This is a genomic window from Pseudoxanthomonas sp. GM95 (assembly GCF_900109775.1).
Lineage (GTDB): Bacteria > Pseudomonadota > Gammaproteobacteria > Xanthomonadales > Xanthomonadaceae > Pseudoxanthomonas_A.
Genome location: NZ_FOAX01000003.1, coordinates 54,451 through 515,823 on the forward strand (window position 1 = coordinate 54,451; position 461,373 = coordinate 515,823).

The 461,373-nt window shown below is 67.3% G+C and carries 373 protein-coding genes, 5 pseudogenes and 1 riboswitch (2 of these 379 cut by a window edge); of the genes and pseudogenes, 176 read left to right on the forward strand and 202 right to left on the reverse strand.

Annotated elements, in window-relative coordinates:
- A protein-coding gene (locus tag BMZ17_RS15170) for a hypothetical protein (RefSeq protein ID WP_093140106.1) crosses the window boundary here: on the reverse strand, window positions 1-139 show its start. Its footprint begins 200 nt before the window's first position; only the first 139 of its 339 coding nucleotides appear in the window; it begins with the start codon at window positions 137-139; its stop codon lies beyond the left edge, outside the window.
- A gap of 219 nt (window positions 140-358) precedes the next feature.
- On the opposite strand from BMZ17_RS15170, the gene BMZ17_RS15175 reads away from it, so the two are divergent.
- The 5 genes from BMZ17_RS15175 to BMZ17_RS15195 all read left to right on the forward strand — a co-directional run bounded on the left by BMZ17_RS15175 (window position 359) and on the right by BMZ17_RS15195 (window position 4,892).
- A complete protein-coding gene (locus BMZ17_RS15175; protein WP_093140110.1) occupies window positions 359-940 on the forward strand; it encodes a hypothetical protein in 582 nt (193 codons plus the stop codon).
- 107 nt (window positions 941-1,047) lie between these two features.
- The gene (locus BMZ17_RS15180; RefSeq protein ID WP_093140113.1) at window positions 1,048-1,752 is read left to right on the forward strand and encodes a glycosyltransferase; all 705 of its coding nucleotides are present in this window, start codon (window positions 1,048-1,050) and stop codon (window positions 1,750-1,752) included.
- Between the two features lie 190 nt (window positions 1,753-1,942).
- A complete protein-coding gene (locus BMZ17_RS15185) occupies window positions 1,943-2,647 on the forward strand; it encodes a DUF899 family protein (RefSeq protein ID WP_217645822.1) in 705 nt (234 codons plus the stop codon).
- A gap of 75 nt (window positions 2,648-2,722) precedes the next feature.
- Complete coding sequence (locus BMZ17_RS15190) at window positions 2,723-3,673, forward strand: GAF domain-containing protein (RefSeq protein WP_093140118.1); 951 nt, start codon at window positions 2,723-2,725, stop codon at window positions 3,671-3,673.
- A 25-nt stretch (window positions 3,674-3,698) separates the two neighbouring features.
- On the forward strand, window positions 3,699-4,892 hold the full coding sequence (locus BMZ17_RS15195) for an FAD-dependent oxidoreductase (RefSeq protein WP_093140122.1): 1,194 nt from the start codon (window positions 3,699-3,701) through the stop codon (window positions 4,890-4,892).
- Between the two features lie 9 nt (window positions 4,893-4,901).
- Here BMZ17_RS15195 and BMZ17_RS21310 read toward each other — a convergent pair whose 3' ends face one another.
- Complete coding sequence (locus BMZ17_RS21310) at window positions 4,902-5,948, reverse strand: hypothetical protein (protein ID WP_093140126.1); 1,047 nt, start codon at window positions 5,946-5,948, stop codon at window positions 4,902-4,904.
- A 205-nt stretch (window positions 5,949-6,153) separates the two neighbouring features.
- On the opposite strand from BMZ17_RS21310, the gene BMZ17_RS15205 reads away from it, so the two are divergent.
- Complete coding sequence (locus BMZ17_RS15205; protein ID WP_093140129.1) at window positions 6,154-9,291, forward strand: discoidin domain-containing protein; 3,138 nt, start codon at window positions 6,154-6,156, stop codon at window positions 9,289-9,291.
- Window positions 9,292-9,297: 6 nt separating this feature from the next.
- On the opposite strand, the gene BMZ17_RS15210 is transcribed toward BMZ17_RS15205, so the two are convergent.
- Window positions 9,298-10,305, reverse strand: coding sequence for a serine hydrolase domain-containing protein (locus BMZ17_RS15210; RefSeq protein ID WP_093140133.1), 1,008 nt, complete (start codon window positions 10,303-10,305; stop codon window positions 9,298-9,300).
- Between the two features lie 96 nt (window positions 10,306-10,401).
- Between BMZ17_RS15210 and BMZ17_RS21315 the strand changes: the two genes are divergently transcribed.
- A complete protein-coding gene (locus BMZ17_RS21315) occupies window positions 10,402-10,800 on the forward strand; it encodes a hypothetical protein (RefSeq protein WP_254775364.1) in 399 nt (132 codons plus the stop codon).
- Between the two features lie 8 nt (window positions 10,801-10,808).
- Window positions 10,809-11,084, forward strand: a complete 276-nt coding sequence (locus BMZ17_RS21320; RefSeq protein ID WP_254775366.1) for a hypothetical protein — start codon at window positions 10,809-10,811, stop codon at window positions 11,082-11,084.
- Between the two features lie 31 nt (window positions 11,085-11,115).
- On the opposite strand, the gene glpK is transcribed toward BMZ17_RS21320, so the two are convergent.
- The 5 genes from glpK to BMZ17_RS15240 form a co-directional block, all read right to left on the reverse strand.
- On the reverse strand, window positions 11,116-12,615 hold the full coding sequence (gene glpK / locus BMZ17_RS15220; protein ID WP_093142163.1) for a glycerol kinase GlpK: 1,500 nt from the start codon (window positions 12,613-12,615) through the stop codon (window positions 11,116-11,118).
- An 82-nt stretch (window positions 12,616-12,697) separates the two neighbouring features.
- Window positions 12,698-13,516 carry an MIP/aquaporin family protein gene (locus BMZ17_RS15225; RefSeq protein WP_093140137.1) on the reverse strand — a complete coding sequence of 273 codons (819 nt, stop codon included), beginning with the start codon at window positions 13,514-13,516 and terminating at the stop codon, window positions 12,698-12,700.
- A gap of 130 nt (window positions 13,517-13,646) precedes the next feature.
- On the reverse strand, window positions 13,647-15,164 hold the full coding sequence (glpD, locus tag BMZ17_RS15230; RefSeq protein ID WP_093140140.1) for a glycerol-3-phosphate dehydrogenase: 1,518 nt from the start codon (window positions 15,162-15,164) through the stop codon (window positions 13,647-13,649).
- 270 nt (window positions 15,165-15,434) lie between these two features.
- The gene (locus tag BMZ17_RS15235; protein ID WP_093140143.1) at window positions 15,435-16,205 is read right to left on the reverse strand and encodes a DeoR/GlpR family DNA-binding transcription regulator; all 771 of its coding nucleotides are present in this window, start codon (window positions 16,203-16,205) and stop codon (window positions 15,435-15,437) included.
- 71 nt (window positions 16,206-16,276) lie between these two features.
- Complete coding sequence (locus tag BMZ17_RS15240) at window positions 16,277-17,311, reverse strand: MBL fold metallo-hydrolase (RefSeq protein ID WP_175485628.1); 1,035 nt, start codon at window positions 17,309-17,311, stop codon at window positions 16,277-16,279.
- Window positions 17,312-17,429: 118 nt separating this feature from the next.
- Here BMZ17_RS15240 and BMZ17_RS15245 point away from each other — a divergent pair, with 118 nt between their 5' ends.
- Window positions 17,430-18,068 (forward strand): TetR/AcrR family transcriptional regulator, encoded by a 639-nt coding sequence (locus BMZ17_RS15245; protein WP_093140150.1) that lies wholly within the window; start codon window positions 17,430-17,432, stop codon window positions 18,066-18,068.
- A gap of 71 nt (window positions 18,069-18,139) precedes the next feature.
- Window positions 18,140-18,526: a hypothetical protein gene (locus BMZ17_RS15250; RefSeq protein ID WP_093140153.1), complete on the forward strand. Its 387-nt coding sequence runs from the start codon at window positions 18,140-18,142 to the stop codon at window positions 18,524-18,526.
- A gap of 44 nt (window positions 18,527-18,570) precedes the next feature.
- Here the strand turns inward: BMZ17_RS15250 and BMZ17_RS15255 are convergent, their stop codons facing one another.
- Together BMZ17_RS15255 and BMZ17_RS15260 are read right to left on the reverse strand one after the other, a co-directional pair.
- Window positions 18,571-19,782 carry an aldose epimerase family protein gene (locus tag BMZ17_RS15255; protein WP_093140156.1) on the reverse strand — a complete coding sequence of 404 codons (1,212 nt, stop codon included), beginning with the start codon at window positions 19,780-19,782 and terminating at the stop codon, window positions 18,571-18,573.
- Between the two features lie 77 nt (window positions 19,783-19,859).
- Window positions 19,860-20,723, reverse strand: a complete 864-nt coding sequence (locus tag BMZ17_RS15260) for a DNA ligase (protein ID WP_175485629.1) — start codon at window positions 20,721-20,723, stop codon at window positions 19,860-19,862.
- Between the two features lie 190 nt (window positions 20,724-20,913).
- Between BMZ17_RS15260 and BMZ17_RS15265 the strand changes: the two genes are divergently transcribed.
- Window positions 20,914-21,702, forward strand: coding sequence for an SPFH domain-containing protein (locus tag BMZ17_RS15265; RefSeq protein ID WP_093140163.1), 789 nt, complete (start codon window positions 20,914-20,916; stop codon window positions 21,700-21,702).
- Between the two features lie 21 nt (window positions 21,703-21,723).
- Here BMZ17_RS15265 and BMZ17_RS15270 read toward each other — a convergent pair whose 3' ends face one another.
- From BMZ17_RS15270 to BMZ17_RS15305, 8 genes are all read right to left on the reverse strand, one after another.
- A complete protein-coding gene (locus BMZ17_RS15270) occupies window positions 21,724-22,599 on the reverse strand; it encodes a DMT family transporter (protein ID WP_093140167.1) in 876 nt (291 codons plus the stop codon).
- 119 nt (window positions 22,600-22,718) lie between these two features.
- The gene (gene treA / locus BMZ17_RS15275) at window positions 22,719-24,380 is read right to left on the reverse strand and encodes an alpha,alpha-trehalase TreA (protein ID WP_093140171.1); all 1,662 of its coding nucleotides are present in this window, start codon (window positions 24,378-24,380) and stop codon (window positions 22,719-22,721) included.
- A gap of 88 nt (window positions 24,381-24,468) precedes the next feature.
- Window positions 24,469-26,859 (reverse strand): TonB-dependent receptor, encoded by a 2,391-nt coding sequence (locus BMZ17_RS15280; protein WP_093142166.1) that lies wholly within the window; start codon window positions 26,857-26,859, stop codon window positions 24,469-24,471.
- A 287-nt stretch (window positions 26,860-27,146) separates the two neighbouring features.
- A complete protein-coding gene (locus BMZ17_RS15285) occupies window positions 27,147-28,691 on the reverse strand; it encodes a glycoside hydrolase family 64 protein (RefSeq protein WP_093140175.1) in 1,545 nt (514 codons plus the stop codon).
- Window positions 28,692-29,017: 326 nt separating this feature from the next.
- Window positions 29,018-29,845 carry an alpha/beta fold hydrolase gene (locus tag BMZ17_RS15290; protein WP_093140179.1) on the reverse strand — a complete coding sequence of 276 codons (828 nt, stop codon included), beginning with the start codon at window positions 29,843-29,845 and terminating at the stop codon, window positions 29,018-29,020.
- Between the two features lie 145 nt (window positions 29,846-29,990).
- Window positions 29,991-31,484: an alpha/beta hydrolase gene (locus tag BMZ17_RS15295; protein WP_093140183.1), complete on the reverse strand. Its 1,494-nt coding sequence runs from the start codon at window positions 31,482-31,484 to the stop codon at window positions 29,991-29,993.
- Between the two features lie 38 nt (window positions 31,485-31,522).
- The gene (locus BMZ17_RS15300; protein WP_175485630.1) at window positions 31,523-31,936 is read right to left on the reverse strand and encodes a cupin domain-containing protein; all 414 of its coding nucleotides are present in this window, start codon (window positions 31,934-31,936) and stop codon (window positions 31,523-31,525) included.
- 122 nt (window positions 31,937-32,058) lie between these two features.
- Window positions 32,059-33,534 carry a SulP family inorganic anion transporter gene (locus BMZ17_RS15305; RefSeq protein WP_093140188.1) on the reverse strand — a complete coding sequence of 492 codons (1,476 nt, stop codon included), beginning with the start codon at window positions 33,532-33,534 and terminating at the stop codon, window positions 32,059-32,061.
- Between the two features lie 190 nt (window positions 33,535-33,724).
- On the opposite strand from BMZ17_RS15305, the gene BMZ17_RS15310 reads away from it, so the two are divergent.
- Window positions 33,725-33,904 (forward strand): oxidoreductase-like domain-containing protein, encoded by a 180-nt coding sequence (locus BMZ17_RS15310; protein ID WP_093140192.1) that lies wholly within the window; start codon window positions 33,725-33,727, stop codon window positions 33,902-33,904.
- Window positions 33,905-33,914: 10 nt separating this feature from the next.
- Here the strand turns inward: BMZ17_RS15310 and BMZ17_RS15315 are convergent, their stop codons facing one another.
- Complete coding sequence (locus tag BMZ17_RS15315) at window positions 33,915-35,033, reverse strand: mechanosensitive ion channel family protein (protein ID WP_093140196.1); 1,119 nt, start codon at window positions 35,031-35,033, stop codon at window positions 33,915-33,917.
- Window positions 35,034-35,148: 115 nt separating this feature from the next.
- Between BMZ17_RS15315 and BMZ17_RS15320 the strand changes: the two genes are divergently transcribed.
- Window positions 35,149-35,316 carry an oxidoreductase-like domain-containing protein gene (locus tag BMZ17_RS15320; RefSeq protein ID WP_093142175.1) on the forward strand — a complete coding sequence of 56 codons (168 nt, stop codon included), beginning with the start codon at window positions 35,149-35,151 and terminating at the stop codon, window positions 35,314-35,316.
- A gap of 141 nt (window positions 35,317-35,457) precedes the next feature.
- Here the strand turns inward: BMZ17_RS15320 and BMZ17_RS15325 are convergent, their stop codons facing one another.
- The 3 genes from BMZ17_RS15325 to BMZ17_RS15335 all read right to left on the reverse strand — a co-directional run bounded on the left by BMZ17_RS15325 (window position 35,458) and on the right by BMZ17_RS15335 (window position 39,482).
- Window positions 35,458-36,207 carry an SDR family NAD(P)-dependent oxidoreductase gene (locus tag BMZ17_RS15325; protein ID WP_093140200.1) on the reverse strand — a complete coding sequence of 250 codons (750 nt, stop codon included), beginning with the start codon at window positions 36,205-36,207 and terminating at the stop codon, window positions 35,458-35,460.
- 144 nt (window positions 36,208-36,351) lie between these two features.
- Window positions 36,352-37,266 carry a hypothetical protein gene (locus tag BMZ17_RS15330; RefSeq protein WP_093140204.1) on the reverse strand — a complete coding sequence of 305 codons (915 nt, stop codon included), beginning with the start codon at window positions 37,264-37,266 and terminating at the stop codon, window positions 36,352-36,354.
- An 8-nt stretch (window positions 37,267-37,274) separates the two neighbouring features.
- A complete protein-coding gene (locus tag BMZ17_RS15335) occupies window positions 37,275-39,482 on the reverse strand; it encodes a M1 family metallopeptidase (protein ID WP_254775368.1) in 2,208 nt (735 codons plus the stop codon).
- 161 nt (window positions 39,483-39,643) lie between these two features.
- On the opposite strand from BMZ17_RS15335, the gene BMZ17_RS15340 reads away from it, so the two are divergent.
- Window positions 39,644-40,384, forward strand: a complete 741-nt coding sequence (locus BMZ17_RS15340) for a hypothetical protein (protein WP_093140208.1) — start codon at window positions 39,644-39,646, stop codon at window positions 40,382-40,384.
- 82 nt (window positions 40,385-40,466) lie between these two features.
- Window positions 40,467-41,309 (forward strand): class I SAM-dependent methyltransferase, encoded by an 843-nt coding sequence (locus BMZ17_RS15345; RefSeq protein WP_093140211.1) that lies wholly within the window; start codon window positions 40,467-40,469, stop codon window positions 41,307-41,309.
- Window positions 41,310-41,351: 42 nt separating this feature from the next.
- On the opposite strand, the gene BMZ17_RS15350 is transcribed toward BMZ17_RS15345, so the two are convergent.
- Window positions 41,352-41,687, reverse strand: a complete 336-nt coding sequence (locus tag BMZ17_RS15350) for a DUF3817 domain-containing protein (RefSeq protein WP_175485632.1) — start codon at window positions 41,685-41,687, stop codon at window positions 41,352-41,354.
- Between the two features lie 160 nt (window positions 41,688-41,847).
- Window positions 41,848-42,669, reverse strand: a complete 822-nt coding sequence (locus BMZ17_RS15355; RefSeq protein WP_093142188.1) for a lysophospholipid acyltransferase family protein — start codon at window positions 42,667-42,669, stop codon at window positions 41,848-41,850.
- Between the two features lie 429 nt (window positions 42,670-43,098).
- Between BMZ17_RS15355 and BMZ17_RS15360 the strand changes: the two genes are divergently transcribed.
- Together BMZ17_RS15360 and BMZ17_RS15365 are read left to right on the forward strand one after the other, a co-directional pair.
- Window positions 43,099-45,450: a putative bifunctional diguanylate cyclase/phosphodiesterase gene (locus BMZ17_RS15360; RefSeq protein ID WP_175485633.1), complete on the forward strand. Its 2,352-nt coding sequence runs from the start codon at window positions 43,099-43,101 to the stop codon at window positions 45,448-45,450.
- A 65-nt stretch (window positions 45,451-45,515) separates the two neighbouring features.
- Window positions 45,516-46,397 carry a DUF2884 family protein gene (locus BMZ17_RS15365; protein ID WP_254775370.1) on the forward strand — a complete coding sequence of 294 codons (882 nt, stop codon included), beginning with the start codon at window positions 45,516-45,518 and terminating at the stop codon, window positions 46,395-46,397.
- A gap of 180 nt (window positions 46,398-46,577) precedes the next feature.
- Here the strand turns inward: BMZ17_RS15365 and BMZ17_RS15370 are convergent, their stop codons facing one another.
- The 4 genes from BMZ17_RS15370 to BMZ17_RS15385 all read right to left on the reverse strand — a co-directional run bounded on the left by BMZ17_RS15370 (window position 46,578) and on the right by BMZ17_RS15385 (window position 50,142).
- Window positions 46,578-47,981, reverse strand: coding sequence for a transglycosylase SLT domain-containing protein (locus BMZ17_RS15370; protein ID WP_254775372.1), 1,404 nt, complete (start codon window positions 47,979-47,981; stop codon window positions 46,578-46,580).
- A 32-nt stretch (window positions 47,982-48,013) separates the two neighbouring features.
- Window positions 48,014-48,706 (reverse strand): hypothetical protein, encoded by a 693-nt coding sequence (locus tag BMZ17_RS21185; protein ID WP_093140220.1) that lies wholly within the window; start codon window positions 48,704-48,706, stop codon window positions 48,014-48,016.
- A gap of 224 nt (window positions 48,707-48,930) precedes the next feature.
- Window positions 48,931-49,263, reverse strand: a complete 333-nt coding sequence (locus BMZ17_RS20990; RefSeq protein WP_139202951.1) for a hypothetical protein — start codon at window positions 49,261-49,263, stop codon at window positions 48,931-48,933.
- A 432-nt stretch (window positions 49,264-49,695) separates the two neighbouring features.
- Window positions 49,696-50,142, reverse strand: a complete 447-nt coding sequence (locus BMZ17_RS15385; protein ID WP_254775374.1) for a DUF1345 domain-containing protein — start codon at window positions 50,140-50,142, stop codon at window positions 49,696-49,698.
- A 607-nt stretch (window positions 50,143-50,749) separates the two neighbouring features.
- Here BMZ17_RS15385 and BMZ17_RS15390 point away from each other — a divergent pair.
- Window positions 50,750-51,643, forward strand: coding sequence for a porin family protein (locus BMZ17_RS15390; RefSeq protein ID WP_093140228.1), 894 nt, complete (start codon window positions 50,750-50,752; stop codon window positions 51,641-51,643).
- A gap of 74 nt (window positions 51,644-51,717) precedes the next feature.
- Here BMZ17_RS15390 and BMZ17_RS15395 read toward each other — a convergent pair whose 3' ends face one another.
- A complete protein-coding gene (locus BMZ17_RS15395) occupies window positions 51,718-53,952 on the reverse strand; it encodes a penicillin acylase family protein (protein ID WP_093142202.1) in 2,235 nt (744 codons plus the stop codon).
- Window positions 53,953-54,239: 287 nt separating this feature from the next.
- On the opposite strand from BMZ17_RS15395, the gene BMZ17_RS15400 reads away from it, so the two are divergent.
- Window positions 54,240-55,550, forward strand: coding sequence for a putative bifunctional diguanylate cyclase/phosphodiesterase (locus tag BMZ17_RS15400; RefSeq protein WP_175485634.1), 1,311 nt, complete (start codon window positions 54,240-54,242; stop codon window positions 55,548-55,550).
- A gap of 187 nt (window positions 55,551-55,737) precedes the next feature.
- Here the strand turns inward: BMZ17_RS15400 and BMZ17_RS15405 are convergent, their stop codons facing one another.
- Window positions 55,738-56,664: a LysR family transcriptional regulator gene (locus BMZ17_RS15405; RefSeq protein WP_217645823.1), complete on the reverse strand. Its 927-nt coding sequence runs from the start codon at window positions 56,662-56,664 to the stop codon at window positions 55,738-55,740.
- 136 nt (window positions 56,665-56,800) lie between these two features.
- Between BMZ17_RS15405 and BMZ17_RS15410 the strand changes: the two genes are divergently transcribed.
- A complete protein-coding gene (locus BMZ17_RS15410; protein WP_093140240.1) occupies window positions 56,801-57,199 on the forward strand; it encodes a RidA family protein in 399 nt (132 codons plus the stop codon).
- A 33-nt stretch (window positions 57,200-57,232) separates the two neighbouring features.
- Here BMZ17_RS15410 and BMZ17_RS15415 read toward each other — a convergent pair whose 3' ends face one another.
- Complete coding sequence (locus tag BMZ17_RS15415) at window positions 57,233-58,342, reverse strand: aldo/keto reductase (protein WP_093140244.1); 1,110 nt, start codon at window positions 58,340-58,342, stop codon at window positions 57,233-57,235.
- A 121-nt stretch (window positions 58,343-58,463) separates the two neighbouring features.
- Between BMZ17_RS15415 and BMZ17_RS15420 the strand changes: the two genes are divergently transcribed.
- From BMZ17_RS15420 to BMZ17_RS15440, 5 genes are all read left to right on the forward strand, one after another.
- The gene (locus tag BMZ17_RS15420; protein WP_093140248.1) at window positions 58,464-59,357 is read left to right on the forward strand and encodes a LysR family transcriptional regulator; all 894 of its coding nucleotides are present in this window, start codon (window positions 58,464-58,466) and stop codon (window positions 59,355-59,357) included.
- A gap of 128 nt (window positions 59,358-59,485) precedes the next feature.
- Entirely contained in the window at window positions 59,486-60,550 is a 1,065-nt protein-coding gene (locus BMZ17_RS15425; protein WP_175485635.1) for a GGDEF domain-containing protein, read from the forward strand.
- Between the two features lie 55 nt (window positions 60,551-60,605).
- On the forward strand, window positions 60,606-61,541 hold the full coding sequence (locus tag BMZ17_RS15430) for an alpha/beta hydrolase (protein WP_093140255.1): 936 nt from the start codon (window positions 60,606-60,608) through the stop codon (window positions 61,539-61,541).
- Window positions 61,542-61,582: 41 nt separating this feature from the next.
- Window positions 61,583-62,209, forward strand: a complete 627-nt coding sequence (locus tag BMZ17_RS15435) for a YiiX/YebB-like N1pC/P60 family cysteine hydrolase (RefSeq protein ID WP_093140258.1) — start codon at window positions 61,583-61,585, stop codon at window positions 62,207-62,209.
- Between the two features lie 102 nt (window positions 62,210-62,311).
- A complete protein-coding gene (locus BMZ17_RS15440; RefSeq protein ID WP_139202953.1) occupies window positions 62,312-62,533 on the forward strand; it encodes a hypothetical protein in 222 nt (73 codons plus the stop codon).
- Window positions 62,534-62,614: 81 nt separating this feature from the next.
- Here BMZ17_RS15440 and BMZ17_RS15445 read toward each other — a convergent pair whose 3' ends face one another.
- Window positions 62,615-63,310, reverse strand: coding sequence for a GNAT family N-acetyltransferase (locus BMZ17_RS15445; protein ID WP_093140265.1), 696 nt, complete (start codon window positions 63,308-63,310; stop codon window positions 62,615-62,617).
- Window positions 63,311-63,434: 124 nt separating this feature from the next.
- Between BMZ17_RS15445 and BMZ17_RS15450 the strand changes: the two genes are divergently transcribed.
- From BMZ17_RS15450 to BMZ17_RS15465, 4 genes are all read left to right on the forward strand, one after another.
- Window positions 63,435-63,833: a hypothetical protein gene (locus BMZ17_RS15450; protein ID WP_093140269.1), complete on the forward strand. Its 399-nt coding sequence runs from the start codon at window positions 63,435-63,437 to the stop codon at window positions 63,831-63,833.
- Between the two features lie 275 nt (window positions 63,834-64,108).
- Window positions 64,109-65,692, forward strand: a complete 1,584-nt coding sequence (locus BMZ17_RS15455) for an SDR family NAD(P)-dependent oxidoreductase (protein WP_093140272.1) — start codon at window positions 64,109-64,111, stop codon at window positions 65,690-65,692.
- 49 nt (window positions 65,693-65,741) lie between these two features.
- Window positions 65,742-66,452 (forward strand): rRNA pseudouridine synthase, encoded by a 711-nt coding sequence (locus BMZ17_RS15460; RefSeq protein WP_093140275.1) that lies wholly within the window; start codon window positions 65,742-65,744, stop codon window positions 66,450-66,452.
- A 173-nt stretch (window positions 66,453-66,625) separates the two neighbouring features.
- Window positions 66,626-68,314, forward strand: a complete 1,689-nt coding sequence (locus BMZ17_RS15465; protein ID WP_093140278.1) for an ATP-binding protein — start codon at window positions 66,626-66,628, stop codon at window positions 68,312-68,314.
- Between the two features lie 77 nt (window positions 68,315-68,391).
- Here the strand turns inward: BMZ17_RS15465 and BMZ17_RS15470 are convergent, their stop codons facing one another.
- From BMZ17_RS15470 to BMZ17_RS15485, 4 genes are all read right to left on the reverse strand, one after another.
- On the reverse strand, window positions 68,392-68,658 hold the full coding sequence (locus BMZ17_RS15470) for a hypothetical protein (RefSeq protein WP_093140281.1): 267 nt from the start codon (window positions 68,656-68,658) through the stop codon (window positions 68,392-68,394).
- Window positions 68,655-69,980: a hypothetical protein gene (locus BMZ17_RS15475; RefSeq protein ID WP_093140284.1), complete on the reverse strand. Its 1,326-nt coding sequence runs from the start codon at window positions 69,978-69,980 to the stop codon at window positions 68,655-68,657. The genes BMZ17_RS15470 and BMZ17_RS15475 overlap by 4 nt, the downstream gene beginning before the upstream one ends.
- Before the next feature lie 15 nt (window positions 69,981-69,995).
- Window positions 69,996-71,147, reverse strand: coding sequence for an SPFH domain-containing protein (locus BMZ17_RS15480; protein WP_093140287.1), 1,152 nt, complete (start codon window positions 71,145-71,147; stop codon window positions 69,996-69,998).
- Between the two features lie 165 nt (window positions 71,148-71,312).
- Complete coding sequence (locus BMZ17_RS15485) at window positions 71,313-72,059, reverse strand: glucose 1-dehydrogenase (RefSeq protein WP_093140290.1); 747 nt, start codon at window positions 72,057-72,059, stop codon at window positions 71,313-71,315.
- Window positions 72,060-72,300: 241 nt separating this feature from the next.
- On the opposite strand from BMZ17_RS15485, the gene yidA reads away from it, so the two are divergent.
- Window positions 72,301-73,107: a sugar-phosphatase gene (gene yidA, locus BMZ17_RS15490; RefSeq protein WP_343124185.1), complete on the forward strand. Its 807-nt coding sequence runs from the start codon at window positions 72,301-72,303 to the stop codon at window positions 73,105-73,107.
- 557 nt (window positions 73,108-73,664) lie between these two features.
- Window positions 73,665-75,152, forward strand: coding sequence for a glycoside hydrolase family 32 protein (locus BMZ17_RS15500; protein ID WP_217645824.1), 1,488 nt, complete (start codon window positions 73,665-73,667; stop codon window positions 75,150-75,152).
- 30 nt (window positions 75,153-75,182) lie between these two features.
- Here BMZ17_RS15500 and BMZ17_RS15505 read toward each other — a convergent pair whose 3' ends face one another.
- The 4 genes from BMZ17_RS15505 to aceE all read right to left on the reverse strand — a co-directional run bounded on the left by BMZ17_RS15505 (window position 75,183) and on the right by aceE (window position 83,000).
- On the reverse strand, window positions 75,183-76,124 hold the full coding sequence (locus BMZ17_RS15505) for a sensor domain-containing diguanylate cyclase (protein WP_093140298.1): 942 nt from the start codon (window positions 76,122-76,124) through the stop codon (window positions 75,183-75,185).
- A 147-nt stretch (window positions 76,125-76,271) separates the two neighbouring features.
- Complete coding sequence (locus BMZ17_RS15510) at window positions 76,272-77,027, reverse strand: hypothetical protein (protein WP_093140301.1); 756 nt, start codon at window positions 77,025-77,027, stop codon at window positions 76,272-76,274.
- A 228-nt stretch (window positions 77,028-77,255) separates the two neighbouring features.
- Window positions 77,256-80,261 (reverse strand): RNA-directed DNA polymerase, encoded by a 3,006-nt coding sequence (locus tag BMZ17_RS15515; protein WP_093142207.1) that lies wholly within the window; start codon window positions 80,259-80,261, stop codon window positions 77,256-77,258.
- Window positions 80,262-80,309: 48 nt separating this feature from the next.
- A complete protein-coding gene (gene aceE / locus BMZ17_RS15520; protein ID WP_093140304.1) occupies window positions 80,310-83,000 on the reverse strand; it encodes a pyruvate dehydrogenase (acetyl-transferring), homodimeric type in 2,691 nt (896 codons plus the stop codon).
- Between the two features lie 413 nt (window positions 83,001-83,413).
- Here aceE and BMZ17_RS15525 point away from each other — a divergent pair, with 413 nt between their 5' ends.
- The 3 genes from BMZ17_RS15525 to BMZ17_RS15535 are packed head-to-tail and all read left to right on the forward strand — an operon-like array spanning window position 83,414 to window position 85,348.
- A complete protein-coding gene (locus tag BMZ17_RS15525; protein ID WP_254775377.1) occupies window positions 83,414-84,172 on the forward strand; it encodes a PadR family transcriptional regulator in 759 nt (252 codons plus the stop codon).
- Window positions 84,165-84,515 carry a Fur family transcriptional regulator gene (locus tag BMZ17_RS15530; RefSeq protein ID WP_093140311.1) on the forward strand — a complete coding sequence of 117 codons (351 nt, stop codon included), beginning with the start codon at window positions 84,165-84,167 and terminating at the stop codon, window positions 84,513-84,515. The genes BMZ17_RS15525 and BMZ17_RS15530 overlap by 8 nt, the downstream gene beginning before the upstream one ends.
- Window positions 84,516-84,553: 38 nt before the next feature.
- A complete protein-coding gene (locus BMZ17_RS15535) occupies window positions 84,554-85,348 on the forward strand; it encodes a siderophore-interacting protein (RefSeq protein WP_093140314.1) in 795 nt (264 codons plus the stop codon).
- Between the two features lie 921 nt (window positions 85,349-86,269).
- On the opposite strand, the gene BMZ17_RS15545 is transcribed toward BMZ17_RS15535, so the two are convergent.
- From BMZ17_RS15545 to BMZ17_RS15555, 3 genes are all read right to left on the reverse strand, one after another.
- Window positions 86,270-87,658: a GDSL-type esterase/lipase family protein gene (locus BMZ17_RS15545; RefSeq protein ID WP_093140324.1), complete on the reverse strand. Its 1,389-nt coding sequence runs from the start codon at window positions 87,656-87,658 to the stop codon at window positions 86,270-86,272.
- A complete protein-coding gene (locus tag BMZ17_RS15550) occupies window positions 87,655-89,685 on the reverse strand; it encodes a glycoside hydrolase family protein (protein ID WP_093140328.1) in 2,031 nt (676 codons plus the stop codon). Before BMZ17_RS15550 ends, BMZ17_RS15545 begins: the two co-directional genes overlap by 4 nt.
- A gap of 120 nt (window positions 89,686-89,805) precedes the next feature.
- Window positions 89,806-92,589 (reverse strand): TonB-dependent receptor plug domain-containing protein, encoded by a 2,784-nt coding sequence (locus BMZ17_RS15555; protein WP_175485636.1) that lies wholly within the window; start codon window positions 92,587-92,589, stop codon window positions 89,806-89,808.
- Between the two features lie 442 nt (window positions 92,590-93,031).
- On the opposite strand from BMZ17_RS15555, the gene BMZ17_RS15560 reads away from it, so the two are divergent.
- The 3 genes from BMZ17_RS15560 to BMZ17_RS15570 are packed head-to-tail and all read left to right on the forward strand — an operon-like array spanning window position 93,032 to window position 98,252.
- Entirely contained in the window at window positions 93,032-94,144 is a 1,113-nt protein-coding gene (locus tag BMZ17_RS15560) for a LacI family DNA-binding transcriptional regulator (RefSeq protein WP_093140336.1), read from the forward strand.
- 23 nt (window positions 94,145-94,167) lie between these two features.
- Window positions 94,168-97,533: a GH92 family glycosyl hydrolase gene (locus tag BMZ17_RS15565; RefSeq protein WP_093140340.1), complete on the forward strand. Its 3,366-nt coding sequence runs from the start codon at window positions 94,168-94,170 to the stop codon at window positions 97,531-97,533.
- Entirely contained in the window at window positions 97,533-98,252 is a 720-nt protein-coding gene (locus tag BMZ17_RS15570; RefSeq protein WP_093140345.1) for a basic secretory protein-like protein, read from the forward strand. Before BMZ17_RS15565 ends, BMZ17_RS15570 begins: the two co-directional genes overlap by 1 nt.
- A gap of 102 nt (window positions 98,253-98,354) precedes the next feature.
- Here BMZ17_RS15570 and BMZ17_RS15575 read toward each other — a convergent pair whose 3' ends face one another.
- Window positions 98,355-98,969 (reverse strand): dihydrofolate reductase family protein, encoded by a 615-nt coding sequence (locus BMZ17_RS15575; RefSeq protein WP_093142211.1) that lies wholly within the window; start codon window positions 98,967-98,969, stop codon window positions 98,355-98,357.
- Between the two features lie 369 nt (window positions 98,970-99,338).
- Here BMZ17_RS15575 and BMZ17_RS15580 point away from each other — a divergent pair, with 369 nt between their 5' ends.
- From BMZ17_RS15580 to BMZ17_RS15600, 5 genes are all read left to right on the forward strand, one after another.
- On the forward strand, window positions 99,339-100,148 hold the full coding sequence (locus tag BMZ17_RS15580; RefSeq protein ID WP_093140348.1) for a thiol:disulfide interchange protein DsbA/DsbL: 810 nt from the start codon (window positions 99,339-99,341) through the stop codon (window positions 100,146-100,148).
- 363 nt (window positions 100,149-100,511) lie between these two features.
- Window positions 100,512-100,943, forward strand: a complete 432-nt coding sequence (locus tag BMZ17_RS15585) for a MarR family winged helix-turn-helix transcriptional regulator (protein ID WP_217645826.1) — start codon at window positions 100,512-100,514, stop codon at window positions 100,941-100,943.
- Window positions 100,944-100,960: 17 nt separating this feature from the next.
- On the forward strand, window positions 100,961-101,776 hold the full coding sequence (locus BMZ17_RS15590) for an NAD-dependent epimerase/dehydratase family protein (protein WP_093140356.1): 816 nt from the start codon (window positions 100,961-100,963) through the stop codon (window positions 101,774-101,776).
- A gap of 161 nt (window positions 101,777-101,937) precedes the next feature.
- Window positions 101,938-102,606 (forward strand): SIP domain-containing protein, encoded by a 669-nt coding sequence (locus BMZ17_RS15595; protein WP_217645827.1) that lies wholly within the window; start codon window positions 101,938-101,940, stop codon window positions 102,604-102,606.
- Window positions 102,607-102,751: 145 nt separating this feature from the next.
- A complete protein-coding gene (locus BMZ17_RS15600; protein ID WP_093140359.1) occupies window positions 102,752-103,669 on the forward strand; it encodes an SDR family oxidoreductase in 918 nt (305 codons plus the stop codon).
- 161 nt (window positions 103,670-103,830) lie between these two features.
- Here BMZ17_RS15600 and BMZ17_RS15605 read toward each other — a convergent pair whose 3' ends face one another.
- Window positions 103,831-106,122, reverse strand: coding sequence for an NADP-dependent malic enzyme (locus tag BMZ17_RS15605; RefSeq protein ID WP_093140362.1), 2,292 nt, complete (start codon window positions 106,120-106,122; stop codon window positions 103,831-103,833).
- 204 nt (window positions 106,123-106,326) lie between these two features.
- Complete coding sequence (locus BMZ17_RS15610) at window positions 106,327-107,649, reverse strand: dicarboxylate/amino acid:cation symporter (RefSeq protein WP_093140366.1); 1,323 nt, start codon at window positions 107,647-107,649, stop codon at window positions 106,327-106,329.
- A gap of 309 nt (window positions 107,650-107,958) precedes the next feature.
- Here BMZ17_RS15610 and BMZ17_RS15615 point away from each other — a divergent pair, with 309 nt between their 5' ends.
- Window positions 107,959-110,598 (forward strand): hybrid sensor histidine kinase/response regulator, encoded by a 2,640-nt coding sequence (locus BMZ17_RS15615; RefSeq protein WP_093140370.1) that lies wholly within the window; start codon window positions 107,959-107,961, stop codon window positions 110,596-110,598.
- 103 nt (window positions 110,599-110,701) lie between these two features.
- On the opposite strand, the gene BMZ17_RS15620 is transcribed toward BMZ17_RS15615, so the two are convergent.
- Window positions 110,702-111,361, reverse strand: a complete 660-nt coding sequence (locus tag BMZ17_RS15620; protein ID WP_093140373.1) for a LuxR C-terminal-related transcriptional regulator — start codon at window positions 111,359-111,361, stop codon at window positions 110,702-110,704.
- Between the two features lie 370 nt (window positions 111,362-111,731).
- Between BMZ17_RS15620 and BMZ17_RS15625 the strand changes: the two genes are divergently transcribed.
- Window positions 111,732-113,840 (forward strand): phosphoglycerol transferase I, encoded by a 2,109-nt coding sequence (locus BMZ17_RS15625; protein ID WP_093140377.1) that lies wholly within the window; start codon window positions 111,732-111,734, stop codon window positions 113,838-113,840.
- A 126-nt stretch (window positions 113,841-113,966) separates the two neighbouring features.
- On the opposite strand, the gene BMZ17_RS15630 is transcribed toward BMZ17_RS15625, so the two are convergent.
- Genes BMZ17_RS15630 through BMZ17_RS15640 form a run of 3 tightly spaced genes read right to left on the reverse strand, consistent with a single transcriptional unit; the run spans window position 113,967 to window position 117,098 of the window.
- Complete coding sequence (locus tag BMZ17_RS15630; protein WP_093140380.1) at window positions 113,967-115,031, reverse strand: ABC transporter substrate-binding protein; 1,065 nt, start codon at window positions 115,029-115,031, stop codon at window positions 113,967-113,969.
- Between the two features lies 1 nt (window position 115,032).
- On the reverse strand, window positions 115,033-116,430 hold the full coding sequence (locus BMZ17_RS15635; protein WP_093140384.1) for a sensor histidine kinase: 1,398 nt from the start codon (window positions 116,428-116,430) through the stop codon (window positions 115,033-115,035).
- Window positions 116,427-117,098, reverse strand: coding sequence for a response regulator transcription factor (locus BMZ17_RS15640; protein ID WP_093140387.1), 672 nt, complete (start codon window positions 117,096-117,098; stop codon window positions 116,427-116,429). Before BMZ17_RS15640 ends, BMZ17_RS15635 begins: the two co-directional genes overlap by 4 nt.
- 160 nt (window positions 117,099-117,258) lie before the next feature.
- On the opposite strand from BMZ17_RS15640, the gene BMZ17_RS15645 reads away from it, so the two are divergent.
- From BMZ17_RS15645 to phbB, 3 genes are read left to right on the forward strand one after another with little or no spacing between them, the layout of a single operon-like run.
- Window positions 117,259-118,479 carry an OprO/OprP family phosphate-selective porin gene (locus BMZ17_RS15645; protein WP_093140390.1) on the forward strand — a complete coding sequence of 407 codons (1,221 nt, stop codon included), beginning with the start codon at window positions 117,259-117,261 and terminating at the stop codon, window positions 118,477-118,479.
- Between the two features lie 49 nt (window positions 118,480-118,528).
- Window positions 118,529-119,863, forward strand: coding sequence for a CitMHS family transporter (locus BMZ17_RS15650; protein WP_093140393.1), 1,335 nt, complete (start codon window positions 118,529-118,531; stop codon window positions 119,861-119,863).
- A gap of 25 nt (window positions 119,864-119,888) precedes the next feature.
- Window positions 119,889-120,629, forward strand: coding sequence for an acetoacetyl-CoA reductase (gene phbB, locus BMZ17_RS15655; RefSeq protein WP_093140396.1), 741 nt, complete (start codon window positions 119,889-119,891; stop codon window positions 120,627-120,629).
- Between the two features lie 238 nt (window positions 120,630-120,867).
- Here the strand turns inward: phbB and dcp are convergent, their stop codons facing one another.
- The 3 genes and pseudogenes from dcp to BMZ17_RS21420 all read right to left on the reverse strand — a co-directional run.
- Entirely contained in the window at window positions 120,868-123,039 is a 2,172-nt protein-coding gene (dcp, locus tag BMZ17_RS15660) for a peptidyl-dipeptidase Dcp (protein ID WP_093140398.1), read from the reverse strand.
- Between the two features lie 141 nt (window positions 123,040-123,180).
- The gene (locus BMZ17_RS21415) at window positions 123,181-124,083 is read right to left on the reverse strand and encodes an isoaspartyl peptidase/L-asparaginase family protein (RefSeq protein ID WP_343124187.1); all 903 of its coding nucleotides are present in this window, start codon (window positions 124,081-124,083) and stop codon (window positions 123,181-123,183) included.
- Window positions 124,084-124,359: 276 nt separating this feature from the next.
- A pseudogene (locus BMZ17_RS21420) lies at window positions 124,360-125,202 on the reverse strand (cyanophycinase); the annotation flags it as partial.
- Window positions 125,203-125,238: 36 nt separating this feature from the next.
- Between BMZ17_RS21420 and BMZ17_RS15670 the strand changes: the two are divergent.
- The 3 genes from BMZ17_RS15670 to BMZ17_RS15680 all read left to right on the forward strand — a co-directional run bounded on the left by BMZ17_RS15670 (window position 125,239) and on the right by BMZ17_RS15680 (window position 130,041).
- Window positions 125,239-125,820, forward strand: coding sequence for a sigma-70 family RNA polymerase sigma factor (locus tag BMZ17_RS15670; protein ID WP_093142224.1), 582 nt, complete (start codon window positions 125,239-125,241; stop codon window positions 125,818-125,820).
- Window positions 125,795-126,877, forward strand: coding sequence for a FecR family protein (locus tag BMZ17_RS15675; protein WP_254775381.1), 1,083 nt, complete (start codon window positions 125,795-125,797; stop codon window positions 126,875-126,877). The genes BMZ17_RS15670 and BMZ17_RS15675 overlap by 26 nt, the downstream gene beginning before the upstream one ends.
- Before the next feature lie 98 nt (window positions 126,878-126,975).
- On the forward strand, window positions 126,976-130,041 hold the full coding sequence (locus BMZ17_RS15680; protein WP_093140404.1) for a TonB-dependent receptor: 3,066 nt from the start codon (window positions 126,976-126,978) through the stop codon (window positions 130,039-130,041).
- A gap of 66 nt (window positions 130,042-130,107) precedes the next feature.
- Here BMZ17_RS15680 and BMZ17_RS15685 read toward each other — a convergent pair whose 3' ends face one another.
- Together BMZ17_RS15685 and arfB are read right to left on the reverse strand one after the other, a co-directional pair.
- Entirely contained in the window at window positions 130,108-130,668 is a 561-nt protein-coding gene (locus BMZ17_RS15685; RefSeq protein WP_093142233.1) for a lysophospholipid acyltransferase family protein, read from the reverse strand.
- Between the two features lie 46 nt (window positions 130,669-130,714).
- On the reverse strand, window positions 130,715-131,146 hold the full coding sequence (gene arfB / locus BMZ17_RS15690; protein ID WP_093142229.1) for an alternative ribosome rescue aminoacyl-tRNA hydrolase ArfB: 432 nt from the start codon (window positions 131,144-131,146) through the stop codon (window positions 130,715-130,717).
- A 172-nt stretch (window positions 131,147-131,318) separates the two neighbouring features.
- On the opposite strand from arfB, the gene BMZ17_RS15695 reads away from it, so the two are divergent.
- Window positions 131,319-131,963 carry a DUF2059 domain-containing protein gene (locus tag BMZ17_RS15695; protein WP_254775383.1) on the forward strand — a complete coding sequence of 215 codons (645 nt, stop codon included), beginning with the start codon at window positions 131,319-131,321 and terminating at the stop codon, window positions 131,961-131,963.
- 110 nt (window positions 131,964-132,073) lie between these two features.
- On the opposite strand, the gene ung is transcribed toward BMZ17_RS15695, so the two are convergent.
- Genes ung through tsaD form a run of 3 tightly spaced genes read right to left on the reverse strand, consistent with a single transcriptional unit; the run spans window position 132,074 to window position 134,392 of the window.
- The gene (ung, locus tag BMZ17_RS15700; RefSeq protein WP_093140410.1) at window positions 132,074-132,796 is read right to left on the reverse strand and encodes a uracil-DNA glycosylase; all 723 of its coding nucleotides are present in this window, start codon (window positions 132,794-132,796) and stop codon (window positions 132,074-132,076) included.
- Window positions 132,797-132,843: 47 nt separating this feature from the next.
- On the reverse strand, window positions 132,844-133,335 hold the full coding sequence (locus tag BMZ17_RS15705; protein ID WP_093140414.1) for a hypothetical protein: 492 nt from the start codon (window positions 133,333-133,335) through the stop codon (window positions 132,844-132,846).
- A 31-nt stretch (window positions 133,336-133,366) separates the two neighbouring features.
- Window positions 133,367-134,392, reverse strand: coding sequence for a tRNA (adenosine(37)-N6)-threonylcarbamoyltransferase complex transferase subunit TsaD (gene tsaD, locus BMZ17_RS15710; RefSeq protein WP_093140417.1), 1,026 nt, complete (start codon window positions 134,390-134,392; stop codon window positions 133,367-133,369).
- A 123-nt stretch (window positions 134,393-134,515) separates the two neighbouring features.
- On the opposite strand from tsaD, the gene rpsU reads away from it, so the two are divergent.
- The 9 genes from rpsU to BMZ17_RS15755 all read left to right on the forward strand — a co-directional run bounded on the left by rpsU (window position 134,516) and on the right by BMZ17_RS15755 (window position 142,465).
- Complete coding sequence (rpsU, locus tag BMZ17_RS15715) at window positions 134,516-134,731, forward strand: 30S ribosomal protein S21 (protein WP_002808376.1); 216 nt, start codon at window positions 134,516-134,518, stop codon at window positions 134,729-134,731.
- Between the two features lie 173 nt (window positions 134,732-134,904).
- A complete protein-coding gene (locus BMZ17_RS15720; protein ID WP_093140420.1) occupies window positions 134,905-135,351 on the forward strand; it encodes a GatB/YqeY domain-containing protein in 447 nt (148 codons plus the stop codon).
- A gap of 243 nt (window positions 135,352-135,594) precedes the next feature.
- Window positions 135,595-135,879 carry a hypothetical protein gene (locus BMZ17_RS15725; protein WP_093140423.1) on the forward strand — a complete coding sequence of 95 codons (285 nt, stop codon included), beginning with the start codon at window positions 135,595-135,597 and terminating at the stop codon, window positions 135,877-135,879.
- The gene (locus tag BMZ17_RS15730) at window positions 135,869-136,141 is read left to right on the forward strand and encodes a hypothetical protein (protein WP_093140426.1); all 273 of its coding nucleotides are present in this window, start codon (window positions 135,869-135,871) and stop codon (window positions 136,139-136,141) included. Before BMZ17_RS15725 ends, BMZ17_RS15730 begins: the two co-directional genes overlap by 11 nt.
- Window positions 136,138-137,730: a PepSY-associated TM helix domain-containing protein gene (locus BMZ17_RS15735; RefSeq protein WP_093140431.1), complete on the forward strand. Its 1,593-nt coding sequence runs from the start codon at window positions 136,138-136,140 to the stop codon at window positions 137,728-137,730. The genes BMZ17_RS15730 and BMZ17_RS15735 overlap by 4 nt, the downstream gene beginning before the upstream one ends.
- Window positions 137,731-137,738: 8 nt before the next feature.
- On the forward strand, window positions 137,739-138,095 hold the full coding sequence (locus tag BMZ17_RS15740; RefSeq protein ID WP_093140434.1) for an Imm50 family immunity protein: 357 nt from the start codon (window positions 137,739-137,741) through the stop codon (window positions 138,093-138,095).
- A 70-nt stretch (window positions 138,096-138,165) separates the two neighbouring features.
- Window positions 138,166-139,155: a YihY/virulence factor BrkB family protein gene (locus BMZ17_RS15745; protein WP_254775385.1), complete on the forward strand. Its 990-nt coding sequence runs from the start codon at window positions 138,166-138,168 to the stop codon at window positions 139,153-139,155.
- Window positions 139,156-139,577: 422 nt separating this feature from the next.
- A complete protein-coding gene (dnaG, locus tag BMZ17_RS15750; protein ID WP_093140440.1) occupies window positions 139,578-141,311 on the forward strand; it encodes a DNA primase in 1,734 nt (577 codons plus the stop codon).
- 161 nt (window positions 141,312-141,472) lie between these two features.
- On the forward strand, window positions 141,473-142,465 hold the full coding sequence (locus BMZ17_RS15755; protein ID WP_093140443.1) for a bile acid:sodium symporter family protein: 993 nt from the start codon (window positions 141,473-141,475) through the stop codon (window positions 142,463-142,465).
- 54 nt (window positions 142,466-142,519) lie between these two features.
- On the opposite strand, the gene BMZ17_RS15760 is transcribed toward BMZ17_RS15755, so the two are convergent.
- The 6 genes from BMZ17_RS15760 to BMZ17_RS15785 all read right to left on the reverse strand — a co-directional run bounded on the left by BMZ17_RS15760 (window position 142,520) and on the right by BMZ17_RS15785 (window position 148,634).
- On the reverse strand, window positions 142,520-143,812 hold the full coding sequence (locus tag BMZ17_RS15760) for a carbohydrate porin (RefSeq protein WP_175485638.1): 1,293 nt from the start codon (window positions 143,810-143,812) through the stop codon (window positions 142,520-142,522).
- 247 nt (window positions 143,813-144,059) lie between these two features.
- Window positions 144,060-145,109, reverse strand: coding sequence for a LacI family DNA-binding transcriptional regulator (locus BMZ17_RS15765; RefSeq protein ID WP_093140449.1), 1,050 nt, complete (start codon window positions 145,107-145,109; stop codon window positions 144,060-144,062).
- A gap of 103 nt (window positions 145,110-145,212) precedes the next feature.
- The gene (gene cyoE / locus BMZ17_RS15770) at window positions 145,213-146,142 is read right to left on the reverse strand and encodes a heme o synthase (RefSeq protein WP_093140452.1); all 930 of its coding nucleotides are present in this window, start codon (window positions 146,140-146,142) and stop codon (window positions 145,213-145,215) included.
- A complete protein-coding gene (locus BMZ17_RS15775) occupies window positions 146,139-147,320 on the reverse strand; it encodes a COX15/CtaA family protein (RefSeq protein ID WP_093140456.1) in 1,182 nt (393 codons plus the stop codon). The genes cyoE and BMZ17_RS15775 overlap by 4 nt, the downstream gene beginning before the upstream one ends.
- A 19-nt stretch (window positions 147,321-147,339) precedes the next feature.
- On the reverse strand, window positions 147,340-147,909 hold the full coding sequence (locus BMZ17_RS15780; RefSeq protein WP_093140460.1) for a thioredoxin domain-containing protein: 570 nt from the start codon (window positions 147,907-147,909) through the stop codon (window positions 147,340-147,342).
- The gene (locus BMZ17_RS15785; RefSeq protein WP_093140465.1) at window positions 147,906-148,634 is read right to left on the reverse strand and encodes an SURF1 family protein; all 729 of its coding nucleotides are present in this window, start codon (window positions 148,632-148,634) and stop codon (window positions 147,906-147,908) included. Before BMZ17_RS15785 ends, BMZ17_RS15780 begins: the two co-directional genes overlap by 4 nt.
- A 77-nt stretch (window positions 148,635-148,711) precedes the next feature.
- Here BMZ17_RS15785 and BMZ17_RS15790 point away from each other — a divergent pair, with 77 nt between their 5' ends.
- Window positions 148,712-148,930, forward strand: coding sequence for a twin transmembrane helix small protein (locus BMZ17_RS15790; protein WP_093140468.1), 219 nt, complete (start codon window positions 148,712-148,714; stop codon window positions 148,928-148,930).
- Between the two features lie 39 nt (window positions 148,931-148,969).
- Here BMZ17_RS15790 and BMZ17_RS15795 read toward each other — a convergent pair whose 3' ends face one another.
- The 6 genes from BMZ17_RS15795 to BMZ17_RS15815 are packed head-to-tail and all read right to left on the reverse strand — an operon-like array spanning window position 148,970 to window position 153,698.
- Entirely contained in the window at window positions 148,970-149,848 is an 879-nt protein-coding gene (locus tag BMZ17_RS15795; RefSeq protein WP_093140471.1) for a cytochrome c oxidase subunit 3, read from the reverse strand.
- Window positions 149,849-149,864: 16 nt separating this feature from the next.
- Entirely contained in the window at window positions 149,865-150,467 is a 603-nt protein-coding gene (locus tag BMZ17_RS15800; protein WP_093140474.1) for a cytochrome c oxidase assembly protein, read from the reverse strand.
- Window positions 150,464-150,598: a hypothetical protein gene (locus tag BMZ17_RS21380; RefSeq protein WP_256371058.1), complete on the reverse strand. Its 135-nt coding sequence runs from the start codon at window positions 150,596-150,598 to the stop codon at window positions 150,464-150,466. Before BMZ17_RS21380 ends, BMZ17_RS15800 begins: the two co-directional genes overlap by 4 nt.
- Window positions 150,598-152,211 (reverse strand): cytochrome c oxidase subunit I, encoded by a 1,614-nt coding sequence (ctaD, locus tag BMZ17_RS15805; protein WP_093140477.1) that lies wholly within the window; start codon window positions 152,209-152,211, stop codon window positions 150,598-150,600. Before ctaD ends, BMZ17_RS21380 begins: the two co-directional genes overlap by 1 nt.
- 38 nt (window positions 152,212-152,249) lie before the next feature.
- A complete protein-coding gene (gene coxB, locus BMZ17_RS15810) occupies window positions 152,250-153,197 on the reverse strand; it encodes a cytochrome c oxidase subunit II (RefSeq protein ID WP_093140482.1) in 948 nt (315 codons plus the stop codon).
- Between the two features lie 27 nt (window positions 153,198-153,224).
- Window positions 153,225-153,698, reverse strand: coding sequence for a DUF2244 domain-containing protein (locus BMZ17_RS15815; protein ID WP_093142237.1), 474 nt, complete (start codon window positions 153,696-153,698; stop codon window positions 153,225-153,227).
- A gap of 497 nt (window positions 153,699-154,195) precedes the next feature.
- On the opposite strand from BMZ17_RS15815, the gene BMZ17_RS15820 reads away from it, so the two are divergent.
- Complete coding sequence (locus tag BMZ17_RS15820; protein ID WP_093140487.1) at window positions 154,196-155,353, forward strand: GGDEF domain-containing protein; 1,158 nt, start codon at window positions 154,196-154,198, stop codon at window positions 155,351-155,353.
- Window positions 155,354-155,463: 110 nt separating this feature from the next.
- Here the strand turns inward: BMZ17_RS15820 and BMZ17_RS15825 are convergent, their stop codons facing one another.
- On the reverse strand, window positions 155,464-156,813 hold the full coding sequence (locus BMZ17_RS15825) for an outer membrane protein transport protein (protein ID WP_093140491.1): 1,350 nt from the start codon (window positions 156,811-156,813) through the stop codon (window positions 155,464-155,466).
- Window positions 156,814-157,034: 221 nt separating this feature from the next.
- Here BMZ17_RS15825 and BMZ17_RS15830 point away from each other — a divergent pair, with 221 nt between their 5' ends.
- The 3 genes from BMZ17_RS15830 (at window position 157,035) to BMZ17_RS15840 (ending at window position 159,116) form a co-directional block, all read left to right on the forward strand.
- Complete coding sequence (locus BMZ17_RS15830) at window positions 157,035-157,727, forward strand: rhomboid family intramembrane serine protease (protein ID WP_093140494.1); 693 nt, start codon at window positions 157,035-157,037, stop codon at window positions 157,725-157,727.
- A 73-nt stretch (window positions 157,728-157,800) separates the two neighbouring features.
- Window positions 157,801-158,124, forward strand: a complete 324-nt coding sequence (locus BMZ17_RS15835) for a DUF1820 family protein (RefSeq protein WP_093140497.1) — start codon at window positions 157,801-157,803, stop codon at window positions 158,122-158,124.
- Window positions 158,125-158,129: 5 nt separating this feature from the next.
- On the forward strand, window positions 158,130-159,116 hold the full coding sequence (locus tag BMZ17_RS15840) for a D-2-hydroxyacid dehydrogenase family protein (RefSeq protein ID WP_093140501.1): 987 nt from the start codon (window positions 158,130-158,132) through the stop codon (window positions 159,114-159,116).
- A 116-nt stretch (window positions 159,117-159,232) separates the two neighbouring features.
- On the opposite strand, the gene BMZ17_RS15845 is transcribed toward BMZ17_RS15840, so the two are convergent.
- The 3 genes from BMZ17_RS15845 to gpmI all read right to left on the reverse strand — a co-directional run bounded on the left by BMZ17_RS15845 (window position 159,233) and on the right by gpmI (window position 163,859).
- The gene (locus tag BMZ17_RS15845) at window positions 159,233-160,822 is read right to left on the reverse strand and encodes a S41 family peptidase (RefSeq protein ID WP_093140504.1); all 1,590 of its coding nucleotides are present in this window, start codon (window positions 160,820-160,822) and stop codon (window positions 159,233-159,235) included.
- A 191-nt stretch (window positions 160,823-161,013) separates the two neighbouring features.
- On the reverse strand, window positions 161,014-162,321 hold the full coding sequence (locus BMZ17_RS15850) for a murein hydrolase activator EnvC family protein (protein ID WP_093140507.1): 1,308 nt from the start codon (window positions 162,319-162,321) through the stop codon (window positions 161,014-161,016).
- Complete coding sequence (gene gpmI, locus BMZ17_RS15855) at window positions 162,318-163,859, reverse strand: 2,3-bisphosphoglycerate-independent phosphoglycerate mutase (protein ID WP_093140510.1); 1,542 nt, start codon at window positions 163,857-163,859, stop codon at window positions 162,318-162,320. The genes BMZ17_RS15850 and gpmI overlap by 4 nt, the downstream gene beginning before the upstream one ends.
- Before the next feature lie 164 nt (window positions 163,860-164,023).
- On the opposite strand from gpmI, the gene BMZ17_RS15860 reads away from it, so the two are divergent.
- The 3 genes from BMZ17_RS15860 to BMZ17_RS15870 all read left to right on the forward strand — a co-directional run bounded on the left by BMZ17_RS15860 (window position 164,024) and on the right by BMZ17_RS15870 (window position 167,012).
- Window positions 164,024-164,683 carry a DUF4097 family beta strand repeat-containing protein gene (locus BMZ17_RS15860; protein ID WP_175485662.1) on the forward strand — a complete coding sequence of 220 codons (660 nt, stop codon included), beginning with the start codon at window positions 164,024-164,026 and terminating at the stop codon, window positions 164,681-164,683.
- A gap of 95 nt (window positions 164,684-164,778) precedes the next feature.
- Complete coding sequence (locus tag BMZ17_RS15865) at window positions 164,779-166,500, forward strand: M28 family metallopeptidase (protein ID WP_093140516.1); 1,722 nt, start codon at window positions 164,779-164,781, stop codon at window positions 166,498-166,500.
- A 113-nt stretch (window positions 166,501-166,613) separates the two neighbouring features.
- A complete protein-coding gene (locus BMZ17_RS15870) occupies window positions 166,614-167,012 on the forward strand; it encodes an MAPEG family protein (protein WP_093140519.1) in 399 nt (132 codons plus the stop codon).
- Window positions 167,013-167,021: 9 nt separating this feature from the next.
- Here BMZ17_RS15870 and BMZ17_RS15875 read toward each other — a convergent pair whose 3' ends face one another.
- The gene (locus BMZ17_RS15875; RefSeq protein ID WP_093140522.1) at window positions 167,022-167,732 is read right to left on the reverse strand and encodes a pseudouridine synthase; all 711 of its coding nucleotides are present in this window, start codon (window positions 167,730-167,732) and stop codon (window positions 167,022-167,024) included.
- A 138-nt stretch (window positions 167,733-167,870) separates the two neighbouring features.
- On the opposite strand from BMZ17_RS15875, the gene BMZ17_RS15880 reads away from it, so the two are divergent.
- Complete coding sequence (locus BMZ17_RS15880; RefSeq protein WP_093140525.1) at window positions 167,871-168,329, forward strand: thioredoxin family protein; 459 nt, start codon at window positions 167,871-167,873, stop codon at window positions 168,327-168,329.
- Window positions 168,330-168,425: 96 nt separating this feature from the next.
- On the opposite strand, the gene BMZ17_RS15885 is transcribed toward BMZ17_RS15880, so the two are convergent.
- The 3 genes from BMZ17_RS15885 to BMZ17_RS15895 are packed head-to-tail and all read right to left on the reverse strand — an operon-like array spanning window position 168,426 to window position 171,225.
- Complete coding sequence (locus BMZ17_RS15885; protein WP_093140600.1) at window positions 168,426-168,866, reverse strand: DUF3806 domain-containing protein; 441 nt, start codon at window positions 168,864-168,866, stop codon at window positions 168,426-168,428.
- Between the two features lie 50 nt (window positions 168,867-168,916).
- Window positions 168,917-170,575 carry a ubiquinone biosynthesis regulatory protein kinase UbiB gene (ubiB, locus tag BMZ17_RS15890; RefSeq protein WP_093142241.1) on the reverse strand — a complete coding sequence of 553 codons (1,659 nt, stop codon included), beginning with the start codon at window positions 170,573-170,575 and terminating at the stop codon, window positions 168,917-168,919.
- 20 nt (window positions 170,576-170,595) lie between these two features.
- Window positions 170,596-171,225: a ubiquinone biosynthesis accessory factor UbiJ gene (locus BMZ17_RS15895; RefSeq protein WP_093140605.1), complete on the reverse strand. Its 630-nt coding sequence runs from the start codon at window positions 171,223-171,225 to the stop codon at window positions 170,596-170,598.
- Between the two features lie 109 nt (window positions 171,226-171,334).
- Here BMZ17_RS15895 and ddlA point away from each other — a divergent pair, with 109 nt between their 5' ends.
- Window positions 171,335-172,441 carry a D-alanine--D-alanine ligase gene (gene ddlA / locus BMZ17_RS15900; protein WP_093140609.1) on the forward strand — a complete coding sequence of 369 codons (1,107 nt, stop codon included), beginning with the start codon at window positions 171,335-171,337 and terminating at the stop codon, window positions 172,439-172,441.
- Complete coding sequence (locus BMZ17_RS15905; protein WP_093140613.1) at window positions 172,438-172,920, forward strand: GNAT family N-acetyltransferase; 483 nt, start codon at window positions 172,438-172,440, stop codon at window positions 172,918-172,920. The genes ddlA and BMZ17_RS15905 overlap by 4 nt, the downstream gene beginning before the upstream one ends.
- 12 nt (window positions 172,921-172,932) lie before the next feature.
- Here the strand turns inward: BMZ17_RS15905 and BMZ17_RS15910 are convergent, their stop codons facing one another.
- The 3 genes from BMZ17_RS15910 to oleC all read right to left on the reverse strand — a co-directional run bounded on the left by BMZ17_RS15910 (window position 172,933) and on the right by oleC (window position 175,963).
- Complete coding sequence (locus BMZ17_RS15910) at window positions 172,933-173,088, reverse strand: DUF1328 domain-containing protein (RefSeq protein WP_093140617.1); 156 nt, start codon at window positions 173,086-173,088, stop codon at window positions 172,933-172,935.
- A 76-nt stretch (window positions 173,089-173,164) separates the two neighbouring features.
- Entirely contained in the window at window positions 173,165-174,163 is a 999-nt protein-coding gene (gene oleD / locus BMZ17_RS15915) for a 2-alkyl-3-oxoalkanoate reductase (RefSeq protein WP_093140621.1), read from the reverse strand.
- Window positions 174,164-174,325: 162 nt separating this feature from the next.
- Window positions 174,326-175,963, reverse strand: a complete 1,638-nt coding sequence (oleC, locus tag BMZ17_RS15920) for an olefin beta-lactone synthetase (protein WP_093140625.1) — start codon at window positions 175,961-175,963, stop codon at window positions 174,326-174,328.
- Between the two features lie 128 nt (window positions 175,964-176,091).
- On the opposite strand from oleC, the gene BMZ17_RS15925 reads away from it, so the two are divergent.
- The gene (locus BMZ17_RS15925) at window positions 176,092-176,445 is read left to right on the forward strand and encodes a YkgJ family cysteine cluster protein (protein ID WP_093140630.1); all 354 of its coding nucleotides are present in this window, start codon (window positions 176,092-176,094) and stop codon (window positions 176,443-176,445) included.
- A gap of 23 nt (window positions 176,446-176,468) precedes the next feature.
- Here BMZ17_RS15925 and BMZ17_RS15930 read toward each other — a convergent pair whose 3' ends face one another.
- Window positions 176,469-177,398, reverse strand: a complete 930-nt coding sequence (locus BMZ17_RS15930) for an alpha/beta fold hydrolase (RefSeq protein ID WP_093142247.1) — start codon at window positions 177,396-177,398, stop codon at window positions 176,469-176,471.
- A gap of 159 nt (window positions 177,399-177,557) precedes the next feature.
- Here BMZ17_RS15930 and BMZ17_RS15935 point away from each other — a divergent pair, with 159 nt between their 5' ends.
- Window positions 177,558-178,298 carry a UPF0149 family protein gene (locus BMZ17_RS15935; RefSeq protein WP_093140634.1) on the forward strand — a complete coding sequence of 247 codons (741 nt, stop codon included), beginning with the start codon at window positions 177,558-177,560 and terminating at the stop codon, window positions 178,296-178,298.
- Between the two features lie 89 nt (window positions 178,299-178,387).
- Here BMZ17_RS15935 and BMZ17_RS15940 read toward each other — a convergent pair whose 3' ends face one another.
- The 3 genes from BMZ17_RS15940 to BMZ17_RS15950 all read right to left on the reverse strand — a co-directional run bounded on the left by BMZ17_RS15940 (window position 178,388) and on the right by BMZ17_RS15950 (window position 183,020).
- Complete coding sequence (locus BMZ17_RS15940; RefSeq protein WP_093140639.1) at window positions 178,388-179,404, reverse strand: 3-oxoacyl-ACP synthase III; 1,017 nt, start codon at window positions 179,402-179,404, stop codon at window positions 178,388-178,390.
- A 148-nt stretch (window positions 179,405-179,552) separates the two neighbouring features.
- The gene (locus BMZ17_RS15945; RefSeq protein WP_093140644.1) at window positions 179,553-179,861 is read right to left on the reverse strand and encodes a DUF4156 domain-containing protein; all 309 of its coding nucleotides are present in this window, start codon (window positions 179,859-179,861) and stop codon (window positions 179,553-179,555) included.
- Window positions 179,862-180,134: 273 nt separating this feature from the next.
- Window positions 180,135-183,020, reverse strand: a complete 2,886-nt coding sequence (locus BMZ17_RS15950; RefSeq protein ID WP_093140648.1) for a M16 family metallopeptidase — start codon at window positions 183,018-183,020, stop codon at window positions 180,135-180,137.
- A gap of 465 nt (window positions 183,021-183,485) precedes the next feature.
- Here BMZ17_RS15950 and BMZ17_RS15955 point away from each other — a divergent pair, with 465 nt between their 5' ends.
- The 4 genes from BMZ17_RS15955 (at window position 183,486) to BMZ17_RS15970 (ending at window position 185,612) form a co-directional block, all read left to right on the forward strand.
- Window positions 183,486-183,944: a hypothetical protein gene (locus BMZ17_RS15955; protein WP_093140651.1), complete on the forward strand. Its 459-nt coding sequence runs from the start codon at window positions 183,486-183,488 to the stop codon at window positions 183,942-183,944.
- Between the two features lie 167 nt (window positions 183,945-184,111).
- Entirely contained in the window at window positions 184,112-184,591 is a 480-nt protein-coding gene (trmL, locus tag BMZ17_RS15960; RefSeq protein WP_093140656.1) for a tRNA (uridine(34)/cytosine(34)/5-carboxymethylaminomethyluridine(34)-2'-O)-methyltransferase TrmL, read from the forward strand.
- Between the two features lie 56 nt (window positions 184,592-184,647).
- Window positions 184,648-185,103 (forward strand): MarR family winged helix-turn-helix transcriptional regulator, encoded by a 456-nt coding sequence (locus tag BMZ17_RS15965; RefSeq protein ID WP_093140660.1) that lies wholly within the window; start codon window positions 184,648-184,650, stop codon window positions 185,101-185,103.
- An 83-nt stretch (window positions 185,104-185,186) separates the two neighbouring features.
- A complete protein-coding gene (locus tag BMZ17_RS15970; RefSeq protein WP_093142251.1) occupies window positions 185,187-185,612 on the forward strand; it encodes an organic hydroperoxide resistance protein in 426 nt (141 codons plus the stop codon).
- Between the two features lie 154 nt (window positions 185,613-185,766).
- Here BMZ17_RS15970 and BMZ17_RS15975 read toward each other — a convergent pair whose 3' ends face one another.
- Window positions 185,767-186,246: an Lrp/AsnC ligand binding domain-containing protein gene (locus tag BMZ17_RS15975; protein ID WP_093140664.1), complete on the reverse strand. Its 480-nt coding sequence runs from the start codon at window positions 186,244-186,246 to the stop codon at window positions 185,767-185,769.
- Between the two features lie 129 nt (window positions 186,247-186,375).
- Between BMZ17_RS15975 and BMZ17_RS15980 the strand changes: the two genes are divergently transcribed.
- Window positions 186,376-189,288, forward strand: a complete 2,913-nt coding sequence (locus BMZ17_RS15980; RefSeq protein ID WP_254775386.1) for an L-glutamate gamma-semialdehyde dehydrogenase — start codon at window positions 186,376-186,378, stop codon at window positions 189,286-189,288.
- Between the two features lie 87 nt (window positions 189,289-189,375).
- Here the strand turns inward: BMZ17_RS15980 and BMZ17_RS15985 are convergent, their stop codons facing one another.
- Window positions 189,376-192,243 carry a TonB-dependent receptor gene (locus tag BMZ17_RS15985; protein WP_254775387.1) on the reverse strand — a complete coding sequence of 956 codons (2,868 nt, stop codon included), beginning with the start codon at window positions 192,241-192,243 and terminating at the stop codon, window positions 189,376-189,378.
- Between the two features lie 144 nt (window positions 192,244-192,387).
- Between BMZ17_RS15985 and agaR the strand changes: the two genes are divergently transcribed.
- A complete protein-coding gene (gene agaR, locus BMZ17_RS15990) occupies window positions 192,388-193,170 on the forward strand; it encodes a transcriptional repressor AgaR (protein ID WP_093140678.1) in 783 nt (260 codons plus the stop codon).
- Between the two features lie 90 nt (window positions 193,171-193,260).
- Here agaR and BMZ17_RS15995 read toward each other — a convergent pair whose 3' ends face one another.
- Window positions 193,261-194,424 (reverse strand): amidohydrolase family protein, encoded by a 1,164-nt coding sequence (locus BMZ17_RS15995; RefSeq protein ID WP_093140681.1) that lies wholly within the window; start codon window positions 194,422-194,424, stop codon window positions 193,261-193,263.
- A gap of 113 nt (window positions 194,425-194,537) precedes the next feature.
- Between BMZ17_RS15995 and BMZ17_RS16000 the strand changes: the two genes are divergently transcribed.
- The 6 genes from BMZ17_RS16000 to BMZ17_RS16025 are packed head-to-tail and all read left to right on the forward strand — an operon-like array spanning window position 194,538 to window position 202,857.
- Complete coding sequence (locus BMZ17_RS16000) at window positions 194,538-196,634, forward strand: glycoside hydrolase family 36 protein (RefSeq protein ID WP_093140685.1); 2,097 nt, start codon at window positions 194,538-194,540, stop codon at window positions 196,632-196,634.
- Window positions 196,631-197,548 carry an EamA family transporter gene (locus BMZ17_RS16005; protein ID WP_093140690.1) on the forward strand — a complete coding sequence of 306 codons (918 nt, stop codon included), beginning with the start codon at window positions 196,631-196,633 and terminating at the stop codon, window positions 197,546-197,548. Before BMZ17_RS16000 ends, BMZ17_RS16005 begins: the two co-directional genes overlap by 4 nt.
- Window positions 197,549-197,565: 17 nt before the next feature.
- Window positions 197,566-198,855 carry a D-tagatose-bisphosphate aldolase, class II, non-catalytic subunit gene (locus BMZ17_RS16010; protein WP_093140695.1) on the forward strand — a complete coding sequence of 430 codons (1,290 nt, stop codon included), beginning with the start codon at window positions 197,566-197,568 and terminating at the stop codon, window positions 198,853-198,855.
- The gene (locus tag BMZ17_RS16015) at window positions 198,836-200,002 is read left to right on the forward strand and encodes an SIS domain-containing protein (protein WP_254775388.1); all 1,167 of its coding nucleotides are present in this window, start codon (window positions 198,836-198,838) and stop codon (window positions 200,000-200,002) included. The genes BMZ17_RS16010 and BMZ17_RS16015 overlap by 20 nt, the downstream gene beginning before the upstream one ends.
- Window positions 200,003-200,007: 5 nt before the next feature.
- On the forward strand, window positions 200,008-200,955 hold the full coding sequence (locus BMZ17_RS16020) for an N-acetylglucosamine kinase (protein ID WP_093140704.1): 948 nt from the start codon (window positions 200,008-200,010) through the stop codon (window positions 200,953-200,955).
- A 51-nt stretch (window positions 200,956-201,006) separates the two neighbouring features.
- On the forward strand, window positions 201,007-202,857 hold the full coding sequence (locus tag BMZ17_RS16025; RefSeq protein ID WP_093140709.1) for an NPCBM/NEW2 domain-containing protein: 1,851 nt from the start codon (window positions 201,007-201,009) through the stop codon (window positions 202,855-202,857).
- A gap of 247 nt (window positions 202,858-203,104) precedes the next feature.
- Here BMZ17_RS16025 and BMZ17_RS16030 read toward each other — a convergent pair whose 3' ends face one another.
- The 3 genes from BMZ17_RS16030 to BMZ17_RS16040 form a co-directional block, all read right to left on the reverse strand.
- Window positions 203,105-206,767 (reverse strand): porin family protein, encoded by a 3,663-nt coding sequence (locus tag BMZ17_RS16030; protein ID WP_093140714.1) that lies wholly within the window; start codon window positions 206,765-206,767, stop codon window positions 203,105-203,107.
- Entirely contained in the window at window positions 206,764-217,932 is an 11,169-nt protein-coding gene (locus BMZ17_RS16035) for an Ig-like domain-containing protein (RefSeq protein WP_175485639.1), read from the reverse strand. The genes BMZ17_RS16030 and BMZ17_RS16035 overlap by 4 nt, the downstream gene beginning before the upstream one ends.
- A gap of 65 nt (window positions 217,933-217,997) precedes the next feature.
- Window positions 217,998-220,073: a DUF11 domain-containing protein gene (locus BMZ17_RS16040; RefSeq protein WP_093140724.1), complete on the reverse strand. Its 2,076-nt coding sequence runs from the start codon at window positions 220,071-220,073 to the stop codon at window positions 217,998-218,000.
- A 414-nt stretch (window positions 220,074-220,487) separates the two neighbouring features.
- Between BMZ17_RS16040 and BMZ17_RS16045 the strand changes: the two genes are divergently transcribed.
- Window positions 220,488-220,859, forward strand: a complete 372-nt coding sequence (locus BMZ17_RS16045) for a helix-turn-helix transcriptional regulator (protein ID WP_093140728.1) — start codon at window positions 220,488-220,490, stop codon at window positions 220,857-220,859.
- A gap of 212 nt (window positions 220,860-221,071) precedes the next feature.
- On the opposite strand, the gene BMZ17_RS16050 is transcribed toward BMZ17_RS16045, so the two are convergent.
- From BMZ17_RS16050 to BMZ17_RS16070, 5 genes are all read right to left on the reverse strand, one after another.
- The gene (locus tag BMZ17_RS16050; RefSeq protein ID WP_093140733.1) at window positions 221,072-222,103 is read right to left on the reverse strand and encodes an NAD(P)H-dependent glycerol-3-phosphate dehydrogenase; all 1,032 of its coding nucleotides are present in this window, start codon (window positions 222,101-222,103) and stop codon (window positions 221,072-221,074) included.
- Between the two features lie 56 nt (window positions 222,104-222,159).
- Complete coding sequence (gene secB / locus BMZ17_RS16055) at window positions 222,160-222,678, reverse strand: protein-export chaperone SecB (RefSeq protein WP_093140736.1); 519 nt, start codon at window positions 222,676-222,678, stop codon at window positions 222,160-222,162.
- Window positions 222,679-222,795: 117 nt separating this feature from the next.
- Entirely contained in the window at window positions 222,796-223,230 is a 435-nt protein-coding gene (locus BMZ17_RS16060) for a rhodanese-like domain-containing protein (protein ID WP_093140740.1), read from the reverse strand.
- An 87-nt stretch (window positions 223,231-223,317) separates the two neighbouring features.
- Window positions 223,318-223,746 carry a hypothetical protein gene (locus BMZ17_RS16065; RefSeq protein ID WP_254775389.1) on the reverse strand — a complete coding sequence of 143 codons (429 nt, stop codon included), beginning with the start codon at window positions 223,744-223,746 and terminating at the stop codon, window positions 223,318-223,320.
- 31 nt (window positions 223,747-223,777) lie between these two features.
- Window positions 223,778-224,236, reverse strand: coding sequence for a YiiD C-terminal domain-containing protein (locus tag BMZ17_RS16070; protein WP_093140750.1), 459 nt, complete (start codon window positions 224,234-224,236; stop codon window positions 223,778-223,780).
- An 18-nt stretch (window positions 224,237-224,254) separates the two neighbouring features.
- On the opposite strand from BMZ17_RS16070, the gene BMZ17_RS16075 reads away from it, so the two are divergent.
- From BMZ17_RS16075 to BMZ17_RS16085, 3 genes are all read left to right on the forward strand, one after another.
- Entirely contained in the window at window positions 224,255-225,025 is a 771-nt protein-coding gene (locus tag BMZ17_RS16075) for a uroporphyrinogen-III synthase (protein WP_093140754.1), read from the forward strand.
- Window positions 225,026-225,132: 107 nt separating this feature from the next.
- The gene (locus BMZ17_RS16080; protein WP_175485663.1) at window positions 225,133-226,107 is read left to right on the forward strand and encodes a uroporphyrinogen-III C-methyltransferase; all 975 of its coding nucleotides are present in this window, start codon (window positions 225,133-225,135) and stop codon (window positions 226,105-226,107) included.
- Window positions 226,104-227,366: a heme biosynthesis HemY N-terminal domain-containing protein gene (locus tag BMZ17_RS16085; RefSeq protein ID WP_093140762.1), complete on the forward strand. Its 1,263-nt coding sequence runs from the start codon at window positions 226,104-226,106 to the stop codon at window positions 227,364-227,366. Before BMZ17_RS16080 ends, BMZ17_RS16085 begins: the two co-directional genes overlap by 4 nt.
- On the opposite strand, the gene BMZ17_RS16090 is transcribed toward BMZ17_RS16085, so the two are convergent.
- From BMZ17_RS16090 to BMZ17_RS16100, 3 genes are all read right to left on the reverse strand, one after another.
- Window positions 227,367-228,380, reverse strand: coding sequence for a DUF4349 domain-containing protein (locus tag BMZ17_RS16090; protein ID WP_175485640.1), 1,014 nt, complete (start codon window positions 228,378-228,380; stop codon window positions 227,367-227,369).
- A gap of 69 nt (window positions 228,381-228,449) precedes the next feature.
- Window positions 228,450-229,658 (reverse strand): MFS transporter, encoded by a 1,209-nt coding sequence (locus BMZ17_RS16095; RefSeq protein WP_093140771.1) that lies wholly within the window; start codon window positions 229,656-229,658, stop codon window positions 228,450-228,452.
- 147 nt (window positions 229,659-229,805) lie between these two features.
- Window positions 229,806-231,086 carry an acetyl-CoA C-acetyltransferase gene (locus tag BMZ17_RS16100; RefSeq protein WP_093140776.1) on the reverse strand — a complete coding sequence of 427 codons (1,281 nt, stop codon included), beginning with the start codon at window positions 231,084-231,086 and terminating at the stop codon, window positions 229,806-229,808.
- 230 nt (window positions 231,087-231,316) lie between these two features.
- Between BMZ17_RS16100 and BMZ17_RS16105 the strand changes: the two genes are divergently transcribed.
- Window positions 231,317-232,201: a hypothetical protein gene (locus tag BMZ17_RS16105; RefSeq protein WP_093140780.1), complete on the forward strand. Its 885-nt coding sequence runs from the start codon at window positions 231,317-231,319 to the stop codon at window positions 232,199-232,201.
- Between the two features lie 107 nt (window positions 232,202-232,308).
- On the opposite strand, the gene BMZ17_RS16110 is transcribed toward BMZ17_RS16105, so the two are convergent.
- From BMZ17_RS16110 to glnA, 7 genes are all read right to left on the reverse strand, one after another.
- Window positions 232,309-232,932, reverse strand: coding sequence for a superoxide dismutase family protein (locus BMZ17_RS16110; protein WP_093140785.1), 624 nt, complete (start codon window positions 232,930-232,932; stop codon window positions 232,309-232,311).
- 50 nt (window positions 232,933-232,982) lie between these two features.
- Window positions 232,983-233,576: a superoxide dismutase family protein gene (locus BMZ17_RS16115; RefSeq protein WP_093140790.1), complete on the reverse strand. Its 594-nt coding sequence runs from the start codon at window positions 233,574-233,576 to the stop codon at window positions 232,983-232,985.
- Between the two features lie 108 nt (window positions 233,577-233,684).
- The gene (gene ntrC, locus BMZ17_RS16120) at window positions 233,685-235,109 is read right to left on the reverse strand and encodes a nitrogen regulation protein NR(I) (protein ID WP_093140794.1); all 1,425 of its coding nucleotides are present in this window, start codon (window positions 235,107-235,109) and stop codon (window positions 233,685-233,687) included.
- A complete protein-coding gene (locus BMZ17_RS16125; RefSeq protein ID WP_093140798.1) occupies window positions 235,099-236,157 on the reverse strand; it encodes a two-component system sensor histidine kinase NtrB in 1,059 nt (352 codons plus the stop codon). Before BMZ17_RS16125 ends, ntrC begins: the two co-directional genes overlap by 11 nt.
- Before the next feature lie 90 nt (window positions 236,158-236,247).
- A complete protein-coding gene (locus BMZ17_RS16130) occupies window positions 236,248-237,720 on the reverse strand; it encodes an ammonium transporter (RefSeq protein WP_093140802.1) in 1,473 nt (490 codons plus the stop codon).
- Between the two features lie 23 nt (window positions 237,721-237,743).
- On the reverse strand, window positions 237,744-238,082 hold the full coding sequence (locus BMZ17_RS16135; RefSeq protein WP_014159242.1) for a P-II family nitrogen regulator: 339 nt from the start codon (window positions 238,080-238,082) through the stop codon (window positions 237,744-237,746).
- Window positions 238,083-238,421: 339 nt separating this feature from the next.
- Window positions 238,422-239,831 (reverse strand): type I glutamate--ammonia ligase, encoded by a 1,410-nt coding sequence (gene glnA, locus BMZ17_RS16140; protein ID WP_093140807.1) that lies wholly within the window; start codon window positions 239,829-239,831, stop codon window positions 238,422-238,424.
- 223 nt (window positions 239,832-240,054) lie between these two features.
- On the opposite strand from glnA, the gene BMZ17_RS16145 reads away from it, so the two are divergent.
- Entirely contained in the window at window positions 240,055-240,849 is a 795-nt protein-coding gene (locus BMZ17_RS16145) for an undecaprenyl-diphosphate phosphatase (RefSeq protein ID WP_093140810.1), read from the forward strand.
- A gap of 71 nt (window positions 240,850-240,920) precedes the next feature.
- On the opposite strand, the gene BMZ17_RS16150 is transcribed toward BMZ17_RS16145, so the two are convergent.
- From BMZ17_RS16150 to BMZ17_RS16185, 8 genes are all read right to left on the reverse strand, one after another.
- A complete protein-coding gene (locus BMZ17_RS16150) occupies window positions 240,921-241,538 on the reverse strand; it encodes a YbhB/YbcL family Raf kinase inhibitor-like protein (RefSeq protein ID WP_093140814.1) in 618 nt (205 codons plus the stop codon).
- A gap of 58 nt (window positions 241,539-241,596) precedes the next feature.
- Window positions 241,597-242,670 (reverse strand): YheT family hydrolase, encoded by a 1,074-nt coding sequence (locus tag BMZ17_RS16155; protein WP_093140818.1) that lies wholly within the window; start codon window positions 242,668-242,670, stop codon window positions 241,597-241,599.
- Between the two features lie 2 nt (window positions 242,671-242,672).
- Window positions 242,673-243,467 (reverse strand): lysophospholipid acyltransferase family protein, encoded by a 795-nt coding sequence (locus BMZ17_RS16160; protein WP_093140821.1) that lies wholly within the window; start codon window positions 243,465-243,467, stop codon window positions 242,673-242,675.
- Window positions 243,468-243,595: 128 nt separating this feature from the next.
- Window positions 243,596-244,024 carry a hotdog fold thioesterase gene (locus BMZ17_RS16165; RefSeq protein WP_093140826.1) on the reverse strand — a complete coding sequence of 143 codons (429 nt, stop codon included), beginning with the start codon at window positions 244,022-244,024 and terminating at the stop codon, window positions 243,596-243,598.
- A gap of 21 nt (window positions 244,025-244,045) precedes the next feature.
- Window positions 244,046-246,058, reverse strand: a complete 2,013-nt coding sequence (locus BMZ17_RS16170; protein WP_254775391.1) for a phospholipase D family protein — start codon at window positions 246,056-246,058, stop codon at window positions 244,046-244,048.
- Window positions 246,055-246,636 (reverse strand): YceI family protein, encoded by a 582-nt coding sequence (locus tag BMZ17_RS16175; RefSeq protein ID WP_254775393.1) that lies wholly within the window; start codon window positions 246,634-246,636, stop codon window positions 246,055-246,057. The genes BMZ17_RS16170 and BMZ17_RS16175 overlap by 4 nt, the downstream gene beginning before the upstream one ends.
- A complete protein-coding gene (locus BMZ17_RS16180; RefSeq protein ID WP_093140835.1) occupies window positions 246,633-247,109 on the reverse strand; it encodes a SixA phosphatase family protein in 477 nt (158 codons plus the stop codon). Before BMZ17_RS16180 ends, BMZ17_RS16175 begins: the two co-directional genes overlap by 4 nt.
- Before the next feature lie 19 nt (window positions 247,110-247,128).
- Window positions 247,129-247,758, reverse strand: a complete 630-nt coding sequence (locus tag BMZ17_RS16185; RefSeq protein ID WP_093140839.1) for a ParA family protein — start codon at window positions 247,756-247,758, stop codon at window positions 247,129-247,131.
- Window positions 247,759-247,884: 126 nt separating this feature from the next.
- On the opposite strand from BMZ17_RS16185, the gene BMZ17_RS16190 reads away from it, so the two are divergent.
- The 7 genes from BMZ17_RS16190 to BMZ17_RS16220 all read left to right on the forward strand — a co-directional run bounded on the left by BMZ17_RS16190 (window position 247,885) and on the right by BMZ17_RS16220 (window position 255,547).
- A complete protein-coding gene (locus tag BMZ17_RS16190) occupies window positions 247,885-249,369 on the forward strand; it encodes an AAA family ATPase (RefSeq protein ID WP_093140843.1) in 1,485 nt (494 codons plus the stop codon).
- Window positions 249,370-249,550: 181 nt separating this feature from the next.
- On the forward strand, window positions 249,551-250,225 hold the full coding sequence (locus BMZ17_RS16195; RefSeq protein WP_093140847.1) for an ABC transporter ATP-binding protein: 675 nt from the start codon (window positions 249,551-249,553) through the stop codon (window positions 250,223-250,225).
- Window positions 250,209-251,189: an HlyD family secretion protein gene (locus BMZ17_RS16200; RefSeq protein ID WP_175485641.1), complete on the forward strand. Its 981-nt coding sequence runs from the start codon at window positions 250,209-250,211 to the stop codon at window positions 251,187-251,189. The genes BMZ17_RS16195 and BMZ17_RS16200 overlap by 17 nt, the downstream gene beginning before the upstream one ends.
- A complete protein-coding gene (locus BMZ17_RS16205; protein WP_175485642.1) occupies window positions 251,186-252,136 on the forward strand; it encodes an HlyD family secretion protein in 951 nt (316 codons plus the stop codon). Before BMZ17_RS16200 ends, BMZ17_RS16205 begins: the two co-directional genes overlap by 4 nt.
- Window positions 252,133-253,365: an efflux RND transporter periplasmic adaptor subunit gene (locus BMZ17_RS16210; protein ID WP_093140859.1), complete on the forward strand. Its 1,233-nt coding sequence runs from the start codon at window positions 252,133-252,135 to the stop codon at window positions 253,363-253,365. Before BMZ17_RS16205 ends, BMZ17_RS16210 begins: the two co-directional genes overlap by 4 nt.
- Window positions 253,362-254,612, forward strand: a complete 1,251-nt coding sequence (locus tag BMZ17_RS16215; protein WP_093140863.1) for an ABC transporter permease — start codon at window positions 253,362-253,364, stop codon at window positions 254,610-254,612. Before BMZ17_RS16210 ends, BMZ17_RS16215 begins: the two co-directional genes overlap by 4 nt.
- 164 nt (window positions 254,613-254,776) lie before the next feature.
- Complete coding sequence (locus BMZ17_RS16220; protein ID WP_093140868.1) at window positions 254,777-255,547, forward strand: hypothetical protein; 771 nt, start codon at window positions 254,777-254,779, stop codon at window positions 255,545-255,547.
- A 44-nt stretch (window positions 255,548-255,591) separates the two neighbouring features.
- Here BMZ17_RS16220 and BMZ17_RS16225 read toward each other — a convergent pair whose 3' ends face one another.
- Together BMZ17_RS16225 and BMZ17_RS16230 are read right to left on the reverse strand one after the other, a co-directional pair.
- Entirely contained in the window at window positions 255,592-256,719 is a 1,128-nt protein-coding gene (locus BMZ17_RS16225; RefSeq protein WP_093140871.1) for a hypothetical protein, read from the reverse strand.
- Between the two features lie 54 nt (window positions 256,720-256,773).
- A complete protein-coding gene (locus BMZ17_RS16230) occupies window positions 256,774-257,691 on the reverse strand; it encodes an AEC family transporter (RefSeq protein WP_093140875.1) in 918 nt (305 codons plus the stop codon).
- 167 nt (window positions 257,692-257,858) lie between these two features.
- Between BMZ17_RS16230 and BMZ17_RS16235 the strand changes: the two genes are divergently transcribed.
- Window positions 257,859-261,572, forward strand: coding sequence for an indolepyruvate ferredoxin oxidoreductase family protein (locus BMZ17_RS16235; RefSeq protein WP_093140880.1), 3,714 nt, complete (start codon window positions 257,859-257,861; stop codon window positions 261,570-261,572).
- A 42-nt stretch (window positions 261,573-261,614) separates the two neighbouring features.
- Here BMZ17_RS16235 and BMZ17_RS16240 read toward each other — a convergent pair whose 3' ends face one another.
- From BMZ17_RS16240 to egtB, 3 genes are read right to left on the reverse strand one after another with little or no spacing between them, the layout of a single operon-like run.
- The gene (locus tag BMZ17_RS16240) at window positions 261,615-261,920 is read right to left on the reverse strand and encodes a DUF3253 domain-containing protein (protein WP_217645829.1); all 306 of its coding nucleotides are present in this window, start codon (window positions 261,918-261,920) and stop codon (window positions 261,615-261,617) included.
- Window positions 261,917-262,903, reverse strand: coding sequence for an L-histidine N(alpha)-methyltransferase (egtD, locus tag BMZ17_RS16245; protein ID WP_093140884.1), 987 nt, complete (start codon window positions 262,901-262,903; stop codon window positions 261,917-261,919). Before egtD ends, BMZ17_RS16240 begins: the two co-directional genes overlap by 4 nt.
- Entirely contained in the window at window positions 262,900-264,192 is a 1,293-nt protein-coding gene (gene egtB / locus BMZ17_RS16250) for an ergothioneine biosynthesis protein EgtB (protein WP_093140888.1), read from the reverse strand. Before egtB ends, egtD begins: the two co-directional genes overlap by 4 nt.
- Before the next feature lie 72 nt (window positions 264,193-264,264).
- On the opposite strand from egtB, the gene BMZ17_RS16255 reads away from it, so the two are divergent.
- Window positions 264,265-265,440, forward strand: coding sequence for an aminotransferase class V-fold PLP-dependent enzyme (locus BMZ17_RS16255; protein ID WP_093140892.1), 1,176 nt, complete (start codon window positions 264,265-264,267; stop codon window positions 265,438-265,440).
- Between the two features lie 624 nt (window positions 265,441-266,064).
- On the opposite strand, the gene BMZ17_RS16270 is transcribed toward BMZ17_RS16255, so the two are convergent.
- The 8 genes and pseudogenes from BMZ17_RS16270 to BMZ17_RS16305 form a co-directional block, all read right to left on the reverse strand.
- The gene (locus BMZ17_RS16270) at window positions 266,065-267,546 is read right to left on the reverse strand and encodes an ABC transporter permease/substrate-binding protein (protein ID WP_093140900.1); all 1,482 of its coding nucleotides are present in this window, start codon (window positions 267,544-267,546) and stop codon (window positions 266,065-266,067) included.
- Window positions 267,543-268,286 (reverse strand): ATP-binding cassette domain-containing protein, encoded by a 744-nt coding sequence (locus BMZ17_RS16275; protein WP_093140904.1) that lies wholly within the window; start codon window positions 268,284-268,286, stop codon window positions 267,543-267,545. The genes BMZ17_RS16270 and BMZ17_RS16275 overlap by 4 nt, the downstream gene beginning before the upstream one ends.
- Before the next feature lie 48 nt (window positions 268,287-268,334).
- On the reverse strand, window positions 268,335-269,480 hold the full coding sequence (locus tag BMZ17_RS16280) for an acyltransferase family protein (RefSeq protein ID WP_093140908.1): 1,146 nt from the start codon (window positions 269,478-269,480) through the stop codon (window positions 268,335-268,337).
- Window positions 269,481-269,527: 47 nt separating this feature from the next.
- Window positions 269,528-270,637: pseudogene (locus BMZ17_RS16285) on the reverse strand (lytic murein transglycosylase); the annotation flags it as partial.
- Window positions 270,638-271,152: 515 nt separating this feature from the next.
- Window positions 271,153-271,749, reverse strand: coding sequence for a DUF938 domain-containing protein (locus BMZ17_RS16290; protein WP_093140912.1), 597 nt, complete (start codon window positions 271,747-271,749; stop codon window positions 271,153-271,155).
- 9 nt (window positions 271,750-271,758) lie between these two features.
- The gene (locus BMZ17_RS16295) at window positions 271,759-273,273 is read right to left on the reverse strand and encodes a response regulator (protein ID WP_093140917.1); all 1,515 of its coding nucleotides are present in this window, start codon (window positions 273,271-273,273) and stop codon (window positions 271,759-271,761) included.
- A 6-nt stretch (window positions 273,274-273,279) separates the two neighbouring features.
- Window positions 273,280-273,720, reverse strand: coding sequence for a response regulator (locus tag BMZ17_RS16300; RefSeq protein ID WP_093140921.1), 441 nt, complete (start codon window positions 273,718-273,720; stop codon window positions 273,280-273,282).
- Window positions 273,717-275,546: a sensor histidine kinase gene (locus tag BMZ17_RS16305; protein ID WP_093140926.1), complete on the reverse strand. Its 1,830-nt coding sequence runs from the start codon at window positions 275,544-275,546 to the stop codon at window positions 273,717-273,719. Before BMZ17_RS16305 ends, BMZ17_RS16300 begins: the two co-directional genes overlap by 4 nt.
- 286 nt (window positions 275,547-275,832) lie before the next feature.
- Here BMZ17_RS16305 and BMZ17_RS16310 point away from each other — a divergent pair, with 286 nt between their 5' ends.
- The 6 genes from BMZ17_RS16310 to BMZ17_RS16335 all read left to right on the forward strand — a co-directional run bounded on the left by BMZ17_RS16310 (window position 275,833) and on the right by BMZ17_RS16335 (window position 282,808).
- On the forward strand, window positions 275,833-277,446 hold the full coding sequence (locus BMZ17_RS16310; protein WP_093140931.1) for an OpgD/OpgG family glucan biosynthesis protein: 1,614 nt from the start codon (window positions 275,833-275,835) through the stop codon (window positions 277,444-277,446).
- A gap of 334 nt (window positions 277,447-277,780) precedes the next feature.
- Complete coding sequence (locus BMZ17_RS16315) at window positions 277,781-278,968, forward strand: glycosyltransferase family protein (protein WP_093140935.1); 1,188 nt, start codon at window positions 277,781-277,783, stop codon at window positions 278,966-278,968.
- Window positions 278,969-279,097: 129 nt separating this feature from the next.
- Window positions 279,098-279,871 (forward strand): glucose-1-phosphate cytidylyltransferase, encoded by a 774-nt coding sequence (rfbF, locus tag BMZ17_RS16320; protein ID WP_093140940.1) that lies wholly within the window; start codon window positions 279,098-279,100, stop codon window positions 279,869-279,871.
- Between the two features lie 5 nt (window positions 279,872-279,876).
- Window positions 279,877-280,923 carry an NAD-dependent epimerase/dehydratase family protein gene (locus BMZ17_RS16325; RefSeq protein WP_093142271.1) on the forward strand — a complete coding sequence of 349 codons (1,047 nt, stop codon included), beginning with the start codon at window positions 279,877-279,879 and terminating at the stop codon, window positions 280,921-280,923.
- On the forward strand, window positions 280,920-281,483 hold the full coding sequence (rfbC, locus tag BMZ17_RS16330) for a dTDP-4-dehydrorhamnose 3,5-epimerase (protein WP_093140945.1): 564 nt from the start codon (window positions 280,920-280,922) through the stop codon (window positions 281,481-281,483). The genes BMZ17_RS16325 and rfbC overlap by 4 nt, the downstream gene beginning before the upstream one ends.
- Before the next feature lie 20 nt (window positions 281,484-281,503).
- Window positions 281,504-282,808, forward strand: coding sequence for an NAD(P)H-dependent oxidoreductase (locus tag BMZ17_RS16335; RefSeq protein ID WP_093140949.1), 1,305 nt, complete (start codon window positions 281,504-281,506; stop codon window positions 282,806-282,808).
- Here BMZ17_RS16335 and BMZ17_RS16340 read toward each other — a convergent pair.
- Entirely contained in the window at window positions 282,805-283,743 is a 939-nt protein-coding gene (locus tag BMZ17_RS16340; RefSeq protein ID WP_139202962.1) for a LysR family transcriptional regulator, read from the reverse strand. The genes BMZ17_RS16335 and BMZ17_RS16340 overlap by 4 nt on opposite strands.
- A gap of 169 nt (window positions 283,744-283,912) precedes the next feature.
- Here BMZ17_RS16340 and dctA point away from each other — a divergent pair, with 169 nt between their 5' ends.
- Both dctA and BMZ17_RS16350 read left to right on the forward strand, forming a co-directional pair.
- Window positions 283,913-285,226 (forward strand): C4-dicarboxylate transporter DctA, encoded by a 1,314-nt coding sequence (gene dctA / locus BMZ17_RS16345; RefSeq protein ID WP_093140953.1) that lies wholly within the window; start codon window positions 283,913-283,915, stop codon window positions 285,224-285,226.
- Between the two features lie 61 nt (window positions 285,227-285,287).
- Window positions 285,288-286,451, forward strand: a complete 1,164-nt coding sequence (locus BMZ17_RS16350; protein ID WP_093140958.1) for a mandelate racemase/muconate lactonizing enzyme family protein — start codon at window positions 285,288-285,290, stop codon at window positions 286,449-286,451.
- Window positions 286,452-286,503: 52 nt separating this feature from the next.
- Here BMZ17_RS16350 and BMZ17_RS16355 read toward each other — a convergent pair whose 3' ends face one another.
- From BMZ17_RS16355 to BMZ17_RS16390, 8 genes are all read right to left on the reverse strand, one after another.
- On the reverse strand, window positions 286,504-286,950 hold the full coding sequence (locus BMZ17_RS16355) for a universal stress protein (protein ID WP_093140963.1): 447 nt from the start codon (window positions 286,948-286,950) through the stop codon (window positions 286,504-286,506).
- Window positions 286,951-287,343: 393 nt separating this feature from the next.
- Window positions 287,344-289,554 (reverse strand): DNA helicase II, encoded by a 2,211-nt coding sequence (uvrD, locus tag BMZ17_RS16360; RefSeq protein ID WP_093140967.1) that lies wholly within the window; start codon window positions 289,552-289,554, stop codon window positions 287,344-287,346.
- A 48-nt stretch (window positions 289,555-289,602) separates the two neighbouring features.
- Window positions 289,603-291,111 carry a tryptophan halogenase family protein gene (locus tag BMZ17_RS16365; protein WP_093140973.1) on the reverse strand — a complete coding sequence of 503 codons (1,509 nt, stop codon included), beginning with the start codon at window positions 291,109-291,111 and terminating at the stop codon, window positions 289,603-289,605.
- Between the two features lie 11 nt (window positions 291,112-291,122).
- Window positions 291,123-292,142, reverse strand: coding sequence for a cupin-like domain-containing protein (locus tag BMZ17_RS16370; protein WP_093142275.1), 1,020 nt, complete (start codon window positions 292,140-292,142; stop codon window positions 291,123-291,125).
- Entirely contained in the window at window positions 292,123-292,830 is a 708-nt protein-coding gene (locus BMZ17_RS16375) for a SapC family protein (RefSeq protein WP_093140977.1), read from the reverse strand. Before BMZ17_RS16375 ends, BMZ17_RS16370 begins: the two co-directional genes overlap by 20 nt.
- 14 nt (window positions 292,831-292,844) lie before the next feature.
- Window positions 292,845-294,404 carry a tryptophan halogenase family protein gene (locus BMZ17_RS16380; RefSeq protein ID WP_217645830.1) on the reverse strand — a complete coding sequence of 520 codons (1,560 nt, stop codon included), beginning with the start codon at window positions 294,402-294,404 and terminating at the stop codon, window positions 292,845-292,847.
- Between the two features lie 103 nt (window positions 294,405-294,507).
- A complete protein-coding gene (locus tag BMZ17_RS16385; RefSeq protein ID WP_093140983.1) occupies window positions 294,508-297,552 on the reverse strand; it encodes a TonB-dependent receptor in 3,045 nt (1,014 codons plus the stop codon).
- Between the two features lie 329 nt (window positions 297,553-297,881).
- Complete coding sequence (locus BMZ17_RS16390) at window positions 297,882-298,502, reverse strand: TIGR00645 family protein (RefSeq protein ID WP_093140988.1); 621 nt, start codon at window positions 298,500-298,502, stop codon at window positions 297,882-297,884.
- 110 nt (window positions 298,503-298,612) lie between these two features.
- On the opposite strand from BMZ17_RS16390, the gene BMZ17_RS16395 reads away from it, so the two are divergent.
- From BMZ17_RS16395 to BMZ17_RS16405, 4 genes are all read left to right on the forward strand, one after another.
- Window positions 298,613-299,308: a glutathione binding-like protein gene (locus tag BMZ17_RS16395; RefSeq protein WP_093140992.1), complete on the forward strand. Its 696-nt coding sequence runs from the start codon at window positions 298,613-298,615 to the stop codon at window positions 299,306-299,308.
- A gap of 151 nt (window positions 299,309-299,459) precedes the next feature.
- Window positions 299,460-301,661, forward strand: a complete 2,202-nt coding sequence (locus BMZ17_RS16400; RefSeq protein WP_093140996.1) for a S9 family peptidase — start codon at window positions 299,460-299,462, stop codon at window positions 301,659-301,661.
- 98 nt (window positions 301,662-301,759) lie between these two features.
- Entirely contained in the window at window positions 301,760-301,942 is a 183-nt protein-coding gene (locus BMZ17_RS21005; protein ID WP_139202964.1) for a hypothetical protein, read from the forward strand.
- Window positions 301,943-302,040: 98 nt separating this feature from the next.
- Window positions 302,041-303,822, forward strand: coding sequence for a DUF885 domain-containing protein (locus BMZ17_RS16405; RefSeq protein WP_093142283.1), 1,782 nt, complete (start codon window positions 302,041-302,043; stop codon window positions 303,820-303,822).
- A 43-nt stretch (window positions 303,823-303,865) separates the two neighbouring features.
- Here the strand turns inward: BMZ17_RS16405 and BMZ17_RS16410 are convergent, their stop codons facing one another.
- The 6 genes from BMZ17_RS16410 to BMZ17_RS16435 form a co-directional block, all read right to left on the reverse strand.
- A complete protein-coding gene (locus BMZ17_RS16410; protein WP_093141001.1) occupies window positions 303,866-304,336 on the reverse strand; it encodes a hypothetical protein in 471 nt (156 codons plus the stop codon).
- A gap of 252 nt (window positions 304,337-304,588) precedes the next feature.
- Window positions 304,589-306,313 (reverse strand): PQQ-dependent dehydrogenase, methanol/ethanol family, encoded by a 1,725-nt coding sequence (locus BMZ17_RS16415; protein ID WP_093141004.1) that lies wholly within the window; start codon window positions 306,311-306,313, stop codon window positions 304,589-304,591.
- Window positions 306,314-306,381: 68 nt separating this feature from the next.
- A complete protein-coding gene (locus BMZ17_RS16420) occupies window positions 306,382-306,996 on the reverse strand; it encodes a QcrA and Rieske domain-containing protein (protein ID WP_093141007.1) in 615 nt (204 codons plus the stop codon).
- A gap of 16 nt (window positions 306,997-307,012) precedes the next feature.
- Window positions 307,013-308,449 (reverse strand): aldehyde dehydrogenase, encoded by a 1,437-nt coding sequence (gene aldA, locus BMZ17_RS16425; protein ID WP_093141010.1) that lies wholly within the window; start codon window positions 308,447-308,449, stop codon window positions 307,013-307,015.
- 94 nt (window positions 308,450-308,543) lie between these two features.
- Window positions 308,544-309,419, reverse strand: a complete 876-nt coding sequence (locus tag BMZ17_RS16430; RefSeq protein WP_093141013.1) for a transporter — start codon at window positions 309,417-309,419, stop codon at window positions 308,544-308,546.
- A gap of 428 nt (window positions 309,420-309,847) precedes the next feature.
- Window positions 309,848-311,848: a sigma-54-dependent Fis family transcriptional regulator gene (locus BMZ17_RS16435; protein ID WP_093142286.1), complete on the reverse strand. Its 2,001-nt coding sequence runs from the start codon at window positions 311,846-311,848 to the stop codon at window positions 309,848-309,850.
- Between the two features lie 431 nt (window positions 311,849-312,279).
- Between BMZ17_RS16435 and hemB the strand changes: the two genes are divergently transcribed.
- The 5 genes from hemB (at window position 312,280) to BMZ17_RS16460 (ending at window position 318,169) form a co-directional block, all read left to right on the forward strand.
- A complete protein-coding gene (hemB, locus tag BMZ17_RS16440) occupies window positions 312,280-313,275 on the forward strand; it encodes a porphobilinogen synthase (RefSeq protein ID WP_093141017.1) in 996 nt (331 codons plus the stop codon).
- Between the two features lie 3 nt (window positions 313,276-313,278).
- Window positions 313,279-313,620 (forward strand): hypothetical protein, encoded by a 342-nt coding sequence (locus BMZ17_RS16445; RefSeq protein WP_093141021.1) that lies wholly within the window; start codon window positions 313,279-313,281, stop codon window positions 313,618-313,620.
- An 84-nt stretch (window positions 313,621-313,704) separates the two neighbouring features.
- Window positions 313,705-314,544: a shikimate dehydrogenase gene (gene aroE / locus BMZ17_RS16450; protein ID WP_093141026.1), complete on the forward strand. Its 840-nt coding sequence runs from the start codon at window positions 313,705-313,707 to the stop codon at window positions 314,542-314,544.
- Window positions 314,545-315,357: 813 nt separating this feature from the next.
- On the forward strand, window positions 315,358-317,493 hold the full coding sequence (dinG, locus tag BMZ17_RS16455) for an ATP-dependent DNA helicase DinG (protein ID WP_093141031.1): 2,136 nt from the start codon (window positions 315,358-315,360) through the stop codon (window positions 317,491-317,493).
- Between the two features lie 142 nt (window positions 317,494-317,635).
- Window positions 317,636-318,169 carry a TetR/AcrR family transcriptional regulator gene (locus BMZ17_RS16460; protein WP_175485644.1) on the forward strand — a complete coding sequence of 178 codons (534 nt, stop codon included), beginning with the start codon at window positions 317,636-317,638 and terminating at the stop codon, window positions 318,167-318,169.
- 42 nt (window positions 318,170-318,211) lie between these two features.
- On the opposite strand, the gene BMZ17_RS16465 is transcribed toward BMZ17_RS16460, so the two are convergent.
- Window positions 318,212-318,829: an NAD(P)-dependent oxidoreductase gene (locus tag BMZ17_RS16465; RefSeq protein ID WP_093141039.1), complete on the reverse strand. Its 618-nt coding sequence runs from the start codon at window positions 318,827-318,829 to the stop codon at window positions 318,212-318,214.
- A gap of 120 nt (window positions 318,830-318,949) precedes the next feature.
- Between BMZ17_RS16465 and BMZ17_RS16470 the strand changes: the two genes are divergently transcribed.
- Window positions 318,950-319,330, forward strand: coding sequence for a winged helix-turn-helix transcriptional regulator (locus tag BMZ17_RS16470; protein ID WP_093141042.1), 381 nt, complete (start codon window positions 318,950-318,952; stop codon window positions 319,328-319,330).
- A 14-nt stretch (window positions 319,331-319,344) separates the two neighbouring features.
- Here the strand turns inward: BMZ17_RS16470 and BMZ17_RS16475 are convergent, their stop codons facing one another.
- Complete coding sequence (locus tag BMZ17_RS16475) at window positions 319,345-320,436, reverse strand: acyltransferase family protein (protein WP_093141045.1); 1,092 nt, start codon at window positions 320,434-320,436, stop codon at window positions 319,345-319,347.
- A 338-nt stretch (window positions 320,437-320,774) separates the two neighbouring features.
- Between BMZ17_RS16475 and BMZ17_RS16480 the strand changes: the two are divergent.
- Together BMZ17_RS16480 and stpA are read left to right on the forward strand one after the other, a co-directional pair.
- Window positions 320,775-320,897, forward strand: a pseudogene (locus BMZ17_RS16480) (LysR family transcriptional regulator); the annotation flags it as partial.
- A gap of 45 nt (window positions 320,898-320,942) precedes the next feature.
- Window positions 320,943-322,229 (forward strand): glucosylglycerol 3-phosphatase, encoded by a 1,287-nt coding sequence (gene stpA, locus BMZ17_RS16485; RefSeq protein WP_093141049.1) that lies wholly within the window; start codon window positions 320,943-320,945, stop codon window positions 322,227-322,229.
- A 68-nt stretch (window positions 322,230-322,297) separates the two neighbouring features.
- Here stpA and BMZ17_RS16490 read toward each other — a convergent pair whose 3' ends face one another.
- From BMZ17_RS16490 to BMZ17_RS16505, 4 genes are all read right to left on the reverse strand, one after another.
- A complete protein-coding gene (locus BMZ17_RS16490; protein ID WP_093141051.1) occupies window positions 322,298-322,633 on the reverse strand; it encodes a thioredoxin family protein in 336 nt (111 codons plus the stop codon).
- A gap of 78 nt (window positions 322,634-322,711) precedes the next feature.
- A complete protein-coding gene (locus BMZ17_RS16495) occupies window positions 322,712-323,542 on the reverse strand; it encodes an NYN domain-containing protein (protein WP_093142290.1) in 831 nt (276 codons plus the stop codon).
- 162 nt (window positions 323,543-323,704) lie between these two features.
- Window positions 323,705-325,795 (reverse strand): pyrroloquinoline quinone-dependent dehydrogenase, encoded by a 2,091-nt coding sequence (locus tag BMZ17_RS16500; protein ID WP_254775398.1) that lies wholly within the window; start codon window positions 325,793-325,795, stop codon window positions 323,705-323,707.
- A 125-nt stretch (window positions 325,796-325,920) separates the two neighbouring features.
- Entirely contained in the window at window positions 325,921-326,526 is a 606-nt protein-coding gene (locus tag BMZ17_RS16505; protein ID WP_093141058.1) for an FMN-dependent NADH-azoreductase, read from the reverse strand.
- 78 nt (window positions 326,527-326,604) lie between these two features.
- Between BMZ17_RS16505 and BMZ17_RS16510 the strand changes: the two genes are divergently transcribed.
- Window positions 326,605-327,525 carry a LysR family transcriptional regulator gene (locus BMZ17_RS16510; protein ID WP_093142295.1) on the forward strand — a complete coding sequence of 307 codons (921 nt, stop codon included), beginning with the start codon at window positions 326,605-326,607 and terminating at the stop codon, window positions 327,523-327,525.
- A 22-nt stretch (window positions 327,526-327,547) separates the two neighbouring features.
- On the opposite strand, the gene BMZ17_RS16515 is transcribed toward BMZ17_RS16510, so the two are convergent.
- Window positions 327,548-328,363 carry a GAF domain-containing protein gene (locus BMZ17_RS16515; protein WP_217645831.1) on the reverse strand — a complete coding sequence of 272 codons (816 nt, stop codon included), beginning with the start codon at window positions 328,361-328,363 and terminating at the stop codon, window positions 327,548-327,550.
- Window positions 328,364-328,777: 414 nt separating this feature from the next.
- Here BMZ17_RS16515 and pyrC point away from each other — a divergent pair, with 414 nt between their 5' ends.
- Window positions 328,778-329,824 (forward strand): dihydroorotase, encoded by a 1,047-nt coding sequence (gene pyrC / locus BMZ17_RS16520; RefSeq protein WP_093141064.1) that lies wholly within the window; start codon window positions 328,778-328,780, stop codon window positions 329,822-329,824.
- A 44-nt stretch (window positions 329,825-329,868) separates the two neighbouring features.
- Here pyrC and BMZ17_RS16525 read toward each other — a convergent pair whose 3' ends face one another.
- Window positions 329,869-330,525 carry a glutathione S-transferase family protein gene (locus BMZ17_RS16525; RefSeq protein WP_093141067.1) on the reverse strand — a complete coding sequence of 219 codons (657 nt, stop codon included), beginning with the start codon at window positions 330,523-330,525 and terminating at the stop codon, window positions 329,869-329,871.
- A 245-nt stretch (window positions 330,526-330,770) separates the two neighbouring features.
- Here BMZ17_RS16525 and BMZ17_RS16530 point away from each other — a divergent pair, with 245 nt between their 5' ends.
- Together BMZ17_RS16530 and BMZ17_RS16535 are read left to right on the forward strand one after the other, a co-directional pair.
- Window positions 330,771-332,186 (forward strand): amino acid permease, encoded by a 1,416-nt coding sequence (locus tag BMZ17_RS16530; RefSeq protein ID WP_093141071.1) that lies wholly within the window; start codon window positions 330,771-330,773, stop codon window positions 332,184-332,186.
- A 389-nt stretch (window positions 332,187-332,575) separates the two neighbouring features.
- Entirely contained in the window at window positions 332,576-332,950 is a 375-nt protein-coding gene (locus tag BMZ17_RS16535; RefSeq protein WP_139202966.1) for a hypothetical protein, read from the forward strand.
- 42 nt (window positions 332,951-332,992) lie between these two features.
- Here the strand turns inward: BMZ17_RS16535 and BMZ17_RS16540 are convergent, their stop codons facing one another.
- Window positions 332,993-334,993, reverse strand: a complete 2,001-nt coding sequence (locus BMZ17_RS16540) for a bifunctional 2',3'-cyclic-nucleotide 2'-phosphodiesterase/3'-nucleotidase (protein WP_093141077.1) — start codon at window positions 334,991-334,993, stop codon at window positions 332,993-332,995.
- 112 nt (window positions 334,994-335,105) lie between these two features.
- Complete coding sequence (proP, locus tag BMZ17_RS16545) at window positions 335,106-336,587, reverse strand: glycine betaine/L-proline transporter ProP (protein ID WP_093142300.1); 1,482 nt, start codon at window positions 336,585-336,587, stop codon at window positions 335,106-335,108.
- Between the two features lie 440 nt (window positions 336,588-337,027).
- On the opposite strand from proP, the gene fabV reads away from it, so the two are divergent.
- The 4 genes from fabV to BMZ17_RS16565 all read left to right on the forward strand — a co-directional run bounded on the left by fabV (window position 337,028) and on the right by BMZ17_RS16565 (window position 343,664).
- The gene (fabV, locus tag BMZ17_RS16550; RefSeq protein ID WP_093142305.1) at window positions 337,028-338,233 is read left to right on the forward strand and encodes an enoyl-ACP reductase FabV; all 1,206 of its coding nucleotides are present in this window, start codon (window positions 337,028-337,030) and stop codon (window positions 338,231-338,233) included.
- 215 nt (window positions 338,234-338,448) lie between these two features.
- Window positions 338,449-339,732 (forward strand): MFS transporter, encoded by a 1,284-nt coding sequence (locus BMZ17_RS16555; protein ID WP_093142310.1) that lies wholly within the window; start codon window positions 338,449-338,451, stop codon window positions 339,730-339,732.
- Between the two features lie 177 nt (window positions 339,733-339,909).
- Window positions 339,910-340,944: a LacI family DNA-binding transcriptional regulator gene (locus BMZ17_RS16560; RefSeq protein WP_175485647.1), complete on the forward strand. Its 1,035-nt coding sequence runs from the start codon at window positions 339,910-339,912 to the stop codon at window positions 340,942-340,944.
- Window positions 340,945-341,216: 272 nt separating this feature from the next.
- A complete protein-coding gene (locus BMZ17_RS16565) occupies window positions 341,217-343,664 on the forward strand; it encodes a membrane-bound PQQ-dependent dehydrogenase, glucose/quinate/shikimate family (protein WP_093141083.1) in 2,448 nt (815 codons plus the stop codon).
- Window positions 343,665-343,775: 111 nt separating this feature from the next.
- Here the strand turns inward: BMZ17_RS16565 and BMZ17_RS16570 are convergent, their stop codons facing one another.
- The 4 genes and pseudogenes from BMZ17_RS16570 to BMZ17_RS16585 all read right to left on the reverse strand — a co-directional run bounded on the left by BMZ17_RS16570 (window position 343,776) and on the right by BMZ17_RS16585 (window position 347,495).
- The gene (locus tag BMZ17_RS16570) at window positions 343,776-344,657 is read right to left on the reverse strand and encodes an ABC transporter permease (RefSeq protein ID WP_093141086.1); all 882 of its coding nucleotides are present in this window, start codon (window positions 344,655-344,657) and stop codon (window positions 343,776-343,778) included.
- A gap of 44 nt (window positions 344,658-344,701) precedes the next feature.
- Window positions 344,702-345,463 (reverse strand): annotated as a pseudogene (locus tag BMZ17_RS16575) (ABC transporter ATP-binding protein); the annotation flags it as partial.
- Window positions 345,464-345,482: 19 nt separating this feature from the next.
- Window positions 345,483-346,553: an ABC transporter substrate-binding protein gene (locus BMZ17_RS16580; protein WP_093141095.1), complete on the reverse strand. Its 1,071-nt coding sequence runs from the start codon at window positions 346,551-346,553 to the stop codon at window positions 345,483-345,485.
- Window positions 346,554-346,595: 42 nt separating this feature from the next.
- Window positions 346,596-347,495: a TauD/TfdA dioxygenase family protein gene (locus BMZ17_RS16585; RefSeq protein ID WP_093141100.1), complete on the reverse strand. Its 900-nt coding sequence runs from the start codon at window positions 347,493-347,495 to the stop codon at window positions 346,596-346,598.
- Between the two features lie 419 nt (window positions 347,496-347,914).
- On the opposite strand from BMZ17_RS16585, the gene BMZ17_RS16590 reads away from it, so the two are divergent.
- Together BMZ17_RS16590 and BMZ17_RS16595 are read left to right on the forward strand one after the other, a co-directional pair.
- Complete coding sequence (locus BMZ17_RS16590) at window positions 347,915-349,456, forward strand: TerC family protein (protein WP_093141104.1); 1,542 nt, start codon at window positions 347,915-347,917, stop codon at window positions 349,454-349,456.
- 93 nt (window positions 349,457-349,549) lie between these two features.
- Window positions 349,550-351,388, forward strand: a complete 1,839-nt coding sequence (locus BMZ17_RS16595; RefSeq protein ID WP_175485648.1) for a family 43 glycosylhydrolase — start codon at window positions 349,550-349,552, stop codon at window positions 351,386-351,388.
- Between the two features lie 263 nt (window positions 351,389-351,651).
- On the opposite strand, the gene BMZ17_RS21015 is transcribed toward BMZ17_RS16595, so the two are convergent.
- The 4 genes from BMZ17_RS21015 to BMZ17_RS16610 all read right to left on the reverse strand — a co-directional run bounded on the left by BMZ17_RS21015 (window position 351,652) and on the right by BMZ17_RS16610 (window position 354,185).
- Entirely contained in the window at window positions 351,652-351,834 is a 183-nt protein-coding gene (locus BMZ17_RS21015; RefSeq protein ID WP_139202969.1) for a hypothetical protein, read from the reverse strand.
- 85 nt (window positions 351,835-351,919) lie between these two features.
- Window positions 351,920-352,258 carry a hypothetical protein gene (locus tag BMZ17_RS16600; protein ID WP_093141114.1) on the reverse strand — a complete coding sequence of 113 codons (339 nt, stop codon included), beginning with the start codon at window positions 352,256-352,258 and terminating at the stop codon, window positions 351,920-351,922.
- Window positions 352,259-352,584: 326 nt separating this feature from the next.
- A complete protein-coding gene (locus tag BMZ17_RS16605) occupies window positions 352,585-353,640 on the reverse strand; it encodes an AI-2E family transporter (protein WP_093141118.1) in 1,056 nt (351 codons plus the stop codon).
- Between the two features lie 128 nt (window positions 353,641-353,768).
- Window positions 353,769-354,185 (reverse strand): NUDIX hydrolase, encoded by a 417-nt coding sequence (locus tag BMZ17_RS16610; protein ID WP_093141123.1) that lies wholly within the window; start codon window positions 354,183-354,185, stop codon window positions 353,769-353,771.
- Window positions 354,186-354,356: 171 nt separating this feature from the next.
- Here BMZ17_RS16610 and BMZ17_RS16615 point away from each other — a divergent pair, with 171 nt between their 5' ends.
- The 3 genes from BMZ17_RS16615 (at window position 354,357) to BMZ17_RS16625 (ending at window position 357,561) form a co-directional block, all read left to right on the forward strand.
- Window positions 354,357-355,559, forward strand: a complete 1,203-nt coding sequence (locus BMZ17_RS16615) for a serine hydrolase domain-containing protein (RefSeq protein WP_093142314.1) — start codon at window positions 354,357-354,359, stop codon at window positions 355,557-355,559.
- Window positions 355,560-355,684: 125 nt separating this feature from the next.
- Complete coding sequence (locus BMZ17_RS16620; protein WP_093141128.1) at window positions 355,685-356,284, forward strand: nitroreductase family protein; 600 nt, start codon at window positions 355,685-355,687, stop codon at window positions 356,282-356,284.
- 179 nt (window positions 356,285-356,463) lie between these two features.
- The gene (locus tag BMZ17_RS16625) at window positions 356,464-357,561 is read left to right on the forward strand and encodes an HDOD domain-containing protein (RefSeq protein WP_254775400.1); all 1,098 of its coding nucleotides are present in this window, start codon (window positions 356,464-356,466) and stop codon (window positions 357,559-357,561) included.
- Window positions 357,562-357,570: 9 nt separating this feature from the next.
- Here the strand turns inward: BMZ17_RS16625 and BMZ17_RS16630 are convergent, their stop codons facing one another.
- From BMZ17_RS16630 to BMZ17_RS16640, 3 genes are all read right to left on the reverse strand, one after another.
- Window positions 357,571-359,058, reverse strand: coding sequence for an OprO/OprP family phosphate-selective porin (locus tag BMZ17_RS16630; protein WP_093141138.1), 1,488 nt, complete (start codon window positions 359,056-359,058; stop codon window positions 357,571-357,573).
- Window positions 359,059-359,100: 42 nt separating this feature from the next.
- Window positions 359,101-360,087 (reverse strand): alpha/beta hydrolase, encoded by a 987-nt coding sequence (locus tag BMZ17_RS16635; protein WP_093141143.1) that lies wholly within the window; start codon window positions 360,085-360,087, stop codon window positions 359,101-359,103.
- Between the two features lie 264 nt (window positions 360,088-360,351).
- Window positions 360,352-361,107, reverse strand: coding sequence for an SDR family NAD(P)-dependent oxidoreductase (locus BMZ17_RS16640; protein ID WP_093141148.1), 756 nt, complete (start codon window positions 361,105-361,107; stop codon window positions 360,352-360,354).
- Between the two features lie 132 nt (window positions 361,108-361,239).
- Between BMZ17_RS16640 and BMZ17_RS16645 the strand changes: the two genes are divergently transcribed.
- On the forward strand, window positions 361,240-362,136 hold the full coding sequence (locus BMZ17_RS16645) for an AraC family transcriptional regulator (RefSeq protein ID WP_093141153.1): 897 nt from the start codon (window positions 361,240-361,242) through the stop codon (window positions 362,134-362,136).
- Window positions 362,137-362,221: 85 nt separating this feature from the next.
- On the opposite strand, the gene BMZ17_RS16650 is transcribed toward BMZ17_RS16645, so the two are convergent.
- Window positions 362,222-363,637, reverse strand: a complete 1,416-nt coding sequence (locus BMZ17_RS16650; RefSeq protein WP_093141158.1) for an amidohydrolase — start codon at window positions 363,635-363,637, stop codon at window positions 362,222-362,224.
- A gap of 148 nt (window positions 363,638-363,785) precedes the next feature.
- Entirely contained in the window at window positions 363,786-366,026 is a 2,241-nt protein-coding gene (locus BMZ17_RS16655) for a TonB-dependent receptor (RefSeq protein ID WP_254775402.1), read from the reverse strand.
- A gap of 338 nt (window positions 366,027-366,364) precedes the next feature.
- Between BMZ17_RS16655 and BMZ17_RS16660 the strand changes: the two genes are divergently transcribed.
- A complete protein-coding gene (locus BMZ17_RS16660) occupies window positions 366,365-366,736 on the forward strand; it encodes a hypothetical protein (RefSeq protein WP_093141163.1) in 372 nt (123 codons plus the stop codon).
- 171 nt (window positions 366,737-366,907) lie between these two features.
- On the opposite strand, the gene BMZ17_RS16665 is transcribed toward BMZ17_RS16660, so the two are convergent.
- On the reverse strand, window positions 366,908-367,174 hold the full coding sequence (locus BMZ17_RS16665; protein WP_093141168.1) for a DUF6892 domain-containing protein: 267 nt from the start codon (window positions 367,172-367,174) through the stop codon (window positions 366,908-366,910).
- Between the two features lie 100 nt (window positions 367,175-367,274).
- Window positions 367,275-368,108, reverse strand: coding sequence for an oxidoreductase (locus BMZ17_RS16670; protein ID WP_093141173.1), 834 nt, complete (start codon window positions 368,106-368,108; stop codon window positions 367,275-367,277).
- 91 nt (window positions 368,109-368,199) lie between these two features.
- On the opposite strand from BMZ17_RS16670, the gene BMZ17_RS16675 reads away from it, so the two are divergent.
- Together BMZ17_RS16675 and BMZ17_RS16680 are read left to right on the forward strand one after the other, a co-directional pair.
- A complete protein-coding gene (locus BMZ17_RS16675) occupies window positions 368,200-369,180 on the forward strand; it encodes an AraC family transcriptional regulator (protein ID WP_093141176.1) in 981 nt (326 codons plus the stop codon).
- A 116-nt stretch (window positions 369,181-369,296) separates the two neighbouring features.
- Window positions 369,297-370,064: an SHOCT domain-containing protein gene (locus BMZ17_RS16680; RefSeq protein ID WP_093141179.1), complete on the forward strand. Its 768-nt coding sequence runs from the start codon at window positions 369,297-369,299 to the stop codon at window positions 370,062-370,064.
- 34 nt (window positions 370,065-370,098) lie between these two features.
- On the opposite strand, the gene BMZ17_RS16685 is transcribed toward BMZ17_RS16680, so the two are convergent.
- On the reverse strand, window positions 370,099-370,404 hold the full coding sequence (locus tag BMZ17_RS16685) for a YdcA family protein (RefSeq protein WP_217645833.1): 306 nt from the start codon (window positions 370,402-370,404) through the stop codon (window positions 370,099-370,101).
- A gap of 171 nt (window positions 370,405-370,575) precedes the next feature.
- Between BMZ17_RS16685 and BMZ17_RS16690 the strand changes: the two genes are divergently transcribed.
- Entirely contained in the window at window positions 370,576-371,022 is a 447-nt protein-coding gene (locus tag BMZ17_RS16690; protein ID WP_093141182.1) for a hypothetical protein, read from the forward strand.
- Between the two features lie 619 nt (window positions 371,023-371,641).
- On the opposite strand, the gene BMZ17_RS21020 is transcribed toward BMZ17_RS16690, so the two are convergent.
- The 3 genes from BMZ17_RS21020 to BMZ17_RS16705 all read right to left on the reverse strand — a co-directional run bounded on the left by BMZ17_RS21020 (window position 371,642) and on the right by BMZ17_RS16705 (window position 373,624).
- Window positions 371,642-372,112 (reverse strand): hypothetical protein, encoded by a 471-nt coding sequence (locus tag BMZ17_RS21020; protein ID WP_139202971.1) that lies wholly within the window; start codon window positions 372,110-372,112, stop codon window positions 371,642-371,644.
- Complete coding sequence (locus tag BMZ17_RS16700) at window positions 372,105-372,578, reverse strand: hypothetical protein (protein ID WP_254775436.1); 474 nt, start codon at window positions 372,576-372,578, stop codon at window positions 372,105-372,107. Before BMZ17_RS16700 ends, BMZ17_RS21020 begins: the two co-directional genes overlap by 8 nt.
- Window positions 372,579-372,793: 215 nt before the next feature.
- Window positions 372,794-373,624: an alpha/beta hydrolase family protein gene (locus BMZ17_RS16705; protein WP_093141188.1), complete on the reverse strand. Its 831-nt coding sequence runs from the start codon at window positions 373,622-373,624 to the stop codon at window positions 372,794-372,796.
- A 196-nt stretch (window positions 373,625-373,820) separates the two neighbouring features.
- Here BMZ17_RS16705 and BMZ17_RS16710 point away from each other — a divergent pair, with 196 nt between their 5' ends.
- Complete coding sequence (locus tag BMZ17_RS16710) at window positions 373,821-376,373, forward strand: DEAD/DEAH box helicase (RefSeq protein WP_093141190.1); 2,553 nt, start codon at window positions 373,821-373,823, stop codon at window positions 376,371-376,373.
- 250 nt (window positions 376,374-376,623) lie between these two features.
- Window positions 376,624-377,979 carry a ribonuclease H-like domain-containing protein gene (locus tag BMZ17_RS16715; protein WP_093141193.1) on the forward strand — a complete coding sequence of 452 codons (1,356 nt, stop codon included), beginning with the start codon at window positions 376,624-376,626 and terminating at the stop codon, window positions 377,977-377,979.
- 15 nt (window positions 377,980-377,994) lie between these two features.
- On the opposite strand, the gene BMZ17_RS16720 is transcribed toward BMZ17_RS16715, so the two are convergent.
- Entirely contained in the window at window positions 377,995-378,633 is a 639-nt protein-coding gene (locus BMZ17_RS16720) for a TetR/AcrR family transcriptional regulator (protein WP_093141196.1), read from the reverse strand.
- A 53-nt stretch (window positions 378,634-378,686) separates the two neighbouring features.
- Between BMZ17_RS16720 and BMZ17_RS16725 the strand changes: the two genes are divergently transcribed.
- Entirely contained in the window at window positions 378,687-380,237 is a 1,551-nt protein-coding gene (locus BMZ17_RS16725; protein WP_093141199.1) for an FAD-dependent monooxygenase, read from the forward strand.
- A gap of 15 nt (window positions 380,238-380,252) precedes the next feature.
- On the opposite strand, the gene BMZ17_RS21325 is transcribed toward BMZ17_RS16725, so the two are convergent.
- From BMZ17_RS21325 to BMZ17_RS16740, 4 genes are all read right to left on the reverse strand, one after another.
- Window positions 380,253-381,365 carry a saccharopine dehydrogenase family protein gene (locus BMZ17_RS21325; protein WP_139202973.1) on the reverse strand — a complete coding sequence of 371 codons (1,113 nt, stop codon included), beginning with the start codon at window positions 381,363-381,365 and terminating at the stop codon, window positions 380,253-380,255.
- Between the two features lie 51 nt (window positions 381,366-381,416).
- Window positions 381,417-383,195 carry a M56 family metallopeptidase gene (locus BMZ17_RS21330; protein ID WP_139202975.1) on the reverse strand — a complete coding sequence of 593 codons (1,779 nt, stop codon included), beginning with the start codon at window positions 383,193-383,195 and terminating at the stop codon, window positions 381,417-381,419.
- 3 nt (window positions 383,196-383,198) lie between these two features.
- Window positions 383,199-383,585, reverse strand: coding sequence for a BlaI/MecI/CopY family transcriptional regulator (locus tag BMZ17_RS16735; RefSeq protein WP_093141202.1), 387 nt, complete (start codon window positions 383,583-383,585; stop codon window positions 383,199-383,201).
- A gap of 207 nt (window positions 383,586-383,792) precedes the next feature.
- Window positions 383,793-384,542: an SDR family NAD(P)-dependent oxidoreductase gene (locus BMZ17_RS16740; RefSeq protein WP_093141206.1), complete on the reverse strand. Its 750-nt coding sequence runs from the start codon at window positions 384,540-384,542 to the stop codon at window positions 383,793-383,795.
- Window positions 384,543-384,712: 170 nt separating this feature from the next.
- Between BMZ17_RS16740 and BMZ17_RS16745 the strand changes: the two genes are divergently transcribed.
- Entirely contained in the window at window positions 384,713-385,624 is a 912-nt protein-coding gene (locus BMZ17_RS16745; RefSeq protein WP_093141211.1) for a LysR family transcriptional regulator, read from the forward strand.
- A gap of 32 nt (window positions 385,625-385,656) precedes the next feature.
- On the opposite strand, the gene BMZ17_RS16750 is transcribed toward BMZ17_RS16745, so the two are convergent.
- The 9 genes from BMZ17_RS16750 to BMZ17_RS21385 form a co-directional block, all read right to left on the reverse strand.
- Entirely contained in the window at window positions 385,657-386,358 is a 702-nt protein-coding gene (locus BMZ17_RS16750) for a DOPA 4,5-dioxygenase family protein (RefSeq protein WP_254775404.1), read from the reverse strand.
- A 208-nt stretch (window positions 386,359-386,566) separates the two neighbouring features.
- Entirely contained in the window at window positions 386,567-386,899 is a 333-nt protein-coding gene (locus BMZ17_RS16755) for a hypothetical protein (protein ID WP_139202976.1), read from the reverse strand.
- 308 nt (window positions 386,900-387,207) lie between these two features.
- Complete coding sequence (locus tag BMZ17_RS16765; protein WP_093141227.1) at window positions 387,208-387,927, reverse strand: response regulator; 720 nt, start codon at window positions 387,925-387,927, stop codon at window positions 387,208-387,210.
- A complete protein-coding gene (locus tag BMZ17_RS16770) occupies window positions 387,905-390,568 on the reverse strand; it encodes a sensor histidine kinase (RefSeq protein WP_093141230.1) in 2,664 nt (887 codons plus the stop codon). The genes BMZ17_RS16765 and BMZ17_RS16770 overlap by 23 nt, the downstream gene beginning before the upstream one ends.
- A 629-nt stretch (window positions 390,569-391,197) precedes the next feature.
- Window positions 391,198-391,791 (reverse strand): potassium-transporting ATPase subunit KdpC, encoded by a 594-nt coding sequence (kdpC, locus tag BMZ17_RS16780; RefSeq protein ID WP_175485665.1) that lies wholly within the window; start codon window positions 391,789-391,791, stop codon window positions 391,198-391,200.
- Between the two features lie 56 nt (window positions 391,792-391,847).
- Complete coding sequence (kdpB, locus tag BMZ17_RS16785) at window positions 391,848-393,890, reverse strand: potassium-transporting ATPase subunit KdpB (RefSeq protein ID WP_093141237.1); 2,043 nt, start codon at window positions 393,888-393,890, stop codon at window positions 391,848-391,850.
- An 11-nt stretch (window positions 393,891-393,901) separates the two neighbouring features.
- Window positions 393,902-395,605: a potassium-transporting ATPase subunit KdpA gene (gene kdpA / locus BMZ17_RS16790; RefSeq protein ID WP_093141240.1), complete on the reverse strand. Its 1,704-nt coding sequence runs from the start codon at window positions 395,603-395,605 to the stop codon at window positions 393,902-393,904.
- A 201-nt stretch (window positions 395,606-395,806) separates the two neighbouring features.
- Window positions 395,807-395,899: a potassium-transporting ATPase subunit F gene (locus BMZ17_RS16795; protein ID WP_093141244.1), complete on the reverse strand. Its 93-nt coding sequence runs from the start codon at window positions 395,897-395,899 to the stop codon at window positions 395,807-395,809.
- Window positions 395,878-396,006, reverse strand: coding sequence for a hypothetical protein (locus BMZ17_RS21385; protein WP_256371061.1), 129 nt, complete (start codon window positions 396,004-396,006; stop codon window positions 395,878-395,880). Before BMZ17_RS21385 ends, BMZ17_RS16795 begins: the two co-directional genes overlap by 22 nt.
- A 288-nt stretch (window positions 396,007-396,294) precedes the next feature.
- Here BMZ17_RS21385 and BMZ17_RS16800 point away from each other — a divergent pair, with 288 nt between their 5' ends.
- Window positions 396,295-396,612, forward strand: coding sequence for a hypothetical protein (locus BMZ17_RS16800; protein WP_093141249.1), 318 nt, complete (start codon window positions 396,295-396,297; stop codon window positions 396,610-396,612).
- Window positions 396,613-396,712: 100 nt separating this feature from the next.
- On the opposite strand, the gene BMZ17_RS16805 is transcribed toward BMZ17_RS16800, so the two are convergent.
- A complete protein-coding gene (locus tag BMZ17_RS16805; RefSeq protein WP_093141254.1) occupies window positions 396,713-397,840 on the reverse strand; it encodes a DNA topoisomerase IB in 1,128 nt (375 codons plus the stop codon).
- 106 nt (window positions 397,841-397,946) lie between these two features.
- Here BMZ17_RS16805 and BMZ17_RS16810 point away from each other — a divergent pair, with 106 nt between their 5' ends.
- The 8 genes from BMZ17_RS16810 (at window position 397,947) to BMZ17_RS16845 (ending at window position 411,980) form a co-directional block, all read left to right on the forward strand.
- Window positions 397,947-398,309: an I78 family peptidase inhibitor gene (locus BMZ17_RS16810; RefSeq protein ID WP_093141258.1), complete on the forward strand. Its 363-nt coding sequence runs from the start codon at window positions 397,947-397,949 to the stop codon at window positions 398,307-398,309.
- A gap of 218 nt (window positions 398,310-398,527) precedes the next feature.
- A complete protein-coding gene (gltB, locus tag BMZ17_RS16815) occupies window positions 398,528-402,985 on the forward strand; it encodes a glutamate synthase large subunit (protein WP_093141263.1) in 4,458 nt (1,485 codons plus the stop codon).
- A gap of 140 nt (window positions 402,986-403,125) precedes the next feature.
- A complete protein-coding gene (locus tag BMZ17_RS16820) occupies window positions 403,126-404,577 on the forward strand; it encodes an FAD-dependent oxidoreductase (protein ID WP_093141268.1) in 1,452 nt (483 codons plus the stop codon).
- 226 nt (window positions 404,578-404,803) lie between these two features.
- Window positions 404,804-405,853, forward strand: coding sequence for an acyltransferase family protein (locus BMZ17_RS16825; protein WP_175485649.1), 1,050 nt, complete (start codon window positions 404,804-404,806; stop codon window positions 405,851-405,853).
- Window positions 405,854-406,598: 745 nt separating this feature from the next.
- Window positions 406,599-407,666 carry an acyltransferase family protein gene (locus tag BMZ17_RS16830; protein WP_175485650.1) on the forward strand — a complete coding sequence of 356 codons (1,068 nt, stop codon included), beginning with the start codon at window positions 406,599-406,601 and terminating at the stop codon, window positions 407,664-407,666.
- Between the two features lie 70 nt (window positions 407,667-407,736).
- A complete protein-coding gene (locus BMZ17_RS16835) occupies window positions 407,737-408,924 on the forward strand; it encodes a benzoate/H(+) symporter BenE family transporter (RefSeq protein WP_093141281.1) in 1,188 nt (395 codons plus the stop codon).
- Between the two features lie 234 nt (window positions 408,925-409,158).
- Window positions 409,159-410,199 (forward strand): glycoside hydrolase family 5 protein, encoded by a 1,041-nt coding sequence (locus BMZ17_RS16840; RefSeq protein WP_254775438.1) that lies wholly within the window; start codon window positions 409,159-409,161, stop codon window positions 410,197-410,199.
- Window positions 410,200-410,681: 482 nt separating this feature from the next.
- Window positions 410,682-411,980, forward strand: coding sequence for a glycoside hydrolase family 5 protein (locus BMZ17_RS16845; protein WP_093141286.1), 1,299 nt, complete (start codon window positions 410,682-410,684; stop codon window positions 411,978-411,980).
- 52 nt (window positions 411,981-412,032) lie between these two features.
- Here BMZ17_RS16845 and bphP read toward each other — a convergent pair whose 3' ends face one another.
- Together bphP and BMZ17_RS16855 are read right to left on the reverse strand one after the other, a co-directional pair.
- Complete coding sequence (bphP, locus tag BMZ17_RS16850) at window positions 412,033-413,943, reverse strand: bacteriophytochrome BphP (protein WP_093141291.1); 1,911 nt, start codon at window positions 413,941-413,943, stop codon at window positions 412,033-412,035.
- Window positions 413,940-414,539 (reverse strand): biliverdin-producing heme oxygenase, encoded by a 600-nt coding sequence (locus BMZ17_RS16855; RefSeq protein WP_093142334.1) that lies wholly within the window; start codon window positions 414,537-414,539, stop codon window positions 413,940-413,942. Before BMZ17_RS16855 ends, bphP begins: the two co-directional genes overlap by 4 nt.
- Window positions 414,540-414,841: 302 nt before the next feature.
- Here BMZ17_RS16855 and BMZ17_RS16860 point away from each other — a divergent pair, with 302 nt between their 5' ends.
- The 4 genes from BMZ17_RS16860 to BMZ17_RS16875 all read left to right on the forward strand — a co-directional run bounded on the left by BMZ17_RS16860 (window position 414,842) and on the right by BMZ17_RS16875 (window position 417,234).
- A complete protein-coding gene (locus BMZ17_RS16860; protein ID WP_093141296.1) occupies window positions 414,842-415,279 on the forward strand; it encodes a PepSY domain-containing protein in 438 nt (145 codons plus the stop codon).
- 170 nt (window positions 415,280-415,449) lie between these two features.
- Window positions 415,450-416,070 carry a DUF3558 domain-containing protein gene (locus tag BMZ17_RS16865; protein WP_093141301.1) on the forward strand — a complete coding sequence of 207 codons (621 nt, stop codon included), beginning with the start codon at window positions 415,450-415,452 and terminating at the stop codon, window positions 416,068-416,070.
- 110 nt (window positions 416,071-416,180) lie between these two features.
- Entirely contained in the window at window positions 416,181-416,789 is a 609-nt protein-coding gene (locus tag BMZ17_RS16870) for a hypothetical protein (protein ID WP_139202982.1), read from the forward strand.
- A gap of 91 nt (window positions 416,790-416,880) precedes the next feature.
- A complete protein-coding gene (locus tag BMZ17_RS16875) occupies window positions 416,881-417,234 on the forward strand; it encodes a hypothetical protein (protein ID WP_139202983.1) in 354 nt (117 codons plus the stop codon).
- Window positions 417,235-417,281: 47 nt separating this feature from the next.
- Here the strand turns inward: BMZ17_RS16875 and BMZ17_RS16880 are convergent, their stop codons facing one another.
- The 8 genes from BMZ17_RS16880 to BMZ17_RS16915 all read right to left on the reverse strand — a co-directional run bounded on the left by BMZ17_RS16880 (window position 417,282) and on the right by BMZ17_RS16915 (window position 426,660).
- Window positions 417,282-418,142: a D-hexose-6-phosphate mutarotase gene (locus tag BMZ17_RS16880; protein ID WP_093141314.1), complete on the reverse strand. Its 861-nt coding sequence runs from the start codon at window positions 418,140-418,142 to the stop codon at window positions 417,282-417,284.
- 74 nt (window positions 418,143-418,216) lie between these two features.
- Window positions 418,217-419,278: an NAD(P)-dependent alcohol dehydrogenase gene (locus BMZ17_RS16885; protein ID WP_093141318.1), complete on the reverse strand. Its 1,062-nt coding sequence runs from the start codon at window positions 419,276-419,278 to the stop codon at window positions 418,217-418,219.
- Window positions 419,279-419,439: 161 nt separating this feature from the next.
- Window positions 419,440-419,838, reverse strand: coding sequence for a YchJ family protein (locus tag BMZ17_RS16890; protein WP_093141322.1), 399 nt, complete (start codon window positions 419,836-419,838; stop codon window positions 419,440-419,442).
- Between the two features lie 4 nt (window positions 419,839-419,842).
- Window positions 419,843-420,427: a manganese efflux pump MntP gene (locus BMZ17_RS16895; protein WP_093141327.1), complete on the reverse strand. Its 585-nt coding sequence runs from the start codon at window positions 420,425-420,427 to the stop codon at window positions 419,843-419,845.
- A gap of 9 nt (window positions 420,428-420,436) precedes the next feature.
- Window positions 420,437-420,617: riboswitch (yybP-ykoY riboswitch) on the reverse strand.
- Between the two features lie 46 nt (window positions 420,618-420,663).
- Window positions 420,664-421,242 carry a cytochrome b gene (locus BMZ17_RS16900; protein ID WP_254775405.1) on the reverse strand — a complete coding sequence of 193 codons (579 nt, stop codon included), beginning with the start codon at window positions 421,240-421,242 and terminating at the stop codon, window positions 420,664-420,666.
- Between the two features lie 24 nt (window positions 421,243-421,266).
- On the reverse strand, window positions 421,267-421,869 hold the full coding sequence (gene folE, locus BMZ17_RS16905) for a GTP cyclohydrolase I FolE (RefSeq protein WP_093141336.1): 603 nt from the start codon (window positions 421,867-421,869) through the stop codon (window positions 421,267-421,269).
- A gap of 250 nt (window positions 421,870-422,119) precedes the next feature.
- Window positions 422,120-425,293 (reverse strand): TonB-dependent receptor, encoded by a 3,174-nt coding sequence (locus BMZ17_RS16910; protein ID WP_093141341.1) that lies wholly within the window; start codon window positions 425,291-425,293, stop codon window positions 422,120-422,122.
- 311 nt (window positions 425,294-425,604) lie between these two features.
- On the reverse strand, window positions 425,605-426,660 hold the full coding sequence (locus BMZ17_RS16915; protein ID WP_093141346.1) for a LacI family DNA-binding transcriptional regulator: 1,056 nt from the start codon (window positions 426,658-426,660) through the stop codon (window positions 425,605-425,607).
- 462 nt (window positions 426,661-427,122) lie between these two features.
- Between BMZ17_RS16915 and BMZ17_RS16920 the strand changes: the two genes are divergently transcribed.
- The 8 genes from BMZ17_RS16920 to BMZ17_RS21195 all read left to right on the forward strand — a co-directional run bounded on the left by BMZ17_RS16920 (window position 427,123) and on the right by BMZ17_RS21195 (window position 437,829).
- Window positions 427,123-429,504 (forward strand): GH92 family glycosyl hydrolase, encoded by a 2,382-nt coding sequence (locus BMZ17_RS16920; RefSeq protein WP_343124188.1) that lies wholly within the window; start codon window positions 427,123-427,125, stop codon window positions 429,502-429,504.
- A gap of 169 nt (window positions 429,505-429,673) precedes the next feature.
- Window positions 429,674-432,067, forward strand: a complete 2,394-nt coding sequence (locus BMZ17_RS16925; protein WP_254775407.1) for a GH92 family glycosyl hydrolase — start codon at window positions 429,674-429,676, stop codon at window positions 432,065-432,067.
- Window positions 432,068-432,217: 150 nt separating this feature from the next.
- Window positions 432,218-432,658: a MarR family winged helix-turn-helix transcriptional regulator gene (locus BMZ17_RS16930; protein ID WP_093141355.1), complete on the forward strand. Its 441-nt coding sequence runs from the start codon at window positions 432,218-432,220 to the stop codon at window positions 432,656-432,658.
- An 84-nt stretch (window positions 432,659-432,742) separates the two neighbouring features.
- A complete protein-coding gene (locus BMZ17_RS16935; RefSeq protein ID WP_093141360.1) occupies window positions 432,743-432,952 on the forward strand; it encodes a DUF1656 domain-containing protein in 210 nt (69 codons plus the stop codon).
- A complete protein-coding gene (locus BMZ17_RS16940; RefSeq protein WP_093141363.1) occupies window positions 432,949-433,872 on the forward strand; it encodes an efflux RND transporter periplasmic adaptor subunit in 924 nt (307 codons plus the stop codon). The genes BMZ17_RS16935 and BMZ17_RS16940 overlap by 4 nt, the downstream gene beginning before the upstream one ends.
- Complete coding sequence (locus BMZ17_RS16945) at window positions 433,869-435,311, forward strand: efflux transporter outer membrane subunit (RefSeq protein ID WP_093141368.1); 1,443 nt, start codon at window positions 433,869-433,871, stop codon at window positions 435,309-435,311. Before BMZ17_RS16940 ends, BMZ17_RS16945 begins: the two co-directional genes overlap by 4 nt.
- A 19-nt stretch (window positions 435,312-435,330) precedes the next feature.
- Complete coding sequence (locus BMZ17_RS16950; RefSeq protein WP_093141371.1) at window positions 435,331-437,373, forward strand: FUSC family protein; 2,043 nt, start codon at window positions 435,331-435,333, stop codon at window positions 437,371-437,373.
- 3 nt (window positions 437,374-437,376) lie between these two features.
- A complete protein-coding gene (locus BMZ17_RS21195; RefSeq protein WP_175485652.1) occupies window positions 437,377-437,829 on the forward strand; it encodes a hypothetical protein in 453 nt (150 codons plus the stop codon).
- Window positions 437,830-438,154: 325 nt separating this feature from the next.
- Here BMZ17_RS21195 and BMZ17_RS16960 read toward each other — a convergent pair whose 3' ends face one another.
- Window positions 438,155-440,104, reverse strand: a complete 1,950-nt coding sequence (locus BMZ17_RS16960; protein WP_093141379.1) for a M61 family metallopeptidase — start codon at window positions 440,102-440,104, stop codon at window positions 438,155-438,157.
- 167 nt (window positions 440,105-440,271) lie between these two features.
- On the opposite strand from BMZ17_RS16960, the gene BMZ17_RS16965 reads away from it, so the two are divergent.
- On the forward strand, window positions 440,272-440,922 hold the full coding sequence (locus tag BMZ17_RS16965; protein WP_093141383.1) for an SDR family oxidoreductase: 651 nt from the start codon (window positions 440,272-440,274) through the stop codon (window positions 440,920-440,922).
- 12 nt (window positions 440,923-440,934) lie between these two features.
- On the opposite strand, the gene BMZ17_RS16970 is transcribed toward BMZ17_RS16965, so the two are convergent.
- Window positions 440,935-441,483 carry a YdeI/OmpD-associated family protein gene (locus BMZ17_RS16970; protein WP_093141388.1) on the reverse strand — a complete coding sequence of 183 codons (549 nt, stop codon included), beginning with the start codon at window positions 441,481-441,483 and terminating at the stop codon, window positions 440,935-440,937.
- 103 nt (window positions 441,484-441,586) lie between these two features.
- Between BMZ17_RS16970 and BMZ17_RS16975 the strand changes: the two genes are divergently transcribed.
- Together BMZ17_RS16975 and BMZ17_RS16980 are read left to right on the forward strand one after the other, a co-directional pair.
- Window positions 441,587-442,993, forward strand: a complete 1,407-nt coding sequence (locus tag BMZ17_RS16975; RefSeq protein WP_093141391.1) for a hypothetical protein — start codon at window positions 441,587-441,589, stop codon at window positions 442,991-442,993.
- Window positions 442,994-443,114: 121 nt separating this feature from the next.
- Window positions 443,115-443,561: a tautomerase family protein gene (locus BMZ17_RS16980; protein WP_175485653.1), complete on the forward strand. Its 447-nt coding sequence runs from the start codon at window positions 443,115-443,117 to the stop codon at window positions 443,559-443,561.
- A gap of 36 nt (window positions 443,562-443,597) precedes the next feature.
- Here BMZ17_RS16980 and BMZ17_RS16985 read toward each other — a convergent pair whose 3' ends face one another.
- The gene (locus BMZ17_RS16985) at window positions 443,598-444,302 is read right to left on the reverse strand and encodes an SDR family NAD(P)-dependent oxidoreductase (protein ID WP_093142345.1); all 705 of its coding nucleotides are present in this window, start codon (window positions 444,300-444,302) and stop codon (window positions 443,598-443,600) included.
- A 163-nt stretch (window positions 444,303-444,465) separates the two neighbouring features.
- On the opposite strand from BMZ17_RS16985, the gene BMZ17_RS16990 reads away from it, so the two are divergent.
- The 8 genes and pseudogenes from BMZ17_RS16990 (at window position 444,466) to BMZ17_RS17010 (ending at window position 450,528) form a co-directional block, all read left to right on the forward strand.
- Window positions 444,466-445,383, forward strand: coding sequence for a LysR family transcriptional regulator (locus BMZ17_RS16990; protein WP_093141400.1), 918 nt, complete (start codon window positions 444,466-444,468; stop codon window positions 445,381-445,383).
- A gap of 117 nt (window positions 445,384-445,500) precedes the next feature.
- Complete coding sequence (locus tag BMZ17_RS16995; protein ID WP_093141405.1) at window positions 445,501-446,394, forward strand: hypothetical protein; 894 nt, start codon at window positions 445,501-445,503, stop codon at window positions 446,392-446,394.
- Window positions 446,395-446,561: 167 nt separating this feature from the next.
- Window positions 446,562-447,430, forward strand: a pseudogene (locus BMZ17_RS17000) (restriction endonuclease).
- Between the two features lie 150 nt (window positions 447,431-447,580).
- Window positions 447,581-448,342 carry a hypothetical protein gene (locus BMZ17_RS21035; protein WP_139202987.1) on the forward strand — a complete coding sequence of 254 codons (762 nt, stop codon included), beginning with the start codon at window positions 447,581-447,583 and terminating at the stop codon, window positions 448,340-448,342.
- Window positions 448,326-449,066 carry a hypothetical protein gene (locus BMZ17_RS21040; RefSeq protein ID WP_139202988.1) on the forward strand — a complete coding sequence of 247 codons (741 nt, stop codon included), beginning with the start codon at window positions 448,326-448,328 and terminating at the stop codon, window positions 449,064-449,066. Before BMZ17_RS21035 ends, BMZ17_RS21040 begins: the two co-directional genes overlap by 17 nt.
- A 64-nt stretch (window positions 449,067-449,130) precedes the next feature.
- Window positions 449,131-449,598, forward strand: coding sequence for a hypothetical protein (locus tag BMZ17_RS21045; protein ID WP_139202990.1), 468 nt, complete (start codon window positions 449,131-449,133; stop codon window positions 449,596-449,598).
- A gap of 75 nt (window positions 449,599-449,673) precedes the next feature.
- Entirely contained in the window at window positions 449,674-450,006 is a 333-nt protein-coding gene (locus BMZ17_RS17005; RefSeq protein WP_093141410.1) for a hypothetical protein, read from the forward strand.
- A gap of 267 nt (window positions 450,007-450,273) precedes the next feature.
- On the forward strand, window positions 450,274-450,528 hold the full coding sequence (locus BMZ17_RS17010; protein ID WP_093141415.1) for a hypothetical protein: 255 nt from the start codon (window positions 450,274-450,276) through the stop codon (window positions 450,526-450,528).
- A 142-nt stretch (window positions 450,529-450,670) separates the two neighbouring features.
- On the opposite strand, the gene recD is transcribed toward BMZ17_RS17010, so the two are convergent.
- From recD to recC, 3 genes are all read right to left on the reverse strand, one after another.
- Window positions 450,671-452,569: an exodeoxyribonuclease V subunit alpha gene (gene recD, locus BMZ17_RS17015; RefSeq protein ID WP_093141419.1), complete on the reverse strand. Its 1,899-nt coding sequence runs from the start codon at window positions 452,567-452,569 to the stop codon at window positions 450,671-450,673.
- A 292-nt stretch (window positions 452,570-452,861) separates the two neighbouring features.
- Window positions 452,862-456,599 (reverse strand): exodeoxyribonuclease V subunit beta, encoded by a 3,738-nt coding sequence (recB, locus tag BMZ17_RS17020; RefSeq protein WP_093141423.1) that lies wholly within the window; start codon window positions 456,597-456,599, stop codon window positions 452,862-452,864.
- Window positions 456,596-459,946 (reverse strand): exodeoxyribonuclease V subunit gamma, encoded by a 3,351-nt coding sequence (gene recC, locus BMZ17_RS17025; RefSeq protein ID WP_254775409.1) that lies wholly within the window; start codon window positions 459,944-459,946, stop codon window positions 456,596-456,598. Before recC ends, recB begins: the two co-directional genes overlap by 4 nt.
- Window positions 459,947-460,168: 222 nt before the next feature.
- Here recC and BMZ17_RS17030 point away from each other — a divergent pair, with 222 nt between their 5' ends.
- A complete protein-coding gene (locus BMZ17_RS17030) occupies window positions 460,169-460,954 on the forward strand; it encodes an ABC transporter ATP-binding protein (RefSeq protein ID WP_093141430.1) in 786 nt (261 codons plus the stop codon).
- Between the two features lie 3 nt (window positions 460,955-460,957).
- Window positions 460,958-461,373, forward strand: partial view of an MlaE family lipid ABC transporter permease subunit gene (locus BMZ17_RS17035; protein WP_093141433.1) — the 5' portion only. The gene runs 334 nt beyond the window's last position; 416 of the gene's 750 nt are visible here — the first part of the coding sequence; the start codon lies at window positions 460,958-460,960; its stop codon lies off the right edge, out of view.

Genomic DNA, 461,373 nt, shown 5'->3' on the forward strand with positions numbered 1-461,373 from the left:
GCGGCCAGCAGGCCTCGAACCCCTGCAGCATCTGCCCGCATGGCAGCTCGCTGTAATGGGTCTTCCAGAAGGCACGTTCGCGGTCGATGTTGACGATGATGCACGCGGCGTCTTCGCGCCGGTCGATTCGAGCATTCATGAGGGGAGCTTCCGTGGGGGAGGAGGCGCATTCGAATTTCGGATGGGGTGGCTTATTCCCGTGTGAAGAACGCTGCAACGCAACATTCACGGCCATGACTGAAGTCGTTCACCTTCGACCTTGGTCTCACGGAATGTTGCCGATCCACAGGCTTATGCTGCGCCCAAGCGAAGGCCGCCCCGCGGACTCCGCCCTCCCAGCCACTGCGAGGATCCGAACATGAGTGACCTGTTCAAGGGCTTGAATCTCCTCATCGCCGACAACGAGCTGCACCGCAAGCCGCTGGAACAGCAGGCGGCGTACTGGTTGAGCAAGACCGATCGCGGCATCGAACACGAAATTCACCTGCTCGACGTCGCCAAGGGCCAATGGCTCGCCGGCTCGGTGATGGTCTGGCTGGGCGCGTCGCTGACCGCACTGGCGATCATTGCCGACAACCTGTGGGAGCACAGCTACAACCCCAGCTTCGCCAAGATCGTCTTGGTGCTGCTGATCTGGGTGGCGATGCTGTTCGTGCTGTGGCTGATCGCGCAGGTGTTCGACCAGAAGGCGGGCTTCTCGCGCTGGGTGACGGCGTTCTCCAGCCGCGAACCGGTGACGGCGGAAAACGATTCGGTCGAGCAGATCCAGGAAGCACTTGACCTGGCCCGCACGTATCCGGAAATCCTCGAATACAAACAGCGCGTAGTGGCACGCCGCCCGCTGCGGCATGAGGACATCCGCATCATGCGCGAGATGGGTCGCCAGCGGCGGCACGCGGAAATCGCGCGCGAGCTGACCCAGCTGGGCACCATCAGCTGACGTCGCAACGCCTCGCTAGGTGATCGAAAACGCCGGGACCGTCCCGGCGTTTTCTTTTTGCAGAGCGCGTGACACTGCGCAGCACCTGGCCATGCCACGATGCGCCGATGCTGTCGCTGATCCTGCCCGCCCACGATGAAGCTTTAGTCCTGCCGCAGACGCTGTCGGTCCTGCAGCAGGCCGTGTTGGAAGCCGTCATCGACGCCGAGATCATCGTGGTCGATGACGCCTCATCCGATGACACGGCGGCCTTGGCGATCGCTGCCGGCGTGGAGGTCATACGCATCGAGGCGCGCCATATCGCCGCCGCGCGCAATGCTGGTGCGACGATCGCACGCGGCGACCAGCTCTGCTTCATCGATGCCGATACGCATGTCGATGCGCACCTGTTACGTGCAGCGATGCAGGCAATGGAAGGCGGTGCAATCGGCGGTGGCGCGCGGGTCAAGCTGCAGCGCCCGGTGGCCTGGCATGCCCGGGTCGGCGAGGTGTTCTTCGGCAGCCTGCTGCGGCTGGCCCGGATCGCACCGGGATGCTTCCTGTTCTGCACGCGCGAAGCCTTCAGCGATGTCGGTGGATTCGACCCGCGCTACTTCGCCGGCGAGGACGTGGCGATGAGCCGCGCGTTGGCACGGCGCGGGCACTTCGTATTGCTGCGCGAGATTGCCTGGACGTCGCCACGCAAACTGCACACCTTCAGCGCGTGGGAACACCTGAAGCTGTTTGCATTACTGGCACGTCACGGACGCGGCATGCTGCATTCGCGCGAGCGACTGGGCTTCTGGTACGGGAATCGCCGCACGCCGCGCTGAGTGAGGCACGTGGTGAACTGATCGGCAGATCTGCGCCCATCTAGCTGAATTGCTTTGCCCGAAAACGCGGCGTGATCTTCACATCCGTCGCGCGGCTGTCGCAACGCAGCATCGCAACCTGCGGATTTTTCACGCTTCGCTTGCCTGTCGTGTTCTACACGCTGGATTCCCCAAACCCGGGAACCACGCCATGCACAGCGACCAGATGCTGGCATCGGCCACCGAACTGGCCAACCGCAACCATTACCGCATGCCCAACGAGAGCGCCGAGTACCGCGCCGCGCGCAACCTGCTGCTGGCCGAGGAGATCGACCTGCGCCGGCACATCGAACGCGTGGCCCAGCAGCGTCGCGCGCTGCCACCTGGCGGGCCGGTGATCGGTGACTATCGCTTCGAAGGCGCGCAGGGCCTGGTGGATTTCGAAGGACTGTTCGGCGACAGGCAGACACTGGTGGTTTACAGCTACATGTTCGGCCCGCAACGGGAGCGGCCGTGCCCGATGTGTACCTCGCTGCTGTCGGCGTGGAATGGCGAGGCGCGGGACATCCAGCAGCGCGTGGCGCTGGCGGTGGTGGCGCGTTCGCCGCTGCCACGCCTGCAGGCCTTCGCGCGTGAGCGTGGCTGGCGCGACCTGCCGCTCTATTGCGATCTCACCGGCGACTACAGCCGCGACTATCACGCGCTGACCGACGACGGCGGCGACGATGCGGCCTTCCACGTCTTCACCCGGCGCGATGGCACCGTGCGCCATTTCTGGGCAGGCGAGATGGGCATGGAAACCGCGGATCCTGGCCAGGATCCACGCGGCGCGCCCGATCTGATGCCGTTATGGACGGTGTTGGACAGCACGCCCGAAGGCCGCGCGCCGGACTGGTATCCCAAGCTCGATTATTGAATCTGCGCCAGCCGCCTCGCCGCCGCGCCAATGCCTGGCCTAAGCTTGGGGCTCCCTCGCCAGGACTGCTCCCGGATGCGTGACCAAGACGATGTGACCCTGCCCGACGAAGCGACACGCCAGCGCGCGCTGGATCGCCTGCGCGTGGTGGACAGCCTGCCGGAAAGTGCCTACGACGACGTGGTGCGCGTGGCCGCTGCCGTCTGCGGCACGCCGATCGCGCTGGTCTCGCTGGTGGATCGCGATCGTCAGTGGTTCAAGGCGCGCATCGGCGTGGACGCGGAAGAAACAACCCGCGATATTGCCGTCTGCGATCACGCCATCCGCGCGCCCGAGTCGCTTTTCGAAGTCGCCGATCTGGCCGAAGACCCCCGTTTTGCCGACAACCCGCTGGTCACTGGCGACATGGGCGCGCGCTTCTACGCCGGCATGCCGCTGGTGACGCCAGAGGGCGCGCCGATCGGAACCGTGTGCGTGTTGGACAACAGCCCGCGAGCATTGAGCGAAGACCAGCGCGAGGCGCTCAAGGCGTTGGCCCGCATCACGATGGCGCTGCTGGAAGGCCGCGGCCAGGCGCACAGCCAGGCGGTGGCCGAGGTGCTTCACGCTGCGGTCGGCAATGCGCCGGCCGCGGGACCCGATGCCGGGTACACGGTCGCGATCCTGGAGATCCAGGATCTTGCCGGCGCGGCCGTCCGCCTGGGCGAACGGGCGCTCGACAAGGCCTTGTCGCAACTGGACCAGCAGCTGGCCACCGCGTTGCGCAGCGACCACGGCGACACGCTGGACCGCGTCACCGGCAGCGGCGAATTCATTACCGTGCTGCAGGGCCGCGACACGCAGCAGGCGTTGGCGCAGCTGCGTGAACAGGCGATCGACCAGGCTGCGCGCGTTGGCCTGACATTGCTGGTCGGCGCCGCCGATGCCGCCAGCGCCGACGAATCGCCCGACCGCGTGTTCCTGCGCGCCGATGCGGCGCTCAGCGCCGCCAAGGACGCGACGCGTCCGCTGCGCGACGCTGCCTGATCTCACTTCTTTGCAAGGACGCCTGATGCACCGTCGCCATTTCCTGCGCAGCGCCGGAGCGCTGGCCGCTGCCGCGTCCTCTGGCGCACTGCTTGCGCAAACATCGACACCAACGCCGAGCGCGAATGCCCTGCCCGGGCAGCTGCCGTTCGCACCTGCCCGGCCGCTTGCACCGATCATCGCCCGCGCCGATCGCGTGGTCGCCGTCACCGTGTGCACGCGGCCCTTCCGCGCGCAGGGGCCGCGGATCGAAGCCGAACGGATCGGCCGGCGCACCGTCGTCCATCAGTACGGCCACGGTGGCAGCGGCTGGTCGCTGTCGTGGGGCTCGGCGCAGCAGGCGGTGCGGCTGGCGCTGGCCACCGGCGAGACCGAGATCGCGGTGATCGGCTGTGGCGCGATCGGCATCACCACGGCGCGCGTGGCGCAGGACGCCGGCCTCAAGGTGCGCATCTACGCGAAGGAGACGCTACCGATGTCGCGCTCGTTCATGGCCACCGGCCAGTGGACGCCGGATTCGCGCATCTGCACGGCCGAACACGCCACGCCTGCCTTCGAGGCGCTGTGGACGCAGATGGCGAGCGCCTCGTTCCAGCAATACCAGCGCTTCCTTGGCCTGCCCGGCGATCCGATCGAGTGGCGCAACAGCTACGTGCTGTCCGACGTGCCGTTCAACCAGCCGGCCGGCGGTGGCGGCGAGGATGACGAACCGGACTATGCCGAACTGGAATCCAAGCTGCTGCATGGCATTCGCCCGCATGGCGTACCGCTGGACGCCAGCCAGCATCCGTTTCCGGTGCCGTATGCGTCGCGCTATCCCGGCCTGATCTTCAACATCAGCGCCTACGCCAAGATGCTGATGGACGATTTCCTGCAGGCCGGCGGCACGTTTCACGCGCGCGAATTCGAAAGCCCGCGCCAGTTCGCCGACCTGCGCGAGAAGACCCTGATCAACTGCACCGGCTACGGGGCGCGTGCGTTGCTGGGCGATGAGAGCGTGATTCCCGTGCGCGGCCAGACCGCGCGCCTGCTGCCGCAGCCGGAAGTCGACTACGGCCTCTATTGGCGCGGCCACAACCTCAACGTGGTGCCGCGCCGCGACGGCATCCTGGTGCAGGCGCAGCAGCCGGGCGATTACAACAACGCCGACACCACCATTGACCGCGCGGTGACCGACGCCGCGGTGGCGCAGCTGGCCAAGCTGTTTCCGGCAGCCTGACGCCAGGCGTTACTTCCCGCAGGCCGACAGGCGCTTGTCGGCGTACCACAGCGCGCGGCGCGACAGGTCGTAGGACGCGTCGATGGCCTGGGGCAGGTAGTACTGGGCGCGCTGCACGTCGGCACCGTGGGTGAGCGCGGTTTCGTTGCGCTCCAGGTCGGTGAGATTCTTGCGCACATCACCGAGCCACTTGTCCTTCTGTGGGTCCTTGCACATCAGAGCGCGGCCCTGCAGCGCATCGAGCTGGGCATGGATGGCCTTACTGGCCTCGCCGGTGGGCTGCGGGGCCTTCTCGAAACCGATCGGCGCGGCCTTGTAGGCATCACCGGTGGCCTCGCTGCCCATCGCGGCCTGGTTCTGGGCCAGGGCCGGGTTGAAGCGCGTGGCCGGCGGCGGGCGGGCCACGGCGCTGTTGCGGTCGCTCTTGAACATGTCCTTGATCGCGCCGTTGATCTTCTGCGCGGCCACATCCCCCAGGGTGCCGCTAGAGGTCCAGTCCTTCTCGAACCGGGTTTCCTCGTAATGGATCGGATTGGGCTTTTCCAGCACGTTCTTGGCCTTGGCCGCATCGCGCGCGTTGGCCATGCCGGGCGGCGAGCCTTCCGGCGTGGACGGCGGGGCGACCACCGTGCCCGGCGGCAGGCGTACCTGGCCCTGCTTGGTATAGATGGCGTTGGCGATGGATTCCTGCGGCGCCGGCGCGGCCTTGGGCGTGGTCACGACCAGGGTCTTGGGCGGTGCGGGCTGGGCCGCCTGCGCAGGCGCCCGGGGCGGCGTTGCCGGCTGCGGTTGCGGCGTGGCCTGCGCGGACGTGGCGTTGCGCGGCGTGTTGGGCTGGACCTGCGGCTGGGCGACCTGGGCCGGCGGCGGCACCTGGCGCGGGATGAATTCCAGCCGCATCGCACTGGGATCGGATGACCGCAGCGGCCCCAATCGCGCCAGCGGCGTCTTCAGCAGCACCGCGGCGAACAACACCATCAGCAACGCCGTCAGCACGGCCGCCGGAATCTGCAACCCGAGTTCGTCCCGCCAGCCTTCTTTCACCACTGCAGCCAAGTGTCGCAACCATCCTGTCGATAGCCGGCAAGTGTGCGGGAGCGGCTTCGGCGAGTTGATGCGGTTGTGTTACGCGGCGTGACCTCATGCGCGAAACGTTCAGGAAAGGCCGGCCCCGCGCGATGCTGCGTTGCGGCTCGCCAGCGGGCCGCGCCGCTGCCTACGATCCGCGGCCGGTCCTGCGGCGGCAATGCGAGGTGACGCCATGGCTTTCTGTCGATCTGCCCGGGCTGCGCGTCCGTTCTCCCTGCTGTTCCTGCTGGCTGGCGTGTTGCCCGCGCTGGCCTCGGCTGCCGACAACGGCCTGCCGCCACGCAGCCAGTGGAAGGCCAGCAGTTCGTCCACCGAAACGCCGGCGCTGGCCTCGCCGCTGGCCTTCGATGGCGACCTGACAACCCGCTGGGGCGGGGCGTTTTCGGCCGGGCACTGGCTGCAGGTGGACTTGGGCGCGCAAGCCGAGATCGGCGGCGTGCGGATCGCCTGGGATACCAGCCACGCCAATGCGTACTCGATCCAAGCCTCGGACGATGGCCAGGCCTGGCGCACCGTCTACCAGACCACCGACAGCCCGGGCCGCACCGAGTACGCGCTGTTTCCCGCGGTGAAGACGCGCTACCTGCGCCTGGCAGCCGCCGCGCGCACCGCCGACTGGGGCGTGGGCGTGCGCGAGTTCCAGCCCTTGTCCGCCGCCGATGCGCCGAAGATCCGCGGCGTCAGCGGCAAGGACGCGGCCACGCTGTGGAGCAGCGGTCCGGCGCGAGCGCTGAAGCCGCAGGGCCGCGCGGGTTACCAGCTCGACATCGCCCTGCCCCAGCCGCAGGAGGTCGCCGGCCTGGAGATTGCCTGGGGCAAGACCCCGGCCAGCGCCACGCTGGAAGCGCGCGATGCCGACGGCCGGTGGTCCGTGCTGGCCGATGCGCCCAACGCGTTCGGCGTATCGACCTATCTGGCCGCCGACGCACCGCGCACGGTCACCGCGCTGCGCCTCCAGACCCGCGCTGCCGGCCAGGATGCACCCAGCGTGACGCGCGTGCGCCCGCTCGGCCCGCAGGCGGTGATGACCCCGATGAAGCGCTACCAGCTGGCCGCGACCGGGCCGGACGCGGCACTGTTTCCTTCGTCGCTGAAGCTGCAGCAGGTGTACTGGACCGTGGTCGGTATTCCGGCCGGGCGGCAGAAGGCCGTCTTCGACGAGTACGGCAACCTGGAGGCCTTCAAGGGCGCGCCGCTGGTGCAGCCGGTCTGGCGCGATGCCAGCGGCCGCGCAGCCGCCGCGACGGCGGACACGCAGATCGAACATCGCCTGCGCGCTGGGTGGATGCCGATGCCCGAGGCGCAGTGGTCGCCACAGCCGGGGCTGGAACTGACCAGTAGCGCGATTGCGATCGAGCACGACGGCGCACCGGTGGTGCTGGTGCGGCATCGCCTGCGCAACACCGGTACGACACCGATCGAAGGCATGTTGTCGCTGCTGACCCGGCCGATGCAGGTCAGCCCGCCGTGGCAGAACGGCGGGCTGTCGCCGATCCGTCAGATCGCCGTGGAAGACGGCGGTGTGCGCGTCAACGGACGATTGCTGTTCCAAGGCGCCAGCGCGCCCGACGTGCATGGCGTGGCCGCGTTCGGCGCGCATGGCGAAGACGAAATTACCCGCTTTGCCGCTGCGGGTAGCGCGCCCAATGCGCAGCAAGCGGATGACCCAAGCGGCCTGGCCGCAGGCCTGCTCGGCTATCGCGTGCAGCTGGCGCCCGGCGCGCAGCGCGACATCGTGCTGGCGTTCGCGCTGGGCAACGAGGTCATCGATGCGAAGACCGTCGAAGCCGCGCGCTGGCCCGCTGCGCCCACGCTGGACGTGCACGCGCTGCTCGGCGATGGCGACCAGGCCGGCGCGAAATTCGATGCACTGGCCGACGCACTGGCCGCGCAATGGGAACAGCGGCTGGGCAGGATCGGCCTGTCGCTGCCCGATCCCTCGCTGGTGGACATGCTGCGCGCACAGGCCGCCTACATGCTGCTCAACCAGAGCGGCCCGGCGATGCAGCCCGGCCCGCGCAACTACAACCGCTCCTTCATCCGCGATGGCTCGGCCACCGCCGCGGTACTGCTGCGGATGGGCATGGCCAAGACCGCGCGCGATTACCTGCACTGGTACAGCACCCACGCCGTGCATGATAACGGCCTGGTGTCGCCGATCCTCAACGACGATGGCAGCGTCAACACCGGCTTCGGCTCGGACCTGGAATACGACGCGCAGGGGGAATACCTGTGGCTGGTGGCCGAGGTCGCGCGCCTGGATGGCGGCGCGCAGACTGTGCGCGACTACCAGCCGCAGGTGAATCGCGCGCTCAAGTTCCTGCAGGAGCTGCGCGAGCGCACCCTGGTGCCCGGCTACCAGGCCGATCGTCCGATGCCGGAGCGCTTCGCCGGACTGATCGCGCCATCAATCAGCCACGAAGGCTATTCGGTACCCACCCACAGCTACTGGGACAACTACTGGGCGCTGCGCGGCTGGCATGACGGCGCCTGGCTGGCCGATCAATGGGGAGACCACGCCACGGCCAAGTGGGCGCGCGAGCAGTATCAGTTGCTGCACGATTCCCTGGCCGCGTCGATCCGCGCGACGATGCAGTGGAAAGGCATCGACACCATTCCCGCCGATGCGGACCAGGGCGGCAGCGATCCCACCAGCGTCTCGATCGCGCTCGATCCCACCGGCGCGCAGGACGTGCTACCGGTCGATGCGCTGGCCAACACCTTCGATCGCTACCTGGCCGAAGTGCGCAAGCGCGACACGCCCGATGCGCTCTACGCCTACACGCCCTACGAGATGCGCAACGTGCTCACCTACGTGCATCTGGATCGCCCGGCCGATGCCGAGTTCATGCTGCAGCACGTGGCGGGTGATCGCCGTCCGGCCGCGTGGCAGGAGCTGGCCGAGGTGATCTATTCGGACAAGCGCCACGCGATCTACCTCGGCGACATGCCGCATACCTGGATCGGCGCCGAATATGCGCGCAGCGTGTTCGGCATGTTGATGTTCGAAGGCGACGACGCACTCTCGCTGCTGCCCGGCACGCCGCCCTCGTGGGTCGCCGGCCCGGGCCTGAAAGTCGATGGCCTGCCCACGGCCTACGGCACGCTGGCGATGCAGGCCCGGCAGGAGGGGCAGCGCCTGACCGTCACGCTGGGCAAGGAGCTGAAGGCTAGAAGCGCGTTGAAGGTCTACTGGCCCAATCGCATGGTGCCTAAGTCGGTCACCGTGGATGGCAAGGCCGTGCGCGATTTCGATGCGCAGGGCCTGCGCCTGCAGCGGCCGTTCAAGACGCTGGTGGCGCAGTGGTGAGCGCGATCAACGCGTGGCCAGTTCGGGCGCCGCCATGAGCTTGCCCAGCAGGGCGTGCAATTCCAGCAGGTAGCCACTGCTGCCCGACGGCTGGTCCGGATCGGAGGTCATCACCACCACCAGGTCCAGCGACGGCACCACGTACAGCATCTGCCCGCCGTAACCCCAGGCAAAGCGCACGTCGCGCGCGCCGATGCGCCGGGCAAACCAGCCATAGCCGTAGCCATCGCCGGTGAACACCGAATGCGTGCGCGGCGCCCAGGCCGCGTCGATCCAGCGCGGCGAGATCAACGCCTTGCCATCGCTTGAACGCCCGCCGTTACGGAACAGTTCGCCGAAGGCCCACAGCGAGCGTGGCGTCATCGACATCTGGTTGCCGCCGAAATACACGCCCTGCGGATCGCGCGCCCAGGCCGTGATCGCAAAGCCGGGTTGCGGACCAAGCCACTCCTTCGAGAGTTGCAGCGTCGACTTGCCGGTGGCGCGGGTGAGGATCGCCGAGAGCAGGTGCGTCGAACCGGTCGAATACAGCATGCCGCCGCCCGGATCGTCGACGAAGGGTTGCGCCAGCACATAGCGCACCCAGTTGCGGCTGCCGACCCAGCGGCCGTAGTTCGGGCCGGAAGTGCGCGCCAATCCCGCCTGCATCGACAGCAGTTGGCCGATCGTCACCTTGGCCAGGCGCGGATCGGGGTTCGGCGGCAGATCGCCCTTCAGCAGCGGCGCGATCGGCTGGTCCACGCCTTCCAGCACACCCTTGTCGATCGCGATCCCGACCAGCGCGGCCACCACCGTCTTCGACGCCGACTTGATGTTGGCCGGCCGATCGACCGCACCGCCGTGATAGCCGCGCTCGGCAATCATCTTGCCGTGCTGCGCGACGATCACGGTGCGCAGGTTGGGCAGCGTGGCGGCCCCATCAAGGGTTTGCGGCAAGGTCTGCGCAGCAGATGCCAGCGGCATCGCGACAGCCCAAAGCCAGCCCCATAGCAGCGTATGCAGAAGCGCCTTCATGTCTGCCAGTGTGACCGCGGCGCCTGCACAAAGGCCATGCACACGGCCTGATGACCATGCGGTAAGGTGCCGCACTGCCTCGCCACAGGGATCCGCATGCACTCGCGAACACCCGCGCCGCCACGCCTCAAGGTGCTGCCCTATCGCGCGCTGGCCGAGGGCAAGGACTACTGGATCATCGATGACCTGCTGCCGGATGCGGCCGCGGTGCGTGCGCGCTGCCTGCGGCGCGACGACTGGATCGAAGGCTATCCCCACAAGCCGGAAAGCTGGCCTGGTCTGCGCACCTTGCCGGGACTGGAGCCTGACGAGCTGGCGCTGGTCGAAGATCACGTGCGTCGGGCCACCGGCGCCAAGCGGCTATGGATGGCGACGCCGCCGGCAGGCGCAACGCCCAATCACAATTGCGTCCAGGTGGTGGGCGTCGATGAGAGCCAGGCGCGCCCTCACACCGATGCGCGCTCCCTCTGCAAATACGCTCCGTGCTCTATCTGAATCCCGACGTGCCAGCGCACTGCGGTACCAGCTTCTATCGGCAGCGCCTTCCTGGCGGCGCGCGCGGTGGCAATTTCGCACCCGCTTCCAAGAACAATCTGGTTGAAGCGCTCGGCACGCGCTTTGTACCGCCGGACAGCTTCGTTGAGGACCTGCGAATCGACCATCGCGTCAACCGGCTCCTGCTTTACCAGGCCAACCTGATCAATAGCGCGACGGGCTATTGGGGCCACACGCTGGAAGAGAAACGCATGGCCGCCGTGTTCTTCTGGATGGCCAACTGACGGCGCACACTTCGGTGCGCCGTCGCATCCGTCAGCCGACGCGGAAGCCCATCGTGGCCTTCACCGCCTGCTGCCAGCCGGCGTAGAGCGATTCGCGGTGGTCTTCGGGCATCTTTGGCTCGAAGCGACGATCCATCGCCCATTGCTTGGCGATTTCTTCGCGGCTTTCCCAGAAGCCCGTGGCCAGGCCGGCCAGGTAGGCCGCGCCGAGCGCGGTGGTTTCGGCCACCTTCGGACGCAGCAGCGGCACGTCGAGGATGTCGGCCTGGAACTGCGCCAGGAAATCGTTGTTGATCGCGCCGCCGTCGGCGCGCAGCTCCTTCAGCTTGAGGCCCGCGTCGGCCTCCATTGCCGAGAGCACGTCGCGGGTCTGGTAGGCCATCGATTCCAGCGTGGCGCGGATGAAGTGTTCCTTGGTGGTGCCGCGGCTCAGGCCGAAGATCGCGCCGCGCACGTCGCTCTCCCAGTACGGCGCACCCAGGCCGACGAAGGCCGGCACCATGTACACGCCATCGGTGGATTCCACGCGCTCGGCATAGGCCTGCGTATCGCGCGCCTTGCCGAACATGCGCAAGCCATCGCGCAGCCACTGCACGGCCGAGCCGGCGACGAAGATGCTGCCTTCCAGCGCGTACTCGACCTTGCCGTCGATGCCCCAGGCGATCGTGGTCAGCAAGCCGTTCTTGGATTTGACCGCCTTGTCGCCGGTGTTCATCAGGACGAAGCAACCGGTGCCATAGGTGTTCTTGGCCATGCCGGGCGTGTAGCAGGCCTGGCCGAACAGCGCGGCCTGCTGGTCGCCGGCGATGCCGGCGATCGGCACCTTCTGGCCGAAGAAATGGCGGCCGGCGGTGTGCGTATAGATCTCGCTGGACGAGCACACCTTGGGCAGCATCGACTTGGGCACGCCCAGGATCTCGAGCAGCTGGTCGTCCCACTGCAGCGCGTGGATGTCGTACATCAGCGTGCGACCGGCATTGGTCTGGTCGGTGACGTGGGCCTTGTCCTCGGACAGGTTCCAGATCAGCCAACTGTCGATGGTGCCGAACAGCAGGTCGCCCTTCTCTGCCTTTTCGCGTGCGCCTTCGACGTTGTCCAGGATCCACTTGACCTTGGTGCCGGCGAAATACGGATCGATCAGCAGGCCGGATTTGGCGCGGAACAGGTCGTCGTGCCCGGCCTCTCGCAGCTCCTTGCATACGCCCTGCGACTGGCGTGACTGCCACACAATCGCGTTATAGACCGCCTGACCGGTGCGTTTGTCCCACACCACCGTGGTCTCGCGCTGGTTGGTGATGCCGATTGCCGCGATCTGCGACGCTTCCACGCCGGCCTGCGTGAGCACATCGGTCATGGTGGTCAGCACGCTGGAGAGGATCTCGCGCGGGTTGTGCTCGACCCAGCCGGGCTGCGGGAAGATCTGGGTGAATTCGCGCTGCGCGATGCCCTTCACCGCGCCGGCGCGGTCGAACAGGATGGCGCGCGAACTGGTGGTGCCCTGGTCGATTGCCAGCACGTATTGCTTGTCCATCGAAAACTCCTGCATGTCATGGTCGGCAGCGCTGTCTGCGCCGGCCGGGGTCAAGGATGAAAGATGCGAACTGAAGCGCGCGTCAGGATTGCGCCTTCTGTGCAGCTTCCTGCAGCGCACGCTGGCGCGCGGGCAGGAACGGGTAGATCAGCCACTGATACGCCACGCCACCGACCACGCCACCGATCAGTGGGCCCACGATCGGCACCCACCAATAGTTGCCCGGCGAAGGGAACGCGGCCTCATTCCAGCCAGCGAAATAAGCAAACACACGCGGGCCGAAATCGCGCGCCGGGTTCAGCGCCCAGGCTTCCAGGTAGCCCATCGAGGCACCGATGGTGGCCACCAGCAGGCCGATCATCAGCGCGCCGGAGTTGGCCGTCGGCGCGGCTTCGTTGTAATGCTCGGTGATGGCGAAGATGCCGAAGATCAGGAACGCGGTGAGGATCACCTGGTTCTTCAGCGCATCCATCGGCGTGATGGCCAGGCCCGGATGGGTGAAGAACACGCCGGCCGCGCCGCCGCCTTCGCGGGTGAGCTGCTGGGCCTGGTTGAAATGGTCGATCACCGGCGCGTACAGCGTGTAGACGATGGCCGCGCCGATGAACGCGCCGATCACCTGCGCGCCCCAATACGGCAGCACCTTCTTCCAAGAGAAGCCGCGATAGAGCGCAAGCGCCAGCGTCACTGCCGGATTGCCGTGGCAGCCGGACACCGAGCCGGTGACATAGATCGACAGCGTCACCGCCAGGCCCCAGGCGATGCATACGCCCCAATAGGCGTTCTGGTACGGGCTGGGGTCATAGAGCGTGTACATCGCCGCGACCGAATCGCCGAAGGCGATGACGATCATCACCGCGACCGCTTCGGAGATCAGCTCCCCCACGAATTGCCGATTCATGCGGCGCACCCGCGTGCGTGGATGCGGCCCACACCGCGCCTTGAAACCTTGATCATGTCAGCGACCTCCCAGTGGTGACGTTGCGATGCCGCGCCGGCTGGCGGGCACGTTGAATGGATGCGGACTGTACTCAGCCGAGCGCGCGCGTCGCGTGCACTTGCCCCTGCTGCTGCAGGGATTCCGCCAGGCGCTGCTGCTGCGCGGGCGTCAGGCGCAGGCCGAGTTTGCTGCGCCGCCAGAGCAGATCGCGCGCATCGGTGACCCATTCGTTGGCGCGCAGGTAATCAACTTCGGCCTGGTAAAGATCGGCGCCGAAGTGTTCGCCCAGCTCCTGCAGCGACGTTGCGCTGCCCAGGATCGCGTCGACGCGCGTGCCGTAGTTGCGCACCAGGCGCCAGGCCATCTCGGCCGGCAGCCACGGCTTGGCGTTGCGTACTTCCGCCAGCAGCGCGTCGAAATCGCGGCGTTCGCCGCCAGGCAGCGGCGCCCCATCGGCGGTCCACGCCGGTGCCTTGCGGCCGAGCTGGGCGACCAGCTTGTCCACGGCCTGTTCGGCCAGCTTGCGATAGGTGGTGAGCTTGCCGCCGAAGACGCTCAGCAGCGGCGCGCCCTTGGCATCGAGTTCAAGCTGGTAATCGCGGGTGACTTCCGAGGCGTTGTCCTCTTCGTCCTCCAGCAGCGGGCGCACGCCGCTGTAGGTCCAGACCACATCGGCCGGCGTGATCGCCTGCTTGAAGTAACGGTTGGCCGCTTCGCACAGGTAGGCCACTTCGTCATCGTTGATGCGCGGGTTGGCCGGATCGGCGTGGTATTCCATGTCGGTGGTGCCGACCAAGGTGAAATCGCGCTCGTAGGGAATGGCAAACACGATGCGCCGGTCCGGCTGCTGGAAGATGTAGGCGTGGTCGTGGTCGAACATCTTCGGCACCACGATGTGGCTGCCCTTGACCAGGCGCAGCGCGTAGTCGTGCTTCACGCCGCTGGCAACTTCATCGAGGAAGTTCACCGCCCACGGCCCGGCCGCGTTGACCAGGGATGTGGCTTCTACAGTGAAGCGATCGCCTTGGGCGTTTTCAAGTTCGGCGATCCAGTGATCGGCCTGGCGGCGCGCGCTGACGCAGCGGGTGCGCACATGCACGGTGGCGCCGCGCGCCTGCGCGTCCATCGCGTTGAGCACCACCATGCGCGCGTCCTGCACCCAGGCATCGGAATAGGCGAAGCCGGTGGTCAGTTCATCGCGCAGCGGCTGGCCTACTGCGTGTGTGCGCAGCGAGAGCTTGCGCGAGCCTGCCAGCGTGCGCTTGCCGCCGCCAAGGTGGTCGTAGAGGAACATGCCGATCCGGATCATCCACGCCGGGCGCAGGTGCGGCTGGTGCGGCAGGACGAAGCGCAGCGGCCAGATAATGTGCGGCGCCATGCGCAGCAGCACTTCGCGCTCGGCCAGCGACTTGCCGACCAGGCGGAACTCGTACTGCTCCAGGTAGCGTAGGCCGCCGTGGATCAGCTTGGTGCTGGCGCTGGAGGTGTGGGCGGCCAGGTCGTCGCGTTCGCACAGGCAGACCTTCAGGCCACGACCCACCGCGTCGCGGGCGATGCCCACGCCGTTAATCCCGCCACCGACCACCAGTACGTCAAACCGCTCCGCCATGTCCTCGACTCCTTTGCGCGGGCAGCCGGCCAGACCGGACGCCCCAAAACACTCAGATCCGGACGGATTGAGCGAGAGGAATCTTAAACGAACATTTTCGAACATCGCGTGACGACGCAAAGAAAAGCCCATCTGACGGGCTATTTCGGTGGTCTAAGGCCGATAATCGAACAGAGATTTGGGCGGCATGCCCTGCGTACGCACAGTAACGTACACAAACGAACTTCACGATTCGCAGGCGCGCTGCGAGCGCCAGAAACCGCGCAGCACTCAGGCCGCGACGTGGACCCGGGTGCCGGCCTTGGCCAAGACTTCAGCCAACTCCTCGGGCGGGGCGCGGTCGGTGAACCAGTCGTCCACCAGCGAGATCGGCCCCAGCCGGCACAGCGCATTGCGACCCAGCTTGCTGGCATCGGCGGCCAGGAACACCTGCCGCGAGTGCTCGACAATGGCCTGGGCCACGCGCACTTCCTGGAAGTCGAAATCCAGCAGCGTCCCGTCCGGCTCGATGCCGGAGATGCCGATGATCCCGAAGTCCACGGTGAACTGCCGTACCAGGTCGATGGTCGGCTGGCCGGTCACGCCCTGGTCGCGCGCGCGGACCATGCCGCCGGCCACGATCACCTCGAAGCTGGGATTGGCGCTCATCGTCACCGCGACGTTGAGGTTGTTGGTGATCACCCGCAGCCCTTGGTGCTGCATCAGCGCGGCGGCCACGTCCTCATTCGTCGTGCCCAGGTTGATGAACAGCGAGGCCTGGTCCGGGATATGCCGCGCCAGCTCGGTGGCGATGCGGCGCTTCTGTTCGGCCAGCAGCGATTTGCGCGTGGTGTAGGCCACGTTCTCCACGCTGGAAGGCAGGCTCACGCCGCCGTGGTAACGCCGCAGCAGACCCGCCTCGCACAACAGCGCGAGGTCACGGCGGATCGTCTGCTGGGTGACCTCGAACTGCGTGGCCAGGCCATCGACCTCGGCATAGCCCTGCTGGCGCACCAGCGCCACCAGCTGTTCCTGCCGCCGGTTGAGGACCGGTTGTTCCATGCGTGCTGCCACCTCATGCGAGCTGCACGCATGATCGCCGATGTACGCGGCGATGCAAAACCTGCGGCTTGTCAGGCCTGCTGCCACCACGCGTGGCCGGGCTGCGGCTGCTGCAGGTCCAGACGCTCGCCAATGACGGGCGTGGCCAGCGACACGCCGCGCTCGGCGGCCAGCGCGCTGATGCGGTCGAACGGCTCGAACCACGGATGCATCGCCAAATCGAAGGTGCCGTTGTGGATCGGCATCATCCAGCGGCCGCGCACGTCGAGGTGCGCCTGCAGCGACTGCTCGGGCTGCATGTGCACGTGCGGCCACTGCGGGTCGTAGGCGCCGGTTTCCATGAAGGTCACGTCGAACGGCCCGAACCGCTCGCCGATCGCCTTGAAGCCCTCGAAGTAGCCGGTATCGCCACTGAAGAACACGCGCAGGTCGTCGTCGATCACTACCCACGAGGCCCACAGCGTCGCGTTGCTGTCGTGCAGCCCGCGCCCGGAAAAATGCTGCGCCGGCGTGGCAACCAGGCGCAAGCCATCGACCTGCGTGCCTTGCCACCAATCCAGCTGCTGCACCTTGTGCGCCGGCACACCCCAGCCGATCAACGTGTCGCCCACGCCCAGCGGGGTGAGGAAGTGCTCGGTCCGCTCGGCCAGCGCCAGCACCGTGGCCTTGTCGAGGTGGTCGTAATGATTGTGCGAGAGGATCACGCCCTTCAGCGCCGGCAGCGCGTCCAGCGCGATCGGCGGCGCGTGGAAGCGCTTGGGCCCCATCCACTGGAACGGCGAGGCGCGCTCTGCGAACACCGGATCGGTGATCCAGAAGTTGCCGCGCAGCTTCAACAGCACGGTCGAGTGACCAAGCCGGAACAGGCTGCGGTCCGGCGCGGCCAGCAGCTGCGCGCGGGTCAGCGGCGCGAGCTTGATCGGCGCGGCCGGCACGGTGGTACGCGGCTTGTGCAGCAGCATGTTCCAGATCAGCTTGAGCGACTTGCCCAGGCCGGTCGGCGGCGTCGGCACGACGTTGCGGAAGCGACCACCGCGATGCTGCGGCGAGTCCGTGTAATCGGGCTTGGGGGCGCAGGCGCGGCCACGCAGGGTGCAGACATTCATGGAAGCCATCCGGTTGAAATGAGGCGACGCCCAGCTTCGAAGTGGGCACCGCTAGAATTACACTACACAGTGTAGTTCCATTTCCGTAAAAGTAAACTGCACGGTGTAAAATCGCGGAATGCCCTCGCCTTCCGCCCCCAAGACCACTGCGCCCCAGCGCCTGACCGACCGCAAACGCCAGGCCATCGTCGAGTCCGCGATCGAGGCGTTTCGCACGCAGGGATTCGATGCAACCAGCATGGATCGCATCGCCGCCGACGCCGGCGTGTCCAAGCGCACGGTCTATAACCACTTCCCCAGCAAGGATGCGCTGTTCGCCGAAATCCTCGCCCAGCTCTGGGGCAAGGCCGCCGGCCTGGCCGAGCAGGCTTATGCCCAAGGCCAACCGCTACGCCCGCAGTTGCTGGCGCTGATGCAACAGAAGCTGCGCATGCTGGAGGACGAGCACTTCGTCGGCCTGGCACGCGTGGCGATCGCCGAGGCCATCCATGCGCCAGAACGCGCCCGCGAGATGGTCGCGCGCATGGGCGACAAGGACGAAGGCATCACCGTCTGGATCCGCGCCGCCATCGCCGACGGCGCGCTGAAGAAAGCCGACGCGCAGTTCGCCTCGCACCAGCTGCAGAGCCTGATCAAGGGTTTCGCGTTCTGGCCGCAACTGACCATGGGCCAGTCCACGCTGACCCGCGCGCAACAGCAGCAAGTGGCCGAGTCCGCGGTGGATATGTTCCTGGCGCATTACGCGACTAAATGCTGACTCGGCTGGATGCCGGCACCGCAGGACTGTCAGAATCACCCTGCGTTGATCCCACCAGACCAAGGACGTCCATGTACAAGCGCACGATAGCCCTGCTGTTCCTGCTGCACACCATCTCGCCTTCAGCAGCTGCTGCCCCAAGCGAGACAGAGCCGCTGGTGGTCGAATCGTCCAAGGTGAGCAGCTACTGGACAGCAGATCCTCGTCCTTTCAGTCCTGCCGGGGTCACGCAGCTGCGCGGCGTCAAGTCGACCGAAGTTGAGGTCGCCTACACCATCAACAAGAATGGCAAGGTCACTGATGTCGAAGTGCTCAGCGCCAAGCCTGAGAACACGAACGCGACCTGGGCCGTGCGCGCCATCAAGGCGAGCCGCTTCATCGCCAGCGCCTCCAATGCCGATCACACGCCTATTCGCTCGACGGCGACGGTCACGCTGAACGCAGAATCCGCCAACTGAGCGCGTTACCGACAGATCGCCTGTCGGCAACGCACTCTGGGCGCCTACTTGGCGACGCTGAAGCGGTACGCCGTGGTCTGCGTATAGGTCTGGCCCGGATCCAGGCGCGTGCTGGGGAACGCCGGCTGGTTGGGGCTGTCGGGGAAGTGCTGGGCTTCCAGCGCCAGCGCGCTCCAGTGCATGTAGGTCTTGCCGCCCTTGCCGCCGTCAATGCGGTCGATGAAGTTCGACGTGTACATCTGCATGCCCGGCTCGGTGGTGGTGACGGTCATGACGCGGCCGGTGGTCGGCTCGGACACCACCACCGCCGCCGGTGCATCCGCGCCGGCCCTGTCCAACACCCAGTTGAAGTCGTAGCCGCCCTGCTTGGGCTCGGCGTGCTTGAGGTCGGCGTTGTCTTCCTTGATGCGTGCGCCGATGGCGGTGGGCTTACGGAAGTCCAGCGGCGTGCCTTCCACCGACGCCAGCTTGCCGGTCGGGATCAGCTGCGCGTCGGCTGCGGTGTATTGGGCCGCGTTGATCTGCACGATGTGATCCAGCACCGATTCGGCACCGGCGCCGGCCAGGTTGAAGTAGGCGTGGCTGGTGAGGTTGAGCACCGTCGGCTTGTCGGTGGTGGCCTTGTAGTCCAGCTTCAGGCCATCGGCTTCCAGCGTATAGACCACGGTGACATCGAGGTTGCCGGGGAAGCCCATCTCGCCATCGACCGAGCGGTAGTGCAGGGCCACGGACGGCGTGCCGTCGGTGGCCGGCGTGGCCTCCCACAGTTTCGTCGCGAAGCCTTCCGGCCCACCGTGCAGCGCGTTGCCGTTGTTGTTGGGCGGGATCTGGTAGGCCTTGCCGTCGAGGGTGAACCTGCCCTTGGCGATGCGGTTGCCATAGCGGCCGATCAACGCGCCGAAGTTGGTGTTGACGCTCGCGCTGTCCTTCAGATAGCCGTCCAGCGTGTCGTAGCCCAGCACCACGTCATCGGGCTTACCGTTGCGGTCGGGCACGTTGAGCGACTGGATGATGCCGCCATAGGTGAGGATCGAAGCGGTCAGCCCGTGGCCGTTGTCTAGGGTAAATTTCTGCACCGCGCGACCATCGGGCAGCTTGCCGAACTCGCTGGACGCCACATGCGGCGTGTCCGCCGGCGCGCTGGTGGCCGGCGTCGCGGCCGTGCCATCGTGCAGGGCCGTCGCCTGCGGCGCATCTGCTGGCTTGCATCCACACACACCGGCAGCCACCACGGCCGCCATCACTGCACCACGCATCGCATTCTCCCCCTCCCAAGTCGAAGGAGCGAGTCTGCGCGAGCCGATGCAAAACATTGGTTAAGGCGCGACACCCGTCAGCGTCGCGGATCGGGCGGCGGCAGTTCATCGCGCACATGCAGGAAGCGGGCGAACCGCGGCAAACCCTTCGACGTCATCCCGTTGTAGCGATACGTCACCCACGCACCCACCGGCGGCGGCGCGGCGCGCTGCGCATCGGTGAAGCCGCCGCCGATGCGGAACTGGCGCCCATCCGGCAATTGCACCAGCAGCGCGCCCAGCATGCCGACGTACTTGCCCTTGCCCGGCGCGTGGCCGACCACGCGCGCTTCGGCATCCTCATACGGCTTGTACTTGAGCAGCGTATCGCTGCGCCCCACCGCATAACGCGCATCGCGTCGCTGCAGCATCAGCCCTTCGCCGCCGGCGCTGACGACGCGGGCCAGTTCGGCATCCAGCGCAGGCTTGTCGGCGAAGCGCCGCTGCGGCACCACGCGCAGCTGATCGTTGCCGCTCGTCTTGACCAAGGCCTGCAGCTTGGCCACGCGCGCCTCGAATGGCCCCGCATCGCCCGGCAGATCGAACAACATGAAATGCAGCGTGCGCCACGCGGGATCGGCCGGATTCCCCGCGCGGATCAGCCCGCTGGCCGCATCGAACTGCCCGCGCGCGATCCACAGCTCGCCATCCAGCGGCGCCTTCGGCCAGCCGCGAGTGAACCAGGCCGGCGCCGCGATCCGCGCCCCACCCCGCGTCCACAGCGCCTGCCCATCCCAGCGCCCGCGCACGCCATCGAGCTTCTCGCTGACCAGGTAATCGGCCACCGCCACTTGCCCGTGATAACGGGTGGCCAGCATCAGGCGTGGGGGTTCGGCGGCGTGCACGATCGCAACCGGACCCATCAGGCACATCGCCAACAGCAACCCTGCCAGTCCACGCATTGCCTTGCTCCTTCGGATTCCATTCCGGTCACCAGCATCGCGCCTTCCGCACAGCGCGGCCATCGGCATACGGCGCGCGGGCCTGTAGGACAACGCCGCGTCTTCCATCGGCCAGCACAGTCCGTATGATCGGCGGCGATCCGGGCCCGCAACGCGCGCGCCGGACACAGGGACGAACATCGGGGACAACATGAAGCGAATTTTTCTTGCACTGGCCGCCACGGCAAGCGTAACCGGCTGCACCGTGGTCAAGGTCGATCCGGGCCAGGAGGCTGTGCTGATCGACCGGCCGCGCGTATTCGGCGATGGCGGCATCCGTGATGAGACGATCAAGCCAGGCCTGGCCTACACGTGGCTGACCACCGATGCGATCGTGGTCGATGTCAGCCCGCAGGTTCTGTCGGTGTCCTTCGATGACTTTTCCTCGTCGGACAACATCCTGCTGGACTTCGAAACCACCATCCAATACCGGGTGACCAATGCACCCAAGCTGCTGCGTAAGTTCGGCCCGGACTGGTTCAAGAACAACATCCGCAGCCAGTACGCGGCGATCGTGCGCGACCAGGTCAAGCGCTTCGACATGACCAGCATGATGAGCGACGTGGCCACCGCGCAGCGCATCGATGACGCGGTCACCGACGCCATCCGCAAGGTGGTCAAGGACCAGGGCCTGGACGTGGAGATCATGAACATCACCCTGGGTCGGGCCAAGCCCAATCCGGACGTACTGCAGCAGATGAACCTCACCGCCGCCCAACAGCAGCGAGTTAAGACACTGATCGAGGCCACCAACGCCGAGCTGCAGCGCGCCAAGGAACAGAAGGCGATGGCCGATGCCGATAACGCCTACCGCAACGCGATGAATCTCTCGCCCGAGCAATACCTTGCCCGCCAGATCGCAGAGATCAATGCCGAAGCGTGCACCAAGGCTGCGGCCTGTTACGTGGTGCCCAACGGCACCAGCGTCGTCGCCAAGTAATGCAGATGCGCCAGGCGCGGATCAGACGATCCGCGTCTTGCGCCGCCAGCTGGTGACCTGGCCCCAGCGGATGAAAGTGACCAGGCCCGAGCCGAGGATCAGGGCGATGCCCACGCCGGTGATCCAGTCCAGCTTGCTGTGGAACAGCCAGGCGCCGAAGCCGATCGCCCACAGCATCTGGCTGTACTGGGTGGGCGCCACCGCGCTCACCGGCGCCAGCCGCGTGGAATACATCATCAGGATCGCGGCCAGCCCGGCCAACAGGCCGTAGCCGGCGATCATCAGCCACTGCCACGCGCTGGGCCAGACGAAGTACGGCAGCATCAGGATGCCGCCCATCACCAGCGGGCCGATCACGCCGGCGCCGTAGAGCGTGATGCGCTTTTCGTCCGGGCCGGCCATGCGCAGGCTGATTACCGAGACCGCGCCGGTCAGGCCGCAGATGATCGCAGCCACGTGGCCTTCGCTCAGCGTGCGGAAGCCCGGCCGCAGCACCACCAGCACGCCGATGAAGCCCACCACCACCGCCGTCCAGCGACGCCAGTGCACTTCCTCGCGCAGCAGCATCACCGACAGCACGGTGACGAAGATCGGCATCAGGAAGATCAGCGCGAACGCCTCGGCCATCGACAGGTGGGTGAAGGCAATCACCGAGGTCAGGTTGCCGGTGGCGCCGCAGAACGCGCGCAGCAGCCACACGGTCGGCTTCCTGGCGATCACCACGTCGCGCCAGCGGTCGTCGGGCTTCTTCAGGAACGGGATCGCGGTCAGCATCAGCAGCGCGCCGAAGAACACCAGCTCATAGGACGGCAGCGTGCCTTCCAGCAGTTTCACAAACGCATCGCTGATGGAATAGGCCGCGTAACACGCAAAGCCGAGCAGCACACCCTTGAGCATCTCGATTCCCGAACCGGCGCCAGCCCGCACGACGCGTGCAGGCCACAGCGGCACAGTATGCGGCGTGCCGCGATCTGCCTGGCAACTGCGCTGCGGGTTTTACAGCAGGCGCGCGGCGCTTAGGGCTGGCGCGGCGGCGCGGGCGCGGCATACAGATCCAGCAGCCGCAAGGTGACGCCGTTGGTCCAGCCAAAGCCATCCTGGTTGGGATACTCGCCACCGCCGCCACTGGCCGTGCCGGTGGCATCGACGTCGTACTTCTCGGTGAGCTTGTGCTCACGATCGAACACCGCCTGCACGCGCGACAGGAAACGGCGTCCAATGTTCTCGGCCAACGCGGCCTGCCCGTGGCGACGCAGGCCGGCGACCGCGACCCACTGCAACGGCGCCCAGCCGTTGGGCGCGTCCCATTGCTGGCCACTGTGGACCGCCGTGGTCGCCAGGCCGCCTGGCCGCAGCAGCTGCGCCTCGATGGCCTTGGCAGTTTGTGTCGCACGTGCGGGCGAAGCGATGCCGGCGAACAGCGGGAAGGCCGTGGCCGCGGTCACCTGCTTGCGCGGCGCCTGCGTGCGCAGATCGTAATCAGCGTAATAGCCGGCCGGATTCCAGAGATAACGCTCGATCGCGGCCTTGCGCTGCGTGGCCTTGCCGGCGTAATCGATCGTGCAGTCGGCCGGCGCGGTCTTGCAGGCCGCGGCCAGCGTGGTTTCCAGGTGATACAGCAGGCTGTTGAGGTCCACCGGCACGATCTGGGTGGTGTGGATGCTGGAGAGCTTCTGCGGATCGTCCAGCCAGCGGCTGGAAAAATCCCAGCCCGACTCGGCCGCCGCGCGCAGGTCGCGATAGACCTCGTCGGCCGGGCGCGTGTCGCGCGCCTCGGCTGCCGTCTTGAGGTCGTGCGCCCAGGCCTCCTGGCGCGGCGTGTCGCGATCGTCCCAGTAGCGGTTGAGCACGCTGCCGTCGGCCAGCTTCACCACGCGCGCCGATGCGGCGCCGGGCTTCAGGCCCTCGGCACCGCGCATCCAGTACGCGTACTCGGCCTGCAACTGCGGCAGGTAGCGGCGATAGACTGCCTCGCCACGGCGCGTGGCTTCGTCGCTGACCATCCAGGCGAAGAACGGCGGCTGCGAACGACTCAGGTAATAGCTGCGCGTGCCGTTGGGGATGTGGCCGTAGGTGTCGATCTGGTAGGCGAAGTTATCCAGCATCTGCCGCGCCAGATCGTCATGCCCGCTCTCAGCCAACCCCAGCATCGTGAAGTACGAATCCCAGTAGTACACCTCGCGGAAACGCCCGCCCGGCACCACCGTCGGCTCGGGCAGTGACAACGCACTGCTGTGCGGCGGCACGTCGGTGAAGCGGCGCGTCAGCACCGGCCATAGCCCGTCGATATGCGCGCGCAGCGTGGTGTCCTGGCGGATCGCCGGCACCTGGATCGGTGGATCCTCGGCGAAATTGTCGGCAACGAAGCGCTTCAGGTCGAAGCCCGGCGCGGCGCGCTGGGCCAGGTAGTCGGCTTCGATGCGGGCTGGATCGCGGCGCGCGGTCATGTCGACGAAATGCTTCTGGTCTTCGAACACCTGTGCGGTCTGCACCGCATCGAACAACTGCGGATACAGCTGGTCAGGCGTCGCGGGCGCAGCGGTTGAGGGCGATGCGACAGCGCCGGGCACTGCAACGGCCAACGCAGCCTCGCGCGGCGCACTGGCACAAGAAGCCAGCAGGCCGGACAACGTCAGGCTCAGGATCGAGAACGAACAACGCGACTGGGATGGCTTCATGCGACTCGCACGGCAGTGACCGGATGGGGAAGATGTACGTCGGCACGCGTGGCCCGGTTGTGATGGCCGGGCCACGCGTGGCGCCAGATCACCAGCGATAGGCCAGCGACATCTGGTACTGGCGCCCGGCGATGGGCCGACCCATGAATACGCCGTTAGTCGCCCCGCCCGGCACGCGCACGTTGCCTTCGGTCAGGCCCAGCGTGTTGGTGACGTTGCTGCCGCTGGCGGTGACTTCCCAGTGGTCGCCCACGTGCAGGCTCGCACCAAGATCGACCATGTCGTACGACGGCAGTTTCTGCGCATTGGCCAGATCGGCGAAGCGATCGCCCACGTACGAGTAGGTGGCAAACAGCTTGAGGTCACCGAACGGCAGCATCCAGTAATAGCTCGGCGTGAGGCGGAACTGCTTCTTGGGCTGGCGCATGACCTGGTTGCCGGTGAATTCCTGGTAGTTCTTGTACTTGCCGTCCAGCCATACGCCGGTGCCGGCCAGCTCGAAGCCGCCGAACGGCCGGATCGCGCCTTCCACTTCCACACCATAGGCACGCGAATCGCCGACCGTGGTGAAATTATCGCCATTGGCCAGGAAGGCCTGGAACGGCGAATTCTTGAACTTGTTGTAGAACGCGGTCAGGTACAGGTCGTAGAACTGGCTGCCGGACTTCAGGCCCAGCTCGTACTGATCCACTTCCTGCACCTTGTTGTTGCCGTCGCGCAGGTTGTCGAAGCCGGGAAACTTCAAGCCCGAGTTGGCGCGCCCGAACAGGCTGAACTGCTCGTTGAGCTTCAGGTTCATGCCCACCGTCCAAGAGAACTTCCGGTCGGTCTGGTCATAGTGGGTCATCTCGGGCAGCGAGATGGACGTGGCGTTGTCGTAAAGCGTGTCTGGATTGCCATCCAGGTCGATCGTGGCCGTGTCGTGCACATCGCCGGTGACCTGCTGCTGCTCGTAGCGCGCGCCCAGGTCCAGGCGCAGGCGCTCGTTAAGTTGCCATTCGTCGGCGACGAAGGCGGCAATGTTCTCGCCTTCGAAATCCTCGCGCAGGGCGAAGGTCGAGGTGCCGGACTGGCCATTCAGCGTGACCTGGCGGCCATCGTCCAGGGTCACGTCGACCAGTCGCGCGTTGTTCTCTGCCGTCATCAGCATGTTGTTGCCGAGGAACCACTGGTCGCGCGAGGAATACTTCGCGTAGTAGATGCCGAAGGTCAGCGTGTTGCCGCTGAACAGTTCGCGGCTCAGGCGCAGGTCGTTGGTGAACGAGGACAGGTGCTTGTCCACCACCCACCAGCCGGCTTCCAGCACCTGCTGGTTCGGATCGACCACGCCGCCGCCGTTGGTATAGGTGCCTACGCCGGTGCCACCTTTGCCGGCAATGAAGTCGGCCAACGTGGTCGGCGCATTGCCGGTGAACAGCGCATTGGTCGGCGCCTCGCCGCCCATCACGTTGAAGCGGTCAGCGATCGTCCAGTCGCCTACCTGCCAGTCCAGCGCGCCGCCGAACAGGTCGATGTTGACGCCGCGCCCATCGGCCAAGTCGCGGGTGATGGTCTGGCCGTTGGGGCCGATCGGCAGCGTGACGTGGCGCAGTTCGCGGCTCATCAGCGTGCCGGTCTGCGCGTCCAGGCCCGGGAAGCTGGACAGGTCACGCCCGTCGTTGCGCGACAGCAGCGGGATCGCGGTGTAGAACGCGTTGTTGTCGTCCAGATGGCGCGCGTAGAAGGTCATCGAGCCGCTGTCCCAGCGCTTGGCCAGCGTCGCGCTGAACTGCCCGCCCTTGTCGGCATCGAATTGCGGATCGCGCACGCCATCGGTCTTGCGGAAGAAGCCGCCGACGCTGCCGTACCAGCCATTGCCCAGCGGCCCGCCGGCATAGACATCCACGCGCTGCAGGTTGTCGCTGCCCGTGGTCAGGCGCACGCTGCCCTCGGGCGTGTCCTGGCCGGTTTTCTGGATGAAATTGACGGTGATGCCGGCCTGGCCGTTGGAGAAGATCGGGCTGGAGCCACCACGCAGCACTTCCATGCGCTCGATGGTGTCGTCGATGCGGAACAGCGTGGAGTTCTCCAGGAACGACAGCGTCGGCGGTGGATACAGCGGCGAGCCATCCAGCTGCATGGTCACGAACGGTGCATCGCCTTCCGAGGGCATGCCGCGCACGAAGATGTTGGCGCCGGTGCCACCGCCGCTGGGCTCGGCCCACACGCCTGGCGTGACCTTCAACAGGTCCGCGGTGCTCTGCGGCACCGCCTCGCGCATCTGCTCGGCGGTGGCGGTGGTGATGGAGAAGCTGGTATCGCGCTTGCGCAGCCCCTTGAACTGGGCCGTGCCGCTGACCACGACCGTGTCCAGATTGGTGGCCTCCTGCGAGGAGGACGATGGCGTCTGGGCAGGCGATTCCTGTGCATACACAAGCGGCGATGCGAGGGCGGCGGCGATGGCCAGGGACAGGTGCACGTGGCGCGTGGATGCAGTCATGAAGCTCTCCTTCTTCATTGGGTCCTGCCGCGACGGCACACGCCGATGCGGCCCGATGGCCTGCCCCCTGTGGCTTTCCAAAGCCAGCCTCGCTGCGCATTGCGGTTGCGCGTGATGCGCTGCGTATCACGCAGCGCGCATCGAGCGAGGCAGTCCGATCATTGACCAGATCGCCCGTGCGGTCATTGTGCGGCGCGCCACGCGCACAAAAAAAGCGTGGACTTCCTCCTGGAAACCCACGCTTGCACAAGTCCGCATGACCGGTACGTCAGCGGTCACCGATGGCCTTACCAGCCGATGGTGAAGGTCACATCCGTCGGCGCGTTGGTGTGGATCGACGGACTGAAGTCGCCGACATCGTCATACGAGAAACCATAGGACAGCGCATCGATGTTGTGGTCGTGCCAGAACTTCGCATACCAGTTGGCCGCCTGACCCGCCGGATAATGCGATGGCTGGTCGTACCACTGCGATGGGGTTTCCAGCACATGGCGATTGATCGCCGCCGAAATCTGCGCCTGGATCTGCAGCTGCACGCCCACGTCGCTGGCGCCAGTGGGATCGTTGAACAAACCGTTGCCCAGGAAGACTTCCGAAGTGCTCGGCACGCCGTTGATGTAGTAGGTGCCGTTCGCGTTGCCGCCGGTGAACACGAAGGTGTTGCCGTTGACGCGGCCGCGGAACGTGCCCAGGTTGTCCAGCGTGAACACCAGGTCCTCATTGCGATAGCGCGCCCAGATCGCGTCGATGTAGCCCTGCAGGTAATTGCCGTTGGCCTGGCCGGCGATGAAGCTCGCATGCGAGGGCGCCACGATCCGATACGGCGCGTAAGGCGCCTGTGCCAGGCCGGTGAACTGTGCAGGCACCGTGGCCTGGAACGCCGAGAAGATCGCATCGCGCGATTCGTTCAAGGTCTCGCCCACGCTCTGGTCGAAGCCGTCAAGGCCCTGCACGCGCAGCTTGAGCGGGAAGCCGAAGTGGTCCACGCGCGTGGTGTTGACGAAGATGCCCTGCTGCGCGTTGCCCGGCGGCAGGATTGCCATCTCGCCGAAGTCGAAGTAGACGTCGATGTTGGGATCCGAGGCGTTCTCGATGTTGGCACCGGCATAGCCGATGTTGCCGTTGCCATCGACGTTGACCTTGATGTACATCGGCGAGCCCACCGAAAGCAGGATGCGCGCCGAATCCAGTGGCGGGATCGTGACATCCCGCAGCTGGGCCAGGTTGTGGAAGTAGTTGGTGTAGCCCTCGCCGTTCTTGGTCAGGGCGCCGTTGTCGGCGGTGGACATCGGGACCAGGTTGCCGTTGGCATCCACGTGCACGAACTGCCCGGTATTCCAGTCCTTGCCGATGATGCTCCAGTACACGTCGGCATCGGCCCAGCGGCCGCCGGTCTGGTTGACGATGTGGAAGGTGGTCTGGCCGCTCCAGCTGCTGCCGTCGCCGCCGCCGGAGGCCGGCGGATCGGTGCCGCCACTGCCGCTGCCGACCACCGCGCTGTAGTGCGCGCTGTCGTAGGCGGCCTCGCCTTTGTTGTAGGTAAAGAAGTAATCGACCGCCGTGCCGTTGCTGGCCGGCGCGAACGTGGTTTCGTAGTGGCCGTTGCCGGCGTTGTAGCGCATGCGCAGGTTCTGCAGGTCGCCACCGGTGACGCTGTAGTGCGCATCCACCCACGAGGTACTGCTGCCGGCTGGTGCGAACCAGAGCGTGCCGGTGCCATTAGCGGCGGTGACGCCGTGGGTGTAGTCGCTGGCGCTTTGCGCAGCAGCGAAGGGAAGGATCGAGAACAGCAGCGCGGCGCTGGCCACGATCCATGAGGCGATGCGTTTCATGCAGGGTCTCCTTGTTTCCAGCCCGGGGGCGGAATCGCGTGCAGGAAGTGCTTGGCGTTGGGCCGCGCGTGCGGGCGATGCATCGCGATGCAAGGCTGCGGGGGATGCCGGCGGCGGCGCATCGTGGCATGGATGAAACCTGCGCAATCGGGCAGGCTGTCCCGTTACGCACCGTGCCGCAGGACAACACGATAGGACAGGTCAAGTCCCTGTAACCGATGCCAGCCGACATCGCGGGACAGCGCGTCGTGCGATGGCGGCGCGCAAAAAAAGACCGGCTTGCGCCGGTCTTCCTGCATTCCAGGCTCAACGATCGCGATACAGGATCACTTCTTCAAGAACGCAATCAACGCTTCGTTGAACGCCTCGGCATGACTGACATTGAAACCGTGCGGTGCGCCGGCGACCACCTTCAGCTCGCTGCCGGCGATGGCCTTGTGCGTGCGTGCGCCGGAACCGGCCAGCGGCACGACGCCATCAGCATCGCCATGCAGCACCAAGGTGGACACGGTGACCTTGGTCAGGTCGCCACGGAAATCCGTGGTGCCGAAGGCTTCCATGCAGCCCAGCGCAGCAGCCTGGTCAGACTGCTCGCACAGCGCAACTGCCTCTTCCAACTGTGCGTCGCTGACCTTCAGCTCGCTATTGGCGGTGAAGAAGCCCTTGCTGAAATCCTTGAAGAACGCATGGCGATCCGCCTTGAGATCTGATTCCATGCCCTGCGCCTGGGATTTGGTCAGCGGACCGTCGGGATTGTCCGGGGTCTGCATCATGTAAGGCGGCACGGCTGCCGCGAAGACCACGCTGTGCAGGCGTTCCTGGCCGTGTCGGCTGATGTAACGGGCGACTTCGCCGCCACCCATCGAGAACCCCACCAGCGTGGCATCACGCAGGTCCAGATCGTTGATCACGCCAGCGAGGTCATCGGCGAGGTGGTCATAGTCGAACCCGCTGGTGGGCTTGTCCGAGCGACCGAAGCCGCGGCGGTCATAGGCCACCACGCGATAGCCCGCCTCGCGCAACGGGCCGACCTGTTCGCTCCACGCTGCAGCGGACAGCGGCCAGCCGTGGATCAGCACCACCGGGCGACCGGTGCCACCACTGTCCTCCACGTGCAAGCGGACCGGATCGAGGGGATTGGGGAGAGCGGACATGGAGACTCCAGTGCGATGGGCAGAAGGAAGAAGGCGTGCACGGCCATGCTGGCCGGGCCGCCATCGCATCGGCATGAAATAAGCGCTAATGGCAGGTCAATACGGGCCGGTTCCGGCGCCTCGCATGCCGGTTTGGCAGTGAGGTTCAGCGCGCGGTCGTGGCGGTGACGGCGGCGTGTTCCTGCGGCAGCGTCTGTGCGATGCGCGCGATGAGATACGGATAGAAGGGATTGCAGTTCAGCCGCTGCAGCTGTTCGGCCTTGACCACCAGCGCGCCACGCTCGCCGTGCAGGGTCGCCGTGCCCAGGCGAATGCCGAAGTCCTCGTCCATGCGCGGCGTCAGGCCGTACAGCGCATCGTCCATCGGGAACGGCAAGGCCACGTGCGATAGCGAATAGACGCTGGACGGAAACTGCAGACCCAGCGGATGCGTCACCGCCTGGTGCTGGCCCGGCGCGGTGGTCGATGCACCGACATCCAATGTGTCGGGCCGCAGGTTGCTGACCAACGTGAGCGTGTATGCGCGCGGCCCATCGCCCCGCAGCGTGTCGGCCGCACCGGTCGCGGCCGGCGTGAGCAGCGGTGCCAGCAGGTTGGCGCGGTTGATGTCAAACAGCACCAGCTCGCTGCCATTGGCCGGCAGGTGATCGAACAAGGCATGCACCACCGCATCGGTGTTGACCGTGTTGTCCAGCACCGACTGGAACGCCAGGATCGGCGGCAGTCGCTGCAGGCGACCGGCCGCCTTGAGCTGCAGCACCTGCGCCTGTACGTGCGTGGTCAATTCATACGATTGAGCGGCAGCGTTGAACGGAAACGAGTTGTACTTGTACGGATTGAACTCGGGCAGGTTATCCAGCCAACGCGACTGCGCGAAGTACGGCAGCTTGCCGAACACCGGCAGCAGGCCGGCCAGCGCGGCGCCGCGACTGACGCCGATCATCGGCGAGAGCAGCACCAGGCGATCGACGCGTGGCCGTGCCGCGTCGTCGCGTGCAGCCGCGTCCAGTGCGTACTGCAGCGCCAGCGCCGCACCGTTGGAATAACCGACCACGTGGAGCGGTTTGTCACCGCCGATGCGCTGGCGCAGTTCGCGCGCAGCCAGATCGACCACCACCGACCAATCCTGCCAGCGCACGTCCAGCAGGCCGCTGGGCAAGGTACCGTGACCAGGCAGGCGCGGCGCAATCACCACGAAGCCGGCCCGTTCGTAACGCGCGGCCAGGTGGCGCAGGCTGTAGGGCGAATCGCTCAGACCATGCAGCAACAGCACGCCGCCGCGCACCTGCGCCGGCGTGGAGACGTACGAACGATTCCAGTCGCGCTGGCCAGGACGCGCGCCAAGTTGGCTTTGCGCTTCAAAGCGGTACGGGCCGGGCGTGGGATGCGCGGCCAGGGTGGTGTTGAGTTCTTCGAACAGCCGCGCTTCGGCCTGTTCGTACTGCGCCCAGGTGTAGCGCGGGCCGATCTGCTCGGCGCTCACTTCGCCATGCAGTTGCAGCGTATGCCAGGGCTTGAGCGCGGGTTGACTGCGCGCCTGGAACGCCCGCCCCAGCAACAGCACGAACACCAGCACGCCCACGCCGAGCAGCACCTTGAGCAGGACGTGCAACACATGGCGGAACGCGGCAGGCGACATCGGCGCATCGTAGCCGATGCCGCGCGGCCTCCAGCGGCTTACTGCTGGGCGATCACATCGACGAACACCAGCGGCACCGTGCCGGTATTGGCCAGGCCATGCGACTGGCCCTTGCGCACGATGGTGATGTCGCCGGCCTTGACCGGCGAGGTCTTGCCGTCGGTATCGGTGAAGGTGCCTTCGCCGGAAATGATGATGTAGGCGTCCTCGTTGTCGACGTGCTTGTGCACGCCGACCGCATCACCGGGCTGTAGGGTCAGGAAGCCGATCTCGCGCGTGGCCTGGTCCGGCGTGGCCTTGTCGCGGGTGAAGGCGTAGCGCGCCTGCACGGTGCCCTTGCCGAGCTGCTTCTGCATCGGGATCTGCTGGGCCTGCGGATAGACCTCGGCCTGCGCGGCGGCGCTGCACAACAGGGCCAGGCTCGCCACGGCGAGGAAGGGGCGCAACTTCATGGGGATTCTCCGGACGGCGGGGCCGCGGATGCGGCCGACCGGAAAATTCTAGGCCGCGGCCCCGCCACGCCCGTGCCGGCGTGGACGCGTTTGCACCAACGCACGCGACGCGGCCGCTTGCCTCAGCCGACAGGATCTTCCAGGCCGCCGTTCAACAGCTCGCGCGACTGCAGGCCGACCACGTTGACCGTGCAGCCGTAGTGGGCGAAACGCTCACGCACCTTGTCCAGTGCAGCCAGCGCGGTGATGTCCCAGAACCGCGCCGAAGACACATCGATCCTCACCTGCGCGCCCTCGACTTCGCGCGGATCGAACGCGTCGACGAAGGCATCGGCCGAGGCGAAGAACACCTGCCCGCGCACCCGATAGACATGCAGCACTGCGCCGTCGACACCGGGTTTTGGCACATGCGCGACGTGCAGCGCGGCCGCGGCCTTCCAGGCGAAGAACAGCGCGCTCAGCAGCACGCCCAGGCCCACGCCGATCGACAGGTCGTGCGAGACCAGGGTGGCCACGACCGTGGCGATCATCACCAGGGTGGACAGGCGCGGATGGGTCACCAGCTTGCGCAGCGAGCCCCAGTCGAAGGTCGAGGCCGAGACCATCACCATGATCGCCACCAGCGCCACCACCGGCACCTGCGACACCCACGGCTTGAGCAGCACCATCAGCACCAGCAGGAACACGCCGGCGAACAGCGTCGACAACCGCCCGCGCCCGCCGTATTTCACGTTGCCCACGGTCTGGCCGATCATGCCGCAGCCGGCGATGCCGCCGAACAGGCTGGCGCCGATGTTGGCCAGGCCCAGGCCCGCGCATTCGCGGCTCTTGCTGCTGGGACTGTCGGTGAGTTCATCGACCACGCGCGCGGTCATCATCGATTCGAGCAGGCCGACCATCGCGATGGCGATCGCCGGTCCGGCGATGATGCGCAGGGTGTCCATGTCCAGCGGCACCACGATCCCGTGCCAGCCCGGCAGGCTGGACGGCAGCTGGCCCAAGTCGGCCACGGTCTTCAGCGGCAGGCCCAGCCACGCCGTCAGCAGGGTCAGCGCGACGATGCAGATCAACGGCGAGGGGATCGCCTGCAGGCCCGGCAGCGGCACGCGCGGCAGGCCGTAGATGATCGCCAAACCCAGCGCCAGCATCACCCAGGTCGCGGGCGTGGCGCCGGCCAGCTGCGGCAGCTGCGCGCTGAAGATCAGGATCGCCAGCGCGTTGACGAAGCCAGTCCGCACCGACGAACTGACAAAGCGCATCAGCACCCCCAGCCGCAGCAGGCCGAACACGATCTGGATCAGCCCGGCCAGCACGCCCGCCGCGAGCAGGTAGTTCAGCCCGTGCGTGGCCACCAGCGGCGCGGCCACCAGCGCCACCGAGCCGGCCGCGGCCGAAATCATCGCCGGGCGCCCACCGGCGAAGGCGATCACGATCGAGATCACGAACGAGGCATACAGCCCCACCTGCGGATCGACCCCGGCGACGAACGAGAACGCGATGACCTCGGGGATCAGCGCAAAGGTGGCGACCGCGCCGGCGAGCAGCTCGCGCACGGGTTTGCGGCGCCACTGCGCCAGTTCGGAGGTAAGCAATGACATGGGCAACCTGCGGGTGAGATCTGCCGCGCCGGGGCGCGTGCACGGATGGCCGGACCCACATTCAGCGCGGGCCGGCCTGGCCGGGCGCGCATTGTGCCAGCCCGCGCGCGCCGGCGCCGTCCCCGCGTGGCGGCGATCCCACCAACGCGTCTTCGCGGGCTGCCACGCCGCCATCGCCGACGATGTCCACATGGCCAAGCACGACGATGACCCGCGCCCCACGCCGCCGGAACCACCCGCGCCCAGCGAATGCTGCGATAGCGGTTGCGATCCGTGCGTCTACGACCTGCACGCCGAGGCCGTGGAGCGGTATCGGCGCAAGCTGCGCAAGTGGCACAAGCGCCACCCGGACCAGGCCGACACGGCCTGATGGCGCCGTTTCAGCCGGCCGCGGCGCGGCGTTCGCCCGCGTCCACGGGCGCAAGCTGTCGCAGGTTGAGCGCGCGCGGGAACTCCAGCGTGCGCACCGGGAAGGCGAACGCGATGCCGGCCTCGCCGAAGCGGCGCACCAGCTCCAGGTTGATCGCCTGCTGGGTGTCCATGTAGGCGGTGTAGTCGGGCGTCTGCATGATGTAGACCACTTCGAAGTCGAACGCCGACTCGCCGAAGCCGCGGAAGTGCGCGCGATCAAACACCGCATTGTCGATCCCGTCCAGGATCTCCCGGACCATCGCCGGGATCGACGCCAACTGGTCATGCGGCGTGGACAGCGGCACGCGGAACTCGAACACGATCCGGCGCGTGTCCATCCGCTTGTAGTTGCGCAGCCGCGCGGCGAGCATGTCGCTGTTGGCGAACACCAACTGCTCGCCCGACAGGCTGCGCAGGCGCGTGGTCTTCAGCCCGACATGCTCGACGGTGCCAGCGAATTCGCCCACCACGACGAAATCGCCGACCACGAAGGGTTTGTCGATCACGATCGACAACGAGGCGAAGAGATCGCCCAGCACGTTCTGCACCGCCAGCGCCACCGCGATGCCGCCCACGCCCAGGCCGGCAATCAACGCGGTGATGTCCACGCCCAGGTTCTGCAGGACCACCAGCAGCACCACCGCCCACAGCACCGTGAGACCGACGAACTTGACCGCGCCCAGGCTGGTGGTCGCGCCCAGGTTGGTGTCTTCGGCCGCGCGCGCCTTGGAGTTGTCGATCCAGAAGCGGATCTGGCGGCTGCCCCACACGCCGATCTGCAGGAACAGCGCCACCGCCGCGGCCTTGCCGGCGATGCCGTAGGCGCGCTCGGGCAGGTGCAGGGCCTGCAGGCCGAAATGCAGCGCCGGGAACAGCAGCAACCACAGCCGCGTGCCACGCAGTGCGTATGCCAGCGATTCGAAAACCCGGTCGATCGTGGTGCCCTGCTTGGCGATCGCGCCCAGTCGCCCCACCACCACGCGCCGCGCGATGGCGAACGCGCACAGCGCCGCCAGCGTGATCCCGGTGGCGGTCAGCCAGGCCTGCACGCTGTTGCCCAGCACCTGGTATCCACTCAGCCAATTCATCTTGTCTCCTTCTCTTGGTGATCCAGCGTCGCGCGATGCGCGACACGCGTGGAGAACAGGCATCGCGCGGGCATGGCGATTGGCCTCCACGCAGTGCGCCGCCGATAATCACGCCATGTCCGAAGACGATCCCCGCCCCATCGCACCGGAAGCCCCGTTGCCCAGCGACTGCTGCGACAGTGGCTGCGACCCGTGCGTGTTCGACCTGTATGCCGAAGAGTGCGCGCGCTACCGCGTGCTGCTGGCGGCGTGGCGTGCGCGGCATCCGGAAGCGGATGCCTGATGCAACGCGCCTGATGCGTGCTGCCTTTTCAGGGTCGCAGCATTGGCCTGCGATGTGAACCCCTTGACGCACCGCGGACCGCGACACCACGCGCGCGGGCCGCGGATCTAAGGACGGCGGCGCGTTGCGCGCCGCGCCCGCTCAGACTTTGAAGGCGAGGAAGCCGTCGTCCACCGGCACGGTGGAGCCGTTCACCGCCTGCGCCGCATCGGTAAACAGGAAGGCGACCACGCTGGCGACCTTCTCCGGCTGGATCAGCGTGTTGTGCATGTGCTGGGCGGCCAGCGGCGGCTTGATGCTGGGGTCTTCGCCCATCATCGGCGTATCGATGAAGCCCGGCGCCACGGCGACCACGCGGATGCCGTGCTCGGCCAGTTCCAGCGCGCCGGTGCGCGTCATCGCCACCACCGCCGACTTGGCGGCGTTGTAGTTGAAGCTGCCGCGCGCGGCGACGTAGCCGAAGATCGAGGCGGTGTTGACAAAGGTGCCCTTCGCACCGAGTTCCACCATCTTGCGCGCGCCGTAATGCAGGCCGTAGTAGACGCTGTGCTGGTCCACGTCGATGACACGGTGGTAGGACGCCGGGTCCATCTCCAGCAGCGACTGCACCTTGGAGATGCCGGCGTTGTTGAAAATGCCGTTGAGCGTGCCGAGCTGGTCCACGGCGAAGTCGACCATCGCCTTGACCTCCGCGGCCTTGGAAACGTCGACCTTGAACGCCTTGGCGCGACGGCCCAGCGCCTGGACTTCGGCCGCGACCTGCTCGGCCCCGGCCAGGTTGAAGTCGGCCACCACCAGGTCGGCGCCCTTGGCGGCCAGCGCCAGGCAGGCCTCACGGCCGATGCCGCTGGCGCCGCCGGTGACGATGAGGACGTGGTCTTTCAGTTCCATGCTGCAACTCCAATGCCGGTGCGAATGGCCGGCATCGCCCGATGCGCGCCGGCGGGGATGCGCATTGTGGTCGCAAGATAATTACGATTACGCGAACACGTCCGGGCGCCTGTTCTCACGCGCCCGGACGTGTTCGCCACGCCCTCAGCCGGTGACCGGCGCCGCCGGGGTCGAATAGCGCACCGCGCGCCGCGCGGCATCGTTGTCCACCAGCTGGGCCAGCACCTGCAGACGCGCCAACCGCAGCCAGCCCAGCGCCAGCGTGGTGACCTGGGTGATGCCCAGCGCGAGGAAGAACGCGCCCCAGCCCGCGCCCGAGGCGCCGATCCGCAGCCAACCCAGCGCCGCCAGCAGCAGCGCGCCCAGCACGCCGATCAGCAGGCTGGTGCCCCAGGCCGCGAACGGCCGCCGCACGTACAGCTTCAGCGACCGCCACCAGTGCACCACCACCGAGCGGCTGTCATCGCGCGTGCCGATGCGTGCACGGGTCAGCTCGGTCAGCACGTACGGCAGCAGGAACAGCAGCACCGCGATGACCAGCGCGCCGCGTTCGGTCCAGTTGGCGGTGGAGGCGAGGATCGCGTCGATCCTGCGTTCGCGCGCCAGGTGCACCAGCCACACGCCCAATGCCACGAACGGCGCCAGCGGCAGCAGCGACCACAACACCAGACGCAGCTGGCGGCCGTACTCGCGCATGCCCTCGGCCGCCAGCACGAACAGCCGCGCGCCGCGTCCCAGCCGCACCGCCGCCACCATCACGCCGGTCAGCCACGGCCACAGCAACACGGTGAAGAACAGCCCCGCGACCATGCCCCAACGCGGCGCGCCATCCTTGCTGGCCGCGGCCATCACATCGCCCAGCGCGGTCAGGTCCAGCCCGTGCGCGTAGCGCGGCGCATCGAAGCTGTGGCTCAGCTGCGCATCGAGCAGCCCGTAGACCGGCAGCGCCGCGACCAGGGCCACCAGCGACAGGCTGGCCCACCACAGCAGCAGCGCACGCCAGTGCAGCGCGCGCAGCGCGCCGCGGACCACCACGCCCAGCCAGTTGAATCGGTTCATCGCGGTCCTCACAGGTTCACCAGCACGTTCTGCAGCGCCTGGAACAGCGCCACCACATCGGCACTCCAGCGCCGCGCGGCCGACGCATCGCCCTCGATGCGCTTGCCATCGTCGAGTTTGTTGGCATCCAGGTAATAGCGCTGCTGCGGATCGAGCTGCGCCGCCACCGCACGCCGCTTGTCGACGAAGCTGAAGCGCTTCCACAGTTGCGCGTCGTCCCACTCGAAGCGGCGCGTGCTGCCATCGGCAAAGGTCACCACCAGCACCTGCGGCACCGCCACGCCGCGACGGCGCACGGTCACCGTGGTGCGGTAGTCGAACGGACCATCGGCCTTGTCCGCCTTCGGATGCGCCTTGCGCCAGGCCTCAAGCTGCTGCTCGACCTGCGTCTCGATGTAGCCTTCGTCGTGGGTGACCGGCTTGCCGCCCTCGACCACGCGCCCGGCGAACGGCTGCACCGGCTCGCTGCTCAGGCCCTGGAGGCTGTCGTCCTGCTTGCCTGCTGCGTACACGTTCTGCGCGAACACGCGCTCGACCACGTCGCGTCGGCCGGTGGACACCGCCAGCGATTCGCGCAGGTCGGCGATGGACGGATGACGAAACTTCCAGCTGGCGTAGTAATCCTTGAAGCCCTTTTCGATCGCGGCTTTGCCCAGCGTCGCCTCCAAGTCGCGCATCACCGTGGCGGTGCGCGAATACACCGAGCCATAGCCGGCGCTGTCCAGGCGATTCCAGGCACTCGCACCTGCGGCATCGCTGGGATCGCGGACCATCGCGCTCAGGCGCTCGTACTTGAACGGGTCATCGACCGGCAGGTGGATGCCGAGTTTGTTCATCCACGGCGGCAGCATGTCGTAGTGGTTGGGCCCGTCGCGCAGCATGCGCTGGTCCCAGTATTCGTTGAGGCCTTCATCCAGCATCGGCTCTTCGAATTCGTTCGATGCTAATAGCCCGTAGAAATAGCCGTGGCCAAACTCATGGATGGTCACGAAGTCCAGCATCGCCGCGGTGAACGAGCCCTTGGGCACGTCGTCGTAGCCTTCGGCGGTGAAGAAGGTCGGGTATTCCATGCCACCGGCTTCGGCCGCGTTGTACGGCGGGATCACCACCGTCACCGTGCGATACGGATACGGCCCCAGCGTGCGCGAGAAATAGGTCAGCGAATCCTGCGTGGCCTTCAGCGCCGGTGCGGCGCTGGCTTCGTACTCGGGCGGATACAGCACCTGGATGTCGACCTTGGGGCTGCCCGCGCCAGTCCAGGTGCCACGCAGCGGTTCGGCGTAGCGCTTGTCGGCAGTCCAGGCGAAGTCATGCACGTCGTCCTGCACGTAGCGATACGTCGTACGGCCGTTGGCCTTGGCCGGCGTGCCCTGCAGCTGGCCGGTGGCGCCGACGCGATAGTCCGAGGGCACGTCCAGGGTCACGTCGTAGCTGCCGAAGTCGGCGTAGAACTCGCTGGTGAGGTGGAACTCGTGCGCGTTCCAGCGCGGCGCGGTGGCACCGCGTTCGCCGGGCAGTTCCAGCACCGCGATCTTGGGGAACCACTGGCCGACCAGATGGAACGTGCCGAACCAGCCGGTGCGCGCGATCACCCGCGGCAACTGCGCGTTGAAGTCGATGTCCAGCGTGGTGCTGGCGCCCGGCGCCACGGCCTGCGGCAGGTCCAGGCGCACCACGGTCATGTCGCTCTTGGGGCCGCCATCGGGCTGGACGAAGGTCTGCTTCACCGCCGCGCTGCCCTGCGCGACGCGGGTCATGTCGATCCAGCCCCAGCCGCCGTCGCGCACCGGCACATCGGTGCGGAAGTCGAAGCCCAGGTCGTTCTTCTCGTGGAAGAACGTGCTGCCTTCGTTGCGGAACGCGTTGAGGTACAGATGCAGGTAGACCGAGCTGACCGGCGCCGCGCTGCGGTTGCGCCAGGTCAGCTGTTCCTTGCCGTCCAGGGTGTGCTTGTCCGGGTCCAGCTTGGCCTGGATGCGATAGCCCACCACGCGGTCGGACAGGGTCGCCTCGCTGCCGGTGCGCACGCCGCCCCAGGCATTGGCCGCGCTGGGCGTGGCGACCGCACCGGCGTCGTAACCGGCCAGCGCGATCTCGCCGACGGCCTGCGGCGCCGACGGCGCAACGGCCGGCATCGGCGTGGTCTGGGCGATCGCCCAGGCCGCACAGCATCCCAGCGCCAGCCCCAGGCCCGGCGCCCACCTGCTCTTCTGCATGGATCTTCCCCAGCCGGCCCAAGGCGGGCCGGTTCGATGACGTGATGGTAAGGATTGGCCAGGCGCTGGCAACCCATCTCATGGCAGGGCCCGGGCCTGCTCACGGCGCGGCCACCGCAGCGCGCTTACGGTCGCGGCACAACCCGTCAAGGAGTGTCGCCATGCGCGTGTTCTCGCATCCCCGGTTCCTGCAGGTGTACTCGGCGGTGCTGACCGCCGTGCTGGTCATCGGCGTCACCACCGGCGCCACGCGCGGGCCGGACAAGACCCGCTTCGAGGAGATCACGGTGCAGAAGCTCACCCTGGTCGAACCGGACGGCACCACGCGCCTGGTGCTGGCCAACAATGCCAAGCTGCCCGGCGCGGTGTTCGGCGGGCGCGAGTACGCGCATGAAGGGCGCAAGGCCGATGGCACCGCGGGCATGATCTTCTACGACGCCGAAGGCACCGAAAGCGGCGGCCTGGTCTTCAGCGGGCTCAAGCGCCCGGACGGCACGATCAGCCGTGACGGGCACCTGTCCTTCGACGCCTACGGCCAGGACGAGCTGTCCACCTGGGTCTCCGCGCAGGAAGGCGGCAAGGTCAAGAATGGCATTCAGTTCAAGGACCAGCCGGACTGGCCGTTGGAGGACGCGCTCAAGGCGATGCAGGCCAGGCCGGGCACCAGCGAGGCCGAGCAGCAGGCCGCGCTGGAAACCTTCATGGCGAACCGCGCGCCGATGCATGTGCAGCGTGCATGGCTGGGGCGCAATCCCGATGCGTCGTCTTCGCTGGACCTGCGCGACCGCGACGGCAAGCTGCGGATCAGCGCGCGGGTGGCCGCCGACGGCACGCCGACCCTGCAATTCCTCGATGCGGAAGGCAAAGTCACCGCGACCTTCCCGCCCGCGGCGGCGCGCTGAGGACAAGATCACTCGGGTACGATGCCCGCCCCTTCCAGACAGCCGGCGCGCCACCTCCGTGGCCGCCGCGAGATCGCCCGCCGTGCCGCATTACGCAGGTCCCGTCCTCACCCTTCCCGTCGCCCAGGCGCTGGCCGCCGCCCGTGCGCGCGGCGCCAGCGAATGCAGCGCGACGTTCGACCTGGGCCGCAGCCAGACCACGGCGCAACTCGGCGCTGAGGACTGGACCTGGCGGGGCCAGCGCTATCCGTTCCCGGGCAAGCTCAAGGACCGCACGATCTATGTGTGGGACGGCGAGGACTTCGAACCGGTCTCGCGCTTCTCCGGCTCGCTGATCAAGCTGGTGCCGACCGAATGGGGCGCGCCGACCTTCGAGATCGACGGCATCAAGATGCTGCCGACCTCGAAGGAATCTCCGATGGACGATGCCCGCCGCAAGGTCGCGCTGGTCGCGCCGCGCGGCAAGGTCGTACTGGATACCTGCGGCGGGCTGGGCTACTTCGCCGCCTGCTGCCTGGAAGCCGGCGTGGCGCGCATCGTCTCGTTCGAGAAGAACGAAGATGTGCTGTGGCTGCGCACCTGCAATCCGTGGTCGCCCGATCCCGACGCGGCGCAAAGCGCGGGCCGCCTGCAGCTGACCCACGGCGATGTGTCGCAGCAGATCGGCTCACTGGGCGAGGCCTCGGTGGACGCGATCCTGCACGACCCGCCGCGTTTCGGCATTGCCGGCGAGCTGTATTCGCAGGCGTTCTACGACCAGCTCGCACGCGTGCTCAAGCGCGGCGGTCGCCTGTTCCACTACACCGGCAGCCCCAACAAGCTCACCAGCGGCCGCGACGTGCCACGCGAAGTGGCCAAGCGCCTGGAGAAGGCCGGCTTCAGCGCCGAGCTTGCGCTGGATGGCGTGCTGGCCACACGGCGCTGATGGCACAAGCGCGCGGCCACCTTACGGCGCCGCGCACGTGCATCACGCCTTGGCCAACGCCGGCCGCGCGCTCAACAGCCCCAGGTGGCGGAACCACAGTTCCAGCGGCACCGTCACCAGCGGCGGCAACGCCGCAAGCAGGCTCAGGATCCAGGCCCACCAAGGCCAACGCAGGCGCAACGCGGCGATCAGGCTGATCGCCACATAGAGCAGGAACGCCGCGCCATGCAGGCGCCCGAACAGCCACACCACCGCCTCGGTGGTGCCGGTGCCGTACTTGAGGAACATGCCGATCAGCAGGCCGGCCCAGGTCAGGCCTTCGAAGAACGCAGCGGCAGCAAACAGCTTGCCCATGGGCGACAGCGGCGGTGAACGCATGTTTCATTTCCAGTCGAACGAGGAAGATGCCGCGACACGATGGCGGCGGCGACGCACGCTGGCCGATGGAGTGTAAGGGATCGTGCGAAAGACACGATGGCTGCGACGCCATGTCGGCGTGCAGCTGACACGCATGTCATCTGCGTGGCGCTGCATGTACTCAATCGCGAGCTGGTGGCGGCGCATCGCCATGCGTCGGCAACGCCGATGCCACGATGTCGTGCAGCTGCAGGGCCAGCGTCTTGCGATCGGCGTCGGGGTCGATCTGGATCGGCGGGTGGAAGGTGAGGCGGACCGCGGCGCCCGAGAGATTGAGGAAGTGCTTCACGTGCGCGCCGGCGTCCATGTCGCCGTGGAAGGCATAGGCCGCGCGATCGCCGCCTGCGGACAGCGCGCGGCCGTCCACCGACACCAGTTCCTGGGTGAAGGGCTGCAGCGTCCACGCCTGCGCGCCCTGCCCCAGGAACAACGCGAACAGGCTGGACTTGAAGGGCGCCACGCGCTCGCCGGACGAGGTGGTGCCTTCCGGGAACAGCACCAGGTCGTGATCCGCGCGCAGCTGCGCGGCCAGCGCCGCGGCGACGGCGGCGGCATCGCGCTGGCGACGGCTGATGTAGACGGTCTGCGCCAGCTCGCCGACAAAGCCCATGCCCGGCCAGCGGGTCATGTCGTCCTTGGCGATAAAGCGCGCCTGCAGCACGCCGCCGAGCAGCACGATGTCGTAGTGCGAGACGTGGTTGCCGACGAACAACGTGCCGCCGCCGCTGCGTGGCATGCCGACCACCTCGACCCGGATGCCCAGCGCGCGACGCAGGCAGGCGAACCACCAGCGCGGCACCACGAACGCCGCGCGCCCACGGGTGAAGCGCATCAGCAGCCATTGCAGCGGCATCAGCACCGCGCTGGCCAGCAGGATGAAACCGAGCTTGCAAATGGCGCGCAGTGACAGCGCCTCCTGGACGACCGGGACATCGTTGGACATGAACAGGCAGGCCAGTGCGTTGCGGAAACCAGCGCCGATGGTCGCACCCTTGCCCGACGTGCAGAAGACGTCCCGCGCCAGGCCTTGGATATCAATGCGAACCCGTTCCACCCGGCACTGACACCCTGCGCAGTGCTCGGCATGGACGAGACCCCGCGCGCATTCCCGCTACGACCGGCTGCCGTGAAGGGCGGTGATTGTGTGATCCGCGCCGCCTTGTCGGGCAGCGGCGATGCACGGATCGCTATCGACTGCCGAAAAAGCGGATAGATCCGCTTACCTCCCCTCTGACGCGGTTTTGTTCTGGCCGATACTGAATCGGGGATGCGACAGGCGCGCCGCCTTCCGCGGCGCCGATCTGTTCGATCGTGCGTTGGCAGGGATCGCGTCGGGCAGAAAGAGGGGGACGTCTTGGGAGTGGTCAGCAGCTTGGGCAAAACGCGGCTCGGCCTGAGCGACGCGCGGCGCGGCGTGGCCTACCTGTACCAGGACGGCGGCCGCCAGGCAGCGCAGTGGCGGGCGGCGCACCTCAACAGCGTGCTCAGGCTCACCCCGTACACGATGAGCGCCAACATCGGCAGCTGCCTGCTGGTGCTGTGGGCCTTCCAGGACCAGGATGCCCATCCCGCCATCTGGGCGTGGGCCGCCTTCAGCCTGCTGCTCTCCGCCACCACATTGACCAACTGGTGGAACCGCCGCCATCAGGCCCTGCTGGTCGCCTCGCGCCAGGCCATGCGCCACGCCACCCTGCACGCGGCATTGCTGGCGTGCACGTGGGCGGCGATGACGGTGACCTGGTTCCCGCATGCCACGCCCAGCCAGCAACTGCTGATCAGCACCCTGGTCACCGGCATGCTCGGCGCCGGCGCGTTCGTGCTGAGCCCGCTGCCGCTGGCCTGCATGGCCTACACCGGCATCTACACGCTGGCGGCCATCGTCGCGCTGTGGCGCACCGGCCAGCCGGTGCTGGCCAGCGTGGCGCTGCTGCTGGTGCTGTACGCGTTGATCGTGGTGCTCAGTGCGCTCTCCAGCTGGCACAAGGCGACGCTGCAGCTGGAGGAGCAAGCCCAGACCCAGCGCCGCGAACGCCTGCTCGCGCTGCTGCTGCAGGACTTCGAGCAGTACGCCGATGAAGCTCTGTGGGAGACCAACGACGCGGGCGAACTGGTGCATCTGTCGCCACGCCTGGCCGAACTGCTGGCCGTGGACGAAGCCGATGCGCAGGGGCTTTCGTTCTCCCATCTCCTGCGTGAGCGCTGCCCGGAAGGCGCCGCGCCGCTGGACCAGGCGTTCCAGGCCGGACTGTCCTTCCACGATGTCGGCCTGACCCTGCAGCACGGGGACGTGATCCGCCACCTCAGCCTCAACGGCAAGTGCCTGTTCGATGAAGACGGACGGCGCATCGGCTGGCGCGGCGTGCTGGCCGATGTCACCGAGAAGATCGAGGGCGAGCGGCGCCTGGTGCAACTGGCCCACACCGATACGCTCACCGGTCTGGCCAATCGCTTCATGCTGCGCGAGGCGCTGGTCAGCCAGCTGCAGCAGAACGGCGTGTTCGCACTGCTCACGCTGGACCTGGATCACTTCAAGAGCGTCAACGACAGCCTGGGCCACCACGTCGGTGATGCGCTGCTGAAGGCCGTGGCCCAGCGCCTGACCACGCTGGTGCGGCCCGGCGATCTGGTTGCGCGCCTGGGGGGCGACGAGTTCGCCGTGGTGATGCTGCATCCGGCCACGCCGGCCCAGGCCGAAGCGATGGCGCTGTCGCTGGTCGAGGCGATGCAGGCGCCGATCATGGTCGACGGACGCGGCCTGCTGGCGCCGGTAAGCGTGGGGGTGGCGCTCTCGCACGGCGCGGGCGAATCGCCACAGACCCTGCTGCAGCAGGCCGACACCGCGTTGTACGACGCCAAGTTCGGCGGCCGTGGCCGGCATACCGTCTACACGGCCGTGCTGGGCGAACAGGCGCGCCGGCGCCTGCTGATCGAGGAAGGCCTGCGCCATGCCGTCGCCCAGGGCGAACTGGCGCTGCACTGGCAACCCAAGATCGACATCCGCAGCCAGCGCATGGTCGGCGCCGAGGCGCTGCTGCGCTGGGACCATCCACTGCTGGGCCGCATTTCGCCGACCGAGTTCATCCCCATCGCCGAACACAGCGGCCTGATCGATGGCCTGGGCACCTGGGCGCTGCGCGAGGCCTGCCGCGTGGGCGCCGGCCCGTTGTCCGGGCTGACGGTGTCGGTGAATGTCTCGACCATGCAGCTGCAGGGCGGCAAGGTGGTAGCACAGGTGCGGCGGGCGCTGGACGAGTTCCCGATCGCACCGGAACACCTGGAGATCGAGCTGACTGAGTCGGTGTTCCTGGGCGATTCGGACAACGCACTGGTCCAGCTGGAAGCAGTACGCGCCATTGGCGTGCGCGTGGCGCTGGATGACTTCGGCACCGGCTATTCGTCCCTGGCCTATCTGCGCCGGTTTCCCTTCAGCGTGCTCAAGATCGACCGGTCCTTCGTCACCGACATGCCCACCAGCGACGACGCGCGCCTGATCGTGGAGACCATCATCCTGATGGCCAATGCCCTGGGCATCCGCGCCATCTGCGAGGGCGTGGAAACGCTGGAGCAGCTCGATGCGGTGTCGCGCGCCGGGGCGGCCGAGTTCCAGGGCTACCTGGCCGCGCGGCCCTGCCCGCTGGAAGACTTCCTGCAGCTGCGCGCGCACTGGCATGGACTGGGCCCGGCGCCGGTGGCGATCGAAGCCTCGGGCCATACGACCGTGTGACTTCCGGTCCATGCGCGGCAGGGCGCCGCTGGACGATGCTGCAACCTTCACGCGAAGGAATCGCCATGCGCCACGCCCTGCTGCCCCTGCTGCTCTCCCTCTGCATGGTCTGCGCTGCACACGCAGATGAACCCACCGCGCAGCCCAATCAGGACAAGGCGCACCACAAGGTCAAGCTGTCCTCCGAGCAATGCGGCCTGTCCACGCCGTTCAACGTGCTGGTTGATGCCGGTGGCGTGTGGCTTTATCGCGATCAGGGCCTGCCGAAGGAGATCTTCTTCCACGGCGGCGAACTGAGCGTGGACCGCAAGGTGCGCCCGGTCAGCGCGGCCGATGCGCAGCGGCTGTGGCAGATGGAAAGCGAGGCCCGCACGCTGATGCCCAAGGTCACCGACCTGGCGCGCGGCATGGTCGATTTGACCTTCGATGCGCTGTCATCGGTGATCGACCAGATCACCGGCAGCCCGCGCAAGGCGCGCAAGGTCGAGCCGCATCGCAAGGCCGCCATGAAGTATGTGGATGACACGCTGGGCACCGGCCGTTGGGACCAGGAGATTTTCGACGAGGGCTTCGAGCAGCGCGTGGAATCGGCTGCCGAACAACTGAGCGGCATGCTCGCGCGCAGCGTGCTGTGGCAGGTGTTCACCGGCCGCGCCGATGCGATCGATGAACGTGCCGACCGCATGGACGCCGACCTGGATGCACGCATGGATGCACAGGGCGAAGTGCTGGAAGCCAAGGCCAAGGCCCTCTGCCCGCAGGTTGAAATGCTGTACGCGCTGCAAGACGCGCTGGAGTATCGCTACGAAGGCCAGCCGCTGCGCATGATCGAAGTCGACAAGAACGACACGCCGGAGATCGCCCAGGCTGCGCCCGCGCCGTCATCTGCGCCGGAGGATCATGGCGATCATCGCGATACCGCGATCAAGCTGGACAAGGCCAAGTGATGATGCTTGCGAGATCTATCGGATGCGCTTCATCCGTTTGACGCTTGATACGACCTGCGAGGTCCGCATGCGCCATGCAATCCTGATCTAAAGCGCGCAGCGCTTGCTCGAAGCGCCAATGCCCCAAAGAACAAGGCACGCCCGACGGCGTGCCTTGTTTCATCCAACCACGTGATGCGCTCAGCGCCCCATGCCCTGCGCCTGCGTCTGTGCCGGCTGCGCCTGCTCCTGCGCGAACTGCCGGTTGAAATCCCCCAGCTGCTGCGAGCTGGCCTCGACGCTCTGGCCGGTCGCCTGCGCACGATCCACGTAGACGCGTTGCGCAGCGGGATCACCCAGCTGGCCGTGCACGGCGAACACGCCGGCGCCATCCGGGCGCGCCACGATCGCATCGACCTGCGGCATGCCCGACACCTTGCTCTCGAACGTCACCTGCCCCGCGGCATTGGCCAGCTCCTGCGGGTTCTTGAACATCGGCTGCAAGCCCGCCTGCGCCCGCTGCGCTTCCAGGCCCTGCAGCTTCTCCATCACCTGCCCATAGCGGGCGTGGTCGGGATGCTCGGCATCGGCCAGCGTCGGCACCTTGGCCACCGAAGGTGATTGCGCCGCGGCACGCTCGGGCGCTGCCGTCTCCTGGCCCCTGGCCTTGAACGCGGCCTCCAGCGCTTCGAGTGTCTTCGGCCCGGCCTTGCCGTCGACCTCCAGCCCTTGCTGGCGCTGGAATTCCTCGACCGCATGCCTGGTGTTCTTGCCGAAATCCGCGTCGGGCACCAGCGGCTTGCCATCCGCGCCCGTGGCACCTAACCCCGCAAGCTTCTCCTGCATCGCCTGGACCGCCGCACCGCCCTCGCCCTGCTTGAGCACGCCGTCGGCCATGGCGTCGCGGGCCGGAGCGGGCGCACTGGTGCCCTGCGACGGCTTGACGCTATTGCTAGGCAAGCCCTGCTCGGCTTCTTGGGCGTAGTGGCTGTACTGGTCCATCTTCTGACCCATGGCCGCATACGAATCGGCGATGCTCCGGCTGCCGTCGCCATACAGCGAGGGATTGCCCGCGATCACCTTGGCGCTCAGCACGCTGTCCGCGCGGGCATTGGGGTTATCACGCAACGCCTGCAGGAAGTTCGGGCCATCACCGGTGCCCAGGTTATGCATGGCATACACATTGGCAGCGACGTCGCTGCCACCGTATTGCGCGGCGCGGTCCACGTTCTCGCGGGTGAATTCGGCCAGCATCGCCGCCTGCAGCCTGGTGTCCTGGCGCAACCCGGCGGCGTTGGCCTGATCACGGGTCATGTCGGCGGCACCCTGCACGCCGTACTTTTCCCCGTATTTGTTGATCATTTCCTGCCAGGTGCCGTTGAGGAACTGGCCATAGCCATAAGCCGAGGACACCGCCATCGTGCCGTCGAACTGGGTCACGGTGTTGTTCTCAGGATCGGTCACCGCAATCGGCCTGGCCGTCGGGTTGAAGCCCGATTCGAAGGCGGCGATCTTCACCATCACCCCCACATCCACGCCTGCTTCCTTGGCGGCGGCTTCCAGCTCCTGTCGGTGCTCACTCCAGCGCTCGTCGATCCTTGCCATCTGCATGTCTCCTTACATGTCGTGCCGTCGAATCACGGCGTCCAGGGGTAGACGCCCTTGCCGGCGTCGAAGGGAATGACCTTGCGATCCACCGCGGCCTTGCCGCCCGTCCGAGTTACCACCAGCGGATAGAACCCGGCCGTTGCCGCTGCCTGCGCATCGACTTGCAGCGCAAGTTTTCCGCCGTCGCTGCCCGTGTCGGGGATCGTTGCGACCTGTTTGAAGGTCTCGCCGACCGGCGCGGTCAAGGTCTCGCGTATCACCGCGACGCCTTGCCAAACGCCACCTTCGCTGGCCAGCCAGCCGTATAGCCCTGGGCCGACCTGCTGCAGCCGTGCGTCCCGGCAGCCGCAATCGCCGGCCTGTCCGGCATCGATCGCCGGGCTGGAAGCAATCGCCTTCCACTGGCCATCGGCACTGAGCGAAGCAGCCATCAGGCCCTTCAAGCCGGGATCGACCTGCGAATAGCTGTCGGCACTGGGATCGCTATAGGCCAGCAGATAAACCTGTGCGCCATCTGCGCCGGCGACCACCTGCGGTGCGGCTGGCTTCATGCAGTAGTCGAGCGTGTCGTTGGGCGTCTCGAAGGCGTGGGTCCAACATTGGCGAGCCGTGTCGTAATGGCTCGCGCCATAAGCGGCATCCATCAGGCCCTTGACCGTTGCCTGCACCACCTGCGAATCAGCAGTTGGCAGCGACGCGTTGGCCGCGGGCGCTGGCGGCACTGAATCCGCTGGCGCTGACGCGGCTGCCGGAGCGACCGGCTCGGACACCGCCGGTGCCGCAGCGGGTTGGCTGCACCCAACCAGGGGGACGAGCACGCACAGCGCAAGTGCCGAAGCCAGCCCGTGGTGTCCGCGTTGACCTGAGTGTTTCATTGCGACTCCTTTGTTATGTCTTGGTCCATGCTTTGAGAGCAGGCCTCACCTGCCCAGCGCATCAATGTCATTCAAGGGACGGCACCAGCGGAGGCGCCAATCGGATCAGGCTCCCACCATTTCACCCGCAGGCCTGCCGCCTGCCCGCTGGCGCGCCAACCGTCTATCGCGCCATACGTGGAGACAGCCAATGTCTGATCGTTGCGATGGAAGTGCATCAGGCAGTGCCCATCACCGCTGCACGCACTCAGCTCAGGCAGGTCCTCGCACACTTGGCAGCGATCCGGGCTGTCCTTGCACTGTTCGGCGAAGTCGGCGCCCACCACATTGGCCTTGCATTGCGCATCCACTTTCGGCAGCCAGCCTTGTGCGAGGACGATGCGGCGCAGTTCAGCGTAGGGCATCCCCTCGGTCAGACGCGCTTCGCGCTGCGTGGCCTGATCAGGCGCTGCTGGCGATGAAGCCTCGGATGTCGCTGGAGTCGGTGCTGGAGACGTGTGAGGCCCAGCGGGAGGCCCATGCGGATTGTCGGCCACAGGCCCCGGCGGCGCCGGCTGGCACCCGGCCATCAGCGACAGCACGCCTAGGATCAGCACGCCTGATCGCCGACTCATTGAAAACGCCCGCTCATTTCCATAGGCAGTACCCGCTCCTTGATTCCATGCGTTCCCGCCTGCAGGCGAGCCGCGCAATGGAAGGCGGACTTTAATCCACCTCGCGTTAAGCCATTCGTTGTGGAATACCAAACGAGCGCCATTCAGTGATGCATATCACGCCCTTACATGCGGTTATCGCGCGCCATGGTCGGTCGCGGTGTCAGGAGTTCTCGCGCCTGATCACGCCTGCCCCGCCAGGATATTCACTGTCACCGCGATGACGAACATGTTGAAGAAGAACGCGATCACGCTGTGCATCAGGGCGAGGCGGCGCAGGGTGCGGCTGGTGATCTGCACGTCGGAGACCTGGAAGGTCATGCCGATGACGATGGAGAAGTAGGCGAAGTCCCAGTAGTCCGGCGGCGCCTTGCCCGGGAAATCCAGGCCGCGGTGTTCCTGCCCGTAGTCGCCATAGAAGCCGTGCGCGTAGTGCAGCGCGAACATGAGGTTCATGAAAAGCCAGGACAGCACGATGCTGCTGCCGGCGATCGCGATCGAGGCAAGCCCACCGGACTTGCCGGCCATCAGTTCGGTGCCCAGCGCCAGCATGAGGATCGCGGTCAGCCCGATGGTGCTCCACAGGATCGCCCAGCGGCCGGCGTCCTGGCGCTGGGCGACTTCGCGCATCTGGTCCGGATCGGCTGGTTGAACAGCCAGCACAGGCCAATCAGGAACACCAGCGCGCCCGAATCGAAGCCAAGTAACAGAGCCCGCGGCCACGCCATGCCGGACCACAGCAGGCTGGCCCCCACCACGATGAAGACCAGCGCTGCCAGGCTCAGTCGCGGCCGCGCGGTGAAGGCCTGGACCGGACGCCAACGTCGCCGGCGCGGCGATCGGCCGTGGTGGTGCGCTTGGTCGTGCATCGCCGCCCTGCCTGTGCTCGCCTGTGGGTCAACGCGCGCCACTGACATCCAGCGGTCACGCGCCGCAGGCGATCATAAGCTGCCAAGGCGTCACAGATGCGGCTTGTCCTGCCGGTTTCAGGGCGCTCGCATTCTTGACAGCCGATGACACACAGGACAATGTTCGTGCCTGCAGTCAGGGGGCTGTTTTCCGGTGCGCATGGGGTTGCGGGCCGGGCATGTCAGGAGCGGCGCGTCGTAGGACGACGGCTCCTTCCGGGGAAACCACATGCAGCACCCTCTGATTGCGCGGGCGCCAGCGCCCAGCGTGCGTTTCTGTGCATGACGCAGGGATGCGGGACCAACGGATGATGCACACAGGGAACGCCATGAAGAAGACCGCAACACTGCTGCTGGCCTGCACCGCGCTGGGCCTGGCCTCGCAGGCCGCCGCGCAGTCGATTTCCCCGGCGTGGGACGCGTACCGCAAGCAGCAGAAGGAACGCCAGCAGCAAGCTGGCAACGTGCCGGCGCTGCCGCCGATGGCGCCCGTGCCGACCAAGCCGCGCGAAGGCTATGCCACGCCGCTGCCGCCCACGGCCGATGGCACCGCGCAGGTCGCCGCAGCCGCGCCGCAGCCGGCCTCGGTCACCGCCTTGCCACCGCCTGCGCCGGCGACCCCGGTTGCGCAGCAGGCCTCGGTTGCGCCAGCACCGCCTCCGCCGCCGTCCCGTCCGCGCAAAGAGAAGCCCCGCATCGACAGCGGCGCCTTCGTCGGCGTGCAGGGCGGCAAAGGCTGGGTGTACGAAGACATCGACCAGAGCATGTGGGGCCTCAACGGCGGCTATCGCTGGCGCGCGGGTGCGGTGACGCTGATCGGCATCGAAGCCGCCGCGGGCAAACTGGATCGCGTCAGCGACCACGACGGCTTCTATGCCCCAAAGGTGGACTTCTACAGTCTGGGCGGAACCGCACGCTTCAACTTCGGCCGCAACAGCCCCTGGTTCGCGGTCGCCCGCCTGGGTTACTGGAGTGGCGAAACAGATATCGAACGGGAAGCCTGCTGTCGTTCCTTCGGCGGCTATAACTACAGCTATTACGAGAGCAGCCGCGAGCGCGTCTACGGCGCCTACGCTGGTTTTGGCATCGGCGTCGATCTGGGCCGCCACGCAAGCCTCAACCTGAACTACACCGGGTACGTGTACTCCAATAGTTATTATGATGAGGATTACGAAGTGAACTACGCAGACACCGTCAGTTTTGGTGTTGAAGTCCGCTTCTGATTGATCCGCACGAACATAAGAAAGGCGGCCTTCGGGCCGCTTTTTTTTGTTGGGCACTTAGGAGGCGACCGCACCTACTCCCCCGGCCGATACACCCGCTCGGTGTGGCCGGTGAGCTGTTCGGGCCAGAAGTAGACCTCGCGCAGGTTGCCGGTGGTGTAACGCTCGGCCTGGTCGTTGAAGTGTGGTGAATCGAGATGGCCGCTTTCACCGCCGGCGGTGATGGCGCGGGCGCGGACCTTGGGGCCGAACTCGACCACGGCCACGAAGCTGTTGCCGCTGGTGCCGTAGTAGCGCTTGGTGCCCGGCCAGCGATGCGCGCCGAACGAGGCCAGCGAGCCCCAGCGCGAGGACACGAACGGCACCGGGAGGCTCGGCTTGGCATCGTCGAAAGGCTGCTTGATGTCGCCGTTGATGCGCTGGAAGCGGTTGATCTCGCCCCACGGCACGCCCCAGCTGCCGAAGTCCTGGGTCAGCCGGTTGGAGGCTTCCACCAGCGCGTTCAAGCGCATCGCGGGTCCGGCGCGCTGCGCCATCTTGTCGTAGATCGACAGGCCTTCGGCGGTGTCGGCCTTGCTGACTTCATCCCACAAGGTGTCGCCCCAGAACACCGCCAGCGAAGTCGGCATCGACGCCACGCCCCAGCGATAATCCCAGTCGCGCAACAGCTGGATCTGCCCGGCCAGCTGCGCACGCAGCGGATCATTGGCCGGCAGCGCGTCGTAGTCGGCGACCAGCACCGGGATCTGCCGTGCGAACGCCGGCAGATACGGATCGAACGCCGCGGTGATCAGCGATGGCAAGGTCACATTCGCAATCCCGGTGAGCAGGCGCGTGGCATGCAGGCCGCGCGGATTCTCGCCAAAGGTGTCCATGTAGCGCGGGAAATCGGCCTGCTTCGGGCTGTATTCGCCTGCGGCCGAGTACGGCCAGTCGTTGGTGTTGAACGCCCAGCCGTTGGGCGGATTCACCGCCTGCGGCAACTGCTCCAGCGGCGTCAAGCCCTGCCAGTCGGTGGCCGGGTCTGCACCATCGACCGGCTTGGTGTAATCGAAACGGTTGTCACGCCTGGGGATGAACTGTGGATGCAGGTAGGCGATCTCGCCCTTGTCATCGGCGAACAAAGTGTTGTTGGAGGAATTGGCCTTGAGCTGGGCGACCTTCATGTAGCTGGCGTAGTCGTCGGTCTTGGTGCGCAGCCAGCTCTGCTGCAGCGCCGGCACCGGGGTATTCATCAGCGCCATGGCGATCCACTTGTCGTCCAGCGTGCGCACGATCGGTCCGTGGTGGGTGAAGTAGGCGGTGAACGTGCGCTGCGCTATCGCGCCGTCGGCGCCCTTGTAGGGCACGGTGATCTGGCGCGTGCGCACCGGGCGCAGCGCAGTGCCGTAGCGATAGAACAGCTTGCCGTCCTGGCGCACGATGGTCTCGGCAAACTCATCCACCACGTCCGCGCCGGTCGAGGTGTGCATCCAGCCCGCGTGCCGGTTGAAGCCCTGGTAGACGAAGAACTGGCCCCAGGTCACCGCGCCATATGCATCCAGCCCCGCCTCGCTGGACATCTGCAATTCCGAGCGGAAGAAGAACGAGGTGTGCGGATTGATCAGCAGCAGCGCGTGGCCCTCGGCGGTGAGCTTGGGCGCGATGACGATGCCGTTGGAGCCGGTCGGCTCGATCCAGCTCGGGCGCAGGTCGGCCAGCGCCACCGGCGTGTCGTCGGGCTTGCCGTAGAAGGCCTGCAGGTCCTTGAGGTCGACGCGTTCGATATCGCCGCCGATGCTGCCTTCGGTGAAGGACAGCGCCATCCACGGCTCGAACTGCGTGATCACGCGTGGATGCACGTCCGGATGCGTGGCCAGGTAATAGTTGAGGCCATCGGCCCAGGCGTCCATCAGTGTCTTAAGCCAGCGCGGGCTCTTGGCGTACTGGGCCTTGAGATCGACCGGATCGATGAACAGTTTCTGGCGCAGGTCCAGCCACACCTGCGATTCGCCCTCGGCTTCGGCCAGGCGGCCGAGCGAGAGCAGGTAGTTGGTTTCGACGCGGTTGAAGTCGTCCTCGGCCTGCGCGTAGATCATGCCGAACACCGCATCGGCGTCGGTCTTGCCGCGTACGTGGGCGATGCCCCAGTCGTCGCGCGTGATCGTCACCGCCTGGGCCTGGCGCTGCCAGCGGGCCAGCTCGGGATCGGCGGCGCGGGCCTGCGCGACACCGGTCAACAACAAGGCGACGAACACGCTGCAAACAGCGCGATGGAGCCGTGCGCGGCGGACCGGCGCGTGCACGCCGGCAGACGAATGGACTGGCATCAACGAATTCCCCGTGGCGGTGAAGGCCCGCATGCGATCAGCATGGCGGGCGCCTTGGAGTGTTGCGCACCGGCGCGCGCACGCCAAGACCAAGGTCGCCGACAACACCGCATCAATGCGGCGCCGGCGCCTTGCAGATCAGTCGGACCAAAGGCCACCGATGCTGTACAGGTCTGGCCCGCACGGGGAAAGGATCACACCAGCGCGGCCGTACCATCCGGGCACGGAATGACGGGGGATGCATGCCGCAACCTGCGGGCGGGAGCCTTGGCAATGGATCCGCCGATGTGCGGCGGGCACGCCGTGCGCGACAGCTGCTGCTGGCCACCGGCGCGATCATGCTGGCGCTGGGGCTAGGCTGGGGCATGTTCTTCCTGCTGAAGGGCGTGCGCCTGGTCGCGTTGTGCGAACTGGCGCTGATGCTGCTGGGCGCGGCCGTGGTGGTGAGCGCGCTGCGCGAGCGGATCCGGTTGGCGGCATGGCTGGCCTTCATCGGCCTCTTCGTGTTCGTCTGCCTGTTCTCGGCGCTGCTGGACGTACAGACGGCGCAGATCCCGCGCAGCACGCATCTGTTCCTGCTGGTGCTGGCCGCCTGCGCGCATTACGTGTTCCGCAGCGAGGCGCCGTGGCTGCGCTATGGCCTGGTGGGCCTGTTCCTGGCCGCCTTCGTCGTGTTCGCCGCGATGCCGCAGGGCATCCCCGGCCACGACGCCATCGCCGACGACGTGCGCCGCATCGGCATCTGGGTGAATCTGCTGACGGTGGTGGCGAGCCTGCTGGTGGTGCTGCACCTGCAGGAAAGCGACAGCGCTGCCCATCGCGCCTTGCACCGCGCGTTGCGCGATGCCTTGGCCAGCCGACGCTTCGTGCTGTTCTACCAGCCGCAGCGCGATGCGCAGGGCCGCATCGTCGGCGCCGAGGCGCTGCTGCGCTGGCGCGATCCCAAACGCGGGCTGGTGGCGCCGGGCGACTTCATCCAGGCCGCGGAGGACACCGGCTTCATCCTGCCGCTGGGCCAGTGGGTGCTGGCCACGGCCTGCCAGCAACTGCGCCAGTGGCGCGCGCATCCGCGACTGGGCCAGCTGCAGCTGTCGATCAATGTCAGTGCGCTGCAGCTGCGCCAGCCGGACTTCGTGCCGCAGGTGCTCACCGCCCTGCAGCACGCCGGGATCGAAGGCCACCGCCTCACCCTGGAGCTGACCGAAAGCGTGCTGCTGGACGACCTGCAATCGGCCGTGGCCAAGATGCGGGCCCTGCGCGCGGCCGGCATCCAGCTCTCGCTGGATGATTTCGGCACGGGCTATTCGTCGCTGGCCTACCTGCGGCAGATGCCGCTGACGGAGCTGAAGATCGACCGCGCCTTCGTCGCCGGCATCGAGACCGATCCACACGCTGCCAGCATCGCGCGCAACCTGCTGCGGCTCGGCCACGACCTGGGCATCGACGTGATCGCCGAGGGCATCGAGGAACATGCGCAATACGCCTACCTGCGTGACCATGGTTGCACGCGCTTCCAGGGTTACCTGTTCGGGCGGCCGATGGAACGCACGGACTTCGAAGCCCTGGTGGACGCCGCGCCGCCATCGCCGATGGACTGAGCAAGACGGCGGCGCGCGCGATCTACTCCATCGCGATGGTGTTCGGCACATCGAGCGCGATGCGGGCCACGCTTTCGTTCTCGTCCATGCGCCTCGCCCGCGATGACGGAAGCAGTCCCGGTGTCCGATGAAACCACCCAGGACGCCAGGCATGCCGCGCACGCGTCATGGAAACGTGCCCCGGCGATCAGCGCCCTGCGCGCCACGGGGGCAGCGGATCGAACTGCTGCATCAGGCGATCCACGAACGCGCGCGTCTTGGCCGGCACCAGGCGGCCCGGTGGCAGCACGACCTGCACGCTGCCCTCGTGATCCAGCCGCCAGTCCGGAAGCACCCGCACCAGGCGGCCGTCGGCCAGCTCCTGGCCGACCAGCCATTCGGGCGCCGGGATGATGCCGGCTCCGTGCAGGCACATCACCAGCAGGCCTTCGCCTTCGTCGGACAGCACCGGCCCGCCGATGCGCTGGATCACCCGCGCCTTGCCCTTGCGCAATTTCCATTCGGGCCAGAAGCGCGCCTTGGGCATGCCCAGGCACACGTGACGGGCCAGATCTTCGGGCCGCTGCGGCGCCGCGTGTCGCGCCAGGTAAGCCGGCGCAGCACACAGGACCGTTTCGAACGTGGCCAGCTGGCGGCTGACCAGGCTGCTGTCCACCAGCGCGCCGATCCGCACCGCGGCGTCGAAGCCTTCGGCCACCAGATCGACATAGTGGTCGCTGTGCAGCAGCTCCAGCTGCAGCGCCGGATAGTCATCGAAGAATCCCGGCAGCCACGGCGCGATCCAGCGTTGAGCGAACTCGGCCGGCAGGGCCAGCCGCAGCACGCCCCGCGGCGCGGCCGCGGCCTCGGTGACTTCCACATCCGCTGCCGCCAGTTCGCCCAGGATCACCTGCACGCGCGCCAGATAGCTGGCACCGGCTTCAGTCAGGGTGACCTTGCGCGTGGTACGCGCGAGCAGACGCACGCCGAGGCGGCTTTCCAGCGCGTCCAGTCGCCGCGAGATCACCGAGGCGTCGCGCCCCAGCGCGCGCCCGGCCGCGGCGAAGCCGCCTTGCTCCACCACCGCGGCGAAGGCAGCGATCTGTTCCCACTGGGCGCCGCTTCTTTCCTGCATGAGCTGCATGAGTGATTTGGGTCTAAGCCGGATTATCGCCTGCCAGCGCAGCAACTAGAGTGAAGCCCATGCCGTCGGTGGTGCGCGATTCCCGCGTGCGCCTTCGGCGCTTTCCTCAATCGCTCAAGGAGTTCCCATGTCTGCACGTGACGTCGTGTTTCCTGCCGGTCGGCAGGACCTCTACAACATCAACCAGTACTCGCCGGCGATCCGCTCGGGCGATCTGCTGTTCGTCTCCGGCCAGGTCGGCAGTCGCGAAGACGGCTCGCCCGAGCCGGACTTCGCCAGGCAGGTGCAGTTGGCCTTCGACAACCTCGGCGCGATCCTCGCCGCGGCCGGCTGCAGCTTCGACGACATCGTGGATGTCACCAGCTTCCACACCGATCCGATGCAACAGTTCGAGACGGTCAACGCCGTGCGCACGCAGGTCTTCGGCCAGCCGCCATACCCCAACTGGACCGCGCTCGGCGTGACCTGGCTGGCGGGCTTCGACTTCGAGATCAAGGTGATCGTGCGGATTCCAGCGGCAGGCTGATCGCGCGGTGCGGCGTCGGCGTGGCGCACGCCTTCAGCGCGCGCGCCAGCCCTCCACTGAGGGCACGCCGAACACCATCTGCGGCGGCAGGTCGAAGATGAAGTAGGGATTGATTCCCGGCGGCTGGCTGGCCGCATCCAGGCGCTGCTGCTGGTCGGGCGTCAGCACGACATCGAGCGAGGCGATGTTCTGGGTGAGCTGTTCGATGCGACTGGCGCCGATCAACACCGAGGATACGCCGGGGCGCTGCGCGACCCAGGCCAGCGCGACCTGCGCCAACGTGTGGCCCGTCTCCTCGGCCACGCCGCGCAGCACGTCGACGATATCGAAGTTGTGCTCGGTGAAGAGCATCCCGCCGAACGGGTTGTCGCCATGCAGGCGTCCGTCGTCTTCGGCACGCGTGCTGTCGGCGGCCTGGCCTTCTGCGGGCAGGCCGGGCGAGCGTGCGGTGTGCGCCAGCATCTCGCGGCCGTACTTGCCGCTGAGCAGGCCGCCGCCCAGCGGGCTCCACGGCACCAGGCCCAGGCCGAGCGCATTGCCGGCCGGCAGCAGTTCCAGCTCCACGCCGCGATCGAGCAACGAATACTGGTACTGCAGGCCCACCGGCATCGGCAGGCCATGCGCCTGCGCCAGCGTCGCCACGCGCGCCACGTACCAGGCCGGCGTGTTGGAGAAGCCGTAGTGCAGCAGCTTGCCGGCGCGCACCGCGTCGGCCAGGGTCTGCAGCACGGCTTCGGGCGGGGTCACCCGGTCCCAGACGTGCATCCAGTACAGGTCGATGTAGTCGGTGCGCAGCCGCGTGAGCGATTGCTCCAGCGCCAGGCGGATGTTCTTGGCCCCGTTGCCGCCGGCATTGGGATTGCCCGGTGCGCGCGGGAAGCCGGACTTGGTCGCCACCACCAACCTGTCGCGCACGCCGGCATCGGCCATGAAAGCGCCCAGCAGTTCCTCGCTGCGCCCGCCGGCGTAGAGGTCGGCGCTATCGACGAAGTTGCCGCCAGCGTCCACGTAAGCATCGAACACCGCGCGCGAAGCGGCTTCGCCGGTGCCCCAGCGCTGCGCGCCGAAGGTCATCGTGCCCAGCGCCAGCGGGCTCACCAGCAGGCCGGAACGGCCCAGGCTGCGGTAGTGGGTCAGGTCCATGGGGATCTCCTTGGGATCAAGGCCGCGATTGAATGCGCGGCGGGTACATCCAAGGCTATGGCCCATCGACGCCCAGGATTAGCCGTTGCCGCGCGCATGGGCTTGTGAGCACACTGCAGCAATGGAGCGACGCGAACTCAATGATCTGCTGGCCTTCGCCACCGTCGCGCGCGAGCGCAGCTTCACCCGCGCCGCGGCCACGCTGGGTATGTCGCCCTCTGCCTTGAGCCATGCGATGCGCGGGCTGGAGGAGCGCCTGGGCGTGCGCCTGCTGGCCCGCACCACCCGCAGCGTGGCGCCCACCGATGCCGGCGAGCGCCTGCTGCAGTCGCTGGACCCGGCCCTGGCCGAGATCGAACACGGCCTGCTAGCGCTGGGCGAATGGCGCCAGGCGCTGACCGGCAGCGTGCGCCTGACCACCTTCTCCTATGCCGCACAGGCGGTGCTGGAACCCAAGCTGCCCGGCTTCCTGCTGGCTCATCCGGAGGTGCAGGTGGAGGTGGCCATCGACAACGGCCTGACCGACCTGGTGGCCGAGGGCTTCGATGCCGGGATCCGTTTTGGCGAGCACGTGGACAAGGACATGATCGCGGTGCGCGTCGGCCCGGACCTGCGCACGATCGTCGTGGGCACGCCCGGCTACTTCACCCGCCACCCGCCGCCGCAGACGCCGGCCGACCTGGAACGCCACGCCTGCATCGGCTACCGGCTCAAGAGCACCGGCGGCCTGCTGCCGTGGGAGTTCGAACACGAGGGCCGCGACCTCAACATGCGCGTGCGCGGGCCGCTGATCGCCGACGAAGCGCCGATGGCCCTGGCGGCCACCCGCGCCGGCGTCGGCTTGGGCTACGTGATGGAACACGAGGTCGCCGACGAACTCGCCGACGGCCGCCTGGTGCAGGTGCTGGATGCCTACTGCCCGCGCTTTGCCGGCTTCCACCTCTACCACCCCAGCCGCCGGCAGACCCCACCCGCGCTGCGCGCCTTGATCGACTGGCTGAAAGTGGACGCCTGAGCGCGATCGGGCCTTTGGGAACCGGCTGAATTTCCGCCGGGCCATCGACGAGGCGGCCCATGCCGAACCATCGGAAAAAAGCCGCGCTCGGCTACACTTTCGCGCTTGCCTCGAAGGTCATCCCCACGATGCTGCAGTCCGCGTCCCGTGAGCGCTTCATCCGCATCGCGAGCCTGGCCACACTGGCAATGACGATCCTGGCCGCCGGCATCGCCACGGCGATCCACTGGTCCAGCCCGCAGCGACGCCTGCTGGATCTGGTGGTGCCGCCTTCCATCTTCATCGTCTTCAGCGGCCTGCTGATCACCCTGCTGCGCCGGCCGCAGTGGGTCGGCGGGATCATGCGCTGCGCGCTGCTCGCCGGCCTGGTGGCGCTGGCCGCCCCGGCCTGGGTCTACACCTGGCAGGCCACGGTGACGCCGGGCCTGCGCCTGGTGGACATCTATCCGCCGGTCACCGCGCTGTTCATGGCGCTGCTGGTGATGGTGATGATCTACCTGCCGGCGCGCGCGGCGTGGATCGCGGTCGTGGCGTGCTGGCTGCTGGTGGCACTGCCGGTGCTGGCCTATCTGTTCACCCACACGCAGGAACTGCACACCCCGCGCGGCACCGACCTGCTGATGGCCTATGGCCCGGTGTTCGTCCTGCTGGCCGTACTGCTGCCGGTGCAGCGCGGCCTGACCGGCAGGATCCAGGCGCTGGTGTCCGAGCAGGCCAAGATGGAAGCCGTGGTCAATCGCGACCCGCTCACCCGCCTCTACAACCGGCGCTTCGGCGAACACGTATTGCAGGACATGCTCGCCGGCCAGGTGCCGGGCGGGGTGATCATGTTCGACATGGATCGCTTCAAGGCGATCAACGACACCCACGGCCATCCGGTGGGCGACGCGGTACTGCAGCGGGTCGCGCAGCGCTGCCAGGAGCTGATGCGCAAGGACGAATGCCTGGCGCGCTGGGGCGGCGAGGAATTCCTGATCGCCGTGCCGCGGATCGAGATCGGCGACCTCAAGCTGATGGCCGAACGCCTGCGCAGCGCCATCGCCGAGCTGTCCATCGCCCCGGTGGCGCACATCAGCGCGTCCATCGGTATCACCCCGCTGCATCGCGACGACACCTACGCCAGTCTGCTGCAGCGCGTGGACCAGGCGCTGTACCGCGCCAAGCAGCGCGGCGGCAACATCGTCATGTGGTGAGCGGGCCGCCACACGCGCTCTGCTTTACTGCGGTCTTTCCGCGCAAATTCTCGTCATGACGCCCACTTCGCTGTCCATCCCCCGCGGCACCCTGCAGCTGGCCGCGCACCTGTATCTGCCGACGGATTTCAATGCATCGCGTCGCTACGCGGCCATCGTGCTGGCCACGCCCGGCAGCAGCGTCAAGGAGCAGATCGGCGGCACCTACGCGCGCAAGCTGGCCGGCTGCGGCTTCGTCGCGCTGACTTTCGACCCGGCCTACCAGGGCCAGAGCAGTGGCACGCCGCGCGACCTGGAAAGCCCAGCCGAGCGCGTCGCCGACCTGTCCTATGCGATCGATTTCCTGGACACGCTGGACTACGTCGATGCCACGCGCATCGGCGCGCTTGGCCTCTGTGCCGGCGGCGGTTACGCGGTCAGCGCGAGCATGACCGATCATCGCATCCGGGCGCTGGGCACCGTGGTGCCGGTCAACATCGGCAACGCGCGCCGCCGGCCGCTGGCCAGTGCGCCGGACAAGGCGATCGAAACGCTGGACCGGATCGCCCAAGAGGTGACTGCCGAGGCACGCGGCGAACCCCCCGTGCGCCAGCCGTGGATTCCCGACACGCTGGAAGACGCCCAGGCCGCCCGCATCACCGATGTCGATCTGCTGCAGGCGGTGACCTATTACCGCACCGCGCGCGGGCACGATCCGCATTCCACCAATCGCCGCCACCCGCGCAGCGATGCGCTGATGCTGGGCTACGACGCGTTCCATCTGGCCGACCTGCTGCTCACCCAGCCGGTGCAGGTGATCGTGGGGGGCGCCTCGGCAGGCACCACGGGCTCGTTCGAGGATGGCCACACGCTGGCCGGGCACGCCCGCGCCTCCGAGCCGATTTTTACGGTGGAAGGTGCGCGCCATTACGAGATGTACGACGTGCCGGCCTATGTCGACCAGGCGATCCAGCAACTGGACGCATTCTTCGGCCAGCACCTGGGCCGTTGAGCACGGGCGATAATGCGCCGTCTTCCCGTGGTGCCTGCCTGATGCGCGTCCTCCTGCTGCTGTGTTCCCTGTTGCTCACCGTCGCGCTGCCGGCCGCGGCCAAGGCGCCGCACGTGCGCGATGGGGACCTGCTGTTCGTCACGGCCGCGCGCACCGGCCTGAGCGGGGCGATCGACGATGCCACCGGCAAGCAGGGCCAGGCGAGCTACGACCACGTCGCGCTGGTGGCCCATGACGCCCAGGGCAAGATCGTGCTGCATGCCGACGAGGAAGGATCGCGCCAGCAGACCCTGGCGGCATTCCTGGCCGAAGCGAAGGCCAAGCAGCGCCAGGTGGTGGTGTATCGGCTCAAGCCCGATACGCGCAAGGCGATCCCCGCTGCGATCGCCACCGCGCGCACGCTGCTGGGCAAGCCGTACAACTTCACCTACGTGCAGGCCGAGGACAGCTACTACTGCTCGGACTTCATCGAGCGCGCGTTCCGCGCCGACCATGTGTTCGCGTTGCAGCCGATGAATTTCAGGAACCCGCAGACCGGGCAGATCTCGCAGTACTGGATCGATTTCTACCGCGGCAAGGGCATGGACGTGCCGCAGGACAAGCCCGGCACCAATCCCAACGACATGGCCGCCTCGCCCGCGCTGGAACGCCTCGGCGCGCTGGACTGAGCGACCCGCAAAGTCCTTGCTGGGGCTGGCTTTGCGAAGCGGTCACGCCTGCATAACCGCGCCAACGCGACTCTGCGCCAGAGACCTAGAGAGGAGTACGGAATGCGACTGTTGCGAATCGTGGCCCTGGGTGCGGCCGGGGCGGTGGCTTACACGCTGTGGAAGCAGCGCCAGGCCAAGGCGGTCCCGGTGACGACCTACGAAATCGATTATGGCGATGTCGCCCCGCCGCACGGCGATCCGCTGCTGGGCACGCACGCGGCAGGCTGGGTGCCGGAGCCGCGCCTGCGCGCCGTTCCGAACCGTCGCCGTTACGGCACCTGATCGCGTTGAACCTGCTGTAGTGCGAACCAGGCGGCCCACGGCCGCCTTTTTGTTGCCCGCGGGTTTGAACTGGATACGCGACTACGCGCGCTCCAGCACCGCCACCTGCACTTCGCAGCGCAGCTGGAACCCCAGCGCCTCGTACAGCGCGATCGCGGCGGCGTTGTCTTTCCAGGAATGCAGGAACGCGGTCTCGCCGCGCGCGGCAATCGCCGCGGCCACGTGCCGCGATAGCTGCTTGGCGAGGCCATGTCCGCGGAAATCGGGATGCGTGCACACCCCGCTGACTTCGGTATAGCCGGGGAAGCGGAACCGCTCGCCCGCCATCGCCGCCAGCCGCCCATCCACCCGCACACCGACGAACTGGCCCATGCGATGGGTCTGCGACAGGAACGGCCCCGGCTCGGTCAGCGTCGCCAGCGCCAGCATGTCGACCGCGTCGTCCGGGCCCAGCGCGACAATGCGGTACGCGCGTGACTCCGGCGGCGCGACCGGCGCCTGCGCGACCAACTGCACGCCCAGCGCGCGACGCACCGCGACCAGGCCTTCGGGCACCGCAATGTCAGGCACCTGCAGCACGTAGACCTGTTCGCCCGGCTGCACCAGCGCGGCCAGTGCGATCTGTGCGTCGGGGGCGCCGTCGCGCGCCGAGGCGAAGCGATTGACCTGCGGGTCGTAGCGGCGGGCCCGTGCATCGCCCACGGACAGCGGCAGGTGCACCGAGTTCAGGGCATGCCAGGCGGGGCGGTCGAGCGGCGTTTCGGAAGGTGTCTTCATCGCCGCGATCGTATCGGCAAACCCCATCACGGGTCAGCGCGGCGTGGCCGCTGCGCGCGCCTTCCCGCGTCCGCAAAGCGAGGGCCGGCGGTTGCCGTTTCCCGCCATACACAAGGAGCTGCACATGAACACGATGCATCGCGTCAGCGTCATCCTGGTCACGGCCGTGCTGGCCATCGCCAGCGCCCACGCCGCCGACACCAAAGCCCCCGCGTTTCCGATCGGCAGCTACCAGAGCGGACCGAACATCGTGGTGTTCAACGCCGATGGCACCTTCGTCGGCACCACGCCCAAGGGCGAGGACTGGGTCAAGGGCACCTACACCCACACCGCCAAGGAGTTCACCGTGGTCGATACCTGGGAAGGCGCTGCCATTACCAAGGATGGCGAGGACTGCAAGGGCAAGCCCGGCCGCTACGCGTGGGTCAAGACTGGCAAAATCCTGACCGCGCACGTGGTCGAAGACCCCTGCGAAGGCCGCAAGCACGGCACCGATGGCGTGGCCTGGACCCAGATCAAGTAAGCCGCCGCGCCACCGCAATATCCCAGCGAGCAGGCCGCAAGGCCTGCTTTTTCCATGGCCGATGCCCTCCCATGACGCGCCCTGCGCCGCAGATGAACGGCCCGGCATTGGCGCCACTGCCCCCGGATCGGCGAAGATGGCGCCCGGCCAGGGACGTCCCGGCCCGTTCCAGCGTGATCCCGCGCCGCCGCGATCACCGCCCCGCCGTCCACGCCTACCGCCTTTGCCCGCCCGCCGCCTCTGCATGGGCGGCCGCCGCCCATCCCGGATCTGCCTTGAACACCGCCTCGCCCCCTGCCGCCGACGACCTGCCCCTGACCGACCGCCTGCGCGCCGCGCTGGACCTGCTGGAGGCCATCGACGCCGACCGCAGCGTGCTGGACACGCTGCCCGACGCCGACCGCGCGCGCCTGCACCAGGTGATCGCCAAGGTCTATCACCCCGAGCCGAAAGCGCGCCGGGCGATGCTCAAGCAGCGCGCCAAGCAGCAGCACCAGGAAAAGGTGCGCAAGGCCGAAGCACTGCTGGAGCAAACCGGCATCCGCACCCTGCGCCGCAAGCCGGTGTTCAGCACGCCCAACTACTTCCCGCCGCACGCCGCCGGCCTGCATGACGCCTCCAATGGCGAAGGCGCCGCGGCCGTGGAAGCACCGTTGCACTCGCCCGAGCTGCGCCACTGCTACGTGTGCAAGCAGAAGTTCACCCAGCTGCATCACTTCTACGACCAGATGTGCCCGGCCTGCGCGCAGCTGAACTACTTCAAGCGCACCGAGACCGCCGACCTCACCGGCCGCGTGGCGCTGCTGACCGGCGGCCGGGTCAAGATCGGTTACCAGGCCGGCCTGAAGCTGCTGCGCGCCGGCGCCGAGCTGATCGTCACCACGCGCTTTCCGCGCGACTCGGCCGCGCGCTATGCGGAAGAACCCGACTTCGGCGAGTGGGGCCATCGCTTGCAGGTCTACGGCCTGGACCTGCGCCACACGCCCAGCGTCGAGGCCTTCTGCAACGAGCTGCTGGCCACGCGCACGCGCCTGGACTTCATCATCAACAACGCCTGCCAGACCGTGCGCCGCCCGCCGCAGTTCTACGCACACATGATGGCCGGCGAGACCGCCGCGCTGCATGACTTGCCCGAGACCGTGCGCAAGCTGATCGGCAATTACGAAGGCCTGCGCAGTGTCGACCTGCTGCCGGGCGTCGCCGACGGCACGCTGCCAGTGGCGCAGGGCAACAGCCTCAGCAGCGCCGATGGCCTGGTGCGTGCCGCCGAGCTGTCGCAGGTGCCGCTCTTGGCCGATGAGCTGCTGGGCCAGCAGCATCTGTTCCCCGAAGGCCGCCTGGATCAGGACCTGCAGCAGATCGATCTGCGCGGGCGCAATTCCTGGCGCCTGCTGATGGCCGAGGTGCCGTCGGTGGAACTGCTGGAGACGCAGCTGGTCAACGCCATCGCGCCCTTCATCATCAACGCGCGGCTCAAGCCGCTGATGCTGGCCACGCCCGAGCGCGACAAGCACATCGTCAACGTCTCGGCGATGGAGGGGCAGTTCTACCGCAACTTCAAGACCACCCGGCATCCGCACACCAACATGGCCAAGGCCGCGTTGAACATGATGACGCGCACCTCGGCGGCCGATTACCAGAACGACGGCATCCACATGAACTCGGTCGACACCGGCTGGGTGACCGACGAGGATCCGGCGGAGATCGCGGCCAAGAAGGTGCTGGAAGAGCGCTTCCACCCGCCGCTGGACATCGTCGACGGCGCCGCGCGCATCGTCGATCCGATCATCCACGGCTTCAACACCGGCGAGCACGTCTGGGGCCAGTTCCTCAAGGACTACGCGCCGACCGACTGGTAAGTCGCCGCGCGCCGTTTTGCGCCTTCCTTCTTTCGATTCGAGTGTCCTGATGTCCGATCCCATCCGCCTGGATAAATGCGTCGCCGCGCTGGCCAACTGCTCGCGCCGCGATGCGCAGCAGTACATCGAGGGCGGCTGGGTCAGCGTGGACGGCGTGGTGGTCGAGGAACCGCAGGCCGCGGTGACGCCGGCGCAGGTGACGCTGTCGCCCGAGGCACAGCTGGGCGAGATCGCGCCGGCCACGCTGCTGCTGCACAAGCCGGCGGACATGACCGTCGAGGCCGCGATCGCCCTGGCGTCGCCGGACACGCGCAGCGCGCTGGACACGAGCGAGATCCGCCTGCTCAAGCGCCACCTGCGTCGCCTCAATCCGCTCATGCCGCTGGAAGCGGCCGCCAGCGGCCTGCTGGCACTGAGCCAGGACGGCCGCGTCATCCGCCGCTTGACCGAAGACGCCAACACCATCGAGCAGGAATACGTGGTCGAAGTCGAGGGCGAGCTGCTGCCCTACGGCATGGCGCGCCTGGCCGATGGCTTGAAGTACCAGCAGCGGATGCTGCCACCGTGCAAGGTCAGCTGGCAGAACGAGGAGCACCTGCGTTTTGCGATCAAGCACGTCCAGCCCGGCCAGCTGCAGTCCATGTGCGAACAGGTCGGCCTGCGCGTGATCAGCCTGCGTCGCCTGCGCATCGGCAGCGTCTCGCTGGGCAAGCTGGCGCCGGGGCAGTGGCGCTATCTGCCACCGGGCGCGCGCTTCTAGAAACCAGACGGACCTGCGCGACCCACGCTGCAGTGCAGCGTGCCCGTCGCCTCCGGCAACGCGGGCAACGCCTTCGCCAGCCGCCTTGCGGGTGCAGCATCCGCGCTTGCAGACACCGCCACAACCCGCGTGCTGGAATAGTCGCGGTTTGCTGACCCGCACAGGCGCCATCCATGTCTTCCAGCGTTTCCCTGCCCACCGCGGCGCCGGACAGCCAGGCCCACCGCCTGGTGCGCGACGCGGATTGGGAAACCTCGCCGCTGGGCGCGCGCGCGCAGTGGCCGGCCGGCTTCAAGCGGCTGTTGACCTTCATCCTGGAATCGCCCGAACCGATGTGGTTCGCCTGGGGGCCGCAGATGCGGTTCTTCTTCAACGATGCCTACCTGCCGATGCTGGGCAACAAGCTGACTGGCGCCATGGGCGAGCGATTGGACGTGGTGTGGCGCGATGTCTGGGACGATGTCAGCGCGGCGATCGCCAAGGGCTTCAACGGCGAGGCCTCGCGCTTCACCGACCTGCCGTTGCTGATGGACCGCGACGGCAACATGAAGCGCACCTTCTGGACGTTTTCCTACTCGCCGGTGCGCGGCGACGACAACCAGGTCGCCGCGCTGTTCTGCGTGGCCAGCGAACAGACCGAGCGCGTGCTCAGCGAGCTGGAGCACGCCAGCTACCGCGTCGCCATGTCCGACCAGGCGCGCGAGGCGCAGCGCCAGCTGATGAACGCTCGCGAGCAGCTGCGCCAGGCGCAGAAGCTGGAAGCCATCGGCCAACTCACCGGCGGCGTTGCGCACGACTTCAACAACCTGCTGCAGGTCATCACCGGTTCGGTCGAACTGCTGCGCCGCGACGATCTGCCGGCTGAAAAGCGTACGCGCTTCGTCGAGGCGATCGGCGGCGCCGCCCAGCGCGCGGCCAAGCTGACCAACCAGCTGCTCGCATTCTCGCGCCGGCAGACGCTGACCCCGGAAGTGTTCGACCTGGGCGCCAGCATGCGCGAGCTGGCCGACATCGTGCGCACCCTGGCCGGGTCGCGGATCGCGGTGACGGTCGAAGTGCCCGACGCGCCGATCTCGGTGTTGATCGACCGCAACCAACTGGATACGGCCATCATCAACCTGGCGGCGAATGCGCGCGATGCGATGAAGGGCGCCGGCGCGCTGTCGATCACCGTGCAGCGGGTCACGCAGATCCCGCCACTGCGCAACCATCCGACGCGCATCGGCGACTACGTCGCCATTACCGTGCGCGACCAGGGCCACGGCGTCGCGGTCGAGCATATGGAGCGCATCTTCGAGCCGTTCTTCACCACCAAGGGCGTGGGCGAAGGCACGGGCCTGGGCCTGAGCCAGGTGTTCGGCTTCGTCAAGCAATCGCATGGCGACATCGCGGTCAGCAGCCCGGTCGGCGAAGGCACGGCATTCACGCTGTACCTGCCGTGCGTGGATCGCGAGATCGCGAAGAGCGAAGCACCGGTCACCCCGGTGGTCGCACGCGATTCCGGGCAGACGCGGCTGCTGATCGTGGAGGACAACGCCAGCGTCGCCGAGTTCGTCACCTCGGCCCTGTCCGAGCTGGGCTATGCGGTCGTGCTGGCCCACACCGGCGAGCAGGCCGTCCACATGCTGGGCGAACGCGGCGCGCGCTTCGATGCAGTCTTCAGCGACGTGGTCATGCCCGGCATCAACGGCCTGGAACTGGGCCGCCACATCCGCCAGCACCATCCCGGCCTGCCGGTCCTGCTGACCAGCGGCTACAGCGACCTGCTGGCCAAGGACGCCGGCCACGGCTTCGAAGTGTTGAAGAAGCCGTATTCGATCGAGCAGTTGGCGCAGGCCCTGCGCGCCGCGACGCAGCGCTAACCGCGCGATCGCCTTGCTGCGATCTCGCTCGGCGCGCGATCAACCTCGATCTGGCGCGACACGCCGCAATGCAGGGCTCAGCCAGAGCCCGCATCCCGATCCACGCGCTGCACGCGCGTGCGATACGCGCCGACGTTGTCGCCGTCGATGCGGGTCTGGCGCGTGCCGGTGATCGTGTCGATGCGTGCATCGGACCCGGTGATCGGTTGGGCCGCCACCTCGGTCTCGCGCTCGAAGGCGTGCGACTTGTCGGTGTTGCGATAGAAGCGATACAGCGCCCAGTACAACGCCGCGCCGCCGGTGGGGCCCAGGGCCAGCAGCCAGAGTCCGCCGTCGTCGCTCATGCGGTGTGCGCCAGGATCCACAGCGCGATCCCTTCCAGGATCGTGCCGACGGTCAACGCCGTGGTGAGCAGCTTCCATTGCTGGATGGGCACGCTGCCCATGGTCTCTCCGGTGCGGCCGTTGACCGCGATGTAGTGCAGCAGGCCGCCGTTGCGGCCGGGCTGGTGGTAGGAATACAGCCACACCGGCAGGTACATCGCCACCCAGCGCGTGCCGTGCACGGCGATGCCCTCCTGCTCCCAGCGCACGCCGCGGTCGTAGCGGCGCACCGAGGACTCCACCTGCGCGCGCGCGATCGACAGCAACTGGTCTTCCAGGCGCGGGCGCAGCTGTTCCACGTCGCGGTCGCGCTTTTCCGAGGTGAAGCCGGACAGGTAGGACGCGTTCCACTTCACCGCGTTCTTGGTGTCGAACGGCAGGATCGTGTTGATGATGTTGTTGGTGTTGGCGCGCGTATCCAGGTTGCCGCGCGCGGCCGAGGATTCCAGCGGCAGGTCGTCCACGGTGAAATCCACGTGCCGCTCGACGCGGTACACGTCGGCGTCGTAATAGGTCTTCTTGTCGTTGCCGCTGCCGCGCGTGTACTGACGCGTCTTGATCTCGCCGCGCCCCGTCACATCGGCGCTGACTTTGCCGTCCACGATCATGTACGGCATGTAGACACCGACCACGTTGTCCGGCGTGAACTGCTCCTTGAACGCCTTGAGCGCGAACAGCTGGCGCTTGCCGACGAACTGGCGGATGCGCGCCACCGCATCGGCCTTCTTGATGTGGAACGGCAGCACCGCATCGGGCACCGCGCCGTTGGGCACCTGCTCGTTGATGCCGAACACATGCCGGCACCAGTGGCAGCGCGCGGTCATCGCGCTGTTGGTGTTGACCGTCACCTCGGCACCGCAGCCGCCGCACTTGAACGTCATCAGCGCCGCCGCATCGGCATCGATGTCGCGCGCACCCGAGGCGATCACCGTGCCGCTGAGCTGGTCGATGCCTTCGCCGAAACCGAACGCCTCTTCCACGCGTTCGCCGTGCCATTCGTGCCTGCAATACAGGCACACCAGCACGTCGGTGCCGGCGCGCTGGCGGATGTCGGTCGAGCCGCACTTCGGGCAGCGGTTGAGGCCGTCCTTCAGTTCATCGCTGGCCGTGTCGATGGCCAGCGGATCGGGCGCCTGCAGTTCGTCGCGGATCGGCGGCGGCAGCGTGGACGGATCGACGCCCAGCTCGCCGGGCAACGGCGGCACGTCCCGCGGCGAGCCGGGGCCGCTGACGCGCGGCGGCAACGGCGGAGGCAGCGGCGGCGGGTCCTTCGCGGTGGTCATGGCGCGGACCTGCGCTTACAAGCCCAGCGCCCTGGCCTTGGCCGCATCGTAATCGGCCTGCGTGATCAGGCCCAGGTCCAGCATTTCCTTGGCCTTCTTCAACTTGGCGATCGCATCGTCGGCGGCCGGCGCAGCCGGCGTGGCCGGCTGCTGCAGGCTGCCGATCCCGCCGGCCATGCCCGAGGCCATGCCCAGCCCGACCAGGCCGGCCGCGCCGCTGTGTTCGCCGGCCGACTGCATGCCCTGGGCCACGCTGGCCTGCAGGTTGGAATTGCCGCGCGACCCGGACAGCGCATCGGCGCGCTGCACGGTCTTGAGTAGCTCGCGCGTGTTGGCGTCGTACTCGATCGAGACGATCGCGGTCTTGACGATGGCCAGGCCGCGATCGGACTTCCACTGGTAGCCCGCTTCCACCGCCTCGGACAGGCTCTTGGCGAAGCCCAGAGAATCCTGCTGCAGCTTGGTGATGCGGTTGCCCTTGGATGGATCGTTGGAATACAGGCTGAAAGCCGGCGCCAGCGAGCCCACCACTTCGTTGAACAGCTGCGTGGCCGCGGCGTTGTCCAGGTCGGTGAAGTCGAACACCTGGCCCGGCTGCAAATACGCGGCCGGCACGAAATTCTTCACGAACAGGATCGGGTCGATGATCTTCAGGGTGTACGAGCCCCGCGTGACCGCGCCGACCTGCGTGTTGAGGAAGCCATCGTCCCAGTAGATTTCCGACTGGGTGCCGAAGCGGTTGTCCGGCAGTTCCTTCAACGAGACGAAGTATGCCGCCTGCTGCGATCCCGGCTGGCCGCCGAACTTGAAGCGCTCCCAGCTCTGCGTCACCAGCGAGGCCAGCAAGCCGTCGCCGGCGTAGATCGACTTGGAATTGGGATCGTCCGAGCGCCACTCGTAGCCGCCCGGCTCGGCGACAAAACCGGTGATCTTGCCGTCCTGGAACAGCAGCAGGCCGTAGCCCTCGGGCACGACGATCTTCGACCCGTTGCTGATGATGTTGGACGAACCGTGCGTGTTTGACCCCCGCCCGGCGTTGGTGCCCTGTGGCACCGCGGCGAACACCGCCGCCGTGGACGGCAGGCCGGCCGGCACGGTGTAGAAATCCTTCCACTGGTCGGCGAGCACGCCGCCGACCGCCCCTGCCACTGCCTGTATCAGACCCATGCCAGCTCTCCTTGATCCGGGACGGGCCGGTGCCCGCCATGCGCGCCGCACTATAGCGCCTCGGGTCGTGCGGTCTGCACCAACCAATGGCATAGGAACGGACGCGCATCGCCCGGCATTCCGGTCAGGCTCCGCAAACCGCGCACGGAACCTGACCTGTCGCGCTTAGCGGTTGCCGCCGCCGGCCTTGAGCAGCTCGCCGGTGAGCCAGCCGGCGTCATCGGAGGCCAGGAATACCGCGATCGAGGCGATGTCGCTCGGCACGCCGATGCGGCCCAATGGGGTCTGCGCGACGATCTGCGACTGGAAGTCCGAACCGATGAAGCCCGCCGTCTGCGCGCCCTCGGTATCGACCATGCCGGGGTTGATGCTGTTGACGCGGATGCCGCGCGGGCCCAGCTCACGCGAGAGTGAGCCGGTGATGGCGTCCAGCGCGCCCTTGGTGGCCGAATAGACCGCCATGCCCGGCGGCGTGACCCGGCTGACGATCGAGCCGATGTTGATGACGCTGGCGCCTTCGCCCAGATGCGGCGATGCGGCCTGGGTGACCTGCAGCGGGCCGAGCACGTTGATGTCGAACTGGCGATGGAAGTGCGCCGGCGTGATCTGTTCCAGCGGCGCCACTTCATACACGCCGGAGTTGTTGACCAGGATGTCGAGCTTGCCGAAGCGTTCCACCGCCGCGGCCACCAGCGCCTGCGCCTGTTCGGGCTGGGAGACATCGGCCTGCACCGCGATGGCCTGGCCGCCGGCCTGGGTGATGCGTGTCACCACCGCATCGGCGCCGCTGCGGCTGGACGCGTAGTTGACGACGATCGACGCGCCTTCGGCGGCCAGTGCCTGCGCGATGCCCGCGCCGATGCCCTTGGACGCGCCGGTGACGATGGCGACCTTACCTGCAAGCTTGCTCATGACGAATTCCTGATGAAGAGAGAGGGACACGCGCCGCGGCGATGCCGTGGCGGCGTGTGCTTCCTCAATGGGGCACAAGCGGGCCGCGCATAAGACGGGAAATCGGGGAGAGTCCATCCCGCGCACGGGATGGCAGCGCCTGTCGGCACGCTGCGTTCCGCAGGTCGCGCGCCGCCTGCGTGGCCACCGTGGCGATGCGTCGCGCGCGCTATCCTGTGCCGCCGCGTTCAGGCTGCTTGTCGTGATCCAACTGATCGCCATCGATATGGATGGCACGCTGCTCAATCCCGCCCACGAAATCACCCCGCGCGTGCGCAATGCCATCGCCGCTGCGCGCGCCAAGGGCATCCGCGTGGTGCTGGCGACCGGCCGGCCGTTTTCCGGCGCGCATCGCTACCTGCGCGAGCTGGGCATCGACGGGGAAGACGATTACTGCATCTGCTTCAACGGCACGGTGATGCAGACGGTGGGCGATGGCACGGTGATCGCCGAGTTCTCGCTGGGCTTCGACGATTACCTGGATTGCGAACAGCTGGCGCGCGGGTTGGGCGTGCATTTCCAGGCCATCGACGGCCACGGCATCTACACCGCCAACGCGGACATCAGCCCGTACACGGTGCTGGATGCGTATCTGTCCCACGCGCCGCTGCGCTATCGCACGGTGGCGGAGATGGATCGCGCCTTGCGCTTCCGCAAGCTGATGATGATCGACGCGCCCGAGACGCTGGACGCGATCATCCCGCAACTGCCCGCCTCGCTGACCGAGCGTTATGGCGTGCTGAAGAGCGCGCCGTTCTTCCTGGAGATCTTCCACAAGGACGCCGGCAAGGGGCCGATGCTGCAGCAACTCGCCGGCCGGCTTGGCCTGGCGCCGGAACAGATCATGGCCATCGGCGACCACGAGAACGACCTGACCATGCTCGCCTACGCTGGCGCCAGCGTGGCGATGGGCAATGCGATCCCGGCAGTGAAAGCCGCCGCGCGCTTTGAGACCGCCAGCAACCAGGAAGACGGCGTCGCGCTGGCGATCGAACGCTTCGCGCTTTGAGCCGCGTCAGCGCGATGAGATACGCGCGGCGCTGACTCTTCTTCGCGCCACGCCCTCGCTCAGGACGCCGGATCGAACATGAAGACCCGCAACTCCTGCGCGCAGCGGCAAGCGGCAGCGATGCGTGCGGCCCAGGCGATGGCGCCCGCGCGCGTGGGCACTTCCAGCACGGCAAAACCGCCATCCAACGTGGGCCCCAGGTGTAACCGCCTTCGGTCCACGTGCCATCGCCGACCACCAGCACCGGCGGCACCGCTTCATCAATGCCGCCGCCGAAGACATACACGCCGGCGGCCTTCGCCTCCTCGATGACCGCGTGCGATTCGCGGACGACGGTCTCGAATTCATCCTCCGGCACCACCATCGCCGCGCTGGGGAAGGAGATCAGGTACTTGGCCATGCGGGCACGCCTCTCGCGTCGGGGATTGCCCACATGACGAATGGGCGGCGCTGGATTCGACACGTGGCGCCGTGGCGGCCCCGCGCCCGCCGAATCCGCATCTGTCGTATTGTCGGACGAATATCGAGCCGCGATGACGCCCTGGGAGGGGAATGCGATGCGTGTGTTGATCCTGGCCTTGCTTGCGCTGTTGCCTGCCCTGCCCGCCGCGGCGCAATCGCCGGCGGCCGATCCCAGGCCCGGCTTCCACTTTGCGCCCGCGCGCAACTGGATGAACGACCCCAACGGGCTGGTCTATTACGACGGCGAGTACCACCTGTTCTACCAGTACAACCCGCATGGCGACCGCTGGGGGCACATGAGCTGGGGGCACGCGGTCAGCCGTGACCTGGTGACCTGGCAGCACCTGCCCATTGCCATCCCCGAGACCGAGGTGATGGCCTTCTCCGGCAGCGCGGTGATCGACTGGAAGAACACCGCCGGCTTCAACCGCGACGGCAAGCCGGCGATGGTGGCGGTCTATACCGGCTTCGACCCCAAGACGAAGAACCAGTCGCAGTACCTGGCCTACAGCAACGATCGCGGCCGCAGCTTCACCCGCTTCGGCAAGGTGCTGGACATCGGCTCGACCGAGTTCCGCGACCCCAAGGTGTTCTGGCATGCCGGCACGCGGCGCTGGGTGATGGTGGCGGTCAAGGCGGCGGAGAAGAAGGCGGCGATCTATTCCTCGCCCGACCTCAAGCACTGGACGCACGAGAGTGACTTCGGCCGGACGCCCTCGGCGCAGAGCATCAACTGGGAATGCCCGGATCTGTTCGAACTGCCGGTGCAAGGCGGCAAGCCCGGCGAGACGCGCTGGGTGCTGATGGTCAGCCAGGGCGACAAGGGCCCGGATGGTGGCTCGGGCGGGCAGTATTTCGTCGGGGCGTTCGACGGCAAGACCTTCACCCTGGAACCGGGCTGGGACGACGCGCCGCACTGGCAGGACCTGGGCGCTGACTTCTACGCCGCGCAATCGTGGAGCGAGATGCCCGATGGCCGCCGCATCTGGATCGGCTGGGCCACCGACCTGCGCTACGCCCACGCCATCCCCACCTATCCGGCGCGCGGGTTGATGACCGTGCCGCGCACGCTCGCCCTGCGCCGCGAAGGCAGCGACTGGCGGCTGGCGCAGGCGCCGGTGCGCGAGCTGGAGGCGCATCGCGGCACGCCCACGCAACTGCGCGATGTGCGCCTGAGCGAGACACCCACGCCACTGAAGCTGGGCGACAGCCTCGACATGCTGGTGACCTTCGATCCGCTGAAAGCGTCGCAGGTCGCGCTGACCCTGACCGATGCGCAGGGCTACGCGCTGCTGATCGGCTATACCCCGGCCACGCGCGAAGTCTTCATCGATCGCACCCGCGCCGGCCCGCACTTCCACGATGCTTTCCCCGACCGCAATATCGCTACGCTGCCGCCGGGCGATGGCCCGATCACGCTGCGCCTGCTGGTGGACCGCTCCATCGTGGAGCTGTACGCCGCCGATGGCACCCGCGTCATCACCGACCGCTTCTTCCGCGGTGGCGGCGCGCTCACGTGGAGCGCGAATGCGATGGACGGTGAAGCCGTGATCCGCACGCTGGAAGCGTGGCCGATCGAGTAGGCCGCGCCGGACACGCCCGCGCGCAACGACTCAGAACGCGCCGGACTCGGCGCGATTCCGGCCGTTGCGCTTGGCCTGGTACAGCAGCGCATCTACGCTTTCGATGAAGGCCAACGCCGGCGCGTCCGCGCTGGGCGTGATGGTGCCGACGCCGACGCTCAAGGTCAGCAGCGGCGACACGCCGGAGCGCTCGTGCGCGATCTGCTGCTGGCGCACCAGCTGCATGCATTTCTCCGCGACCTGGCGCGCCTTGGCGGCGGTGCTCTCCGGCAGCAGCCAGATGAACTCTTCGCCGCCGATGCGCGCCACGAAATCGCGCGGATTGTTGGCGGCCTGGGCCAGCGTGCTGGCCACAAGGCGCAGCGCCTCGTCGCCCTTGATGTGGCCGTAGTGGTCGTTGTACTGCTTGAAGGCATCGATATCCATCATCAGCAGCGACAGCGGCGTCTGGTCCTGCTGCGCGGCGGCCCACTCGCGCTCCAGCACCGTGTCGAACATGCGGCGGTTGGCGATGCCGGTCAGGCCATCCTGGTAGGACAGTTCCTCCAGCTGCTTCTGCAGGCGGATCAGGTGGTCCTCGGTCTTCTTGCGCTCGCTGATGTCGAACATGAAACCGACCAGCGCCTCGACCTCGCCGTTCTTGCGCACCACGTGCACCACGTCGCGGATCCAGACGTACTCGCCGTCCTTGGTCAGCGCGCGGTAGTCGGCCTCGTGGTCCACGCCGGCCTTGGACTGCGACACGCAAAAGTTGACCACGTAATCGCGGTCATCCGGATGCATGCGCTCGACCCAGTCGTTGATGCCGGCCCAGCTGTCCTGTGACCAGCCCAGCAGCGCCTCGATCTGCGGCCCGATGTAGCTGAAGGACATGCTCTGCCAATCGATCCGCCACGGGATCGCCCGGGTCGATTCGAGCAAGGTCTTGTAGACGTCGCTGTCGCCACCGGTTTCCAGGACTTCTTCAGACATCGGGGCCACGCTCAAGCTCGGGAAAAGAGGGCAATAGCATGTTGCCGTTGTCGTGACGCTGCAAGGACAAAAGCCAACTAACAGAGCAGGGCAACGCGCACTTCTCCTCTATCCCGGCCTTCTCCGGGAGTGCGGCGCCTGCGCTTGCTACAGCCGCGCCTGGACGTAGCCGGACAGCGCGTGCATCACCTCAGTCATGAGTGCTACTTCAGACTCGCCCAGTGGCGCATGGGCAGCCTGCGCGCTCGGCAGGTTCGACAACGCGTCGATCGCCGTGACCGCAAGCGCAAGCGAACCCAGCACGAGATCCATCTGCGGTGCGTCCTGCGCAAGCGTGACCAGCGCCGGATGCACGCTCCTGATGGCGTTGAACAGCATGCCGGTGGAGGCATTGGCCGTCATTGTCAGGCCTGCCTTCGCACATGCTGCAAGCAGGTCACGGCGCAACGCTGCGCGGGCAACGCCCAAGGGACTCGCGGTGACGGGCGGGTTCGACGTGTGGCCAGCCTCGTTTGGCGTGCCGCGTGCAATTTCGCCGGCCGATGGCCGTGCGGGTTCCGGCTGCACAACCTGCTCGCCAAGGGCCAACTCCCGCGCCGCATTGGGCGCATGTTGCTGCAGCCAGTCGCCAAGCGCCGGGCGCCCTGCAAGCGCACGCAGCGCGGCGCGATGGTCGCTTTCCAGCAGGGTGACGAACTGCGCGACCTGATAGCCAAAGTCGTCATCACCGTGACGCAGCGCCGTCTGGAAGCCCATCTCGGGATCACCCAGCGCGGGGATGTCCAGCTCGACCCCGAGCGCGGCCCAAGCAGCAGCATCGAAGCGTGCTTCCAGCGCTTCGACGATCGAAAGCAACGTGGTCTTGGACAGCGGAGGATGCGAGGACGATGCAGGGGCGTTCATGGCGACAAAGGTAAGCGCAAGTGGTCCCGCCTACCAGCTTCAAAACCAGCGCCAGCGTGCTTTTTCCTATTCCTGGAATGGACTCCGGCATGCCAGCGTATTAGTGCAACCCCAAACGCGAAATCTGGCAATCGCCGCTACTGACGCGCGCGCTGAGGCCTATCGACGCTTCTCACCAGATGCCATCGACCCATCGGGGTACTCATTCCGGGCTTTGTTGCTCCGGCTTCATTTCTTCTTATTGGCGGCTGCCAATTTTCTGGCAGCAGATATTTTGAAGCCTATAGGAAGCGGCTTAAAAAGATCTTTTCTTTTACCCCCTGAAGCATGAAACCGCTTGATTGCGAGAATATCTAGTGGAGCGACCACGAAGTAGTCATCATCTCCGCCTTTAATTCTGACCACGTCTCTTGAGTACCCCTCCTTTCCGGGATACCTAGTTCGACTGTCCCCATATTGACGGCTATTTACTTGCACTACGTAGGCATGCAGATCCTGCGAGGCCGCCTCCACGAGAGAGGAAAAACTTTCGATATCCTTGTTCCATTCCAAAACAAACAACGAATCTACCTGCCCTCTAAAATGCCGTCGGTTATCGATATTTGTCAAATCGCTGCAAATAACAACCCCAAAAAAATGATCCCCGTGGCGATATATGGGTCGCCCCGCTCTCGCACTCGGCTTCTTCATTATTCTCCCAACCTTCTTTAGCTGCGCGGACTCTGAATGAGCCGGCATCAATTTAGGCTGGATATAGGCAACACTAGTGGCATATCCAGGCCAACGGGTTGACAGCGAAATCAGAGCTTCATTCTTAAAAAATTTCGAGGAGGAGTTATTTTCCATTCCCGCCATAAATGATATCCCGTGCCGCGCCAGTTTGGCAGCAACACTAAAGGCCCATCTACGAGGGACAGACGCCTCTGGGAATATGATGTAGTCGATTCGCGACTCTGCTCTCAAAAGAGCATTTATGAGCGAATTAAACCTTTTGTAACGGGCCGCAGATTTATTAGGCGATCCATTGAAGGCATTTACCCAGTCGCCGTCCTCAGTCAAAAAGCTTACTAGCCCGACACGAACTCGATCTTTTACAGATGACGGGACATGTAAAATAGGCTGATTTGGTTGATTATTATCGTCATCATACGATGGCGCCGTTGAGTGCATAGTGCGCGCTCCCCTCAAAGAGAAAATTGCGCGCTGCAGTTGAAATTTCTTACCGAGCAACTTCGGAGCTACGGCACTGATCTCTGGGACAGTTAAAGGCCGGGTAGGAAATGCGATTGCAGGCCAATGAGGTGTAGGAAGCTGCTTATCAACCAACCTCCTGAACCGTCTGACTCCTGCCAATCGGAGCTCCCTCTGAATAGACCTGTCCTTTGGAATCTTCGGCACCGGATAATCGGAAGATTTTGTTGAAGAAATCCAGTATTCCTTGTACGGCCTCCTTCCAAGATCTGCCATCAAAAGATCCATCGCGAGATCCCGAAGTGAATCCGCTGAAAGCCGCTGCATCTGAATCCTAGAAATTTCCTTAATCTTTTTTAGTCCATTTACGAAACCAATGGTGTGCCTAAATCCTTTTACTGTAGAGGCTTGCATTGCAACCTGATAAAAATTCTTTGCATAAAGGGATTTGCACAAGAAAAATTTTTCAGACTCCGAGAGGCCTGCAGTTCTCTCGACAATATTACATACATCTTGGAATCTGGATAAAAATCTGGATAAAGAAGAAAAGTCACGACACGCGACCATGACCCCTACAACTCTCACGATGTAGGAAAAATAATCAAATATTCCTTTAGGCGTAATGACGTGCCGAGAGACCATTGAATAAAAACTCTCCCTTACCTCAATCCAAGCGCCCGGATCTAGATCGCGGGTGTATGCCTCCACGTCACTAAGAAGCATGGCGAAGCCCAATCTACGAACCGACACCGCTTCTGCCTTCCGAAGCGCATCTGTTTCCAGAGTCGCATCCGGAGAAGCTATTAAAGCCCTGTCAAGCATCTTTCCAGCGCTCGAAGGAAGCTCCGGCAGCATCCTGTACTCGCTGCTCTTTTTCTTTATCTGCTGCTCTATTTGATCTATCAGATCAAGTCCATGTGCCCCTGAAATGAGAAAAACCTTCTGCTTTTCCTGGGAGAATTCGACCTTGCTATCACGCAGATATGCTGGCTCAAAGAAGGTTGATCCGGCGCCAGGCCCCTCTGAAACGTATCTAACATCTCCACCAGCACTTGAGGCGAGCCAGCCAAAAAAATCTGAACTTGAGTCAATCCCCCCAGGGTTATTAACAACGATAAAAATATCATCGACATATCTCCCGTAGTAAACAAGCCCTTGTTGACGATTTAATTTTTTATCAAATTCAGCAAGTGCGACGTTAGATATTATTTTTGAACAAGCCAAGCCAACTGGCAAAGCGCCTTCCGGCCGATCATTTGCATCAGGAGTTCCCGAGTACCACAAATTTATGCTTGTAAGAAGCTGAGAGGTGAATTCCAATTGCACATTGGATAGCTTGATGCCAAGCCTCTCAAGGAAGGCTTCATTCACGATGAAGTTTGGCGAAACATTGTGGTAGAAGCGTTTTGCATCCATCGTTGCAGCAATTATTGAATCGCCAGCAACAATAGACCGTCTCATTGCCGTTAGGCCTACTTCTCTCCATGCTTGATATGCACTGAAGTAAGGCATAAACAATCCGAGCGAGTCCCTATTTATTTCGCCCACTTCTTCAGGACTCCACCACGCTGGATTTTTACGGCGCAGCCTATTCCCATAACTCAAGTTCTTATCAAGAACTTGTTCGTACAAATGTCCAACCTTGATTATCCATAATGCGTTGACCACTTGATAGTCAACGCTCGCTGAAATTATTAATCTAAAATCAGCCCGGGCGTTTTCACCAGTCCTGCTGGCATCTCTCAACCAGTCCTTGCAAGCGTCTGCTGTTGCAAAGTGACGATTTGAGGCAGCCCAAGAATCAGGCATGGAGATCGATTTAGGCGCGTACGAATATCGGCCTAGCCACGCACCATCCGTACACCAGTCACCTTTCTTAAGCCGCGACTGAAGCTTCTTTAGATTGTAGTGAAGCTTCTTTTCGTATCTCGAATATGCAATTGCGTCACAATGAATACTCTCGAAAAAGGCATCTGACTTTGCTTTTTTATAAGCCAAATAAAGATCAGAAATTTTAAAGAACGCGTCCTGCGGCATGTGCATAAAAAAGGGCAGCTGTTGCTGCCCTTTTTACTTCAAATGAAAACTTAATCAAGCCCCGTCAGGATTCACCTTCTCCACGTCGATCTTGTACTGCTTGATCGCGCGGGCGACGTCCTTGCCGGTCATCTTGCCTTCCTTCGCCAGGGCCGCGATCGCCGCGTGGGCGATGTAGTAGCGGTCCACCTCGAAGAAGCGACGCAGGTTGGCGCGCGTGTCCGAGCGGCCGAAGCCGTCGGTGCCCAGCACGGTGTAGTGGCCGGGGACGAACGCGCGGATCTGGTCGCTGTAGGCGCGCACGTAGTCGGTGGCGGCAATGGCCGGGCCCTGGCGGCCTTCCAGCAACTCGGTCACGTAGGCCTTGCGCTGCGGGGCTTCGGGGTTCATGCGGTTCCAGCGCTCGACATCGAAGCCGTTGCGACGCAGCTCGTTGAAGCTGGGGCAGGACCAGATATCGGCGGTGACGCCGAAATCCTTGTCCAGCAGTTCGGCCGCGGCGATGGCTTCGCGCAGGATGGTGCCGCTGCCCAGCAGCTGCACGCGCAGCTCGCCCTTCTTGGGCTTGCCAGCGTCGGTGAGCAGGTACATGCCCTTGATGATGCCGTCCTCCGCACCGGCCGGCATGTCCGGGTGTGCGTAGTTTTCGTTCATCAGGGTCAGGTAGTAGTACTCGTCCTTCTGGTCTTCCATCATCGCCTTCATGCCGTGCTGCAGGATGACGGTGACTTCGTAACCAAAGGTGGCGTCGTAGCTGCGCACGTTGGGGATGGAGCCGGCGATGACCAGGCTGAAGCCGTCCTCGTGCTGCAGGCCTTCACCGTTCAACGTGGTGCGGCCGGCGGTGCCACCCAGCAGGAAGCCGCGGGTGCGCATGTCGGCGGCCTGCCAGGCGATGTCGCCCACGCGCTGGAAGCCGAACATCGAGTAGTAGATGTAGAACGGCAGCATCGGCACGTTGGACACCGAGTAGCTGGTGCCGGCGGCCAGCCAGGACGAAATGGCGCCCGGCTCGCTGATGCCCTGCTGCAGCACCTGGCCGGACTGGTCCTCGCGGTAGTACATGAGCTGGTCGGCATCGACCGGTTTGTACTTCTGGCCGAACGGGGCATAGATGCCGATCTGGCGGAACAGGCCTTCCATACCGAAGGTGCGGGCTTCGTCGGCCACGATCGGCACGATGCGCGGGCCGAGTTCCTTGTCGCGCAGGGCGATGTTGAGCGTCTGCACGAACGCCATGGTGGTGGAGTAGGTGCGCTCGCCGCTGGACTTCAGCAGGCGCTCGTACTTGTCCAGGCCGGGCACGACGAAGGACTTGTCAGCCTTCTGGCGGCGCTGCGGCAGATAGCCGCCCAGGGCTTCGCGACGCGACTTGAGGTACTGCACTTCCGGCGAGTCCGGGCCGGGGTGGTAGAACGGCACCTGCTCGGCTTCGGCCAGCTGCTTGTCGCTGAGCGGGATGTTGAAGCGGTCGCGGAAATGGCGGACCGAATCGTCGTCCAGCTTCTTGGTCTGGTGGGTCGGGTTGAGCGACTCACCGGCCGAACCCATGCCGTAGCCCTTGACCGTCTTGGCCAGGATCACGGTGGGCATGCCCTTGGTCTTCACCGCTGCGTCGTAGGCCGCGTAGACCTTGTGCGGATCGTGGCCGCCGCGGTTGAGGCGCCAGATGTCGTCGTCGGACAGGTTGGCGACCATGGCGGCGGTCTCCGGGTACTTGCCGAAGAAATTCGCACGCGTGTAGGCGCCACCGAAGGCCTTGCAGTTCTGGTACTCGCCGTCGACGGTTTCCATCATCAGCTTGCGCAGGACGCCGTCGGTGTCGCGGGCAAGAAGCGGATCCCAGTACGAGCCCCACAGCAGCTTGATGACGTTCCAGCCGCCGCCACGGAAGACGCCTTCCAGTTCCTGGATGATCTTGCCGTTGCCGCGCACCGGGCCGTCCAGGCGCTGCAGGTTGCAGTTGACCACGAAGATCAGGTTGTCCAGGCCTTCGCGACCGGCCAGGGCAATGGCGCCCAGGGTTTCCGGCTCGTCCGATTCACCGTCGCCGATGAAGCACCACACCTTGCGGTCGGACTTCTCGATCAGGCCGCGGTGCTCCAGGTACTTCATGAACTGCGCCTGGTAGATGGCGCTGAGCGGGCCCAAGCCCATCGACACGGTCGGGGTCTGCCAGAAGTCCGGCATCAGCCACGGGTGCGGATAGGAGGAGATGCCCTTGCCGTCCACTTCCATGCGGAAGTTGTCCAGCTGGTTTTCGCTGATGCGGCCTTCCAGGAAGGCGCGGGCGTAGATGCCCGGCGCGCTGTGGCCCTGGATGTAGAGCAGGTCGCCGGGGTGGTTTTCCGACGGGGCGCGCCAGAAGTGGTTGAAGCCCACGTCATACAGCGTGGCGGCCGAGGCGAAAGAGGCGATGTGGCCGCCGAGGTCGCCGGGCTTGCGGTTGGCGCGCACGACGGTGGCCATGGCGTTCCAGCGGATGATCGAGCGGATCTTCCACTCCATCGCGCTGTCGCCCTCGGACTTGCCTTCCAGCGCCGGGGCGATGGTGTTGACGTACTCGGTGGTCGGCGAGAACGGCAGGTAGGCGCCGGAACGCCGGGTCAGTTCGACCAGGTCTTCCAGCAGCTGATGGGCACGCAGCGGGCCTTCGGCGTCGATGACCGCCTTGAGCGATTCGATCCACTCCTGGGTCTCTGCCGGGTCTGGATCGCTCTGCAGCATCTCGTTCAACCAGTTCATGCCATCTCCTCGCCTGTGAGCCGCGACGCGATCGCGGCATCTGATGTGTGTCTGAGCCGGCGATTGTAAGCCAGCGACCGGGCGCGCGTCGGTAAGACCATGGAGGTAGACGATGGCTGGCGGTTTTCTTGACGAAAAAACGTCCCGGAATGTTTCAGAACCGCATGGTTGTTAGGAATCCGTATGACGAAGAAGTGTCATCGGTTGGGCTGGCGTTGAATTTCGATATATCTTTTTCCAAAACTTCGATATATCGTTTGTCGCCAGGCGGGGGGCTGCGCGCGCATCATCGCGGCGCCCTCGCCCTTTCGGCACCTAAGGCGCCGCGCCCTTGTGGCAGCGCGCCGGTCGACGCCAGGCAGGCCATCTCGGCCCACCGCGCCCGGTGCCTCATTCGAGGACTTCTGATTCCCATGCACCCACGTACACGACACCACGGCCACGGCGGCCGACACGACGAACTCCACGGCTTCGGCCGCATGCACCGCGGCGAAGGCCACGGCCGTCCGGCCCGGGCCGAAGGCGCCGGCCGGCACGAAGGCGATGACGCGGCGCGCGCGCCTGAGGACCTGCTGCGTGGCCAACGCCGCGGCCATCACGGCCACGGCGAGCGCCACCACTCCGAAGGCCACGAGCGCGCCGAGGGCGAACGCGGCCACGGCCGTCGCGGCGGCGGGCGACGCGATGGCGGCGAGCGCCAGCGCACCCCGCGCGTGCTGGCCCACGGCGACCTGCGCCTGCTGCTGCTGGCCTTGCTGGACGCCCAGCCGCGCCACGGCTACGAGCTGATCCAGCTGATCGGCGAGATGTTCCATGGCCAGTACGCGCCCTCGGCCGGCGCGGTGTATCCGGCGCTGGCCCAGTTGCAGGAACTCGGCCTGGTGATCGCGACCGAAGACGGCGCCCGCCGCCTGCACGCGCTGACCGACGCCGGCCGCGCCTTCGCCCATGACAACGCCGATGCGTTGGTCCAGGCGCGCCTGCGCACCGAGCACAGCGCCCGCGTGCTGGTGAAGGCCGGCATGCCCGCACCGGTGCGGGCGGGCATGGGCGCGCTCAAGCGCGCCCTGGCCAGCCACCACGAGCAGTGGAAGGGCGACACCGGCGAGCAGGTCGCCGAGATCCTGCTGCGCGCCGCCGCCGACATCGCCAAGGTCGGTGGCCGTGACTGAGGCCGCCCTGGCCCACCGGATGCAGGCCGCCGGCCTGCGCATGACCGCACCGCGTCGCGCGCTGCTGGCCCTGCTGTCGCAGCAGCCGGCCGCGTGCGATGCCATCGAGCTCCACCGCCAGCTGCAGGCCACGTGCCCGCACGCCAGCCTCGGAACCGTCTACCGCCTGCTGCGCGAGCTGGAACGCCGGCAGCTGGCGGTGGCCATCGCCAGCCCGCACGGCCGCACCTTGTGGCGGCTGTGCACGCAAGCCCCTCCTTCGCCCAACGACGACGTCGCGACCAGCGCCTGGCTGCGCTCGCTCGCCGCGCAGTTGGGCTACCGCCTGGTGCGCGCGTCTTGAACGCCGCCTATCCCCATCGTTTTCCTGGAATCCATGCCATGACCCAACATGAAAGCCGCAGGCTTCAGCATCCCGTCGTCTTCCGCCGCCTGCAGGTGGTGGAGGTGCACGACCTCACCCCGCTGATGCGCCGCATCGTGGTCGGCGGCCCGGAGCTGGAAGGCTTCCACAGCGGCGCGCCGGACGACCACATCAAGGTGTTCTTCCCCAACCCCGATGGCGAGTACGTGACCATGAAGCTGGGCGCCAACGGACCGGAATACCCGGCCGGCAAGACGCCTTCGCCGATGCGCGACTACACCCCGCGCCTGTTCGACGCCGCCGCCGGCACGCTGGCGATCGACTTCGTCCTGCACGGTGACGGCCCGGCCAGCACCTGGGCGGCGCAGGCCAAGGTCGGCGATGCGTTCGCCATGGGCGGCCCGCGCGGCTCGTTCGTGCCAGCCGACGACTTCGATCATTACGTGCTGATCGGCGACGAAACCGCGCTGCCGGCCATCGGCCGCTGGCTGGGCGAGATGCCCGCCGGCCGCAAGGCCACGGTGCTGATCGAAGTGGCCAACGCGGCCGAGCAGCAGCCGCTGCCGACCCAAGCCGACGCCAGCGTGACGTGGCTGTTCCGCGATGGGCTGGCGCCGGAAAAGAGCGAACTGCTGGAGAACGCGCTGGACGATCTGGAGATCGCCGGCGATGCGTTCTGGTGGATCGCCTGCGAATCGCGCCGCTCGCGGATGATGCGCAAGTTTTTGGAGGGTCATCGCGCGGTGCCCAAGCAGTGGATTCGGTCCACGGGGTATTGGAAGCACGATGAGAGTGTTGAGGATGAGGACTGAGGGAGGGGCGGCTTAGGCCGCCCTTTTTCTTTGGTCCTGAGTTGTCTTGCTTGATGGGTTGGATGCGTGGCTTGTTTATTTTTTGAAGCAAGAGCTTTCGCGCGGCTTCGCCGCACGAGCTACTTTTGTCTTGGCAAAAGGTAGCCAAAACCGCCAGCGCCTGTCCCCAAGAGGGGGTTGAAAACACTCACCGGCGCGTTGCGGCGGCGCCCTGCGCTCCTCGCTGGAAACGGCACGGCGCGCAAACTCGCTTCGCTCAGACAAGCGCGCCTCTTCGGCCGTTTTCAGCTCCGGTGCTCGGCTCGCTTTGAAGTCGCTGAAAATCAAAATCTGAGCAACAGCAGGGCGTCGCCCATTTCGTCATTCCCGCGAAAGCGGGAATCCAGTGACGTTTCTTTGCTTTACGTTCGCTCGCTACAACTGAGGAAGCCGTCTAATTCATCGCTTTTCAGACTTTTCCTTTGCCCGCAGCCCGCAGCCCGCAGCCCGCAGCCCGCAGCCCGCAGCCCGCAGCCCGCAGCCCGCAGCCCGCAGCCCGCAGCCCGCAGCTCTAGCTTCGCTTTTCGCTTTTCGCTTTTTCCTTTTTTTCTTTTTTCTTTTTGCTCTGGCTCGTGCTCTAAACCCCTCCGTAAGGCACGGCGAAGGGGCGAGGCAAAGACCCAAAGGGCGACGTGCATGGATGCACGTCGTTTTTGGACGGGACAGGATGTCTCTTCCAAAAATCCCTCGCCCCGCAGCGAACCTGCGCGAAGCGCAGGCGTGCCGCCCGGAGTGTGTTGACCAGACATGCGTCTGTGGAAAAGCGCTTCTTTGCCTACTTTTCTTTGCACAAGCAAAGAAAGTAGGTCGTGGCGCGAAGCGCCGCGAAAGCTCTCGCTTCAAATCAAACCGCGCGCCGCATGATCCAAGCAGCAAGCAACCTCACCGCATCCGACAAGCCGCCTCAGGCTTCACCTTGGAGCCGGTCAACGCGTTGAACGCCACCGCCCCCATCGCCGCATACCCGCGATCATTCGGATGCACCCCCTCATCCACCACGCACACCGTCGCAATCCCCTGCGGCACCGGCGCGCCCGCCGGCAGTTTGGGCGTGTCGTAAGGCCCCTCAACAGCATCCGCAAAATCAATCACCCCATCGAACGCCCCCGAATCCTTCAACCACGCATTGACCTTGACCCGCGTCGCATCGCGCCGCGGCGAGTACCAGTTGGGATCATCGGAAAACGGCAGCACCGTGCCGGCCCAGATCTTCAAGCCGCGCTGGTGCGCGACATCGGCCAGCAGGCGATAGCTGGCGATGAGTTCACGTGCGTGCGCGCCGGTGGGCAGCAGCGCGCTGTCCGGGCCGCGGTTGATGTCGTTGGCGCCGAACAGCACCACCACGTCGGTGACGCCCGGACGATCGATCACGTCGCGGTAGTAACGCTTGAGCCCGGCGATGCCGGCGGCCGGTTGGTCGACCTGGTCGAAGGCGAGTTCGTCGGCGCTGATGCCCATGTTGGCCACGGCCAGCCCTGTCGCGCCGGGCGCGTTGCCCAGCTGGGCCAGCACCGCCGGCCACGGATGGACGGATGTGGTCGCACCGTAGCCATCGGTGATCGAATCGCCAAAGGTCACCACCGCACGCGTGCCGGGCGCAGCGGCCACTTCCACCGCGGTCATCGCGTAGATGTGATCGCCCGGCCAGGCCGACAGGCCTTTCTCTTCGGTACGGCCGTCGAAGTTCGCCGCCTCCACCGCATTGCCCTGCACGGCCCAGGTCACGCGGCCCTGCTGCAGCGGATGTGCATCGCTGAGCGCGGCCGCCCCCTTGAAATACAGACTGACACTGAGCGGCGTCAGCGCCGGCGCGTCGAAGGCGACCGGGTCGCTAAGCAGTTCGCCGCCCGCCGGCACCAGCGCCTGCGGCTTGCCGTGGAAGGTCAGGCGCACGCTGCTGCCGGGCAGGATCGCCGCGCCCTCGCCGGCTTTCGCCAACTGCACCTGGTCCACGCGCAGCGGCGTTTCGCCGAACACGTTGGACAGGCGCAGGCGTAGCTGCTTGCCGCCCAGGCTGAGCCGCACGCGCTGGCGCACGGTGACATCGCGCACGGTGGGCACCTGCTGCACCGGATCACCGCCGGCGTCGCGCTGCAGCTGGCCGTCGGGCGTGCGCGGCGTGGACACCTGCGAGGTCATCGCCTGGCCCCAGGACACGACCCAGTGCGCGTCCGGCTTGGCCGCGGCCGGGCCACGCGCGAATAGCAATCCAACGACGATCAAGGCCACCAGCACGGCGGTGCCGCGCCGGCCATACGAAGGCGAAGTCATGCAGGCTCCTTGTCGCCATGCAGGCGCGGGAAGGCGGTCACGCGCAGCTTGGCCGCGGCGTAGGGAATCAGGGTCAGTGGCACCGCAGGCTCGTCGCTGGCGGCCTGTGGCTTTGCCGGAATCGGCTCGGCCGCGCCTTCCAGCGCGTACCAGGCCGGCACCGGCCGACCTTCCACCGTGAGGCGCACGGCGGCGGACTGCGCGGCAAACGGCATCGGCCCGACCGGGTGCTCGCTGACCTGCGGCGGCTTGGCGGTGATGCCGTAGTTCCAGCGCGTGGTGGGATACACCTGCCAGTCGGTGGTGAGGCCGCGTTTGCGCCACGGCACCCAGGCCTCGCCCACCGGCAGCGAGAACAGCAGCGCGCCGCGCGAGAAACTCACCGCACCGTGCAGGCCCGCTTCGGCCACGACCTGCGCATCGAACGTCAGCTCGATCACATCGCCGGCCTGCCAGGTGCGGGTGATCGTGGTGAAACCCGCCGTGACCTTGATCGCCGCACCGTTGACGCGCAGCGTGGTGCCGCGCGACCACGCCGGAATGCGCAGCCGTAGCGGGAATTCCACCGCACGCGCCGGCCGCAGCACGATCCGCACCTGCTGGCGGAACGGATAATCGGTCACCTGCTCCAGCTCGACCGCCACGCCACGCACCTGCGTGCGCACGCGGCACGGCGCGTAGACCATCGCCGCCAGGCCATCGTCGTCGCTGGCCATCCACAACGCGTTGTTGAGCTTGGGCCAGCCCTGGTGGAAGTTGGCGGTGCAGCAACCGAAATGCGGATCCAGCCCGAACAGGTTCGACTCGGGCCCGTTGGTCGTCCACGGCTTGCGATGCAGGCTGCACTCGACCTGGTTGGGCTGCTGGTCGTACTGGTGCGCCCACATGTCATCGGTGAAGGTGCCCGGCAGCGCGTTGAACGCGATGCGCTCCAGCCGGTCGCCCAGCGCCGCGTCGCCGATGATCGCCAGGGCCAGCTCCAGCGAGTACATCGCCTCGACCACAGCGCACAGTTCGACGCCCTGCGCGGGTTCGAGCCCGGCCAGATGTTCGTCGGCGGAGAACATGCCGTTGGGCTGGCCGTGGTAGCGATCCAGCATCGCCAGCTGATGTGCGATGGCGTCGCGATCGGCCGCCTTGCCCGACACCAGCGACCACACTGGCGAGGCTTTCAACGCCTGCGCGTTGTTGACGCCGTGCACCTGCAGGCCGATATCTTCCATGAACACGTCATCGCCGTTGGCCTGTGCCTTGAGCTTGGCCGGATCGACTTTCTCCTTGAACGGGAAGTCCGCGAACATGCCCTGCCAGTCGTAGCCTTGCGCCTTCAACAACTGCGCCAGTTCGATCAGCTTGGGATCGTGCGTGCGCGCATGCAGCCACAGCACGCACACCACTTCGTCCTGCCAGCGCATGCGGCCCCAGTCGCGCAGCGGGCGTGTCGGCATCGCCTGCAATTGATGATGGAAGTAGCGCGTCATGAACGGCACCACGCGCGGATCGCCGGTGAGCTCCTGGTACTGGGTCAGCACCTTGAGCATCACCATGCGCGGCCACCAGTCATCGTTGCCACGCGGGCCGAACATGCCATCGCCCCAGTCGCTCTGCAGCGTCCAGTCGATGAAGCGTTGCGCCTTGGCTTTCAGCGCCGGCGAATCCAGCTGCCAGGCCATGGGCAGCAGGCCATCGACGAAGTACGGGCCGCGCTCCCACGACTCGCCCTTGCCACCGAGCCAGCCGCTGTCCGGGCCGACATCGGGCCAGGTTTCATCCAGATGCCCACCCAGGCCCGCGGCCTGGATTTCCAGCTGGCGGCGCAACCAACCCGATGGCGTGATCGTGCCGGTCGGCAGCAGCTGGAACGGCGGCTTGGCCAGTGGCGCAGCCGGGAACGGCGTTGTCAGCGCGGGACCGGCAGGTGGCGCATCTGCTGCCGCCGCACCCAGCGGCAGGCTGGCGGCGACACTGCCGGCGGCTGCAGCACGCAGCCAGTGACGACGGCCGAGGGAAACAGGATCGTCCTGCATGGAATCGACGCCTCCACGTCATGCCCGCCTGGCGCGGTGCAGCCGCATGCTACTCCGGTTGATCCAGATTTGTCCGACAATACGACCTGCGCGTCAGTGCGCCGCGTTTCGTCTTACTGATTACAGGTCGACCGAGAATTCGATCTGCGCCGAACGGCCATAAGCGTTGTAGACGCCGCTGTCGTAGAACGGCCAGCCACCATTGGTCACGTCGATCGGCGGACGCTTGTTGGTGAGGTTGTTGACCGAGAGCATCACACCGAACATGTCGCTGAAGCGATAGCTCACGCTGCCGTTGTACGTCGTCCACGGGCCGATGTTGCGGTCATCGCCGGCCTGGTTCCACGTGGGCGCGTTGCGCAGGCCGTAGAGGGTGGCGCCGATCGGCCCGCGGTTCCAGCTGAGCGTGGCGCTGGTGCGGTCGTGGATCTCGTTGGAGTTGGCGCAGCACAACTGGTCGTAGATCGGGTCGCCTTGCTTGTACTGGGTCTCGTGGGTCAGCGCGCGGTAGTGGCCCAGCTGGACGTCGAAGTTCCCCAGCGTCTCGGTCGCCCATTTGTATTCGACGTTGGCCTGCAGGCCGGTCTGCTTCTGCTTGGACAGGTTGATCGGATAGGTCTGGACTTCATCGATGCCGTTGGGATTGACCGGATCGCTCGCCGGCTTGCGCGTGACCTGGCCCAGCACGTCCTGGCAGGTCGGCGAGTTGATGTCGTAGGCGGTCGAGCCGTTCTCGGAGACGCCGAGGCGGCAGTTGGCCTCCAGGTCGAGGATGTCGCCCTGGCCGAGCAGCTGGACCTCGTTCTGGATCTCGATGTGGTTGAAGTCCAGCGACATCGTCAGCGCGTTGGCCAGCGCCGACCACACCGCGCCATAGGTGAAGGTCTTGGCGGTGATGTCCTTCAGCTCGCGATTGCCGGAGCTGACCGAGCGGATCGAGCCATCGGACTGGGCGCAGTCGTCGTAGTTGTCCGAGGTGTAGCCGGCCTGCCGGCACAGGTAATAGTCGGTGGCGGTGGTGAAGCCGCTGGACTCGGACGAATACAGGTAATACATGTCCGGCGAGCGGAACGCGGTGGCGTAGCTGCCGCGCAGCAACAGCGTGTCGATCGGGCGGAATTCCAGGCCGACCTTGTAGGTGAACTTGCCGTTGCCGCCACCGCCCTGCAGCGAATACTTGTCGTAGCGGCCGGACAGGTTGGCGTTGAAGTTGCTGGTCACCGGCACCTGGAATTCCATGCCGCCGGCGTACAGATCGCGCTGGCCCTGCGCGACGGTCGCGCCGCCGTTGCCACGGAAGATGTTCTCCGAGTTCGGCGCGGAGGAGCGGTTGTTGAAGTATTCGCGCTGGCCCTGGACGATCGCGGCGAAGCCAACGGCACCGGCCGGCAGGTCGAACAGCGAGGTGTTGGTGACGGTCAGCGTTTCGGACTGGGTCCAGGCCTGCGACTTGGCGCGGTTGGTGCCGCTCCACGCCTGGTACTGCTCGGCGGTGATCGGCTGGTACAGCAGGTCCGTGTCCGGCGCGTAGACCGGATAGCCGTTCATCTCGCCCAGCTGCGGGCCGAGGTAATACGCATCCACGCCGTCGTTCTTGAGGAAGTCGGTGGCCTTGCGGATCGCCTGGGTGCCGGAACGGTTGAGGTAGAAGTCGTAGTCGAAGCCGGTATCGCCCAGCGGGCCGCGGATGCCGGTGGCGATGTTGTAGCTGCGGGTGAAGACGCGCTGGTCCTTGGCCTTCAGGCCGACTTCTTCCGGCGCGTAGATGCGCTGCCAGCTCTCGTAGGTGCCGGTGGTCTGGTTGTAGAAGTCCTGGCTCCAGAACGGGCTACCGCCGGTATAGGTCGGCCGGCCGTAGCTCACCAGGATGTCGGCGTAGAGCTCAGTATCGGGCGTGAGGTGATAGCGCGCGAACAGGCTGCCGTTGACGTTCTCGGATTTGTTGAGCAGCGAGGCGGTGCCGACGTTCTCCAGGCTGCCGCAGTAGCGGCCGTTGCTGCCATCGCTGCGCGTGGCGTACTGGTTGCTGCCGCCGAAGAGATAATCCAACGGTGCGCAGGTGGCCGCGCCCGGATCGATGTAGTGGCTGCTGCCGGCGGTGATATCGCGCCGCAGGAAAACGCGCGAGGGATCGACCACATCGCCGGTGTGGCCATCGGCGGCGCTGTCCAGATAGCTGCGATCGAAGCCGTAGATCGGCTTCTGCTTGTCGTACTGCAGGCCGAAGCTCAGGTCGAGGTTGCCGATCGCGGTGCCGCTGCTCACTTCGAAACGCTGGTTGGCGCCGCCGCCATCGCTGTAGCCACCGGCGCGATATTTGAAGTGCGTGCCCTCGACATGATCCTTGAGGATGATGTTGACCACGCCGGCGATCGCCGAGGAGCCGTACACCGAGGACTGGCCGCCGGTAAGCACGTCGACGCGCTCGACCATGCCCATCGGGATGTTGGCGATGTCCACGATGGAGGTGTTGCCGTTGTAGGCCAGCGGATAGCTGGCCATCGGCCGGCCGTTGAGCAGGGTCAGCGTGTAGCTGGGGTCCAGGCCGAACAGGCTGATGGTCTTCGCGCCCGGCGTGTAGTTGCCGGTGCCCTGCGAGTCCTGCACCGAGCCGTTGGACTGCGGCAGCGAACGTAGCGCGTCGAACACGTTGGTGAAGCCCTGCTTCTCCATGTCCTCGGCGGTGACGGTGGTGACCGGCGACGGCCCTTCGATCTGCGCGCGCGGGATCAGCGAGCCGGTGACTTTCACCGCATCCAGGTCGCGCGCTTTCTTGCCGCTTTCAGGCTGCGGTGTGTCGCTGCTGGACGCGCTTGCCTCCTGCGGCGCGGTGGCCGCCTGTGCATGCGCAAGGGCCGGCAGCAGCGCGGCGGTGATCATCAACGACAACAGACTCGGCTTCACCTGGATCTCTCCCATCTCGATGACAAGGCCGCGCGGACCGGGGGATGTCGCGCGGCGTGGCGGTCACTGCGTAGTCACAACGTCACTGCGGGGCGCGATGCTGTCGCCGGTGCCGCATACACGACGCACGACGGGCGCAAAGCCGGCCTGAATCGCCTCGCCCAAGCGGCACGGCGGTGGCTGCCGGCGATACGTTGGCGCGGTGCAAGCGGGAGGCCGTACAGGCACTCCGGGCGATCAGGATTGCGTCATTTCTAAATCGTTTTAGAAGTTAATGTCAATGCCGTCACGCAAAGCGCGACTTCCGTCACTGCGCGTGTTGCACTGCAATATTCCAGCCGTAATCGCCAATGCGTTGCAACGTCTTGTCGCCTGATGGCGGATTGCCACGGTCATGAATTTTCTGCAGGATCGTGGGATTGACTAAAACGATTCAGAGACCATGACCGATCAAGACCAGCGCCGCCGACGCGTCACCCTGGCCGATATCGCCCGTGCTTGCGGCGTGTCGTCGGCGACGGTGTCGCTGGTGCTCAGCGGCAATCCCGCGGTGGCCGCCAAGACGCGACGGCTGGTGGAGATCGAGCTGCGCAAGCAGGGCTATGTGTACAACCGCAGCGCCGCCAATCTGCGTCGCAAGGTGTCCACCAGCGTGGCGCTGGTAATCAATGACCTGTCCAATCCCTTCGTCGCCGAGTTTGCTGCGGGCGTGGACGAAGCTTTGGCTGAAGCCGGCTGCGTGCTGCTGCTGGGCAGCTCGGGCGAATCGATCGAGCGCCAACGCGCGGTGCTGTCCTCGTTGCTGGAGCACAACCCCGCCGGCGTGATCCTCACGCCTGCCGAAGGCACCAGCGTGAGCGACCTGAGTCCGGTCGTGGGCCTGCACACGCCGCTGCTGCTGTTCAACCGCCAGGTGCCCGACTCCACATGGGATTACCTGGGCGCGGACAACGTGGAAGGCGCGCGCCTGGCCACCGAGCATCTGATCGCGCAGGGCCACACGCGCATTGCGTTCTTCGGCGGGCATCGCGATTCCAGCTCGTGCCGGCAGCGCCTGGAAGGCTATACCGCCGCGCTCACCGCGGCCGGCATCAAGCCCGAGCCGCGCTGGATGGTGGAATGCGCACCGACGCGCCTGCAGGCGGCCACGGCCACGGCCGCGCTGTTCGCACGCGATCCGGCGCCGACCGCCGCGGTCACCTACAACGACGGCGTGGCGCTGGGCCTGATGATGGGCCTGCGCGCGCGCAACCTGCTGCCGGGTCGCGACTTCGCCATCACCGGTTTCGACGACATTCCAGAAGCCGCCGCCACCGTGCCCGCGCTGACCACGCTGGCCACCGCACCGCGCGCCCTTGGCCGGCAGGCGGTGAGCATGGTGATGGACAGCGCCCGCGCGCCCGAGGCGCCGGCCCGCACCACCATCGCGCCGGTGCAGCTGGTGCCGCGCGACAGCTCGCTCACCTTCGCCCACGCCCTGGAACCGGCCGCGACGGCGGCCAGCAAGACCCCGCGCACCAAGCGCAGCACCCGCACACAAGGAACCCCGGCTTGAACACTTCGCCCGCCCGCCCGCGCATGACGCGGGCCCTGTTGTCCCTGGCCGTGTCCGCGGCCCTGTCGCTGCCCGCGGTCGCCTCCGCGCAGGTCGGCTTTTCCAGCTCGTTCGAGGAAGGCCAGCCACCGCTCGCCGCAGGCAAGGCCGATGGCCTGCAGCTGCGCGTGGGCAGCGGGCCGAAGGCGCCGTATGCCGCCAAGCCCGAGGCTGGCTACACCGGCACGCATGCGCTGGCGTACCAGGGCAGCGGCGGGCGCAGGGCGCTGTTCAAGGTCGATGCGACGATCGATGCCGACACCACGCTGTCGTGGCTGGTGCTGCCGGAGATCGTCGGCGAAGACACCGCGGCCTCGACGTACGTCTCGCTGGATGCGGTGCTGGACGACGGCACGCACGTGTCGGCCACGCCGGCGCGCGATCAGCACGGCTTTGCCATCGGCGCGCAGGCGCAGGGCGATTCCAAATCGCTCTATCCGCAGCAATGGGCGCGCAAGGCCGTGCGCCTGGGCGACGTGCCGGCGCTGCGCGGCAAGCGCGTGGTGGCGATCGAACTGGACGTGCAGCCGGGTGCGGGCAAGACCGCGCAGGGCTGGATCGACGATGTCGCATTGGGCGAGGTCGCGCCACGCAACGGCAAGACACCGACCGACTGGGTGCTGACCACGCGCGGCAGCCAGGCCAATGGTGCGTTCTCGCGCGGCAACAATTTCCCGGCGACCGCGGTCCCGCATGGCTTCAACTTCTGGACGCCGGTGACCGATGCCAGCTCACTGTCCTGGCTCTACAGCTGGAACGAGCAGAACGACGCTGCCAATCGCCCGCGCCTGCAGGCCTTCGCCCTGAGCCACGAGCCCAGCCCGTGGATGGGCGACCGCCAGACCTTCCAGGTGATGCCGTCGACCGACAGCGGCGTGCCCGAGGCCGATCGTGCCAAGCGCGCCCTGACCTTCTCGCACGAGCACGAGGTCGCGCAGCCGCAACGCTACAGCGTGCGCTTCGACAACGGCATCACCACCTCGCTGGCGCCGACCGATCATGCGGCGGTGTTCGCGTTCGAATTCCCGGACAAAGGCGATGCCAACCTGCTGTTCGACAACGTCGATGCGCGCGGCGGCCTGACCCTGGATGCCAAGACGCAGACGCTCTCCGGCTATACCGATGTGCGCAGCGGCCTGTCGACCGGCGCGACGCGCATGTACGTGGTCGCAAGCTTCGACGCGCCGTGGCAGCGCAGCGGTGAGATCGAAACCGGCCGAGCGACCGGCTACATCAAGTTCTCCGAGGGCACGCGCAAGGTCACCATGCGCATCGCCACCTCGCTGATCTCGCTCGACCAGGCCAAGCACAACCTCGCGCTGGAGGTGCAGGCCGGCGACACCGTCGACAGCGTCGCCGCACGCGCGCAGCAGCAGTGGGACGCGCTGCTGGGCAAGGTCGATGTGCAGGGCGCGAGCGAGGACCAGCGCATCACGCTGTACTCCAATCTCTATCGCCTGTTCCTGTATCCGAACTCCGGCTCGGAGAACGCCGGCACCGTCGCGCAACCCGACTGGCGCTACGCCAGCCAGAACAGCTGGTCCGATGACGCCACCGACGGCAGCGCGGCGCGCAGCTTCGCGCCGATCCGCGACGGCCAGGTCTACGTCAACAACGGCCTGTGGGACACCTTCCGCACCGCGTGGCCGGCCTATGGCCTGCTTGATCCCACGCACGCGGGCGGCCTGATCGACGGCTTCCTGGAGCAGTACCGCGCCGGCGGCTGGGTGGCGCGTTGGTCCTCGCCCGGTTACGCAGACCTGATGGTCGGCACCAGCTCGGACGTGGCTTTCGCCGATGCGTGGGCCAAGGGCATCGGCGGCTTCGACGCGCCGCTGGCCTATGAGGCCGCCTTGAAGAACGCCACCGTGGTGCCGCCGGACCGGCACGTGGGCCGCAAGGGCATGGCGCACTCGCTGTTCCGCGGCTACGCCGATACCGACACGCACGAAGGCATGTCCTGGACGCTGGAAGGCGCGCTCAACGATTACGGCATCGCCACGATGGCGCAGGGCCTGGCCAAGGAGGCGACGTCGGCCAAGGACAAGCAGCGCTACGCCGAGGAGGCCGAGTACTTCCGCTATCGCGCGGCTGACTACGCCAACATGTTCGACCGCGACGTGGACTTCTTCCAGGGCCGCAAGCCGGACGGCAGCTGGCGCCTCTCAAAGCAGGACTACGATCCGCGCGTGTGGGGCCACGACTACACCGAATCGGCAGGCTGGACCTTCGCCTTCACGGCCGCGCATGACGGCAACGGCCTGGCCGCGCTTTATGGCGGGCGCGATGCGCTGGCCAAGAAGCTCGACACCTTCTTCAGCACGCCGGAAACCGCAGGCGAGCAGTTCACCGGTTCCTACGGCGGCGTCATCCACGAGATGACCGAGGCGCGCGACGTGCGCCTGGGGATGTACGCGCACAGCAACCAGACCGCGCACCACATCGCCTGGATGTATCTCTACGCTGGCCAGCCTTGGAAGACCCAGGCGCTGACCCGCGAGATCCTCTCGCGCCTGTACCTGGGCAGCGACATCGGCCAGGGCTATCCCGGCGATGAGGACAACGGCGAGATGTCGGCGTGGTACGTGCTGGCGTCGATGGGCCTGTATCCGCTGCGCATGGGCTCGCCGGATTACGTGATCGGCTCGCCGCTGTTCAAGCAGTCCACGCTCGCCCTGCCCGGCGGCAAGCAGCTCACCGTGCGCGCGCAAAACAATTCCACCGAGAATGTCTATGTGCAGTCGCTCAAGGTCAACGGCAAGCCGTGGACCAAGACGTGGATCCCGCACGCACTGCTGATGCAGGGCGCGACGCTGGATTTCGTGATGGGGCCGACGCCGTCCAAGTGGGGCTCGCGCGTCGAGGACGCACCGCCGTCGCTGACGCCCGCCGGCCAGGCGCCGACCACGCTGGCCGACGTGATCGATCGCACTGCGCGCATCACCATTGGTGGCGACCGCAGCGGCAGTGCGCTGATCGACGACGACGCCGAGACCGGCGCGCCGGTGATGGGCAAGCAGGTCGATGTCGACATTACGCTGGGCAAGGCCGCAACGCCGACGTTCTACACGCTCACCAGCAGCGAGCGGCCGATCAAGGGCGCGAGCTGGACGCTGGAAGCGCGCAACGGCGATGGCGCGTGGAAGACGCTGGATACGCGCAGCGGCGAAGACTTCCGCTGGAGCCTGCAAACGCGGCCGTTCCGCATCGCCAAGCCAGCGTCGTTCGACGCCTATCGCATCCGCTTCACCGCGCCCGGCCGCATGCAGCTCTCCGAAGTGGAGCTGCTGGCCCCGCATATGCCGGTCCCGTTGAAGCAGGTTTCATCGAAGCAGAAGAAGGAATCCTGATGTCCCGTCGCTTTCCCCCGCTCGCCGCGTCCCTGCTGGCCACCGCACTGCTGCTCCCGTTGGCCGCACAGGCCCGCGAAGACGTCACCCGCACCCAGGACGGCGTGACCATCACGTACCGCGATGCCACCGGCGCGTTGGACGTGCCGATGCAGGAGAAGATCCTCAAGACCTTCTTCCATGCGTACGCGAAGGAGCGCGCCGACTTCAACACCGCCGCGCCGACCAAGGCGATCATCACCATCGATCCGTCCTACGACGGCATCGCCTATGTCGGCAGCGACGATTGGGCCAAGATGACGATCAACCCGGCCTGGCTGGTGAAGCATCCGGGCGATACCGATCTGGTCAGCCACGAGGCCATGCACATCGTTCAGGGCTACCCGGACTACGGCAACGACAAGGCGCCGACCTGGCTGGTGGAAGGCATCGCCGATTTCGCCCGCGACAAGTACGGCATCGACAACGCCGCCAGCAACTGGAAGCTGCCGGACGAGATCAAGGATAAGCAAAGCTACGAGAGCAGCTATCGTGTCACCGGTGCCTTCCTCAAGTGGAGCGAGGCGCAGCACCCGGGCCTGGTCAAGCAGATGGACGCCGCCCTGCGCACCGGCAAGTACACGCCGCAGCTATGGAACCAGCTGGCCGGCAAGGACGTGGACGCGCTCTGGTCCGACTACGTCGCTGCGCGTGGTGGCGTGAAGCCCGTCAAGGCTTGAGCTTGCTATGAAGCGATGAAGGCGCGGTGGGTTGCACGGCGCCTTCATCGAAGCCTGACCGCACGCGTTTCGCCCGCAGTCCGCAGGCGCAACGCGAGGCCCTCACGCCGGCCGGAACACCTGCGCCTGGAAGCCGCTCGGAAACACCTGCGTGCTGACCAGCGTCAACGGCCGCGGCGCCGGCAGGTCGGCAAAAATCGGCTGGCCCTGGCCCAACACGATCGGGTAGACGCCCAGGATGTATTCGTCGACCAGGTTGGCCGCGATCAGGCTGCGCGCGAACTGCGCGCCGCCGTGCGCGATGATCGGCTTGCCGTCCTGTGCCTTGAGGCGTTTCACCTCATCGATCAGATCCCCGCCGGCGACGTAGGCCTCGGCCCAGCTGCCGGCGCCCTCCTGCAACGCGCCGCCGCTGGCGTTGGCCGCATCGATGGCCTGCATGCCCAGCGCCTTGAAGATGGCCGGGTCCTGCTGCGAGAACACCGCCTTGGGGATCTGGTTCATCACCGGCGCGAACACCAGCGTGGAGGTCGGCCAGAATCCAGCCATGTTGCCGAAGGTCCTGCTGCCCATGATGTGCAGGCTGGCGTCCCACAGCGCCTGTACCTTCCATTCGATGGCCGCATGGTCGCCGTTGAACACCCACTGGATCTCGCCATTGGGCCCACTGACGAAGCCGTCGAGCGTCATGGACATGGCCAGCTTCAACTCGCGCATTGCATTCTCCTCATGGGTGCCCGGCACCAGCATGGTCCGGATCGCAGGCCGCCGGCAAGATCGCCGCACCGCCCTGTTGTCTTGATGACGAACGGGCGACCTGGGAATCGACATCCCCGGCGGGCATTCGCCGAACAACGTGCCATCACTGCGATGCCAAGCCCAACAAAGGTGCCAGGGCAAGCGCTCGGCCTAGCAAACACGTCCTTTCGCATCAGGGGCACCGCCAGCACCTCGCCATGTTGCGGTCTGCTTGACAGCAGAATGCGGGCGCCAGCTAATCTCCCAGCATGCCGGATCTCTGAGCGCTCGCAATCGTGCGAACCCACGGCAGCATCCAGGACTATTTGAATCGCAAGGAGCGAACGTTTGAAATCATCTCGCATCGTGATGCTGTGCCTGCTCATCTCCCTGCTGGCCGCCTGTTCTCAACCCGTCGCACAGGAAGCAAGTAGTGCGCTACCGGCCGCCCCTGCGTCGTCACCGACTGCCGATGCGACGCAACGCAAGACGCCACCCACCCAGGTACCCGACGCTGCCGGACCCGCGGAAGACACGCACCTCGCCAACGACAACAGGGTCACACCACCACAGGGGCCGGCGCCGATCGCCGGGACCGATTACATCGCCATTCCGGATGGTCAGCCTTTCGAGCCTGCGAACGGCAAGATCGAAGTCGTGGAATTCTTCAACTACATCTGCCCGTTCTGCTACCAGTACAGCCCGCGTTTTCTGGACTGGAAATCAAAACTTCCTTCCGACGTCCGGGTCACCTACGTGCCCGCCACCTTCCGGCCCGACTTTGCCGTTTACGCCCGCGCCTTTTACGCAGCCGAGGTGTTGGGGATCTCGGCGAAAACACATGAAGCTGCCTACAAAGCCGTCCATGTCGACGGCACGCTGCCCGGCGAAGGCCAGACGATCGATGAAAGCAAGATCGCGCAGTTCTACAGCCAGTACGGCGTTACGGCGGAACAGTTCAGCGCAACCATGAAGAGTTTCGCGGTGAGCGCACGCCTGCAGAAGGCAAGGCAGTTCGCGATCCAAAGCACGATGAATTCCACGCCATCCATCGTCGTCGACGGGAAATATCTAGTCAAAGGCAGAAGCTGGGATGACGTACTTCGGATTGCCGACCACCTCATTGCACAGGAGCGCGCAGCGCAGAAAACGCATTGAGCGCTGCGAGGGCTCAACGCAGGATCATGAACTTGATGCCAGCTTGCTGCGCTTTTGTTTCCGACTCGCAGGCAGCTAACGACCCAAAGCGGACCCACACCGAACGAATGCGGCTCGTTAGCGAGCGGAGTAGGTTGTTCTCCTGCCGCATCAGGCGAGCGCGAGCCCTTGTCTTGGCTCCACCGACCCGGCTACAGCAAATGACAACCAACTAGCACGTCGACCTTAAGCTAGCCTCTAAGGGCCGTCAGGTTTTGAGGCTCGAAGAAAGAGAGATGCCCCCAAGTTGCATCTCAAACAAAAATGTTGACATGTTGTTCGGTACCTACCAATATTGGTTCGGTAGCGAACCAAGGAGGATCTTTGAGCGGTTCTAACCACACTTCGGCCGGTGCATGGGCCAAGCGCTATCACCTCGCAAGCCGAGCTGCCATTGAACGCATCTTGCGCCCCTATGACCTGGGGTCAACGCAGTGGTACGTCCTGTATCAGCTAGCCAATTCAGGCCCAACGCCGCAACGCGAGTTCCCGAGCTTGCTGCAAATCGAGAAGCCAACACTGAGCGATGTTGTCAGTGCGTTGGTGAGGAAAGGCTTTGTCGAACAGACACCCGACCCAAATGATCAGCGACAGCGCGTGCTTGCTTTAACTGCCTCGGGTAAGAAGCTGTGGAAAGAACTTCCAGATCCGATCGCAATGATCTTGAGCATTGCATTCGAGGGTGTCGACGAGGAAACGCTCGAAACGGTCACCAAAGTACTTCAGGTCGCTACGGAGAGACTCAATGATTCCTAAAACCAAGATACCCAAACATGAAGATTCTTGTGACTGGTGGAACCGGACTGGTCGGTTCGAGGTTGCTTAAGCGCATTGTAGCGAGTGGCATTGATTGCCGAGCAATAGTGCGCGCGGGCAAGTCGCTACCTGAGGGCGTCACGCCCATTGAAGCGGATCTCGCTGATCCGTCCGCGTTGGCGTCGGCTGTTGAAGGAGCCTCCGCCATCATCCATCTGGCAGCTGTGTTGAGAACCCCGGTGCCAGAAGACATCTGGGAAGCCAACGTCGTTGGAACACGCAACTTGATTGCCGCAACTCGATCCGTTGCACCAGATGCTCGCTTCATCATGGCCAGCACTGGCCTGGTCTACAACGTCGACAGCGAACACCCAGCCCTGGAAAGCGACCCTGTCGAGCCCAAGATGGATTATCCGGCTAGCAAATTTGCCGCAGAGAAGGAGCTGCAAGAGAGTGGCTTGAATTGGTCGATTCAGCGGTTCGGATTCGTCTATGGAGACAAGGATGGTCACATCGACATGATTCCGAAGCTAGCAGGCATGTTCAAATGGCACCCTGCAAACAGGCTGAGCATGATTCACCACCGCGACATCTATACGAGCATGGAGCTTGCTCTGACGGGCGCGCTCGATGGCCGGATTGTCAATATTGTCGACGAGGCGCCGATGACCATCCATGAGCTATGCAAGATCGCAGGTGATCCTCTATCTGCTTCATCTGCGCCTCTGCAGAATCCGTGGTATGGCGTCATCGATGGCGGATTGGCGCGCACCTTGGGCTTCCAGCCGAAGGTGAGAACAACCTATCAAGCCGCTGCAGAAGAAGCACTCTAAGCGCAGCCTCCTGATCCGGGAGTGAGTTCGTCCACTTTCGTTGAGCCCCCCATCATTGCTATCCAGGCGCACCTTCTCAGGCTGAACGTTTATCAGCTTGCAGCGTCAGCGTAGCAACTGATGTGGGCGGCCATTATGGTTGCGCGCATCAAGGATTGCCCATGGCATCAATGAAAGGCCGGCTTTTCAGAATTTTCGCGGAATCACGTCTCAATCGATCAACCGTCGACTCCATAGAAGACATCGGTGGCTTCCGGCGCGTGGGGCTGCGGTGCCAGGATGAGCCGACACCGGCAGGCTCCAAGTTGCAGGTGTTACTGCCGTCAAATGATGTTCGAACTTATACGCCCATCCCCATTCCAGGAGGTTTCTTGCTCCTAGGCTGGAAGCATGCCGGTGGACCGGGCGCGCACTGGCTCTCCGAAATCGGTCCCGGAGACGAACTTCGATACGTCGGCCCGCAGCGCTCTTTAGAGATCCCGCTCGGCCCTGTCATTGTCATTGGTGACGAGACAAGCATCGCTCTCGCTGCTTCGTTTGAGCATGATCGACCGGGACAGATCAGAGCTGTGATTGCGTCTGACTCTGGAGAGGTCGCAGAAGCGTCAGAGTCAGTGGGCTTGAGCATGATTAGGACGGCTCCTCCCGTGGATACGGATCACATTGCTGATCTTGTTGAATCAGCAATGCAGGAACTGCCGGGCGCGGTCATTGCGATCACGGGTGGCTCAGAGCTTGTGTTGAGGGTGCGCAGCAGTCTGCGCGCCCGTGGTCTCGAGAAGATCAAGGCAAAGGCCTACTGGATCCCCGGTAAGACGGGACTGGACTAAGCCCTCCGTCCGTTCGGCTTAAGCCAGCTCACTGCAAGAATCACTCAGTGCTGATGGCGACGCACGCTCATTGTGCTTGATCTATTCGCTATGCAAGTGCACAGACCCAGAGCTATGTCGCTTCGCGACGAGCAGGAGAACCGCTATGTCTCTATTGGCAATGTTTAAATCAGTGGGGCCAACTGGCTTTGGGTATGGATCAACGGCAGAGACTGTCACCAAGGGGATTTCGCTTAAGGGACAAACAATTTTGGTGACTGGCTGCAACTCAGGCATCGGTGCAGAGACATGCCGGGTGCTGGCTCTTCGAGGTGCCGTGGTGTTAGGAGCGGCACGTACCCAGAAGAAAGCGGAGGCGGCCTGTGCTCGCTTTCCAGGCAGTGCCATTGGCTATGCCTGCGAGCTATCTGATCCCACCTCAGTGAGGGATTGCGTCGAGGCAATCAAGATGGACAAGCGCAGGCTTGACGCCATCATTTGCAACGCAGGAATCATGATGCTGCCGAAGCTCGAGAAGTCCAACGGATACGAACTTCAGTTCTTTACCAACCACATCGGACATTTCATGCTGGTAACGGGCCTGCTGGAACAGCTCACTGAAAGGGCGCGAGTGGTAATGATCAGTAGCGACTTGCACGCCCGCGCTCCAGTTGGCGCAATCGATTTTGACAACCTCTCTGGTGAGAAGGGGTATCAGCCGCTGACGGCTTATGGACAGTCCAAAATGGCCAATATGCTTTTTGCGAAAGAGCTGCAACGTCGCTTTTCAGGTACTGCAAAAGTGGCATATGCCGTTCATCCCGGGGTAGTTGACACCAACCTTGCACGTAACATGGGGCCGATTGTGAGCGTGCTAGTGAAAGCGATTGGCCCTCTCTTTCTGAAGTCGGTTGGTGAAGGCGCTGCAACTGGGGTGTTTGCAGCCGTGAGCCCGAAAGCATCGCGTTTGGGGGGCACCTACCTCGCCGACTCAAATGTCACGAGGCCACGCCTCGACGTTGAGAATCCTGAAATCGCCGGCAGACTGTGGGCAGAATCGGAAAAGATCGTCCGCTCGCTCTGAATCTCAGAATATGCGTGCGTGTCGGATTGAACACGGTGCTCCCACCGTCCGCTTATGGCCGCAAGTAGCCACCAGATCCGTCTTGGCAAAGATCAAAAGAAAAAGGCCCGGTCTGCACCGGGCCTTTCTCGTGACACAGGAAACAAGCGGACGCCTTAGCCTCAGCCTTCGCTCTTCTCCGCCAGCTGCCCGCGGATCTGTGCGTCGACGGCGGCAATGGCGGTCATGTTGAGCACGCGGCGCGGGGTGGCGCTGCTGGTGAGGATATGCACCGGCTTGGAGACGCCCATCAGGATCGGACCGATTGCCACGCCGTCGGTGAACACGCGCACCAGGTTGTAGGCGATGTTGGCCGCTTCCAGGTTGGGCAGCACGAACAGGTTCGCGCGGCCCTTGAGCGTGCTGTTGGGCATGATCTGCCTGCGCAGCGCCTCGTCCCACGCGGTGTCGCCCTGCATTTCGCCATCGACGTTGAGGTCGGGCTTGCGCTGCAGCAGCAGCTCGCGCACGCGGCGCATCTTCAGCGCGTCCTTGGAATCATGGCTGCCGAAGTTGGAATGCGACAGCAGCGCGATCTTCGGCTCGATGCCGAACAGCTTCAGGCGATACGCCGCCTGCAGCGTGGCCTCGGCGATCTGCTCGGCGCTGGGGTCTTCGTGCACGTGGGTGTCGACGAAGAAGAACGCGCCCTGCTGGTTGATCACGCCGGTCATGGCCGAGGTCGAGCTGACCTTGGGTTCCAGTGGGATCACGCTGCGCGCATAGCCCAGCTTCTTGTGGAAGCGGCCGACGATGCCGGTCAGCATCGCGTCGGCTTCGCCACGCGCAACCATCACCGCGGCGATCAGGGTCGGACGCGAGCGCATCAGCTCCTTGGCCGCGGCCACGGTGACGCCCTTGCGCTCGGTCAGCGCGTGGTAGGTCTGCCAGTACTCGTTGAAACGCGGGTCGTCATGGATGTTGGTGACTTCGTAGTGCTCGCCGGCGGTCAGGCGCAGGCCCATGCGCGCGATGCGCTGCTCGATCACGTCCGGGCGGCCGATCAGGATCGGGAAGGCCACGCCTTCGTCGACCACGGTCTGCACCGCGCGCAGCACCACTTCTTCCTCGCCTTCGGCATAGACCACGCGCTTGCGGTCCTTGCGCGCCTGGTCGTAGACCGGCTTCATCATCAGGCTGGTGCGGTAGACGAACTGGCTCAGCGTCTCGCGGTACGCCTCCATGTCCTCGATCGGGCGCTCGGCGATGCCCGAGTCCATCGCCGCCTGGGCCACGGCCGAGGACAGCTCCACCAGCAGGCGTGGGTCGAGCGGACGCGGGATCAAGTATTCCGGGCCGAAGCTCGGGGTCTCGCCGCCGTAAGCCGCTCCCAGATCCGAGGCTTCACGACGCGCAAGCGCGGCGATCGCCTTGACGCAGGCGACCTTCATCGCCTCGTTGATGCCGGTGGCGCCGCAGTCCAGCGCGCCGCGGAACAGGTAGGGGAAGCACAGGACGTTGTTGATCTGGTTGGCGTAGTCCGAGCGCCCCGTGCCGATGATCGCGTCCGCGCGTGCGGCCTTGGCGTCCTCGGGCATGATTTCCGGGTTCGGGTTCGCCAGGGCGAAGATGATCGGCTGGGCCGCCATCGACTTGACCATCTCGGAGGTCAGGATGCCCGGGGCCGACAGGCCCAGGAAGATGTCCGCGCCTTCGACGATTTCAGCCAGCGTGCGCTTGTCGGTATCGCGCGCGTAGCGCTGCTTGTCCGGGTCAAGATCGGTACGGCCGGTGTGGATCACGCCGTCGCGGTCCAAAGCCAGGATGTTCTCGGGCTTCAGGCCCAGCGAGACCAGCATGTTGACGCAGGAGATGCCCGCCGCGCCCATGCCGGTGGTGGCCAGCTTGACGTCCTCGATCTTCTTGCCGGTGACGAGCATCGCGTTGATGACCGCCGCGCCGACGATGATCGCGGTGCCGTGCTGGTCGTCATGGAACACCGGGATGTTCATCTTCTCGCGCAACGCGCGTTCGACGATGAAACACTCCGGCGCCTTGATGTCCTCCAGGTTGATGCCGCCGAAGGACGGCTCCAGCGAGGCGATGATCTCGACCAGCTTGTGCGGGTCCTTCTCGTTGATCTCGATGTCGAACACATCGATACCGGCGAACTTCTGGAACAGCACGCCCTTGCCTTCCATCACCGGCTTGGAGGCCAGCGGGCCGATGTCGCCCAGGCCCAGCACCGCGGTGCCGTTGGTGATCACCGCCACCAGGTTGCCGCGCGCGGTGTACTTGCTGGCGGCCTTGGGATCGGCGGCGATTTCCTCGCACGCATAGGCCACGCCCGGCGAATACGCCAGGGCCAGGTCGCGCTGGGTGATCATCGGCTTGGTCGCGGTGACCTTGATCTTTCCCGGCGGATGCTGGCTGTGGTAGTCCAGGGCGGCTTGTTTGAATTCTTCTTTGGACATCGGCGTCTTGGGCGTCTTGGGAAGCAGGCGAGGGACCGGATTCTAACGCCGCGTTCCTGACCGGGCCGGCAGCAGGCCTGCGTTCCTCCCATCCAGCGGGAGGCGGTCATCAGGGGCATCACTCCATGCGCGATGCGCATGGCCGGGAGTGAAAGAGGCCGGGCTGTTGGGCCCGGCCTCGTCGTTCAGTGGCGTGGCCGTGGATCAGGCCGGATTGGGCAGGCGGTCCGGATCTTCGACCAGCTTGCCGTCCAGCGCGGCGTTGAGCTTGTCGCGGTCCAGCGCGTTCTCCCAGCGCGAGACCACGATGGTGGCCACGGCATTGCCGGTGAAGTTGGTCAGCGAGCGGCACTCGGACATGAAGCGGTCCACGCCCAGGATCAGCGCCATGCCGGCGACCGGCACTTCCGGCACCACCGACAGCGTGGCGGCCAGGGTGATGAAGCCCGCGCCGGTGACGCCGGCGGCGCCCTTGGAGCTGAGCATCGCCACCAGCAGCAGCGTGATCTGGTGGCCCAGGGTCAGCTCGGTGTTGGTCGCCTGGGCGATGAACAGCGCCGCCAGGGTCATGTAGATGTTGGTGCCGTCCAGGTTGAACGAGTAGCCGGTCGGCACGACCAGGCCCACCACCGACTTCTTGCAGCCGGCCTGCTCCATCTTCTCCATCAGCGAGGGCAGCGCCGACTCGGACGAGGAGGTGCCCAGCACCAGCAGCAGCTCGGCCTTCAGGTAGCGGATCAGCTTGAGGATCGAGAACCCGCACAGGCGCGCCACGATGCCCAGGATCACCAGCACGAACAGCAGCGAGGTGAGGTAGAAGCTGCCCACCAGCCAGGCCAGGTTGGTCAGCACTTCCAGGCCGTATTTGCCGATGGTGAAGGCGATCGCACCGAAGGCACCGATCGGGGCGGCCTTCATCAGGATGTGGACCAGGCGGAACACCGGGGTGACCAGCGCGTTGAGGAAGTCCACGACCGGCTTGCCGCGCTCACCCACCATCGCCAGCGCGATGCCGAACAGCACCGCCACGAACAGCACCTGCAGGATGTTGTCGCCCACGAACGGGCTGATCAACGTCTTAGGGATGATGTCCATCAGGAAGCCGGTGACGGTCATGTCGTGCGTCTTGGACACGTACTCGTCGACCTTGCTGTGGTCCAGGTCGGCCACGTTGACGTTCATGCCCGCGCCGGGCTGCACGACGTGCGCCACCACCATGCCGACCACCAGGGCCAGCGTGGAGAAGAACAGGAAGTAGATCATCGCCTTGCCGAACACCCGGCCCACGCTCTTGAGCTGGGTCATGCCGGCGATGCCGGTGACGATGGTCAGGAAGATCACCGGGCCGATGATCATCTTCACCAGCTTGACGAACGCATCGCCCAGCGGCTTGAGCGATTCGCCCAGCTTGGGGTCGAAGTAGCCGACCAGCACGCCGATGACGATGGCCACGATCACCTGGAAGTACAGGTGCCGGTAGAACGGAAGCGGTTTGGCGGGCGACAGGCCCGAACTGGGAACGTGCATCTTCGGTGGACTCCCTGGTGATCTGGACGCAGGCGCAGGCGGGACAGCCTTCCCTACGGAACGTGGCGCAAAGTAGCCCCTGGGCCGGCCAACGCCGATAGCACATTGGTACTAGGGCGTTGCCGGGGCGTGACGATGGCGCCCTTCCCACTTCGCGGGACCGCGCCGCTGGGGGAGCCGCTTCAGCGGCGTGAGGCTCGACCGGGAAGGTCTCATCGCCGCTGAAGCGGCTCCCACAAGGACGTTGCTGGCCGCGCGAGCCGGGTATGCGACCATGCCGCGCCCGTCCCCTCGCCTTCGCTCGCGCGCATGTCTCCCCGCCTGATCCGCATTGCCGGCTGGTCGCTGCTGGCGGCCCTGATCACCATCACCGCCATCACCGGCGGCGTGCTCGCGCGCAACGCGACCCTGGCCAATGAGCAGCGGGCGCTGGAAGACCAGCTGCACCTGCGCGCGCAGTCGCTGCAGCGCCTGGTCGAGCGTTACCGCGTGCTGCCCACCGTGCTGGCGCTGGACCCGGAACTGCGCGCGGCCCTGCAGCGCGACCCGGCCGGCCTGGATGTCGATGCGCTCAACCACAAGCTGGTGGTCGCCAACGGCGCCACCCATGTCTCCACGCTGACCCTGATCGACCACAACGGGCTGGCCATCGCGGCCAGCAACTGGGACGAGCCAGCCAGCAATGTCGGCCAGAACTACGCCTTCCGCCCGTATTTCCGCGATGCGATGCGCGATGGCTCGGCCACCTTCTACGCTATCGGCGTGACCACCAACGTGGCCGGGTATTTCATCTCCGAAGCCATTCGCGACGCGCAGGGCCGCAAGCTGGGCGTGGTGGTGGTCAAGATCACCCTGGACACGCTGCAGACCGAATGGCGCGAGAGCCGCGACCTGCTGCTGCTCAGCGACGTACATGACATCGTGTTCCTGGCCAGCGCACCGCACTGGCGCTACAGCGAACTGCGCCCACTGACCGCGCGCGACGAGCAGGACCTGCGCGACACGCGCCAGTACGCCGGCCAGGCGCTGCATCTGGCGCGCATGCAGGCCGTCGATACGCTCGACGATGGCGATCGGCGCGTGCAGCTGCGCAACCCCAGCGCGCGTGGCCTGTGGCTGTGGAAATCGCTGCCGCTGAGCGAGCCGCACTGGACCCTGCACGCGCTGCGCCGCGATCGCAGCACCGCCGCCGGCTGGAGCGCGGCTGCGGTGGTGGTGGCGTGTTGGCTGCCGGTGATCCTGCTGGGTCTGTTCGTGCGCCAGCGCACGCGCCTGGCCGAACACCGCCGCCGCAGCCGCGAGGAACTCGAGCGCATGGTCGCCCACCATGCCGAGGCTTTGCGCTCGGCGCAGGACGGCCTGGTGGATGCCGCGCGCGCGGCCGCCTCAGGCCAGGGATCCAGCCTGGAGCACCTGCCGCAAGGCGTGAGCGTGGTCGATGCGCAGCTGCGCCTGGTGGCGTGGAATGCGCGCTACCAGGAGATGTTCCAGTTCCCCAACGACCTGATGCAGGTCGGCCGGCCGATCGAGGATTTCTTCCGTCACAACGCGCGCAAGGGCTGGCTCGGCCCGGGCCAGGTGGAAGAAGCGATCCAGCGCCGCCTGGACCACCTGCGCAGCGGCGGCGCGCACATGCACGAGCGCGAGCTGCCCAACGGCACCGTGCTGGAGATCCGCGGGAACCCGATGCCCGATGGCGGCTTCGTCACCAGCTTCGCCGACATCACCACCTACGTTGCTGCCGCGCGCGACCTGCGCACGCTGGCCAGCACGCTGGAGCGGCGTGTGGAAGACAGCACCGCCGATCTGCGCGCGGCCACCGTGCGCGCGGAGAACGCCAACCGCTACAAGGCGCGCTTCGTCGCCGCCGCCGTGCACGACCTGCTGCAGCCGCTCAACGCCGCGCGCATGTTCCTGGGCGTGCTGCGCGGCAAACTGGATGACGGCGAGACCCGTGATCTGATGCAGCGTGCGCAGACCGCGCTGTCGGCGCAGGACGACCTGCTGGCCAGCATGCTGGAGGTCTCGCGCCTGGAGGCCGGCGTGCTGCAGCCGCGTATCGAGGACATCGCGCTGGGGCCGCTGTTGAATGAACTGGCCGCGCAGTTCGGCATCCTTGCCCAGGCGCAGGGCCTGACGCTGACCGCGGTGCCGACCCGCACCCGGGTGCATACCGATCCGGGCCTGCTGCGCCGGGTGCTGCAGAACTTCCTCTCCAACGCGCTGCACAACACGCCGCGCGGACGCGTCCTGCTCGGCTGCCGGCGCGTGTCGGGCGCAGTGCGCGTGGAGGTCTGGGATACCGGCGTGGGCATTCCGGAAAACAAGCGCGGCGCGATCTTCGAGGAGTTCGAGCGGCTGGATAACGGCATCCGCCACGATCGTCGTAGTGCCGGACTAGGGCTGTCGATCGTCGAGCGCACCGCGCGCCTGCTGGAGCATCCGCTGGACCTGCGCTCGTGGCCGGGGCGCGGCAGCGTGTTCTCGATCACCGTGCCGCTGGCGACCGAGACCGCGCCCTCCGCTCCCGTGGTCGCGACAGCGCCTGCCACCGCCGCGCCGTTGCCGCTACAGGGCACGCAGGTCTGGTGCGTGGACGACGATGCGGCCACGCGCGAGGCGATGACGGTCTTGCTGGGCAGCTGGGGCTGCAGCGTGCAGGTGGCCCACGACGTGGCCAGCCTGACCGCGCTGGCTGAACAGCCCGCGCCGGATCTGGTGCTGCTGGACCTGCAGCTGGGCCAGGAACACGGCCCCAGCCTGCTCGAACGCCTGACCACGCACTGGACCCAGCCACCGCCGGTGGTGGTGATCTCCGGCCAGGCCGATCGCGCCACGCGCGAACAGGCCGCGGAAGCCGGCTACGGCTTCCTCGCCAAACCGGTCGCGCCGGCCGCGTTGCGCGCGGTGGTGACCCAGCGCCTGATGGCGACGGGCCGCTTGAACTAGCGGGCTTTTTGGACGCTGCACTTGTGGGGCTGATTCAGCAGCGATGGGCCTTCATCGGGAACGCTTCATCGCGGTCGAAGCAGCTCCCACAACACCACCGCCATCAAGGCAACGCGTCATCCGACGCCGGCACGTCATCCAGCTCCAGCGAACGCACCATCACCGCGGCCTGCGTGCGCGAGCGACAGTTGAGCTTGGACAGTACCGCGCCGACGTGGATCTTGACCGTATTCTCGGCCAGGCCCAGTGCGGCGGCGATCTGCTTGTTGAGCAGGCCTTCGGCCAGCAGCATCAGCACGCGGAACTGCTGCGGGGTGAGCTGGGCGAAACGCGCGGCTAGCTGCGCGTCTTCTTCCGAACGCGCGGCGGTCAACGGCGGGAACCAGGTGCCGCCGGCCAGTACCGTCTCCACCGCCTCGCCGATCGCATCGACCTGCGAGGATTTTGGAATGAAGCCGGCCGCGCCGAACTGCTGCGCGCGGCGGATCACGCGCGGATCGTCGTTGGAAGAAATCACCACCACCGGCAGGTCCGGGCGCTCGCCGCGCAGCAGGGCCAGCGCCGACAGGCCGCGCGCGCCAGGCATGGCCAGATCCAGCAGCACCAAGGCCACCTCCGGGTGTGCCTCCAGGGCCGCGCCCAGGGTCGAGACGCTGGACGCTTCGGCCGCCACGACGCCGGGAAACCGCGTGCTCAGCGCATGCAGCACCGCGGCACGGAACAGCGGGTGGTCATCGGCGACAAGGAGGGTGGGCGGCGTCATCGGCACAGTCTAGGACAGCCCGGGCGAAGCCGCCTCGCCGCCGCCCGGATGGCGGCCCTGTCAGGCGCGGGTTGCGCAAAGCGCGCGCAAATGTGGCGCTGGGTCACACCTTGCAATTTCGTCAATAACGCGTCAAAACAGCCGCCCTTTGCGAGGCACGTCGTGGCCATTTTTTCACCACGCCAGGCACCCCCAGACCAAGCGGGATCTGGCGAACACCCCGGCCGCGTCTTGTAAAAAACCCATAAAGCGCTTTTGTCCGAAACACGCGACACATCATGCGCTTGTCATGAAGTGTTCATGGAAAAGTTGTAGGCGAAAAACAGGTGTGGCTACTCTCGACCTTCCCCCACCACGGAAGTCGGGTTGCATGCACCAGTTGATGCTGACGGCCGCGTTGTTGGGGATGGTGGGCTTGCTGTTGGCGTCGGGCCGTTGGGCCTGGCTGAAAGCAGGCGTGCTGTCCTTGCTCGCAATGGCGCTGAGCAGCTGGTGGTTCATCGACCAGCTCAGTGGTGATGGCTTGAATGCCGCCACGCTCTACCACCTGAATGCCGGCATGGAAGGTGCTGGCGTGTCGGATTTCTCCGGCGATATCGCGGTCTACATCGCACTGCTGTTGATCTCGCTGCTGCCGCTGGCGCTGGGCCGGATCAAGCGCTTCCGCAAGGCGCCGCATGGGCGCACGGTGTTTGCGGGCTTCATGGCCACTGCCTTGGTGGCCGTGTTCGTCAGCCCGCTGTATCACGATGGGATGCGCCTGTATCGACAGACGCGCCCGGTCGATGGCAGCACGGTGGCCGCCGAATACCGCGTGCCGCGCGAGGAACTGCCGCGGCGCAAGAACATCGTGTGGATCTACGGCGAAAGCCTGGAGCGCACCTACTTCGACCAGAAGGCGTTTCCCGGCCTGATGCCGCACCTGACCAAGCTGGCGTCGCAAGGCCTGGATTTCCGCGGCGTCACCTCGGCCGATGGCGGTGGCTGGACCATCGCCGGCATGGTCTCCTCGCAGTGCGGCGTGCCGCTGACGGCCTCGCCCAGCGATGAGAATAGTTTCGGCCGCATGGCCAGCTTCCTGCCCGAGGCGCAGTGCATCGGCGACTACCTGCGCACGCAGGGCTATCGCAACGATTTCATCGGTGGCGCCGATGGTGCGTTTGCCGGCAAGGGCAGTTTCCTGGCCAGCCACGGCTATGACGACGTGCGCGACCTGGCGTGGTTCAAGCAGCAGGACATCGCGCCGGAGCACTTCTCCGCGTGGGGCGTGCACGACGATGTGATGCTGGACCAGGTGTGGGACCAGTTCCAGGCGCTGGCGCGCGATGGCCAGCCCTTCATGCTCAGCGCGCTCACGATGGACACGCACCATCCGGCCGGGCATCTGCCGGTGTCGTGCAAGGACGAGCATTACCAGGGCGGTGGCTTCGAGGATGTGGCACTGCTGAGCGCGCTGCAGTGTTCGGACCGGTTGATCTCCGAGCTGGTCGAAAAGATCCGCAACAGTCGCTGGGGCGACGACACGCTGATCGTGGTGTCATCCGATCACCTGGCCATGCCCAACGACCTGACCGATACGCTGAAGACGCTCCCGCGCGAGAATCTGCTGCTGATGCTCGGCAAGGGCATTGAACCGCGCCAGGTGAACGTGACGGCGGGCAGCACGCTGGATTCGGGCGCGACCCTGCTGTCGCTGCTGGACCCGAAGCTGCAGGCGATCGGCTTCGGCCGCTCGCTGCTGGAGAACAAGCCGTCCAACAGCGCCAGCGCCGCTTACGCGCGTAAGGATGGCGCGGACTATCCGCGTTACCTGGCCTATGCACGCGGCCTGTGGACCGGCCACGAAACGCGCACGCTGAAAGTGCATGACGACCGCATCGTGGTCGGCGTGCAGGAGGTGCGTCCGCCGGTGCTGCTGGACTACGACGCGCAGTGGAACCTCAAGAACATCACGCTGGAGGACACGCCGCGCCAGTTCCGCAAGGCCAGCCCGGAAAACACCTTGGCTTACGTGGATCGCTGCACCGCCTTCGACAACGATTCGCCCGACAGCGGCTGGTGCGTGCTGCTACTCAACAACGCGCGTGATGCGCGCCTGTATCGCAGCAGCGAGCTTGCACACGGCGTGCGCGTGGATGCGCCGCTGCAGCGCCTGGCGGGCGTGCGCCTGGAACCCAAGCAGCCGGTGATGGTGGGCTCTGCGTTGCGCCAGACCTCGCCCGGCCACTACCAGGTCTCGCTCAACACCAGCCATCGCCCCAGCCACGCGTTCTGGATCGAGGCGATGGACGCCGACGGCAAGGTGCTGGCCCAGCACTGGGCGCTGCCCGATCCGTCCGGCCACATCGAGATGCAGCTGGACCTGGACAAGGAAGTGGACGACATGCAGATCCGCGCCTGGCTGGGGTCGCCGGATGACATCTCGGTGGACAACGACGTGGCGCTGGTGAAGGCGCGGCGCCCGGCTGGGCGCTCGTGATTGCTCACGGCGCTCCTGAATCTTTGATGCTGTTGTGGGAGCTGCTTCAGCAGCGATGAGGCTTTAACGAGCAAGCTCCATCGCTGCTGAAGCAGCTCCCACACCATCCAATAAAGAATTTCGGCGCTACGGCGAAGGCGCGTTCGGCAACACCGTCGCACGCCAGGTTTCCAGGAACTGGCGCCGCTTCAAGGTATCCAGGTACACCATCAGGCCCGGCCCCAGCGTGATCGGGCGCACCGTGCGCTGCTGCGCGCCGGATTGCGCCTGCGGCAGGACCGGGCTCAGCCGTGCCTCGGTCGCCAGCACGCGCTGGCCGCGCGGCGAGAGCAGGTAATCGAGGAAGCTGCGCGCCTGTTCCGGATGCGCGGCCGCACGCGGGATCACCGCCGTGCGCAGCAGCACCAGGGTGTAGTCCTCGGGCTGGACGATGGCCAGCGGCGCACCAGCATCGATGCGGGCCTGCGCGTAGGAACCCAGCACGTTGTAGGCCAGCACCAGGTTGCCGCTGGTCACGCGATCCAGCAGCACGCCGGTGCGCTCTTCCAGCTGCACGTTGCTGCTGCCCAGCGCGGCCAGCAGCGCGGTGGAGACGCTGCCGGTTTCGTTGTCCTGGGTGGCCATCAGGTAGCCGACGCCGCTGCGCGCGATGTCGTAGGTGCCGACCTTGCCACGCAGCGGCGCGTCGGACGCGCGCAGCAGTTCCAGCAGCTGACGGCGCGTATGCGGCACGCGCTTGGCCGGCAACAATTTGGTGTTGTAGACGATGGCCACCGGCTCGTAGCTGATCGCGAACGCCTCGTGGCGCCACTGCGCCCAGGACGGCAGCGCCTCGGTCTGCGGTGAGCGATGGGCCAGCGCGTTGCCGTCGTTCACCAGCTTGATCTGCAGGTCCATGCTGGCGCTGATCAGCAGGTCGGCGCGCTCGCTGTGCGCCGGCGGATGCACGTAGCGCTCGTACATGTCCCAGGCGATCACGTCTTCGTAGATCACCTCGGTGTCCGGGTGCAGGCGCTGGTAGTCGCCGATCACCGTGGCGAACACCTCGCTGTCGGTCGAGCCCTGGATGCGCAGGTGCGCGGTGGCCTTGCCCGACAGCGCGGGGAAGCGCTGCACGTCGCCGGGATTGGCGGTGGCCGTGGCGCACCAGCCCAGCAGCAGGCCGGCGATCAGGCGTGGCAGTGCCCGCATCTCACACACTCCGGGGAAAATGCAGGGTCACGATCAGCCCCCCGCTGGGACGATTGGACAGGTCGATCGACGCGCCGTGGCTGTCGGCCACACGCTTGACGATGGCCAGGCCCAGCCCGGCCCCGCCCTGCGGCGCGGACTGGCCGCGCGCGAACCGTTCGAACACGGTGTTGGCCTCGGCTGCGGCAATGCCCGGGCCGTGATCGGCGATGGTCAGCAGGCAGTGCGTGTCATCGACCGTCAGCGCGACCTGCAGCGGGCCGTCGGCGCCGCCATGCTTGAGCGCGTTGTCGATCAGGTTCTTGATCGCCTCGCGCAGCAGCAGGGCGTCGCCATGCACGTGCGCAGGTTCGGCGCACACGGCCAGGTGCACGCGCGGCTGCGGCTCGATCGCCGGCACCGCATCGTGCAGGGCGTGGTGCAGCACTTCGGCCAGGTCCACGCGCTCGAAGTGCTGCAGGTTGGCCCGGTGCAGCACGCTGGCGTCGCTGAGCAGCTGGTTGAGCAGGCGGCTCATGTGGCTGGCGTTGCGCTCGACCGCGACCAGGCTGCGGCGCATGTCGGCCGGGTCTTCTTCATCGAGCCCCAGCTGCGCCTGCGCGCGCAGCGCGGCCAGCGGCGTGCGCATCTGGTGCGCGGCCTCGGCCATGAACGCGCGCAGGCTCTCGTTGCTGGTCTGCAGGCGTTCCATGAAGCGGTTGAGCGCGGCCACCATCTGCGCCATCTCCTGTGGCGTGCCGTCGCTCAACGGACGCAGGTCGGACGGCTCGCGCCGCGACAGGTCACGCTCGACCCGCGCCAGCGGGCGCAGCGCGCGATGCACGCCCAGCCACACCAGCAGCGCGCTCAGCACCGACAGCAGGGCCAGGCCGGTGAGCGCACGCAGCACCAGGTCGCCAGCCAGCGCATCGCGTGCGCGCCGGGTCTGGCCGACTTCCACCAGCACCTGCGCCTGGCCCGATGGCGTGGAGATGCGCCGGGTGACCACGGCAAAGCGCACGGTCTCGGCGCTGTAGGTCGCGTCGAACAGCGCCGGCTTGCCTTCTTGGGGCGCGCGGCGCGGCGCGGGCAGGTCGCCGTAACCGGTGATCGTGCGGCCCTGGCCATCGGAGACGCGATAGAACACGCGGTCTTCCGGCGCCATCGACAGCAGGTCGATCGCCGCATACGGCAGGTCCACCTGCCACTCGCCATCGGCCAGCGCGACGCTGCCCAGGATCGACAGCGCTGAAGACACCAGCAGATGGTCGTAGGAGCGATTGGCCGCGCGATCGCCGTACGCGCGCGCGGTGAAGAACAGCACGCAGATCGCCAGCATCGACAGCCCGCCCAGGTACAGCAGCAGCGTGCGCCGCAGCGAAGGCGCGCGCGTTGGCGAGGGCGTGGCCACGGCGTTCATTCGAGCGCGCTTTCGGCCTTGTAGCCGACCCCGCGCACGGTGCTGATGCGCAGCGGCGATTCGCCGAGCTTCTTGCGCAGGCGGCCGATGTACAGCTCGATCGCATTGGGGCCGGCTTCGTCGTCGAAGCCGAACAGGCCCTTGGCAATCTCGTCCTTGCTCACCACCTGGTCCAGCTTGCCCAGCAGGATCTCCAGCAGGCGGAACTCGCGGTTGGGCAATTCGATCGGCGCACCGTCGACCTGCACCGTGTGCGCAGCGCTGTCGAACACCAGCGTGCCGACCTGGATCGCCGCGCTCGCCTGGCCGCGGCTGCGCCGCAACAGCACCCGGCAGCGCGCCTCGAATTCGCGGAAGTCAAAAGGTTTCGCCAAGTAGTCGTCGGCGCCTACATCGAGCGCGTGCACGCGATCCTCGATGCCGTCGCGCGCGGTCAGCATCAGCACCGGCGTGGCATCGCCGCGATCGCGCAGGTCGCCCAGCAGCGACAGGCCGTCCAGGCGCGGCAGGCCGATGTCCAGCACCACCAGGTCAAAGCTCTGGTAGCGCAGCACGCTGGCCGCGCCCAGGCCGTCGTGCTGCCAGTCCACGGCGTGGCCGCTGCGACGCATGCGCCGCACGATGGCATCGGCCAGGTCCACGTTGTCTTCCACCAGCAGGATGCGCATCGGGCACGTCGTCAGGGGCGCAAGGCGCCGCAGCATTCCACCTGCGGCGCGCCACGTCCATCCCACCAATGACGCGGTGCAGCGACAGGTCGATGACAGCTTCCAGCGCCTAGGCTCGCTCCCACTTCGCACGCCGCACCTGGCGTTGCCGACGCCACACATGCACCTGGGAGGGTCTGTGCACCATCAACTTCTGAAGCCCTGCGGCCTGGCCGCCGTCTGCCTGTCGCTGTGCCTGTCCGTCCCCGCGTTCGCCGCCGATGGCGAGGATGACGGTCCTGTCACCGCAGTGCTGGGCGGTCGTGTGAACTGGGACTTCGCCAGCTTCAACAACGACGATCGCGGCACGCCCAACGACGACGACACCCGTTTCCGCCGCATCTGGCTGGACGTGTCGGGCAAGTTCTACGGCTTCGAATACAAGGCCGAGATCGACCTGGCCGGCCTGCAGGACGAACCTGGCAGCGCAGGCATCGCCGCGCGCGATGTCTACATCACCAAGGCCTTCGACAGCGGCATCCTGACGGTGGGCCAGTTCAAGCAGTACTTCAGCCTGGACGACCGCACCAGTTCCAACTACGGGCAGTTCCTGGAGCGCGGCTACGGCGCCAGCAACCTGGCCTCGACCTACCGCAAGGGCGTGTCCTGGCAGGCCGTGCTGCCGCATGGCACGTGGGCGGCCAGCGCCTACAGTCTGGAAACCATCGACAACAGCCGCTCCAAGGGCAAGGCGATCGGCGGCCGCGGCACCTGGCTGCCGCTGGACCAGGGCACGTCGCTACGCCACCTGGGCCTGTCGCTGGCGCACGAAGCCTTCGACCATCCCGGCACCGATGGCGCGGCCACGCTGCGCGTGCAGCCGGGCCCGGAGAACGACCTGGCGGTCAACAGCGAGGTCACCCTCGCCCGCTTCAACGCCGGCCGCGATACCGACGTGGACAAGTGGGCGGTGGAATACGCCGAAGTGCGCGGCCCGTGGTCGTGGCAGGGCGAGTTCATCGGCGGGGTCTATGACGATGGCGCGCAGCGCGCGACGGTGACCTCCACCTACGGCTTCGTCAGCTGGTTCGCCACCGGCGAGAGCCGCAGCTACGACCGCAAGACCGGGCGCTTCGGCCGCATCAAAAGCATCAACCACAAAGCCGGCGCGCTGGAACTGGCGCTGCGCTACGACCGCATGGACGGCGAGCAGCACCTGATCGGCGGCGCCGACACCATCGACGCCTCCACCGAGGCCTGGACGCTGGGCGCCAACTGGTACCTCACGCCCAACCTGCGGCTGATGGTGAACCTGATCGACAGCCGCAACCGCGACCAGCGCACCGCCACCACGCTCGACCACACCCGCGCCATCACCGGGCGCTTCCAGTACGACTTCTAACCCGTCCGCGCCGCGCGAGCGGCGCTCCACGCAACACGAGGAAATACCGATGCTGACCGCGCTGGGCTTCGGAATGGTCATCACCTTCATGTACCTGATCATGTCCAAGCGGCTCTCGCCGCTGGTGGCCCTGATCACGGTGCCGATCGTCTTCGCCCTGCTGGGCGGCTTCGGCACCGGCATCAACGAGATGATGCTGGAGGGCATCAAGAAGATCGCGCCGACCGGCGTGATGCTGATGTTCGCCATCCTCTACTTCGGCGTGATGATCGACGCGGGCCTGTTCGATCCGCTGGTGCGCCACATCCTGCGCCTGGTGAAGGGCGATCCGCTCAAGATCGTGGTCGGCACCGCGGCGCTGGCGATGCTGATCTCGCTCGATGGCGACGGCTCGACCACCTACATGATCACCGCCTCTGCGATGCTGCCGCTGTACCGGCGGTTGGGCATGAACGCGCTCAACATGACCTGCGTGACCATCCTGGCCGGCGGCGTGATGAACCTGACGCCGTGGGGCGGCCCGACCGCGCGTGCGGCCACCGCGCTGCACGTGGACCCGGCCGACATCTTCGTGCCGCTGATCCCGACCATGCTGCTGGCGCTGGCCACGATCATCGCCCTGGCCTGGTGGCTGGGCCTGTCCGAGCGCAAGCGCCTGGGCACGATCACCCTGCCCGGCGACAAGGACTGGATGGACGCCTCGGTCGCCGATGACGGTAGCGACGCGCTGCCCACCGTCGAGGACGTGGAAGACATCAAGCGGCCCAAGCTGCTGTGGGTGAACTTCGCGCTGACCACGGTGCTGATGGCCGCGCTGGTGATCGGCGTGCTGCCGATGCCGGTGCTCTTCATGATCGGCTTCGCCATCGCGCTGATGATCAACTACCCCAACCTGGCCGAGCAGCGCCGCCGCCTGGTCAACCACGCCGGCAACGTGCTGTCGGTGGTCTCGCTGATCTTCGCCGCAGGCATCTTCACCGGCATCCTGTCCAACACCGGCATGGTCGAGGCGATGTCGCGCAGCTTCCTGGCCGTGATTCCCGATGCCTGGGGCCCGTACCTGGCAGTGATCACCGCGCTGGCCAGCATGCCCTTCACCTTCTTCATGTCCAACGACGCCTTCTACTTCGGCGTGCTGCCGATCCTGTCGCAGGCCGCGGCCGAATACGGCATCACCCCGGTGGAAATGGCGCGCGCCTCGCTGGCCGGCCAGCCGGTGCATCTGCTCAGCCCGCTGGTGCCCTCGACCTACCTGCTGGTGGGGCTGGCCAAGGTGGATTTCGCCGACCACCAGAAGTTCACCCTGAAGTGGGCCGTGCTGGTATCGCTGGTGCTGATGGCCGGCGGCCTGCTGTTCTCGCTGTTCCCGCTTGTCGCGGGCTGATTCCTCATCCTCGGGAAACTCCGTCATGACCTTACGCATCGCATACGTCACCAGCGGCATGGGCAGCATCGGCACGGCGATCTGCCAGAAACTCGCGCGCAGCGGCCACACCGTGGTCGCCGGCTGCGGCCCGGACTCGCCGCGCAAGGCCAGCTGGCTGCGCGAGCAGCGCGCGCTCGGCTTTGATTTCATCGTCTCCGAAGGCAACGCCGCCGACTGGGATTCCACCGTGGCCGCCTTCCGCAAGGTCAAGGCCGAAGTCGGCGAGATCGACGTGCTGGTCAACAACGCCGGCGGCAACCGCGACATGCTGTTCCGGCAGATGGAGCGCAGCGACTGGCAGGCGGTGATCAACTCCAACCTGCATGCACTGTTCAACATCACCAAGCAGGTGGTCGATGGCATGAGCACGCGCGGCTGGGGCCGGATCGTCAACATCGGCTCGGTCAGCGCGCACAAGGGCCAGATCGGCCAGGTCAACTACGCCACCGCCAAGGCAGCGATGACCGGCTTCACCCGCGCCCTGGCGCAGGAAGTGGCCGCGCGCGGCGTCACCGTCAACACCATCTCGCCCGGCTACATCGCCAGCGCGGCGATCAGCAACTTCCCGCCGGACGTGCTGGAGCGCCTGGCCAGCTCGGTGCCGGTGCGCCGCCTGGGCAACGGCGATGAAGTCGCCGGCCTGTGCGCGTGGCTGGTCTCGGATGAAGCGGCGTACGTGACCGGCGCGGACTACGCGGTCAACGGTGGACTGCATATGGGCTGAGCGCGACAAGCGCCTGCTGCAAAGAAGAAGGGACTGCTTGCGCCGTCCCTTTTTGCTTTTAGCCCCTCTCCCTCCGGGAGAGGGGTTGGGGTGAGGGTTGAGGCGAAGCCTCGCGAAGGTTGAGAACGCGAGGGCTTCGCCGCCGTATCTCAGCCGCTCGCCGCGGCTTCGATATCCGCCCTACGGGCACCTTCTCCCCAGAAGGGGACTGATGTCCCGAGGGGAGAAGGAAACCGCCTCACTTCAGCCCACGATTCTCCAGCAGCGCATCCACGCTCGGATCCTTGCCGCGGAAGTCGCGATACAGCTGCGACAGCTCGACGGTGTTGCCGCGCGAGAGGATCTTGTCGCGGAACGTATCGCCGTTCTTACGATTCAAGCCGCCGTGCTCCTTGAACCACTCGAACGCATCGTCGTCCAGCACCTCGGCCCAGAAGTAAGCGTAGTAGCCGGCCGCATAGCCGCCGCCCCAGATGTGGTCGAAGTAGGTGGTGCGATAGCGCGGCGGGACTTCGGCCAGGTCAACGCCGAACTTCTTCAGCGATTCGGCCTCGAAGCCATCCACGTCCTTGAGCTGCGCATCGGCCGGCACGGTGTGCCAGGCCATGTCCAGCAGCGCCGCCGACAGGTATTCAGTGGTGGCGTAGCCGCTGTTGAAGGTCTTGGATTTCTGGATCTTTTCCACGAGTGCCTTCGGCATCGCTTCGCCGGTCTGGTAGTGCTTGGCGTAATGCGCGAACACCTTCGGATCGGTCGCCCAGTGCTCGTTGAACTGCGAGGGGAACTCGACGAAATCGCGCGAGGTGCTGGTGCCGGCGATCGACGGGTACTTCACCTTGGAGAACATGCCGTGCAGCGCATGGCCGAACTCATGGAACATCGTGGTGACGTCATCGAAGCTCAGCAATGCCGGCTGGCCGGCGGCGGGCTTGGTGAAGTTGCACACGTTGTAGACCACCGGCTTGGCGCCGGTCAGGCCGTCCTGCTCGACGAACACGTCCATCCACGCGCCACCGGACTTGGAATCGCGCTTGTAGTAGTCGGCGTAGAACAGTGCCAGCGACTGGCCGTCATGGTCGAACACCTCGAACACACGCATGTCCGGGTTGTAGACCGGGATGTCCTTGCGCTCCTTGAAGGTGATTCCGTAGAGCTGGTTGGCGGCATAGAAGACGCCGTTCTGCAGCACGTTATCCAGCTCGAAATATGGCTTGATCTGCGACTCGTCCAAGTCGTACTTGGCCTTGCGCACCTGCTCGGCATAGAAGTCCCAGTCCGAGGCGGCCAGTTTGAAGCCGCTCTTGGGATCGGTCTGCTGGCTGTCGATGACCTTCTGCATCTCGGCCACTTCGCCCTTGGCCTTGGCGGTGGCCGCCGGCACGGTATCGGTCAGCAGCTTGAGCGCCGCATCGGGCGTCTTGGCCATCTGGTCGGACAGGCTGTAGGCGGCGTAGGTGTCGAAGCCGAGCAGCTTGGCCTTCTGCGCGCGCAGCTGGGCCAGGCGCTGGACGGTCTGGCGGGTGTCGTTGGCATCGCCATGCTCGGTGCGTGTCTCGGAGGCTTCGAGCACCTTGGCGCGCAGCTCGCGATCGCTCAGCGAGGCCAGCACCGGCTGCTGGGTGGTGTTCTGCAGGGCCAGCAGGTACTTGCCGTCCAGCTTGCGGGTCTTGGCGTCCTCGGCGGCCGAGGCGATGTCGCCATCGCTCAGGCCCGCCAGCTTGGCCTTGTCGTCCACCACCACCGCACCGGCGGCCGCGGCAGCGACCAAACGCTGGTGGAACTGGGTGGACAGCGTGGTTTCTTCCACGTTGAGCTTGCGCAGGGTGGCCTTGTCGGCATCGGAGAGCTGCGCGCCGGCGCGGACGAATTCTTCGTAGTCACGCTCAACCAGGCGCTTGGCTTCCGGGTCCAGGTTCAACGTGTCGCGCTGGTCGTAGACGGCCTTGATGCGGGCGAACAGCTTCGGGTTGAGGCTGATTTCGTCCTGGTGCGCGGCCAGCTTGGGCGCGATCTCTTCCTGGATCTTCTCGCGCGCCGGGTTGGTGTCGGCCTGGACGATGCCGAAGAAGATGCGCGAGACGCGGCTCAGGGTCTCGCCGGTCTTCTCCATCGCTTCAATGGTGTTGGCGAAGGTCGGCGCCTCGGTGCTGTCGGCGATCTTGTTGATCTCTTCCAGGTGCTGGGCCATGCCCTGCTCGAAGGCCGGCGCGTAGTCGGCGTCCTGGATCTTGTCGAACGGCGGCGCCTGGAACGGCAGCGTGCTGGCGGTCAGCAGCGGGTTGTCGCGCTGCGGGGCCGGCGTGGTGGCCGGTGCGGTCTCGGCGGTCTTCACGGAATCGGCCTCCTGTTTTCCGTTGCAGGCGGCCAGCGCCAGGCTGATGGCGGCGGCAAGCACAAGGGTACGGGTCATGCGAAGTCCAGCAGTGACGGGAAAGTCCGGCACGCTAGCGCATCTGGGCGTGCATGGCACGTGCCGGAGGCTCGCGGTGCGCACCACGGGACACGACCGCGCGGAAGCCCCGCGCGCCGTATCACAACGCCGCGCGTGCGATTACTGGCCGGCCGGCATCGGCAGCGGATCGTCCTTGTAGATGGCCACGTGGGCCACGCCATCGGGGCCGATCCAGCCGCGATACATGCCCTCGGTATTGAACGGGAAGGCGACCGCGCCATCGGCGCCCAGGCCGATCGCGCCGCCGTCGCCGCCGGCCTTGGGGATCTGCCTGTCGATCACCGTCTCGGCCGCACGCTTGAGCGACTGGCCGTTGTATTTCATCCGCGCGCAGATGTCGTAGGCGGCCACGGCGCGGATGTAGAACTCGCCCCAGCCGGTGCCCGACACCGCGCACTGCGCGTTGGCATAGGTGCCGGAGCCGATGATGGGCGAATCGCCCACGCGGCCGTAGCGCTTGTCGGTCATGCCGCCGGTGGAGGTGCCGGCCGCCAGGTCGCCGCGGTTGTCCAGCGCCAACGCGCCGACTGTGCCGAAGTGCTTGGCGGTGGTCAGGTCGCTGTGGGCCTGGCCGAGCCGGTCTTCCTGCAGCGCCTTCTGCAGCTGCTGCCAACGCTTTTCGGTGCGGAAGTACGATGGATCAACCAGCTTGATGCCCTGCTCGCGGGCGAAGTCCTCCGCGCCGTCGCCGACCATCATCACGTGCTGCGAGTGGTCCATCACCGCGCGTGCCAGCTGGATCGGATTGCGCACGCGATGCACGCCGGCAATCGCACCGGCCTTGCCGCTGGCGCCGTCCATGATCGAGGCGTCCAGTTCGTTCTTGCCTTCGTGATTGAACACCGCGCCCTTACCGGCGTTGAACTGCGGCGAGTCCTCCAGCTCCGCGATCGCCGCGGCCACCGCATCAACCGCCGGCTTGCCCTGCGCCAGCAGCGCATGGCCGGCCTGCAGGGCGGCGGTCATCGCCGCGCGGGCTTCGGCTTCGTCGGCCGGGGTCATGCCGGCGCGCTCGACGCCGGCACCACCGTGGATCACCAGGGTCGGCTGGTCCTGGGCCAGCAGCAAGCCGTCGCGCACCGCATAGCGATGCTGGAACACCGGCGCCTCCACCGTGCCGGCCGGCAAGTGCAGCACCGAACCCGCGCCGACGCCAATCGTGTTGACCTGCTTGAGCTGCATCGGCTCGTCTTCGACCTGGGCGTCGGTGAAGCCACCCTGCACCACGGTCGCGCCGCCGCCGGATTCGGTCGCGTAGACGCGCGCGGTGCCATCGCCTTCCACCGCCACAGCAGCGCTTTCATCCACGCCCAGGCCGATCAGCGGATGGCCGGCCAGGGTCTCGGCCTTGGCCACGAAGGTGATCAGTCGGCCCAGCCGGTTGCGCTCGCTGAAGTGGGTATCGGTGACCACGCCCTTCAGCGCGGCCAGGTGCAGGAATCCGGTCTCGATGGTGTTGGCCGCGCCCAGCGGATCGGCCAGCGCACTCGGGCTGGTCTGGCTGCCGCCGTCCATCGCGCCGTACAGATACTCGCCCTGCATCGCCAGGCCGGCGCTGGTGCCGCCCAGCGGCTTGCCCGCCTTGACGTGCGCGTCCAGCGCGGCCGCCACCGGGGTGTCCTTCCAATAGCGCACGTAGCGCGACTGGTCGCCGCCGGCCAGGAAAATACCGTCGGCGTTCTTCAACGCCTTGAGCAGGGCGCGGTCGTAGGCGGCCTCGCGATCGTGGAAGACGAAGGTCTGCACCGAGGCGATCCCACCGACCTCGGTGTAGAACTCCTCGCCCACTTCGCCGGCCTGCGACGCACGCAGCACGACCAGATGGCCGTTACCGGCCTTCTTGAGGAACCAGCGCAGCGCATCGTGATTGCGGTCGCCGCCGCCCATCAGCAACAGGCCGGGCTCGACCTTGCCCGGCGTCGGCGCCTTCGGATCGCCCAGCAGGTACTGCGCGTAATGCGGGGCCGGCGCGGCGACGGCCAGGCCGGAACAGAGCAGCGCGGCCAGCAGCGGCCAAGCCTTGAAAGAGGAAAGCGTCATCGCGGGACATCTCCGTTGAGCGGATCGGATCAGGCAACGGAGACGAGCGAGCGGGACAAATCCCTCCTTACGCTCGCCCATGGCATCCACGCCATCCGGTCCGCTATGGTGCGTGCGATGCGCTCCCCATTGGATGACTGGTTTGTCCGCGAGATCCTCGTCCACGAAGGATCGCTGAGCGCGTACCTGCGGCGCTGCTGGTCGCGCCACGACGAGCTGCACGACCTGCGCCAGGAGATCTACGTGCGCGTGTACGAGGCGGCGGGCAAAAGCTTTCCGACCGCGCCCAAGTCGTTCCTGTTCGCCACCGCCCGACACCTGATGACCGACCGCCTGCGCCGGGCGCGGGTGGTGTCGATCGAGGCAGTGGGTGATTTGGAGGCCTTGCACGTCTTGGTGGATGAGGTCTCTCCCGAACGCGTGTGCGGCGGACGGCAGGTCCTCAAGCGGCTGGCCGAATCCTTCGACCAGCTGCCAGAGCGCTGCCGCCAGGTCGTCTGGCTGCGGCGGGTGGAGGAGCTGTCGCAGAAGGAGGTTGCCGCGCGCATGGGCATCAGCGAAAAAACAGTCGAGAAGCACCTGGCCAAGGGCATGCGCCTGCTGGCCGGCAGCTTCCATGGCGCCGAACCCGCGCGCGCCACAGCGGCGGTGGCCGCACCAACGGCGGCACAGCATGTCGATGGACAGCATCCGGACTGAGCGCCGCGCCGCCGCATGGCTGGTCCGTCGCGACGGCGAGGCGTGGGACGCCGCCGCGCAGGCGGAACTGGACCAGTGGCTGGCGCAGGACATCGCGCACCGGGTCGCGTTCCTGCGGCTGGAGGCAGCGTGGGAGGAAAGCGGCCGGCTCAAGGCGCTGGGCGCGGGCATGGCACACGACGGCGTGCCGCCGCGCGGCGCCTGGAATGCCTCGCCTCCGACGTCGGTCGCCGCCGAATCATCGCTGCCAATCAACCCGCCCGCACCGGCGCTGGCCACGCTGGTATTCGCCCCGCGCACGCACGCACGCCGTCGGCGTTGGCCAGTGCTCGCGGCCAGTGCCGCGCTGCTGCTGATTGCCGTGGCCACCGGTGGCGCGCTGGGCTGGCGCCATTACGCGGTGCAGGAACGCGCCAGCTACGCCAGCGCGGTCGGCGACCTGCGCGCGGTCGCGCTGTCTGACGGCTCGCACGCCACCTTGAGCAGCAACAGCCGCATCGACATCGCCCTGTCGCGCGCGCAGCGGCATATCGACCTGGAGCAGGGCGAGGCCTTCTTCGAAGTGGCCAAGGATGCCGGCCGGCCGTTCGTGGTCGGCGCGGGCGCACGCCGCGCGGTGGCGGTGGGCACGCGCTTCTCGGTGCGCCGCGATGGCGCGACCACGCGTGTGGTGGTGACCGAAGGCACGGTGCGGCTGGAGTCCGACGCCGCCGACGGCCGCGCCCAGCCGACCACGCTGCTGCCGGCCGGCTCGATTGCGATCGCCGGCCCCGATGGCGTGCTGGTGCGAAGCGTTTCGCTGGCCGATGCCGAACGCATCCTGGACTGGCGCAGCGGCCTGCTGAGCTTCGAGCACGCCACGCTGGGCGAGGCGGTGGCCGAGTTCAACCGCTACAACACCCGCAAGCTGGTGGTGGCCGATGGCCGCGCCGCCGCGCTGCAGGTGGCCGGCACGTTCCAGTGGTCCAACACCGAGGGCTTCGTGCGCCTGCTGGAGCGCGGTTTCCCGGTACGGGTCGAACAGCGCGCCGACCAGGTGGTGTTGCACAGCCGCTGAATTTTTTGTGCAGCGCCATGGGGGATGGCGCAGGGTTGTTCGTCATGGGTGTTGGCATGGGTGTGCCCTCGCGCACCCACCACTCTGGGGAGAGTCGAATGCATTTCACGCTGCGAACGCTGTTGCTCAGCGCTGCCTGTTCGGCAGTCCTATCCGCCCAGGCCCAGGCCGCCACGCAGCTGGACATCCCGGCCGGCAGCCTGGACAGCGCGCTGCAGGCGCTGTCGCGCCAGTCCGGCGCGCAGCTGATCTACCGGCCCGAGCAGCTCAGCGGCGTGCAGACCCGCGGCGTGCGTGGCGACCTCAGCCCGGCCGCGGCCGCCGATCAACTGCTGAAGGGCAGCGGCCTGGTGGTACGTCGCGATCCTTCCGGCGCGCTGTTGATCGCGCGCCAGGACGCAACGCCGCGCGTCGCGCCCAGCGCACCCACGCCGGCCCAGGCCGAACCCGCGCCGCCGGAAGTCACCGACCTGCAGCGCATGGAAGTCACCGGCTCGCGCATCCCGCGCGCGCAGGTGGAAGGCCCGGCGCCGATCACCGTGATGACAGCCGCGCAGATCCAGGCCAACGGCTTCACCAGCGTGCCGCAGGTGCTGCGCGCGCTCACCCAGAACGGCGGTGAGACCCAGAGCCAGCAGTCGGCCAGCGGCGCGGATTTCTCGCCCGGCGCCGAGCAGGTGGACCTGCGCGGCCTTGGCCCCAACCACACCCTGGTGCTGGTCAACGGCCGGCGCATCGCCGACTTCCCGATGCCGTTCAACGGCCGCAGCAACTTTTCCGATGTCTCCAACATCCCGCTGGGCATGATCGAGCGCATCGAAGTGCTGACCGGCAGCGCCTCGGCGATCTACGGCTCGGATGCGATCTCCGGCGTGGTCAACTTCATCCTCAAGAAGCACGCCGACGGCACCACGCTCGACGTACGCGTGGGCGACACCTCGCGCGGCGGCGCCGAGTCGCTGGACATCAGCCTGTCCAGCGGGTTCTCGCGTGGTGACTTCAATGCGATCTTCGGCGCCGAGTTCAGCAACCAGCGGCCGCTGTGGGCCTTCGACCGTAGCATCCAGGATTCCACGGCCGATGGCCCATCGGCCACCTCGCGGCTGGCGCGCCGGACCTTCCTGCGCACCGATTACTACGACAGCTACCTCGATCCGGGCCAGGCCGCGTGCGATGGCGTGTCCTCGCTCAACCGCGGCTCCACCGGCTATACCTCGCGCCCAGGCTACGGCCCGGATTTCGACGAAGAATTGGACGATTACGGCCCCGGTTACTACTGCGGCAGCCAGGCCTCGGTCGGCTACGGCACGATCATGAGCGAGAAGAAGGGCGTCAACGCCTACGCCTCGCTCAGCTACGCCTTTGGCGATGGCAGCGAGTGGTTCGCCGACGTGCAGCTGGGCCATCACACCGTGGCGCTTTACCGCGACGTCACCCAGTGGAGCTACCAGGCGCCGGACGGCAACGAGGAGGGCTATTTCTACAACCAGGCCACCGACCAGGTGGAGTACTGGCAGCGGCAGTTTTCGCCGGAGGAAATGGGCGGCTTCGGCAACGGCATGATCCGCACCACCCAGGACACCTTCAGCCTGACCACCGGCGTGCGCGGGCGTTGGGGCGAGGCCTGGGATTACGAGGCCAGCCTGAGCCATTCGCAGTACCGCGCGCGGATCAGCTGGCCGCAGATCGTGGCCTCGCTGGCCAACGATCTATTCCTGGGCCCGCAGCTGGGCGTGGACGAGGACTCGGGCTATCCGATCTTCAACGCCGACCCGGACCGCCTGTACACGCCGCTGACCCGCGCCGAATACGACAGCATCGCGCGCTATACGACCTATCACCCGAAGTCGCGCACCGACACGGCGGCTTTCACCCTGACCAACGGCACGCTGTTCGAACTGCCCGGCGGCGACGCGGGCTTTTCGGCCACGGCCGAATTCGGCAACCAGGGCTATGACCTCAATCCCGATCCGCTGGCCACCGAGTATTACTACTACAGCTGGAAGGACTCCGACGGCCACGGCAGCCGCAACCGCTGGGCGCTGGCCAGCGAGCTGCGCCTGCCGGTGATCGACAGCCTCAACCTGAGCGTGGCCGGCCGCTACGACCAGTACCGCTTCGCCGGCCGCAGCGTCGGCAAGTTCACCTACAGCGGCGGCATCGAGTGGCGCCCGCTCGATACGCTGCTGGTGCGCGGCTCCTACGGCACCGCGTTCCGCGCGCCGGACCTGCATTACGTGTTCGCCGGGCCGGGCAACGATGAGACATCGGCCAGCGACTACTACCGCTGCGCGACCGAGCAACCCGACGAGGCGCTGGAAGATTGCGACTACGGCGACGAGGGCATCATCCGCGGCCGCAGCGGCAACCGCGAACTCGATCCGGAAACCAGCACCTCGTGGACTGCGGGCCTGGTGTGGTCGCCGATCCCGGCGCTGGATCTGTCGGCCGATTACTTCTCCATCGACATGCGCGACCAGGTGCAGGATTTGCGCGTGGATTCGGTGCTGCGCGACGAAGCCGACTGCCGCCTGGGCACGCTGGACCTCGGCTCCACCACCTGCGTCGAGGCGCTGTCACGCGTGACCCGCCTGGCCAACGGCGACCTGTATTCGGTCTACGTCAACCCGATCAATATCGCCCGCGAACGCACCAGCGGCGTGGATCTGAGCGCGCACTACAAGCTGGACACACCGATCGGCCTGTTCACCCTGGGCGCGGACTACACCTGGGTGCGCCAGCACGAGATCCAGGTCTACGCGGGCGAACCGATGGTGGACGAGTTCGCGGTCAACAGCGGCTACGACATCCCCCGCACAAAGGCCAGCGCCAGCCTGGGCTGGGAGTTGAACCGCTGGTCGGCCACGCTGCATGGCGAGCGCCTGGGCCACCTGCCCACGTCCGATTCCTACGACGAGGTCTACGACCCGGAGAGCGGCGACAGCCCGTGGATCGGCGCGACCTACCGTTACAACGCCTCGGTGCAGTTCCGCTTCACCGACCATGCGCGGCTGTCGCTGTCGGTGACCAACCTGTTCAACAAGCTGCCGCCCAAGGACACGACCTATACGGCCTATCCGTACTACGACGTCTCCTGGTTCGACTCGGTCGGCCGCACGCTCTACCTGCAGTACACACAGAAGTTCGGCGGCAAGGCGCTGTAAGCGCACGGATCGCAGGGCTTGCGCCCTCCCTTTCGCGCACGGCGTGAAGGGAGGGCGGCACACACGTCACGCGCTGCCGCGGTGCTTGCCCATCCACTGCGCATACCAGGCGCGGATCGCGGCCATGTCAGCCTCGGCATCGCCGGTCGGGTAGAACAGCGGGCCGACGCCGACGGTCTTTTCCGGGTAGTGGAAGTAGGCCATCAGCACCGGCACCTGCGCGGTGACGGCAATCTTGTAGAAGCCGCTCTTCCACTTGTCCACGCGCTTGCGCGTGCCTTCGGGCGTGACCACGAACCAGATCCGCTCGTAGCTGCGGATCGTCTCCACCGCCTGGCGCACCACGCCGCCTGCGTTGGCGCGATCCACCGGCACCACGCCCAGCTTATGCAGGATCGGCCCGAGCGGCCACCAGAACAGACTGGCCTTGGCCAGCACCTTGACCTCGAAGCCGCAGGCGATCTTGACCGCCATGCCCCACAGGCCATCCCAGTTGGACGAGTGCGGTGCCACGATCATCACCAGCTTGGGCACGTCCGGCAGTTCGCCAGCGATGTGCCAGCCACTGAGCTTCAGCAGGGTCCGCGCGCACCAGCGGTTGAAGCGGCTGGGCTTCACGCGCGGCATGTTGGGCGGGGCGACCGGAACCTGGCCCGGCGGCAGCGGCGTCAAATCAGTCCCAGTCACGAGTGTTCCGGTTGCGTTTGACTTGGCTGCGGGTCTTCTTGGCGTCCAGGCGCCGCAGCTTGGAGGCACGCGTGGGCCGGGTGGCCACGCGTGGCTTGGGCACCGACAGCCCTTCGGCAATGATATCGGCCAGGCGCTCGCGCGCATCCTGGCGGTTGCGGTCCTGGGTGCGGAAGCGCTGGGCGTCGATCACCAGCACGCCTTCATCGGTCAGGCGACGATCGCGCCGGGCCAGCAGGCGGCTGCGCAGCAGGTCCGGCAATGAGGGCGAGCCGGCCACGTCGAAGCGCAGTTCCACCGCGGTGGCCACCTTGTTGACGTTCTGCCCGCCGGCGCCACTGGCGCGCACGAAACGCTCGACCAGTTCGTCATCGGGGATCGCCAACGTGGGCGTGATCTGGAGGGAGCCGGCGGCCATGGCCGGCATTGTAGGGGAGCCGATGCGACGCCTGTGCATGACGCAGGCATCCATTTAGTGAAATTTTTACACGGCGCGTGCGCCACCTCGGCACCATCCCCTGCCACGCTTCACGCTTGAGACTCGCATGTCACGCTGTCGATTCGCACCCGTCCTGCTCTTGATCTCCCTGATGGGTGCAATCGCCACGCCGGCCCTGGCCCGCGAGCCCACCGACGAGGAGATCGAGCGCCTGCTCACCGCCTCGCGCGCGCAGAGCATGCTGGCGGCGATCCAGCCGCAGGTCGAGGCGATGCAGCGCGAGCAGTTCGCCCAGCTCACCCAGGGCAAGACCCTGACCGCCGAACAGCAGACCGAGATCTCGCAGATCCAGGCCAAGACCGCGCAGATCGTGCGCCAGTCGCTGGCCTGGGACTCGATGCGCCCGGTCTATCTGGACGTGTATCGCAAGACCTTCGACGACGATGACGTCAAGGCGATGACCAAATTCTACGAGTCCAAGGCCGGCCAGCACCTGCTGGACCGCACCCCGGTGATGATGCAGACCCTGATGGTGGGCATCCAGCAGAAGATGATCCCGCAGCTGGAAGCCCTGCAGGCCGAGGTCAAGACCGTCTCGGCCGAGCCGATCCCGGCCCCGCCGGTGTCGCCGCCGGAAGAACGCAAGAAGGTCGCCACCTCGTCTTCGACCAAGAAGAAGGCCACCACCAGCAAGAAATCGACGACCACCAAGAAGTCGACCAGCACCAAGAAGGCCAGCACCACCAAGAAAGCGCCGGCCAAGAAGACCACCACGACGACCAAGAAGAAGACGTAGTCGCGCCGCGGGCCATGGCCTGCAGGCCTTCGCTCGAAGACAGAGTCGCTTCGCAACGAGAAAACGCTGCCTCTTCCCTTCGCGATGCGAAAGGAAGCAGGCGACGGGCTTCAGCCCTCCAGCGACGCCCGCGCCGGCAGCGTCCAGTCCACCGTCCCCAGCCCGTGCCGGTGCAGGTAGTCGTTGGCCTGCGAGAAATGCCGGCAACCCAGGAACCCGCGGTGCGCCGACAGCGGCGAGGGGTGCGGCGCCTTCAGCACGCGATGGCGGCGCGGGTCGATGACCTTGCCCTTGGCCTGCGCGTAACTGCCCCACAGCATGAACACCAGGTGCTCGCGCTCCGCGGCCAGAGTCTGGATCACGTGGTCGGTGAAGCCTTCCCAGCCCTTGCCCTGGTGCGCGCCGGCGCGGCCTTCCTCGACGGTCAGCACCGAGTTCAACAGCAGCACGCCGTGCCTGGCCCAGGCGGTGAGGCAGCCGTGGTCCGGGCGGGCGAAGCCCACGTCCTGCGCCAGTTCCTTGTAGATGTTCAGCAGCGACGGCGGCACCGGCACGCCCGGCTGCACCGAGAAGCACAGCCCATGCGCCTGGCCCGCGCCGTGATACGGATCCTGGCCCAGGATCACGACTTTCACCTGGTCGAACGGCGTGGCGTCGAACGCCGCGAAGATCTGCGGCCCTGGCGGAAACACATGCGCCCCGGCCGCCTTGCGCTGGCGCAGAAACGCCGAGAGCTCCTGCATCTCCGGCCGCAGCAGGTAATCGCCGACCCGCGCCTTCCACGAAGGCTCAAGCTGGATGCGGGATGTGGTGTCTTCGTGTTCCGAGGTCATGCCCTAGTGTGGAGCGTTCTACCGGGCCACGCCAAGACGACACCGCGTCACGGCCCGTGTGCAAGCACTTCGACGAGCGAAGATCCATTCGGGTATTTGATGTCCGCGATGCGCCAGCCTGCCTTGATCGGGACCAGGCGGAACTTCAATGCAATCCGCTCGCCCGTGGAGGGGAACTTGAAGCGGACATCGACCGTGCCTGGATCAGGCGACGCCACGATGGTGAGGTCCTGCGCGGCCGGATCCTGCGATGCCCATAGCGGGACAAAATCCAACCCGCAGATCTCGCCACGACGGGCCTTGCAAGCCGCATCGGCCGCAAGCTGCCGGGCAACGCCGGGTGTGAAGTAACGGCGCAGCACCATCTCCGGCTGCTCGGCGAGTCCGGTACCAGCCCCGGGCATCACCGCTTCCCACGCGAAGTCGCGATAGACCCGCGCGACCACGTCCGATGCCGTCTTGTCGGCCGCCTGCGCCGTCATGGCCAGCATCAGGAGAACCACACCGATTGCGCTCCGCATGCCGCGTCCCTGCTTCATCCGTTTCCCAATCCTTAGGCGCTGGATCGCCTCAAACCGCCTGCAACGTCGCCATATCCCAGCGCGGGGTGACTTTCACCTGTGCATCGTTGTGCTGGCCGGCTTCCAGGCGCAGGGCGCCGGCGAAAGCGATCATCGCGCCGTTGTCGGTGCACAGCGCCGGTCTGGGGAAGCACACCCGGCCGCCGTTGCGTGCCGCCGATTCCTGCAGCTTCGCGCGCAGGCGCTTGTTGGCGCCGACGCCGCCGGCGACCACCAGCACGTTGCTGCCAGCCGCATCCAGCGCGCGCTGGCACTTGATGGCCAGCGTATCGACCACCGCATCCTCGAACCCACGGGCGATGTCGCGGCGGGTGTCCTCGCGCTGGTCGCTGTCGCGCCAGGCTAGCAGCACCTGGGTCTTCAGGCCCGAGAAGCTGAAATCCAGCCCCGGCCGGTCGGTCATCGGTCTGGAGAACTTGTACCGGCCCGGCGTGCCCTGTTCGGCCAAGGCCGCCAGCTGCGGGCCGCCCGGATACGGCAAGCCCATCATCTTGGCGGTCTTGTCGAAGGCCTCGCCGGCAGCGTCGTCCAGGGTTTCGCCCAGCAACCGGTAGCTGCCGATCTGGTCCACGGCCACCAGCTGGGTATGGCCGCCTGAGACCAGCAGGGCGACGAACGGCGCTTCCGGCGGGTCGTCTTCCATCAGCGGCGCCAGCAGATGGCCTTCCATGTGATGCACGCCGACGGCCGGCAGGTCCAGCGCCCAGGCCAGCGACCGGGCCACGCCGGCGCCGACCAGTAACGCGCCGACCAGGCCGGGGCCGGCGGTGTAGGCCACGCCATCGAGGTCGGCGGTGCTCAGGCCGGCTTTGTCCAAGGTCTGGCGGATCAGCGGCAGCAGTTTGCGCACGTGGTCGCGACTGGCCAGCTCGGGCACCACGCCGCCGTACTGGGCGTGCAGGGCGATCTGGCTGTACACCGCATGGGCGCGCAGGCCGGCTGCGCCGGCCAGGGAGGTGTCGAACACGGCCACGCCGGTTTCGTCGCAGGAGGTTTCGATGCCGAGGACGTTCATGCGTACAGGATGCGCCCGGCCCTGTGCCAATGCCAGTCCTGGCGCTTGCACGCCCCGGGGCAAGTCGCTATGATGCGCGGCTCACCGGGTTGGAGCCCGGTACTTTTGTGTCCCGGAGATTCCATGCCTAGCGTCAAAGTCCGCGAAAACGAGCCTTTTGAATTTGCGCTCCGTCGCTTCAAGCGCACCTGCGAAAAGGCCGGTGTCCTGGCCGAAACCCGCAAGCGCGAGTTCTACGAAAAGCCGACCCAGGAGCGTAAGCGCAAGGCCGCTGCCGCGGTGAAGCGCCAGCTGCGTCGCTCGTCGCGCGACGTCACCAAGCGCCAGCGCCTGTACTGAGCGAAGGCAGGTCGTGCCACTGGGCTCGCTTCGGCGATCGTCCAGTGGGATGCCCGACCAAGAGCCGGCACGCGTGAGCGTCGCCGGCTTTTTGTCGTTTCCTTATCACCCGGATTTCGTCTGAGATCCCGCGCACGGCCCTGCCCGTCGCGCACCCGGCCCGGAGCCCCGCCATGAGCCTGAAAGCACAACTCACCAACGACATGAAGTCCGCCATGAAGGCCGGCGAGAAGGACCGCCTGGGCGTGATCCGCCTGATCAACGCGGCCATCAAGCAGCGCGAAGTGGACGAGCGCATTGAGCTTGACGATGCCGCCGTGCTGGCCGTGCTGGAAAAGATGGTCAAGCAGCGCAAGGACTCGGTCAGCCAGTACGAAGCTGCCGACCGCGAGGACCTGGCGGCGGTCGAGCGCGCCGAGATCGTGATCATCGACGCCTACCTGCCGGCCAAGCTGGACGAAGCGGCGATCACCGTCGCGATCGAGGCCGCCATCGCCCAGACCGGCGCCAGCGGCCCGGCCGACATGGGCAAGCTGATGGGCGTGTTGAAACCGCAGCTGGCGGGCCAGGCCGACATGGGCCTGGTGTCCAAGTTGATCAAGCAGAAGCTGGCTGGCTGAGCGTTTCGGCCGCTGCAGCAACACGACGAAGGCGGCCATCGGGTCGCCTTCGTCATTTTTGGAGGGCCCTCGGCCGCTGCGCCGCCGGGCGCGCTCCACTAAGATGCCGCCGCTGGGTGCACGCCGATCGCCGCACCCCACGATGGCCCGCCCGTGGCCACCTGGATGTCGCGTGCCGCCTTTCACTGCCCCGCCCTGCGCCCGCCCGGGTGCGCCGTTGCCGCGTCGTGCGTCCCTACGGGGATGCACGCCATGACTGCGCTGTACCTGCTCTGCGGTCTGCTGGCCGCGCTGGGCTTCTACCTGGCGACCGCGCACCAGCAGCTGCGGCCTGCGCTGCGCCGGCATGCACGCCTGCTGCGGCTGGGTGCGTGGTGGCTGGCACTGGCGACGCTGCTGGCGGCGATCCAGGCACTGGGACCGTGGGCCGGCGGTTTTGCCGCGCTCACCGTGGTGATGCTGGGCCTGGTCGCCCTGCCCTACGCCGATGCGTGGTGGCAGCAGCGGAGCGCGCGCCGTGGCCGGTAAGTGGCTCGCCGCCATCCTGCTTGGCCTACCGCTGTCGACCGCCCTGGTCGGCCTGATCGTGCTGCTGTGGCCCGGCAAGCTGGAAGTCCACACCCTGCCGCTGTTACTGCTGTCCTTCCCGGTCTGGATCGGGGTGATGGCCGCGGCATTTGCGTGCCGCAGCGGCGCGCGTGCGTGGCTGTGGCTGGGCGGGGCGACGCTGCTGTGCTTCGGCGCGCTTTATGCGGTCAAGGCGCTCGGCTGGGCGGCGGTGCCGGCATGAAGGCGGCCACCCTACGCAGCTTCCTGGCGCTGCATACCTGGGTCGGGCTGCTCGCGGGCATGGCGCTGTTCATCGCGTTCTATGCCGGCGCGATCACCGTGTTCACCCACCAGCTCAACGACTGGGCGCCGCGGCCGGCGGCGGCCGTGCCGGGTTCCACGCCCGATCTTGTCGCCGAAGTCGCACGCGCGCAGACCCTGGTCGACACCATGCTGCGCCAGCAACCTGCGGCGCAGGAGGCGATGTTCCTGGTGATGGCGGGCGATCACGGCCCAGTACCGCGCATCTTCCACCAGCCGCCAGGCGGCACCGCGACGTTCCAGTACCAGCTCGATGCCGACGGTGCGCTGCAGACGCTGCCGCAGCGCACCGGCTTCGTCGATTTTCTTTACGACCTGCACTTCACGGCCGGCCTGCCGCGCCTGTTCGGCACCTATCTGTTCGGCGTGGTGTGCGTGCTCTACGGCCTGGCGCTGGTCAGCGGCGTGGTGATCTACGCGCCGGTGCTGGTCAAGGATCTGTTCGCGCTGCGCATCGGCCGCAACGTCAAGCGCCTGTGGCAGGATGCGCACAACGTGATCGGCATGCTGTCGCTGCCCTTCCACGTGATCTTCGCCTGGTCCGGCGCGGTGCTGGCACTGGGCGTGATCCTGCTGGCTCCGTTCAACACGCTAGTGTTCGACGGCAAGCTGATGCAGGTGCTGGCGCAGGATTTCGAAGTCGTGCCGCATGTCGAACCGGCCAAGGTCGCCAGGCCGACGCTGCCGGTGGCCGAGCTGATCCGCCGCGCCCAGGTCGCGATCCCCGGCATGGAGATCGATTCGATCGCCTATCACGACATCGGCGATGCCAACGCACAGATCGAGCTGTATGGCGAAGTCGACCAGCGCCACCTCAATACGATGGCGCTGGTCGCGCTCAACGGCGCCAGTGGCGAGGTGTTGCGCACGGTCGATCCGCGCACGATGTCACCGGGCAACACCTGGCTGCGCGGGCTGCAGGCGCTGCACTTCGGCCACTTCGGCCACGGCGCGGTGCTGTGGCTGTATTTCCTGCTCGGGCTCGGTGGCGCGTTCCTGTTCTATAGCGGCAACCTGCTCTGGATCGAAGCCCGCCGCAAGCGCCGCGCACCGCAGCAACCCACGCGCACGCAGGTAATGGCGCGGCTGACGTTGGGCGTGTGCCTGGGCTGCGTGGGCGGCGTCTCGGCGCTGTTCATCGCCGGTGCGCTGTTGCCCGATGCGCAGGCCAAGTACGCCTACTACGGCACGTTCTTCGCGCTGCTGCTGTGGGCGCTGATCCGCGCCCCGGCCAGGGCGGGTGCGGAGCTGCTGTTCGCCTGCGCGGCGTTGACCGCGCTGGTGCCGTTCGCGGGCTGGATCGGTACCGGCGAGCACGTCTTTGCTGCGCTGTGGAACGGACACTGGACGCGCTTTTTCGTCGGCATCATCGCGCTGCTGCTGGCCGCGGCGTATGCGCGCATGGGCGTCGCCGCCCGACGCCGCGCGCGTGTGGGCGAGGCCAACAGCGTGTGGTCTGCTTCACACAGCACGTCCCGCGATGCGGAACCCCGGCCACCTGTTGCGTGATTTCAGGCATGGGCCGCGTTGAATCCATCTTCGGGTACTGGCCCGAATTTGCTGATGGACGAATTTTGGCGCTTTCCTGGCAGCATGCAGACCAGCTGCTACTGACGATCGATTACATCGACGCCGAGCAGCGCAAACGCGCCAGGATCAGCCTTCTGTTCTCGGGCATCTCCAACCTGAATCTGACCGGCCTCATGTCGGAGAACGTCTTGGATTCGCTTGAAATCAGCGGAGAGGGACCAGTCACCGTCCACCTCGAAGCGTGCGTTGGCTTGTGCGGAAGCTTCAATTGCGCCCGCGTTGAGGTGATCGAAGTCACCCAGAACAGCGTGTGCTCCCAGGCCGCGTCGCCGCACGAAACCTGAACTCCGCGCTCACCGTTCGGTGACACCGGGCTGGGGCATGCTCGGGTGCAGTCCATATCCGGTGCAGCGCGTGCCCCTGCCGTCTTCCGACAAGTTCAACCAGCGCCTGCAGCAGCTGCAGGACAGCCTGCCGGTGGCGCTGGCCCGGCGCTTTGGCGACAGCGACCTGATGACCCAGGCCGCGGCGTTGACCTTCTACGCGCTGCTCTCGCTTGCCCCGCTGCTGGTGCTGCTGCTGTGGCTGGTCGCTTCGCTGTATCCGCCGGCGCAGGACGAGTTGCTGCGCCAGCTCGTCGGCCTGGCTGGGCCACAGGCTGGCGATGTCGCGCAGACCGTGCTGGCCAACGCCAAGAACCAGCCCAGCGTCGGCTCGCTGGCCGGGCTATGGAGCACGCTGCTGCTGATCATCGGCGCCACGGCGGTGTTCGCGCGCCTGCAGGCGGCGCTGAACCTGATCTTCTATACCGATCGCAAGGAACTGTCCGGCGGCATCAAGGATTTCCTCAAGAAGCGCGTGTTTTCCTTCGGCGTGGTGCTGGGGCTGGGCTTCCTGCTGATCGTCTCGATGATGGCCGCCACCGCACTGCAGGTGGTGCTCAACAACGTGCCCTCGCTGTTGCCGGTGCTGGGCAACGCGCTGACCTTCGCGCTGTATGCGGCGGCGTTCGGGTTCCTCTACCACTACCTGCCGGACCGGCCGGTGGAATGGCGCCAGGCGCTGCTGGGTGGGGTGATCACCGCCGGGCTCTTCATCGCCGGCCGCTATGCCATCGGCGTGTACCTGTCGCGCACCAATCCCGGCAGCGCCTACGGCGCCATGGGCGCGATGGTGATCATGCTGGTTTGGCTGTACTACGCAACGGTGGTGTTCTTCATCGGCGCACTGATCACCGCGGTCATCGACGAACGCATGGACGCCCACATGGCCCACCGCGCCGCCGAACGCGACGCCGCACTGCGCCAAAGCTCCACCGAACGCCCCCAGGCCGTGGACCCCGACGCCAACGCCCTGCCCGCGCAGGACCTGCCTTCGCACCAGGACAGCACGCCCAGGATCTGAGCCAAGGCCGTCCTTGCCTCAAGCGGCAACGCCGCAAGCAGAACTGCTTTTTGCGGTTCTTTTGCTTTGGCTTCCAAACCTCCATGAGGCACGGCAAAGGGACGAGGCCAAGACCCGCAGAGCCTGCCCCGTACTTGATACGGGGGCGCCACGCAGGGATGCGTGGCGTTTTTCTACGGGACAAGGATGTCCCGTAGAAAAATCCCTCGCCCCGTAGCGAACCTGCGAAGCAGGCGTGCCGCCCGGAGCGTGTTGACCAGACATGCGTCTGTGGAAAAGCGCTGCTTTGCCTAGCTTCTTTGCACAAGCAAAGAAAGTAGGTCGGGCCGCAACGCGGCACGAAAGCTTTTGCCTTGCAGTCATCAAACGCAGAAAAGCAAGGCAGCCCGGACTTGACGCCCATGGCATCCTAGTCGCCTGCCATGGCCCGCATCCCCGACGCGTTCATCGACGATCTCCTCGCCCGCTCCGACATCGTCGAAGTGGTCGGCTCGCGCGTGCCGCTGAAGAAACAGGGCAAGGAATACTCGGCGCGCTGCCCGTTCCACGACGAGCGCTCGGCCTCGTTCACCGTTTCGCCGGTCAAGCAGTTCTATCACTGCTTTGGCTGTGGCGCGCACGGCACGGCGATCAGCTTCCTGATGAACTACGACCGCCTCGAATTCCTCGATGCGGTCGATGAACTGGCCAAGCGCGCCGGCATGGAAGTGCCGCGCGACACCGCCCAGCGCAACCAGAACGACGACAGCCGTGACCTGTACGCGGCGATGGACGCCAGCGCGAAGTTCTTCCAGCGCCAGCTCGCCGGCAGCGACAAGGCCAAGACCTACCTGGACGGGCGTGGTGTGGATGAGGCCACGCGCACGCTGTTCGGCATCGGCTATGCGCCTGATGGGTTTTCCGCGCTGAAGGATGCGCTGGGCACCGACGCGCGCCGCAGCCAGCTGCTGGAACGCGGCGGCATGTACTCCAAGAACGATCGCGGGCACGTCTACGACAAATTCCGCGACCGGGTGATGTTCCCGATCGCCGATCGCCGCGGCCGCACGATCGCCTTCGGCGGGCGCGTGCTGGACAAGGACGACGGCCCCAAATACCTCAACAGCCCCGAGACCACGCTGTTCCACAAGGGTCGCGAGCTGTACGGCCTGTGGCAGGTGCGCCAGTCCAACCAGAAGATCGAGAAGCTGGTGGTCGTGGAGGGCTACATGGACGTAGTGAGCCTGTTCCAGTTCGGCGTGAACTACGCGGTGGCCACGCTGGGCACGGCGACCACGCCCGACCACGCCGAGCTGCTGTTCCGCAACGCGGCCGATGTGTATTTCTGCTTCGACGGCGACGCGGCCGGGCAGCGCGCCGGCTGGCGCGCGCTGGAGTCGGTGCTGCCGCGCATGAAGGACGGGCGCCAGGCGTTCTTCCTGTTCCTGCCCAATGGCGAGGACCCGGACACCATCGTGCGCAAGGAAGGCGCCGAAGGCTTCGCCGCGCGCCTGGCCCAGGGCACGCCGCTGTCGCAGTTCTTCTTCGACGAACTCGCGCGCGACATCAACCTGGGCACGCTCGACGGCAAGGCGCGCCTGGCCGAAAAAGCCAAGCCATTGCTGGCGCAGATACCCGATGGCGCGTTCGGCGATCTGATGCGCGCCCAGTTGACCCAGGTCACCGGCGTGGGCGCCAATCCGCCGCCGGCACCGCCACCGACGCGCGCGCCATCGCGTGGCAACACCGCCCGCGGCCCCCAGCAGCGACCGAGCCTGGTGCGCAGCGCGATCGTGCTGCTGCTGCACGTGCCGTCGCTGGCGCTGGAAGTGCCGATGCCCTACAGCTTCGCCGGGCTGCGCCTGCCCGGCATCGCGCTGCTGACCGAGCTGCTGGACATCATCCAGGCACGCCCGGAAATCACCCCCGGCGCGCTGCTGGAATATTTCGCCGAGCGCGAGGAACTGGCCGCGCTACAGAAGCTGATGCTGCAGGAGCTGCCCGGCGAGGAAGCCACCTGGCGCCAGGAGCTGCACGATGCGGTGGTGCAGCTGGAGAAGCAGACGCTGCAGCAGCGCCTGGACGAACTGTTGAACAAGCAGCGCGCGCAAGGCCTGGACGAGACCGACAAGTACGAACTGCGCGAGCTGCTGAAGATCCGCGCCGGCGCGCACTGAGCGCAGCCCAGCCGCTCGTGCGCGGCTTCGTGACTCGCCCCTCGACGCACCTGCTTCACCCGAACGAATGAGCCCATGCACAGCACGCATGAGCCTGCGACAAGGCGCGCGCGGTGGCAGCCTTTAAACTGCGCGTCCTGCTCCTGCCTGTGCGACCTGCCGTGAACCTGCTCAAGCGCCTGCGCATCGATCCCTTCACCCTGACCCTGCTGGGCACCGTGCTGCTGGCCTCGCTGCTGCCCGTGCATGGCACGGCCGCGGAATGGATGGACGATTTCACCGACTTCGCCATCGCGGCGCTGTTCTTCCTGCATGGCGCGCGCCTGTCGCGCGAAGCGGTGATGGCCGGCCTGCTGCACTGGCGCCTGCACCTGACGATCCTGGCCTGCACCTTCGTGCTGTTCCCGCTGCTGGGGCTGGTCATGCATCCGCTGGCCACGCACCTGGTGACGCCGGGCCTGGCGCTGGGCCTGCTGTTCCTGTGCGCGCTGCCGTCGACGGTGCAGTCCTCCATCGCCTTCACCTCGATGGCCGGCGGCAACGTGCCGGCAGCGGTGGTGTCGGCCTCGGCATCGAGCCTGCTGGGCGTGTTCCTGACCCCGGTGATCCTGGCGCTGGTGGTCGGCAGCCAGGGCGCGATGGCCAATCCGCTCGATGCGATGTTCAAGATCCTGCTGCAGTTGCTGGTGCCGTTCGTGGCTGGCCACCTGCTGCGGCCGTGGATCGGCGGCTGGGTGGCACGACGCCGCGCGGTGCTGCGCTACACCGACCAGAGCACGATCCTGCTGGTGGTCTATACCGCCTTCAGTGCGGCGGTGCGCGAAGGCCTGTGGCGCGATACGCCGGTGCTGTCGCTGCTGGCCGTGGTGGTGCTGTGCATGGTGCTGCTGGCCGTGGCGATGGTGCTGATCACCTTCCTCGCCCGGCGGCTGGGATTTGCGCGCGCCGATGAGATTTCCATCGTGTTCTGCGGCTCCAAGAAGAGCCTGGCCACCGGCGTGCCGATGGCCAAGGTGATGTTCGCCGGCGGCTCGCTGGGCGCGATCGTGCTGCCGCTGATGCTGTACCACCAGATCCAGCTGATCGTGTGCGCCGTGGTCGCCCAGCGCTATGCGCGTGCGCAGGGCCTGCCGACCGAACCGCCGGCAGACTAAGCGCGCGTGATTGCACGGCGGCCCCGCAATGCGCGGCCGCCATGAAGGCGTCGATCAGAACGCGATGCTGGTCTTGACGCCCACCACCATCACGTCCGGGTTGGCCGAGCTGCCGCCGGGATGGACCACGTACTGCAGGTCCGGGCGCAGGGTCAGCCAGCCGGTCGCGGCGAAGGCGTAGTACGCCTCGACGCTGTACTCGCTGCCGCTCTGCACGGTCACCGGCACGCCGTTCAAGGTGTTGACCTGGCGCTGGTAGTCGCCCAGCCGGCCATTGACGTGGGTGGCGCCCAGCGCGAGCCCCAGCTGGTCGTGCGCACGCGTGCCCAGGCCGGTGTAGGTCAGGCCCAGGTTGATGGTGCGGTCGATGCTGCCGGTGCGGCGATCGGTCTGGACCGCATTCAAGAAGCCCCGCAGGCCGGCCTTGTCGCTGCTGCCGTTGCCGTGGGTGAACTGCTGCGCGCCGACGAAATAGCCGCCGTAAGCGCCGGTGCGCATCGCCAGGTCCAGCCCGGTCAGTGCGGCCGGATCCCCGTTGACGTCGGCATACACGTCCTGGCGCGGCGCGCTGCTATACCAGCCGCCCAGCGCGTAGTGACCGTCGAGCTTGTCGCCGAACAGCGGATTCCAGCCCAGTTCGACCGGGGTCAGCGTGCCGATGGTGCCGGACGGATTGAGCGCCAGGCCGTGGCTTTCGCGCGCGTAGGTCGGGTTGACCTGGTACACGCCGCCGCGCAGGTAGAGCTGCGGCGTCATCCACACGGTGGCCAACGCGCCCCACTGGCTGATCGGGCCGTTGTACCAGTAGTCGCCGATGATCATCGCGGTCTGGCTGCCGCAGAAGGTCAGGCTCATGAACTCGCAGTTGAGGTTGTCGAAGTCATCGCCCACCGCCAGCCGGCCGGCCTTGACCTGCACGCGGCCATCGGCGAAATCGTGGCCCAGCCACAGGTTCGAGATGCGCCAGATCCGGCCACGGCCATAGACTTCCTGCGACTGCAGCAGCTGGTTCAGGCCGACCTTGTCGTTGAGGTTCTCGCCATCGCGATGGGTCAGGGTGAAACGAAACTGGGTGTTGTCCCAGCCCCACAGCTTGCCCAGGTCGAAGGTGCTGTCCAACGTCAGCTGGCCGGCGTGGGCAAAGTCGCTGCGCGTGCCGCCGCTGGTGTTGTAGGCGTCCTCGGAGGTGTAGCCGAAGCCCAGCTTGATGCCATCGGCTTCCAGCGCGGAGCGGGTGCCGCCCCAGTCGCCGGTCATCGTGTCGGTGGTCTGCGCGGAAGCGGGCAATGCGGCGGCCAGTGCGAGCGCAAGCGCGCCCACAGGCAGGGAAACACGGGGAGAAAACATGCAGCGATCCTTCGGGAAAGCGCGCTCGCGCGATCCCTCGGACAACGCCATCGGCCACGCCATGCCAAGGGCATGTCGTGATCAGGCCGGGCGCGACCCGGCGAGAGGCTTCAGTGCCGCCATGGCCTGGCGGCAGGAGGAATCGTGCTGTCGCGGTGGGGGTGGACAACAGGCTGCGAGGATACGCAGCCGTCTGTGAGTTGACCGTCCTGACAGGCGGCGGATTTGACGGCTTTTCGTCGGATCTTCAGGCAAACAGTTCGAACTGGCCCAGGTTTTCCGGCGTGATCAGTCGGAATCGGGTCAGGCCTTCCGGCGCGTGGTCCAGCTCGTCGTTGGCGTGCAGCAGGTGCTGCAGGCCCGACAACACCTGGCCTTCCGGGTCCTGGTCGAGCGTGGCGGCCATGTCGCCCGAGCGCAACAGCTCGGAACTCTCGCGCGTGGCCTCGTGGCCGATCCACACCGGCGCCACCGCCAGCGGATGCCGGCGCAGCGCGCGGCGGATGCCGGCCGAGGCCGCGCCGGTGTTGTAGATCGCGACGATGTCGTGGCGCTGGCGCAGCGCGTCGTGTAGCTGGGCGTAGGCGCGATCGACATCGTCATGCACCTCCACCGGCGGCAGCGGATCCAGGTGCGGGAACTGCTCGGCCATGATCTGGTTGAAGCCGTCCACACGCTCGACATGCGAGCGGAAATCCAGCGAATTCACCGCAATCCAGACCTTGCCCGCGCTGCGGGTGAAGCGCCCGGCCAGATACCCCGCGGTGCGCCCGGCCAGCGTGTTGTCGATGCCGGCATAGGCCAGGCGATGGATGCCGGTGATGTCGCTGGACAGGGTCACCACCGGCGTGCCGGCGGCGTTGACCACCTGCAGCGCCTGGCGGATGCGATCGCTGTCGCGGGCCACGATCAACAGGCCGTGGCGTGGATACGGCGGATGTTCCAGGAAGTGCGCCAGGCGCTCGTCGTCGCGTTCGCCCCAGGCGCTGCGATGCACGGTCACGCGCGAGCCGATCAGCCCGACATAGCGGTCCAGCGCGTTGTTGATGCGTTGGAAATGCGCCGTGGCGCTGTGCACCAGCACCACGTCGAAATGCAGCACGCCGTGGCGCACGTCGGGCATCAGGCGGTTGGTGCCCAGGCGCTTGGCGGCCTCGACCACCTTGCGGCGCAGGGCATCGGAGACGCTGCCGCGCTCGTTGAGCACGCGGTCCACGGTGCTGGGGCTGACCCCGGCCTCGATCGCGATCTCGGTGAAACGGGGGCTGCGTTTGGTACGACGGCGCTCTGCGCTCATGGGAACTGGATCTGGGTGAAAAGGAACCTGGCGCGGCCGGCGCCTCCGCCGGCCCGCCCCTGCATCGTCGTGTGCCGCGCGCCGGAGTGCAAACCCGGCGACATCAACCGAGGCTGCGGCCGGCGATGCCCGGCAGCAGCGGCGACAGCCAGTGGTCCACCAGCAGGAAGGCGAACAGTGCCATCAGGTACACGATCGAGTAGCGGAAGGTGCGCATGGCGAAGAACTCATCCGGCGGGTCCAGCATCTTCCATGCGTACCAGAGGAAACCCACGCCCAGCACCAGCGCACCGCCCAGGTAGAACAGGCCGCTCAGGCCGAACAGCACCGGCAGCAGCGTCGCCTCCACCAGCAGCACCGTGTAGAACAGGATCTGCCAGCGCGTGTAGACCACGCCGTGGGTGACCGGCAGCATCGGGATCAGCGCCTTGGCGTAGTCCTCGCGGCGGAAGATCGCCAGCGCCCAGAAGTGCGGCGGCGTCCACACGAAGATGATCAGCACCAGCAGCAGGCTGTGGCCCCAGTCCCACGGCCCGGTCATGCCGGTGACCGCCGCCCAGCCCAGCAGCGGCGGCGTGGCGCCGGCCAGGCCGCCGATCACGATGTTCTGCGGCGTGGCGCGCTTGAGGTACACGGTGTAGATCACCGCATAGCCGATCAGCGAGAAGAAGGTCAGCACCGCGGTGACCACGTTGACGAACAGCACCAGGATCGCCATCGAGATCACGGTCAGCACCAACGCGAAGGTCAGCACCTGCCACGGCTTGACCTTGCCCACCACCAGCGGCCGCCACGAGGTGCGCGCCATCTGCGCATCGATGCGCGCATCCAGCAGCTGGTTGATCGCCGCCGCAGCCGACGCCGCCAGCCAGATGCCCAGGAACCCGAGCAGGCCGTGGCGCACCTGGGTGGCGGTCGGCAGGCCGGGGATCGCCAGGATCATGCCGACGAAAGCGGTGAACACGATCAGCGCCACCACGCGTGGCTTGGTCAGGTCCCAGTAGTCGCGGGCCGTGCTGCGCGAGGCGTTCATGCCGGCACCTTCAGGCGCGCCAGCAGCGACACCAGCAGGAAGGTCAGTAGCACCGCGCCGGCGTTGTGCAGCACCGCCACTTCCAGCGGCAGCGCCAGCTTGACGTTGAGGATGCCCAGCGCGACCTGCGCCAGCAGCGCGGCCAGCAGGCCCACGGCCCAACCGCGCATCCCCGGCACGCGCCACAGGCGGATGCTGCAGGCCACCAGCCAGCAGGCCACGACGATCGCCATCAGCCGATGCGCCATCTGGATCGCGATGCGCGAGGCGCCATCGAGCACGCCGCCTTCGTAATCCACGCCGATGCCGCGCCACAGGGTAAAGCCTTCGCGGAAATCATGCGGCGGCCACCACTGGCCCACGCACTGCGGGAAGTTGGCCATGCGCCAGCTGCCGCCACCGCAGGCCAGCGCCGCGTAGTTGGCGCTGACCCAGCCGCCTAGCGCGATCTGCGCGATCACCAGGCCGAAGGCCACCCACAGCCAGCGCTTGAGCACCAGCGCTTGGCCCAGGCGGATCGGCAGCTGGGTCGCGCGCCAGGCCATCCACACCAGCAGCGCGAACGTCGCCAGTCCGCCCAGCAGATGACCCATCACCACGATGGGCTTGAGCAACCAGGTCACCGTCCACATGCCCAGCAGCGCCTGGAAGATGATCATCGCCAGGGTCAGCACCGCCACGCGCGCCAGATCTCTCCCGCCGCCCGGCGTCGAGGCCTGCGACCAGCGCCACGCCGCGGCCAGCAGGATGCCCTCGCCCAGCAGCGCCACCACGCTGGCGGCCACGTGCAGGCCTTTCATGTAGAGCGGGATCGCCGCGGCCACCAGCACCGCGGACACGATCACCTGGGTCACGCCCAGCTTGCGCCGGCGCACCGCCATCAGCGCCAGGCTGAAGATCTCGATGCTGAGCATGCCGGCCAGGAAGCGGTGCACCTGCTCGCGCCAGGCCTTGTGGGTTTCCAGCGGGCGGATCTTGGTGGCGGCGTGGTCGATCACTTCCGATGGCGCTTGCGGCCATGCGGCGCGGCCGTAACAGGTCGGCCAGTCCGGGCAGCTCAAGCCAGCATCGGACAGGCGCACGAAACCGCCAAAGACAATCGTGCTGGCCGTCATCAAGGCGGCCAGCCAGGCGATGCGGTGGAAGTGCCGGAACGGCAGGCGTAGGGAAGCAGGCATTACGGTGGGGTTCGCAAAGTCAAAGAAGTTTCAGCAGCTTGGCCACGTCGGTGCGCAGGTCGGCCGGGTCGAAACCCGGCGCAAAGCGCATCACGACAAAGCCATTGGGATCGATCACATACACCGGCACGCCGGCCGGGTCGTCCAGCCGCGGAAGCGCGGCCAGCAGCGCCGGATCGCGCGCTAGCACGCGCAGCGCCGCCGGATGGGCCGCGCCGGGCGGCGGCGTGCCGATCCAGAGGATGTGGACCTGATCGGCGTTGTGGCCGAACAGCTGCCACACCGTGTCCAGCTGTCTGGACAGTGCCACGCAGGCGTCCAGGCAATCGGCCGGCGGCGCCAGCACGATGCGCCAGGTGCGCTGTGGCTGGACCCAGTCGTAGGTTCCGCCATCGGCGAGCGCCGGCTTGAGCGCGCGCACGTCGCCCGGCGGATGCAGCAGCTCGCCGTGGTTCTTCATGCCATCGGGCTGCCAGCCGGAGAAGCGCAGCACGCCCGCCCCCAGCACGCTGCCGAAAAACAGCACGAACAGGCCAAGCAGGATCAGCCGGCCGCGGCGGCGGCCAGGAGGAACGTCAGGGAGCGTCATGCCCCCATTTTCTCACGCGCAGCGCCCCGGCGCCGCCACGTGAGCACCGCCGCGGTGGCCAGCACCGCCAGCGCCAGCCCGAACCACTGCACCGCATAGCCCAGGTGGCGCTCAGGCGGCAGGGTGTTGGGCAGCACGTCCAGGTCGCGCGGATAGCCGATCGGCAGCGCCGGATCGAGCTTCAACACCCGTGGCGCAAGGGTTTTCAGCTTCAAAGCCGCCGCCAGCGTGGCCGGCTGCAAGGCCACCACCAGCAGGTCGCCATCGCCTTGCGCCACCGCCGCGCCGCGGATCAGGCCGGGCGAAGGTGGTGCAACAAGCAATCCCGAAATCTGACGCGATCCAGGCAACGGCGCGATCACCGGCAGCGCGCGATCACCGCGCAGCGGCTGCCAGCCCAGTTCCACCAGCAATGCAGGCCCGCCGTTCGCAGGCAGGAACGGCCGATAGACCCGCACGCCCGGCTGGCCATCGCGCACCTGGTTGTCCAGCAAGACCGCCGGCCCGTCGGCGAACCGCCCCTGCCCCGCCGCCCAATCGATGCCGTCAACACGCGCGTCCTGCGCGGCGACCGAGAGCGGCACCGGCTGGCGTGCCTGCAGCGTGTGCTGGACCTGCGCCAGCAGCGCGCGCTTCTGTTCGGCGCGACCGTATTGCCATACCCCCAGCGCGCTGAAACCGACGGCGACCAGGATCGCCAGCGTCCAACCCGCGGCCAGCGGCATGCGACGCCGGCTCACACGCGGCGCCGAAGCGACTGCGATAATCGGCTCATGCGGCATCGCGCCGCACCGAGGTGCGCATGAACGATTCGCTCAAAACGCTGTTGATCGTCGCCTTCCTGATCATGATCGTGTGGAACCTCGGCGCCGGCCTGTATTACCTGCTGGTCGACCGCGGCCAGACCAAACGCACCGTACGCGCACTGAGTTGGCGCATCGGCCTGTCGGTCGCGCTGTTCGCGCTGGTGGTGCTGGGCATCTGGAGCGGTGTGATCAAGCCACATGGGATCACACCGTAACGCAACCGGACGCGCCGGTTGCGTCGGCGCACGACGCGCTTAGAGCACGTAGACGAACAGGAACAGCGCCAGCCACACCACGTCGACGAAGTGCCAGTACCACGCCGCGGCTTCGAAGGCGAAGTGGTTGTCCTTGGTGAAGTGGCCCTTGAGCACGCGCAGCCACATGATGGCCAGCATCAGCGTGCCCAAGAACACATGCGCGCCGTGAAAGCCGGTGAGCATGAAGAACGTCGAGCCGTAGATGCCCGAGCCCAGCGTCAGGTTCAACGCGTGGTAGGCGTGGACGTACTCGGTCACCTGGAAATACAGGAAGGTGATGCCCAGCAGCACGGTCAAACCGAGCCAGGTCAGCACCATGCTGCGATGCCCGGCCTTGAGCGCGTGGTGGGCGATGGTCAGGGTCACGCCGGAGGTCAGCAGGATCAGCGTGTTGATCAGCGGCAGCCCCCACGCGGGGATGGTCTGGAACTGCCCGCCGACCGCCGCCGGCCCGTTGGTCGGCCAGCCGGCCGAATAGCCTTCCCACAGCAGCGCGTTGGTCATCACGCCATCGCCGACGCCGCTCAGCCACGGCAGCGACAGCGTGCGCGTGTAGAACAGCGCGCCGAAGAACGCGGCAAAGAACATCACCTCCGAGAAGATGAACCACACCATCCCCATGCGGAAGGACACATCGACCTGCTTGTTGTAGCTGCCAGCGACCGACTCGCGGATGACATCGCCGAACCACATGAACAAGGTCGCCGCCAGCATCGCGATGCCGATGAAGAACATCCACCGGCCCCAGGCCGCGTCATTGAGCCAGCTGGCCACGCCGATCATCAGCACGAACATCGCAATCGACCCGACGAAGGGCCACTTGCTCTGGTGCGGCACGAAATAGACATCGGCATCGTGGGAGTGGGTCTGCGCCATCACGCGTTCCTTGGACTTAAGGCGCCGAGCGCGCCGTGGGAGCCGCCGCCGCGCCGTTGAGGCGGGCGGTGAGCACATCGTTCTTGAAGAAGGTGTACGACAACGTCACGGTGGACACATCGGCCGGCAGGTCCGGATCGATCATGAAACGCACCGGCATGTCACGGCTCTCGCCGGCCTCAAGCGTCTGCGCGGTGAAGCAGAAGCATTCGGTCTTGACGAAATACTGCGAGGCGCGCGCCGGCGCCACCGACGGCACCGCGCTGCCGACGATCGAACGCTTGCCCTCGTTACGCGCGAAGAACTGCGCGTCGTAGAGCTTGCCCGGCGTGACCTGCATGCGCTGCACTTCCGGATGGAACGCCCACGGCAATTTGGAATTGACCCCGCCATCGAACTCGACCGTGACCATGCGCGGCTTGGCTTCCGCACCGGCAACCAGCGCCTGGCCAGGGCCTTTCTCCAGGCGCACGCCGAACACCTTCTCGCACGCCAACCGGTACAGCGGCACCAGCGAGAAGGTCAGGATGAACACCGCCACGGCCACGCCGATCATCCGCGGCAGACCCGCCGTGCGGCGGTTCTGTGCGGGTGCCTGCGGCGCGCCGGTGTCGCTCATGTCCGCAGCACGCCGGACAGGATGAAGGCGATGTAGATCGCCACGGCGATGCCACCGGCGATCAGCGCGGTGGTGCGCGTCGCGCGGCGACGACGCTGGGCTTCATCCATCGGGGCGCGTGGCGCGGCCATCAGTGCCCGATGTCCTCGTGGGCCAGGTCACCGGGCTTGAGCACCGGCGGCGTGGTGAAGGTATGCGCCGGCGCCGGCGAAGGCACTGTCCACTCCAGGCCCTTGGCCGCTTCCCAGGAACGCGCCTCGGCGCGCTCGCCCTTCTTCAACGACCAGCCCAGGATCGCGGCCATCATGAAGGGCGTCAGGAACATGCCGTAAGCGCCGATGGAGCTGATGAAGTTCCAGTCGGCAAACACCACGTTGTAGTCCGGGATGCGACGCGGCATGCCCGCCAAACCGAGGAAGTGCTGAGGGAAGAACAGCACGTTGACGAACACCACCGTCCACCAGAAATGGAACTTGCTCCAGAACTGGCTGTACATGCGTCCGGTCCACTTCGGCCACCAGTAGTAGGTGGCCGCGATGATCGAGAACACCGCGCCGGTCACCAGCACGTAGTGGAAGTGCGCCACCACGAAGTAGGTGTCGTGGTACTGGAAGTCAGCTGGCACGATCGCCAGCATCAGGCCCGAGAACCCGCCGATGGTGAAGAGGATCACGAACGCCACCGCCCACAGCATCGGCGTTTCGAAGCTCAGCGAGCCCTTCCACATCGTGGAGACCCAGTTGAACACTTTCACGCCGGTCGGGATGGCGATGAGCATGGTGGCGAACATGAAGTACAGCTCGCCACCGAGCGGCATGCCGACGGCGAACATGTGGTGCGCCCACACGATGAAGGACAGGAACGCGATCGACGCGGTCGCATAGACCATCGCCTGGTAGCCGAACAGCGGCTTGCGGCTGAAGGTCGGGATGATCTCGCTGGCCACGCCGAAGGCGGGCAGGATCATGATGTAGACCTCGGGATGGCCGAAGAACCAGAAGATGTGCTGGTACATCACCGGGTCGCCGCCGCCAGCCGCGTTGAAGAAGCTGGTGCCGAAGAAGCGATCGGTCAGCAGCATCGTCACCGCGCCTGCCAGCACCGGCATCACCGCGATCAGCAGGAAGGCGGTGATCAGCCAGGTCCAGGTGAAGATCGGCATCTTCAGCAGGTCCAGGCCCGGCGCACGCATGTTGAGGATGGTGGCGATGATGTTGATCGCGCCCATGATCGAACTGATGCCGGCCACGTGGATGGCGAACACGCTGAAGGCCACGTTCGCGCCGCCCTGCAGCGACAGCGGCGGATACAGCGTCCAGCCACCGGCCGGTGCACCGCCGGGCAGGAACAGCGTCAGCAGCAGCATCGAGAACGCCACCGGCAACAGCCAGAACGACCAGTTGTTCATGCGCGGCAGCGCCATGTCCGGCGCGCCGATCTGCAGCGGGATCATCCAGTTGCCCAGGCCGACGAAGGCCGGCATCACGCCGCCGAAGATCATCACCAGCGCATGCACGGTGGTCATCTGGTTGAAGAACTCGGGCTTGACGAACTGTAGGCCCGGCTCCATCAGCTCAGCGCGGATGACGACGCTCATCGCCGCACCGATCACGAACATGATGAAGCTGAAGATCAGGTAGAGCGTGCCGATGTCCTTGTGGTTCGTCGAAAAGAACCAGCGCTCGACGAAACCCTGCTTGTGCGCATGGTGATCGTCGTGATGCTCTGCGGCGGAGTGGGCCATGGGGCGTGTTCCTCGAAAGCAGCGATGTGGCGGAAAGATCAGGCCTGCGGGGACGCAGGCGCTGCTTCAGTAGCGGCGGGCGCGACGCTGGCGCTGGCCGCGGGCGCGGCCTGCTCGGGCGTGACATCCGGTGCGGGCGAACCTTCCGCGGGTGCCGGCGCAGCGGGCGCGTCCGGCTTCTGCGTGGCGAGCCATTGCTGGAACTCGGCCTTGGACACCGCGCGCACCACGATCGGCATGAAGCCGTGGTCCTTGCCGCATAGCTCGGCGCACTGGCCGCGGTAGACGCCGGGTTCTTCGATGTTGGTCCAGGCCTCGTTGATCAGGCCTGGGATCGCGTCCTGCTTCCAGCCCAGCGCCGGCACCCACCAGGAGTGGATGACGTCATCGGCGGTGATCACGAAGCGGATCTTGGTATCCACCGGCAGCACCAGCGGATGGTCCACGTCCAGCAGGTAATGCGGGTTGGAGGCGACGGTCGGCACCTGGCCGGACTGGCGCATCTGGTCCGAACCGCGGTCCAGGCGGCTGGTGAATTCCACGCCTTGGCCCAGGTATTCGTACTTCCACATCCACTGGTAGCCGGTGACCTTGATAGTCATTTCCGAATCGCGGGTGTCGTACATGGCGATCAGCTTGGCCGTGGCCGGCCAGGCCATCACCACCAGGATGATCACCGGCACAATGGTCCAGATCAGCTCGGCCGTGGTGTTGTGGCTGAAGGTCGCTGCGACCGCGCCCTTGGACTTGCGGAACTTGAACATCGCATAGCCCATCGCGCCGAACACGATGACGCCGATGACCACGCACACCCACAGCGCCACCATGTGCGCTTCATAGGCCATCCGGGCGGTATGGGTCACGCCCTTGCCCATGTTGAGCTGCCATTCCTTGGGATCGGCCTGTTGGGCCAGTGCCATCCCCGGAAGTCCCGCCAGTGCCAGCAGCACGCCAGCGTGCCTGCACCAAGCCTTCAGTTGCGTCATTGCCTAGACCCCACCCAGTGTCATCGGTCACGGCCGCAGCGCGGCCGCCAGTAAAGCGCGTAACTGTGTTGCCAAAGCCTTCCGTTCGTCCGGACCCAGAAGCGCTCCCACTTCAACGATCCGTCCGCTGGAGGAGAGCGTCACCAAGCCATCCTCGCCTCCGGTTCCCAGCCGCACCCAGTAGGGATGCGCGCGGAACGCGGGGGCGGGCTGCGTCGAGCGCCGCACCTCTACCAGTTCCGGGCCGATCGCGATCACTTCATCGCGCTGCCCGGATTTCCATACCGCCCGCAATGCGGCTCCGACCAAGACCGTGTGCAGCGCGGCGAACAGGGGCGCGAACACATTGCCGGCCCACCAGCCCACCGCTGCCGCACCCCACATCAGGGCCGAACAGGCCGCGAACAGCCGCATGAACCCGGAAGCATCCAAGGCCCTGGGTGGCCGCAACGTGAGCTGCGTGCCGCGTCCCTCCGGCCCCTGTGACATCACCTCGATCATGTCGCCGCCCCGCACCTGTCACGCTGCGGAAAACACCTGAATGGTAGCCGCGGGGGCAGACCCCGGCAACCAAGCCGGGAATTGTGCAAGCGCACATAAATTGGCGGCCGCTCAAGGACTTGGCGCCGTCGATGCGGCACGCGTCTAGTGGCGATCGCACGCGAGTGCACGCAGCAAGCGGTTTGCTTCGTTCGCCACCCGAAACCAGCGCCCGCCAGGATGACGCGGAGCACGACACGACGCCTGCGGCCATTGCACCAAAGGTGGAGACGCCTTGGCGCTGATACCGCGTCCCGGCGCAGGTGACGCATCGGGGCTGAAAGCGCCGCCTGCGCCTTCAAGGCGCCCACCTTGGCAGCGCGATCATTGTCGCGATGCATCACAAATCGCGAACGACTTCACACTTGTGTGGAAAATGAATACGGTGGCACGGTCTTTGCTGCGCTGTGCGTCACAGCAGTGGCGACGCACGCTGTCGCCCATAGGGGGACCTGCCCATGGCCAACTCGGTGTTCTTCAGCCTGATCAGCGATTGCACGCTGTCGATCGTGCTGTTTTTCCTGTTCCTGTATGTCGGCCGGATCTCGCGCTCGCTGCATGGCATCAGCACCTGGGGCGCGGCGCACCTGGTGTACACCCTGGGCGCGGCCTCGATCGACGTGGTGACCGAAGCCCTACGCGACCGCGGCCATCCGGTGGCCGCAATGCTGGCCACCAACCTGGCCGGCATCGCCGCCGCCATCGGCATGACCGGCCTGGCCCTGGCGGTGCTGCAGTTCGTCCAGCAACGTCACCTGCGCAAGCGCGAGCTGATCTGGATGCCGCTGGCCATCCTGCTGCCGGTCGGCGCGTGGTGCATCGCCGGCACCCAGGATTCGCAGGGCGTGGCGTTGAGCATCGTCGAGGTGCTGGCCCTGGCGGTGATGATCTGGCAGTTGCGCCACTTGAACGGCACGCCCGATCGCGTCCCCGCGCGCCTGATGATGGCCGCCTGCACGCTGCTGATCGGCATCTACAGCAGCGTGGTGCCGGGCTGGTTCAAGGGCTTGTTCGGCATCGACGACATGTGGGTCAGCACCGATCTGGCGCTGTGGTTCATGCTCAACTTCTGCATGCTGACCCTGACCAGCTTCCACGCGGCCGAAGCCTTGCGGCGCAGTGCCCTGATCGACCCACTCACCGGCGCGCTCAATCGGCGCGGCCTCAGCCACGGCCTGGACGAGCGCCGCGCGCCCGGTGCCGCGGCGATCCCTGATGGTGTGGCGGTGCTGGCGCTGGACCTGGACCGTTTCAAGGCGATCAACGACGCGCACGGTCACCACACCGGCGACCGCGTGCTGCAGGCGTTTTCCGACACGGTGCGCCGCTGCATCCGCCAGGACGATCTGTTCGCGCGCACCGGCGGCGAGGAATTCGTGGTGGTCAGCGTCGGCCTGGACTGCGACGAAGCCGCGCAGCTGGCCGAGCGCATCCGCGTGGCGACCGAGCAGATGCAGCTGCCGCAGCATCAGGGCCTGCACGTCGGCGTGAGCGTCGGCGTCGCCTGCACCGCGCGACAGATGGCCGTGCACGAACTGATGGACCTGGCCGACCGCGCGCTCTACGCGGCCAAGCACGGTGGCCGCAACCGCGTGGAACTGCACGAAGCCGCCTGACGGCAAGAACGCACTAGGCAAGCTAACACCGCCCCAAAAGAAACCCCGCACAAGGCGGGGTGTCTTCACTGCAAGTTTGAAGTGCGTGCCGGCAGCGCCGGCGCGCGCGATCAGAACTTGTAGGTGTACGAACCGGCCAGGATGTCGCCGGTCACATCGAACGAACCGGCCAGCGTGCTGGCGGTCACCGAGGTCTCGTTGACGGTCGGATCGGTGGTGAACAGGTGGGTGTAGCCCACGTTCCACTCGCTGCTGGCCGACGGGGTCCAGGTCAGGCCCAGCGACAGCCACTTGCGGGTGGTGTCGGGCACGCGCACGTCGCGGTACTCGGACTGGGTCGGGGTCTGGTCATAGGCCAGGCCGCCACGGAAGGTCAGCGCATCGCTCACCTTGTAGTCGGCACCGATCGAGACGAAGGTCGTGTCGCGGTAGTTGAAGGCCAGGGTGGTATCCGGCTGGGCCGAAGCGAAGTCGACGGTGACCTTGTCGAACTTGCTCCACGCGGTGCGGGTCACGTCCGCCATCACAGTCCACTGGTCGTTGACGATGTGGGTGAAGCTGGCGGTCGCGGTGGCCGGCAGGATGATCTTGGCCTTGCCGTCGGTGTCGACGTACTGACCCGGCGCGGCCACGGCGAGCACGGCGGCGGCCTGGCCCGGGACATCGAAGTAGGCCTTGCCGTTGTCGATCTTGTGGTCGACCTGCGAGCGATAGGTCAGGCCGATGTGGGTGTTCTCATCGATGCTGAACAGGCCACCGAGGGTGAAGCCCACTTCGGTGCTGTCGCCCTTGATGCGCGAGTAGCCGTCCGCGCTGCCCGGGGCGAAGCCCGGCACGCGCTGGGCATACAGCGCGGTGCCGAAGTCGATCGCGTTGCTCAGGTCCACGTCCAGGCGCTCGGCGAACACCGATGCACCGAAGGACACCCACGGATTGACGTCGTAGGAGAACGACAGGCCGGCGTCGATGGCCTGCAGCTCGGTCTTGATGCCCTGGTAGCGGCCGACCCAGTCGCGGTCGTATTCGGTCTTGAAGCCGTACGGCACGGTGAGCGAGGCGCCCAGGTGCATGTTGTCGCTGATCGGGGTGGTGAAGTAGATCGCCGGGACAGCCGCGATCGTGCCGGCGTCGCCGCCGTCGCCGCCGCTGATCGCGGTGCCGGTGCCGGCACCGGTCGGGCCGACGTAACGGCCGCTGCCCTTGAAGTCGGCGCCGAAGCTGATGGCGCTGACGCCGAACTCCAGCTGGCGGCCTTCGAGCAGGCGCATGGCGGCCGGGTTGTTCACCACCACGGCGGTATCACCGGGGGCACTGGCCGAGCCAGCGAACGCGCGGCCCTGGGCCTTGGCGCTGTTTTCCTTCAGCTGGAAGGCGGCTGCGTGGGCGTGGCCACTGACGAGCGCGCCGGTGATACCGACGGCCAGCAGGGAAACACGAAACAGGTTCTGGGAAGACAGCATTGAATGATCTCCGGAAGACATAATGTGGAACTGCCCGCGTCGTCGCGCCTGGAACCGCCACTAGGTGCGGTTCCCTGCGCGCCGGAATCCCCTCCCGACATACGACGGCGTATGTCAGTATAACGATTCGGGCTAACGCATCTCTAACGTTCAGATTAGATTTTAGTCGGGTTCAGGCCAGGGCTGGCATGCCCGCCATCGCAGTTGGATCATCCTGCCTCGTGTTCATTTCAACCCCATCTCGCCGCAAGGCCTCCGTACGCTGGGCCACGCCGGTGCTGTTCGCGCTGCTCTGGCTGGCCTTCCTGTGGGCGGTGACGCGGCCCATCGGCCTGTACCGCGGGCTGTTGCTGGAATGGGGCGCACTGACCGGCGGCCTGGATACACCCGGGGACTGGCGCGCCGGTTTCACCGATGGCTCGGTGCTGCGCCTGTTCACCGCCTTGTTTCTGCATGCCGACTGGGCGCACCTGCTGGGCAACCTGGTGTTCCTGCTGATCTTCGGGCTGCCGGCCGAGCGTGCGATGGGGCCGTGGCGGTTCCTGCTCCTGTTCCTCATCGGCGGCGCGGTGTCGAACCTGGCCGCGGTGCTGGTGATCGGCGCGCCGGACCGGGTGATCATCGGCGCCAGCGGCGCGGTGTCGGCGGTGATCGGCGCGTACCTGGCGCTGTTCCCCAATGCCAAGCTCGGCGTGGTCGTGCCGCTGGGCTTGTTCCTGCAGTTCGTCAAGGCGCCGGCCGCCGTGCTCATCGGGGTGTGGGCGATCTTGCAGGTGGTGTTCGCCTACATCGGGCCGGCGTTCGGCGCGGTGGCGTGGTCGGCGCACCTGGCGGGGTTCGTGTTCGGCATCGTGTTCGCGCTGTTCGTACGCGCGGCGATCGCGCGGCGGATGCGCCGGCGCCACGGCTATTGAGCACGGCGGTGGAAATGCGCGCAACGCGCCACCACTTCTGCGGCATCCCTTTCGCTTTCCATCGACCCAGGCCATGTCCAAGCCGCTCTACAAGGTGACCTTTCTCAACCACGGCAAAGTGTACGAGCTGTACGCGCGCCAGGTCAGCTCATCCAACGCTTTGTGGGGCTTCACCGAGGTCGGCGAGCTGGTGTTCGACGTGCATGACGGCCTGGTGGTGGACCCGACCGAGGAACGCCTACGCGAGGAGTTCGGCAATACCCGCGTGCTGCACCTGCCGATGCAGAGCATCGTGCGCGTGGAGGAAGTGGAGAAGAAGGGCGCCAGCGCGATCCGCGACGCGGCCAGTGGCGAAAAAGTCGTCACGCCGTTCCCGATGCCGGCCAAGCCGCGTTGAGCGCCATGCGCGTCCTGATCCCCGACGACTACCAGCGCGCCTGCGCAGCGCTGCCTGCGCTGGAGGCGCACGCAGCGGGGCTGGACGTGCAGGTGCTTGGCGCGCTGCCCGATGATCTGGGGGCGCGCGTCGCCTTGTTGCAGGACGCGCAGGCGCTGGTGCTGATCCGCGAGCGCACACGCATTGACGCGGCGCTGCTGGATCGCCTGCCACAGCTGCGCGTGATCAGCCAGACCGGCAAGGTCGGCGCGCATATCGATGTCACCGCCTGCAGCGCACGCGGCGTGGCAGTGGTGGAAGGCACGGGCTCGCCGATTGCGCCTGCGGAATTGACCTGGGCGTTGATCATGGCCGCGATGCGTCGCCTGCCCGCCTACGGCGGCGCCCTGCAGGCCGGCCGTTGGCAGGACACCGGCGATGCCACGCTGGGCCGCACCCTGCACGGGCGCACGCTGGGCGTGTGGAGCTACGGCAAGATCGGCCGGATCATTGCCGGCTACGGCCGCGCGTTCGGCATGGACGTATTGGTGTGGGGTGGCGAAGCCGCGCGCGCAGCCGCGCAGGCCGACGGCTATGCAGTGGTCGAATCGGTGGACGCCTTGTTCGCGCGCAGCGACGTGCTCAGCCTGCATCGGCGCCTGGTACAGGCCACGCGTCACCAGGTCGATGCCGCGCTCCTGGCGCACATGAAACCCGACGCCTTGCTGGTCAACACCAGCCGCGCCGAGCTGATCGCACCGGGTGCGCTGCTGGCTGCACTGGAAGCGGGCCGCCCAGGCTTGGCCGCGCTCGATGTCTTCGACGAAGAACCGGCCACGCCGCAGCGCGAACCGCTGCTCACGCATTCGCGCGTGCTGGCGACGCCGCACCTGGGTTACGTCGAACAGGACAGCTATGCGCTGTACCTGGGCACGGCGCTGGACAACGTACGCGCCTTTGCTGAGGGCACGCCGCGGAATGTGGTGAATCCGGAAGTGTTGCAGCAGCGTTGAAGTTCGGCCGCTGCCGAAGTCGCACGTGCGGTTGTGGGAGCCGCTTTAGCGGCGATGCGGCTTTCCTAGTAGAGCCTGATCGCCGCTGAAGCGGCTCCCACAATATGGAGCTCGAATTACTTCGCTGGCGGCGTAGTCGCTTCCGGCTTCGGCGCGGTCTCGCTGGCCGGCGCCGTGGGCGCAGCGGCGGCGGGCTTGGCCGGTGCTGCGACCGGCTTGGTTGCGGCATCCAGATTGGTTGCGGCATCCGGCTTGGCCGCGGCTTCCGGCTTCACGGTCGGCTTGGGCTTGTTGGCTGCGGCCTTGTCGGCGGCCGCCTTCTGCGCGGCGGCGACTGAACCCGGATGCTTCAGCTCAGCCAGCGCCTGATCGACCGGCTTGTCGCCATTGAGCACGTCGCCGGCGGTGTAGCCCTCGGCGCCTTCCTGGTCGCCGAGCAGGTGGCCCGGCAACGTGGCTTCGCTGTAGTCGGCCAGCGAGGCAGGCACGTCCTTGTCGGCCGGTTCGTCGGGCTTGAGCACCACGTCGGGCACGATGCCGGTCGCCTGGATCGACTTGCCGCTGGGCGTGTAATAGCGCGCGGTGGTCAGCTTGACCGAATCGCCGTTGTCCAGCGGCAGCACGGTCTGCACCGAGCCCTTGCCGAAGGTGCGGCTGCCGATGATGCGCACGCGGCCGTTGTCACGCAGCGCGCCAGCCAGCACTTCGGCCGCGCTGGCAGATCCTGCATCGACCAGTACCACCACCGGCGTGCCGTTGAGGCGATCGCCCGGGGTCGCATCGAACTTGGCATCGCTGATCGCAATGCGGCCCTTGGTGGTGACGATGGTGCCCTTCTCCAGCAGGTCGTCGGCGACCTGCACGGCCGAGGTCAGCAGGCCGCCCGGATTGCTGCGCAGGTCCAGCACCACGCCCTTGAGCGCGCCCTTGGCCTTCAGCCCATCGACCGCCTTCTGGAAATCGGCGCCGGTATCGGCCTGGAACGCGCTGATGCGGATATAGCCATAGCCCGGCTCCAGCAGGCGCGAGCGCACGCTGGCCACGCGGATGGTCTCGCGGGTGAGGGTCTTGTCGAACGGCTTGGCGACTTTCTCGCGGACGATGGTCAGCGTGACCTTGCTGCCCACTTCGCCACGCAGCGGCTCCATCGAATCCTTCATGCCGCCCAACGACTTGCCGTCGATGGCGATGATCACGTCGCCCGATTGGACGCCCGCGCGCGCGGCCGGCGTGCCGTCGATCGGCGACACCACCTGCAGCGAACCGTCGGGCTGGGCCAGCAGTTCCACGCCGATGCCGTCGTAGGCGCCGTTGGCCTGCTCGTCGAAGGACTCGGCGTCCTCCTTGTCCAGGTAGGCGCTGTGCGGATCCAGGTCCAACAGCAGGCCGCGGATGGCCGAGTGCATCAGCTTCTCGTCGTCGACCGGCTCCACGTACGCCTGCTTGACCGCGTTGAACACCGAGACGAAGCGGCGGATCTCATCCAGCGGCACGTCGGACGGCGTGGATTCGGACGCGGACGGATCATCGCTGGAGCCGACCGGCTTGGCCTCGTCCTCGCTGTCCTGCGGCGCGGCGGCCGGTGCGGCCTTGGGGTCCTGCGGCGCTTGCTGCTGCGGAGTCTCCTGGGCCGGCGGCGCGACTTGCTGGGCGAAGGCCGGCGCGATGGCCAGCAGCAGGGACGACAGCAACAGGGACACGCGCATGCGGCAACTCCGGGCGGATCTTGGGGACAGGTGCGGGCCGATTATGCGCGAAGCGGTGCTAATGGCTTGTTCCGGCGTCGCGTCATGGCGTTCCATCGTTTTTATAGGAGCTGCTTCAGCAGCGACGAGGCGCTATTGGCCAAGCCCATCGCTGCTAAAGCAGCCCCCACATCGAACGGCTGCAGCGGCACTCAGCGCCGCTGCAGCCACGAGGACGGGTCGACCGGCGAGCCGCCCTTGCGCAGCTCGAAGTACAGCGCCGGGGTGCCCCAGCCGCCGGAACTGCCGACCTTGGCCACCGCATCGCCCTTCTTCACCGTGTCGCCGGCATCGCGCAGCAGCGATTCGTTGTGCGCGTACAGGCTCATGTAGCCGTTGCCGTGGTCGATGATCAGGATCAGGCCGTAGCCGGTCATCCATTCGGAGAACACCACCGTGCCATCGGCCACGGCAGTCACGCTGCTGCCAACTGGCGCGCCGATCAGCACGCCCTGGCTGGTGCGGCCATCGGGCAGCTGTCCGCCGAACCGCGCCAGCAGGTTGCCCGAGGCCGGCCAGCCGAGGCCGCCCACCTTGAGCGCCGGCGCACTGGCGACCTTGGGCTGTGGCGGTGGTGGCGGTGCCTTGCGCGGCGGTGGCGCGGGACGGCCTTCGGCCAGCGCTTCGTCGCGATCCTTCTGCGCCTGCGCGCGCGCGGCGGCCTCGCGGGCGGCCTGTTCGCGACGAGCGCGCTCGGCGGCGGCGCGGCGTTCGGCCTCGGCCCGCGCGGCGGCGGCGCGCAGGTTGGCGAGCAGGGTTTCCAGCGCCTTGGCGTCGCGGCCCAGCGCCTGGGCGCGGTCGCTGCGGTCTTCGTACTTCTGGTCGAGCTGGGCCACGAGCTTGGCCTGGTCGCCGCGATCGCGCTTGAGCTGGGCGACCTGGCTCTGCTGCTGCTTGTGGGTGGTCTGCAGCGCGGCGCGCCGGGTTTCGATCTCCGCCTCCAGCGCGCGCAGTTCTTCCAGCTGTCCGGTCAACGCCTCGATGCGATGGGCGACATCGCCCTGCACGTAGCGGTGGTAGACCATCGCGCGATTGGCATCGGCGACCTTGTCCTGCGACAGCAGCACCTTGAGCGGTGCGTTGCTGCCGGTCATGTAAGCCGCGCGCACCAGCTGCGACAGCTCCTTGCGCTCACCCGACAGGTGCTGCTGCATGGTGTCGCGCTTGGCCTGCAGTTCAGCCAGCGCGGCTTCTTCCTTCTGCAGCGCGGTCTGGGTCTGGGCCAGCTTGCGGCTGCTGCTGCCCACCTGCTCGTCGGCCGCGCGCAACTGGCGCGACGCCTCGCCGCGCTGGCCCTCCAGGTCGCGGCGTTCGGCGGCCACGTCCTTGAGCTCCTTGCGGATGCCTTCGAGCTTCTTCTGCGCCTCGCTCTGGCTTTGCGCCAGGGCGATCCCGCAGCCAGCGGTGGCCAGGGCCGTCAGCAGCCCCAACCGTCCGATGCGCAGCAGCGCCGGGCTCATCCGGCGATCAGGCTCACGCCGGTCATCTCGGCCGGCTTGGGCAGGCCGAGCAGTTCCAGCAGCGTCGGCGCGACATCACGCAGCGCGCCGCCTTCGCGCAGCTGCACGCCGGTGCGCTCGCCCAGGTAGACCAGCGGCACCGGGCCGACGGTGTGGGCAGTGTGCGGCTGGCCGGTCTTGGGATCGGCCATCATTTCCAGGTTGCCGTGGTCGGCGGTGATGATCATCGCGCCATGCGCGGCGCGCACCGCGGCCTCGACCTTGCCGATCGCCACGTCCACCGCTTCGGCGGCCTGGATCGCCGCTTCGAGGATGCCGCTGTGGCCCACCATGTCCGGGTTGGCCAGGTTGCAGATGATCACGTCGAAGGTGCCCGCGCCGATCGCTTCGACCAGCTTGTCGGTGACTTCCGGCGCGCTCATTTCCGGCTGCAGGTCATAGGTAGCGACCTTGGGGCTGGGCACCAGGATGCGCTGCTCGCCGGCGTATTCGTCCTCGCGGCCGCCGCTGAAGAAGAACGTCACGTGCGCGTACTTCTCCGTCTCGGCGATGCGCAGCTGGGTCAGGCCGTGCGCGGCCAGCAGTTCGCCCAGCGTGTTGTGCAGGTCGTCCGGACCGAAGGCCACCGGCGCCGGCAGCTTGGCGTCGTATTCGGTCATGCACACGAACCGCGCCAGCTTGGGCTTGCGCGCCTCGAAGCCATCGAACGCCGGCGACACGAACGCGCCGGTCAGCTGGCGCGCGCGGTCGGCGCGGAAGTTGAAGAAGATCACCGCATCGCCATCGGCCATCGGCGCGGCACCGTCGATCACGGTCGGCAGCACGAACTCGTCGTTCTCGCCGCGCGCGTAGGCATCGGCCAGGGCGGCCACGCCGGACGGCGCGGTGAACTCGCCCTTGGCCTCGACCATCGCGTCCCACGCCTTGCGCAGGCGATCCCAGCGCTTGTCGCGGTCCATGGCGAAGTAACGGCCCGACACCGACGCCAGGTGCGCGTTGCCGACCGCATCGCACTTGGCCTGCAGCTTCTCCAGGCTCGCCTGCGCCGAGCGCGGCGGCATGTCGCGACCATCCAGGAACGCGTGCACGGCCACCTTGGCCACGCCGCGCTGGGCGGCCAGGTCCAGCAGCGCGAACAGGTGATGCTCATGGCTGTGCACGCCGCCGGGCGAGAGCAGGCCCATCAGGTGCAGGGTGCCGCCATCGGCCTTGACCGCGTCGCAGGCCGCATCCAGCTCGGCGTTCTTGAAGAAACTGCCGTCCTCGATGGCCGCATCGATGCGGGTCAGGTCCTGGTAGACGATCCGGCCAGCGCCCAGGTTCATGTGGCCCACTTCGGAATTGCCCATCTGCCCGTCCGGCAGGCCGACGTGGCGGCCTTCGGTATGGATCAGCGTGTTGGGGCAGGTCTTGAGCAGGCGCCGCCAGTTGGGCAGCGTGGCCTGGGCCACGGCGTTGTCGGTGGGGTCTTCGCGATGGCCCCAGCCATCCAGGATCAGCAGGACGACGGGCTTCGGACGCTGGACGGATTCGGACACGGGCGGGGGCTTCCTGGGACGATGACAGGGCGCCGATTGTAGCGGCGCCCGATGCAACCGCCCGTATGCGGGTTGCCGCCGGTTTAAACCTTTGCCCCGCAAGCCGCATCACAGCAGGCAACCACCAACACGGAAACACCGCCATGACCGACCGTTCCCGCCGCCTGCCCTTTGCCGTCCTGACCCTGGCCCTGAGCCTGGCCGCCGGCACCGCGACCGCCCAGCAGTCCATCGACAAGGTGTTCGGCAGCATCACCGCCCAGTCCGGCCAGGCCTATGGCGACTTGGAAACGGTCAATGGCGGCATCACCATCGAATCGGGCGCCACCACCAAGGACGCCGGCACGGTCAACGGCGGAATCACCGTGGCCGACAAGGCCGTGACCGGCGACCTGCAAACGGTCAACGGCAGCATCAAGCTGGGCCGCGAGGTGACCGTGGACGGCAGCATCGAGACGGTCAACGGCAGCATCTTCGTCGACCGCGGCGGCAAGGTCACCAAGGGCATCGAGAACGTCAACGGCGCCATCGGCATCGTCGGCACCGACGTCGGTGGCGGCATCGAATCGGTCAACGCCGACATCACCGTCGGCGTCGGTTCGCGCGTGCGCGGCGGGCTCAAGGTCGAGCGCAACGAAGGCTGGTCACAGAAGAAGGCCGAGGCCAACAAGCCGCGCATCATCATCGGCCCCAACGCGGTGGTCGACGGCGCGCTGGTGTTCGAGCGCCCGGTCAAGCTGTACGTGCACAGCAGCGCCAGGATCGGCCCGGTCACCGGCGCCACCGCCATGGCCTACAGCAGCGACACCGCGCCCAACGACTGAGTGCCTCTGTCCGTTTGGACATGCGCCCGCGGCCGCGACCGTGGGCGCATGTGGCTAGAATCCCCGGTTCCTGATGCCACCCCAAGGAACCCCGCATGTCCCGCAAGCTGCTGCTGGGCCTGGCCGCGCTGACCGCGCTGTCGGCCTGCAAGAAGCCCGAATCCCCGGAGGCGCCCGCCGCTTCCGCGCCGCCGGCCGATGCGGCCGCCGCACCTGCCGCGCCGCATACGTTCTCGCCTGAGATCAACGCCGGCGACTTCGGCGAGCTGGTCAAGACGCTGTCCTCCGATGCCTTCGAAGGCCGCGCGCCCGGCACCGTCGGCGAGGACAAGACCGTCGCCTACATCACCGAGCAGATGCAGCGCATCGGCCTGCAGCCGGGCAACAACGGCAGCTGGACCCAGGACGTGTCGATGGTGGAAACCACCGCCGATCCCGGCACGTCGATCACCCTCACCGAGGCCGATGGCAGCGCCAAGACGCTGGCCTTCGGCGACCAGATGGTGATCGGCACGCGCACTGGCAAGACCGAGGTGAAGGTCGACGGCAGCGAGCTGGTGTTCGTCGGCTATGGCGTGGATGCACCCGAGCAGAAGTGGAACGACTACGGCAGCGCCAAGAGCTGGAAGGGCAAGACCGTGGTGATGTTCGTCAACGACCCGGGCTTCCACACCGACGACGCGACGCTGTTCGACGGCAAGAAGATGACCTACTACGGCCGCTGGACCTACAAGTTCGAGGAAGCCGCACGCAAGGGCGCCGACGCGGCGATCATCATCCACGACAACGCCGGCGCCAGTTACGGCTGGGACGTGGTCAAGAACTCCTGGTCCGGCGCGCAATACGACCTGCCGGCCAAGGACGACCCGGATGCCCGCATCCCGGCGCAGGGCTGGATCACCACCGACGTGGCGCGCGAGCTGTTCGCCAAGGCCGGGCTGGACCTGGACCAGGCCTACAAGGACGCCTCCAAGCGCGGCTTCAAGCCGGTGCCGCTGAAGGCCAAGCTGTCCTTCGATCTCAAGAGCACCATCGCCGAGAAGCAGTCGCGTAACGTGATCGGCGTGCTGCCCGGCAGCGAAAAGCCCGACGAGGCGGTGCTGTACATGGCCCACTGGGACCACCTGGGCAAGCACGACAACGAGGACGGCGACAACATCTACAACGGTGCGGTCGACAACGCGACCGGCGTGGCCGGCATCCTGGAAGTGGCCGATGCGTTCGCCCACCAGGACCCCAAGCCCAAGCGCTCGGTGGTGTTCCTGGCGGTGACGCTGGAGGAATCGGGCCTGCTCGGCTCCAAGTACTACGTGGCCCATCCAACCTTCCCGCTGAACAAGATCGCCGGCGTGATCAACATCGACGCGATGTCGGTGGCGGGCAAGGCCAAGGACGTGACCGTGACCGGTCTGGGCGCCTCGCAGCTGGAGGACATCCTCAAGCCGCTGGCCGATGCCCAGGGTCGCACCCTGCACGCCGAAGCCTCACCGCAGAACGGCTCGTACTTCCGATCGGATCATTTCAACTTCGCCAAGGCCGGCGTGCCGGCGCTGTACATGGACGGCGGCGAAGACCTGGTCGAAGGCGGCACCGCGGCCGGCGCCGCCGCAGCCAAGGAATATGGCGAAACCCGCTACCACTCGCCTGCCGACGAATACGATCCGGCCACGTGGAAATTGGACGGCACCGTGCAGGACCTGGATCTGATGTACGGCGTGGGCAAGTCGCTGGCCGGCGATGGCCAGTGGCCGAACTGGTATGACGGCAACCCGTTCAAGGCGCCGCGCGACGCGATGATGAAGGCTGCGGCGAAGTAAGCCCCCGCGGTTTGATGCATCAAGAAAAGGCGCCGCAAGGCGCCTTTTCTTTTTCCGCAGCAGCCTGGTTCAGACGCTAAGCTGCGCGCCTTTCTCCTGATGGAATCCGTGCCATGTCCTACGCCGTTGCCTACTGGTGCGTGCTGATCGTCGCCGTGCTGCCGTATGTGTGGACCAGCGTGGCCAAGTCCAGCGCCGGCACGCGCTACGACAACCGCAATCCGCGCGCCTGGCAGAGCCAGCAGGACAACGCACGTTCGCAATGGGCGCACGCGGCCCAGCTCAACGGCTTCGAGGCGTTCCCGCTGATCGCGGCCGGCGTGCTGATGGCGCAGATCGCCGGTGTCGCCGCCTCGACGGTTTCCACGCTGGCGCTGGTGATCCTGGCCGCGCGCATCGCCCACGGCCTGGCCTACATCAGCGGCAAGGCCGGCTTGCGCAGCGGCGTGTGGTTCGTCGGCGTGGGCTGCACGCTGGCGCTGATGGTGCTGGCCGCGCTGCGCGTCGGCTGAGGCTGCGCGTCAGCGCAGCTCGTGATCCCAGCCGAACAGGTCCAGCGCCTTGGCGAACTCGCGATCCAGCGGCGCCAGGGCCTCAATGCGCACGCCGGTGGCCGGATGCAGGAACGACAGCCGGCGCGCATGCAGCAGCATCCGATGCACGCCGCGCATGCGGAATGTGCGGTTGTGCCGGCCTTCGCCGTGGCTGGTATCGCCGATCAGGTGATGGAAGGCGTGCTTCAAATGCCGGCGGATCTGGCGGAATCGCCCGGTGTGCGGGCGACAGCGCATCAGCGCATAGCGCGAGGTCTCGAAGCCGCCTGACGGAATGTCCAGCTCGCCGGTGGCCAAGCGCACGAAGCCGGTGATCGCCGGCTTCTTTACCGGCTTGCCCGGGCCGCCATCCAGGTCGTGGTCGATGGTGAACTGTTCTTCCGGCCAGCCGCGGCACACCGCGAGGTAATCCTTTTCCACCTCGCGCGACATGAACACCTGGCCCAGCGCCGAGGCCGTATCGCGGTCGAACGCCACCAGCAGGCAGCCGCTGGTGCCGCGGTCCAGGCGATGGATCAGGAAGATCGGCTTGCCCAGCTGGTCGCGCAGGTAGTCGGCCAGGAACTGGTCCTCGCCGCGCGCCAACCCGCTGTTGTGGACCATCAGCCCGGCCGGCTTGTCGACGACGGCAAGCAGCTCGTCCTGGTAGAGGATGGCGATGGGGGCAACGTCGGACATGGGCATGAGAGATAACGACAGGCCATGATTATCCCCCGGCGATGCAGCGTTCCGCGCATCAGCACGGTGTGGCGGTTGACGCAGGGCGTGTGTGCGACCAACTATCGGAGTCCTTCTCGCCCACGGTCCGCCTTTGCCATGAAACGCCTGCTGCTGCCCCTGCTCCTGCTCGCCGTCACCGGCACCGCCCTGGCGGCGGCCACCGGCCCCTACGATCCGGCCGCCGACGCCAAGGCCCAGGTCAAGACCGCGCTGAGCGCCGGCAAGAAGGACCACAAGCCCACCCTGCTGATCTTCGGCGCCAACTGGTGCGGCGACTGCCGTGCGCTGGACACCTCGCTGCACGGCGAGAAGAACGCCGCGCTGATCGCCAAGCGCTTCGAGGTGGTCAAGGTCGATGTCGGCAACTGGGACCACAACCTCGACGTGGCCAATGCCTACGGCAATCCCATCGAAAAAGGCATCCCGGCTGCGGTCGTGGTCTCGCCGGAAGGCAAGATCGTCTACACCACCAAGCTCGGCGAGCTGGCCAACGCCCGCAAGATGAGCGACGAAGGCATCTACGATTTCTTCAGCAAGGCCGCTAACGGCGGCTAAGCCTGCGCGTCATGCGCGTTGCTTCGGCGGCGATGCGGCGCCGACCAATGCCTGAAATAAGCCGACTGGCAAAACCAGCTCGGCTCAATTGCCTTGTTAAGCGTCACCGCGGGCCGCACCCGCGGCTTGCGCCTCGACCGCGTGGCTGATCTCGCCAAGCATGAATACCAGATCTATTCCATCGGGACGCTCTCCGCGCCCGATACGCTTGAGCAGCATGCTCCTCGGAAAAACAAAAATGTGCCTGCCCGGCAATTGAAGCGCGTGATCCGATCCCAGCTTGTCGGTGACCATGACCCAGTCCAGTCCGATGTGACTCGCAAGGACATCACCAAATGCGGTTCCAAGGCTCGCAAGGGTGCTCGATCCCCTGGAATCGCAAAGCGGCTCGCGCAGAAGAGACTGCAATGAAGGAAGGTCCGCAACCGACTGAGTAAGTCCTGTCTCTATGCCGCATTCGCGAAGCAGCAACCCGACGGCTTCACGATCTGCGGCAAGGATCTTCGACTCTTTCTTGGTGAGATGGCGCGCCTGCATTTGATCCGTGTCTCATCGCTGAGGTTGCAGCCCACCCTACCCGCCAGCAGCTACCTGCGCAGCCACGCCGACAGCAGCGCCAGGCTGCCCAGCGCGCCGGTGAACCAGGTCCACAGCGGTACGTGGAACAGCACTGGGCCGCCCACGCCGAAGGCGTGCAGCACCGCGGCGACCACCAGCAATCCCGCACCGGCAATCGCGGTGACCACGCGTCGCTGCAGGCGCTGCAGGGTCACGTTGAGATCGGCCAGGTCCTTCGAGCGCATCGCCAGCTCGTGCTGGCCTTCGACCTGCTGCTTGAGCCAGCTGTGCACCAGGCGCGGCATGTCCGGCGCGTGGGTCAGGATTTCCGGCAAGCGCTTGCGCAGCTCCTCGAACGCGCGCTTGGGGCTGTAGCGTTCGATCAGGATGCGCTCCAGCACCGGCTTGGCGACGGCCCAGATATCCAGCTGCGGATCGAGCTGGCGGCCGACGCCTTCGATGTTGAGCAGGGTCTTCTGCAACAGGATCAGCTGCGGCTGCAGGGTCAGCTCGTAGCGCTGGGCGGTGCGGAACAGCTTGATCAGCACCTGCGCCAGCGAGATCTCGCTCAGCGGCCGGGTGAAGTACGGCTCGCACACCGCGCGCGCGGCGGCTTCCAGCTCGTCGATGCGCACGTGCGCCGGCATCCAGCCCGCTTCCACGTGCAGCTCGGCGATGCGCCGGTAGTCCTTGTTGAAGATGGCCATGAAGTTCTCGGCCAGGTAGTACTGGTCCTGCTGCGAGAGCTGGCCGACGATGCCGAAATCCAGCGCGATGAAGCGCGGATTGGTCTTGCGCGCCGGATCGGGATCGACCCAGATGTTGCCGGCGTGCGCATCGGCGTGGAAGAAGTTGTCGCGGAACACCTGCGTGTAGAACACGCGCACGCCCTTGGCCGCCAGCGCCTTGCGGTCGATGCCGGCCGCGTCCAGCGCCGCGACATCGTCGGACGGAATGCCGTGCACGCGCTCCATGGTCAGCGCGCGTTCTGCGGTGTGGGTCCAGATGATCTCCGGCACGTACAGGTCCGGCGAATCCTTCCAGAACCGGCGCATCACGCTGGCGTTGGCGCCCTCGCGCTGCAGGTCGAGCTCGGCGGCCAGCGTGGTCTCGATCTCGGCGACGATTTCCTTGGGCCGGATCTTGTCGGCCGAGGGATGCGCGTAATCCACCAGCGCCGCGCCGGATTTCAGCAACGCGATGTCGCCGGCGATCTGCGCCTCGATTTCCGGGCGCAGCACCTTGACCACCACCTGGCGACCGTCATGCAACGTGGCCGCATGCACCTGCGCGATCGAGGCCGAGGCCAGCGGCGTGGTATCGAACGAGGCAAAGGCCGCGTCGATCGGCATGCCCAGCGCCTTCTCCACGATTTGCAGCGCGGTGTCGCCGGCGAACGGCTTGACCCGGTCCTGCAGCAGCGTGAGTTCCTCGGCCACATCCGGCGGCACCAGGTCGCGGCGGGTGGAGAGGATCTGGCCGAACTTCACGAAAATCGGCCCCAGCTCCTGCAGCACCATGCGCAGGCGCGCGCCGCGGCTGAGCGCGGCGATGTCGTCGCGCGCGCGTGGCACGAACGGCCGCGCCAGCTTCAGCCACGGCTCGGCCGGCGTGCCATCCAGCAGCGCGTCGAGGCGATAGCGGATCAGCACACGGCCGATCTTGTTGGCCCGCAGCGCGGCGCGCACGGTCTTCATGCCCGGCCACATCATGCGCGGGCCGCCAGTCGGCTCACGCGCGCGGCCAGCCGCTCGACGTCGTCGCGCAGCGTGTCCACGTCGTCGTGGAAGGCGTCCAGTTCGGCACGTGCGACCACGTCGCGCGATTCCTCGGTGACGTATTCGGCGGCGCTGGTGGCCAGCTCGCTGCCGGTGTCGCGCAGCTTGAGCAGGGTCGACCGCACGGCCTGGGCGATCTGCACCCCGACCACTTCGCCGAAGATCGTGACGAACGGCTGCTGCCAGTCCGGATCGAAGCGCGTGGCCAGGGTCTGCAGGCGACGCGCCAGGTCGGCATCGCCGGACACGCGCAGCTTGCCTACCGGCGCCGCGTCATCGCGACGGAAGAACGGCAGCTGCCCGAGCAGGCCACCCAGCGTGCTGCGTACGGCCAGGTCCGGCTCGTCGCCGGCATCGACCGGGCCGACATGCAGGCGCTGGGCCTCCACCGCGATTTCCAGCGCCAACGGCGGCGATTCCAGGGTGATCTGGATGCGGCGGCCGGCCAGCGGCGCCAGCGCATCGCGGGTATCTGGGTCGAGCGCGATGGCGCGATTGAGGGCGGCCTCCAGCGCGCGGCCGGCCAGCGGTTTCAGGGCATCGAAGGGGGTCGGCGGCATCTGGCCATTCTAACCGGGCGCTGACCCCGACCAACGCGGCGATGTGGTCAGCGGCGGTCCGGACGGTTCATGCTGTGCGGCCTTTCGAAGGCAGCAGGCGGGCAGGCAGATGGGCAAGACACGCGTGGGCATCATCTTCGGCGGCAAGTCGTCCGAGCACGAGGTCTCGCTGCAGTCAGCGCGCAACATCGTCGATGCGCTGGACACCGACCGCTTCGAGCCGGTGCTGATCGGCATCGACAAGCAGGGCCAGTGGCACCTGAGCGATCCCCAGGCGTGGCTGCTGCATCGCGACGACCCCAAGCGCATTGCGCTGCAGCCTTCGGGCCAGGCGCTGGCCTTGCTGCCGGGGCGGGAACAGCAGCAACTGCGGCCGGTCGATCCGGCGCTGGCGCTGGGGCAGATCGACGTGGTGTTTCCGATCGTGCACGGCACGCTGGGCGAGGACGGCTCACTCCAGGGCCTGCTGCGCATGGCCAATCTGCCGTTCGTGGGCTCGGGCGTGTTGGGCTCGGCGGTGGCGATGGACAAGGACGTGGCCAAGCGCCTGCTGCGCGATGCCGGCCTGCACGTGGCGCCGTTCGCCTGCCTAACCCGGCGCGGGGCCGCACTCACCGCGTTCGATGACCTGGTCGCGCGGCTTGGCCTGCCGCTGTTCGTCAAGCCGGCCAACCAGGGCTCGTCGGTGGGCGTGAGCCGGGTCACCGATGAAGCCGGCTTTGCCGAAGCGCTGGCGCAAGCGTTCCTGTACGACCACAAGGTGCTGGTGGAATCGGCCATCGACGGACGCGAGATCGAATGCGCGGTGCTGGGCAACGACCTGCCGCAGGCCAGCATCTGCGGCGAGGTGGTCGTGCACGACGCCTTCTACGCCTACGACACCAAGTACATCAACGAAGACGGCGCGCAGATCGTGGTGCCGGCCGAGATCGACAACGACATCCAGACCCGCATCCAGCAGGTTGCGCTGCGCGCCTACCAGGCTTTGGACTGCGCCGGGCTGGCGCGCGTGGATGTGTTCCTGACGCCCGGTGGCGAGATCGTGGTCAACGAGATCAACACCCTGCCCGGCTTCACCCGCATCAGCATGTATCCCAAGCTGTGGCAGGCCAGCGGGCTGACCTATCCGCAGCTGATCACGCGCCTGATCGAACTGGCGCTGGAGCGTCATGCCGCCGATAGCGGCCTGCACAGCAGCGTGGTGTTGCCTGCATGAGCCAGGCCTCGCCGCGCGCCGTGCGCGATGGCGACGTGCCGGCCCTGCTGGCGCTCAACAACGCGCATGCGGCCGAACTGTCGTGGCAGGAACCCGCGCAATTCGATGCACTGCTGCAGCAGGCGTGTTGGACGCGCACCGCGGGCAACGCGCAGGCGCTGCTGATCGCGCTGAACCAGGATGCGGCCTACGACAACCCGAACTTCGCCTGGCTCAGGGCGCGGTTCAAACGCTTCGTCTATATCGACCGGGTGGTGGTGGCGCCGGCGCTGCAGGGCCAGGGCGTGGCCGGCGCGCTGTACCGGGAGTTGCTGACGCAGGCGCGCGACTGGCAACAGCCGCGCCTGGTGTGCGAGATCAACCTGGATCCGCCGAACCCGGCGTCCGTGACCTTCCATCAACGCCTGGGCTTCGAACAGGTCGGCCAGGCCGACCTGCCCGGTGGCAAGCGGGTCGGCTATTTCGCCTGCCCGCTCTGACGGCGCGAGACGTCAGACCTTTTTGCGGAAGAACGAGATCACCGCAAGGATCAGGAACACCACGAACAGGATCCAGGCGATGCTGGAGGCGGTGCCGGCGATGCCACTGAAGCCGAGCACGCCTGCAATCAAGGCGATGACCAGAAACACGATGGCGTAGTGGAGCATGACGGATATTCCTCGGATGGCTGCCAGATCGGCGTACGCACAGCCTGTGGCCTGCCACATCGCGGCCGCGTGAGGATCAGCCCGGATCCTTCCACGCGGTTTTCAGGCGTTCCATGCCTTGCGCCATCGACACACGCGGCACGTAGCCGAAGTCGCGGCGCGCCGGCTCCATCGAATACCAGTGCGGCGTGCACAGCTGCTCGGCCAGGAAGCGTGTCAGCGGCGGCTCGCCCTTGAGCGGCAGCACCTTCCACAGCGCCTCGCAAGTGGCGCCGATCCGATAGGCGGTCTTGAACGGTAGGGTCTTGCGCACCGGCGGCGTCCCGGTCGCAGCCAGCAGCGCATCGAGGACGTCGCGCATCGGCCACGGTTCGCCGTTGGAAATGAAATACGCCTTGCCCGCACACGCCGCGCCGATGCTCAGGTGTTCGAACGCGTCGAAGTGCGCCTGCGCGGCGTTGTCGATATACGTGGTGTCGACCTTGTTGCTGCCATCGCCGACCAGGCGCAGGCGGCCACTGCGCGCACGTTGCACCAGGCGCGGCAGGATCTGGTGATCGCCCGGGCCCCAGATCAGGCGCGGCCGCAACGCGACCGTGGCTAGCTGCGCGTCGTTGGCGGCCAGCACCAGTTGTTCGGCGATGGCCTTGGTGGCCGCATACGGCGCCTGGAAATTCTCGCCGTAGGGCACTTCGTCCGCACCCAGACCCTCGACCGGATGGGTAGCGCGATGGGTCACGCTGGGCGTGGAGGTGTAGACCAGCCGCGTGATGCCCTGCGCACGACAGGCGTCGAGCACGTGCTGGGTGCCCACGACATTGGCGCGGTGATAGCTGTCGTAGCTACCCCACGCGCCGGCCTTGGCCGCGTTGTGGAAGACCGCATCGACGCCGGCGATGGCGTGAGTGATCGCGTGCGCATCAACCAGGTCGCCCTGCACCTGGCCCACGCCCATCGCGGCAAGCGCCGGCGAATGGCTGCGCTGGAAACTGGTGACGACATGGCCGCGCTCGACCAGCCCACGGCACAGCGCCTGGCCCAGGAAACCGGCGCCACCGGTGACGAGAATCCTCATTGCTGCCTGCCGTCGCGATCCATCATCGGGCTATTCTGAGGCCGGCTTGCCGATGGCGCCACGGCGAAGCATGTGGCGTGGACGCTCAACGTCGTAGACGCCACACGCTTCGCTGCGATCACGCGTGCGAATGCAGGGTGCCGCCGCGACCACAGTGCGGCCTCACTGCAACTGCTGCGCCGCCCACACCGCCAGTTTCTCGCGGCCGATCTTGGCGTTGTGGCGGATGTCCACCGGAAAGCCCTGATGGCACAGGAACGCCTCGATGCCGCGCAACGCTTCGTGCTCGGCGGCCATCGCGCGCAGCTCGGTTTCCACCGCGGCGCGCTGGCTCGGCGGGACCTCCGGCAGCAGTTCGAAACACAGCACCGGGCGCTGCTGCCCGGGCGCACCGACGCCGACCAGCGCGCTACGCCGCACTTCGCCGTGCACATTGAAGATCGGCTCGACCTGCTCGGTGTAGAGCGGCCCGGCCGCAGTCTCCACGCGCTGGGTCTTGCGCCCGCAGAACCACAGCCGCCCGGCCGCATCGAAGTAACCGACATCGCCCATGCGATGCACCACGCGCGTGCTGCCGTCGGCCAGCGTCTCTCGGATCTTGGCGACCCTGGTCGCGGCGTCGCGGTTGAAGTAGCTGTCGGTCGCGGTCGGGCCGGCCACGGTGATCTCGCCGACCACGCCCACCGGCACTTCGCGCGTGCCGGACCAGTCTTCGATGGCCGCATCGTCGATGGCGATGATGCGCACCTCGTTCGGCGCGACCGCATGGCCGACGCAGGTGCCTGCGCCGCTTTCGGTCGCCATCCGCGTGGCTTCCAGTTCGCGACCTTCGATCACCGCGACCGGCAGGCATTCGGTCGCGCCGTAGGGCGTCCAGAACTGGCCGTCGTCGGGCAACAGCGCGCGGATCTTCTCCACGATTTCCGGCGGCACCGGCGCACCGGCCGAGGTCACGCGCTTCACCGTCGGCAGCGGATGGCCGTACTCGGCCAGCACCCGCATCAGCGCCGGCGAGCCGAACAGCTGGGTCACGCCGAAGCGCTTGATCGCCGCGTGCAGCTTGGCCGGATCGGCCTTGGCCGGACGCGTGGGGTCCATGTCGGGAATGACCGAGGTCAGCCCCAGCGCAGGATCGAACAGCGCGAACGGCGGGAAGGTCGGCAGGTCCACGCCGCCCGGCACCATGCCGAAGGCATTGCGCAATAGCTCGATCTGGCCGACGAAATGGCGATGCCGATAGACCACGCCCTTGGGCACGCCGGTCGAGCCGCTGGTGAACAAGATGCCGGCCACGTCCTCGCCGTCGGTGGCGGCCAGCTGCGGCCCGGCGCCGGCGCCATCGCGCTCGATCCGCGCCAGCGTCGCCCCGCCCCAGCCGAACTTCGCGCCGGCGGTCACAATCTTGTTCGCGCTGCGTGCCCAGCCCAGCAGCAGGCGCGCCACCTGGGCCAGCGGGATGCCGATGAAGGCCTCCGGCTGCGCTTCGTCCAGGCATTGCTTCAGCGCACGCTTGTCGATGCCGGGGTCGACCAGCACCGGCACCGCGCCGGCCTTGAACAGCGCGAACATCAGCAGGAAGAATTCGGGCGAGGGCCGCACCATCACCACCGTGCGCGTGCCACGGCCGATGCCGTACTGGCCCAGCCCAGCGGCGATGGCGTCGCTGCGCGCGTCCAGCTGCGCGTAGGTCAATGCGATGTCGTACGCACCGCCGCGCCCCGGGCAGCGCAGCGCGATCTGGTCGGGGCGTTCGCGGGCCAGCTCCGGCAGGCGGGCAGCGATGTTGCAGGTCGGGGTCATCGCGCCATTGTCGCCGATGACCGCTCCTGGTCGTGCAGGTGCGCGTGGCGTGCTTGCGTGGCCCAGCGGTTCGGGCAGAATCCGCGCCGTTCCCCTTCCCTTATTCGCCGCGCAAGGCCCGGCACTCCATGGCACATCCATGCATGTCCTGCGGCGCCTGCTGCGCCACCTTCCGCGTCAGCCTGCATTGGTCCGAGGCCGATCCGGAACTGGGCGGCGGCGTGCCCGAAGCGCTGACCGAGCGGCTCGACGCGCATCGCCTGGCCATGCGCGGCACCTGGGAAAAGCAGCCACGCTGCGTGGCGCTGGATGCGGACATCGGGCGCTATTCGCGCTGCACGATTCATCCAGTACGACCCAGCGTCTGTCGCGAAGTCGATGCATCGTGGGAATACGGCGTGGTCAGCGCGCAATGCGACAAGGCCCGCGCCGTGCACGGCCTGCGTGCGCTGACGCCTCAGGATTGGCCGGCGCAGGCTTGAGGCCACGCCGAAGCCACCCTCGTTTACAGCGGATTGGCATCCAGGAACGCGCGGATCGCCGGCACCAGTTCGGCGGTCTTGTCTTCCAGCACGTAGTGCCCGGCGTCCTCGAACGCGGTGACCTGCGCGTTGGGCAGCGCGGCGCGGAAACCGGCGAGGAAATGCTGGTCGAACACGAAGTCCTTCAGGCCCCAGCCGATGAAGGCCGGGCGATCGGCGAAGGACGGCAGCGCCTGCCCGGCGGCTTCCAGCAGCGACCACGCGCGATCGGCCTTCGAGAGCGGGATGTCCTGCATGAAGCGCACGGTGGAGATGCGGTGGGCCCAGCTGTCGTATGGCGACACGTAGGCGCGGCGCACATCGGCCGGAAGCTTCTTCTCGATGCCCACGTACGAGGCACCGCCGGAGAAGGCGTTGAACGCACGGATGATGAAACTCCCGAACAGCGAATCGCGGCCCAGCGCGATCTGCCACGGCATCGCCTTGGCCGCCGGCAGCGGGAACGCGGCGGTATTGGTGATCACCAGGCGCTTGACCTGCGCCGCATGCGTCAGCGCCCAGCCGAAGCCGATCATGCCGCCCCAGTCGTGCACCGCCAGCGTCACCGGCGTGGCGTCGTCGATGCCGGCGTGGCGCAGCAGCGCCTGCAGGTCGTCCACGCGCGATTGCAGCGTGTAGTCGTAGGCCGGCGCGTTCTTGCCGTGCGGATGCGACAGTCCGCCGCCGTCGTCAGGCTTGTCGGAAAAGCCCATGCCGACATGGTCGGGCACGATGCATCGGTAGCGATCGGACAGCCCGCTGACCAGGTTGCGCCAGTAATAGCTCCACGACGGGTTGCCGTGCAGCATCACCACCACCTCGCCCTCGCGCGGACCTTCGTCCAGATACGACATCGCAATGCCGGGCCGCACCTCGAAGCGCTTGGGGGTGAAGGGATAACCGGGAAGCTGCATCAGGCGGCGTCTGCGGATGGCGGGCGGGCGCGCATTGTAGGCCAACGGTCTGGAGGGACGCGGCGGATCCGTCGCTGCGCCTGCACGTCGTAGCCCGCGGACACATCGCAAGCGCATCGCAGGCACTACCATGAGGCACCTTTTTCGCTGCCCACTGCCATGCCTGCCTCCATCACGCCTCCCTCCAGCCTCGACGACGACCAGATCGAGCGCCTGTCCGACCTGCTGGATCGGCGCGCGGTGCCGTTCAAGGGGTTCAACCTGGAGGCCCTGGACGGGTTCCTTTCGGCGATCGCGGTGTCGCCGTCGGAGATCCCGCAGAGCGAATGGGAGCCGCTGGTCTGGGGCGGCAAGCCGCCGCGCTGGGACAGCCCCGAGGAAGCCGCGCAGGTGCAGCAGCTGCTGCTGGGCCACTGGAACATGTGTACCGCCCGCGTCCGCCACGATGGCGACAGCCTGCCCGACCATCTCGCCCCGTTGATGTGGCTGCCCGAGGATCCGGAACTGACCGGCGAGGAGGCGCTGCGCGAGGACGAACTCGACGTCGGCGGCGACTGGGCGCTGGGCTTTTTCACCGCCGCGGAACTGCGCGAGGCCGAATGGGACCAGTGGCTGGATGACAACGACTGGATCGAGGAGCTTTTCGATTTCCTCGATCGCCTGGCCAGCGGCGAATCGATCAATGCCGAAGATCCGACCGCGCCGGGCACGCCGGTCAGCTACCGCGAGCGGCTGGAGATCATCTCGGGCATCCCGTCCATGCTGGCCGACCTCAACCACCACCGCGTCGAGGCCCTGACCCCGCGCACGCCGGTCCGCCGCGACGACGCACCCGGCCGCAACGACCTGTGCAGCTGTGGTAGCGGCAAGAAGTACAAGAAGTGCTGCGGCGCGCAGTGAGTCGCGCTTAAGGAGCAGGTCTCCACATACGACAAGGGCCGGACGAGCCGGCCCTTGCCTGATTCAAGGCGACGCGCTTGTCAGCGCAATCACCACACCACTTCGGCCATCGTGCAGTTCAGGCCCGAGCCGATGCCCAGCAGGGCAATGCGGTCGCCCTTCTTCAGACGGCCCAGCTCCTTGAGCTTGCTCAGCACGATCGGCACCGAGGCCGGGCCGATGTTGCCGTGCTCGCCGAAGATGGTCATGACCTTCTTCGGGTCGATGCCGAAGGTCTTCACGAACGCCTGCGTATGCGGCTGGCTGACCTGGTGGATGATGAACTGGTCGATCTCGTCCACCGCCCAGCCCAGCACCTGGCGCGCGGCCACGAAGGTCTTCTGCGCCAGCTTCATGCCCTCGATCAGCAGCATCTTGGTGTCGGTGACCATGCGGTCCAGGTTGCCGCGGCACAGCTTGTTCCACTCGGTGGCCGAGCGGGTCACGCCGCCCTTGTACACCGGCGCGTCGGGCACCAGCTCGCGGCGCGCCATGACCATCGCGACCGAGCCGCAGCCCAGGGTCAGCGCAGCCAGTTCATCGCGGAACTGGGCTTCGGTAACGTCCGGCGCGGTCATGCGCTCGAGGGTCTTCTCGTAGACCAGGTTGGCGGTCTCGCCATCGACGACCAGCGCGTATTCGATCTCGCCGCGCTCGATCATGCGGGCGGCGATGTCCATGCCGTTGATGAACGCCAGGCAGGCATTGGCCACGTCGAACGCCATGCAATGGTCGCCCACGCCCAGGTTGCCCGAGACGATCGAGGCGGTGGACGGCTCGAGGAAGTCGCGGCTGACCGAGGTGTTGACCAGCAGGCCCAGGTGCCCGGCTTCGATGCCGGCATCGACCAGCGCCTTGCGCGCGGCCATCGTCGCAGCGTCGGAGGCCAGGGTTTCGTCGTCCCACAGACGGCGCGCATGCACGCCCGCGACGTCGTTGAGCACGTCGGTCTTGATCCCGAGCCGGTCAAACGTCGGCTGCAGGCGGGCGTTGATTTCGGCGGAGGTCAGTGTGTGCGGCGCATCGACATGCGCCAGTCCCGCGATGGAGACGTTCTGAAAAAGCATTGGACGGGTGCCCAGGCTCAGGCGAAGGGGCGCCAAGGGTAGCCGGTTCCGGGCTTTAACGCATCTTTGACGCAGCGCGCAACGCCGGCAGCCATGCCGGCTACGTCGCCCTACGGGCCAGTATCGTGACGAGGTTCAGCCAGCGGGTTCAGCGGCAGCGGTAGGCGCCGAAGCGCTGTTCGCCATCGACCGGCTCGGTCATCGGCTGGATCGTGTCGGCCTGCAGGCTCATGGCTTCATTGCGGGCCAGGGTCTCCAGCTCGTCGCGGACCTTGACCTCGTTGCGGTTGTAGAAGACCACGCGGTCCTTCACCGAGACGCCCACCTCACCCAGCTTCTGGCAGCTGCTCGGGGTACCGGCCGGGATGACCTTGATCGCGTTGGCCTGCGGGGACAGCTCCACCCAGGTGCAGGCGGACAGCAGGGGCAGCAGGGCAGCGAGGGCGATCAGGCGCATGGGGGCTCCGGTCGGAAAAGCGGCGGTCGGGCCTGCATGGTGCCGCAGCAAAGATGAACGGGGAAGCGGAAAAACTCCTCCGCGTGTTGTGGGAGCCGCTCGGTATGGCCTTGGGCCATCAGCGGCGATGGGCTTTCCTCTGCAGAGCCTCATCGCTGCTGAAGCAGCTCCCACATCAGAAGCTCTCGCATCTCGCTAGCTGGCGCTGCCCAACAAAAAGCCCCGGCACGCACGGGGCGCACCGGGGCTTTCGAACACAACGCTGGCGTCGGATTACTTCGCCGGCTTGGCCTGCGCCTTGGCGGCCGTGACCGGCTTGCCGTCGGCATCGATCACCGACAGTTCGCCCAGCTTCAAGGCTTCGATCGGCGCCTGGATCTTGGACAGGTCGCCCACGATCACCCAGGTCAGGGCGTTGGCATCGATGCCCTTGGCCGCGGCGTTGGCCTGGGCCGGGGTGAACGCTGCCACCTGCTCGTTGCGCACCTGCACCCAGTTGTCCGGGCGGCCGTAGCGGACGATGCCGCCGATGGTGCTCATGACCGCATCGGCCGTCTCGTAGGCACCGGGCTGGCTACGCAGCTCGTTGGCGACGATCTTGTCGACTTCGGCCGCCGTCGCCGGCGCCTTGCCGGTGGTGTACTCGACGATCTCGCGCTGCATCTCGGCGACCGACTCGGCGGTCTTGTCGATCTGCACCGGCGCCACCGACAGGAACGGACGCTGGCCCAGCGCATTGGTCAGCACGGTGCGGGCACCGTAGGACCAGTGCTTGTCCTCGCGCAGGTTCATGTTCAGGCGCGAGGTGAAGGTGCCGCCCAGCACGTCGTTGGACAGGCCCAGCTGCACCGACCCGGCATCCTTGGTCGACGGCATCAGTTCGCCGGCATAGATATTGGCCTGCACCGCCCCAGGCTGGTCGATCAGGAACACGCGCGGCTTGGCCGGACGCTTCACCGCCGGGATCTCCACGCCGGCCTTGGCTTCGCCTTCGCCCTTCCAGTCGCCGAAGTACTTGTCCAGCATCGGCACGATCTGGGCCAGGGTGGTGTCACCGACCACGATCACCGTGGCCTTCTCCGGACGCAGCCACTGCTTCTGGTAGTTCAGCAGGTCCTCGCGGCCCAGCGCGGCAATGGCGGTTTCCGTGCCAGAGCCGGTGAACGGAATGCCGTAGGGATGCGCTTCGCCGTACAGCAGCGGCGGCAGCACGCGCAGCGCGGCGGTCTGCGGACGCGCCTTCTCCTGGGCGATGCCGGCGATCCACTGGGCCTTGACCCGGTTGATCTCCGATGGCTCGAAGCGCGGCGCGCGCAGCATGGTCGAGAACAGGCCGACCGACGCGTCCAGGTTTTCCTTCAGCGCCGACAGCGACGCGGTGGCGCCATCGAGCGAGGCACCGGCTTCCATCGCCGCGCCCAGTTCTTCCGAGCGCGACTTGAACGCCAGCGAGCCCAGCTCGCCGGCGCCTTCGCCCAGCATCGAGGTCGCAAACCCGGCCGTGCCCAGCTTGCCGCCGTGATCGCTGGCGTAGCCGCCGTCGAAGTCGTAGCTGATGTTGACCACCGGAATCTCATGGCGCTCGGCCAGGACCACGGTGCTGCCGTTCTTGAGCTTGGCGTGCTGCAGGGCCGGGAACTTCAGGTCCGGGAAGCTCTCCACCTTGGGCACGCCGGCCTTGCGGTCGACGGTGCTGGCGGTGGTGGTGTACTTGGCGTCGGGCTTGGGCGTGGTGAACGGCTTGGGCTTGGCCGAGGTCTCTTCCACCAGCGGCTGACGCGCACCCGGCTTGACCACGAAGGTGTGGCTTGGGTTGCCCAGCCACTTGGCGGCCGCCGCGCGGACCTGCTCGACAGTGGCGTTGTTGACGTTGGCCAGCGACGCGCGGAAGCAGCCCGGGTCGCCGGTGAAGGTCGCGCAGGAAGCCAGCGCGTCAGCCTTGCCGCCGAAGCCACCGATGCGCTCGATGCCGCGGATGAAGCTGGCGCGGTAGGTGGTCTTGGCGCGCTCCAGTTCTTCTTCCGTCGGGCCGTCCTTGATCAGGCGGGCCAGCTCTTCGTTGATGACCGCCTCGACCTTGGCTTCGTCCACGCCGGTCTTGACCGTGGCGCGGATGGAGAAGTTACCGGCCAGCTGCGAGTTGTAGTTGGCCGTGCCGATGCTGTCGACCAGCTGGTCCTTGTGGACCAGGCGCGCGTCCAGGCGCGAGCTGGCGCTGCCGCCCAGCACGTCGGAGACCAGGTCGAGCAGGTCGGCATCCTGGGTGGCGGCCTGCGGCACGTTCCACAGGCGCTGCACCATCACCTGCGGCACCTTGTCTTCCAGGGTGGTGCGGCCGTCCTTCTTCAGTACGGCGATGTCGACCTTGGGCTGGGCCATGGTCGGGGTGGCGGGGATGTCGCCGAAGTACTTGGCGACCTTCTCCTTGGCCGTGGCCAGGTCGATGTCGCCGGCCAGCACCAGCACCGAGTTGTTGGGGCCGTACCAGGTCTTGAACCAGGTCTTGACGTCGTCCAGCGAGGCGGCGTTGAGGTCGTTCATCGAGCCGATCGTGGTGTGGTGGTACGGGTGGCCCACCGGGTACATCGTGCGCGCAACCACTTCGCGCAGCTGGCCGTAGGGCTGGTTCTCGCCCTGGCGCTTTTCGTTCTGGACCACGCCGCGCTGCTCGTCGAGCGTCTTCTGGTCGATCGCGCCGACAAGGTGGCCCATGCGGTCCGATTCCATCCACAGCGCCATGTCCAGCGCGGTGGTGGGCACGTTCTCGAAGTAGTTGGTGCGATCGGTGTTCGTCGTGCCGTTCATGTCGGTGGCACCGGCCTGCTCGAACGGGGCGAAGAACTCGCCCGGCGCGTTCTCGCTGCCGTTGAACATCAGGTGCTCGAACAGGTGCGCGAAGCCGCTGCGACCGGCCGGCTCGTCCTTGCTGCCCACGTGGTACCAGAGGTTCACCGCCACGATCGGCGCCTTGCGGTCGGTGTGCACGATCACGTGCAGGCCGTTGGGCAGGGTGAACTGCTCGAAGGGAATGTCGACCTTGGCCGGTGCGGTCGCGGTGGTCGGCGCCTGGGCGGTGGCGCTGGCAGCCACACCACCCAGCAGGGCGGTGGACAGGGCCAGGGCGAGCAGGCGGATCTGGGGACGCGGCGAAGTGCGCATGAAGCTCCTTTGATTCAACGAATGTCCGTGCGGCGCGCGGGCCGCGGCGGGTGAAGGTAACAGCCTGACGATGCTAGGCCGCGGGTCCCGGCTTGGCTCTAGGCCACAAGCCATGGTCGGCCGGTTCCGGACACTTTCGTCATCCAGCGCGGGGCGGCTGGTGCGTTCTCGCTGGATTCCTGACCCGGATTCAAACCTTCCAGGCGCGCGCTGCATCAGATGGGGCATGTACGCGGACACGTTCGCGGACAGCGGACACACCCGGCCTGACTGGAATCCAAGCAAAAACAACATCTTGCGATTGGCATGGCGCCTGCTTTCCTCCACCAGCGCTCGAACCGCCAGACGCCAACTTGAACGAAGACTGAATTGAAGCGGAATTTTCTCTTTCCGCGCTTGACCGAGCTGATTAGGTGTTCTACCTTACTACCACACCACGCAACGACATCACTACGGAGATACGACATGAACGCCAATGCCCTGCTGCCGCTGACCGCCGCCACCCTGTTCGCCCTGTGCGCCGGCTCGATGGTCCTGTCCCATAACGCCCGCTCCGCCGATCCGGTCGCCACGACCACCACCATCGTCGACATGCCCACCGTCAGCGTTCGCCCCGATCCGGCCGACCTTGCCTACTTCAATGCCACCCAGAGCGCGCGCATCGTCGACCTGCCGGCGGTGACGGTGACTCCGGACCTGACCGACCTGGCCTACTTCGAAGCCACCCGCGGCGCCGCCCGTGTCGTCGACCTGGCCACCATCACCGTGCGCCCGGCTGCCGAAGACATGGCGTGGTATCTGGCACACCAGGCCGGCCAGGTCGCTGCCGCCGTGGACACCTCGGCCCTGCGTGCCAGCGCCAGCCAGATCGACGCGCAGATTGCCGCCAGCGCCGCCACCCTGGTCAGCAGCGCCACCCGCTGAACCTGCAGCGCGGGCCCGACGTGCGCACCCAAACAGCGCCGCGCCCGCCTGCAGTGAAGGGGTTCGATTGAGCCTCTAGACTTGTCGGGCCTTCCCTCGCGCCCGTGCCCCATGCATCCCCCGATCCGCTTTCGCGCCATCCCCGCTGCTTTCGACGTCCGCGCCGCATGAGCGCACCGTTCCAGCTTGATGTGCTGCTGTACCAGCCAGAGATCCCGCCCAACACGGGCAACGTGATCCGGCTGTGCGCCAACACCGGCGCGCGCCTGCACCTGATCCGCCCGCTCGGTTTCGCCCTGGAAGACCGCCAGCTCAAGCGCGCCGGGCTGGATTACCACGAGTACGCCAACCTGCAGGTCCACGACGACCTGCCCGCCGCGCTGGCCACCATCGCCCCGCGGCGGCTGTTTGCCCTGAGCACCCGCGGCCGGCATCGCTACGATGCGGTCGAATACGGCCCCGGCGACGCCTTCCTGTTCGGCCCGGAAACCCGTGGCTTGCCGGCGGAGGTGCTTGAGTCGGTCCCGCCGGAACAGCGCCTGCGCCTGCCGATGCGCCCGGACAACCGCAGCCTCAACCTGTCCAACACCGTGGCGATCATGGTGTTCGAAGCCTGGCGCCAGCAGGGCTTCGGCGGCGGCGCCTGAATGGTGGCGATACTTATCGCTTGCAATTAGATTGTGTGCGATCTAAATTGCACGCCATGGCTTCCCAAGACGCCCCGACCCGCGACCTGCTGCATCTGGACAATCAGGTGTGCTTCGCCCTGTACTCGGCCAACCTGGCGCTGACCCGCGCCTACCGCGGCCTGCTGGCGGACCTGGGCCTGACCTACCCGCAGTACCTGGTGATGCTGGTGCTGTGGCAGCAGGATGGCCAGACCGTGTCGGCGATTGGCGAGAAGCTCTTCCTCGATTCGGCCACGCTCACTCCGCTGCTCAAGCGCCTGCAGGCTGCGGGCCTGGTGAGCCGCACCCGCGCCACCCAGGACGAACGCCAGGTGGTGATCGCCCTGACCGAGGCCGGCACCGCCCTGCGCAGTCGCGCCAAGGCCGTGCCCGAAGGGCTGATGTGCGCCATGGACTGCACCCCGGACACTTTGCTCAAGCTCAAGGCCGAGCTGGAAACCCTGCGCGACAACCTCGGCCGCAATACCTGATCCACACCCACGCTTTTCCACCCTCGCGCCACGCCTTATAAATCGTGCGCGATTCAATCGCCAACAATGAAGGAATCAATGCCATGCAACCCGACAAGATCCTCTACACCGCCACCGCCATCGCCAAGGGCGGCCGCGAAGGCCGCGGCATCACCCCCGACGGCCCGCTGGACCTGCAGCTGTCCACCCCGAAGGAACTCGGCGGCGCTGGCGGCCCGGGCACCAACCCCGAGCAGCTGTTCGCCATCGGCTATGCGGCCTGCTTCATCGGCGCGATGAAGGCCGTCGGCGCGCGCGAAAAGATCAAGGTGCCCGATGACGTCGCCATCGAAAGCCACGTCGGCATCGGCCCGGCTGGCAGCGCGTTCGCCATCGCCGTCGAACTGAAGATCGAACTGCCCGGCCTGGACCGCGAGACCGCGCAGAAGCTGGTCGACACCGCCCACCAGGTCTGCCCGTACTCCAATGCCACCCGCGGCAACGTGGACGTGGTGCTGACGCTGGTCTGATCCAGCGCTGTCGCAACATGCAGAAGGCACGGCGTTCGCCGTGCCTTCTGTTTTTGCCGCTGTCGGCTTTGCGCTTGTGGGAGCTGCTTCAGCGGCGATTGGGCTCTACTAGAAAGCCTCATCGCTGCTGAAGCAGCTCCTACAGACTTGGTCTTCAGACGCCCAGATACAGATCCGCGCTGTTCTTGACCTCTTCCATCACCGCGTAGGTGCGGGTCTCGCGCACGCCGGGGAGCTTCCACAGGATCTTGCCGGCCAGCTCGCGGTAGTCAGCCATGTCGGCGGCGCGCAACTTGATCAGGTAGTCGAAGCCGCCGGCCACCAGGTGGCATTCCATGACCTCCGGGCTTTCCCGCACCGCGGCCTGGAACTGGTCGAGGATGTTGGGCGTGGTCCGGTCCAGCAGCACCTCCACGAACACCAGCATCCCGGCACCGAGCTTCTGCGGATTGAGCCGGGCGCGGTAGCCGATGATGTAGCCCTCGGCGGTCAGCCGCTTGACCCGTTCCAGGGTCGCGGTCGGCGACAGATGCACCGCCTCGGCGAGCTTGAGGTTGGTGATCCGGCCGTCCTGCTGGAGCAGGGCGAGGATTCTGCGGTCGGTGCGGTCCAGGGCGGCGGGAAGTTGGCTCATATCCGGATCATAGACCTTTGAACGGATAAAAATCCGGCGCATCCACGATCAAAATGGCACATCTACAGCTCATCCAGCTCAAGGTGGTCATTTATGCGGTTGCCAGTCCCTTACCGTCCGGAAGCCGACGTGCTTTCGCCCCTGCTGCAGCGCCTGGGCAGCCTGGACTGGGCCTTGGCCAGCGGCGATGCGATCGGCTGGATCGGCCAGGTCCGCGCGAGCAAGCCGTCGGCCTTCGCCATGGAAACCCTCCTGCGCGAGTTCCCGCTGTCCAGCGCTGAAGGCCTGGCCCTGATGCGCCTGGCAGAAGCGCTGCTGCGCGTGCCCGATGCCGACACCGCCATGACCTTGACGGCGGATCAGCTGGGCCGCGCGGATTTTTCCGGCGCCTCGCAGTCGTGGCTGGCCACGCTGTCCAATCAGGCCATCAGCCTGTCCAAGAAGATGCTGGGCGAAGACGGCCAGAAGGCCGGCTTCCTGGCGCGCATGGGCGCCAAGGCGGTGGTCGCCGCGACCGTGCGCGCGGTGCAGCTGATGGGCAAGCAGTTCGTCATGGGCGAGACCCTGGACGAAGCCATCGATGACGCCCGCAAGCAGCGCAAGGCGCGCAAGGGCCTGCGCTTCTCCTACGACATGCTGGGCGAAGGCGCACGCACCGATGCCGACGCGCTGGAATACATGCACAAGTATCACGCGGCCATCGCTGCGCTGGCCAAGTCGCGCGACCGCGGCACGGCGGTGGAACAGGCCGACGGCATCTCGATCAAGCTCTCGGCCATCGACGCGCGCTACGAAGCGGTGCAGCACGACCACGTCATGGCGCTGCTGGTGCCGCGCGTGTGCGAGCTGGCCGAAGCCGCCGCCAAGGCCGACCTCAACCTGACCATCGACGCAGAAGAAAGCGAGCGCCTGGAGCTGTCTCTGGACGTGCTGGAAGCCGTCGCCACGATCACGGCGGCCAAGTATCCGCAGTGGAACGGCTTCGGTCTGGCCGTGCAGGCCTACCAGACCCGCGCGCTGGAGACGATCGAGGAAGTCGCACGCATCGCGCGTTCGCTCAAGATCCGCTTCATGGTGCGCCTGGTGAAGGGCGCCTACTGGGACTACGAGATCAAGCGTGCGCAGGAGCTGGGCCTGAGCGCCTTCCCGGTGTTCACCCACAAGCACCACACCGACCTGTCGTACCTGGCCTGCGCCGAGGCGATGCTGGCCGCGCCAGATGCGATCTATCCGCAGATCGCCGGCCACAACGCCGGCACGATCGCGGCGGTGCTGCACCTGGCGCGCGAAGCGAAGGTGCCGTTCGAACTCCAGCGCCTGCATGGCATGGGCGATGCGGTGCATGAAGCCGCGCACAAGCAGTATCCGGACGTCGGCCTGCGCGTGTACGCGCCGGTCGGCCCGCACAAGGATCTGCTCGCTTATCTGGTGCGCCGCCTGCTGGAGAACGGCGCGAATTCCTCGTTCGTGCATCAGCTGGCCGACGAGACGCTGCCGGCCAGCGCGCTGGTGACGTCACCGCTGCATATCGAACCGGTGAGCGCGGTGACGCTGCCGCTGGACATCCTGCGCGTGCGTCGCAACACCGCCGGCACCGACGTCACCTGCGAACCGATGGCGCGCGCCCTGCTGGCCGCGTATCCGACCACCGCCCTGCCCACGCCGGCGCTGACGCGGCTCGACCAGATCGACACGATCGTGCAGACGCTGGCCAAGGGCCAGAAAGCCTGGAACGCCACGCCGGTCGACACGCGCGCCGCCGCATTGGAGCAGGCCGCTGACGTGCTGGAACGCGACCTGGCCCAATGGTGCGCGCTGATCGTGCGCGAAGGCCATCGCACCTGGGGCGATGCGGTGTCCGAAGTGCGCGAGGCGGCCGACTTCTGCCGGTACTACGCACTGCAGGCGCGCAGCCTGATGGCGCCGCAGGTGCTGCCGGGCGTGACCGGCGAGCGCAATACCTATTCGCTGGGCGGGCGCGGCGTGTGGGTGTGCATCTCGCCGTGGAACTTCCCGCTGGCGATCTTCGCCGGCCAGGTCGTCGCGGCGCTGGTCGCCGGCAATGCGGTGGCCGCCAAGCCGGCCGAACAGACCCCGGGCGTGGCCGCGGCGATGATCGCGCTGCTGCACCAGTGCGGCGTGCCGGCCGATGCATTGGTCGGCGTGTACGGTGCGGGCGAGACGGGCGCGGCGCTGGTCGCGCACGCGAAGATCGCCGGCGTGGCGTTCACCGGTTCGACTCCGGTGGCCAAGGCCATCTCGCGCACGCTGGCCGACAAGGACGGCCCGATCGTGCCGCTGATCGCCGAGACCGGCGGCCTCAACGCGATGATCGTCGACTCCACCGCCCTGCCCGAGCAGGTCGTCGATGCGGTGGTGCAGAGCACCTTCCGCAGCGCCGGCCAACGCTGCTCGGCGCTGCGCGTGCTGTGCGTGCAGGACGACATCGCCGATGGCGTGCTGAAAATGCTTTCGGGCGCGCTTGCCCTGCTCAACGTCGGCAATCCGGCGCTGCTCGCCAGCGACCTGGGCCCGGTGATCGATACCGAAGCCTTCGAGAAACTGCAGGGCCAGATCACCGCGCTGGAAGGCCGCGCCAGGCTGATCGCGCGCGCGCCGTTGCCGGCCGATGCGCCGGCCAACAGCATCGCGCCGGTGGCGTTCGAAGTGTCCTCACTCGATGAGGTGCGCGAGGAAGTGTTCGGCCCGGTGCTGCAGGTGCTGCGCTGGAAGGGCGAAGTCGAGACGCTGGTCGAGCAGATCAACGCGCTGGGCTACGGCCTGACGCTCGGCGTGCAGACCCGCATCGACACGCGCGCGCAAGCCATCGCCGCGCAGGCCGAGGTGGGCAACGTCTACGTCAATCGCAACATGATCGGCGCGGTGGTCGGCGTGCAGCCGTTCGGCGGCGAAGGCCTGTCCGGCACCGGCCCCAAGGCCGGCGGCCCGAACTACCTGCCGCGCTTCTGCGCCGAGTACGTGGTGACGGTGAACACCACCGCCGCCGGCGGCGATGTCGAGCTGCTGATGGGGTCGCACTGATCCAGCTCGCCGATCGATACGCGTAGTAAAAAAAAAAAGCCGCCCGGGTGACCGGGCGGCTTTTTCTTTCAAGCACAGCAGCGTGGATCAGAACCGCATCGTCACGCCCAGCGTGTAGCCGCGGCCGTAGCGGTAGTAGCTGTTGAGCAGCAGCGGGTTGCCGTTGATGCTGGTGGTCTGCGCATCGTTGAGCAGGTTGTTGCCTTCCAGCGAGATAGTGAACATCTCGTTGATGTTGTAGGTGATGTGCGCGGTCAGCCAGGTGATCGGATCGGCCTTCTCGTTGTAGCCGGCGCCCAGCACGTTGACCGCAGTGACGAAGCCGTCGGTGTGGTCGGCGGTGACGCCCAGGTCCCACGGGCCCTTTTCATACATCAGGCTGGCCGAATACACCGACGGTGCGATGCCTTCCAGAGGACGCTTCTCGTCGCCCACCCAGCTCTCGGACCAGTTGCGCGTGTACTGCGCGCGGAAACCGAAGCCGTTGTCCCAGAAGTGCTGCAGGCCCGCCTCGATGCCGTGCACCTTGGCGTAGTCGCCGTTGATCGGGCGCATCACGTTGAACAGCGTCGGGCCCGGCGACACCACGTTGCCGTCGGCGTCGGTGATGCCACCCACGCCGATGTCCTGGCCGGTTTCCCAGCTGGTGGTGATCTGGTTCTCGATGCGCTTGTAGAACACCGCCAGGTTGGCGATGGAGTGCTCGGTGAAGTACCACTCCAGCGAGGCGTCGCCCTGCTTGGCGGTGTACGGCTTGAGGTTGACGTTGCCGCTGTAGACCTTGGTGAACTCACCCCAAGACACGCTCTCGGTGGTGCTGGTCGGCGCCAGCTGCTCCACCGACGGACGCGCCATGGTCTTGGCCGCACCCAGGCGCAGCTGCAGGTCGTCGGTGAAGTGCCAGACGAAGTTCAGCGACGGCAGCACATAGGTGTAGTTGCTCTTCTGGCTGATCGCGGTGGGTTCGGCGTAGGTGGCGGTGTAGTTGAACGCGCCGTTCTCGGTGATGCTGGTGATCTGCGCATCCCAGGCCTGCGAGGTGGTGTCGGTCTTGACCACGCGCACGCCCAGGTTGCCGTCCCAGCGATCGCCGGACATGTCGGCCTGCACGTAGAAGGCGGTGGTCTTCTCGGTGACGCGGTAGCTCTGCAGCGGGTTCCATTCCGGCGCGGCGTTGGCGTAGTCGTACGCCGTGCCATCCGGACGGGTGCCGTTGTAGGCGGCCAGCGCGGCCTCGTAGGCCGGCACGTCGAAGGCCAGCAGGCTGCGCGGGAAGCTGGAGTTCACCCCGCTCATGAAGTTGGGCAGCGAGTACACCGAGATCAGGTTGCCGCCCAGGTCGCCCACGTTGATCGCGTTGTCGCCGGAGTAGTAATCGGCGCCGCCGCTGAGCGTGTTGTTGATCAGGTCACGCGACTTCTTGCGGTCGGTGAGATTGACGCCGAACTTCAGGTGGTCGACATGGCCGGCACCGATGAACAGATCGCCGCCCAGCGTGCCGCCGTTGATCTTGTCGTCGATGTTGTCGCCGGCCAGCTCGTTGTAGTGCGTATTGAAATCGCTGGAGCTGAACTCGCCGTTGGCCAGGCCCGTGGTGAGATCGCGACCGTCGTCCAGCGTGGTGGTCACGTTGGGGATGCCTGCGCTGCTCAGGTCGATGCGCGTGGTGTTGGGCTGGTTCATGCGCAGGACGACGTAGCTGTCCTGCCCGCCGGAATGACGCTTGGAGGTGGAGCGGTACACGTCGCCGGTGACAGTGAAATCGTCGGTGACTTTCCACTGCGCGTTGGCGCCGTAGAGCGCGGTATCGACCACGCGGTATTCGGTCTGGTTGAGCAGCTCCGGATTCAGGCGCAGCTCGGGATCGGGATTGTCCAGGGTCAGGCCGGTGACGATGCCGTTCTGCACGGTCACGTTCGACCAGCGGCCGGGCGAGAACAGCGGGTAATACGAGAGCTGGTAACCGACCTGCGGCGAGTCGAGCTTGGTCTTCAGGCCATCGATGGTCAGCTTGAAGCTGTCGCTGGGGCGCCACTCGAACTTGCCTGAGTATGCGGTGCGCTTCTTGTCTTCCAGGATCGAGCCGACGCGGAACTGGCCGGGCGCGATCAGGCCGTATTCGTCCGGGTCCAGCTCGCCGTTGTCGTTGAGGTCGATGTTGCCGCCCCACGCATTGCCGCCCCAGGACGGATCGGACGGATCGGGGTTGCGGGTCCATCCACCGTCGTTGCCCGCCGTGTCGGTGCGGTCCTTGCGGCGCGCGGAGACCACGCCAATCATCACGCCCATCGTGTCGTCGGCGAAGGTGTTGCTGTAGACGCCGGAGAACTTGCGGCCGTTGAGGTCGGACATGGTGTTGCGGTCGCCTTCCACGCGCACCACGCCATGCTGGCCGGGCTGGTCGAAGGGACTGGCCGAACGCAGGTTGACCAGGCCGCCGATGCCGCCTTCCAGGTTCACCGCTTCGGCGCCCTTGACCACGTCGGCGCCGCTGATCACGTCGGCCGGCAGCACGTCGTAGGCGAAGTCGCGGCCGGCGCCGTCGGTGGCCAGGATGCGGCCGTTGAAGGTGGACAGCGTGTATTCCGGGCCCAAGCCGCGGACGCTGACTTTCTGGCCTTCGCCGCCAGCGGTGCGGCTGATCGACACGCCGGTGATGTGGCTGAGCGAGTCGGCCACGTTGTCATCGGGAAACTTGCCCAGCTCCAGCGCGGTGATCGAGTCCTGCACCGTGGCCGAGTCGCGCTTGAGGTCGTTGGAGCGCGCCAGGCTGGCGCGCACGCCTTTGACCTGCACGGTCTGCAGATCCTGCGCGTCCTGCGGGGTTTCGGTAGTGGAAGAAGACGAGGTGCCCGCGTCCTGCGGGGCCACTTGGGACCAGGCCGTCGCCGGCATCAACAGGGCAAGGGCGATTCCATGACACAAACGGCGGCGCTGCAGAGGGACGGCATTCACGGGCGAACTCCTGGCAAAGGAAGGCGTGTGGGGGCCTAGCGGGTGAAGCAACGAAACCGAGCCTAAATGATGTTTCGTTTTGTATCAATAGCGAAATTTAACGAAATGCCCGTATACTCTGAAACGTTTGCCCCAGGAGCCTCCATGCCGCCTGTTACCCGCGATACCAGCCAGCGCCGCCTGCAGATCAGTGAGCTCGTGCGTCAGCATGGCAGCGTCCAGGTCACCGCGCTGGCCCGCCAGTTTGGCGTGAGCATGCAGACCGTGCGCAAGGACCTGCGCTACCTGGCCGAACGCGGCGTGATGGCCCGTGCCTACGGCGGCGCAATCGACAGCAGCGTGGTCGGCGGCGCGCCGGCCGAACCGCATTACGAAACAAAGCGCACCGCCCACCTGGACGAAAAGCGCCGCATCGGCGCGCGCGCCGCCGCGCTGGTCAAGCCCGGCGACACCATCGCCCTGGATTCGGGCACCACCGCGATCCAGCTGGCCGAGGCGCTGCCGGACATCGACGTCACCGTGGTCACCAACGACTTCGGCGTGCTGGGCGCGCTGACCGCCAAGGCCAACATCAACATCGTGATGCTGGGCGGCGAACTGCGTCGCAAGAACATGGCCTTCTACGGCGGCCTCACCGTCGAAGCGCTGGACGCGCTGCACGTGGACAAGCTGTTCCTGGGCGTGGACGGCTTCGACCTGGAGCGCGGCATCACCACGCACTACGAGCCCGAGGCGATGCTCAACCGCAAGATGGTGGAAGCCGCGCGCGTGGTCATCGCCATCACCGACAGCTCCAAGTTCGGCAAGGTCTGCCTGCACCGGATCATCCCGGTGACCGGCCTCAATACGCTGATCACCGACACCGGCGCGCCGGACGACATCACCACCGCCTGCCAGTCGTTGGGCGTGGAACTGCTGCGCGCCTGATTCAAGCCATGTGGGAGCCGCTTCAGCGGCGATGGGGCTTCACGAGGAAAGCCCGTCGCCGCTGAAGCAGCTCCCACACGTCTTTCTGGGTTATTTCGCGGCCGCCTGGTTCTTCAGGTCGAACTCGCGCACGGCGTTGGTGTAGTAGATCTTGTCGATCACCGCGCGCGGCAGCGCCAGGCCCGGCACGTCGGCCTTGAGCATGTCGATGCGCTGCGATTCGGCCGTGGCGAGGTATTTCCAGTCCGAGGCCCAGTACGCATGCGCCTCGGCCTTGAACGCGGCCGGGTCCGCATCGGGCGCCTGGGTCAGGTCGGTGCCGTACATCAGCCGGTCCTGGTAGCGCACGAAGAAGTCCCGCACCTTGGCCGGATCGCGCAGCGACTGGTACTGCACCTGGCTCATGCGCGCAGCCAGGTCGACGGTGGCATTCGGATAGGTGTCCAGGAACTTGGCCAGCACGTCCACGTCGTATTCCAGGCTGGCCATGTGCGCGCCGACGAACTTCAACTGCGGATGCGCGGCGACGAAGCGGTCGCGCGCGGCCATCAGGTCCTCGTGCGTCGGCATCTCCGGATGCAGGTACATGTAGTAGTCCGGATGCTTGGAGAAGTACTCGCGATCGTTGTCGGTGGTCATCTTGTCCAGCGGCAGCCAGCAGTTGTACGGCTCCGCCTGGTGCGCGATCAGCGGGATGCCCAGCGCCTGGATGTGCTCGGCCACCGGCGACAGGCCCGGATCGTCGAGCTTGATCAGCTCGCCCTTGGCGTTCTTCTCGACCATGCCGATGTTCTTCCACACCTTCACCGCCTTCGCGCCCTCGGCCACTTCGTCGTCCAGGCGCTTGTTGGTGCGCGCGAGCCAGTCCGGCGTGCCGAAGCCCTTCATCGAGAAGGTCGCCGCCCAGTGGAAGCGCTGCGGATCATCCTTGGCCAACTTCAGCGCGGCGGTGTGCTGCAGGTCGAGGGTCGGGAAGTCCGGGTAATCGACGTTGATCGACAGCAGTTCGAAATTGTCGGCCTGGGCCAGCTGCAGGAACACCGGGTCCGGGCCGTTGGCGTGCACGTGCGCGTCGAACTTGCGCACCTTGGCGTAGTCGTCCATCGCATAGGGCGCCGCATCCGGCGCAGCCGTGGAAGTCGCCGTTTCGGCAGGCGCGGTGGATGCCTGCGGCGGCGCCGAAGGCGCGCATCCAGTGAGGCCAAGCAGTCCAGCGGCCACACAGGCGGCCAGGGTCCGGTGGATCAGGGTCATGCGTGCGCTCCAGTCATAAAACGAAACTTAATGACACCATATCGAAACAAAACGCTTGCATCAACGGAAGCGCCTCGCGCAGAATGCCAGTCAACCCACCGGACTGTTGCCTCATGACCCCGATTGGACGCCGCACCGCATTGAAGTTCATCGCAGGCAGCGTGGCTGGCGGCATGACCTGGAGCGCGTCTCCTTGGGTCCGGGCCGCGACCACGGCCACCGAAGGCGGCCCGGCAGTCGCCGGGGACGAGGTCATCGCGCTGGCTTTCGACGGCCGCATGCGCACCCGCCTGTCCCGCAACGGCAAGGCGCTGACCACGTTCTCGCCCAGCGAAGCCCTGCTGCTGGGCGAGACCACGCTGGACAGCTTCGCCCTGGGCCAGCGCGAACTGCACGTGCTGGACGATCCGCGCCACGGCCGCGGCCGCCAGTGGGTGTTCACCGGCCGTGCCGAAACGCAGGCGGTGGAAAAGCAGGTTGCGGTCAGCAGTTTCGATGCCCTGCCCGGCCTGCTGTTGCTGCAGGTGCGCTACCGCAATGTGGGCAGCACGCCGCTGGCGGTGACCGGCTGGCGCACCGCCGGCCACACCTTGCCGGAAGTGGCCGGCGGCTTCTGGAGCTTCTCCGGCGCCACCCATACCGATCGCCGCGACTGGGTCCAGCCGATGGGCGAAGGTTTCGACCAGCCCAACAGCCTGGCGATGGATTCCTCCGACTACGGTGGCGGCACGCCGGTAGCCAATATCTGGCGCCGCGATGTCGGCCTGGCCGTGGGCCATGTCGAACTGGTGCCGCGCCCGCTGGCCATGCCGGTGCGGCGCACCACCAAGGGCGCCTCGATCGCGATCGAAGGCCAGCAGGCCAGCACCCTGGCGCCTGGCGCCGAGCTGGTGACCGAGCGCACCTTCATCGCCGTGCACCAGGGCGACTTCTACGCACCGCTTGCGCAGTACCGCAGCTTCATGGCGGCCGAAGGCATCGTCGGCGCCGCGCCGCCCGAATCGGCGTTCGCGCCGATCTGGTGCGCCTGGGGTTATGGCCGCGATTTCAACGTCAAGCAGATCGTCGACACCTTGCCCAAGGCGCAGTCGCTGGGCCTGGAATGGGCGGTGCTGGACGACGGCTGGCAGACCAACGAGGGCGACTGGAAGATCGACCTCAAGAAATTCCCGCGCGGCGATGCCGACATGCGCGCGTTCACCGCCGAAGTCCGCAAGCACGGCATGCGGCCGCGCCTGTGGCTGGCACCGCTGGCCGCCGACCCGGGCAGCGATGTGCTGCACGACCACGTCGACATGCTGCTGCTGGACAAGGACGGCGCCTTCCAGACCGTGACCTGGTGGAACGCGCTGACCCAGTGCCCCGCTTACCAGCCGACCATCGATTTCTACGTTGCGCTGACCAGAAAGATCATCGGCGACTGGGGCTTCGACGGCATCAAGCTGGACGGCCAGCACCTCAACGCGGTGGCGCCCTGCTACAACCCGGCGCACAAGCACGCCCATCCCACCGATTCGGTCGAAGGGCTGGCCACGTTCTGGCAGGCGATCCATCGCGCCGCGCGCGAGGTCAATCCGGACGCGGTGATCGAGCTGTGCCCCTGCGGCACCGCGTTCGCCATCCACAACCTGCCGGCGACCGATCAGTACCCGTCATCCGATCCGCTGTCCTCGTGGCAGGTGCGCAGCAAGGGCAAGTCGATCAAGGCGCTGATGGGCCATACCAGCAGCTATGCCGGCGACCACGTGGAGCTGTCGGACAACCGCGACGACTTCGCCTCCAGCGTTGGTTTGGGCGCGGTGATCTCGACCAAGTTCACCTGGCCGCGCGACACCGAGCATCCGGCCGAGCCGCTGCCACCGGGCGGCTTCGTGCTGACGCCGGAACGCGAAGCGCTGTGGCGCAAGTGGGTGGACCTGTACAAGGCGCACATGCTGCCCAAGGGCGAATACCTGGGGGCGCTGTACGACATCGGCTTCGACAAGCCCGAGGCGCACGCCATCGCCAAGGACGGGGCGCAGTACTACACCTTCTATGCGCCGAGCTTCGATGGTTCCATCGAACTGCGCGGCCTGGCCGCCGGCCGCTGGAAGGTCCGCGACCTGTTCAACGAGACCGACCTGGGCGCGGTGCAAGGGCCGGTGGCGAAGCTGCCGGCCAAGTTCGAACGCTTCCTCTTCCTGCAGGCCACGCCGGAGTCCGTCGCATGAGCGCCACCGTCGCAACGACCACGCCGCGCCGGCGTCCCTGGCTGACCTATGCATTGGTCACCGTGGTGCTGTGGGGCGTGTGGGGCGCGCTGTCGCCGCTGTCGGCCGCGCACGGCTTCCCGGACACGCTGGTCTACGTCGTGTGGGCGCTGACGATGGTGCCGCCGGCGCTGTACATCCTGGCGCGCGGCGGCTGGCAGCTGGAGCGTAGCCCCAAGGCGATCGCCTATGGCCTGACCGTGGGCCTGCTGGGCGCGGGCGGGCAGATGCTGCTGTTCCACACGCTGACGATTGGCCCGGCGTATTTCATCTTCCCGATCATCTCGCTGTCGCCGGTGGTGACCATCGCGCTGTCGTTCCTGCTGCTGCGCGAGCGTACCGGCTGGCAGGGCACGCTGGGCATCGTGCTGGCGCTGGTCGCGCTGCCGATGCTGGACCTGTCCTTCGGCCGCGGCGGCGCCGGGCTGGGCTGGTTCGTGCAATCGCTGCTGATCATGCTGGCCTGGGGCGTGCAGGCGTATTTCATGAAGCTGGCCAACGACAGCGTGCGGGCCGACAGCATCTTTGCGTACATGACCATCGGCGCGCTGCTGCTGGCGCCGGTGGCGCTGTGGATGACCGACTGGTCGCAGCCGATCAACACCGGCCTGACGGGCCCGTGGCTGGCCGCCGGCATCCAGGTGCTCAATGCGATCGGTGCGCTGACGCTGGTGTTCGCCTTCCGCTACGGCAAGGCGATGGTGGTCGCGCCGCTGAGCAACGCCGGCGCGCCGCTGGTGACCGCCGCGCTGTCGCTGCTGTTCGCCGGGGTGATGCCCGGCCCGCTCAAGGCCGCCGGCCTGGTGCTGGCGCTGGTGGCCTCGCTGCTGCTGGTGCTGGAACCCGAACGCGACCCCGCCGCTCCTCTTTCCTGATCGGACCCTTCGTCGTCATGCACGTTCTGCTCGACCTCATCGCGCGCCACAAGAAAGGCCACGCCATCGGCGTGACCTCGATCTGCTCGGCGCATCCCATCGTCATCGAAGCCTCGCTGCGCCATGCCCAGCGCACCGGCCAGGACGTGGTGCTGTTCGAGGCCACCTGCAACCAGGTCAACCAGGACGGCGGCTACACCGGCATGACGCCGGCGGACTTCGTGACCTTTGTGCACGGCATCGCCCAGCGCGTTGGCTTCGATGCGTCGCGCATCGCGCTGGGCGGCGATCACCTGGGCCCGAACCCGTGGACCACGCTCGATGCGACGGCCGCGATGGACAAGGCCGAAGTGATGGTCGGCGCGTTCGTGGCCGCGGGTTTCCGCAAGATCCATCTCGATTGCTCGATGGCCTGCACCGGCGATCCCGAGCCGCTGCCGGAAGCGGAGATCGTGCGCCGCGCCGTGCGCCTGGCCCGCGCTTCCGAAGCCGCGTGGCAGCAGGCCGGCGGCGAGGCACCGGTCTACGTCATCGGCACCGAAGTGCCCGTGCCCGGTGGCGCCACCGAAGCGATCGAAGGCCTGGCCCTGACCACGCCCGAAGCCGCACTGGCCACCATCGAAGCGCACCGCGTCGCCTTCGTCGAGGCCGGCCTGGAAGACGCGTGGCAGCGCGTGGTCGCCTCGGTCGTGCAGCCGGGCGTGGAGTTCGACCACCACAGCGTCATCGATTACGTGCCCGAGAAAGCCGTCGCGTTGAGCGCGGCCATCACTGCCGTGCCGGGCATGGTGTTCGAGGCGCATTCGACCGACTACCAGACCCGCGGCGCGCTCACCGCGCTGGTGCGCGACCACTTCGCCATCCTCAAAGTCGGCCCCGGCCTGACCTTCGCCCTGCGCGAGGCGCTGTGGGCGCTGGATGCGATCGAATCGGAATGGATCGATGAGCCGCGCCAGGCGCACCTGCGCGAGGTCGTGCTCGCACGCATGATCGCCGAGCCCAAGTATTGGCAGCGCTACTACCACAGCCAGGGCCACGCGCTGGCGGTGGACATGCACTACAGCCTGTCCGATCGCATGCGCTACTACTGGCCCGATCCGACCATCGAAAAAGCCCGCCTGCAGCTGTTCGACAACCTGCGCCAGAATCCGCCGCCGATCTCCCTGATCAGCCAGTTCCTTCCCCACGCATTGCACGCCCTCCGTACCGGGACCGCGACGCTCGACCCGCAGTCTTTGGCCATGGCCCACGTCAGTGCCGTCCTCGATGACTACCACCATGCATGCCATGACCAAGACCGCCCCTGAGTTCTTCGGCACCACCGAAGCCGAACTGCAGGCCACCAACGCCATCTGGACCGCGCGCGAGATCGCCCAGCAGCCTGTGATGCTCCAGCGCACCCACGCGCTGGTGGCTGGGCTGCACGCGCAGCTGCAGGCTTTCGTCGCGCCGATCGCCGGCAACCCGGCCGCGCGCGTGATCCTCACCGGCGCGGGCACCTCGGCCTACATCGGCCAGTGCCTGGCGCCGCTGCTGGACCGTCGCCTGACCGCGCGCGTGGACGCCGTGCCGACCACCGACCTGGTCTGCGCGCCGCAACTCTATCTCGATCCGGAACAGCCGCTGCTGCTGGTGTCCTTTGGCCGCTCGGGCAACAGCCCGGAAAGCATCGCCGCGGTCGAGCTGGCCGAATCGCTGGTGCGCGACGTGCGCCACCTGGTGGTGACCTGCAACGCGCAGGGCAAGCTGGCCTCGGCGCCAGTCGCGCACGCGATGACCATCCAGCTGCCCGATGAAACGCACGACACCAGCTTCGCGATGACTTCGTCTTTCAGCTGCATGATGTACGCCACCGCCGCGGCACTGCTGCCGGCAGGTGAACTGGACGCGCGCATCGACCCGATCGCGCAGGCGACCGAAGCGGTGATCGAGGACGCGCTGCCGCTGCTGCAGACCCTGGCCAACGCGCACCACGATCGCGTGGTGTACCTGGGCAGCGGCCTGTTCCAGGGCCTGGCGCGCGAGGCCACGCTCAAGCTGGGCGAACTCACCAACGGCGCGGTGGCGACCTGCTACGACTCGCCGCTGGGCTTCCGCCACGGGCCCAAGACCTTCGTCACCGGCGACACGCTGGTGGTGGTGTTCGTCTCCAACGATCCCTACACCCGCCGCTACGACCACGACCTGATCGACGAACTGCGCCGCGATGGCGTGGCCGCGCGCGTGATCGAGATTTCCGCCCAGCCGCGCGCCAGTGCGCTGGCCGACACGCTGGCCGTGCCGGGCCTGGAACACGCCAGCGACCTGGACCTGCTGTGGCCGTACATCGCCGCCGCGCAGATCTACGCCTTCCTGCATTCGCGCGTGCGCGGCGTGACCCCGGACAACCCGAATCCTGCCGGCATCGTCAATCGCGTCGTGCAGGGCGTGCAGCTGTACGCGCTGGAAGCCTGAGCCGGATGACGACGCACGCGCTGTACCTGGGCGTCGATGGCGGCGGCACCAAGACCCGCTTCGCGCTGGTCGATGGCGCCGGCACGCTGCTGGCCGAATCCCAACTGGGCACCACCTACCACCCGCAGGTGGGCCTGGACGGCGTGCGCCGCATCCTGGGCGACGGCATCACCGCGGTGCTCGACCAATTGGGTCGCACGCGCAGCGACATCGCGCAGGCGTTCTTCGGCCTGCCCGCCTATGGCGAGGACAGCCGCGCCACCGCGGCGTTGCAGGCGATCCCCGCGCAGGTGCTGGGCCACGACCGCTACGCCTGCGACAACGACATGGTGTGCGGCTGGGCCGGCTCGCTGGCCTGCGCGGACGGCATCAACATCATCGCCGGCACCGGCTCGATGGGCTATGGACGACGCGGTGCGGCCGCGGCGCGGGCCGGCGGCTGGGGCGAGGCGTTTTCCGACGAGGGCTCGGCCTACTGGATCGCCACGCAGGGCTTGAACGCCTTCTCGCGGATGAGCGACGGCCGGCTGCCGCGCGGGCCGCTGCACGCGATCCTGCGCGCGCACTTCAACCTCGTCGATGACCTCGACATTTGCGCGCACGTCTACGGCGAAGACGTCGGCACGCGCGGCGACCTGGCGCGGCTGTCGGTGCAGGTGGCGCAGGCGGCCAACGCCGGCGATGCGGTGGCGATCGGGATCTTCCAGCGCGCGGGCGAAGAACTCGCCCAGATTGCCGAAGCGCTGCGCGTGCTGCTGGGCTTCCAGCCTGGTGAGACGGTGCCGCTGTCGTATTCCGGCGGGGCGTTCAGCGCGGGCGCGCTGCTGATGCAGCCGTTCCAGGCCGCGTTGGCCAAGGCCAGCACCGACTTCGAGCTGCGCACGCCGATCCACGCGCCGCACTACGGCGCCGCCCTCTACGCGCTGCAGCTGGCCAGGCAGCAAGCCGCCTGACCTGGCTTTGATCGCTGCACCGCCCGTGTCTGACGCACAAGGAATGAAGCGATGAAGCGACTGCTGCTGGCCACCCTGCTCCCACTGCTGGCGCTGTCCGCCGCGGCGACCGAACGCGACGATGCACTGCAGCCCAGCGGACGCTTCAGCGTGTACGGCCACGGTGCCGCAGCGACGCCCCCGATGGGCTTCAACCCGTGGAACGCCTTCCGCACCGAGGTCGACCAGGCGCGGATCGAGTCGGTGATCGACACGATCCAGCAGCGCGGCCTGCAACAGGCCGGCTATCGCTACATCAACATCGACGATGGCTGGTGGCTCAAGCGCGGCGCGGACGGGAAGATCGAAATCCGCACGGCCATGTTCCCCATCGCCAAACAGGCGAATGGCGACACCAGCTTCCGTGCCTGGACCGACGCGCTGCACGCACGCGGCTTCAAGGCCGGGCTCTACACCGACGTGGGCCGCAATGCGTGTTCGCAGGCCTTCGACCGGCATAGTCCCAACCTGCCGGTCGGCAACGTGGCGCAGCGCGAGATCGGGCTGCAGGGCTTCGAGGCCTCGGACCTGAAAACGATGTTCCAGGACTGGGGCTTCGATTATCTGAAGGTGGATGCCTGCGGCCTGGCCGACTTCGGTGCAGGCAGCGAGCCCGTCGTCGAGAGCGGCCATCGCGTGCTGCGTCCGCTGATCGTGCGCGACGATGCGCAGCGCACCGATGCCGATGCGGTGGAAACGCAGTACGCGCGCGTCGGCCGGCTGCTGGCCGACCTCAATCCCGACAACGATTACGTGCTGGCGATCTGCCCGTGGGGGCAAGCCGGCGTGCGCAACTGGGGCGGCGATCACGGCCACCTGTGGCGCACCAGCCCGGACATCGAGCCGACCTGGGCCAGCATGCTGCACAACTTCGATTCGGCCTCGCGGCGCGAGCTGTATGCCGGCCCGGGCCGTTGGAACGATCCGGACATGCTGGCGATCGGGCTGGGCGATTTCGATGCCAAACACCTGACCGAAGCGCGCACGCATTTCTCGCTGTGGGCGATCCTCTCGGCACCGCTGCTGATGGGCTTCGACCTGACCCGGGCGCCGGCATCGCTGATCGAGCTCCTGCGCAATCCCGAAGTTATTGCGGTCAACCAGGACCCGGCCGGCAACCAGGGCCGCCTGGTCGTGGAGACCGGCCAGGTGCAGGTGCTGGTCAAGCCGCTGTCCACGCGCGGTGCGAAGGCCGTGGTGCTGTTCAACCGCGGCGACACGCCCGCCACCGCGCAGGTGGATGCAGCTCAGCTCAAGCTGCGTGCCGATGCGCCGCTGCAGGCACGCGACCTTTGGCAACACCGCGACCTGCCCGCCCACGCCGGGCCGCTGCGCTTCGCCCTGGCCCCGCATGCGTCGATGATGCTGCGCGTGCAGGGCACGCCGGCACTGGCCGAAGGCGAGCCACTCAGCGACATGACCGGACGCATTCACGTCGCGGTCGATGGCGTGCAGGGTTACAGCACCGACCTGGCCGGCATCGCCGGCACGCCGCGCACCGATGTCGCGCCCGACGGCAGTCCGCTGCGAATTGCAGGCACGACGTATCGCGACGGCATCGGCATCCACGCCGATTCACGCCTGGAAGTGCGCGCCGGCGGCGACTTCTCGCGCTTCACCACGCAGGTGGGTTTGCAGGACACGGCCAAGCCGGTCGCGGGCGACGTGGTGTTCCGGGTCTACGGCGACGGCCAGCTGCTGCACGAGACCACGCCCTTGCATCAGAGCGACGCTGCGACGCAGCTCACTGTGCCCGTGGCAGGCGTGCAGGTCATCGAACTGGTCGCTGCAGTCGCGGATACATCGGCAGTCGCGAAAACCCCAACCCCCGTGGTCGCCTGGGCCAACGCCATCCTGCAATGAGGGCCACAGACGCGCCACATGCCGGCGCACGCTGGCACGCCGTCTTGAACTCCCACACCGCCACCTGAATTAATAAACCGTTACGTTCAAAAAATTCAGGAGCGATTGCGCTTGGCAAGCAGAGACTCACTCCCGTACTCGCTGGGGTGGCTCTGGCGAATGCAGACAACGAGGCGTCCTCTCTCCCGCGTCGTTGCTCCCAAAGCCCGGCCTTTTCAGGTCGGGCTTTTTTATGCGCCGCGATGGCTCAGTAGTAGCCGGAGAGGTTGAGGAACCAGCCGCGCTGGTCGTACTTCAGCTCGGTCAGGTCGTCGCTGAAGCCGGTGAAGTTGTAGCCCAGGCCGATCTTGAAGTTCTCGCCGATCTGGCGGTCCAGACCGACCAGCCAGCCCTTGCGATCACCGCCGTCGCGCACGGTCAGCACGCGGTATTCGGCCAGCGCTTCCCACTTGGCGATCAGGGTGTAGCGCACCTGCAGCGCGGCGAACTCGGTGCGGCTGTCCAGCCAGTCGCCGGTGCCGCGGCCGGTGCGTGCCTCGCCACGGCGTGCGCCCAGCTTGGCGGCGACTTCCCAGTCGTCGTTGAGCTGCATCACGCCTTCCAGCGACAGCACGTGCGAGCGCTGGTCGGCGGTGTCGTTGCCGACCTGGCCCAGCGAGGCCACGTCATAGAGATAGGTGTACTTGCCGAACGCGGCCCAGCGCGTGTTGTCGTGCGGACGCCAGGCGAAGCCAACGTTGCTCTCCACCAGCTTGGCACCGGCCAGCGGGTTGAGGTCGTCATCGGTATCGGCATAGTTGGCGCGCGCGGCCAGGCGCCAGTCTTCGTTGAGCTTGATCAGCAGGCGGTTGGTAGTGACCCACTGCGTGCGCTGCTCGGCGCCGCTGTCCTTGCGGTATTCCAGCTTGCTCGACCACTGGGTCTTGGCATCGGTGCGACCGCCGCTGAGGCTGTAGGCGTGGCGATCGACCGGTCCGCTGACCGAGTCCAGGTTGCCGTCCATCAAGGTCGCGCCGATGGTCCAGCCATCGCCGGGCGAGTAATCCATGCCGACGGTGTTGGTCAGGCCCGAGGTCTCGCTGTCGATGTCCTTGAGATATTGGCTCTCGTTGTAGACGTTGAGCCGGTCGGTGACGCGCCAGCGCTGGCCGGCGGTCCAGCCATTCTGTGTCGTCGTGGCGCTGCTGTTGGTCCACAGGTCGTCGGTGAGCTGGTCGCTGGTGTAGCGATAGCCGCCATAAAGGGTCTGGTCGCGGTTGACGCGGTATTCGGCGGTGACCGCGCCGCCGTGGCCGCGGCTGCCGGCGCTGAGTTCCGCCCCGACGGTGGAGCGATCGCCGAACTGATATTCGGCGCCGACCGTGGCCAGGTTGTTGCGCTCGTAGGCGCCGTCATCGTCGTTCAAGGTGAGCTGGCCGATGCCGTACAGCTCCAGCTCCGGGGTCAACCGGTAGTGGTAGCTCAACGCGCCCAGCGTGGCGTCGTAGGGCGTCAGCGTGCCGCGCTCCTGGAGCTGGCGCAGCTCGGCGCCGATGCGCGTCTTCTCGCCCAGCCGCCAGTCGGCGGTGAGTTGGGTCTGGGCCAGCGACTGCGCGCCCTGCTCGGCCTTGGTGTAGCGCCCGTACAGGCTGAAATCATCGGTGACATACCCCAGGAACTCAGCGCCGTATTCGGTCACCGGCAGGCCGGTGTCGTAGCGCGAGACCGAGAAGCCGGCATCCACTTCGCGCCACCACGCGCCCATCGTCCACTCGTGGCGCGTCCAGCCCAGTTCCTTGAGGTTGGCGCGGCCTTCGACCGACCACGCATCGCCCGAACGCGCGCCGCTGTCCGGGTTGCGCTGGACGAAGCTCAGGCCGCCGTTGTCCGAATAGAAGATCGGCGCGGCGGTGGCTTCGGACTGGGTCAGCTCGGCCTTGAGATACGTGCCGCGCCCGACCTGCAGGGTGAGATCGGCGCCCTTGAGCGTGTAGTCGTCGCCGCCGCGGTTTTCATCGACATAGGTGCCGCCGACGGCGACGTGATCGCCGAACCAGTGCTTGCCGCGCCAGCCCATGCTGACGTCGTCGGTGTCGAAGTCGTCCGGGACGTATTCGTAGTCGACCAGCAGGATCTGTGAGTAGCCATCCAGCGGCGTGTCGCGGGTGATGCTGCGGACGTTCTCGCGGGTGATCTGGGCCAGCGGCCGGGTCAGGAAGATCCGGCCCTGCAGGTTGTCGACTTCGTAGTCGACGCCGTTCTGCAGGGTGACGCGCGCCTCGGTGAGCCCGGTGGTGGGGTCGCGCACCTCCATGACCACCTGGTCCGAGCCCGGCAGGATGTCGGTGTGGCGCAGGTAGTACAGGCTGCCGCCGGTGCCCAGGAATTCGCTGTGGCCCAGCGCGGTCTGCGCCTGCGAGCCGAACGCCTTGACCTGCGTGCGCGCCTCGCCCAGCGGCGTGGTCGCGCGCGAGCGCCAGTCGATCGCCGCACCGTACAGCGAGCGGTTGTACTGGCCGTATTCGGTATCGGAAAACCCGGTGACGAAGTTGCCCCACACCGCCTGGCTCTGGTCCCAATCGGCGCGCAGGTACAACTTGCCCTGCGTATCGACGTCGCGATAGGTGGTCGAGTCGTCGCCGTAGGTCGGGTAATACAGGTCCGGATCGAGCCGCCAGAAGATGTCTTCGGCATCGGCTTCGAAGAAGCCATCGAACAGGTGGTCCAGCTGGTTTTCGCGCGTGTCGGCGTGCGCGGTGACCAGGTATTTGCCGCGCCATTTGCCCTTGGCGTAGAAAGCCAAGCGGCCTTCACTGAGGAAGCCATCGTCATCGCGGCCATCGCTGGCCAGCGGATCGGTGTTGCCGCCGGCGCTGTTGCGCGACAGAGTCACATCGGCGATGCCCACCGCGTAGGCGTAGCTGCCGCTGACATTGACGTCCACCGTTTCCTGCACCGGTGCCGCGCCCGGCGTGGCCGCCTGCACCTGGTAGCGATGGTCGCCGACCGGCTCCAGGAACTCGGCCGCGAACTGTCCGTCCTGCAGCACCGGGAAGTTGAGCCCGTTGATGCTCATCCGCGTGCCGCGCGGGATGTCCGTGCCCTGGATGCGCACGCGCGAGCCGCGGATGGAGATGTTCTGCAGGCGCAGGCCGTTGACGCCGTAGATGGCATCGGTGATCGCCACGTCCAGCGCCGCGTCGCCGTTGAGCGCCTGGCCGTCCTGGCGCAAGGCATTGGTGCTGGCCAACTCCGAGCCACGCTCGTAGTCAGCCGGGGTCACCAGGCGGATGCGCTGCGAACGGGTTTCGTCGAACGCACCGCCCTCGCCGTAGGCGCGCGCGATGTAGAGCAGTTCGTCGTCTTCGCGCAGGTTGAGGCTGGCCGGCAGCGCGCCGTCCCAGGTCGCATCGCCCAGCGGCGTCACCGGCAGTTCGACCGTGGCCAGCGGCGTCACCAGATCGGTGTCGCTGGCGCGGTAGACGGTGACCTTCAGCTTGTCGATGAAGGCGGTGTAGTTGCTGTAGCTGTGGAAGCGCACCGGCCGGGTGATGCGCCCGTCCTGGAACGGCACCATCGTGCCGGCCTGCACGTTGAGCACCGGCTCGGCCAAGGCGGGGTCTTCGGTCGCCCAGACCACGCCGCCCTGCGGCAATTCCAGCGCACCGGCCGCCGGCGCCGACAGCGGGCTCAGCAGCGAGATCGTTTCGTTCGGCGTGGCCGCGGTAGGCGCAGCCAGCGGATCGTTGCCGCTACCGGTATGCAGGTGGGTCTGGTCCTGCTCGCTGACGGTGTAGAGCACGGGGCGACCGACACCGCAGCCCTGCACGCCGCAGTGTTCGACCTCGCCGCCGGCCTGCTGCGCGCGCGCCATCGTCGGCAACGCCAGCATGATCGAGACGGCCAGCCAGGAGCGCCGGGTATTGTTCATGGCGTGCCCTCCGCACCGGCCACACGCACATCAGGAACGGTGCCCGGTGGCAGACGCGGCGCGAGCAGCTGGCGCACGGACTCCACGCGTCGCTGGGCCTGCGCGGGATCACCTGCCGGGACTTCGATCACCGCGATGCGATGTGCCGCCAGCGCGTCGCCCGCGGCCAGCAGCAGGGGCTGATCTGCAGCGCGTGGCGCATCGCCGTCGAACAGCGCCGGCAGCAGCTGCGCGGCGTTGCCGCCGACCTGCAACAGGCCGCGCCTGCCCGCGTCGCGCACCGCCACGTCCACCGGCACGCCAGCCTGCGCCTGCAGCGCGGACTGGGCCGACAGCGCGCGTTGCAGCGCGATGGCGTCTTCACCCGGCGCAGCGTCGACGCTGACCTGGGCATCGGCGGTTTTCACCAGCGCGGCGATCTCGGCGATGGTCTGTACGTGCTCGCTCGCCACACTGCCCTCTGTATCGAACAGCGCCGGCGCCAGCTGGATCTGTTTGCCCGCACTGGCCGCGTTGGCAGACGCGTCGCGCTGCGGTAGCTTCACGCCGAAGTCGAAGCGCACCGGAATGCCGGCGGTGATGCGGCGCACGCGCGGATTGGGCGTGGTGAAGGTGGTGCCGGCTGGCAGCGTCGCCGTATCGACCTTGAGGATGAAGTTGCGCCCGCGCGCGGCGTTGCCGGCATTGACGCCGATCACGTGGTAGCGGCCGTAGCCATCGGTGGTGGAGATCAGGCCTTCAACCGAGCCGATGCGCACGCCGGCGATGCCGCGTTCGCCCGGGCTCTGGATGCCGTTGCCGTCGCGGTCGTCGAACACCGTGCCCAGCACCAGGCTTTCTTCCATGACCGGATCGCCCTCGATCTCGACCACGGCGCTGGCTTCGTTGCTGATGACGAAGCCTCCGTCCTCTTCGTTCTCGCGCACGACACCGACACTGTTGTGCATGCCTGTCCCGACACCGGCACCAACGCGCAGGTAGTAGGTGAAGACCACGCGCTGGCCCACATCAAGGTCGACGCCACGGATGGTGATCGGCGAGGTCGCGCTGACACGCGCAGCCGTGTTGGCGGCGGCCACCCGGGCCTGCATGCCGACCGCGGCAGCGAGCATCGTGGAACTCAACGTCATGGACCTGATCTGCGCGGTCGGCTGCGTGGCGCCGAGATCGTTGCCATCCAGCTGCATCGTGCCTTCGATGTAGGTGAACCCAGGCGGCGGCGTGATGGAGACGGTGTCGTTGGTGTGATCGAGCGTGCCGACGTTCTCGACCGTGGCGGTGTAGCGCACCGCGCCGCCGATGCGCACCGTGCGCTGGGCCACGGCCAACTGCAGGCGCACGCTGAATTCCAGGCTGTTGACCGCGATGGTCACCACCGCCGTGTTGCACACCGGCGTGGGCGCGGAGGTATCGCAGACGCGATAGGTGAAGGTGTCGTTGCCGCTGAAGCCGGCGTTGGGCGTGTAGGTGCACGTGCCCTGCGCGCAGGTCGCCGTGCCCGACGCCGGCGCACCGACCACGCTCAGCGAGCCCGGATCCAGCGGCGCACCGACGGCGGTGTCGTTGGCCAGCACGTCGATCACCACCGGGTTGGGCGCGGTGGCCTGTGCGGCATCGGCGTTGGCCGTGACCTGGTTGGGCAGCACGGTGACGTTGACCGTCGCGGTGGCGCAGTTGGACGGCACGGCGGTTTCGCAGACCGTGTACTGGAAGCTGTCCGGGCCGCTGTAGTTGGTCTGCGGCGTGTAGACGATGCCGCCCTGGCCGTTGCTGACCGCCGCGCCGTGTTCGGGCGTGGTGACCTGGGTGATCGTGGCGCGCGTGGCATCCAGCGCGGTGCCGCTCTGGCTGTCGTTGCCGAGCACGTTGATCAGCTGGCCGGTGTTCTGCGGTACCTGTGCGGCGTCATCGACGGCCTGCAGCGGCTGCGCGCGCACGGTGACGGTCACGGTGGCGTCGTCGCAGCTGGCGGGGTTCTGCGCATCGCAGATGCGATAGGTGATCAGGTAGGTGCCAGCCGGCGTATTGGGCGCGACATCCAGCAAGCCGTTCTGGTCGATCGACAGCGGGCCCTGCGTGACCGGTGCCAGGGTCACTTCGCCCGCGACCGGCGCGCGGCCATTGAAGAGGTCGTTGGCCAGCACGTTGATCACGTCCTGCGCGCCGGCCACGCCATCGACCGGGCCGACGCTGTCGTCGTTGGCGACGATCGCGGCGGCCTGCACGGTCACGCTGACCTGGGCCAGGTCGCAGTTGGCCGGGTTCGCGCGTTCGCAAATGCGATAGGCGGCAATGTAGGTGCCGGCCGCTGTGCCGGCGGCCACGCCGACCGTGCCATCGGCGGCGACGGTGATCGCCGGTTGGCCGGAGGTCTGGGTCAGCAAGACCGTAGTCGCGGTGGCCGCCACGCCGCCCAGCGTGTCGTTGGCCAGCGCATTGCCGATGTTGATCGCGCCGCTGGTGCCGTTGACCGGGCCGAAGCTGTCGTCGACCGCGTTGATCGGCAGCACTGCGACAGTGACGGCCACGGTGACCGTGGCGGTATCGCAGTTGGTCGGCGCAGCGATTTCGCAGAGGCGATAGCTGGCGGTGTAGCTGCCGGCCGCGGTGCCGGCCGCCACGGTGACGGTGCCGTTGCTGGCGATCGTCAGCGCGGGCCCGCCGGTGAGCTGGGCCACGGTGACAGTGGAGATGCTGGCGGGCGCACCGGCCAGGGTGTCGTTGTCCAGCACGCTGCCTGACGCCACGCCACCGGGCACGCCGGTCAGGGTGTCGTTGACGGCGTTGATCGCATTGACCGTGGCCACGACGGTCACGGTGACGGTGGCCGTATCGCAGTTGGTCGGGCTGGCGATTTCGCAGAGCTGGTAGGTCGCGGCGTAGGTGCCCGCGGCGGTGCCGACGGCAATGCTGACGCTGCCATCGCCGGCGATGGTGATCGCCGGTGCGCCACCTTGTTGGGTCACGGTGACATTGGCGGTCGTCGCCGGCGCGCCGGCCAGGCGATCGTTGCTCAGCACATTGCCGGCCGCGATGCCGCCGGCACTGCCGCTGAGGCTGTCGTCGACGGCGTCGATCGCCGCTGCCACGGCGCTGACGTTGACGGTGACCGTGGCGGTCGCGCAGTTCGTCGGGGCGCCAACCTGGCAGATCTGATAGCTCGCCGTGTAGCTGCCCGGTGCAGTGCCGGCCGCAACGCTGACCGTGCCGTCGCTGGCGATCAGGATCTGCGGCTGGCCACCGGTCTGGGTGAGCGTGACATTGGCCGTCGTCGCCGGCGCGCCATCGACTGTGTCGTTGGCCAGCACGTTGCCGGCGATGGCCTGGCCCGGCGTGGCGGCGAAGGTATCGGCACTGGCGCTCACCACGACCGGTGCGGCAGTCACGGTGACCGACACCGTCGCGGTGGCGCAGTCGGTGGTGCTGCCGGTGGCGCAGATGCGGTAGGTGGCGGTGTAGGTGCCGGGCGCCGTGCCCGGCACGATGCTCACTGTGCCATCGGTCGCGATCAGGATCGCTGCCTGGCCCGTAGTCTGGGTCAGGTCGACATTGGCCGGGGTTGCCGGGCTGCCACCGACGGTGTCGTTGTCCAGCACGTTCCCCGGCGACGGGCCGCCGACCACCACGCTGAAGGTGTCGTTGCCGGCCACCACGGTGACCGGCGCGGCAGTGACCGTGACGCTGACCGTCGCGGTGTCGCAACTGCCCGGATCGCTGGTCGCACACAGGCGATACGTCGCGGTGTAGGTGCCTGCGGCCAGTCCCGTGGCGACGCTGACCGTGCCATCGGCGGCGATGGTGATCGCCGGGCCGCCGCCGAGCTGGGTCAGGGTGCTGTTGGCTTGGGTCGCGGTCACGCCATCGACGGTGTCGTTGGCCAGCACGTTGCCGGCGTTCGGGTTGCCCGCGGCGCTGGTGAAGCCGTCATCGGTCGCCACGACTGTCGCCGGCGTGACCGACACCGTGACCAGCACGTTGGCCTCTTCGCAGGTGCTGGGCACGGTGGTCAGGCAGATCCGATAGCGCGCGGTGTAGGCGCCGGCCGGCGTGCCGCTGGCCACCGAGACCACGCCTGCGGTGTTGATGGTGATGCCCGGCGGCGTGCTGGACAGCTGCTGCACGGTGATTTCGCCGGTCGTGGCAATGGCGCCATTGACGGTGTCGTTGGCCAGCACGCTGCCGACGCTGGTATTGCCCGCGGTGCTGACGAACACATCGTCCACCGCCACTAGCACCGGCGCGGTCGCGGCGACCACCACCGTGACATCGGCGGTATCGCAGTTGCCCGCGTTGCCGACCTGGCAGATCTGGTAACGCGCGGTGTAGGTGCTCGGCGCGGTGCCGGCGGCGACCGAGACCGCGCCGTTGGCTGCAATCGTGATCGCCGGTCCGCCAGCAAGCTGGGTCAACACCACGGTTGCGGTCGTGGCGATGGCGCCATCGACCGTGTCATTGCCCAGCACGTTGCCGGCGTTGGCCGTGCCGGCGGTGGTGGCGATGTTGTCGTCCACCGCCAGCACCAGCGCGGCGGCCGGCGTCACGGTGACGCTGACATCGGCGGTGTCGCAGCTGGTCGGCACGCCGATGACGCAGATCTGGTAACGCGCGGTGTAGCTGCCCGGCGCGGTACCGGGGGCGATGCTGACGGTGCCGTCGCCGGCGATCACGATGGCCGGCGCGCCGGCGAGCTGCGTCAGCACCACATTGCTGGTATTGGCCGCCGCGCCGTTGGCGCTGTCGTTGAGCAGCACGTTGCCGGCGCTGCTGCTGCTGCCGGACGGTGCAGAGAACGCATCGTCGACCGCATCGACCACCGGCGCCGCGGCGGTCACGGTGATCGCGACATCGGCTTCGTCGCAGTTGGTCGGCGCGGCGATCTCGCAGATGCGATAGCGCGCGGTGTAGCTGCCGGCCGCCGTGCCGGCAGCCACGCCGACGGTGCCATCGGCCGCGATGGTCACTGCCGGCGAACCGCTGAGCTGAGTCACCGTGACGTTCGTGGCCGTCGCCGGCGCACCGGCCAGGCTGTCGTTGGACAGCACGTTGCCGACACCGGCATTGCCCGCGGTGCTGGAGAAGCTGTCGTTGACCGCCACCGCGGTGATCGGCGCCGCCGTGACGGTCACGGTGACGGTGGCGGTCGCGCAATCGGTGAGGCTCGTGGTCGCGCAGATCTGGTAGCTGGCGGTGTAGCTGCCGGCCGGCGTGCCGGCGGCCACGCTCACCGTGCCGTCAGCAGCGATCAACAGCGTCGGCGCACCGCTCTGCTGGGTCAGGCTGACCGTGCTCGCCGTTGCTGCCGCGCCGTTGACCGTGTCGTTGAGCAAGACGTTGCCGGCGCTGGTCGCCCCGACGGTCGCGTTGAAGGCATCGGCCTGCGCCACCACGGTGACCGCGGCGGTGACGTTCACCGTGACGGTGGCGTCGTCGCAGTTGGTCGGGCTGGCCAGCTCGCACAGGCGATAGCTGGCGGTGTAGCTGCCGACTGCGGTGCCTGCCGCGACCGAGACCGTGCCATCGGCGGCAATCGTGATCGCCGGCGTTCCGCCCAGCTGGGTCACGCTGGCCGTCGTGGTGGTGGCAGCGGCGCCGTCGATCGTGTCGTTGCCCAGCACGTTGCCCGCGCCGGTCGCGCCGGCCGACGCGGTGAAGCTGTCATCGCCGGCAACCACGGCATTCACCGCGGTCACGCTGACACTCACGCTGGCGGTGTCGCAGCTGGTCGGCGCGGCGATCTGGCAGATCTGGTATTCGGCCGCATAGGTGCCGCCCGCGGTGCCGACGGCCACGCTGACCGTGCCATCGCTGGCGATGACGATGGCCGGCGTGCCCGCGTTCTGCGCCAGGGTGACATTGGCCGTGGTGGCCTGGGTGCCGCCAACGCTGTCGTTGGCCAGCACGTTGCCGACGTTGGTGTTGCCCGCGGCGCTGGTGTAGCTGTCGTTGACCGCGTCGATCGGCTGCACCGTGGCGTTGACCGTGACGGTCACCGTCGCCGTGGCGCAGTTGCCCGGGTTGGCCTGCTCACAGATGCGATAGGTGGCGACATAGCTGCCGGCGCCGGTGCCAACGGCCACGCTCACTGCGCCATCGGGCGCGATGACGATCGCAGGCAGCCCGCTGAGCTGGGTCAGGGTGACGTTGCCCGTGGTCGCTGGCGCGCCATCGACCGTGTCATTGATCAGCACGTTGCCGACGCTGTTGCTGCCGGCCGTGGTGGAGAACGTATCGTCGACCGCGCTCACGGCCGCCGTTGCTGCGACGGTCACCGTCACCGTGGCCGAGTCGCAGTTGGTCGGCGCCGCGGTCTGGCAGATCGTGTAGGCCGCGGTCTGGGTGCCGGCCGCCGCGTTGGCGGCAACCACCACGGTGCCATCAGCGCCGATCGTGATCGCCGGCGTGCCGCTGGTCTGGGTCAGGGTGACGTTGGCGGCCGTGGCGGGCGCGCCGGCCACGGTGTCGTTGGCCAGCACGTTGCCTGCGTTGGTGCTGCCGGCCGCGCTGGAGAACGCATCGTTCACCGCCGCAATCGGCGCGGCCACCGCAGTGACGGTGATGGTTACGTCGGCGGTATCGCAGTTGCTCGGCGCACTGAGCAGGCAGATGCGATAGCTGGCGTTGTAAGTGCCCGGCAGCGTGCCGGCGGCCACGCTCACCACGCCGCTGCTGGAGATCACCACTGCGGGCGTGCCGGTGAGCTGGGTCACGCTGACGCTGCTGGTGGTGGCCGCGCCATCGACCGTATCGTTGCCCAGCACGTTGCCGACGTTGGCATTGCCGGCGACGCTGGAGAACGCATCGTCGACGGCGACCACGCTGGCCGGCGCGGTCACCGTCACGGTGACCGTGGCGCTGTCGCAGCTAGTGGGGAACGCCACTTCGCAGAGCTGGTAGGTCGCGGTGTAAGTGCCCGCGGCGGTGCCCGTCACGATGCCGACCGAACCATCCGTGGCAATAGTGATCGCTGCCTGGCCGCCGGTCTGGGTGAGTGTCGCGTTGGTGGGCGAAGCCGGCTGGCCGCGCACGCTGTCGTTGGTCAGCACGTTGCCGATGCCGCTGCTGCCGGACAGCGCCGAGAACGCATCGTCGGCGGCCACCACCGCCGCGTTGACCGTCACCAGCACGGTGGCGGTATCGCAGTTGGTCGGCGCGGCGGTCGCGCACAGGCGATAGCTGGCCGAATAGGTGCCCGGCGCCGTGCCTACGGCAACGCTCACCACGCCGTTGCTGGCGATGCTCAGGGTCGGCGTGCCGGTGAGCTGGGTCAGGGTCGCATTGGCGGTCGTCGCAGCCCCGCCATCGACGCTGTCGTTGTCCAGCACGTTGCCGGCTGCGGTCTCGCCGACCAGGATGCTGAGCCCGTCGTTGACCGCATCGACCACCACCGCGCTGGCGGTGAGGGTGACGGTCACCGCCGCGGTATCGCAGTTGTCGGTCGAACCGGTCTGGCAGATGCGATAGGTCGCGTTGTAGGTGCCGGCCGCCGTGCCCGCGGCCAGGCTGACGCTGCCATCGCTGGCGATGACGATCGTTGGCGTGCCCGTGGTCTGCGCCAGGCTCACGTTGGCCGTGGTCGCCGCGGCGCCATCAACCGTGTCGTTGCCCAGCACGTTACCCAGCGTGCCGGTGCCGGTGGCACTGGTGAAGCTGTCGTCGTTGGCGGTGACGTTCACCGTCGCGGTGACGTTCACCGTGACGGTGGCGGTATCGCAGGTGCCGGTGTTGAGCTGGCACAGCCGGTAGCTGGCGCTGTAGCTGCCCGCCGCGGTGCCGCCGGCCACGCTGACCGTGCCATCGGCGCCGATGCTGATCACCGGTCCGCCGCTGAGCTGGGTGAGCGTGGCATTGGCGGTGGTGGCGGCTGCACCATCCACGGTGTCGTTGAGCAGCACGTTGCCGGCGTCGGTGCTGCCGGAGGCGGCGGAGAACACATCATTGACCGCGTCCACCACCACCGGTGGCGCCGTGACGGTCACGCTGACATTCGCGCTGTCGCAGCTGGAAGGCTGGGCCTGGCTGCAGATCTGGTACGACGCGGTGCGCGTGCCTGCCGCGACGCCAGCGGCAACGCTGACCGTGCCATCCGCCGCGATGACGATGTCCGGGCTGCCGCCGGTCTGGATGACGGTGACATTCGCGGCGGTGGCCTGCGCGCCGGCCACGCTGTCGTTGCCGAGCACGCTGCCGCCGCTGCTACCCGCGGCCAGGCTGAAGCTGTCATCGACTGCATCGATCGCGGCCGTGGTCGCGGTGACCGTGACGGTCACGCTGGCGGTATCGCAGTTACTGGCGTCGTTGAGATCGCAGATGCGGTAGCTGGCCGTATACGTGCCGGCTGCGACGCCCGCCGCGACCGTCACCGTGCCATCGCTGCCGATGCCCACGCTGGGCGAGCCGGTGAGCTGGGTGATGGCGACTGTTGCAGTGGTCGCCGGCGCGCCATCGACGGTGTCGTTCACCAGCACGTTGCCGGCGCTGCTGCCGGGCGTGGTGCTGAAGCTGTCGTTGGTCGCGGCGATCACTGCAGGCGGTGCGGTGACGGTGATCGTGACGCTGGCGGTGTCGCAGTTGGTCGACCCCGCGGCGGCGTCGCAGATGCGATAGCTGGCGGTGTAATTGCCCGCCGCAGTACCGGCGCGCACGCTGACCGCGCCGTCGCCGGCGATGGTGATCACCGGCTGGCCGCCGGTCTGGGTGAGCACGACGTTCGAAGCCGTCGCCACCACGCCGCCCAGTGTGTCGTTGGCCAGCACGCTGGTGTTGGCCGTGCCTCCGCTGACGATGGAGAACGCATCGTCCACCGCATCGATCGCCGGCGCGGCAGCATTGACCGTTACCGTGACCGTGGCGGTATCGCAGGAGGCCGGCGAAGCGCTGGCGCAGATCTGGTAAGTGGCGGTGTAGGTACCGGCCGCCGTGCCGGCCGCGACCGTGATCGCACCACTGCCGTCGATGTTGATCGGGCCGCCCGCACTCTGCTGGGTGACGATGGCATTGGCGGTGGTCGCCGCAGCGCCGCCGACGGTGTCGTTGGCCAGCACGTTGCCGGCGCTGGTGGTGCCGGCGGTGATCGAAGCGGTGTCGTTGACCGCCTGCACCGGGATCACCGGCGCATTGACCGTGATCGTGACGCTGGCGCTATCGCAGACCGTGGTCGAACCGGTCTGGCAGATCGTGTAGCTGGTGGTGTAGCTGCCCGGCGCAACGTTGGCCGCCACGCTCACTGTGCCATCGGCGGCGATGGTGATGCCGGCCGGCACGTTCTGCTGGGTCAGGGTGACGCTGGCGGCGGTCGGGGTGGCGCCATCCAGGCTGTCGTTGGCCAGCACATTGCCGGCGTTGGCATTGCCGGCCAGGGTGCTGACGACATCGTCGACCGCATCGATCACCGGGTCCGCAGCGCTGATGGTCACCGTGACCGACGCCGATGCGCAGTTGCTGGTCGCCGCGGCCTCGCAGATCGTGTAGCCAACGGTATAGACGCCGGCAGTGGCGTTCGCCGCGACGTTGACCTCGCCCGCCGGCGTGATCGTGATGAACGCCGGCGCGCCCGCGGCCTGGGTCAGCACCACGGCGCCGGACGGGATCGCGCCGCCGTTGAAGCTGTCGTTGTCCAGCACGTTGACCAGCGCGTTGCCGCCGGTGGTGGCGCTGACCGGGCCGGCGGTGTCGTTATTCGCAATCAGCGTGGCCGCGGCCACGGTGATCGAGGCGGTCGCGGTATCGCAGTCGCTGGGCGTGGCGACCAGGCAGATGCGATAGGTCAGGCTGTAGCTGCCGGCCGCAGTGCCGACGGCGACGGTGATCGCGCCAGTGCCGGTGTTGAGCGCGATGTTCGGCGTCGACGGTGCCGTGGCCACGGTCAGCGTCACGTTGGTGGTGGTGGCCTGCGCACCGTTGGCCAGATCGTTGGCCAGCACGTTGGCGATCGCCACGCCGCCGGCGGTGGCCGGTGCGCTGCCGCTGTCGTCCAGCGCATCGATCGTGACCGCGGCGGCGGCCACGGTGACGGTGACCGTCGAGGTCACGCAGTTGCTCGGGTTCAACACCTCGCACACGGTGTAGCTGACCGGATAGGTGCCGGGCGTGGCGTTGGCGGCGACATCGACCGTGCCATTGGCGTTGATCGTGACCGGCGCGCTGCTGACCGGCGCCAGCGTGACACTGCCGGGCGCGATCGTCGCGCCGTCCAGCGTGTCGTTGTCCAGCACGTTGACCACGGCGGTGCCGCCGGTGGTGGCATTGATCGGGCCGGCGGTATCGGGATTGGCGGCCAGCACCGCGGCGCCGACCTGGATCGTCGCCGTGGCCGTCGCGCAATTGCTCGGGTTGCTGGTCTGGCACAGCTGGTAGCCCAGCGTGTACGTGCCGGCCGGCGTACCAGCAGCGACGGCGATCGCGCCGGTGCTGGTGTCCAAAGTGATGTTTGGCGTTGAGGGTGGCGTGACCACGCTGAGCGTGGTGTTGGCCGAAGTCGCGGCGGCGCCAGCCAGCGTGTCGTTGGTCAGCACATTGCCGGCGTTGGTGCTGCCGCTGCGCCCATTGACCGGGCCGATCGCGTCGTTGTTCGCGACGATGCTCGCCGGCGTGACCGGGATCGTCGGCGTGGTCGAGGTGTTGTTGCCCGGCGTCGGATCGCTGATGGTCACCGGCAGCACGACCGTGGCCGTGTTCGCAGCGATGGTGCTGGGCGTAGTGGTCGGCGCGGTGGCGTTGATCACCACGGTGGCGCTGCCGTTGGCGGCCAGGTCCAGCTGCAGGGCCAGGCTGCCGGCGCCGCTGCCGAGGCTGCAGATGGAATTGGCCGTGGGCGTACAGGTCCAGGTGACGTTCTGCAGCTGCGGCGGCACGCTGTCGTTGAGGGTGATGCCCTGCGCGCGCGACGGGCCGGCGTTGGCCACGGTGATCTGGTAACGCACCGGCCCACCCACGGGCACCGGCGACGCACTGAGCACCGTCTTGGTGACGCTGATATCGGCCTGCAGCGCCAGCGTGTTCTGGTCGGTTGAACTGTTGTTGGACGTGTCCGGATCGCTGGTATCGCCGGGCAAGGTCAGCGTGGCGGTGTTGGACAGCGTCGCCGGATAGGTCTGCGCCAGCAGCGGCAGCGGCGCCAGCAACACGCACGCGCACAGCCACCGCATCGCGTTACGGAAGAGGCGCAAGCGCGGCGCTCCGATCCCGTGCTTCGTTGTGGCGTGCTGGCCGGTCATGGTGGCGTGCCGGGCCGTCAGTAAGCCGCCGGGTCAGCGCTGAAGCTGACCGGGACGTTGATGACGGCCTGCGCGCCGCTGGGCAGGTCGACGCTGACGGCGATGGTCGAAGTGCCCGCACTTCCCCCCGAGGCGGCACAGGTGCCGCCGCCGGTGGTCGCGCAGGTCCAAGGCGCGGACAGCGTGGCGCCATTGGGCAACGTGTCGTTGACTGTCGCCGCCGTGATGCCGGCCGGGCCGGCATTGCTCACGGTGATGGTGTAGTTGCTGCTGCCTCCCGGCGTGTAGGTCGTGGCCGCATCGCTCTTGGTCACACTCAGGTTGGCCAGGCGCGCGCTGTTGGTGATGCGGCAGATCACCGTGGTCTGCTTGTTGGCCAGCGCTGGCGCGGTGTAATCGAACTGGTTGCCGGTACCGGTGGCGACCTGGTTGTTGTCCTGATCCGTGCACACCCAGGTGCTGGTGTAGCGCGCCAGCGTCGTGCCGCTGGACGCGACTTCAGCCAGCGAGTAGCTGCTGCCCGGCGTACTGACGAACGGCGTGGTCGTACCGCCATTGCCGACGTTGTTGACCGACGACACCACGCTGCCACCGGTGCTGATGCTCAGGTTGAAGCGGCCGGCATCGGTGGTGGGCGCCAGCACCTTCTGCAGGCTCAGCACCGCGGCGCAGGCGCGTGCGATGCCTTCGACCGTGAATACCGCCTGGCCGATCTTGATGCCGAGCAGGCTCAGCACGTTGTCGACCAGCCCACCAAGCAGCGTGTTGAGGATGGGCGTCAGCAGCGGCCCGACCTGCTGGCCTAGCAACGTGGTCGTCGTGCTGACGACGCTGTTAACCAAGGTCACGACCGCGCTGGGCACGACGATCGGCACGCCGAGCACGCTGGCGCTGATGGTTCCGGCCTGCACGGCCAGGGTCAGGTTCGCAAGCAGGTCCGTAATCAGGGTGCCTGCGCTGACCGTGCCTGAGCTGGCGGTGCGCGTTTGCGGGAAGGGTCCTGTCACGGTGAAGGATTGCAGCCCCGGGGAACCCGTCGCAGCCGCCCGGACGTTCACCGCCAGCGGCACCTGTGCGGTGACCAGACCAATCCCCAGGAGATTCAACTGGAACTGCAGGTTGAGCGAGGTCAACGTGGTCGGGGTGACCAGCGCATTGGTGATGACCTGATTGCGATTGAAGAACGTCGCATCCGGGATCGTGCCGATGTAGAGGTTCACCAGACCCGGACGACCGGTGAAACTCACCGCGTTGGCCACACCATCGACGGCGGTGAGCGTGCCTTCGGCACGCGCGATGTCGGCGTAGGCCTGTACTTTGAGGACGCTGGCGGTCAGCGTCGTGTTGGTCACGCCCAGCGCGTTGATCGCGGCGATCAGCGGCGCCAGGTTGAAGTTGTTCACCGCCTCGGCGTTGAGCTTCAAGCGGATCGCGCCGGTATGGAACGACGCACCGCTTGCGCCGCAAACATAGGTCGGCGGCTCCACCACTTGCGCCCAAACCTGTAGCGAGGCCAGCCCGGTCAGGCCGAGCGCCGCGGTATTGACCGTCACCGGCTGCGGCGTGGTGACCACGTTGGAGAAGTTGTAGAGCTGCACCGCACCGGTGACCAGGTCCAGCGTGTCCAGTTTGACGTCGGCCAGCGAGCCCTGCGGCAGGTTGACCTGCACCAGGTCGCCCAGGCGCACGCGGCCGGTCAACCCATCGATCGCAGGCGCCAGCGCGTTGAGCGCGTTGACCTGCGCGGTGTCGCCATCGGCTTGGGCCACCTGCACCATCGCCGCGCGCAGCTGCGCCAGGGTGACCTGCGTGTTGAGGATCTGGCCGGTGTCGCTGACGCCCAGATTGGTGCCGAGTTGGGTGATCAGCGCATTGAGATTGACGTCAGATTGCGCCAGCGCATTCCAGTCCAGCGCACTGACGTTGACCGATGTGCCGGGCAACAACGTTTGAAATAACAGGTTCAACAGCGGCCCTTGGCTGCTGTTGACGCTGACCAGGCGCGGACCGGCCGACATGCAGGCACCGGCCGTGCAGCCGGTCTGCGCCGAGGCCGAATAGCCAAACAGCGAAACGCACAGCAGCAGCACCATGCCCGCAGATCGGACGGCTGCCCGCAGTTCCGCTATCGTGGATCTGGCTTTCACCGGCTGCCCCCTGTCCTTTGCCGCCGTTGTGACGCTTCAATCAATCGACCGTGCGAACTCCTCCTGCATTTGCATGTGGCGACTTCAGAAAATATGCGCCACATTCACAATCCTTTGCGATACGGTTCACGGATCGATTTATCCCGCTTTACCGGCGTCGATTTACTCGGCGCCGCTTGGATTACGTTGATAATGCGTTTTTGACATTTGGCCAAATCGCACTGCAGCAATTAGGGGTTAGCTTCGCTAACAGCAATGCGTTCTGAGCACGGGAACCACTTGAAATCTCCAGCGTGTTAGTAAAATGCGACACGCCGTACACGCAGTGTCAGGTCGGACATAAACCGGAGGAATCTACAAATGCACGTCATGGCAGACCGGATCAGACAGGCCCGCAGATTGAGAAACCTGTCGCAGACGCAGTTGGCTGAAACCGTCGGTGTCCAGCGCAGCGCCGTCGCGCAGTGGGAACGCACGGGCGGCACCCACCCCAGCGTCGAGCATCTGGCGCAGGTGGCCGTGGCGACCCATGTGTTCTTCGAGTGGCTGGCGACCGGGCGTGGCGCGGTCAATGCCGATGCCTCGATGTCGCTGGAACGTGTGAGCGCGCCGCCGCAGGTCGATAATTTCGCCAAGGACGAGGTGGAATCCAACGTCCTTCAGCTCATGCGCAAGCTGTCCCCGCGCAGGCGCTCGGCGGCATATCAACTGTTGCGGGCGATGGTCGGTTGAGAAAATCGACCTCAATAAACGTTAAACCGAGATTATCGACAGATTTTCTCGGGTAGCGTGATCACGATTTAATCCGCAGGCCGGGAGAAAATATCGGCGCGGGCGTGGCTGACTGCTTGGTCATATCGCTGACTCGGAAAAAAGAAAACCCGCGCCGTAGCGCGGGTTTTTCTTTCAGGCCAGTCAGCTTTCAGGACCGCTCGCTGGATTGGTCAGACCGCAACGTCCTTGAACAGCGTTTCCGGGTATTCCGGTTTCTGCTCGCGGGCCAGCAGGCGCTCCAGCGCATCGCGCGGGGTGATGTCGCCATGCAGGACATCGCCGACCGCTTCGGTGATCGACAGGTCGATGCCGTGCTTGCGCGCCTGGCGCATCACTTCATCGGCGGTCTGCACCGATTCGACCACCTGGCCGATCTCTCGGACCGCTTCCTCGATCGACTGGCCGCGTCCCAGCGCCAGGCCGAGGCGGCGATTGCGCGACAGGTCGCCGGTGCAGGTCAGCACCAGGTCGCCCAGGCCGGCCAAGCCCATCAGGGTTTCCGGGCGCGCGCCGATGGCCGCAGCCAGGCGGAGCATCTCGTTGAGGCCGCGGGTGATCAGGCCGGCGCGGGCATTGAGGCCCAGACCCATGCCGTCGGCCACGCCGGTGGCCACGGCCAGCACGTTCTTCATCGCGCCGCCCAGCTCGGCGCCCACCATGTCGTTGCCGGTGTAGGCGCGGAACGCCGGGCCGTGCAGCACGTCGGCGACCTGCTGGCAGAACGCCTCATCGGCGCCATGGATGGTCAGCGCGGTGGGCAGGCCCTGCGCGACTTCCTTGGCGAACGACGGCCCGGTGACCACGGCCAGCGGCACCTCGGTGCCCAGCACGTCCTCGGCCACCTCATGCAGGAACCGGCTCGACCCTGGCTCGAAGCCCTTGGTCGCCCAGCTCACGCCCACGCCGGCCGGCAACAGCGGCGCCAGCAGGTGCAGGGTTTCGGTGAAGGCGTGCGAGGGCACCACGACCAGCACCTGGTCGGCATCGGCCATGGCCGTGGCCAGGTCGGTGGTGGCGCGCAGGTTCGCGGGAAGCGGAATGCCGGGCAGGTAGCGCGGATTCTCATGCGCGGTGTCGATGGCGTGGGCCACCGTCGCATCGCGCCCCCACAGCACGGCCTGGTGGCCGTGCCGGGCGATCAGGGCGGCCAGTGCGGTTCCCCAGGAACCGGCACCGAGCACCGCGACTTTCAACACTTTCATCTCTTCCCCTGTCATTGGTACAGGGGAAGGAGGTTTAGCACAGACGACATCAAGGATTAGACGTTGCCGACCGGCGGATCGTTCTCGATGATGCCCTGCTGACCCTGCTGTGCGCGCTGGCGCAGCGTCTCGGCGTACAGGCCGTCAAAGTTGATCGGCTGCAGGAAGAACGGCGGGAAGCCGCCGGCCTGGATCAGGTCGCTCAGCAGCTGGCGCACGTACGGGAACAGGATGCTCGGGCACTGGGTGCCCAGCAGCGCGTCGATGGTCTGCGGGTCGAAACCGGCCAGGCCGAACACGCCAGCCTGCTGCACTTCGGCCACATAGGCGGTCTTGTCGCCGGCCTTGCAGGTCAGGGTCACGCCCAGGACCACTTCAAAGGCATTCTCGGCCAGGCGCTGCACGCGCTGGTTGAGGTTGAGGTTGAGCTCGGGCGCGATGTTCTCGGAATAGATCGCCGGGGCGCTGGGCACTTCGAAAGACACGTCCTTGACGTAGATCTTCTCGACGGTGAAGTTCGGGCCGGTGGCCTGGTTGACTGCGTCGGTGGCGCCGTTGGTGGTCTCGTCGGACATCGTGTACTCCAAAAAATGCGTGACAGTGATGGGCGGAAAACCCGGGATTATCGCATGGGGTGGCGACGCCTCCGGCCCGGTTCAAGGGCCGCACGCGCCGTCAGGCGTGTTCAGAACTCAGGCGCGGCCCTTGACCAGTGGCAGGTCGGCTGCCTGCCAGGCGGCGACGCCGCCATCGAGCACGTAGACCTTGGCAAAGCCGGCCTTTTTCAGCTGGGCGGCCGCGCCAGGCGCGGTCTGGCCGCTGCGGCAGACCAGCACGACCGGGCGTTCGCCCGCGCCGGCCAGCAGCTTGTGCTTGGGATCGAACTTGCCGGCCAGGTTCTTGCTGCCCGGGATGTGGCCCTTCTCGAACTCGCCACTGGCCGACAGGTCCAGCACCAGCGCATTCTCGGAGTTGACCAGCGCAGTCAGCTGGGCCGGGCGCAGGCCGGCGTAGCCGCGGAACAGGCGCATGATTTCGGTCACGATGATCGCGATCGTCAGGCCCACCAGGGCCATCGACAGCATCGCGTTGTCGGCGGCGAACGCCTTGATTTGTTCGAAGTTCACGGCAGAAGAAGGGTCAAGAGGCGTGAAAAGGCCGGCGATTGTCGCACAGCGCGCCGCCTGCGACGTGCCGGGTGCGGTGACGGGCGGTTACTGACCCTGCCAGAGGTCGGGCAGGCCGTCCTGCAGCCACCATTGCTCGGCCGCGTCGTCCCAATGCCAGCGCTCGCGCACCCGCAGGATGCGCTCGGCCATGGTGTTACGGTTGACCACACGCATTTCGATCACCCGCACCACCACGTCATCAGGCTCGCTCATGCTGCCGATCTCGGAATAGCCGGTGATTTCCACCTGCTCGTAGCGCGAGAGTTCCAGCGCGCTCAGTGCGCGCGATTCGCGCACCTTTGGGTCGACCACGCCCCAGGCCTGGTCGAACTCGCCCCAGCGCATCGCCTTGGTGAACAGGGTCTGGGTGTCGGTGAGCTTGCGCTGCTTGGCACGATTGCCGATCGCCTGCGCCGGCAGGGCGCTGGTCACCAGCAGCAGGACCGCCAGCGTCATCCAGAAAAGTCGTGCCACGGTGCTCGTCCCCTTGCGTGTGCTGCGCATCCTACCCTTTGGCCAGCGCGACGTAGCGCCCGGACAGCTCGGCGGCCACGCCGCCTTCAGGCAGCAGCACCTGCGCCAGCACCTGCGCGCGTGCCTTGCCGCGACGTCGGAAGGTTTCGATGAACTCGTCCCAGCGCGTGTCCGGATCCAGCCAGGCTTCGGCCTGCAGGTCGTGCAGCAGCGGCGCGCGATAGCGCACGGTGCTGTCGGCCACGTACACCTCGGCATCGAAGCCGGCCTGCTGCAACTTCAGCGTCGCCAGGCCCCAGCCGGCGATGGTCATCAGTCCGCTCAGGCTGCCGCCGAAGGCCGTGCCTTTGTCATTGACGTTGGCCGACAGCGGCGCGCCGACATGCAAACGCTCGCCGTCGAAACGCTGCAGCGAGAGTTGCATCGCCGCCAGCGGCGGCATGGCCGCGCAGGTGGCGCGCAGCGGGACAAGCAAGGCATCAAGGTCCATCGCGTACTCTTGGTGGTCATGGGTCCGGACGAAGCGCGCGCATGGTACGTCATCTCCCTGCGACCGCAGGGCGAGCACGCGGCCCTGCGCCGCGCCGCCGCGCGCGTGGGCGCGGGGCTGATCGAACTCTCGCCTTGGGCCTTGGTGCCGCGTGGCGATGACATCGCGATCGCCGCGTTGCAGGCCGCGCTGGACGCGGACGTGGTGCTGTTCACCAGCCCGGCCGCAGTGCGTTTCGCAGCGCAGTTGCAGCCGCTGAATGCACGTGATGGACAAGCGTGGATCGCAACAGGCGCCGGCACGCGCCTGGCACTGCAGCGCGCGGGAATCACACAGGCCATCGCACCGACACGCATGGACAGCGAAGGCCTGCTCGCGCTGACCGCCTTGTCATCACTGCAGGATCGCAGCGTCGGACTGGTCACCGCACCCGACGGCCGTGGCGTGCTGGCGCCCAGCCTGCAGGCACGCGGTGCACAACTGCGGCTGGCGGAAATCTACGACCGCAAGCCCTGCGCACTGCCAGCTGCGGCACTTGCACAACTGGCCACGTGCACCGCGCCGACCTGCCTGGCGCTATCTAGCGGCGGCGCCTTGCAGCAGGTGCTGCAGCGACTGCCCGATCCCCTGAAACAGCGCCTGCTGGGCGCGACAGCCATCGCCGCCAGCCCACGCCTGGAAGCGGTCGCGCGTGAGGCTGGTTTCGCCGCCATCGTGCCTGCACAAGGCCCGCGTCCTGCGCAGCTGATGGCCGCCGCGCACGCCTGGTTCTCACATCGCATCCGTTAGCATGCGGCGCGTTGTTGCCTGCCCTCGCCTGTTCCTGTCTGGAGTTCCCGCCCTTGAATGACGTCACCGCCGACCGCGATCCGTCCGACCATCCGCGCCGCAGCGTCATGCCGCTGGTCGTGGGCCTGGTGCTGGTCGCCGCCGTGGGCGCAGCGGGCTGGTACGGCTGGTCGCAGTGGCAGGCATGGACGACAACTCAGCAGGACGCCGCGCAGCAGCAGCTGGGCGCGTTCGAACAACGCTTGGACGCGCTGCGTCGCGACCAGCATGCGCAGCTCGAACGCATCCAGGATGCGGCCGCCACCAACCGCGTGCTGCGCGACGAAGTGCTGGGCCTGAGCCAGCGCGGCGCGCTGCTGGAAGACAGCGTGGCCAAGCTCGCCGACTCCACCCGCCAGGGCGCGGCCGCGCTGCGCCTGGACGAGGCCGAACTGGAACTGCACCTGGCCACCCAGCGCCTGAGCATCGCCGGCGACGTGCCCGGTGCGCAGCGCGCCTATGCGCTGGCCGCCGACACGCTGCACGGGCTGGACGATCCGCGCCTGCTCAACGTCAAGCAGGCGCTGGAACAGGAACGCAGCGCGGTCGCCCAGGTCGGCGACGGTCCGCATGCGCAAGCCGCCGCGGCGCTCGCCAAGGCCGCGGCCGCGCTGGCCCAGCTGCCCCAGAAAGCCACCACCGACGACAGCACACGCCCGAGCTGGCAGCGGATCCTCTCGCCGCTGATCGACGTGCGCCCCAGCGGTACGCGCGTGGCGGTCGCACCGGCGCAGCGCGCGGCATTCGAGAATGCCCTGCAGCTGGAACTGACCCTTGCCCGTGGCGCGCTGGAGCGCAACGACCGTGTGGCCTATCAAGGCGCGGTGACGCGTGCCGCACAGTGGTTGCCGCGCTTGTGGCCAACCTCGCCGCAGGCCAGCGCGCTGGAGAAACAGTTCACCCAGATTGCTGCAATGCCGCTGCAGCCGGACCTGCCGGAACTGGGCAGCAGCCTGCGCGCCTTGCAGGCCGTGCGCGGGAAGCCCGCGTCCGCACCCGCGCTTCCGCCCGCGCCCTCGACCCCGCCGGGAGGCACGCCATGAAGACCCTGCGCCTGGTGTTGATCCTGCTGGTGCTGGTGGCCATTGGCGTGGTCGGCGCCCAGTGGCTGGCGCGCGAAGACGTGCGCGATTGGGGCGAGGTCTTCGTCCGCGTCGGCGGTTACGACGTCAACGCCACCGTGCCCGGCGCGATCCTGGCGCTCATCGCCGCCGCGCTGGTGCTGTGGATCGTGTGGACCCTGCTCGCCCTGCCGTTCCGCGCCTGGGGCCGGCATCGCCGCAAGCGCGCCCGCGCGCAGTTGATCGACGGCCTGGAATCACTGCAGCACGGCCACTACCAGCGCGCGGAAAAACAGCTGGAGCGTGCCGCGCAGGACGAAGAAGTGGGCGTCATCGCCCGCACTGCCGCCGTGCGCGCCGCGCAGGCGCGCGATGATGCGCCGGCGGTCGAACGCCACCTGCAGGCGCTGGCCGAACGCAACGCCACCGCGCACGCGCTGCTGCTGGCCGAAGACGCGCTGGCGCGCGGCCTGCCCGCGCAGGCGCTGGTCGCGCTCGATGCACCGGCCGCGCAGCCGCTGCCGCCGCGCGGCTTGGCGCTGCGCGCCGACGCGTTGGCCCAGGTCGGCCGCGCCGGCGATGCCTGGGGCCTGCTCGGCCCGCTACGCCAGCAGAAAGCCTTGTCCAACGATGCCCACACCAGGCTGGAAGCACGCCTGGCCGCGCAGTCCCTGCAGCAGGCCAGCGATGCCAACGTACTGGCCGAACGCTGGGAAGTCCTGCCCAAGCCGCTGCGCACCGAAGGCGCCGTCGTGGGCGCCTACGCTCAGCGCGCGGCCGCGCTGCGTTGGGACGATGCGGCCACCCACAGCCTGGAACACGCGCTGGACAGCCGCTGGGACGAAACCCTGATCGCCCTCTACGGCCGCCTGCCGGTGGGCAAGCTCGATTCGCGTCGCGCCAGTGCCCAGCGCTGGCTGCACGCCCATCCCGACAGTCCGGCGCTGCTGCTCACGTTGGCCCAGCTCGCGCGCCAGCAGGGTCAGTGGCCGCAGGCGCAGGACTTCCTGCATCGCGCGCTCGCCCAGGGCGCCGGCGCCGATGCTTGGGAAGAACTCGGCCACGGCTACGCCGCCGACGGCGACGAGCTGCTCGCCCGCCGCAGCTATGCAAATGCGCTGTCCAGTGGCCGGGGCGAAACCGCGGCCGTGCTGCCCGGTCGCGATCTGCGCCAACAGATCCACGACCATGCCGTGCGCGAAACCCGCGACGCACACGGCTTGCCGCGCCTGCCCGACTGATCAGGTGCGGCGACGACGCCAGCGACGCAACAGCACGCGGCCGCCCAGCGCCAACGCGATCAGCACGCTCCACAGCGGCCAGGCTTCGACGATCCGCAACGCAAGCGCCTGCAGGCCGATCCAGCCGCTTCTCAGCGCTTGACCCAAGCGCCAGCCGAACGACGGCGCGTTGTCGCGCAGCACCGCCTGCACATCGGGCAACTCGGTCCGCCGGAGCATCGACGGCTGGTAGAGCGACAGGGTCAGGGTGCTGAAAGCGATGCGGTCTTGGGTGCGGCGCTGTTCGATCAGGGATTCATCGCGGCGCGCACGTGACTGGCGCCGCGCTTCGATGACCTCCGCGATGTGGTCGGCACGTCCATTGCGCGCGGTGGCCGCGCCCAGCTCCTGCTGCGCCTGTTCGTCGCGCTGCTGCGCCAGCGCCTGGCCCAGCAGGTCGAACTGCACGTCATTGGCTTCGAAACCACGCGCATCGAGGAACTCGACCTGCGTGGCCAGCGCACGCAGCAAGGGCTGGGTGTGCTCGCTGGGCACACGCACGGTCAACGTGCCGTTGACGGTGTACTCGGCCACTTCCAGCAGACGCGCGTGGCCGATCGAGCGTGTCTGGGAGTCCAGCACCTGCGCGTTGATCTGGTTGTCCACCACGAAGCCGCGCTGCTGCGCGACCAGGTCCTCGATCGCCAGCGCCGCCGCATAGGTATCGCGCACGCGAAAGCGCGCATGCGCGGTGCGGACGAAACGACGCTGGCCATCGGTGTAGGTCGCGGCAGACGAGACCAACTGGTCGTTGATTGCGACGGCGGGCTTGGACGGCTCGACCGCGTCTGAGGCGGAGGAGGCGGAGAGCGCCGCGCCTTGGGCGCGCATCATCGACGCGACCGGCATCGCTGGCGGCGCGGGCGCTGCAGACATCGCCTCGGCCATCGGCGCATCCGCTGACGCGTGTTGCTGCGCGGCCTGGGAACAGCCGATCAGCGCCACGCCGATCGCCACGGTCATTGCAGTGCGCATCCACGCTGGTTTCATCGCCACATCTCCGCTGAAGGTGTGGCTGCAAACGCGCCGCGCGCCGCGGCGGGGTTAACGCAAGGCCGCGCGGCGCGCCAGCAGCAGGCTGGTGCCCGCGGCAGTCAGCGCGGCGATGGCCGCGAGCAGATAGATCGCGCCGTAGTTCCAGGCCACGGCCATCGCGCCGGCCAACGGGCCGGTGATGGCCAGGGCCAGGTCGAGGAACAGCGAGTAGATGCCCAGCGCGGTGCCGCGATTGCTTTCGGTCACCCGTCGCACCGCTTCCATGCCCAGCGACGGGAACACCAGCGCGAAGCCCGCACCGGTGATGCCGGCGCCCAACGCGGCCAGCAGCGGCGTCGGCGCCAACCACAGGCACAGCAGGCCGAGCGCTTCCACGCCCAGCGAGACCATCGCCACGCGATAGCCGCCGTGGCGATGGATGGCATTGGGAAACACCAATCGGGTCAGCACGAAGGTTGCGCCCAGCAGCGTCATCGCCAGCGCCGCGTGCGACCAGCCGCGGTCGGCGTAATACAGCGCGATGAACGCGGTAATCGCGCCGAAGCCGACCGAGCCCAGCCCCAGGCACAAACCGAACGGCAGCATCCGCCGCAGCACCTGGCGCGCGGGAATGCGTTCGCCGGGCACCGGCAGCACGCCGCGACGCAGCGCAACGCCGGCCAGCGCGACCAATGCCAGCAACACCGTCACTGCACCGAGCGCGCCCAGGCCATGGCGTTCGCCCAGCCACACGCCGATCGGCGCGGACACCGCAAGCGCGCCGTAGGTGGTCACGCCGTTCCAGGAAATCACCCGGCCGGTATGCGCGGCGCCGACCGCGCCGATGCCCCACATGATCGTGGCAGTGGTGACCAGGCTTTCGCCGCAGCCCAGCAGCAGGCGCCCGCAGAACAGGAGCGCCAGGCTAAGCGCCGGTGTGGCGCTCATCGCCACCGCGGCGACGGTGAACGCGCCGGCCAGCGCGCAGGCCGCGAAGCCCCACAGCACCGACACCTTCGGCCCGCGCTGGTCGCACAGGCGTCCGGCGACGGTGCGGCTGAGCAGCGTGGCGGCGTACTGCAGGCTCACTGCCAGCCCGGCCAGCACCGTGCCGTAGCCCAGCGTGGAGTGGACGAAGCCCGGCACCACGGCCAGCGGCAGGCCGACGCAGAAGTAGCCGATGAAGTTGAACACCACGATGCCCAGCACGCGGCGCGTGACAGGCGTCGGCGCCGCGGCCACGGCGGCCGGCGACAGGGAAGCAGGGGAATCGTTCAAGGCAATGCAGGCCAAAACGCGCGCATGACGCGCGCCTTCGCCGCCGGTGGGGAGGGCCTGCGCATGATGCGCCGGCCCTGCCGCAGGCGCGATTTGACGTTGCCGAGATCCGGTCAGCGGCCGTAAAAGCCGCCGCAGGTCAGGCGATCAGCGTTCGACGATGGCGACCACGCCCATGCCGCCGGCGGTGCAGATCGAGACCAGTGCGCGGCCACCGCCGCGCTGGGCCAGTTCCTTGGCGACGGTGCCGATCACGCGCGCACCGGTCGCGGCGAACGGATGGCCCGCCGCCAGCGAGGAGCCGTTCGGGTTGATCTTGGCCGGATCGATGCGGCCCATCGGGCCGGGCAGGCCGAGGCGATGGGAGCAGTAGTCCTCGCTCTCCCACGCGCGTAGCGTGCACAGCACCTGCGCGGCGAAGGCTTCGTGGATCTCGTAGATGTCGAAGTCCTGCAGGGTCAGGCCATGGCGCGCCAGCATCTGCGGCACGGCCACGGTCGGCGCCATCAGCAGGCCTTCGCCGTGGACGAAATCCACCGCCGCGCTCTGCACGTCTTTCAGGTACGCCAGCGGCGTGTGGCCGTGCGAAGCGGCCCATTCGTCGCTAGCCAGCAACACCGCGGCGGCGCCGTCGGTGAGCGGGGTGGAATTGGCGGCGGTCAGCGTGCCGCGGCCGCTGGTCTTGTCGAACGCGGGCTTGAGCGTCGCGAGTTTTTCCAGCGAGGTATCCGGGCGCAGGATGTTGTCGCGACTCACGCCACGGAACGGCGCGATCAGATCATCGAAGAACCCGCGCTCGTAAGCCGCGGCCAGCTTCCGGTGCGAAGACACCGCCCACTCGTCCTGCGAGTCGCGCGAGATGTTCCACTCCTTGGCCATGTCCTCGCAGTGCTCGCCCATCGACTTGCCGGTGCGCGGCTCACCGACGCCGGGGAACTCGGGCTTGAGCTCGGAGAACTTGAAGCCGCTCAGCAGCGCACGCGCCTTGTCCTTGGGCGTCTTGGCGCGGTTGGCGGCCAGCAGGCGCGCGCGCAGCTTCTTGCCGTAGACGATCGGCACATCGGAGGTCGAATCCGAACCGCCGCCGATGCCCGACTCAATCTGGCCCAGCGCGATCTTGTTGCCGATGTAGGCGATGGTGTCCAGGCTGGTGCCGCAGGCGCGCTGCATGGTGATGCCCGGCGTCAGCGCCGACAGGCCCGAGGACAGCGCAGCCTCGCGGCCGAGATTCCAGTCGCTGGCGTGCTTGATCACTGCGCCCATCGCCACCTCGCCCAGCGTCTGGCCGTGCAGGCCGAAGCGTTCGACCAGCGCGCCTAAGGTGCGGACCGACATGCCCAGGTTGCCGACGTCCGAATAGGCCGTGTTCTGGCGGCAGAATGGAATGCGGACGCCGCCAAGGATCGCGACGGGACGGGGTGCTGACATGGAAGGACCTCGGTGGACAGCCGTGTTCGAAGAGGATGGCCCGCGCATGCGGGGGCGTATGGCGCAGTGTAGCGGTGCGACCCAGCGCCGGCCATCGCGGGTCTTGACCTTGCGCGACGTGACGTGAATGCCATGCCTCCGGACCCTGTCACAGCGGGCGCGGCAGGGCTCGTTAGAATGACCACACTCACGCGCCGTGTGGTGGCGCGCAGGCAAGCCAAAGCATTCGCATGACGCAAGCAAACGAAACCGCACAGGTCATGGGCCTGGTGGCGCTGGAACTGGCCGGCGGCGCCCCGCCGCGTGTCGCCGCCCTGTCGCAGGACGCCGCCGGCACCCTGGCCGAGAAGATCGCCCGTGACCTGATCGGTCTGGTGCCGCAGGTCACCACGCTGGAGCTGACCCTGGCTGCGGCGCACTTCGACCCGGCCGAGGCGCTGCGCCCGGGCTGGCCGCTGCACCGGCGCCTGGACGAACTGCGCCAGCGCGCGCCGGGCCGCGACCAGGGGCCGCGCGTGATCGCCTTCGGCGCCTCAGCCGATGGCGCGGTGCCGCTGCCTTTCCAGGCCGATCCAGACCTGGTCGGCGGTGCGCTGCGGGTGCTGCCGTTCCTGCTGAGCGGCACGCCGGCTGATGTGGATGCGGTGGGCGAAGCGTTGGAAGAGGTGCTGATCGAACGCGGCATGGCCGGTGCCGACACCGCCTTGCAGCTACAGGATGGGTTGGGCGCGAAGGTCGAGCACGTGCGCTTCATGACGCTGCACGACCTGGCCGCGATGATGGCGCTGCAGTACCAGCACCAGAACCTGGACAGCCTGTGGCCGCTGATCGAGACCGCGCTGCTGGCGCCGGAAGATACCCAGTGGCTGGACGCGCCGCCCGAGCCGCTGCTGCGCTACGCCGATGGCGAAGTGCGCATGGCGCTGTTGGACACGGCCGCCTGGCAGAAGCGCAACACGCCGCCGACCGACGATCCCGAGCGCCTGGCGCGCGGCTACGAGCACTACCTGATGCGCCAGCGCCAGCTCGCCGCGGTGCTCGAAGCGCATGGCATCCCGGTGACCTATGCGCATTGCCCCGACGATGGCGATCTGTGCGCGCACTTGAACGGCTGAGCCGCGTGCACTGCTGAAGGCTGCAAACGAACAAGGCGCCCGATGGGCGCCTTGTTCGTTTCTGCAGGGCAACCGCACGATCAACGCACGGCCGCATCTGCAGCGCCTTACATCGCCGGCGCAGCCTCGATCACGCCGCAGGCCAGGCGGCCGCCGGCATCGCCCGTCGGCTGGGTCTTGTAGTCATCGGCCTTGGCATGAACGATCACGCCCTTGCCGACGATGTCGTACTTGTCGCCCTTGCCGATGTCCACGTTGGCCGACAGCATCTGGTTGACGCTGGCGCTGCCCTGGGCATCGGCGGTGATGTTGTTGCTGTCGCCGGCGTGATGCACCTCAGCGGTGACCTGGCCGTGGTCGACGCCATCGGGATTGAAGTGGCCGCCAGCGCTGGCGCCGTCCGGCGCGCTGCAATCGCCCTTCTCGTGGATGTGCAGGCCATGCTCGCCCGGGGTCAGGCCGGTGATGGTGCCGGTGACGTGCACGCCGCCCTCCATCGGCATGAAGCTCAGCTCGCCGGCGACGGTGTTGCCTTCGGTTGCCTTCAGCGTGACCTTGGCCATCGACATCGCCGCCGCATCGGCGGCCGGGGCGCTGGCTTCAGGTGCGGCCGCGGCCGGTGCGGAGGCTTCCGGGGTCACGGCCTCGGGCGCGGCGGTGGGTTCGGGCTTGCTGCAGGCGGCCAGCGCCAGCACGGTGGCGGCGCACAGCAGGGTCTGGGTCAATCGCATGGGTCTCTCCTTATCGCGGTGGTCGAAAATGCATGCGCGGCGGCATGCGGTCAGCGGATCACCTTGATCACGCCGCAGGCCACCCGCGGACCGGACTTGCCGGCTGGCTGGGTGGCGTAGTCATCGGGATCGGCATGCACGACCAGCGCGCGGCCGACGATGTCCGTCGCTCCGCCACCGCCCAGCAGCACGCCACCCAACTGGGTCTCGATGTGGGCCACGCCTTCGACGTCGGCCACGATGTTGTCCATGTCGCCGGCGTGATGCGCGCCGATCTTGGCGCTGCCATGCAGCTGGTGGGTCGGATTGAAATGCCCGCCCGCGCTGCTGGCATCGACCGCGCTGCAGTCACCGGTCTCGTGCACGTGGAAGCCGAAGCGCCCTGACGCCGGCAAGCCGCCGATGGTGCCGGCGATGCGCACGCCACCGGCGATCGGGGTCAGCGTCAACTTGCCGCTCACCAGACTGGCTGAAGCCGAGGACATGATCGCCTGCGCCTCGCGTGCCATCGGCGTGGCCACAGGCGGTGGCGGCGCGGGCGGAAACGGTTTGGGCGGCGGCGCGCTGCTGCAGGCCGCCAGCACCAGTGCGGACGTCAAGGTCGGCACGATCAGCAGGCGGCGGAAAGGACGGTGTACAGACATGAGACGGTCACGCTATCGACGGCGGTGTTCAGGTGCAATGAAAGGCCTGCGCCGCGCGGTGACAATCGCGTCACCGCAACGGCATGCAGCGTGGTGGAAGCGCCGCACTCAGCTGCGCTTGCGGCCCGATCCCAGCTTGCGGGTCACGGTGTTACGGCCCACGCCCAGGCGCGCGGCAGCGTCGGCGCGGCGGCCGTTGGTGAACTGCAGCGCAGCCTCCAGCAGGATGCGATCCAGGCGCGCGCGGGCTTCGGCATGCAGGCCTTCGGCACCTTCGGCCAGACGCGCACGCGCCCACTGACCCAGCAGCGCATCCCAGTCGCCCGCGCCTTGCGTGACTGGTTGCGAAGTGTGGGTCAGCGACTGCTCGACATCGCCGACGGTGATGGTGTCCGACGGCGCCAGCGCGGCCAGGCGCCAGCAGACGTTTTCCAGCTCGCGCACATTGCCCGGCCAGTCGTGTGCGCGCAGCGCATCGCGCGCTGATGCAGCGACACGCTTGGCCGGCGTGCCCAGCTTGAGGCAGGCCTGGACCAGGAAATTCTCGGCCAGGCGCGGCACGTCGCCGCGACGTTCGCGCAGCGGCGGCAGCTGCAGGCGGACCACGTCCAGGCGATGCAACAGGTCGGCGCGGAAGCGCCCGGCCTGCGCCAGCCCTTCCAGGTCCTGGTGGGTCGCGGCGATCACGCGCACGTCCACGCGGATCAGCTCGCGCCCGCCGACACGGAAGAATTCGCCTTCGGCCAGCACGCGCAGCAGGCGCGTCTGCAGCGGCAGCGGCATGTCGCCGATTTCATCCAGGAACAGGGTGCCGCCATCGGCCTGTTCGAAGCGGCCGATATGGCGTCGCTGCGCGCCGGTGAAGGCGCCAGCCTCGTGGCCGAACAGTTCGCTTTCCAGCAGCTCGGCCGGAATCGCCGCGGTGTTGAGCGCGACAAAAGGTTTGCGCGAACGCGGCGATTCGTTGTGCAGCGCGCGGGCAACCAGCTCCTTGCCGGTGCCGGTTTCGCCGGTGACCAGCACCGACAGCGGCGCCTGCGCCAAGCGGCCGATCGCACGGAACAGCGCGCGCATCGCCGGCGTGTCGCCGATCAGTTCGGGCGTGCCGCGATGCGATTCGGGCACGGCTTCGGGCAGCTCGGCATCGTTGGCCTCGACGCTGGGCAGCGTGCGCGCCGCCAGCGCCACGGCATCGTCCAGGTCGAACGGCTTGGACAAAAATTCCTGCGCGCCGCCGCGGAACGCACCGGCGGTGCTGGCCACGTCGGTATAGGCCGACATCACGATCACCGGCAGCTGCGGATGCGCGTGCTTGAGCCGATCGAGCAGCTTGAGGCCGTCTTCGCCCGGCATGCGCACGTCGGTGAACAGCAGGTCCGGCACGCCGCGCGTGCCCAGCGCCTGCAGCGCCGAGGCGGCACTGTCGAACCCGTCCACGTCGTAGCCGGCATCGCGCAGCGCGGTGGCCAGCACGAAGCGCACCGAGCGGTCGTCATCGACCACCCAGATGCGCTGGTTGTCTTCAATGGACATGGTGTCCCTCCTCGCCGGCGTCGCGCGACTGCGGCAGCAACAGGGTGAAAACGGTATGGCCCGGGCGCGAGCGGAAGCCCAGCGAACCGCGGTGTTCGCGCGCGACCTGCTGGGCCAGCGCGAGCCCTAAGCCGCTGCCTTCGGCACGCCCGGAAACCAGCGGCAGGAACAGGTGTTCGGCCAGTTCTTCGGGCACGCCGCGGCCGTCGTCGATGATTTCCAGCCGCAGCGCACGCGCATGCAGCTGGTCGTGGATGCGCAGGCCGTGCTCGACCCGCGTGCGCAGCGTGATCAGGCCGGCGCCTGCCTGCATCGCATTGCCGACCAGGTTCCATACCGCCTGGGTCAAGCGATCGGCGTCGCCATGGATCTCCGGCAGGCTGGGGTCGTAATCGCGCTGCAGGCGCACCTCGCCGTTGCCGTTGCTGTCGGTCTCGGCTAGGCGCAGCACGCGCTCCAGCACGGCGTGGATGTTCAAGGAGGCATGCGGCTGCTGCGAAGCCGGCGACAGCAGGCGGTCGAGCAGGTTGTTGAGGCGCTCGGCTTCGGCCTCGATCAGGCCGATCAGCTCGCGCTCGTCGTCGTTGTCATTGCGGTGCAGGGCGCGGCGCGACAGCAGCTGGGCGGCGCCTTTCAGGCCGGCCAGCGGGTTGCGCAGCTCGTGCGCCAATCCACGCAGGGCGGCCGCCAGGGCGCTGGGTAGCGCCTGGGCCGGATCCAGCGCGGGGAAATCGTCGACCGGGTGGGCTTCCATCAACCAGCCCCCCTCGTCGGTGCGGGACAGCCAACCTTCGGCAAACCGCGGCGCTTCGCCGGGAATGCCCAAGGCGACCCGGTGCAGGCGCAGCAGGTCGCGGTCCGTGTTGTCCATGAAGCGGGCCATGGCATCGCCATCCATTTCCAATGCGGCCAGGGGGCGCCCCAGCAGGCGCCGGGGGCTGACGCCGAGCCAGCGTGCAAACGCGGCATTGGCGCCAAGGACCAGGCCGTCAGCATCTGCCCAGGCCACCGGGGTGCTGAGGGCATCCGGGGTGGGTGCGTCGGTCACAGGTCCTACGGGAGCTTCGAATGCAGAGAGTTCGGAGTCCGGGGGCGGCATTGCACCATCTTAGTGCAATGCCGCCGTCCGGTTGTTGGATCAGGCCTCGTAGGCCGATTCGCCGTGCGACGTGATGTCCAGACCCTCGCGCTCGGCGTCTTCGCTCACGCGCAGGCCGAACACCAGCTTGGCGATCAGGAAGCCCACGATCGACACGATGCCGATCCAGACCACCGTGACCACGACGCCTTCGATCTGGATCACGACCTGACTGGCGATGGAGTAGTCATCGCCCTTCACGCCGCCCAGCGAGCCGGCCGAGAACACGCCGGTCAGGATTGCGCCGACGATGCCGCCGATGCCGTGCACGCCGAACACGTCCAGCGTGTCGTCGGCCTTGAGCAGCTTCTTCAGGCCGGTGACGCCCCACACGCAGACAAACGCAGCGATGGCGCCGATGGCGATCGCACCGAACGGGCCGACGGTGCCGCAGGCCGGGGTGATGCCGACCAGGCCAGCCACCGCACCCGAGGCCACGCCCAAGGCGGAGGACTTGCCCTTGAAGAGCTTCTCGGCCAGCGCCCAGGCCAGGATCGCCGCGGCGGTTGCCAGCATGGTGTTGAGGAAGGCCAGCGCCGCACCGGCATTGGCTTCCAGGTTGGAACCGGCGTTGAAGCCGAACCAGCCCACCCACAGCAGCGAGGCACCGACGAAGGTGTGCGTGACGTTATGCGGCTTCAGCGCGACCTGGCCAAAGCCCAGGCGCTTGCCGACGAAGTACGAACCCACCAGGCCGGCGACACCGGCGTTGATGTGCACGACCGTGCCGCCTGCGAAGTCCAGCGCGCCCTTCTCGAACAGGAAGCCACCGGCGGCCCAGACCATGTGCGCCATCGGCAGGTAGCCGACGGTGAACCAGATCACCGAGAACAGCAGCACCGCGGCGAACTTCACGCGCTCGGCGAAGGCGCCGACGATCAGCGCACCGGTGATGCCGGCGAAGGTCAGCTGGAACACCACGAACACCATCTCCGGCAGGCTGACGCCCTTGGTGAAGGTGGCCGCGAGCGACTCAAGCGTCACGCCCTTGAGGAAGGCCTTGTCCAGGTTGCCGATCCACGGACCGTCACCCGAGAACGCCAGGCTGTAGCCGTAGATGACCCACAGGATCGAGATCAGCGAGAACACGGTGATGACCTGGATCAGCACCGACAGCACGTTCTTCGAACGCACCATGCCGCCGTAGAACAGCGCCAGGCCCGGCACCGTCATCAGCAGCACCAGCAGCGTGGAGGTCAGCATCCAGGCCACGTCGCCCTTTTCGACGATGTCGGCCGCAGGTGCGGCTTCTTCGGTCGGGGCAGCAGCTTCGGCGGCGGCCGGCGCAGCGGCCGGTTCCGGCGCGGCTTCAGCAGGTGCTTCGGCAGCCGGGGCCTCGGTGGTGGCCGGCGCGGAGGTTTCCTGCGCGGCGACGCTGAACGCGGTGCTGGCGGCCATCACGCCGAATACGGTCGCAAGGCACAGCACCTGCAGGCGGGTCTTCAACCCGGAGAGCAGACGACGAGTCTTCATGTGGGGGTTCTCTCCGAGTGGGTTTAGAGTGCGTCAGCGCCGACTTCGCCGGTGCGGATGCGGATGACCTGGTCGATCGAGGTCACGAAAATCTTGCCGTCGCCGATCTTGCCGGTGCCGGCAGCCTGCTGGATGGCTTCAATCACAGCCTCCAGGCGCTCGTCGGTGACGACGGTTTCGATCTTGATCTTGGGCAGGAAATCGACGACGTACTCGGCGCCGCGGTACAACTCGGTGTGGCCCTTCTGCCGTCCGAAGCCTTTGACTTCAGTGACGGTGATGCCCGAAACGCCTGTCTGCGACAGCGCTTCCCGGACTTCGTCCAGTTTGAACGGGCGGATGATGGCGGTGATCAGTTTCATGCACATTCCCCGATGGTGGATGGAACGACCGGCGCTGCCGGCCGACTTGACTGCACTGAGTGCTCAGCCATTGGCGCACCCCGCGCCAATGCCGTGATGGTGGTGGGAGTCACCCATGGACCGCGCCGAACCGACAAGGCAAGGGCCTGCCGGACGACGTGGGAGGGAGGACGATGCGGCCCATGGGCGCCCACGCGATGTTTCCCCGGTACTGCGTACTGCGGGCGCGATCACCCCAGTCCTGGCTGCGCGCCGCCGATCGGCGAGACGGTGCGCGGAGAAAAAGTGCAGCGATGGCGGCGGGTGGGAGGGGAGATCCACCGCCATCGCCGCGGTTGCTCAGTTGGCGTAGTACAGCTGGTACTCCAGCGGATGCGTGGCGGCGCGGAACTTGGTGACTTCCTGCATCTTCAGGTCGATGTAACCGTCGATCAGGTCGTCGGTGAACACGCCACCGGCCTTGAGGAATTCGCGGTCCTTGTCCAGCGCTTCCAGGGCCTGGTCGAGCGAGGAGCAGACCTGCGGGATCAGCTTCTCTTCTTCCGGCGGCAGGTCGTACAGATCCTTGTCGCTCGGTTCGCCCGGGTCGATCTGGTTCTTGATGCCGTCCAGGCCGGCCATCATCAGCGCAGCGAAGGTCAGGTAACCGGACTGCAGCGGATCCGGGAAACGGACCTCGATGCGGCGGGCCTTCGGGTTGGCCACCCACGGAATGCGGCACGAGGCCGAGCGGTTACGGGCCGAATAGGCCAGCATCACCGGCGCTTCGAAGCCCGGGACCAGGCGCTTGTAGCTGTTGGTGCCCGAGTTGGAGAACGCGTTGATCGCCTTGGCGTGCTTGAAGATGCCGCCGATGTACCACAGCGCCAGCTGCGACAGGCCGCCGTAGCCGTCACCGGTGAACAGGTTGGTCCCGTCCTTGGCCAGCGACTGGTGCACGTGCATGCCGCTGCCGTTGTCGCCGACGATCGGCTTGGGCATGAAGGTGGCGGTCTTGCCATTGCGGAAGGCGACGTTCTTGACGATGTACTTCATCGCCAGCAGTTCGTCGGCCTTCTTCACCAGCGAGTTGAAGCGGGTGCCGATTTCGCACTGGCCGGCGGTGGCCACTTCATGGTGGTGCACTTCGGTCGAGATGCCGACCTGCTCCAGCGTCTTGACCATCTCGGCGCGGATGTCGTGCAGCGAGTCGGTCGGCGGGACGGGGAAGTAACCACCCTTCACGCCCGGACGGTAGCCGCTGTTGCCGCCTTCGTACTTGGCGCCGGTGTTCCAGGCCGCTTCTTCGGAATCGACCTTGAAGAAGGTGTTGCCCATGTCATTGGAGAAGCGCACCGAGTCGAAGATGAAGAACTCGGGCTCCGGGCCGAAGAAGGCCTGGTCGGCGATGCCGCTGGACTTGAGGTAGGCCTCGGCACGCTTGGCCACGCCGCGCGGGCAACGCGCATACGGGGTCATGGTGGCCGGGTCCAGCACGTCGCAGGTGATGTTGATGGTCGGATCGGCGTAGAACGGATCCAGGTAGGCGGTGTCGGCGTCCGGCATCAGGACCATGTCCGACTCGTTGATGCCCTTCCAGCCGCTGATCGAGCTGCCGTCGAACATCTTGCCTTCTTCGAACAGGCTCGGCTCGACGATGTTGATCGGGAAGGTGACGTGCTGTTCCACGCCGCGCAGGTCAACGAAGCGCAGGTCGACGAACTCGGCCTTGGTTTCCTTGATCAGCTTTTCGACTTTGTCGACGGACATCTTTGCTCCTCGGATCTTTTGGTGAGGTGGAATGTGTGACGGTGGTATCGCAAAGCACGTGCCAACTTTGGAGACCCCGTAAGTCGCTGTTTTCTATACACAACCTTCACGGCACGCACCACGATTGTGCACCATTTTCGTGCAATCCGGACTTCAATGCACCGTCGACGTGCATCTTCAAATCCCCGTATGCTTGGGGTCCCCCACGTCTTTCCTGTCCAACATGTCAGAAATGCTCGCCGCGCTGCTGCTCGGCATTCTCGAAGGCCTGACCGAATTCCTGCCCATCTCCAGCACCGGCCATCTGTTGATCGCCCAACACTGGCTCCCGCGGCAAACCGACTTCTTCAACATCATCATCCAGGCCGGCGCGATCATCGCGGTGGTGCTGGTCTTCCGGCAGCGGCTGATCTCGCTGGCCTTCGGCTGGCGCGATCCGGTCCAGCGCGACTATCTGTTCAAGCTGGGCACCGCCTTCGTGGTCACCGCCGTAGTCGGCCTGATCGTGCGCAAGCTGGGCTGGGAACTGCCCGAGACGGTGACGCCAGTGGCCTGGGCGCTGATCATCGGCGGCTTCTGGATGATCCTGGCCGAGCGCCTGTCCGAGCGCCGCGGCGACCAGCCGAACGTGACCTGGACCGTGGCAGTGCTGGTCGGCCTGGCGCAGGTGGTGGCCGGCGTGTTCCCGGGCACCTCGCGCTCGGCCGCGGCGATCTTCATCGCGATGCTGGCCGGCACCAGCCGGCGCGCCTCGGCCACCGAGTTCGCCTTCCTGGTCGGCATCCCGACCATGTTCGCCGCCAGCGGCTACACCTTCCTGGAACTGGCCAAGGACGGGCAGCTGGGCCAGGTGGACTGGGCCGCGGTGGCAGTGGCATTCGTGGCGGCGGCGGTCACCGGCTTCATCGTGGTGCGCTGGCTGCTGGGCTTCATCAAGTCGCACCGCTACACCGGCTTTGCGATCTACCGCATCGTGCTGGGCGTGGCGCTGCTGCTGTTCCTGCCCAGCGGCGCCTGAGCCTCAACAAGGCCGCACAACGAAAAAGCCCGCGCAGTGCGCGGGCTTTTTTATTTCATGCAGGCAGGCCCTCAGCCGGCGAGGACCTTCGCATTGAGCGAGTAGGTGCCGATCCACTCGGCCTGCGCCAGCACATGGCCTTCGATCGCGGCCTGCACGTCCTGACCGTTGAAACCAGCCTCCAGCGGCAGCGTCGCCACGTTCAGCGCATACAGGCGGAAATGGTAGTGATGCAGCCGCAGGTCGTTGTATGGCGGATACGGGCCGTCATAGCCGAAGTATTCGCCGCCAAGATCGGCGTGTCCGGCGAAATAGCCGGTGTAGTCGTTCAAGCCCTGGCGCGCGCCGGCCGGGCCGGCGGGATCGCGCTTGCCCTTCGCCACGAAGCCATCGCTGCAACTGCCTTCGGCGAGCTCGCGCAGGTCGGCCGGCAGGTCGATCATCACCCAGTGGAAAAAGTCCGCGCGCGGCTGATCGACCGGCACTTCCATGTCGTCGCGATTGGTCGTCTCGGCCACCGTCGGCACGTCCGGATCCACGCACAACAGTGCGAACGAATGCGTGCCGTCCGGCACCTCGCGCCAGGCCAGCTGCGGATTGCGATTGGGCGCAAAACCCTGGGCATCGCCTCCTGCGAACGCGACCGGAATCGGCGCGCCATTGGCGAAACTGTCACTGTGGATGCGCATGCAGATGCTCCTGTTGGGGGATGTCAGTCCGTTGCCACGCGGCCCGCGGGCCGGCAGCTCAACCGCGGGTCAAACGATCGGTGACCCAGCGTTCGCCGAAGCCGTCGCAGTGGGCGTTTTCGATGAAGCCGCAATGGCCGCCCCAGCGCGCGACTTCCAGCCGGGCGGTGGCCGGCAGCTGCCAGTTGGCGAAGTCCGCGAAGGGAATCACCGGATCGTCCTGGGCCATCAGGATGTTGGCCGGGACGGTCATGTTGGCCAGGCGGGCGCCGGCGACCGAGTAGCCTTCGAGATAGTTTTCCAGCGTGCCGAAGTCGGTTTCGTTCTCGACCATCCAGCGGGTCAGCTCGCGCACGCTGAGCGAGAGCGTTTCATCGTCGTAGACGTGGCGCTCGGGAAACAGTTCGCGCTTGAGCTCCAGCGAATGCCGCCACTTGCGCTGGAAATACCAGTGGTACAGCGGCAGGCCGCGCTCCATGCCCATCAGCGCCGCGTGCGGATCCAGCACCGGACAGACCGCGGCCACGTGCTTGAGCGGCAGGCCGATCTCCGGCGCGCGCAGCGCCAGGCGCAGTGCGAAGTTGCCACCGAGCGAATAGCCGGCGGCCACCAGTGGCCGCTGTGGGAATTTCTCGGCTACGTCGATCGCCGCATGCAGCACTTCGGGCAACAGGCAGGAATGGAAGATGTCTTCGTTGAGGTGGTGCGTGTTGCCGTGGTCACGGAAGTTCAGGCGCACCACCTCGTAACCGGCTTCCAGCAGGCTGGCGGCGGTCATGCGCATGTAGCTGGATTCGGCGCTGCCTTCCCAGCCATGCAGCAGCAGCGCCAGGCCGCGCACCTCCATGCCGGGGATCACGGTGTGCCAGCCCTGCAGGCGCACGCCCGCGCCGCCATCGAAGATGTGCTCGGTGCTGACCGCGCCCAGCGCCTGCAGGCGGCGTAGCCCGCGACGACGACGCAGGTCGCTGGAACTCAGGATCGACTGCAGGTGCGCGTTACGCAGCCAGCGTGGCGGCAGGTAGTCCTCCGGCGAGACCGGATCGGCACCAGCCAGCGCCTCGACCGTCGCGCGCTGCGCGGGCACCAGTCTGGCCTCGGCAAGCGCGGGCCGGCCGCCGAAGCCCAGCATCCTCAGGCCTCCATCGCCGCGACGATGCGCGCCCGGGCGGTGTCGGCGATCTGGCGCCGGCCTTGGACCTGGTCGGGATAGATGGGTTCGAGGAAGCAGACATCGGCCACGCGCGCAGGTTCGCCCAGCAGGCGCAGAAAATTCGTGAAAAAGCTTTCGCGCGGGCCGAAGGCGACGATCGACTGGGCGTTGCCGTGGTCGCCGTAGCGCAGCGCGACCGGCTGCACCGGCACGACGGCCTCGACCGCCGGCTGGAAGATGCGCGCGTGGAACGGGCCGACCTCGGCGCCATCGCGGGTGCGGCCTTCGGGGAACACCGCGACCGGGCGGCCCTGCTGCAGGCGCTCCAGCATCGCGTCCATCACCCCGCCCAGCGACTCGGTGCTGCCGCGCTGGTGGAAGATGGTCTCGCCGCGCTCGGCCAGCCAGCCCACCACCGGCCAGCTGCGGATCTCCTGCTTGGCCACGAACCCGACCATGCGCTGGCTGTGGACCATCTCGATATCCACCCAGCTGACGTGGTTGGAGACGAACATCACCGCGCCTTTGAGCGGCGTGCCGCTGCGACGCAGACGGAAGCCGAAGATGCGCATCAGCGCGGCCGACCAGTGTTCGACCGAGAACTGCTTGAGCGTGCGCCCGGCCACCGGCAGGCCGGCCCACAGCGGCACCATCATCAGCAGCAACAGCGGCAGCATCACGAACACGTGCACCAGCAAGAGCGGGGTACGCAGCAGGTAACGGAACGCGCGGCCGGCGCCACTTGCCGCTGGCGCCGGGGTGGATGTCGAAATCATGACGGCACGATACCGGAACGCCTCGGTGTCCTGCTACTGGAACGCCCTTAAAAGCAGCGTTCCGTCAGCCGGCGGCGGGTTTCACGCGGCTTTGCACACGTGGCGCGTCCGCCTTGGCCGCGTTCGCGTCAGGCCGGCTTGTTGACCACGGCCAGGGTCAGGCGCGAGACGCAGACCGGCTTGCCGCGAGCGTTCTCGATGCGGATGTCCCAGACCTGGGTGCTGCGACCGATGTGGATCGCCCGCGCAGTGCCGGTGACCAGGCCGGTCTTCTCGCCACGAATGTGGTTGGCGTTGATTTCCAGGCCGACCACGCCCTGGGTGTCGGGATCGAGCACGCTCAGGCCGCCAGCCAGGCTGCCCAGGGTTTCGGCCAGCACCACCGAGGCGCCGCCATGCAGCAGGCCGAACGGCTGGTGCGTGCGCGCTTCGACCGGCATGGTGCCGCGCAGCCAGTCATCGCCGGCTTCGGTGATGACGATGCCGAGATGGCCGACCAGGTTGCCGGCTGACATCGCGTTGAGGGCGTCGAGATCGACGGGGGCACGGAACACCATCGCAAAGTCCTTCGTAAGGGATTACAGGATCGGTACCAGGCCGGCGCCGAAGGCGATCAGGATGCGCGCATACAGGCGCTTGGGGCCAATGCTGACTTCCGGGAAATCGCCGACGGATTTGTAGCAGGCATGGAACATCGGGTCGTTCACCGGCAGCGGCACGGGGCACTGCTCGCTGGGCGTGAACTCGTAGCTGGTGGCGTAGCGCCACGGCCAGATGTCGAACAGCGGCAGCGACGAGGAGACCTTGTCCAGGCTGTAATTGAGGCCGGAAAACACGATCGGCTTGGCGCGCGGCGCGATCACCCAGGAATTTTCCGGTGCGATGTCGCGATGGATGCTGGCCTCCACCTGCTGGGCGAAGGCGCGGTCGGGGATCACCACCACCGCCTCGGTGTTGTAGTCGATCGAGCGCGGGTCGAAGTTGTGCGTGCCGATCACCGCGATATCGCCGTCGATCACCATCGACTTGGCGTGCAGGCCCATGCGCACGCCGGCGCGCTTGAGCGGCAGCGGATCGCTGGCCGGCCCCTTGCTGAGGAACGACGGCCGGTTCTCGGTGCGCTGCAGGCGGCGGTCGACGCGGTTCTTCTGGCGGGCGCGACGCTCGGCGCGGTCCTGCTGCTCGTCGCGATCGACCATGCCGAACGGCCGGCTGCCCGGCATCGAGGCGCGGATGCGCGTGTCGTTGCTGCCCTGCTCGACGCTGGCCGCCGGCGCGCCGGTGCCATCGGGCAGCGTGACCGGAGGCAACGGCAGCATCGTGGCGTAGTCCACCGGCGCGTCTTCGGGGAACGGCTTGTATTCGTACAGGTGGAAGCCCAGCTTGCGCAGGTACATGCGCTTGTACTTGGCCGACACCGAATAGACGATCGGGTTGTCGGTCGCGGCAAGGCTGTTGGTGGACACCACCACCCGCGGCGGCATCGGACGCTTGCGCAGGCCGGCGAAGAAATCCTCGGCGCGGTCGGACATCACCAGGTACGGGGTCTGCATCAGGATCTCGTCCTTCGCATTGACCAGCAGCGTCAGCAACTCGCCATCGGATGGCGCGGCCGCTTCGGGATCGTCGGCGCGATGCTTGCGCGGCGTATCGGCGATGTAGCTGACTTTGCCCACCGGCAACGCGCGCGACACCAGGCGATCGCTGATCACCTCCGGGTCGCTGGCGTCCTCGTCCATGTCGGCCACGCGATCGGGCCGCTTGAACGCTTCGGGCGGCATCGCCGGCACGCCCTTGTCCAGCAGGGTCTTGCCGACATCGTCTAGGCGCTCGGCGGCAACGCTACGCGGGGCATTCCAGAACTGGTTGAAGCTGCGCGCCATGTCCGCGCCTTCGGGCCCGGCGATCAGCACATCGCGATCGCGGAAGTTGTACTCGGCGTCCCAGTCGTAATAGTCGTCCTGGTAGTTGCGCCCGCCGGTGATGCCGACCGCGTCGTCCACCAGCAGCAGCTTGGTATGCATGCGCTGGTTGAAGCGGCGGAAACAGCACAGCACGCTGGCCGCGTAATCCAGGTAGCCCGGCACGGCCTGGTTGAAGGTGGGGTTGTAGATCCGCAGCTGGAAATTGCGGTGCGCGCCGGACAGCGCGGCCAGCATGTCCAGGTTGGAGATCGCCGAAAGCTGGTCGATCAGCACCCGCACCTGCACGCCGCGCCCGGCCGCGGCCAGCAGCGCATCGAGCACCATGCGCGAGCTGTCGTCGGTGTCGAAGATGTAGGTCTGCACATCGACGGTCTTGCGCGCCGCGCGGATCAGGTTGAGCCGCGCCAGCAGCGAATCCTCGCCGCGATCCAGCAGCAGCGCGTAGTGATGCGGCGCCGCCGGCGTGGACTGGGCGATGGCGGTATCGGCCAGCGCGCGCAGCGGCGAGGCCTCGGCGCACGCGTTGGCCTGCCGGCAATCGACGACCTGCGAGCGCGCGGCTTGGGCGATGCCCACCGCCCGCGCGTGCTCGGCCTGGGACAGGCTGGCGCAGCCGCTGCCCAGCAGGGACAGCAGCAGGGCCAGGGCCCCCACCCATTGCCTCAAGGCTTCTCCTTCGGCGGCTCGATCCGCGCGTGCAGCAGGAACACCACCTTGTCGCTGATGGCCAGCTTGAGGCTGTCCATCTCGTAGTCGCTGCGGCGCACTTCGCCAGACAGGATCACATCGCAGTCCAGCGCCGGGCGCGGGCACTGGGCCGGCTCCACGGTCAGGGTTTCCGGACGGCGGATGCCGCGGATCACCAGCTCGCCGGCGATGTGGCCACCGGCGATCAGCATGGAGACGTCGTAGGGATGGGAAATGAAGACCACTTCGGGAAACTTCGCCGAGTCGAAGAACGCGCTGCCACGCGCCCATTGCGCATAGCGCTCATGATCGGTGATCTGCACATCCGCCGTATACATCCGCAGCGACACCTGGTGGCGGCCATCGGGCAGCACGCTGACCACGCCGTCGTAGCGCGGGAACTGGCCTTCCAGCGTCTGGCCCCAACGAGTGGAGAGTTCAAAGCCCAGCCGGGTGTGCTGCTTGTCCAGCGGGATCGCGCGGACCTGCGCCGCGGCCGCCGCGCACAGCGTCAGCGCGACGCAGGCGCCGCTGCGCAGCAGCCGTTTGCAGCTCAAGGCCACCAGAACGCCGACAGGGTGGCCACGCCCGGTTCCACCGGGCCTTCGCTGGCGAAGGACAGCACCGCCACCGATCCCGGTGGCATGCCGCGGTACTCGCTGCTGCTGCCGCTGTGCAGCAAGGCCGCCACGCGCTCCAGGCCGGGGTTGTGGCCCAGCAACAGCAAACGGTCCACATCGCGATGGGCATCGGCCAACGCGATCAGCGTGCCGGCGGTGGCCTCGTAGATGCTGTCCTCCAGTCGCTGTTCGACATAGCCGGTGATGGCCAGCACCGCTTCAAGGGTTTCGCGGGTCCGCCGCGCCGGCGAATACACCGCGCGGTCGGGGATCAACCGCTGTTCGAGGAGCCAGCGGCCGGCCGCTTCGGCCTCGCTGGCGCCGATCGGCGAGAGGGGACGATCGAAATCCGACTGCCCGGCGGCAGCGGGTTCGGCATGGGCATGGCGTAGCAGGATCAATTCACGCATCGGGACAACCGCCTTGGCTTCAGGCCTGGGCGAGCCACTTGAGCAGTGGCTGCCAGTCTTCCTGGTGATCACGCACATGGGCCGAGTGATAGTCGAACAGGCTGCGGCCCAATCCAGCCATGACCACATAGCCCTGGGTGTCACGCAGTGTCGTGATCACCGGATACGGCCATTGGCCCATCATTTCCAGCGCCTGCTGGGCCGTGTTGGTCCACGGCTTGGCGCGGTTGAGCACCAGCCCCACCGGCAGCTTGCGCTTGTGTACGCGTGGCACCTTGGCCAGCGTGTTGAGGAAGCCGACCGTGGCCTCGATGTCCAGCCCCGAGGGCAGCACCGGCACCACCACCGCATCGGCGGCATCAAGAAAAGTTTCCAGCTCGTCGGCCATCGCCCCGGCGCGGCCGTCGACAATCACCGTCTCGGTATCCGGCGGCAGCTTGGTCGCCCACTTCTTGCCGGTGCCGTCGATCGGCAGGACGGCGCTTTCCAGCCCGGCGCGGCGCTGGGCCCAGCGAGTCGAGGATTCCTGGGGATCGGCGTCCACCAGCACGGTGCGCTGTCCCTGCAGGGCAAAGCACGCCGCCAGGTTGGTGGCGAGGGTGGTCTTGCCGGCACCGCCTTTGGAACTGGCGACCAGGATCGTCTTCATGCGCACGCCTTGCACTCGTCCGGGAAGCCGGAGCGTACACCGGCGCACGTGAATACGAGAACCGCCCGGCCCGCCGGGACGGCCATCGCGGTCTGCTAGTGTTCGCCCGCCCTGCATGGAGTGCACATGAGCGAACTGCAAGACCTCACCGCCCTGATCCGCGCCAATACCCCGCTGATCGTGATCGAGACCCAGGACGAGGTCCGGGTGGTGCAGCTGTTCCGCCAGGCCCTGGCCCAGGTCTGGCGCGCCCTGTATCGCTGGTCGGCCACCGAGGGCCTGCGCCGGCTGGACATGGACCGCGAGGACCCACCCGAAGGCGCGCCCGAGACCGGCGCTGCCCTGCAGGCGATCAAGGCCGCCGCGCAGCGCGGCATCTACCTGCTGCTGGATTTCGCGCCCTACCTGGAATACGCCGGCCACCAGCGCCAGCTGCGCGACATCCTCCAGCGCCGGCACTGCCAGCCGCACGTGGTGGTCATCATCGGCGCCAGCGTCAGCCTGCCCGAGGACCTGGAACCGCTGGCCGTGCGCTTCACCCCGCGCCTGCCCGACGCCGCGGCGCTGCTGAAGATGCTGCGCGAGGAAGTGGCCGCCTATCCCGCCGAGAACGGCGGGCGCCGGGTCGAGGTCGATACCGATGCAGCCCAGCAGATCATCCGCAACCTGGCCGGGCTGGACTTGGTCGACGCGCGCCGCATCGCCCGGCACCTGATCTATGACGACGGCGCGCTCGGCCCGGGCGACCTGCCGCAGCTGGCCAAGCTGAAATTCGAGCTGCTCGGCCGCGGCGGCCAGCTGCATTACGAATACGACGGCACGCGCCTGGACGAAGTGGCCGGCGCCGACCGGCTCAAGCGCTGGATCGCCCAGCGCCGCAGCGTGTTCACCTCCACCACCCCGCCGCCGGGCCTGGACCCGCCGCGCGGCATGTTGCTGCTGGGCGTGCAGGGCTGCGGCAAGTCGATGCTGGCCAAGGCCACCGCCGCCGGCTTCGGCGTGCCGCTGCTGCGCATGGACATGGGCGCGCTGTACGACAAGTACCACGGCGAAACCGAGAAGAACCTGCGCAAGGCGCTGTCGGCCGCCGAACAGCTGGCGCCGTGCGTGCTGTGGATCGACGAGATCGAAAAAGGCCTGTCCAGCGGCGGCGGCGAAGACGGCGGCGTCTCGCGGCGCGTGCTGGGCACGCTGCTGACCTGGATGGCCGAGCGCAAGGCGCAGGTGTTCATCGTCGCCACCGCCAACCAGGTCCAGGACCTGCCGCCGGAGCTGCTGCGCAAGGGCCGCTTCGACGAGATCTTCTTCGTCGACCTGCCCGACCCGGATACGCGCGTGGAGCTGCTCCGGCTGCATCTGGCGCGACGCAAGCTGCACGCCGAGGCGTTCGAGCTGCCGGCGTTGGCCGCGGCGAGCAACGGCTTCTCCGGCGCCGAGATCGAACAGGCGATCGTGTCCGGCCTGTACTCGGCCTATGCCGACAACCGCCCGCTGGACACCGATGGCCTGATGCGCGAGATCCGCGCCACGCGTCCCCTCTCGGTGCTGATGGCCGAACAGGTCCAGGCGCTGCGCGACTGGGCGCGCGAACGCACGGTGCCGGCACACTGAGCCGTCGGCACATGCACCACGTGCGTGCACGCACTAGACCGGATGGCGTGCAGACGCGTTCGCGGCAACGCAAACGGCATCAGCGTTAGCGCCGCGTCAGTTTCACGATTGCCTCACGCCGATGGCGTGTGCAACAGTCCAGCCAGGGATGGAGATCGCGTGGCATGGAGCTGGTGCGGGAATGATCGAGTTGCAGGATGTGCACCGGCGTTATGCCACGGGCGGCCAGACGGTCCACGCGCTGGCAGGGGTTGACCTGCAGGTGGGCGCAGGCGAATTCGTCGCCATCACCGGGCCATCGGGCTCCGGAAAATCCAGCCTGCTGAATATCCTGGGCTGCCTGGATCGACCCAGCAGCGGCCGCTATCTGATCGAAGGCCGCGACGTAGCCGGCTTCGATGACGAAGCCAGCAGCGACATGCGCAACCGGCGCATCGGCTTCGTGTTCCAGAGCTTCCACCTGCTGCCGCGTCTGACGCTGCTGGAGAACGTGCTGCTGCCGCTGCGGTTCAACCGCACGCCACCCGACGACGCGCACGCCCATGCGTTGGCGCTGCTGGATCGGGTCGGACTAGCCTCGCGCATCGCGCACCGCCCCAACGAACTCTCCGGCGGCCAGCAGCAACGCGCGGCGATCGCACGCGCGCTCTTGCTTCGCCCAGCCCTGCTGCTGGCCGACGAGCCCACCGGCAACCTGGACTCCAAGAGCGCCGCCGACGTGATGGCATTGATGGACGAAGTCCACGCCGACGGCCAGACCGTGGTGCTGGTCACCCACGACCACGACGTGGCCGCCCATGCGCCGCGCCAGGTCGCGCTGCGCGACGGACAGGTGGAACATGATTCGGCGCGCTGAGCTGATCGCTGCGGGCACCTTGGTCGCATTGACGATCGCGATGCCCGCGCATGCCGTGATCGCATTGACTGGCGAAGTGCGCGCGGTCGATGCGCAATCGGTCTACGTGCCGCGCGCCAACATTTCGCCGGTGGTGATCCGCTACTTCGTGCCGGAAGGCACGGCGGTCAAGAAAGGCGACGTGGTGTTGCGGCTCGACCCGGGCCAGTCGGCGACCAAAGCCAAGGAGGCCGAGGTGCAGATCGACCAGGCCCGCGCCAAGGCCGACAAGGAAATCGCCGACCTGGAGGTCAAGGCGCTGCAGGCCGAACTGGAACAGGCCAAGGCCGATGCCAAATTGGCCGATGCCAAGGTCGAGGCCGCGCTGCCCAAGGCGCTGATTTCCGGGCTGGACTACGACCGCTATCAGGGCGAACTGGCGCGCGCGACCGAAGAAGCTGCACTCAAGCGTGGCGATGCAGTCACCGCACGCGAGGCCGTGGCGCGCCGCCGCAGCGATGCGCAGCTGGAAGTGCACAAACTGGAAATCGACCGCGACTACGCGATCTGGAGCGCGAGCAACGCCGAAGTCCGCGCCCAGCGCGACGGCATCGTCGTGCACGGCTTCAACGCCGGGTGGCTGGGCGGGCGCATCGACGAGGGCTCATCGGCCATGGTCGGTGCCGAAGCCGGCCAGGTCGTCTCGGGAGGCGCCATGCAGGTGCGTGCCTGGGTGCTGGAGGCCGATCGCCCCGGCTTGCGCGAAAACCAGCGGGTGGCGCTCGATTTCGATGCCCTGCCCGGCCAGCACGGTGGCGGCCGCATCGTGCGCATTGCCGGTGCGCCCGAAGCACGCGGCGAATGGGGCCGCGGCCGTTACTTCCAGGTCGATATCGAGATGGACGCCGCCGCCGCGCGCCAGCGCCTGCTGCCCGGCATGAGCGTGCGGGTGATCCCCAGCGCGGACAAGGAAACCGCGCGATGAAGACATGGCTCTGCATCGCCCTTTGGATGGCCAGCGGCGCGGCCTCGGCCGCCAGCCTCACCCTGGACGGCGAGGTGTATTCGCAGCGCAGCGCGCTGTTGATGCCACCGCCGGTGGATGAGCTGTACCAGTTCAACGTCACCCAGCTGGCGCCGGACGGCAGCACGGTCAAACAAGGCCAGGTGGTCGTGACCTTCGACACCAGCGAGCTGACCAAGAGCCTGGCAGAGAAGACCAGCAAGCTGCAGGAAAAGCAGCGCGAGCTGGACAAGCTGGTGCTCGACCAGGCTTCGCGTGCGCGCACCGAACACCTGGCCACGGAACAGGCGCGCGCCGAGCTGGACAAGGCCCAGCGCAAGACCCAGCAACCGCAGGAGCTGATCGCCGGCGTCGAATACCGCAAGCTGGTCAACGCGCGCACGCTGGCGCAGCGCAGCTTCGCGCTGGCACAGCAGACCGAGACGGCGCAGACCGCGGCGCGCACCGCCGAGCGCCACCTGCTGGATGCCGAAACTCGCCAGCTGCAGAACGAAGTTGAGCGGCTGCGCACTGGCTTGGAATCGATGCAGCTGATCGCGCCGCGCGACGGCCTGATCATGCACAAGAGCGGCTTCGATGGTGAAAAATTCGACGTCGGCTCGCAGGTGTGGAAAGGCCAGAGCGTGGCCGAGATTCCCGACCTGAGCGTGCTGGCCGTGCGCGCGCAGCTGCCCGAACGCGATTACCAGCAGGTCCACATCGGCCAAGCCGCCAAGGTGCGGCTTGAAGGCAGCGGCGCGGTCTTTCCTGCGCGCGTGCTGAGCATCGCGCGCGCGGTGCGCAGCAAGTCCAACGTGCAGCCGATCCCGATCCTGGATGTGGAAATCACCCTGGACAAGGCCGACCCGCGGCTCAAGCCCGGTATGAGCGTGCGGGTCGACGTGGACACCACGAAGGACCCGGCATGAATCCGCGCACACCCGTTTTGATATTGGCCGTGCTCGCCTTCGCCGGTTGCAAAGATGCGCACGCGCCAGCCAGTACCGAGACCGTCCAGCCGCATGCGTTGATGCTCAGCGTGTCCGGCAGCGGCCAGCTGCGCGCGGCCAAGGCGACCGCGCTGACCGTGCCTGGATCGGACTGGGACAACCGCCAGCTCGACTGGATGCTGCCGGAAGGTTCGCGGGTGAAGAAGGGCGAACTGATCGCACGCTTCTCCTCGCCCGAAGGCCGCCAGGCGCTGGACAAGGCCGCGGTCGATCTTGAGCGCAACGCGCTGCAGCGCCTGGCCAAGGAGGATGAGCTGGCCTCGGCGCGTGGTCGCGTGGATGTCGACCTGTCCGACGTCGCTACGCAGCTCGGCATCGCCCAGCGCTACGCCCACGCCGATCTATCGACCCTGGCGCGCAACGAGGTGCTCGATGCGGTGCAGGACGCGCAGTACCTCGGTGAGCGCCAGGGCACGCTGCGCTGGCAGCGCGACCAGTCCGGCCAACGCGGCGCGGCCGAACTCGGTGTACTCGACGCGCAGCGCGCGACCTTCGACATGACCGCCAAGGCGCGCCAGCGCGATATGGACGCCCTTGAATTGCGTGCGCCCACCGATGGCGTGGTGTTGCTGGAATCCAACTGGTCCGGCACCAAGCCGATGATCGGCAGCAGCCTCTACGCCGGCGCGCCCTACGGCAGCCTGCCCGACATGGCCGAGCTGGAAGTGGAGATCACCCTGCCCCAGCAGCAGGCGCAGGGCGTGCGCGCGGGCAACGCGGTCGAGCTGTTCCCGGTGGGCCATCCCGAGCTGCGCTTCACCACCAAGCTGTCGTGGATCGCCAGCGCTGCCAAATCGCTCAGCCGCCAGAACCCGGTCAAGTACCTGGCCATGCGCGCGCCGGTGCCCGATGCGAAGGTGAAGCAGCTGGACCTGGTGCCCGGCCAGCAGCTGCAGGCGCGCGTGATCCTGTTGCAGGCCGACCGGGCCATCGACGTGCCCAACATCGCCCTCAACGAAGACAAGGGCAGTAGCTACGTGGAGGTGCGCGACGGTGGCCAGTTCGCCCGGCGCACGATCAAGCTCGGCGTGCGCGGCCCATCACGCACCCAGGTCCTGGACGGGCTCAAACCCGGCGATGAAATCCTGCTGGCCGATGCCGGCATCGCGCCCACCACCGGCACGAGCAAGGCCGGAGGTGCACCATGAACCGCGTGCTGGCGGCCCTGCCGTCGATCTGGCGCGAGGCGGTCGAGGAGCTCTGGCGGCGGCGGTTGCGCACCTTCCTCACCCTGCTCGGCTTGATCTTCGGCGTCGGCGCGATCGTGGCGATGCAGGCGGTGGGCGAAGGCAGTCGTCGCGAAGCCCTACGCCTGGTCGAAAGCCTGGGCCTGCACAACCTGATCGCCCAGGCGACCTCTCAGGACACCGATACCCTGCGTGAAACACGCGCGCGCAGCCTGGGCCTGTCGGTGGCCGATGCCGAGTCGGTGCAGGCGGTCGTGCCAGGCGCCGAGCGCTTCGCCGCTGAGAAAGCGATCAAGACCAATGCGGTGTTCGGCGAGCACGGCCACAGCGATGCGCAGGCCTACGGCGTCAGCCCGGATTTCTTCGCACTGTCCTCGCTGACCGTGGCACAGGGCCGCGGCCTGACCGCACAGGACAACGATCGGCTGGCGCCGGTGGCGGTGCTGGGCGCGCAGGCCGCGCACAGCCTGTTTCCCAGGGGCGGCGCGCTGGGCCAGCTGATCAAGGTCAACCACGTGTGGGTCGAGGTGATCGGCGTGCTGGCCGACCGCGACCTGGGCAAGGACGAGTTCGAAGGCGTGCAGCTGGGGCTGGAAAGCAACCGCATCTACCTGCCGCTGGACAGCGCGCTCAACCGTTTCAAGTTCCAGGACATGGAAGACGAGATCGATCGCTTCGCGCTGCGCATCGCCGATCCCGATCAATTGGGCGCCAGTGCGCGGGTGATGGCCAAGGTGCTGGCCCAGCGCCATTCCGGCGTCGAGGACTACACGCTGGTGGTGCCGCAGCAGCTGTTCCAGCAGCACCAGAAGACCCAGCGCATCTTCCAGGTGGTGATGGGCGCGATCGCCGGCGTCAGCCTGCTGGTCGGCGGCATCGGCATCATGAACATCATGCTGGCCAACGTGCTGGAGCGGCGCCGCGAGATCGGCCTGTTGCGTGCGCTGGGCGCGCGCCGGCGCGACGTGATCGCCCAGTTTCTGCGCGAGGCCACCGTGATCTGCGTGACCGGCGTGGTGCTGGGACTGGTGTTCGGCACGGCGCTGGCCTATGCCATTGCGGTCTTCGCGGGCTGGCAGGTCGCCTGGGCGCCGCTGCCGATCCTGTTGTCTGCCGTGTTCTGCGGCGCCGTCGGCCTGGGCTTCGGCGTTTATCCCGCGCGCCAGGCCGCACGACTGGATCCGATCGCCGCGCTTCGCCATGAATAGGGCTTGCCCTGACATGTAACGTCAGAAACGGTGAGCAGTGCAGCGGCCCGCTACCGATCCTCACCAAAACCCCCGCTTTTTCAAGGGGTTGTGGCTTGCTGGTACTCCCTTCGCTGCCGTACGCTCCACTTCCCCACACGGACCGATGGAACGGGACGATCGCAATGGAGCAGCACCTTCAGATGCTTCCGGACAGCCTGGATGCCCCCCGCCCAGATGAGGCCGGCGACGCGCTCACGCGCATGGCCGCCCGCCTGATCCTGGCCCACCAGCGCCAGGACGGCAGCGTCTCCACCCAGGGCCTGGCCCGTCAGCTTCCGCCAGCTGCGCAGGCGTGCAATGTGCAACCGCCAGCGCTGCTGCGCGCGGTGGTGTCCCAACTTCCGCCGGTCGCCGCGCGTCGCCTGGCAGGCGCGTTTCCGCCGGCCAGCCTGGCGCCGCGTGCGCCATGGCGTCGCAAGGGTTGCATGTATCGGATGTTCGACGCGCTGCCGCCGGTGCGCTGGTCGCGTTACCAGCTGCGCCAGTCGCGTTATGCATGGGTGCGCCAGCGGGCCGCCGACAAGCTGGGCGTCAGCGCGTTCACCGTGGTCGAGCGCGCCACCGATGCGGCCGTCGCGCGCTTCGCCGCGGTCGTGAGCCTGCACTGCTTCGCCTATCTGTTCGCGCACGATGCCGCGTTCCGCAGCGACACCGTGCAGCGCGTCCGCACCCTGGCCACGCCCGAACTGGAAAACCCATCGGGCGCCGAGCTGCGCCTGAACATGGTCGCCCTGTCCGACCTGCTCGCCTGGCACGGCAAGCTGCGTACCAATCCCGATGCCGATTTCCAGCTGGGCGCCGAGCTGGTGATGCTGGCCATTCCTGCGGCGGTGTTCGATGAAGCGACACTGCAGATCCGGGCGTTGATGCAGTCGCAAGACGAAGCGCAATAGCGCGTCAGGCCATGCCGGTTTGATTCGACCGGCGTGCGCACACCTCAGCCTGAAGTCGACATCACTGCTTCTGACAGTGACTGCGGTTGCCATCCAGCAGGAGCTGTTTGCGGCACGTTGGCGATGTCCAAAAGACGCTGATTGGCGACCAATTCGCCGTCCCGCAGGCTCCACTCCACGAACTGCGACAACGGCACGACACCCTCATGCTGTAGCTGCATGGCCTGCGCCATCAGCCAGCGCAGTTGCCGCTGTTCCTCCCGCCAGGCAAGTTCCTGCGGCGTGCCTTCGGTGAGGCGCATCATCATCCGCAGCGCAATGCTTTTGCTGACAAGATCATCGGCGTGATGCGCCATGAGCGCGAAGATCGCCTTGCACTCTTCCAGCCGTTCAGCATCTTCGCGCACCTTTGCCTGCGCGCATTGGCGTGTCACCGGCGCAAAGGCTGGCAGCGCTGAGCCAGCCCAGACGGACATCGCCGTCGTCAAACCCGATTGCGCGGGGTCGGATGAAGCGGCGGCCCACTCTCCATTGCGTTGCGCGCGGTCCTGTGAATCGCTCTCCGCCCGCGGCGCCACGAAACCATCCACCGCGTCGGCCAGCAGCCCGGAGAAGGCCACCATGCCCGCGTCATAGCGATCCGCCATCGCGGCCGCCTTCCAGTACCGACGCTCCGCTGCAGCGTCGTGCCTGCGCTGTGCATCGACGAAAGCCATAAGTTGGACTGCTGCGTTATCGCCTTCTTCCTTTAACAGGAAATCCAGTGCCCGCGACGCGTCGCACTCAACGCCCGCTTCGACACAGCCCGAAGCAACGAATCGTGCGACCAGCACATCGAAAGGCCGGGCATCGACGGCTTGTTGCAACCAGAGCCTGCGCTCATCCAGCGGCTTGCTCACGGCAACCTGTGCGGCAGGACTCATACCGACCACTTCTGCCACGGTGCTTACTTCCGTATCGCGTGGCCACAGCATTGCGGCCGCGTAGAGATCTCTGGATTCACCGCTGGACGCGACACCGCGCAGATGTAGTCGCAGGGCTTCTTGATAGCGCTGCTGCCAGGCCATCTCAGATGGAGAGGCGTCTGCGTCAGGTTCCACCGCCAGCGCAGCGTGGCACGTCAGGCCAAGCGCCAGTCCCAACCACCATCGCTGCATCGTCCTGTTGCGCATTCGCTTTGCCGTCCTTGGAATCAAGATCGAGCATGCCTGACTGTCGGCAGATGCTCAACGCGCCAGATAAGGCAGCAACCAGGTCAGCAGCGGCAGCGTGACCAAGGAGAGCACGATGGAGTAACCGGTAATCGCCGCACACAATCGCGGCGCGAGATTGTGCGAGATGGCCAGCGCGGCGGCGGTGATCATCGTGGGCATCGCCGACTCCAGCACGTTGACCTGGAACAGCTCGCCGCGCAGGCCGAACGCATAGGCGATCGGCAGCGCGATCAGCGGCATCACCACCAGGCGCAGCACCACGCCTACCGCCAGCGGCTTGAGCTCGCGGCGCGGCAGCTTGAGCTGGATCGACAGCCCCACCGACAGCATCACCAACGGCAGCATCGCGTCGGACAAGCGCTGTAATCCGCTCGCGATCCAGTGCGGCGGCGCCTCGGGCATCAGCAGCAAGGCGAAGATCAGCGCCCACAGCGGCGGGAACCTGGCGATGCGCAGCACGATCTGGCGCGTGGTCGGCGTGGTCTCACCCGAGTAGCGCGCCAGGATGTAGATGCCCAATGTGGACAGCATCAGGAAGGTGCCGAACTGGTCGTACACCACCGCATACGGCAATGCATGATCACCCAGCAACGCGCGCACCATCGGATAGCCGATGAAGCTGGAATTGGAAAACCCCACGCAGATCAGCAGCGCGGCATGTTCGCCCCGCTGCAGCTTCAACACGCGCGTCGCCAGCGTGACCAGGATGAAGGTTGCCCCCATCAACAGCCACGGTGTCGCGATCAGACCGATCAGCGATGGATCCAGATGCAGGCGCGGCACGAAGGTCAGCACCGCCGCCGGCAGGCACACGTACAGCACCACCAGGTTAAGCACGTTGGCCGCGCCGTCCGGGAACAGCTTCAAGCGTGCGAACACCATGCCGAGCACGAGCATGGCCAGGATCAGGGCAAACGCGTCAAAGGCCACGGCGGGTCCTGGAGAAGGGGATTCGCGCAGTTGCACCGCGCTGCAGCATTGTCCGCGCCCGTCGTGGCGGCCGCAAATGCGGGGCGGCAGGGCGGCAGACAGTTGCAGATGAACGCATTGCTAGACTCGGGCCGATGCCATCGCCACCCGCCAACCCGGGCCAGCCAATGACCAGCACTGCCGAATTGATGTCGCCTTCGTCCGCCAACACGCCTGCCATCGGCACGTTGGACAACGACTACACGCTCGAACACAAATACACGCGCACCGACGGGCGTATCTACCTGTCCGGCGTGCAGGCGCTGGTGCGACTGCCGCTGATGCAGCGCCTGCGCGATGACGCGGCGGGCCTGAACACCGCGGGCTTCATCAGCGGCTATCGCGGCAGCCCGCTGGGCGGCTTCGACCTGGAGCTGTGGCGCGCGCGCAAGCATCTGGAAGCGGCCAAGGTGAAGTTCCAGCCCGGCCTCAACGAAGACCTCGGGGCGACCATGCTGTGGGGCACGCAGCAGACCAACCTGTTCCCCGGCGCGACCGTCGAGGGCGTGTACGGCATGTGGTACGGCAAGGGGCCGGGCGTGGACCGCAGCGGCGACGTGTTCAAGCACGGCAATGCGGCCGGCACCTCACCGCTGGGCGGCGTGCTGGCCCTGGCGGCGGACGATCACGCCTGCCGCAGCTCGACCTTGCCGCATGGCAGCGAGGAGGAATTCGTCAGCGCGATGATGCCGGTGCTCAATCCGGCCGGCGTGCAGGACATCCTCGATTTGGGCCTGGTCGGCTGGGCGATGAGCCGCTACACCGGGCGCTGGATCGGCTTCAAGACGATCGCCGAAACCGTGGAGTCTTCCGCGTCGGTCAACGTCGATCCGTTCGCGCGCAGGATCGTGCTGCCCGAGGATTTCATGATGCCGGCCGGCGGCTTGAGCATCCGCTGGCCCGATCCGCCGCTGGAACAGGAAATGCGCCTGCATCGCTATGCGGTCGCAGCAGCGCAGGCGTTCGCCCGGGCCAATCACATCGACCGCATCGTGCTGGATTCGCCGCGCGCGCGGCTGGGCATCGTCACCACCGGCAAGAGCTACCTGGACGTGCTGCAGGCGCTGGAATACCTGGGCCTGGACGAAGCGGCCTGCGCCGACATCGGCATCCGCGTCTACAAGGTCGGCATGAGCTGGCCGCTGGAACCGGTGGGCATCACTGCGTTCGCGCATGGGCTGGAAGACATCGTCGTCGTCGAGGAGAAGAAGGCCTTCATCGAGCGGCAGATGAAGGAGCTGTTCTACAACTGGCCGGCCAATGCTGGCGCGCGACCGAGCATCGTCGGCAAGTACGACGAAGCCGGCGCGTGGATCCTGCCGTCGACCGGCGAACTCACGCCGGCGACGATTGCCGGTGTGATCGGCGCGCGCATCCAGCGTTTTGCCAATACCGAATCCATCGAGCAGCGCCTGCGCTGGATGGAAGCGAAAGAGGCCGAAATGGCACTGCCGCGCGCCAGCTTCCCGCGCGTACCGCATTACTGCAGCGGCTGCCCGCACAACACTTCCACTGTCGTGCCCGAGGGCGCGCGCGCGATGGGCGGCATTGGTTGCCATTACATGGTGACGTGGATGGATCGCAATACCGACACGTTCACCCACATGGGAGGCGAAGGTGTGACCTGGTCCGGGCAAGCGCCGTTTACCGAGACGCCGCATGTCTTCCAAAACCTGGGCGACGGCACCTATTTCCACAGCGGCTCGCTGGCGATCCGCCAGTCCATCGCCACGGGCGTCAATATCACCTACAAGATCCTCTACAACGACGCGGTCGCGATGACCGGTGGCCAGCCGGTCGATGGCACGCTGACCGTGCCGGACATCGCCGCGCAGATGCGCGCCGAAGGCGTACACACCATCGTGCTGGTGTCCGACGACATCACCAAGTGGTCGCGCCGGCGCGACCTGTTCCCCAGCGAGACCGAATTCCACGATCGCAGCGAACTGGACGCGGTGCAGGAAGCGCTGCGCAAGGTTCAAGGCGTGTCAATCCTGATCTACGACCAGACCTGTGCCACCGAGAAGCGTCGTCGTCGCAAACGCGGCAAGCTGGTCGATCCTCCCAAGCGCGTGCTGATCAACTCACTGGTGTGCGAAGGCTGCGGCGATTGCGGCGAGAAAAGCTTCTGCGTGTCGGTGCTGCCGAAGGAAACCGAGTTCGGCCGCAAGCGCAGCATCGACCAGTCCAACTGCAACAAGGACTATTCGTGCGTGAATGGCTTCTGCCCGAGCTTCGTCACCGTGCACGGCGGCAAGCCGCGCAAGGGCAAGAAAAGTGATGCGGCCACATTGCTGGACCACCTGCCGGCGCCGGCGTTCAAGTCCGAGCTGCACACGCCCTGGAACATCCTGATCACCGGCGTCGGCGGCACCGGTGTGGTGACCATCGGCGCGCTGCTCGGCATGGCCGGCCACCTGGAAGGCAAGGGGGCGAGCGTGCTCGACCAGACCGGCCTCGCCCAGAAGGGCGGCGCGGTGACCACGCATATCCGCATCGCGCGCACGCCGGAGGACATCCACGCCGTGCGCATCGCCGCGGGCGATGCCGATTTGGTGCTGGGCTGCGACATGGTGGTGGTCAACGATTACTGGGTGCTGTCCAAGGTCCGCGGCGAGCGCGCGCAGGTGGTGCTCAACACCTACGAAGCGATGCCCGGCACCTTCACCACCCACCCGGACATGCAGTTCCCGACCGCGGAGATCGTCGCCGGCGTGCGCGTGGCGTTAGGCGGACGCGATCCGCTGCTGCTCGATGCCACGCAACTGGCGACCGCGCTGCTGGGCGATGCGATCGCCACCAATCTCTTCATGCTCGGCTATGCCTGGCAGCAAGGGCTGGTGCCGATCTCGTTCGATGCGCTGATGCGGGCGATCGAACTCAACGGTGCGGCGATCGAGATGAATCGCACGGCGTTCGCATGGGGCCGCCTGGCCGCGATCGACCTGCCGGCCGTGCAACAGGCCGCTGGCCTGGTCTCCAACACCGAAACGCGCGAGGAACATCTGCCGCACAACCTGCGCGTGTTGCCGCCAGGCGACTGGGAAGGCACCGAATGGGGCGCCACTAGCGCACCGCGCAATCCCGACAACGCGCGCAGCGTGCGCGGCCTGCCCGACACCACCGCGACCACCGCTGACGGCGTGGTGCTGCTGCCGCTGGACGATGCGCGCCTGTCGCGCACGCTGGACGAAGCCATCGCCCGGCGTAGTGCCTTCCTCAACGAGTACCAGGACGCCGCTTACGCGAAGCGCTACACCGATTTCGTCGCGCAGGTGCGCGAGGCCGAAAGCGCCAAGGCGCCCGGCTCCACCGCGCTGACCGAGGCCGCGGCCCGTTACCTGTTCAAGCTGATGGCCTACAAGGACGAGTACGAAGTCGCGCGGCTCTATACCAACGGCGCGTTCAAGCGCCAGCTGGAGCAACAGTTCGAGGGCGACTACGCGATCCAGTTCCATCTCGCCCCGCCGCTGCTGGCCAAGAAGAACGACACGGGTGAGCTGACCAAGCGCGCTTACGGCCCGTGGATGCTGCGCGCGTTCGGGCTGCTGGCGAGACTGAAGTTCCTGCGCGGCGGCACGTTCGATGTCTTCGGCCGCACCGCCGAGCGCCGCATGGAGCGCCAGTTGATCGATGATTATCGAGCCACGGTGGGCGAACTGCTCGATGCGCTGGACGCCGACCGCCTGTCGCTGGCCGTGCAGATCGCCAGTATCCCGGAACAGATCCGCGGCTACGGTCACGTCAAGGAGCGGCACCTGTACGACGCCAAGGCGCGCGAAGCGCAGTTGCTGGCGCAGTGGCGCAACCCGAAGGCGATCCCGATCGTGCAAGCCGCCTGAAGAAGGCGGGCAGAACGCACGCCCGCTCAGCGCGTGCGTTCGCTACCGGCCCGCGATGACGGCCAGGCCTTCTGCGTAAGCCTCATCGAAACCCTTCCCGCGCTTCAGGCGCACCGGCCCGTGCGCCTGGGCGATGTCCACCGCGTGCCCGCGCTGGGTCACCTCGATCACCTCGGACTGGGCCAGGCGTGCGGCCACGATGCGGATCGAAGGCATCAGCCCACGCCAGGTTTCGCTATCGCCATCGAGCGTGCGGGCCACCTCGGAGGGGCAGATCGAGGCATCGCCCGCACGCGCGGCCAGCAGCCGCAGCAGGGTGTGCTCGATGCTTTCGCACAGATGCATCATGCCGGTTGCAGCAGGCGCAGGCCGAACCAGTCGCGCGCGTCGTTCCAGCCGTGGGTGATCTTCAGGCCGGCGCGCGCGGCGAGTTCAGCGAAGCGCGCGTCGGTGTACTTGTGGCTGTATTCGACCTGGATCGCTTCGCCATCGTCGAAGGAGAATGCCCGGTCGCCCACATGGACGGTCTGCCCCCGCTGACTGACCAAGAAGGTCTCGATGCGCAGCCGCTTACGCGCATACACCGCACGATGGCGGAAGCCGTCCAGGTCGAAGTCGCTGCCGATCTCGCGATTGAGCCGTGCCAGCAGATTCAGGGTGAACGCGGCGGTGACGCCGGCCGCATCGTTGTACGCCGCCTCGATCAGCGCATCGTCCTTGTCCAGGTCGATGCCGATCAGTGCGCAGCCGCCCTCGCCCATGGTCTGGCGCATGGCATCGAGCAGATGCACCGCGTCGTCATTGGTGAAATTGCCCAGGGTCGAGCCCGGGAAGAACATCACCGTGCGCTGCGCCCGCTGTGTGCTCTCGGGCAGATCCAGCGGTTTGGTGAAGTCCGCACAGACCGGCAGCATCTCGATCTGCGGAAAATGCTGCGACAGCCGCGCGGTGGCGTCGAGCACCGCCGTGCGCGAGATCTCCACCGGCGTGTACGCCACCGGATCGCGCAGGTGCTCCAGCAGCAATTCGGTCTTGCGCCCGCTGCCACTGCCGTACTCGACCACGTGTGCGCCCGGGCCGATCGCCTGCGCGATGGACGGCAGCTGCGCTTCCAGCAGGGCCAGCTCGGTGCGGGTGAGGTAGTACTCCGGCACGCGCGTGATCGCTTCGAACAGGCGCGAGCCTTCGGCATCGTAGAAATACTTGGACGGCAGCGTGCGCGGCGTTCGCGACAGGCCGGCGATGGCGTCGGCGGTGATGTCGTCCGGCTGAGGGCGCAGGTCGGTCAGCGCGTCACGGGCACGCAGCAGGGCGCAGGCGGCAGCGTTCAAGGCAGGTCCTTGGCAAGGCGCACGCCGGCGAACTGCCAGCGCGCATCGGAGGGGAAGAAATTGCGGTACGTGGCACGGATGTGCGTGCGTGAGGTGGCGCAGCTGCCGCCGCGCAGCACCCATTGCGCGTTCATGAATTTGCCGTTGTATTCGCCCAGCGATCCCGGCCACGGCGCGAAGCCGGGATACGGCAGATAGGCGCTGCCGGTCCATTCCCAGACATCGCCGAACAGTTTCTCGAAGCCGGTCTCTGCGGCGGCACTGGAGCGCGGATGCAACGCATCGTCTTCGACAAAATTGCCGTCCATCGGAACGCCGGCCGCGGCCAGCTCCCACTCGGCCTCGGTCGGCAGGCGTGCGCCAGCCCAGCGCGCGAATGCATCGGCTTCGAACAGGCTCAGGCCGCTGGCCGGCGCGTCCGGATCACGTTCGCGCCAGCCACCCAGGGTGAATTCGCGCGCGCCGTCTTCATGCCAGTACAGCGGCCGCTGCCAGTCGCGCGCCCGCACCGCGGCCCAGCCGTCACTGAGCCAGTGCGCGGGCTCGCGATAGCCTCCGGCCTCGACGAAGGCCGCAAATTCGGCATTGCTCACCGGCCGGCTGGCCAGCGCATGCGCCCCGACCAAGGTGCGATGGCGCGGCGATTCGTTGTCGTAGGCGAAGGCCTGCACCTGCGGCCAGGCATCGGCGCCGAGCTGGACGATCTGCTCGTCGCGCGCGATCCAGCGCAGCGCAGATGGGCCTGCGTGCGTGGCCACCAGATCGCCGCGGTACGCCGGCTGCAGCGGATTGCTCCACAGCGCATGGCGGATGTCGGTGAGCAGCAGCTCCTGGTGCTGCTGTTCGTGCTGGATGCCGAGCTGCAGGATGTCCAGCGCTTGGGCATGCAGCGCATGTCGCTGCAGTCGCTCGCAGAGCGCGTCTTCCACCGCCGCACGGTAGGCGCGCACCTGCTCCAGCGATGGGCGCGACAGCACGCCACGCCGCGGCCGCGCATGCATCGGGCCGACGCTGTTGTAGTAGCTGTTGAACAGATAGTCCCAGGTCGGATCGAACGCGCGATAACGCGCATCGGTCGCCAGGATGAAGCGCTCGAAGAACCAGGTGGTATGCGCCAAGTGCCATTTGGCCGGACTCGCATCGTCCATGCTCTGCACCATCGCGTCCTCCGCGCTGAGGGGCGCGGCCAGCCGCGCGGTCAGGGCGCGCATGGTCGTGAACTGGGCCAGCAGCTGGTCCGAACGTGCGGCGAGATCCGGTCGCGCGTCCGTGGGGGAGATGGCGTGCATGGGCCAATGCTAGGCACTGACGGTGAACGCTCTGTTAGGCCCGCCGATTTCACGCAACGCTAAGCTGCGCGCATGCCCGACGCCCGCCTGTATCCGACCCCTGTTCAGTGGGAGCAACGCCACACCGCTTTCGTCCTGCCCGCCGTTGGGCTTTACTTGGATGGCGCTGCGCGCAGCCCGCGGCTGCAGCACCTGCAAGCTGCCGCGCATGCGCTCATCGACGCCGAAGCGACGCCGGGGTGGCTGCCGTATGCGGAGTGGCTGGACAGCATCGAGGCCACCCGCACCTTGGCCGCGCAAGTGCTGTTCAACGATGACGTAGATGGGCTGGCGATGGTGCCTTCGGCCGCGCACGGACTGGCGGTCGCGGCCCACAACCTGCCGCCGCAGCGCGGCGATGCGGTGCTGGTGCTGGACGGCCAGTTCCCCTCCAACCTGCTGGTCTGGCAGCAGCGCTGTGTCGACGTCGGTGCCCAGGTGGTGGCCGCGCAACCGCGTGCCGGTGAATCGCTGACCGACGCGGTACTGCGCACGATCGCCGACACGCCGCGGCTGGCCATCGCCACGCTGTCGCACTGCGACTGGCACGACGGCCGACTGCTCCACCTGGACGCCATCGCCGATGCGGTCCACGCGCGTGGTGCTGCCTTGGTGCTGGACCTGAGCCAGAGCCTGGGCGTGCTACCAATGGACCTCGCGCGCTGGCGACCGGACTTCGTGGTGTCTGTGGGATACAAATGGCTGATGGGCACGATGGGGCTGTCCTGGCTGTGGGCTTCGCCGCGCTGGCGCGATTCGGGCATCCCGCTGGAACATCACTGGGTCGCGCGTGATCCGGGACCAGACTGGGCGTTTCCTTTGGAGGCAATGCCGTCGTATCGACATGGCGCACGGCGCTTCGATGCCGGTGGGATCGCCGATCCGCTGCGCCTGGCGATGACGCACGGTGGACTGGCGCAATTGCACGCATGGCAGCCGGCACGGATCGCGGCGTCCCTGGGTGAGATCACAGGTGCACTCGATGCCGCATTGGATGCGTGTGGCATGTCGGATTGGAAGACGATCGGGCACGCGCCGCATATCACGGGATTGCGGGTGCCGGTGGATCGATTGGAAGCGTTGATCGTGGCCTTCTCAGCGCATGGGATTGCGTGTTCGCCGCGACCCTGGGGTGTTCGGCTGGCGCCAATGGTGGGGGTGCGGGCTGAGCAGATTGTGCAAGTGGTAAAGATCGCGGCAGACGCTTAGCTGCTGCTCTGGCTGGTGCTGTTATTGTTATTGCTGTTGCTGTTGCTGTTGCTGTTGCTGTTGCTGTTGCTGTTGCTCAGCTTTCGATCTTCAGCGCCTTCAAAGCGAGCCGAGCACCGCAGGCTGAAATGGCCACAGAGGCGCGGGTGTTTGAGCGTAGCGAGTTCGCGCGCCGTGCCATTTCAGGCGAGGAGCTCAGGGTACCGTCGCGCAGCGGCGGATCGCGTCAGGCGCTGGCGGTTTTGGCTACTTTTGCCAAGACAAAAGTGGCTCGCGTCGCGAAGCGACGTGAAAGCTCTGCTTTGGCTCTTGCTACTAGTTCGAGAAAAGGCAAAAGACAAAGTCAATTGCAGAGCTTTCGCGCCGCTGCGCGGCACGCCCTACTTTTGTCTTGGCAAAAGTAGGCAAAACCGTCTTCGCCGGTCCCAAAAAGGGGATTGAAAACACTCGCCGCCGCGTTGCGGCGGTGCCCTGTGCTCCTCGGAGAAAACGGCACGGCGCCCAAACTCGCTACGCTCAAACAAGGGCGCCTCTGCGGCCGTTTTCTCCTGCGGTGCTCGGCTCGCTTTACGGCTCGAAAAATCCGGAGCAACAGCGGAGGCAAAGCAAAAGCAACCGCAAACCCTATGCCCGTGCGGCGAGCCGCAATCCCCTCGGGGTCATCACCCGTTCGAATACCTCGAACACCCCTTGCACCAGCAGCGCCAGCACCGCCGCCGGCACGGCGCCTTCGAGGATCATCCCGATATTGTCCAGACGTATGCCCGTCAGGATCGGCTGGCCGTAACCGCCCGCGCCGATCAATGCGCCCAGCGTGGCGGTGCCGACGTTGATCACCGCGGCGGTCTTGATGCCGGCCAGGATCGTGCGCAAGGCCAGCGGCAGTTCGACGCGCCACAGGCGGGTGCGTGGCGGCAGGCCGATGGCGGCGGCGGTTTCGCGCAGGTCGCGCGGGATGCCGGTCAGGCCGGCATGGGTGTTGCGCACGATCGGCAGCAGCGAATACAGGAATAGCGCTGCGATCGCCGGCTTCGCGCCGATGCCGAAGATCGGGATCATGAAGACGAACACCGCCAGCGACGGCAGCGTCTGCAGCACGCCGGTCAGCGACAGCACCACCTGCCCGAGGCGTGGACGGCGCGCGGCGAAGATGCCCAGCGGCACGGCGACGATCAGCGCCAGGCCGAGCGACACGCCGACCAACGCAAGATGTTCCAGCGTGCGCTGCACGATACGCGCAGTACGTCCGCTGCCCTGGGGAGCGTCCACGCCCAGCCACGCGGCGGCGGCCTGGCTTTCGCTCTGGTGTTCTAGCTTCACCTGCGCGTTGAGGCGCTGCATGGTTGCTGCGTCGATACGGCCCTGTAGTTGCTGCAGGGCCTGCACGAAGCCTGGCGCACGCTGCGCCAGGTCCTGCCGATACAGGAACACGGCCTGGTAATCCGGGAAGTAACGCCGATCGTCGTCCAGGACGACCAGGTCGTAGGCCGGGATCTCCGCATCGGTGCTGTAGAGATCGGTCACATCGATCGCGCCGCTTTGCAGCGCGCGATACGCCAGGTCGTGATCCAGCCCGTTGGGCTGCTGTGGCAGGCCGTAGGCGCCGCGCACGCCGGGCCAGCCATCGGCACGCTGCAGGAATTCGTTGCTCAGGCCGAGCTTGAGATCGGGATGGCGGGCCAAGTCGCTCAGCGTGCGGATACCGAGCTGCTGCGCGCGTTGTTTGCGCATGCCGAAGGCGTAGGTGTTCTGGAAGCCCAGCGAGCCGGTCATGGCCAAACCGTGCTGCGCCAGCGCCGCGGTGACCTGCGCCGGATCGGCATCGGGTTGCTGCAACAGCTCCTGCTTCAGCGTGCCGGTGTATTCGGCATACGCGTCGATGTCGCCTTCCTCCAGCGCGCGCCAGAGGATGCGCGTGCCGCCGAGCTGGCGCTTGTGGGTCACCTCCACGCCCGACTTGCGCGCCTGGCCAACGGCGAGTTCTCCCAGAATCACCGCCTCGGTGAAGTTCTTGGAGCCGACCGTGGCCGTCTCCGCGGCGAACGCGGGTAACCCGATCGACGCGATCAGGCACAGCAGCCATACGCGCAGGACACGCGCCCTCATGCTGCATCGTCCAGGGTGCGTTGCGCGGTGAAGAAACGGGTGACGAAGTCCTCCACCGGCGCGTCCTGCAGTTCACGCACCGTGCCCTGCTGCAGCACGCGGCCGGCGCGCATCAGCACCAGCGTGTCGGCCAGGTACGCGGCCTCGGCCACGTCGTGGGTCACCAGCACCACGGTCTTGTTCAACTGCGCGATGAGCGCGCGCATCTGGGTCTGCAGCTCGTGGCGCACGATCGGGTCCAGCGCGCCCAGCGGTTCGTCCAGCAGCAGTACCGGCGGATCGAGCATCAGCGCGCGGATCAGGCCCACGCGCTGGCGCTGGCCGCCGGAGAGTTCGGCCGGAAAGCGCGCCAGCAGCTCCATCGGTAGCTGGCATAGCTGCGCAAGCTCGCCCAGGCGCGCGTCGATCCGTTCACGCGTCCAGCCCAAGGTACGCGCCAGCAACGCGGCGTTGTCGCGCACGCTCAAGTGCGGGAACAGGCCACCTTCCTGGATGACGTAGCCGATGCGGCGGCGCTGTTCCAGCAGGGTCTTGCGCTGCAGCGGCACGCCTTCGAACAACACCTGGCCGCTGTCGGGCCATTCCAGCCCGACCAGCATCCGCAGCACGCTGGACTTGCCCGCGCCACTGGGGCCGATCAGGGCGGTGGTGCGCCCGGTGGCGATGTCCAGATCCACGCGATCCAGCGCGATGGCCGGCCCGTAGCGGCGGGTGACCTGTTGCAGGGAGAAAGTCGGCATGGGCCGATGCTGGCACAGCCGCTGGCGGTGTGTCGCGAAGGCGTGCGATCAGCGTGTCGGCAACGGCGCCGACGCTGCGCTCGCATCGCTCCGCAACCAGCGCCGCTTGACCCAGCGCTCGGCCGGCAGCGTCCATCCACGCGCAAAGAGTTGCGCCAGCAACATGCACAGCGGCAGGAGTACCAGATACCACCACGCGCCTTGACGTACATCGCTGCCCCAGGCGCGATACAGGCCCACCAGCGCGAACACCACGAACATGTGGGTGAGGTACAGCTCGTAGCTCAGGCGCCCCGCACTGCGCAGCCAGGCCAGCGCGCGCCACGACGTCCGCGACGGCATCGCGTGCAGGCCGGCCACCAGCATTGCACTCGCGCCGGTGAGCACCAGCATGTAGCCGTTGCCCAGCGACGCCCACAACTCGCGCCCGCACAGCAGCACCGCGAGCAGGCCGATCACGCCGGCCACGCGCAGCCATGCGGCGGTCGAGGCGGGAATACGCCAACGCTGAACCGCCAGCGCGGTCAGCGCGCCGATGGCGATGGCGGAAAAGCCGGGCAGATACGCCTTCTCCTGCCAGATCTCGTTGCCCTCCAGTGCGGCGCGCGTTAGCGGCAGGCTCAGCCACAACAACGCAAGCGCCACCACCAGCCATGCGCGCCGACGCAACAACAGGCACAGCAGCGGAAAACCCAGGTAGAACACTTCCTCGATCGACAGCGACCACAGCACGTCCCAGCCGCCGGGCAGCCAGCCGGTGCGGCCTTCGTAGGCGTTGAGGGTGAAGGTCAGCGCAGCGGTCAATGCGCCCGGCAGCGACTGGTCGTCGCGCTCGATCACGTACTGCGGCACGCCCAGCAGGTGCATCGCCGACAGCACCACCAGCAGCAAGGCGAGCGGCGGCACGATGCGCGCGATCCGGCGCACGTAGAACGCGCGCACGTCGAGCTGCGCCAGCGACGACGCCCGCTGCAGCGCGTGCCAGGTGATCAGGAAGCCGGAGATCACGAAGAACACGAAGACCGCTTCATAGCCGTTGTAGCTCAGCGCGCTCAACAGGCGGCGCGGCAGCCAATCGGCCAACGCGGTATCGCGCAACGGGATGCGTAATGCGAGATGGTGGATCAGCACCAGCAGGATCGAGACCCCTCGCAGCGCGTCGATGCCGGCGTTGCGCGACGCGCTGGCGGTCATGGCGTGGCCACGGGCGGGGCGGCCGCGGGCGTTGCATCCGGCAGGGCCACGGGCGGACCTTCCGCGCGCAGCGCGGCGAGGATCTTCTGCCCGGCGCGACCATCGACCGGCAGCAGGCCCAGGCGCTGTTGTTCGGCGGCGATGGCGCGTCGGGTCAGCGTGCCCAGCAAGCCATCGGGCGCACCAATGGCATGGCCACGCGCGAGCAGCAGGGTCTGCAGGACCTTGCGGTCGGCGCGGTCCAACGGCAGGTCATCGGTGGGCCAGCGCGCGACCAGCGGACCGCCGCCGCGCAGGCGATCGGACAACAGCGCGATCGCCAGTGCATAGCTCTCGGCGGCGTTGTAGCTGTAGATCGCATCGAAGTTGCGGAACACCAGGAACGCCGGCCCGCCCACGCCCGCCGGCAGCAGCACCGCCGCCGGCGTCTCGCTGGCCTCGATCCGCGTGCCGTCCACGCGCGTGATTCCGCGCGCCACCCACTCGCGCAGCGGGCGCTTGGCCTTGCGCCCAGCCTGCGTGGCATCGAAGCCCGCCGGCAGCGTCACCTCATACCCCCACGGCTGGCCACTCTGCCAACCGGCGCGATCCAGATAGTTGGCGGTGGACGCCAGCGCATCGGGCACGCTATGGACCAGGTCGCGGCGGCCATCGCCATCGCCATCCACCGCGATGCGCTGGTAGGTGCTGGGCATGAATTGCGTTTGCCCAAAGGCCCCTGCCCACGAGCCGGTGAGGCCATCGGTCGTGAGATCGCCGGACTGCAGCAGCGCCAGCGTCGACATCAACTCGCCGCGGAAGAACGCCTGGCGCCGGCCAAAGCAGCTCAGGGTAGACAGCGACACCAACAGCGGCCGCTTACCCTGCACGCGGCCATAATCGCTTTCCACGCCCCACACCGCCGCCACGGTCGCCGCATCGACGCCACTGGACTGGGCGACGCGGGCGAACGTGTCGGCGTGCTCGACCAGCAACGCCTGGCCATCGGCAATGCGCTGGCCATCAACCAGCGGCGCCAGGTAATCCCAGATCGGCGTGGAAAACTCGGGCTGGCTGTCCAACAGTGGCAGCACGCTCATGTCCGGCACGATGCCGGCCATGAAGCGATCGAACGCCGCAGGCTCAATGGCGGAAGCACCATCGCGCAGCTGCGTCATGCAGCTCGCATAAGTCGCGCGATCCGCCTCACTGGGCGCCCCCACTTCCGCAGCAGGCTGCTGCGCCTGCGCGCCACACACGATCAGTGCCGCTACGAATCCCGCCATGCTGCGACGCATGCGCCCACTCCCTTGCTGCCGGTACCAACGTCCGATTGTAAGCAGACAGACCAACACGCAAGCACGGAGGTCCCGGCTTCTGGCTTTTGGCTTCGGCTTCGGCTTCGGCTTCGGCTTCGGCTTCGGCTTCGGCTTCGGCTTTCAAACCCTTCGTGAGGCACGGCGAAGGGGCGAGGCCAAGACCCGCAGGGCGACGTGCACGGATGCACGTCGTTTTTCTACGGGACATGGATGTCCCGTAGAAAAATCCCTCGGCCCGCAGCGGACCTGCGCAAAGCGCAGGCGTGCCGCCCGGAGGCGTGTTCTTTGCCTACCTTTCTTGCACGAGCAAGAAAGTAGGTCGGGCGGCGAAGCCGCACGAAAGCCTTTGCTTCAAGACGAGGAATCTAAAAGAGCTAACCGCGCCGCCACACCACCAACCGATTATTCGCCGGCATCGCATGATCCTGCGCCAGCCGCAACCCGATCCCCCGCGCCAGCGCATCCACCGTTTCAAAGTCGCGGATCGCGCTGACCGGATCGCGCGCCTTCAACCAGTCATCGAACTGCGCATTGCTCTCGCTGGTATACGCACCGCCGTAGTTGAACGGCCCGTACACCGCCAACGTGCCGGCCTCGCCCAGCACACCATCGACGCCCGCGAAAAACGCCTGCACCTGCGGCCAGCCCATGATATGCAGCGTGTTGGCGGTGAACACCGCATCGAAGCGCGCCTGCGGCCACGGGCCATCGGCGACATCCAGCGGGATCGGTGCCGGTGTGTTGGGCAGCGCCGCCTCATCCAGCCACTGCACGATGCCGGGCAGATGCTCGGCGCGTTCGCTGGTCTGCCAGGTCAGCTGCGGCAGCGCCGCAGCGAAATGCACGGCGTGCTGGCCGGTGCCGCTGCCGATCTCCAGCACGCTGCGCGCATCACGCAATGCCGGCTGGAGCACTTCCAGGATCGGATCGCGGTTGCGCTCGCAGGACGGGGCGAAGGGTTTGTCGTTCACGCGCGCCGCTCAGAGCGTGCCGCTTGCCAAGGCGTCGGCGACCGCTTCGAACACCTGGCCCATCTCCAGCGGCTTGTCGAGCAGGTAGACCGGTACCGACTCGGGCAGCTCGGCCACGTCGAACGGCTTGACCGGGTCCTGCAGCAGGATCACCGGACCGCGATAGCCGCGCTGGGCCAGCGCGCGCACCAGGGTGACGGCCGGCAGCAGCACGAAATCGCTGTCGATCACGAACAGCTCCGGCATCCCGTCGATCACCGATGCACGCAGCGCGTATGCGCCGTCCGGTGCGCGGCTGGGGCGATACCCCTGGCTTTCCAGCGCGGTGCTCAACAGCGTCTGGCGCGTGGAATCGCCATCGACCAGCAGGATCCGCTGGCCTTGGCCAGGCGCGGCAGGCGCCGGTAGTGGGGCGGCGCCGGACTCCAGCATCGGCAGGGTGATGGCGAAGGTGGTGCCCACGCCCGGCGTGCTGTCCACGTCGATCCGGCCCTGGTACTGCTCGACGATGCGCAGGCACGACATCAGGCCCAGGCCGGTGCCGTCTTCCTTGGTGGTGAAGAACGGCGTGAACAGCTGCTTGCGCACCTTCTCGTCCATGCCGATGCCCTGGTCGGCCACGCACATGCAGACCCCGGCGCCCGCCGCGTCTTCGACCGGCTTGGCCGACAGGGTCAGGGTGCCGCCCGCCGGCATCGCCTGGATGCCGTTGAGGCACAGGTTGATCAGCACTTGCTGCAGCTCGACGTAGTTGGCGTCGATCTCCATCGGCGTGGCCGGCGGCTGCAGGTCCAGCGTCACCTTGTCCGGCAGGCTGCCCTGCAGCAGCACCTGCACGGCCTGGAACAACTCGCCCACCGACACCGGCTCGCGTGCCTTGCGCGCGCCACGGACGAAGGACAGCATCGATTCGGCCATCTCGTGGCCACGGCGGCCGGACTCGGCGATCACCTCGCCCAGCTTGTGGATCTTGGGGTTGTCACTGTGGATGGCCAGCAGGTCCGGCACGATCAGCAGCGGCTGCAAGATGTTGCGCAGGTCGTGGCTCAGGCCGGCGGCCAGCATCGCCATCGAGTCCAGGCGCTGCGAACGCAGCAGCTCCTTCTCCACGCGCTCACGCTCGCGCTGGCCGCGCGATTCGCGGATCGCGCGCGCGGCGGCCGCGGGCAGGCGCGCGGTCTTGTCCTTGAGGATGTAGTCGGCCGCGCCGTCGCGCAGCGCCTGCACCGCGGTGTCCTCGCCCATCGTCCCGGAGACGAAGATGAAAGGCACCGGCGGCTCCTGCGCCCGGACCGCCTTGAGCGCGTCGTAGCCGGAAAAGCCGGGCATGCTCAGGTCCGACAGCACCAGGTCCGGCTTGAACTGCGCCAGCGCCTGCACCAGCTCGGCCTCCGAATCGACGCGCTGGAACTCGGCCTCAAGCCCAGCATCCAGCAGCTGTTCGGAGGTCAGTTCGGCGTCTTCGGGCGAGTCCTCGACCAGCAGGACGCGCACGGGACCGATCGGCGTGGCGCTTTGCGGCATCTGGGTTCAGTCCTGGCCCGGCGCTTCGTTGAACACCGCCCAGAAGGTCCCCAGCGTCTTGACCGCGGTGAAGAACTGGTCGATGTCCACCGGCTTGACCACGTAGGCATTGGCACCCAGGTCCCAGCTGCGGACCAGGTCGCTCTCTTCGCGCGAGGACGACAGGATCACCACCGGCAGAGTCTTGAGCTCCGCGCTCTCGCGAATGGTGCGCAGCACCTCCATGCCATCCATGCGCGGCATCTTGATGTCCAGCAGCAGCACCGCCGGCAGGCCTTCTGCGCGATCGGCATAGGCGCCGCGGCGCAGCAGGTAATCCATCGCCTCAACGCCGTCCTCGACGTGGACGATGGGGTTGGCCAGGTTGGCCTCGCGCAGTGCATCGATGGCCATTTCGGCGTCGGCGATGCTGTCTTCTGCCAGCAGGATGGTGCGGATGGGGCTCATGCGTTGAACTCTGAAGGTGAAAGGTGGCGGCGATCGAGGCCGCTGTCCTGGGACGCGGGAATGACGAAATGGAACGTGGCGCCCTGCTCGGGCTCGGCCTCGGCCCAGACCCGGCCGCCGTGGCGCGACAGCACCCGGCGCACGCTGGCCAGGCCGATGCCGGTGCCGGCGTAATCGCTGGCCTTGTGAAGGCGCTGGAACACGCCGAAGAGCTTGCTGGCGTAGGCCATGTCGAAGCCGGCGCCGTTGTCCTTGACCCAGAAATGGTGCTCGCCATCGCCTTCCAGCGCGTAGCCCACCTGGATCTGCGCGACCTCGCGCTTGCCGCTGTACTTGACCGCGTTGCCCAGCAGGTTCTGCCAGACCTGGCGCAGCATGTTCTCGTCGCCCACCAGGATGGGCAGCGGCTGGATGTCCCAGTCCACGCGCAGCGGCAGGGCATGCTTGTCGGCGCTGACGTTGGCATCGAGCATCGAGCGGGTTTCGGCCACCAGCGACTGCATGTCCACCGCCTGCAGGCGCAGCGCACTGCGACCCAGGCGCGAGTAGACCAGCAGGTCGTCGATCAGCGAGGACATGCGCCGGGCCGAGTCGCCGATCACCGTCAGATAGTGGCGGCTGCGTTCGTCGGCAGCGTCGCCCAGGTGGCGGGCGAGCTTGTCGGAGAAGCCGGACACGTGACGCAGCGGCGCGCGCAAATCGTGCGAGACCGAGTAGCTGAAGGCTTCCAGCTCGCGGTTGACGTCCGAGACCTGCTCGATCTTGCCTTCCAGCTGCCGGTTGAGGTCGATGATGCGTTGCTGGCTGGTCTTCTGCGTGGTCACGTCGCTGACCGTCATCAGCACCGCTTCGTCGTCGCGATCGGGCAGCGACATGCGCCGCGCGTTGAGCAGCAGCACGCGTGGCACGCCGCCGGCGGTTTCCTGCTGGACCTCGTAGTCCCACAGCTCGCGGCCGCGCGAGAACACGTCGGTCAGGCGCTGCCGCACCACTTCGTCATCCCAGCCTTCGCTGATCTCGCTCAGGCCGAGCGGATACCGGGTGTCTTCCTCCAGGCCGTACAGCTCGGCGAAGGCCGCGTTGTGCATCAGCACCTGCTGGTCGCCATCGAGCAGCACGATCGGCTCGCGCACCGACTGCAGCACCGCCGCCGAGCGTTCGGAGATCCGGGTGGCCCGGGTCTCGGCGCGCAGGCGATGGGCGATCTGCCGGCCCAGCACCGCGGTCACCGCGGTCAGCAGCAGCAACTGCACCAGCAGGCCGCCCCAGCCCACCCAGCTGGCCAGGCGACGGGTGCGGGCCGATTCGGCGATGCGATCGGCCGCGAAACGCTGCTCGGCGCCCTGCAACTCCCGCATCAACGGCAGGATCGCGTACTTGGTGCCCAGCTCCTTGACCAGCGCATCGCGCTCGGCCGGCGCGGCTTCGAGCAGCTGGTGGGCGATGGCCACGCGCCGCTCCAGCACTTCCTTCAGCTGGCCCAGGCGGATCTGCTGGTCGGGCGAGTCACGGGTCAGGCGCATCACGCTCTGGAGCATCGGCCCGATCACGCCGTCGGCCTTCTCCACACGGGCACGCAGGCGCTCGACCGGCACGCCCAGGCTGACCAGGATCGCGGACTGCTCGACCTCGCGGATCTCCACGTTCATCGCGCTCAGTTCGGCCTGGACCTGGCGGGTGTGCGAGACCAGGTCAGCCGCGGCCAGGGTCTGGTCCTGCAGCTGCTGGCGCAGCATCGACGGCGCCACCACGATCAACAGCACCGCCACCCCGATGAAGGGCAGTCGCCAACGCTCCCACTCGACGCGGGCCAACCGTTTCCGCATTCAGATACCTGTTGATGTCATCCCCGACCGGGCGGTATCGCACCTGCCCCGTCGCGGAAATGTTAAATCGCGATACACACCGCATTTGCCTGTTCAGCTTTTACGCGTAACAGGCAAAACTGCGCAGGCGGCAACGCGTCTCCAAACGCGCGGGCTCCGGCGGCAACGGCGCATTTTCGCAGATCGGACCAAGGCCGCACAGGGCACTGTCGGCGAAGTCACCCCGCCACGGGCCCGGCTTGGCTAGGATGCACCGCTTGCCACCACCCAGATGCCGTGCCCGCCCATGATCCGACGCCAGTTCCTGACCCAAGCCGCCGGCACGCTCGCCGCCCTTGGCCTGCCGCCCGCCCTGCTGCTGTCCGAGCCGGCCTTCGCGGCGGCCCGCGCGGGCAAGTCCAACCTGGTGTTCGGGCCGGCCCAGCCGTTCGACTACGCCAGCTTGAAGGGCCAGGCGCGGGCGCTGGCCGGCAAGCCTTACAAAGCCCACGGCGGCCCGCTGCCGGCGGCGCTGGATGGGCTGACCTGGGACCAGTACCAGGCGATTGCCTATCGCAAGGACCACGCGCTGTGGACCGGCCAGGACGATGAATTCCTGGCCCAGTTCTTCCACATGGGCCTGTACTTCAAGAAGCCGGTGACCATGCACGAGGTCGCCGACGGCCAGGCGCGCGAGATCAAGTACAACGCCGGCATGTTCGACTATGGCAAGAGCGGCCTGGGCAAGGCCAAGCTGCCCGAGTCGCTGGGCTTTGCCGGTTTCCGCCTGAACACCAAGGCCGATCCCAACCGCGATTTCGCCGCGTTCCTGGGCGCCAGCTATTTCCGCGCGGTGGGCAAGGAAGGCCAGTACGGCCAGTCCGCGCGCGGCCTGGCGATCGATACCGGTAGCGGCAAGCCGGAGGAATTCCCCGATTTCGTCGCCTATTACCTGGAAAAGCCGGCCAAGGATTCAGATACCCTGGTCCTGTACGGCCTACTGGACTCGCCCAGCGTGGCCGGCGCCTACCGCTTTGCCCTGACCCCGGGCGAGCCGCTGGTGATGGAGATCGACTGCGCCCTGTATCCGCGCACCACCATCGACCGTATGGGTCTGGGCCCGTGCACCAGCATGTACCAGACCGGCGAAAACGACCGCCGCATGGCCTGGGACTGGCGCCCGGAAATCCACGACACCGACGGCCTGGCCCTGCACACCGGCAGCGGCGAGTGGATCTGGCGCCCGCTGACCAACCCGCCGCAGCTGCGCTTCAACGCCTTCTCCGATACCGACCCGAAGGGCTTCGGCCTGCTGCAGCGCGACCGCGACTTCGACCACTACCAGGACGATGGCGTGTTCTACGAGAAGCGCCCATGCCTGTGGGTCGAGCCCAAGGCTGGCTGGGGCGAGGGCTCGGTGCAGCTGATCGAGATCCCGACCATCGACGAGACCTTCGACAACATCGTCGCGTTCTGGAGCCCGAAGGAAAAACCCAAGGCCGGCGACGAGCTGCTGTACGGCTACAAGCTGTACTGGGGCTCGGCCGCGCCGATGGTGCCCACCCAAGCGGTGTGCGTGGCCAGCCGCACCGGCCTGGGCGGCGTGGTCGGGCAGAAGCGCAACCACTGGTCGCAGCGCTTCGCGGTGGATTTCACCGGCGGCAACCTGGCCGCGCTGGAAAAGGCCGACGCCAAGGTCGAGCCCGCCCTGCAGATCACCGGCGGCAAGCTGGAAACCGTGTCCTGCCGCCCGCTGCGCGAGCTCAAAGGCTTCCGCGTGATGTTCGACGTGGTGCCGGACAAGGAGGACAGCAGCCAGATCGACCTACGCCTGTTCCTGAAGGACGCCACCGGTGCCCTGAGTGAGACCTGGCTGTACCAGTTCAGCCCGCCGCCGAGCGCCGAGCGCAAGCTGTACTAACGCTTCGCGGGGCGCAACACCCCGCCCATGCCCCGCGGCTGCAGCGCGACGGGCCTGCAGCCGTCACGTGCGTCCGGTTCACCGGGTCTTCTGCGTTCAAGCCTAAGTAGCCGCAAGGCAGTGACATCCGTCCGCCTGTCCATGCCGCGCCCTTCGCGCGCACCGGACAGACACCGGTTGCCACCGCCCGGCGGCTGCAACACGTGTGGTTGCGCGATGGGCGACCGATGTTTCCGGCACGCGCGGGGTTTGAGCGGCACGGTGCCGCCGAAGCCCGCGCCGACATCGGACACCACGTGCGTCAGGTAACCCCCAGCTTGACGAGGGATGTGTCATGGCCGACCGGTCGGTACTGCTGTCTTCCAACTACAACGCGTGGCCCGAGCCGTTCAATGGCCAGGCCTACGCGTTCCTGAATGTCATCGACCAGGTCGAGGACGCGGACATCGTCACGCCGATGGCCTCGCCGCACACCGACGGCCGCGGCGTGAATCCAGCCGTGGGTTACCTGTGGAAGGAGCTGCGCCATCGCCTGACTTCGCAGGCCTGGCGCCGATTCGGCCAGCCGGGCCTGTCCAACGCGCAGCCGGTGCACATCGCGCGCGACTACGACGTGTTCCTGTTCGTGTGCCAGTTCCCGCTGGAGCTGACCGCGCTGCAGCGCATGCACGGCTGGCGCCAGCGTTCGGAAAAGGCCTACGCCTACATGCTGGAAGGCTGGCCCGAGCGCTTCCCGGCGCAGGCGCAGGAGCTGCGGCTGCTCGACCAGTTCGACCATGTCTTCGTGCTCAACGCCGAGAGCATCCCGGCGCTGCGCAAATACACCTCCACGCCGATTTCGTTCCTGCCCAGCGCCTGCGACACGCTGCTGGCGTGTCCGTACCCGGCCAACCCCCAGCGCAGCATCGACGTGCTCAGCCTGGGCCGGCGCATGCCCGAGCTGCACACCAAGCTGGCGGCGCTGGCCGCGCAGGACGGCAACTTCTTCTACGTGCACGACGTGCTCAAGGCCGGCGCGGTCACTGACTGGGCCGAGCATCGCGGGCAGTCGGCGGCGATGATCAAGCGCGCCAAGTACTTCGTCGCCTACGACTTCACCGTGGACACCACGGGCATCTTCAAGGGCGTGCGCAAGAACGCGCTGGCCACGCGCTATTTCGAAGGCACGGCCGGCGGTTCGATCGTGCTGGGCTCGCGCCAGCAGTGCGTAGAGTTCGCCGAGCATTTCGACTGGGAAGACGCGGTGATCGAGATGCCACCCAACACGCCGGACGTCGGCGCGTTCCTGGCCGACCTCAGCAACCAGCGCGAGCGCCTCGAATTGGCCCGTGCCACAAACGTCAGCCAGGCCTTGCGCCGGCACGACTGGGCGCATCGTTGGGCGCAGCTGCTGGACATGGTCGGCCTGCCGCGCAGCCCGCGGCTGCAGCAGCGCATCGATCGCCTGACCAACATGGCCAACATGGTCGAAGTCGCCCACGGCGCACCCCGGGGGGTGCGACGGCACGACGTAACGGTCTGAGCAGTCCCACCTCACCCCACGGCGGCGGGAGGGCCGTCGCCACCGTCGCAGTCGCCGCCTGGCGCCTGCGGGATGCAAGCAGCCGGCAGCCCGGCAAAGGACAAGCAGCGTGATGCGGAAGGAGTTCGAATGAAGGCAGTCATCCTGGCGGGCGGCCTTGGCACCCGGATTTCCGAGGAAACCTCGGTGCGGCCCAAGCCCATGGTGGAGATCGGTGGCCGGCCGGTGCTGTGGCACATCATGAAGATCTACAGCCACTACGGCATCAACGATTTCATCGTGTGCCTGGGCTACCGTGGCGAGGTGATCAAGGACTTCTTCATCAACTACCACCTGATGGGGTCGGACATCACCTGCGACCTGGCCACCAACACCACCACCTTGCACAACACGCGCGCCGAGCCATGGCGGGTCACGCTGGTCGATACCGGCGCCGATACGATGACCGGCGGCCGCCTCAAGCGCGTCATGCCCTACCTGCAGGACGAGGAAGCGTTCTGCCTGACCTACGGCGACGGCGTGTCCGACGTGGACATCGCCGCCGGCATCGAACTGCACCAGCGCGAAGGCCGCCTGGCCACGGTCACCGCGGTGCAGCCACCGGGCCGCTTCGGCGCGCTGCGCGTGGAAGGCGACCAGGTCACCGGCTTCCGCGAAAAGCCCGCCGATGGCGATGGCCTGATCAATGGCGGCTTCTTCGTGCTCTCGCCCAAGGTGGCCGACTTCATCACCGACGACAGCACCGTGTGGGAGAACGCGCCGCTGGAAGGCCTGGTCGAGCAGGGCCAGCTGAGCGTCTACAAGCACGAAGGCTTCTGGCAGCCGATGGACACGCTGCGCGACAAGAACTACCTCAACGATCTCTGGGTCAACAACAAGGCGCCGTGGCGCGTGTGGGAGTGAAGACGATGCGTATCCTGATCACCGGCAACATGGGCTACATCGGCCCTGTCCTGGCCCGCCACCTGCGCCAGCGTTTCCCCACCGCCTACCTGGTCGGCGTGGACCGCGGCTGGTTTGCCCATTGCCTGTCGGACAAGCGCGGCCTGCCCGAAGTGGTGCTGGACGAGCAGTGGTTCCGCGACGTGCGCGACCTCACCGCGCAGGACCTGACCGGCTTCGATGCGGTCGTACACCTGGCGGCGGTGTCCAACGATGCGATGGGCAAGCGCTTCGAGATCGTCACCGATCAGATCAACTGCAAGGCCAGCCTGTCGGTGGCCCAAGCCGCAGCCGAGGCCGGCGTGAAGCACTTCGTGTTCGCCTCCAGCTGCAGCGTCTACGGCGCGGCCGCTGATGGCACGCCGCGCTCGGAAACCAGCGGCATCGCCCCGCTCACGGCCTACGCGCATTCCAAAATCGACACCGAAACCGGCCTGTCCGCGATGGAGACCGACATGGTCATCACCGCGCTGCGCTTTGCGACCGCGTGCGGCGCCTCGCCGCGCCTGCGCCTGGACCTGGTGCTGAACGACTTCGTCGCCGGCGCCGTGGCCAGCGGCAAGGTCGACGTGCTCTCCGACGGTACCCCGTGGCGCCCGCTGATCCACGTGCGCGACATGTCGCGCGCCATCGAATGGGCGATCCAGCGCCCGGCCGAGACGGGCGGCCGCTATCTGTACGTCAATGCCGGCTCGGAACGCTGGAACGTGCAGGTGCGCGACCTGGCCCAGGCGGTCGGCGCGGCGATCCCGACCGCGGAGGTCTCCATCTCCACCAATGCCCCGGCGGACAACCGCAGCTATCGCGTGGATTTTTCGCTGTTCGAACAGCTCGCGCCTGACCACCAGCCGATCGAAACCCTGGAAGGCACCATCGCCGAGCTGCGCGACGAGCTGCAGCGTACCGCCTTCTCCGATCGCAACTTCCGCCAGAGCGGCTTCATCCGCCTGCGCATCCTGGAAGGCTTGGTCGACAGTGGTGTGCTGGCGCCCGATCTGCGGGCCGCCGCATGAAGTTCCACGCCACACCGCTGCAGGGCGCCTTCGTGATCGAGCCGGAAAAGCGCGGCGACGATCGCGGCTGGTTTGCCCGCGTGTTCTGCGAGAAGGAAATGGCCGCCGCCGGCCTGGTCGATCGCTTCGTCCAGGTCAACAATTCCTATAACGCCGAGGCCGGCACGCTGCGCGGCATGCATTACCAATTGCCGCCCGCGCCGGAGGTCAAGATCGTGCGCTGCGTGCGCGGCGCGCTGTGGGATTGCATCGTCGACCTGCGCCCGGATTCGCCGACGTATCTCAAATGGCACGGCGTGGAGCTGACTGCGGAAAATCGACTGGCCTATTACGTGCCGCGCGGCTTCGCCCACGGCTTCGTGACGCTGGAGCCGGATACCGAAGCGTTCTACCTGGCCAGCGCGTTCTACGAGCCGACCGCCGAGCGCGGCCTGCGCTGGAACGACCCGACCTTCAATATCCAGTGGCCGGCCGAAGGCAAGATCATTTCGGACAAGGACGCGGCGTGGCCGGATTTCGATCCGGATTTCCACGGCGTCGAACAACTGATCGGCTACTGACCCCACGACAGGACTTCCCCATGGTGATCGATCGACTGCTACAGGAACGCCAGGCCGCTGGCATGCCCATCCGTGTCGGGCTGTATGGCGCCGGCTTCATGGCCAAGGGCATCGTCAACCAGATCGTGCACTCGGTGCCCGGCATGGTGTTGTCGGTGATCTGCAACCGCAACGTGGACAAGGCGCTGGCGGCGTTCGCGCTGGCCGGCGTGCAGGCCAAGGTGGTCGATACCGGCCGTGCCCTGGCCGATGCGATCACCAGCGGCACCGCCGTGGTCACCGATGATCCGGCGCTGCTGTACGAATGCGACCTGCTCGACTGCCTGGTCGATGCCACCGGCGCGGTCGAATACGGCGCGCACATCAGCCTGGCCGCGATCGCGCACGGCCGCGATGTGGTGACGATGAACGCCGAGCTGGACGGCACCGTCGGCCCGCTGCTGAAGAAGAAGGCCGACGCGGCCGGCGTCATCTTCACCGCCTGCGATGGCGACCAGCCCGGCGTGCAGATGAACCTGTTCCGCTTCGTCAAATCGATCGGGCTGACACCGCTGATGTGCGGCAACATCAAGGGCCTGCAGGATCCGTATCGCACGCCGACCACGCAGGCCGGGTTCGCGGCGAAGTGGGGCCAGGATCCGTACATGGTCACCAGCTTCGCCGACGGCACCAAGATCAGTTTCGAGCAGGCCATCGTCGCCAACGGCACCGGCATGTCGATCCTGCAGCGTGGCATGACCGGCTACGATCATCGCGGCCATGTCGATGAACTAACCAAGACCTACGACATCGATGCGCTCAAGGCCGTCGGCGGCGCGGTGGATTACGTGGTCGGCTCGCAACCCGGTCCGGGTGTGTACGTGCTGGCCACGCATGACGACCCCAAGCAGCAGCACTACCTCAACCTCTACAAGCTGGGCGAAGGTCCGCTGTACAGCTTTTACACGCCGTATCACCTGTGCCACTTCGAAGTGCCGCTGTCGGTGGCGCGCGTCGTGCTGCTGCGTGACGCGGTGCTTCAGCCGCTGGGCGCACCGCTGGTGGAAGTGGTTGCCACGGCCAAGCGCGACCTGGCCGCCGGCGAGACCGTCGATGCGCTCGGCGGCTATCTCACCTATGGCCAGTGCGAGCGCGCCGACGTCACCGCGCGCGACGGCCTGCTGCCGATGGGCGTGGCCGAAGGCTGCGTGCTCAAGCACGACATCGCCAAGGACCAGGTGCTGACCTATGCCGATGTGGAACTGCCGCACGGCCGCCTGATCGACCGGCTGCGGGTGGAACAGGCGGCGCTGTTCGCCAACGCGGGCGAGGCACTTACGGCTTAAGCAGCCACCGGCTCCGCGCCAGGCACCGGCGCGGCGGCGGCGAAGAATTCCCACAGCGCCTCTGCCGTCCTGGGCAGGCGCGCAACGGGACGGAACAGGCGGATCTCGATCGGGATCCGCAGCGTCGGCGCCTCTGGCGCCGCTTCCACCAGGCGGCCATCGGCCAGGTCGCGCGCCGCCAGCGAGCGCGGCAACCACGCCACGCCATCGCCCGCACGCGCCATCGCCAGCAGTGTCGCGGCCAGGTCCGAGGTGAACACCGGCGTGGCCTTGGCGATCACCGGCGCCAGCGGCGCATGCCCGGACAGGATCCGGCCCAGCCCGGAATCGGCGCTGTAGCCCAGATACGCCGTCTTTGCGTTGGGCCGTTCACCCAGCGGCCAGCGCGGTCCGCCGTCCTCGCGCGGTGCGCATAGTGGCAACAGCACGTCGCCGCCGACCAGCACGCTGCGGAACTGTGCCGGGTCCAGCATCAGCCGCATGCGCGGATGGTGGTGGCACAGCAGGAACTGCGAGCCACCCTGCACCATCATCCGCTCGCAGGCGCGCATGGTGTCCGACACCAGCTTGAACGTCCCCAGTTCGGCCAGCTGCGGATTGCCGCGGATCCATTCCGGGAAGAAGGTGAAGGACAGCGCGTGGGTCGCGGCAAAGGTCAGTGATGGCGCGCTGCGCCCGGCGACTTCCAGCGTCTCGCTGCGCAGCTGGTGCATCGAGCGCACCAGCGCGGTGGCTTGGGTGCGGAAGTGCTCGCCGGCCGGGGTCAGCTGCACGCCTTGGCGCGAGCGCTTGAATAGCGGCGTGCCCAGCCACTCCTCCAGCGCGCGGATGCGGCGGCTGAACGCCGGTTGGGTCACGTGCCGCAATTCGGCCGCCCGCGAGAAGTTGAGGGTGTCGGCCAGCGCGACGCAGTCTTCGAGCCAGATCAGATCCATGATGCCCATTCTGCATCACGTGCCGGTGCATTGGCATTGGCTTGCATGCCGAATCCGCTCCTAGGATGAAGCGAGAACCGATGCGATGCCGCGGGGAAGGACGCGCCATCGTCACCGGCCATTCACTAATCCTGGCATCACGCCAGCATGTCGACGGGAGCGGACGACCATGCAAGGGCAAGCGAAAACAGGGTTGCTGCGGCAGCTCTACATCCAGGTGCTGATCGCCATCGTGATCGGCGGCCTGGTCGGGTACTTCTGGCCCGGCGTCGGCACTGCGCTGCAGCCGGTGGCCGAGGGCTTCATCAAGCTCATCAAGATGATGCTGGCGCCGATCATCTTCGCCACCGTGGTGGTGGGCATCGCCAAGATGGGCAGCATCCGCGACGTCGGCCGAACCGGGGTCAAGGCACTGATCTATTTCGAGGTGGTGTCCACCGCGGCACTGGCCATTGGCCTGATCGTGGTCAACATCCTGAAGCCCGGCGTGGGCATGAACATCGATGCGGCCACCATCGATGCCACCGAAGTCAGCCAGTACGTGCAGCGCGCGCACGAAGGCGGCATCGTCGAATTCATCTTGAGCATCATCCCGGCCACGCTGGTCGATGCTTTCGCCAAGGGCAACATGCTGCAGGTGATCCTGGTGTCGGTGCTGTTCGCCATCGGCCTGCTGCAGCTGGGTGAGCGCGCCAAGCCGCTGGTGGAGATCATCGATACCGGCCTGCAGGGCCTGTTCCGCATGATCAACATGATCATGCGCCTGGCCCCGATCGGCGCCGGCGCGGGCGTGGCCTACACGATCGGCAAGTACGGCATCGGCACGCTGGCTTCGCTGGGCCAGCTGATGCTGGGCGTGTACATCACCTCGATCGTGTTCGTGTTCGTGGTGTTGGGCTTGATCGCGCGCTGGGCCGGCTTTCCGCTGCTGCGGCTACTGCGCTTCATCAAGGACGAAATCTTCGTCACCTTCGGCACCTGCTCTACCGAGGCGGTGCTGCCGCGGATGCTGGTCAAGCTGGAACAGGCCGGCGTGCGCAAATCCACCGTCGGCCTGGTGCTGCCCACTGGCTACACCTTCAACGCCGACGGCACCAGCATCTACCTGTCGATGGCCGCGGTGTTCGTCGCCCAGGCCACCAACACCGACCTGCCGATCTACCAGCAGCTGGTGCTGATGGGCGTGCTGCTGTTGACCTCCAAGGGCTCGGCCGGCGTGGCCGGTGCCGGCTTCGTCGCACTGGCGGCCACGCTGTCGACGCTGCACACCGTGCCGGTCGCCGGCCTTGTCCTGCTGCTGGGCGTGGACCGCTTCATGAACGAGGCGCGCGCGGTGGTGAACCTGATCGGCAATGCCGTGGCCACGATCGCGGTGGCCAAGTGGGATGGCGCCTTCGACCCGGCCAAGGCACGCGACCTCATGCGCCGCCAGGACGCCGGCGAAGCCATGCCCGTGGCCATCGCCGAATCCACCGATCACTGACTTCCAACGCTGCGCCCCGCGCGGCCTGTTCTTCGCACTTTTTCATTCCAGGAGCCTGCACATGCGCATTCTCGATGTTGTCGAAATCACCCAGCCCATCGCCTCGCCGATCCGCAACGCGTACATCGATTTTTCCAAGATGACCGCCAGCCTGGTCGCGGTGGTCACCGACCAGGTCCGCGATGGCCGCCGCGTGGTCGGCTACGGCTTCAACTCCAACGGCCGCTACGGCCAGGGCGGCCTGATCCGCGAGCGCTTCCGCGACCGCCTGCTGCAGGCCGAGCCCGACTCGCTGCTCAACGATGCCGACGACAACCTCGATCCGGGCAAGGCCTGGGCGGCGATGATGTCCAACGAAAAGCCCGGCGGCCACGGCGAGCGTTCGGTCGCGGTCGGCACGCTGGACATGGCGATCTGGGATGCCACGGCGAAGATCGCGGGCATGCCGCTGTTCCGCTACCTGGCGCAGATGAAGGGCCGCGAGGCCAATCCGCGCGTGTTCGTCTACGCCGCCGGCGGTTACTACTACCCCGGAAAGGACAACAGCGCGCTGCGCAAGGAAATGCGCGGCTACCTGGACCGCGGCTACAACGTGGTCAAGATGAAGATCGGCGGTGCGTCCATCGACGAAGACCGCGGCCGTATCGAATCGGTGCTGGAAGAAATCGGCAGCGAAGCGCGGCTGGCGGTCGACGCCAACGGTCGCTTCGACCTGGAGACCGGCATCGCCTACGCCAAGATGCTGCGCGACTATCCGCTGTTCTGGTACGAGGAAGTCGGCGACCCGCTCGACTACGCGCTGCAGGCCTCACTGAGCGAGTTCTATCCCGGCCCAATGGCCACCGGCGAGAACCTGTTCTCGCACCAGGACGCGCGCAACCTGCTGCGCTACGGCGGCATGCGCCCGGACCGCGATTACCTGCAGTTCGACTGCGCGCTGTCCTACGGCCTTGTCGAATACCTGCGCACGCTGGAGGTGCTGGAACAATTCGGCTGGTCGCCGTCGCGCTGCATCCCGCACGGCGGCCACCAGATGTCGCTCAACATCGCCGCCGGCCTGGGGCTGGGTGGCAACGAGAGCTATCCGGACCTGTTCCAGCCTTACGGCGGCTTCCCCGACACGGTGAAGGTGCAGGACGGCCACATCGTCATGCCCGAGCTGCCGGGCATCGGCTTCGAAGGCAAGTCCGACCTGATCAAGGTCATGCGCGAACTGGCCGAGTAAGCCGGTCGCGCTGGCGAAACGGCGGCGCCGCTTGATGCGGCGCCGTTTTCGTTCAGCGCACCACCAGCACCGGCACCGGGCTGCGGGTGACGACCTCGGCGCTCTGGCTGCCCAGCAGCACGCGGGTCAGCCCGCGACGGCCGTGCGAGGTCATCACCACCAGATCGTTATGGCGGGCCTCGATGGTCTGCAGGATGCCGTCGGCGGCGAACTGGTCCAGCACATGGACCGGTTCGGCTTCGACCTCCATTTCCGCAGCGCGATCCAGCGCCGGCTGCAGGATCGCGTTGGCGGCCTGCTCGCGCTCGGCGCGGTATTCGGGGCCGGATTCGTAACCGACGCTCCACCCCTGCGCATCGGCGATGCCGCCGGCCCAGGGTTCGGACACGGTGACCAGATCCACCTTGGCGTCCAGGTGCGCGGCCAGCGACAGGCCATGTTCCAGCCCGCGCAGGGAAAGCTCAGAACCATCGATGGCAATCAGGATGCGGCGGTACATGGCGTGCTCCGGCAACGGGGATGCCGCCATTGGACGCCTGCCAAGCTGAGCGCGCCTTGATCAGGATCAAGTCCGGTACGACGCGTGCCATCACGCCGTCATTCGCGTGCGTGAACCGTCATTCCCGCGCACGCGGGAACCCAGCGCCTTGCTCCGCGCATGCATGGAAAATCCTGCGGAAGCCTCTGGATCCCCGCCTACGCGGGGATGACGGACTTGGTGCCTTGGTGAGAGCTGCCTGGCGCTTTCACCAGCGCGCATCTGCAAGCTCTGCGGATGCTGGGCTTGATGGCTTTGTGGGAGCCGCTTCAGCGGCGATGAGGCTTTACCGGGAAAGCGCCATCGCTGCTGAAGCAGCTCCCACAAGATGTTGCTGACACTCTATTGCCCGGCTCAAGCCGGCGTCAGGTTCGCGTACGCCAGCACCAGCCACTTGGCGCCTTCGTCGAACTGCACCTGCACGCGCGCGTGGGCGCCGGCACCTTCGTAATCGATGACCACGCCGGTGCCGAACTTCGGATGCGCCACGTTCGCGCCCAGCTTGAGCGCCGGCGTTTCCAGCGGCGCATGACCGCCACCGCCGCGTGCGGCGCCCAGCGAGGCCGGCCGCGAGACCTGCACCTTGGGCCGCACTTCGTTGAGCAGTTCGCGCGGGATCTCGCGCAGGAAGCGCGAAGGCACGTTGTAGTTGTCCATACCGTGGATGCGGCGCGACTCGGCGTAGGTCAGCACCAGCTTCTGGCGCGCGCGGGTGATGCCCACGTAGGCCAGGCGGCGTTCTTCCTCCAGCTTGCCGGCCTCTTCCACCGAACGCGCACTGGGGAACAGGCCGTCTTCCAGCCCGACCAGGAACACCAGCGGAAACTCCAGGCCCTTGGCCGAATGCAGCGTCATCAGCTGCACGCCGTCCTCGCCGGCCTGGGCCTGGCCTTCGCCGGCCTCCAGCGCCGCGTAGGACAGGAACGCGACCAGCTCGCTCATGGTCTCGGCCGCATCGGGCGTGTCGTCCAGCTCCAGCGGGTTGTGTTCGGCACGGGCGAAGCGCGAGGCCACCGAGACGAGCTCGTCTAGGTTCTCGGTGCGCGAATCCGAATCCAGCCCGCCCTTGCTTTCCTTGGCCCAGTGCTCGCGCAGCGCCGAACGCAGCAGCACATGGTCGATCTTTTCCTTCAGGTCCAGCTCGGCGCTTTCCTCGCCCAGCAGATCGATCAGCTGCACGAAGGCGGCCAGCGCATTGCGCGCACGGCCGGCCAGGTCGCCGCCCTGCGCGCACTGGCGCGCGGCGTCCCACAGCGACACCGATCCTGCGCGCGCCTGGCGGCGCACTTCATCCAGGGTGCGCTCGCCGATGCCGCGCGGCGGCGTGTTGACCGCGCGCTCGAACGCCGCGTCATCGGCGCGATTGGCGACCAGGCGCAGGTAGGCCAGTGCGTCCTTGATTTCGGCACGCTCGAAGAAGCGCATGCCGCCATAGACGCGGTACGGCAGCTGTTCGGCGATCAGCGATTCTTCCAGCGCGCGCGACTGCGCGTTGCTGCGATAGAGCACCGCGACCTCGCCGTAGCTGCCGCCGTCGCGCACCCACTGGCGCGCGCGCTCGACCACATAGCGCGCCTCGTCAACCTCGTTGTAGGAGGCGTACAAGTCGATCGGATCGCCCTGGCCTGCATCGGTCCACAGCTCCTTGCCGATCCGGTCCGGGTTGTGCGCGATGACCGCGTTGGCCGCGCCCAGGATGTTGGCGGTGGAGCGGTAGTTCTGCTCCAGGCGGATGGTCTGCGCGCCCGGGAAATCCTTGAGGAAGCGCTGGACGTTCTCCACCTTCGCGCCGCGCCAGCCGTAGATGGCCTGGTCGTCGTCGCCGACCACGAACACGTGTCCGGTGTCGCCGGCCAGCAGGCGGATGAAGCCGTACTGGATCGCGTTGGTGTCCTGGAACTCGTCCACCAGCAACTCGCCGAAGCGATGCCGGTAATGGGCCAGCAGCGCGGGCGTATCGCGCAGCAATTCGTGCGCGCGCAGCAGCAGCTCGGCGAAATCCACCAGGCCGGCACGGTCGCAGCGCGCCTGGTATTCGGTATAGGCGGCGACCATCGCGGTCAGCCACTCATCGCGGCCTTCGGGCTGGATGTGCTCGGGGCGGCGGCCTTCGTCCTTCTGCTGGTTGATCCACCAGGCGATCTGGCGCGGCGGGTACTTGCCGTCATCCAGCTCCAGCGCCTGGGCCACGCGCTTGACCAGGCGCTGCTGGTCGTCCGAGTCCAGCACCTGGAAGCCTTCGGGCAGGCGCGCCTCGGCGAAGTGCAGGCGCAGCAGGCGATGGGCCAGGCCGTGGAAGGTGCCGATCCACATGCCGCGGCCGCCGTTGCGCAGCTGCGCATCGGTGCGGTGGCGCATCTCGGCCGCCGCCTTGTTGGTGAAGGTCACCGCCAGGATGCCGTGCGTGGGCACCCCGTGGACCTCGTTCAACCAGGCGATGCGGTGCGTCAGCACGCGCGTCTTGCCCGAGCCGGCACCGGCCAGGACCAGGTAATGCCCCGGTGGGGCGGACACGGCCTCGCGCTGGGCCGGATTCAAATCGTCGATCAGGTGGGAGACATCCATTGCCTGCCCATTCTACCGGGCCGGCTTGGCCCGGCCCCGGTTTTCGATTCAGGCCGCGACCGGACGCGCCTGCGGGCAGTAGGTCTTGAGGTAATCGGCGTGCAGGGGGAGCTTGGCCACGGTCTGCTCGACATGGCCGTGGATGCCGCCGAGGAAGCGCGACAGCTCCGGGTCTTCCATCAGGTCGGCGACCGGGTGGTGCTGCTGCGGGGTAATGCCCTGGCCCAGCATCACCTGGATCCAGGAGTTCTCGGCGAACAGCTCGTTGGGCACGCGGAACACGCGCCCGGTCTGGCGGAACAGCTCGATCCGGTGGCGCAGCGTGGCCGGGATCTCCATCTCCGCGCAGGCGCGCCAGAACGGCGTGTCGCGGCGATTGGTCACGTAGTAATGCAGGATCACGAAATCACGGATGTGGGTCATCTCGGTTTCGGTCTGGGCGTTGTACTCGTCGATGTCCACCTGCCGGATCACGTGCGGGAAGGACTGCAGCAGCCGGGTCAGGTTGCGCGAGACCAGGTGGATGTTGGTCGACTCCAGCGGCTCCAGGAACCCGCTGGCCAGGCCCAGCGCCACGCAGTTACGCTTCCAGGTGACCTTGCGCTGGCCTGGGGTGAAACGCAGCAGGCGCGGCTCGAACAGCGGCGGCGCCTCCAGGCCGCCGACCAGTGCCTCGCGCGCGGCCTCGCGCTCCATGAAGCGGCTGGAATAGACAATGCCGTTGCCCACGCGGTGCTGCAGCGGGATGCGCCACTGCCAGCCGGCGGTGCCGGCCATCGAACGCGTATAGGGAATGGCCGGCTTCACCGACTCGGTCTGCACCGCCAGCGCGCTGTCGGCGAACAGCCAGTGCGACCAGTCCTCGAATTCCACGCCCAGCGTCTGCCCGAGCAGCAGCGAGCGGAAGCCGGTGCAGTCGATGAACAGATCGCCTTCCACGCGCGTGCCGTCTTCCATCACCAGCGCGGCGATATCGCCATCGGCGCTGGTGTCGACGCTGGCGATCTTGCCTTCCACACGCTTGGTGCCGAAGCCTTCGCTGAAGCGGCGCAGGAACTTGGCGTACAGGCCGGCGTCCAGATGGAAGGCGTAGTTCATGCCGCCGCGCGGCAGGTGGGCGAACCTGTTTTCCTCGGCCGCGCGCAGCTCCAGGCAATAGTCGCCGTAGTCGCGCGCCAGGCCGCGGGCGCGGCCCTTCAACCAGAAGTGCTGGAAGCCGGCGGTCCAGTGATCCTTGCCGGTGGTGCCGAAGGAATGGATGTAGTCCTGGCCGACGTCGCGCCAGCCTTCGAACTTGATCCCGAGCTTGATCGTGGCGCCAGTGGCGGCCATGAATTCCTGTTCGTTGATGTCCAGCAGGCGGTGGAAGGTGATCATCGTCGGGATCGTGGCTTCGCCCACGCCGACGGTGCCGATCTCCTCCGATTCGACCAGGGTGATGTCCAGCACCTTGCCCAGCGTGCGCGACAACGCGGCGGCCGCCATCCAGCCGGCGGTGCCGCCCCCGGCGATCACCACGCGGCGTACGGGCTTGGAAACGGAAGCGGTGTCGTCCATCGCGAAACTCCTTAGCGGTTCAAGCGCTGCAGCAGGCGGCCGCGCAAGGCACGGGCGCGCGGCTCGTCCATCGGCGCCAGCACGCCGCGCGCGCTTTCGGGGATGTGGGCATCGGTGGCCTCGCCCGGCTCGAAGACGTAATGGTGGAACACGTCCTGCCAGATGCGGCGCTGTTCCGGCGGCAGGTCGCGCACGGTCATCATCGCCAGCATGAGCGCGTTCATCGGCGTGTCCATGTAGGCCGGCGTGGCGCGCCACCAGTAATTGACCAGCACGTTGAAGGCTTCCAGCGCTTCGATGTGGTGCCACCACATGCTGGGGATCATCAGCGCATCGCCGGGCGCCAGTTCGGCCACCTGCGCATGCGCCAGCGCCTCGGCGAAGCGTGGGAACCGCTCCAGGTCCGGCGCGTGGAAATCCACCAGGCTGATCGCCTGACCGGCCGGGGTGAGATCGAGCGGGCCGATGTAGAGGTTGGGCAGCTGGTCCGGCGGGAACAGGGTGAAGCGCCGGCGTCCGGCGACCACGCAGGCCAGGTTGTCCGGCAGATCCTGGTGCGCGGCGATGCGGGTGCGGTTGCCGACCCAGATGCTGGCCAGCACCTGCGGCTGGCCGTCCAGGTTGAGCGGATTCTCGTCGCGGAAGCCCGGCAGGTAGGTATCGAGCGTGGTCGAGCCCATGTAGATCGCCGGCGGCGCGGGGTCATCGAGGCGGCGCTGCAGCGTGTCGAGCACGGCGCTGAACTTCACTTTCTCCGGGCGGAAATTGAAGCCGTTGAAGGCGTCGTTGTAGAACAGCCGCCCGCCCGTCTCCGGCGGCCCGGCGTGCGCCACCACTTCGGCGCCGCGATCGAAGCGGCGCAGGTAGTCGATCGCCGCCGGTGGCGATTGCGCGCCGGCCTGGGCCATCGGCCACTCGGCGACCAGGCCGCGCAACACCAGCGGCCGCGTGCTGTGCAGCACCTCGTCCGGTAGCGCGCGCGGGTCCAGCCCGTGGCGCTCGGCGATGGGCTCAGGCGTCGGCAGCGACATGGCGCGCACGTTCGATCAGGCCGCGGAACTGCGACAGCGAAGCCACCGTCATGTACAGCGGCAGCAGGTGGCTCGCCGCGGACAGCGCCTGCAATGCCGCCGCATCCAGCGCGGCCAGCCTGTCCTCGTTGACGGTGTAGAAGCCGGACAACCGCCGCTGGCTGCCATCGCGCAGGGCGTAATCCAGCACGAACGATTCCAGCAGATTGTGTTGCAGCAGCGCGGCGATGAAGGCCGGCGTGCCCTGCAGGCCCTGGTCTAGCGCCTGCAGCACCGAGTTGACCTGCTCCAGGTAGTCGGTGGTGCCGCCGTGCTCGCGGAACAGCGCCTCGCCGCTGCCATCGGTGCGCACGCGCGGATGGTCCAGATCGATATGGATCACGCGCTGCTCGCCATCCAGACCGATCAGGAACGGCTGTCGCTCCACCGCCAGCGGCACGTAGTGCGCATCCCACGCATCGCCGTGCAGGAACAGGTTGTGGCCGGCTTCCAGCCCCAGCAGCGCGACCGGCTGGAAGCCGCCCTGCGCGTCCTTCTGGAACACGATCGGGTAATGCGCCTGGACGTTGCGGAATTCATTGGGGAAGGTCAGCGCGGACATCAGCGCATCGCCCAGCGCCGCGCCTCGGCCGCTGGCCACGCGCAGGTCGCGATGATCGATGTTGTTGAGCAGGACGGGACGGGACACGCGGTTTCCTCGACTCAGAGGGTGGACAGGCCGTGGGCCTTGATGTGATCGACCAGTGCGCGATGCGTGGGCAGCGCCGGCAGCATCCGCCGCGCCAGCTCGGCCGCCTCGCGGAAGTAGCCTTCGGCGCGGGCCGGATCGTCGTCGCGGCGCGCGGCGCGCGGCTCAGGCCGGAAGCCCATGCCGTACAGGATGTACTGGTAGCTCGCCGAGGGAAACACCTCTTCGATCCGCGGCAGGTCATAGCGGGACGGCGGTTGCTGTTTCCACAGCGCCAGCAGCGTGCGCAGCGAATCGGTCAGCGTGTCGTCGCGGCGATGATCGCGCCAGTAGTCCGAATCCTCGCGCTGGCTCAGCACGTAATGCAGCTTGAGGAAATCGATCACCCGCTGCCAGCGGTAGGCGAAGCTGTCGTTGAAGCGCCGCGCCAGCGGCTCCATCGCCGCGCGTGTGGCCGGCAGCTGCTCGCTGAGCATGGTCGCGGCCAGTTCCACCAGGACCAGCGAGGAGGCTTCCAGCGGTTCGACGAAGCCGCTGGACAGGCCGATCGCCACGCAGTTGCGATGCCAGGCAGTTTGCCGGTAGCCGGGCTGGATCATCAGCCGCGCGGGGCTGCCGACCTGCTCGGCGCGCGGGCCACCGCTGGCCTCGATGTAACGGCGCAGGGTGGCTTCGGCTTCATCGTCGGAGGTGTGCGCGCTGGAGTACACATGGCCCACGCCGCGCCGCGCCGACAGGCCGATGTCCCAGATCCAGCCGGCGCGCTGAGCGGTGGACAGCGTCTGGCAGGCGATGGCGGCATCGGGGGTGGCATACGGCACCTGCACGGCTAGCGCGCGGTCGTTGAACAACACCTCGCTGCACGACACCCGCGGCACGCCGTAGTGTTCGCCGATCAGCAGCGCGCGCATGCCGGTGCAATCGACGAACAGATCGGCTTCCAGCGCGCCGTGGTCACGCGTCTGCAGCGAGGCGATGTCGCCATTGTCGTGCGCGTTGACGCCCAGCATGTGGTCGCTGACGTGGCGCACGCCGAGCACCTCGATGCAGTGCCTGCGCAGGAACACGCCCAGCTTGGCCGCGTCCAGGTGATAGGCGTAGTTGGCCACCGCCGCGTATTCCGGCGTAGCCAGCTGCTTGGGCGCGCGGCCGGCCGCGCATAGGTGCGGCTGGAAGCTCACGCATTCGGCAAAGCCCACCTGCCCGGCATGCGGCAGCCAGCCGGCGACCAGGTTGGTCTCGCCATAGCCGGTGGGCAACACGAACGGATGGTCGTAGGCGTCGCTGGCTTCGTCATGCGTCCAGCGCGCGAATCGCGAGCCCTGCTTGAAGGTGGCATCGCATTCGCGCACGAAATCACTCTCGCGCACGCCGATCTTGCGCAGCGTATCGCGCATCGTCGGCCAGGTGCCCTCGCCCACGCCGATGGTCGGCACGTCCGGCGATTCCAGCAGCGTTACCTGCAGGGTCGGGCCATCGGCGTTGCGATGCTCGGCCGCCAACACGGCCGCGGTCAGCCAGCCGGCCGAGCCACCTCCCACGATCACCACGTGTCGCACCACCTTGTCCAACACCCACACTCCCGCGATTTCCAGAACTTGCACATGAAGAAGGCCGCTGGTGAGCGGCCTTCCCATGCTGCGCCCGTGCCGGCGCGCAGCCTATGCCACCTTTGGATCAGAACTTGTAGCGCACGCCAAACATGTAGCGCGGGCCGGTCTGGGTCAGGTACAGCGCCTGGTGGCTGTTGCGGCCATGCACGCGCTGGGTCTCGTCGGTCAGGTTGATGCCTTCCAGCGACATGGACAAATGGTCGTTGAACTCATAGCCGATGTTCAGGTCCAGCTGGCCGTAGGCTTCCACGTAGTTCGGGTTCGGACCCGAGCCATCGAAGCGGCTGGACAGGAACTTGTCGCGCCAGTTGTAGGCCGCACGCACCTGCCACGGTCCCTTGTCGTAGAACGCCACCAGGTTGGCCGAATCGCTCAGGCCCTCCAGGGCGAACTGCTGGCCGATGACGTAGTTGTCGTAGGTCAGGCCCGAGTCGACCTTGGTGTAGTTGGCCGACATGCCGAAGCCGGTGTCGCCGAACATCTGCTGGACGTTGAACTCCCAGCCGTCCAGCGAGGCCGACTGCTGGTTGGCCGGCGTGCTGATGCGGAAGTTCGCGACCGGGTCGCCCGGCTGGCCGACGATGGTGCCGGTCGCGTTGCCGGTGGAATCCACACCGGTCTGGTTCACGCCCGGATCGCCGTCGTGGTTGGCGAAGATCGCGTTGCGGATGCACACCACGTCGGTGGTGGGGCAGCCGCCGGCGATGGCTTCGTTCCAGTAGGCGCCGCCGATCGGGGTGTGCAGGTCGAACGGCTGCTCGACCACCTGCGTGGTGCCCACGTAGTTGTCGATGTTCTTGCGGAAGTAGCCCACCGACGCGTAGCTGCCTTCGGAGTAGTACCACTCGAAGGAGAAGTCGATGTTGTGCGACAGCAGCGGCTTCAGGCCCGGGTTGCCCTGGGCGCCGGTGCCGCCGTCCACGCGCACCAGCGTGTCCAGCGTCTGGCCACCCTGGATGTCGGCCCAGCTCGGACGGCCGATGGTTTCGCCGTAGCTGGCGCGGAACTTCATCGAGTCGGTCAGGTCGAGCGCGAAATCCAGGCTCGGCAGGAAGTAGCGGTACTCACCCTTGAGCTCGGTGAAGCCCGAACCGCTCTGGGTGATGCTCAGCTCGTTGGCCGAACCCCACGAGATGCCCGTGGCGGTCGGCACCAGCGCGCTGGAAGTGACTTGGGTCTTCTCGTAGCGCAGGCCCGCGGCCAGGTCGAACGGCAGGGCGAAATCGTCGAAGCGGTTGCTCCACTGCAGGTAAGCGCTCTGCGACTTCTCACGCGTGCGGCGGTCGGTGGTGAAGTCCTTCGACGCGCGATAGTCGGCCGGGTCGTTGCCCGCGGCGACCCAGGCGTCCTCGGCCAGCTGGCGGACCTGATCGAAGTCCCACACGAAGAAGCTGTCGGTGAAGTTGGGATCGTTGTGGCCGCTGAACTGGTCGAAGTACTGACCCATATGATCCAGATGCCAGACCGAATCCGGGTAGTCGGCCGCGCTGGTCGCGCCGCCCCAGGTGTCGAGCTGCACGACCGAGTAGGCCGAGCGGTTCTTGACGTCGGTGCTGCCCACGCCGAAGTCCAGGCGCGAGTAGTTCTCCATGGTGTAGTCACCGGAGACCTGGAACTGGTTGATCTCCGACTTCATGTAGCTGTTGCGGAACGACGAGCCGGTGACCAGCATCGCGGCCGGGTCGATCTGGGTCATGCCCGGCGGCAGCTGCACGTTGAGGATCGGGAAATCACCGGAGAAGTCCGCGGTGGTGGTGCCACGGAAGAAGCCGGCCGTGCCGAGCACACCGCTGGAACCGTAAGGGCTGTCGGCGCCGGATTCGGCGGTCGAGTGGTGCGCGTCCAGGTTGATGTTGAAGTTGTCGCTGACCTTCCAGGCCACGTTGAAGCCCAGCGACTCGTTCTCGTTCTTGGTGGCGCTCTTGCCGCCGCCGAAGGCCATGTCGCTGTTGGCCGGGTTGATCGTCTCGGAATACACCAGCGGCGCGGCCACCGGGCCGTCGGTCCAGGAGCTGGTCGACGGGCCGAAGTTGAACCACACCGACATTTCGTTGCGCTGGGTCTGGATCTTGTTTTCCGAGTACGTGTAATCCAGCGTCGTGGTGATGTTGTCGGTCGGCGCGAACTGCAGCGTCAACTGGCCGTTGGTGCGCTCGCGCTTGACGCCGTTGACGTTGTAGTTGAGGTTCTGCGGCACCGAGTAGATGTCATCCGGGCCGGGACGGTTGGTGATGTTCTCCGAACCGGGCGCGCCCGGCTGCGGGATCGAACCCCAGTTGTTCTCGTCGCCCTTGAAGGTCTTCCAGCCGTTGCCGACGGCAACCTGGCTGAAGCCGTAGTCGCGCTCCTGGTAGGAGCCGCTCAGCGCCACGCCCCAGCGGCCATCGGCGCTGGTGGTGCTGAAGATGCCCGACACTTCCGGGGTGATCTTGTCGCCCTGCAGCGAGTCGGGCACGTTCTCGTTGGAGGTGTCCCATACGCCCTTGACGCCGACGTTGGCGCGGGTGCCGGGGTTTTCCAGCGGGCGTGCAGTCTTGATGTTGATCGTCGCGCCGATGCCGCCGGTGGGCGTGCTGGAGCGCGCGGTCTTGTAGACCTCGACGGCGGAGATCGACTCGGACGCCAGGTTGGCGAAGTCGAACGCACGCGAGGACGATGCGCCGGTGTCCTGGATGCTGGAGGTCGGCATCTGGCGGCCGTTGAGCAGCACCAGGTTGAAGTCCGGGCCGACGCCGCGCACGGTCACGCGCGAGCCTTCACCGTTGCTGCGGTCGATCGACACGCCGGAGATGCGCTGCAGCGATTCGGCCAGGTTGGTGTCCGGGAACTTGCCGATGTCCTCGGCGACGATGCCGTCAACCACACCCTGCGAATCACGCTTGAGGTTGGCCGACGAGGTCATGCTGGCGCGGATGCCCTTGACCTGGACCGCATCCAGATCGGTCGGGCTGTTGTTGGTGCTGCTGTTGCCAGGCGTTGTCTGCGCGGCCGAGCTGATCGGCTGCTCCTGGGGCTCAGCAGCAGTCTGCGCGGCGACGGGCGCGGACAGCGCGACCAGCAGCGCGGAAACGAGCAACCGCTTTTGCGGCACGGTGTTGGGATGCTTCATGGAACGGACCCTCCCCAGGGATTTCGCTGTCTGACACGGTGGCTTCAGGGGCCGAGATGAGACGGTGCTCACGTCAGCGGGGCGCATTTGTGTCAAAGGGTGACAGCGCTGTCACGCCGCAGCGCAACACCGTTACGAAATCGTTGGAGTCCTGCTGTACAAAGGGTCTAAACGTGCTGCGACGCAGCATCGACATGCGCAACGGGGCCTTCCAAACCGGCCCGTATGACAACGTTTACATGGGCGTGCCGATGCGTGTCGCACCGGTCACGTATTCGCCTCCGCGCCTGGGGTCGCGGAGGCGGCGATCAGGCCGCGGGACGTCGGCCTCAGTGCTCGGCAGGACGCGCCGGCGCGGCGTGGGCGGCATTCATCAGGCGATCGGTCCAGGCGATGCCGATGGCCGACAGGATGAAGACGCAGTGGATGATCGTCTGCCACAGCACGCCATCACGGGTCAGCGTCGAGCAGTTGGCACCGGCGCCCAGGTTGGTGGCGGCGGCCATCATGTCCGGTGAGCAAAACGGCAAGCCGCCCAGCGCACCGGCGGCGATGAAGGTCTTGAGCAGGTGGATCGAGGAGATGCCGATGATGGCCATCGCCAGCTTCACCTTGAGCACGCTGGCGTTGACGTGGCTCAGCCACTCCGGCTGGTCCGGGTGATTTTCGAGGCCCAGGCGCGAGACGAAGGTCTCGTAGCCGCCTACGATCACCATGACCAGCAGGTTGGAAATCATCACCACGTCGATCAGGCCCAGCACGATCAGCATGATCTGCTGCTCGCCCATGCTCGGCGCCTCGTGGATCAGGTGCCACAGTTCCTTGGCGAACAGGAACACATAGACGCACTGCGCCAGGATCAGGCCCAGGTACAGCGGCAGCTGCAGCCAGCGCGAGGCGAAGATCAGGCCGGCGATGGGATGGAGCTTGGGGCGCGATTGCGGGGACATGGCGTGGGCATCGTGACGTGGGCGCGGCAGCGTAGCGGCGGCCCACGACACTGCCAAGCGCAGGCCCCGCGTAACATCGTGATCTTTCAGCACTGTAAGGATTGGCTGCGATGATCGACCTCTATTACTGGCCCACGCCCAACGGCCACAAGATCACCCTGTTCCTGGAAGAGGCCGGGCTGGAGTACACGATCAAGCCGGTGGACATCGGCAAGGGCGACCAGTTCGCGGCCGAGTTCCTGGCGATCTCGCCCAACAACAAGATGCCGGCCATCGTCGACCATGCCCCGGCCGATGGTGGCGCGCCGGTGAGCGTGTTCGAGTCCGGCGCGATCCTGCTGTACCTGGCGGAGAAAACCGGCCGCTTCCTGCCGAGCGCGGCGCGCACGCGGGTGGAGGCGCTGGAATGGCTGTTCTGGCAGGTCGGCGGGCTGGGCCCGATGCTCGGCCAGAACCACCACTTCAACCAGTACGCGCCGGAGAAGATCCCCTACGCGATGGACCGCTACACCAACGAGACCCGGCGCCTGTACGGCGTGCTGGACAAGCGCCTGGATGGCCGCGCGTTCCTGGCAGGCGACGACTACTCCATCGCCGACATGGCGGCCTATCCGTGGATCGTGCCGCACGCCAAGCAGAAGATGGATCTGGTGGATTTCCCCAACGTGCAGCGCTGGTTCGATGCGATCAGCACGCGCGAAGCGACGGTCAAGGCCTACGCACTTGGCCCGCAGGTTAATCCTGCGCTGGGGCAGCCGCTGACCGAGGAACAGCGCAAGCACATGTTCGGCCAGCCGGTGAAGTAAGTTCGCTGCTTGCCGCCCACTGCTTGATCCGCTGTAGGAGCCGCTTGAGTGGCGACAGGGCTTCCCTTAAGAAGCCTTTCGTCGCTGAAGCGGCTCCCACACCTTTTGGCGTCATCGCCGATGATGGGCGCCCCCGCTTAATCGTGCCGCCATGACGCCTGCCCCCACGACCCCGCTGACGCTTGAAGCAATCACCGGCGATGCGCCGCTCAGCGGCCCGACCCTGCTCAAGCCGCGCCTGTCGCCCGATGGCACGCGCGTGACCTACCTGCGCGGGCGCGAGGACGATCGCTTCCGCCTGGACCTGTGGGAGTACGACGTGGCCAGCGCGCAGCATCGGCGGCTGGTCGAGGCCTCCACCGTGCTGCCCGGCGAGGAAGTGCTGAGCCTGGAAGAACAGGCAAGGCGCGAGCGCCAGCGCATCGCGGCCTATCGCGGCATCGTCGAATATCAGTTCTCGCCAGACGGCCAGCGGCTGCTGTTCCCGCTGGGCGGCGAGCTGTATCTGTTCGACCTGCACGCCACCGCTGACGCGGCGGTGCGCCGGCTGACGTTCGGCGAAGGCTTCGCCACCGATCCTAAAGTCTCGCCGCTGGGCGGCTATGTGAGCTTCATCCGCGCGCGCAACCTGTGGGTGGTCGACCTTGCAGAAGGCGCGCAGGTGCAGCTGACCTTCGACGGCGATGCGGTGATCGGCAACGGCGTGGCCGAGTTCGTCGCCGACGAGGAGATGGCGCGCCACACCGGCTATTGGTGGGCGCCGGACGATTCATCCATCGCGTTTGCCCGCATCGACGAAGCGCCGGTGCCGATCAAGCAGCGGGTCGAACTGCATGCCGATCGCAGTCTCGTGGTCGAGCAGCGTTATCCGGCCGCCGGCGAAGCCAACGTGCAGGTGCAGCTGGGCGTGATCGCACCACGCGCCGGCGCGACGCCGCAGTGGATCGATCTGGGCGAGGACACTGACATCTACCTGGCGCGCGTGAACTGGCGCGATGCCGGGCGGCTGGCCTTCCAGCGCCAGTCGCGCGACCAGCAGACGCTGGACCTGATCGAACACACGCTGGCCACCGGCGCGCAACGCACGCTGCTGACCGAGACCTCGCCGACCTGGGTGCCGCTGCACGATGCGCTGCGTTTCCTTGAGGATGGACGCTTCGTGTGGGCGTCCGAACGCAGCGATTTCCTGCATCTCTATCTGTGCAGCGAGGACGGCCAGACGGTCACCGCGCTGACGGCCGGCGACTGGCCGGTGGACGCATTGCTGGCGATCGACCACAAGGCGGGCCTGGTGTATTTCAGCGCCGGGCTGGATGCCGGGCAGCCGGCGCCGATCCAGGCGCAACTGTTCGCGGTGTCGCTGGACGGCGGCGCCATCCACCAGCTTTCCCAAGTGCGCGGGACGCACGCCGCCAGCTTCTCGCGCGAGGCCACGGTGTACGTGGACAGCTGGTCCAGCACCACGGTGCCACCGCAACTGACCCTGCATCGCGCCGATGGCGAACACCTCGCCACGCTGATCGACAACGACCTGGCCGATCCCACGCATCCCTACGCGCCCTACGCAGCAGCGCAGCGACCGATCCGCTTCGGCACGCTCACCGCCGCCGATGGCCACACCGCGCTGCAGTACAGCCTGATCACGCCGCCGGATTTCGATCCGGGCCAGCGCTATCCGGTCGTGGTCTATGTCTATGGCGGCCCGGCCGCGCAGACCGTCACCGAGAGCTGGGCCGGTCGCGCCGATGCGCTGTTCAACCAGTACCTGGCCCAGCGCGGCTACGTGGTCTTCAGCGTGGACAACCGCGGTACGCCGCGACGCGGACGCGCGTTCGGTGGCGCGCTCCATGGCCGACAGGGCACGGTCGAAGTGGCCGACCAACTGGCCGGCATCAACTTCCTCAGGACGCTGCCGTGGGTCGATCCCGCGCGCATCGGCGTGCATGGCTGGTCCAACGGCGGCTACATGACCCTGATGCTGCTCGCGCAGGCGCCGCATGCGTATGCCTGCGGGATTGCCGGTGCCCCGGTCACCGACTGGGCGCTGTACGACACCCACTACACCGAACGCTACATGGGCCATCCGCGCAGCAACGCGGCCGGCTACGCGCAGGCCAGCGTGTTCACCCACGCGGCCGGCATCGCGCCGGGCGCGCTGTTGCTGCTGCATGGCATGGCCGATGACAACGTGCTGTTCTCCAACGCCACCGCGCTGATGAGCACGCTGCAGGCGACCGGCACGCCGTTCGAGCTGATGACCTTCCCCGGCGCGCGCCACGGCCTGCACGGCAAGGACGCGCTGTATCGCTATCGGATGAGCGAGGAGTTCCTGCGTCGCCAGCTGCGTCGCTGACGCGTCGCAGGCGCTGCGACGCGTGTGGCGTGTCATGGCGCGCCGCGCTTGCGGCCCTGTATCGGCCGTCGCGGTTCCCAGGATCCCCGGACCACGCCATGCAGCCCATCCTCCACGAAGCCGATTTCCTCGCCTCGCTCACGCCGGCCCAGCGCCGCTGGTACCTGCAGCGGCAGGCGCAGCCCACGACGGCCGAACCAGAATCCACACGCGCAGCACCACCCGCCGCGCCATCACCACGTGCACAGGTGGAAGGCCTGCTTGCAGAACCGTCAGCGTGAGCGACTGACGCGCACGGCATGACCTCCAGCGCATTGCCGGATGGCGCGGCAGTGCGTAGGGTCGCCGGCACCTTCCTTCATGCCCGGACGCTCCCATGATCAAGCCACTGGTTCTCGCCGTTGCCCTGGCGCTGTGTGCGCCGTTGCCCGCGCTGGCGGCGCAGGCCAAGACGCCGGCCGCGCCGGCCTGGGTCGCGCGCAGCAACACCCAGGCGCAGCTGCTGCTGGAAGCGCAGGCCAAGTTCATGCCCGAGTTCGCCAGCTCGGTCGGCCTGCCGGCCTACGACGCCAAGGTCGCCGACCTGGGGCCGGACCAGCCCGCCCGCTATCGCGCCACGCTGGAGGACTCCAAGCGCAAGCTGCAGGCCGCGCTGGCCACCGAACGCGATGCCAACGTCCGCCAGGACCTGCAGATCCTGCTGCACGCCACCGAGGAAAGCATCGAGGGCAGCCAGCTCAACGAAGCCCTGATGCTGCCGTGGCTGGACGCGCCGCAGTCGGTGTTCAACGGCATCAACGACCTGCTCTCCGACCAGATGCCGGCCGCGCGCCGGGCCAAGGCGCTGGACCGCCTCAAGGCCTATGTCGGCACCGCGCCGGGCAGTACGCCGTTCACCGCACTGGCCCGCCAGCGCTACGAGGAGAAGCTCGCCAATCCCGCGCTGCTGCAGCCGACCAAGCTGGAAGTCGAGCGTGCGCTGTCGAACGTGGACACCTACATCGATGGCATCCGCGAGCTATTTACCCAGTACAAGATCACCGGCGCCGAGCCGACCCTGGCGCGCATGGCCGAAGAGCTCAAGGCCTACGGCGAGTGGACGCGCAGCACCGTGCTGCCCAAGGCGCGCACCGACACGCGCCTGCCGCCGCAGCTCTACGCCTTCCAGCTCAAGCAGTTCGGCATCGGCATCGATCCGCAGCTGCTGATGCAGCGCGCGCAGGTGGAATTCATGGAAACCCGCATGGCGCTGCAGCAGCTGGCGCCGCAGGTGGCCAAGGTCAACCACATCGCCGGCACCGACTACATCAGCGTGATCCGCGCGCTCAAGCGCGGCACCATCCCCAACGACAAGCTGGAAGCGCACTACCGCGGCGTGATCGACCAGATCGATCCGATCATGAAGCGCGAGCGCATCGTCACCGTGCCCAAGCTGCCGCTGCAGATGCGCCTGGGCTCGGCGGCCGAAAGCGCCGCCTCGCCGGCCCCGCACTACCTGCCGCCGCCGCTGGTGGGCAACACCGGGCAGCAGGGCCAGTTCGTACTGCCGGTCGGCAATCCGTCGGCCGATGGCAAGGACGCGGGCAGCCAGTACGACGACTTCAACTTCGCCGCTGCGGCGTGGACGTTGAGCGCGCACGAAGGTCGCCCGGGCCATGACCTGCAGTTCGCCGCGATGGTCGAACGCGGCCTGTCGCTGGCCCGCACGCTGTTCGCCTTCAACTCGGTCAACGTCGAAGGCTGGGCGCTGTATGCCGAGGCCGAGATGGTCCCGTACGAGCCGGCCGAAGGGCAGATGATCGCGCTGCAGTTCCGCCTGCTGCGCGCGGCGCGCGCAATGCTGGACCCGATGCTCAACCTGGGCCTGATCGACCGCGAGCGCGCCCGCCAGGTGCTGGAAGACGACGTCGGTCTGTCACCGGCGATGGCGCGGCAGGAGCTGGACCGCTACACCTTCAACGCGCCCGGCCAGGCCGGCAGCTATTTCTATGGCTACAGCCGGATCCTGGAACTGCGGGTGCAGACCGAACTGACCCTGGGTAACAAGTTCGACCGCCAGGCGTTCAACGATTTCCTGCTGGACCAGGGCCTGCTGCCGCCGGACGAGTTGGCCGAGGCGGTGCGGACTCAGTTCGTGCCGAAGTTCGCCGCGGCGAAGTAAGCCGCGGCGGCGCCGCCCCCGAGCCGGGGGCGGGCCACAGGCCTTACGGGCGCGGCGCCGGGGCCGGTTCCTGCACCTGAATCGCGGGGTCGACCGCGGCGCCCGGCGGCACGTAGATCGCCACGCCGTTGGCCTGCTTCTGCTGGGTCGGAATGCCGATGCCGATCCCGCCGCCGACGTGGCCGCCGTAGCTGCCGCCCCCGACCGACAGGCCCACCGGCGAGCGTCCACCGCTGCCGGCGCCGATCAGCACCACGCCATTGGCGCCGAGCTTGGCGGCTTCATCCTTGAGCCGGCGCATGGCGGCATCGGTCTGGCCCTGGGTGCCGAAGCCGACCGCGCTCTGCGCTTCGAGCTGGGCGATCTGGATCGCGCCCGGCGGCACGGCCGTGTACAGCCGCACCGTGGCCGGATCCACCGGTGCGCGCGCATCGGACAGCATCACCTTGGAGGTGCCGGCGCAGGCAGCCAGCGACAACAGCAATGTGACGGCAAGGACAGGACGTAGGTTCATGGCGTACCTCGTGCGGGCAGCGGGATGGCGCGTGGCGCCAGTGGCCCGGCATGATCCGCCAAGCGCACTGAATCCGGGCCGACGCACCTTGGCCCCGCGCACGCCAGCACGGCGTGAGGACGACATCACCGGCTCAACACGCCATCGCAACGCCGCCGTCGGAATCACGACTACGCCACAACGCACGCTGCCGGCACGAGGCCGGCAGCATGTCGAAACATCCCAGCAGTGGCGCCGTCGGGCGCGCGCCGATCAATCCAGCGCGAACACCCACACGCTACCGCCTTCAGGGACCTTCTCGTCCCAGCCGGCCAGGGCGTGCATCTTGCCCTGGATCCACTGCGCGTCCACGCCGTAACCGGAGACCACCGCGATGTACTGCTTGCCATCGATCTGGAAGCTCGACGGCGGCGAGATGATCCCCGATGGCGTCGGGAACTCCCACAGCAGCTTGCCGCTGGCCGCATCGTAGGCGCGGAACATTCGATCGTTGGTGCCACCGGCAAACAGCACGCCGCCGGCGGTGGTCAGGATCGAACCGAAATTCCACGACTTGGCGTACTTCTCCTCCCACATCACCTTGCCGCCATCCACGCTCCAGGCCTGGATGCCGCCGATGTGGTCGAAGCCTTCCTTCACCGACAGGTCCAGCTTGTTGATGTCGGCGCCGGCCGACCACTGGCCCGGGATGATCGGCTGGATGATGCCGGTCAGGGTCAGGCAGTGGTTGTCGTTGTAGGGCACGTACAGCATGCCGGTCTTGGGGTTGTAGGCCTCGTACGGCCAGTCCTTGCCGCCCCACAGGCTGGGGCAGTAGGTGTGGGTTTCACCGGTGTGCGGCTTGGCGTCCAGGTTGTAGGTCGGGCGCCCGGTCTTGGGATCGACGCTGGTGAACACCGTATTGGTCACGTACGGCTCGGACTTGTTGTAGGTGATCTTGCCCTTGGCGTCGCGGTCCAGCCAGTAGATGCGGCCGTTGCGCTGGGCGCTGATCATGCCGCTGACCTTCTTGCCGTTCTTGGTGTATTCCACCAGCGTCGGCGCGTTCATGCCGGCCCAGTCCCAGGAATCGTTCCAGTGGTACTGGAAGTGGCTGATGATGTCGCCGGTCTTGGGGTCCAGCGCCAGCACCGAGGCCAGGTACAGGTTGTCGCCCGGACGCTGGTCGCCCATCCACGGGCCGCCGTTGCCCACGCCCCAGTAGATCACCTTGTTCTTGGCGTCGTAGTTGCCCGGCATCCACATCGTGCCGCCGCCGTGCTTCCACGCGTCCTTCCACTGGCCGTCCTGCGGCCAGGTCTCGAAGCCCTTCTCGCCCGGCGCCGGTACGCTGTAGCGCGTCCAGGCCAGCTTGCCGGTTTCCGCGTCGAAAGCCTTGAGGAAGCCGCGCACGCCGAACTCACCGCCCGACGGGCCGATGATCACCTTGCCCTGCACCACCAGCGGCGCGGAGGTGATGTAGGCGCTTTCGGTTTCCCAGTCGCAGACCTGCGCTTCCCAGATCAGCTTGCCGGTCTTGGCATCCAGTGCGGAGAGCGCGCAGTCCACGCTGCCGACGTAGACCTTGTCGCCGTACAGCGCCACGCCGCGGTTGGTGCGATGCAGGGCGCCGATGCCTTCGGGCACCTCGCGCTGGAAGTGCCACAGCGGCTTGCCGGTCTTGGCGTTGTAGGCGAACACGTGATTGTGCGGCGTGGCCACGAACATGTACTCGCCGTTGACGATCGCCGGCGCCTCGTGGCCCGACAGCACGCCGGTGGCGGCCGACCACACCGGACGCAGCTTGCTGACGTTCTCGGTGGTGATCTGGTCCAGCGCGCTATAGCTCCAGCCAGCGTAGTTGCCCTTGGTGAGCAGCCAGTTTTCCGGCTCGGGGTTGATCAGGCGGGCATCGGTGACAGGCTTGTAGTCGGCCGCGGCCAGTGGGGCCGAGGCCAGGGTCGCGATCAGCGCGACGGTGATGAGCGGCAGTTTCATGCGGTTCCTCCCGGTAGAGCGTTGGTTGGGGTGCAGGGGCACGTGGGGGGACGTGGGGGATGAGCGGATCAGCTGGTGGGCGGGCCGAGCGGGCCGTCGAACTTGCCGGCGACCACGATCGCGCCGTCTTTCATGGCCAGCGGCAGCATCGCCAGGCGGCGCGTGGCCGGGCCTTGCGCGACCGCGCCGCGATCGGTGGCGTCGAAGATCGAGCCGTGGCAGTTGCACACGATCTTGGTCTTGTCCGGATGCAGGGTGGTGATCGGGCAGCCGTAGTGCGTGCACAGCGAGGAGAAGGCGACGATGCCGTCGGCCGCGTTCTTGGCGCTGGCCGGCTTGAGCTGGTCCGGTGCTAGCCGCACCACGGTCAGCAGGTTGGCCTTGGCCAGCAGCACCTTGCCGTCGGGCGCCAGCGGATAGGCCAGCACTGGCTCGGCGCCGACCTTGACGTCGTCCGGCTTGACCTCCTGGTCCTTGCGGTCGCCGAGCATGAAGGCGAGCTTGTCGCCCACTTCCGGCTTGCGCACCGGCGTGGCCTGGGCCAGCGCCACGCCGGGAATGGCCAGTGCCGACAGCGCCAGTGCGCCGCCCAGCATGGAACGTCGCGCCGGATCACGCGGCTGGTCCTGGTCCGCGGCGCAGCAGGTGCAGGCGCAGCGGGGCGGGGAAATCGAATCGGTCATGCGGATGCCTCGGGCGTCAGGTGGTCTGCAGGTAGACGACGTGGGTTTCGGTGAATTCGTACAGGCCGTGCTTGCCGTCGGCCCCGCCGATGCCGGACTTGCGCCGGCCGGCGTGGAAGCCCTGCATGGCCTCGAAATGCTCGCGGTTGATGTAGGTCTCGCCGAAGCGCAGTTCGCGCACGGCCTGCATTGCCGAATTGATGTTGCGGGTGAAGATCGAGGAGGTCAGGCCGACCTCGGAGTCGTTGGAGAGCGCGATGGCTTCCTCCAGCGAATCGACCACCTGGATCGGCAGCACCGGGCCGAAGATTTCCTTGCGCATGATGTCCATGTCCTCGCGCGCATCGACGATCAGCGTGGGCTCGTAATGCAGGCCCTGGCCCAGGTCGGCCTTCTGCCCGCCGGTGACCACGGTGGCGCCATCGCGCTTGGCCTGCTCGACCATCGCGGCAACCTTGTCCAGCCCGGCCTGGTTGATCAGCGGGCCCATGTGCAGGTCGTCGCGCGCGGACGGATCGCCGTACTGGGTGGCCTTGAAGTGCTTGGCCAGGCGATCGACCAGCGCTTCGTGTGCGCCGCGCTCCACGTACACGCGCTCGGCGCAGTTGCAGACCTGTCCGGTGTTGATCACGCGCGAGTCGTAGATCGCCTTCGCGGCGATATCCAGGTCCGCATCGGCCAGCACGATCGCCGGCGCCTTGCCGCCCAGCTCCAGGTTGACGCGGGTCAGGTTGCGGCCGGCCGCCTGCATGATGTGGCTGCCGGTGGCGATGCTGCCGGTAAAGGTGATCAGGCCGACGTCGTTATGGGTGACCAGCGCCTCGCCGGTGGAACGGCCCAGGCCGCTGACCAGGTTGAACACACCCTTGGGCAGATCGGTTTCTGCGAGCAGTTCGGCGAACGCAAACGCATTGAGCGGCGTTTCCTCACTCGGCTTGATCACGATGGCATTGCCGGTGACCAGCGCCGGGGCGACTTTGCGCGCAATCAGGAAGAACGGGAAATTCCACGGCAGGATGCCCGCCACCACGCCGATTGGTTTGCGCATCAGGAAGATGTGCTCGTTGACGCGGTCGCTGGTGATGACCTCGCCTTCCAGGCGACGCGCCCACTCGGCCATGTAGTCCATGTAGTCGGCGGTGAAATCCACTTCCACCTGCGCCAGCTGCTGGATCTTGCCCTGCTCGCGCACGATGATCCCGGCCAGCTCGGTGCGGTGCTCGCGCAGCTTGGCCGCGATGCGGCGCAGATGGCCGGCGCGTTCGATCGCCGGCTTTTTTTCCCACGCCGGCTGCGCGCGCCGTGCGGCCTGCACGGCGGCGTCAACGGTCGATGCATCGCTGTCAGGCACCTTCGCCAGGACCGCGCCGGTCGCCGGATTGAAGACATCCACGGTGGCGCTGCCGCTGTCGACGAAGGCGCCGTCGATGTAGTTCTGGTAGGTCTTGGTCATGAGTTCTTTCTTCCGTGTGTGTGTCTTGGTTCGATCGACTGCGGCGCGCCTGGCCAGCGCGCAGGCATTGCGCCGGCCAGGCAGGGCGACGGGTTCAGAACACGTAGGCGTACTTGAGGTAGACGCCGTTGTTGACGCTGTGGTTCTTGCCCGCCAGCGAGGTCGAATAGCGCACCGCGATGGACTGGTTGGAGAAGGTGTGGAACATCAGACCCGGCCCACCATCGACCACCCAGCCACTGGGCAGGCCGTCGTTGGCATCGCTGTAGTCGCCATCGATGGCGATGAACGGCTCCAGGTGCTCGCTGACGCGATAGGAGAAGCGGTTGTTGGTGTGCCAACTCAGGCCCGGCTTGATGCCGTTGTCGCGCTCGCTCTGCCAGACCAGGCCGGCGTCGCCGGTCCAGTTGGCCTTCTCGCTCATCTTCCAGTCCCAGAACACGCTGGACAGGTTCTTCCAGTTGGTATCGCTGACGCGGTCGGTGCCGACCGGGATCTGCAGGAACGACTGGAAACCCAGGGTCAGGTTCTTGCTGGGCTTGTACCAGACAGCAAAGCCGGTAAGCGGGTCGCCGATGCCGCTGATGCTGCGGTCGTCCTCGTTGACCGCGTTGCGGTTGCGGATACCGACCTCGGGCACGATGACTTCCCAGGCCAGGCCGATGTTGCGGTTGGATTCGGGCGTCCAGAAGCGCACGTATTTGGACAGGCCGCTGATGACCTTGTTGTCCGAGCCGTCGGCACGATCGCCCTGGCTGTCGAATACGCGGGCGTTGTTCTGGTAGCTGCCGTACTGCACGAACACGTTGAACGGCTCGAAGTCGACCGGCAGGTCGTACTCATGAGGCCCGATGACATCGAACGTGGTCTGGGCCTGGACGGCACCGGTGCAGATCAACGACAGCGCAGCGCACAACCGCAACGCGGTCCTGCAGCCACGACGCCGGCTTTGCGTCGAATGATGATTCATGCAGCACTCCCTCCCGAGTGGTGTTGGATCCGTTGCACCGCAGCGACAGGACGATGCGATGCAGCGGTCAGACGTTCGCGACAGCGGCGGGGGCCGCAGCGGATCGCGGAAGGACAAGAGCAATTGCCGTGCCATGTTTTCGACATGGCGAAAAGCGCGATAAAAACCCCATGAAAACAGGCGTTTCTCGAATTCCAGCTGCAGCGCGATCCAGCACGTATGCGACAGCTTGGCCGGCACAGGTGTGACAGCCCCTGCGACACCTGTCGCACCCGCAGCGGCTTGCGCGATGCCCGTGCGACATCGCAGGGCATCCGCATGCGCACGCAGCGTTGCAATCACGCGATCGGCCGAGCGCACGCACGAACGCCACGCCGAAGCGCCACCCCATGCGCACGGCATCGGGCGGCGTGTGCTGGATCAGAGGATCAGGAGAGCTGCGTCGGCGAGACGATCTGCAGCCGTTTCATGCGCCGGTAGATGGTGGCGCGACAGGTGCCCAGATCGCGTGCGACCTCGCTGATGTTCCATCGCTGGCGACGCAGTGCGTCGAGCAGCAGGTCGCGTTCGGCTTGGCCGTCCTGCAGCTGGCCGAGCGGACGCAGGCTGGATTCCAGCAGCGGCATCCCGACCGGCTCGCGCGGGTCGTAGTCGCCGAAGATGTCTTGCGGCAGGTGCAGCGGCTCGATCGCCTCGCCATCGGCGATGGAGAGCGCGAAGCACAGCACGTTGCGCAGCTCGCGGATGTTGCCCGGCCAGTCGTGCTCGACCAGCAACGCCATCGCCGCCTCGCTAATCTCGGCGGTGGTGTTCATCGCCTGCGCTTCGGCCTGCACGATGTGGCGGATCAGGAAGCGGATGTCGCGCCGCTCGCGCAGCGGCGGCAGCGCCAGCGTGGCGCCGCACAGGCGGTAGTACAGGTCTTCGCGGAAGGTGCCGGCGACGATCTGCTTGCGCAGGTCGCGATGCGAGGCGGCGATGACGTTGAGGTCCACGCGGATCGGGCGGTCGCCGCCCAGCGGCATCACCTCGCGCTCGGCCAGCACGCGCAGCAGGCGCGTCTGCAGCAGCAAGGGCATGTCGCCGATTTCATCCAGGAACAGCGTGCCGCCATCGGCGCGCTGGATCAGGCCCTTCATGCCCTTGTTGCGCGCACCGGTGAAGGTGCCGGGCGTGTAGCCGAACAGTTCGCTCTCGATCAGCGAATCGGGAATCGCCGCGCAGTTGACCGCGATGAACGGGCGCTCGGCACGCTTGCCCGAGGCATGCAGCGCTTGGGCCAGCACTTCCTTGCCGGTGCCGGTTTCGCCCTGCAGGAAGATGCTGACCGGCTTGTCGACCAGGCGCGTGGCGCGTTCGATCAGCTGGTCCATGCGCGGATCACCGCCAGACAGGCGACGCAACGGCTCGCCACGGCGCGGATCGGCCGAGACCTCGCTGTCCACCGCCTGCAGGCGGCGCGGCGCGGCCTTGGGCGTGATCACCGAGACGTGATAGCCGCGGCCGTCGCGGGTGGTCACGATGGCGTGGTCGGCGCCGGCCGTGCCCTTGGTCAGACGCCAGATGTCATCCACGCGCGCGCCGAACACTGCGGTCAGGTGGCTGTCGATCACCACCGGCCGGCTGTCGCCGAAACGTGGCGGCGCAGCGTCCAGCTGCAGCTGCGCACGCGCGCCGGAGTTGGCGCCGACGATGCGGCCATCGCGATCCACCGCCAGCATCAGTTCGCCGCACACATCCACCAGCGGACCGGCCGTGCCCAGGCGCAGGATCCAGTGGTCGCGGAAGTGCTGGATGAAGTTGGCGTCCTCGATCATGCGCGCATACAGCACGATCATGTGCCGGGCCAGGTGCTGGCTCTCGCGCTTGTCCGGCGCCGAGAGCGCCGACACGTCCAGCGCGCCCATGAAGGTGCCCATCGGGTCGTACAGCGGCGTGCTGGTGCAGCTCAGGCCGACGTGGCCGATGTAGAAATGATCCTCGCGATGGCAGGTCAGCGTGGTGCGCTCGGCGATGCAGGTGCCGATGCCATTGGTGCCGGCATGGACCTCGTTCCAGTTCGCGCCCAGGGCCAGGCCGGCGCGGCGCAGCGGGGCGTCCCAGGTGTCGTTGCCGATGTAATCCAGGGTCACGCCTTCGGCATCGGTGAGCAGCAGCACGTAGCCCAGCTCGGAGACGTGCTTGTACATCTGCTCCATGCCGGCGCGCGCCACGTGCAGGTGTTCCTCGTGCTGCTGGCGGCACTCGCGCAGGCGCGCGGAGGTTTCGATGCGCACGTCCGGGCGCATCGCCGGGTCCAGCGCGTGCTCGTTGGCGCAGCGGCGCCACGAGCGATGGATGAGGGCGGTATTGGGATCGTGCAGGATCGGCGTGGCGGTGGAACGGACCACCTGCAGCACGGTATCCACATGCTGGCGCGCGTCTGTCATGGCTTCGCTTCCCTCTTCCGGTTCGCTAGCGGTACAGCGGTTGGTCGGACCAATGCGGGACAGTGCGTTGCACGCAGCCATCCGACGCTTCTGCTGTGATCCCGACGTTCCCCTGCGTCGAACGCCAGCCTGCGCGCGGCGTAATTTGCCGGCGGACGTTGGGCGGCGATCCTACGCGCGCAAACTGCGGCCCACAACGCGTTTCGGTGCTGCGCTGCGGCATCTCGCGAGGCATCGGTCGCCGTTGCATGACATGACGCGCGCGCGCTTCGATGCGGTTGAGCGCGGTGGCATCCGCATCGCTGCGAGGGTGGTCCGACCACTGCAAGCAAGCGCTCACTGGCTGAAAACGCGTCAGCCGCGACGGCGCGCTGCGGCAGGCCTTCGGGTATGGCGGCGTATCATGACCGCCTGCTGCTGGAGCCCGATCTATGTCCTACCCCGCCCACCGCCCGCGCCGCATGCGCCACGACGAATTCTCGCGTCGGCTGATGCGCGAGAACACCCTGACCACCGACGATCTGATCCTCCCCGTCTTCGTGCACGAAGGCCAAGGGCGCATCCCGGTGCCGTCGATGCCGGGCGTGGAGCGGCTGTCGATCGAGGAACTGCTGCGTGTGGGCGAGCAGGCGCTGGAACTGGGCGTGCCGGTGCTCGATCTGTTCGGCGTGCCCGATCCCGAGGCCAAGACCGCCGATGGCCGCATCGCCTGGGACGAGGACGGCATCATCCAGCGCGCGGCGCGTGCGCTGAAAAGCCGCTTCCCCGACCTGGGCCTGATGACCGACCAGGCGCTGGACCCGTACACCACCCACGGCCAGGACGGATTGATCGACGATGCCGGCTACATCCTCAACGACGAGACGATCGAAGCGCTGGTCAAGCAGTCGCTCTCCCATGCCGCCGCTGGCGTGGACATCCTCTCGCCCAGCGACATGATGGATGGCCGCATCGGCGCGATCCGCGGCGCGCTGGAAGGCGCCGGCTTCATCCACACCCGGATCATGGCCTACTCGGCCAAGTACGCCTCGGCGTTCTACGGCCCGTTCCGCAGCGCCGTCGGCAGCGCCGGCAACCTGGGCAAGGGCAACAAGTTCACCTATCAGATGGACCCGGCCAACCTGGACGAAGCACTGCACGAGATCGCGCTGGACCTGGAAGAAGGCGCGGACATGGTGATGGTCAAGCCCGGCATGCCGTATCTGGATGTCGTGCGCAAGGTGAAGGACACCTTCCACCGGCCGACCTTCGTCTACCAGGTCAGCGGCGAGTACGCGATGCTCAAGGCCGCGGCCGCCAACGGCTGGCTGGACGAGCAGGCGGTGATGATGGAATCGCTGACCGGCTTCAAGCGCGCCGGCGCCGACGGCATCCTGACCTACTTCGCCTTCGACGCGGCGAAGCTGATCCGCCAGCGTTTCAGCTGAGCCATGGATAGCACTGCCCTGGCGATGCAGGCCCTGCTCGGCCTGCCGATGGTCTGCGCGACCGCGTTCGCGCTGGTGATTTCACTGGTCGCCCCGCAGGTGCCCGGCCGCGGCCTGGCCCGCGCCGGCGCCTCCCTGATGCTGGTCAGCCAGCTGGGCGCGCTGGCGATCAGCCTGAGCCAGGTCGCGCTGTTGCAGCGCAGCCTGGCCGGCGGCGGCGACCTGCGCCAGCTACAGATGACCATCGGCCTGATCCACATGGGCCTGGGCGTGGTCGCGGTGGTGGGCATCTGCCTGCTGGCCGGAGGCTTCCTGCGGACCGCGCGCGTGGCCGCCCAGCGCTGAGCCGATACCCCGCCCAAAGGCGTGCAGACCCGTCTACGCGGCGCGTGGGACACTAGGTCACTTCAGTTCCGCGTGAGTTCCCGCATGAGTCGCTACGCCCTGTTTGGCCGCTCCGTCTCCAAGTCGCTGTCCCCGCAGATCCATGCGGCGTTCGCCCGCCAGACCGGCATCGCGATGGAGTACGTCGGCATCGATGCCGAACCCGACGCCCTGGACGCGGCGATGGACGCCTTCGCCGCCAGCGGCGGCCGTGGCGCCAACATCACCGTGCCGCACAAGGAAGCCGCCTTCGCCCGCTGCACCGTGCTGAGCGAACGCGCGCGCCTGGCCGGTGCGGTCAACACCCTGCGCCTGGACGAGGCCCAGTGGTACGGCGACAACACCGATGGCGCCGGCCTGATCCGCGACCTCACCGGCCGCCACGGCCTGGATTTGCGCGGCCGTCGCACCCTGCTGCTGGGCGCCGGCGGCGCCGCGCGCGGCATCGCCCCGGCGCTGCTGGAGGCCGGCGTGCGCGAGCTGGTCATCGTCAACCGCAATCCCGAGCGCGCCGACGCCCTGGCCGACGTGCTGGGCGAACCGGCCCGCGCCCACACCCGCTACTGGGAAGACCTGGCCACCATCGGCGACTTCGAGCTGGTCATCAACGCCACTTCCGCCGGCCGCTACGACGGCGTGCCGCTGTCGCTGCCGTTCGCCCTGTGCAACGACATGACCGCCGCGGTGGACCTGAATTACAGCGAGGTCGCGATCCCGTTCCTGGCGTGGGCCCGCACCGCCGGCCTGCGCACGATCGTCGATGGCCTGGGCATGCTGATCGAGCAGGCCGCGGAAAGTTTCGAGGTGTGGCACGGCGTGCGACCGGACACCGATGCGGTGTATGCGCTGCTGCGGCAGCAGACGCCGGAGCCGAAGGCGGGGTGAGTGACCGCCCTCGCCACGAGGGCCGTGAGTTCTAGCAACAACAAGAGCTTTCGTGCGGCTTCGCCGCCCGACCTACTTTCTTTGCTCGTGCAAAGAACAGTAGGCAAAGAAACACGCTCCCGGCGGCACGCCCTCGCTTCGCGAGGGTCCGCTACGTGGCGAGGGATTTTTGGAAGGGACATCCATGTCCCTTCCAAAAACGCCGCACATCCCTGTGCGGCGCCCTGCGGGTCTTGGCCTCGCCCCTTCGCCGTGCCTCACGGAGGATTTGAGAGCACAGGCAAGAGCAGAAGCGAAAAGCTGAAAAGCCAAGCACCCTCGTAAGCCACAGAAATCTGCATGACCTAGAACAGAGCTTGATCTACTGCTCTGGCTTTGTCTTTGGCTTTAGCTTCTGCTGTTGCTTCTGCTGTTGCTGTTGCTGTTGCTGTTGCTGTTGCTGTTGCTGTTGCTGTTGCTCAGATGTTGATCTTTAGCGCCTTTAAAGCGAGCCGAGCACCGCAGGCGGAAACGGTCGAAGAGGCGCGGGTGTCTGAGCGCAGCGAGTTCCCGCGCCGTGCCGTTTCCGGCGAGGAGCACAGGGCACCGCCGCAACGCGGCGGCGAGTGTTTTCAATCCCCTCTTGGGGACAGGCGCTGGCGGTTTTGCTTCCTTTTGCCGAGACAAAAGGAAGACGCGCCGCGTAGCGGGGCGGAAGCTCTTGCTTTTCGGTCAAGCGCAGAAGGCGGGAAATGCCGGCGCCAATCCTGAAATCGCCAGATAGGCCGACGCGTATCTCGTCCCCCGCGACACCCCCATGCGAAAATACCCGCCATGAGTGATGGCACCGGCCCAGCAGCGGCAAGCAAGGATCCGGCCGAAGCGGGGCGCAGCCTCGACGAGGCCCTGAAGACGCGCATCCGCGAGACCTACACCGCCCTGCGCGATGCGACCCCGGGGTTCATGACCCGGCGCTCGCAGAGCCAGATGATCGGCGTGGCCTCGCGCGCGCTGGGCACCAGTGGCGGCGTGGGCGTGATCGAGGCGCCGACCGGCGTGGGCAAGTCGCTTGGCTACCTGACCGCCGGCGTGCCGATCGCGCTGGCGGCCAAGAAGAAGCTGGTCATCAGCACCGGCACCGTGGCGCTGCAGTCGCAGCTGGTCGAGCGCGACATCCCCGCGTTCCTGAAGGCCACTGGCCTGCAGGCGTCCGTCGCCCTGGCCAAGGGCCGCACGCGTTACCTGTGCACGCGCAACGTGGCCGAGCTGCAGGGCGAGGCGACCGGGCAGGAATCGATGTTCGGCGACGAAGGCGCGCTCTACGACCGCCCGCTGACCCCGGCCGACACGACCCTGGCCAACCGTCTGGCGCGGCTGTTCACCGACAACCATTGGAATGGCGACCTCGACGCTTCGCCCGAACCCGTCACCCCGACCCTGCGCGCGCGCATCACCACCAACGCGGCTGGCTGCGCGGGCCGCAAGTGCACCTATGCCAGCCAGTGCCCGGTGCTGAAGGCGCGCGCCAACGTGCGCGAGGCGCAGATCGTGGTCACCAATCACGCGCTGCTGCTGTCCACGCTGTCGCTGGGCGACAACGAGAACGGCCAGCCGCTGATCGCCGCGCCTGGCGAGATGCTGCTGGTGCTGGATGAAGGCCACCACGTCGCCGGCGTCGCCATCGGCCAGGGCGCCGCGCGCCTGCCGATGGACGACATGAGCCGGCGCACCAGCCGCCTGCAGACGCTGATCGCGGCGACCTATCGCATGATCGACAAGGACACGATCAGCCACCTGCATCCCAACGAGGCGATCGACCTGGCGGTCAACGTCAGCCGCCAGCTCAAGGCCTTCCGCGATGCGCTGGATGCGGCCTGGACGCCCGATCCGTCCGAGCGCGAACCGCAGTGGCGCGCGCCCAATGGCCGCCTGCCGCTGGACTGGTCGCCGGCCATCGACGCGCTGGCCGACGACACCCGCAACCTGCTGAACTGGGTCACCGCCGCCGGCCCGCTGGTCAACAAATCCAAGCAGGAAGACGCCACCAAGGAGCGCGTGCAGCGCAACCTCGGCATGGCGCTGGAGATGGTCCAGGCCCAGTACGACCTGTGGGCCGGCTGGAAGCGTGAAGACCCCGACGGCGTGCCGCCGATGGCGCGCTGGATGACCCGTGCCCACGATGGCGATCTGGTCTGCCATTGCTCGCCGGTCTCGGCCGCGCAGGTGCTGCGCCAGCTGCTGTGGAAGGAAGTCGATTCGGTGGTGATGACCTCGGCCACGCTGACCGGTGGCAACGGCTTCCAGGCGCTGGCCATCGACACCGGCCTGCCCGACCACGCCGAGACCGTCAGCCTGACCTCGCCGTTCGACCTGGCCACCCAGGCGCAGCTGGTGGTGCCCAAGTTCCCGGCCGCGCCGGACGACCGCGAAGGCCATCCGAAGGAAGTCGCCAAATACCTGGTCCGCGAACTGGACTGGGGTAAGGGCTCGATGGTGCTGTTCACCTCGCGCTGGAAGATGGAAAAGGTCGCCGACCTCCTGCCGGTCACCCAGCGCAACCGCGTGCTGGTCCAGGGCGATGGCAACAAGTCGCAGGTCATCGGCGAACACCTGCGCCGCATCGCTGCGGGCGAGGGCTCGGTGCTGTTCGGGCTCAATTCCTTTGGCGAAGGCCTGGACCTGCCCGGCGAAGCCTGCACCACGGTGGTCATCACCCAGGTACCGTTCGCGGTGCCGACCGACCCGCAGACCGCAACCTTGAGCGAGTGGCTGGAAAGCCGCGGCCACAACGCTTTCAACCTGATCGCGATCCCGCATGCGCTGCGCACGCTGACCCAGTTCGCCGGCCGCCTGATCCGTACCTCGACCGACACCGGCCGGGTGATCATCCTCGACTCGCGCCTGCTGACGCGCCGCTACGGCCGCCAGATCATCGACGCGCTGCCGCCCTTCGCCCGCGTGATCGGCTGAGGCCTCCACGCATCACGCGCGCGTCCACCGGCGTGCACCGGTCACGACTTTGCCGGTAAGGTGGTGCGTCACCCGCGCTGCTGCCCCGATGCCTGCTGCTTCCGCCCCTTCCCGCCTTCGCGCCGACGCCGCGCAGAACCGCATGCTGTTGTTGCAGGCGGCCGAAGAGGTGTTCACCGAGCACGGCGTGCAGGCGCCGCTGGAGCTGGTGTCCAGCCGCGCCGGACTGGGCCGGGCCACGCTGTTCCGCAACTTCCCCGACCGGCAGACGCTGGTGCTGGCGCTGCTGGAGCGCGGCCTGGACACCATCGCCGCGGAAGCCGAGCGCCTGCACGACACGCCCGATGCACTGGTCCAGCTGCTGCGCTTCGTACTGGAGCGCGTGGCCACGCACGCGCCGCTGGTGGAGTACTGGCAGACCGTCGGCCGCAGCCAGCCGGAGATCGAGGCGGCGATGATGCGGCTGGTGACGATCTTCGATCCCGTCGTGCAGGCCGCGGTGGCCCAGCGTCGCTGTCGCGCCGACCTGGTGGCCACCGACATCCTGCTGTTGCTGAAGCTCTTCAGCGCCTGCGCCGCGCCGATGATGCAGGAGCTGGCGCCGTTCGAGCGCATCTGGGGCTTTGCCCTGGACATCGTCCAGCCCGCCGAGCCCAAGCGCCCGCGCAAGGCATGAAGCCGACCCGCCGCGCGCTGGCGACGGGCCGGCGTTGCCCATTTAGTAGGCGATGCTGAAACGCTGCTTCACGTGCTTGGGTGTTTCGATCTCGTCCAGCAGCGCCACCGCGTAATCCTCATAGGAAATCGCGCTGTTGCCTTCGGCATCGGCCATGAAGGCATCGCCGCCCAGGCGGAACGTGCCGGTGCGCTCGCCCGCATGGAAATACGCGGCCGGCGACAGGAAGGTCCAGTCGAGGTCGTCCACGGCCTTGAGGTCGCTCAGGAACTGCGCGCCGGGCACGGCTTCGGACTTGTACTCGGCGGGGAACTCGGGGCTGTCGAGCAGGCGCACGCCCGGCGCCACTTCCAGCGAGGCGGCGCCGCCGACGACCAAGACGCGCTTGATGCCCGCCGCACGCGCAGTGGTGAGCACGTGGTCGGCCATGACGGTGGCGAAGCGGGCCGAGCTGACCAGCACGTCGTGGCCGGCGAGTTTCGCGCCCAGGCCGGCCGGATCGGCGGCGATGTCGCCTTCGACGAAGGACACGCCTGCGCCGGCGAGGTCATCGGCCGGCTTGCGGGCGACGATGGTGACGGTGTGGCCGCGGCGCAGGGCCTCGGCCAGGATGCGGCGGCCAACGTTGCCGGTGCCGCCGATCAGGGCGATGGAAGACATGGGTGACTCCAGTGGTTACGAAAAGGAACCATGGCATGATGGGCGCCCGGACCGCCCCTGCCAAGAAGGGAGCGCGGCGTGTCCAGGTGACCTGCGTGTAACCCCCGACGAGCCCGTGCCATGACCCTGCACCGTTCCAATGCCCCCTATGCCGCGCTGTGCCCGGTGCGCGATGTGCTCGACCGGCTGGCCGACCGCTGGAGCACGCTGGTGCTGCAGGCGCTAAAAGAGACGCCGCTGCGCTTCTCCGTGTTGCAGCGGCGGATCGACGATGTCTCCAAGCGGATGCTGGCCAAGACCCTGCGCGGACTGGAGGAGGACGGCCTGATCACGCGCACGGTGTTCCCCAGCAAGCCGCCGGCGGTGGAATACGCGCTGACGCCGATGGGCCGCAGTGTCCTGCCGCACATCGAGGCGCTGGTGGTGTGGGCCGACACCCACCACGACGCCATCCGCGCCGCGCGCGCGACCTATCGCGAGCAGCTCGACGAAGTCGCCTGACGCCTTGCCGGAGTTCAGCGCGAGCCGACCCCACCGCCTGGATTGGCCTGCGGCGCGGGTGCGCGCGGCCACCAGCGCTTGAGCCTGCGTCGCACCCAGGCCAGCGCCGGATTCTCGAACAGCCGGTGATAGGCCACGCCGGCGGCAATGGCGGCGACCAAGCTCAGCAGCACGTTCGCCGCCCAGTGGTGCAGCAGCGGCACCCGCGCCGAGATGCGCGCGACCGCCGACATCAGCGGCATATGCAGCAGGTAGATCGCATAGGACGCGTTGCCCAGGCGCACCAGCGCGCGCGGGACGCCGAATGCACCGGCGTCTTCCAGCCGCACCAGCGGCACCAGCAGGCAGGCCAAGCCAAGGCCGAACAGATACGAACTGCCGCGCGGGTATCCCAGCCACGCGAACAGTCCCAGGCTCGCCACGGCGCCCAGCACGAACGGCCACGCCGTGCGCAGGCGCGTGCCCAGCACCAGCCAGGCCGCGGTCATGCCGAACACGAATTCCAGGTTGAGCGGATTCAACAGGATCGAAGCCAGCGACGTATCGACCGGCAGCTGGAACGGCGGCGCCGTGAGCAGCCGCGCCACGATCGCCAGCGCCCACAACGCGCCGCACAGCAGCGGCCGACGCAGCTTGAAGAACAGCAGCGCCCACAGATAGAAGTGCAGCTCGAACGCCAGCGTCCACGCCGTGCCCAAGGCCGACTGCGAACCCAGCGGAATCAGCGTCAGCGTGGCCAGCACGCTCCAGGTGCGGCCGGATTCGGCCAGGCGCGGGAACAGCAGGTACACCGACAGCAACGCGATGGCCACCGGCAGATAGGGCACGTAGATCCGGGTCAGGCGGCTTTCCACGTAGCGCGCGGTCCAGCCACGCCTCTGGCTGCTGTCATAGTTGACGTAGTAGAGGATGAAGCCGGACAGCACGAAGAAGAAATCCACGCCCAGATAGCCGCGCTCCATCAGCGTGTTCAGCGCGACCGGAATCGGCGCCACCAGATGGTTGGTGGGAAACGTCACGTGGATCATCACCACCGCCAGGGCAGCCAGCGCGCGGCCGGCCTGCAGGACGTCGATGGTGCGATGACGTGACATGGGCAGGGACATGGCTTCACCTCCTGTGGGCAACTGCACGCGGCGCGCACCCGACTGCGCTACCGCATCACGCGCGCGACATCGGCACGCCACAATGTTTCCACGACAACGCCCGCCGCATCGTGCATCGGCCGCCGTGGCGTTCGAGACGGTTCATCTGCACATGAACATGTGCCATGCAGCGTGCACGCCCCAGCACGGCGTCATGCATCGACATCCATTGCGCAGGTGATGCCCCGCTGGGCTTCCAATTCTGTCAGGCGCGCGGTGAGCGCGGCATGCACGCGCGTGTAGGCAGCGCTGCCCAGCAGCAGGCGATGATCGCGCGCACCCGCTTGTCGACGGATGCGCTGGTGCGCGTGCTGGAAGCCTGGTGTCCGCCGATGCCGGGCCTGTTCCTCTACTACCCGGGCCACCGCCATGTGCCGGCGGGGCTGAAGGCCTTCGTCGCCGTGTTGCGCGAGCTGACGTAGCGCGTCTTGGCGCGCCCGCCACGCGCCGCTGGTTACCCTGTGCGCATGAAGTCGAAACAACCCGTCTTTTCGCAGGACCATGACGCCCTGCTCGCCGCGCTGGCCACCACGCCGAACCTGCTGCTGATCCAGGACCTGGACGGCGTGTGCATGGGCCTGGTGCATGACCCGCTCACGCGCACGCTGGAGCGCCGCTACCTGGAGGCCGCGCACCAGCTCGGCGATGCGTTCCAGGTGCTGACCAATGGCGAGCACATCGGCGCACGCGGCGTGAATGCGATCGTCGATCGCGTGTTCGATCACGATGCCGCGGCGCCGTCGCACGGCTGTTATCTGCCGGGCTTGGCCGCCGGCGGCGTGCAGCACCAGGATCGCTTCGGCCACGTGACGCACCCGGGCGTCAGCGAGGCCGAACTGGCCTTCCTGCACACGCTGCCGATGCGCGCCACGCGATTCCTGTCATCGCTGCTGCTGGGCGCGCCGTATCACCTGGAAGCCCATCGCGTTGCCTCGCTGGTGGCCACGGTGGTGCTGGATAACCCAGCCTCGCCCACGCTCAACCTCAATGCGCTGCATCACCTGTTCCAGGCGCAGCCTGCGCTGTACGCGCAGCTGCAGGCGCAGGTAAGCGAGTTCATGGATGAGCTGCTGCATGAAGCCGAAGTCGCCGGGCTGCACGGCGCGTTCTTCGTCCATTACGCGCCCAACCTGGGCCGCGGCGACGATGGTCTGGAGCGCATGAAACCGGCCGACGCCGACAGCGCCGGCACCACGGATTTCCAGTTCATGCTCACCGGCGCGGTCAAGGAAGCCGGCGTGCTGATGCTGCTCAACCAGTCCGTGCATCGCCGCACCGGCCGCTGGCCGCTGGGCCAGGACTTCAACGCGCGCCAGGCGCCGCGCACGCTCGATGCGCAGGTGGCGCTGGTGCGCGAGCGGATTGCGCATGAAGACATGCCAATCCTCGTCGGCGTGGGCGATACAGTCACCAGCCTGGCGCACACCGATGCCACCGGCACGCGCCAGCTCCTCCGTGGCGGCAGCGATCGCGGCTTTCTCACCTTGATCCAGCGGCTAGGCGAGGCGTTCGAAACAGAGAATCGCGTGGTGTACATCGACAGCAGCGGCGATGAAGTCAAGCGGCCGGCGCTGGATGTCGCGCATCTGCAGCGCAGTGCGGGCAATGCGTCGCTCTCGATCTTCGATGCGGCGCGCGGCATCACCGATGCGGACGATCCGCTACGGCTGGACGTAGTGTTTCCGGGCGGGCATCGGCAGTACGTGGAATTTTTCTGCGCGCTGGCGCAGCGACGTGCCGCATCAAGCGGCTGACCGCGTTCTTCTCTTCGCGTTGCGAAAGGAGACACAGCACGCGTGGCCTCCTTGCTTGCCGCGTCCGATCAGGCCGCGGCGCTGTCCAGCAATGCCAGGCCACGCTGCACGTCCTCGGCCGAACGCGGCCGGATCATTCGCGCCACTTCCACGCCTTCGCGCATCAGCACCACGGTCGGCCACAGCTTGACCCGGAACGAGCGGCCCAGCGGACGGCCGCGGCCGTCTTCCACTTTCACGTGGGTAATGTCGGGGCGCGCATCGAGCGCCTGCTGCAGCGGTGACTGCGCCGAGATGCAGTGCGGGCACCAGGCGGTGCCGAATTCAACGGCGGTGATGCCGGGCAAGGCATCGATCATGTCGCGTGCCGGTTCCGGCGTGGAAAAGCGTCCGGTGTAAGCCATCGTGCGCCCCTCCCAAGGCTGGTCGATCCGCGCACCCTACCCGAGCGCACATGACGCGAACACAAACGGCGGTCGCACTCAGAGCGAGCGCACGTAAAGATGCTTGCCGCCGTTGGCGCCCGGCGCGGGCCGCTCTTCCACCGCGAAATGCTTGGACTGGCTGCGAAACAGGCCGCTCAACTTGGCGTGCCCATACAGGCGCTGGTCGAAGTCCGGGCGGATCTTGTTGAGGTAACCGCCGACCGCGCCAAGGAACGCCCAGCCCGATTCGTCGGACGCCTCTTCGATGGCCTGGCGCAGCAGCGACAGCGGCGGCGTGTTGCCTTTCTGCGGCGCGGGCACCGGAGCGGCCGCCTCGGGTTCGACGATCGGCGCCTTGCCGGCGGCACGCTTCTTTGCCGGCTTGGGCGCGGCGACCACGCGCGCGGTCTCCTGCGGCTCGGCCATGCGCAGCACGTCGTTGTAGATGAACTTGTCGCAGGCCTGGACGAAGGCGTCCGGCGTCTTGCGCTCGCCGAAGCCGTAGACCACCAGCCCTTCCTCGCGTAGCCGTTGGGCCAGGCGGGTGAAGTCGCTGTCGCTGGACACCAGGCAGAAGCCGTCGAAGCGATGCGTGTACAGCAGGTCCATCGCATCGATGATCAATGAGCTGTCGGTCGCGTTCTTGCCACTGGTGTAGGCGAACTGCTGCACCGGCGCGATCGAATGCTTCAGCAGCGCTGCCTTCCACTGGGTCATGCGGGTGCTGGTGAAATCGCCATAGATGCGCTTGACGCTGGCCACGCCGTACTTGGCCACTTCGGCCAGCAGGCCTTCGATCACCGACGGCTGGGCGTTGTCGGCATCGATCAGCACGGCCAGGCGCTGCTGGTCGTCGTCGTCGGATTTGAGCGGCGTCTTGGATTTCATCGGCATTCCTCGCGAGAGCGCCGACTGTACTGCGATGCCTGGCAAGGCTGTGTCGATCGGGTCTACTGCTGTTGTGGGAGCCACTTCAGTGGCGATGGCTTTCCCCTAAAAGCCCCTGCTGAAGCAGCTCCCACATCATCAAATTCCACATGCCCGCATGCGCTACCTGCGGCAACGGCGGCGCTTCCACCACCAAACCGGGCCTCCGCTCAGCAGCGCAAGCACCAGCACGCCCGCGACCGCCAGCACCGTCATCCGCACCGCCACGCCGTGCTGGAACACGAGGTCCTTGCCTGTGCCGTCGAGGGTATAGACCACCAGTGCATCGTCCAGCTTGCCCAGGCCTTCGCGTCCGCCGGCGGCGATGGCGATGTACTGCGTGCCGTTGACCGCGTACACCGACGGCGTGGCATGGCCGCCGGCCGGCAGCTTGCTGCTCCAGAGTTCCTTGCCGGTCATGCTGTCGAACGCACGCAGGCGCGCATCGGCCGCCGCGGCGATGAAGGTCAGGCCGCTGGCCGTGCTCACCGCGCCGCCCAGCATCGGCATGCCCACTTCCAGCGGCAGCCACGGCAGCATGTCTTCGAGCGTGCCCAGCGGGCGCTCCCAGGCGACGGTGCGCGTGCGCAGGTTCACCGCGACCAGCTTGCCCCACGGCGGCGCCACGCACGGCGTGCCGCTGGGCGAGAGCAGCGTGCCGCGGCGCATCGCGTACGGCGTGCCGTCCATGCTGTTGAACTCCTGGCCGGGGAAGCGCGTGCGCGCTTCTTCGGAAGTCAGCGCGTCATAGTCGGCGCGCGGGATCAGCGCGACCTGCATCGGCACCTCCATCACCGGCATGATCGCCAGCTGCCGCGCGGGGTCGATGGCGATCCCGCCCCAGTTGATGCCGCCGCCCCAGCCCGGCGAGGCGATCGTGCCGCGAACGCTGGGTGGGGTGAAAATGCCTTCCGAACGCAGGCCGCCGATCAGCTTCGCGCAGGCCTGTTTACTGCTGGGAAGCACACCCCAGGCGTCGGCGGCGGTCAACGGGGCGTGGCGGGCCAGGCGCAAAGCAGGCTCGGGCATCGGCTGGGTCGGCGAGGCATGTTCACCCGGCACGTCGGAGGCCGGCACCGGCACTTCACTGATCGGGAAGACAGGTTCTCCGTTGCGCCGGTCGAAGGCGAACAGGAAGCCGGTCTTGGTCGCCTGCAGCACCGCCTCGCGCGGGCCTTGCGCGGTCTGCACCGTGGCCAGCGCCGGCTGCGAGGCCAGGTCGTAATCCCACAGGTCGTGGTGCACCAGCTGCTGCGCCCAGACGCGGCGGCCGGTCTTGGCATCGAGTGCGACCAGCGAGTTGGCATCGCGGTTGTCGCCCACGCGCTCGCCGCCGTAGTAATCCGGGCTGGCCGAGCCGGTCGGCACGTAGACCAGGCCCAGCGCCGGATCGACCGACAGCGGCGGCCAAGCATTGGCCGAACCGACCGTGGACGCCTGGTCGACCTGCCAGCCGGCCGCGCGCGGGTCGTCGGCGTTGCGCGGCACCGGATCCCAGCGCCACACCAGCTGGCCGGTGCGCACGTCATAGCCACGCACCACGCCCTGCTCCTGCTTGTGCGCGCGGTTGTCGCCGACCGAGCTGCCGCTCACCAGCACATCGCCGGCGATCACCGGCGGCGAAGTCACCGCGTAGTTGCGCCAGGGGCTTTCGGACTGGTCGCGGCTGTCGATGCCCACGTGCAGATCGATCGTGCCGGCCGTGCCGAAGCCCGCGCAGGGCTGGCCGTTGCCCGCATCCAGCGCGATCAGCCGCGCGTCCAGCGTGCCGAACACGATCCGCGTCGCGCAGGCGCTGCCGGCGGCGGCCTGCGGATCGCGCCAGTAGGTGACCCCGCGCGAGGCCGGATCGCTGTAATGCTTGTCGCGCGCGATCTTCGGATCGAACGACCAGAGTTTGATGCCGGTCGCCGCATCCAGCGCGAATACGATGTCGGTGCCGGTGGTCAGGTACATGCGCCCGTCCACCACCAGCGGGTTGGCCTCGAAGCGCCGGCGCTCAGGATCGGGCAGGCCCGCGCCCTGCTCGCCGGTGTGGAACGACCAGGCGACCTTGAGCCGGCCGACGTTGCCCGGCGTCACCTGGGTCAGCGGCGAATACTGGCCGCCGCCCGGCGCGCCGCCGTAGTGCGCCCAGTCGCCCTCGCCGGCCCAGCCGCTGCCGGCCAAGAACGCCATTGCCACGCCCGCCAGCCCTGCCTGCCATCGCTTCATGTCCCGCGCCCTCCCGTTGATGGGGCGAGTCTGGGAAGCAAACCCGCGCCCCGCCAGCCTCGGGGGACCAGCCCGCGGCGGTCTGGGACCAACCGCGGGCAGGCGGGGACGAATGCGGGGTGCGGTCAGGCGGCCAGCGCAGCCGCGCGCGCGATCGCCGCCGCGCGGGTGGCCGCCGCGTCGGGCAGCTTCATGCCTTCGGCGCGTACCACTTCGATGTCGGTCAGGCCGATCAGGCCCAGCACCACCTTCAGGTACGGCACCAGGTGGTCCATCGCCGCGGCCGGCCCCGCGCTGTAGACGCCGCCGCTGGCGGTGAACACCAGCACGCGCTTGCCTGGCGGCAGCAGGCCTTCGGGGCCGGTCTCGGTATAGCGGAAGGTGCGGCCGCCCCGGATCACATAGTCCAGCCACGACTTGAGCGTGGAAGGAATGGTGAAGTTGTAGAACGGCGCGCCCAGCACGATCACGTCGGACTGCTCCAGCTCGGTGATCAGCGCGTCGGACAGGGCAGCCGCTTCGGCTTCCAGGCCGGGCTGGGCCGGCTGGCCGAACAGCGACGGGATGATCTCCGGCGGCAGGTGCGGCAGCGGGTCGGCGGCCAGGTCGCGTTCGATCACGCGGGCCTCCGGGTTGGCGGCGCGGACCCTGGTCAGGTAGGCCTCGGTCATCGCGCGCGAGGCGGAAGCGGACGGGTTGAGGCTGTTGTGGAGGACGAGGAGCTGGGTCATGGCGGGAGGCCTTTGAAGTCAGGAGATGGCGTAACGTACGCGCCAAACTCCACACAAAAAACCGGGATGGATTCGATCATGTCCACAAAGGATCTCGATATGGAGACCTTGTCCATCGACCAGCTGCGGGTCTTCCTGGCAGCGGCCGACCATGGCAGTTTCTCGGCCGCGGCGCGTGCGCTGGGCCGGACGCAGTCGCTGGTCAGCTACGCGATCCAGCGGCTGGAGGAACAGGTGGCGCTGGTGCTGTTCGACCGCAGTGGCTATCGACCAGTGCTGAGCGCGGCCGGCCAGGCCCTGCTGCCGCGCGCACGGCGCATCGTCGGCGAGGTCGGCGCGTTCCACGCGCTCTCGCGCGGGCTCGCCACCGGCGTTGAGGCCGAGGTCTGCCTGACCGTCGACGGCATGTACCCGATGTGCCGCCTGCTGCAGGCGCTGCTGGCGTTTCGCGCGCAGTGGCCGGCGGTATCGCCCCGGGTGCTGGTGGACAACATGGGCGCAGCGGCCGAACAGGTGCTCGACGGTCGCTCGATGCTGGGCGTGCTGAACCCGATCGCCGCCGAACTGCCCGAGCTGGAAGTGCGCCCGGCCGCGTCGATCACCATGGTGCCGGTGGCCGCCCCGCACCACCCGCTGGCCCAGCAGCCCGGCGAGCTGCTCAGCGAACATCTGCGTGACCACGTGCAGCTGGTGCTCACCGACCGCGCGCAGCATCTGTCCGGTCCGGACCGCGGCGTGTTTTCCAGCCAGACCTGGCGGCTCAACGACCTGGGCGCCAAGCACGCGATGCTGTTGGCCGGGCTGGGCTGGGGCGGCATGCCCGCGCACCTGGTCCGCGACGACCTCGCCAGCGGCAAGCTGGTGCAGCTGCCGTCGCCGTACTGGGACCCGCAGCGCCTGATGCCGATGTTCGTGGCCTATCGCCGCGATGCCGCGCTCGGCCCCGCGGCGCAGTGGCTGGCCACGCACCTGGCCTCGCTCAACGGCGAGGAGCCCTGACCGCGCGCGGCGCGGCGCGCCCTCAGTTTTCAGATTCCAGAACCTTGAGCGTGCCGATTGGCGCTGCTTCCAGCAGCGCGGAGAGCTGCTGCGCCACGGTGGCGGCCATGTCCTGGATCTGGCGGATCAACGCGTCATCCAGCTGCGCAGGTTCTGGGTCGAGCGCGCACAGCGTGCCGAACAGCGCGCCATCGGCCAGCACGATCGGCACGGAGATATACGACTTGAAGCCGTAGATCACCGGCGTGTGGTGCCGCGAAAACTGCGGGTGGGTCGTGGCGTCGTTGAAGGTAATCGCCTGGCCGGACTGCCGCAGGTCGTTGCAGATCGTGGTCTCGAGGATCAGGTCCTGGCCCGGCTTCAGGCCAAAGGCCAGCAGGTCATGCACCGCACACGTCGTCCACCGCGTGTCGGTGACCCGGGCGATGGCGCTGAATCGCATGCCGGTTAGCTTGCCGACCTCGGCCAGCAGGTCCTGCACGTTGTGGACCCGGCTGACCAGCGCGACCTCCTGGGCTCGAACATCCGGCATACCGAGGTCTTCGCCGGCTGGCGTATCGGCGCGGCGCGGCGACGACGCTGCATGCCGACCGCCGAAACACAGGCGAGAGACATCGGACATCAGCTCCTGGATGGCCGGTGCCAGCGTGCGCAGGCGCTGGCTGTTACCTATCACGGTCAGATGCGTACCGATCAGGCGCACCTCTTCCAGCTGATGCTCTGTCCTGAACTGCTCGGCACGGGCGATGAAGGTCTGTTGCCAGCGGATCCCCGGGGTCACATCGAGCAACGCCGTCAGCGTGGTGCGCGTTTCGGCCGGCGCCGATACGCCAGGCATGTCGAAGCCCACAAGCTGAGGATGGTCAGTGAAAGGAGCGGGTTTCATGGCGATAGGCAATCGAAGGAGGCCCGAACCTCCGCGCATGGAGGTCGTAGCGCGTCGGGTCCGGAAGGCTTGTTTGCTCCGAAAGGCATGCCGCGACGGAGCACAGGATAGCCGATCGGCTGCCGGCACCAGCCGCCGATCGCGCGCCTTTCATGAAGGCAAACAGTGAACCTGCCAGGTCCCGTCCAGGCGCTCGGCCGCGCAGGCCCGTCCAAGCTCAGGGCGGCCGCCGGCCAGACAGGAAAAATGAAGCGATGCGATATCATGCGGCCCGCCGGACATGGCCACAGTGCGCTGACCGTCCTCGCGCGCCGGCACGCCCATGCCCGGCATCCCCACCCTCCAGATAGTCCGGTATTCCGCGGTATGACCCCCATGCGCCTTGAACTGACTCGTCCCGATGACTGGCACCTGCACCTGCGTGATGGCGAGGCGCTGTCCTCGGTCGTCGGCCACACCGCCGCGCAGTTCGCCCGCGCCATCGTGATGCCCAACCTCAAGCCGCCGGTGGCGACCGTGGCGCAGGCCGACGCGTATCGCCAGCGCATCCTCGCCGCGCTGCCGGCCGGGTCCACCTTCCAGCCGCTGATGACGCTCTACCTCACCGAGGACACCTCGCCCGAGGAAATCGCCCTGGCCAAGGCCAGCGACAGCGTGTTCGCGGTGAAGTACTACCCCGCCGGTGCCACGACCAACTCGCAGTCCGGCGTGCGTGAACTCTCGCGCGTCTACGCAGTGCTGGAGGCGATGGAAAAGCACGAACTCCCCCTGCTGCTGCACGGCGAGGTCACCGACCCGGCGATCGACATCTTCGACCGCGAGAAGATCTTCATCGAACGCCATCTGCTGCCGCTGCAGGCACGCTTCCCCGGCCTGCGCATGGTGCTGGAGCACATCACCACCAAGGACGCGGTGGACTTCGTCACCGGCGCGCCGGCAAACGTGGGCGCCACGCTCACCGCGCACCACCTGCTGCTCAACCGTAATGCACTGTTCGAAGGCGGCATCCGCCCGCACAACTACTGCGCGCCGATCCTCAAGCGCGAAACGCATCGCCAGGCACTGCTGCAGGCGGCGACCAGCGGCGACACGCATTTCTTCCTCGGCACCGACAGCGCCCCGCATGCGCGCGAGACCAAGGAAACCTCGTGCGGCTGCGCCGGCCTGTACACCGCGCATGCCGCGATCGAGCTGTACGCCGAGGCCTTCGAGCAGGCCGGCAAGCTGGAGAATCTGGAGGCGTTCGCCAGCTTCAACGGCCCGGACTTCTACCGCCTGCCGCGCAACACCGACCGCATCGTCCTGGAGCGCACCGCGTGGACCGTACCGGCCAGCTATCCGTTGGCGGGCTCGGCTGTCGTGCCGATGCGCGCCGGTGAACAGATCGCCTGGTCGCTGGTGCAAGGCGGCTGACCTGTAGGCGCGCGCAGACCACACGACCTGCCGCTTCTGATTGATCAACCCGCCGGCGGCTGCGATGCCAGAAACACCGCTTCCTGCGCGGCGAACGCGCGCCGATACGCCGGCCGGGCCGTGGCGCGGGCGAGGAAGGCGGCAAGATTCGGATACGCATCGACGATCCCGCTGCTGCCCAGGCGCAGCAGCACGCTAGCCATCAGCAGGTCGCCCGCACTGAAGTCGCCGTCCAGCCAAGGCCCATCGCCCAGGCGTCGTGATAGCTCATCCAATCGCTGGCGCACGCGCGTATCGAGCATCACGATGCGCGAGGCGTACCAGGGCTGCTCACGCTCGAACAGCCACGCCATCGAACGCTCGACGATCGATGGCTCCACGGTATTGAGCGCGGCGAACATCCAGCTGATCGCGCGCATCCGTGCGTGCGGGTCCTGCGGCAACAGGCCGGTGTGTTGCTCGGCCAGCCTCAGCACGATCGCGCCGGACTCGAACAGGGTCAGCCCGTCTTCCTCGTAAGTGGGAATCTGGCCGAACGGATGCAGCGCCACGTGCGCCGGCTGCTTCATCTCGGCGAATGTCACCAGCCGCACCTGGTAAGGCTGGCCGACTTCCTCCAGCGCCCAGCGCACGCGCATGTCGCGCGCCAGGCCCTTGCCACGATCGGGCGAGGCCGCGAAGGCGGTGATGGTCGGGGTCATGGGCGGCTCCGTTGAAGAGGTGTTTGCCGATGCGACGGCTGAGCGTGCCGGAAATCGACACGGGGTGGAAGCAGTCGCCTTCTGCCTCCGGCCGCGCGTCCCCCAACGCTAAAAACGAGGCGAAACCGCAGCTACGAGCGGCCCTCAAGCGCCATCGCGACGTCGCCCCCCGCCGCAGCACGGCGTGCAATCCGGCACGGCCATCGGCCACACTTGGGGCCTGTTTTCCGAACAAGGCATCACGCATGTCGAGCTGGCTGCGCCGCAAGGACATCAATACCGTCACCGTGCACGAGGCCGGGCGCCAGCTGGTACCTACGCTGGGCTGGCCGCACCTGATCGCGCTGGGCATCGGCGCCATCGTCGGCACCGGCATCTACACGCTGATCGGCGTGGGCGCGAACCTGGCCGGGCCGGCGGTGCTGATCTCGTTCCTGGCCGCCGGCATCGTCTGTGCCTGCGCGGCGCTGGCCTACGCCGAGATGTCCACGATGATGCCCGCGGCCGGCAGCGCCTACACCTACAGCTACACCGCGCTGGGCGAGACTATCGCCTGGGTCGTGGGCTGGAGCCTGATCCTGGAATACTCGCTGGTGGTCAGCACCGTCGCGGTGGGTTGGTCGGGCTATGCGGTGGGCTTCCTCAAAGGGCTGGGCGTGGACCTGCCGCTGGCGTTGACGGCCGGGCCGCATGCCGGCGGCCTCCTCAACCTGCCGGCGGTGGTGATCACCTTCGTCGTCGCCGGCCTGCTGATGGCCGGCACGCGCGAGAGCGCCACGCTCAATGCGATCCTGGTGGTGGTGAAGATCATCGCGCTGAGCATCTTCGTGGCGATCGCGCTGCCGCACTTCGATGCGGGCCACATGCAGCCGTTCATGCCGTATGGCTTTGCCAAGTCGGTCGGCGCCGATGGCGTCGAGCACGGCGTGATGGCCGCGGCGGCGATCATCTTCTTCGCGTTCTACGGCTTCGATGCGATCTCCACTGCCGCCGAGGAAACCAAGAAGCCCGAGCGCGACCTGGCGATCGGCATCATCGGTTCGATGGTCGGCTGCACGCTGATCTACGTACTGGTGGCGCTGGCCGCCGTCGGCGCGATGAGCTACACGGTCTTCGGCCACAGCGCCGAGCCGCTGGCGATGATCCTGCGTGAGCTGGGCTCGCCAGGTGCGGCCAAGGTGATCGGCGCCGCGGCGGTGATCGCGTTGCCGACGGTGCTGCTAGCGTTCCTGTACGGGCAGAGCCGCATCTTCTTCGTGATGTCGCGCGACGGCCTGCTGCCGCGCGGTTTGTCCAAGGTCAACGCGCGCACCGGCACGCCGGTGGCGACCACGCTGTTCACGGCGGTGCTGGTCGCCGCGCTGGCCGGCGTGGCGCGCCTGGATGAAATCGCCGCGCTGGCCAACGCCGGCACGCTGGCCGCGTTCACCGCGGTGGCCGCGTGCATGCTCGTGCTGCGCAAGCGCGAACCCAACCGCACCCGCACCTTCCGCACGCCGCTGGCCTGGATCGTCGGCCCGCTGGCAATCCTGGGCTGCCTGTATCTGTTCCTCAGCCTGCCGAGCAAGACCCAACTGTACTTCGCGATCTGGAACGTGATCGGGCTGATGGCGTATGTGGCGTACGGGCGGCGCAATGCGGTGCTTGCGAAGGACGCATAAGACCGCAATGAATTCACAGCGATGGAACGCAAAGCGTATCTTGCTGTGGTGCTGCACCTGGACCCTGCTGGCTTGCGCGACCGGAATTTTTCTCGCGCAGCGCCTGCGCCAGCCAGGCGCACCGCACATCGCAACATGCAAAGCAGCCCCTCTCTTTAGTCCCCAAATCGGGCCTGCGCTAACGCCATCTGATGCGGCTCATGCGCTGAATTCTTACAAGAAGTACAACGCGACGCAGCTTGAGACCTTATTGCGCCGTGGCAACACCGTCCATGTATTCGCGACCGACGTCACTGACGGGTACATCGTCATGCGCGGCCCATGCTATGTCGATCACGTGATCTCGAGGATTCGTTAGCAATAAGCGGGCTTGTTGGCTCACGAACACCATGGAGGGATCGATCAGGATGAAAAGGTTCGGACAACGTCGGTCAGACCTCTATCGCGGCTGTGTTTGCTTGCTGGCGTTTGTGCTGCTCGCCGCGAGCTGCACGGATCGTGGCGTGCACGAGCGCGATCTCATTTTGGAAACATCGCGCGACGTCGTGCCTGTGGAAGCGCGAAATCGCGACGGCTCGCTGTTTACGGGTGCAGCCTACGGCACCTTTTTCGGCGAACGAAGCCTGGATGCGATCGAATGGCGCGGACCTTTCAAGGATGGCTTGCCCGACGGGGAGTTCCTGATCTTTCACGACAGCGAATCTTCAACGCCGCTGAAGCTCACATACGTCAAAGGCAAGCGCGTCAGCGCGCTCGAACGCTGACGATGCGTGCGTGCATCGTCAGTTCAGCGCAATGAGTCCGCCTCACTTCCCCGACAGATCAATCGCGCACTGCGCACTACCGTTGCCGTCGTTACTCAGCTCGCGGATCGGCGGCAGTTTTTCGGCCTTGGCCACGTCCAGCTTGCCGGGCGGGCAGGCGAAGGTCAGCGGGCCGGCAGCCTTGACCGGTGCGAAGCGCCACGAGGTCGGCTCGATGTCTTTTGCGGTCACCGTGCCCTTGTCCTTCAGCCACGCGGCGAGGATCTCGCGGCTGCCGTCGGGCGCGGCCAGCACCACGTTCTTGCCGTCCAGGCCGGGGAAATTGCCGCCGCCGCTGGCGCGGTAGTTGTTGGTCACTACGATGAAGGGCTGCGTGGGCGTGATCGGCTTGCCCTGGTAGGTGAGCGCGGTGATGCGCTGGCCCACCGGCTTGGTGACATCGACCACATAGGCGATGCCGCCCTGCAGCTGGTCGACGTTGTAGCCCTCGTAGCGCGGGTTGATCAGCGGCTGCGCGCCGGCCTTTGACGGGTCGATGCGCTGGTAGCGCTCGGCGGATTTCTCCAGCCAGGTTTTGACGCCGGCACCGTCCACCTTCACCGCGGTCAGCGTGTTGGGGAAGAAATACAGATCGGCCGCGCTGCGCAGGGTCAGCGTGCCGGCCGGCACGTCGGTGTAGTCGTCCGGCCCGCCGAAGCCGGTGCGGAACGGCGCGGCGGCGGTCAGCACCGGCACATCGGCCAGCTCCGGATGCAGGCGCGGCAGTTCGCGCAGCACGTAGTCGCGCTGGGCGGCGTTGACCACGGCCAGCGCCGAGCTGTTGCCCTGGTCGGTGAAGTAGCTGGTGAAGCGCACCTCGCTCTTGCCGATCGGCGTGTTGACGTAGGCCTGCGCGGCTTCGTGCGCCTGCGCCACCAGCGGCGCGATCGCCGGATCGGCGGCGACGCAGTCGGTCTTGGTCTTGCAGATCGGGCGCACCTCGCTGTGCGTGGTGGTCGGGTCAATGGTCCAGCGGCCGTCCTTGCGCACCAGCTGCAGGTCGATCACGCCCAGGTCCTTGCCGTAGAAGCCGCCCATCACCGCCGGCTTGCCGCGCACGAACCCGCGCGTGGCGTCGGTGTCGGGCAGGTCCTTGTAGCGCGGGCCGGGGAACTCGGTATGCGAGTGGCCGAGCAGCAGCACGTCGATGCCGTCCAGGCCGGCCAGGTGCCAGCCGCCGTTCTCCATGTCCGGCGTGTACGGCGCGGCGTTGAGGCCGCCGTGGAGGATGCCGACCACCAGGTCCGGATGCTGCGCTTCCAGTTCGGGCAGGTAGCGCTGCGCGGCTTCCATCACGCCGGTGACCTTCACCTTGCCTTCGAGATTCTGCTTGTCCCAGGCCATGATCGGCGGCGGGGTGAAGCCGATGATGCCCACGCGCAGCGACACCGATTGCGGCTTGCCGTCGGCGCCGGTGACGGTGATCGTCTTGGTGACGATGGTCCACGGCTTGAAGATCGGCTGGTCATCGCGCGTGCTGTAGACGTTGGACAGCACCAGCGGATAGTTCGGACCCTTGCACTTTTGCGTGGTGCCGCCGTCGACGTTCATCGGCGTGCCGCTGACCTGCGACAAAAAGCCCAGGCCATAGTTGAACTCGTGGTTGCCGGCGGTACCGCCGTCGTAGCCCATCGCGTCGAAGGCCTTGTAGATGCCCAGCTCCTCATCGCATCTGACCCGCTGCACCTTGGCCTGGAAATCGGCCAGCACCGTGCCCTGGATCGTATCGCCGCTATCGAACAGGAAGCTGTTGGGAAACTCACTGCGTGCCTGCCGGATCAGCGTGGCCACGCGCTCGTAGCCCAGCGACGGATCCGCTTTCTGCTTGTAGTAGTCGTAGCTGAGGATGTTGGAGTGCACATCGGTGGTCTCCAGGATCGCCACCTGCGCGGTGGCGCCATCGGCCAGCGCGGCATGGGAGGCAGTGGGACCACTCGCGCATGCGCCCAAGGCGGCAGCGGCGGACAGGGCAAGGACAGCAGGACGCAGGGAGCGCAAGGACATGACGACACGACCAGGGAAAGAACCGCTGGAAAGTTAGCAGATCGCCATGTCCGCACAATGGCAGGCCATCGCCTGGATGGCCGCGATTGCGGCTTGTTTCAGCCCGTCCTGCTCAGGTCGGCATCGCCTGCGACGGCGGTGCCGGCGGCGGCGGCAATTCAGGCAGTGCGTCATCCACGGTGACCGGCTCGTCGCTACGCACCAGCGCGCGGGCTTCGGCCGCGCTGGCCACCGCCGGTGGCGAACCACGCAGCGGCAGGTTCGCGGTTTCGCGCACGAACAGCATGGTCACGATGCCGATCACCGCCGCGCCCATCAGGTAATACGCCGGCACCAGCGGATCGCCGGTGCGCTCGACCAGCCACGCGGTGACCAGCGGCGTGGTGCCGCCGAACAGCGACACCGACACGTTGAAGGCGATCGACAGCGCGCTGTAGCGCACCGGCGTGTAGAACAGCGCCGGCAGCGTGGACGGCATCGAGCTGGTGAAGCACACCAGCGCCAGCCCCAGCAGCATCAGGCCGAGGAAAATCAGCGCATCGTTGCCGGTGCCGATCAGCAGCAGGCACGGGATCGCCAGCACCAGCAGCGCGACGCACGCACCGATCACCATCGGCTTGCGGCCGAGCCGGTCGCTGAAGACGCCACCGACCACGTTGAGCGGCATCATCACCAGCATCACGATGATGATCAGCAACAGCCCCTTGCTTTCGGCGTAGCCCATCGTGACGCTCAGGTAGCTGGGCATGTAGGTCAGCAGCATGTAGTCGGTGACGTTGAACACCAGCACCAGGCCCACGCACTTGAGCAGCTGCGGCCAATGGATGCGGAACAGTTCACCCAGGCCCGGCGTGTCCTGCTCGCGCTTGCTGGCTTCCTCGGTGTAGGCCTGGAAGGCCGGGGTTTCTTCCAGCTTCATGCGCATGTACAGGCCGAGCAGGCCCAGCGGTCCCGCGATCAGGAACGGGATGCGCCAGCCCCAGTCCAGCATTTGCGCATCGCTCAATACGAAGTGCAGCGCGGTCACCGTCGCCGCGCCGGCGATGTAGCCGCCCAGCGTGCCGAACTCAAGCCAGCTGCCCATGAAGCCGCGATTGCGATCGGTCGAATACTCGGCGATGAAGGTCGCCGCACCGCCGTATTCGCCGCCGGTGGAAAAGCCCTGCACCAGACGCGCGAGCAGCAGCAGGATCGGCGCCCAGATGCCGATGCTGGCGTAGGACGGAATCAGACCGATCGAGAACGTGCCCAGCGCCATCAGGATCATGGTCGCGGCCAGCACCTTCTGCCGGCCGTAGCGATCGCCCAGTGGGCCGAACACCAGCCCACCCAGCGGCCGCACCAGGAACGCCACGGTGAAAGTCGCGAAGGTGGCGATCAGCTGCGCGGCCGGGCTGCCGGTGGGAAAGAACACGTGCCCCAGTGTCACGGCGATATAGCCGTACACGCCGAAGTCGAACCACTCCATCGCATTGCCCAGCGCCGCTGCGCCCACGGCTTTCTTCAGCATTGGCTTGTCGACGACGGTGACCTCGTCCACCTGCAGTTGGCGACGGCGCTTGAACCACCCGAAATGGGCGTGGGAATGGGACATGTGATGCTCCAGGAACATGGGGATGTGGCCTCCCCGCCCGCGCAAGCATCAGGGCTGTGCAGAACCCGCGGTGCGGCGCAGTGCGCGCGACCGGTGTTGTGCGAAGGGAGCAATCCCGGACGGCCGCGTGGACACCACGGCGCTGCAGGATCGAAAGGGACAGAGCGGTCGGGCAAGGCCACGCAAGGCTCGGTTAGCCCACGCATGATACACCACGGCCCGCTTCGGCCGGACCGACAGTGTCCCAAAACGCAGCGAAAACACCGTGAAATTCGCCGTATTGCCGCGATGACGGCAGCACGCGCGTGAGCGGACATCACAGGGAACGATGCAGTGCGACCCCGCAGCGGACACAACGCCCATACGCCCGCGAACGTGGCCCCGCGGTGGCCCGGCGGATTAAGATGCCGCGCGCACAGCATTCCATCGAGGCATTGATTTTGATCATCCACCCCAAGGTCCGCGGCTTCATCTGCACCACCACCCACCCGCTTGGTTGCGAGCTCAACGTGCGCGACCAGATCGCCGCCACTCGCGCGCATGGCGTGCGCAGCGATGGCCCGAAGAAGGTGCTGGTGATCGGTGCCTCCAGCGGCTACGGCCTGGCCGCGCGCATCTCGGCCGCGTTCGGCTTCGGCGCCGATACGCTGGGCGTGTTCTTCGAAAAGCCCGGCAGCGAGAAGAAGGCCGGCACCGCCGGCTGGTATAACGCCGCGGCGTTCGACAAGTTCGCCAAGGCCGAAGGCCTGTACAGCCGCTCGATCAACGGCGATGCGTTCTCCGATGAAGCGCGCGCCAAGGTGATCGAACTGATCAAGACCGAGATGGGCGGCCAGGTGGACCTGGTGGTGTATTCGCTGGCCTCGCCGGTGCGCAAGCTGCCGTCCACCGGCGAACTCAAGCGCTCGGCGCTCAAGCCGATCGGCCAGCCGTACAGCTCCACCGCCATTGACACCAACAAGGACGCCATCACCCACGCCTCGATCGAGCCGGCCACCGAGCAGGAGATCGAGGACACCGTGACCGTGATGGGCGGCCAGGACTGGGAACTGTGGATCAACGCGCTGAGCGAGGCCGGCGTGCTGGCCCCGGCGACCAGGACGGTGGCCTTCAGCTATATCGGCACCGAGATCACCTGGCCGATCTACTGGCACGGCGCACTGGGCAAGGCCAAGGTCGACCTGGATGCCACCGCGCAGCGCCTCAACGCCAAGCTCGGTGCCGACGGCGGCAGCGCCAATGTCGCGGTGCTCAAGTCGGTGGTGACCCAGGCCAGCTCGGCGATCCCGGTGATGCCGCTGTACATCTCCATCGCCTTCAAGGTGATGAAGGAACAGGGCCTGCACGAAGGCACGATCGAGCAGCTGGACCGCCTGTTCCGCGAGCGTATGTACCGCACCGATGGCGCGACGGCGGAAGTGGACGATGAAAACCGCCTGCGCCTGGACGACTGGGAACTCAAGCCCGAAGTGCAGGCTGCCGCCAAGGCGATCTGGCCACAGGTCACCACTGAGAACCTGTTCGAGCTGACCGACTACGCCAGCTACAAGCACGAGTTTCTCAAGCTGTTCGGCTTCGAGCGCGACGACGTGGACTACGACGCCGACGTGAATCCGGACGTGACCTTCGACGTGATCGAACTCTGATCGCGGCGTCGCCATTGCGTTGAAGAAGAGCCCGCCTCGTGCGGGCTTTTTCTTGGCCGGCACGCAGGCATGCGGCGTGCTTGGGCCGCTGCCGCATCACCGCGTGTTGCACGGCATGACACACGGCGACACGCCGGTCACGGCGCGCATGCCGCATTGGGGTAGCCTCGTCTGCCTCGCACGCCAGACGGCACCCCCACGCCGTGACCGCCACGATGAAACCCGCTTCGCCTCCACACGGTGCGTCCGCGATCTTCCGCGTGACCGCAGGCAACTTCCTGGAGATGTTCGACTTCATGGTCTACGGCTTCTATGCCGCGGCCATCGGCCGGACGTTCTTCCCCACCCAGAGCGCGTTCGCCTCGCTGATGCTGTCGCTGGCGACCTTCGGCGCGGGCTTCTTGATGCGGCCGCTGGGCGCGCTGGTGCTGGGCGCGTATATCGATCGCCACGGCCGGCGCAAAGGGCTGATCGTGACGCTGGCGCTGATGTCCTTCGGCGTGCTGCTGATCGCCTTCGTGCCGGGCTACGCGACGCTGGGCGTCCTGGCGCCGGCGCTGGTACTGCTGGGCCGGTTGCTGCAGGGTTTTTCCGCCGGCGCCGAACTCGGTGGCGTATCGGTGTATCTGGCCGAAATCGCCACGCCGGGGCATCGCGGCTTCTACGTGGCCTGGCAGTCGGCCAGCCAGCAGGTCGCGGTGGTCGTGGCCGGTGCGCTGGGCGTGGCCTTGCACACCTGGATTGCGCCGGCGCAGATGGATGCCTGGGGCTGGCGCATCCCGTTCTTCATCGGCTGCCTGATCGTGCCGGTGATTTTCTTCATCCGTCGCTCGATGGAGGAAAGCCCGGAATTCAGCGCGCGCACCGAGCGCCCAGATGCACGCGCGATGCTGCGCTCGCTGCGCGACAACGCCGGGCTGGTGCTGGCCGGCGTGGGCCTGGTGATGATGACCACGGTGTCGTTCTATTTGATCACCGCCTACATGCCGACCTACGGCCGCGAGGCGCTGAAGCTGAGCGATCTGGATGCGCTGCTGGCGACCTGCTGCGTGGGCATTTCCAACTTCATCTGGCTGCCGGTGATGGGCGCCTTGAGCGACCGCATCGGCCGCAAGCCGCTGTTGATCGCCGCGACCGTGGCCACCCTGCTCACCGCGTGGCCGCTGCTGCAGTGGCTGGTGGCCGCGCCGTCGTTCACCCGCCTGCTGCTGGCCGGCGAGTGGCTCTCGCTGCTGTACGGCGCCTACAACGGCGCGATGGTGGTCGCCCTGACCGAGCTGATGCCGGTCGACGTGCGCACCACCGGGTTCTCGCTGGCCTACAGCCTGGCCACGGCCACGATGGGCGGCTTTACTCCGGCGATGTCGACCTGGCTGATCCACGCCACCGGCAGCCGCGCGGCGCCCGCGCTGTGGCTGGACCTGGCCGCGCTGGCCGGGCTGGGCTGCACGCTGTGGCTGTTCCGGCGGCGTCCGCGTGCCGCGTCGGCCCATGCCTGAAACGCGCTGTCGCGGCAGTCTTCGAGGCAAATCCGGCGCGGTGGATTAGGATGCGGGCTCGGTCCTGACGCGAAATGCGCAGGATTGGACGTTGACCTGCCATGCCACCGCCGGCTGTCACCGATGCCCGCCCTGCGCGGGCATCGTCGGTTCGGCCCCATCGAAGCACCCGCTGACATGCCCACCCGCAAAACCAGTTTCCAGGACATCGCCGAACTCGCCGGTGTCAGCCCCAGCACCGTCGACCGCGTCATGAACGGTCGCGCCGGCGTCTCCGCCGTGCGCCGCCGCAAGGTGATCGAAGCCGCGCGCCAGCTCGGCAGCAACCGCCTTCCCGCCGTGCCCGACGACTACGCACTGCGAGTGTTGGTGGTGCGCACGGCCGAGGACGACGAGTACTTCGCGCGCATGGACAGGGCGCTGGACGAAGCCGCCGCCGCGCTGCGCCCGCGTGTGGAGCTGACCCGCGTGCACCACGTGCGCGCCGCCGATGGCCTGGGCGCGCTCATCCGCGAAGCCAGCCGCCACTGCCACGGCATGATCGTGCTGGCCCACGACGGCGCCGAGATCCGCAAGGCGCTGGGCCGCGTGGCCAAGGCCGAAGTGCCGATCGCCACGCTGACCAGCGATATCACCTTCCAGCAGCAACGCACCTACGTGGGCATCGACAACGTGGCGGCCGGGCGCAGCGCGGCCTTCATGATGAGCCGCTTCATGCAGCAGCCCGGCCGGGTGCTGCTGATGACCGGCCCGCAGTCCTACGTGGTCCATCGCCAGCGCACGGCCGGGTTCGTCGAAGGCCTGGCCCAGCACGCACCGTGGCTGCAGCTGATCGGGCCGGTGGACGTGGGCGACGTCAACGCGCGCGCGCAGACGGCGATGCGCAACGCGCTGCACGGGCATTCGCGCCTGGTCGGCGTGTACAACACCGGCGGTGCCAACGACGGCGTGCGCGCAGTGCTGGAAGGCCTGTCGCCGGCCGAGCGCCCGCTGTGGTTCACCCACGAAACCCACCCGGGCAACGTCGACCTGCTGCGCCGGGGCGTGATGTCGCTGCTGATCGACCAGGATCCGGCCGCGCAGGCGGTGGTCGGCCTGCAGTCGATCCTCTACGCCAACGGCGAGATCGCGCGCGCGCCCGATCCGCACGTGCGCTTCCACCTGGTGACGATGGAAAACATCGAATCGGCCCGGGCGCTGCCGATCGCGTAAATCAGTTTTCTGGGCAGATCGCGTCAGATTGCCGCTGGCTGACGGTTTGGCCCGTTCGGCCGCTGTTTAACATCCCGCCCGCGCTGGCCTGCATCGCGTATCGCCAAGCAGGTATCGCCTTTCTCAGGGTCTCGTCGGGCCCCGGCAACGTGTGAGTCATCCGCGTGCGGCCTTGCGGCCGTGCCAACGGGAGTGCTTGTGCGCGGAGAAAGGCCCCGGCGCTTTTTCCACGGCCGCCGGGCACCCACGCCCGGGGCACTCACGAGGCGTGTATGCGAAAACTATTGACGGGGCTGACCATCGTGGTCGGCATCGCCCTGGTCCTGGCGGGCCTGGGTTTGGCGGGAGGCGGCGCGTACCTGCTCTCCCTGGGCGGTTCCTGGTTCTACCTGCCGGCCGGCCTGGCCATGGCCGCGGTCGGTGGCCTGCTGGTCGCGCGCCGGGCGCTGGCGCTGTGGATCGCGCTGGGCCTGCTGGTGGTCGCTGCGGTCTGGGCCTTCTCCGAAGTGGGCACCGATTTCTGGCAGCTGGTGCCGCGCCTGATCGCCTTCATCGTGATCGCGCTGCTGGCCTCGGCCGCCGCGCCGCTGCTGCGTCGCAAGGACGGCAGCCCGGCGCTGGGCTGCAAGGTCGCCGGCGTGCTGGCGGCGGTGTTCGCGATCGGGCTGGCGGGCTTCTTCACCGGCATGTTCCGTCCGCACCCGACCGTGGTGGCCGACGCCGGCGCCGATGCGCCGGTGATTCAGCCCGACGCCGGCAAGGCCGATGGCAACGACTGGACGGCCTACGGCCGCAACACCAGCGGTGACCGCTTCGCCCAGTTCGACCAGATCAACAAGGCGAACGTGAAGGACCTCAAGGTCGCCTGGACCTACCGCACCGGCGACATGGCCGTGGACGGCGCGGAGTACCAGGTCACCCCGCTCAAGGTGGACGACACCGTCTATCTGTGCACGCCGCTGAGCAAGGTGATGGCCGTCGACGCGACCACCGGCAAGGAAAAGTGGCGCTTCGATCCCAAGGCCGTCGTCAGCGCCAGCACCAAGGGCTGGAAGCGCTGCCGCGGCGTCGGCTATGCCGACCTGGACAAGCTGGCTTCGGCCACGCCCGTCGCCGCTGACCCGGCCGCGCCCGCGACCGATGCCACCACCGCGATCGCCCCGGCGACCTGCCGAAAGCGCATCATCGAAACCACCATCGACGCGCGCCTGCTGGCGCTCGACGCCGAGACCGGCACGCTGTGCGAGGACTTCGGCGACCACGGTTACGTCGACCTGAGCAAGGGCATCGCGCCGGCGCCGGCCGCCAGCGACCAGGGCACCTACAACGTCACCTCGGCCCCGCTGGTCGCCGATGGCGTGGTGATGGTCGGCGGTCGCCTCAACGACAATCTCAGCGTCGGCGAACCCGGCGGCGTGGTGCGCGGCTACGACGTGGTCACCGGCAAGATCCTGTGGGCCTGGGACGCCAAGCGCGGCACCACCGACGGCCAGCTCGCCGAGGGCGAACTGTTCCCGCTGGAAACCCCGAACTTCTGGGGCACCGCGGCCTACGACCCGAAGCTGGGCCTGGCCTACTTCCCGCTGGGCAACCAGACGCCGGACTTCTGGACCGGCAACCGCCATCCGTATTCGGATGAGTACAACGATGCGATCGTCGCGGTCGACCTGAAGACCGGCAAGGAAGCCTGGCACTTCCGCACGGCCAACCGCGACCAGTTCGATTACGACGTCTCCTCGCAGCCGATCCTGTACGACATTCCGCAGAAGGACGGCAGCAGCACGCCGGTGATCATCCAGGCGACCAAGCGCGGCCAGATCTTCGTGCTGGACCGCCGTGACGGCAAGCCGGTGTTCCCGGTCGAGCAGCGCGCAGTGGCCACCGATGCGATGCCGGGCATGAACGTCGCCCCGACCCAGCCGTACTCGGCGCTGTCGGTAGGCACCACGCCGTTCAAGGAATCGGACATGTGGGGCGCGTCGATCTTCGACCAGCTGGTCTGCCGCATCGAGTTCAAGCAGATGCGCTGGGAAGGCGAGTGGACGCCGCTGTCGGACAAGCAGCGCACGCTGATCTTCCCGGGCTACTACGGCGGCATGAACTGGGGCGGCGGCGCGGTCGATGCCGCGACCGGCACGCTGATCATCAACGACATCCGCATGGCGCAGTGGGGCCGCTTCATCAAGCAGGACGTGGCCAAGGCCACCGGCCTGAAGCCCTCGACCGAAGGCGAGTACTCCACCCAGACCGGCACGCCGTGGGGCGTGGAGCGCTCGATGTTCGTCTCGCCGCTGGGCGTGCCGTGCTTCAAGCCGCCGTTCGGCACCATGACCGCTATCGATCTGACCACCGGCAAGACCAAGTGGCAGGTGCCGATGGGCAGCATCCAGGACGCGCCGGTGCACGGCATCGTGCCGGGCGTGCGCATCCCGCTGGGCATGCCGACCATGGGTGGCCCGCTGGTGACCAAGGGTGGCCTGACGTTCTTCCACGGCACGCTGGACTACTACGTGCGTGCGCTGGACAACGACACCGGTGCCGAACTGTGGCGCGGCCGCCTGCCCGTCGGTGGCCAGGGCGCGCCGATGAGCTACATCGGCAAGGACGGCAAGCAGTACATCGTGGTGGTGGCCGGCGGCGCGACGCGCACCGGCACCAATGCCAATCGCGGCGACTACGTGATCGCCTACGCGCTGCCGGACAAGTCGTCGGCACCGTGATCGGTTGAACCAGGCCTTCGGTGTGGCACGCGCTGCATCGAGGTCCTTGCAGAAAAGACGAAGCCCGCGTGATGCGGGCTTCGTCGTTTCCGGCATGCCTCAAACATCAGCTCAACGCTGCATGCCCCAGCGGCGCACGGTGATGCGCTCGATCCCGGAGAACACCACCGCCTCGACCAGCAGGCCGAGCAGGATCACCAGCGCCAGCCCGGCGAACACGCGATCGGTGTAGAGCTCGTTGCGGTTCTGGAAGATGTACCAACCCAGTCCGCCCTGGCGCGAGGTGGCGCCGAACACCAGCTCGGCCGCGATCAGCGTGCGCCAGGCGAAGGCCCAGCTGATCTTCAGGCCCGACAGGATCGCCGGCAGCGCGGCCGGCACCAGCAGCTGGAACACATAGCGCGGCCCACGCAGGCCAATGTTGCGGCCGGACATGCGCAGCGTCTCGGGCACCGACTGGAAGCCGGCGAAGATGTTCAGCGCCAGCGGCCACAGCACCGAGTGCACCAGCACGAACACCAGGCTGCCGTTGCCCAGGCCGAACCACAGCAGCGCCAGCGGCAGCAGCGCGATGGCCGGCAGCGGGTTGAACATCGCCACCAGCGTGCCCAGCACGTCGCGGCCGATGCGCGTGGAAGCGGCCAGCGCGGTCAGCACGAAGGCGCCCGCCACGCCCAGCGCATAGCCCTGCGCCAGCACGATGAGCGAGGCGGCCACGCGCCGCGGCAGTTCGCCGGACACAAACCCTTCGTAAAACGCGCGCGCGGTTTGCAGGAAGCTGGGCAGCAGTAGGTCGTCGCCGACGATGCGCGCGGCGATTTCCCAGGCGATGGCCAGCACCACCAGCACCAGCGCACGCCGCGCGCCGGCGGGCAGCTCGCGCTGGCGCGCCTGCGGGGCGATCGGCAGGCTGGCTTCGATGCGGGGGACGACGCGCTCGTATTCCGGTCGCACCGGCGGCGTGCGCCGCAGCGGCGTGGCGGCCGCGGTCACGGCGTCGCCTCCTGGCGCGCGCGCAACGGCGCGGCGATGTCGGCCGGTTCATCGAACAGCAACCGGTGGATGCGCGCACTGGCCTGCTGGAAGGCGACGCTGGCGCCGCTGCTCGCGTCGAACTGGTGCGCGTTCAACTCCGCGCGCACCTGGCCCGGATGCGGCGACAGCAGCAGCACGCGCGTGCCGACCACTAGCGCCTCTTCGATCGAGTGGGTGACGAACAACAAAGTGAAACGCAGCTGCTCGGCCAGCTCCAGCAGCAGCGCCTGCATGCGCTGGCGAGTGAGTGCATCGAGCGCGGCGAAAGGCTCGTCCATCAGCAGCACGCGCGGGCGCATCGCCAGCGCGCGTGCAATGGCCACGCGCTGCTTCATGCCGCCGGACAAGGTGTGCGGATAGGCCTCGGCGAAGCCCGCGAGGCCGACGCGTTCCAGCGCCTCGTCGGCGCGGGCGATGGCATCGGCGCGGCTCAATTTCTTCTCCGCCGCGCGCAGGCCGAACACGACGTTCTGGCGCACGGTCTTCCACGGCGCCAGCTGGTCGAACTCCTGGAACACCACCACACGGTCCGGACCCGGCGCACTGACGGCCTTGCCGTCCAGGCGGATCTGGCCTTCGCGCGGGGCGATGAAGCCGGCCACGGCCTTGAGCAAGGTCGACTTGCCGCAGCCCGACGGCCCCAGCAAGACGAAGCGGTCGGCCTCGTGCACGTCGAAACTCACCCGATGCGTGGCGCGCACGATTCGCGCGCCATCGGCGTATTCCAGGCTGACGTTGTCCACCTGCAGCAGCGGCGTCGGCAGCGCGTGCACCGTCATCGGATCAGCTCCCGCCCGCGATCAGCGGGTCATCGAAGAAGTAGTCACTGACGGCCGCCGGCGCCTGCTTGATCGCGCCGACCTGCTGCATGAACTTGCCCAGGCCCAGCGTGTTCTGCGGCGCGATCTTGAACTGCACCTGCGGGTCCTTGAGCACCTGCAGCACCAGCGCGCGATCGCTGGAAGGATTGCGCTTGACGAAGATGTCGGCGGCTTCCTCCGGATGCGCGGCGATGAACTTGGCGGCCTCGTCCAGCGCGGCGACGAAGGCGTGGTAGAGCTTCGGGTTGTCCTGCTGGAACTTGGCCGTGGCGTACAGCACCGTGGCCGAGGACGGCCCGCCCAGCACCTGGTAGGAATCCAGGATCACGTGCGCCTTCGGATTGCGCACCAGCTCCTGCTGCTGGTACGGCGGCGAGGAAAAATGCGTGTTGACCTCATTGCCACCGGAAATCAGCGCGGCGGCGGCATCCGGGTGCGGCAGTGCGACCTGCAGCGCGTCCAGTTTCAGCGCTTGGTCCTGGCCCCAGCGCTGGGCCGAGGCGTACTGCAGGATGCGCGACTGCACCGACACCCCGGTCGCCGGCACCGCGATGCGGTCGCCCTGGCCCAGGTCGTCGATGCTTTTCACGCGCGGTGCGTTGCTGATCAGCTGATACGGGAAGTTGCCCAGCGAGGCGATGCCGCGCACGTCCTGGCGTCCACGCGTGCGATCCCAGATGGTGAACAACGGCCCGGTGCCCGCGCCGGCGATGTCGATCGCCCCGCTCAGCAGCGCATCGTTGATCGCCGAGCCACCGGAGAGCTGCTGGCTCTGCACGGTGACGTCGATGCCGGCGGCCTTGGCCTGCTGTTCGATCAGGCCGCGCTCCTGCGCCACGTCCAGCAGCAGGTAAACGATGCCGAACTGCTGGCCGATGCGCAGCGTGGCTTTCTCGGCCTGCGCGCCGTCCGCGCCGGCCTGCGGCTGCGCCTCACCGCCGCAGGCGGCCAGCAGCACGGTGCACAGCGCCGCGATCAGCAACACGGACAGGCCGCGCGCGCGGCGCGGAGCGAAAGACGGACGTGGGTTCATGGGACAGCTCGTGGGAAAGGAGTCGAGTCGATGCGCCGCGGATCAGAACGGCACGTCGCCCTCGATGGTGGTGCGGTACAACTTGCGACGTTCGTGATCGGGCGTGCCGGCGGCCAGGTGCATCACCGAGCGGTTGTCCCAGAACACCATGTCGTTGGCCTGCCACTGGTGGCGATAGACCAGCGAATCACGCGTGCTCAGCGCGAACAGTTCGGCCAGCAGCGCATCGCTCTCGTCCTTGGGCAAGCCGACCACGCCGGTGGTGAAGTGCTCGCTGACAAATAGCGCACGGCGGCCGGTTTCCGGATGCGTGCGCACGATCGGATGCTGCACCGGCACCACTTCGTCGATCTGCGCCTGGGTCAGCGCCGGGCGCCACGGGCTGCGCGCGCGCAGCTCCTCGTACTTGGCCAGGTAGCTGTGCTCGGCCAGGCGACCGTCGATGGCGCGACGCAGTTCGTCGGGCAGCGTTTCGAAGGCCAGATGCTGGTTGGCAAACAAGGTGTCGCCGCCTTCCTTGGGCAGCTCCTGCGCATGCAGCAGCGAACCCAGGCTGGGCTTGTCCTTGTAGGACAGGTCCGAGTGCCAGTAATGGCCGGCATCGCCCAGGCCGATCGGCTCGCCGTTTTCCTTGATGTTGGAGACCACCAGCACTTCCGGCGTGCCCGCCAGCTGGAACTTGCGCAGCACGTGGATCTGCAGCGGCCCGAAGCGGCGGCTGAAATCCACCTGCTGGGCCGGGGTGATGCTCACATCGCGGAACACCAGCACGTGGTGGTCCAGGTGCGCCTGGTGGATGCGCTTGAAGGTCGCCGTATCCACCGGCTGCGACAGGTCCAGGCCGATCACCTCGGCGCCCAGTGGCGCGTCGAACGGCAGGATCTGGACCTCGCCGGCAGGAGACGAAGCGGTGGGAGAGACGGCAAAGGCGGCGCTGGCCATGACACGTACCTGGACACGAAAGGGAATCCGCGCACTTCAGCGCAGGGTGCCCACCCTAGGCACCGCGCCCGGGCCGGTGAAATGGCGATCGGCACCACACATATGAGCTTTCGGCCATAAGCAAGCGCATCAGCGCCCGTGACAGCCTCCCCGTTTGGGTGGCAGTGGGGTGCGCGGGATTAGGCTGCAGCGGCGTCCGGGCCTGCCATACACCGCCCGGACAGGCGGTTTAGGGCGCGCCGATTGCGCTTGCAGATGCCCGCTTCGCGCGGGCATCTGATTTTTGCCGCATGCACAGGCCTTGCTCCAAGCGGCCCTGCAGCCCGCCCCACGCCGGCATGACAACCCTGACAGCCGGCAACGGCGCCCTCACGGCTGCGTGCGAGACTGCGCGGCCTGACGCGATCTGAGACGTAACGATGGAATGGCTTGCCGACCCCTCGATTTGGGTGGGTCTTCTGACACTGGTTGTCCTGGAAATCATCCTGGGCATCGACAACCTGGTGTTCATCGCCATCCTGACCGACAAGCTGCCGCCCGCGCAGCGCGACAAGGCCCGCCTGATCGGCCTGAGCCTGGCGCTGGGCATGCGCCTGATCCTGCTGGCGACGCTGTCGTGGATCATGAAACTCACCGATCCGCTGTTCGCCATCGCGGGCAAGGATTTCTCCGGACGCGACCTGATCCTGCTGATCGGCGGCGCGTTCCTGCTGTTCAAGGCGACGATGGAGCTGCACGAGCGGCTGGAACCCAACGACGCGCACAACGGCCAGGCCAAGGCGTTTGCCAGCTTCGGCCTGGTGATCACCCAGATCGTGGTGCTGGATGCGGTGTTCTCGCTGGACTCGGTGATCACGGCGGTCGGCATGATCGACCACCTGGGCGTGATGTACGCGGCGGTGATCATCGCGATGGCGGTGATGATGCTGGCCAGCAAGCCGCTGACGCGCTTCGTCGGCAAGCACCCGACGGTGGTGATCCTGTGCCTGGGCTTCCTGCTGATGATCGGCTTCAGCCTGCTGGCCGAAGGCCTGGGCTTCAAGATTCCCAAGGGCTATCTGTACGCGGCGATCGCTTTCTCGATCCTGATCGAGGCGTTCAACCAGTGGTCGCGCTTCAACCGCGAGCGCCACGCCAAGCAGAAGCCCTTCCGCGCGCGCACCGCCGATGCGGTGATGCGCCTGCTCGGCGCGCGCCCGGGCGACAGCGAGGCCCACGCCGATCCCGAGCAGACGCAGGATGCGAGCGAAACCCTGCATCCGGCCGAGCACGACATGATCCGCAGCGTGCTGACCCTGGCCGAACGCACGGTATCCACGGTGATGACCGTGCGCGCCGACCTGGACTGGGTCGATGCCAACCGTGATCCGGCTTCGACCGTGCAGAAGCTGATCGACACGCCGCACACGCGCCTGCTGGTCTGCGATGGCGAGCTGGACAGCCTGCACGGCGTGGTCCAGAGCCGCGACCTGCTGGCCAGCGTGCTGCGTGGCGAGGCCCTGGATCTTGTCAGCGCGGCGCGCGAGCCGCTGATCCTGCACGAGAGCACCACCGCGCTGCGCGCACTGGAACAGATCCGCGAGCATCCGATCCCGCTGGCGGTGATCGTGGACGAATACGGCGGTATCGAAGGCCTGGTCACGGCCAACGACCTGCTGGCCGCCATCGCCGGCGACCTGGCCGATACGCAGGACGCCGACTACGGCGTGGAGACGGTCAGCGAAGGCGTGTGGATCATCGACGGCTCGATGAGCATGGACGAGATCGAGCGCGCCACTGGCGTGTCGCTGCCGCGCTCGGCGCAGTACCAGACGCTGTCGGGACTGTTCCTAAACGCGTTGGATCGCCTGCCGATCGCCGGCGACACGCTGACGCTGGACTCGGTCATCGCCGAGGTCACCTCGCTGGAGCGCCGCCGCGTCGGCAAGGCCCGCCTGAGCCTGCGCGACACCGCCGCCTGACGTCGCAAAGCACCTGCTGCGTTGTGCGACGCAGAAGGTGCTTTGTGAGATGCGCAGGCACCATGGCGCGCCATCGGTTACGAGTGTCGCGCCATGCCCGTCGTGTCTTCCGTCCGCGTCGCCCTGGCCTGCGTAATGCTGGCATTGGCGGCCACCGCGCAGGCGCAGGCGCAGGGCACGCGCACCTGGGCCAATCCGGTCGACCTCGACTACCGCTACAACTTCGAACTGCTCAACGAAGGCATCAGCTTCCGCACCGGCGCCGATCCGGTGATCGTCCGCCACGGCGATGCCTATTACCTGTTCCTGACCATCGCCGATGGGTATTGGCGCTCGACCAACCTGCTGGACTGGCATTTCGTCACGCCCAGCCGCTGGCCGTTCGAACCGCTGGTCGCGCCGGCCGCGGTGTCCGATGGCAAGACGTTGGTGCTGATGCAATCGGCCTACGCGCCGCGGCCGGTGCTGCAGAGCACCGATCCAGCCAGCGGAAAGATGGATTTTCTCACCCGCCTGTTGCCGGAACTGCCGACCGCAGTGAAGGCCAACTTCGACGACCAGGTGCCGCCAGGCATGCTGCCGTCGGGGCCGTGGGACCCTGACCTGTTCATCGACGATGACGGCCAGTGGTATCTGTACTGGGGCTCGTCGGACAAGTTCCCGCTGTACGGGCTGCCGCTGGATCGCACCGCACATGGTTTTGCCTATCGGGGGACGCCCAAGCCGCTGGTCGCGCTAGACCCGGAGCACCACGGCTGGGAGCGCTTCGGCCAGGACCATCGCGGCGCGTTCTTCGCCGATGGCAAGCCGATCGGCAACTATCTGGAAGGGTCGTGGATGACCAAGCACAACGGTCGCTATTACCTGCAGTACGGCGCGCCCGGCACCGAACACAACGCCTACGCCAACGGCACCTACGTGAGCGATTCGCCGCTAGGGCCCTTCACCTACGCCGCGTACAACCCGATCGCCTACAAGCCCGGTGGCTTCGTGCAGGGCGCCGGGCATGGCTCGACCTTCCAGGACGCGCACGGCAACTGGTTCAACAGCGGTACGCCGTGGATCGGGGTGAACCAGACCTTCGAGCGGCGCATCGCGATGTTCCCCGGCGGGTTCTACGACGATGGTCAGATGCGGTTCTCCACGCGCTTCGGCGACTTTCCGCACTGGATGCCGGAGGGCAAGGTCGACGATCCCGAGGCGCTGTTCACTGGCTGGATGCTGCTGTCGTATCGCAAGCCCGCAACGTCGTCCTCGGACGACGGCACGCATCGCGCGCCCAATGTCACCGACGAGAATCCGCGCACCTTCTGGGTGGCCAGCAGCACGCGCGCCGGAGAAACGCTGACCGTGGACCTCAAGGGCGAGAAGACCGTGCGCGCGGTGCAGGTGAACTTTGCCGACTACCAGTCCGGGATCTTCGGCGATGGCGCGCAGGTCTACACCAGCTTCCAGCTGCAGCATTCGCGCGATGGCAAGCAGTGGGAACCGCTGGCCGACGTGAGCGACGATCCGGCCACGCGCCGCGACCGTCCCAATGCATATCTGCAGCTGCCCGCGCCGGTGCGCACGCGTTACATCCGCTACGTACATGGCCACGTCGGCGCGGCGCACCTGGCGATCAGCGACCTGCGCGTGTTCGGCAATGCCGACGGTCACGCCCCGCCTGCGCCGACCGGCATCACCGCCACGCGCGACGCCGATCGCCGTAACGCGACGATCCGCTGGAAGCCCGTGCCCGGCGCGGTCGGCTACAACGTGCGCTGGGGCCTGCGCCGGGATCGGCTGACCCTGACCTACCAGGTCTTCGCCGATCGCGGCACCACGCTGGAACTGCGCGCGCTCAACACCGATCCGGCCTATGCGATCTCAGTGGAAGCCTTCGACGAACGCGGCGTGTCGCCGCTGGGCGCGGTGTTGTCCCTGCCCTGATTCCGGCGCGCTTTCATGACGGGCAAAAAGAAGGCCGGGGTGATCCGGCCAAGAAGGGGATAGCCCCCGACCCTGCATGCGACCGGCTCAGTGGTCGCGCCCGGGGTCCTTGCTGAGCGGCATCCGTTGCCGGTGCGGGGCTGCTGTCGGGGGCGGGACCAGCATGCCCGCCCGTGCCGGCCGCGTCTGTCGGCCAACGGCCTGATGACCTGTAGGAAAAGTCCGAGCGGGTCGCGGCGGCGAGTCAACCGCCGTCGCCAGCGTCAGAGGTCGAGCGCGTTTTCCAGTTCCTGCAGCGGGATCGCGCCGTTGGCCACGTCCTCGGCCAGGGTGAAGTCCAGATCGGATTCGGCATCGTCGGCATGGAGGGTGTAGCCATGGCGTTCGAGCAGCGCGCGCTTCTGCGCGACGTTCAGGAGGAACAAAACGGACGGGAATTTCGACATCAGCAGGCGATGGGGCGACGGGCCGGGAGCGGGAAACCCGGCGATTCTAACGAGGCCGGCGCCCGATCGCGGCCCCGCGGGCGGATCAGGCCGCGCGGTCGTCCACTGCGGCGGTCCGCAGGGCCACGCGCAGGCCCTCGCGGGCAATGCTCCAGCTGGGACAGCCGAAACTGACCAGGATGGTGTCGGTGGCGATTTCGAACGCCACGGTCTGCTGCGGGGTGAAGTTGCGCGAGAGATCGTCGTAGACCTCGCCGAAGGCGCTCCACCACTCCACTTCGCTACCGGCGTTGTGCATCTGGGTGCTGACGTACTCGCGGATGAGGCTGATGGCCTGGCGGACTTCCTGGTCACTGACGCCACGACGAAAGATGCGGATTTCGACATCGGACGCGTCCTGCGTCCTGGGGTTCACTGCGTTCATGCGATGCCACGGGGACTGAAGTGGGGCGGCATGGTGGTGCCTGTGTTGTTTACGGCAGGTGTACGCAAACCGCACTTCCCGTGACGCCTCGCGCGCAGCGGCGCAATGCCGCAATGCACCACGCCGCGCTGCGCTTTTCGGGACGGGCGGCACGCGGTTTTTCGCCACGTGCTGAACCGTTTTTGTCTGCGAGCCATCGCCGGGCTGACGATGCCGTCATGCGTGATGGCGCGTCGTGGTGTGGCGATCGCCCCATCACAGCGCGCGCAATGCATGCGGCACAGCACAACGCACATGCGCGCGTGTTGATGCCGACGCGCGCGTGCTTAATCGACCTGCGTGTCTGCCGCGGTCCGGCCCGGGATCGGCGTTTCAGTATCGAGCGCTCCGACCACGTACAGGCGCTTGACCAGTACGTACAGCACCACCGTCAGCGGCGCGGCCAGCAGCACGCCCGGCGGCCCCAGCAGCGCGCCGATGCCGAACAGCGAGAACAGCAGCAAGGCGGGCGGCAGGTCCACCGCGCGCTGCTGGATCAGCGGCTGCAGCAGGTGGCCTTCCAGCTGCTGCAGCACCACGAACAGCACGAGCGTGGCCAGCGCGATCTCCGGGCTGACGGTGAAGGCCAGCAGGATCGCCGGGATCGCGGCGAGGATCGGCCCGACGATGGGCACGAAATCCAGCAGCGCGGTGATGATCCCCAGGCCCAGCGCCACCGGCACGCCCAGCGCCCACAGGCCCAGGCCGGTGAGCAGGCCAACGACGGCCATCGCCACCAGCTGCCCGCCCAGCCAGGCACGCAGCGCGTAACCACTGGCATCCAGGGCATCGTCCACCGCCGGGCGCGAGCGCATGGGCAGCAGCTTGAGCAGGCCGGTGCGATACAGCTGCGGCTGCGCGGCCAGATAGATGCCGCCGACCAGCACCAGGAACATGTTGGCGATGCCGCCGGTGGCCGACATCGCCAGCGCGCCGGCGCGCGCGGCCACCGTGGACACGCTGGACTGCGCGCGCTGGGTCAGCTCGTGCACGGTCGGCCCCAACGGGCTGTTGCCCAGCCAGGCCTGGAAGTGCGCCCAGGCCGCCGGCAAGGTCTGGCGCAGCGTCGCCACCTGCGCGGCCAGCTGCGAGCCGAACAGCCACATCGCCAGCGCGAAGCCAGCCGCCAGCACCAGCACGGTCACGCCCAGCGCCACGCCTTCGGGCAAGCGGGTGAAGCGCACCACCTGGCCGACGATGGCGCGCAGCAGCGCCGCCACGACCACCGCGCCGAAGATCAGCAGCACCAGGCCGGACAGCTGCCACAGCAGCAGGCCGAAGGCGACCAGCGCCAGGGCAATCACCACGCGGGCGGTGTAGGAACGGAGGTCGGAAGCAGGCATGGGCGTCGCTCTGGGATCGGGACGCCGTCGGCACGTGCCAACGGACGCGGCACGGTAGCCATGCGCGTGAGAAGACGCCGTGTGCGTGGCGCGTGTGCGCGCGGTGCGATACCGCGCGCGGCGTGTGCTCAGTCCAGGTGTTGAAGCGCGGCCGTCGCCGAACGGGTCAGCGGCGCCGGCAGCGCGTCCAGTGCGAACCAGCCCAGGTCGGTCAGCGCCTCGGGCTCCTGCAGCTGCGCCGCTTCGCTGCCGACGATCCGCACCAGATACACCGGCGCGACCCAGTGCTGCTGCAGGACAGGTTCGAAATGATCGACCACGCATAGCAGTCGCTCGATCGTCACCTGCAGCGCGGTTTCCTCCAGGGTTTCGCGCACCACGGCCTGTTCGACCGTTTCCATCCAGTCGACCTTGCCGCCGGGCAGGCCCCAATGGCCACGTTCGGGCTCGCGCCCACGCTGGATCAGCAGCAGGCGGCCATCGGCGCGGCGGATCACGGCGCCACAGCCGACGCGCGGACGTTGCTCAACAGATGCGTGGCTCACGCGCAGCTCCGACTCTTCAAAGCGCCATTGTCGGTGTGCTCCGCGCAGAAGAACACCGCACCATCCGCAGGTCTTGCCAGACACCCGCAACACGCCAGCGCGTGACCCCGTGCGATGCAGGCGCGCGCGTCGTATCGCAAGATGCAGTCCGCCCTCGCCACGGTGCCCGCCATGCCTGTTGTCCGCCTGCTCGCCTTTGCCCTGCTGTTCGCCACCGGCGTGGCGCGCTCCGCCGAACCCGTCGCCACCGCGCGCGTCACCTTCGACCGCGATGGGATCACCGGCACGCAGGTGCATGGGCTCGCCGACGTGGCCGCCGGGCGCGCGTTGACCGCGGACGATCCTGTGCGCGTGGCCTCGATCTCCAAACTGGTGGTGGCCATCGGCGTGATGCGCCTGGTCGAGGCCGGCACGCTGGACCTGGATGCCGATGTCTCCCAGTACCTTGGCTGGACGCTGCGCAACCCGCGTTTCCCGAAGCAGCCGATCACCCTGCGCCTGCTGCTGTCGCACCGCTCCAGCCTCACCGATGCGGCCGGCTACTACGCCACGCCGCTGGACGGGCAGTTGAAGGACACGCTGGACGATCCGCGCGCCTGGGATCCCGCGCACGCGCCGGGGCGCTACTACCGCTATACCAATCTCAATTTTCCGCTCGTTGCGGCGGTGATGGAGCGCGCCACCGGCGAGCGCTTCGACCGGTTGACGCAGCGGCTGGTGCTGGCGCCGCTGCAGCTGGAGGCCTGCTACAACTGGGATACCTGCAGCGAGGCCACCACCGCACGTGCGGTGGTGCTGTACGACAAGACCGGTGCGGCGGTGAAGGACGACCAGCACGGCGCCAAGCCGGCGTGTTCGGTGGTGCCGGCTGCCGACGGCCGCTGCGACCTGTCAGTGTGGAAGTCCGGCGCCAACGGCGCCACCTTCGCCCCACAGGGCGGGCTGCGGATCTCGGCCCATGGCCTGACCAAGGTCGGCCGGCTGCTGTTGAACGAGGGCCAGGTCGATGGCGTGCGCCTGCTCACCCCGGCCTCGGTGCGCACCATGGAGCGCCCGCTGTGGACCTACGCGCCCGGCAACGGCGACACCGCCGAGGACGATGGCAGCGCCCCGGCGCGGCCGATGATCTGCCGCTACGGGCTGGCCGTGCAGACCCTGGCCACGCCGCGCAAGGACTGCGGCGATGACCTGTTCGGTGACGGAATCGCCCGGGTCGGTCATGCCGGCGAGGCCTACGGGCTGCTGTCGGGCCTGTGGATCGACCGCAAGGCCGGCACCGGCGTGGCCTACTTCGCCACCGGCGTGGAGGGCACCGCGCCGGGCACGCATTCGGGCTTCAGCGCGATCGAAGAGACCCTGGCGCGCGGCCAATAGGCGCCACATGACGGCACATGGTCAGGACGATGGCCGTTTTCAGAAATGGATTGTCTCGCGTAGCGGTCTAGTTGCCGGCCGGCCACCTGCTTAGGCTGGTGGCACTTTCCCACCGGCCCATCAACATGACCAACGCCTTCCTCGACGCGCTCAAGACCCGTCGCACCCAGTATTCCCTCGGCAAGACCCTGCCGCTGTCGCAGGACGAAGTCACCGCGCTGATCCAGGACGCGGTCAAGCACGCGCCGTCCTCGTTCAACTCGCAGAGCTCGCGCGCGGTGATCCTGTTCGGCGCGCAGAGCGACAAGTTCTGGGAGATCGTGAAGGCCGAGCTGGCCAAGATCGTCCCGGCCGAGGCCTTCGACGGCACCGCGCAGAAGATCAACAGCTTCGCCGCCGGCGCCGGCACTGTGCTGTTCTATGAAGACCAGGACGTGGTGAAGGGCCTGCAGGAGCAGTTCGCCCTGTACGCCGACAACTTCCCGGTGTGGTCCGAGCAGTCCGGCGGCATGGCCCAGCTGGCCGTGTGGACCGCCCTGGCCACCGTCGGCATCGGCGCCAGCCTGCAGCACTACAACCCGCTGCCCGACGCCGCGGCTGCGGCCGAGTGGAACCTGCCGGCCAGCTGGAAGCTGCGCGCGATGATGCCGTTCGGTTCCAACGAGGCACCGTTCGGCGAGAAGGGCTTCATGGACGACGCCGAGCGCTTCCGCGTCTTCGCCTGATCCAATGCCCAGCGCGGGCCGCATGAGGCCCGCGCACGCTGCACCGCAACGCCCCCGGTGGACGCCCGTCCCCGGGGGCGTTGCGTTTTGGGGATGCGAGTCGCGCACCCCATTGCCGAAGGCCGCGCGGCATCGGATAGTGACGCCGTTCAAACTTTGGGTCGCTCATGGACGTTGCGATGTGGCTGTTCGCTGCTGTGTTCCCGCCTGCGTGCTGGCTGCTATGGCGGCAGCGCCGGCGTGCGGCACGTGTGTCCGCGCACGCGCCGGTCGAACGTGCGTCCGCCGCGCCGATGGCGCCAGAGGCCCACCCCGGCACGCCGGCCGAGCCCGCGCTCGTGCCACGCCTGCATCCGCTGCTCCGCCGCCTGTATGCGGTGACCATGCGCGCGCCGGAGCTGGCCGAGCCGCAGGTCGCCTTCGACGGCGTGCAGGCGCAGGTGTTCGAACAGGCGAAGTCGATCCTGGACTGCCTGGACCTGCAGCCGCAGTACATGCCGCGGCGCCCGCACCTGTTGCCGCAGCTGATGCGCGCGGTCAACGACCCGGCCGCCAACGGCCACGCGATCGCCTCGATCATTGCCCAGGACCCGGCCCTGGCCACCAACCTGCTGCGCATCGCCAACAGCGCGCTGTATCGCCCGCACGGCGCCACCCCGGTGGACAGCCTGGAGCGCGGCGTCGCCCTGATCGGCACCGATGGCCTGCGCCAGATCGTGGCCACCGCGCTGATGCAGCCGGTGCTGAGCCTGGAGGGCGGCGTGTTCGCGCACCTGCCCAGCGCGATCTGGCAGTACGCCCTGCATGCGGCCGCGGCCGGCGCCGACCACGCCGGCCGTCACGGCCGTGGCGACGACGCGCTGTCCGCGCAGTTGCTCGGCCTGCTACAGGGCCTGGGCGCGGTGGTGGTGATCCGCGTGCTGCAGGAAACCTATGCCCGCTACGATGGCGCCACGCCCAGCCTGTCGGTGGCCGCCGCGCTGCTGGACCGCTACACGGTCTCGACCGCGCGCACCGTCGCCGCCGGCTGGGATCTGCCCGCGACGCCGGGCGAAGCGCTGATGGACCAGCGCCCGCAGCGCGATGGCCTGGCCCCGGCCACCCCGCTGGCCACCGCCGTGCGCTATGGCCGGCTCGCGGCGGTGCTGTCCGAGCTGGTGAACAAGGACCACGACGCCGAAGAAGCAGCGCTGGCGATGCTGGCCACGCTGGAACCGGACACCGCCGCCAACCTGCGCCTGTGGTCACGCATGCGCGCCGACACGCTCATCGGCTGACGCGTTCGGTCAGAACGCCACCTGCGCGCGCACGCCGACGGTGTTGCCCGAATCCGGTCCCTGGTAGCTGCCGACCTTGTTGTCGGTGCGCCAGTGCACGACGTTGAGCATCAGCCGCGCGAAGTTGGTCAGGTACCAGTTGACGCCGAAGGTGTAGGCCGACCCTTCGCCACCACGCGCGGTATCGGTGTAGTCGTAGTCGTCGTAGCGCGCCAGCACCTCGAACGCACCCCAGCCGCCTTCGGTGACCGGATTGAGCACCTTGGTGGTGGTCCACACGCCCGAGCGCGAGGAGAAGCCCGGCTTCTCGCCGGTCAGCAGCCAGCCGGCGTAATAGCTGCTGGCCTTCTGGTCGCGCGAGGCTTCGGTGTCGGAGTTGATGGTGCGCACCGTGGTCTCGGCGAACGCCCAGCCGCTGCGCCAGGTGCCGCCCAGCTCCGCGCCCCAGGCGTGGTCGTCGGTGACGCCGCTGATGGAACTCGCCGAGACGGCCACCTCGCCGTTCCAGCCCAGCGCGACCGGCGAGGTCTTGTTGATGCTGGTGACGTCATCGCCCAGCTTCTCGTACCAGTACCAGCCGCCGACATGCAGGAAGCCGGCGGGGGTCTTGATCGGGTTCCAGTGCGCACGCGCGGTGTAGGCGACGGTGTCGCTGGCATCGCTGTCGTTGCCGATGTCGTCGCCGGTCACCGCCAGGCTGGCGTGCCAGTTGCTGCCGTAGAGCTTGGTCGACACGCCCAGGCCGAAATAGCCGCTCTGCATGCCGCCGACCGAGCCGACCGCGTTACGCTCCATGAACGGCGTGGTGGTGCCGCCGGTGGCGCCATCGATGCTGCGGTCCTTGAGCTTGTTGCCGATGTAGACCTCAGCCGGCAGGCCGCCCAGCTTGGTGTCCCAGGACAGGTAGACGTCCTTCATGGTGACTTCATTGCCGGCAAAATCCGCCTCGATCTTGTAGCCCAGCGGACCGGCTTCACCTTCGGCGCCGAGGCGGCCGCTGGCCATGTCGGTGCCGGTGACATTACGCGCGTCGAAGCCCGAGCCATGCGTGCTGCTGAAGTCCATCAGCACGCGTCCACGCGGATGGAAGGTGAAGGTGCCATCGGCGCTCTTGAACTCCGGCCCGCCATCGCTCCAGCTGACGTTGCCATCGCTTTTCGTACCACCGCCGGTGACGGCCATCTGCGCGACCTGCGCCTTGAGGATCGCCAGTTCGTCATCGGTGCGCGTGTCGGCGACCGCTGCAGCCACCTGCACCTGGGTCGGATCGACCGGCGTGGTCACGCTCGCCGCAGCGGGCTTGCTGCCTTCCAGCGCGGACAGGCGTGCGTTCATGGCGCTGAGCTGTTGCTGCTGTTGCGCGATCTGCTGCGCCTGCAGCTCGACCATCTTGCGCAGCTGCGCCTCGGTGGCGCTGTCGGCCAGCGCAGGCGTGCTGATTGCGGACAAGGCGCTGGCGATCGCCGCGGCCAGCGCGGCGTGTCGGACGTGCTTCATGGTGGTAATTCCCGTGCAAGGGCGGCCCGCGGGCCGCGGGCATCAATCGCCGTCGGTGGCGGTCGGTGAAGCGGGGTCGAGGGCGGGCGCGTTGGCATCTCGCATGAAGCCGTGCATGCGCGCCCAGGTGGCGAACAGCCGCGGCCACTGTGCCGGTTCGCTGCCCGGTTTGCCCAAGCCCCAGCTGTGGCCGCCGCGTTCGAAGATATGCAGCTCCACCGGCACCTTGGCCTTCAGCGCGGTCTGGTACATCAGCAGGCTGTGGCCGACATCGACGATGGGATCGTCCACCGCCTGGGCCAGGAACACCGGCGGCATGTCGGCGCGCACGTGGTCTTCGACCGAGTACGCGGTGAGGTAATCGGACTGCGTGGACAGCTCACGCGCGCTGCGGGTCTTATCCAGCGGCGGCTTCACCGACACCACCGGATACAGCATCGCCAGGAAGTCCGGCCGCGCGGACAGCGCATCGGCCGCATCCGCGCGCGGATAGAAATCGTGATCCCAGCGCGTGGCGATGATGCCGCTCAGGTTCGCGCCGGCCGACGAGCCGATGATGCCGATCTTGTTGGCATCGATCTGCCAGTCCGCCGCGTGGCTGCGCATCAGCCGCATCGCGCGCTGTGCATCCTGGAACGGCGCCTCGGCTTTCCAGCCATCGCCCGGCAGCCGGTAATACAGCACCGCGCTGGTCACGCCGATCGAGGCCAGCCATTGCGCCATCGGTCGTGCCGCACTGCCGACCTGGATGCGGAAATAGCCACCACCGCCGACGATCAGCGCGGCAGTCCCGTTGGGATGCGCCGCGCGGTAGATCTCGATCCGTGGATTGGACACCTGGCTCACCGAGCCGGTGGCGCTGCCCTGCTTGCCGACCTTTTCAGGCCCTTTCACCACCTGCGGCAAGCTGCCTTCAGGCCAGAGCGTGAGTGTCTCGGTGGGTGCATCGTGGGTCTGCGCCCACGCCGGCATCGTCGCCAGCACCAGGCATGCCACACACCCGCGCATCGTGCGCATCAGTCGCTGCATCGTCCGCCCCTCCCAAGGCCGTGATCACCATCGCGCCTGACATCGACGACAGGCACGATGGAACCGAAGCGGAGTTATAGACCCGCAGCGTCCCGCAGCAGATAGCACATTGGAGCTAGTGCCTAGGTCGTAAGGGCTGCGTGTCATCGACACGCATGTACGACACGCACTGCGACAGTAAAAAAGCGAGGGCGATGCCATCGAAGGCAGCTCGCGATACACACGCATGCCCATCACGAGGCGCGTCTCGCTCATGCCAGCACTTCAGATCCCCTGCCCACCTGAAACCTCGATCCGCTGTGCGTTGATCCAGCGGTTGCCCGGCGACAACAGGCTGGCGATCATCGGGCCGATGTCATCGGGCACGCCGGCGCGGCCCAGCGCGGTCATGCCGGCAAACAGCTGGTTGATCTCGGGATTGTCACGCACTGCACCGCCGCCGAAGTCGGTTTCGATTGCACCGGGCGCGACGGTATTCACCGCGATCCCGCGCGCGCCCAATTCTTTGGCCAGGTACACGCTCAACACTTCCACCGCGGCCTTCACTGCGGCATAAGCCGCGTAGCCAGGAAACGACACGCGCGTCAGTCCCGAGGACACATTTACGATGCGTCCACCATCGGCGATCCGCGGCAGCAGCGCCTGGGTGAGGAAGAACACGCCTTTGAAATGCACGTTCACCAGTCCGTCGAACTGCGCATGTGTGGTGTCTTCGATCAACGCGTAGTCGCCGTGGCCAGCGTTATTGACCAGATGATCGAAGGTGTCGCGTTGCCAGGTCTCACGCAGCGCCGCATCCAGTAACTCAGAGAACGCTGCGAAGCCATCGACATCCCCGGCATCGAGTTGCAACGCGACGGCCTTGCGGCCAAGCGCCTGGACCTGGGCGACGACAGCCTGTGCATCCTCGGTGCCGCTGCGATAGGTCAGCACCACATCACCGCCGGCGCGGGCAATGCTCAGTGCGGTGTTGCGGCCCAGGCCGCGGCTGGCGCCGGTGACGAGGCTGATCGTGGTCATGGAAGACTCCTGCGTTGAATGGGCCGCCAATGTCGGCCCGCACGCATCCCCTGGGTTGCCGGAAGCTGGACGTTGTTTGCCTGATCCTCCAGCACCCGTGCGTACGTCGGCTGGATACGGCAGGATCGCCGCATGACCGAGACGCTGCTTACCGTGGTTCGTCGCTACACCGAGGCCCATGCCGACGGCGCAGGCCTTGCCCGAACCCCCATTCCCGGGCTGACCACCATCCGTTCCACCACGCCGACCGAGCTGGACCATGCCATCTCCCGGCCCCTGGCCTGCCTGGTCCTGCAGGGCAGCAAGCAGGTCACCACCGGCACACGCAGCCACAGCTTCGATGCGGGCGATTCACTGCTGATCACCGCCGACGTGCCCACCGTCAGCCAGATCACGCGCGCCAGCGCGGTAGCGCCGTATCTATCGCTGGTGCTGGACCTGGATGCGGCCGTCATCGCCGACCTCAGTGCGCAGATGCCCGCCGTCTCCCACCGACCCGGCGAAGCGGTACGCGCCGAACCCACCGAGGCCGAGGTGACAGATGCCGCGCTGCGCCTGATGCGCCTGCTCGATCGCCCCGCCGCCCTGCCCGTGTTGCACGCACAGCTGGTACGCGAGCTGCACTACTGGCTGCTGGCCGGCCGTCATGGCGATGCCATCCGCCAACTCGGCTGGCCCGAGGGTCATGTGCAGCGCGTCGCGCGCGCCGTGGCCCTACTGCGCGCCGAATACACCCAGCCGCTGCCGGTCGAGCGCCTGGCCGCGGCGGCAGGCATGAGCGCTTCGGCTTTCCACCAGCACTTCCGCAGCGTCACCTCGCTCTCGCCACTGCAGTTCCAGAAGCAGCTGCGCCTGATTGAGGCGCGTCGCCTGATGCGTTCCGATGGCGTCACTGCCAGCAGCGCTGCCTTCACCGTCGGCTACGAAAGCATCTCGCAATTCACCCGTGAATACGGCCGCATGTTCGGCCTACCGCCGGTGCGGGATACCCAGCGGATACGCAGGGCTGCGAATCGCGCGGCACCCTGAAATGCAGTCAGCCAAAGACTCGGCGTGCATCACGTAAAGAAGGACCACTGCCGCGCGTTGGCGGCAGTGGCGTCTTCTGAAGCGCTCAATAATCCAGCGTCTTGGAAAAGTCGGACACCTTCTTGGTGACCGCGCCCCACTCTTGCCGCTGCTTGTCCAGGTCGATCGTCAGCACCTTGCCGTCGCGGGCGACGATGCGGCCGTTGACGATGGTGGTGTGGATGTCGCCGGCATTGGCCTGGTAGACGATGGCCGCGTACACGTCGTACATCGGCTGCATGTTGAGCGAGTGGGTGTCGATCAGGATCACGTCGGCGGCCTTGCCCACTTCCAGCGAGCCGATGCGCTTGTCCATCTTCAGTGCGCGCGCACCGCCGATGGTCGCCATCGTCACCAACTCCGGTGGCTTGAAGGTGGTTTCCTCCGGGTGACGGATGTTGGCCACGCGCTTGGCGTAGCCCATCACCGAGACGATATCCATCTGGTTGCCGCTCAGCGGACCGTCGGTGCCCAGGCCCACGTCCATGCCGGCGTGCACCATTTCCAGCGCCGGGGACAGACCGCCGTGGCCCTTGGTATTGGCCTTGGGGTTGTGCGACACGCCCACATCGCGCGCCTTGAGCAGGGCGATGTCGGCATCGCTGGCACGCAGCACGTGCGCGGCCAGCAGGCGCGGGCTGAGGATGCCGGTGGAATCCAGGTAAGCGAGTTCATCATTGAACTTGGCCGCCTCCGGGAACTTGGTCTTGACCCGCTCCCACTCATCCGGCGGCTCGGCCAGGTGCATCAACACCGGCACGTCGTACTGCTCGGCCGCCTGCTGGATCTTGGTCAGCATCTGCGGCGACACCGAGTACGGCGCATGCGGTGCGAATGCCGGGGTGATCAGCGGATCGCCCTTGAACTGTTTGATGAAGTCCACCGCGTAATCGAAGCCGCCGTACGGCTGCGGCGCATCGACCACGGGGAAGTTCATCACCGTCTCGCCCAGCACGCCACGAATGCCGACATCGCGCACGGCCTTGGCCACTTCGTCCTCGTGGTAGTACATGTCCACCACGGTGGTCACGCCGCCCACGGCCAGTTCCATCGCCGCCTGGCGCGAGGCCACGTTGATCAGCTGGCGGTCGAGCATCTTGCTCTCCAGCGGGAAGAAGAACTTGCGCAGCCGGTCATCGGTGCGGTACTCGCCCAGCCCGCGGAAAGCCATCATGGCGATGTGATTGTGCGCGTTGATCATGCCGGGCATGGCGATGTCGCCGTGCGCGTCGATGGTCTGCGTGGGCGCGTAATCGCGCTCCAGGCCGGCATCGCCCACGGCGACGATGTTGCCGCCGTCGATGATCAGCGTGCCGTTGTCATAGACGTGCAGCGCGCCGTCCATCGTCACCACCTTGGCGTTGACGATGGCCAGCGAAACCGGCTTGCCGGCCGCCAGCGCGGCGGGCGCCAGGGCAAGGCCCAGCGCGGCGCTGACCGCGAGGGAAAGCAGCTTGTTCATTTCAAAACTCCTTGAAGCGGTGCCCGCGCCAACCATCTCGCGATGACAGCGGCGCACCAGGAAGAAGGCAGCGTCGTCCCCGCTTACGCAAGGACGAGGTGTGATCGGATGCGACGCCAGGCGCGAAGCCCGGCGCCGCATCACTCGATCAGAAGTGCAGCGAATACTCCACGCCGATGATGCGCGGATCGTTCACCATCGCGGCCCGGCTGATGAAGCTGGAGGTGGCGATGATCACGCGACGGTCGGTGAGGTTGCGTGCATACAGCGCCACTTCCTGCTTGCCCAGGTCCCAGTTGTAGCCCACGCGCAGGCCACCCAGCAGCACGGCCTTGCTGTTGTATTCCACCGAGTTGTACAGGTACTGGTTGAGCTTGCTGCGGTAGTTCCAGTCGGTATAGGCGAACACCTCGCCCGTATCGCCCACCGGCAGGCTGTAGCGCGCGGTGAAGGCGCCGATGTACTTGGCCGCACGCGGCAGGCTGTTGCCGTCGATCAGCGCGCGGCGGTTGGCGTTGCGCGGGTCCAGCACGGTGCAGTTGCTGCACGCGGCCACGGCCAGGTCCGGGTCCTTGATCTCGGTCTCGTTGTAGCTGCCGCCCAGGGTGAAGGCCCAGTTCGCATTCGGGCTGAATTCCAGGTCGAACTCGGCGCCGTAGCCATCGGTACGGTCGATGTTGACCAGGTCGGTGGCGTTGCTGGTGGCGGCCACGGCAGTGACCTGCTGGTCATGCATGACGAAGCCGTAGACATCGGCGTTGAAGCGCAGGCGGCCGTCCAGGCCGGTGCTCTTCACGCCGAACTCCAGCGAGTTGATCGTCTCGGCCTTGGCGGTGGAGATGTTGTTCTTGCCGGTCAGGCGGCCCTGCACGCTGGGCGCGCGGAAACCGTTGGCAAAGCGGCCGTACACGCTGACGCGGTCGGTCAGGGTGAAGGTGCCGGTCAGGTCGCCGCTCCAGTGCGCGTCACCCTGGTCCACGTCGATCGGGCCCAGCGCGCCGGTGTAGCCGTAGAAGCGCTGCACGGTGTAGTCCTTGTCCTCGTGCGAGTAGCGCAGGCCGGCGCGCACGTCGAAGCGGTCGGTGAAGCGATACGCCAGCGAGCCGAACACCGCCGCCGCGCTGGTGGCCTGGTGCTGGCGCACCGCCGCCGTGCGCGTGGTGCCGGTGTGGTCGTAGTTGAAGTTGTTGATGTCGATGTTTTCGTAGAAGTAGTACAGGCCGGTCTGCCAGCGCAGGCGCGCTTCAGCGTCGTTGGCCACGCGCAACTCCTGCGTGATCTGGCGGTGCTGCGGGATCTCGTCAGCGGTCTGCGAGAACGAGGTCAGCGCGCTGGACGGCATCGCCCACACCGGCGCACCGGCGCTGGCCAGGTAGCCGCCATCCACGTCGCCCAGGCTGAAGGCGCGCACGCGCTCCAGGCCGGTGATCGAGGTGAAGGTCAGGCCATCGCGGTACCAGTTGAGCTTGGCGCTGGCGCCCCAGCTGGTGACGCTCTCGGTGTTGCGGCCATCGGAGGCCACGCGGTCGATGTCGAAGCCCGGCACCAGCGCCGGCGTGCCCTGCTGCACGGCGTTGGGGCGGAAGATCGCCGCGCTGCCGTCGTAGTCGCGCACGTGCGCGCTCAGCAGCGCATCGAAATCTTCGCCGGTGTACATCGCCTGCAGGCGCAGCGCGCGGTCGTTGTAGCCGCCCAGCGCGTCGTGCTTGCCGGTGTAGGCATTGTCGATCCAGTGGTCGCGGTGCTGCACCAGGAACGAGGCGCGGCCGGTCCAGCCGTTGTTGCCCAGCTTGCCGCTGATGGCGCCTTCCACGTTGGCGGTGCCGAAGGTGCCGTAGGACACCTTGGCGTAGCCCTCGGTCTCTTCGGTCGGCTTGGCCGAATCGAACTTCACCACGCCGGCCGGCGAGTTGCGGCCGAACATCGTGCCCTGCGGGCCACGCAGCACTTCCACCTGGTCCAGGTCGAACATCGGGAAGCCCTTCAGCAGCGGGTTTTCCTGCACGATGTCATCGAACACCAGCGACACCGGCTGCGACGCATTGGCGTCGTAATCGGTGTTGCCCAGGCCACGGATGTAGAAGCGCGGGAAGGTGCGGCCGTAGCTGCTTTCCACCTGCAGGCTCGGCGAGCGGCCGGCCAGCTGCACCAGCGTGTCGCCGGAGGCGCCATAGGCAGCCAGCTTTTCCGGATCGACGACCGAGATGGACATCGGCACCTTCTGGATGTCCTCGGGACGCTTGTCGGCGGTCACCGTGACGTTCTTCAGCGTGTGCGCGGTGGAATCGGCCTGGTCCTGCTGGGCCAGTGCAAGGGAGGGGACGGTCGCCAGGGCGAGCGCGATCGCGCTGCCGAGCCGGAGCTTCGGAAGCCGGGTGTGGGAGATCACTGCGGGTAATTCCTGTGGGGAGGGGAGCCTGAGGAGGACAAACAACCTGGCCCGCGGGGCCAGCCCGCCATTTTCGGTGCTGCGGCCGGCAAAATCGACCTTTCTGCAGCACAAAAAGATGACAAGCCGATGCCATACGCCGGGGAATGTGGGCGATAAACGCCTGTTTTCCCGCATGTAGCCCTGCATGTTGTCCTGCACGCAATGACACCGGCCGCCGATGCCATCGGCGGCAAGTCCCCCCGCGCCTAAGACTTCGCGGGCACGCAGCGCCGCCACGGCCTCGTGACGCCGCATGGCCCAGCATCGTCCCGACATCGACACGCAAGGCCATCGCCATGCAGCACGTGCTCTACGTCGGGCAGGACCCGACCACTGTGGATTTCTCCGATCCATCGCTGCCGCCAGGCATGGACGCCGGCAAGATCCAGGCCGGCATCGACAAGGCCGCGCAGGCACTCACCGCGCGCGGCTGGGACGCAAGGACCTGCATGATCACGCCCGATGACGCCGGCATCGCCGTGCTCACCCACCAACTGGAAAGCGCGAGCTACGCCTGCGTGGTGATCGGGGGTGGCCTGCGCATTCCCAAGACGCTGCGCCTGTTCGAGCAGATCATCAATGCGATCCATCGCCACGCGCCGCAGGCGGCCATCGCCTTCAACACCTCGCCGGACGATACCGCGGAGGCGGCGGCGCGCTGGCTTTGATGCGCCTCAGAGCCACTGCGCCTCGATACCGCGCGCACGGAAGTCCTGCAGCAAGCCATCGCCACGTCGGTCGTAGAACAACGTCACCGACTTCAGCGCCGGCAGCAGCGCGGCATCGTCGGCGGATTGCAGGTTGAACGCATCGTCCTCGCCATCCCAGTACGGGCAGACCTACAGGTAGATGTGGTTGCCGCCATCCATGTAGAGCGTGTCGATGTGCTGCAGCAGCGCGACCGGTACCGGCAGGTCGGCGAAGAACTGCCGCACCTCGGGGAGCGGGTCGTCGCCTTCTTGCTCGATGTCGATCGTGCGCGCGGTGTAAGCCGCAACGAACGCGTGCACATCGAACCTCGGCTGCAGCAGGCCTTGCTCGTACATCAGCACCTGGATGACGGCCAGCTTGAAGTTGGGGTCCTTGAAGTGGGCGAACTCAGTCATCGCGTTGGCGCCTTGCGTGCGGTGCGTGTGGGAAGCTGCGCACGTTACAGGCGCGGGCATGGCAAGCGCATGAACCCGCACCCGGAAAACGAGCACGCGCTCAGCCGTCAGTCGAGACCGTCAGCGCTTCCCATTGGGTCAGTTCGTCCTGCAGCGCGACCAGCTTCTCGCGCACCAGCTTCAACGCATCGCTGCCCAGCAGCAGGTGTGCCGGCGGCGCGTCGCTGTCGATCGCGGCCAGCATCGCGCGTGAAGCCTTTTGCGGATCGCCCAGTTGCTTGCCGCTGACGTCCTGCCGGCGCTGGCGGATGGGATCGAACACTGCGTCGTAATCGGCAATCGTGCGCGGCGCGCGCACCATCGAGCGGCCGGCCCAATCGGTGCGGAACGAGCCCGGCGCCACCGAGGTCACGCGGATGCCCAGCGCGGCCACTTCCTTGCCCAGCACCTCGCCGATGCCTTCCAGCGCGAACTTGCTGCCGCAGTAGTAGGCGATACCCGGCATCGTGATGAAGCCGCCCATCGAGGTGATGTTGAGGATGTGGCCGGCGCGGCGCGCGCGCATGTGCGGCAGCACCGCCTGGATCATCGCCACCGCGCCGAACACGTTGACGTCGAACTGCTTGCGCATCGCGTCCAGCGGCGATTCTTCCAGCACGCCTTCGTGGCCGTAGCCGGCGTTGTTGACCAGCACGTCGATGGCGCCCAGCGTGGCTTCCACCTCGTCCACCACCGGCGCGATGGCCTCAACGTCGGTGACATCCAGCAGGCGCGCGAACGCGCGGCCCGGCGCGAGCGCTTCCAGCTGCGCGGCGGCCTCGGCATTGCGCACGGTGCCGACGACGCGATGCCCGGCGGCCAGGGCTTCGACCGCGAGCGCGCGGCCAAAGCCGCTGCTGGCGCCTGTGATGAGGAGGAGTTTCGAAATGGACATGGCAATCTCTGCGGTGTGCGGAAGCTGTGCACAATACGCAGGCCGCGCCCTCGATCTAAGGCGCAGATCGCTCACATCCTTGCCTATTCCTATGACACGCCGAACAGCCAGCTCCGCCCAAAACCTCACCGACGGCCTGCTGCCGCTGGCCCCGCTGGTGCTGGCGCTGGCCCCGCACGAGGGCTACAGCCTGACCGCGCTGGAAGGCGTGCGGATGCTGCGCTCGGACCGGCCGCTCGCGCGCACGCCGGTGCTGTACGACCCTGGCATCGTGATCGTCTGCCAGGGCTGCAAGCGCGGCTATTTCGGCCAGCGCACCTACGTATACGACGCGCATCAATACCTCGCCGTCTCTGTGCCGGTGCCCTTCACCATGGAAACCGACGCCAGCGCCGAGGAACCGCTGCTGGCGCTGTACCTGCATCTGGACTTTCCGCTGGCGGCCGAACTGATGCTGCAGATCGACCAGCACGACGATGCTTCGACGCGCGCCACCTCCAGACGCGCTGCGCCGCAAAGCATGCTCTCCAGCCCGATCGACCCCGCCCTGCACCAGGCGGTGCAGCGCCTGCTGCAGGCGCTGGCCACGCCGATGGACGCCGCCATCCTGGGGCCGCAGTGCTTGCGCGAGCTGTACTACCGCATTCTCACCGGCCCGCAAGGCCCCACGCTGCGTGCAGCGCTGGCGATGCAGGGCCACTTCGGCCGCATCGGCAAGGCCTTGCAGCGCATCCACGCCGCCTACGACCAGCCGCTCACCGTCGCGCATCTGGCCGAGGACGCCGGCATGAGCGCGCCTTCGTTCCACAGCCACTTCAAGGCCATCACCTGCGCCTCGCCCATGCAGTACCTCAAGTCCACGCGCCTGCACCAAGCGCGCCTGCTGATGGTGCGCGAACGCATGACCGCCGCCGCGGCCTGCCACGCCGTCGGCTACGAAAGCCCCTCGCAGTTCAACCGCGAGTTCAAGCGCCTGTTCGGCCTGACCCCTGCGCGCGAAGTGCAGCGCATGCGCGACCACTTCGCGGTACCGCCGAAACAAGCGAATGCGACGTTTGTGTCGTCGCACTGAGGCGTCCAAGTCGGCGAGACGATCGCTTTGCCACTCGATCGTCTCGCCCGCAGGATTTGGGTTTCCGCCAAGACCGCCCGTGCGTAGACTTCCCTGCAGACACATGGGGGCTTTGCATGAACATCATCAGGGGGCTGCTCGCCGCAGCGCTTTTCATTGCCGCTGCGCCAGCGATTGCGCTCAAGTTGAACGCTGCGGATTACGCGGTCCCGGTTCCTCGTACGGCGACGCCGCAGGACGCACACATCACCGTCATCGACCAGCGCCCCTATGTATTGGACGGCAGTAGCAACGAGTCCTACGAAGGCGTCAGCCGTGAGCTTTACGGCATCCCGATCAGCCGTGATACCGCCGACAAGTCGCCGCTGGCGACCTTCCTGGGCAAGCGAATCGAGATCGGCTTTCAGCAGGCCGGTTATACGCCGCACTACCTCGCCAGTCGCAAGGGCACCTCGCTCGCTGACGCCGTGGGCGCCTTCGAGGGCGGGGGCGAACGTATCGTCCTGACGCTGCGCGAATGGCAGTACGACCAAGGCGGGTTTAATCCCACCTTCGACTACGACGCTACGATCGACGTGTTCGATGCCTCCGGCACGCACTTGGTCTCACGCGTCCTGAAGGGAACCGAGAGCATGCCCAAGGGTGGCTTCAAACACTTCAAGCGCCGCTGGTCCGAGCTCTACCAGACCATCCTTGGCCGCGCTTTCGCCGAACACGACGTGGTACTCGCGTTGCAGGGACAAAGCACGCTCGCACCCGCAGCGGATGCCGAGACCGCCACGGTCGCCGAGCGTCTGTCGAAGCTCAAGGCACTCAGGGCTGACGGAATCATCGACGACGCCACCTTCGAACGCGAACAGGCGCGCATCCTTCAGGCGCTCTGAGCGCCCCGCCCTCTATTCTCTCGGGATGTAGCTCTTACCCCCGTCGGGCTTCAGGCAATACCGGCCACCGCGCGGGCCGGTACAGAACGTGGCCGCGCTGCAGGAGCAACTCCCTGACGCCGTGGGGGCCGGGCAGTGCCGACTGCAGTGAATTAGTGGCGTCTTCGTCTTCGCCACTGCTGCAGATGCGCTTGGACGCGCTGATCGAGCCATCGTTGCAGACAAAGCGCCCGTTGGCGCAGTGATTCACGCCGCCCTTCGATCCCGAGCACGGCGTATTGGCGAAGGCAGCCGACGCGATCCCCCAGATGCAGAGCATCAACAACACGTTCTTGAGCATCCTGCCTATCCCCTAAGCCGCACGACGACGCTGCGGCGGTTGCCACCCTAGAGCAGTCGCCATCGACGCGCATCGGCGGCCGCCCGCCACTATCGGTCACCTCCTTTGTTTGAACGCCACAATCCCGCTTGGCTTGGTTAGGACCGGCCTGCAATACACAGGGGACATCGCATGGATCGCGCCACGACCGCCTATTGGGCGGTGCTACTTGCCGTCATCGGACTGACCTCGGCTGCTGTTATGCCAGCCACTGCGCAAACCGTCCGCTCGGCGGTCGGCACCCCGCAGCGCCCATATATCCCGCCGACGCGGCAGCCCCACAGCTCAACCGCCAAGGACGCCACGCCTCTGCATTGCGAGCAGTACCGCACCCACCCAAATCCGGGGATGGTGCGCTACTGCGAAGGTCTGGAGAACACGCTGCTGCAGAACGAAGCGCAGCGGCAGGGAAAGCCCGCGCCATCTCGATCGGTCATCCAGCTGCCCGGCCTCGGCACGCCGGAAGCGAAAGCATTGGGCTACGCCTGTGTCAACGGTCGCGCGCTCAAGCGTCTATCCAACGGATGGGCGCAGGTGTCCGCGGCTGACGGTGTTTGGCAGCGGTGTCAGGGCGGGTAGAGGAAAGTGCACTCTGGCCCCTTTTCTGGACCCCGCTTTCTTCTCTTCGTCGCTTCAATCCAACTTCGGGATCAAAAAAACGTGCCCTTGAGCGAAAATCCAGCATCAAGCCGTGTTGCTCAGATCTCTCCTAATAAATAATTGGATGAAATCTCATAATAATAATTTCATTTCGAACTAGTGCATAGAAATCCTCAAAACCCTCACCCCTTATCCCAGAACAATTTAAATATCTAAGTTTATCCCCATCTCGAAACTCACCCATCATATCTATCCATTCGCCGTTGGTCTCTGGCTTCGGATTCCCCATGAGCCTGGACCCTTCGAGAACTTGACTAGAGGTCAAGGGGACTGATATGGCGCAACCCCGCATCCCCATTCGGGAAGCAAAGGAAGATCGCTCATAATCCCAAGTGAATCCATTGGCCGACGCGCAACCTGTTAATACCAGGAGTGAACTAGCAAGGAGTCTGCGTGCAAAGAAAAATAACGTCTGTGCCTGAGGATTTTTAAAATTCATCCGCCGCCTCATCGAAGGAAACCTGGTGCGCGTGATTATATTCCTTACTGCGAAACTAGGATTCGCCGAAACTTCAGCGAACCTGGGGTCAGAGTACAGTTATTCGCCAGCTTCTAATCCCTGCGCCGCTCTCCGCATCTGCTCCTCCGTCAACGGCGGCGGCCTCGCGATGGCGGGCTGTTCGTAAGGCCGCATACCGGTCGCTTTCTTGAAGACTTTCCAGGTCTCCCACAGCCCTTTGTTGAGGCCGTAGTTGACGTAGCCGCCATAGCCGCCGTCGCGGGGATCGCGGCCCATCTGTTCGGGGCTGATGCCGGTGCTGTAGGCCTTTTCGAAGCGGTTGGGATCGACGGCGATGGGGTTCTTGAACGTGTAAAGGTCCAGCACTTCCTCGTCCGGGCGTAGTGCCTGGATGCGGTCGAGCGTGGGGACCGGTGCGGCGGCTGTCTCGGGTGGCGATGGCGCGGGCGTTGGCGTGGCCTGTTGGGCCCGCGCCTTTAGCGCACAGCACAGCAGCAGGCAGGGCAGGCCGCTGCGGAGGCGCGACCGCACAGGCCGGCGGTCAGTCATGCGATGGCGTCGGGGCAGCGGGCGCTTCCATCGCCGACGTTTCGTCGCGGGCGCCCTGCGCGCTGATACGGGCGGCGCGCTCCATCTGCGCCAGGTCCAGCGGCGGTGGGCGCGCGATGGCTGGCTGCACCTGGCCCTTGATGCCGGGGATCTTCTGCAGGCCCTGGGCCGCGAAGCCGACCAGCTTGGCGAAGCCGTAGACCAGGTAGCCGCCGTTCTCGGTGATCTCCTTCGGCGACGGCGGCGGGTGGTAGCGGTCGTTGAAGCGGTTCGACTCGACCTTGATGGGATTGTCGAACGTGTAGAGATCCAGCGTTTCCTCATCCGGCGGCAGGGCGCGGACTTCTTCGAGGGTGGTCACCAACGGCGGCGGTGTTTCTTGTGCAGGCGATGGCGGCGGCGCCTGCTGCGCGGCGGCCGGGCCGCACATTACCAGCAATACGGCGCACACCCTCCGGTCGATCATCCTGGTCACGTGTTGCTCCTTGTCGGCCAGCGCGCGCGGCGGGGTCGCGCGATACAGCGATGGCTCAGCGGCTTACTTTAGTGGCAAGGCCGCGCGGCAAGGGTTGGTTTTTCGTTGTGGCCACGCGGTGATCGACGGGCGTTCAGCGCGTCCTCAAGTGATCGCGGCGGCGATGCATCGCAGATCCAGACATGCAGCGGCGCTGTATTGCCTCCTTAGCGTCGCAGCCACCGTTCGCCCGCCTGCGGTGGCGCATCCAGCACGCGCTTGGCCTGCGTGTCGCCGAGCAGCTGGGCCTGCAGGAAGGCGGTGCCGAGCTGCTGGGCGCGATCGAACAGCGCCGGCGACGCACCGCCGATGAGGTTGTGATCGCCGCCCTGCAACACCACCGCCGTCTTGTTGCCGGCCGGCGCGGACTGCACCGGATACAGGTGGTCGACCGGATCGGTGACGAAGCCCTGCACGCGGTCCTGGTCGCCGGTGATCAGCAGCACCGGAACGTCCAGCGTGGCGTAGGAGGCTGGACCGATCAGCCCGGGGATCTTGCCCGGCGAGGAATAGCCCAGCACCGCCACCACCGAGGGATCGCGCAACGGGCCGAGGTTGGCCAGCGCACCGCCGAGTGCGGCCGAGATCAAGGTGCCAAGGCTGTGCCCGGCGGCGATCACCGGCACGTTGGGCCAGCGGGCGGCGGCGTAAGCACTGGCAGCGCGCATATCGGCGAAGCGTTCGAACAGGCCCTGCTGCAGCGAGAACTTCTCGCGCTCCGGATATTTGAGCGAATCCACGTGCAGCGGCGCGACCACCGCAAAGCCCGCATCTGACCAGGTCTGCAGCAAACGGTCGTAGTGCGCGGGCCAGCCGCCGTGGCCGCTGGAGAACAGCACCACGCCACGCACCTGCGCCGGCACCCAGACGTCCATCGTGGTGGCGCGCTGGGCCGACACCCGTAGCGGTAGCGTCTCGGTGGGTGTGGCCCACGCGGAAGGAAGGAACATCAACAGCAGCGTGGCCAACAGGCCGCGGAGGAAGAGCGCGCGCGTCATTCGGGGCATCCCTGCAAGGAAGAAGATGAAGGGACTTTGCCGGCCGGGCCCGAGCGCCACAGGTGCCCCTGGTCATCGAAACCAGGTGCCGGAAGTCACTTTCCGCCGGACGCCCGTGCAAGTCGTTGATGCACAACACGTCTCATGCGGTGAGACCGGGATCGATTCCCCTGTGTGTCTTTGGGGAAGATCGACCATGGCCTACGCGCTGGCACGCCGCACCGAGGACGCCGAACGCGCCCTGGCCACCACCGATGGCCAGCCGTCGAAGGACGGCGCGCTGCTGACCGAGCGACTGGAGCGCCGCTACCACGACCGCATTACTGGCAGCTTCACCCTGCCCGGCCGCGAAGGCCGCTACGCGCCGATCCCCGATGACGTGCCGCCTGCGCTGGCGCTGGCGCTGAAAGCGCGCGGCATCGAGCAGCTTTACGCGCACCAGGCCGACGCCTGGGCCGCGACCCAGCGCGGCGAGCACGTGGCCATCGTCACGCCCACCGCCAGCGGCAAGTCGCTGTGCTACACGCTCCCCGTTGTGAGCGCGGCAATGACGCGCCAGGCCAAGGCGCTGTACCTGTTCCCGACCAAGGCGCTGGCGCAGGACCAGGTGGCCGAGCTGCTGGAACTCAATCGCGCCGGCGAGCTTGGGGTGAAGGCTTTCACTTTCGACGGCGACACGCCGGGCGATGCGCGCCAGGCGATTCGCCTGCATGGCGACATCGTGGTGAGCAACCCGGACATGCTGCACCAGGCGATCCTGCCGCATCACACCAAGTGGGCGCAGTTCTTCGAGAACCTGCAGTACGTGGTGATCGACGAAATCCACACCTATCGCGGCGTGTTCGGCAGCCATGTCACCAACGTGCTGCGGCGGTTGAAGCGCATCTGCGCGTTCTATGGCGCCAACCCGCAGTTCATCCTGTGCTCGGCGACCATCGGCAATCCACAGGCGCACGCCGAGGCGCTGATCGAAGACCGCGTGCACGCCATCACCGAGTCCGGTGCGCCCACCGGCGACAAGCACGTGCTGCTGTGGAACCCGCCGGTGGTCAACCAGGATCTGGGCCTGCGCGCGTCGGCGCGTTCGCAGAGCAACCGCATCGCGCGCATCGCGATCAAGAGCGGGCTCAAGACGCTGGTGTTCGCGCAGAGCCGGCTGATGGTGGAAGTGCTGACCAAGTACCTGAAGGACATCTTCGACCACGATCCGCGCAAGCCGCCGCGCATCCGTGCATATCGCGGCGGCTACCTGCCGACCGAACGGCGCGAGGCCGAGCGCGCGATGCGCGATGGCCGCATCGACGGCATCGTCAGCACCTCGGCGCTGGAGCTGGGCGTGGATATCGGCAGCCTGGACGTGGTGATCCTCAACGGCTATCCGGGCAGCGTGGCGGCGACGTGGCAGCGCTTCGGCCGCGCCGGCCGCCGCCAGCAGCCGGCGCTGGGCGTGCTGGTGGCCAGCTCGCAGCCGCTGGACCAGTACGTGGTGCGGCATCCGGATTTCTTCGCCGATGCGCCGCCCGAGCATGCGCGCACGGCGCCGGACCAGCCGCTGATCCTGTTCGACCACATCCGCTGCGCGGCGTTCGAGCTGCCGTTCAACGCAGGCGAGTTCTTCGGCCCGGTCGATCCGCTGGTGTACCTGGAAGCGCTCGCCGAGAGCGAAGTGGTGCACCAGGAAGGCGAGCGCTGGGAGTGGATCGCCGACAGCTATCCGGCCAACGCGGTGAGCTTGCGCTCAGTGGCCGATGGCAACTTCGTCGTGGTCGACAAGAGCGACGGCAAGCAGACGATCATCGCGGAGGTCGATTATTCGGCCGCCGCGCTGACCCTGTACGAAGGCGCGATCCACATGGTGCAGTCCACGCCGTACCAGGTGGAGCGGCTGGACTGGGAAGGCCGCAAGGCCTATGTCACCCGCACGCACGTGGACTACTACACCGACAGCATCGACTACACCAAGCTCAAAGTATTGGAGCGTTTCGACGGTGGCCCCGCAGGGCGCGGCGATGCGCACCACGGCGAGGTGCATGTGGTGCGGCGCGTGAGTGGCTACAAGAAGATCCGCTACTACACGCACGAGAACATCGGCTACGGCCCGGTCAACCTGCCCGACCAGGAGCTGCACACCACGGCGGTGTGGTGGCAGTTGCCGCAGGCGACGCTGGGCAAGGCGTTCGCCTCCAAGCAGGACGCGCTGGATGGCTTCCTCGGTGCGTCGTATGCACTGCATGTGGTGGCCACGGTGGCGGTGATGGCCGATGCGCGCGACCTGCAGAAGGCGGTGGGTAACGGCGATGGCGCGTGGTTCGCGCTGGCCGACCAGACCGGCCGCGGCCAGCTGCGCGGCGTGGACGGGCAGGAAGGCACGGTGGAGCTGGAGCAGGCGTTCGTGCCGACGGTGTATCTCTACGACAACTTCCCCGGCGGCGTGGGCCTGAGCGAGCCGCTGTGGCAGCGCCAGGACGAACTCGTGCAGCGCGCGGGCGAGCTGGTGCAGCGCTGCGACTGCAAGGCCGGTTGCCCGGCGTGCGTCGGCCCGGTGCTGGCCGCCAGCGAAACCGGCAAGGGCGCATCGCCCAAGACGCTGGCGTTGAAGGTGCTGGCGCTGCTCTCGGAGCTGGGGATGGAGGTGCAGGGCGATGTGGGATTGGATGCGACCGAGGTGTTCGCTTCCGTCGATCCCGCGCTGGCGGTGGCGCAGCGTGCACTGGATGATGACCGCGCTGCGTTGGATGCGTTGGCGTGAGGGAGATGGTGTATCGCACTTTGGTGAGCTGTTTTAGCAGCGACGCGCTTGTGCGGAGAGTCCCATCGCCGATGGATCGGCTCCCACGAAGCGCGGAGATCGCGCGACGAAAAGTGGCTTCTCACCTCTGCGAGCCTGAAGCTCCTTGTGGGAGCTGCTTCAGCGGCGATGCTTTTGGTGGGAAGGCCACCGCTGTTGGAAGCATCACTTTCTCGCTGAAGCCGTTTTCGTCCACCGCAGGCCACCCCGCATGAGCATCAGCGCCGATCGCCTGCGCGCCCTGCGCAAGCAGGCCGGCGATACGACCGTGCGCGAGGCGCCAACGCCTGCGCCCGCGGACGGCGTCGATCAATCGCCGGTGCGTGATGCTGTGCCCTCAACCGGCTTGCCGCAGGAAGCACAGGAAGCACAGGAAGCACAGGAAGCAGCTCAGTCTCCTGCTTCTGCCAAATCTTATCCGCACGCGCCGCTGCAGCCCTTCGGTGGAACAACATCGTCATCCCCGCGCACGCGGGGATCCAGGGACGTTGGCTCCGGACAGGCGACCGGCGTTGGATACCCGTCGGCAGGCTCGCGCCAAGACCGCGCCGGCCAAAGCGCGTCGGAGAGCAGCACCCCGATCTCCGGCCTTGCGCCAACGACATCCGAGAACAACCGCGCGATCACCTCCGGCCTCCAGCGACGCGCGCTTCCGGCCCCCAACACGGCGCGACCACGCGACCGCTCCGTCCTCGACTGGATGGAGCCGGCCGCAACGCCCGCCGCCAATGACAGCCAGCGCCGCGGCCTGCAGCCGCAGAACGTGGACGCGTTGCGTCGCCTGATCGCCACGCGCGAACGCAAGCCCGTGGCCGCCAGTCCTTCGGCACCGCGCCGCGCGGCAGTGATGGATCGCGCCCTGCCCGGTGAGGAAGTCGCGCCTGGGCTGCACCTGATCGAGGCCTTCCTGCCGCAGGCGATTCCTGGCGCCGCTCTGTCGCTGGCCTTCGCCAAGCGTCCGGAAGAGGCCGCCGCGCCACAACACCTGCTGTTCTTCGATACCGAGACTACCGGCCTGGCCGGCGGCACCGGCACGCGGGCCTTCATGATCGGCGCGGCCGATTGGCTGGACTGCACGCAACGCGGGCCGGGCCTTCGCATCCGCCAGCTGATGATGTCCACGATGGCCGCGGAAGGCCCGATGCTGCGCACGTTCGCGCAGTGGCTGACGCCGCAGACCGTGCTGTGCAGTTACAACGGCCGCAGCTACGACGCCCCGCTGCTCAAGACGCGCTACCGGCTGGCCCGTTTGCCCGAGCCGATCACCGCGCTGGACCACGTCGACCTGCTGCACCCCACGCGCCGGCGTTATCGCGGCACGTGGGAAAACTGCAAGCTGGCCACCATCGAGCGCCAGCTGCTGCGCATCGTGCGCGAGGACGACCTGCCCGGGTCCGAAGCGCCCGCCGCGTGGCTCACCTACCTGCGCGGCGGCAGCGCCCGCAACCTGCGCCGCGTCGCCCACCACAACCACCAGGATGTCGTGACCCTCGCCCTGCTGCTGCAGCGCCTGGTCCAGGCCGAAGACGACGACCGCGAAGTACTGGCGTTCGAGGAAGCGCCGTAGCGCCTCGCGCGAACCTCAGACGTAAGGCGTCCCAGCCAGCGCGGCCTGCAGGCCGTCGTGGCCGCGATCGATGAGAGCCAGGAAGGCGGCCTCCGCGGCCTTGGCCTTGCGCGTGGTGCGGAAGAGCTGGTGGGCGTGGATCAGCGCGGTGGCCCAGGTGGCGAGCAGCAGGTTGGCCGCCAGTTGCGCCTCGGAATCATTGGCTTGGCGCTGGACGCTGTCAGCGAGTGCTTGCGCAACGACCTGGGCGAACTCGTCGCGGATCGCGCGGGTGCGGGCCTTGAGCGCTTCGCTGGCGGCGATGGCGGCGACGAAGTCGCGGCTGTCTTTGGAGAACTCGACCAGCGGGCTCTTCTGCGCGATCAGCTGGTGCGCGTGGCGGCGCAGCGCCTCCAGCGGCGCGCTGCCAGCTTGGCGCTGCAGGATTGCCTCGCGCAGCAGCGCGCGCACTTCCCCGTCACGGTCGAAGAACAGGTCTTCCTTGCGCGGGAAATGGTTGAACACGGTCATGCGCCCGACATCGGCGGCCGCGGCGATCTCGTCGATGGTCACCTTGTCGAAGCCGCGCTCGACGAACAGCCGGGTGGCGACATCGGAAATGGCCTCGCGCGTGGCCAGGCGTTTACGGGAGCGACGGTCGGGCGGCGTTGACATGCCGATAGTGTACTCGGTACATTTTATGTACTGAGTATATTTTTGGATCTGGTATGAACCGATCAACCTCCGACAGCGCGACCTGGGATGTCGTCATTGCCGGCGCCGGCCCGGTGGGCCTGTTCCTGGCCAGCGAATTGCGCCTGGCCGGCTGCACGGTGCTGGTGCTGGAGCGGGCCGCCTCAGCGGACGCCCCGCTCAAGCAGCTGCCGTTCGGCCTGCGCGGGCTGTGGGGATCGAGCATGGCGACCTTCCACCGGCGCGGATTGCTGGAGGCCATGCTCGCCGCGCCCGATGACGTGGCCGATGGCCAGCCGCGACCGCCCTCAGCCATCGCCAGCGATGCGTCGCAGCGACGCGGGCCGGCGGGGCACTTCGCCGGGCTGCAGTTCGACCTGGCCGATGTCGACACGACGCGCTGGGACTACCACCTCAGCGGGCCGTCCGACACGCGCGCCGGCATCAGCCTGGCGCACCTGGAGTCCGTGCTGGCCGCGCATGCCCTCGCTAACGGTGTCGTGGTGCGACGCGGCTGCGCGGTGGAAAGCTTCGAGGCATCCGACGATGGGGTCACCGTCGAAGCTGGCGGCCAGCGCTTCCACGCGCGCTTCCTGGTCGGCTGCGATGGCGGCCGCAGCATGGTGCGCAAGCTGGGTGGTTTCGAGTTCGCCGGCACCGAGCCGGAATTCACCGGCTACTCGATCCAGGCCACGTTCGAAGATCCCACGCTGCTGCCGCAGGGCCGGCACTTCAGCGCGCACGGCATGGTCACGCAGTGGCAGCCGGGGGTGATCGGGCTGGTGGACTTCGACGGTGGCGCGGCGCATCGGCTGGAGCCGCTGACGCTGGAGCACGTCCAGGCCGTCCTGCGCCGCGTGTCCGGCACGCAGGTCACGCTGACCGCACTGCACCTGGCTGCGACCTGGACCGATCGCAGCCGCCAGGCCACCACCTATCGTCGCGGCCGCGTGCTGCTGGCCGGCGATGCGGCGCATGTGCATTCGCCGCTGGGCGGCCAAGGCCTCAACCTCGGCCTGGGCGATGCGATGAATCTGGGCTGGAAGCTCGGCGCCACGCTGCGCGGCGAAGCGCCCGACGGCCTGCTCGATAGCTACACCACCGAGCGTCATCCGGTCGGCGCGCGCATCCTCGACTGGACCCGCGCGCAGGTCGCGTTGATGCGCCCGGGCACCGAAGCGTTGCAGTCGATCATGCGCGACCTGCTGCACACGCGCGATGGCGCGACGTATTTCGCCGAGCGGTTGTGGGGCGTGTCGATTCAACATGGTCCAGGCGGCGCGCATCCACTGGTCGGGCGCAGTTGCCCGGATTTCGAACTGCGCGATGGCGTGCGCGTGGGCAAACTGCTGCGCGATGGCCATGGGCTGTTGCTGGACTTCGATCCCGCCACGCCGCTGCGTGCACTGGAGGGGCGCTGGGGCGCGCGCGTGCGCTACGTCGCCAGCGATGCAACGGAGCGCTTCGGGCTCAGCGCGGTGCTGGTGCGCCCCGATGGCGTGGTCGCGTGGGCCAGCGATGCGGCGCCCGATATCGCATTGCTCGAAGCCGCTGCGGCGTCCTGGTTCGTGCCGGCGCAAGACTGACGCTGAGCGCGTTGCTCAGGCCGGTGTTACCGTCGTCTCGATCTGCCAGTCGGCGAAGGCCTGTTCGAACTCGGCCAGGCTGATCAATCCGACGCAGGCATGCGCGCCGACGGGGAGCGGTTCGCCGCGCGCGAAGCGACGCACCAGCAGCACGGCGGCGAAACACGGAATCTCCGGGCCGTGCAGCATCGGCGCGGTCAGCTCCCAACGCAGCGCGTGGGCCTGGCCCTCGCGCGTGCCGCGCAGCTCGACCAGCATCCCGCCAAGTTCAGTGCCGAAGCGATCGAACCAGCGGCCCGCGCGCGCGAACACCTGCGCAAGATTCGCCATCGGCAATGGCACGCCCAGGCCACGCACCCCGGCGATCAACGCAAGACTGCGCTGCAGGAACGGCAGCTCCAGCGCGGCGCGGAACTGCACGCGGCGCACGCCGGGATAGCGCTGCACCAGCAGGTCGTGATCGGGCACATCGCAGGGCGAGGCCAGGCGCGGCGCGAGCCGGGCGAACGCCACCGGCTGCGGATCGGCCCAGCCGCGCGTCGCCTGCCATCGAGCATCGCACCACCAGCGAAACGGCTGGCCGCAATACGACAGCACCGCGCGCACCGTGGCCATGCCCAGCGGCGTGGCCTGCGCCGGCGCGATCACCGTGGCGATCTCGTGCAACGCGGTGAACTGCGGCAGCAGCGCATCGACCACCGCGCTCGACAGCGCAGGCAACGTGCTGGCGCCACTGATCGCGCTGCGTCCTGCGGCGTGGGCCGCGGCATCGACTTGCGCGGCGAAGTCACGGACGAAGTCGCGGCCATCGGCCAGATCGATGTAGTGCATGTCGGCCTGCAGGCAGGCCAGGGCGACCTCGTAGCCCTGGCCCTGGAAAGGCCCGGCGGTATGCACCACCAGCTGCGCGCCGGTGGCCTGCAGCTGCGCGACCAGATCGGGCGCTTGTATCTCCACGCGGGTCAGCGTGATCCGTGCCAGCACCTCGCTGGAGAACACGGCTTTCGCAGCATCCGGATGCCGCCCGGCCGCGATCACGTGGAGCTGCGGCGTTGTACTCAGCGCACGCACGATGCGTGCGCCGAAATGCCCGTAGCCGCCCAACACCAACACGCTCACCGCTTCCATGCTGCTTCCCGATCTTCGCTCGGGAAGATTATGCGCGGCGTGTGGCCCGGCTCAGCCGTCGATGCGTTGGGCCAGGCCGTTGCGGACGGCGCGGTCGAGCACGGCTTCGGCGTCCTTGGCGGCACGTTCGCTGATGTCGGCCTGCTGCTTGCCCAGATCGGCCTGGCGCAGTCCCAGCTCGGCCTGCTTCTCGGCGAGGGCTTCGATCCTTGCGGTCAGGCCGCTGCGCTCCAGCGCCTCGGTCGCGCGCTCGGTGGCGGCCTGCGCGGCTTCGGCCGCCTTGATGGCCTGTGCGCTGTCCTGGTCCGGGCCGCGATGCGCCGCCAGGGCGATGCGCGCTTCTTCCGACGCGGTGCGCGAGATCTCGCTGCTGAGCACGCCGATCTGCCGGCTCAGTTCCCCTTGCTGGCGTCCCAGCGCGCCCTGCTCGCGGCCGAGTTCGCCTTGTTGCTGGCCAAGACGGGCGCTGGGTTCATGCAGGGCGCGCAGGCGTTCGACCGTGGCGGCGTCCTTGATGACGTACTGCGCGCCGCCGCGTTCGAACCACACCGTGTTGCTGCCCTTGCCCGGAATATGCAGGCCGGTGATGGCGGTCACCGGCGGAGCGGGCGCGGCCGGAGGTGCAGGCGGCGCGGGCGGTGCCGGCGGCGGCGGCGGCGGCGGCGGCGGAGCGCGATTGGCTTTAGCCGCCGGCAGTGGCGGAAGCGCGGGCACGGCCGGCGCGGCGGGCGGTGCGGGCATCGCCGCGTCACCGTGCACGACGACCGGCTTGGGTTTCGCGGCCGGCGCCGGGGCTGCCGCCGGGACAGGCGCCGCTTCCGCGGCAGGACTGACCTGCGCCGGCGCGGCGGCCACCAGGCGCAGCGGGGTGACGCCCGCGACGGCGACACCGGCCAGGATCAAAGCCGCGCCCAGGCGCGGGAACGAATGCGTGTTCTGCAGCATGAGCAGTCTCCGTTTGAGGCTGAGGAAGGACGGCGAAGCACTGGCCAGGCCGGCGCCTGGTCGCGGGGCCACGCCCAAGCGCACCAGCAGGCGGCCGTAGTCGCCGCGGCAATGGCGGTTGCCGGCCACCACGGCGGCATCGACGGCGGCCTCGCGGGCCACGCCGTATTCGCGCACCGCCAGATGCACCAGCGGATGGAAGAACGCGAGGTGCTGGGCCAGCGCGGGCAGCAGGCCCCACCACAGGTCATGGCGACGCAGGTGGACGAGTTCGTGGGTCAGCGCCATGTCCAGGTCGTCGTCGCCAATGCGGGCGGCTTCGCGCGCCGGCAACAGCAGGACCGGGCGCAGCACGCCGACCAGTTGCGGCGAGGTGATCTGTTGCGACAGGCGCAGCGGCGGCGCGGCACGCAGGCCATGCGCATCGGCCGCCAGACGCAGCGCACCGACCAGCGTGGCGTCCTCACAGCGCCGCGAGGCGCGTACCAGCCTTCGACTCGCACGCCAGGCCAGCGTCGTACGCAGCGCCATCACGCCGATGCCCGCGATCCACAGCGCCAGCAGCGCGGTCTGCCAGGCGGGCAGCGTCCATAGCGGTGCGGTCGTCGGTGCCAGTGCCAGCGGTGCGGCGGCTTCGGCCGTGGGCACGAAGGCCAGCGGCGCGACCGGTACAAGTTCAGCGACGGGCAGCCACGGCAGCTCCAGTGGCGCGGCCACCAGGCCAATCACGGCCTGCAGCGCCACCGTCCACCACAGCCAGCATTGCGTGGCCGCCGGCAAGCGCGGCAACGCGCGGCACAGCGCCCACACCAGCGCGACCAGCAACGCCGTTTGGATGCTGGTCGTGGCCAGCCGCGTGATCAGCTCCTGCGCGAAGGCGTCCATGGCTCAGCCCTCCTTGCGCTGCGACTGCAGCTTGGCGACCAGCGCTTCGAGTTCGGCCAGTTCGCCGTCGCTGACTTCGCTGCGCTGGGACATCCACGCCACGAACGGCGACACCGAACCCTGCAGCGTCTTCTCCACGAAGCTCTGCACCGCGCCCTGCACCACCGCGTCCTGGCCGGCGGTGGTGACGTAGCGGTACACGCCATCGACCTGCTTCCGGCTGAGATAGGCCTTGGTGCGCAGGCGCTCCATCATCGTCAGCACGGTCGAACGCGCCAGCCCGCGCGCCTCACCGAAGCCGGCCGCCACCTCGCCCACCGTCGCGTCGCCCTGCTCGCCTACGTACTGAAGCAGGGCCAGCTCCTGGTCCCCGATGCTCTTGCGGCGCATGGCCGTCTCCGATTGCCTACACTTGTAGTCAACCTAGCCGTGACGACAAATGTAGTCAACCCTGCCGGAGGTCATTGCCGACGAACGGCGCACTACCCTCAGCGCCACGTTGTGGCCTTTCGCCAATGCTGTTGCGCATCGGCGCTCGGATGGCAGAAGCCGCAAGACTTGGGGCGCCAACGATTGAAGGCGTTGACGCCCTGCGCCTCAGACCTGCGCCATGCCGCCATCGACGAACAGCTCGACGCCGTTGATGAAGCTGGCCGCGTCCGAGGCGAGGAACGCGACGACCTTGCCGATTTCCTCCGGTTCGCCCAGCCGTCCCAGCGGCACCTGGCTGGCCAGCGCATCGAACAGGCCCTGGCGCGCTTCATCAGGCACCAGGTCGCCCAGGCCAGGCGTACGAATCGGGCCGGGGCTGACGACGTTGACGCGGATGTGGCGGTCCTTGAGGTCCAGCGCCCATGAGCGGGCGAAGTTGCGCACGGCCGCCTTGCTGGCGCTGTAAACGCTGAAGGCGGCCGTGCCCAGCACCGAGGTCGTGGACGAGGTGAGGATCACCGCACCGCCATCGACCAGGAGCGGCAGCGCCTTCTGCACGGTAAACAGCACGCCGCGTACGTTGGTCCCGAAGATGCGGTCGAAGTGTTCCTCGGTGATCGCGCCCAGCGGCAGCATGTCGCCACCGCCGGCATTGGCGAAGACGATGTCCAGGTGCCCGGCGGTGCGCGCGATGGTGGCGTAGACCTGGTCCAGATCGGCCAGCACCGACGCATCGGCGCGGATGCCGGTGGCGGCCTTGCCGATGCTGGCGACGGCGGCGTCGAGCTCGGCCTGGCGGCGGCCGGTGATGAAGACGCGGGCGCCCTGCGCGGCCAACGTCTGGGCGGCAGCCAGGCCGATGCCGGTGCTGCCACCGGTGACCAGGGCGATCTTGTTGTCGAGGGACTTGCTCATGTGTGTGCTCCTTGATGGGTGGGATGTCGGTGGCCGTGATCGCCTGTGTGGGCGATGCGACCGCCGTGGCAGCCACGTTAGGCGCGACCCCATTGGCGATAAATCCCGAAAGACAACAAAGACTTTCCACACAGGTGCACAATCAGGTCGACCCGAAACTAGGCATGACGATGGACCAACTCCAGGCGATGCGCGCGTTCTCACGCGTGGTGGAGGCCGGCAGCTTCACCCGCGCGGCCGACTCGCTATCCATGCCCAATGCGACCCTGAGCAAGCTGGTGCGGGAACTTGAAACCCACCTCGGCGTCCGCCTGCTGCAGCGGACCACACGCCGCGTGACGGTCACTCCCGACGGCCAGGCCTACTACGCCAGCGCCATCCGCCTGCTGCGCGACCTGGAAGACATCGATGGGCGCTTCAACGCACAGGGGCGCAAGCCGCGCGGGCACCTGCGCGTGGATATCGGCGGCTCGACCGCACGCGACGTCCTGATTCCGCTGCTGCCGGATTTCATGGCGCGCTATCCGGATATCCGCTTCGACCTTGGCGTCTCCGACCGACCTGCCGACCTGATCGGCGACAACATCGACTGCGTGATCCGCGGTGGCGCGCCGCCGTCCTCGACGCTGGTCGCCCGCAGCCTGGGCCAGGCCGAGATGCTGACCTGCGCCAGCCCGGCCTACCTGAAGCGATTCGGCGTGCCGGCCTATCCGGAGGAGCTGGCCAACGGCCACCGGCTCATCGCCTACCTCACCGCCCAACACGGCCGCGCCATGCCGTTCCGCTTCCAGCGTGATGCGCAGGTCTTCGAACTCAAGGCCGAGCGCTACGTCGGCATCAATGAGAGCAATGCCCACACCGCCGCCTGCGTGGCCGGACTCGGGCTGATCCAGACCTTCCGCTACGCCGCTGCGGAATCGCTGGCGCAAGGCACACTGGTGGAAGTACTGCAGCGCTGGCGACCGCCTCCGTTTCCCTTCCACGTGCTCTACCCACAGCACCGCCACGTCAGCCAACGGCTGCGGGTGTTCATCGACTGGCTGGTGGAATGCATGCCGCCGCGGCTTGCCGCCTCTGGTTAACACAGCTCTCCCGCACCTGAGCGGCGCGCCGCTCAGGTCTCCAGCACAACGGTCGGCACGATGTTGGGATAGATCCGCTCCAGGTGCGGCTCACCGCCCTTTTCGAGATCGGGCATCTGATAGCCGTTGACCGGCTGCGAGCGGTTGACCCACAACGCGTAGTACAGATGGTCGGCACGCTCGTCGCCGGTGTTGGGATGCAGCAGGATGGTCAGGCCAAGGCTGTTCAACTGCAGCCACGGCACCAGCACCGGCAGCAGGTCGTTGGTGAAGCCGAAGTAGAACGACGGCGTGACATGCGGGCCGCGCGGCTCCAGGTTCCAGTTACCCAGCTCCACCGGGAAGCGCTCGATGGTCCACCGGCGGATCAGCGCGGCCTTCGCGTAAGTGTCGTCGTCGAAGTAGATATGCGCGTGATAACTCTTGACGTCGGTGTAAGCCCGCGGCTTGGCCGGCAAGGTCTTCTCGCCAGGGCGCACGCTGCGCGGTTGCGTCGCGGGTTCTTCCGCCGTGTGCTCGCCCCACGGACTCTTGCCTTGGTCCGGCGGCGGCACAATGGCGCGGAAGCCGGGCTTGTTGGGTGCGGTGAAATTTTGGCCGGTGACCTGCGCTGCCGCGGTGCCATTCCCCGCGATCGCAAGTCCACTCGCCGCCAGGCCCGCACCCGCAATCAGGCGCCGACGTGCGGGTGAAAGCAGGTCCGCCCAGCTTTGATCCTGTGGTGCGTTGCGCACCAAATTTCCATCGCGATCCAGAAGTCGGTGGGCATGTTCTTCATCCTGCGGATGCAGGCTAACTTCATGTGTGGAAGACATCGTCAGATCCCAATCGAGCCGCGCACCCCATGCGCGGCGTTAGACGATGTTAGGCACGCAAGCACAAGCAAAGTACGGTTCTACATATGTCGATCGCGCATGACGTCATGCACGAAGCAGGCCGGATTCAGGCGATGCCGTTGCAGCGAATACGCAACACCTTGTTCGCATCCGGGTCGTACTGGACTTCGATCACGCTGCAGCCTCCGTCGAAAAATATCGGCATCTCGCGTTCCGAAGCCAGATGCGCCTGACGATCACCGCCATCAAAGTCTTTGACGTAAATTCCAACCAGCATGCCGTCATTAGTCAGCGTGTAATAGCGCGTGTAATCGGACAACGGGGAGGCGCCCTTTGGCAGTGTCACCTGCTGCTCAAGCGTTTTCATCAGCTGCGCACCATCCAGGCGCCTGACATCAGGCCCAGTGCAGGCCGACATGAGCAGGGCTGCGAGCAGCATGCCAGTGAGCCTCATGGCACTTGGCCGTCAAAGATTTCTCGATCCGCTTGCTCCGCAGCATCGCTATGCAGGAAGAGCCGGAAGACAGGGCCATCTACTGGGCCGGTACCAAACAGAACAGAGCGAATACTCCACAGCGGATGAGCCTCGATATTGGGCGGAATCAAGATGCCTACGATCGCCTCGTCTCGCGCCCCCTCAAGTGCCCGCTTCAACTCTGCGACTGTGATATGCGACCCCACCATGTCATTGACCATCGCTGCACCCTTTTGGTGAACGTCTATTGGAGTCTGTCCGCCGTCGTCGCGTTATCCCAAGAACCGCAAACCCACGCCCGGCTCCGTCGCCAGGTACTTCGGATGCAGCGCCGAATCGCCGAGCTTCACGCGCAGCTTGCCGACCAGCACGCGCAGGTAGTGGGTGTCCTCGGTGTGGGTCGGGCCCCAGACTTCGCGCAGCAGCTGCGGCTGGGTGATGACGCGGCCGGCGTTGGCGACCAGCAGCGAGAGCAGGGCGAATTCCTTGCGGGTCAGCACCACCGCCGAGCCGTCGAGGTGTACTTCGCGACGGACCAGGTCGATGTGCAGGTGGCCATCGTCGAACACCGGCGGTGCGCTGGCGTCAGCGACCACGTGCTGGCGCAGCAGGCCGCGCACGCGCGCCATCAGTTCCTGCGTGCCGAACGGCTTGGTGACGTAGTCATTCGCGCCGGCGTCGAGCGCGGCGACCTTCTCGTATTCGGCCGAGCGCACGCTCAGCATCAGCACCGGCACCTGGCTCCATTGGCGCAGCTGGGCCAGTACTTCGTGCCCGTCCAGATCGGGCAGGCCGATGTCCAGGATCACCAAGTCGGCGCCATGCGTGGCCAAGGCTTCCAGGCCGGATTGCCCATCGGCCGCCTGCAGCACGATGTAGCCCTGCGCGCGCAGGGAGATGTCGAGGAAGCGGCGGATCTGCGCTTCGTCATCGATCACCAGCACGCGCGCGGGCGTGGTGGCGTGGGCGTCAATCGGCGTCGTCGGCGTCATCGCGGGGCGGTGGCTGCAGCAGCGGCAAGGTGATGCGGATCAGCGTACCGCGTCCATCCTGACCGGGAAGTGCCTCCACGCTGCCGCCGTGCGCGCCGATCATGCCCTGGCAGATGGTCAGGCCCAGGCCGGTGCCGTGGCGCCCGCGATCGCCGCGCTCAACGGTGTAGAACATGTCGAAGATGCGCGCGCGCTCATCCTCGGGAATGCCCGGGCCGCTGTCGGCCACATCGATGCGCACGCCGCCTTCGGCCAGGCGCGCGGACACCTGCACCGGCTCGCCCGGCGGGGAGAACTTTGCGGCGTTTTCCAGCACGTTGAACACCGCCTGCTCGACCAGCGCCGGATGCACCCACATCATCGGCAGCTCAGGTGCCAGCGACACATCGACCCTGGCGCTGGCCTGGTAGCGCTGCAGCCGGCGCACGGCCGAACCGACCAGTTCGTCCACACCGATCCAGTCGCGGTTGAGGGTCAGGCCGGTGTGGCCCAGGCGGGTCATGTCGAGCAGGTTCTGGATGTAGCGGTCCAGCCGCTCGCCCTCGGTGAGGATGGTGTCCAGCAGCGCGCGGCGGTCTTCCGGCGGCATCGCCTCGGCGTAGCCGGACAGGCTGCTGGCCGATCCGATCATCGCCGCCAGCGGCGAGCGCAGGTCGTGCGAGACCGAGGACAGCAGCGCCGAGCGCAGGCGCTCGGTTTCGCCGGTCATGCGCGCGTTTTCCAGGTCTCCGACCAGGCGCGTGCGCAGCGCGGCCTGGGCGATGTCCTCGACCATGGCTTCGGCCAGGCGGCGCTGCTCCAGGCCCAGGCGCGACTGGCGCGGCTCCATGCGCAGGCCGGCAGCGCCGATGGTGGTTTTTTCGCCAGCGGTCATCGGCACGAACCACCAGCCGGCACCGGCGAGCGTGTCGGTATGGCGTCCGCTGGGCGCGCCGTGGCGCTGGGTCCAGGCGGCAGCGGCCAGGTCCGTCTCGCCGAGCTTGGCCGAGGGCGCGGCTTCGACGTCATCGCCCACGCGCAGCCAGGCCTGTGCATCCAGCGCGCGCTCCATCGCCCGGCGGCCGGCCTGCAGCACCTGGCCCAAGTCGGCGGCGACGGCCAGTTCGCGCCCGAGTTGCTGCATCGCCGTGGCGTGGCGATTGGCCGCGGCCAGCGCCAGCACCTGCATGCGCAGGCGCGAGGCGAGCCGCCCGGCCACCAGCGCGGCGGCCAGGAACAGGAACACCGTGACCACGCCCTGCTGCGCGGTGATGTGGAAGGTGAAGCGCGGCGCGATGAAGAAGAAGTTGTAGGCCAGGAAGCACAGCGTCGCGGTCAGCACCGCCGCGGCCATGCGCGTGCGGGCGGCGACCACCACGACCGCGACGATGAACACCATCGACAGGTCGTCCAGCCCGATCCAGCGCTGCGCCAGCCACGCCAGCCCGATCGCCGCAGCGGTGGCCAGCAGCGAGAAGCCCACATCGTGCCGACCCAGCAGCTTCGGCAGTGCCTGGATGCCGCGCCGCGCGCGGGCCCGCGCCAGCGGCGTGCTGACGATGTTGATCTCCAGGTGCGCGCCGCGCTGGATCAATTGCTGAGTCAGGGTGCGGTTGACCATCCGCGCCAGCGGTCGCTCGCGGGTGCGGCCCAGCACCAGCGTGGACACGCCATTGTGGCCGGCGTGATCCAGCAACGCCTCGGCGATGTTGGGGCCGTGCAGCAGTTCGGCCTCACCCCCGAGGCGACGCGCGAGCGCGAAGGCGCGATCGATCTCCTGCTGGGTATCGGCATCGAACGCGCGGCGCTGCACGGTCACCACTGTCCACGGCGCACCGCGGCGCTCGGCGATGCGTCGGGCGACGCGCACCAGGTATTCGCTCTGGCCGCCGCCATCAATGGCGACCAGCACGCGTCGGCGCACCGGCACGCCCGCCTGGCCGCGCGCGGTGGCGTCCTCGCGCAGGGCGTTGTCCACGTGTTCGGCCGCGGTCTGCATGGCCAGCTCGCGCAGCGCGGTGAGGTTGGACGGCGAGAAGAACGCCTGCAGCGCCTGGGTGGCCTGCTCGGGCAGGTAGACCTTGCCCTGCTGCAGCCGTTCGACCAGCTCGCGTGGCGGGATATCGACCAGCACGATGTCGTTGAGCCGGTCGAACACCGCATCGGGCACGGTCTCGGACACGCGCACGCCGGTGATCCGCAGGACCATGTCGTTGAGGCTCTCCAGGTGCTGGACGTTGACCGTGGTCCACACGTCGATACCGGCATCGAGCAGTTCGGCCACGTCCTGCCAGCGCCGCTCGTGGCGGCTGCCGGGCACGTTGCGATGGGCCAGTTCGTCCACCAGCGCCAGCGCCGGCTTGCGCGCCAGCAGCGCGTCCAGGTCCATCTCCTCCAGCGTGCGCCCCTGGTAGTCGATGCGCTTGCGCGGCTGCTGCGGCAGGCCTTCGGTCAGCGCGGCGGTCTCGCTGCGGCCGTGGGTCTCGACGATGCCCACCACCAGGTCGGTCCCGCGCTTGAGCTGTTCACGCGCGCGGCTGAGCATGGCGTAAGTCTTGCCCACGCCGGGCGCGGCACCGAGGAACACGGTGAGCTTGCCGCCGTGTTCGCGCGCGAGGCCTTCGATGAGGGCGTCGGCTTGGCGGGTGCGGGAGTCGGTCATGGCTTGGATTTTGTGCTTTTTCTGCTGGGCTTTGTGGTTTGTTCTATGCGCTTTGCATCGCTTAGGTGCCAGAGCTTTCACGCCCTTCGGGCGCGAGTGACTTTTGTCGCGGCAAAAGTCACCAAAACCGCTACTCGCCGGACACTCGCCGCCGCTGCGCGGCGGTCCCCTGCGCTCCTCGAAGAAGACGGCACGGCGCCCAAACTCGCTTCGCTCAAACAGGGCGCCTCTACGGCCGTCTTCTTCTGCGGTGCTCGGCTCGCTTTACGGCTCAGACAGGGAAGCGAAGAGCAACCGCAACGGCGAGAGCAGGAGCACAGGCAGTTGCTCTGCTCTTGCTTCCAGATCCCCGTAAGGCACGGCGCAGCGGCGAGGTAAAGACCCGCAGGGCGCGGCACACGGATGTGCGGCGTTTTTGGAAGGGACAGGGATGTTCCTTCCAAAAATCCCTTGCCGCGTAGCGGACCTGCGCGAAGCGCAGGCGTGCCGCCCGGGGCGTGTTGACCAGACATGCGTCTCTGGAAAAGCGCTTCTTTGCCCAGCTTTCTTTGCACGAGCAAAGAAAGTGGGTCGGGCGGCGAAGCCGCACGAAAGCCCTTGCTCTGAAAGAGAACGCCAGAAGCAACCGATCACTGCTTGGACGCAGCCGCCTCCAACGCCAAATTCAACTTCAACACGTTCACCCGCGGCTGCCCGAACACGCCGAACTGCTTGCCAACCGTATTCGCCTGCACCAGCGCAGCCACGGCGTCCACGGACATCCCCCGCGCCCGCGCCACACGCGCAAGCTGTATGCGCGCCGCCGCCGGCGAAATCTCCGGATCCAACCCACCGCCAGACTGCGTCACCAGATCCGACGGCACCTGTGCAGGCGCGACGCCCTCGCGCGCAGCAATCTCGGCGATCGCCTCATCCACCCGCTTGATCGCGTCGGGATTGCTCCGCGCCTGGTTGCTGCCAGCCGCAGCCATCGGGTCGTACTTAGCGGCAGACGGCCGTGGATGAAACCACCGGTCACCCACGAACGGCTGCGCCACCAGCGACGAGCCGATCACGGTGTCGCCCTGCCGTAGCAAGCTGCCGGTGGCCTGCGTGGAAAACGCCGCGCGCGCCAGGGCGGTGCCGGCCAGGGAATACAGCAGGCCCATCACCAACAATGCGATGAGGGACAACACCAGGGCGGGGCGCCAGGCGGCGCGGTCTTGCAACGTTTGCGATGACATGGGAACACCTTTGAGCGCAGGGCGGGACATCAGGGGCTGGGCAAGGTCGATGCGGCTCATGCGCCCACCGTCGCGGCCAGCAACAGATCGATCAGCTTGATCGCCACGAACGGCAGCGCCACGCCGCCGACGCCGTAGACCAGCATGTTCCGGCGCAGCAGCACCGTCGCGGTGGCCGGGCGGAAGCGCACGCCGCGCAGGGCCAGCGGAATCAACGCCGGGATGACCAGCGCGTTGAAGATCAACGCCGCCAGCACCGCGTTGCGGGGGCTGGACAGGTGCATCACGTTGAGCGCGGCCATCGATGGGATCGCGGCGGCGAACAGCGCCGGCAGGATCGCGAAGTACTTGGACACGTCGTTGGCCAGCGAGAACGTGGTCAGCGCGCCACGGGTGATGAGCTGCTGCTTGCCCACTTCGACCACCGCGAGCAGCTTGGCCGGGTCGCTGTCCAGGTCGACCATGTTGCCGGCCTCCTTCGCCGCCTGGGTGCCGGAATTCATCGCCAGGCCGACGTCGGCCTGGGCCAGCGCGGGCGCATCGTTGGTACCGTCGCCGACCATCGCCACCAGGCGCCCGCCGGCCTGTTCGGCGCGGATGCGCGCCAGCTTGTCCTCAGGTCTCGCCTCGGCGATGTAGTCGTCGACGCCGGCCTCGGCCGCGATGGCCGCGGCGGTGAGCGGGTTGTCGCCGGTGATCATCACCGTCTTGATGCCCATCTCGCGCAGGCGGGCGAACTTCTCCTTGATGCCGTGCTTGACCACGTCGGAGAGCTCGACCACGCCCAGCACGTGGCGCCCTTCGGCCACCACCAGCGGCGTGGCGCCGCCGCGCGCGACCTGCTCGACGCGGCCAGCCAGTTCCGGCGGCACGCTGCCGCCCTGCTCGGCCACATAGCGGGCGATGGCATCGGTGGCACCCTTGCGGATCGCGCGGCCGGCCACGTCCACGCCGGACATGCGGGTCTGCGCAGTGAACGCCAGGTACTCGGCCTTGTCCGGCTCGGTGGTGGTGCAGCCCTGCTCGCGCGCCAGGCGCACGATCGATTTACCTTCCGGCGTGGGATCGGCGAGCGAGGACAACAGCGCCGCCTCGCGCAGCTGCGCACCGTCGATGCCGGCCAGCGCGTGGAAGTGCGTGGCCTGGCGGTCGCCGTGGGTGATCGTGCCGGTCTTGTCGAGCAGCAGCACGTCGACGTCGCCCGCCACTTCGACCGCCTTGCCGGATTTGGCCAGCACGTTGGCGGCCAGCGCGCGGTTCATGCCGGCGATGCCGATGGCCGGCAGCAGGCCGCCGATGGTGGTCGGGATCAAACACACCAGCAGCGCGATTAGCAGCAACGGATCGACCTTGACCCCGACGAAGGCGCCGATCACCGGCAGCGTGGCGACCACGACCAGGAAGGTCAGCGTCATCGCCGCCAGCAGCAGGGTCAGCGCGATCTCGTTGGGCGTCTTCTGGCGGTTGGCGCCTTCGACCAGCGCGATCATGCGGTCCAGGAAGCTGTGGCCCGGCTCGGCGGTGACCTTCACCAAGATCTCGTCGGTCAGCACTTTGGTGCCGCCGATCACGCCGCTGCGGTCGGTGCCGGCCTCGCGCAGCACCGGCGCGGATTCGCCAGTGACTGCGGCCTCGTTGATCGTGGCCAGGCCGCGCACGATCTCGCCATCGGCCGGGATGAAATCGCCGGCCGAGACGATCACGTAGTCGCCCGGACGCAGGTCGCTGGCCGGCAGGCTGATCTCGGCCGCGCCGGGCAGCGCGGTCTCGACCTTGCGCGCCATCAGGTCCTGGCGGGCGCTGCGCAGCGAGGCGGCCTGGCCGCGGCCGCGGGCTTCGGCGATGGCCTCGGCGAAATTGCCGAACAGCACCGTCAGCAGCAGGATCGCGCTCACGGCCAGGCCGAAGCCCAGCGGCGCGTCGCCGCTCAGCGTGACCAGCAGGCTGACCAGGGTGCCGGCCATGACCACGGCCATGACGGGGCTTCGGATCAGCTTGGCGGGGTTGAGCTTGAGGACCGCATCGCGCAGGGCGGCGTTGATGGCCGCGCCATCGAGCAGGCGCTGTGGCGCGCGGTGGGAGTGGACTTGGGTGTTCATCGTGGAAACCTTCAGTGCGCAATCAGCGCGAGGTGATCGGCGACCGGGCCCAGCACCAGTGCCGGCATGAACTGCAGCACGGTCAGGACCAGGATCACCGCGATCAGGGTCAGGGCGAAGGTGGGTGTTTCGATCTGCAGGCTGCCGGGCGATTCGGGTGCCTGGCGCTTGGCGGCCAATTGCGCGGCGACCACCAGCGGCACGATCAGCGCCGGGTAGCGCCCAAGGATCAGCAGCAGCGTGCAGCTCAGGTTCCACCATGGCGTGCCATCGCCCAGGCCTTCGAAGCCCGAGCCGTTGTTGGCGAACGCCGAGGCGTACTCGTAGAACACCTGGCTGATGCCGTGGAAGCCGGGATTGGAGTTGCCGGTGATCGACGGGATGGCCAGCGTGAGCGCGGTGAAGCCCAGCAGCACGATCGGCTGCAGCAGGATCAACAAGGCGAGCAGCTTGACCTGCGGCGTCTCGATCTTGCGGCCGAACAACTCCGGCGTGCGCCCGGTCATCAGGCCGGCCAGGAACACGCCCAGCAGCAGGTAGACCATGAAGGCCTGCAGGCCGCAGCCGATGCCGCCCCAGATGGCGTTGATCAGCATGTTGACGATGGCCACGCCGCCGCCCAGCGGGCTGAGCGAGTCATGCATGGCGTTGACCGAGCCGTTGGACGTCTGCGTGGTGAGCGACGCCCAGAGCGCGGAGGCATCGGCGCCGAAGCGCACTTCCTTGCCTTCCATCAGCATCGGACTGGCCGATATCGACGAATGCCCCTCGGCCCACACCAGCGCGGTGGTGGAAGCGGCCGACATCAGCAGCATGCTGCCGAAGATCAACCCGGCCAGCTTCCTGCGGCCGGTGAACGCGCCGACCATGAACACCACCGCGATCGGCACCAGGAGGATCGCCAGGCATTCGAGCGCGTTGGAGAACGGGGTCGGGTTTTCCAGCGGCATGGCGCTGTTGGGGCCGTACCACCCGCCGCCGTTGGTGCCCAGCTGCTTGGCCGCGACCATCGCCGCGACCGGGCCGAGCGGCAGCTTCTGCGCGGTGAAGTCTGTGCTGTGTTCGACCGGCGTGGCGGTCGGGCCGGCCTGCAACGTCGACGGCACGCCCTGGCTGCCCAGCAGCAGCGTCCACAGCAGGCACAGCGGCAGCATGAAGCGTACGCACGCACGGACGGCATCGGCGTAGTAGTTGCCCACATCGACGCTGCGCGCATCGCCTTCCTGCGCGCCGGTTGTCTTGCCCTTGCCGAAGAATGCACGCAGCGTTGCCACCGCCAGGCCCAGGCCCATCATCGGGGTGACGATCTGCAGGCCGGTGATGGCCACCATCTGCGACAGGTAGGACAGCTGCGCCTGGCCGGAATAGTGCTGCTGGTTGGTGTTGGTCAGGAACGAGACCATCGTGTGCAGCGCCAGGTCCCAGCGCATGTTGGGCACGGCATCAGGATTGAGCGGCAGCCAGGCCTGGGTCATCAGCAGCGTCCACACCAGCACGCCGACCACCGCGTTGCTCAGCACGAAGGCGCCTGCATAGCCGCGCCAGGACATGCCGCGCGCAGGGTCCACGCCCAACACTTTGTAGAGCGGCTTTTCGACCAGGCCGAACACCGCATCGCCCGCCATCGGCGCGCCGCGCATCACCCGCGCCAGGTATAGGCCCAGGGGCCAGGCCAGCACCAGCGCGGTGCCGACGATCAACAGGATTTCGATCATGTGTAGGGTCCTAGAGCGTGCGATGGGTCTTGAGGTGAGACGCGTTGGTTGTCAGCGGTGCGGCGCGCGCGTTGCGTGGCGCAACCTTGGCTGGCCCGCCAAGGCAAGCCATGCGGCCCGCGCTCGGCGCCGCTGACGGCTAACCCGTTGGGACGCCGCCCAGGCGGCTTCGCGCTCACCTCAAGGCCCATCGCCCGCTCTCTAGAAGTCTTCGGGTCGCAGCACGACGTAGAGCAGGTAGGCGCCGGCGACGATCACCAGGGCGCCGCAGATCAGGGCAAGCCAGCCAGGCATGGCAGGTCTCCGGTCAGGTCAGAAGGTGCCTGCAGCGTGGCTTCCACGCGGGCGCCGGCAACCAGTCCGAAGGACAGCAGCGCACGGCAGTGCAGGGACGACAACATGCAGGGCAACTCCAAGGCGGCGGACACCACGTCCGCCGAAGGCCGTCATCGTCGGCCTGGACCCCGTAAAGTCTCCACGCGCAGCCGGCGGCCGCGGCGTAAAAAACGCATCAATTCTTGCGGGCCCCGCCAGCCCTGGCGCGCTTGCGGCGTGGCATCTGCCACCTCGCACAGCACTGGCGCACGCAAAACGTCGGCGCGTGTGGCAATGCCGGCACAGGACTTCATCAAGCCGCAACACGCCAGCGGCAATGCTTGGCCCGTTCGCGCCCCACCGGAGAGTTCCACATGCGCCTTGCCCTTGCCGCCGTTGCCGTTGTCCTGCCGCTTGCCCTGTCCGCCTGTGCCTCGGCGCCGCTGGCCTTCGAACCCCTGGACGGCACCATCTCCGGCACCTGCCACACCGACATGGTCAAGGGCGCGGTCGGCCTGGCCGCCGCGCAGCCGACCCTGGAGCGCATCCGCGTGGACAGCGACAGCACCGCGCTGACCACCGGCAAGGGCACCAGCGGCACCGAAGGCGGTTCCTCGGTCAACGTGGAAGTGGGCGAGAACAACGCCATCACTGCGATCAGCTGCAGCGGCACCCAGGTCGCGTCGAACTGAGTCGCGCACCGCGGCGTCGGCTGCGCATGCAGCCGATGGCGTGGTCATCCAGTTTCCAAGCAACGGCCGGCCAGCATGCCGGCCGTTTTCATGCGCGCCCTCAGCGTGTCGCCGCCGCCACCTTGCGTGCGCTGCGCACCGAGACCTTGTGCACCTTGGCCAGCAGCTTGAGCGCGGCCTGTTCCCACTGGCGTTCGCCGCGCGCGCCTTCGGCAAGCTTCTGCAGGCGGCCGTCTTCCCAGGCCACGAACATGCACGGATCGATGTAGGCCTTGCGCGCCACCGTGGGCGTATTGCCCAGCGCCGCGGCGACCTCCTTGATCACCGCGTTCTTCGCTCGGTTCAACGCGGCCTTGCTCGCAGGCTCGGGCAGCGGCGTGGCGGCCAGCAGCTTGAACGCGGCCAGCGTGCCGCCCCAAGTGCGGAAATCCTTGGCGGTGAAGTCCTCGCCCAGCACTTCCTGCAGGTAGGCGTTGACCGCGCCGGAATCGACCGGCTGCAGCGCGCCCTCGTCATCGCGGTACTGGAACAGCGCCTGCCCCGGCAGGTGCTGCACGGCGCGGATCAGCTTGACCAGGCGCGCATCGTCGATGCCGATGTCGTGCTCCAGCCCGCCCTTGCCGCGGAACTTCAACCGCACCCGGCCATCGCGGGCGAAGGCAACATGGCGATTGCGCAGCGTGGTCAGGCCGAACGACCGGTTGTCGCGCGCATAGGTCGCATTGCCGATCCGCACCAGCGTCTCGGCCATCACCGCCACCACGATCGCCAGCACCTTCTCGCGCGGGAAGCCGCGCAGCGCCAGGTCCTGGCGCAGTCGCCGCCGCAGCCGCGGCAGCGACGCGCCGAACTGCACGATGCGGTCGTACTTGCCTTCGCCACTGATCTGCGTCCAGTCGGCGTGGTAGCGGTATTGCTTACGCTTGCGCGCATCGCGCCCGGTGGCCTGCAGGTGGCCGCGCTGGTCCATGCAGATCCACACATCGGTGTAGGCCGGCGGGATGGCCAGCGCACGAATGCGGGCCAGCGCGCGCTTGTCCTTCAACGTGACGCCCGCTGGCGTGCGATAGCCGAAGCCGGTGCCGACCTTGCGCCGCGCATAGCCTGGATCGGCATCGGTCACGTAGACCAGGCCCGCCTGCGCGGCGATGCCGGCCGCCTCGGGCGGCACCACGGCCACGTCGGGAATCGAAGCGCGCTTGCGCGCGGAAGGTGCGGATCGGGCCATGTGCGCACCAAGGTGTCGCGCGCGCCATGAAAACCCCGTCAAGCAGCCACGCAGCCAAGGCCTCGCTGGTTAACATGGGGCATCTTCTGCCCCCTGGAGCCCACGCATGTCCCGCATCGTGCTGCCGCTGTCCCTGCTTGTCCTGTCCCTCGCCGCCTGCAGTGGCCCGACTCCGGACGAACAGCAACAGGCCGTCGCCCAATCCGAGCAGCGCGCCGAAGCCGCGGCCACCACCGCGCCCGATGCCGCCGCACCGGTCGACGCCAATGCCTGCGATGCCACCCAGGCGCAGTGGATTGTCGGCAAGACCCCGACCGAGGCCGACACTACCCAGGCCAAGACCGACGCAGGCGCCACCACCGTGCGCCTGCTCAAGCCCGACCAGGCCGTGACCATGGAATTCAACGCCGCGCGCCTGAATGTGGAGCTGGACGAGAAGGGCGTCGCCGCCTCGGTGCGCTGCGGCTGAATCTGCCGAAAGACGCGCGCGCCTGCAGGTTTTTCGGCAGCGCGCGCGGCCGTTTTTTGTTGCCCCTGAAACCGTCTGCGCACCATGTTGGCGCAGCCGTTGCGGCGGCGCACCAACTTGTGGTGTCATCGCAAGTCCGGTGACACCTCTTTCACATCTGCGCCGCCCAATGAAGGGCACGGGTGCCGCCTCACCTTCTCCGTTTTGAGGTAGCACCAATGGCCCCCCGCAACCGCCACGGGCTGTACGACCCCAACGATGAACGCGATGCCTGTGGTTTCGGCATGGTCGCGCAGTTGGACGATCAGCCTTCGCGCCAGCTCGTTGATACCGCCATCTCTGCGCTGTCGCGCATGACCCACCGTGGTGGCGTCGCCGCCGACGGTCTGACTGGCGACGGCTGTGGCCTGCTGATCCGCAAACCGGAACTCTTCCTGCGGGCGCTGGCGCGTGAGGCCAACATCACCGTGGGCGCGCTGTTCGCCTCGGGCCTGGTGTTCCTGCCGCGCGATGCGGACCTGGCCCAGCAGTGCCGCACCCAGCTGGAAAGCGAACTGGCCACCGTCGGCGTGCGCGTGCGCGGCTGGCGCGTGCCGCCGACCGACGACGTGGTGTGCGGCGAGCTGGCCAAGAGCACGCTGCCGCGGATCGAGCAGATCTTCGTCGAGGCCGGCGAAGGCCAGGACGTGGACGCCTTCACCCTGGCGCTGTTCCTGGCCCGCCGCCGCAGCGAGCAGGCCGTGCGCGATGCCACCGCCGACTATTACGTGGTCACCCTGTCGCCGCACTCCATCGGCTACAAGGGCATGGTGCTGCCGGACAAGCTGGCGATCTTCTACCAGGATCTGCAGCGCAGTGACCTGACCTCCAGCGCGATCGTGTTCCACCAGCGCTTCTCGACCAATACGCTGCCGCGCTGGCCGCTGGCGCATCCGTTCCGCATGCTCGCCCACAACGGCGAGATCAACACCATCGAAGGCAACCGCTCCTGGGCGCAGGCGCGCAGCAAGGTGTGGAAGACGCCGAAGTTCGACATCGGGCAATTCAACCCGGTGATCTCCATGCACGGCTCGGACTCGCAGAGCCTGGACAACATGCTGGAGCTGCTGATCGCCGGTGGCATGGACCTGCTGCAGGCGCTGCGCATCCTGGTGCCGCCGGCGACCCAGTCGCTGGAGTTCAAGGACTCGGACCTGGCCGCGTTCTACGAGTTCTACGGCCTGAACACCGAGCCGTGGGACGGCCCGGCCGGCATCGTCGCCTGCGACGGCCGCTATGCCGCGTGCATGCTCGATCGCAACGGCCTGCGTCCGGCGCGCTGGATGCTCAGCTCCGATCGCCACTTCCTGGTCGCCTCCGAAGCCGGCGTGTGGGAACTGCCGGCCGAGCGCATCGTGCGCAAGGGCAAGCTGGGCCCGGGCGAGATGATGGCCATCGACCTCAAGCGCGGCGATCTGCTGGATTCGGACGCGATCGACCGCGTCAATCGCGCGCGCGCGCCATACAAGCAGTGGCTGCAGCAGGGCGTGACCTACCTGCAGACCGAGCTGATCGATCCGTCGCTGGTCGAGGAACCCTTCGACGAGAAGACCCTGCGCAGCTATCACAAGCTGTTCCAGCTCAGCACCGAGGAAGTGGAGCAGGTGCTGCGCCCGCTGGCCGAGATGGAGCAGGAAGCCACCGGCTCGATGGGCGACGACACGCCGATGGCGGTGCTGAGCCAGCACACCCGGCCGCTGTACGACTACTTCCGCCAGGCGTTCGCGCAGGTCACCAACCCGCCGATCGATCCGCTGCGCGAAGACTGCGTCATGTCGCTGTCCACCCAGCTCGGCCGGGAGACCAACATCTTCCACGCCGGCCCGGAGACGGTGAACCACGTCATCCTCAACTCGCCGGTGCTGAGCCAGCGCAAGCTGCGTCAGCTGTTGAAGATGGACCAGTACGCGTCCAAGAACCGCCTGATCGACCTGTCCTACAGCGTCGAGGAAGGCCTGAAGGCTGGCATCGAGCGCATCTGCGCCACCGCCGAGGCGGCCGCGCGCGACGGCATGATCATGCTGCTGCTGTCCGACCGCTATCCGACCCCGGACCGGCCGATGGTGCATGCGCTGCTGGCCACCGGCGCGGTGCATCACCACCTCTCGCGCGTGGGCCTGCGCTGCGACGTCAACCTGATCATCGAGACCGGCACCGCGCGCGATCCGCACCACATGGCCTGCCTGCTGGGTTACGGCGCCACCGCGGTGTATCCGTACCTGGCCTACCAGACTCTGTTCGACCTGGGCCGTCGCGGCATCCTGCAGCTGAAGAAGGGCGGCGAGCAGGCCCAGATCGGCCGCAAGTACCGCAAGGGCATCTACAAGGGCCTGTCCAAGATCATCTCCAAGATGGGCATCGCCACCATCGCCAGCTACCGCGCCGCGCAGCTGTTCGAGATCGTGGGCCTGGACGACGACGTGGTGGAACTGTGCTTCACCGAGACGCCTTCGCGCATCGGTGGCGCCGGCCTGGCGCGCTTGGATACCGAGGCCCGCCAGCTCACCGCGCGCGCCTGGAACGACCTGCTCAAGCCCGAAGTCGGCGGCCTGATCAAGTACGTCCACGGCGGCGAGTACCACATGTACAACCCGGACGTGGTGCTGACCCTGCAGCGCGCCACCCGCAGCGGCCAGCAGGCCGACTGGCAGGCCTACGCCGATGCGGTCAACCACCGCCCGCCGTCGGCGCTGCGCGACATGCTGGTGCTGAAGAAGGCCGACACGCCCACGCCGCTGGACCAGGTGGCCGAGGCTGGCGACATCCTGCGTCGCTTCGATACCGCGGCGATCTCGCTCGGCGCGCTCTCGCCCGAGGCGCACGAGGCGCTGGCCATCGCCATGAATCGCCTCGGCGGTCGCAGCAACTCCGGCGAAGGTGGCGAGGACCCGGTCCGCTACGGCACCGAGAAGCGCTCCAAGATCAAGCAGGTCGCCTCGGGCCGCTTCGGCGTCACGCCCGAGTACCTGGTCAACGCCGAAGTGCTGCAGATCAAGGTCGCCCAGGGCGCCAAGCCCGGCGAAGGCGGCCAGCTGCCCGGCCACAAGGTCAACGAGACCATCGCCCGCCTGCGCTATGCCAAGCCCGGCATCGGCCTGATCTCGCCGCCGCCGCACCACGACATCTATTCGATCGAAGACCTGGCCCAGCTGATCTACGACCTCAAGCAGGTCAATCCGACCGCGCTGGTGTCGGTGAAGCTGGTCAGCCATGCCGGCGTCGGCACGATCGCCGCGGGCGTGGTCAAGGCCGGTGCGGACCTGATCACCGTGTCCGGCCATGACGGCGGCACCGGCGCCAGCCCGCTCAGCTCGATCCGCTACGCGGGCGGGCCGTGGGAACTGGGCGTGGCCGAATCGCACCACGCGCTGGTGGTCAACCAGCTGCGCGACCGCGTGGTGCTGCAGACCGACGGCGGCCTGAAGACCGGCCTGGACGTGGTCAAGGCCGCGCTGCTGGGCGCCGACAGCTTCGGCTTCGGCACCGGCCCGATGATCGTGCTGGGCTGCAAGTACCTGCGCATCTGCCACCTCAACAACTGCGCCACCGGCGTGGCCACGCAGGACGAGCGCCTGCGCGCGGACTACTTCACCGGCCTGCCCGAGCGCGTGGAGAACTACTTCCGCCTGCTCACCGAGGAAGTGCGTCAGTGGCTGTCCTACCTGGGCGCCAGGTCGCTGGATGAAATCATCGGCCGCACCGACCTGCTGGAGCAGCTCAACGTCTCGCCGCGCGAAGGCGTCAACGTCGACCTGTCGCGCCTGCTGGCCGGCGCGCAGTTCGACAGCAGCACCTGCGCCGCGCAGCGCCTGTACGAATCGCCCGACAGCCTGGCCACCCAGCTCGACGGCCTGCTGGCCGAACCGATCCGGACCAAGGCCGGTGGCGACCACCGTTTCCTGATCCACAACACCGACCGCTCGATCGGCACGCGCCTGTCCGGCGCCATCGCCCGCGCGCACGGCAACACCGGCATGGCCGACACGCCGCTGCAGCTGCGCTTCCGCGGCAGCGCCGGGCAGAGCTTCGGCGCGTTCAACGCCGGCGGCCTGCACATGGAGCTGGAAGGCGAAGCCAACGACTACGTCGGCAAGGGCATGGCCGGCGGCCGCCTGGTGGTGCGTCCGCCGCGCGGCGCGCGCTTCGAGGCCCGCAATACCGCGATTCTGGGCAACACCTGCCTGTACGGCGCCACCGGCGGCGAGCTGTATGCCGCGGGCCGGGCGGGCGAGCGCTTCGGCGTGCGCAACTCCGGCGCGCTGGCGGTGATCGAAGGCGCCGGCGACCATTGCTGCGAATACATGACCGACGGCGTGGTGATGGTCCTGGGCCGCACCGGCCTGAACTTCGGCGCCGGCTTCACCGGTGGCCTAGCCTACGTGCTGGACATGGACCGCGACTTCGTGGACCGCTACAACCACGAGCTGATCGACATCCATCGCATCAGCCCGGAAGGCTTCGAGAACTACCGCCAGCACATCCACACGCTGATCCAGCGCCACCGGGAACTCACCGGCAGCATCTGGGCCCAGCAGATCCTGGATGAGTTCCGCGACTACATCGGCAAGTTCTGGCTGGTGAAGCCCAAGGCGGCCAGCATCGAATCGCTGACCGACGCCCTGCGCAGGGCCGCGTGATGACCCCTCGCCCTGCCGCACAGCGCCTGCCTGGCAAGGACGCGCGAAAACCGGCGCGCGCGTAACCCGCGCGCCGACCTTCCACGCACGCCGTATCGCCTGGTCACCACGCCGGGCGCATGAACTAGCCGAGACACGCCATGAGCCGCAAGCAAGCCTTCCAGTTCCTCGAATTGCCCCGCCAGATGCCCCAGCGCATCCCGGTGGAGCTGCGCACCTCCGGCGACTGGGGTGAGCTATACGGCAAGTTCGACAAGGCCGACGCGCAGTACCAGGCCGGCCGCTGCCTGGACTGCGGCAATCCGTACTGCAGCTGGAAGTGCCCGGTGCACAACGCCATCCCGCAGTGGCTGCAGCTGGTCCAGGAAAACCGCATCCACGAAGCAGCCACCCTGTGCCACACCACCAACCCGCTGCCGGAAGTCTGCGGCCGCGTGTGTCCGCAGGATCGCCTGTGCGAAGGCAGCTGCACGCTGGAGGAATTCGGCGCGGTCACCATCGGTGCGGTCGAGAAGTACATCGTCGACACCGCCCTGGCCACCGGCTGGCGCCCGGACATGAGCAGCGTCACCCCGACCGGCAAGCGTGTGGCGGTGGTCGGCGCGGGCCCGGCCGGCCTGTCCTGCGCCGACAAGCTGGCCCATGCCGGCGTGCAGGCGGTGGTGTTCGACCGCTATGAGCAGATCGGTGGGCTACTGCAGTTCGGCATTCCCAGCTTCAAGCTGGACAAGTCGGTGATCTCCACCCGCCGCCAGGTGCTGGAAGGCATGGGCGTGGAATTCCGTCTGGGCGTGGAAGTGGGCACCGACGTGACCATCGCCCAGCTGCTGGAAGAGTTCGACGCGGTGTTCCTGGGTACCGGCGCGTATCGCTACACCGATGGCGGCCTGCCCGGCCAGGACCTGGAAGGCGTGCTGCCGGCGCTGCCGTTCCTGGTGCAGAACGCGCGCATCGTTACCGGCAGCGACACCTGGGGCCGGCCGATCGCCGGCTGGGAAGACAAGATCACCCTGCCCGACCTCACCGGCAAGCGCGTGGTCGTGCTGGGCGGCGGCGACACCGGCATGGACTGCGTGCGCAGCGCCATCCGCCTGGGCGCGGCCAAGGTCACCTGCGCGTATCGCCGCGACGAGGCCAACATGCCCGGCAGCGCGCGCGAGGTGGCCAATGCCCGCGAGGAAGGCGTGCGCTTCCTGTTCAACCGCCAGCCGCTGGCCGTGGACGCAGGTCCGGACGGCAAGGTCTGCGCGGTGCGCGTGGTCGAGACCCGCCTGGGCGAACCCGACGCACGCGGCCGCCAGAGCGCCGAGCCGATCGAAGGCAGCGAATCGCTGCTGGACGCGGATGTGGTGATCATCGCCTTCGGCTTCTCGCCGACGCTGCCCGAGTGGCTCACCGCCATCGGCGTGGAAGGCCAGTCCAACGGCCGCATCGTCGCCGGTGGCGAAGCCGAGGGCCGCCTGCCCTACCAGACCACCAACCCGAAGCTGTTCGCCGGTGGCGATGCGGTGCGCGGCGCCGACCTGGTGGTCACCGCCGTGGCCGAAGGCCGCGACGCAGCGGCCAGCATCGTGGCGGCGCTGCTGGGCTGAACTCGCCCGGGCCGACAGCGGTCCTGTACGCAACGCCTCGACAGGCCCCGTTTTTGACGGGGCCTGTTCGTTTGCGCTGCTAGAGCTGGATTCACCGGCTCATCCCCCACGCAGCACGTCGCGTCTGGACCGGCATCGCGCTGTCTTGTCCTGGCTCCGTGGTCGTTGCCCGGTGCTGCGCGTGTCGGTGGTTCGCAACGTGCTGCCCGCCACGGAACCCACGCGCATGCCCGCACGCCCCGCAACGCCTGCCCGGCGCCACCAATGGATCGATGTCCTGCGCGGCACCAGCGTGCTGATGGTGATCGTGCTGCATGCGTACCAGTACGCGTTCTCCGGCTACGTGCCCGATGGCGTGGAGATGCGCCACAGCGCGCTGACCGATGCGGTGCGCGCGGTCAACGTGGCCTGCGCGCCGTTCCGGATGCAGCTGATGTTCCTGCTGTCGGGCCTGTTCGTGGCGCGCAGCCTGGACAAGGGCAGCGCGCCGTACCTGCTGGGCAAGCTACGGCACGTGCTGTATCCGTTCCTGTTGTGGTCGCTGGTGATCTTTCTGATCCGCGACGGCGGCGCGGCGCTGCTCAAGCGCGAGCCGGTCCAGTGGGCGCAGCTGGGGATGATCGTCACCGGCACCAGCACGCTGACCTGGTTCCTCTACGACCTCTTTATCTTCTACCTCGTCACGCCCTACCTGCGCCGCTTCAATCCGCTGCTGGTGGTGCTGGGTGCTGGCCTGCTGGCGCTGCTGGTGCCGCCGTCGCTGTACGTGCAGCCGGCGCTGTTCTACTACTTCATCTACTTCTTCGTCGGCGATTACGTGACCCGGGCGAAGATCGATCTGTCCGCATGGCCCGGCCTGGGCTGGCTTCTGTTGTCGGCCGTGTCGCTGGTGGCGCTGATGCTGGTCGCCCATCTCGGCGGCCTGCCCAAGCAGTGGCCGGGCTACCTGCCGCTGGTGCTGGGTGCGCTGCCGCTGCTGGTGCAGGCCGCTGCGTTCGCAAGCCGGTTCGCGTGGTCGGCGCCGCTGACCTTTGTCGGCCGCAACTCCATCGTCTTCTACCTGCTGCACTACCCGCCGTACATCGTGCTGGCCTATCCGCTGCACAAGCTCAGCCATGACGGCACGCTGCTGCTGGGCGCATTGCTGGCCGCCGGCCTCGGCGTGCCGCTGCTGGTGTGCCTGCTACGCGACCGGTTTGGCGTGGGCGCGGTGAATCTGCTGTTCTCCATGCCCGACCGCGACGCGCGCCAGCGCCTGCTGACCCAGCGCGCGTAAGGCCACGGCGCCGCGGCCAGCATCGTGGGGGCGCTGCTGGGCTGAGCAAAGCCCCGGCGGCATCGGATGCAAGTCGCTCCGGTGTCGTCGAAACCTGTCATGGGCACCGTTTCTGGGCGATGCGGCACGGCCCCATCACCTACATGCAGCCTGTCCTGGTGATGGTCCTGGGTCGATGAGCTGCGATGACCTGAGTCAACATGCGCTGCCTGACGGCTTCGCTGGCCAGGCGTTTGTGCGACCGGGAGCAGCCGGCTGTGCTGCAGGTAGGCCGCACGAACCGGGCTCACACGCCGCGTCTCCGCCAGACAGCGATGCACAGAACAGGCCGTGATCGCCCACGGGGATGGCGGGAGTGATTGCGCGCACCAAGGCCGGCCTGGCCATCGCCTTGATGCGGGTCCTCTCGGCGCATTCGGCCATGGGGAAAACACCTTGCTAGAGGCATTCCGCATAGCCATGCCCCGACACGACGGTGCCGGCCACAGCAGCCCGAGGCGCAACCCACAGCTTGCGATCGTTTGCCGACAGCAGACCGACGCCAACCTGTGGATTCGCGCGTCGGAGTGGTCTGATCTACCCCTCTCGCAGGATAAGGGCGTGAGTCCAAGCACTGTAATCGTTGACACACATCACTTTTTTTGAGAGAAACGACGCCCGCGGGCATAACCGACGTGCGTTGAAAACCGTGTGCAATATGAGGCTGCTGGACGCCCCCAACGCTGACACAGACAGGAGTCGCCCAATGCAGCACGTACCGCCCACCCCGGATGGCCGGCAGACCTGGATCGACTTGCTGCGCGGCGCCAGTGTGCTGCTGGTCATTCTCTTCCATTCGCTCGATTTCGCCCTCGCCTCCGCTGGACGAGGCTCGCCCTCGGTCCAGGGCAGCACGCTCCTGCAGGCAGTCGACCTGTTCAATGGGACCATGGGCCCGATCCGAATGGAACTGATGTTCCTGCTGTCGGGCGTCTTCGTGGGCCACGGGCTCAGGAAGGGCAAGACCAAGTACATCACCGGCAAGATCCACAACGTGCTGTATCCGTTCGTGGTGTGGGCGCTGATTAATTTCGCCCTACACACGTCCGGCTCGGTACTGATCAAGGGTGAGCCGATTGCCTGGCGCAACCTGGTCGACCTGCTGCTGGGGGACGGCCCGCCGACCTGGTTCCTGTTCGACCTGTTCGCCTGCTTCCTGATCGTGCCATTCATCCGGCAGTTCCCGCCGCTGCTTGTGCTACCCCTGCTTGCCTGCGGCTCCCTTTCGCTTAGCGGCGCCGAGCTTGGACGCGGCGCGGACTTCCTCTATTACCTAGCCTACTTCTACAGCGGTGACTTCATCGCCTGCTCGCGGTGGAATCCGGGCACGCGCTGGGGACACTGGGGTCTGTTGGCATCGGGCTCGTGCATCGTGGGCATCGTCATGCTGGCCAACCGGACCCACTTCGAGCACACCTGGATCGGCTACCTGCCGCTGGTGCTCGGCAGCCTGCCCCTGATCGTGAGGGTCTCGATGCTGGCCGTCCGCACGCCGCTAGCCGCGCCGCTGATCTATGCGGGCCGCAACTCCATCGTGTTCTATCTGGTGCATTTCACCCTCTTCATCGCGCTGGTGCATGTCCTAGAGAAGCTCACCAGCGACGGCCCGCTGATCTTCGCGGCTCTGCTGGCCAGTGGCATCGCGCTGCCGGCGCTGATGAGCATGGCAAGGCAGCGACCGTCGTTTGCATTCATCGACCTGCTGTTCTCGATGCGCACGTGGGCGCCAGCGCGCAACGGCCATGCGTTGCCCAGCAGCGCCACCAGCACCTGACCGGGCCCACCCGCTGGGCCTGGTAAATCCTGGCGGATAAGCTGTGCGTCTCCCCGTTCCACGTCCTCGCATGCCTCCCCACTCCCCTGCGCACCTGCTGCGTGATTCCTCCCTGTCGGCACTGGCGGCCGGCTTCGTCACCGTGCTGGTGGGCTTTGCCAGCTCGGCGGTGATCGTGTTCCAGGCCGCGCAGCAGGTCGGTGCCAGCCAGGCGCAGATCAGCTCGTGGATCCTGGCCCTAGGGCTCGGCATGGGCGTGACCTGCATCGGCCTGTCGCTGCGCTATCGCGTGCCGGTGGTGACGGCCTGGTCCACGCCGGCCGCGGCGATGCTGGCGGCCACCACGACAGGCTTGCCGCTGTCCGATGCGATCGGCGCGTTCGTGGTGTGCGCGGTGCTGGTGGCGATCGCCGGGTTCTCCGGCGTGTTCGAGAAGATGCTTGGCCGCATCCCGCTGCCGCTGGCCGCCGGCATGCTGGCCGGCGTGCTGCTGCGCTTCGGCCTGGATACCTTCGTGGCGCTCAAGACCCAGCCGCTGCTGGTGCTGGTGATGCTGGGCGTGTACCTGGCCACGCGCCGGCTGTGGCCGCGCTATGCGGTGATCGCCACACTGCTGGTCGGCATCGCGATCGCCGCCGGCACCGGGCTGCTGCACCTGGGCGGCGTGACGCTGGCGCCGGCGCGGCCGGAATGGGTGACGCCCACCTTCTCCTTCGCCGCGCTGCTGGGCATGGCGCTGCCGATGTTCGTGGTGACCATGGCCTCGCAGAACGTGCCCGGCGTGGCGGTGATCCGTGCCTCGGGTTACCAGGTGCCGGTGTCGCCGGTGATCGGCTGGACCGGCGCGTTGAACGCGGTGCTGGCGCCGTTCGGTGCGTTCTCGCTCAACCTGGCCGCCATCACCGCCGCGATCTGCATGGGCCCCGAAGCCCACCCCGATCCGCAGCGCCGCTATATGGCCTCGGTCTGGGCCGGCGTGATCTACCTGATCGTCGGCGTGTTCGGCGCGACCGTGGTGACGCTGCTGGCGGCGTTTCCCAAGGAGCTGGTGATGGCCATCGCCGGCATCGCGCTGCTCGGCACGCTGGGCAGCAGCCTGGCCGGCGCGCTCAAGGACGAAGGCAGCCGCGAGGCCGCGCTGGTGACCTTCCTGATCACCGCCTCCGGGCTGACCCTGGCCGGCATCGGCGCGGCGTTCTGGGGCCTGCTGGGCGGCGTGCTGACGTTGCTGGTGCTGCGACCGCGCAAGGCGCCCTGATCCGCGCCGCCGGTGACACGATGGTCAGGCGCGCGCGCAGGCCTGCTTCATCGTGGGGTTGCGTTGGATGACATAGGCTCGTCGCTGCGATGCGGCCTTCCCCCACCTGCACCGTCCACGCATCGTGTCCCTGCGATGACCGATCAGCGCATCGCGTGCTGGGTCGTTCGCAGGCGGCGGTGCGACCAGCCGGAGATGTCCATGCGCTTGAGCCCTTCCAGATCCGCCGGCCTGATGCTGGCCCTGCTGGCCGCCATCGCGCCACTCAACCTCAATGCCCAGCAGCGCGCGTTGCAGTACGTCGGGGTCAACCTGGCCGGCGCCGAGTTCAAGGCCAGCCAGAAGCCCGGCACGCTGTTCAAGGACTACACCTACCCGTCCGAGAAGGACTTCGCCTACTTCGCCGGCAAGGGCATGAACGTGGTGCGCCTGCCGTTCCTGTGGGAGCGCCTGCAGCCAACACCGAAAGGCGAGTTCGACCCAACCCAGCTCAAGCTGCTGCAGAAGACCGTGGAGACCGCCTCCAAGCACGGCATCGCGGTGGTGCTGGATGTGCACAACTACGCCGACTACAACGGCCAGCAGATCGGCAGCACGGCGGTGCCGATGGAGGTGTTCGCCGACCTGTGGACGCGCCTGGCAAATGAGAAGGCGTTCGCCAACAACAAGCAGGTGATCTTCGGCCTGATGAACGAGCCGCACGACATGGGCGCCACCGACTGGGCCAAGGCGGCGCAGGCGGCGATCGATGCGATCCGCAAGGCCGGCGCGAACAACCTCGTGCTGGTGCCGGGCACCGCGTGGAGCGGCGCACACAGCTGGGGCAGCCTGGTGGCGGGGCGCGGCACCTCCAACGGCGATGCGCTGGCCAAGCTGACCGATCCGGCCAACCAGATGGTGTTCGAAGTGCACCAGTACCTGGACAAGGATTCCTCCGGTACCAAGCCCGAGTGTGGCGACGACGAGAACATTGGCGTGCGGCGCCTGGAAGGCTTCACCCGCTGGCTGCGCGAGCACGGCAAGACCGGCTTCCTGGGGGAATTCGGCGCCAGCACCGATCCGAGTTGCCTGGCGGCGCTGGACAAGATGCTGGCCTACATGCAGACCAACGGCGATGTGTGGCGCGGCTGGAGCTACTGGGCGGCCGGCGCGTGGTGGCCGCCGACCTACATGTTCAACGCGCAGCCGGACAAGGACGGCAGCGACAAGCCGCAGATGGGCGTGCTGTCCAAATACGCGCGTCAGGTCACCGCGCCGGGCAAGAGCGCCGACTGAGGGCAGAAACCGACCTTCGCCGACACCCCACGCAGCCGCTCGCACGAGCGGCTGTTTTCATTTGCGTGCACTGAAACCGTGCGTGCGTGCAGCGCGGCGAAGCGCATGCAAAAACGCGCGGCCTGTTCAGCCGAAAACTTATCTGCACTCTGTCACAGCACGCCCGTTGCGCCGCACGTTTGCGCACGGGTGGCATGGGAATTGCGGAATTCCTCCTGACCTCTTTCAAGACGCGCGGTGGATGCCCACGCCGTGTGCCCGCGATGAGGTCTGCCGTGAACCATGCCGTGGCCTGCGCAGGAGCGCGGCACGTCGTGGTTCCCACCCATCGCTGCAACCGCCCGTGCAGGACGCCGCCGCGCTCGACGCGACGCACCCGCCCGGGAGCGCTGTGCCCCTGCCACGGAAACGCAGGTGCCAGCCCGTGTAACACCTCCCCATCGCACGCGCCACGCGCCGTGCAACAGACGAGACCTCCCCCCATGCGCCTTTCCTTCACCGCTTCCCTGACCGCGCTCGCACTGGCCTTCGGCCTGGCGTGCGCGCCTGCCGCCCACGCCCAGTCCAAGCTCAAGTACGCCGGCGTCAACCTGGCCGGCGCCGAATTCAACTCCTCGGCTAAGCCGGGCGTGGTCTACAAGAACTACGTCTATCCGACCGACACCGATTTCGCGTACTTCGCCGACCAGGGCATGAACGTGATCCGCCTGCCGTTCCTCTGGGAACGCCTGCAGCCGCAGGCCGGCGCCACGCTCGACGCCACCCAGCTGTCCTACATCCGGACCGCGGTCACCCGCGCCAAGAACCACGGCCTGAAGATCATCCTGGACCCGCACAACTACGCCAAATACAACGGCCAGTTCATCGGCAGCAGCAGCGTGCCCAACGCGGTCTTCGCCGACCTGTGGCGGCAGCTGGCCACGGCGTTCGCCAACGACGACGCGGTGATCTTCGGCCTGATGAACGAGCCCTACAGCATCAGCGCCACTACCTGGGCCAGCGCCGCGCAGGCCGGCATCGACGCCATCCGCGCCACCGGTGCGAAGAACCTGGTGCTGGTGCCCGGCGTGGCCTGGACTGGCGCGCACAGCTGGAACAGCTCCTCGGCCGGCGGCGGCGTGTCCAACGGCGACGCGCTGGCCAAGCTGACCGACCCGGCCAACAACCTGGCCTACGAAGTCCACCAGTACATGGACGCCTACTACTCGGGCACCTCGGCCACCTGCGTCAGCCCCACCATCGGCGCCGAGAAGCTCAAGGGCTTCACCGACTGGCTGCGCGCCAACGGCAAGGTCGGCTTCCTCGGCGAGTTCGGCGCGGCCAACAACGACACCTGCATGGTCGCCCTGGACGGCATGCTGTCCTACATGGAATCCAACCGCGATGTCTGGCTGGGCTGGACCTATTGGGCGGCCGGCGCGTGGTGGAACGACAGCTATATGTTCAGTGTGCAACCCGACAAGGCCGGCAACGCCAAGCCGCAGTTGGCGATCCTGGCAGACCACGCCCGCGCGATCACCAGCGCGGCGAAGGCCGTCGCGACGCGCACCGCGCCGCCGATGATGTCCCAGCCCGCATTGAGCAAGCCGGCGACTGCGGCACAGGCGCCGGTGACAGCGAAGACGGCGGCAGCCGTGACCACGTCCAAGCCGGTCGTGCAGGTGGCCGCGTCAGTCTCAATGCCAAAGCTGGTGTCGGCGTCGAAGCCGGCCGCCGAGAATCCGCTGGTGCGCGCCGCATTACGTCGGTGGTTCGCGACCCGCGACGCCAGCACGCGCTAACGCACCGGCTCGCACTCAATCACCCGCATCGCAAGATGCGGGTGCGGCAGCCTCAATCCGGCTCGCTCAACTGCAGCAGCCAGTGCGTGCTGCGGCCGCCGCGCGCCGGCAGCGGTTCGAAGTCGAACTGCGTGACCACCGAATCGGCATTGGCCACGCGCAGCGGCAACACCGTCGTGGCCGGCGTGCCCTGCCGCAGCTGGTCTTCCAGCAAGCCCAGCTGTTCAGCCGGCACGGTGCGATCGAGCAGCGCGCGCATCTCGCGGCCGATCATGTCCGAGGTGTCCGAGTCTGCCAGGCGCCCGAAGGCTTCGTTGGCGAACACCACGCGGGTGATCCCGGCTGGCCCGCGCTCGATGATCGCCACGCCCTGGCGCAGGCGCGCCAGCGAGGCCTCCAGCACGCTGAAATCCTGCTGGTAGCGCTTGCGCTCCATCAGCTCGATCAGCACGCGCAGGCTGCGCGCCGATTCCAGGTGCAACGCCGACCAAGGCCGCGAGCGGCCGCGCACCGTCTCCTGCCACAGGTCGAAACTCTTGCGCGGCGACAGGCGCGAGTTCGGGATGTCCGCCATCTTGGCCAGCGCCGGATTGCCGGCCCAGTTGACCGTCTCCACCTGCTCGCGGCGCGTCCAAAGCAGCGCGCTGCGCGAGTGCGGCATCAGCGGCACGAAGATCAAGCCCGCCGCCAGCGGCGCCAGGTCGGCCAGTTCCGGGAACGTGACGCCGATGGCATCGACATGCAGCGCGCCGACGGCGCCTTCGCGCAGGTGCTCGTAATCGCGCGATTCGATCTGCGCGCGGATCCGCGCCAGGTCCTCGGCCGTCGGCAGCTGGCCGTACCGCGTCACTTCGTCGCCGTGGTAGATCGCCACGCCATCTGCGTCCACCACGTCCATCAGGTCCGGCGCCATGTCCGCCAGCATCTCGGTGGTCATGATGTCGGCATCGTTGAACGCGGTGATGAGCTTCTCGCGCACGGTCTGCAGCACGGTCTCGGTGCGCGCGCGTTCCACCGCCATCAGCGCGCCGATGCGCGCAGCCAGGCCGCGGGTCAGCGCATCGGCCGCATCGCGCATGCCGTGGCTGCAGAACAGCGGCGCATAGTGATGGCAGGCGATCAGGCCCCACAGCACGTCGTTGACCACGATCGAGGTCACCAGCGTCGCGCTGACGCCCATGTTGCCCAGGTATTCGCAGTGGATCGGCGAGACGCTGCGCACGGTGACATCGCTCAGGTCCACCGGCGCGTGCGTGCGCGGGTCCAGCGGCGGCTCGATCGGGGCGGGCCTGTACTGCACGTCGGCGATCTGGCGCACGCGGTTGCGCAGGTACAGCGCGCGCGCCTGAACCGGGATATCGGTCGCCGGATAGTGCAGGCCCAGGTAGGAATCGGGCAGCGACGTCGCCTTGGCCTCGGCGATCACATCGCCGTTCCAGTCGTTGTCGAAGCGATACACCATCACCCGGTCGTAGCCGAGCTGGGTGTGGATCTCGCGCGCCACGCGCAGGGACGCGGCGGCCACCGCATGGTCGCGCTCCAACTGGCGCAGCGTCGGCAGGACATCGCTGACGGTGACATCGCTGGTGCGCGAAACGCGCGGCTCGATCTCCACCAGCCACTGGGTCGGCGCCAGGTGCCACGCGGCCACGTACAGCTCGGCCGGTTGTGCGGCCCGCTGCGGAAACTTCACCGCCGCATGCGGCAGGTGCACGGCGTCATCGTCGGGCGACGGCGCGGGCAGGCGGCGTTCGCCCAGGTCCAGCAGGTCCGGCCAGTGCCGGCCGATCAGGCGATCGGGTTCCACGCCCAGCAGCGCCGCGGCGGTGCTGCTGGCCTGCAGGACGTTGCCGGTGGCCGGGTCGATGACCAGCAGCACGCCGTAGGGCTGGATGGAACCGGGAATGTGGATCGGCTCGCGCGCACAGGCGTCCATGTCCACGGGATCGTCGACAGCAGTCATGCGGAGATTCCAAGCGAAAGATGGTGATGGAAATGGCCGAACATCGCCGCCGCGCCGATCGCGGCCTGCGCACGCGCCGCCTCGTCGGGCAATACCGCGTCCAGGCAGCCCTGGAACCGGCGCCACGCGCCCGGGTCCTCGCTGCCCAGGTCGAAGTAATCCAGCGCGCTGGCCAGCGCCGGCTGCCGCGCGCGTAGCTGGCGGGCGATGACGCGCCCGCCCAGCATCGAGCCTTCGACCACGTACAACATGCCCCAGGCCTGGGCCGGGTCCTGCGCCTGCGGCGCCTCGCCCAGCTCGGCAGAGGGCAGCGACGCGCCAAGCGCGGCCAGGTCATGTCCCAGCGCGTCGGTGCGGCGGCGATACGGCCAGCCCTGCGTTGCCAGCGCATCCAGCCACGGCGCGTGCTGGCGCTCCCACGGCGCCAGGATTGCCCAGTGGCAGGCCAGCACCTGCGCGTAACGGGCGGGCGTCAGCGTGCCGTCGGCCAGCGCCGGCATGTGCGGCAGGGCTTCGACCTGGGTGTGCGCGGCCGCAGTGACCTCGCGCAGGAAGCGCGCGGCGGACGGGGGCGCAGCGGAAATCACGGAAGACATGCGTGGGTCGATCAGGGCCGGGAACAAAGGACGCGGGACGCCAGCGGCAAGCCCACACGCGCCGAGGTTAGCAGCGTCACGGTTGGCGACCAATCAATGCCAGGGCCATCGCCGTGCCATCCAGGCCTCCGCGAGCCGAGGTTGCACCAACCATTCAGTTGCCGGCAGGCTGGCAAGGCCTTGCTGGGCAAGGTTTCCAGCTTGGCGTACTCAGGCATTCAGCCCATGGCCGGCAAATGCTGACCCCGCCTACACGGACGGGCTGGCTCAGTGGCGCACGTTCCCAACACAGGAGACTTGCCATGCGCCTGATCAAGACCACGGCCCTGCTGCTCGCCATGACCGCTGCCGGCGCCGCCAGTGCTGCCGATGCCGCCAAGACCAAGGGCCTGACCGAACCGCAGGTCCGCCAGCTGCTGACCGAACAGGGCTACACCAAGATCGACGACATCGATTTCGAAGACGGCATGTGGGAAGCCGATGCCACCAGCGCCAACGGCAAGCGCACCGATGTGCGCGTGGACCCCGCCAATGGCCAGGTCTACGCCGACGCGCAGGTGTCCAACCTGAGCGAAAACGACGTCAAGGCCAAGCTGGTCGCCGCCGGCTATTCCAAGGTGCATGACATCGACTTCGACGACGGCTTGTGGAAGGCCGAGGCCGAGCGCCAGGACGGCAAGAATGTGGAGATCCACCTGAGCCCGCAGGATGGCTCGGTGCTCCACGTCGAGAACGATTAAGCCGCGCCACCGTGCATCTCGCTGCAAGAACGAAGGCCGCCCGCAGGGGCGGCCTTCTTGCGTCAGGCCGTGCATCGAGAACGTGCGCAGTGTCCGGAAATCGTCGGAAAAGGGGTTCTCACCCAATAAACAAGCCGGACTTCCCCCGCCGGCATCACCCCGGACCCTCCATGCGCCCACGTCGCCCCTTCGACGTTCGCCTGTATCTGATCGTCCTCATTGCATTGCTCCAGTTGCTGGTCGCCTGCAGCAAACCCGCGCCGCAACCGGCGCAAGCCGCAGCGGCCACGCCAGAACCCGTCGCCGCCAGCGCGCCACCGGCCGAAGCGGTAGCCAAGAGCACGCCGTGCGACCTGATCTCCGATGATGAACTGCGTGCGGTGTTCGCCGGCGCGATCACCAGCAAACCGGAGGAACACGACGCCTTCGGCATCAGCGCGTGCGAGTGGAACGGCGAGTTCGGCCGGCTGCTGGTGCAGCAGTGGGCGTCCAAGGGCCACACGCCACAGGACGAAGTGCGCGACCTGGTGAAGGGCTTCATCGACACCAGCCGGCCCGGCGCCGCCCAGCGCGTGCGGATGGTCTCGCTGCAGGGCCTGGGCAACTACGCCACCGCGGTGGTCGAAGCGCGCGACCTGCCGGCCGGCGTGCTGTCGGATGTCTCAGTGCTGTCGATCGCGCGCAACGGCCAGACGCTGGTGTTCCTGACCGATGCGCTGGATGAGCAGAACCGCGACGAGGCGCTGGCCAAGCTCAGCAAGCTGGGCCATTACGCCTACGCGCGGCTGTAAGCGAAAGCAGGCGGATGCGGCACTTGCCGTGGCCGGATCTGGCGCTGGTCGGGGTTCTTGCCTGAAGGACGCCAGTGATCGGCACCGGCGCCACAAGCGAGATCGATCCGATGCGCACTGCTCCTGAAATGATCGCCCCGGGCGTGCTGGCATTGCTGTTGGCCACCTTGCTGGTGGCGTGCAACAAGCCCGCCGCGTCGCCTGGCGCCAGCGCTGCAGCGTCAGCCGCGCCCATCGCCGAGGCGCCCACCACCCCGCCGGATGGCGAAGTCTGCGCGCTGCTGAGCGATGCGGAAGTGCGCGCGGTGTTCCCGTCCGCCGGCGCCGGCAAGGCCGAGAACACGCGAGCCAAATACGGCATCAAGGCCTGCACCTGGGATGGCACCTTCGGCCGGTTCGCCGTGCAGCTGATGCCGGCTGACCAGGTTGATGCCAATCGGACGATGCGCAGCATGGCCGATGGTTTCATCGATCCGCTGCGCGCCGATGCCAAGCAGCACGTGCGCTTCGAACCGCTGCAGGGCCTGGGCGCCGATGCGACCGCGGTGCTGGAGCCGATGGACGCCGCCAAGGGCATCACCACCGAGGTTGCGATGCTGGCCGCAGTCAAGGGCCAGACCACGCTGATGATCCTCAGCGACGGGCTGGCCGGCGGCGATCGCACGCAGGGCCTAGCCACGCTGCAGGCGCTGGGGCAGAAGGCCTACGCGCGCCTGTAAGCGCGGCGCGATGTCCGGGTTGGACCAACCTCTTTCGTTATCGCTGTCGCATGCGGTACATCACCGCCGCTGCACACAGGGGTTCTCATCGATGTCCGCCGTGATCCGTCCACGTGTTCCCGTCACCTGCGCGTTGCTGCTGGTGCTGTTGCCGTTGCTCGCCTACGCCCCGCACGCCCAGGCACCGGCCGAGCCCACGCAGGACTGGAGCCACGCGGCGATGGCGCGCCCAGCCGAAAGCCTGGTCTGCGCGCGCCTGCATGGTTTCGATGGCGCGCCGGTCATTGCCACTGCGGGCTACGGCCGCCTGGCGCGCCTGCAACAGACGCATGGACTGAACGACTGCGGCGGTGCCGATCTTGCGCGCGACGTGGCGCCATCGGAAGCGCAAACGATCGCGGTGCGGCCATCACCGCCACCTGCCCTGGAACCCGTCGGGCACTGAGGCGAGACGTCACGCGATCGCGCAGTCGGCGCGATTTGAACGTCGGCTCAAGCGCCCGGCAGCACTTCCACCGTCTGCGCCAGCGTGTGGGTCGCGCCGGGCGCCAGGGTGACGATGTCGCGCGCGGCGTTGGCCGCTTCCACGCAGACGAACGCGGTCCAGTCGGCATCGGGCACATCGGCCATCGCCTGCGCGCCGGCTTCGCCCGGATTCCACACCACCACCGAATGGCTGCCGGTGGTGCTGATGCGCAGGCGACGCTCCAGCGTCGTATCGTGCAGCACGTAGTGGCCGCCAGCAGCGTGGTAGATGCGGTCGCTGCGGCCGGGATCGCGCGGATCGGACAGCGTCCAGTCGCCGCGTTGTTCGAAGGTCTGCGCGGTGAACTTGTCGGCGTAGTCCAGCCCATCCAGACCTGAGAGCCGCACCTGGCGCACGTCGCCCACGGCGAAATAACTGTGCAGCGCCTGGGTGATGTCGTGCTTTTCGGCGGACGGGTTATGCGTGACCAAGGCCTGCTGCAGGCCGGCACCGAGCACCAGCGTCTGCTTCAGGCGCAGCGGCGTGGTGTCGTGCGCAGACAGCGACAGCGTCAGATGCACGTTGCCATCGCCGTCCTCGCGCGTGTCGTCCAGCGTCCACACGCTGGTGCGGGCAAAGCCGTGCTGGATCGCGTCGGCCGGCTGGTTCTCCTTGCCGAAGTACGGCCAGCACACCGGCACGCCGCCGCGGATCGCCTTCGGCGCGCCCTGCGCCAGCGCCGACAGCCACAACACCTCCGCGCCGCCGGCCGGCACGAACGAAAGCAGCTGGCCGCCATACAGCGACAGCTGCGCGGTGCACAGCGGCGTGTCGATCTGCAGGACGGGCAGGCCGTGCAACGTGGTCTCGGTCAGCGTGTGGGTCATGGCAGTTCGCACAAACGAAAACGGGCGACCAGTCTAGCCAGCCGCCCGTTTCTTTGCCGTTGGAGCGCGAGGGATTACGCAGCCTTGTCCAGCTTGGCCAGGTCCATCACGAAGCGGTACTTCACGTCGCCCTTGAGCATGCGCTCGTAGGCATCGTTGATCTGCGCCGGGTCGATCATCTCGATGTCCGACACGATGCCGTGCTTGGCGCAGAAATCCAGCATTTCCTGGGTCTGGGCGATGCCACCGATCAGCGAACCCGCAATCGTGCGGCGACGCATGATCAGGTTGAACACGGTCGGCGTCGGGTGCGGATGTTCCGGCGCACCGACCAGCACCATCGCGCCATCGCGCTTGAGCGCATTGAGGAACGGGTCCAGGTTGTGCGAGGCGGCCACGGTGTTGATGATGAAATCCAGCTTGCCGCCCTGCGCGGCCATCTGGTCGGCGTCCTTGGAGATCACCACTTCATCGGCGCCCAGGCGCTTGCCGTCCTCGCGCTTGCCCTCGGAGGTGGTGAACAGCACCACGTGCGCGCCCATCGCCTTGGCGATCTTGACCGCCATGTGGCCCAGGCCGCCGAGGCCGACCACGCCCACCGACTGGCCGGGGCCGACCTTCCAGTGCGCCATCGGCGAGTACACGGTGATGCCGGCGCACAGCAGCGGGGCGACCGCGGCGAGGTTGTCGGTGCCATGGGTCACGCGCAGGACGTACTTCTCATCGACCACGACGTGATCGGAGTAGCCGCCGTAGGTGTTCTCGCCGCCGCCGAACAGCGGGCCGTTGTAGGTGCCGGTGAAGCCGTTGTCGCAGTACTGCTCCTCGCCCGCGGCGCACGAGGGACAGGTGCGGCAGCTGTCGACGATGCAGCCGACGCCGGCCAGATCACCGACCTTGAAGCCTTTGACGTCGCTGCCGACGGCGGTGACGCGGCCGACGATCTCGTGGCCCGGCACCGACGGGAAGACGGTGTTCTGCCATTCGTTGCGCGCGGTGTGCAGGTCGGAGTGGCAGATGCCGCAATACAGGATGTCCATCTGGACGTCGTTGGGGCCAGGCGTGCGGCGTTCGAAGGCGAACGGCGCCAGCGGTGCATCGGCGGACAGGGCGGCGTAGCCGTGGGCATGGGACATGGGGATGCTCCTGGGCGGGGAAATCGAAGAGGGACGCGTGCGGGAATCCGACGACGCAGGGCGCAGATGCTAGCGCCCCGGCGTGAACAACAGGCTGCAACGCAGTATTGCGTGCAACCGTGCTGGCATTCACCGCGTCGTCATGCCATCGCGCGCGGCACTCAGCTCACATCGCCATCGACATAGAACCAGTGCCCGCCTTCGCGCACGAAGCGGCTGCGCTCGTGCATGCGCTGGGCCGAACCACCGCCCACGCGCAGGCGTGCGGTGAACACCACTTCGGCCGTGTCCTCGCCGTTGACGGTGTGCGACTCCACTTTCAATCCCAGCCAGGTGGTGCGCTGGCCGGGCGCATCGACCAGCGACAGGTCGGCCGGGCGCGTGGACACATGCCAGCTGGTGCGCAGGTAATCGGCATCGCCCAGCACGTAGGCGCTGTAGCGCGAGCGCATCAGGGCCTTCGCATCGGGCGCGGGCGCGCCGGCGTGCAGCGGGCCGCAGCAGCGCGCGTAGGGCGCGCCGCTGTCGCAGGGGCAATCTTTCGGAAGCAGCTTGCTCATCGCATCAACCGCCAGCCGCGCCGCTGAGGTGTTCGTAGAGGATCGCCGCGCCCACCAGGATCAGGATCACGCCGCCGACCAGCTCCGCGCGGCGCCCGATCACCGCGCCCAGCGCGCGTCCGGCCATCACGCCGATGGTGACCATCACGAAGGTGCAGGCGCCGATGACGCCGGCCACCAAGAAAATTGGCACCTGGACGAAGGCCAGGCCCACGCCGACGGCCATCGCATCGATGCTGGTGGCCAGGCCGGTCAGGGCCAGGGTGACGATGTTGCCGTGCTTGTTGTCAGCGGCGCCCGCCTCGTCTTCGTCGGTGTCGTGCAGCGCCTTCCAGATCATGTGCAGGCCCAGCGCACCCAGCAGCACGAAGGCGATCCAGTGGTCCCATTGTTCGACGAACTTGGACGCGGCCGAGCCGATCAGCCAGCCGATGACCGGGGTGATGGCTTCGACGACGCCGAAGATCAGGCCCACGCGCAGCGCCTGCAGGAAGGTGGGTTTGGCCATCGCCGCGCCTTTGCCCAACGCAGCGGCGAACGCATCGGTGGACATCGCCAGGCCGAGGAGGAGGATGGAAATCGGATTCATGGGGTTCAAAACACCAGGCCGGGAATGCGGACGAAACGAACGGCCCCGCACGCCGGCCAAGAGCCGTGCTGGGCTGCTCGTTGGTCTCGCCAACCAAAGTGGTTGCATCCGCCATGGCCGGTTCAGGCCAAGTATGTTGACGGCTACGCTCGCTCCGCAGTGCGGAAGAGCCGGCTACTCCCCAAGGAGGTTCCCCGCCGGCATCGCCGGATGGGGCGCGCAGTATACACAGGCGCTCAGAGCATGCGCTGGAGCGTGTTGTCCCGCCGCACCCACAGGTGGAACAGCGCAGCCAGGATGTGCAGCCCGATCACGTAGTAGAACGCGGTGCCCAACCACACGTGGATGGCCTTGAGGTCGTGCGACAGCGCCTTGTCCGGGCCGAAGAGTTCGGGGATGCGCAGCCCGCCGGGCAGGCCCACGCCGCCTTCCACCAGTCCGGCCACCAGCCCCAGCAGCGGCTGGACGATGATGAACGCGTACAGCAGGCCGTGGGTGAGGTGGCCGGCACGATGCATCCAGTCCGGGGGCGGTGGCTGGATCGGCGGGGCCTTGCTGCCCAGGCGCGAGACGATCCGCGGCAGCGCGACCAGCAGCACCGCCAGGCCGAACAGGAAATGCGACTGCATCACCAGCGTGCGCTCGGGCGTGCCTTTTTCAAGCAGCGTGCGCACGTTGACGGTGACGTAGGCCCCGGCGATCAGCAGCACGGTCAGCCAGTGGAAGACGCGAACGCCTCGGGAGTACCGCGCGGAAGTCAGCTGGGTCATGGCAGGCCTGGCCGGATCGGGATCAAGCCGATCTTGCCAGACCATGAGCCAGCGCTGCTGACGAAGCGGTCAGCGCTTGCCGCCGACCTCGATGAAACGCAGGAACTCGGCGCGGGTGCGCGCGTCCTCGCGGAACTCGCCCAGCATCTTGCTGGTGACCATGCTGACGCCGCGCTTGTGCACGCCGCGGGTGGTCATGCACTCGTGCGCGCCTTCGACCACCACGCCCACGCCGCGCGGCTGCAGCACGTCCTGGATGCACTGGGCGATCTGCGCGGTCATCTTTTCCTGCACCTGGAAGCGGCGGGCGTAGGTCTCGACCACGCGCGCCAGCTTGCTGATGCCCACCACCTTGCCGTCAGGCAGGTAGCCCACGTGCACGCGGCCGATGATCGGCGCCATGTGGTGCTCGCAGTGGCTTTCGTACTCGATGTCGCGCAGCACGATCAGCTCGTCGTAGCCGGCCACTTCCTCGAAGGTGCGGGCCAGGTATTCGTGCGGGTCGCGCTGGTAGCCGCTGAACCAGTCGCCATAGGCCTTGGCCACGCGCTTGGGCGTGTCGAGCAGGCCTTCGCGCTGCGGGTCTTCGCCGGCCCAGCGCAGCAGGGTGCGGACCGCGTCCTCGGCCTGGTCGCGGCTGACGCCGCCGCGGGTGTTGTCGGATTCGCTCATGGCCAGGGCCTTGGGGACAGCAAAACAGGGCCGGCATCGTACCGGACTGGCCCTGAAGCGTCAGCGCAGCCCGGCGGAACGCAACAGTCTGGCAGCGACCACCACTGGGTTTTCGGCCAATCCAGCTGATGGGAGCCCCGCAAGCTCCGCGCCGCGGCCCGCCAAAACCAGGACACCCGCACGCCATGCCGGCCATGCGGGTGTCGCGGTCATCCGTTACCTGCCGCCAGGACTGCGCGGCCTGTGCGATTTAGAACTTGTAGGTCACACCCAGGTACGCGATGCGGCCGGCGTAGCTGTTGTTGTTCAAACGCGCCTTGGTGTCGTTGCCGATGTAGGTGCGCGTCTCTTCCTTGGTGATGTTGAGAATCGAGGCGGACAGGCTCAGCGCCGGGGTGAAGTTGTAGGCGGCATTGAGGTCGATCTGCTGGTACGGCTCTTCATAGACGTTCAACCCGTTGACCAGGCCATCGACCACCTCGCCACGCCGGTTGTATGACGCGCGCAGCAGCAGGGCGGGCGTCTCGTAGAACACGGTCACGTTGGTCTGGTTCTTGGCGCTTCCGACCAGCGGGGCCTTGCCGATCTCGGTGCCGTCTTCCAGCGACACGGCCGCTTCGTTGGTCTTGTTGTAGGTGTAGTTGAACTGGAAGCCCAGGCCCATGTCGAGCGTGTGCTGGCCATACAGTTCCACACCCTCGGAGACCGCGTCGCGGCCGCTGGCGGTGGTGGAGTAGTTCTGCACCGTCACCGTCTCGCCGCCAATGCTCTGCTGGACGTTCTGCACCACCGGCAGGGTGAAGTTGCTGACGTTCTTGCGGAACAGACCCACGCCGGCGACCGAACCCGGATGGAAATACCACTCCAGGCCCACGTCGAACTGATTGGCCAAGTACGGATCGAGGGCCTTGTTGCTGCCCGAGCCATACCAGCCCACCACGTCGCCGCCACCGATCAGGCGCCGGTCGTTGACGTATTCCTGGCTGTAGAACTGCAGGCCGCCCGGCGCGGCGATATCGCCGTAGCCCGGACGCGACATGACCCGCGAGGCCGCACCGCGCAGCACCAGGTTCTCGGTCAGGTCGTAGGCCACGTTGAGGCTGGGCAGGCGGTTGATGTAGCTGCGATCCAGCGAGGTCACCGCGAACGAGGAGATATGTCCGCTGGCCGGATTGGTCTGGCTGTCCGGCAGCGTGGTGAAGCCGCTGATGCAGCCCGAGCCCGCCGGGGCGCCGGCCGCCGGCTGGTTGCCCGGGGCGCAGGGCAACGGATTGCCGGCCGCGTCGTCGAAGAAGTAATCGTTGTAATAGTCGACGCGATCGGTGGAATCGACGTGCTGGTCGGTATGCACCAGGCGCAGGCCGAGGTTGCCGCGCAGGCGCTCGGTGCGGAAGTTGGCCTGGAAGTAGGCCGCGTAGATCTTCTCGCCGACGTTGTAGACGAAGTTCGGCTCCTGGCGGGTCTGCATCTCACCGTAAGTCTGGTTGAGATAGTTGATGTACGCCGGATAGTTGATCGCCGGGAAGACGTTGGTATTGAACGCGCCGGCGACATTGCTGATCGAGTTCGGATACAGGAACTGCGACTGGAAGACCGACGCATCCGGATCGCAACCGGCCTGGAAGCGGCTGTCGTAATCGCTCGGATCGGCGCCGTTGCAGACCCAGTAGTTGTTACCGGTGCTGCGGTGGGTGCCGCCGTCGCGGTACTTCATGCCGAACTGCACCGAATCCAGCCAGCTGCCGGCTTCGCCACGCCAGACGAAGTCGCTCTGCGCGAAGGTCTGGTAAGTGCTGTTGCGCGTCCACGACGAGCCGGTCGAACCCAGGTCGATCTCGCCGATGCCGTTGCGCAGGTTGTCCATGATCTCAGGCGACACGCTCAACGACGGCGTCCCGGTCAGGTCCCATGCGGTGTAGTAGTTGCCCAGCGTGTAGGCGCCGGTGCCGTTGAGCGTGGTGTTCGCGCCGGTCTCGGGGGTCGGCTTGCGTGGCTTGACCGGCATGCTCATCTGCAGCTCGGGACCACCCTTGGCCCAGGTGCGGCCGCCCTTCAAGGTGATGTCCAGGCGCTCACTGGTCCAGGCTAGTTCCAGGTCGGCGGTCTGCGAGCGCGCCTTCTGCCGGTTGTACGAACCGGTCAGCCACGGCGTGGGGATGGTGCAGTCATCCGGACCCCAGCCGCCCGGCGGCAGGCCGGCGGCAGCCGCGGCCTCCTCGCTGCAGTAGTAGGTCTTGCCCTGGTGCGCGCTGTACTGCGCGCCGGTAACCACCGTGCCGCTCGGGTCGAAGGTCAGCCCGTCGAGCAGGCGGCCACCCGCCCAGTTGCCGTCCGGCTGGTAACGGGCCAGGTTCCATTCCGGAATCGACAGCGTGTTGGTCTGCGAATCCTGATCCAGATCGAAGCGGAAGTAATTGCCGGTGATGGTCAGGTCGTCGGTCGGCTTGAACTGCAGCGTGACCTGGCCGCCCTTGCGCTCGCGCGCCTCTTCCTTGGACTGGAAGTTGACCACGTTGGGCATCATGAAGTTGGTGTACGAACCACCGTTCTGGTCGTTGAAACCCGACTGGCCATACCAGTAGGCATCCCAATTGGACGGGGTGCCGTTGACGTCGGTGGCCGGGTACAGATCGCTGTCGGCGCTGTACCAGTTCCAACCGCTGGTGTTGACGCCCAGCGTGCGCGTGGTGCGCTTCTGCTGGGTGTAGCCGACGAACACACCGAAGCGGTCGTCCTGGTCGTGCCACGAATACGACCCGGAGAACTGCCCGTCGGTCTTCTTGGTCGTGTCGGCCCAGGTGCCTTCAGCCGAGACGAAGCCGCTGTTGGCCTCCTGGTCGAGCGGACGGCGCGTCTTGAGGATCACCGTGCCGCCAATACCGCCTTCGTCCAGGCGCGCCTCGGGCGTCTTGAACAGCTCGGCGCCGGACAGCATGTTCGACGGCAGCAGCGTGTAGTTGAACGAACGCGACGGATCGCCGTTGGACTCGGCCGTGGCGACATAGTTGCCGTTCAACTCGGTCAGCGTCAGCTCCGAGGACAGGCCGCGCACGCTGACGTTCTTACCTTCACCACCATCGCGGGTGATGATCACGCCCGGCACGCGTTGCAGCGCGTCGGCGACGTTCTTGTCGGGGAACTTGCCGACGTCTTCGGCGGTGACGATCTCGACGATCGAGTTGGCATCGCGCTTCTGGTCGAGGCTTTTCTCGATCGAGTAGCGATAGCCGGTCACCGAGACCTTATCCAGGTCAGTGGCGTCCTGGGTCGAGGCGGGGGCCTGCGACGTGTCGGCGGTGGGTTGATCGGCAGCAGGCACCGGCTGGGTGGTCTGCTGTGCCCAGGCATGGGCGGAAACGGATGCGCAGGTGGCAGCGATGGCGACAGCCAGCAGCTGACGCTTTGGCGATGACCCGTACTTCATTGCAACTCCCTCTCTCTAGTTGAATGAACTTCACGGCGAAGTTGTGAGCGGACCAGCTCGGACTGCCATCCCTTGCCGCATGCGTCGACACACGGTGTCGTCCGCACGCATAAAACCTCGGTTTGGATCGATCTAAGTGGCGCGGCGTACAAATATCACGGCCTTGTCATCAACGCATGCTGCTTTGCAGCGAAGCCACTTACTGCAAACACCTGTGAAAGCGTTGCCATGCCGGCCACTGCTGGGCCAGCCGATGTGATGGCGGTCGAAAAAAGGCGCGGCGCGGACCTGCGCCGACGCCATCAACTGCGCTAGCGCGCGTTCTTCTTGCGGACGTCTTGCTTGGTGCTATCGCGCTGGGTGAGGAGCGCCGGCACGATCACCTGGCGCCGGGTCATGCCCGGCGCGGCGGCCCGTTCAAGCACCATGCGCGCGGCCTGGCGGCCGCGTTCGCGTGGATCGGTGCTGATGGTGGTCAGCGGCGGAATGCCGACCGCGGCTTCGGGAATATCGTCGAAGCCGGTCACGGCGAAATCCACGCCGGGCTGGCGGCCTTCACGCAGCAGGCCCAGGGTCAGGCCCAGCGCGACCGCGTCGTTGTAGCAGACCGCTGCGGTCGGCTTGGCGCCGGCCGCAAACAAGGTGGCAGCACGTGCGTTGCCTTCCAGGCGCGAGGGCGTGGTCTCGATCATCCACGTTGCGGGCACCTTGATGCCGGCCGCGGCCATCGCTTCCTGATACCCGGCGCGGCGCTCGCGGCACGAACTGGATTGCGCATGGCCGCCGTAAAACACGATCTGGCGATGGCCATGCGCCAGCAGTAGCTCGGTCGCTGCACGCGCGCCGGCACGGTTGTCCAGGCCGAGGAAATCGTAAGCGAAGCCCTTGGACGCCTTGCCCGACAGTTCGCGGTTGAACACCAGCAGCGGCGTTTGCGGGCCGATCACGCGTTCGAGATCGGAGAATTCGCTGGCTTCGGCCGGCGACAGGATGATGCCGGCCGGGTTGTGTTCCATCAGCGAGCCCAATACCTGGCGCTGGCGTTCGGCCGACTCGTTGCTGTTGCCCAACAAGGTGACGTAGCCCTTGGCGGCCAACGCCTCGTCGACGCCAGCGGCGAATTCGGCGAAGTACGGGTTGGACACATCGTTGACCACCAGCGCCACCGCGGTGGACATGCGCTGGCGCAGGTTGGCGGCCGCGCGGTTGTAGACGTAGCCCTGCTTGCGCATCTCCGCTTCCACGCGCTCGCGTGTGCCGGCGTGCACCAGCGGGCTGCTGCGCAGCACCAGCGAGACGGTCGCGCGCGACACGCCACAGGCGCGCGCGATGTCATTCAGCGTAATCCTGCGGGGCGTATCCGCCATGGCATCGGAGACTCGACGCTGGCAGATCCAGCACGTTCATGCTGCGCGATGGCCCTGAGACCCGCAAGGGGCGCCGGTGCGAGGTCGCCCTGACGACGACCTCGCACGGGCGATCCGCGCCAGAAGCATGTGCATCTGCAACATCGCCGACCTCGTTGCGCCACGCATCACGCAGCGCCACAAAGCAGTTGCGGGGATCTTCGGCATCGGCAGATGACGAAATGGCAAGACAAGCTTGAAATCCGCATTTAGATCGTTCTAAATCCGACGCGAACTTGCGTCATCGGGTCCGCGCATACGGCGACGGACCATCGCATCCGAAAGGGGAGCACGATGGAAGACAACACCCGCGCTGGCCGTATCCGGGCCACTGCCGCGTCGATGGAATACCTTGCACCGCCCACGCGCGGCCCCTCCCGGCAGCGGCGCGTGGCGCTGGTGGCCTGGGCGCTGATGCTGGTCATGCCGGCCAGCGGCAGCTGGGCGCGCGGCGCCGGCGACAGCGACCTGCCTGCGCAGGTCAACACCTTCATCGGCACCCGCGACGAAGGCAACACGTTCCCCGGCGCGTCGGCGCCGTTCGGCATGATCCAGGTCAGCCCGATCGGCTCGCACTACGCCGGCTGGCGCGATGGTGACGAGCGCATCCGTGGCTTCGGCCATTCGTTCCTGTCCGGCGCGGGCTGCTGGGAACAGGGCGGCCAGGTCTCGGTGCTGCCGGTGACCGGCACGATCGCGCCCGGCGGCGATTTCGATACGAGCAAGGTCGAGAGCTTCGACCAGCTCAAGTACGGCGCGCGCTATGCGCAGGCCGAAGCCACCGGCCAGGCTGGCGATTACCGGGTCAAGCTGACCGACTACGGCGGCATCGCGGTGGAAACCACCGCGCTCACCCGCGCCTCGGCCGAGCGCTACACCTATCCGTCGTCGGCCAAGGAAGGCCACGTGCTGATCAACGTCGGCCAGGCCAACGAAAAGCACCGCGTCATCGGCAGCGAAGTGCGCGTGGTTGGCGATCGCGCGGTGGAAGGCAAGATCACCACGCAGAGCTTCTGCGGCGGGCACCAGTACGCGACCTGGTTCCGCATTGAATACGATCGCCCGTTCAAGGCCTTCGGCGTGTGGGGCCAGGCTGGCGGCACGCCCAACGCGCGCTACAGCATGGAGAGCGAGCACGATCCGCTCAACGGCGCGTGGGTGAGCTTCGACCTGTCCAAGGGCAAGGCCGTCACCGCGATCACCGCGATCTCGCACGTCGACCAGGAAGGCGCGCGCACCAACCTCAAGGCCGAGGGCATGCAGGGCGGCAAGCTGCGCACGCTTGACGCCATGCGCAAGGACGCCCGTGGCCTGTGGCAGCAGGCGTTGTCCAAAATCAAGGTCGATGGCGGCAGCGGCGACGAGCGCGCCGTGTTCTACACCGCGCTGTACCATGCACTGCTGCAGCCCACGACCGGCAACGATGCCGACGGCCGCTATCGCGGTTACGACAACGCGCTGCATGAGGCCAAGGACTGGACCTACTACGAGTTCTTCTCGCTGTGGGACACCTACCGCTCGCAGAACCAGCTGCTGGCCTTGATCGAGCCGCAGCGCGCGCGCGATATCGGCCGCACGCTGCTGGCCATCGATGCGCAGGGCGGCTGGCTGCCGCGCTGGGGCTATGCCAACTTCGACGCCAACACGATGACCGGCGACCCGGTGACGCCGTTCCTGGTCGACCTGTGGCGCTATGGCGCGTTGAAGGGCATGGAGCCGCAGGCCTGGGCCGCATTGCGCAAGAACGCCTGGGGCGTGCCGCCGCTGGCCTCGCAGCACCAGGGCCGCGCGGGCAACGTGAACTATCTGGCCAAGGGTTTCGTGTTCTTCGATCGGGCGTTCCCGGCCAAGGGCATGGACATCGATCCGCAGAATGGCGCCTCGGCGACGCTGGAATACGCGCTGGCCGATTGTTCGCTTGCCCTGATGGCCGGCGCGCTCGGCCACGCCGACGATGCCACCGCCCTGCAGAAACGCGCGAGCAACTGGCGCAGCGAGTGGGACCCGGATCTGCACGAGGCCGAGTCGGGCTACAGCGGCTTCCCGCGGCCGCGGCTTGAGGACGGCAGCTGGTTCGTGCCGCCCAGCGGCACCTACAGCCCGCGCTCGCATTACGGCTTCCACGAAGGTACGGCGTGGCAGTACCAGTGGCTGGTGCCGCAGGACGTCGACGGCCTGGCCCAGGCGATGGGCGGACGCGAACAGATGGGCAAGCGCCTGGATGACTTCTTCGCCTACGACCTGCTCGTGGCCGATCCCAAGGGCGCCGCGCGCAAGGCCTGGGTCGGTGGTCCGTATTCCTATTACGGCCAGTACCGCTACAACCCGAACAACGAGCCGACCATGCACGTGCCGGCGCTGTACAGCCTGATCGGCCAACCGTGGAAGACCGCGACGGTGCTGTCGTCGGTGCAGACGCTGTTCACCAACGCCCCCAATGGCGTCACCGGCAACGATGACCTGGGCACGATGTCGGCGTTCTATCTGTTCAGCGCGTTGGGCATCTCGCCGCTGATGCCGGGCACCGGCACGCTGCTGCTGCATCCGCCGCGCTTCGCCAAGACCACCATCGCGCTGGACAACGAGCGCACGCTGGTGATCAAGGCCGATCCGTCCACCGATGGCACGCCGCGCTTCGTGCGCAGCGCGCGCTTCAACGGCAAGGCACAGGATGCGGTGTGGCTGGACGTGGACGCGCTGCAGCAGGGCGGCACGCTGGAATTCGCACTGGCTGCGCAGCCAGACCAGCAGGGCTGGGGCACACATGCGGGTGACCTGCCTGCGTCGGCCTGCCCGGTGAAGTGATCAACGTGCGGCGGTGCACGCCGCCGCACGTTCCGTAGGTACTGAAATCTCCGCAGCACGCTGTTGCCCGTCACGCGCCTCGCGCCGCGTGGCGTGCCGCTTGAGCTGATCCGCAGGCGCGATGAGCTGGATGCACGGGCACTGATGCGCGCGTGCAGAGGAGTTGCCCGTGAATCTGCCTCCCTCACGTCGCGGCCTGGCCGCGTGCCTTCGCCGCCGCGCTTCCAGCACTTCGGCCTTCGTGCTGACGATGGCGTTGCTCGCCTCGCCCTGCATGTTGCACGCGCAGGACGCACCTTCAGCAGGGTCGAAGCGACAAAGCATCGATGAAGCCGATCCGCTGGTCGGCACCGCGCCACTGGATCGCCCCGACCTGATCGGCAATGCACCGCCTGCCGGTGAGCCGCTGTATTCGGGCATCACCTCGCCCGGCGCGCGGCTGCCGCATCGCGCGACCGAAGCCGCACCGGTCAACGTCAATCTGGAACTGAGCTATCCCACCGGCGTGCCTGCGCCGTACCACTATCCCAACCCGACGATGTTCACCTTCACCGGCGGCGGCGGGCCGTCGTACGGCGGCAATGCCGAGCCGATGATCATGCCCGTGGTCGGCGACTGGACCGTGCCGCCGGCCTATACCGCCGCCTATTACGACAAGCAGCGCGAACACGCCTCGCCCGGGTACTACACGGCTTACCTGGACACCTTCCACACGCAGGTGGAACTCACGGCGACCGGCAATACCAGCCTGATGCGCTTCACCTATCCGCAGAGCCAGCGCGCGAACGTGATCGTCAACCTGCGCCGCACCGGCGGCGAGGTTGAGGTCGTTGGCGATCGCACCTTGCGCGGCGTGTCCGCGCGCGAGGGCGAACGCGTACGGCCGGAAGGTAAATACTTCGTCGCCGAATTCTCAAAGCCGTTCGCCAGCTTCGGCACCTTCCATGCCGATACCACGCATCCAGGTTGGGGCATCGGCGACAAGGACGTCCGGCCCGACCAGCGCGCGGCACAGGGTGCTTATGCCGGCGCGTATGTCACCTTCGCCACGACGGCCAACGAGCAGGTGCTGGTGAAGGTCGCGCACGGCCACAGCTATGCCGAAGCCGAGCGGCGCCTGCAGGAAGAAAATCCCGGCTGGGATTTCGAACGCGTGCATGCACAGGCGCGCGCGGCGTGGGCCAGGCTGTTCGATCGCGTGCAGGTCGAAGGTGGCACGCCGCAGCAGCGCCGGATGTTCTATTCCACGCTGTTCCAGTCCTTCGCCAGCCCGCGCCTGGTCGCGCGCAAGGGCGAGCGCTTCACGGATGCGGCCGGCAAGGTGCAGGTGGCCACGCATGATCGCTATGGGCCGGTGCCGTTCTGGGATACCGGGCGCAACCAGATCGTCCTGATGATGCTGCTGGAACCGGACGTGGTGCAGGACGTGATGCGCTCGGAGCTGGAGATGGCACAGGAGCGCGGCTACATGAACACCTCCTTCCACGGCGACCATGCGGTGCTGTTGTTCGATGGGGCGTGGCAGCGCGGCATCCCGTTCGACTACAAAGCGGCCTACGCCTATCTGCGCAAGAACGCGACCGATCCCAAAGGCCCGCGCGACTATCTGGCCGAATACGACACGCAGGGCTGGATCGCCGACCTCGTGCCCGAGGGCAATCCCAGCCCGCCGTACGCCGGCGGCAAGGCCGGCGCGGCGACCACGCTGGAATACGCCTGGGACGATCACGCGCTGGCCGATGTCGCCACGCGCGTGGGCCATCCGGACGACGCGCAACGTTTCATCAAGCGCGCCGCCAACTATCGCCATGTGTTCGATCCCTCGACCGGCTTCATGCGCGGCAGGACGGCGGACGGGGCATGGATCTCACCGTTCGATCCGGGCGAGCCGTACTACAACTTCATGATGAAGGAGGCCTCGGGCTGGTCGACGCTGTGGCTGGTGCCGCATGACGTGCAGGGCCTGATCGGGCTGCTGGGCGGGCGCGACGCCTTCAACGCCAAGCTCGATGCGTTCTTCGCCACGCCGTACGCGCCGAAAGGCATCTGCCGCGACTGCACCGGCCTGATCGGGCAGTACGTGCACGGCAACCAGCCCGACCAGCACGCGCCCTACCTGTATGCGTGGAGCGGCCAGCCGTGGAAAACGCAAACCCTGGTGCGCCGCATCCTCGCCGACATGTACGGCAGCGATGCCAGCGGCAATGGCTATGCGGGCATGGACGACCAGGGCGCGACTTCGTCCTGGTACGTGCTCAGCGCGATGGGCTTCTATCCGGTCGATCCGGCCAGCGGCGTCTACATCCTGGGCAGCCCGCTCTTCGACGACGTCCGCCTGCGCATGGGCAACGGCAAGACGCTGCGCCTGGTCGCGCGCCACAACAGCGAGGCGAACCGTTACATCCAGTCGGCCACGCTCAACGGCAAGCCGTGGACCCGGCCGTGGTTCTCGCATGCGGACATCGCCCAAGGCGGCACCTTCGAGTTCGTGATGGGTCCACAGCCCAATCCGGCCTGGGGCGCGGCGCCGCAGGACGCGCCGCCATCGATGTCCAAGCAGTGAGCCCGGCCGCCGGCACGCAACACCGAGCGCGTCCGGCCTCGATGACCTGATCGCCGGCCGCTTCAGGCGCTCGAAGCCAAGGACCACCGCTGGCGAGATTTCGCCATCGATTCGATAGCATGTTCATTAGTAGGCAGACATCATGTGCCGATGTCCGACGCCGACCACCAGCGCTTCCTCCTGTCCTCCGGGCTGATCCTGGCCGGGCGGCAGTGGCAGAAGGTGGTCGACAACGCGCTGGCGGGCCAGGGCATCAGCAATGCCATGACCACGCCGCTGCTGATGATCGGTCGCTCCGGTGGCGGCATCCGGCAGGTCGAGCTGGCCCAGCTGATCGGGGTCGAAGGCCCCTCGCTGGTGCGCATCCTGGACAAGCTGGCCGCGGCCGGCCTGGTCCGCCGCGAATGCGACGCCAATGACCGCCGCGCCAACCTGCTCTGGCTCACCGACGAAGGCCAGGCGCTGCTCAAGCAGCTCGAAGCCCAGCTGATCGAACTGCGCCAGCAGACCTTCGGCGCGCTGTCGGCGCAGGACATGGACACCGTGCTGCGCCTGTACCGGATCGTGGAAGAGGCCGCCAAAGCCCCCTGATCCCGCCGTCGTCCCGCTGTGCCGCATCGCCTGCCGATGCGGGTGTCGCCCCCTCTCCCCTGCTTCCAAAGTCCTGACCCTCCCATGCCCGGAGAATTCACCGTCTACGGCGTCTTTGTCCCGACGCTGCTGGCCCTGATGACGTTGGCGTACCTGCTCAAGGGCGGCGTGCGTTTCGTCCTGCAGCGCCTGGGTGCCTACCACCACATCTGGCATCCCTCGCTGTTCAACTTCGCCGTGTTCCTCATCCTCCTCGACGGCCTGTACCGGCTGCTGCACTGGATTTCCCCATGAAACACCCTTTTGCCCGGGCCAAACCCGTCATGATCACCGTGCTTGCGCTGGCCGTGGCCGCCCTGGCCGTCCACCACCTGTGGGGTTACTACATGGAAGCGCCGTGGACGCGCGATGCCCACGTCAACGCCGACATCGTCCAGGTCGCGCCCGATGTCTCGGGCCTGGTCACCGACGTGCAGGTCGCCGACAACGCCACGGTGAAGCAGGGCCAGCTGCTGTTCGTGGTCGATCGCGCCCGCTACGAGATCGCGCTGGAGCAGGCCCAGGCCGCGCAGGCCCAGGCGCAGGCCGTGGTGGCCCAGCTCAAGCGCGAGGTCGCCCGCGACCACGGCGTGCGCGACTTGGTCTCCGCCGAGGAAATCGAGGAACGCCGCTCCAACCTGGACAAGGCCCTGGCCGCGGTGGCCACCACCCAGGCCGGCGTCGACCTGGCCCAGCTCAACCTGGCCCGCACCGAAGTGCACAGCCCGGTCGATGGCCGCCTGACCGATCGCACCGTGCGCCGTGGCGATTACGTCACCGCGGGCAAGCCGGTGTTCGCCGTGCTCGATACCGCCTCGCTGCGCATCGACGGCTACTTCGAGGAAACCCGCCTGCACCGCATCGCCGCCGGCCAGCCGGTGGAAGTGCGGATCATGGGCGACGGCCGCACCCTGCACGGCCGCGTGCTGAGCATCGCCGCCGGCATCGAGGACCGTTACCGCAGCCAGGGCGCGAGCATGCTGCCCAACGTCAACCCGGCCTTCGACTGGGTGCGCCTGGCCCAGCGCATCCCGGTGCGGGTGAGCGTGGACGATGCGCCGGCCGACCTGCAGCTGGTGGTCGGCCGCACCGCCACGGTCAACGTGCTGCCGCCGGACGCCAAGACCGACGCCACGCCAGTGGCCGCCGACAACACCGCCAAGCCGCAGTCATGAGCCGCACCCGCCTTGTCCTGGGCCTGGCGGCGCTGACCAGCGCGCTGGCCGCCTGCACCACCGTCGGACCGAACTATGCGCTGCCGGCCGACTCGCGCTACGCGCAGCTGCAGGCGCAGCCGCTGACGCTGGACACCGGCGATTCGACCGCGCTGGACAACACCGACGCGGCCGTCGATGCGTGGTGGAAGCTCTACGACGATCCGGTGCTCGACAGCCTGGTCCAGCAGGCGCTGGACAACAGCATCGCCCTGCGCGTGGCCAGCGGCCGCCTGGCCAAGGCCAGCGCCATGTACCAACAGACCGCGGCCGCCGGTGGCTTCGACTTCGGCGCCGAAGCCGGCGTACAGCGCGCGCAGGTCTCGGCCGAGTCGTTCCTGCAGGAAGAAAAGCTCCCGGTCTTCAACCTGGCCAGCGGCGGGTTTTCCGCCTCCTACCAGACCGACCTGTTCGGCAAGCTGCGCCGCGCGACCGAGGCCGCCCAGGCCAGCGCCGAATCGGTGATGGCCGCGCGCGACCTGGCCCGCATCAGCGTGGTCGCCCAGGTCGTGGGCAGCTACGTGGAAACCTGCCATCTCAACCACGAGCTGCACATCGCCGAACACTCCATCGACCTGCAGCAGCGCACCCATGACCTGGCCCAGCGCATGTTCAAGGCCGGGCGCGGCACCAGCAGCACGGTCGATCGCGCCGGCGCGCAGCTGGCCACGCAGCAGGCGGCGCTGCCGCCGCTGCGTGCGCGCAAGCTCGCCGCCGAATACGAACTGGCCGAGCTGCTCGGCCGCACGCCCGATCAGATTCCAGACGGCGTGGACCAATGCGCCGATGCGCCGGAACTGGCGCGCGCGATCCCGGTCGGCGATGGCGGCGCGCTGCTGCGCCGTCGCCCCGACGTGCGCCGCGCCGAACGCGAGCTGCACGCGGCCACGGCCGAGATCGGCGTGGCCACCGCCGAGCTGTACCCGGACATCACAATCGGCGCCTCGGTCGGCGCCGCCGGCCTGCTGGACGACTTCGGCAAGCCGGCCACGCAGGAATGGTCGATCGGCCCGGCCATCCACTGGTCGATCCCCGGCGACGGTGCCAAGGCGCGCGTGGAAGTGGCCAAGGCCGGCCAGCAGCTGGCCTTGGCCGAGTTCGACGAAGTGGTGCTCAACGCCCTGCGCGAAACCCAGACCGCTTTGAGCCGCTACGTGCAGGACCTGCAGCGCGTGCAGTCCCTGCAGTCGGCACTGACCCTGGCCCAGCGCGCGGCCGACGAAGACCGCCGCCTGTACCAGGCCGGGCGTCGTCCGTACCTGGCCAGCCTGGACGCCGACCGCACCCGCGTGGCCAGCGAGACCGCACTGGCCGATGCGCAGGCGCAGGTATCGCAGGACCAGATCCGCCTGTTCCTGGCGCTGGGCGGCGGCTGGCAACAGGCCACGGCCACGCCGTGAACCACGCCAGGGCCTGCGCATGAACGTGCTGTTGGACAAGCGCGCCTGGCTGTTCTCCAGCAAGGCGTACCTGGCCGCGGTGGCCGCGTTGTTCATCGGCCTGTGGGGCAACCTGCCACGGCCGTACTGGGCGATGTCCACGGTCTACATCGTGATCCAGCCGATGCTGGGCGGCACCCGCTCGCGCGGCATCTATCGCATCGTCGGCACGGTGATCGGCGCGGCCGGCGTAGTCGCGATCCTGCCGCCGCTGTCGCAGGCGCCGGTGCTGCTGAGCCTGGCCCTGTCGCTGTGGCTGGCCGCGTGCCTGTGCCTGTCGCTGCTCAATCGCGGGCCGTCGGCGTACGTGTTCCTGCTGGCCAGCTACACCACCGCGTTCATCGGCTTTCCCGCGGTGACCCAGCCCGAAGGCATCTTCGATGTGGCCATCGCCCGCAGCGAGGAAATCATCGTCGGCGCGCTGTGCGCGGTGCTGGTGGCCGCGCTGGTGTTCCCCTCGTCGATGAAGTCGGTGATCACCGGCCGCATCGGCGCCTGGATGGACGATGCGGTGAGCTGGTGCGCCCTGGTCCTGCGCCGCGACGGCCATCGCGACGTGCGCCGCGGCCGCCTGGCCGCAGATCTTGGCCAGTTCGAACAGCTCATCGTCATGGCCAGCCGCGACAGCACCCGCCACCCGCAGGTGCACGCGCAGATGCGCGAACTGCGCGCGCGCATGTTCGAGCTGATTCCGACCCTGGCCGGCATCAGCGATCGCCTGGACACCCTGCACGGCCACCACGCGCTGTCCGAGGCGCTGACCACGCTGATGGACGACATCAACGCCTGGCTGCGTGAACCGACGCCCTCGCCTGACACGCTCGCATCCCTGCGCGCGCGCATCGCCGCGCTGCGCCCGGCGCTGACGCCGGACATCATCGCCCTGGTCGGCAACAGTCTGCTGGTGCGGCTGGATGAACTGCTCACGCTGTGGGACGACTGCCGGCGCCTGCAGCACGACATCGCCACCGGACACGAACCGCGCCAGCCGGTGTTCGGCCCGGCGCCGGCGCCGCGCTTCGACACCGGTATCGAGCAGCGCCACGTCGACGTGCCGATGATCCTGTTCGGCGCGCTCAGCGCCGGCGCCACGGTGTTCGTTTACTGCCTGCTGTGGATCTGGACCGGCTGGCCGGCCGGCGGCCTGGGCGCGATGATGGCTGCGGTCGGCACGGCGTTCTTCGCCGGCATGGACGACCCGGTGCCCAACATCCTCAAGTTCCTGTCCGGCACGGTGGCGGCCTGCGTGCTGGCCGGGATCTACATCTTCGGCATCTTCCCGGCGGTGAAGGATTTCGGCGCGCTGGTGCTGGTGCTGGCGCCACTGTTCCTGCCGCTGGGCCTGCTGGTGTATCGCCCGGCGACGATGCTGGTTGGCCTGATCATGCTGGCCAACATGTCCACGCTACTGGGCCTGCAGAGCAGCTACCACGCCGATTTCCAGACCTACATCAACACCGCGGTGTCGATGCTGCTGGGCCTGGTGTTCGCGATCGTGATGACGCGGCTGTTCCGCTCGGTCGGCGCCGAATGGAGCGCGCGCCGGCTGGTGCGCAGCGGCTGGTCGCTGCTGGCCGACGCTGCCGCCGGCCACGGCCAGCAGGACCGCGCGCGTTTCACCGGCCGCATGCTCGACCTGCTCGGCCTGGCTACCCCGCGCCTGGCCGCCACCGCCGAAGGCAGCGACCTGGCCACGGTCGACCTGCTGGAAGAAACCCGCATCGGCCTGAACATCCTGCAGCTGCGCCGCGCCCGCCGCGAACTGCCCGAGCCCTCGGCCTCGAACGTGGATGCGCTGCTGGCACGCATCGCCGCGCATTACCGCGCGCAGGCCGACGCCGGGCATCTGATCGATGCACCGGAGTCCTTGCGCGATGCGCTGGATGCGTCGCTGTCGCGGCTCGGTGGATTGCCGGCAGGGGCGACGCGGGATGCGGCGTTGCTGGGACTGGTGGGGTTGCGGCATGGGTTGTTCCACCGGGGGACGCCGGAGAATCAGGTGTTGGCCGTTGCCGCCAGCTGATCGTTGTTTGATCAGCTTGGCGTTGTGGTTTTTCGCCTGCTTTTGATTGTTCGAACTCATCAAGCGAAGGCAGAAGCAATTGCAGAGCTTTCGCGCCGCTTCGCGGCACGAGTGACTTTTGTCGCAGCAAAAGTCACCAAAACCGCTTCTCGCCGGACGCACGCCGATGCTACGCATCGGTGCCCTGCGCTCCTCGCAAAGCAGGGCACGGCGCCCAAACTCGCTTCGCTCAAACAGGGCGCCTCTTCGGCCCTGCTTTGCTCCGGTGCTCGGCGTGCTTTGACGGCTCGGTCAGGTAAAGCGAAAAGCCACAGCAAGCGCGAAGCCAAAGCCAAAGCCAAAGCCAAAGCCAAAGCCGAAATGCTGCTCAGTACATCAAGCGAACCACAGCGCTTTCTTTCCAAAGGCAACGCACGCCTCCATCAAGGAGCTGCTGCTCTTAGCTGCTGCTCTTAGCTGCTGCTCTTAGCTGCTGCTCTAACACCCCATAAGGCACGGCGAAGGGCCGAGGATCAGACCCGCAGGGCGGCGTGCAGGGATGCACGTCGTTTTTCTGCGGGACATGGATGTCCCGTAGAAAAATCCCTCGACCCGTAGCGAACCCTCGCAAAGCGAGGGCGTGCCGCCTGGGGCGTGTTTCTTTGCCCAGCTTTCTTTGCACGAGCAAAGAAAGTGGGTCGGGCGGCGAAGCCGCACGAAAGCCGTTGTCGTTGCTTGGCTAACAAACCACCAACGGTCGCCTAGAAACCAAACCGCAACCGGCCCGAAGAGAGACCAGGCATCAGCCCTTCTTCTTGATGCTCTCGCTCAAATAATCCGGCGTCCCTTCCACCCGCACCAGGTGCGGATACTGCAGTCCATCGTGGTAGTCCACCTGCACCGTGCGCATCGAGCCCTGGAACTGCAGCAGCAGCGTCACTGGCTTGGAGGTGCCCTTGGATTCGGTGATCGCCTGCTTCAAAGCATCGGCCGAATACTCGTGCCCGTCCACCGCCACCAGCTTGGCGCCGGTGCTGACGCCGGCCTTGAAGGCCGGGCCATCCCAGCGCACGTCGTTGACGGTGCCGTCGTCGTTCATGGTCAGGCCGATCGACCAGGCGAAGTTGTAGCGGTGCCGCGCCGACTGCGGGTGGCTGTTGTACTGCGCCTCGTACTCGCTGGGCGTGTCGGTGTAGACCAGCTTCCAGCCGCTCGCGGCGAGGCCGTCGAGCAATGAGGGCTGCACGGTCTGCACGTGGGCCTTGAGGAAGCCGGCCCAGTCGTCGTGGGCCACGCCATCGAGCGCGGCGAGCACGTCCTCGAAGGTGTACGGATGGGTCACGTAGCTGCCGTCGTCCACGCCGAAGAAAGCCTTGGCGAAATCATCCAGCGACTTTTTGCCGCTGGTGAGCGCGCGCAGGCGCGCATCGATCTGCAGCCAAACCATCTGCCCGGCGCTGTAGTACTCCTCGCTCATCTGCCAGCTCCGATAGGGCAGCGGCGCACGATGCGCGGCGGTCGGGTCGTTGGTGGTGTCTTCCAGCGTGCGCCAGTTGAAGCCGACGCGGTTGCGGTCGTAGTTGGCCGCCACCATCGCCAGCGCGTCGCGGAACTGCTGCGGCGTCCATAGGCCCGAACGCGCCGTCAGCACGAAGCCCCAGTACTGGGTCGCGCCCTCGTATACCCACAGCAGCGAATCGCCCATCGGCTCGCTGAAATTGGGCGTGGCCAGGTCCGCGCCGCGACGGAACTTGCCATTCCATGAATGGGTGAACTCATGCGCCAACAGGTCGCGGTCGGTCGGGTTGTCCTTCCAGCCGCTGAAGTAGTTGGTGTCCAGGCCGTTCTCGCTGGACTGATGGTGCTCCAGCCCGTTGCCGGCCAGCTGGTCGGACAGCGAGAACAGGAAGTCGTAATGGTCGTAGTGATGCGAGCCGAACAACCGCGTCGCCTGCTCCGGCAGCGCCTTGTGCGCGGCCAGCTGTTCCGGCGTCATCTCCAGGTCCTTAGCGTCGTCGGCGACGATGTCCAGCATCACCGGCGCACCGCCCTTGGGCGTCAGGTCGACCTGCTTGAAATGCAGGCCGGCGTAGATCGGCGAATCGACCAGCGTGTTGTACGGCACCGGATTGAACACCGTGGTCGCGCCGTCCTTCGACGCGGCGCGCAGTGCGCTGCCGAACTGCCAGCCCGCCGGCAGCGTCACCCGCGGCTGCACCTGGATGCCGTGCGTGTAATAGCCGGCCGGATACAGCGACATCTGGTCCCAGTCCAGCATCAGCATCTTGTCGGTCATCTGGAAGCCGCCGCCACGGCTGGACAGGTACTGGAAATCGGCCTCCAGCGTGGTGGCGCCAGCCGGCACGTCCACATGGAAGGCGTAGACGTCGTAGGGATCGCGCTTCCACGCCAGCGGCTGGCCACCGGCGGTGAACTTCAGGCCGGCCAGCTGGGCGATCGGGCCGCTGGGCGAATGCGCGCCGGGGATCCATTCCGGGTACAGCAGGGTGACCTTGCCGGCCTGCACCGGGATGGATTCATGCACGCGGAAGATGCCCTGCGTGGTGTCGCTGGCGTCCACGGCCAGGGCGATCTGGCCCGGATAGGCCACGTCCTGCGGCGGCGGCACCTCGGCCTTGCGCACCACCTGCGCCGCGGCCGTGCTGGCCAGCAGCACCAGGCCCAGCGCGGCGGCCAGGCGGGTGCGGGGACGGATCACCGGGGCAACAGCGGCGCGGCGGGCGAAGGACATGACGGGCTCCAGCAAGATGACGGAAATGACAGCTTTCAACCGTAGCACCGCTACGGGCGCGACGACGTGGGCCGGAAGTCCCGCATGGCGGTCAACGCGCCACCGCGACGGTAGCTTCAGGCTGGCCTGGTGACACTGGCGGCAGATTCGTTACGCAAGGAGTCGAGGTGTCCCACATCCTCATCATCGGCGGCCACGGCAAGGTCGCCCGCCTGCTCATCCCGCTGCTCACCGCGGCCGGCCACCAGGTCAGCGCGGTGATCCGCAATCCCGCCCACGCCGATGACGTTGCCGCCGATGGCGCCACGCCGGTGGTCTTCGATATCGAACACGCCGACCTGGACACCCTCATCGGCAAGCTCGCCGGCCACGATGCGGTGGTGTGGTCGGCCGGTGCCGGCGGCGGCGATGCCGCGCGCACCTATGCGGTGGACCGCGATGCGGCGATCCGCTCGATGGACGCCGCCCGGCGCGCGCACGTGCGCCGCTACGTGATGGTCTCCTACATCACCTCCGGCCGCGACCAGCACCTCACCCCGGACGATGGCTTCTTCCCCTATGCGCAGGCCAAGGCCGCGGCCGATGGCCACCTGCGCGACAGCACGCTGGACTGGACCATCCTCGGCCCGGGCCGGCTGACGCTGGACGCGCCCAGCGGCCGCATCCAGCTTGATCCGGGTAGCGAACACGGCGCCACCTCGCGCGGCAACGTCGCACAGGTGATCGCCGCGGTGCTACCGGACCTGGCGACCTACGGCCGCACGCTGGATTTCATCGATGGCGACACGCCGATCGCCCAGGCGCTCAGCACCGGCTGAAGCACCGCGCGCTCAGGGCGCGGCCTTGGGCGCGCTCAGGCTGTTGCTGTACATGCCCGAGCGATCGAAGCAGCACGCGCGCCGGTTGCCCTTGCCCAGCTTGTCCAGCGCCACGCCGATGCGCTTGATGCGGGTCTCGGCCTTCTTGCCCGAGACGATCCAGTAGATCCAGTCGCGCCGCGCGATGGCCGTAATGTCGTCCCAGGTCGCGCGTGCGGCGGCATGGCCGTCCAGCGCTTCGCGAATGTCGGCGGGCACCTTGGGTTCGGGTTCTTCGGCCATCGGCGCGATCGCCAGTGCGACCGTGTCGCCGACCGCGATGCCCGCGGCGGCGCGCAGGTCGTCTTCCACTTTCAGCCAGTGGCTGCCCTGCCCGTCCGGTTCCAGCGTGGCCTGGAACGGCGCCTCGCCGAGCGTGCCTTCGACCGAGACCATGCTGCGCGTGGGCAGCTTGGCGCTGGCCGCGGGGGGCAGTAGCAGGAAGCTCCACGTCGCATCGGCCGGCAATGCGGGTCGCAGCAGTTTGGCCTTGAAGCGCACGTTCGCAGGGGCCTTGGGCATCGCAGGTACTCACTGCACGCAGGGACAGGACGCGCACGCTAGCAGAGTCGCGCGCCGGGTCGCGCGGGCGGCTAGACTCCGCACCTGAATAGGGGAGTTCAGGATGAACCAGCACGAATCCGCCGACGGCGACAGCCTGCAGCCGGCCGGCCGCCGTATCAGTTTCGAACGCCTGCGCGAGCGTACCGATGAACTCGAGCTGCTGATCTCCGGCCTGCTCGCCTTCGCCCTGCTCACCGTGCCGGCGCGCCTGTTCGAGGCGTGGACCGGCAGCGAGATCCATGCCGACGGCAGCACCTGGTACTTGCTGCAGTTCGCTTTCAACATCGGCGTGGGGCTGTGCTACGCGCTGGGCTCGGCGTTCGTGGTCCACCTGGCCATCCGTGGCTACTGGGTCGGCCTGGTCGGGTTGAAGTCGCATTTCCCCGAAGGCATCCGCTGGGATCGCCTGGCGGCGATGGGCCCGGTCTCGCGCGGGTTCTATCACCGCCTGATCGGCGACCTGGGCGAGGTCATCGACCGCGTCGACCGCACCGCCTCGGTGCTGTTTTCCATGACCATCCTGATCGCGATGACGCTGGCCTGGACCGGCGTGATCGGCCTGGCGCTGCTGATTCCCGGCACGCTGATCGGGTTGCTGTTCGAAGACAGCGAGCGCGCCACCTTCATCGCCTTCGCCGTGCCGTACGTGGCCTTCCTCATCAGCGGCGTGGCGATCATGCTGCTGGACAAGCGCATCGGCCAACGCGATCAGCGCGGCCAACCCACCCAGGGCTTGCGCCGCGTGGCGCACGGCCTGCTGCGCATGTTTTCCGCCCTCACCCTGCAGCGCCTGGGCGCGCCGGTGCAGTTCACCCTGCAGAGCAATCTGGGCAATCGCGGCTTCAGCGCGGTGTATTTCTTCGTGATCTGTTTTGCGATGGTGTTCGGCGGCGCGTATGTGTTCTCGTCGGCCAGCTTCTCCATGCTCAGCCGCTACCGCGTGGTCACCAGCGAGGCGGTGGACCACGGCATGCTCAGCGCGCACTACGAATCCATGCGCGGCCCGGACGATGTGATGCTGCGTTATCCGATGATCCCTTCGGACCGGATCGAGGACAGCCAACTGCGCGTCTTCATCCCGCATCGCCCGCGCCTGGACAACGCCCTGGCCAAGGACCTGTGCCCTGCGCTGGACCATGGCCGCAACCGTGCCGAAGGCCGCGCCGCCGCCGACCAGGCCGTGGCCTGCCTGGCCAACCTCTGGACCGTGACCCTGGATGGCCAACCCATCGCGCTGGCCAATTTCGTGCCGATGGAGCGTCGCGACCTGGGCCTGCGCGGCCTGGTCGGCTATCTCGACCTGCAGGGCAAGGCGCCTGGCCGGCACGATCTGCGCCTGCTGTGGAACGCCGGCAGCACGCAGCGCGGCGCCAGGCGTGAACGCGAATACCTGATCCCGTTCTGGTACGACCCGGCGGCCAGCGCCGCGGTCGAACCCGTGCCCGCCACGGGCGTCGCCGGCGTCTAAGCCGCGATCCACCCAGCCGCCAACCTGCACGCGTGAAAGATCGATTGGCCTTCCGCACTGCACGATGACAGCGCGGCCAACGATGCGCTCTGCTGTCGCCCCGGACCTCTGCAAAGCGCCCATGCCCACCTACTTCGTCACCAGCACCGCCCCCGGATTCGATCCCGACACCAAGGCAGCCCTCGCCCAGGCCATCACCCGGATCCACCACGAGGTGACCGGCGCGCAGACCTATTTCGCCGAGGTCATCTTCCAGGTGGTGGACGCCGGCAGTTACTTCATCGGCGGCCAGCCGGTCGCCCAGGACAACGTGCTGGTCTACGGCCATATCCGCAAAGGTCGCAGCGAAGACCAGCTGCAAGCGCTCATCACCGGCATCGTGGACCAGGTCGCCGCGTTGGCCGGATGGCCTGCAAGTTCCATCTGGGTCTATCTCAACGAGCTTGCGCCTGCGCACATGGCCGAGTTCGGCCAGCTCCTGCCGGCGCCCGGCCAGGAAGACGCCTGGTTCCGGGGCTTGCCCGATCACCTGCGCGCCTATCTGGAAGGTTTGTCGCAGGCCCGTTGAAGCGTCCGGTCGGTCGATCGACGGACGCAGCGCGCCTCACCACGGCACCGTCCGTCCCAGGTAATCCAGGTACTGCAGGCCCGGCGTGCCGGACTGCGCGGTGATGGTGTCCATCAGGTTCGGAATGCTGTCGGCGATGGTCAGGCGCGCGCCGGGGCCGCCCATGTCGGTCTGCACCCAACCTGGCGCCATCAGCAGCAAGGTGCGCGGGTCGTCGGCGTGGCGCGCGGCAAAGCTACGCATGTACATGTTCAGCGCCGCCTTGCTGCCGCGATACACGTCGTGCGCGCCGTTGGTGTTGTTGGCCAGGCTGCCCTGGCCCGAGGACATCACCCCGATCGTGCCGCTGGCCGGCACCAGGGCTTCGAACGCGGCCACCACGCGCAGCGGGCTGAGCGCGTTGGTCACCATCACCCGCACGAATTCCTCGGTGGAGACCGTCGCCGTAGTCTCCTCATCCGCATTGGTCACGCCCGCATTGACGAACAGCAGGTCGATCACCTCGCCCTCCAGCCGCGCGCGCAACGCGGCGATCTCGTCCGGCACGGTGATGTCCACCGTCTCCACGCGCAGCGCATCGGGATGTTGCAGCGCCAATCGCGCCAGTGAATCGGTGGACTGCGCGCGGCCGGTCGCGATCACGCGCCAGCCGCGCTGCAGGTATTCGCAGGCCATCGCATGGCCCAGGCCGCGGGACGCGCCGATCAGCAGCACGGTGTTGGAAGCAGATTGCTTGGTCATCTCGAACTCCACGAACGACGCGGAATCTTCAGGCGCATCGCCTCGATCCCTTGCGTCAGTGCGGATCACCGTACCCACGCAGCACATGATCCGGAAGGCGCGTGGGGCGCATTGATATATTGCGCGCCACGCACGGCCTTGCCGCACGATCCACGGAGCAGACGTGTCCGATCCCGACCTGAACCTGCTGATCGCGCTGGACGCCCTGCTCGGCGCCGGCAGCGTCGCCGGCGCCGCACGCGCGCTCGGTTTGAGCCCCTCGGCGATGAGCCGCGCGCTCACCCGCTTGCGCGAGACCACCGGCGATGCGCTGCTGGTGCGCGCCGGCCGCGAGATGGTGCGCACGCCCTACGCCGACAGCATCCGCGAGCGCACCCACGCCGCCGTGCAGGACGCGCGCGCGGTGCTGCATCCGCCGCCGGCCGAACTGGACCTGGCCACCCTGCAGCGCCGCTTCACCCTGCGCACCAACGAGGGCTTCGTCGAAGCCTTCGGCCCGCGCCTGATCCGCGCCGTCGCCGCGGTCGCGCCCGGCGTGCAGCTGCGCTTCGTGCACAAGGCGCGCAAGTCCGCCACGCCACTGCGCGAGGGCCAGGTCGATCTGGAAATCGGCGTGCTCGATGCGATGGGGCCGGAGGTGCGCGTGCAGGCGCTGTTCCGCGATCGCTTCGTCGGCGTGGTCCGCACCGGGCATCCACTGGCTGCCGCCGCGCAGGTCGGCGTAGAGGCTTACCTCGGCTTCGGCCATGTGGTGGCCTCGCGGCGCGGACGTGAACACGGCCCGGTCGATGCCGCGCTGGCCGCACTCGGCCTTGAACGCCGCATCGCCGCGGTGGTGCCCGGCTTCCCCGCCGCGCTGGCCATCGCCCGCGACAGCGACCTGATCGCGCTGGTGCCGGCGTCCTATGCGCAGGCCCAGCCGCAGCACGCCAGTGAAGGGCTGCACGTGTTCGCGCTGCCCCTCGCCCTCGAAGGCATCACCGTCTCGCAGATGTGGCACCCGCGCCTGCACGACGACGCTGGCCACCGCTGGCTGCGTGCCCTGGTGCTGAACGAATGCCGACAAATCGCCAGCGCCTGACGCATCCGGCAACGCCGACAACAGCACCGCCGCGCGTACGCGTTACGATGCGCGCACCCCACCCGCTGCACGCGCCAGACCCCGCATGAAGTCCCGCAACATCGACGCCCCGATGGCATGAGCAGCGCGTCGACACCCGCGGCAGGCCGGGCCAACTCGAAGACCGAACGTTTCCAGTCATGGATCGCCGCGCTGCTGAGCGCGCTGCTGCATGTGCTGCTGTTCTACATCCTCATGCATGCCTCGCTGCCGGTGATCACCGCCCCGCAGGGCGGCGCGGCCGGCGGCCGGATCCGCATGGAATTCCTCGGCGCCACCACCGATCCGGCCACCGACGCCCCGCCCAGCCCGCCGCCCACGCGCAGCCAGACGCCGCCCACGCCCAAGCGCCCCAAGCAACCCACCGTGCAGAAGAAGCCCGCCGCCCCGCGCGTGCAGACCACGCTGGTGCAGCACGCGGCCGACCCGGTGCCCGACGACACCGATCCCATCCCCACCACCACCGCGGCCGATAGCTGGTCCATGCCGACCCGCTCCCAGCGCCCGCCGCAGCCGACCCAGACGCCGGAAAACCCGCCGCCGCCCAGCCCGAATCGTTCGGCCACCTGGGGCCGCCCGCCCGGCTCGCTCGCCCAGGACACCGCGCCCGACGACATGGGCCTGGGCAGCGCACCCGCGCCCAGCCGCGGCAACCGCAATGACATGAACACCGCCGGCAGCAGCCTGGAGCTGGGCGGCTACCAGGTCTATTACGACACCACCACCGAGGCCAAGGTGCGCGCCTGGATGGCGCAGGGCATGAAGGAATTCGCCATCCCCCTGCCCGGCACGCGCTACTACATGGCCTGCTCGCTGGATATCGCGTTGCGCCGCGGCTCCGGCAAATGCCGCGCCCTCGATCCCGATTCGCCCGAAGCCAAGTCGATTGGCGATGCCCGCGAGATCATCAACATGTCCGCCGTCTACAAGCAGGGCGAACTGATGTGGAAGGGCCCGGGGCCGTATCGCTGAGTCATCGGCGACAACGCCTCGCCGCGTGATCGCAACCCACGCTCGCAACTCCGATACCGCTTGATTCCCGCAAGCCCGCGCCATCGCTTCACCCCGGACAATCCCGTTCACCGCTGACAACGCGGGCGCTGGCCGTTATCGTTCAGGCAGGAACGGGAGTTTCTTGCATGGGACGCAGGGGTCAGCAGAACGGAATCGACGTGGTCGCGGCATGGCCGTGGCCTGTGGGCGTGGTGGTCGGCATCGTGGGGTTCATCGCGGTGCGCTACGGCTTCACCGCATGGATGGGACATCAGGGCGGGACGGTGGCGCAGGGTTTTTATCAAGGCGCGGGCGCGATGCTCACCCCGCTGGCGTGGCTGGTGCTGGCCGTGTGCTGGATCGGCGCACTGGCCTCCTTCATCGGCAGCCGCCATCGCCGCAAGCTGCTGGACACGCGCACCGATCTTGAAAGCCTCAGCCAGGGCGGTTGGCGGCAGTTCGAACTACTGGTCGGCGAAGCGTTTCGCCGACAAGGCTATGCCGTCGAGGAAACGGGCCTGGGCGGCGCCGATGGCGGCATCGACCTGATCCTGCGCAAGGACGGCCGCCGCACGCTGGTGCAATGCAAGCAATGGAGGCGCCAGCAGGTCGGCGTCAGCATCGTGCGCGAAATGGCAGGCCTGCTCGCCCATCACCAGGCCCACGCGGTGAAGATCGTCTGCATCGGCCGCTATACAAAAGACGCCGAGCGCTTTGCCCAGGGCAAGCCGATTGAGTTGATGGGGGTGCGTAGATGCTGGAGATGATTCGGGCAGCCCAGAGAGCTGATTCGGTGCCACCTCGGCATCTACTTCAAACCGAACCGGTGCTCGTTCCTGTTAAAGCAACATCGCCCTCGACCATCACGCTGGCTTGTCAACTCTGCGGCTGCAAGTTGCGTCGCCAAACAAACCGCAGGGCGAGTAGAAGCCTTAGGCACAGTCGGCACTCAAAATGCCATGGGGACAGCTTGAAGCACATCTTTACAGGTGGATCCGCGATCCGTCGGCTGTAGTCCGAAGTGCCCCGCATCCGGATAAGCAAACTTCGCCCCTTATCCGACAGCTGTAGCTTCTGCTCGAACAACCCATGTGTTGGTACTATTTCCTCCCGGTTGGCTTAAGACCAGCCAACTTAGCGTCATAACTTCTTAAAGGATCAGCGCATGCATGGCTTGGAAAATTGGCAGGCGAGGCAACTTCGTATAACCCTGTTCACCAATGCCGCTGTTCCACTTGCCGAGGCGGGGCTCGAATCGGTTTTTTCGGTAGAGCCGGAAACCAGAGTCCAGCTCAAGAACGAGGCGAGCAACATCGAAATTGGATCGTTTGGCACAGGGAAGATTCAATTTCGTTCATCGCCCAATCGCCTTGATTGGATATGGGAAGGTGAGCAAGTCGACCAGAGCTTTGCCAGCTTAGGATCGGCACACGAAGTGCTAGACATAATGACTGGGCGATTGATTAATTTTTTCTCAGGCACGAATCATTCATTCTCTAGAATGGCACTAGGTGGCGCGTGGGGAATTCCATCTAAAGATAGGCTGGAGAGTTACAGGATTCTCCAAGAATTTCTCCCCAACGTAACCATCGACGGCGATAATTCAAGCGAATTCTTATATCAAATAAATCGCTGGAAAATCCATGAATTGTCTGGCGAAAAAATAAAAATAAATCGCATTTCGAAATGGTCAGCAAGAGTGGCGCTTCTTGGCGCTCAGCTTCAAGCTCAGCCTAACCTTGCAGGCCAAGTAATTTTTTCGACAAGTTCCGGAATTGAAATCCATGAGGCTGGATGTGAGCTAGATCTATCAACGCCGGCAGATCTTCCTCGACCAATCTCGAGAGAGGAATGCATAACCTTGCTAGAAAGCCTTAAAGAGATGACTCTGGAAATTCTGGAGATTGGCGATGGAATCAAAAATTAAGAACCAGGACGAACTTCAGTCCGGAACAGGAATAAAAACCCAAAATCCCTTGGGCGGCGAGCCAAGCACATTAACTTCATTAGTTCCCAAAAACAAAAATTTGAATGTATCTAAGGCTGCGCTAGCTGTCGCCAAGGCCGCACTCAATTTTGACCTGGGATTCAGAATAAACGCAATTAATCCGGAAATAAGATTTCCTACAAGTCAGATTTCCAACCCTGCCGAGTCTTTATCACAAAGAATCACGAAGAAATTGTTTTTCGAATTCTCTAAGGCGTCTCATGAAAACCTAGCCTATGGCGAACGTTTTGAAGTAATAGATCGAGCACTCCACCAAAGCTCCGATTCCCAGCTGGCAAACTTGAAAAATAGCCGAGAGAAACTCGAGGCGTTGGATGCCGTACTGCAGACACACTCAAAATATGTGACATCCGAGGTTAAATCGGCAGCATTAAGATATTTAAGCCTAATTTCGGATGACTTAGATTTAAGCCGAGTAACTCAGATACTTTCGTCATCCTTAATTATGGGAGCGAAGCAGCAACAAATCGCTGCGGCACATACCCTTGGCGAAATTGGAGACATAGGCGCAATAGCGGTTCTTAAGAACTCCCTAAAGTTCTCCGAAAGCAAGGAAGCACAAAAAGCAATAGAAAATGCTATTAACGCTATTGGGGAAGCGCATGGAATTGGTAAGATCACTGACGAAAAACATACCCTTTGATCGCCCTGAGGACGATCAATTTGGACCTGAACATGTATGTGCATCGACTGCAAAGAATTTTGAGGTGTCGCCAGACGAAGGGCGCATATCTTTTTACAAATTATCTAACAATGGCCCATCAGCTCCTGAAATAGCGGTAGCACTTTCGGCGTCTAGAAAGACACTCGATGACGCCGAATGGTGCCAAATCGACCATGCTGCCATTCAGAATATTGGTCTGGCCATTGATCCAAAGGCGGGTGAAACGCCCTCCCAGATAGTTAATGCTGAGCACGTGGATCTTGTTGGGCTTAAGCTCACTAGCTTGAACGATTTAATAGTTGCGTGCCTTAAATCTAATAAGAAGCACCGGCTAGGCATGTGGGAGGTCGCCGTAGAGATTGAGGATGCCATTAACGCAGGCCGAATTGATCGCGACAAAATTCAGCCTGGACTTTTGAGGGCTATCGGAGATGGTGGTCGGCCCTTAAGAAGGGCTCGCCGCGCCAAAGAGCTGAGAGAGGCGGAAGCGGCGAACGCCCAAACCCCTTAAAAGTGGAAGCATTGACTCCCCCTACATGCTGCTAACCGCATCCTCTCCGCCAGCTCAACTGACGGAGAACACACGATGATGAAGTGGATGGGGGCCGCACTGGCCACGGCGTTGCTGGTGTCCGGCTGCGCCAAGGTGGAGGGCGAGAAGTTCGTCGGGCACTGGGTCAACGTGCAGACGGCGGAAGAGACGATGGACATCGAGCGCAATGGCGAGGGCTTCATGGTCCGCAGCACCACGCCGAAGTTCTTCAGCCGCAAGCCCAAGACCGACAGCTACCCGGCGGTCTACAAGGACGGCGCGCTGCAGGTGAACAACGACGGCGAGACCGTCAGCTTTGCCATCGACGAGGCCAACGGCCACCTCAACACCGGCAGCGACCAGTACCAGCGCGTCGAAACCAAGTAAGCGCACCACCCGGAGGCCCGCCATGCGGGCCTCGCTTTGATGGACGACGCGACACGCATCGCGCACGCCATGGAATTCCCGCTTGGGTGGGGATAACGCATCGACAGGAACGCCGTCCCGGCGACGGCCGTGCGCCACGGATGGGCGGGTCTGCGCCGCGCACGGCGCGCTGACTTCACCGCACCGCGCTGCACGCGCCACGGCATGGAAGCGTGCGGTGCCGGGCCAAGCTGGCTATGGTGGCGCCCTGATCAAGAAGACGTGCCCATGAAGCGACAGTACGACCCACCGTTGACCACCAACACGCAGGACCCGCGCTATCGCGTGGACAAGGCGGTCGCCGGTGCCCAGCAACGGCTGGACGCGGCCATCGACGCCAAGCGCCACCACACCAACCAGAACCTGGCGCACGAAGTCATCAAGGAAGCCCGCGAAGCCCTCAAGCGCGCCGAGCACGCTCGCGTACTGAAGCTCAAGGAACTGGCGCAGAAGGCGGCGGAGATGCGGGCCGCGGGGAAGTAATGCGGTTGCGCGCATCCGGCGCGCGAGCGGGACTGATGATCTGAAAGCAACGTCGCTGGGTCCCCGCGTTTGCGGGGATGACGGCGGTTGGCCCGATGGCGCTGGATAGCCCCTGCGGCCTGTCGACAAGCGCTGCCCGTCTTTAGAACAGCGCGCCCTGGACGGGTGTCATCGCTTCTGGAAGCGGGTCTGCAGTGGGGGAACGATCGCGTTCTCCCAACCGCCAGGCCAAGCCCGACATGCGCACGGCGTGGCGCGCGAGCGCATCGCGCAGCACCTGCGCGTTGCCGGCCACGTGCAGGCGCGTGCGGGCGCGGGTGAGGGCGGTGTAGACCAGCTCGCGCGACAGCACGCGGCTGTCATTGCGCGGTAGCTGCAGCCAGACCTCGTCGAACTCGGACCCTTGCGCCTTGTGCACGGTCATGGCGAAGGCGCTCTCGTGCGCGGGCAGCGCGGAGGGATGGAACGGGCGCACGCCGCCGTCCTCGCCTCCGGCAAACCAGGCCATCAGCGCGCCGCTTCCATCGCGCAAACAAATGCCGATGTCGCCGTTGAACAGGCGATGGCGGTAGCTGTTTTCCGTCACCAGCAGCAGGCGGCCGTGGAAGTAGCTGGGCGCGCTGCCGATGCGGCGACCGGACAGCAGCTCCTCGATGCGGGCGTTCAAGCCGCGCGCGCCCTGCGGGCCTTCGCGCACGGCGGTGAGCAGGCGCAGGCGTTGGGCCGATTGCAGGGCGGTGGCCGGATCGGGCGCATCGGCCAGCGCGCGCCAATGCGCGAGGAACAGCGCCCGCTGCGTTTCCAGCGGATCCAGCACGTCCTCGTGGAAGTGGACGCCGCGCAAGGTGTCGCCGCGCAGCAGCGACAGCGCGCGCTCGGCATCGCCCTCGCGCGTGGCCACGGCCAGCGGCGCCAGGTCGAAATCCGCATCCTGGCGATAGCCGCGCAGCAGCTGCACGCGGTGGCCGTGCAGGCCGCCGGCGTGATCGGCCATCGGTACGGCGTCACCCAACAACGGCTGCAACGCACGCGCATCGTCGGCGGACAGCGCATCGCCGGGGCCAGCCGCGGCCAGGATCGCGGCGAGCACGTCGCCAGCTTCCACCGAGGGCAACTGGTCCGGATCGCCCAGCAGGATCAGCTGGGTGCCATCGGCCACGGCTTCGACCAGCTTGCACATCAGTGGCAGGTCGACCATCGAGGCCTCGTCCACCACGATCACGTTGAACGGCAGCGGGTTATCGGCGGTGTGGCGGAAGGTGGGCGCATCGGGAATGGTGCCCAGCAGGCGATGCAGGGTGCTGGCGCTGTCGGGCAGCGCCTCGCACAGCGCCGCGTCTACGCCGCTGGCGACGATGGCCGCGGCGGCCTTGCGCAGGCTTTCGGCCATGCGCTCGGCGGCGCGGCCGGTGGGCGCGGCCAGCGCGATGCGCGGCAAGACGATGCCGGCGCGCTGCGCCTGGGCGATGCGCAGCACCAGCAGGCGCGTGATCGTGGTGGTCTTGCCGGTGCCGGGACCGCCGGTGACCAGCAGCAACGCGCGCCGCAAGGCCAGGGCGGCCGCACGCGCCTGGCGGTCTTCGCCACTGCGCGCGTGGGGGAACAGCAAGGCGAACACCTCGGCCACGTCCGCCGTGCCGCCCGCGTGCAGCGGCTGCGCGGCGATGTGCTGCAGCTGCATGGCCAGGCGGCGTTCGTACTCGCGATAGCGGCGCAGGTAGAGCAGGCCGTGCTCGCTCACCAGCGGCGTGGTGGTGTCCGAGACATCCTGCGCGGCGCCGGGTTGGGCGACCCAGCGTGAACCGGCGATGGCGGTTTGCCACTGCGCGGCGCCGGGCCAGGCCATCTGCGCCTCGGTGAGCAACTGCGGACGCGCCGGATCGAAACCGGCATGGCCTTGCGCGACGGCCAGCGAAGCCAGCGCGGCCGCGGCCAGCACCTCATCGGGCGTATCGGGATCGAGCCGGCGCAGGCTCTGGGCGAAGGCGTGATCCAGCGTGCGCAGGACGCCGGCACGCATGAGGTCGTTGAGGAGGCTCATGCGGTTTGATCCTGCGTGGAAGGCGCCGCCATCCACCGCCCTTCAAGCGTCGGTGCGGAACGCAGCGCTTTGCCGTTCTCCCTCCGGGGGAAGGTGCCCGAAGGGCGGATGGGCTCGAGGTCACGGCGAGTGACCGAGGGGGCGAAGCCAAGCGATATCAGGTTGCGCGAGGCTTCGCCCCAACCCTCACCCCTCTCAGTCACTCGCCGCGACTTCGAGCTCTCCCGGTGGGAGAGGGGCTTAAGCGGCAACGCGAGATACCTTGCGCGTACTGACATTTGCAAGTTACTGCTCATGCTGCCTCCGCCGTATGGCCGGCAAACAACGCATCCAGCGCGTCGATCAGTTCGGGCGCGAACGCCTGCGCATGCACGCCGGGTGACGCTTCGCGCGTCGCATCCAGCCCGCGACAGAACAGGTAGCGGATGCCGCCGAAATCGCGCGCGTAGTCGTAGTCGGGCAGGCGGAAACGCAGCCAGCGGTGCAGGGCCAGGGTGTAGATCAGCGCCTGCAGGTCGTACTCGCTGTGGGCCATCGCCCGCTGCAGCGCGGCGCCGTCATAGGCGGGCAGGCGATTGGATTTGTAGTCCAGCACGTACCAGCGCCCGTTATGGCAGTAGGTCAAATCGATCAGGCCGGTCATCAGGCCTTCCAGCTCGCGGCGCAGGCCGAAGCTGTGGCGTTCGCGCACCACGCCGTGCGCGTGCAGCAGGCGCAGCAGCGCCTCGACCGCGGTGGGCTGCAGGGCGAACTGGAACTCGATTTCCGGCCGGCGATCTTGTTCCGGCACATCGCACAGGCGCACGCCCTCGGGCAGTGCGACGGTGAGCGTCTGGCCGATCAGCGTGGTGAGCACGGTGAGGCCGTCCTCGAGTTCGTCTGCGGCATAACCGCCGGCGCGCAACGCGCTTTCGATCACCGGCACCTCGGCTGGCGGCGCGGCATCGCCGGCCTGCCAGTGCCGCCACAGCGCAAAGTCGCTGCGCTCCAGCGCGTCATGCATCACCACGCCGAAGCGGTTGCCGGCAAAGCGCGGATCGAACACTTCCGTCGGCTGCGGTGCATCGGCATCGGCTTCACCGGCAGGCTCGTCGTTGCCGCCCGCCGCGGCGAGCGTGGTGGTGCTGGCGGCCGATTCGGCGCCGCTGTCGGCGTTGGCCAGCTGGGTGAAGCTATAGACCCACCAGTCGTGTGAGAGCGTGCGTGCGACGCTTCGCGCCTGCGATGGCGCGGCTTCAGCCTCGGGCGACAACCACGCCGGTTGCGTCGGCATCGCGCCGGCTTCGACCACGATGCCGGGCTGTGCGGCCAGCGTATCGAGGTCCTCCACCATCGACGCCAGCGCGGTCTGCTTGGCGTTGTAGAAGTGGCCAGTGGCGATCCACAGCGCGTGTTCGGCGCGGGTCAGGCCGACATAGAGCAGGCGCGCGTCTTCGGCACGTTGTGCGTCGATCCACTGCGCGCGCGCGGCGGTCCAGCCGGAGGTGTCGGGCTGCAGCTTCCAGTGCAGGACGCGCGTGCGTGCCGCGTCCTGCACGACGCAGGCGTTGCCCGGATCGGGCGCCTTGCCGCCGATACCCACGAACGGCAGGAACACCAGCGGGTATTCCAGGCCCTTGGACTTGTGCAGGGTGACGATCTGCACGCGGCGCGCATCGGACTCCAGGCGCAGCAGCTGGGCTTCGTCGTCGCTGTCGGCCTCGTTGATCTGCTGGCCGAGCCAGTCGACCAGGCCATGCAGGCCGAGCGCGCGTGCCTGCGCGTGCTGCAGCAGTTCGCCCAGCTGCAGGTAGTTGGTCAGGCGTCGCTCGCCATCGAGCAGGCCCAGCAGGCGCTCGGCCTGCGCCGCGCACAGGTCGCTGACCAGGGCGAGCGGACCGCCGCGCTGCACGCGTTCGCGCCAGTCCAGCGCCTGCAGCTGCCAGGCGCGATGCGCGTCGCCATCGGCTTCCAGCGCGGCGATGCCGCTGGCATCCACGCCCAGCAGCACGGTCGCCAATGCGGCGCGCAGGCGGCCATCGTCGGCGGTGTGCAGCAGGGCCAGCAGCAGGGTGAGCAGTTCGTGCGCCTCGGGCGTGGCGAACAGGCTCTGCTTGCCCGCGGCCACGGCGGGAATGCCGACCGCCGCCAGGGCCTGCTGGATGCGCGTGGCCTCGCCGTGCTTGCGCACCAGCACCGCGATATCGCCCGGCTGGATCGGCTTGCCGTTGCGCAGCGCGCGCCCGGCGCGGGCGTCGGTCAGCACCGCATGGATCGCCTGCACACAGGCCGCGGTGGCCAGCGTGCGCGAATCGCCGGCACTCCACGGCTTCTGCTTGCCCTTGTCGTCCAGCGGCGGCGCGGGCGCCTGCCACAGCGTCAAGGCGGGTGCGGGCGCGCCATCGCGCAGGTAGTCGGCATCGACACGCTGGGTGCCGGGCGCAACGTGATGGAAGTGGATGCCGGCTTCAATGAAGGCGCCCTCGCCGGCCTGCGTGTACAGCGCTTCGATCGCCGACAGCACGCTGGGACGCGAGCGGAAGTTGCGGTCCAGCGGTGGCGCCGGCTCGGCCAAGCTGGCCGCGGCCAGGTAGGTCTGCACATCGCCGCCGCGGAAGCCGTAGATGGCCTGCTTGGGATCGCCGATCAGGAACAGCGCCGGCGGCAACGCCAGCGCACGCGTGACCTCGGCATCGCCGAACACGGTGTGGAAGATGCTCCACTGGCGCGGATCGGTGTCCTGGAATTCGTCGACCAGCGCGATCGCGTACTGCGCGCGCAGGCGCTGTACCAGCGCGGTGGCGTGCGGGCCTTCCAGCGCGTTGGCCACGCCGTCGATGAGGTCGTCGTAGGTCTGTACGCGGCGCTGCTGCTTGAGCAAGGCCAGGCGCGTGCGCGCGTCGTCGCGGATGCGATGCAGCAGGCGCACGCGCTCGGCTTCGCGCGCCACCTGCACATCGGCCAGGGCAGTCAGGTACAGCGCGATCACCTCGCACAGTGGCGAGGTCGGCGTGCGGCCGGCGTGCTTGACGCTGGTCTTGGCCTGCAGCGCATCGGCGGTGAGCGCGGCCAGGCGCGGGCTAAGTGGCGCGGACCAGCGCTGCGCCGCGCACCAGTGATGCAGCTCCATCCACAGCGGCTGCAGCCAGCTGGCCTTGTAGCTGCCGCCGTGCAGCACCTTGGCTTCGACGGCAGCGAGCAGATCGGCGAGGAAGGTCTCGCCATGCGCGGCGAAGGTCTCGGCCAGCGCGCGCGCGGCGGTGTGCAGCGCGGCCTCGGGATCGTCGCCGGCGTCGCGCGGTGTCGGCGCGGGCAGCAGCCGTGGCGGGGCGAACAGCTTGGACAGGTCGCGCGACAGCGCCTGCGGGCCCTCCTTCCACAGGCCGAGCAAGGCCTGCGCGTCACCCGGTTCGGCCGCATGCACGCGCCACAGGTCGGCGGCCAGTTCATCGCGCAGTTCGCGATCGCTGGCCAGCAGCTCGGGCGGGGCGAAGGTCTGGCCGGATTCCAGCGCGTGCTCACGCAGCACGCGCGCGCAGAAGCCGTGAATGGTGAAGATCGCGGCCAGATCGATTTCGTCGGCGGCCTGCTGCAGGCGCCGCTGCACGGATTGCGCGGACTCGCCGGTCGCATCCAGATGCGCGGCGATGATCGCGCGGCTCAGGGCGAGATCGGGGGCTTCGTCGGGTGGAGCCTGCTCTTGTGGGAGCTGCTTCAGCGAGGAGCTTTCTTCAAGGTCTGGCTGATCCTGGGGAGCCGACCCATCTGCAACATCACCAGCCAGGCCCATCGCTGCTGAAGCAGCTCCCACAGGGGCGACAGGCACGACGGTTGCGGCCAGGATCAGGCGCTCGCGGATGCGCTTGCGCAGTTCCTGCGTGGCCGCCTCGGTGAAGGTGACGGCCAGGATCTGGCCGATGCGCAGGCGCTGCTCCACCACCAACCGCGTCACCAGCGTGGCCAGGGTGAAGGTCTTGCCGGTGCCGGCGGACGCCTCGATGAGGCGCGTACCGGTGAGTGGCAGGGTCAGGTAGGGATCCACGCTGCTCATACCTCGGCCTCCGCTTCGTTGGCTTCGGTGTCGAAGCGGCGGTCGTCGTCGAAGCCGGCGTGGATGACGCCATCGACCACGGCGCGGTAGACATCGAAGCTGGTGTTGGCGAACTGAACCAGCAGGGCGCGGTCGGCGAAGGGATCGCGGCCGCGCAGGGCCAGCTGGAAGCTCTCCGCGTTGCCTTCGCCCCAGGCGCGCTCGCTGCCGCGCCAGCGGGCGGCGGCAGCTTTGGTCGCCTTGTCGGCGTCGGGCGCGATGAAGTATTCCCACCCGCTGTACGGGCCGAACGGCAGCGGTGCCTGCAGGCCGGCCTTGCGCAGCTGCAGCAGGTGGCGCAGCACGGCGCGAGCGGCGTCTTGTTGCAGCGGGGCGCGCTCGAACGGGCCGATGCCGGCTTCGCCGCCGTCGTGGAAACGCGCCTGCGTCAGCGGCAGGCCGGCGGCGCTGGCCAGCAGCCAGTCCAGGCCCTGGCGGATCGCGGCCGGGCCGTTGAGCGCGCCGAAACGCAACTGCGCCTGGCCGCGCGGGTACAGACCGGCCAGGCGCCCGTGCAGGCGCACGCCATCCAGTTCCACCTCGACCAGCTGCGGGGTCGCTTCGGCCCCGCCGCGCCAGGCCGTCAACGCCTCGGCATACGGCCGCGTGGCATCGACCAGCGCGTCCAGCTCGCGCCGTCCCAGCGGGCCGGACGGCAGCAGCGCACGCGCACGTAGTTTTTCGTACAGGCCGGTCTCGTGGCCAGCAAGCAACGCGTCGAAGACCGCGGTTTGCAGCTGCAGCTTTTCCAGCCCGCCGCCGGCCATCAGCAGCGGCTCGATGTCCTGACTGGTTTCGGCTTCCTCGGCCAGGCGCAGGTCCAGGCGCTGGCGCAGGAACTGCGCGGCCGGCGCGGTGAGGAAACGGCGCAGCTCGTCGAGCGAGAGGTCGCTCTCAACGTCCTCCAACACTGGCAGTGCGTGTTCGAACCACGGCTTGAGCGCGGTGCGATGCCCGCCGATACGGCCGGCGGCCGGCTGCCACTGGCCGCGATAGCTGAAGCGGCGCGGATCGCCATCGGCGCCGAACGCGGCCGGCGCGAACGGCTGCAGCGCATGGCGCACGGTCATCGCCTCGGCGGCCTGCTTCGGCATCGCGTGATAGTCGGCGGCGGCGGCGATGAGTTCGGTCACCAGTACCGAGGGTTCGCGCACGCTGCCATCGCGCGGATCGGCGCCGAGATAGCTGAGATAAAACAGGTCCTGCGCCGAGGCGAACAGCTGCAGGAACAGGAAGCGGTCGTCCTCGCGCGTGGAGCGATCGCCGTGGCGTCGCTTGTCGGTGCCCAGCTCGGCGGTGAGCTGGTTGAGGCCAGCGGCAGGATCGCGGCGCGGGAAGTCGCCATCGTTCATGCCCAGCAGGCAGATCACGCGGAACGGCAGCAGGCGCATCGGCACCATGCGGCCGACGCTGATGCCGCCGGTGAGCAGCGGCGCGCGGGTGTCGGCTTCGGCCAGCACGCCGGCGAAGTGCGAACGCACCACCTCGGCCGGCAGCGGCGCATCGAAACCGGCGTGCTGCGCGGCGGTGGCGAATTCGTCGATCAGCTTGCGCAGCCGATCCAGCGCGCGTTGCGTGGTCTGCGCCGACGGCGCCTGCGGCAGCAATGCATCGAGCAGGGCCAGCAGGCGCTCGCGCCAGGCCTGCGGCGGCAAGGCTTCGCCCAGGGCCTGCTGCGCACGCGAGAGCACGCGCAGCAGGCGGATCAAGGCATCCAGCGCCGACAGCGCGCCGCCTTCCAGCTGCGGCCACGGCGCGACGCCTTCGATGTCGTCCTGCGCGCCGCTGGCGTAGCCCAGCAGCAGGCGGTCCAGCGCGAACTGCCAGGTGTAGGCGTCGTCGCGCGGCGCGGCGTGCTGCTGGCGGTGGTCGGCATTCAGGCCCCAGCGCGCGCCGGCGTGCTGAAGCCAGCCGTGCAGGCGCTCGAACGCCGCCGCATCCAAGCCGGCAGCTTCGGCCAGCGGCGGGCTGGCCAGCAGGTCCAGGGTTTCGTTCAAGCCGAAGCGCGACACCGGCAGGCCGAGCAGGCGCACGAACACCTCCGCCAGCGGCTCGCCGGCCAGCGGACTGGTATCGGCCAGCGCGTAAGGAATGCGGTCGTCCTGGCCGCGGCCGCCGAACACCGCTTCCAGATACGGCACGTAGGGATCGATATCCGGCGCCAGCACCGCGATCTCGCGCGGCTGCAGCGGCGGATCGAAGCGCGGGTCTTCCAGCAGGCCGCGCAGCTGGTCGTGCAGCACCTGCAGTTCGCGCAGGCGCGTATGGCAGGCGTGGACCTGCAGGCTGGGATCGTCGCGGTCCAGCGCCTCGCGCCGCGCGCCGCCGGGCGTGCCACGGCGATGGAACAGATCGGCCTGCAACCGGTGCAGCAGGCGATCGTCGCGGCCGGGACGGGTTTCGGGATCGTCGTAGGCGGCGATCTCGCCGGAGGGATGCACCACCTCGTAGCTGCCCAGCACCGCCATGAAATCGCGGCCGGCCGCGCCCCAGGCCTGCAGTAGGCGGTTTTCGTCCGCGGCATCGCCGAACGGCTGGGCGTGGCCTTCGCGCAGCCTGGCGGCCAGGGTCTGCAGGTCACCCCAGTACGACTGGGTCGGCGTGGGCAGGTAGAAGTGCATCGCGCCCACGCGCGCCTGGGTGGCCAGTACGCGCAGCACGTCGGGCGAGATGTTGAGCGTGGCGAAGGCGAACACGCGTCGCGGCAGGCCGACCGGCAGCGCGGCGTGTTCGCCACTGAAGCGATCCAGGTAGTCCTGGATGCGGCGCGCGCGATAGCCGCGCCCGGCCGCCACGTGGCGCCACAGCACGGCCTGCGGATCGAGCGGGTCCGCCCCGGCCTCCCAACGCAGCAGCCAGTCGCGGCGCCAGGCCTGGTATTTCTCGAACACGCTGGCCAGTTCGCCCGCCAGCGCCCACGGCTTGAGCGCATCGTCGTCCGCCAGGTACGCCCGCAGCGCGGCCAGCGGCGGCTGGGCCAGCAGCGCCGGATCGGTCAGTGCTGCGTACAGGCGCCACTGCAGGGTGGCTGCGTCCAGCTCGTCCTGCACCTTGCCGAGGTTGGCGTCCAGCGCGCGGGCGACGAACTCACCGGGGGTCAGGAACTCCAGGTTGGCCGCCACGCCGTGTTCGGCCGCCAGCGTGGCCTGCAGCCAGCGGCGCATCGCCACCTGCGGGATCAGCACCACTTCGGGCGTGAGGATCGACTGTCCCGGCACCGGTTGGCGCAGTTCGGCGGCCAGCAGGCCGGCCAGCACTTCGAGCGAATTGGAGGGATAGAGGCGGAAATCCGGGCGCGCGTCCTGCATGGCGCCATGATGCGGCATGCCTGTCGCAACCGGCGAGACCTGCGCAACAGCGCGTCCCGTGGGGCATGACATTCGGCCCGTGCCAGCGAGGGTGTCCGATCTGTCACAATAAGCATACTGACCAGTGCGGTTTTATTCAGGGCGGGGCAACGAAGCTGTTGCGTCGTTTTGCCCACGGCACGCGCGCCGCCCCAAACCGACCAGGCCTCCACACCCCTGCCGATGACTGCCTCCACACCGACCATCCGCCTTGCCGACCTGCGCCTTGAACGCGGGGGCCGCACGATCCTGCGCGATGTCACGCTCACCGCGCCGCGCGGCAGCGTGACCGCCGTGCTGGGCCCGTCGGGCAGCGGCAAGTCCACGCTGCTGGCGGCACTGACCGGCGAGCTGGTCCCGGTGTCGGGCACGGTGGAACTGTTCGGCCAGCCGATCCCGCGCGGCGCCCGCGCCCTGCGCGAGCTGCGCAAGAACGTCGGTGTGCTGCTGCAGGGCAACGGCCTGCTGACCGACCTCACCGTCGGCGAGAACGTCGCCCTGCCGCTGCGCGCCCACACCGACCTGCCCGATGCGCTGATCCGCCAGCTGGTGGACCTCAAGCTCAACGCGGTCGGCCTGCGCACGGCCGAAGGCCTGTTCCCGCGCGAGCTGTCCGGCGGCATGGCGCGGCGCGTGGCGCTGGCCCGCGCGCTGGCGCTGGACCCGCCGCTGATGATCTACGACGAGCCGCTGACCGGGCTGGACCCGATCGCCTCGGGCGTGATCATGTCGCTGATCCGCCGCCTCAACGATTCCTTGGGCCTGACCAGCATCATCGTCAGCCACCACGTGCACGAAACCATGCCGGTCTGCGACCAGGCGCTGGTGATCGCCAACGGCGGGCTGGTGTTCTCCGGCACGCCGGCCGAACTGGAAGCCAGCGAAGACCCACTGGTGCGCCAGTTCCTGCGCGGCGCGCCCGATGGTCCGATTCCCTTCGACAGCGCCGCTTCGGCGCGGGCCGCATAAGTCATGGCGTTTGCTGCTTCCATTCGCTCGCTGGGTGCCGCCGGGCTGTTCTCGCTCTCGGTGCTGCGTGCGTCCACGCCGACCCGCGATTTCTGGGCCGAGCTGGTGCGCGAGATCTACAAGATCGGCGCGCGCTCGCTGCCGATCATCGCCGTGGGCGGCGCGTTCGTGGGCCTGGTGCTGACCCTGCAGGGCTACCGCACGCTGACCACCTTCGGCGCGTCCGATGCGTTGTCCACGCTGCTGGGCCTGTCGCTGTACCGCGAGCTGGGCCCGGTGCTGACCGCGCTGCTGTTCATCGGCCGCGCCGGCAGCTCGATCGCCGCCGAACTGGGCCTGATGCGCGCCACTGACCAGATCAAGGCGCTGGAGCTGATGGCCATCGACCCGATCGCCAAGGCGGTCGCGCCGCGCTTCTG

Bases quoted from the DNA above. Each gene is read 5' to 3' on its own strand.
- BMZ17_RS15315 (WP_093140196.1), bottom strand. From the start codon at position 35,033: ATGAATTGGCTGAGTGGATACCAGGTGCTGGGCAACAGCGTGCAGGCC.
- BMZ17_RS15365 (WP_254775370.1), top strand. From the start codon at position 45,516: ATGCGCCACGCCCTGCTGCCCCTGCTGCTCTCCCTCTGCATGGTCTGC.
- BMZ17_RS16495 (WP_093142290.1), bottom strand. From the start codon at position 323,542: ATGAAATCCAAGACGCCGCTCAAATCCGACGACGACGACCAGCAGCGC.
- BMZ17_RS15685 (WP_093142233.1), bottom strand. From the start codon at position 130,668: ATGCCGCGCGTGAAGCCCAGCCGCTTCAACCGCTGGTGCGCGCGGACC.
- BMZ17_RS15295 (WP_093140183.1), bottom strand. From the start codon at position 31,484: ATGTCGCCTGCCGCGTTCCGCCATGTGTTGCACGTCCTGCTCAAGGTG.
- BMZ17_RS16590 (WP_093141104.1), top strand. From the start codon at position 347,915: ATGGAATGGCTTGCCGACCCCTCGATTTGGGTGGGTCTTCTGACACTG.
- BMZ17_RS15620 (WP_093140373.1), bottom strand. From the start codon at position 111,361: ATGACGCCGCCCACCCTCCTTGTCGCCGATGACCACCCGCTGTTCCGT.
- bphP (WP_093141291.1), bottom strand. From the start codon at position 413,943: ATGACTGCTGTCGACGATCCCGTGGACATGGACGCCTGTGCGCGCGAG.
- BMZ17_RS15410 (WP_093140240.1), top strand. From the start codon at position 56,801: ATGTCTGCACGTGACGTCGTGTTTCCTGCCGGTCGGCAGGACCTCTAC.
- BMZ17_RS16500 (WP_254775398.1), bottom strand. From the start codon at position 325,795: ATGAAGCGATGGCAGGCAGGGCTGGCGGGCGTGGCAATGGCGTTCTTG.
- BMZ17_RS16040 (WP_093140724.1), bottom strand. From the start codon at position 220,073: ATGGTGCTGCTGCTGTGCGTTTCGCTGTTTGGCTATTCGGCCTCGGCG.
- BMZ17_RS15545 (WP_093140324.1), bottom strand. From the start codon at position 87,658: ATGACTTCGCCTTCGTATGGCCGGCGCGGCACCGCCGTGCTGGTGGCC.
- ddlA (WP_093140609.1), top strand. From the start codon at position 171,335: ATGGGCAAGACACGCGTGGGCATCATCTTCGGCGGCAAGTCGTCCGAG.
- gltB (WP_093141263.1), top strand. From the start codon at position 398,528: ATGGCCCCCCGCAACCGCCACGGGCTGTACGACCCCAACGATGAACGC.
- BMZ17_RS16620 (WP_093141128.1), top strand. From the start codon at position 355,685: ATGACCAACGCCTTCCTCGACGCGCTCAAGACCCGTCGCACCCAGTAT.
- BMZ17_RS16085 (WP_093140762.1), top strand. From the start codon at position 226,104: ATGAAGACCCTGCGCCTGGTGTTGATCCTGCTGGTGCTGGTGGCCATT.
- BMZ17_RS21415 (WP_343124187.1), bottom strand. From the start codon at position 124,083: ATGACCCCGGCCGACGAAGCCGAAGCCCGCGCGGCGATGACCGCCGCC.
- BMZ17_RS16430 (WP_093141013.1), bottom strand. From the start codon at position 309,419: ATGAATCATCATTCGACGCAAAGCCGGCGTCGTGGCTGCAGGACCGCG.
- BMZ17_RS16685 (WP_217645833.1), bottom strand. From the start codon at position 370,404: ATGCTCAAGAACGTGTTGTTGATGCTCTGCATCTGGGGGATCGCGTCG.
- BMZ17_RS16110 (WP_093140785.1), bottom strand. From the start codon at position 232,932: ATGCGATTGACCCAGACCCTGCTGTGCGCCGCCACCGTGCTGGCGCTG.
- BMZ17_RS15485 (WP_093140290.1), bottom strand. From the start codon at position 72,059: ATGAGCAAGCTTGCAGGTAAGGTCGCCATCGTCACCGGCGCGTCCAAG.
- BMZ17_RS16690 (WP_093141182.1), top strand. From the start codon at position 370,576: ATGGATCGCGCCACGACCGCCTATTGGGCGGTGCTACTTGCCGTCATC.
- BMZ17_RS16525 (WP_093141067.1), bottom strand. From the start codon at position 330,525: ATGACCCCGACCATCACCGCCTTCGCGGCCTCGCCCGATCGTGGCAAG.
- BMZ17_RS16755 (WP_139202976.1), bottom strand. From the start codon at position 386,899: ATGCTGCTCGCAGCCCTGCTCATGTCGGCCTGCACTGGGCCTGATGTC.
- BMZ17_RS16975 (WP_093141391.1), top strand. From the start codon at position 441,587: ATGAACCAGCACGAATCCGCCGACGGCGACAGCCTGCAGCCGGCCGGC.
- BMZ17_RS16565 (WP_093141083.1), top strand. From the start codon at position 341,217: ATGCGAAAACTATTGACGGGGCTGACCATCGTGGTCGGCATCGCCCTG.
- BMZ17_RS21385 (WP_256371061.1), bottom strand. From the start codon at position 396,006: ATGTTGTCGTCCCTGCACTGCCGTGCGCTGCTGTCCTTCGGACTGGTT.
- BMZ17_RS15550 (WP_093140328.1), bottom strand. From the start codon at position 89,685: ATGCAGGACGATCCTGTTTCCCTCGGCCGTCGTCACTGGCTGCGTGCT.
- BMZ17_RS15965 (WP_093140660.1), top strand. From the start codon at position 184,648: ATGGCTTCCCAAGACGCCCCGACCCGCGACCTGCTGCATCTGGACAAT.
- BMZ17_RS15895 (WP_093140605.1), bottom strand. From the start codon at position 171,225: ATGCCGCCGACCCCCTTCGATGCCCTGAAACCGCTGGCCGGCCGCGCG.
- BMZ17_RS15255 (WP_093140156.1), bottom strand. From the start codon at position 19,782: ATGCGTGGTGCAGTGATGGCGGCCGTGGTGGCTGCCGGTGTGTGTGGA.
- BMZ17_RS16860 (WP_093141296.1), top strand. From the start codon at position 414,842: ATGCGCCTGATCAAGACCACGGCCCTGCTGCTCGCCATGACCGCTGCC.
- BMZ17_RS16275 (WP_093140904.1), bottom strand. From the start codon at position 268,286: ATGCCGACTTTCTCCCTGCAACAGGTCACCCGCCGCTACGGGCCGGCC.
- tsaD (WP_093140417.1), bottom strand. From the start codon at position 134,392: ATGAACGTCCTCGGCATCGAAACCTCCTGCGACGAAACCGGCGTGGCC.
- BMZ17_RS15265 (WP_093140163.1), top strand. From the start codon at position 20,914: ATGAAGCGAATTTTTCTTGCACTGGCCGCCACGGCAAGCGTAACCGGC.
- BMZ17_RS16335 (WP_093140949.1), top strand. From the start codon at position 281,504: ATGGTGATCGATCGACTGCTACAGGAACGCCAGGCCGCTGGCATGCCC.
- BMZ17_RS15940 (WP_093140639.1), bottom strand. From the start codon at position 179,404: ATGCTTTTTCAGAACGTCTCCATCGCGGGACTGGCGCATGTCGATGCG.
- BMZ17_RS15245 (WP_093140150.1), top strand. From the start codon at position 17,430: ATGCCCTCGCCTTCCGCCCCCAAGACCACTGCGCCCCAGCGCCTGACC.
- BMZ17_RS15820 (WP_093140487.1), top strand. From the start codon at position 154,196: ATGGCCAACTCGGTGTTCTTCAGCCTGATCAGCGATTGCACGCTGTCG.
- BMZ17_RS16090 (WP_175485640.1), bottom strand. From the start codon at position 228,380: ATGCGCACTGCAATGACCGTGGCGATCGGCGTGGCGCTGATCGGCTGT.
- rfbC (WP_093140945.1), top strand. From the start codon at position 280,920: ATGAAGTTCCACGCCACACCGCTGCAGGGCGCCTTCGTGATCGAGCCG.
- BMZ17_RS15250 (WP_093140153.1), top strand. From the start codon at position 18,140: ATGTACAAGCGCACGATAGCCCTGCTGTTCCTGCTGCACACCATCTCG.
- BMZ17_RS16460 (WP_175485644.1), top strand. From the start codon at position 317,636: ATGCTGTTGTTGCAGGCGGCCGAAGAGGTGTTCACCGAGCACGGCGTG.
- BMZ17_RS15460 (WP_093140275.1), top strand. From the start codon at position 65,742: ATGTCCGATCCCATCCGCCTGGATAAATGCGTCGCCGCGCTGGCCAAC.
- BMZ17_RS16935 (WP_093141360.1), top strand. From the start codon at position 432,743: ATGCCCGGAGAATTCACCGTCTACGGCGTCTTTGTCCCGACGCTGCTG.
- BMZ17_RS16615 (WP_093142314.1), top strand. From the start codon at position 354,357: ATGCCTGTTGTCCGCCTGCTCGCCTTTGCCCTGCTGTTCGCCACCGGC.
- coxB (WP_093140482.1), bottom strand. From the start codon at position 153,197: ATGACGCAACTGAAGGCTTGGTGCAGGCACGCTGGCGTGCTGCTGGCA.
- BMZ17_RS15185 (WP_217645822.1), top strand. From the start codon at position 1,943: ATGCACAGCGACCAGATGCTGGCATCGGCCACCGAACTGGCCAACCGC.
- BMZ17_RS15415 (WP_093140244.1), bottom strand. From the start codon at position 58,342: ATGGACCTGACCCACTACCGCAGCCTGGGCCGTTCCGGCCTGCTGGTG.
- BMZ17_RS16650 (WP_093141158.1), bottom strand. From the start codon at position 363,637: ATGAACAAGCTGCTTTCCCTCGCGGTCAGCGCCGCGCTGGGCCTTGCC.
- BMZ17_RS16150 (WP_093140814.1), bottom strand. From the start codon at position 241,538: ATGCGCATCCACAGTGACAGTTTCGCCAATGGCGCGCCGATTCCGGTC.
- treA (WP_093140171.1), bottom strand. From the start codon at position 24,380: ATGAAGCCATCCCAGTCGCGTTGTTCGTTCTCGATCCTGAGCCTGACG.
- BMZ17_RS16995 (WP_093141405.1), top strand. From the start codon at position 445,501: ATGAGCAGCGCGTCGACACCCGCGGCAGGCCGGGCCAACTCGAAGACC.
- BMZ17_RS15720 (WP_093140420.1), top strand. From the start codon at position 134,905: ATGAGCCTGAAAGCACAACTCACCAACGACATGAAGTCCGCCATGAAG.
- BMZ17_RS16555 (WP_093142310.1), top strand. From the start codon at position 338,449: ATGAAACCCGCTTCGCCTCCACACGGTGCGTCCGCGATCTTCCGCGTG.
- BMZ17_RS16660 (WP_093141163.1), top strand. From the start codon at position 366,365: ATGCAGCACGTGCTCTACGTCGGGCAGGACCCGACCACTGTGGATTTC.
- ctaD (WP_093140477.1), bottom strand. From the start codon at position 152,211: ATGGCCCACTCCGCCGCAGAGCATCACGACGATCACCATGCGCACAAG.
- BMZ17_RS21380 (WP_256371058.1), bottom strand. From the start codon at position 150,598: ATGGCCGCGCCACGCGCCCCGATGGATGAAGCCCAGCGTCGTCGCCGC.
- BMZ17_RS15840 (WP_093140501.1), top strand. From the start codon at position 158,130: ATGCGCGTCCTGATCCCCGACGACTACCAGCGCGCCTGCGCAGCGCTG.
- BMZ17_RS16825 (WP_175485649.1), top strand. From the start codon at position 404,804: ATGCCCGCACGCCCCGCAACGCCTGCCCGGCGCCACCAATGGATCGAT.
- BMZ17_RS16800 (WP_093141249.1), top strand. From the start codon at position 396,295: ATGCGCCTTGCCCTTGCCGCCGTTGCCGTTGTCCTGCCGCTTGCCCTG.
- BMZ17_RS16365 (WP_093140973.1), bottom strand. From the start codon at position 291,111: ATGGACGACACCGCTTCCGTTTCCAAGCCCGTACGCCGCGTGGTGATC.
- BMZ17_RS15870 (WP_093140519.1), top strand. From the start codon at position 166,614: ATGTCCTACGCCGTTGCCTACTGGTGCGTGCTGATCGTCGCCGTGCTG.
- BMZ17_RS16340 (WP_139202962.1), bottom strand. From the start codon at position 283,743: ATGGATCTGATCTGGCTCGAAGACTGCGTCGCGCTGGCCGACACCCTC.
- BMZ17_RS15300 (WP_175485630.1), bottom strand. From the start codon at position 31,936: ATGAAGTTGCGCCCCTTCCTCGCCGTGGCGAGCCTGGCCCTGTTGTGC.
- BMZ17_RS15320 (WP_093142175.1), top strand. From the start codon at position 35,149: ATGTCCGAAGACGATCCCCGCCCCATCGCACCGGAAGCCCCGTTGCCC.
- BMZ17_RS16115 (WP_093140790.1), bottom strand. From the start codon at position 233,576: ATGTCTGTACACCGTCCTTTCCGCCGCCTGCTGATCGTGCCGACCTTG.
- BMZ17_RS15330 (WP_093140204.1), bottom strand. From the start codon at position 37,266: ATGAACCGATTCAACTGGCTGGGCGTGGTGGTCCGCGGCGCGCTGCGC.
- BMZ17_RS17010 (WP_093141415.1), top strand. From the start codon at position 450,274: ATGAAGCGACAGTACGACCCACCGTTGACCACCAACACGCAGGACCCG.
- BMZ17_RS16420 (WP_093141007.1), bottom strand. From the start codon at position 306,996: ATGACCGATTCGATTTCCCCGCCCCGCTGCGCCTGCACCTGCTGCGCC.
- BMZ17_RS15480 (WP_093140287.1), bottom strand. From the start codon at position 71,147: ATGGGTCTGATACAGGCAGTGGCAGGGGCGGTCGGCGGCGTGCTCGCC.
- BMZ17_RS21040 (WP_139202988.1), top strand. From the start codon at position 448,326: ATGGAATCAAAAATTAAGAACCAGGACGAACTTCAGTCCGGAACAGGA.
- BMZ17_RS16595 (WP_175485648.1), top strand. From the start codon at position 349,550: ATGCCCGTCGTGTCTTCCGTCCGCGTCGCCCTGGCCTGCGTAATGCTG.
- dinG (WP_093141031.1), top strand. From the start codon at position 315,358: ATGAGTGATGGCACCGGCCCAGCAGCGGCAAGCAAGGATCCGGCCGAA.
- BMZ17_RS15510 (WP_093140301.1), bottom strand. From the start codon at position 77,027: ATGAACGCCCCTGCATCGTCCTCGCATCCTCCGCTGTCCAAGACCACG.
- BMZ17_RS15670 (WP_093142224.1), top strand. From the start codon at position 125,239: ATGCGCTCCCCATTGGATGACTGGTTTGTCCGCGAGATCCTCGTCCAC.
- BMZ17_RS15240 (WP_175485628.1), bottom strand. From the start codon at position 17,311: ATGAATGTCTGCACCCTGCGTGGCCGCGCCTGCGCCCCCAAGCCCGAT.
- BMZ17_RS16015 (WP_254775388.1), top strand. From the start codon at position 198,836: ATGACCAAGACCGCCCCTGAGTTCTTCGGCACCACCGAAGCCGAACTG.
- rfbF (WP_093140940.1), top strand. From the start codon at position 279,098: ATGAAGGCAGTCATCCTGGCGGGCGGCCTTGGCACCCGGATTTCCGAG.
- BMZ17_RS16295 (WP_093140917.1), bottom strand. From the start codon at position 273,273: ATGCCGCAAAGCGCCACGCCGATCGGTCCCGTGCGCGTCCTGCTGGTC.
- BMZ17_RS15675 (WP_254775381.1), top strand. From the start codon at position 125,795: ATGTCGATGGACAGCATCCGGACTGAGCGCCGCGCCGCCGCATGGCTG.
- BMZ17_RS16740 (WP_093141206.1), bottom strand. From the start codon at position 384,542: ATGAGCAAGTCCCTCGACAACAAGATCGCCCTGGTCACCGGTGGCAGC.
- BMZ17_RS15955 (WP_093140651.1), top strand. From the start codon at position 183,486: ATGAACGCCAATGCCCTGCTGCCGCTGACCGCCGCCACCCTGTTCGCC.
- BMZ17_RS16915 (WP_093141346.1), bottom strand. From the start codon at position 426,660: ATGGCGGATACGCCCCGCAGGATTACGCTGAATGACATCGCGCGCGCC.
- BMZ17_RS15605 (WP_093140362.1), bottom strand. From the start codon at position 106,122: ATGTCCAAAGAAGAATTCAAACAAGCCGCCCTGGACTACCACAGCCAG.
- BMZ17_RS16735 (WP_093141202.1), bottom strand. From the start codon at position 383,585: ATGCGCCGCAAGAGCATCGGGGACCAGGAGCTGGCCCTGCTTCAGTAC.
- BMZ17_RS16240 (WP_217645829.1), bottom strand. From the start codon at position 261,920: ATGATGCATCTGTGCGAAAGCATCGAGCACACCCTGCTGCGGCTGCTG.
- BMZ17_RS16315 (WP_093140935.1), top strand. From the start codon at position 277,781: ATGGCCGACCGGTCGGTACTGCTGTCTTCCAACTACAACGCGTGGCCC.
- BMZ17_RS16580 (WP_093141095.1), bottom strand. From the start codon at position 346,553: ATGAACCCACGTCCGTCTTTCGCTCCGCGCCGCGCGCGCGGCCTGTCC.
- BMZ17_RS16355 (WP_093140963.1), bottom strand. From the start codon at position 286,950: ATGTACCGCCGCATCCTGATTGCCATCGATGGTTCTGAGCTTTCCCTG.
- BMZ17_RS16050 (WP_093140733.1), bottom strand. From the start codon at position 222,103: ATGAAAGTGTTGAAAGTCGCGGTGCTCGGTGCCGGTTCCTGGGGAACC.
- BMZ17_RS15175 (WP_093140110.1), top strand. From the start codon at position 359: ATGAGTGACCTGTTCAAGGGCTTGAATCTCCTCATCGCCGACAACGAG.
- BMZ17_RS16370 (WP_093142275.1), bottom strand. From the start codon at position 292,142: ATGTCGCTGCCGACGCCTGAGCCCATCGCCGAGCGCCACGGGCTGGAC.
- agaR (WP_093140678.1), top strand. From the start codon at position 192,388: ATGCCGCCTGTTACCCGCGATACCAGCCAGCGCCGCCTGCAGATCAGT.
- BMZ17_RS15535 (WP_093140314.1), top strand. From the start codon at position 84,554: ATGACCCAACATGAAAGCCGCAGGCTTCAGCATCCCGTCGTCTTCCGC.
- BMZ17_RS16300 (WP_093140921.1), bottom strand. From the start codon at position 273,720: ATGAGCCCCATCCGCACCATCCTGCTGGCAGAAGACAGCATCGCCGAC.
- BMZ17_RS15930 (WP_093142247.1), bottom strand. From the start codon at position 177,398: ATGCAGCTTCCCGGTTATCCCTTCACCCCCAAGCGCTTCGAGGTGCGG.
- BMZ17_RS15615 (WP_093140370.1), top strand. From the start codon at position 107,959: ATGTCTCCCCGCCTGATCCGCATTGCCGGCTGGTCGCTGCTGGCGGCC.
- BMZ17_RS15590 (WP_093140356.1), top strand. From the start codon at position 100,961: ATGAAGATTCTTGTGACTGGTGGAACCGGACTGGTCGGTTCGAGGTTG.
- BMZ17_RS16165 (WP_093140826.1), bottom strand. From the start codon at position 244,024: ATGGTGTTCCGTGCCCCCGTCGATCTCGACGCCCTCAACGCGATGTCA.
- BMZ17_RS15420 (WP_093140248.1), top strand. From the start codon at position 58,464: ATGGAGCGACGCGAACTCAATGATCTGCTGGCCTTCGCCACCGTCGCG.
- BMZ17_RS16185 (WP_093140839.1), bottom strand. From the start codon at position 247,758: ATGAAGACGATCCTGGTCGCCAGTTCCAAAGGCGGTGCCGGCAAGACC.
- BMZ17_RS15790 (WP_093140468.1), top strand. From the start codon at position 148,712: ATGAACGATTCGCTCAAAACGCTGTTGATCGTCGCCTTCCTGATCATG.
- BMZ17_RS16005 (WP_093140690.1), top strand. From the start codon at position 196,631: ATGAGCGCCACCGTCGCAACGACCACGCCGCGCCGGCGTCCCTGGCTG.
- BMZ17_RS15680 (WP_093140404.1), top strand. From the start codon at position 126,976: ATGCATTTCACGCTGCGAACGCTGTTGCTCAGCGCTGCCTGTTCGGCA.
- BMZ17_RS21015 (WP_139202969.1), bottom strand. From the start codon at position 351,834: ATGTCGAAATTCCCGTCCGTTTTGTTCCTCCTGAACGTCGCGCAGAAG.
- BMZ17_RS16770 (WP_093141230.1), bottom strand. From the start codon at position 390,568: ATGACCGACTCCCGCACCCGCCAAGCCGACGCCCTCATCGAAGGCCTC.
- BMZ17_RS15785 (WP_093140465.1), bottom strand. From the start codon at position 148,634: ATGCCGCTGGCCGCGGGTTGGACGCTGGCGATCCTGGTCGCCGTCGGT.
- BMZ17_RS16585 (WP_093141100.1), bottom strand. From the start codon at position 347,495: ATGGCCAGCGCCGCCTTTGCCGTCTCTCCCACCGCTTCGTCTCCTGCC.
- BMZ17_RS15370 (WP_254775372.1), bottom strand. From the start codon at position 47,981: ATGGCAAGGATCGACGAGCGCTGGAGTGAGCACCGACAGGAGCTGGAA.
- BMZ17_RS16445 (WP_093141021.1), top strand. From the start codon at position 313,279: ATGGATAGCACTGCCCTGGCGATGCAGGCCCTGCTCGGCCTGCCGATG.
- BMZ17_RS16255 (WP_093140892.1), top strand. From the start codon at position 264,265: ATGCCCGACGCCCGCCTGTATCCGACCCCTGTTCAGTGGGAGCAACGC.
- BMZ17_RS15635 (WP_093140384.1), bottom strand. From the start codon at position 116,430: ATGAACGCCGTGGCCACGCCCTCGCCAACGCGCGCGCCTTCGCTGCGG.
- BMZ17_RS15650 (WP_093140393.1), top strand. From the start codon at position 118,529: ATGCTGACCGCGCTGGGCTTCGGAATGGTCATCACCTTCATGTACCTG.
- BMZ17_RS16600 (WP_093141114.1), bottom strand. From the start codon at position 352,258: ATGAACGCAGTGAACCCCAGGACGCAGGACGCGTCCGATGTCGAAATC.
- BMZ17_RS21035 (WP_139202987.1), top strand. From the start codon at position 447,581: ATGCATGGCTTGGAAAATTGGCAGGCGAGGCAACTTCGTATAACCCTG.
- BMZ17_RS15350 (WP_175485632.1), bottom strand. From the start codon at position 41,687: ATGCGTTCACCGCCGCTGTCGCCCATGGGCAAGCTGTTTGCTGCCGCT.
- BMZ17_RS15190 (WP_093140118.1), top strand. From the start codon at position 2,723: ATGCGTGACCAAGACGATGTGACCCTGCCCGACGAAGCGACACGCCAG.
- BMZ17_RS15450 (WP_093140269.1), top strand. From the start codon at position 63,435: ATGAACACGATGCATCGCGTCAGCGTCATCCTGGTCACGGCCGTGCTG.
- BMZ17_RS16840 (WP_254775438.1), top strand. From the start codon at position 409,159: ATGCTGGCCCTGCTGGCCGCCATCGCGCCACTCAACCTCAATGCCCAG.
- BMZ17_RS15290 (WP_093140179.1), bottom strand. From the start codon at position 29,845: ATGTCCGCTCTCCCCAATCCCCTCGATCCGGTCCGCTTGCACGTGGAG.
- BMZ17_RS16890 (WP_093141322.1), bottom strand. From the start codon at position 419,838: ATGAGCAAGCTGCTTCCGAAAGATTGCCCCTGCGACAGCGGCGCGCCC.
- BMZ17_RS15765 (WP_093140449.1), bottom strand. From the start codon at position 145,109: ATGAGCGCAGAGCGCCGTCGTACCAAACGCAGCCCCCGTTTCACCGAG.
- BMZ17_RS15975 (WP_093140664.1), bottom strand. From the start codon at position 186,246: ATGAGCCAACTTCCCGCCGCCCTGGACCGCACCGACCGCAGAATCCTC.
- glnA (WP_093140807.1), bottom strand. From the start codon at position 239,831: ATGTCCGTCGACAAAGTCGAAAAGCTGATCAAGGAAACCAAGGCCGAG.
- BMZ17_RS16940 (WP_093141363.1), top strand. From the start codon at position 432,949: ATGAAACACCCTTTTGCCCGGGCCAAACCCGTCATGATCACCGTGCTT.
- BMZ17_RS15825 (WP_093140491.1), bottom strand. From the start codon at position 156,813: ATGCTGTCTTCCCAGAACCTGTTTCGTGTTTCCCTGCTGGCCGTCGGT.
- BMZ17_RS16155 (WP_093140818.1), bottom strand. From the start codon at position 242,670: ATGCTGGGCTTCGGCGGCCGGCCCGCGCTTGCCGAGGCCAGACTGGTG.
- BMZ17_RS16045 (WP_093140728.1), top strand. From the start codon at position 220,488: ATGCACGTCATGGCAGACCGGATCAGACAGGCCCGCAGATTGAGAAAC.
- BMZ17_RS15205 (WP_093140129.1), top strand. From the start codon at position 6,154: ATGGCTTTCTGTCGATCTGCCCGGGCTGCGCGTCCGTTCTCCCTGCTG.
- BMZ17_RS15865 (WP_093140516.1), top strand. From the start codon at position 164,779: ATGTCCCGCAAGCTGCTGCTGGGCCTGGCCGCGCTGACCGCGCTGTCG.
- BMZ17_RS21020 (WP_139202971.1), bottom strand. From the start codon at position 372,112: ATGACTGACCGCCGGCCTGTGCGGTCGCGCCTCCGCAGCGGCCTGCCC.
- BMZ17_RS21315 (WP_254775364.1), top strand. From the start codon at position 10,402: ATGCACTCGCGAACACCCGCGCCGCCACGCCTCAAGGTGCTGCCCTAT.
- BMZ17_RS16135 (WP_014159242.1), bottom strand. From the start codon at position 238,082: ATGAAACTGATCACCGCCATCATCCGCCCGTTCAAACTGGACGAAGTC.
- BMZ17_RS16435 (WP_093142286.1), bottom strand. From the start codon at position 311,848: ATGACAGACGCGCGCCAGCATGTGGATACCGTGCTGCAGGTGGTCCGT.
- kdpB (WP_093141237.1), bottom strand. From the start codon at position 393,890: ATGAACACCCAAGTCCACTCCCACCGCGCGCCACAGCGCCTGCTCGAT.
- BMZ17_RS16010 (WP_093140695.1), top strand. From the start codon at position 197,566: ATGCACGTTCTGCTCGACCTCATCGCGCGCCACAAGAAAGGCCACGCC.
- BMZ17_RS16765 (WP_093141227.1), bottom strand. From the start codon at position 387,927: ATGACGCCGACGACGCCGATTGACGCCCACGCCACCACGCCCGCGCGC.
- BMZ17_RS16985 (WP_093142345.1), bottom strand. From the start codon at position 444,302: ATGACCAAGCAATCTGCTTCCAACACCGTGCTGCTGATCGGCGCGTCC.
- BMZ17_RS15565 (WP_093140340.1), top strand. From the start codon at position 94,168: ATGACGCGGGCCCTGTTGTCCCTGGCCGTGTCCGCGGCCCTGTCGCTG.
- BMZ17_RS16080 (WP_175485663.1), top strand. From the start codon at position 225,133: ATGCCGCTGGTCGTGGGCCTGGTGCTGGTCGCCGCCGTGGGCGCAGCG.
- BMZ17_RS16270 (WP_093140900.1), bottom strand. From the start codon at position 267,546: ATGAGGGCGCGTGTCCTGCGCGTATGGCTGCTGTGCCTGATCGCGTCG.
- BMZ17_RS16220 (WP_093140868.1), top strand. From the start codon at position 254,777: ATGGAGCAGCACCTTCAGATGCTTCCGGACAGCCTGGATGCCCCCCGC.
- BMZ17_RS16680 (WP_093141179.1), top strand. From the start codon at position 369,297: ATGAACATCATCAGGGGGCTGCTCGCCGCAGCGCTTTTCATTGCCGCT.
- BMZ17_RS15570 (WP_093140345.1), top strand. From the start codon at position 97,533: ATGTCCCGTCGCTTTCCCCCGCTCGCCGCGTCCCTGCTGGCCACCGCA.
- BMZ17_RS15775 (WP_093140456.1), bottom strand. From the start codon at position 147,320: ATGCCTGCTTCCCTACGCCTGCCGTTCCGGCACTTCCACCGCATCGCC.
- BMZ17_RS20990 (WP_139202951.1), bottom strand. From the start codon at position 49,263: ATGCCCTACGCTGAACTGCGCCGCATCGTCCTCGCACAAGGCTGGCTG.
- BMZ17_RS15640 (WP_093140387.1), bottom strand. From the start codon at position 117,098: ATGCGCATCCTGCTGGTGGAAGACAACGTGGACCTGGCCGATGCCATC.
- BMZ17_RS16745 (WP_093141211.1), top strand. From the start codon at position 384,713: ATGGACCAACTCCAGGCGATGCGCGCGTTCTCACGCGTGGTGGAGGCC.
- BMZ17_RS16310 (WP_093140931.1), top strand. From the start codon at position 275,833: ATGATCCGACGCCAGTTCCTGACCCAAGCCGCCGGCACGCTCGCCGCC.
- BMZ17_RS15815 (WP_093142237.1), bottom strand. From the start codon at position 153,698: ATGATCGAGGTGATGTCACAGGGGCCGGAGGGACGCGGCACGCAGCTC.
- BMZ17_RS16670 (WP_093141173.1), bottom strand. From the start codon at position 368,108: ATGTCCATTTCGAAACTCCTCCTCATCACAGGCGCCAGCAGCGGCTTT.
- BMZ17_RS15470 (WP_093140281.1), bottom strand. From the start codon at position 68,658: ATGAGCGACGACGGCGGACTCTGGCTGCTGGCCCTGGGCCCCACCGGC.
- ung (WP_093140410.1), bottom strand. From the start codon at position 132,796: ATGACCTCGGAACACGAAGACACCACATCCCGCATCCAGCTTGAGCCT.
- BMZ17_RS15505 (WP_093140298.1), bottom strand. From the start codon at position 76,124: ATGTCTGAAGAAGTCCTGGAAACCGGTGGCGACAGCGACGTCTACAAG.
- BMZ17_RS16465 (WP_093141039.1), bottom strand. From the start codon at position 318,829: ATGTCTTCCATCGCCCTGATCGGCGGCACCGGCAACGTTGGCCGCCGC.
- BMZ17_RS16145 (WP_093140810.1), top strand. From the start codon at position 240,055: ATGTCAGAAATGCTCGCCGCGCTGCTGCTCGGCATTCTCGAAGGCCTG.
- dctA (WP_093140953.1), top strand. From the start codon at position 283,913: ATGCAAGGGCAAGCGAAAACAGGGTTGCTGCGGCAGCTCTACATCCAG.
- stpA (WP_093141049.1), top strand. From the start codon at position 320,943: ATGAAGTCGAAACAACCCGTCTTTTCGCAGGACCATGACGCCCTGCTC.
- BMZ17_RS15595 (WP_217645827.1), top strand. From the start codon at position 101,938: ATGGCATCAATGAAAGGCCGGCTTTTCAGAATTTTCGCGGAATCACGT.
- BMZ17_RS15195 (WP_093140122.1), top strand. From the start codon at position 3,699: ATGCACCGTCGCCATTTCCTGCGCAGCGCCGGAGCGCTGGCCGCTGCC.
- arfB (WP_093142229.1), bottom strand. From the start codon at position 131,146: ATGGCCGCCGGCTCCCTCCAGATCACGCCCACGTTGGCGATCCCCGAT.
- BMZ17_RS15575 (WP_093142211.1), bottom strand. From the start codon at position 98,969: ATGCGCGAGTTGAAGCTGGCCATGTCCATGACGCTCGACGGCTTCGTC.
- hemB (WP_093141017.1), top strand. From the start codon at position 312,280: ATGTCCTACCCCGCCCACCGCCCGCGCCGCATGCGCCACGACGAATTC.
- folE (WP_093141336.1), bottom strand. From the start codon at position 421,869: ATGAGCGAATCCGACAACACCCGCGGCGGCGTCAGCCGCGACCAGGCC.
- recB (WP_093141423.1), bottom strand. From the start codon at position 456,599: ATGAGCAGCGTGGATCCCTACCTGACCCTGCCACTCACCGGTACGCGC.
- BMZ17_RS15740 (WP_093140434.1), top strand. From the start codon at position 137,739: ATGGGCCGCGTTGAATCCATCTTCGGGTACTGGCCCGAATTTGCTGAT.
- BMZ17_RS15735 (WP_093140431.1), top strand. From the start codon at position 136,138: ATGAAGGCGGCCACCCTACGCAGCTTCCTGGCGCTGCATACCTGGGTC.
- BMZ17_RS16710 (WP_093141190.1), top strand. From the start codon at position 373,821: ATGGCCTACGCGCTGGCACGCCGCACCGAGGACGCCGAACGCGCCCTG.
- BMZ17_RS16030 (WP_093140714.1), bottom strand. From the start codon at position 206,767: ATGAACAATACCCGGCGCTCCTGGCTGGCCGTCTCGATCATGCTGGCG.
- BMZ17_RS15430 (WP_093140255.1), top strand. From the start codon at position 60,606: ATGACGCCCACTTCGCTGTCCATCCCCCGCGGCACCCTGCAGCTGGCC.
- BMZ17_RS16215 (WP_093140863.1), top strand. From the start codon at position 253,362: ATGAACCGCGTGCTGGCGGCCCTGCCGTCGATCTGGCGCGAGGCGGTC.
- BMZ17_RS15875 (WP_093140522.1), bottom strand. From the start codon at position 167,732: ATGTCCGACGTTGCCCCCATCGCCATCCTCTACCAGGACGAGCTGCTT.
- cyoE (WP_093140452.1), bottom strand. From the start codon at position 146,142: ATGAACGCCTCGCGCAGCACGGCCCGCGACTACTGGGACCTGACCAAG.
- BMZ17_RS15305 (WP_093140188.1), bottom strand. From the start codon at position 33,534: ATGTCATTGCTTACCTCCGAACTGGCGCAGTGGCGCCGCAAACCCGTG.
- BMZ17_RS15335 (WP_254775368.1), bottom strand. From the start codon at position 39,482: ATGCAGAAGAGCAGGTGGGCGCCGGGCCTGGGGCTGGCGCTGGGATGC.
- BMZ17_RS16025 (WP_093140709.1), top strand. From the start codon at position 201,007: ATGAAGCGACTGCTGCTGGCCACCCTGCTCCCACTGCTGGCGCTGTCC.
- BMZ17_RS16895 (WP_093141327.1), bottom strand. From the start codon at position 420,427: ATGAATCCGATTTCCATCCTCCTCCTCGGCCTGGCGATGTCCACCGAT.
- BMZ17_RS15945 (WP_093140644.1), bottom strand. From the start codon at position 179,861: ATGCGCCTGATCGCCCTCGCTGCCCTGCTGCCCCTGCTGTCCGCCTGC.
- BMZ17_RS15885 (WP_093140600.1), bottom strand. From the start codon at position 168,866: ATGCAGGCGCGCCATCTCACCAAGAAAGAGTCGAAGATCCTTGCCGCA.
- BMZ17_RS16845 (WP_093141286.1), top strand. From the start codon at position 410,682: ATGCGCCTTTCCTTCACCGCTTCCCTGACCGCGCTCGCACTGGCCTTC.
- BMZ17_RS15435 (WP_093140258.1), top strand. From the start codon at position 61,583: ATGCGCGTCCTCCTGCTGCTGTGTTCCCTGTTGCTCACCGTCGCGCTG.
- BMZ17_RS16980 (WP_175485653.1), top strand. From the start codon at position 443,115: ATGCCCACCTACTTCGTCACCAGCACCGCCCCCGGATTCGATCCCGAC.
- BMZ17_RS15405 (WP_217645823.1), bottom strand. From the start codon at position 56,664: ATGCAGGAAAGAAGCGGCGCCCAGTGGGAACAGATCGCTGCCTTCGCC.
- BMZ17_RS16950 (WP_093141371.1), top strand. From the start codon at position 435,331: ATGAACGTGCTGTTGGACAAGCGCGCCTGGCTGTTCTCCAGCAAGGCG.
- BMZ17_RS16625 (WP_254775400.1), top strand. From the start codon at position 356,464: ATGTGGCTGTTCGCTGCTGTGTTCCCGCCTGCGTGCTGGCTGCTATGG.
- oleC (WP_093140625.1), bottom strand. From the start codon at position 175,963: ATGACCCCGACCTGCAACATCGCTGCCCGCCTGCCGGAGCTGGCCCGC.
- BMZ17_RS16910 (WP_093141341.1), bottom strand. From the start codon at position 425,293: ATGAAGTACGGGTCATCGCCAAAGCGTCAGCTGCTGGCTGTCGCCATC.
- BMZ17_RS16195 (WP_093140847.1), top strand. From the start codon at position 249,551: ATGATCGAGTTGCAGGATGTGCACCGGCGTTATGCCACGGGCGGCCAG.
- BMZ17_RS15225 (WP_093140137.1), bottom strand. From the start codon at position 13,516: ATGAATCGGCAATTCGTGGGGGAGCTGATCTCCGAAGCGGTCGCGGTG.
- recC (WP_254775409.1), bottom strand. From the start codon at position 459,946: ATGCAGGACGCGCGCCCGGATTTCCGCCTCTATCCCTCCAATTCGCTC.
- BMZ17_RS15600 (WP_093140359.1), top strand. From the start codon at position 102,752: ATGTCTCTATTGGCAATGTTTAAATCAGTGGGGCCAACTGGCTTTGGG.
- BMZ17_RS16715 (WP_093141193.1), top strand. From the start codon at position 376,624: ATGAGCATCAGCGCCGATCGCCTGCGCGCCCTGCGCAAGCAGGCCGGC.
- BMZ17_RS15425 (WP_175485635.1), top strand. From the start codon at position 59,486: ATGCTGCAGTCCGCGTCCCGTGAGCGCTTCATCCGCATCGCGAGCCTG.
- BMZ17_RS15525 (WP_254775377.1), top strand. From the start codon at position 83,414: ATGCACCCACGTACACGACACCACGGCCACGGCGGCCGACACGACGAA.
- BMZ17_RS17005 (WP_093141410.1), top strand. From the start codon at position 449,674: ATGATGAAGTGGATGGGGGCCGCACTGGCCACGGCGTTGCTGGTGTCC.
- BMZ17_RS15995 (WP_093140681.1), bottom strand. From the start codon at position 194,424: ATGACCCTGATCCACCGGACCCTGGCCGCCTGTGTGGCCGCTGGACTG.
- BMZ17_RS15705 (WP_093140414.1), bottom strand. From the start codon at position 133,335: ATGAAGCAGGGACGCGGCATGCGGAGCGCAATCGGTGTGGTTCTCCTG.
- BMZ17_RS16900 (WP_254775405.1), bottom strand. From the start codon at position 421,242: ATGGTCTGGCAAGATCGGCTTGATCCCGATCCGGCCAGGCCTGCCATG.
- BMZ17_RS16020 (WP_093140704.1), top strand. From the start codon at position 200,008: ATGACGACGCACGCGCTGTACCTGGGCGTCGATGGCGGCGGCACCAAG.
- BMZ17_RS15905 (WP_093140613.1), top strand. From the start codon at position 172,438: ATGAGCCAGGCCTCGCCGCGCGCCGTGCGCGATGGCGACGTGCCGGCC.
- phbB (WP_093140396.1), top strand. From the start codon at position 119,889: ATGACCTTACGCATCGCATACGTCACCAGCGGCATGGGCAGCATCGGC.
- BMZ17_RS16410 (WP_093141001.1), bottom strand. From the start codon at position 304,336: ATGAACCTACGTCCTGTCCTTGCCGTCACATTGCTGTTGTCGCTGGCT.
- BMZ17_RS16920 (WP_343124188.1), top strand. From the start codon at position 427,123: ATGCCGGCCAGCGGCAGCTGGGCGCGCGGCGCCGGCGACAGCGACCTG.
- BMZ17_RS16075 (WP_093140754.1), top strand. From the start codon at position 224,255: ATGGGTCCGGACGAAGCGCGCGCATGGTACGTCATCTCCCTGCGACCG.
- BMZ17_RS15285 (WP_093140175.1), bottom strand. From the start codon at position 28,691: ATGAAACGCATCGCCTCATGGATCGTGGCCAGCGCCGCGCTGCTGTTC.
- BMZ17_RS15935 (WP_093140634.1), top strand. From the start codon at position 177,558: ATGCCTGCCTCCATCACGCCTCCCTCCAGCCTCGACGACGACCAGATC.
- BMZ17_RS16395 (WP_093140992.1), top strand. From the start codon at position 298,613: ATGATCGACCTCTATTACTGGCCCACGCCCAACGGCCACAAGATCACC.
- BMZ17_RS15180 (WP_093140113.1), top strand. From the start codon at position 1,048: ATGCTGTCGCTGATCCTGCCCGCCCACGATGAAGCTTTAGTCCTGCCG.
- BMZ17_RS15835 (WP_093140497.1), top strand. From the start codon at position 157,801: ATGTCCAAGCCGCTCTACAAGGTGACCTTTCTCAACCACGGCAAAGTG.
- BMZ17_RS16875 (WP_139202983.1), top strand. From the start codon at position 416,881: ATGTCCGCCGTGATCCGTCCACGTGTTCCCGTCACCTGCGCGTTGCTG.
- BMZ17_RS15280 (WP_093142166.1), bottom strand. From the start codon at position 26,859: ATGACTGCATCCACGCGCCACGTGCACCTGTCCCTGGCCATCGCCGCC.
- BMZ17_RS16470 (WP_093141042.1), top strand. From the start codon at position 318,950: ATGACCCTGCACCGTTCCAATGCCCCCTATGCCGCGCTGTGCCCGGTG.
- BMZ17_RS16830 (WP_175485650.1), top strand. From the start codon at position 406,599: ATGCAGCACGTACCGCCCACCCCGGATGGCCGGCAGACCTGGATCGAC.
- BMZ17_RS16665 (WP_093141168.1), bottom strand. From the start codon at position 367,174: ATGACTGAGTTCGCCCACTTCAAGGACCCCAACTTCAAGCTGGCCGTC.
- BMZ17_RS16835 (WP_093141281.1), top strand. From the start codon at position 407,737: ATGCCTCCCCACTCCCCTGCGCACCTGCTGCGTGATTCCTCCCTGTCG.
- BMZ17_RS16605 (WP_093141118.1), bottom strand. From the start codon at position 353,640: ATGCCTGCTTCCGACCTCCGTTCCTACACCGCCCGCGTGGTGATTGCC.
- BMZ17_RS15385 (WP_254775374.1), bottom strand. From the start codon at position 50,142: ATGCGCGAAGTCGCCCAGCGCCAGGACGCCGGCCGCTGGGCGATCCTG.
- BMZ17_RS16535 (WP_139202966.1), top strand. From the start codon at position 332,576: ATGGAGGGATCGATCAGGATGAAAAGGTTCGGACAACGTCGGTCAGAC.
- BMZ17_RS16205 (WP_175485642.1), top strand. From the start codon at position 251,186: ATGAAGACATGGCTCTGCATCGCCCTTTGGATGGCCAGCGGCGCGGCC.
- BMZ17_RS16305 (WP_093140926.1), bottom strand. From the start codon at position 275,546: ATGCGGAAACGGTTGGCCCGCGTCGAGTGGGAGCGTTGGCGACTGCCC.
- uvrD (WP_093140967.1), bottom strand. From the start codon at position 289,554: ATGGATGTCTCCCACCTGATCGACGATTTGAATCCGGCCCAGCGCGAG.
- BMZ17_RS16960 (WP_093141379.1), bottom strand. From the start codon at position 440,104: ATGTCCTTCGCCCGCCGCGCCGCTGTTGCCCCGGTGATCCGTCCCCGC.
- BMZ17_RS15440 (WP_139202953.1), top strand. From the start codon at position 62,312: ATGCGACTGTTGCGAATCGTGGCCCTGGGTGCGGCCGGGGCGGTGGCT.
- BMZ17_RS16200 (WP_175485641.1), top strand. From the start codon at position 250,209: ATGATTCGGCGCGCTGAGCTGATCGCTGCGGGCACCTTGGTCGCATTG.
- BMZ17_RS17030 (WP_093141430.1), top strand. From the start codon at position 460,169: ATGACTGCCTCCACACCGACCATCCGCCTTGCCGACCTGCGCCTTGAA.
- BMZ17_RS15800 (WP_093140474.1), bottom strand. From the start codon at position 150,467: ATGAGCGACACCGGCGCGCCGCAGGCACCCGCACAGAACCGCCGCACG.
- BMZ17_RS15560 (WP_093140336.1), top strand. From the start codon at position 93,032: ATGACCGATCAAGACCAGCGCCGCCGACGCGTCACCCTGGCCGATATC.
- BMZ17_RS16700 (WP_254775436.1), bottom strand. From the start codon at position 372,578: ATGATCGACCGGAGGGTGTGCGCCGTATTGCTGGTAATGTGCGGCCCG.
- BMZ17_RS16635 (WP_093141143.1), bottom strand. From the start codon at position 360,087: ATGCAGCGACTGATGCGCACGATGCGCGGGTGTGTGGCATGCCTGGTG.
- aroE (WP_093141026.1), top strand. From the start codon at position 313,705: ATGAGTCGCTACGCCCTGTTTGGCCGCTCCGTCTCCAAGTCGCTGTCC.
- BMZ17_RS16070 (WP_093140750.1), bottom strand. From the start codon at position 224,236: ATGGACCTTGATGCCTTGCTTGTCCCGCTGCGCGCCACCTGCGCGGCC.
- BMZ17_RS21005 (WP_139202964.1), top strand. From the start codon at position 301,760: ATGCAGCCCATCCTCCACGAAGCCGATTTCCTCGCCTCGCTCACGCCG.
- BMZ17_RS16865 (WP_093141301.1), top strand. From the start codon at position 415,450: ATGCGCCCACGTCGCCCCTTCGACGTTCGCCTGTATCTGATCGTCCTC.
- BMZ17_RS21325 (WP_139202973.1), bottom strand. From the start codon at position 381,365: ATGGAAGCGGTGAGCGTGTTGGTGTTGGGCGGCTACGGGCATTTCGGC.
- BMZ17_RS16390 (WP_093140988.1), bottom strand. From the start codon at position 298,502: ATGTCCCCGCAATCGCGCCCCAAGCTCCATCCCATCGCCGGCCTGATC.
- BMZ17_RS16870 (WP_139202982.1), top strand. From the start codon at position 416,181: ATGCGCACTGCTCCTGAAATGATCGCCCCGGGCGTGCTGGCATTGCTG.
- BMZ17_RS16880 (WP_093141314.1), bottom strand. From the start codon at position 418,142: ATGACCCACACGCTGACCGAGACCACGTTGCACGGCCTGCCCGTCCTG.
- BMZ17_RS16350 (WP_093140958.1), top strand. From the start codon at position 285,288: ATGCGCATTCTCGATGTTGTCGAAATCACCCAGCCCATCGCCTCGCCG.
- BMZ17_RS16210 (WP_093140859.1), top strand. From the start codon at position 252,133: ATGAATCCGCGCACACCCGTTTTGATATTGGCCGTGCTCGCCTTCGCC.
- aldA (WP_093141010.1), bottom strand. From the start codon at position 308,449: ATGACCAAGACCTACCAGAACTACATCGACGGCGCCTTCGTCGACAGC.
- BMZ17_RS16945 (WP_093141368.1), top strand. From the start codon at position 433,869: ATGAGCCGCACCCGCCTTGTCCTGGGCCTGGCGGCGCTGACCAGCGCG.
- kdpA (WP_093141240.1), bottom strand. From the start codon at position 395,605: ATGATCGAAATCCTGTTGATCGTCGGCACCGCGCTGGTGCTGGCCTGG.
- pyrC (WP_093141064.1), top strand. From the start codon at position 328,778: ATGACCCCCATGCGCCTTGAACTGACTCGTCCCGATGACTGGCACCTG.
- trmL (WP_093140656.1), top strand. From the start codon at position 184,112: ATGAGCGCACCGTTCCAGCTTGATGTGCTGCTGTACCAGCCAGAGATC.
- BMZ17_RS15725 (WP_093140423.1), top strand. From the start codon at position 135,595: ATGCACGCCATGACTGCGCTGTACCTGCTCTGCGGTCTGCTGGCCGCG.
- egtB (WP_093140888.1), bottom strand. From the start codon at position 264,192: ATGCACGCCATCTCCCCCACGGACGCGCGACCGGATCTCGCCGCACGT.
- dcp (WP_093140398.1), bottom strand. From the start codon at position 123,039: ATGACCCGTACCCTTGTGCTTGCCGCCGCCATCAGCCTGGCGCTGGCC.
- BMZ17_RS16530 (WP_093141071.1), top strand. From the start codon at position 330,771: ATGTCGAGCTGGCTGCGCCGCAAGGACATCAATACCGTCACCGTGCAC.
- BMZ17_RS15395 (WP_093142202.1), bottom strand. From the start codon at position 53,952: ATGCCAGTCCATTCGTCTGCCGGCGTGCACGCGCCGGTCCGCCGCGCA.
- BMZ17_RS16540 (WP_093141077.1), bottom strand. From the start codon at position 334,993: ATGTCCTTGCGCTCCCTGCGTCCTGCTGTCCTTGCCCTGTCCGCCGCT.
- BMZ17_RS15310 (WP_093140192.1), top strand. From the start codon at position 33,725: ATGGCCAAGCACGACGATGACCCGCGCCCCACGCCGCCGGAACCACCC.
- BMZ17_RS15625 (WP_093140377.1), top strand. From the start codon at position 111,732: ATGCACCAGTTGATGCTGACGGCCGCGTTGTTGGGGATGGTGGGCTTG.
- BMZ17_RS16190 (WP_093140843.1), top strand. From the start codon at position 247,885: ATGAGCGAACTGCAAGACCTCACCGCCCTGATCCGCGCCAATACCCCG.
- BMZ17_RS15780 (WP_093140460.1), bottom strand. From the start codon at position 147,909: ATGACGCTCCCTGACGTTCCTCCTGGCCGCCGCCGCGGCCGGCTGATC.
- BMZ17_RS16505 (WP_093141058.1), bottom strand. From the start codon at position 326,526: ATGACCCAGCTCCTCGTCCTCCACAACAGCCTCAACCCGTCCGCTTCC.
- rpsU (WP_002808376.1), top strand. From the start codon at position 134,516: ATGCCTAGCGTCAAAGTCCGCGAAAACGAGCCTTTTGAATTTGCGCTC.
- BMZ17_RS16970 (WP_093141388.1), bottom strand. From the start codon at position 441,483: ATGCCCAAGGCCCCTGCGAACGTGCGCTTCAAGGCCAAACTGCTGCGA.
- BMZ17_RS15925 (WP_093140630.1), top strand. From the start codon at position 176,092: ATGGCACATCCATGCATGTCCTGCGGCGCCTGCTGCGCCACCTTCCGC.
- BMZ17_RS16225 (WP_093140871.1), bottom strand. From the start codon at position 256,719: ATGCGCAACAGGACGATGCAGCGATGGTGGTTGGGACTGGCGCTTGGC.
- BMZ17_RS16885 (WP_093141318.1), bottom strand. From the start codon at position 419,278: ATGTCCCATGCCCACGGCTACGCCGCCCTGTCCGCCGATGCACCGCTG.
- ntrC (WP_093140794.1), bottom strand. From the start codon at position 235,109: ATGTCCATTGAAGACAACCAGCGCATCTGGGTGGTCGATGACGACCGC.
- BMZ17_RS16630 (WP_093141138.1), bottom strand. From the start codon at position 359,058: ATGAAGCACGTCCGACACGCCGCGCTGGCCGCGGCGATCGCCAGCGCC.
- BMZ17_RS16810 (WP_093141258.1), top strand. From the start codon at position 397,947: ATGTCCCGCATCGTGCTGCCGCTGTCCCTGCTTGTCCTGTCCCTCGCC.
- proP (WP_093142300.1), bottom strand. From the start codon at position 336,587: ATGTCCCATTCCCACGCCCATTTCGGGTGGTTCAAGCGCCGTCGCCAA.
- glpD (WP_093140140.1), bottom strand. From the start codon at position 15,164: ATGGCGGAGCGGTTTGACGTACTGGTGGTCGGTGGCGGGATTAACGGC.
- BMZ17_RS16235 (WP_093140880.1), top strand. From the start codon at position 257,859: ATGACCAGCACTGCCGAATTGATGTCGCCTTCGTCCGCCAACACGCCT.
- BMZ17_RS16000 (WP_093140685.1), top strand. From the start codon at position 194,538: ATGACCCCGATTGGACGCCGCACCGCATTGAAGTTCATCGCAGGCAGC.
- BMZ17_RS15260 (WP_175485629.1), bottom strand. From the start codon at position 20,723: ATGCGTGGACTGGCAGGGTTGCTGTTGGCGATGTGCCTGATGGGTCCG.
- BMZ17_RS16805 (WP_093141254.1), bottom strand. From the start codon at position 397,840: ATGGCCCGATCCGCACCTTCCGCGCGCAAGCGCGCTTCGATTCCCGAC.
- BMZ17_RS15610 (WP_093140366.1), bottom strand. From the start codon at position 107,649: ATGCACGTTCCCAGTTCGGGCCTGTCGCCCGCCAAACCGCTTCCGTTC.
- BMZ17_RS16130 (WP_093140802.1), bottom strand. From the start codon at position 237,720: ATGAAGACTCGTCGTCTGCTCTCCGGGTTGAAGACCCGCCTGCAGGTG.
- BMZ17_RS15645 (WP_093140390.1), top strand. From the start codon at position 117,259: ATGCACCTGGGAGGGTCTGTGCACCATCAACTTCTGAAGCCCTGCGGC.
- BMZ17_RS15500 (WP_217645824.1), top strand. From the start codon at position 73,665: ATGCGTGTGTTGATCCTGGCCTTGCTTGCGCTGTTGCCTGCCCTGCCC.
- BMZ17_RS15355 (WP_093142188.1), bottom strand. From the start codon at position 42,669: ATGTCCAACGATGTCCCGGTCGTCCAGGAGGCGCTGTCACTGCGCGCC.
- secB (WP_093140736.1), bottom strand. From the start codon at position 222,678: ATGTCCGACGAGACCACCAACGGCGCCACCGACGCAGTCAACCAGGCC.
- BMZ17_RS16645 (WP_093141153.1), top strand. From the start codon at position 361,240: ATGACCGAGACGCTGCTTACCGTGGTTCGTCGCTACACCGAGGCCCAT.
- BMZ17_RS16160 (WP_093140821.1), bottom strand. From the start codon at position 243,467: ATGATTTCGACATCCACCCCGGCGCCAGCGGCAAGTGGCGCCGGCCGC.
- BMZ17_RS16400 (WP_093140996.1), top strand. From the start codon at position 299,460: ATGACGCCTGCCCCCACGACCCCGCTGACGCTTGAAGCAATCACCGGC.
- BMZ17_RS16415 (WP_093141004.1), bottom strand. From the start codon at position 306,313: ATGAAACTGCCGCTCATCACCGTCGCGCTGATCGCGACCCTGGCCTCG.
- BMZ17_RS16640 (WP_093141148.1), bottom strand. From the start codon at position 361,107: ATGACCACGATCAGCCTCGTCACCGGCGCCAGCCGCGGCCTGGGCCGC.
- BMZ17_RS16795 (WP_093141244.1), bottom strand. From the start codon at position 395,899: ATGCCTGGCTGGCTTGCCCTGATCTGCGGCGCCCTGGTGATCGTCGCC.
- BMZ17_RS15390 (WP_093140228.1), top strand. From the start codon at position 50,750: ATGAAGAAGACCGCAACACTGCTGCTGGCCTGCACCGCGCTGGGCCTG.
- BMZ17_RS15270 (WP_093140167.1), bottom strand. From the start codon at position 22,599: ATGCTCAAGGGTGTGCTGCTCGGCTTTGCGTGTTACGCGGCCTATTCC.
- BMZ17_RS16930 (WP_093141355.1), top strand. From the start codon at position 432,218: ATGTCCGACGCCGACCACCAGCGCTTCCTCCTGTCCTCCGGGCTGATC.
- BMZ17_RS15515 (WP_093142207.1), bottom strand. From the start codon at position 80,261: ATGCACATGCCGCAGGACGCGTTCTTTAAAATTTCTGATCTTTATTTG.
- BMZ17_RS16280 (WP_093140908.1), bottom strand. From the start codon at position 269,480: ATGACCGCCAGCGCGTCGCGCAACGCCGGCATCGACGCGCTGCGAGGG.
- BMZ17_RS15845 (WP_093140504.1), bottom strand. From the start codon at position 160,822: ATGCGCGTGTCCCTGTTGCTGTCGTCCCTGCTGCTGGCCATCGCGCCG.
- BMZ17_RS15795 (WP_093140471.1), bottom strand. From the start codon at position 149,848: ATGGCGCAGACCCACTCCCACGATGCCGATGTCTATTTCGTGCCGCAC.
- aceE (WP_093140304.1), bottom strand. From the start codon at position 83,000: ATGAACTGGTTGAACGAGATGCTGCAGAGCGATCCAGACCCGGCAGAG.
- BMZ17_RS16515 (WP_217645831.1), bottom strand. From the start codon at position 328,363: ATGCCTGGCGTATCGGCGCCGGCCGAAACGCGCACCACGCTGACGGCG.
- BMZ17_RS16820 (WP_093141268.1), top strand. From the start codon at position 403,126: ATGAGCCGCAAGCAAGCCTTCCAGTTCCTCGAATTGCCCCGCCAGATG.
- BMZ17_RS16855 (WP_093142334.1), bottom strand. From the start codon at position 414,539: ATGTCTTCCGTGATTTCCGCTGCGCCCCCGTCCGCCGCGCGCTTCCTG.
- BMZ17_RS15850 (WP_093140507.1), bottom strand. From the start codon at position 162,321: ATGAGCCCGGCGCTGCTGCGCATCGGACGGTTGGGGCTGCTGACGGCC.
- BMZ17_RS16475 (WP_093141045.1), bottom strand. From the start codon at position 320,436: ATGTCCCTGCCCATGTCACGTCATCGCACCATCGACGTCCTGCAGGCC.
- BMZ17_RS16325 (WP_093142271.1), top strand. From the start codon at position 279,877: ATGCGTATCCTGATCACCGGCAACATGGGCTACATCGGCCCTGTCCTG.
- BMZ17_RS16100 (WP_093140776.1), bottom strand. From the start codon at position 231,086: ATGTCAGCACCCCGTCCCGTCGCGATCCTTGGCGGCGTCCGCATTCCA.
- BMZ17_RS15970 (WP_093142251.1), top strand. From the start codon at position 185,187: ATGCAACCCGACAAGATCCTCTACACCGCCACCGCCATCGCCAAGGGC.
- BMZ17_RS15760 (WP_175485638.1), bottom strand. From the start codon at position 143,812: ATGTTTTCTCCCCGTGTTTCCCTGCCTGTGGGCGCGCTTGCGCTCGCA.
- BMZ17_RS16705 (WP_093141188.1), bottom strand. From the start codon at position 373,624: ATGACGCGCGCGCTCTTCCTCCGCGGCCTGTTGGCCACGCTGCTGTTG.
- BMZ17_RS15630 (WP_093140380.1), bottom strand. From the start codon at position 115,031: ATGCGGGCACTGCCACGCCTGATCGCCGGCCTGCTGCTGGGCTGGTGC.
- BMZ17_RS15695 (WP_254775383.1), top strand. From the start codon at position 131,319: ATGGGTGCAATCGCCACGCCGGCCCTGGCCCGCGAGCCCACCGACGAG.
- BMZ17_RS16105 (WP_093140780.1), top strand. From the start codon at position 231,317: ATGACGCAAGCAAACGAAACCGCACAGGTCATGGGCCTGGTGGCGCTG.
- BMZ17_RS15465 (WP_093140278.1), top strand. From the start codon at position 66,626: ATGTCTTCCAGCGTTTCCCTGCCCACCGCGGCGCCGGACAGCCAGGCC.
- BMZ17_RS16560 (WP_175485647.1), top strand. From the start codon at position 339,910: ATGCCCACCCGCAAAACCAGTTTCCAGGACATCGCCGAACTCGCCGGT.
- BMZ17_RS16385 (WP_093140983.1), bottom strand. From the start codon at position 297,552: ATGAAGCATCCCAACACCGTGCCGCAAAAGCGGTTGCTCGTTTCCGCG.
- BMZ17_RS15950 (WP_093140648.1), bottom strand. From the start codon at position 183,020: ATGCGCACTTCGCCGCGTCCCCAGATCCGCCTGCTCGCCCTGGCCCTG.
- dnaG (WP_093140440.1), top strand. From the start codon at position 139,578: ATGGCCCGCATCCCCGACGCGTTCATCGACGATCTCCTCGCCCGCTCC.
- BMZ17_RS21330 (WP_139202975.1), bottom strand. From the start codon at position 383,195: ATGGACGCCTTCGCGCAGGAGCTGATCACGCGGCTGGCCACGACCAGC.
- BMZ17_RS16510 (WP_093142295.1), top strand. From the start codon at position 326,605: ATGTCCACAAAGGATCTCGATATGGAGACCTTGTCCATCGACCAGCTG.
- BMZ17_RS16490 (WP_093141051.1), bottom strand. From the start codon at position 322,633: ATGGCTTACACCGGACGCTTTTCCACGCCGGAACCGGCACGCGACATG.
- oleD (WP_093140621.1), bottom strand. From the start codon at position 174,163: ATGAGGATTCTCGTCACCGGTGGCGCCGGTTTCCTGGGCCAGGCGCTG.
- glpK (WP_093142163.1), bottom strand. From the start codon at position 12,615: ATGGACAAGCAATACGTGCTGGCAATCGACCAGGGCACCACCAGTTCG.
- BMZ17_RS15880 (WP_093140525.1), top strand. From the start codon at position 167,871: ATGAAACGCCTGCTGCTGCCCCTGCTCCTGCTCGCCGTCACCGGCACC.
- BMZ17_RS15235 (WP_093140143.1), bottom strand. From the start codon at position 16,205: ATGGAACAACCGGTCCTCAACCGGCGGCAGGAACAGCTGGTGGCGCTG.
- recD (WP_093141419.1), bottom strand. From the start codon at position 452,569: ATGAGCCTCCTCAACGACCTCATGCGTGCCGGCGTCCTGCGCACGCTG.
- BMZ17_RS15325 (WP_093140200.1), bottom strand. From the start codon at position 36,207: ATGGAACTGAAAGACCACGTCCTCATCGTCACCGGCGGCGCCAGCGGC.
- BMZ17_RS15910 (WP_093140617.1), bottom strand. From the start codon at position 173,088: ATGCTCCACTACGCCATCGTGTTTCTGGTCATCGCCTTGATTGCAGGC.
- BMZ17_RS15210 (WP_093140133.1), bottom strand. From the start codon at position 10,305: ATGAAGGCGCTTCTGCATACGCTGCTATGGGGCTGGCTTTGGGCTGTC.
- BMZ17_RS16725 (WP_093141199.1), top strand. From the start codon at position 378,687: ATGAACCGATCAACCTCCGACAGCGCGACCTGGGATGTCGTCATTGCC.
- BMZ17_RS15475 (WP_093140284.1), bottom strand. From the start codon at position 69,980: ATGACCACCGCGAAGGACCCGCCGCCGCTGCCTCCGCCGTTGCCGCCG.
- kdpC (WP_175485665.1), bottom strand. From the start codon at position 391,791: ATGTCATCGCAAACGTTGCAAGACCGCGCCGCCTGGCGCCCCGCCCTG.
- BMZ17_RS16180 (WP_093140835.1), bottom strand. From the start codon at position 247,109: ATGCGTGAATTGATCCTGCTACGCCATGCCCATGCCGAACCCGCTGCC.
- BMZ17_RS16675 (WP_093141176.1), top strand. From the start codon at position 368,200: ATGACACGCCGAACAGCCAGCTCCGCCCAAAACCTCACCGACGGCCTG.
- BMZ17_RS15445 (WP_093140265.1), bottom strand. From the start codon at position 63,310: ATGAAGACACCTTCCGAAACGCCGCTCGACCGCCCCGCCTGGCATGCC.
- BMZ17_RS16720 (WP_093141196.1), bottom strand. From the start codon at position 378,633: ATGTCAACGCCGCCCGACCGTCGCTCCCGTAAACGCCTGGCCACGCGC.
- BMZ17_RS15340 (WP_093140208.1), top strand. From the start codon at position 39,644: ATGCGCGTGTTCTCGCATCCCCGGTTCCTGCAGGTGTACTCGGCGGTG.